Raw genomic sequence first — 451835 nt, forward strand, 5'->3', positions numbered from 1 at the left:
ACGTCGAGGCTCGACCATGTGTTGCCGTCGAAGTTGAGATCGGTCCAGGTGCACCGGCTGAAGCTCGAGTCGCTGAGCCGGGCTGCGTTGAACCGCGAATGGCTGAATGTGCAGTTGACGAACGTGCAGCCGGAAATGGCGATGCCTTCGAAGTCACATGCGCTGAAGGTGCAGTTGGTGAATTGGCACGCAGTCCAGCCTGCTTGCTTGAAGGTGGTGCTCGTGAAGCTGCTCGCGGAGAAGGTACTGGATGCGAACTGCGCAAGGTTCAGGTCGAGGCCTGCGTAGGCAAAGCTGTCGGCTTGGCCGATCAAGCCGGCAGGGGCGCCGCCGGTGCCTTTGCGCCAGAGGTCGTGGTTGAGGATGATTATTTGAGAACTCATTTTTCCGCCCGTTTATTCAGCGAGCTCATCGCTGAAGTTTTCGTTACCGCAAATTTCCTACCAAAATAAATCGCCGGCTCTTCCACTTGCTGCATGAGCTTATTTATGGCTGCCTTGATCCGGATCTGCCGAATGGATTTTTTATCAAGCAAAATCAAGCAGGTGGACACGCGCATATCTCAAAAACTCGAGCCCCATATTGGAATCGAGTCGCTTGAGCAGAAAAAGGTAGAACGGAATAGGCGTCAGGCTCTCGCTATTCTCAGGATTCCATTCGCCCTCCTCACTGCAGCAACAAACGGCGCATCGACTCAAAGCAGCCAAGGTTGGATTTTCTTTTTCAAAGCGATCGGACAAAAACCAGAGTTCACGTCTACTCGACCTCCGCAATTCGTCACCGCTATCTGTGCCAAAACTGGATATTGCCGTCAAAAGATGCTTGGAGATAAAAACCAACTGCATCGATGGAACAGTGCTGTCAAAGTGACGAGCCAAGATGCACTTGCGCAGAAATTCCGCATACATCTTCATCATGCGAGCCGAAGAAACCTGAGCAGCCATTAGCTGATCTTCGATAACGTCGAGTGCTTTCTCTTCATCTTCGCTGTACGGCCCTGGCATTTTTATTTCTCACAAACATCTTATCAATCAAGGACGATTTGACAGAATTAGCAAAACAACAACAAATTCACCGTTCCTGACAGAACTCGGCGCGGCCATCTTCGATTGAAAGTTTCACGCAATGGCTACAGTGCGCCTCAATACGAATGGAGTAAATTTTCTCCAAAAAAATCAATCGAAAGCCCCATTTTTAAAATGCATATGCTCTTGCGCTGCGCTCGAAAATCCCTCTATAAATTTCGGCATTAGATCTTTTTTTGATCTCACCTTGAAATTACCACTTTCAATCGCCCAGTCATAAATAGAAATCCCCACTGGATATTTAGTCAAAACACCAGTCAGCCGATACTTCTCAATCCATTCCAAAGCGTCCTCTTGGATCGCAAAAACCGCAGAAGGGAACTTTGCGTCCAGCCCATTAAAAACCCAAACCTCCTTCATTTCAGCCATCTAGATCCTTTGGAAAATTAACATATCGACGCCGCTGTTGGATTTCATCCTGTCGACAGACGATGTACGCCCTATAGGCCAGGCAGTTTTTCGAAATTTCCTCCAAGCAAAATCTTCTTCATTGCTTCCTCCACGGTTTTCCCTATTCTGCAAAAATAATCGTCGTATCCACCATAAAAGCCACCCCGATCACCGATCAAATAATTCAAATGCCCAGAATACCCTTGGCCAACTGGAATTAATCGCTCCATTGCAAGCCCCTCGTAATCCTCAACCACCCAAGCTCGATCCAAGCGTCGCGTTGCAGCAGAAGGGTCAAAATAACTCTCATCAAAAGCACCTCCGGCATACGCAGGGTGCGCTAATCTTATTTCTCCAAAAGACGCAGAAAAATCCAAGGCCTGCTGGAATACCTTGTAGCCATCCCTCTTCCAATCAGAGGCATACTGATTTGTTCTTGCCTTTCGCATCGAACTCCACCCAGAGCGCTCCAAAATTGAAATCAATTCGCCATTAAATTGATAGCTCATCAACTCACCTCTTGCCCGCCAAGACTTTAAAATTTCCAAAGGTTACAGAACAATTTCTGCAGCACGGCATTGGCGCTCCAGATTTTGTATAAACAGTTGCCACATCGAGATCAACGATCGACGACCCACCTTTTATCGCCTTGTTTGCGGCATCAATTTCCGCGCAGTTATGAGTGTCCCAAGACTCACCCCCAACTTAGCGCTGAATTGGAAGGCTTTGCCCCACTGGTGCCGGTGTATACCTTTCCGGTTCTGCGGTTTACCATCGCGCACGTTGCCGTAGGTAGTTTTCCACCTGCTGCCCTGAGCCTTGCGGCTTCTTGCTTCGCTTTTTCAAGTGCGTCAGGACATCCTTTTGACCGCTGAAGCCCTAACGAATCGACCCACGTACGGGTCGTAGTACCGATACCGGTTGTAATGCAGCCCCGTCTCGTCGTCCCAATACTGCCCCTGGAAGCGGATAGGGTTCCGGAAGCCAGCCCTCCTGCCCGCCTCACTGATCGCCTGCCTCGCCTCCCCCCAAGCCTTGTAGCTCCCGACCAGGCAACAGGCCCCTCGCAATCCGTCAGCTCCTACGGCGTACCCAGGTGATCGCATTGCTAGAAAGAAATCTCTTCCTTGCGGAACGGCGCGGATGTTCGGCTCTGTTCCCCATTCCATAACAGCTACTGCTCAATGTTGTAGTGCCCACCGTGGGCATTAATCACCGCGTTCTTCTATTTCCCCTTTCGTCCGCCTCATTTCAATCTGAATTTCGCAACACGTGCAACATCCTCATCTTCATCATTGGCAAGATTCCCCACCATGACAAGAGGAGTTTTTTTATTTGCCGCAATCTTCCTTCGAACTAACGAGCTAGAATCTTTCGACAGCAACTTGAAAATATCTGATGGCAAATTTCTTTTTTCCGCCAAAATTGATCGCACAATCTCGTCCCCATGAATGGCTAAAACCCATCACCGCGACTGAAATTGTTATATTTTGCGCCACATCAATTTTTCGAGATTGAAAATTCAAAATCAACTCTTCCCACACGCCAAAAGGCGCCTCATCCCGAAGCGATCGGGCAATACCTGATTCGTCCCTCGAATCACACAATGCCATAAACTCACTCACAGAATTGATCATGAATTTCCGTTCTTGCGCTTCAATTATTTTAAATCAATGATCCTGCCCGCATTACCTTTATGTTTCCCCATTCGATCTCCAAATTCATATAAATCATAGACCGCAAATCGATAGGATTACGAATTCCGATATGTGTTTTCATCGAATCCATTGACACAAACTCGCGATCATTAAGCTGATTACCAAGTGGCAATTTGGAGAATTTCCTTATCGGTTCCATGCAATTCTGGATTTCCTGCATAAACATCCAAAACGATACCGTGCTCAAGCTTTTCGGAGACCAATGAAAAATAATCTGGCTCAGCAATTTTTCCTCGCACCAAATTGAGAAGCGGATGTATTTTTTTTGCATCAACCTTAATCGCGGGATACTTTGTATAAGTAAAACCATTTTGAGGCAAAAGGCCAGGAAGAATTAAAAAATACGCCTCATCTTGATTTATCGAGAAATTCAGCAAGTACTCAAACAAACGTTCCCTTCCCTGCACTTCCGAATTATTTTTAGAATTTGCGATGTCGCTTATTTTCTGCAGGAGAATTGAAGATTCAGGAAATTCAATCACACCCAAAGCAAAACTTGGATCGAGAGATAATCTCTCAAAATTCATCCTCTGCATAAGAGCAAATTTTTTCTCCTGAGTTTTTGTCAGATTAAACTCGATCATTTGTGCTCCACTACAGATCCGTTTGCTTGATATTTCCATGCACCATTGGAAAACGTGGATGGCAACCCATTTGAATCGATGGTTTTTGCTTCGGCTGCATGCCAATGAGCACAAGCGTGGTCGCTATCGGGTTCGTGATGTGAGACGACCATTGTTCGCTCTCTGCCGCCTTCACCAGTGGTCTTATACAGATATTGCTCGAATCCCGAAGTTGTCTTGGGTGGAGTGCGTTGAGCAAACGGCATAGAAGACGTTGCTATACCGGCACGACGCATGACCTCTCGACGAGCGTCCTTCGAAGATCTTGTGGCTGTGCATTTCTTAGGCTCAGCCGGCAGCGGAGAAGGTTTAGGAATTCTTTTGCGCGCTAGCCCCACCGAATCCACTTAATCCACTGGTTTCGGCGCGTACTGGCACAAGTTGATTTCGCCGACCAACCCGATAGGATCATCTGAGACAAATCGCCCACTCTGCGGGTCGTAGTACCGATACCGGTTGTAGTGCAGCCCGTCTTTTCATCCAATGCAGATTCAGGCGGCCGAATAAGCCGATCGGATCGCGGGAAATGAAGCGACCACAGCTGGGCCATAAGGTCATCGACCGAGGCCTTCCTGGTTACGCGCCACCAAGAAGAATCCTCTTCTATTTCGAATAATCCAAGCCGTTGGGCCCGATTTCATCAATCAAAACAAAATCTTTTGCATCCACCAAAGATGGAGTTGTTTTTGTTAACGCAAAAAGCATATCTTTCAAATAATTTCGCCTATCTATTACGCGATTAAGAGGAAGATCGTGAGGAATCGCACTCCGCCACAACTGGTCGTCGGAGCAGTTAATCAAAATGAAATTAATTCCATTGATTATGTTTTCTTTTGAAATTGGGCCGAATTTTGAAAAGCTACGCCCCATCTCTTCAAAAAGAATCTTTCTATTGGCATCCAAATTAATATCAAACCCTTCCAACTCCTCATCGCTCTTGCCAAACAAAAAATCATAAACTCCACGCAGATAATTCAAATTCAACGATTTCATAACTGCGGATACGCCGTATATACATCTCCAGAATTATTTCTGCGAACTGTGACGCGCGATGTAGTGATGGGACATCCTCCACCGCTACGATAGCCTTCACCAATAGTTCTTCCCATATCGAATGTGGCACTGTTTTGACCAGAGGCATTCATTGCAGACCGCCCTTTCTGAATAGCATCCAATTGATCGGTATTCCTAATAAATCTTGTTGAATCAGGACCGTGAGTTTGCGGAATTTTGCATGGATTATCGGGAGGCACGCCAGTCATAGCACGCCTTTCCTGCTCCGGCATTGTTGTGTGAGCGCCATGCCGAGAGTAAGCATGCCCTCCCGTTGCAGCATCATTGTCAGCAAGAATTTTCCCCGCTCTGCGATTAGCCCGATTTCCCTGCAATCCTAGTGGATCAATAAATTCCACTGGATTTGGGGCATAAAAAAGTGCGTTCACTCCTCCCTTCAGGCCAATAGGATCCTTTGATATGAACCTTCCCGCAAGAGGGTCGTAGTACCGGTACCGGTTGTAATGCAGCCCCGTCTCGTCATCCCAATACTGCCCCTGGAAGCGGATAGGGTTCCGGAAGCCAGCCCTCCTGCCCGCCTCACTGATCGCCTGCCTCGCCTCCCCCCAAGCCTTGTAGCTCGCCGACCAGGCCACACGCCCCTCGTGATCCGTCAGCTCCTGCGGCGTACCCAGGTGATCGCACTGGTAGAAGGCGATCTCTTCCTTGCCGAACGGCGCGGGTGTCCGGCTCTGCTCCCCATTCCATAGAGGGTCCTGCTCGATGTCGTAGCGTCCGCCGTTGTCCGCGATCAGCGCCTTCACGTCGGTGGTCTCGCTCAATGCAACGGCCTGGGCCTGCCTGATCTGCATCAGGGGCACGAACGAACCGGGTTCGTGGATGTAGTGGACGCTGTCGCCGCGCCACATCTGTTCCTGTCGCGCTTCCGTGCTTTGCGTGCTTTCGAACGCCAGCGTGTCGCCGTCCCAGCCGAACAAGGTGCAGGCATGCCCCGTGCGCTTGGCGATACGGCGGCCCAGCGGGTCGTAGCTGAAGCTCGTGGTCTCGCCGAAGGTTTCGGCGCTGCGCATGCGGTTGTAGCCGTCCCAGGTGAATACCGTCTTTTCACCGTTGCGGCTGCGCTCGACAAGATTGCCGCGCTCGTCCCACTTGTAGTGGGTGCCGGCATAGTCCTTCAGCAGGTTGTCCATGAGCCGGCCGGCCATGCTGCGGCCGTCACCCCCCAGGCGAACGGCAACGCGGTTGGTGATGCGGCCTGCTGCTGCCTGTGCATCGCCTTCCGTGTCTGAAGAAGGGTGGCCGATGTTCCCTGCAGGATCGAATGCGAAGGTCTCGCGCCCCAGGCGGCTGTTGGCTTCGAGCAGGCGTCCCACCGGGTCGTAGCGGTAGCTCAGGTTGCCTCGGCGGCTGTCGCCGATGGCCACCAGTTGTCCCGCCTTGTCGTACGCATAGCTGCGGCGAATGCCGCCGAGGGACTCGATCGCGCCGGGCCGGGTCTGCGAGATCTGCTGTTCGAGCAGGCGGCCGGCCGGGTCGTAGCGCTGCTTTTGCGTCAGGCCGTTGCCCTGTTCGCGCGTGATCTCGCGGTGCAGGTCGTCGCGCTCGAAGCCCAGCACGTCCTGCCCGTCGATGAGTAGTCCGTGCACGTGGCCGGAGCCGTAGGTCAGCCATTGCGTGATGTGTCCGTCGGGGCGGATGGTGGTCACGCGCTGGTTGAGTTCGTCGTAGCCGTGGCGCCAGACCGCCGTGCGTGAGCTCTCCAGGTAGTGCTGGTGTTCGCGCACGAGGTTGCCCGCGCGGTCGTAGAACCATTGAAGCCGGGCGTCGCTGTTGGAGGCCTCGACCAGCCGTCCATTGCCGTCGTAGGCGAAGCGTTCCGCCTCGCCGCCGGCCCGGCGCTCGCCGAGGCGGCCAAGCGCGTCGAACTCGAGCGTGGTGCCCTGGCCCGCTTCGATCACCTCGGCCAGCACGCCGGTGGTCGGCTCGTAGCGGTACTGCGTGGACTTCTTGTCGAAGCCGACTTCTTCGAGCAGCCTGCCCACGGGGTCGTAGCTGAAGTCGTAACGGCTGCCGTTCTCGTTGTGCAGTTCGGTGAGCCGGCCCATCAGGTCCCAGTGGTAGCGCAGCGTATGGCCGGCGGCATCGACGCGCCCCGCGACCAGGCCGGCGCGGGTGTAGCTGTAGCGCGTGCGGCGCCCCAGCGCATCGGTGTGGCACAGCAGGCGGCCTTCGGCGTCGTGCGCGAAATGCTCGCGCGTGTCGTCGGGCAGCACGATTTCTTCGAGCTGGCCGCCCGAGTTCGACACCAACCGCGCTAAGTGCTTGATTTGTATGGGCCAAGACTCTCGGCTGCCACTACAGCAGGCTCAATTGGGTGTCTTGCTGGGGTTTTTTGATCTTCAGTGCGGCCAGCACATCGGTCTGGCGTTGGACGATGGAAGAGACGCCCGCAATGGGCGCGGCATTGTTGATGCTCACACGGTGGCGCTGAATTCGCCGCAAGTCCGCCAGGGCAGCCTCCGGTGACAAATCGCTGCCACTCATCTTCAGGCGCTGGCGCATCACGCGGTACAGGATCAGGGCCAGCATGCAAATGCTCGCATGCGCCTTGATGCGCTCGGGCAGGCGGTGGAACACCGGCGCAATCTCGATCTCCGACTTCAGCACCCGAAATCCCCGTTCGATGTCTGCCAGTGCCTTGTAGCGCTGCACCACCTCTTTGGGTGTCAAGTCCGCCACGTTGGTCACCAGCAGCAGCTTGCCATCCATCGCCTGGGCGCGGGCCAGAGCTGCCTGGTCGATGTCATACGTGAACAGATCGGCATGCAAATCGACCTTGATGATGCGCTTGAGGTGCGCCTCGCTCACCTCATGGAAGAAGCGTGCCGTCACACCCGCATCAGACAGCTTTCTACCCCGGTGTGCCTTGCCTGCATCTTGCGAATCGAGCTTGCCCACCAGCTGGTCGGCGCGCTGGCGCAATTGGTCAATGCGCGCCTGACGACTGGCAGTCTGCTCGGCCGCCTGCTGCGGGTTATGGGCCGCCACCAGACGAAGACCCTGCCATTGCGCCTCATCGATAGTCTCTTCTGTCGTTTCTTGCTCTGATGCGCGGGCTCGGGCTCGGGCGTTGATCGGCTCCAGTATGTCTGCGAACTCGCCATAGCGCCGCCCCGGCACTGCCAGGATGAACTCCAGCGCTTGATCGGTTGATCCGCTGGCCCCACCCGACAAGCGCAACTCGGACAAGGCCTCTATGTTGTCCAGCGAAAGCAGCCCACGGTCAGCCACCACCACCAGGCGGCGGATGTGCGGGTAACGCGCCATCACCTTCTTCAAGGTCGGCTCCAACGTCGGTGCCTCGGCTGTGTTGCCCGCAAACACCTCGTGATAGATAGGCATGCCGTCGGCTGTTTGCACCACGCCGAGCATGAATTGGCGCACCACCATGCCTTCCTTGGACATCCCATAGCGGCGCACGTCACCCTCTTGCTGGCTCAGTCCTTGGGCGCGGATGGTGGTCAGGTCGTAGAACACCACCGACAGATCCTCATCAATCAGCGGGCGCAAAAGGCCCGCCACGCATTCATCCACCGCGTCCTGGTGGTCCATGAGCGCATCCATGCTGCGCAGCAGTTGCTGGTGGGTGAGTGCCTCTGCATCGATACCCGGCATGCTGACGGTTTGCAGCCAGCGCAGCACCCGAGCTTGGAGTCGGGGTCGCACAGCCGGTTAAAGACCATCACCCGCAGGGCATGCTCGATGGGGTTGGTAAAGCGTGCGCGGCGAAAGACAGCAGCCAAGCCATCGAAACCCAACTCGTGCCAGAGTTGATCCAGCGCCCAGACATCGCCCAGGGCCAGTGCGGATTCAAAACGCACCTGGGGAACGGATGTCTCACTCAGTGAGCGACCCTTGGCGCGAAGCAGACCGCCCAGCAGTGAGTCGACTTGTCCATCTGTTTCGTCCACCCGCCCGATGGTGGCCAGCGTGCGCTGGCGGGGTTTGCCGTGTTCGTCTCGGAAGGACTCCACCAACTGGGCGTAGGTGTGGCCGCCTGAGCGGGTGAGCTTGATGAACATAGAAGAAGTGTAGCAAAAAAATACGGGCAATTGCCAACACATCAGCAATAAAACATTGCCACTACATAAAAATCAAAACGCCTCAGCTAAGTGCTTGATTCATATGGCACCGGTCCGCGAAAACATCGGAAAACGGCGGTTTGGTGTCGAACTCGGGTGGCCGGGGTGGTTGCCGTCGCCTTGCGTCGCGGTCTCCACGACGGGGGTGTAGCGGTAGCGGGTGGCATTGCCGGCCGCGTCGACGGCTTTGACGAGGCGCCCGCGGCCATCGTATGCCCACAGGCTGGTCTTGCCGGAGCAGTCGGTGTAGCTGGCGAGCTGGCCGGCTGGCATGTACTCGAGCGTCTTCGAGCCGCCTTTCGCATCGGTGATGCGCACCGGCCGGCCGGCCTCGTCGTAGGCGTAGCCGGTCTTGTGGCCGAGCGGGTCGGTCTCTTCGACCAGATTGCCCTGGGCGTCGTGCTCGCGCTTCCAGACGCCGCCTTCGGCATCGAGGATGCCCGTGACGCGGTGGCGCGCGTCGTACTCGTAGTGGATGCTGCTGCCATCCGCGCGGATGTGCGTCTTCAGGTTGCCCTTGGCGTCGTAGACGTAGTCGTCGGTGGTTCCATCGGTGTGGATGTGGCGCGTGATGTTCTTGGCGTCGTCGCGCAGGAACCATTCCTCGAGCTTGTCCGGATGGATGATCCGGTAGGTGTAGCCCAGCACGTCGTAGTAATACCAGGTCTCGCCGCCGGCGGCGTCCGTCAGGTAGGTGAGGCGGATGTTGCGGTCCCACTCTAGCGTGAGCGCGAAGCTACCGTCGTCGGACCATTCGCGCACGGCCTTGGCGTCGACGCCGGTGCCGTCGTACTGCAGGTTCATGCCGCGGCCAGTGCGGTCGGCGTAGCGGGTCACGAGGTGATGGCTGTAGCTGTACTGCCAGGCGGCGCCGTTCTCGTCCTGCGCGGTGACGAGGTCGCCTTCGCCGTCGTGCGTGTAGGCCGCCAGCTGACGAACCACCTGCCCGCCCTTCAGCTCCCACAGCGACTTGATCAGGCCGGTGCTGGCATCCGGCTGCGTGCCGACGTGGGCGATGACGACCTCGCCCTGCTTGCTGACGATGTCGCTGAGCACCTGCTCGCCGGTCGCGGCAATCACGTGGTCGTAGCGCAGGCCGATGGCGGCGCCGCCCACCGTGTGCTGCGCCACCAGCCGGAAGTGCTGCTTGCCCTGCGACGCGGCCTTGGCGGGCACGGTGTCCACCAGTTCATAGGTCTCGCGCCAGTCGGCAGACTCGCCGGCCGGCACGGGCTTGCCGAAGTCCGCCACCAGCAGGCGTTCGCTCAGGCGCGTGAGCGTCATCTCCTCGATCGGGTCGTGATGGCTCTGGCCCACGGCCAGCAACGGGAAGGCGTGGCCGCGGCCGTCGATACCGTGATAGATCAGGCTCATGCGGCCTTGGCGACGACCCTTGAGGGCCTTGGCAATGTCCACGCGCGTGCTGTACGGCGTGACCCAGCGCGCGCCGAGGCTGCCCTGGTCGAAGGCGCCGAGATTGCTGCGGTAGGTACGCGTCCAGTCGATGGGCAGCGGCGCCGCCAGCGAGAAGTCGGTGTGGCTGAAGCTCTCGCAGCCGGTGGCCAGGCTGATGGCGCCGCCGGCGGCGCCCGTCGCGCAGCTCTTGCAACCCGGATCGCCGCTGGCGGGGGCCTGGGCGGTCGTTGCGCCCTGCTCGCCGCCGGGCTTCTTGTCCTGCACCTTCGCCCCGTTGGTTGCCGAAAGGGTCGCGCCATGCTTTCCCTTTCGCTTGAGCAGCGCATCCTTGAGGATCTTGATCATCCACTTGATGCCGTACTGCAGGCTCTCGTCGCCCAGCCGCATGATCTGCTGGCGCGCCAGGCCCTTGATGTCGGTCAGGCTGGAGACGGCGTCCCGAATCAGCACCTTGGCGCTGTCGGGCAATGCGTAGTGGCTCGCGGTTGCGGCGACGTAGTTGGCGGACTTCTTCGCGGCCTCGGCGGCGGCCGCCATCATGCGGCTCCAGGTGCTCTGGGTATTCGGGTCGTAGGTGTTTTTCTCGGCCACGGCGCCGGTCGTGAACACGGGCTTCTCGCCCAGCGCCACCTGCAGCGCACCAATCAGCGCATCGGCAATGCCATCGACCTTTTCCGCGCACGACTTCAGGAAGCCGTCGAGGTAGCCGAGCGCCTCGTCCACGAACTTGTCGAGCGTGCCGGCGATGGTGTCGTTCAGGTGGGTGATGACCACGGCCATGAACGCCTCGCCGAGGTTGGGCACGACGCTCTTGGCTGATTTGGCGATCTCCTGCTTGAGCAGATGCAGCATCGGCCGCAGGCTCATGCGCGCCGCGCCGGTGGCGGGCGGGAATGGAATGACGCCCAGCAGGTTGATCGCCAGGCTCACCCACTGCAGCACGTCGGAGTAGGCCTTCTTCGTGACCATCTCGACGATGTCCCACACCGCGTCGATGAGCGCCATGATGTTGCCGATGATCGGCAGGCTGCCCGCGAAGGTTGTCAGCACGTTGAGCGTGACGTAGTCGTTGGTGAGCTTGCGCAGCCACCTGTCGATCTTGGCGGCGCCTGCGCCGATGTCTTCCACACCGATGGTGTTGAGCGGCGCCACCGCGACCTGGCGCTCGCGCTCCTTGGCTTGCGCGCCTTGCGCGTCATTGTTCTGTGGGGGCTGGTCAGCCATGCGCGAATCTCTCCCTTGATTTCTTGTGCTTGTCGAGCGGCGCTGGCGGTATCAGCCAGCAAAGCCCGGCGTCTGGCCCGGCAGCAGCGCTGGCAGCCTGGGCACCATGGCGCCCACGGTCTGCGCGGCCATGCCGGTGGCGGTCTGGCCGACCTGCCCGAGCAGCGTCTTGGCACCGCCCTGCTGGATGGCTTGCACGGCGCCGACGGCTTGCTGCGCCGTGCCCGCGGCCTGCCCGACCTGGTTCACGAGGCCGCCTGCCTTGCCCAGCGCACCGCCGGCCTGGCCAAGCAGGCCAAGGCCGCTGCTCGCAGCACCACCCAGGCTGCCGAGCGAGCCGACTGCATCGGCACCAGCGCTCGCGAGCCCCGCCATCGAACCGCCGCCAGGGCCGCCCAGGAAACTGCTCCCGCCGCCCTGCGAGTCAAGCGCCTTGTCGCCCGCCGGCCGCGCGGGCCAACGGTTGGCCTCGCCGAAATAGCTGCCCTTGTCCCACGGGTCGCTCGGGTCGCCGCCGAACGCGACCTTGGCTTGCCCGAGCGGCAGGCCGGACAGCGAGGCAAAGCCGTTGGCATCGAGCTTGCCGGTGTGCGTTGCGCCTTCGGAGTCCACCACGGTGTAGTCGCCCTGCTTCACGCCCTGGCGCTTGGCACCGTCCGCCTTGACGTACTGGTGGTACAGGTCGAGCTGCCCGCGCGGCAGCTGCGGCGGCTGCGGCAATCGCGGTTGCCCGTCGCTCTTCGGACCCACCATCGAATGCGACGACGCATGCGCGCGCCACAAGCCGCCGGTCCCGCTCTCGATACCGCCCGCGTTCCAGCGCGTGTAGCTGCTGCCGCCGTTGATCAGCACTTCTTCCTTGGCGGTGATAGTGATGCGGTTGGCCTCAAGCTTGATGTTCAGCTTGGCCAGAGCGTTGATGCTGTCCTTGAGCGCGGTGATGTCGATGTCGGCGGCAGCCGCCGCCATGCGGATGCCGTTGTTGAACGCGACCATGCGCACCGCGTCCTTGGCGCTCACCAGGAAGCTCTTGCCCGTGGCAAAACTCGCGTGCGCGCCGCTGCTCACGGCCGTGTGCTCCACGCTCACGATGTGGGTGGACGCCTGCGCCGTGCTCTGGATGCCGGCCGGGCTGGCCAGCGTGAGATGCGGCTCCTGGAACTCGGGGAACTCGCCCTGCTCCCTGTTGCCGCCCTGGCCCTTGATGGCGTCGATCTGCTCCTTCAGGCCACGCGCCACGTCGTCCTGGTCGCCGGCCTGGTGCGCATTGGCGTTGCGCGCGGATTCGCCCAGGCTCTCGTGCAGGTCGCGCCCCTGGGTGAGCCGCGCCACGGTCTCACCCATGTCTGTGGTGTGGGCCTGCGCGTTGGCGCGCGCTTCGGTGGTGACGAGCAGGCCCTTGGCCGCGCGCACCGCGCCATGTCCGTCGGTGCGCAGCTCGAAGCCCTGGCCCCGCGCATCCTTGCGCCCCGCGGTGTCTTCGATACGCCCGATGTGCCCCACGCTCAGTTGGCTGGACTGGTGGTCGCTGCGCAGCTGCGCCTGGATCTTGCCCTGCGTGTCGTCCAGCACCAGGTGATTGCCGCGCCCGCCGCCCAGCTCGCGGCTGCGGATGCCTGACAGGTGCTTCTGCCCCGGCAGCTCCCAGGCCGGCATGGTGTCGGCGTTGTGCACGCAGCCCGTGACGATGGGGTAGTCAGGGTCGCCGTTCAGGAAGTCGACGATCACCTCCATGCCGATGCGCGGCACCGAGGTCATGCCGAAGGTGGCACCAGCCCACGCGGTCGACACGCGCACCCAGCAGCTGGAGTTCTCGTTTTCCTTGCCGATGCGGTCCCAGTGGAACTGCACCTTGATGCGCCCGTATTGGTCGGTCCAGATCTGCTCGCCCGCCGGGCCGACCACCATCGCGGTCTGCGGGCCACGCGTGCGCGGCTTGGGCGTGGTGCGCGCGGGGCGCCAGGGGTAGCTGGTGGGTTGCGCATCGAACGCGAAGCGTTGCACCGAACCCTCGGTGCCTTCCGCGCCTTCGCTGGCCTGCAGGTTCTCTTGCAGGTGGTAGCTCACGCTCACCAGCAGGTATTGCCGGTTCTGGTCTGCCTTCGGATGGCCGGTGAGCCGCAACGTGTGGCCGGTGGCCAGCTCGCGCAGGTTGGCGCGGCCGGTCACGCGGTTGCGCTGGCTCAGTTGCTCTTCATTGCGGATGCGCGCGTAGGTCTCGCCGTCGCCGTGCTGCACGAAGCCGCCGGGCCACTCGTAGTTTTCGTAGCTGTCGTGGTCGTGGCCGGGCGGCATCTGCCGCAGGTGCGACAACTCGGCCTTGGGCTTTTCGAAGTCGTAGTCGTCGTTGTAGTGATGGCCGGGGCGCACCTCTTCCGCGATCTCCCAGGCGTAGATGCGCTCGCGCTGGCCCATGCCGGACTTTTCCAGCGGGTGGTAGCGCACTTCTTCACCGCCCGGCAGCGGGCTGTGCGAGCCGGCCATGTCGTCGGCGAACACCAGCACATGCTGCGATTGCTCGTGGCGAAAGTAGTAGTAGATGCCTTCGAGCTCGCACAGCCGGGAGACGAAGTCGAAGTCGCTCTCGTGGTACTGAACGCAATAGTCCCAGCGCCGGTAGTCGGCGCGCGAGAGCTTCTGCTCGACGGGATAGCCGTAGGGGCCCAGCACCTCGGTGAGGATGTCCGGCACGCTCTTCGCCTGGAAGATGCGGAAGTCGCTGCGCAAGGTGGCCAGCCACAGCCAGGGGCGCATGCGCAGCCGGTAGAACGAATGGCGGGCATCTTCCTGCTGCAGACCGAAGCGGGTGGCGATGCCGCCCAGATAGCGCACGCCGCCTTCGGTTTCCACCGACACGGTCGCTGCCTTGCCCAGGAGTGCCTTGGCATCGATGCCGTTGCTGCTTCCCAGCAGGTCGATGTCGAACGCGTAGAGCTGGCTCAACGCCTCGCGGCCCACCAGTTGGTGGAACTGCAACGCATCGCCGGCCGGCGTCTGGATGCTGACGCGGCGGCTCATTGCGACGCCGCACCGTCGTCATAAGCCAAATCGCCTATTGGCAATTGACTTAATAAGAATATTGTTAGCAAATTGAGCATTTGGCTCACCTCCCCTTGCACGTTTTCACCGCAATTTTAAATGTTGATTTATCGTAAGAGGCAATTCGAAAAATCAGCGATTCATGAAGTCAGAACAAAGTTCTCCCTGCAAGGCAATTGAAAGAAGAATGGAATCATTGGATTTCATGAACGTGTCAATTCGGCCGCGCCAATAACAAAAGAGAGGACAACCGGTAAATGGTCACACTGACTGCGATCCTTCAGGGCCAGCCTGAAATCGCACTGTTCCTTGTGCTCGCCATCGGCTACGCGGTCGGTCAGATCCGCTTCGGGCCGATCCAGCTCGGCGGCATCTGCGGCACGCTGATTGCCGCGCTGGTGGTGGGCCAGCTCGGCATCAAGCTGGACGACAGCGTGAAAAACGTGTTTTTCATGCTCTTCATCTTTGCACTCGGCTATGCGGGCGGTCCGCAGTTTTTCGCCAACCTCGACGCCAAAGGATTGCGGCTCGGCCTGCTGTGCCTCGTCGAGGTGGTGGCGGTGCTGGCACTGGTGCTGACGGCCACCCTTTTTCTCTCGCTCGACCAAGGGACGGCCGCGGGGCTGATGGCGGGCGCGGCCACCGAATCGGCGGTGGTGGGCACAGCGACCGACGCGATCTCGAAACTGGCGCTGCCGCTGCCGGACATCCAGCAATTGCAGGCCAACGTGGTCACTGCCTACTCCATCACCTACGTCTTCGGGCTGATTGCGATCGTGGTCGCCACCAGTCAGATTTTTCCGCTGGTGCTGCGCGTCGATCTGCGCGCCGAGGCCGACAAGCTCTGGAAGACGATGGGCGGTGGCGGCGACGATGCCGAGTCGGCCAGCGCCGTGCCCGAAATGGTCGGCCGCGTGTTCCTGGTCACGGTGGGCCGGGGGCGCACCGTCGGCGAGCTGACCCGCATGTTCGGCGGCCACGCCAGCATCGAGCGCGTGATGCGGCGCGGCCAGAGCCTGGCCGTGGAGCCTACGCTGCGGCTGCAGGCCTTCGACCAGGTGCTGGCCATCGGGCGGCGCAGCGTGCTGGTGAACGTGGCCGAGTTGCTGGGCCGCGAGTTCGCCAACACCACGGCATTCGACGCAGTGGTCGAGACCACCGAGGTCGTGGTCAACCGGCGCGAATGGTTCGGGCGCGAGCTGCACGAACTGGGCGCGCCGCTGCCGCGCGGCGTGCAGATCGTCGGCCTGTCGCGCGACGGCAACGCGATGCCGCTGCTGCACGACGTGGAGCTGCAGCGCGGCGACGTGCTCAAGCTCTACGGGCCGGTGCTCGACGTGTCGCGGGCGCTGCCGCTGCTGGGCGACCGCGTGGTGGAGTCGACCCACAGCAACATCAGCTACGCGGCCATGGGCATCCTGCTGGGCGTGTTCATCGGCGGCTTCAGCGTGAAGCTCGGCGGCATTCCTTTCTCGCTCGGCACGGGCGGCGGTGCGCTGCTCACCGGCCTGGCCTTCGGCTGGTACCAGTCGAAGAACCCGCACCGTCTGAGCGTGCCACCCGAAGCGCTCGCGCTCATGAAAGACCTGGGCCTGGCCACCTTCATCGCCTGCGTCGGCCTTGCCTCGGGGCCGCAGGCGCTGGCGCTCATCAAGAAATTCGGCATCGCGCTGCCGCTGGTGGGCGTGGCCATCGCGGTGGTGCCGGCCAGCATCTCGCTGTTCGTCGGCCACCGGCTGCTCAAGCTCGAAGCGCCCGTGCTGCTCGGCGCCATCGCGGGCCAGCAGTGCAGCACGCCCGCGCTCAGCGCGGTGCAGAACGCCGCGGGCAATGCCACGCCGCTGCTGGGCTACACGATCACCTATGCGATCTCGAACGTGGTGCTGCCCCTGATGGGCCCGCTCATCGTGGCCCTTGCGGGGCTGGTGGCGCACGCCGCGAAATGAATCTGAAACGGCTCGGGAAACTGAAAGGACCTTGACCCATGGAATGGCTACATGAACTCTTCAAGAAGTCGCCAGAGATGGCGCTCTTTCTTTCGCTGGCGGTCGGCTACTGGATCGGCAAGATCAAGTTCGGCAAGTTCCAGCTGGGCGGCGTGGCCGGCTCGCTGCTGGTGGCGGTAGTGGTAAGCCAGGTCGGCGTGCAGGTGGACGGCGGCGTGAAGGCGGTGCTGTTCGCGCTCTTCATCTACGCCGTGGGCTTCGAGAGCGGGCCGCAGTTCTTCAGCTCGCTGGGCAGGCAGTCGATCAAGGAGATCATCCTGGCCGCGGTGATGGCGGCCACCGGCCTGGCGACGGTGGTGGTCATGGCCAAGCTGTTCGGGCTCGACAAGGGCCTGGCGGCGGGCGTGGCGGCGGGCGGGCTCACGCAGTCGGCCATCATCGGCACGGCGGGCGACGCCATCGGCAAGCTCGGGCTGGAAGCGGCCGAGACCGCGCGGCTGCAGGGCAACGTGGCCATCGGCTATGCCGTGACCTATGTGTTCGGCTCCTTCGGCGCCATCATCGTGTGCGTCAACATCCTGCCCAAGCTCATGGGCCGCACCATCCGCGACGACGCCATCGCGGCCGAGACCGCCATGCAGGCCGGCGTGAAGGTGCTGGGCCCCGACCAGGAAGAAGCGGCGCCCTCGCTGGTCGGCCGCATCTACGAGCTGACGAGCGACCCGAAGCGGACGGTGGCCGACATCGAGAACGCCAACCCGGCCACCACCATCACCATCGAGCGCGTCAAGCGCGACGGCAAGTTCGTCGAGGTGAGCCCGGAGCTGGTGCTGCGCCAGGGCGACATCGTGCTGGCCGTGGGCCGCCGCGACGCGGTGGTGGCAAACGCGCCGCTGCTGGGCAAGGAGGTGTACGCGGTCGACGGCATGGAGCTCACCATGCAGAAGCGCGAGATCGTGCTGACCAACAAGGAGTTCGAAGGCAAGACCGTCGACGTAATCCGCAAGGCCACCGCCGGCGGCGTGCGCCACGGCATCTTCGTGGTTCAGCTCAGCCGCATGGGCAAGGTGCTGCCCATGAAGCCCGACACCGTGGTGCAGGCCGGCGACCTGGTGTCGATCTTCGGCGCCGAACAGGACGTGAAGCGCGTGGCCGCCATCGTCGGCGACGTGATCGTGCCGAGCGCCAAGACCGACTTCGTCTACCTCGGCGCGGGTCTCGTGGTCGGCCTGCTGGTGGGCCTCTTGAGCGTGAAGATCGGCAACATCCCGCTGACGCTGGGCGCCGGCGGCGGCGCGCTGCTGGCGGGCCTGCTGTTCGGCTGGTATCGCGCGAAGAAGCAGACCTTCGGCGCGCTGCCGCCGAGCGCGGTGCAGCTTCTCAAGGACCTGGGCCTGGCGGGCTTCGTGGTCGTGGTGGGTCTGTCTTCGGGGCTGCAGGCGGTGCAAACCATCAAGCAGCTGGGCCTGACGATCTTCGGCGTGGGCGTGGTCGTGACCATCGTGCCGATGCTGCTGACCATGCTGTTCGGCCGCTACGTGCTGCGCTACGACAACACGGCCGTCTTCGCGGGCGCGCTGAGCGGCTCGCGCAGCGCCAACCCGGCCTTCGGCGAAGTGCTGGACAAGGCGGAGAACTCCATTCCCACGGTGCCCTTCGCCATCACCTATGCGTTGGCCAACGTGTTCCTCACGCTGCTCGGCCCGCTGATCGTCGCGCTCGTCTGAGCGCGGCGGCCACACGCGTCTTCTTGCTTTTTTCACCCCTCATCTCAACCAGGAGCTACATATGGATTTCAGCGACGTAAAGAAACTCGGCGGACTGAGCCCCTTCGAACTCAAGGATGCACTGATCGAGGTGGCCCGCCAGAGCGACCGCCTGATGCTCAATGCCGGCCGCGGCAACCCGAACTTCCTGGCCACCACGCCGCGCCACGGCTTCTTCCAGTTCGGCCTGTTCGCCATGACCGAGAGCGAGCGCTCCTACATCTACATGGAAGGCGTGGGCGGCTTCCCGCAGCGCGAAGGCATCGAGTCGCGCTTCGAGATCTTCGCCAAGGCCCACGCGGGCGAACCGGGCGTGCGCTTCATCGAGGCGGCCGTGTCTTATGTGCGCGACCAGCTCGGCCTGTCGGCCGGCGACTTCATCTACGAGATGTGCGAGGCCATCCTCGGCTGCAACTACCCGGTGCCCGACCGCATGCTGCGCCTGAGCGAGATCATCGTGGGCCAGTACATCCACAAGGAAATGATCGGCACCCACCCCTTCGTGGGCAAGTTCGACATGTATGCGGTGGAAGGCGGCACCGCAGCCATGACTTACCTGTTCAACAGCCTGCGCGAGAACCACCTGCTGCAGCCCGGCGACACCATCGCGCTGGGCATGCCGATCTTCACGCCGTACATCGAGATCCCGCACCTGAACGACTACCAGTTGATCGAGGCGCTGATCGACGCGCCGCCCGAGAACAACTGGCAGTTCACCAAGAAAGAGCTGCAGAAGCTGCTGGACCCGAAGGTCAAGGCCTTCTTCCTGTGCAACCCGAGCAACCCGCCGTCGGTGAAGATCAGCGACGAGGTGCTGGGCTACATCGCCGACATCGTGAAGCAGCGGCCCGACCTCATCATCCTCACGGACGACGTGTACGGCACCTTCGCGGACAACTTCCTGTCGCTGTTCGCGATCTGCCCGCAGAACACCATCCTCGTGTATTCGTTCTCGAAGTACTTCGGCGCCACCGGCTGGCGCATGGGCGTGGTGGCCACGCACGAAGACAACGTGCTCGACCGCAAGATCGCCGCCCTGCCCGAGGCCCGGCGCAAGGAACTCGACGCGCGCTACAGCTCCATCACCACCGAGCCGCGCAAGCTGAAGTTCATCGACCGGCTCGTGGCCGACAGCCGCACCGTGGCGCTGAACCACACCGCCGGCCTCTCGACGCCGGTGCAGGCGCAGATGGTGATGTTCTCCCTGTTCTGCCTGATGGACGAGCCCGAGGCGTACAAGAAGTCGATGAAGCACATCGTCAAGCGCCGCAAGGAGGCGCTGTACCGCGAACTCGGCCTGCCGCTGGAGATCGACCCGAACTCGGTGAGCTACTACCACCTGCTCGACCTGCAGGACATCGCCACGCAGATGCATGGCGAGCGCTTCGGCAAGTGGATCGTGACCAAGCTGCAGCCGAACGAAGCGCTGTTCCGCATCGCCGAGGAAACCAGCATCGTGCTGCTGCCCGGCCGCGGCTTCGGCGGCAAGCATGCGTCGGGGCGCGTGTCGCTGGCCAATCTCAACGAATACGACTACGCGAACATCGGGCGGTCTTTGAGGAAGCTGGCTTCGGAGTATTTCGCGTTGTTCGAGAAAGAGAACGGCAAGTCGGGTGCGGCGGGCAGCAAGAAAAAGAAATAGCAGCCCAAAGCGAGGGCGACGTTTTCTAAAGGATTACCCCACCCTCTTGGCGAACTTACATTTCTAATTTTCCGCTTACGATTTGTAGGCTGACAGCCACTTTTTCGATGGCTGCGGCATCTACAAATAAGAGGGAAATTGGTAATGAAATGGTATTCAATGGCGGCCGGTGCGGCTGTCCTCGTCGGAGGTTTGGCTGGTTGCGGCGGCGGTGGGGGCGGAGGCGGTGGGGGCCTCCCGCTACTGCCAATTGCGGCAACCGCGCTGAGTTTCAGCGTCACGGTGAACGGAAACAGTGCCACCGCCGACAGCAATGGCCAGTATTCGGCAAAGCCTGGCGATACCGTCGCGGTGATTCCGAATACAGGCGCCGACTGGACCAGCAGCTCGGCGCCCTCGGGCTCGATCAGCCTGCGCAACCCGGACATTTCGAGCGGCAAATGGTCGGCTCAACTCGTCAATTCGACCACTGCCGCCGGCGTGCTCACGATCAGCGCCAAGGCGTCGTCCAATGCGGCCCTGACCAAGGATGCGGTCTTCAAAGTCTCGGCAGGTGACGCCCGCAATGGCTCCTACAAAGTGTTTGCGAGCAATGGAACCCGGCAGGCCTTGGCGCTCAATTTCGACACGATGTCGTACGTCATGACGGACGATGCTGGTACCGCCGTCTCGGACTCGTTCAGCTCCGATCCCACCGAGGCAGGCACTTACCTGTTCAAGAGTGCCCGCAACACGGCAAAGGCCATCAACACCCGCTTCCGGATCACCACCGACACCGTCGTTGGCAGTTTCCCGTTTCAGGCCGCCAAAGTACCAGGCACCTATGCGGTCCAACCCTTCGTGGCCTCGCGTGCAATGGTGACGACGCAGTCGGCGCTCGACGGCGCGTACACGCGCATGGGCATCAATCTGCAAGCGGCTACGCGCGACTCGAACATACGCCAGGTGCAGGTTGCCAACGGGGGAACCATGCTTTACCTGTGCGACGAAATAGGCATCACCTCCATCGCGGCTTGCCCTCCCGTGTCGCTGCTGACTTACAACGTCACCGCAGGCGTCGCTCCAGACGCATGGAACATTGTCAATGTGGCAGATCCGCAGGATTCCGGCACCTTCTACATGGCTAGCGTGGCGGGAAAGAACGTCTACCTTGCGGCCGGCACCAACCTCAAGGCTCCGAATGACTCGATATTCCGCATCGGATTGTCCGAGTCGGCAGTATGGCCAGTCAGCAAGGCGAGCGGTGGCGACACCGCCGGCAACTGGGGCACGCTGGACTTCACGGCCACGACCTACACGACATTGCAGGCGCGCAGCGATGCGACGGGTTTTGGCTTCACAGCCAACCTGAGTTCGCCAAGTTCCTCGGTCTTGAACCTGCGCGTCTTCACCAGTCCGAGTTCAGCGAACTACTTTGCTTCACAAGACGGCACGCTGTCGGCAGTGTTGGGAGCACGCGCCGGTCCAGCCGCCGGCTATATCCAGATCGGCCTGATGCGCTGATCTTGCGGCTTGACGGCAAGGTGCAGGTTCGACAAATGCCCGCACCTTGCACACAGCCCGCAAATCACGAGCCGTACTGCGCTGCCCCTGTAGGCATGCGCAGCGCGGCTTTTTTTCTTTGGGTGAAATCGAAGCCGAAGCGCGACGCGAGGAAGCTCAGGATGATTTGCGCGCGGTGAGCCATTGCGAAGATGTAAGCGCTGCAGCCACCACGCGCACCTCGCCGATGTTGCCGAAGAAGCCGTCGCCCCGTTTGAGATTCCAGGAACCGCCGCCCACCACCCACTGCGATGCGGGCGAGAGCGTGGCGAGGCCCTTTGCGTTCGTCACGTTGCGCAGCACCGGCGCGCCCTCCACATACATCGTGGTGTCGTGCGACACGGGGTCGTTGACGATCGCGATGTGAATCCAGCGGTCGGCGATTACCTCGCCCGACCAGTTGGCCTTTGCTTGGGGCCCCGCGGGGCTTGGCACCACTTCCCACTGCACCTCGCGCAGGCTCGAGATGGCAAACAGCATCGGCGGCGCCTCTCCGTCGCCCGCGTAACCAGGCAGATCACCGCTGCGGCCATCGCGCGTCATGATGTTCATCCATTCGTGATTGGCCTTGGTCCAGTTCTTGTCGATCTTGATGAAGGCCTCGACCGTGTAGCCGTTCTCGAGCGTCTGCGCATTGATCGGCGCGTTTGCGTCGGTGAGGAAATAGCTCAGGCGCGGCGTGTTCTTGTTGGTGTTCAGGAAGCGCACGGAGCCCGGTGCGGCCGAGAGGTAGTGGTGGTCATCGCTCCACACGATATCGCCCTCGGCGGCACCCGTTACTGCGCCCTGGTTCAGCTTGTCGCGGTACAACGGATTCTTGCCGGTGACGTCGTCGATCCTGCTTTCCGTCGGTACCGGCTGGTTGACGGTGCCGCCGAAGAAACGCCAGTGCGCCAGCGTGTTCGCCACTTTCGGATAGTCCTCCGGGTTCGCAGCCTTTCGTGGCTCGACCGTTGCCGGTTCCTTGTAGTTGGCAAGAATCATCGCTGTGGCCTTCTCGATCAGCGAGCCGTCAACCGTCGCGCTGCCGGGGCCGAAGCTCTTGTTGAACCCCGCGAAACGCTGCGCGAAATCCATGTCGATTGCGAAGGCTTCGTTGGGCGTCTTGAGCACTGCCTGATCGAAGCTGTTGAGCGTGGCCGCCGGCTTCTGCGGCACCCACGGAGAGAACGACAGCACCTTGATCTTCTTGTTGGTGAGGTCGAACTCGTAAAGGCGCATCAGGCCGTTGCCACCCTGGTAGGCCATCTGGTAGTCGACCACCATTTCCTCGACCTTGCGGCCGAAGTTGTTGATCTTGGTGAGATGCGCGGCGCCGTGATGGTGGCCGTTGAGCGTCATGAAGATCTGGTCGTTGTCGCGGATCAGCTTGTCCCAGAGCATCTTGCCGTAGTCGGTTTCGAGCGGGCTGGTGCCATCGGCCCCGATGTTGAGCAACTGGTGGTTGACCAGGATCACGGGCAGCGTCGGGTTCTTCGCGATCATCTGGCGGGCCCATGCAATGCCCGCGTCGGACACGCGCCACGACAGCGACAGCACCATGAACTTCTGGCCCTGCGCCTCGAACACGTGGTATTCGTGGAAGCCGCTCGGGTCGCGCGCGCCGAAGGTGGCCTGTTTCTTCGCGCGGTCGGGGCCGAAGGTCCGGATGTAAGGTTCGTTGGCGGGCGTGCGGTCGGCATCGGTGCCACCCACGCGGTCGATGCTGTAGTCGATGTCGCTCAGCACGTCGTGGTTGCCGGCCAGCACGCTGTATGGCAGCTTTGCATCTTCGAGGATCTTCATGGCGGCATCGGCCACCACCCACTCGCCTGGCACCCTGACCTGGTCGACCACGTCACCCAGGTGAATGGCGAACGGGATGTTCAGCGCCTTGGCGTTGGCGGCGATCCACTTCGTCTGCGCGGCGAAGGGCGTGCTGCCGAAGCGCTTGCTGAACTGGTCGTTGTCCGCCGTGGCATAGCGAGAGTAGAACTGCGTGTCGGGCATCACGGCCAGCGCGAAGCTCGAGATCTTCGTCTCGGCAGCCGGCGCTGCGGGTGCTGGCGCGGGCGCAGGCGCAGGCGCTGGCGGCGAAGCGGGCATCGGGCCGATGACCAGCGAATCGGTGCCGCCACCGCCGCAAGCCGCGAGCAATGCGCTGCTGCCGCCGACCGTCAGGAGCGAGGCGCCGAGCTTGAGCATCTGGCGGCGCGGCGGGGTGGTGGTGTCGTTGTCGCTCTGCGGAGAAGCGTTCGATTCGGCAGGCGAGAAGATGCGCGGCGTGCGGGCGCCGCGAGAGTCGTCGGAAACGGACATGGTGAACCCGGAGGGAAATTGCGGAGCGCGCAGCGTAAAAATCCGAGGTGACGCGGGCGTGTAGAGCCCATGACACATCGTTACCCGGGCCTCAAGGCCTGCCCGCGCGCTCCAACCGCTCCAGCTTCATCACGCGCCACGCGCACAAGCTGCCGAGTACCGCCAGCGCAGCCGCCGCGGCGAACATCGTGCGATAACCGAAGGCCTGCGCCACCGCGCCGCCGAGCAGCACGCCCAGCACGCCGCCGAAGCCATAGCCGATCACCGTGAACAGCGCCTGCCCCCGCCCGCGCAACTGGCCGGGGAAGCGGCGCGACACCACCGCGATGCAGGTGGTGTGATGCGCGGCAAAGCTCAACGCATGCAGCCACTGCGCCACGATCAGTGCCACGACGAAACCGCCCAGCCCCGCGGTGAGGCCCAGCCGCGCGACGGCGGCGATGCCGCACACCAGCATCCAGCGCGGCATCGGCAGCAGCCCGATCAGCCGGCCCTGCAGAAAGAACCACACGATCTCCGCCACCACCGACAGCGCCCACAGCAGGCCGATGGTGCTCTTGCTGTAGCCGATGGAGTCGAGGTAGAGCGAGAAAAAGGCATACACCGAGAAGTGCGACATCACCTGGAAGAACAGCGCCGCGAAGAACCACCGCACCGCGGGGTTGCGCAGCACCGGCCCGATGGGCGCCTTGACCGCATCATGCGCGGCGGGCGGCTCGCGCAGGTCGGGCAGCTTCATCGTCGCGATCAGCACGATGGCCAGCGTGCCGGCGGCCCATGCGGGAAAGTGCTTCATGCCGAAGCGCTCGAACCATTCGCCCGCAACGAACACGGTGAGCAGGAAGCCCGCCGAACCGCACAGCCGGATGCGCCCGTAGCGCCCCCAATCGCCCGCCACGAGCTGCGCCATCGCGGCCTCGGTGAGCGACATCATCGAACTGGTGTGCGTGAACATCACGAGCAGCACCAGCGCGAGCCACCAGGCGCCACCGTGCCACCACAGGCCGAAGGAGCTGGCCAGCGCCACCGCCGCGCTGAAGCGCAGCAGCTTCACGCGCTGGCCGGTGTGGTCGCTCAGCGCGCCCCAGGCATAGGGCGCGAAGACACGCGTGATCGACTGCACCGAGGCCAGCAGGCTGATGGTGAAGATCGGCAGCCCCAGGTCCTTGAGCCACAGCGGCAGGTAGGGGTTGAAAAAACCGATGTGCGCGAAATAGCTGGCCGACAGACCAGCGAACGCCAGCAGATGGCCGCGCCCGGCGGCCACGGATGCCGGCGCGGACACTAGAGGAAGGACGCCTTGGGCGACGAGGCTTCGGTCTGCTGTTGCTGCTCCACATCGCCGCACTGCGCGCGGTTGCGCAGCACATGCTCCATGACCACCAGCGCCAGCAGCGATTCGGCAATGGGCGTCGCGCGGATGCCCACGCACGGGTCGTGGCGGCCCTTGGTGACGACCTCGACCGGGTTGTTGTGGATGTCGATGGACTGGCGCGGGCTGATGATCGAGCTGGTGGGCTTGATCGCGATGCTCACCTCCAGGTCTTGCCCGGAACTGATGCCGCCCAAAATGCCGCCCGCGTTGTTGCTCAGGAAGCCGGTGGGCGTGATGGAGTCGCCGTGCGTGGTGCCGCGCTGCACGACGCTGTCGAAGCCGGCGCCGATCTCGACCGCCTTCACCGCGTTCAGGCCCATCATGGCGTAGGCAATCTCGGCGTCGAGCTTGTCGTACAGCGGCTCGCCCAGGCCCACGGGCACCTTGGTGGCCGTGACGCGGATGCGCGCGCCGCACGAATCGCCGGCCTTGCGCAGATGGTCCATGTAGTCTTCCAGCGCGCTCACGTCGGCGACGGGGGCGAAGAAAGGGTTGTTGGGCACGTGGTCCCAGCTCTCGAACGGAATGGCGATTTCGCCGATCTGCGTCATGCAGCCGCGAAACACCATGCCGTACTTCTCGGCCAGCCACTTCTTGGCGACCGCGCCGGCTGCCACCGTGGGAGCCGTGAGCCGGGCCGAGGAGCGCCCGCCGCCGCGCGGATCGCGGATGCCGTATTTCTTCCAGTAGGTGAAGTCGGCGTGGCCGGGGCGGAACTGCTGGGCGATCTGCCCATAGTCCTTGCTGCGCTGGTCGGTGTTCTGGATCAGCAGCGCGATGGGCGTGCCGGTGGTCTTGCCCTCGTACACGCCGGAGAGGATCTGCACCGCGTCGGGCTCGTTGCGCTGGGTGACGTGGCGGCTGGTGCCGGGGCGGCGGCGATCCAGGTCGGCCTGGATGTCGGCCTCGCTGAGTTCCATGCCGGGGGGGCAGCCGTCGATGACGCAGCCGATGGCCGGGCCATGCGACTCGCCGAAATTGGTGACCGCGAAGAGTGTTCCGAAGGTGTTGCCGCTCATGGCGAGGATTATCCCTACAAAGCGGCGCCCTCCTCAGTCGGTCGTGTTTTCCATGCGCTTGGTGAGCACGCCCAGTTGCAGCTCGATGGAGAACAGCCGCTCGTTCAGCACCGCCGTCTGGAGCCGGATCGCCTCGATGATGGCTCGGGTCTGCGGGTCCGGGGCGTTGTCGCAGAGTTCGGCCAGGTCGTGCAGCTTCTTGCGCAGTTCATTGCTCATGGAAGGCTCCGGTGATCGATCGCGTCGTGGGAGCCGCCAGTATGGGGTTTCGTCAGCGCTGCGGCAAACTACTTTCGCGCCGAAGTGCCTTCGGACCGAAAGGTCCACATCACCACGTCGTCCTTCTTCAAGACAAGGCGAGTGACTTGCTGCTTTGCATCTTTTTGGGAAGAGCCTGCTCCCGATCTCTCCACGACCATCTGGGCGCCGATTCGGGAGCGGATCGTCACATCCCGGAGGATGCCGACGGAATCCGATGAAGAGGTCGAGCAACGCAAGTCACTCGAGGAGGTCATTGGCAGCGAACGGCACACGTCGGCCTTGACCAACAGGTCTACGTTCTTCATTTCGCCGAAACCGAGTATGCGGATGGTACTTACTGGGATTTCGAAGAAGTTTCCTGTGAGCAGCGTCAACACCAAGAGCATTACCGAAGCCGCAATCGGAGCGAAGAACCACGCCTGTTTGATGGACAAATGGGCCGTCGCGATATTCAGCCCGATCAGCAAGAAAACCCAAACTGAAACCATGGCAAGAATCAGCCACGAAGGATGATCACTGCCAGCGGAAAAACGCAGTGCTATTTGGAGGGCCATGAAGATGCCAATAATCCAGGCAAACGCACTGAAACTGAGCAGGAAGATGCTCTCGAGCCCGGCGCCTCCGTCAACCTTGGCTTCAGCAAGATGAGCTGATTTTTCACGAGCTTTGCTTAGATTGAAAACTCGCCAAAAAACCGCGACTACAGGCACAGTAAAAAATACCGGGATCGCGTAACTGGAAAACCATGCGAATTTCTCCCCGTACATCCAGGCACCAGCGACGACCACAATCGGAAAAATAACGCCCGCCGCAGCAATGGTCGAGAGAGTTCCCTTGTCCGGAGGCAATCCAGACGCATGCAGGGCGTACTGAGTCGCAACGCCTGGCAGCACCGCGATCAACACAAAAGCGGTGATGGTTCCGAGACCAACCAACGCAACTGCAGATAGCAACGCCGTCGAACTGGCCAAGTCCACATCCGGCATGAACCCGATGCGAATGAAAAAGGCCAAGACAAACAACCCGCCAACCGTCAGAACGGCGGTCGCAAAAGTCTTGATCGGATTCGCAAGAATGAAATCTCGAAATGGCTTTTTCTCGGCGGTCATTGGTCAATGGACAGGCAGTTCTTTGCCCGACGATACCTGCTCGAGCGCCCAAATCAGTCAGTCATTTCATTTCGACCACTACCGCGGGCCTTCCATGATTCTCAGGCGGTCAGCAGCACCCAGCTTTCGAGCTTGACCAGCGCACCGCTCCAGCCATGGTGATGCGCGTCGCGCGCGGCCTCGTCGAAAAACTGCTCGTGCAGCAGCACCAGTTCGCAGCCTTCGGCATCGGGTTCGATGCGCAGGGTGACGCGCGACTCGCGCTCCGGCGTGCTGCGCCAGGCCCAGCTGAAGACCAGCTTGCGATTGGGCACCACCTCGAGATAGATGCCGCTCACGTCGTGCGTCTCGCCGTCGCCGGCCTGCATGACCACGCGGAAGCGGCCGCCCACGCGCAGGTCGACCTCGGCGACGGGAACCGCGACGATTTCTTCCGGCCCGAACCAGAGCTTCAGCGCTTGCGGATCGGTCCAGGCGCGCCAGACTTTTTCGGGCGCGACGCGGTAGTGGCGACGGAGGGTGAGCGCGGGGCGCTCTTCGCTGTCTCGGGTGGAAGGTTTAGCCATTCGGTTTCCTCCTGCTGGTAGAGAAAGCGGGCCAAGGCGTCGAGGCGCCCGGTCCAGAATTTCTGATAGCGCGACAACCACACGGCGGCCTCCTGCATGGGCCGGGGCGACAGCTCGCAGCGCACGATGCGGCCCTCTTTCGTGCGCGAGATCAGGCCGGCGTCTTCGAGCACGCGCAGGTGCTTCATGAAGCCGGTGAGCGACATGCCGTGCGGCTCGGCCAGTTCGGTGACGCTGAGGCTGCGCTCGCCCAGGGTTTCGAGCACGGTGCGGCGCGTGGCGTCGGAAAGCGCGGCGAAGACGGCGTCGAGGGTGTCGGAATCCGGATGAGCGGTTGAGTGAACCATGTGGTTGAGTATCTGGAAGGCTCGCGGACGCGTCAACCCCGCGACGCCCGCTCGATCTGCGCATGAATCTCGCGGATCACGGCTTCCTTTTCGCGGTTGTAGATCTCGGGGTTGACCGCATCGATCGCATGCGCGCGGTCCTTGGCTTGCTCGTAGCTTTTTCGCAGGTCCGGACGACGCGCGAGGATCTCCATGAACGCCAGCGAGTCCTTGTGGACCGGATCGCCGCGATGGCAGATGTGGATGTTGACGTTGAACACGCGCCCGTCGTGCCGGACGCTGGCGCAGACATAAGGTTTCTCGTCCCTGTCGACCCACACCGCGCGCCGATGAAACCCGAGTGCTTCGAACGACTGCTGCTCTGCGCGCAGGTCTTCCCTGCTCGTGATGGCCGCGATGTCCACCATCGGTTTGCCCCGCAAGCCGATGATCGCGGTGCTTCCGATGTGGACGAGTTCCACGCCGCTGTGGCGTTGCTCAACATGCCGCTGCACTTGCGCGAACACCTCGGCGTACACGGGGTCGTAGGGCAGGATATTGCGGTGCTCCAGGCCCTCGTCGAATCGGCTGACGTTCATGGTGCCTCCGTGCGGGTCTTGCGTTCCAGGCTGCTGCCGGACAACTTTAGCCGCGAGCAGGCCCCTTGGTGCCTTTGCAGGACACAGGGCGCCGGACGCTATGCTCGTCTTCGACCCACCGACCGGCACCCGACGAAGGAGAACCATCGATGCCCGACCTGCGCCAGCTGTATCCCCCGATCGAACCCTACGAGACCGGCATGCTCGACGTGGGCGACGGCCACCGCATCCGCTACGAGCGGGTGGGCACGCCCGGCGCCAAGCCGGCGTTGTTCCTGCACGGCGGGCCCGGCGGCGGCATCTCGCCCGACCATAGGCGGCTGTTCGATCCGGCGCGCTACGACCTGATGCTGTTCGACCAGCGCGGCTGCGGCCTGTCGGAACCGCACGCGGGCCTGGAGGCCAACACCACCTGGCACCTGGTGGCCGACATCGAGCGCCTGCGCGAACGCGCCGGTGTCGACAGCTGGCTGGTGTTCGGCGGCTCCTGGGGCTCCACGCTCGCCCTCGCCTATGCGCAGAAGCACCCCGAGCGCGTGAGCGAACTGGTGCTGCGCGGCATCTACACCGTGACGCGCGCCGAACTGAACTGGTACTACCAGTTCGGCGTGTCGGAGATGTTCCCCGACAAGTGGGAGAAGTTCCAGGCCCCGATTCCCCAAGCCGAGCGCGGCGACATGATCTCGGCCTACCGTAAGCGGCTGACCGGCGACGACCCGGTGGCACGCCTCGAAGCGGCGCGCGCCTGGAGCGTGTGGGAGGGCGAGACCATCACCCTGCTGCCGAGCACGGCGCTTGCCGAAACGCATGCCGGCGACCATTTCGCGCTGGCCTTCGCGCGGCTGGAAAACCACTACTTCGTGCACGACGCCTGGCTCGAAGAAGGCCAGTTGCTGCGCGATGCACACCGCCTGCACGGCATTCCCGGCGTGATCGTGCACGGCCGCTACGACATGCCCTGCCCCGCCCGCTACGCCTGGGCGCTGCACAAGGCGTGGCCACAGGCCGAGTTCCACCTGATCGAGGGCGCGGGGCATGCCTACTCGGAGCCCGGCATCCTCGATCGGCTGGTGCGCGCGACCGACGGTTTCGCGGGGCGTTGAGCCCGGCTTCGCGGGAACGCTTTATGCGTGCTGCGGCGCAGCACACATCACCCCCGCGAAGGAGCGCCCCATGCTGGACCGTACCGCCACCCAGTTCTCCCACGTCAAGCCCGGTGACACCGAGTTCGTCTCGGGCGGCTTGCGCGACTTCTTCCTCTACCGCGACCTGGGCATCGCCGAAGCCACCAACGGCAAGGTGATCGCGCACCTCGTCAAGGCCAACATGGCACCGGAAACGGGCACCGGCTGGCACCGCCACGAAGCGGACTTCCAGATCGTGATCATGGTCAAGGGCTGGGCCCGATTCATGTACGAGGACAAGGAAACGCTGGTCGAGGCCGGCGACGTGGTGCACCAGCGCCCGGGCATCCGGCACTTCCTGTTCGACTACTCGCCCGACATGGAGTACCTGGAGATCGTCTCGCCGGCGGACTTCAAGAGCATCGACGTCGAGCCGGTCTGCGAGATTCCGCCGCCGACGCCCTGGAAGTAGCAGCCTGCCGACTCAGCGGATGGCGAAGCCCGCCGCCGTGCTGCGCGCGGTGTCGAGGTGCAGCACGCGGCCCTGGTCGTCGAACAACAGCCAGCCGTCGGGCACCGCGCGTGCTTGCACCTGTGCCGCGGCGGGCCAGGAAACCCTGGCGCCGAGGCTGCCGCCGCGCAACTGGTGCAAGAACACGTCGCAGCTCGCATCGAACCGGCGCAGCACCATCCAGTCGCTGTCGATCCACGCCTGCACGCGGCCGGCATCGGTGGTGACGAAACGAAGGCGGCCGGTCATTCCTCCCTGGCCCAGCCAACGCAACTCGAAGCTGCCGTCTTCCTGCGGTTCGCCGCTCAGGCTCAGCGGCGTCAGGTGCGGATGCAGCATTCGCCGCGACATGGCACCCGGCGAGACGGTCAGCGGCTCGCGGTTCAACAGGCGCCGCTGCGGGCACTGGTAGCGCCAGAGGCTCGGCCCATGCATATCGTCGTCGACGATGAACTGCTCCATCTCGCGCGTGGCCGACAGCTCGGTCACCACGCCGGGCAGGTCGTTCACCTGCCAGAGCACGTCGCGCAGCGAGCGGCCCGTGTCGATCACCTGCACGCGCCGGCCGCGCGCCACGGTCCAGCCGATGCCGTCGAACTCGCCGGCGAAGTGGTCGATCTCGCTCAGGCCCAGGTCGCTCACCTGCCGCTGCACCAGGTCGATGCGGCTCACGCGCCACAGGCCGTCGCGCTGCGCGAGCGCCAGCGCGAGTTGACCGCTGTGCGCCACCACCAGGCGGTAGGCCGGCACGGCAAAGCGCGCGAGCACGCGGCCGGTGGCGTCGGTCATGAGCGCGCCGGCCTCGCCGGTGGCGACGAGATAGCGGCCCTCGTCCAGCAGCACGGCGTCGAGCGCCGGGTGGGAACCCGCAGTGGGCGCCTCGACGCTCAGCAGCGCCGGCTGCTTGAGGAGCGGCCTGGCCTCGGTGCCGGGCAGCTCGCCGCCTGGAAGATCGGCCTGCAGCAGGGTGTCCGGATTCAGCCGCATCAGCGACTGCATCGTTTTCTTGTCGAACCGGCCCCGCCCTTGCGACTGATCGGCCAGCAACGCGGGCATGAGCACTGCCACCAGCCCGCGCGAGGCTTCGGTGTGGCCCGTTGCCGCGTTCAATGCGGCGGCCAGCGCCGCGCGTTCGCCGTGCAGTAACGGATCGTCGCGCAGCGACTGCAGCCGCGCCGCGCAGGCCTGCAAGGTGTCGGGCAGCAACAGCGCGCGCTGGACCAGCGCACGGGCGGCCAGTTGTCCACCCGCGGCCTCCGCGGCCAGCAGCCAGTCAGCGGCCTGCTCGCGCAGCGCGGCCACCGGCCACACCGCATCGACGGCCTTGAGCCACTCGCCCTGCTGCGCCAGCGCCTGGCCCCATTCCTCGCGCAGCCGGTTGGCGGCGTCGGGCCAGCGGTCGTGCATCTGCAGCACGGCGCTGGCGAATGCGTTGTCGCGCCGTGCCACCGCCAGCGCGCGGCGCCAGTCGCCGGACAGGCACAGCAGGCGCACGATGACCGCAGGCGGCCAGTCCCAGGCCAGCGCGAGTTCGGCGGCCTGCGCGTGGCGCTGGTGCTTCTCCAGGTAGTCGAGCGCCTCCTGCCGCGCCTGCAGCAGCTCCGCCAGCACGAACACGGCCTCGTCGACGCGGCCTTCGCGGTCGAGCTTTTCGAAGGTCTTGCGATACAGCTGGCGCAGGTGGGCCTCGAACTCATTGCCGAGATTGATGCTGGTCCCTTGCCCCAGCGAACCGCTGAGCGACAGGTCGCTGCGCGGCCCCGGCGTACCGAAGGCCTGCCCGAGCGACTGCATGTCGCCGCCCAGCGGGATCGCATGGCGCAGCGCCTGCTCGAGATTGCCGTCGTCGAACATCTTCAGCATGCGGCTCAGATATGCGGCCTGCTGGCGGCCGAGCAGGCGCGACAGCCGCGAGGTGATCGCCAGGCGTGCCATCCAGTCGCGCCAGCGCGAACGGCCCGGCTGCGCGGTGCCGCGTTGCTTCAACGGTGCCGACGACGGCGCGGCTGGGCGCGGCGGCGGCACGGGCCTGGGCTGGGCGCGGCGCGACGCGCGGCCTACCTCGCGTTCATTCCTGCGCAAGCCCCACCACGCCAGCAGCAGCACGAGTGCGAGCACGATCAGCGAGACCCACGGCGAGGACGCATCGACCTGCGAGCTGGCCACGTGGGTCCTGGCCGGCGCTCCCGACGGCGGAACGGTCGACGAGCCCGACAGTCCGTAGAACAACGCACGCGCCAGGAACAAGGCCGCCGCGATACCAGCCAGCCACGCCACCACGCGCATCGATATGCCCGCTCCGCCACCGCGATGGGTGCTGCCGGAGCTGATGCGCGGCCCGGTATCGATCTGCCCGAGGGCCTTCTCTCGCTGGGCGCGCTCGGTCATGACCTTGAGAAACTCCGCCTGCGCCGCACTGGCAGGCGGCACGGCGTCGCCGAGCACCTCGCGCAGCGTGCGTCCGTCGGTATTGAGCACGACGGGCTCGGGCAGGGTCTCGCGGCAATCGAAGGTGTCGAACAGCATCGGACCGGTCGCCAGCCACAGCGACGGATCGAGCGGCTCGGCCTGCGCGAGCCGCAGCGTCAGCACCTCGCCGCCGTTCACCAGCCAGAGGTCGGCCGGCGGCAGTTCGGCGCGCTCGGCGGGGTCGAGTTCGGCGGAGCAAAGCGCCTGCCCCTCGCGCCGCAACGGCCAGCCGATGGCGTGGTCGCAGTCGAGCGACACTGGCGCCGCGAAGCACAGCAGCTCGCCCTCGGCGAAGCGGAACGCCTGCGCGCCGGCGTGCCAGGCATCGACGATGCGGCAGGCACGCGCAGCCTCGTCGAGCCAGTCCGACGGAAACCAGAGCCCGGCCGCCGGCTGCCGGCCCTTGAGCAGCGGATGGCGCACCTGCGCGGCGGGCATTGCCCTGAACTCAGGCGACGTCAGCATCGCTTTTCGCTCCTTCGCCATGCAGCACCGCGCGCAGCGCCCGCTGGGGCACCGCGTAGACGATGATTTTCTTGTGCACCGTCAGCATGACGGCCAGGCCGGTGCAGAGGCACACGCTGATCCGCTCGATGCGCTCGGGCGCCTTGTAGATGGTTTCGGTGCCGGCCTGCGAATGCAGGTCCAGCCCGTCGAGCGACGGCGACAGGCTTAACAGCGCGTAGCGGTTGTGCGTGCTGTCGTCGATCAGCGCCTCGGCACGCGGAGCGCGCAGCTCGAAGGTCTTCCACTTCTGCGGATACACGCCATGCCGACCGCCAGCGGACGCCGGATCGGGTTGGTGAATGCGCCAGACATCGTGCGGCTCGGTCGCGATGCGCAGCGCCATGCCCCCCACGCCGCTGCGCCACTGCCAGCCGTTGGCAAAGAGCACCCGTGTTTCGGCGACGCGGGCTCCGATCACCTCGATCGACGCCGGGCCGCCTGTTGCACCCAGGCGTCTCAGCACCACCTGGTTGTCGTGGACGGCCGCGTAGACCACGCCCAGCTCGGACCACTGCAGCATGCCGACGACCTTGCTCTCGACCAGCGTCGGCGCGCCGGCCTCGGGGTTCGGCTTGACGCCGGGCGTCATGTTCCAGATCACGAGCTTGCCGTCGCGGTCGATCATGCAGACGCGCTGGTGCTCCCTGTCATGCAGCCACGCGGAAGACAGCCAGACCGCCAGCCCCGGCGGCGCACGGAACTCCTGTGCATCGGGAGCGACGAAGTTGCCGAGCCCGGGCACCTGCCAGAAGTACATCGAGCGTTCGTAGCTCAGCAGCGCACCGATGCGCTTGCCCAGGAGCATGACCGAGAGCGGTACGAACATCTGGCCCCAGTACTGGTACTTGGGCTTGGCGGCCTTGCGCTGTCCGTCGACCGGCACGGCGAACACCAGCAAGCCGGGCTCGTCGAGCAGTTGCACCGCCACGTGCGTGCCGATTGGCGAGATGAGCGGCGGCCGCTGCAGCGAAATCCGCCCGCGGTGGCGTCGGTGCAGGTCGACAGGCGCCCTTTGCGTGAACTCGCCGCGCAGCAGCGGCACACCCGCCTTCGCCGACGGAAGCGGCAGCTGCGCGCGGCGCAGTCCGCCGCGATCGCTCAGCACCACTTCGAGCACGTCGCCAAGCACGGCGCGCTGCAGGCACACGCGATGGCTGGTCCAGCGCACGTTCGCGGGTTGCTCCGCCGGCGCTGCGCCGACGAGCCAGCTCTCGCCCGGCACGTGGTCCAACCCGTCCAGCACCTCGCGCCAGGCGCTCGCGTGCGCGGGGGTGCCGACCTCGAAGTCGCGCGCCCTGAGCAGCGAGCGCAGTTGTTTCGCATCGTCGGCGCCGTCCAGGCCGCCGGGCAACTGCAGCACGCCCCACTGGAACACGCCGCCCATCTGTTGTGCGCGCCGGGCCAGCAGGATCCAGAGCGCGAGTTGCCCGAGCCTTGGCGCACCGAATTGCAGCGGCCCGGCGTCGAAGATCGCGACGATGCTCTTCTGGGCTTCGCGCGCCCGCGGGCGTGGCGCCAGGAACAGATGCTCGCTGGAGGCGGCGCGGCGCAGAAACTCGTCGGGCAGCTCATCAGCCAGCAACCACTCGGTGGCAAGCAGACGCTCGTAGGGGCCGCGGCGGCGCAGATCGTCGAGCCCGTCGGGCTCCGGCACGCCGCCGCGCGTCTGGCCTCTGAAGCGGCCCAGCAGCGGCTGCATGCGCTGTACCAGCGCGCCAAGCTCGGCCGCCATCTCGGGCGTGAACCATGCGAGCCAAGGGCTCCAGGGCCTCAGCGCGTCTGGGAGTTCGGTGCTCGTGCTCATGCGCGCGTGCCGCCCCAGTGCGTGCCGATGCGCGCGAGCAGCGCGGCCGACAGCGGCAGCAGCCGGTCGAGCGGCAGCACGAATGCGGGACGGGGCCAGAGCAGCAAAGGCTGGCGCTTCGGATGCTCGCGCTGCAGCCGCCGCGCGATCAGGTCCAGGGGCAGGTCTGGCTCCTCGACGGTGGGCAACCACAGGCCCGGCGCTTGGCCGGCCGGCCCCGCGTAAGCCACGCCGTCGACCCAAGGCAAGGCGTCGGCGTTGCCGGTCACCACCAGCAGGTCGCGCCCGGCCATGGCGCTGAGCTCGGTTTGCTGCTCCGGCGCGATTTGTTGCAGCCGCGCATGCAATGCGCGCGCCGCCGTGCCCCATGCCACCGCGGCTTGCGCAGGCAAGGGATCGGCGCGCGGGCGCCAGCGCCATTCGAGCGGCGTCACTGCTCCACCGCTCATGCGGGGGCGCCCAGGCGGTCGACGAGTTGGGTGCGCAAGGCGGTCAGGCTCTCGGGCAGCAGCTCGCTGCTGAAGTTGGCGTCGATCTCACGCAGCACGCTTTCGGCTTGAGTGCGAGCCGATGCAGGCTCCGCCGCGAGGCATGCACGCGCGGACTCCGCCAGCCGCACGGCGCGCGACAGCGGCTGCAGCGTGGCCTCTTCCACCGCGCTCAGCAGGTGCGGGTGCGTGGCGTTGGCGAAGACATCGCGCAGCACGTCGCGCGCGCTCTGCTGCGCCTCTTGCGTGGGCAGCACGTAGAGCAAGGGCCAGAGATCGGCCTCGGTGGTCTCGAGCCGGCCCGCCAGCACGGCCGCCGCGGCCAGCAGGCGTTGCGACTTCACGATGCGCCGGTCCGACAGTTGCACGCCTGCCTGGCGAAGCTTGCGGATCGCATTGGCCAGTGCCGGTTGCACGCCGCCAAGGTCGACCTGTCGCAATTGCCGGCACAGCACGTCGAGGTCGGCCAGCGCGCCGCCCGTGGCCACCGGCGCGTGGTCCGACTGCCAACCGCCGCTCAGCATGGCTTCGAGCTGGTGGTCGGGCAAGGGCTCGATGAAGACGTGCAGCAGGAAGCGGTCGCCGAAGGCGGCCAGTCCCTCGTCGTCGGGCAGCGCGTTCGCGGCGCCGACGCACACGCGCAGCGGGCAATGCAGCTGCGTGTGCCCGCGCCGGAAGCGCCGCTCGTTGAGCACGCCCAGCAGCGTGTTGAGGATGGCGGTGGAACCGAGGAATACTTCGTCGAGAAAGGCCACGTCGGCCTCGGGCAGCATGCCGCTGACGTCGGTCTCGACGGTGCCCGCGCGCAGCTTGTTGAGATCAACCGGGCCGAACAGCTCGGACGGCTCGGTGAAGCGGCCCAGCAGATATTCGAAGTAGCGCCCGCCCAGGCTCTGCGCCACGCGCCGCACCACCGCGCTCTTGGCCGTGCCGGGCGGGCCGACCACGAGCAGATGCTCCTGCGCCACGGCCGAAAGCACGATCAACTCCGCCAGTTGCTCGCGGCCGATGAGACCGGTTGTGGCGGCGCGAATCGCCTGGCGCACATGCTCTGCGGAAGTCTGGAGAGAGTTGGAAGTCATCGAGGAAAAAGCGGTCTGCTGAACGTCAACGGGCCCACAGTGTGCCGCAGAGGCGTTACAAAAAGCTGCGGCGCGGCCCGTCCAACGCCTTCGAAGCTGTCTGAGACCTGACCTGTAAGGTAAAGAAATCCCGCTGTATCGCCCGCCAAACACCTGCCCAACAAGTCCTTCAAATAAGATTCATTCGCGGTAAGAATTTCCGTCGGTGGTGCTTTTGTTTGCATCACACAGGCCGGGCCCAGTTGCCCGCGCACCCCCTTCGGAAAGCTCGCAATGACCCGTTTCTCGTCCTCCACGCGCCGCCGCACGCCGGTTGCGCTCGCACTCATCGGCCTCGTCTCCTCGCTGCCCGCCGCGTTCGCGCAGCAGGCCGTGCAACCGGCTGCGCCAAGCAGCACCGCAAGCTCGCCCGCCCCCGGCACTTCCGTGCCGACCACGCTGCGCGAAGTCCAGGTGCAAGGCGCGCAGGACAAGACCGGCTTCGGCGCCAACCCCTCGACGATCAGCCGCCTGCCGGCCGACCTGCGCGACGCGCCGCAGTCCATCACCGTGATCAACCAGGCCGTGATGCAGTCGCAGGCCGCGACCTCGCTGGCCAGCGCGCTGCGCAACGTGCCGGGCCTGACCATCGGCGGCGCCGAAGGCGGGCAGATCGGCACCAACATCAACCTGAACGGTTTCTCGGCCCGCACCGACCTGTACCTGGACGGCGCGCGCGACCGCGCCCAGTACTACCGCGACACCTTCGCCCTCGAGTCGGTCGAGGTGCTCATGGGCCCCTCGTCGATGCTGTTCGGCCGCGGCTCCACCGGCGGCATCATCAACCAGGTGACCAAGAAGCCGTCGCTCACGCCCGCGGGCGAAGTGTCGGTGTCGGCCAGCACCACGGGCCTGGTGCGCTCGACCGTCGACATCAACAAGCCGCTGTCCGACACCTCGGCCTTTCGCATCGCGGCCATGGGCCAGCAAGGCGACGCCAGCACGCGCGAGCAGACCAAGCTGAAGGACTTCGGCCTGGATGCCTCGCTCAAGTTCGGCATCAACACGCCGACGCAGGTCACGCTGTCGGCGCTGGTGCAGCACAACCGCGACCAGCCCGACTACGGCGTGCCGCCGCTGAACGGCCACCCGGCGAAGGTCGATCGCGACCAGGCCTACGGCTTCAGCGACGACCGCACCATCTCCGATATCCAGGCCTTCAGCGCCCTGGTGCAGCACAAGATCACGGCCGACACCTCGATCCGCAACCAGACCCAGTACAACGACGTGACCACCGACGCGCGCGAGACCGCGCCGCAGTCCATCGGCACGCTGTCGTCGAAGAACGTGTTCACGCCCTTCTCGACCGGCACCACGGCCGTGCCGGCAGCTGCGTTCTCGTCGCTGCCGCTGGACACGCTGTGGGTGCGCCAGCAGAGCCATGACCGCACGATCCACGACAAGTCGCTGTTCAACCTGACCGAGCTCAGCACCAAGTTCAACACCGGCTCGGTCAAGCACTCGCTGCTCGTGGGCCTCGAGCTGGGCCACGACACCTACGAGAACCAGGCCTACTACCGCAACGGCACCTGCAACGGCGTGGCGCTGAACCCGGCGGGCGGCACCAGCGGCTATGCCGCCTGCTCGCCGCTGCTTGCGCCCTACCAGGGCAACACGCCGAGCACCGCGCCCAGCCTGCCCGGCAACCTCGCCACCGCCAGCGCCACCACGGTGGCCGGCTACGTGAACGACACGATCGAACTCAGCCCGCAGTGGAAGCTGGTGGCCGGCGTGCGCCAGGACCACTACCGCGCCAGCATCTTCAACAGCATTCCCTCCGCCACCACGCTGGCCTCCGAAAGCCAGACCGTCGACTTCACCAGCGTGCGCGCCGGCGCCATCTGGCAGCCCACGCCAGAGCAGTCGTACTACGTGTCGTACAGCACCTCGTTCAATCCCTCGCTCGAGCAGCTGGTAGCCACCACCGGCGGCACGCAGCCGCTGCCGCCCGAGAAGAACAAGGCCTACGAACTCGGCGGCAAGTGGGACCTGAACGACGGCAATCTCTCACTGACGGCCGCCGCGTTCCAGATCACGCAGACCAACGCCCGCGCGCAGAACAACGACGGCACCTACAGCGCGACCGGCACCATCCGCGTGAACGGCGCACGCGCAGGCATTGCGGGCCGCGTGACCGACAAGCTGCAGCTCTTCGGCGCCTATACGCACCTGGACGCGACCATCGTCGACGGCATCGCCCCCGGCACGCTCGGCAAGATACCCGCCAACACGCCGAAGGACGCGGCCAGCCTGTGGGCCACCTACGCCATCACGCCCGAATGGGAAGTCGGCGGCGGCACCACCTACAGCGCGAAGCGCTACGCCAACAACACCGACCTGGTGGAGGTCGGCGGCTACGTGCGGCTCGATGCGATGGTGGCTTACCATCAGCCCAAGTACGACATCCGGCTGAACCTGTTCAACCTGGCCAACCGCCACTACTACGACGCGCTGATCCCCTCGGACGGCGGCCGCGCGGTGCCGGGCTCGGGCCGGGCCGCCACGCTGACCTTCACCTACCGCCTCTGAGCCCGCAACCGAAGAAAGAAGCTACGCCATGCTGGTCTGCATCCCCGGTGTACTCGACCGCGACGCGCTCGCCGCGGTTCGCGCGCGCCTCGATGCGGCCGGCGACGCCTGGGTCGACGGCCGCGTGACGGCCGGCCACCAGGGCGCGCCGGTCAAGTTCAACCAGCAGATCGACGAAGGCTCGGCGGTGGCGCACGAGTGCCAGTCGATCATCGCCGGCGCGCTCGAGCGGCATCCCACCTTCATCAGCGCGGCGCTGCCGAACCTGCTGTATCCGCCGATGTTCAACCGCTACAGCGAAGGCATGCGCTTCGGCCTGCACGTGGACGGCGGCGTGCGCATCGACCCGCGCACCGGCCGCAAGCTGCGCACCGACCTCTCGGCCACGCTGTTCCTGTCGGATGCCGACAGCTACGACGGCGGCGAGCTGCAGATGGAAGACACCCACGGCATGCAGACCGTGAAGCTCGCGGCCGGCGACATGGTGCTCTACCCCGCCACCAGCCTGCACCAGGTGACGCCCATCACGCGCGGCGTGCGCGTGGCCTGCTTCTTCTGGGTGCAGAGCCTCGTGCGCGACGCGGGCGACCGCGCGCTGCTGTTCGACATGGACAACGCGATACAGCGGCTCAACCAGAGCGGTGCCGACGAATCGGCGCGCCGCACGCTGGTGGGCACGTACCACAACCTGCTGAGGAAGTGGAGCGACACCTAGCCAGCCGCGATAGCCAAGGAGACACGGCCAGATGATGATGAAGAAGAACATGCGCTTCGAACCCTTTGACCGACGCCTCTTCTTCGCTGCGAGCGGCCTCCTCCTGGCGGGCTGCGCCGACCTCGCGCCCCAGCGAAAAGCCGAGCAGGAAGCCGAAGCCCGCGACCAGCTCGGCGCCACCGGCAAGCTGCGCGCCGCCATCAACCTCGGCAACCCGATTCTTGCCAGCCGCCCAGCGGGCGGCGCGCTGTCCGGCGTTTCGGTCGACCTCGCACGCGAGGCCGCGCGCCAACTCGGGCTGCCCGTCGAACTCGTGCCCTTCAACTCCGCCGGCAACGTGGTCGAGGCAGTCAAGACGCGCCAGGTCGACCTGGCCTTCGTGGCCATCGACCCGGTGCGCGCAGCGGACATGGAATACACCGCGCCCTACGTCGTCATCGAGGGCTCCTATCTCGTGCGCAACGACTCCCCGCTGCAGAGCAATGCGCAAGTCGACCGCGCCGGCCAGCGTGTCGTCGTGGGCCGGGGCAGCGCCTACGACCTGTTCCTCACCCGCGAGCTGAAGGCCGCCACGCTGGTGCGCGCGCCGACTTCTCCGGCGGTCACCGACCAGTTCCTCTCGCAGAACCTCGAAGTGGCGGCCGGCGTGAAGCAGCAGCTGGAAGCCGACGCCCGGCGCGTGGGCGGCGTGCGCCTGCTACCGGGAAGGTTCATGGTCATCGAACAGGCCATGGGCGTGCCGAAGGGTCGGCTCGCCGCGCAGGCGTGGCTGAGCAGCTTCATCGAAGAGATGAAGGCCTCGGGCTTCGTGGCGGAGGCCTTGAAGCGGCATGCCATCGAAGGCGCCACGGTGGCGCCGCCCCGCGCCGTCAGCGCCCGATAAAGCGCGGCGCCCGCTTCGCCATGAAGGCGGCCACGCCTTCGCGCGCATCCGCGCTGCCGGCACGCTCGCGCAGCAGTTTGCGCTCCATCGCCAGGTGTTCTTCGAAGGGTCGCCCGGGCGCGCCTGCGCACAGGGCCTTGATGCCGCCGAACGACGCGCTGGCGCCCCGGGCCAGCCGTACGACGAGCGCCTCGCTGGCGGCGGCAAGCTCGGCATCCGCATGCAGCGCATCGACCGCGCCCCACGCGAGGCAACGCTGGCTGTCGATGGCATCGCTCAGCATCAGCAACTGCTGCGCACGCACGGGCCCGACGCGGCGCGCGAGGAAGTAGGAAGCTCCGGCGTCAGGCGACAGCCCGATGGCCGCGTAGCCCGTTCGCAGCTTCATCGATTCGGCCGCCAGCACGAAGTCGCCGCACAAGGCGAGCCCCACGCCCGCACCGCCCGCCGGTCCGTTCACAGCCACCACCAGCGGCGCCGCGTTTGTCGAAAGCCGCAGCAGCGCGGGGTGCAAGGGTTCGAGGATGTCGTCCACCAGCGCGGGCAAGCCTTCGCCCGCCGCCACGAACTCCTCTATGTCGCCACCCGCGCAGAACACGCGTCCTTCGCCGGTCAACAAGATCGCGCGCGGCTTGCGGGCTAGCACTTCGTCGATGGCGTGCACCAGCGCGCGGCTGCTCTTCAGCCCCAGCGCGTTCGCGCGCTCAGGGCGCTTGAGCACGATGCGGCCTATGTCATCCGATATTTCCCAGCCGACGCCTTCTTCCGTGTTCATCTCTGTTGCTCCAGGTTTGGGTTGCTTGTGTTCGGCGTGATCGCGCCCCGAACACAGAAGAATCAGATCCCCGTAAGCCCCCCGGTACACATCAGAGTCTGCCCACTCACATAGTCCGACTCAGGCGCGCAAAGAAGATACACAGCCCCAGCAGCCTCCTCGGGCGTACCACCACGCCCCAGAGGAATCGACTGCTCCATCATCGCCAGCAACCCAGGGTTGATGCCGACCTTGATCTCCCGCCCCTCGATGTTCGCGGTGGTCGCCTCGGAAGTGCTTGCCGTCAACCGCGTCTGGATGAATCCGAAAGCCACGCAATTGACCGTGACGTTCATGCGACCCCACTCCTTGGCCAGCGTCTGCGTCATGCCCACGATGCCCGCCTTGGCCGTCGAATAGTTGGCCTGCCCCGCATTGCCGAACAGTCCCGCCACCGACGAGATGTTCACCACCTTGCGCACCACGCGCCGGCCTGCCTCGGTCTCCGCCTTCGACAGCGCGCGGATCACCGGCTGCGCCGCGCGCAATATGCGAAACGGCGCCGTCAGGTGCACGTCGATCATGGCGTACCACTGCTCGTCGGTCATCTTCTGAACCACGCTGTCCCAGGTGTAGCCGGCGTTGTTCACGACGATGTCCAGCCCCTTGTATTCGTTCACCGCCGTGCCCACGAAACGCTCCGCGAAGTCAGGCGCGGAAACGCTGCCCACGCAGGCCACGGCCTCGCCGCCCGCCGCGCGAATGGCCTCCACCGTTTCCTGGGCCGGCGCCTCGTCGAGGTCGTTGACGACGACGCGCGCGCCTTCCGACGCGAGCTTGAGCGCAATGGCCCTGCCGATGCCTCGGCCCGAACCGGTGATGAGGGCGACCTTGCCGCCGAGCTTGAGTGTCATGTCTCTGTTCCTTCTTGTCTTGAAGTGATGCCGGTCAGCGCAGCGCCACGAGCGCCTCGCCCGCGATGCGTGTCTGGCCGTACTGGTTGGCGCTGAGCACCTCGACGCGCACGCAGCGCTCGCCCTCGTGCTCGAGCTTCTCGACCACGCGTCCGCTGCATCGCACCGCATGCCCCAGGTGCGTGATGCCCTGGAAGCGCACGTCGAAGCGGCGCAGCTGCGACTGCGGCGCCCACTGCGTGACGAGCCGGCCCAGCCAGGCCATGCCCAGCATGCCCTGCGCGAACACGTCGGGCATGCCCGACTTGCGCGCGAAATCGGTGTCGATGTGAATCGGGTTGTGGTCGCCCGAGGCGCCGGCGAACAGCGCGAGCGTGGTGCGGTTCACCGGCGGCAGTTGCAGCGCGGGCAGTTCGTCGCCGATGTTCACGGCGTCGTAGGTCGGTGCGGTCATGGGTGCGGGCTCCTTCAGTGACGGCAGACGATCACCGTGCGCAGCTCTGCCACCAGCTCGTCTCGCTGGTTGGTGGCGCGCGAGGTCTTGATGACGAATTCGAGCGCGCCGTTCTTCTTGTCGTAGATGTCGGTGATGGTGGAGCGCACCGTCACCGTGTCGCCCACGCAGGCCGGCCGGTGGTAGCTGAAGCCCTGCTCGCCGTGCAGCAGCTTCGATAGCGGAATGCCCAGGTCGGCCAGCAACTTGTCGGATGCGCCGGAGTCCAGCTCGGCCGCGAACAAAAAGGTCGGCGGCGCGGGCAGGTCGGGGTAGCCTGCATCGCGCGCGGCACCAGCGTCGGTGTACACGGGGTCTGTCTCGCCGATGGCCTTGGCAAAGAACTGCAGGCGGGTGCGCTCGATGGGCAGCACCGATGCGGGCAGCTCGTGGCCGATCCATTTCTTGTCGATCATCTGCCGGCCTTTCTCAGACGCGTTCGTAGAGCGTCACCACGCAGGCGCCGCCCAGGCCGAGGTTGTGCTGCAGCGCCAGCCGCGCGCCCTCCACCTGCCGCTTGTCGGCCGTGCCGCGCAACTGCTGGACCAGCTCGGTGCATTGCGCCAGCCCCGTGGCGCCCAGCGGGTGCCCCTTCGACAGCAGGCCGCCCGACGGATTGGTCACGACCTTGCCGCCGTAGGTGTTGTCGCCGTCGACCACGAACTTCTCGGCGCCGCCCACGGGGCAAAGGCCCAGCGCCTCGTAGCTGATGAGCTCGTTGTGCGCGAAGCAGTCGTGCAGCTCGACCACGTCCACGTCCTGCGGGCCGACACCGGCCGCGTCGTACACCTTCTGCGCGGCCTCCTGCGCCATGCTGAAGCCGACCACCTCGCGCATGTCGCGGCTCTCGAAGGTGATGGGCCGATCGGTGGTCATGGCCTGCGCCTTGATGCGCACGCTGCGGTCCAGCCCGTGGCGCTCGGCGAAGCGCGGCGAACACACGATGGCCGCCGCGGCGCCGCAGGTGGGCGGGCAGGCCATGAGCCGCGTCATCACGCCGGGCCACATGACGGGCGCGGCCATGACCTCGTCTTCGGTGACCACAGTGCGGAACAGCGCCACCGGGTTGTTCGACGCATGGCGGCTGGCCTTGGCGCGGATCTTCGCGAAGGTCGACATCTGCGTGCCGTACTGCTGCATGTGCGCCAGCCCCGCGCCGCCGAAGTAGCGCAGCGCCAGCGGCACCTGCTCGTTGCCGACCAGTTCGTCGGTGATGTGCTCGAAATGGTCGAAGGGGCTGGGCCGGTCGTTGAACACCGCGCCGAGCGCGCCGGGGCTCATGTGCTCGAAGCCCAGCGCCAGCACGCAGTCGGCGGCGCCGCTGGCCACGGCCTGGCGCGCGAGGAACAGCGCGGTGGAGCCGGTGGAGCAGTTGTTGTTGACGTTGACGACCGGAATGCCGGTCATGCCCACCTCGTACAGCGCGCGCTGGCCGGCGGTGGAATCGCCATAAACGTAGCCGACGTAGGCCTGCTGCACCAGTTCGTAGCCGATGCCGGCGTCCTTCAGCGCGGCATTGGCGGCCTGGGCGGCCATCTGCGGATACGGCAGGTTGGCGCCGGGCTTGGTGAAGGGGATCATGCCGACCCCGACCACATGGACGTCTTGACTCATGAGAGGCTCCTGAAGATTGAATGGAAGAAAAGAAAAAGAGGGCCGCGTCAGGCCACGCCGCGCTGACGGCCCTGCCAGAAGGGTTCGCGCAGCTTGGTCTTGAGCACCTTGCCCGCGCCGGACAGCGGCAGCGCGTCGAGTACGGCCACGCTGCGCGGGCACTTGTAGCTGGCGATCAGGGTCTTGCAGTGCGCGATCAGCTCCTCCGGCCGTATGCCCTGCCCCGGCTTGAGCACCAGCGCCGCGTGCACGGCCTCGCCCCATTCGTCGCTCGGGATGCCGATCACGGCGCAGGCGGCCACCGCCGGGTGCTGGTTGATGGCGTTCTCCACCTCGGCCGAGTACACGTTCTCCCCGCCGCTGATGATCATGTCCTTGAGCCGGTCGACCACGAAGATGTAGCCGTCGTCGTCCATGTAGGCGCCGTCGCCGGTGTGCATCCAGCCGTCGCGCACGGCGGCGGCCGTCTGCTCGGGCTTGTTCCAGTAGCCCTGCATCACGTTGGGGCCGCGCACTGCCACCTCGCCCACGGTGCCGCGCGGCACTTCGGCGCCGTCGGCATCGACGATGCGCACTTCCATGCAGTAGCTCGCACGCCCGGCCGAGCGCAGCTTGCCGCGCTTGCGCCCTTCGGCCGTGTGGTTGGAAGGCGGATTGATGGTGGCAATGGGCGACAGCTCGGTCATGCCGTAGGCCTGCGCGAACTCCACGCCCGGAAAGGCCTCCATCGCGCGATTCAGCACCGCCTCGGAGATCGGCGAGGCGCCGTAGGTGATGCAGCGCAGGCTGCGCAGGTCGCGCGGCTCGCGCATCGAGGGGTGGTCGACCAGCATCTGGATCATGGTGGGCACCAGCAGCGCGTGGGTCACGCGGTCGGCGGCGATGGCGTTGAGCACCGCCTCCGGGCTGAACGAGGGCACGATGACGTGGGTGCTGCCCTGGAACCAGTGCGGCGTGGCCAGCCCCATGTCGGCCAGGTGGAACATCGGCGCGGCATGCAGGTAGGAGGAGTCCGGCGGCGCCAGGCCTTCGCCGAGCGCCGCGAAGCCCGAGCTGCAGATGTTGGTGTGGCTCAGCATCACGCCCTTGGGAAAGCCGGTGGTGCCGCCGGTGTAGAAGATGCCGGCCAGGTCTTCGTCGCGGCGGGCGGTGTCGGGCACGGGCGCCGCGGCGTCTATCAGCGCCTCGTAGCCGTGCATGCCGGCGGGCAGCGCGCCGTCGCCGCAGTAGATCACCTCGCGCAGGCTGGTGGCCTGGCCGCGCATCTGCTCGACCAGCGCGCGGAAGTTCTCGTCGACCAGCAGGATGGTGGAGCCCGAGTCTTCCAGCGAATACAGGATCTCCGCGGCCGACCAGCGGATGTTGCAGGGGTTGAGCACGCCGCCGCCCCAGGGCACGGCCATCTGGTATTCGAGGTAGCGGTCGGAGTTGAGCGCCAGCATGGCCACCCGGTCGCCGGGCTGCATGCCCAGCCGCCGCAGGGCACCCGCGAGGCGGGCCACCCGGTCGGCATAGTCGCGGAAGCTGCGGGTGCGGCCGGCAAAGCGCACGGCCACCTTGTCGGGATGCTGCTGCACGCTGCGGTGCAAAGACTGGGTCAGGTACATGGCGAGTGTCTCCGTCTCTTTCTTGTGTGGCCGCATCGTAGGAAACCGGCCCCGCCCCGGCGATTGCGTTTCGCTTCGATCGCATTGCAGAAAACGTCAATCGACACGGTGGCATGCTTGGGGCCTGATCGCCACGCGCCATGCTGCAACCGCCAGTCACCATTCCGATCGCCTTCGTCCAGGGCATGCTCTCGGGCCTCCTCGCCCGGGGCCAAGCCGCGCCCATCGACGCCCGCGCGGCGCTGGAAGACGCGGGCATCGAGCCGGCGCTGCTGGAGGCGCCGGGCGCGCGCGTCACGGCCGAGCAGTACGTGGCGCTGTTCGCGCTGCTGATGGAGCGGCTCGACGACGAGGCGCTGTGCTTCCTGTCGCGCCGCCTGAAGCGCGGCAGCTTCGCGCTGATGACGCGAGCCACCCTGGGCGCGCCCACCTTCGAAGTGGCGCTGCGCCGCGTGGCCCACACCTTCAGCCTGCTGCAGGACGACCTGACGCTGGTGCTGCTGCAAGACGGGCCGCTGGCCGGCTTCGGGCTGCGGCTGAACGATTCCGCTGCGGTGCAGCAGAACTTCCTGCACGAGCTGATGCTGCGTGTGTACTGGCGGTTGCTCGCCTGGCTGCACGGCGGCCGGCTGGCGGCGCGGCGCTTCGATTTCGGCTTCGAGCTGCCGCCCTATGCGGACGGCTACGCCAAGGTGTTCCCGGGGCCGCTGCAGTTCGGCCAGCCCTGCACGGCCGTGTGGTTCGACGCCGGCGCGCTGCAGACGCCGGTGCATCGCGACGCGCAGGCCATGAACGCATTTCTAGCCGCCGCGCCGGCCAACGTGATCCTGCCCCGGCTGGCGGAGCAGGCGGTGAGCGCGCGCGTGCGCTCGGTGCTGCAGCAGAACCGGCCGGCCTGGGCCGACCTCGCGACGGCCGCGAGCAGCCTGCACATGTCGGTCAGCACGCTGCAGCGGCACCTGGCGACCGAAGGCACGTCGTTCCAGTCGCTGAAAGACCAGCTGCGGCGCGACTTGGCCATCGTGCGGCTCAACACCAGCACCGTGCCGCTCGCGGCGCTGGCGGAAGAGCTGGGCTTCGCGGACAGCGCCGCGTTCCAGCGGGCCTTCAAGGCCTGGACGGGCGGCGCGCCGGGTTCGTACCGGCGGCGCCGCGAAACGGGCTCCGACGAATAGCCCGCTTCGTGGTTCAGCCCCCGGCTGTTACCACTTCACCCGCACGCCCAGCGAGCCGTTGATGCCGCTCTTCACCTTGGCGTCGCCACCCGAAGACCACAGCTTGCCCACTTCGCCATAAAGGCTGGTCGACGGGTTCAGGGCCAGCGTGAAGCCGCCCGCCAGTTCGGTGCTGGTGCCGCCGATGGGCGCCGCGATGTTGGTGGTGGTCGCGCCGTTGACGAAGCGCGCCACGTCCGTGCCGCGCGAGGTCTTGTACACGTTCACGCGACCGTACGGCTGCAGCATGCCCATGCCGGTGTCGATCTCGCCCTTGACCCGCACGCCCGCACGGGCGAGCCAGCCGCTGTCGACCTGGGGCTGGACCACCGCGCCCAGGATGGCCGAGTTGCTCAGGTCCATGTGCTGGTGGATCAGCTGCAGTTGCGGCTCGACGGTCCAGCCGCTGCTGCCGATCGGGAAGGCCTGGCCCACCTCGATCGAGCCCAGCAGGCTGTTGCCCTTGCCGGCCGCGCCGATGCCCATCAGCGGCTCGACCGTGTAGCGATGGCGGCCCGACTGCACCACGGCGTCGGCATAGAAGCCGCTGTCGCTGGTGTAGGTGCCGTACACGCCCACGTACTGGCTGCGCAGGTCGTTGCGGCCGACTGCGAGGTTCTGCACGCCGCTGGCATAGCCGCTGACACGCGCATCGCCGTCGAGCTGGCCGACGTAGATGCCGGCGCGCCAGTTGGGCGTGGCCAGCAGGTCGGTGCCGGCCTGGAAGCCGGTCAGGCGCCCCTTGCTGGTGGGCGAGACGGTGCCGCCCTGCTGGATGTCGATGTCGGTGGACAGCACGCGGGCCCAGGCGCGGCGCTCGGAGCCGGTCGCGCTGGGCGCGGTGCCCTTCACGTCGTCGTCGCCCACGCGCTTGCGCACGTCGCCCAGCATCGCGAGGCTGCCCTGGCGCAGCTGGTTGGGCAGCGCGGCATAGAGCGAGGTTTCCGGGCGGTAGTAGGTCACGCCCTTCTGCGCCGAGCGCAGATACCAGTTCTCGCCCTGGCCGAGCGCGTCGGCGGCATACAGGCGGTACTCGAAGGCGCCGGCATCCACATGGCCGTCCGCGAGCGAGAACGCGTCCTTGGTGGTCTGCGCGGTGGTCTTCGCGCCGTTCTGCGCGGTGATCACCTCGATGCCGTTGCCGTTGGTCAGCGCGCCCAGGCCGCCGATGTTGGTGATCTGCACCGTGGTCTTGCCGCTGGCCGAGGCCGTGGGGCCGTTGAGGATCAGCCGGTCCGAAGGCGGCCCGTTGAAGTAGAGCGTGGTGCCCAGCTTCAGCACGCCGCCGTTGCCCACGTACGCGCCGTTCACCGTCAGCGTGGTGCCCGGCACGCTGCCCACCAGCGACACGGTGCCGCTGTTGGTCAGCGAGGCCACCGTCTGGCTGTAGCCCGCCAGGTCCAGCGTCGCGCCCGCGGCCACGTTATGCGCCGAAGCGGCGCTGAAGGTGTTGGCCGCGCCGGCACGCAGCGTGCCCTGTGCCACGTCGGTCGCGCCGGTGTAGCTGTTGGCGCCCGACAGCGTCAGCGTGCCCGTGCCGATCTTCGTGATGAAGCCCGCGCCGCTGATGGCGCCGCTCAGGCCGGCGTCGAATGCGCCCGTGTCGATGATCGGGTCGCTGTTGCCGGTGAAGCGGATCGCGTTGGCAATGGTCATGCCGGGCGCGATGAAGCCGATCTCGGTGCCGTCGTCCATTGCCAGCTCGCCGGTGCCCAGCGCCTGGGCATTGCCGAGGTTCAGGCGCCCCTTGAGCAGCGCGGTGCCGCCGGTGTAGGTGTTGGCGCCCGACAGCGTGAGCGTGCCCGTGCCTTCCTTCACCAGCGAGCCGCCCACGCCGGAGATCACGCCCGAGATTTCGGTGCTGGTGTTCAGCCCGCCCGTGGTCAGCGTCTTGTTGCCCAGCAGAACGCGGCCGCCGCCTTCGAGCGAGCCGATGGAGGTGCCGGCCGTGGTGAGGCCGCGGATGTTGACCACGGCGCCCGTCTTGTTGACCACCGTGGCCTGCGCGGCCGTGGCCTGGTCGCGGATGTCCAGGGAGCCGGTCGCCTCGTTGACGATGGTCGCGCGGCCGGCCGTGGCGTCGTCCCAGATGTTGGTCGAGCCGCCCGCGGAGTTCACGATGCGTGCATTGCCTGCTGTGGCGTTGCTCCACACAGTGACGCTGCCGCCGCGGTTGTCGAACACGGCATCGCCGGCCGTCGAGTTGCCGGTGAAGGTGACACTGCCGCCCTTGTAGTTCAGGAAGCTCGCGCGCTCGGCCGATGTGTTGTCCTTGAACTCGATCGCGCCGCCGTTGACGCCTGTGCTGGCAGCGGCGGTGGTGAAGCGCAGGTCACCCGCGCCGGCGTTGCCGTTGAAGGCCAGGTAGCCGTTGCCGTTGACGTCCACCGGGCCGGTGCCCAGCGCGCCGCTGACGTTCGCGCTCACGCTGCCGCCGTCGATTTTGGTGCCGCCGGTGTAGGTGTTGGCCGTTGCCAGCGTCAGGTCGCCCATGCCGATCTTGCGCAGGCTGCCCGAGCCACTCATCGTGCCGCCGAAGGTGCCGCCGGTCGACTGGTCGAAGGTGACGTTGGCGTTGTTGACGATGTCGCCCTGCAGGCTGGTGGTGTTGCCCTGCAGCACGCCGGCCGACACGATGGTGCCGCCGGTGTAGTTGTTGGCGCCGGTCAGCACCAGCGTGCCGTAGTCGTCCTTGGTGAGGCCGCCCGCGCCGGTGAGCTGCGAGGCGATGGTCGCCGTCATGGAAGCGCCCGAGCGCGTGCCGTCGCCCACCTTGATCACCGTGTGCGCGTTGCCGAGCGTCAGGGCGTCGCCCTGCACCACATAGCCGTCGGAGTAGAACTGCGCGCCGCCGATGCTGATGTCGCCGCCGCTGTTGTCCACGGTGACGGTGCCGGCGGTGCCGCCGAACATGGCGAACTGGTTGGGCTTCCAGGTGGCGTTGTAGCCGCCTTCGCTGTTGGTCCAGGTGTCGTTGGGGCTGCCGGGGCTGCCGATGCGCCAGGTGCCCGAGCCGCCGCCCACGCTGCCGTTGTTGACCGTGTCGCCGCCGTCCCAGAAGCCGAGCTGCACGCCGGTGCTGTTGATCAGGTTGACCTCCTTGGCCACGCTGGTCTGCACGTACAGGTCGCCGGCCGCGACCGGCGTGCTGCCGATGCTCAGGCCGTTGTCGCTCAGCGAGCCGGTGTACTTGACGAGGCGATAGAGGCCGGGGCCGAAGCTGCCGCCGGCCGTCTCGGTGACGTTCAGCGTGCCGCCGAGCACCAGGTTGCCGTTGACCTGGATCAGGTCGTTGAGCGGGTCTTCGCCGACGGCGCCGAGGTGGTAGTTCAGGAACGATCCGTTGGCCAGATTCAGGTCGCCGGTGGTCAACGTGCCGGGGCTGTTGCCCGGCGCGAGCGAGCCGCCGTCGGCCACGGTGACCGCGCCGCTGATGGTGCCGCCGCCGGCCAGCGTGGCGCCGGAGCCGACCTGCACGCTGCCGGTGCCGGTCGCGCTGCCGCTGGTGTTGTTCACCCGCAGCGTGCCGCCGTTCACCCACGTGTTGCCGGTGTAGGTGTTGGCGCCGGTGATCTCGAGTTCGCCCGCGCCGTTCTTGGTCAGGCTGCCGGCGCCGCTGACGGTGCCCGTGAAGCCCGAGTCGTCGGAGCGATCGAAGACCAGGTTGCCGTTGGCCGTGACCGCGCCCGTGAGCGTGCCGCTCTTGTCGCCATTGCCGACCTGCAGCGTCGCGCCCTTGCCGATGGTGGTGCCGCCTGTGTAGCTGTTGGTGCCGGCCAGGATCAGCGTGCCCGCGCCGCTGTCGGTCAGGCTGCCGGTGCCGTCGATGTCGCCGGCCACGGTGTAGCTGTCGGAGCGGTTGAACACCAGCGCCGCGTTGTTGGTGATGTTGCCGGCAATGCTGCCGGTGGTGCCGCCGTTGCCGACCTGCAGCGTGCCCGCGCTGATGGTGGTGCCGCCGTCGTAGGTGTTGGTGCCGGTGAGCGTGAGCTTGCCGGCGCCCGACTTCGTCAGGCTGCCCGTGCCGGAGATGCCGCCGGCATAGGCGATGTCGTCGGAGCGGTTGAACTGCAGCACGCCGTTGTCGACGATGTTGCCGCTGATGCTGCCCTTGGTGCCGCCGTTGCCGATCTGCAGCGTGCCCGCGCTGATGGTGGTGCCGCCGCCGTAGGTGTTGGTGCCGGTCAGCGTCAGGGTGTCGGTGCCGGTCTTCACCAGCTTGCCCGCGCCCGAGATGACGCCGCCGAACTGGCCGCCTTCCACGGTGGTGGTCTGCGAGTTCTTGGAACCCGTCTGCAGCGCGCCCGCGCCCTGCAGGTTGTGGATGGAGACGTTCAGGTCGTTCAGGTCGAGCGTCGCGCCGCTGTTCACGGTGGTCGAGGCGGCAGTGCCGAAGACCGTGCTGGCCAATGCCGCGTTGCCTGCGCGCAGGGTGCCGCCGGCAACCACCACGGCGGCGGTGCTGTCCACCGTGGCGCTGGTGCCGGTGAGGCTGACCACGCCGGCCTGGGTGCTGCTGCCGAAGGTGGCGGTGGCGTTCGCGCCCAGGCTCAGCGAACCGGCCAGCGTCAGCGTGCGGTTGCCGGCGGCGGCGACGGTGCTGGCCGTGCCGGCCGTGAAGCCCACGGCCTTCGAGAAGGTCATGGTCGAGGTCGCGGCCAGCTTGCCGCCGGCCATCGTCAGGCCGCCGCTTCCGAGCGCGGAGGCGGCCGCGACCTGCAGCGTGCCGCCGCTGACCGTGGTGCCGCCGGAATAGGTGCTGGCGCCCGACAGGGTGAGCGTGCCGCTGCCGCTCTGGGTCACGCTGCCGGTGCCGCCGATGGCGCGCGTGAAGCTGACCGCATCGGAGCGGTTGAACACGAGCGCGGCGTTGTTGGTGATGCTGCTGGTGCTGTCGATGCTGCCGGTGTTGCCGCCGTCGCCCAGTTGCAGCGTGCCGCCGCTGATGGTGGTGCTGCCGGTGTAGCTGTTGGTGCCGGTCAGCACCAGCGTGCCGGCGGTCGTCTTCACGAGCTGGCCCGCGCCGGTGATCGAACCCGAGAAATTGCCGGACTGCAGCGTGGTCGTCTGGGCGCCGTTGCCGGTCCTGGTCCTCAGCGTGCCGGCCCCCTGCAGGTTGGCGACGGTGACGTTGTAGCCGTTCAGGTCGAGCGTGGCGCCGGAGCTCACCGTGGTCGAAGCCACGTTGGAGAAGATCGTGCCCGCGCGGGCTGCGTCCGCCACCTGCAGCGTGCCGCCGGCCACGACGACCGCGGCACTGCTTGTGACGGCGGTGGTGCCGCTGTCCAGGCGGACGGTGCCGTTCTCCGAAGTGCTGCCGAAGACGGCGGTGGCACTGCCGTTCAACGTCAGGGTGCCGCCGATGCCGAAGGTCTTGCCGCTGGCGGCGGCCACCGTGCTGCGCTGGCCTACTGCGAAGGACAGGCTGTTGGCCAGGTTCAGGCTGGACGTGGCGGTGAGCTTGCCGCCTTCGAGCGAGACCGTGCCGGAGCCGAGCGCGCCGGCCGTGCCGATCTGCACCGTGGTGCCGTTCTTGATGCTGGTGCCGCCGGCATAGGTGTTGGTGGCGCCCAGCGCGAGCGTGCCGCCGCCGTCGGCCGTGAGGCTGCCGGTGCCGGAGATGACGCCGTTCATGGCGAGCTGCGCGGGCGTCGTGCCGGTGCCGTCCACGTTGACCGCGAGGTTGCCCGTGGGCTGGAACTTGCCCGTCAGCGTCCACTTGCTGCCGCTGGCGGCATTGATGCTCGAGAAGCCCTGGAAGGTGTCGCTCTCGGTATTCGTGCCTTCCAGGAACAGCTTGTTGCCGGTGCCCTGCGCGACCACGCCGCCGTTGAGCACCGAGCCCGCCCTGAGGGTGAGCGAATTGTTGTTGCCGCCCATCTGGATCGAATTGGCGCGCGTCGTCCCGTCGCCCGAGAGGCCGCCGGAAATGGTGCCGCTGTTGATGATGGTGAGGTTGCTGCCCACGATGCCCGCGCCGCCCTGCGCAGCGGCGCCCAGTTGCGTGCCGCCCAGGGCGCCGCCTTCGCCGTTGCCGCCGGCGCCACCGTAGATCGCCGCTTTGGTGCGCGGGTCGATGCCGACGGCGGCAATGCCCGATCCGCCGTTGCCGCCGGTGATCGAGCCGGCATTGGTGATCGTCACGCCGCCCACGGGCACCACCAGCACGCCCGCGCCGCCACCGCCGCCGGCACCTGCCAGCGACGAGGTCTTCGCAACCGTACCGCCGCCATTGCCGCCGTTGCCGCCGACCAGCACGCCCGAGGCCTTGACCTCGAACGACTGAGTCGCGAGCACGCTGCCGCCGCCCCCTCCGCCGCCGGCGCCGCCCGGACTGGAGAGCTGGGTGGCGCCCTTCTTGTCCACATAGCTGTAGCCACCGGTTCCGCCGTTGCCGCCATTGCCGGCCTTGATGGTCGTGGTGACAGGCGAGGAGCCGGTCCGGGCGGAGCCGCCGCCACCGCCGCCGCTGCCGTCGAGCCTGTCCGGCGAGCTTCCGTACGCCGCCGAGACACCGTTGGACCCATTCGTTCCGAGGTTGCCGCCGACGGCACCGGCGGCGGATTGATCGCCCTGCCCGCCGTTGCCCCCCGCCCCGGTCGTGCTGTCGCCCGCCGTCTGCCCGGTGCCGTATTTGCCGTTGACGAGAAAGCCCCCGCCGCCGCCGTCGCCGCCCGCGAACGACGGCCCGGCCGTCATCAGGAGCGAGGCCGCGCCCACCGCCAGCGCCACCGCCCGGCGGCTCTTCTTGCCTCGGGCATGGGTGTTCTCCGAAACGGCTACCCAGGCGCCGAGCGCCGAGTTCCAGATGCTGCGGTGACTTTTGTTCATTGTTCTAAACCTTTGAAAAGGGTTGCGACTTGCACCAAGAAAGTGCAAATGGTCAGGGAATGTTTATTTTTGTTAACTAACGGTTTCCTGGATATAACCAATATTGGTTATTTGTTAACCTTTCGAGCTTCCGAAGTTTTCGGAAACTTCCGGAAATACAGCACGTCCCGGCGCGACAATCCGGCCCATGGCCACCTCTTCAGACCTCCCTCCCCTCAACCGCCAGTTCGTCGCCCACTTCGGCGAAATGGGCAGCAAGTGGGGCATCAACCGCACCGTCGGGCAGATCTACGCGCTGATCTTTCTGTCCGAGCGCGCGCTCAACGCCGACGAGATCGCCGAACTGCTCGAGTTCTCGCGTTCGAACGTCAGCATGGGTTTGAAGGAACTGCAGGCCTGGCGGCTGGTGCACCTGCGCCACCATGCGGGCGACCGCCGCGAATACTTCGAGGCGCCCGCGGACGTATGGGAAATCTTCCGGGTGCTGGCGGAGGAACGGCGCCGACGCGAGATCGAGCCCACGCTCTCGATGCTGCGCAACGCCCTGCTCGAATCGCCCACGAGCGACGCCGAGCGCCATGCGCAGGAGCGCATGCGCGAGATGCACGACCTGATCGACCGGCTGATGAAGTGGTTCGACGACGTTCAGCGGCTCGCGCCCGAGACCGCCATGAAGCTCATGGGCATGGGCGCGACCGTGACGAAGGTGCTGACGCTCAAGGACCGCATCACGGGCGGCGGCGCGTCGAAAAAGAAAAATCCCGCGCCCGACTGAAACCGCCGGGGTCGCGGGACTTTGAGGGACGGGCGGCTACCACCGCCCCGAGGACTACAGCCGCTCCTGCCCTTCCGACGATTCGGGCGTTTCGAGCTTGGCCTTGCGCACCGCGTCGTCGTCCATGAGTTCGTACCACATCGCGTTGAGTACGGCGAAAGCGGCTGCCAGCGGCAGGCCAAGAATCCAGGCGAAGTACCACATCTTTTTTTCCTCCGTTTTCTTCAGTAGGCGTGTCCGCTCTCTTCGCGGATCGCCTTCTCGTCGACCTTGCCCCACAGCACGTGATAGACCCAGCTGGTGTAGGCCACGATGATGGGAATGAAGAAGGCCGTGACCACCAGCATGATGAACAGCGTGAGGTGGCTCGACGACGAGTCCCACACCGTGAGGCTGGCGCGCGGGTCGATCGACGAAGGCAGGATGAACGGGAACATCGACGCGCCCACGCTCAGGATGATCCCGGCGATGCCGAGCGCCGCCGTCAGCAGCGAGAGCACCGGCCGGCGCAGCGCGAGCCCGAGCAGCGCGCCCAGCGCGCCGACGAAGCCGGCGGCCGGTGCGGCCATCGTCCATGGATGCGCCGCGTAGTTGGCGGTCCATGCGCCCGCGTGCAGCTCGACCGTCTTCAGCATCGGGTTCGAAGGCCCGACCGCGTCGATCACGCTGCTGATGCGATAGCCGCCGATGCTCGTGGCCAGCAGCACGCCGGCCAGCGCATACAGCGCGATGGTGAGCACGGCCGCCACCATGCCGTAGGTGCGCGCACGCTCGGCGACCGGCCCCGCCGTCTTCAGCAGCAGCCACGCCGCGCCGTGCATCACCAGCATGGCCACCGACACCAGCCCGCACAGGATGGCGAACGGATTCAGCAGCCCGAAGAAGCCGCCGTCGTAGAAGATGTGCATGTCGTTGTTGAAGCGGAACGGCACGCCCTGCAGCACGTTGCCCATCGCCACGCCGCAGATCAGCGCGGGCACGAAGCCGCTGAAGAACAGCACCCAGTCCCAGCGCGCGCGCCACTGCGGCGACTCGCGCTTGCTGCGGAACTTGAAGGCCACCGGCCGCAGGATCAGCGCCGTGAGAATCACGAACATCGCAAGGTAGAAGCCCGAGAAAGACACGGCGTACAGCTGAGGCCACGCCGCGAAGACGGCGCCGCCGCCCAGGATCAGCCACACCTGGTTGCCTTCCCACACCGGCCCCACGCTGTTGATGACGACGCGGCGCTCGATGTCGTTGCGCGCGGCAAAGGGCAGCAGCATGCCGCTGCCCAGGTCGAAGCCGTCGGTCACGGCGAAGCCCACCAGCAGCACGCCGATCAGCAGCCACCAGATGAAGCGAAGGGTGTCGTAGTCGAGGAGTGTGTGGAGGATCATGCGGCGCTCCCGGTCCGGGCGATGGTGGCGCCGGCGTGGGCCGGCGGAATGTGCGAGAGCGTGTCGCCCTCGTCGGGCGCGTGCTCGGCTTCAGGCCCCTTGCGGATGGCCTTGAGCATCAGCTTCATCTCGATGATGAGCAGCGTGGTGTAGATGGCGATGAAGCCCGCGATCGTGAGCAGCAGCGTCTTCACGCCGAGGTTCGACACGGCCACCGCGGTCGGCAGCACGCCTTCGATCACCCATGGCTGGCGGCCGAACTCCGCCACCAGCCAGCCCGACTCGATGGCGATCCAGGGCAGCGGAATCGCGAACACCGCGACCTTCAGCAGCCAGCGGTAGCTGTCGAGCTTGCGGCGCGCCGACAACACGAAGAAGGTCGCTGTCAGCACGATCAGCAGCACGCCGATGCCCACCATCACCCGGAACAGCCAGAACAGCGGCGCCACTTGCGGCACCGTGTCCCATGCGGCCTTGGTGATCTGCTCGTCGGTGGCCTGGCGCGGGTCGTCGACATAACGCTTGAGCAGCAGCGCATAGCCCATGTTGATGCCGTTGTCCTCGAAGTCCCCGCGCACGCCCTGCGTCACCTTGCCCGTGCCGCCCGCTTCGCGGATCTTCTGCAGCGCGTCGTAGGCCTTCAGGCCCTCCCGGATGCGGACCTCGGCGCGCTTCACGAGCTCGTCGATGCCGGGCATCACCGTGTCGAGCGAGCGCGTGCCGATCAGTCCCATCACCCCGGGGATGTGGATGGCGTAGTGCGTCTCGCGCGCTTCCTGGTCTGGAAAGCCGATGACGGTGAAGGCCGCGGGTGCGGGTTGTGTCTCCCACATGGCTTCGATGGCGGCGAGCTTCATCTTCTGGTGTTCGCCGGAGAGGTAGCCGCTCTCGTCGCCGAGCACCGCCACCGACAGCGCGGCGGCCAGGCCGAACGAGGCCGCGACGGTCATCGAGCGCTTGGCCAGTTCGAGGTGACGGCCCTTGAGCAGGTACCAGGCCGACACGCCGAGCACGAACACGGCGGCGCACACGTACCCTGCCGACACGGTGTGCACGAACTTGGCCTGCGCCACCGGGTTGGTCAGCACCGCGGCGAAGTCGGTCACTTCCATGCGCATGGTCTGCGGGTTGAAGGCCGCGCCCACCGGGTTCTGCATCCAGCCGTTGGCGATGAGAATCCACAGCGCCGAGAAGTTGGAGCCGATGGCCACGGCCCATGTGGCGATCAGGTGGCCCACCTTCGAGAGCTTGTCCCAGCCGAAGAAGAACAGCCCGACGAAGGTCGCTTCCATGAAGAAGGCCATCAGCCCTTCGATGGCCAGCGGCGCGCCGAAGATATCGCCGACGTAGTGGCTGTAGTAGCTCCAGTTCATGCCGAACTGGAACTCCATCACGATGCCGGTGGCGACGCCCATCGCGAAGTTGATGCCGAACAGCACGCCCCAGAACTTCGTCATGTCGCGCCAGATCACGCGGCCGGTCATCACGTAGACCGTCTCCATGATGGCGATGATGATCGAAAGCCCGAGCGTGAGCGGCACGAACAGGAAGTGGTACAGCGCCGTGACGGCGAACTGCAGGCGCGATAGCGCAACGATGTCGAGATCCATGGGTTTCTTCCTTTGTATTCCCTGTTTTCTGTTTGCTTCTCTCTCGGTCAATCCGGGCGAAGGCTGCGAAGCGCGGCGTCGAAGGCATCGCTGCCGCGGCGCAGGTCGGCAACGATGCGGCCGTGCCGCATGCACACGAGCCGGTCGGCCAGCGCGGCTTCGCGGCGCAGGTGCGTGGCGATGAGCAAGGTGCGCGGGCCGGCGTGTTGCGCGAGGCGCTGCATCACGTCGTGCGCGACGGCGGCATCGAGCGCCTCGGTCGGTTCGTCGAGCAGCCACAGCGGCACGGGGCGCAGCAGCAGTCGCGCCAATGCGAGCCTGCGCGACTGGCCGCCCGAAAGACCGAGGCCGCCTTCGCCGAGGCGGGTGTCGAGGCCGGTGGAGAGCGCGCGCACGTCGGCTTCGAGGCCCGCGGCCTGCAGCACGGACCAGAGGCGCTCGTCGCTTGCGGTCGGGTCGGCCAGGCGGAGGTTGTCGCGCAGGCTGTCCTGGAAGAGCTCGGTGCGCTGGGTCAGCAGGCAAGCCGGTTGGGCGCTCACGGTGCCGGACCGCGGCGTGATTTCGGCGGCGATGGCTGCGAGCAATGTGGACTTGCCCGCGCCGCTCGTGCCGACCAGCGCGACGCGCTCGCCCGCCTGCAGGGTCAGCGACACGTCGCTCAAGACTTCCGCGCGGCTGCCGGGGTGCGTGACGGTGATGTTCTTCAGCTGCAGTGCGAAGGGGGCGTCGTCTTCAGGCTTTGCCGAAGTCGCATCGTCTTCCGCAAGCTCCATGCGCGGCGCAAGACGCCGCACCGCAAGCCAGGTGCGGCCCGCATCGAGCGCGCCGCGGCGCAGTGCAGCGAAAGGCTCAGTAGCGGTGAGCGCCACAAGCAACGCCAGTGCTGCTGCAGGTGCGCCGATCACGCCCTCGCTCACCAGCGCGCCGACGACAAGCAGCACGCCCACGAGAGTCAGCGTGCCGGCGCTGCCATAGGCGAAACCGGAAGCGGCCTCGAGCCGGTTCAACGCGAGATCGGCCTGAGCGAGTTGCGCATCGGCGCGCATCAGCGCCTCGCGCTGTGCATCGATGCGGCCCGCCATCACGAGGTCGGTCTGGCCCGCGACCAAATCGACGGCACGGGCGCGCAAGGCTTCGATGGCGTGCGCGCGCCGAATGGCGGGCCGACGGGCGCGCCGCGCCACCACGATGGCGATGCCCCAGCCGGCGAACACGAGCCACAACGCCAACGCAGCGCCCATCGCCACATGCATGAAGCCGAGCACCATGCCCGCCAGGAGTGCCGCTCCCAGTGCGGCGGCAGCAGGCACAAGCAGGCGCAGGTAGAGCGATTCGAGCGCATCGATGTCGGACGTGAGGCGGAATAGCAGGCGCGCCGGGCGCATCAGCAACGCGCGCGCCGCCTCGGGCCGAGCCCAACCGCGGAAGAGGCGAACGCGCAGCGCCGCGAGCACGCCGAAGGTCGCGTCGTGCGTGACGAGCCGTTCACCGTAGCGCGAAGCCGTGCGGCCCAGCGCCAGCAGGCGAATGCCGGCCGAGGGCATGAACACATCGAAGGTGAAGGCCGTGGCCGCATGCAGGCCGGCCAGCGCGGTCGCGGTGATGAACCAGCCGGAGAGGCCGAGCAGAGCCATGCCCGCGAGCACAGTAAGAGCGGCAAGCAGTCCGCCCAGCAGCAGAGCGCGCGGCTGCTCGACGAAGAAGGGGCGCAGCACGAGCCGCAGTTCGCGCCATTGCGTGGTGTTGGTTCTGCCGGCGTTCATGCGGCCTTCTCCATGGCCTCGGCGCCGAGGCTCACCACGCGGTCCATCCGCGCCGCGAGCACCGGGTCGTGCGTGGCGACGATCAGCGTCTTGCCGCGTGCCAGTTCGACCAGCGCATCGCCCACGCGGGCGGCGGTCTCGGAATCCAGATGCGCGGTCGGCTCGTCGACCAGCAGCAGGTCGGCATGCGGATGCACCGCGATGCGGGCCAGCGCGAGCCGCACCGCCTCGCCGCCGGACAGGCCGCGTCCGCCCTCTCCCAGCGCCGTGCCGGGATGCGCCTGCGCCACGGCGTCGAGCGCGGCGAAGCGCATGGCCTCGGTCACGCGGGGCGTATCGACATCCGTACGGCCCAGCGCCACGTTGGCCTCGACCGATCCGGCGAAGACATGCGGCGCCTGCCCCATCCATGCCATGCGCTGGCGCAGGGAAGCGATCGTGTGGTCGGTAAGCGCGACGCCGCCGATTGCAATCTCGCCGCTCGTTGCCGGTACGAGGCCCGCCAGTAGCGACAGCAATGCCGTCTTGCCCGAGCCGCTGGGGCCGGTCAGTGCGATGTGCTCGCCTGCGGAGACGCGAAGCTCGAGGCCGTCGAAGACCTCTCGCGTTTCGCCGGGCCAGGAGAAATGCAGGCCATGGACGGCGATGGCGGGTGCGGCGACCGCCGAGCCTGCGGCGGCGCGCTTCAGCGATGCGTTCGCGCCGGGCAGCGGCAGTGCATGTCGCTGCAGTCCGTCGAGCGCTTCCAGCGCGGCCTCACCGGCCGCCCGGTCGTGCCATACGGCCGATAGCTCGCGCAGCGGCTCGAAAAAAGCCGGCGCCAGCAGCAGGACGAACAGGCCTTCCCCCAGGCTCAATGGTTGCCCCCATGTGCCGAAGCCGAGCGAGCCCAGCAGGTGGAAGCCGACATACACAGCCACCATCGCCACGCCCAGCGCCGAGAAAAGCTCGAGCACCGCGGAAGAGAGAAACGCGATGCGCAGTACCGCCATCGTTCGCACGCGCAGCGATTGCGCGGCATCGCCGAGCCTGTGCGCCGTGGCGTCCACGGCATCGAGCGCGCGCAGGGTTGCCAGGCCGCGCAGGCGGTCGAGCAGAAAGGCGTTCATGCCGCCCATCTCGACCATCTGCGCCTCGCTGGCTGCCTTGGCGCGCCAGCCGACGATGGCCATGAAGATCGGGATCAGCGGCGCCGCGAACAGCAACACCAGCGCGGCGACCCATGAGAAATACGCGACGGCGCAGAGGATGAAGATCGGCACGACCGTCGCGCGCCAGCGTGCAGGCTGGTAGCGCACGAGGTACGGCACCAGCGCCTCCGCCTGCTCGGCGAGCACGCTGGCCGCCTGGCCTGAAGGCGCGCGACCGCGATCCAGCGGCGATCCGCCGGCCAAGGCCTCGGCCGTCTGTGCGCGCAAAGCGGTGAGCTGTGCCCGCGCGCGGCCGAAAGTGCGGCGTGCGCCCCAGGCCTCGCAGGCGGCACGCAGCAAGCCCAGCAGCAGGGTCGCGCCGGCCGGCAGCCACACCGCCTGAAGGCCCTGCCCCGACGCCAACCCCTGCACCGCCATCGCCAGCAAGGCCGCCTGCGGCAGCCACAGCAACGCGGCGGCGCCTTGCACCACCCCGCCGACGTCCGGCGACGCGAAGGCCTTCAACGGCGATCGGTGGTGCGAGTGCTTGTTCATTCCTTGTTTTCTTGGATTTTCAGTATTTACTGAAATTTCCACAATCATACTGGAGATGAGCGCGACTGACGAGCCCGCAGACTGCACGGTCCGGGGCTCGAACGCAACACGTTCGGGAAGATTCAGCCCGGGCGCCCGCGCGGGGCGCCCCTTGGCTAATGAGAAACGACTATTCCGCTGACCAGCAAGGCAGCAAAAAGCATGAACACGCCGCGCCACGAGGCGGGGCGCGCCTCGACCCAGCGGTACAGCAGCGCTGCCGCCGCGACCGACAGTGCGAAGGTCGCGACCAGTCCGGCCGCATCGAACCACGCGCCGTGCGGCCCGGCGTTCGCCACTGCCGCATTCATGGCGAGCAGCACCGGGAAGTGGATCAGAAAGAGCGAATAAGACATGCGCCCCAGCCGCTGCAGCGGCACGGCCAGCAGCGGCCAGTGCGCCGGCGACAGCCAATGCCGGCGCTGTGCGATCGCGAGCAGCAGCGCCGTCACCAGCGCGGTGGCGATGCGGCTGCGCCAGTCGATGGCGAGCGCGCCCGCCCCCAGCAGCGCCAGCAGCGCGACCGCGCTCTGCCAGGTGCTGAAGCGCGTCGCGCGGCCAATCCAGAACACCAGCATGCCGAGGCCGTAGGTGCCGAAGAAATAGAAAGCCGTGTCGTCCAGCCCCGCGTTGCGGTTGAACAGCACGAGCGACGCCACGGCCAGCCCCAGCACCAGCGCCACCGGCAACCAGCGCGCCGGCAGGCTGGCGGGCGCAGCACCGGTGGAGCGTTGCAGCATCGTCGGCAATCCAACCAGCGCGAGCGCAAGCGCGAACAGCTGGAAGTCGATGGCCACGTACCAGACACCGGTCGACAGCGACTCGTAGCCCAGCAGGTCCTGCAGCAGCAACCCATGCGCGACCAGTTGCCCGAAGGTAGGTGCGGCGGGCACCACTTCTTCATCGAGCCAGGGCCGCACCACCGCGGCGACCAGCACGCACACCGTGAGCGCCGCCAGGTACGGCATCACCAGCCGCCCATAGCGCTGCAGGATGCGCGTGACCGGCCGGTCGACGCGCAGCATGCCGTCGGGCGCAAGGCTCGCCGCCGCCAGGAAGCCGGCGATCACCAGGAACACCTGCACCGCGAGACGTCCCTCGTTGGACAACCACGCGAAGAAATCGGGCGCGAGTGCATACGCGCCGGCCGGCATCGGGCCGTAGCGCGAGAGGTGGTGCCCGACGATCACGGCGCACGCAATGCCCTTTGCCGCGTCGAGCAGCGGCATGCGCCCCACCGATGGCGACAGCGCCCGGTCGACGGGCGCCGCGCCGTTCGCGACGGCGGTCAAAGCGCCAACCGCTGCCTTGCTTCCTGGTACTCGCGCTTGAGCTTTTCGATGAAGGCCGCGGCGCTGGCCACTTCGGTCACGGCGCCGATGCCCTGGCCCGAGCCCCAGATGTCCTTCCAGGCCTTGGCCTTGCTGCCGTCGCCGGAGGCGAAGTTCATGGTCTTCAGGTCGCCTTCGGGCAGGTTGGCCGGGTCCATGCCGGCCTTGACGATGCTCGGCGCGAGGTAGTTGCCGTGCACGCCGGTGAAAAGGTTCGAATAGACGATGTCGTCCGAGTTGCCTTCGACGATGGCCTGCTTGTACTCGTCGCTCGCGCGCGCTTCCTCGGTCGCGATGAAGGCCGTGCCGATGTAGGCGAAGTCGGCGCCCATGGCCTGCGCCGCGAGCACCGCGCCACCGGTGGCGATGGAGCCCGACAGCGCGATCGGGCCGTCGAACCACTGGCGGATTTCCTGCACCAGCGCGAACGGGCTCTTCACGCCCGCGTGGCCGCCGGCACCGGCCGCCACGGCGATGATGCCGTCGGCCCCCTTCTCGATGGCTTTCTGCGCGAACTTGTTGTTGATGATGTCGTGCAGCGTCACGCCGCCGTAGCTGTGCACCGCGTCGTTCACGTCGGTGCGTGCGCCCAGCGAGGTGATGACGATCGGCACCTTGTACTTCACGACCATCTCCATGTCGTGCTCGAGCCGGTCATTGCTCTTGTGCACGATCTGGTTGATAGCGAAGGGCGCGGCCGGCTTGTCCGGGTTGGCCTTGTTGTAGGCAGCCAGCTCTTCGGTGATCTCGATCAGCCACTCTTCCAGCTGCGCCGCGGGGCGCGCGTTGAGTGCGGGCATCGAGCCGACCACGCCCGCCTTGCATTGCGCAATCACGAGCTTGGGGTTGCTGATGATGAACAGCGGCGAGCCGATGATCGGCAGCGGCAGGTTCGCCAGGACGGGGGGCAGCTTGGACATGTCGTCTCCGGAAATGGGTTCGGTTTTATAAGAGAGGAAGGCCGCTGCAGCCCGTCAGATGGGCGACAGCGGCCGCGCGTCAGAACGCGTCGAGCGCGAGTGCCGTGACGCTCTCGGCGCCGTCGACGATGCTGTCGCGAATGCCCGGCACCTTGTTCAGGATGTGCTCCGCATAGAAGCGCGCGGTGGCGACCTTGGCCAGCATGAAGTCGGTGTCGAAGCTGCGCGAGGCGAGGTCCTGCGCAATGATCAGCGAGCGCGCGAGCTGCCAGCCGGCCACCAGATTGCCCGCGAGCATCAGGTAGGGCACGCTGCCGGCGAACACCGCGTTGGGCGATGCCTTGGTCTGCCCGGCCACGAAGTCGACCACGTCGATGAAAGCCAGGCGCGCGGCCGTCAGGCGCTTGAGCACCGCGGCCGCGGCGGGGTTGTCGCTCTTGGCGAGTTCGGCTTCTGTCTTCTCGATCTGCGCGGCAATCGCCTTCGCGGTCTGGCCGCCGTCGCGCGCCGTCTTGCGGCCCACGAGGTCATTGGCCTGGATGGCGGTCGTGCCTTCGTAGATCGTGAGGATCTTGGCGTCGCGGTAGTACTGCGCCGCGCCGGTCTCTTCGATGAAGCCCATGCCGCCATGCACTTGCACGCCGAGCGAGGTCACCTCCAGGCTCATCTCGGTGCTGTAGCCCTTGACCAGCGGCACCATGAATTCGTAGAAGGCCTGGTTCTGTTTGCGCGCGTCGGCGTCGGGGTGGTGATGCGCCGCGTCGTAGGCGGCGGCGGCCACGCTGGCCATCGCGCGGCAGCCTTCGGTGTAGGCGCGCATCGTCATCAGCATGCGCTTGACGTCGGGGTGGTGAATGATCGGCGCGCTGGCGTTGATGGAGCCGTCGACCGGACGGCTCTGCACGCGGTCCTTGGCATAGGCCACGGCGTGCTGGTAGGCGCGCTCGGCAATCGCGATGCCCTGCATGCCGACGGCATAGCGGGCCGAGTTCATCATGATGAACATGTACTCGAGGCCGCGGTTCTCCTGGCCCACGAGATAGCCGACAGCGCCGCCGTGGTCGCCGTACTGCAGCACGGCGGTGGGCGAGGCCTTGATGCCCATCTTGTGCTCGATGCTCACGCAGTGCACGTCGTTGCGCTCGCCCAGCGAGCCGTCCTTGTTCACGAGGAACTTGGGCACCACGAACAGGCTGATGCCCTTCACGCCCTCGGGCGCGCCGGTCACGCGGGCCAGCACGAGATGCACGATGTTCTCGGCCATGTCGTGCTCACCGTAGGTGATGAAGATCTTGGTGCCGAAAACCTTGTAGGTGCCGTCGGGCTGCGGCTCGGCGCGGCTGCGCACCATGGCCAGGTCGCTGCCGGCCTGCGGCTCGGTGAGATTCATGGTGCCGGTCCACTGGCCGCTCACGAGCTTCTCGAGGTACACCGCCTTCAGTTCGTCGGAACCGGCCGTGAGCAGCGCTTCGATGGCGCCGTCGCTCAGCAGCGGGCACAGCGCGAAGCTCATGTTGGCCGAGTTCAGCATCTCGCCGCAGGCCGCGCCGATGGTCTTGGGCAGGCCCTGGCCGCCGAAGTCCGACGGATGCTGCAGGCCCTGCCAGCCGCCGGCCACGTACTGCGCGAAAGCGTCCTTGAAGCCCGGCGTGGTGGTGACGGCGCCGTTCTTGAACGACGAAGGATTGCGGTCGCCCTCGATGTTCAGCGGAGCGATCACGTCCTGGTTGAAACGGGCGCATTCCTCCAGCACGGCCTGCGCGGTTTCGAGACCGGCGTCTTCGAAGCCGGGCAGCTTGGCGATCTCGCCGATGTTGGCCAGGTGCTCGATGTCGAACAGCATGTCCTTGATGGGGGCGGTGTAGCTCATGTCTTGTCTCCAGATACAGCGGATACGAAAAGGGCATCGCGAACGATGCCCTCTGGCTCAGTGCAGCGATGCGATCAGAGCGCCTTCACCAGTTCCGGCACGGCCGTGAACAGGTCGGCCACGAGGCCGTAGTCGGCCACCGAGAAGATCGGCGCCTCTTCGTCCTTGTTGATCGCGACGATGACCTTCGAGTCCTTCATGCCGGCCAAGTGCTGGATGGCGCCGGAGATACCGGCGGCGATGTACAGCTGCGGCGCGACGATCTTGCCCGTCTGGCCCACTTGCCAGTCGTTGGGTGCATAGCCTGCGTCGACGGCTGCACGACTGGCGCCCAGGCCGGCGTTCAGCTTGTCGGCCAGCGGCGTCATCACTTCGGTGAACTTCTCGGCGCTGCCCAGGGCGCGGCCACCCGAGACGATGATCTTGGCGGCGGTCAGCTCGGGGCGGTCGCTCTTGGTGACTTCACGGCTAACGAAGCTCGATTTGCCGCTGTCGGCCACGCCTTCGGCGTTTTCGATGGTTGCGCTGCCACCGGTGGCGGCCGCGGCGTCGAAGCCGGTCGTGCGAACCGTGATCACCTTGGTGGCATCGCTGCTCTGCACGGTGGCAATCGCGTTGCCTGCATAGATCGGGCGCTCGAACGTATCCGGGCTGTCCACCTTGGTGATGTCGCTGATCTGCGCCACGTCCAGCTTGGCGGCCACGCGCGGAGCGACGTTCTTGCCGTTGGCGGTCGAGGGGAACAGGATGTGGCTGTAGTTGCCTGCAATCGCCAGCACTTGGGCTGCGACGTTCTCGGCGAGGTTCTCCGCCAGGCTGGCGCTGTCGGCGGCGATGACCTTGGTCACGCCTGCGATCTGGGCTGCGGCCTTGGCGGCTTCTGCTGCGTTGGCGCCTGCCACCAGCACGTGCACATCACCACCGCAAGCCAGCGCGGCGGTCACGGTGTTCAGGGTTGCCGGCTTGATGCTGGCGTGGTCGTGTTCGGCAATAACAAGTGCGGTCATGTTCAGATCACCTTCGCTTCGTTCTTCAGTTTGTCCACCAGCGTTGCGACATCAGGCACCTTGATGCCGGCACCGCGCTTCGGAGGTTCGGCGACCTTCAGGGTCTTCAGGCGCGGCTTCACGTCCACGCCCAGGTCTTCGGGCTTGAAGGTGTCCAGCTGCTTCTTCTTGGCCTTCATGATGTTGGGCAGCGTCACGTAGCGCGGCTCGTTCAGGCGCAGGTCGGTCGTGATGACGGCCGGCAGGCTCAGCGAGATGGTTTCCAGGCCGCCGTCGACTTCACGCGTCACGGTGGCTTTGTCGCCAGCGACTTCGACCTTGGAGGCGAAGGTGGCTTGCGGCAGGTCGGCCAGCGCGGCCAGCATCTGGCCGGTCTGGTTGGCGTCGTCGTCGATGGCCTGCTTGCCCAGGATGATGAGCGAGGGCTGCTCCTTGTCGACCAGCGCCTTCAGCAGCTTGGCCACGGCCAGCGGCTGCAGTTCTTCGGTGGTCTCCACCAGGATGCCGCGGTCGGCGCCGATGGCCATCGCGGTGCGCAGGGTTTCCTGGCACTTGGCGTCACCGCACGAGACGGCGATCACTTCCGTGACCACGCCCTTTTCCTTCAGGCGCACGGCTTCTTCGACAGCGATCTCGTCGAAGGGGTTCATGCTCATCTTGACGTTGGCAATGTCCACCCCGGTGCCGTCGCTCTTCACGCGCACCTTCACGTTGTAATCGACGACCCGTTTGACAGGCACAAGAACCTTCATTGACTTGACTCCATTGGATTGCAAAAAGGGGGCTTCGAGGGCAACCGGTCATTCTAGGACGCGACCTTTGCCGCCTCTCCATTCTTCTTGTCGGCGCTGTCGGCCAATAAAAAAGAACGATCGTGCTTTTCCTCGATTATAAAACAGCGTCGGGGGCCGAAGCGACTCCCGGCGGTAAAGACTCCACGCGCACGACGCGCTGCGGATAGGGAATATCAATCCCCGCGCCACGCAGGCCGTCGAGGATGGCGATGTTGATGGCCGAGCGCAGGTTGTCCTTGCCCTTGTCGGGGTCGGTCACCCAGAAGTTGAGCGTGAACTCCAGCCCGTCGGGCGCGAAGTTCATCAGGAAGGCCACCGGCGCCGGATCGGTCATCACGCGCGGCTGGGCCTTGGCCGCCTCGCAAAGAATGGACTGCACCTGCGCCACGTCGCTCTCGTAGCCCACCACGATGGTGGTCGTGATGTTGAACTTGCGGTCGGCCAGCGACAGGTTCTCGACCCGGCTGGTGATGAGCGATTCGTTCGGCACGATGGCCTCGCGGCCGTTGCCCGCGCGAATGAGCGTGTAGCGCGTCTTGATGTCGGTGATGCGGCCCTCGAAGGTGTCGACCTTCACGTTGTCGCCGATGCGGATCGAGCGCTCCAGCAGAATCACGAAGCCGCTCACGTAGTTGGACGCCAGCTTCTGCAGGCCGAAGCCCAGCCCCACGCCGAGCGCGCCGCCCAGCACCGACAGCGCCGTCAGGTCCACCCCCACCGCCGACAGCGCGAACAGCAGGCCGATCAGCAGCAGGAAGGCGCGCACCGCGTTCGACGCCACCTTGCGCATCGACAGATCGGTGACGGCCTCGCGCAGGATGCGCTTTTCGACCGTACTCGAGATCCACAGCGCGATCACCATCACGAGGCCCGCCGACAGCACGCCCTGGATGATGGTCTGCAGGCTCACGCGCGTCTTGCCGAAGGCCAGCGTGATGTCGTCGAGTTCCGCCAGCACCGGCGGCAGCAGGCCCACGATCCACAGCACCGCCGCGATCCACGCCAGCCACGAGACGGTGCGCTCCAGCAGCCGCACCAGGTTGGAAGCCGGAAACACCGCACGCAGCACCCGAGCGAACAGCCGAATCACCGCCAGCGACAGGAACATCGACACAGCGATGCGCAGCACCAACACCGTCTGAAAATCGATCACCGCGCGCCGGGCGAGGTCGGTGAGCATCAGCGCGAGCAGCGGGAACAGCACGCCGTCGAAGGTGCGCTCGCCGAACCAGATCGAGTCCTTGGGCTGGTCGCGCCCGAACCATTTGCACACGCCCCAGGCCAGGGCGACGCAGGCCGCCAGCACGGCGAGTTCGATGGCGATGCCGCGTGCCTCGACCTGGCTCAGGCGTTGGGTGAAGTCGTTGAAATTCATCGGTTCAAGAAAGCATGGGCGCCGTTCGCGCCGGCGGCATTACAGGTCGGCCAGCACGCGGATGTGGGCTTCCACACTGCGCGCCAACGCATCGAGGTTGTAGCCGCCTTCAAGCATCGAGACGATCCTGCCCTTGGCATGGCGCCTGGCCACGTCGTGCACGCGCCCGGTGATCCAGGCGAAGTCGTTCTCGTTGAGCCCGAGCTGGCCCAGGTCGTCTTCGCGATGGGCATCGAAGCCCGCGCTGATGAAGACCATCTGGGGCTTGAACTCCTCCAGGCGCGGCATCCATACCGCCTCGATCATCTCGCGCACATCCATGCCCTTGGTGTAGGCCGGGATCGGCATGTTGAGCATGTTCGGCGCCGGATGGTCGGTGCCGCTGTAGGGATAGAACGGGTGCTGGAAGAAGCCGACCATCAGCACGCGCGGGTCGTTCGAGAGGATGTTCTCGGTGCCGTTGCCGTGGTGCACGTCGAAATCGACGATGGCCACGCGCTCGATGCCGTGCACTTCAATGGCGTGCCGCGCGGCAATGGCGATGTTGTTGAAGAAGCAGAAGCCCATCGCCTGCTCCCGGCAGGCATGGTGGCCGGGCGGGCGCACCGAGCAGAAGGCGTTCTCCAGCTCGCCGGCCAGCACCGCGTCGGTCGCGGCAATGGCTGCGCCGGCGGCGCGGCGCGCGGCCAGCAGGGTGAAGCGGGTGAGCACGGTGTCGGGGTCGACCTGCGCATGGTCGGGGCCGCCGGCGGGCTCGTCGGCCACCAGGCGCTGGTGCAGCTCCTCGAGGTGCTCGACGTGCGCGGTGCTGTGGGCCCGGGTGATCTGCTGCAGCGTGGCCAGCGGCACCTCGCGGTGTTCGAGCGCATCGCCCACGCCGGTCAGCAGCAGGCGGTCTTCGATGGCATCCAGGCGGCCGGGACATTCGGGATGCCCGCCGCCCATGTCGTGCTTCCAGAAGTCGCGATGTGTGAAGTAGCCTGTCTTGCCCATGTCTGTCGCGTGTAGACCTCACGCGGCATGGGGCCGCAAGGTCTTACGGTATCGTTTGCATATGGATACAAATATGGACGTTGCTGCAAAGCTAGCCACTTTGTTAAGTCAGCTTAACACGGTGATCGTGGGCAAAGAGGCCCAGGTGCGCGACTGCGTGGCCTGCCTGCTGGCGGGCGGCCACCTGCTGATCGAGGATGTGCCGGGGGTCGGCAAGACCACCCTCGCCCATGCGCTGTCGCACACATTCGGCTTGCAGTTCTCGCGGGTGCAGTTCACCGCCGACCTGATGCCGGGCGACCTGTCGGGCGTGGCCATCTACGACCGGGGGCAGCAGGCCTTCGTGTTCCACCCCGGGCCGATCTTCGCGCAGGTGCTGCTGGCCGACGAAATCAACCGCGCAAGCCCCAAGACCCAGAGCGCGCTGCTCGAGGCGATGGAAGAAAAGCAGGTCACGGTCGAGGGCGAGACCCGCCCGCTGCCCTCTCCCTTCTTCGTGATCGCCACCCAGAACCCGCAGGACCAGCTCGGCACCTTCGCGCTGCCCGAGTCGCAACTCGACCGTTTCCTGATGCGCATCTCGCTCGGTTACCCCGACCGCGCGGCCGAGCGCCAATTGCTCGCGGGCGCCGACCGCCGCGAAATGCTGGCCAGCCTGCCCGCCATGCTGACCGCCGGCGAGCTGACCGCCATCCAGCAGCGCGTGCAGCAGGTGCATGCGTCCGATGCGCTGCTGAACTACGTGCAGGACCTGATCGCCGCCACCCGCTCGGGCCGCTGGTTCCTGCAGGGCCTGTCGCCGCGCGCCGGCATCGCGGTGCTGCGCGCGGCCAAGGCGCAGGCGCTGCTGGCCAACCGCAACTACGTCGCGCCCGACGACGTGCAGGCCGTGCTGCCGCAGACCATTGCCCACCGTCTCACGCCCGTGGGCGACGCGGGCCGGGGCGCGGTCGAGCAGGTGCGCGCCATGATCGCCGCCGTGCCCCTGCCGTGAGCCCCGCGGCCAGCCTGCGCTCCCGCATCGACGGCTGGTTCCTGTCGCGCCGGCCGCCGTCCGACACGCTGGAGCTGACCCAGCGCAACGTCTACATCGTGCCCACGCGGGCCGGCTGGACGCTCGCCGCCACGCTGCTGGTGCTGCTGATTGCCTCCATCAACTACCAGCTCAACCTCGGCTACCTGCTGACCTTCCTGCTGGCAGGCAGCGTGGCCGTGGGCATGCACGTGTGCCACGGCACGCTGCGCGGGCTGTCGATGCACATGGTGCCGCCCGACGCGCATTACGCCGGCGCGGCCGCCGTCTTCAAGGTGGTGCTGCACAACAACCGGCGCAGCGTGCGCTACGGCATCGGCATGGCCGTGCGCGGCAGCGGCCAGTGGGCCTGGTCCGACGTGCCGGCCGAAGGCACCGCCACCGTCGAGATCGCCTTCCAGCCCGAACGGCGCGGCCTGCACCCGGTGCCGCCGCTCACCGCCGAGACCCGCTTTCCGCTCGGCACCTTCCGCGTGTGGACGGTGTGGCGGCCCGCGGCGCGGATGTTGGTCTACCCCACGCCCGAAGCCCACCCGCCGCCGCTGCCGCCGGGCGAACCGCTTTCAGGCCCTGCCGCCGCATCGGCCGCATTGCGCGCCGCGGGTTCCGGCGAATACGACGGCGTGCGCGCCTACCGTCGCGGCGACCCGCTGAAGCTCGTGGTCTGGAAGAAAGCCGCGCGCGCCCAGGCAGCCGGCTCCGAAGACCTGGTGAGCCGCGACACCCAGCAGACCCAGCGCGAGGAACTCTGGCTCGACGCCCAGTCCGCCGGCCTCGCCGACAACGAAGCCCGCATCTCGCGCCTGTGCGCCTGGGTGCTGATGGCCGACCGGCTGGGCGTGGACTACGGCCTGCGCGTGGCCGGCCGGGTGCTGAAGCCCTCGCAGGGCGAGGCGCACCGGCGCGCCTGTCTCGAAGCGCTGGCCCTGTGCTGAACTGAAGGCCCCACCACCATGAACAAGCTCATGACGCGGCTGGCCGCCCTGCCCCGGGATGCCCGGGACACGCTCTTCCTGCTCACCGTGATCGCGCTGATCGTGCTGCCGCAGGTCGAGAACATTCCCTGGTGGTGCACCGCCATCACGGCCATGGTGCTGCTGTGGCGCGGCACGCTCGCGGTGCAGGCGCTTCCGCTGCCGAGCAAGTGGTGGCGCGCGGCATTGCTGGCGCTCACGCTGGCCGCCACCTACGCCACTCACCGCACGCTGCTGGGCCGCGACGCGGGCGTCACGCTCATCGTGATCCTGCTGGCGCTGAAGACGCTGGAGCTGCGCGCCCGGCGCGACGCCTTCGTCATCTTCTTCCTGGGCTTCTTCGCGATGCTCACGAACTTCTTCTATTCGCAGTCGCTGCTCACGGCATTCACGATGCTGCTCGCGCTGCTGGGCCTGCTCACAGCGCTGGTGAACGCGCACATGCCGGTGGGCCGGCCGCCGCTGTGGCAGGCCGCGCGCACCGCCGGCTGGATGGCGCTGGCCGGCGCGCCGATCATGCTCGCGCTGTTCCTGCTGTTCCCGCGCTTCGCGCCGCTGTGGGGCACGCCCAGCGACGCGATGGTGGGGCGCAGCGGCCTGTCGAACGTGATGCGCGTGGGCACCATCGCCGAACTGGCGCTGGACGACAGCATCGCCGCGCGCGTGCGTTTCGAGAGCGGCAAGGCGCCGCCGCAGAACCAGCTTTACTTCCGCGGCCCGGTGCTGGCGCAGTTCGACGGCCGCGAATGGACCTCGCTGCCTTCATGGGCGCGCGGCACGCAGTGGACTTCCAACCTGCGCGTGAGCGGCGAGCCGGTGCGCTACGAGGTCACGCTCGAGCCCAGCAACCGCCCGCTGCTGCTGACGCTCGACGCCGCGCCGCGCGCGCCTGAAGCCCCGGGCTTCGAGGTCACGGGCACGCCCGACCTGCAATGGTTTGCGAACCGTCCGCTCAACGACCTGGTGCGCTACCGCGCGGAGAGCTACACGCAGTTCCACAGCGGCCCGCTCAAGCGCACCGACGGCCAGTTGCAGGCCTATCTGGCACTGCCGCCCGGCACCAACCCGCGCACCGCGCAGCTTGCCGCCGAGATGCGCGCCAACCCCGCGCTGGCCGGCGCCGACACCGCGGCCTTCGTGCAGGCGGCGCTCGCACGGCTGCGCACCGGCGGCTACAGCTACACGCTGGAGCCCGGCGTGTACGGCGACAACACCGCCGACGAGTTCTGGTTCGACCGCAAGCAAGGCTTCTGCGAGCACATCGCCTCGGCCTTCGTGGTGCTGATGCGCAACCTGGGCGTGCCATCGCGCATCGTCACCGGCTACCAGGGCGGCGACCTCAACACGGTCGACAACTACTGGATCATCCGCCAGAGCGATGCGCACGCCTGGGCCGAGGTCTGGCAGGAAGGCACGGGCTGGGTGCGGGTCGACCCCACGGCCTCCGTCGCGCCCGGCCGCATCGGGCAGTTCCAGCGGCTGGTGCAGCAGCCGGGCCTCTTCGCCGGCGCCATCGGCGCGATGAGCCCCACGCTCGCGCAGAACATCCGCGCCGCCTGGGAGGCCGTGAACAACGGCTGGAACCAGTGGGTGCTCAACTACACGCAGAGCCGCCAGCTCAATTTGCTGAAGAACATCGGCTTCGAGGCACCGAGCCTGGAAGACCTGGCCTACGTGCTCCTCTACCTGCTGGTCGGCGCGAGCCTGGCCGGCGCCGCCTGGACGCTGTGGGAGCGCAGCCGCCACGACCCGTGGCTGCGTCTGCTGGGCCAGGCCCGCGCGCGGCTCGCCAAGGCCGGCCTGCAACTGCCCGACACCGCCCCGCCGCGCCAGATGGCACAGGCCGCCGACGAGCGCTTCGGCCCCGCGGCACAGGCCGTGCGCGACTGGCTGCTGAAGCTCGAGGCGCAACGCTACGCACCGGCCACGCCGGACTCTCTTTCCACCCTGCGCGCCGAATTCCGCCGCCTCGCCTGGCCCGCCGCGAACCCGCGCGGCTGAAACCACATGTGTCCCCGAAAGGGGGCCGTGCGGGCGGGCTGCACAATCAACCCATGCGATTCTTCCTCCCCATGCCGTCCCGCGCCGCCGCGGCAGCCGCTCTTCTCGCCGCCTGCTGCGCGTGGTCCACGGTGGCTGTAGCACAGAAGTCCTCCAGCGGCCGTGCCGCCGCGGTCAACCCGGTGCGCGGCAGCACGCCCTACGCCACGCGCGAAGACGCCATGCAGTTCGCCGACGAAGTGGCGGCGCGCCGGGGCCTGGACCGCGAATGGGTGCGCGCCACCATCGGCAGCGCGCGCTTCCTGCCCAACGTGCCGCGACTCATGCTGCCGGGCCCGGTCGGCACGGTGAAAAACTGGCAGACGTACCGCAGCCGCTTCATCGACCCGGTGCGCATCGCGGCTGGCGTGCGCTTCTGGCGCGCCAATGCCGACACGCTGGCGCGCGCCGAGCAGGTGTACGGCGTGCCGCCGGAAATCATCGTCGGCATCATCGGCGTGGAGACCATCTACGGCCGCAACATGGGCAACTTCCGCGTGATCGACGCGCTGGCCACGCTCTCCTTCGATTTCCCGCAGGGCCACCCGCGCGCGGCCGAGCGCGAAGCCTTCTTCCGCGGCGAACTCGAAAGCTTCCTGAGCACCGAAAGCCGCACCGCCGACGATCCGCTCACCCCGCTGGGCAGCTACGCCGGCGCCATGGGCATGCCGCAGTTCATGCCCAGCAGCATCGCCAAGTACGCGGTCGACTTCGACGGCGACGGCCGCATCGACCTGGTCAACAACACGGCCGACGTGATCGGCTCGGTGGCCAACTACTTCAAGGCCTTCGGCTGGCAGCGCGGCATGCCCGCCATCTACCCCGTGCACTTCGAGGAAGCGCGGCTGCAGAAGGCCCTGCTGCTGGCGCCAGACATCCTGCCGACCTTCAGCGCCGACAGCTTCGTGGCCGCCGGCGCGGTGCCCGAGGGCGACGGCATCAACCACAAGGGCCTGCTCGCGCTGGTCGAGCTGCAGAACGGCCTCGACATGCCGCCGACCTACGTGGCCGGCACGCGCAACTTCTACGTGATCACGCGCTACAACTGGAGCAGCTACTACGCCATGTCGGTGCTCGACCTCGGACAAGAGGTCAAGGCCGCGATGGAGCAATGACCGCCATGTCGCCCGAGGCACTGCGCGCAAACTGGAACGCGGCCTGGCGTGCGCTCGACGTCGCGGCGCCCGACGAGGCGCTGTGCGCCGAGCTGCAGCAGCGCTACGGCGAGCCCCAGCGCCACTACCACACGATGCAGCACCTGGGCGAATGCCTCGCGTGGTTCGAGCGCGAAGAGGCGCTGGCCGAGCACCCCGGCGAAGTGGCGCTCGCGCTGTGGTTCCATGACGCGATCTACGACGTGCATGCGCACGACAACGAGGCACGCAGCGCCGACTGGGCACGGCAGGCCTTGCTCGCGGCGGGCGTGAACGCGGAAGCAGCCGAACGCGTCCACGCGCTCGTCATGGCCACGCGCCATGACGCCGTGCCCGAAGGCCGCGACGCCGAACTGCTGATCGACATCGACCTGTCGATCCTCGGCGCCGGGCGCGAGCGCTTCGACGAATACGAGCGCCAGGTGCATGCCGAATACGCCTTCGTGCCCGAAGAGGTTCGGCTGCCGCGCCGGCGCGACATTCTCCAGCGCTTCCTCGACCGCAAGGCCATCTACGCCACGCCGCGCATGCATGCGCAGCTCGAGGCGCAGGCGCGCATCAACCTGCAGCGCTCGATCGCGGGCTGAGCCTCCGCCTCAGGCCGGCACCAGCCGCCACCATTCGGTACGCAGCGGCTCGCCGTCGTGCGCCTCTTCGACGGTGCCGAACAGCAGTCCACCCCGCGCCGCACCCAGCTTCGACAACGCCAGCAAACGCTGCGGATCGCGGCACAGCATGAAGCTCGCATCGCCCTGCCATTCCAGGCACCGCCCCACCTCGGCCAGCATCAGCGCGGGCTGGCTCTGCATGAAGGTGAAGGGCATCGGCAGGCCGGTGTCGAGTTGCGAAAGCCCCGCCTGCGTCGCCTCCCACGCGCCGCGCAGGCTGGCCACGCGCAGCCGGGCATCGGCGGGCAGCGCGGCCTCGCCGGCCGCATCGAGACAGCAGCGCGCGCCGTACATCGCAAGCTCGGTCCACAGGCCGACGCGTCGCGGGCGGCGGTCGATGCGGCGCGCCAGGTCGTCACGCCATTCATCAGGCGGTGGATGCGCGACGAAGTGCGCCGCGGTGCGCCATGCGGTCATGCCGCGCAATCCTTCAGCACCAGCGAGGCATGTCCACCGCCGAAGCCCACTACGTTGAGCAGGATGTGACGCAGCTTCCGCGGCGCCCGCGCGCACAGCGCGATGCCCAGCGATCCGTCGAGCGGATAGTCCGCCACCGGCCATGCACCGCCTTCGATGCAGCCCACCAGCAGCGCCAGTTCCGCCGCGCCCGCGGCACCCAGCGTGTGCCCGATTGCCGACTTGAGCGACACCAGCGGCGGCAGCGGCTCGAACACCTGCTTGAGCGCCTCCACCTCGATCGCGTCGTTGACCGGACTGCCGGCAGCCTGCACCTTGATGAGGTCGATGTCGGCCGGCCGCAGCCCGCTGCGCTCCAGCGCGTCGCGGCACATCGCATGTACAGCGCTGGCTTCGGTGCCCGAGGGGTTGCGACCGTCGACCACGTTGGCGCCGCCCATGACCTGCCAGCGCGCGGCGCGCGATTGCAGCCGCAGCGCCGCCACCGCTTCGCCGAGCACCAGCCCCTTGCGTCCCGCGCCGAACGGCTCCGCACGGTCGGGCGCCAGCAGCTGCATTGCGCCGAAGCCGGCGACGGTGAAGCGGTTGTCCAGTTCGGCGCCGATCACCAGCGCCTCTTGCGCCTCGCCGCCGCGGATCATGTCCGCGGCCGTCAACACCGCGTTGAGCGACGACGTGCAGGCCGTCGAGACCGTGAACACCGGCCCCTGCCAGTCGAGCGCGGCGGCCACGATTTCCGCGAAGTCCTGCAGATCGCCGCCCAGCCGCTCGGATTGCGCCGTGTGCTCCATGAAGCCGATGTCGAGCGACGACGAAGCCACGAACAGCGGCGCGGTGCGCGCGCCCCAGTCGCCGGTCTGCGCGGCCACATTGCGCACGGTGCGGCGCAGGCGATCGGTCCAGTCGCCTTCCGAAGGCGGCAGCGCATGCACGGGCCAGCGCACATCGCCGGCAACCGTCACAGGCACCGGCGGCACGCCGCCGCGCCGCAGGGAGGCGAGCGCGCCGGGCATGTCTTCGCCCAGCGCGCAGGCCAGCCCGGCGCCCGCCAGGAAAACTTCGCTCATGCCTTGCCCGCTTGCGCGAGATGCTCCGCGAGATGGGCGATGGAGGTGAGCGCCCGGCGCGTCTCCTTGCTGTCGGGCATGCGCAGGCCGAAGCGCTGCTGGATCGTCATCGATACCTGCAGCGCATCGAGCGAATCGAGGTCGAGCCGCGCTTCGGGACCGAAGAGCGGCTCGTCGTCGCCAAGGCCGCCAGCAGGCGCGTCTTTCTCGACCGCTTCGAGCACCATGGCCTTGAGGCTGGCGATGAATTCAGGGGTGACGGTGCCAAGGGTGCTCATGGTGCGCGCCTGCGAAACAGAAATACGGCAATGAAGAACATCAGCGCCGCGAACACGACCAGTCGGCCGATCTGCGGCAGGGCGTCGGCCACGCCGCCGCCGCGCAGAAGCACGGTGAGCAGGGCCTCGAGCCCCCAGTTCATCGGCGAGATCTCGACCAGCCGCTGCATGAAGCCCGGCATCACGAACTTGGGCACCATGATGCCGCCGGCCGCGGCCATCAGTACGTTGACCATCGGCCCGATGGTGGCGGCCTGCGCATGGCTGCGCACCAGGCAGGCCAGCGCGAGCGACAGGCTCACCGCCGCCAGGCTCACCGCCGCGAGCGACAGCAGCAGCGCGCCCCAGTGGATGCCCGCGAGCGACAGCGCATCGCCGCCGATCAGCGGCATGAACCAGATGCCGGCCGCGATCATCAGCACCGCCTGCAGCGCGTTCACGCCGAGGTAAGGCAACGCCTTCGACGCCAGCAGCGTGAAGCGCGAGACGCCCAGGCTCTGCAGCCGGCCGAGCGCGCCCGAGCTGCGCTCCTGCACGAACAGGCTCGAGAGCGACGCGACCACGAAGAACATGCCGAACACCAGCCATGCGGGCACGTTCTGCTGCACCGAGGTCGGGCGCGGCCCGGCGGTGGAGAAGCGCTCGGCGCGCACCATCGCCTGGATCGACGCGTCGGGCGCCGGGCCGGCCGTGCCGGGCACCGCCAGCGCGAGCCGCGCCTTGAGTTCGCCCGACGCGCCGACCAGCTCGGCGCGCAGCGCATTGAACAGGTTGGCGTCGATGCCCGGCTCGGTCAGCAGATGGACGCGCGCCTGGGTCGACAGCGCCGCCGACTCCAGCTCTTCCGACAGCCCCTGCTCCATCACGATCACGTACTTGAGCGAGCCGTTGCGAAGCCGCGCCTGCCAGTCGTCGCCCAGCGGCTGCGGCGCGCCATGATTGCGCTGCCAGAGCTGCTTGAGCCACTGGGCTGGCGTGGCGGTGTCGCGCATGTCGATGGCGTAAGTCAGCTCGGCGAGCGGCGGACGATAGATGTCTTTCAGCGTGAGCGACATCAGCACGATGAAGACCATCGGCATCACGAACAGCGCGGCCAGCCCGTGCATGTCGCGCACGAGGGCGAGCAGTTCTTTTCTGATGAGCGCGAGGAGCATGGCTGTGTCGGTCAGTCGCGCAGTGAGCGATGGGTGAGCGCCATGAACAGCTGCTCCAGGTCATGCCGGCCGAACTCGGCATGGCGCACCTCGATGCCCTGCGCTTCCAGCGCGGCCAGCACGGGGCCGGGGCCGATGCCTCTGTCCAGGTGAATGCGCCAGTGCACGCCGCCCTCTTCCACCGTGCCGAAGCGCGAGAGCATGCCGGCTTCGAGCCCATCGGCAGCGAGCGTGAGCAGCATCGCGCTTTTCGAGAGCAGGTCGTCCAGCGCGCCTTCGCGCAGCACATGGCCGCGGTCGAGGATGACGACGCGATCGGCAATCGCCTCGATCTCTTCCATGTAGTGCGATGCGTAGATCACCGCCGCGCCCTGCTGTGCGAGGCTCTTGATGGCATCGAGGATGAAGGCGCGCGACTGCGGATCGACGCCCACGGTGGGCTCGTCGAACAGCATCAGCTCGGGTTCGGGCAGCAAGGCGATGGCGAGGTTCAGGCGCCGCTTGAGGCCACCGGAGAGTCTTTCCGCGCGCACATCCGAAAACTGTTCGAGTTGTGCGAACTGGGTGCAGGCGGCGATGCGCTCTTTCTTCTTCGCGCCCGACAGGCCACCCGCTGCCGCAAAGCATGCGAGGTTCTCGGCCACGGTCAGCATCGGATAGAACGCATGCTCCTGCGGCGCAACGGCAATGCGCGTGGGCGTTCTTGCGCGCACCTGCTGCAGGGGTTGTCCGTCGATACGGATCTCGCCTGACTGCACGGCCAGTGCGCCCGAGAGATGCGAGATCAGCGTGGTCTTGCCTGCGCCGTTCGGGCCCAGCAGACCGAGCACGCAGCCCCGCGGCACAGCCAGCGACACGTCGGCCAGTGCCGGCACTTCGGCATGCGGATAGCGGTAGCCGAGCCGGCGCAGCTCCAGCATCAGGCGACCGCGGCCTTGAGATCGCGGAAGAAGTTTTCTTCCTGCTGCGCCTGCTCACGCAGCTTCACCGCCAGCGCGGCGGGGTCCACGGCCTCGCGCCCCTTCACCATGCGCGCGGCCTTGAGCGCGAAGGCACGCCAACCGTCGCCGATGGCGATCAGCCGCTCCGACATCTGCTGCAACTGCGGCTTGTCGAGCAGGTGCGCGGCCTCTTGCAGGAAGCCCGCGTAGATGAAGCGAAAGCCCGCCCCGCCCGTGCCGATTTCTTCCTGCATGCGCACCACGTGGCCGATGAAGTCGACGCTGCGCGGATCGGTCGGCGACAGGGCCTGCATGCGCTTGGCCAGCGTGCGCATGCCGCGCACGCCGACGATGGGAATGGGAGCAAGCATGTTGCGCACTGTCTTGCGGATGGCCTTGACGACACTGGCCGCGTCGACCGCCTTTCGGTCGATGGCCTGCGGGTAGTACATGAGCCCCTTGGGCGCGAGCACGCCCTTGGCGAATCGTGCGCGGGCCAGGTCGCCGCTGGCGCAACGCACGGGCTCCTCGAACACCGGATCGCTGATCAGGTAGTCGTCGCCGTCCTTGCCGTACACCAGCAGGTTGTGCGCGTTGAAGTGAAAGCGCATGTTCGGCGGGAAGTACGGCAGCCAGTACACCGATGTCTGCAGGCCCACCAGTTGGCCGTCGGCGAGCAAGGCGTCGAGCCGCTGCTGGCCGGCCTCGGGGCTGCGGAAGGTCTCGAAGCGGAAGCGCGCGGCCATCGGCGCCAGCAGGCCCTTGATGATGGCCTTGGGCGGCATGCGGTAAGAAATGAGCGGCAGGCCCGACAGCTTGATGAACGGCAGGTACGCGAACGACAGCGCGGACGACAGGCCGAGCGCCATGCTCTCGCTCATCGGCGCGCCGTGGTGGCGCATCAGGCTGGAGATGACGCCGCTCTCGCAGTGCGCCGCCTGTTGGTGTTGGAATTTCACGGCAGGCCTTGCAGGGTGGAAACGGGCAGCCCCAGCGCTTCGCCGTAGCGTGCGAGCTGTGCCTTGGAAAGCGCGGCGAAATGGCGCGGCTGCAGGTGGCGCCGCACGCGCCATTGCCAGAAGCCGCTGGTCTGCGAGAGCAGCGCCACGTCCATGCGGCGCTCGTACATCCAGTATTCGAGCGGCGAAGCCTGGCCCGCCTTCACGCGTTCCCTTGCGGCCTGCGCCTGCTCCACGAGCACGTCGACGGCATGGCTGGTGACGATTTCTTCCGCCTCCCAGCCGCGCGAGGTGGTGGTGACGACACGGCCCTGCGCGTCGCGCGCGTACATCAGCTTGGAATGGCCGTCGAGGGTCGCATTGCCCTCTTGCGGCACCGCATCGAGATCCATGGCTACACCGCCTCCATGTAGATGAAGCCGCTGGAGAAGCGGCCGCTTTCGGGCACGAACATCAGCAGCTTGTGGCCGCGCTCGATGCGGCCCGAGCGGAACAGCTCGTCGAGCATGATGTAAGGCGACGCCGAACCCGTGTTGCCCTTGCTCGCGAGATTGCTGAACCAGCGCTCGCGCGGAATGTGCAGGCCTAGCGATTCGAGGCACTGGCTCACGGGTTCGACGAAATAGTGCGATGACAGGTGCGGCAGGAACCAGTCGATGTCCGCCGACTTCAGCCCGCGCCGCCCGATGATGTCCGCGAGCGGCTCGCCCAACGTAGCGCGCACGATGTTGTCGTTGAGCAGGCGCACGTCCTGCTTGACCGCGAAGGTCGACTCGCGCTGCCAGTCCTCCGGCGACTTGCGGGCCCAGCCGTCGAGGCCGCCTTCGGCGTTTTTCTCGGCGCCGGCGTACATGCACACCGGCAGTTCGTGCGCGGCCGACGACAGGTCGATCCAGTCGACGCGCAGCGACAGCGGCCCGCGCGGTTCGCGCTCCAGCAGCACCGCGCCGGCGCCGTCGGACAGCATCCAGCGCAGGAAGTCTTTCTCGAAGGCCAGTTCGGGCCGGGCCTCGAGCGCCTCGAGCTTGTGCTCCAGCTCGGCCTCGAAGCGCGAGCCGCGCATCACGGCCGAGGCCAGTTCGGAGCCGGTGGCCACCGCGCGCCGCGCATCGCCCGCGCGCACCGACAGCCACGCATGCTTCAGCGCCGCGGCGCCGGCCAGGCAGATGCCCGCGCAGGCCACCACTTCGAGCCGCGGCCAGCCGAGTTCGCCGTGCACCATCACCGCATGGTTGGGCATGAGCTGGTCGGGCAGCGAAGTGCCGGTGGCCAGGCAATCGACCGGCCCCACGTCGTCGCCCAGCGCGCGGATCGCCGAGGCGGTGAGCTGCGCGTTGGTCATGGCCAGCTCGCCGGTGGCGCGGTCGATGGCGTAGTGGCGCGACTGGATGCCGTTGCTGCGCAGGATGAGCCGCCGCGCCCGCGAAGCCTTGCCGCCGATGCGGCCGAGCACGTCTTCGATGTCTTCGTTGCTGACCGGGGAAAAGGGCAGGAAGGCGGCGGTACGGGTCAGGAAGACATCAGTCGTCATAGAGATGGGAGCGGTCCGTGGCGGAGCCCGACGGGCACTCGAATTGGGCCGTCATTCTAGTCAGCCACCCTCTGAACAAAGGCCGCAGCAGCGCCTGCAGCGTCAGGCTCACGGGCACCACCGAAATGATCAGTACCAGCAGGAAAAGAACGTACAACAGCAGCAGCGGCTTGCGCTGCCATGCGCCGGGCCCGCCGGCGGCCATGATGAGCTTGCCCCACAGGTAGAAACTGCGGGTGCCGGCCTTCTCGCTGATGAGCAGCCGGGCATCGGCGCGCACCGCGCCCAGGCCGGCCAGCAGCGGCCCCGTGCCGCGTTCGAGGCCGGCGTGCAGAGCATCGCGCAGGGCGCGGCCGAAGCGGCCGGTTCCGCCGATCTGTTCGGCGCTCAGGCCCGCGTCGGGCATGCCCCAGAAGCCGCGCTTGCGGCCCCAGATCAGCCAGGCCGGCGTGGTGAAGAAGGTGGCGAGCGTGGGGCCGGGGTCGGTCAGCACCACGTTGTCGATCAGGCGCGCGCCCACGTCGTCCAGCATGCCCTTGAGCTTCTCGTGTGCCAGCAGCCACATGTTGCGGCAGGCGATGACCGTGACCACGGGCTTGCCCTTCAGCAGCCGTGCCGCCACCGGATGCTTGAGGAACGCCGCGACCGGCTGCGACGGCGCCAGGAACCACACCTGGTAAGGCAGCACGATGAGATCGAAGTCTTCATCGCCGCTGAGAGAAAGAGGTGCCAGCGGCTGCGGCTTCATGTGGGCCGACTCCGGGAAGGCGTCGAAGAAGGTCAGGAAGGGCCAGGGAAAGGGAAACGGCCGCAGCGGCCGCAGCACTTCTTCGTGCACCCGGATCGTCGGATCGGCGCGCAGCGGCGCCACGATCTGCTCCGCCACCTGGTCGAGCTGGCCGGACTGCGAGTAGCGAAGAACCAGGACGCGCTTGAGGTCGTTGTTGCGGGGAGCGGCGACGGGGTCGGAGAGGCTGGAAAGGCTGGAGATCACTGGCGGGGGCTTTCGGGGGCCGTCGAATGTACGCGAAGCAAGCGCCAAAAGCATCTGCCATCAGTCATGTCTGCGCCTGCCGATGGTTGGGGTGGCCAGCCCCCGCCGCCGGGCCTCAGCCGTTCCTGCCGGGGTGGGCCTGCAGCCAGAGCGCGACCTGTTCGCGCTGCCGCTCCGTGTAGTGCAGCCCCAGTTTGGACCTGCGCCAGAGCACGTCTTCCGCGCTCACTGCCCACTCGTTGTCCTGCAGGAAGCGCAGTTCGCGCTCGTACAGGCCCGGCGCCACTTCGGCGCCCAGGTCGGAAAAGGACCTGGCGTCGCCCAGCACATCGCGGATGCGGGCGCCGTAGGCCCGCGCGAGCCGCCGCGCGAGCTGGCCGTAGAGCCACGGGTGCTTGGCCTGCACGGCCGACACGAAGCGCTCGAAATCGTCGTCGGGGCGCTTCGCGGCGCCGATCCAGCCCGAGAGGTCGCCGCCCGCGAGGAAGGCGCCGTCGGTCCAGGCCGGGCGCTGCGTGCTCGACTGGCCCAGCATCCTGCCGACCTCGTCGGCCGCGTCCTCGGCCAGCTTGCGGAAGGTGGTGATCTTGCCGCCCCACACCGACAGCAGCGGCGCGGCGGTGGTGTTCGACTCGAGCATGTAGTCGCGCGTGACCGCCGAGGGGTCGCCCGAGGCGTCGTCCAGCAGCGGGCGCACGCCGGAATAGGTCCATACCACGTCGGACGGCAGGATGGGCTTTTCGAAGTAGCGGCTGGCCTGGGTGCAGAGGTAGTCGATCTCTTCCTGCGCGATGCGGGCCGCGCCGGGGTCGTCGCCGGTCAGCTCGATGTCGGTGGTGCCGATCAGCGTGAACTCGTCCTGGTAGGGAATGGCGAAGATGATCCGCTTGTCGGGGTTCTGGAAGATGTAGGCGTGGTCGTGCTCGAACAGGCGCGGCACCACGATGTGGCTGCCCTTGACCAGCCGCAGGCTCTTGGTGGCCAGCGCCTCGCCCTTGGCCGCTTGCGCCACGCCGCGCAGGAACGACTCGGCCCACGGCCCCGCCGCATTCACCACGGCGCGCGCGCGCAGCGTGCGCCGGTTGCCGTCAGCGCCCACCAGGGTGGCGGTCCAGCCGTCGGCGTCGCGCTGGGCGTGCACGCAGCGCGTGCGGGTCAGCACCTCGGCGCCGCGCGAGCGCGCGTCGAGCGCGTTGAGCACCACCAGGCGCGCGTCGTCGACCCAGCCGTCGGAGTAGATGAAGCCGCGCTTGTACTGGCTCTTCAGCGGCTTGCCCGCCGCATGCCGGCGCAGCTCCACGCTGCGCGAGCCGGGCAGCACCTCGCGCCTGGCGAGGTGGTCATACATGAACAGGCCGATGCGGATCATCCAGGCCGGGCGCATCGACGGGTCGTGCGGCATCACGAAACGAAGCGGCCACATGATGTGGGGCGCGCTCTTGAGCAGCACTTCGCGCTCCTGCAGCGCCTTGCGCACCAGCGAGAATTCGTAGTACTCGAGGTAGCGCAGCCCGCCGTGGATCAGCTTGGTCGAGGAAGAAGAGGTGTGCGAAGCAAGATCGTCTTTTTCGCAAAGGACCACGCGCCAGCCGCGCCCGGCCAGATCGCGCGCGATGCCGCAGCCGTTGATGCCGCCGCCGACAATGAGCACGTCGCAATCGGTGGCGGGCGCAGACGGATTCGAGGAAAAATCGCTCACGGCAGATGTATCCGGTAGTTCTTGGCTTGATTCGCTGGCGGCGGCCATTGTATTTTCGAATTCTTTCAACTTCATTCCTTTGAGCGCGATTTTCCTCGAAGTTTCCCTTATGAGAATTCGTTTTCCTTCGTTTTAAATTGACGCGCACTGTAACCTTGCCGCAGTCTTCCTGCCCTTCGCGACGCCCCTGTGAACTCCAATCCCCGACAGATCAATCTCCTGGAAACCGTGCGCACGCGCGGCTCCGTCACCGTCGAAGAACTGGCCGAAATGCTCGGCGTCACGCTGCAGACCGTCCGCCGCGACGTACAGCGGCTGGCCGATGAAGGATTGCTGACTCGCTTTCACGGCGGCGTGCGGGTGCCCAGTTCCACCACCGAGAACATCGGTTACCAGCAGCGTGAAACGCTGCATGCCGAAGGCAAGGCGCGCATCGCCCGCCGCGTGGCGGAGCTGGTACCCAACGACTGCTCGCTGATCCTGAACATCGGCACCACCACCGAGGCCGTGGCCAAGGCGCTGCTGCGCCACACCGGCCTGCGCGTGATCACCAACAACCTGAACGTGGCCACCATCCTGAGCGGCAACAGCTCCTGCGAGGTGATCGTGGCCGGCGGCTCGGTGCGCCCGCGCGACCGCGCCATCGTGGGCGAGGCGACCATCGACTTCATCCGCCAGTTCAAGGTCGACATCGCGCTGATCGGCGTGTCGAGCATCGAAGTCGACGGCTCGCTGCGCGACTTCGACCTGCGCGAGGTAAAGGTGGCGCAGACCATCATTGCCCAGGCGCGCGAGGTGTGGCTGGCGGCCGACGCGAGCAAGTTCAACCGGCCCGCGATGATCCAGCTGGGCACGCTCTCGCAGATCGACCGGCTGTTCACCGACGCCGAGCCGCCGCCGCCCTTCACCGACCTGCTGCTCGCGGCGCAGGTCCGGCTGGAGATCGCGAGCGAGAACTGACCGCAGAAAGAAAACGGAGACGACATGACCACCTACCTGCTGGCCCTGGACCAAGGCACTTCCAGCTCGCGCAGCATCGTGTTCGACCGCGAAGGCCGCATCGTGGCCATCGCGCAGAAGGAACTCACGCAGATCTATCCGCAGCCGGGCTGGGTCGAGCACGACCCGATGGAAATCTGGCGCAGCCAGCTCGCCACCGCGCGCGAGGTGCTCACCAAGGCCGGGCTGCAGGCCAGCGACATCCACGCCATCGGCATCACCAACCAGCGCGAGACCACCGTGCTGTGGAACCGCAAGACCGGCCAGCCGGTGCACAACGCCATCGTCTGGCAGGACCGCCGCGCCGAGCCGCTGTGCGCCCGACTGCGCGAAGAAGGCATGAGCGACACCATCCGCCAGAAGACCGGCCTGGTGATCGACGCGTACTTCTCGGGCACCAAGCTGCGCTGGCTGCTCGACAACGTGCCCGGCGCGCGCGCTCAGGCCGAGTGCGGCGAATTGGCCTTCGGCACGATCGACAGCTGGCTCATCTGGCAGCTCACCGGCGGCAAGACGCATGTGACCGACGTGAGCAACGCCTCGCGCACCATGCTCTTCAACGTGCACGACAACACCTGGGACGCCGAACTGCTGAAGGCGCTGGACATTCCCGCCGCGCTGATGCCGAAAGTGCAGCCCTCGAGCTCGCACTTCGCCGACACCGACACCACGCTGCTGGGCCACACGCTGCCCATCGGCGGCGTGGCCGGCGACCAGCAGAGCGCCCTCTTCGGCCAGGCCTGCTTCGAGGCCGGCATGGCCAAGAACACCTACGGCACCGGCTGCTTCCTGCTGATGCACACGGGCGGCGAGTTCCAGCCCTCGCACAACGGCCTGCTGGTGACCAGCGCAGCGCAGACCGACGCGAAGCCGCAGTACGCTATGGAAGGCAGCGTGTTCGTGGGCGGCGCCGTGGTGCAGTGGCTGCGCGACGGCCTCAAGGCCATCAAGGGCAGCGCCGAAGTGCAGTCGCTGGCCGAGAGCGTGCCCGACGCCGGCGGCGTGATGATGGTGCCGGCCTTCACCGGCCTGGGCGCGCCCTACTGGGACGCAGACGCGCGCGGCACGATCACCGGGCTCACGCGCGGAACCACGGTCGCGCACATCGCGCGCGCCGCGCTGGAAAGCATCGCCTACCAGAGCGCCGCGCTGCTGCAGGCCATGAGCCGCGACGCGGTGGCCGCCGGCGGCAAGCCTGTGGCCGAACTGCGCGTGGACGGGGGCGCCAGCGTGAACGACCTGTTGATGCAGTTCCAGGCCGACCTGCTGGGCATTCCGGTGGTGCGGCCCGAAGTGGTCGAGACCACCGCGCTGGGCGCCGCCTATTTGGCGGGCCTGTCGACCGGCTTCTACAGCGACGCGCGCCAGCTCTCGAAGCTGTGGAAGGTGGAGCGCCGCTTCCTGCCGACCATGGGCCGCGCGCAGGCCGAGGAATCGATGGCGCGCTGGGAACGCGCGGTGCGCCAGGCCACCGCGACCTGAACGGCGCCCCGGTGCCCCGGGGCGCGTCGCCTACCAGCCCCAGGTCAGGCGCTTCTGCACCCAGCCGGTGGTGCCGCCTTCGTGCCGCACCTTGATCCAGTCGCCCCGGCGCTCGATGGTGCGCAGCACGTCGCCGTAGCCGGCCTTCTTCATGACGGGGCTGCGGGTGTTGGGCGCGCGCCGCAGGTTGGCCACCTGCGCCTTCACGACATGGTGCGGCGTCTTGTTGGTCATCGACCGGAACACCCAGGCCTTGTCGCCCTCGAAGTCGCTGACGTGGAGCCAATCGCCCTTCCGGCCGATCACCTTGAACGGATAGCCCCTGCTGACCGTCCAATGCGTCTCGTAACGCGGGCCCGGGCCGGTGCGCATGTTCAGCGTCTTCACGGCCACGCTGACCATCTGCTGCTGCGCGGCAAAAGCGGACGGCAAGGCCACCCAGGAGAGAACGAAAGCGAGCAGGAGGGCGGACCATCGGCTGAATCTGACCATGGGGCAAGGGTTCCTTTTCAATGAAGCGGTTGAAGAATTCGCCAGCGACGCCGGCGAGCCCGTCTGGGCGCCCGACGGCGAATAAGTTCCTTGGGGGATATCCCTGAATGCCCCTTGAATGCACCTCGCGGCCGTCAGGGCACTGAGGGCCGCGGCGCACGCGGCGGAGCAGAATCCGCTCGCCCCATCGACCTGTTCGCGCCGCCCGCGCTGTCCGCTTGACCTCCCTCCCCGCCAACGCATTACCGCCCCGCCACGGCGCATGGCTTGCCTGCGGCGTGGTCGGCGCCACGCTGCTGGCGCTGATCGCGCTGGGTCACGACGGCCGGCGCGTCGCGCAGCTCGCGGTGCTGGCACTGCCGATGGTGCTGTGGCTTGCATGGCCGCTGCGCAGCGCGCGCATGCGGCGGCTGCGCACGGTGCTGGTCTGGCTCTGGGCCATGGGCTTTGCGCTCGACGCCACGGTGCGGGCCTATCTGCTCGACACCTACCAGGCCGCGCCCGACGGCGCGATGGTGCTGGGCGCGGCCGCCAACACCAATGCCCGCGAGAGCACGGAGTACCTGTGGATGCACTGGCGCTCGGCCGCCGTGTGGGGCGCCGTGCTGGTCGCCGCGGGCCTGCTGGTGGGCATGTTCGCGCGGCGCGGCGCGGCGGCCGGGACGGCGGGCCGACCGGCGCGCTGGATCACGGCGCTGCTGGCGCTGGCGCTGCTGGTGTCCTGCGTGGCCTATGCAAGCAAGCCCTGGCGCCGGCTGCACCCCGCGATCTTCTGGACGCAGTGGGTCCAGTCCCTGCGCACGCTGCAAGGCGCCTGGGCCGACCAGCAACAGCAGCGCGACCGCCTGACGGCGCAGGCCAAGGCCATCGCGCCCGTCATCACGCAGGCCGGACCTTCCACTGTGGTGCTGGTCATCACCGACAGCATCAACCGCGACAACATGGGCCTGTACGGCTACGGCCGCCCGACCACACCACGCCTGCAGGCGCACAAGGCGCAGACCGGCGAGCAGATGGCGGTGCTGAAGAACGCATGGTCGGTGGACGCGAGCACCCTGCCCGCGCTGCGCAACATGTTCCGCTTCGGCCTGCCCGACAGCGAGAACCCGCCGCACGTGCTGGCCCTGGCGCGCGCCGCGGGCTACAAGGTCTGGTGGATCAGCAACCACGACGACCTGGCCGTCGAGCAGCAGCATGCGCGCTTCGCCGACGTGGTCGACATGGTGAACCGCACGCCGGGCCGCGCCAGCGCCTCGCTGGACGGCGAAATCCTCGACTGCGTGCAGGAAGCCTTCGCGGACACGAGCACCGACCGCAAGCTGATCGTGGTCCACCTGATGGGCGCGCATCCGCACTACAGCCTGCGCTTTCCCGAGAACGCCAACCCCTTCGACGACGACATCGACGCGGTGGAGAACGGCCTGGTGAAAGACGGCCGCTCGTCCTGGGTGCGGCGCTTTCGCCAGGAGTACGACGCGGCGCTGCTGTATCACGACTTCGTGGTGTCCGAGCTGCTGCAGCAGACGCGCAGCGCGGGCAAGCCGCAGGACTACCGCGCGTGGATGTACCTCTCGGACCACGGGCAGGAGGTGGGCCACGTGAGCGACCGCGCGGGCCACAGCCCCTCGACCGCCTCGGGCTACCGCATTCCAGCCGTGGTGTGGCGCAACCAGCAGCCGCTGCCCGCCACGGAAATGCAGCAGCCCTTTCGCGCGGACTGGACCGGCTGGACTTTGATGGACCTGCTGCACATCCAGTGGAACGGACAGAAGCCCGAGCGCGACGTGCTGGCCGGCGCCTACCGGTGGCAGGCGCCGGAGATTCCGGTGGCGGTGGAATCCTTCGCGCGCTGAACGAGCGCGCGGCCGGGACGGGCCCGGCGGTTGAAGGTCAGTGCGCCGGGACCAGGAAGTCCTGGCTGATGCGCCCGCCCAGTTCGTTCACCCGGTCGAGAAACTGCGTGAGGTAGGCATGCAGCCCGGTCGCGAGGATCTCGTCGACCCGCGCGTATTGCAGGTCGGCCAGCAGCTTGCCGGCGCGGCGCTGGGTTTCAGCGCTCTGTTCGTTCTGCACCTTCGCGAGGTTGTTGACCACCTCGACCAGGCTCGCATGCAGCGAGCGCGGCATGTCGGCGCGAAGAATCAACAGCTCGGCCACGCGCTCGGGCTTGATGACGTCGCGGTACACCTTGCGGTAGACCTCGAAGGCCGAGACGCTGCGAAGAATGGCGCTCCAGTGATAGAAGTCGTACTCCTGATCTTCCTCGGTGGCGGCGCCGAAGAACTCGCTGTTGAGCGCGTGGAACTTCACGTCGACCAGTCGCGCGGTGTTGTCGGCACGCTCGAGGAAAGTACCCAGGCGCGAGAAGTAGAAGGCCTCGTCCTGCAGCATGGTGCCGAGCGTGACGCCGCGCGACAGGTGCGAGCGAAACTTGACCCACTCGAAGAACTGGCCGGGGTCGCGCTCGAAGTCGCCCGAGCGCAGCATGCGGTTCACTTCGAGCCAGGTGGTGTTCTGCGTTTCCCAGGCTTCGGTGGTGAGCGCGCCGCGCACGGCGCGTGCGTTCTCGCGCGCGGCCTTCAGGCAGGAGACGATCGACGAGGCATTGCTCTCGTCCTTGACCATGAACTCCATCACTTCCTTGGGCGCGATCTGGTCGTACTTCTGGTTGTACCAGGGCAGCAGCTCGCTGATGGAGAGCACGCCCTGCCAGCCGTACTTGGCCACTTCGGCGGACTGCGGCAGCAGCGAGGTCTGGTAGTTGACGTCCAGCATGCGCGCCGTGTTCTCGGCGCGCTCGGTGTAGCGGGACATCCAGTAGAGATGGTCGGCGGTACGTGACAGCATCTTCGTCGTGCTCCTACAGCGATTGGCTTTGCGACTGCGCGGGCGCCGCCTTGGGCTTGGGTGCGCGGTCGGCTTCGAGAATCCAGGTGTCCTTGGTGCCGCCGCCCTGCGACGAATTGACCACCAGCGAGCCTTCCTTCAGCGCCACGCGCGTGAGGCCGCCGGGCACCATCTGCACCTCGCTGCCCGAGAGCACGAAGGGCCGCAGGTCGATGTGGCGCGGGGCGATGCCGGCGTCCACGAAGGTGGGCGAGGTCGACAGGCTCAGCGTGGGCTGGGCGATGTAGCCGTCGGGCTTGGCGATCACGGCCTTCTTGAAATCCTCGATCTCGGCCTGCGTGGCGGCCGGGCCGATCAGCATGCCGTAGCCGCCGGCGCCGTGCACTTCCTTGACGACCAGGTCCTTCATGTTGTCGAGCGTGTATTGCAGCTCGTCCTTGTTGCGGCACATGTAGGTGGGCACGTTCTTCAGGATCGGCTTTTCGCCGAGGTAGAACTCCACCATCTTCGGCACGTAGGGGTAGATCGACTTGTCGTCGGCCACGCCGGTGCCCACCGCATTGCAGATGACGACGTTGCCTTCGCGGTAGGCGCGCATCAGGCCCGCGCAGCCCAGCGTGGACGTGGGGCGGAACACCTCGGGGTCGAGGAAGTCGTCGTCTACGCGGCGGTAGATGACGTCCACGCGCTTGGGGCCGCGCGTGGTGCGCATGTAGACGAAGTTGTCCTTGACGAACAGGTCCTGCCCCTCGACCAGCTCCACGCCCATCTGCTGGGCGAGGAAGGCATGCTCGAAGTAGGCGCTGTTGTACATGCCGGGCGTGAGCACCACCACCGTGGGCTCGGCCGTGGCCGGCGGCGCGCTGGCGCGAAGCGTCTCGAGCAGCAGGTCGGGGTAATGCGCGACCGGGGCGATTCGGTTCTGGTTGAACAGCTCCGGGAAGAGCCGCATCATCATCTTGCGGTTTTCCAGCATGTAGCTCACGCCGCTGGGCACGCGCAGGTTGTCTTCGAGCACGTAGTACTCGCCGTTGCCCTGGGCATCCGGGGCGCGGACGATGTCGATGCCCGAGATGTTCGAGTAGACGTTGTGCGGCACGTTGACGCCCATCATCTCGGGGCGGAACTGCGCGTTGTTCAGGATCTGCTCGGCCGGGATGATGCCGGCCTTGATGATTTCCTGGTCGTGGTAGACGTCATGCAGGAAGCGGTTGAGCGCCGTGACGCGCTGCACCAGCCCCTTTTCCATGCTGTCCCACTCGTGGGCGGGGATGATGCGGGGCAGCAGGTCGAACGGGATGAGCCGCTCGGTGCCGGAACCGTCTTCGTCCTTCGCGCCGTAGACGGCAAAGGTGATACCGACCCGGCGGAAAATCATTTCCGCCTCTTCGCGCCGCGAACGCATCACCTCACCGGGTTGCTTCGCGAGCCATTGGTCGTAGCGCTTGTAATGCTGTCGGATCGCAGCCCCCGCATAGGGCAACTGCTCATACATCTCGTCGAATTTGTGCATGGAACGACCAATCTCCTTGAACCATAGCTTAGCAAGTTCGAGGCCAGTAGAACCCCTTATGCGAAGCCCGGAGACGGGTCGAAGTGCTTTTTTTCCTGGCTATTGCACGGTGCTTTCGGCCGGCGGCTTCTGCTTCTTGCGCGGCGAGAGAAATTCCTTGATGCGCTCCGCGCTCTCGTCGCCGTAGAGGCTAGCAACGGAAGACTCGCGCTCGGCGTCGAGCTGCTCGCGCCGGCTGCGGCCCCGCGCCGAATGCACGAGCTGCTTGATGCGCGCCTGCACCTCGAACGGCCCGCGCGACAACTGCTGCGCCCATTCGAGCGCCGTGGCGCAGGCCGTGCCGTGCGGCACCACCTTGTTGACCACGCCCCAGTCGTGCAACCGCTTCGCGCTGCAGGGCGTGCCGTCGAGCAGCATCTCCAGGGCGGCCTGCGACGGCAGGGAACGCACCAGCGAATCGGAGCCGCCGCCGTCTGGCGTGAGGCCGACATTGACGTAAGACATAGCGAACTTGGCGTCTTCCGCCGCCACGATCAGGTCGCAGGCCAGGCAGAGCGAAAAACCTCCCGCCACCGCCGCGCCCTCGACCGCCGCGATCACGGGCTGGGGCGCCTCCTGGATCGCCATGATCCATTCGTGCAGCGCCTCCAGGTGGCCGTGCTGCTCGGCCGCCGGCAGCCTTCGTTGCCGCGCCACCCGCCGCAGGTCGCCGCCGCCGCTGAAGTGCTCGCCCTCCCCGCACAGCACGATGGCGCGCACCGTGCGAAAGCCGGAGGTGGCCCGCAGCGCCTTGGCCGCCGCGCGGTAGACCGAGGGGTCGAGCGCATTGCGCGCGGCCGGGTTGCTGATGGTCAGCACCAGCACCGGACCCTCGCGGTGGGTCTTGAGCCGCGCGCCGGACGTGGACGCCGCGCTCGCGCTGGTGATGGTCGGGACGGCGGTCGTCATGGCGCGGGCCCGAAAAGCCGGCCCCGCCGGAAGCTGCTGCGATCGTGCATGGCATTCCCTTTGCGTTGTTTCAGGACCATACAACGCATCGGAGGCCTGCTGGCGCGACCTCAAAAATGAATACTTTTAGTTTATTTTGACAACTAGTTCACGATTTCGGCGCGCTCAGGCAGGCGATGCCGCCAGTAGCGGGCATGGCGCTCGCGCTCGCAGGCGACCTCGGCAGGCTGCGTGCTGCGCCAGTGGGCGGCGCCGCAGCGGGGGCTGTCGACCAACCGCACACCGTGCGCCGCGTACCGCGCCGACACCTCGGGCGCCGGGTGGCCGAAACGGTTGCGGTAGCCGGCCTGGACCAAGGCGATGCGCGGCTGCACGGCATCGAGGAACGTCTCGCTCGACGAAGTCTTGCTGCCGTGGTGGGGCACCAGCAACACGTCGGCGCGCAGTCGCGGCGTGCGCGCGATCAGCGCCGCCTCCTGCAGGCGCTCGACGTCGCCCGCCAGCAGCGCGGCGGCCCGGCCGTTGCCGATGCGCAGCACGCACGACACGGCATTGGGCTTGGCGGTAAAGGCCGGATAGTCGTCCGCCTCCGGGTGCAGCACTTCGAAGTCCACGCCGTCCCAGTGCCAGCGTTGTCCGGCTTCGCAGCGTTTCGCCGGACGCAAGGCCTGCAGCGCATGCGAGGCCTCGATCGAACTCAGCAATTCCGCTTGCGCCTGCATCGCCAGCACCGCCTGTGCACCGCCCGTATGGTCGGTGTCGCGGTGGCTCAGCACCAGCATGTCGAGGCGCTCTCCGTAGGCACGCAGCAGCGGCACGAGCACGCGATGCCCGGCATCGCTTTCCAGGCTGTAGCGCGGGCCGGTGTCGTACAGCAGGCTGTGCGTGGCGGTGCGAACCAGCACCGCGTTGCCCTGCCCGATGTCGGCGGCCAGCAATTCGAACTCCCCTGTTGCCGGACGCGGCGCCTGCCACAGCAGCACCGGCAGCAGGAACGGCACGCCGACGGCGCGCAACGACCACGGCAGGCGCATCGCGAGCAGAGCACCGCCGCCCACGCCGCAAGCAGCCATCCACCAGGGCGGAGTGGCCATCGACAGCGTGGCAAGCGGCAGACCGGCGCACCACTGCAGCAACACCGAAAGCACATGCACGGCCCAGGCGGCCGCATCCCACAGCGGCGCGAAGGCCACGCCCAACATCGCCAGCGGCGTGACGACCAGCGTGACCCACGGAATCGCGACCGCATTGGCCAGCAGGCCGACCAGCGACACCTGCTGGAACAGCAGCAGGCTCAGCGGCGCAAGCGCCAGCGTGATGACCCACTGCTCGCGAAAGAAGCCCAGCAGGCGCGACGAAGCCCCCGCGCGCGGCTCGCCGGGCACCGACGCATCGGTGGCGAACAGCACGCCCACCGCCACGAAGCTGAGCCAGAAGCCGGCCTGCATCAGCGCCCACGGATCGAGCGCCACAACCACCGCCGCCGTCAGCAGCCACACATGCGGCCACGGCCAGCGCCTGCCGGTGAGCCGCAGCACCGCGACCGTCGCGAGCATCCACACCGTGCGCTGCGAGGGCACGCCCCAGCCGCTGAAGAGCGCATAGAGCCCGGCCAGCAGCACACCGCCGACCAGCGCGGCCTGCTGCGCAGGAAGGCCCAGCATCAGTCGCGGGCTGCGCCGCCACAGCCAGCCCACGACACGCGACGCCAGCCACGCAAACATGGTGACGTGAAGACCCGAGATCGACATCAGGTGCGCCACGCCGGTGGCACGGAACACGTCCCAGCCCGCCCGGTCGATGGCCTGCTGGTCGCCCGTGACCAGCGCCGCGATCACGCCGGCCCGCGCGCGGTCGGGCACGCGCTCGAAGATCGCGTCGCGCACGGCTTCGCGCGCACGCTCGACCGGATGCAGCCAAGTGACGGCGATGCGCTCGGGCACGGCATCCCGCGTGCCGGCGCGCACATAGCCGTTGGCCTGAATGCCCTGCTCCCAGGCCCACAGCTCGCCGTCGAAGCCGAAGGGATTGACGTTGCCGTGCGGCGCCTTCAGGCGCACGGCAAGCCGCCATCGCTCGCCGGCATGCAAGGGGCCGACCGGGTTCGCGGACGCGGCCTTGCCGCCGGAAGATCGGCCCCACAGGCCGGTGTTCTCCGCGTACCAGCCGAGGGCGATTCGGTCGGGAACCGCCAATGGCTCGGCGACGGACGCGTCGGCCCAGCGCGCGGATTCGACATCGAGACGGAACCGTGTTCCAGCCTCGTTGCGCTGCGGCATCTCCGCGACGACACCGGTGACAACGAGGTCGCGCCCCTCGACCGCCGGCGCCAGCGCGCCACCCGCATGGACCACCGCACGCCACCCCGCGAGCCCCGCACCTGCCATGGCTCCGCACAGCAGTGCGAGCGTCATGGCCCACAGGCGCCTGTCGAAGAAAGAAGGCCATCGCCAGAGCCACGCGATGGCCACCAGCAGCAGGGCGGCATAGACCCATGCGGGCCAGAGCGCCGGCTGCTGCAATTGCAGGGCCGCGCCAAGCAGCGATCCGGCCAACGCAACGAAGCCCAGTGAGCCGCCCGCGGCACGGCCCGACGCGCGAAATCGCGTCACGAAAGTACGTCCGAACACATGATGCAAACCCTCCCAAACTCACGCTCAGTGGCGCGTTAATTGCTAAGCATCTCGGCTAGTATGCGTCTCACCAGAGACATCTTTTCGATGCAATCTGCCAGTACTGCACACAAAAACGCATGTCCATTCACGCCGCTCTCCACCACGTCACCCACTACAAGTACGACCGCCTGGTGCAGCTGGGCCCCCAGGTCGTGCGCTTGCGTCCCGCGCCGCATTGCCGCAGCAACGTCATCTCGTATTCGCTGCGGGTCGAGCCCGCCGAGCACTTCGTCAACTGGATGCAGGACCCGTTCGCCAACTACCAGGCGCGGCTGGTGTTCCCCGAGAAGACACGCGAGTTCAAGGTCACGGTCGACCTCGTGGTCGAGATGGCGGTCTACAACCCCTTCGACTTCTTCCTCGAGCCGCAGGCCGAGAACTTCCCCTTCAAGTACACGGCCTCGCAGGCCGAAGAGCTTGCGCCCTACCTCGTGGCCGATCCGGTCACGCCGCTGCTGGAGGCCTACCTGGACAAGGTCGACCGCAAGGAACAGCGCACCATCGACTTCCTGGTCGGCATCAACCAGCAGGTCCAGAAAGACGTCAACTACCTGATCCGCATGGAGCCCGGCGTGCAGACGCCGGAAGAAACGCTGACCAACGGCAGCGGCTCCTGCCGCGACTCGGGCTGGCTGCTGGTTCAGCTGCTGCGCCACTGCGGGCTGGCCGCGCGTTTCGTCTCGGGTTACCTGATCCAGCTCACCCCCGACGTGAAGGCGCTCGACGGCCCGAGCGGCACCACGGTCGACTTCACCGACCTGCACGCCTGGTGCGAGGTGTTCCTGCCGGGCGCGGGCTGGATCGGCCTCGACGCCACTTCGGGCCTCTTGGCCGGCGAAGGCCACATCCCGCTGGCCTGCACGCCCACGCCATCGAGCGCCGCGCCCATCGAGGGCGGCGTGGATGAATCCGAGGTCGAGTTCGGCCATGAGATGAAGGTCACGCGCATCTACGAATCGCCGCGCGTCACCAAGCCCTACACCGAAGAGCAATGGGCCGAGGTGCTGACCCTCGGCGACGCCGTCGATGCGCGCCTGAAGGCCGGCGACGTGCGGCTCACGATGGGCGGCGAGCCGACCTACGTGGCCACCAGCGACCGCGACGCGCCCGAATGGAACACCGACGCCCTCGGCCCCACCAAGCGCGGCTACGCCACCGAACTCGTTCACAAGCTGCGCGCCGAATACGGTAAGGGCGGCTTCCTGCATTTCGGCCAGGGCAAGTGGTATCCGGGCGAGCAACTGCCGCGCTGGGCACTGTCGATCTTCTGGCGCGCCGACGGCCAGACGCTGTGGCACGACCCCGACCTGTTCGCGGACGAACGCTTTCCCACCCACTACACCAGCGAAGACGCGCGCCGCTTCACCACCGTGCTGGCGCACAAGCTGGGCCTGACCGAGCGCTACATCCAGCCCGGCTACGAAGACATCTACTACTACCTCTGGCGCGAACGCCGCCTGCCGGTGAACGTCGACCCTTTCGACTCGAAGCTCGACGACGAACTCGAACGCGTGCGCCTGCGCCGCGTGTTCACGCAGAAGCTCGATGCGGTGATCGGCTACATGCTGCCCATCGAGCCCGGCAATGCGAACGGCGACGCGCCCGCGCTGGCAGGCCCGGCCTGGAAGACCGGCCCCTGGTTCCTGCGCGACGACCGGCTCTACCTGATCCCCGGCGATTCGCCCATGGGCTACCGCCTGCCGCTCGACTCGCAGCCTTGGGCCAGCAAGGGCGACTACCCCTACCTGATCGAGCGCGACCCGACGGCGCCGCGCGGCGCATTGCCCAGCGCGGCCGACTACCGCGCACGCTATGCCGTCTCCGCCCCGGGCAACGGCGGCGCGAACGGCACGGGCGCCAGCCTCGGCGACGTGCCCTATGCCTTCGGCACGCCGCCGGTGGTGCCCGCCTCGCTGCGCATGCAGTCGCCGGGCAGTGCCGGTGAAGGCGATGCGGCAGCCACAGCAGCCGACGGTGCGGCCGACCGGTCCGCCACCCGCCAGCCGTTGCGCGGCGAATCCGCCCACTGGGTCACGCGCACCGCGCTGTGCGTCGAAGTGCGCGACCCGCGCCGCGCCAACGGCCCCGCGGCCGAGAAGAAGGGCAATGCCTCCGGCGTGCTCTATGTCTTCATGCCGCCGCTCGCGCGGCTGGAGGACTACCTCGACCTCGTTGCCGCCGTGGAGGCCACCGCGCGCGACCTGGGCGTGCGCATCGTGATGGAAGGCTATCCGCCGCCGCGCGATCCGCGCCTGAAGATGCTGGCCGTCACGCCCGACCCCGGCGTGATCGAAGTCAACATCCACCCGGCCCACAACTGGAAGGAACTGGTCGCCCACACCGAGTTCCTCTACAACGCCGCATTCGAGACCCGCCTGTCGGCCGAGAAGTTCATGACCGACGGGCGCCACACCGGCACCGGCGGCGGCAACCACTTCGTGATGGGCGGCGCCACGCCCGCCGACAGCCCCTTCCTGCGCCGGCCCGAGCTGCTGGCCAGCCTGCTGCTCTATTGGCACAACCATCCGTCGCTGAGCTACCTTTTCTCGGGCATGTTCATCGGCCCGACCAGCCAGGCGCCGCGCGTGGACGAGGCCCGCAACGACCAGGTCTACGAGCTTGAAATTGCCCTGAAGGAAATCGCGAAGAACCGCGAGATCTACGGCCAGAACATGCCCGCGTGGCTGGTCGATCGCACGCTGCGCAACATCCTGATCGACGTGTCGGGCAACACGCACCGCAGCGAGTTCTGCATCGACAAGCTGTATTCGCCCGACTCCAGCACCGGCCGACTCGGCCTGCTGGAGCTGCGCGCCTTCGAGATGCCGCCGCATGCGCGCATGAGCATCGCGCAGCAGCTGCTCATCCGCGCGCTGGTGGCCCGCTTCTGGGACGAGCCCTACAAGGCGCCCGTCACCCGCTGGGGCACCGAGCTGCACGACCGCTTCCTGCTGCCGACCTTCGTCAAGATGGACTTCGACGACGTCATCAGCGAGATGCGCCAGGCCGGCTTCGCCTTCGATCCCGACTGGTTCGCGCCGCACTTCGAGTTCCGCTTCCCGCTGGTCGGCCAGATGCAGGCCATGGGCGTGGAACTGTCGCTGCGCAACGCGCTGGAGCCCTGGCACGTGATGGGCGAGGAAGGCTCGGCCGGCGGCACAGTGCGCTATGTCGATTCGTCGCTCGAGCGCATCGAAGTGCGCGTGACCGGGCTGAACGAAAGCCGCCATGTCGTCACCGTCAACGGCAAGGTGCTGCCGCTGCAACCCACCGGCGTGACGGGCGAATTCGTGGCCGGCGTGCGCTACAAGGCCTGGAACCCGCCCTCGGCGCTGCACCCCAGCATCAAGGCCCATGCGCCCCTGACCTTCGACCTGGTCGACACCTGGATGAAGCGTTCGCTGGGCGGCTGCCAGTATTTCGTCGCCCACCCGGGCGGGCGCAACTACGACACCTTCCCCGTCAACGCCTACGAGGCCGAGAGCCGCCGCCATTCGCGCTTCACGCGCACCGGCCACACGCCCGGACTCATGCGCACGCCGCCGGCCACCATCGAGCTGCCGGGCAGCCGCGAGTTTCCGTTCACGCTCGACCTGCGGCGCTGAAGGGGACGCCTACCACACTGCCGGAGCGGCCATGCCGTGACGGCGGTGTGACAATCCCCCTCCTGTGGAACCCTTGAACGAATCCCTGTTCGGCGCCCAGGCACTGGAATTTCCAGCGGCCCTGGCGTCGGCGCTCGCCCCGGCCGCCCAACCCGGACACTTCGATGAATTGCGTGGGCAGGCCACGCCGGTCGCGGCCCAGCGCCCGGCGGCGGCAGGCTCGACAGCGCCCGCCACCCCGCAGGCCCCGCTGCTGTACGACGCCACGGCGGAACAGCGGCTCGCGCCTTCGCAATCCCAGTCGCAGTCTCAATCGCAGTCCCCGGCGCCTTCCGGCGAGCAACCGCCGCTCACGCCCGCCTGGCACGACTTCTTCGAGCAGCTCGGCCCGGGCGGCTTCAACGACCTGCCCCGGCGCGCCGTCAGCCTGGAGCGGCAGATCCGCGACAACGGCGTCACCTACAACGTCTACGCCGACGCCAACGGTCCGCAGCGGCCCTGGTCGCTCGACCTGTTCCCGCTGATCGTCTCGCCCGAGAGCTGGAGCCAGATCGAGGCCGGCGTGCTGCAGCGCGTGCGCGTGCTCGACCGGGTGATGGCCGACGTCTACGGCCCGCAGCAGCTGCTGGCCGAAGGGCTCATTCCGCCGGCGCTGGTGCGCGGCCACCCCGGCTACCTGCGCGCCCTGCACGGCGTGAAGCCGCCGGGCGACACCTGGCTGCACATCACCGCCTTCGACCTCGCGCGCGGCCCCGACGGCAACTGGTGGGTGGTGTCGCAGCGCACGCAGGCGCCCTCGGGCCTGGGCTACCTGCTGGAAAACCGCCTGGCCATCACGCGGCAGTTTCCGCAGGCCTTCGAGGCCCTGCAGGTGCAGCGCCTGGCCGCCACCTACAGCGCCATGATGGAAGGCCTGCAGCGCATGTGCCCGGCCGGCGTGCCGCCGCACATCGCGCTGCTCACGCCCGGCCCGTACAACGAAACCTACTTCGAGCACGCCTACCTCGCGCGCTACCTGGGCATCACGCTGGTCGAGGGCAGCGACCTCACCGTGCGCGACCAGCGGCTCTACCTCAAGACGCTGCAGGGCCTGCGCCCGGTGCACGGCCTCATCAAGCGGCTGGACGACCAGTTCCTCGACCCGCTGGAGCTGCGGCCCGACTCCACGCTCGGCGTGCCCGGCCTGCTGCAGGCCATTCGCGCCGGCAACGTGCTCGTGGCCAACATGCCGGGCTCGGCCTTCCTGGAATCGCCGGCGCTGCTCGGCTTCCTGCCGGGGCTGGCGCGCCGCCTGATCGGCGAGAAGCTCAAGCTGCCCGCGCTGCCCACTTGGTGGTGCGGCGAGCGCGCCGCGCTCGAGGCCGTGCTGCCGCAGCTGGGCGACTGCGCCATCAAGCCAACCTACCCCGGCTTCGACGGCCGCGCCAGTTTCGACGCGGTGCTCGGCAGCCAGCTCGGCCGGCGCGAACTCGACGAATGGGCCGGCCGCATCGTGCGCGAGGGCGACGTCCACACCGTGCAGGGCTACCAGCCGTTGTCGCAGATGCCCACCTGGGCCAACGACATGGGCCCGGGCCACATCGCGCCGCGCGCTGTGATGCTGCGCGTGTTCGCGGTGAGCGACGGCGCGCAGTCGTGGCGCGTGCTGCCCGGCGGCCTGGCGCGGCTCGCGGGGCCCGATGCGCAGATCGCCTCCATGCAGCGCGGCGGCAGCAGCGCCGACGTGTGGGTGCAGACCCACGGCGAAGTCGACCGCACCACGCTGCTGCAGCCGCACGCCACGCCGGCCTCGCTGGCGCGGCACCGCGCGCCCGTGACCAGCCGCGCCGCCGAGAACATGTTCTGGCTCGGCCGCTACACCGAGCGCGCCGAGAACGCGGTGCGCATGGCGCGCCTCACGCTCAACCTGCTGGGCGGCGAAGACCAGTCGTCGCGCCCGCTGCTCGAATGGCTGCACCGCGTGGCGCTGCGCAATGCGCTGGTGCCGGCCGAGGTGCCGAGCGCGCCCAAGTCGCGCCGCGTGTTCGAGCGCGCGCTGATTGCCGAGCTGGGCGACGTCGAGCGCGGCGGCAGCGTCGGCTTCAGCCTCAGGTGCATACGGCAGGCCGCGGCCGCGGTGCGCGAGCGGCTGTCGCAGGACAACTGGAACCAGATCGTTCGCGCCGAAACCGACTTCCTGCGCCGCGCCGCCGAGCAGGCGGGCGAAGGCAGCTTCGCCAGCAGCGCCGCGCTGCGCGCGCTCGAATCCGCCAGCACCGCGCTGGCCGCCATGACCGGCGCGCAGACCGACCGCATGACGCGCGACGACGCCTGGCGGCTGCTGTCGATCGGCCGGCACATCGAGCGCCTGGGCTTTTTGGCGAACGCGCTGCAGGCCGGCTTCGAGAACGGCGCGGTGCACGAGGTCAGCGGCTTCGAGGCGATGGTGGCGCTGTTCGACAGCACCATCACCTTCCATGCGCGCTACCAGCAGCGCCGCGACGTCGCCACCATGGTCGACCTGCTGGTGCTCGACGCCGAGAACCCGCGCTCGCTCGCCTGGGTCACGCAGACGCTGCGCGGGCGCATCGCGCGGCTGGCCGGCAGCGCGCCGGGCAAGCTCACGGCCCTGTCTTACGAGCTGCCCGACCCGGCCAGCTGGACGCTCGAACACCTCTGCGCGGCGGGACCGGACGCCAACTATCCAGCGCTGGTCGAGCTGCTCGCCAACTGCGAATCGGCCGCGTATCACGTGTCCGACGCCATCGGCACGCGCTACTTCACGCTCACTTCGGAATCGCTGCGCTCGGTCGGCGCGTGAACTGGCTCTCCCCCATGCTTCGCGCACTTCGTGTCGCTTCGCACTCCCCCTCACCGGGGGCAACGCCTGCGGCCCGGCAAAGCCGGTTCCGCGGCGTTTCCCGATAAATCCAGGAGACATCCATGCTCAGCAACATCATCAACCGCCGCTTCGCACTCACTACCGCCGCGCTGCTCACGGCCCTGGCCATCGCCGGCTGCGGCAAGCAGGAAGCAGCCGCGCCCGCCGCCTCCGCCAGCGCACCGCCTCCGCCGGCCGCCGCGCGCGTGCTCGTGGTCGGCACCGACGCCGCCTACACACCCTTCGAATCGCAGAACGACAAGGGCGACGTGGTGGGCTTCGACATCGACGTGGTGAAGGCGGTCGCGCAGAAGGCCGGGCTCGAGGTCAAGTTCGTCAACACGCCGTGGGAAGGCATCTTCAATTCGCTCGACCAGGGCGACCGCGACCTGCTGGTGTCGGCCATCACCATCACCGACGAGCGCCGCCAAACCATGGACTTCTCGCAGCCGTACTTCGACGCCAAGCAACTGATCGCCGTCAAGAGCGATTCGCCGGTCGCCAAGTTCGAGGACATCAAGAACCTGAAGGTCGGCGTGCAGAACGGCACCACCGGCGACGAAGTCGTGGGCAAGCTGCTGGGCAAGTCGAGCACCGCCATCAAGCGCTTCGAGTCGACCCCGCTCGCACTCAAGGAGCTGGAAGCCGGCGGCGTGCAGGCCGTGGTGGCCGACAACGGCGTGATCGTGCACTACCTCGCGAACAACGCGGCAGGCGGCTTCAAGACGGTGAGCGACGCGAGCTTCCCGGTCGAGAAGTACGGCATTGCCGTGAAGAAGGGCAACGCCGAATTGCTCGCCAAGATCAACCAGGGCCTCGAAGCGATTCGCACCGACGGCACCTACGCCAAGATCTACGCCTCGCACTTCGGCGCCGAGTCGAAGTAAGCGGGCAAGTAGCCAACGAGCCAGGGGCGAACGCCATGCTGCTGCACGTCACCCACGAAACCCGCTACGAATACGCACCGCCGGTAGAGACGGCACAGCACCTGGCCCACCTGAAGCCGCTGGCCACCGACTCGCAGCGCCTGGTGAGCCACAAGCTCTCCATCGACCCGCCGCCCGCGCAGCGCAGCGAGCAGGCCGACCTGTACGGCAACACGCGCGCCTTCTTCGCGCTCGAGGCCACGCACGACAAGCTGGTCGTCACCGCCGAGAGCGTGGTCGAGACCTCGGTGCCCGTGCTGCCGCCGGCCGTGGCGCGCGAGCTTCCGTGGGAGTCGGTGCGCGAGCGCTTCCGCTTCCGCAAGGACGCCACCTTCGACGCCGCCTCGGAGTTCGTCTTTCCGTCGCCCTACGTGCCCCGGCACGACGACTTCACCGCCTACGCGCGCGCCAGTTTCGTACCCGGCCGTCCCGCCTTCGACGTGGCGATGGACCTCACCGAGCGCATGTACGAGGACTTCGCCTACGACGCCGACAGCACAGAGATCAATACGCCCGCCGTGGAAGCCCTCGCGCAGCGCAAGGGCGTGTGCCAGGACTTCGCCCACATCATGATCGCGTGCTTTCGCACCATGGGCCTGCCGGCGCGTTACGTGAGCGGCTACCTGCTCACGCAGCCGCCGCCCGGCCAGCCCCGGCTGGTGGGCGCCGACGCGTCGCACGCCTGGGTGTCGGTGTACCTGCCCGGCGAGGGCAACAGTGCCGGCGGCTGGGCCGACTTCGACCCCACCAACGGCCGCCAGCCCGGCGAGGACTACGTCACGCTGGCCATCGGCCGCGACTACTCCGACGTGTCGCCGATGCGCGGCGTACTCCATGGCGGCGCAAGGCACACGCTGAGGGTCGGCGTGACCGTGCAGCCGGTGGGGGAAGTGCTCGAGGCGGTTCCGCAAACACAGACACAATCGCAATCCCAAGACAAGGAGTCTCCATGAGCGTTTACGACAAACTTTCCAGCCTCGGCATCACCCTGCCCCCGGTCGCCGCCCCCGCCGCCGCCTACGTGCCCTTCGTGCAGACCGGCAACCTCGTGTTCCTCTCGGGCCATATCGCCAAGAAGGACGGCAAGGTATGGGCCGGCCAACTGGGCGCCAACATCGGCACCGAAGAAGGCAAGCAGGCCGCACGCGCCATCGCCATCGACCTGCTGGGCACGCTGCACGCCGCCGTGGGCGACCTGAACAAGGTCAAGCGCATCGTCAAGGTCATGAGCCTCGTGAACTCGGTCGGCACCTTCACCGAACAGCATCTGGTGACCAACGGCGCGAGCGAATTCTTCGCCGAAGTCTTCGGCCCCGAAAAGGGCGCGCATGCCCGCAGCGCCTTCGGCGTGGCGCAGATCCCGATGGGCGCCTGCGTGGAAATCGAGCTGATCGCCGAGATCGGCTGATCACGTTGTTTTAGTCCCGGCCCGGCGCCAGCGCCGGGCCACACCCTATACCCAGAGCCGCCACAGCGGCCAGAAGAGGAGGCTTCGTCATGGGAGTGGCGCAAGCAGGCATCGCATTCCGGCCCGCCCGAAAAATCGGGAACCTGAAGGCCTTCGTGGCTCAGGTCGTGGGCAATCCCGTCGAAGAGATACCGCACCCGGACATCGGCCAGTTCGACATCCGCAATGCGAGCGACATCATGGTCCAGAACTTCGACGGCGCGATCTTCATCTGCAACGGCGCCATCGCGTGGCCGCACCTCGAAGACACGCGCAGCGACGTCGCCGCACTTCATGCGCGCCTTGGTGCACCCGAATCTTTCATGGTGTTCTGCCATTACGCCTCGGGCGGCAGCTTCGGCTATGCCTTCATCGACAACGGCATGCGCACACGTTCCAGACTGCAGACCATGGCGCAGCCGCGGCTGCCCCCGTTGATCGAGTACGGAACGCCAACGGCCATCGAGAGCCGCTGGCTCGACGCACCGTCGTACCTGGAAGACGACGACTGCCCACCCGAGGAACGCCAGCGCATCTTCTATCTCGAGAATCCTCCCGCCGATGTCTCCGAGTACGGGCTGACGCAGCAAATCCTTTTCGAGGCATTGGAACAACGCTTCGGCGTCTGCCCCTGGGCCACGAAAATCGAACCGATCTATCGCTTCTACAAGGTACGCAAAAAGCGTTTCTGGTGGCAGCACCTGTTCGGCAAGCGCAAGCCGTGAGCCCCGAAGCACTGATCGCCGAGGCGATGCGGGACCCGGTCAATGCCGCACTGATGGCGCGCTTGCCGGCACTTGCGCTTCCCCAAGGCTTTCTCACCGCCGGCTGCCTCTTCCAGGCCGCATGGAACCACACGGCCGGCCGGCCGCCGGGCTGGGGCGTGAAGGACTACGACGTCTTCTACTTCGACGACAGCGACCTGTCGTGGGAAGCTGAAGACGCCGTCATCCGCCGCGTGAACGAAGCCGTCGCCGACCTGGGCGCGACCGTCGAGGTCAAGAACCAGGCGCGCGTGCACCTCTGGTACGAGCAGCGCTTCAAGGCGCACTACCCGCGCCTGCGGTCCGCGCGCGACGGCATCGACCGCTACCTCATCGCCTGCACCCGCGTGGGCATCGACCTGGCCGACGGCTCGCTCTACGCGCCTGACGGGCTCGGCGACTTGTCTGCCGGCATCCTGCGAATGAACCCGCTGCTGCCGATGCCGGAAATGTTCGCCGTGAAGGCGCGCGACTACCAGTCGCGCTGGCCCTGGCTTCGCATCGTCACTTGCGCTTCCAGCTCGACACCGTGATGAACACGCCGGTCTCCTTCGCATCGCGCAGCCGCACGGTGTAGCGGCCCGCACCGTCGGTGCCGCTGAACACGACCTCGCGCTCGCTGTCGCCGGCTTCCAGGCTCGCGCCCTTGGCCAGTTCACGATAAGTGGCGAGCAGGTCGTCGAATGCCGCGTAGCTGCGCAGCGTCACTTCGGCATCGGGCCAGCGGGCGCCCTTGAGCCGGGCGTTCTCGCGGTCGGTGTACATGGGCTTGCCGGCCAAGCCCTTGGGTATCACGACCTTGCCGGCACTGGCGGTGCTGTTCACTTCCCCCGTCTGCACCAGCAGCGGCTTCAGCGAGGCCGGAAAGCCTGGCGGCAACTGCGCGTCGCGCCAGCCCGGCGCAGTCGGCTGACCCGCGACGTATTCGACGCTCGCGATCTTCTGCGCGGCCGCGGCTTCCGCCGGATCGTCGCTTTCCGCCATCAGCGCGTGATACGAGGGCAGCGTCCTGGCCCAGGCGATCAGCGGTTCGGCATCCGACGGCTTGGCGTCGGCGGGATGGAAGATCGTCAGCACGGCCTGCGGGTCGGGGTTGCACACCTTGGGCTTGTCGCGCTCGGTGGACGCGCGGCAGTGGCCATTGACCAGCCCCAGCGCCAGCAGGCTCCCGTCGCCGTCGAGCAGCAGCGCCGAGCGTTCCTCGCCGTGGCCTTCGCCGCTCACCGACGCGATCACCGTGCGCCCGTCGGGCCACACGGTGCGCGTGATGTCGAAGCGCGAGCGCATGCCGTCCAGTACCTGCGCGGCGATGAGCGTGTCGCCCTCGGTGTAGCTGCCGCGCGCATAGCCGACCATCGCAATCACGGCGCCGCGGATCTTCGGCTGCTCGCTGAGCTTCAGCCGGGGTGGAGGCAGCTCGGTCGTGACGGGCGCCGCATGCACCGGGGCGATGAGCGTGCAGGCAAGCAGCAGCAACGCCAGGGTGTTCTTCGTTGAATTCAGCACGCTCATTCGGCGATCTCGATTTCGATGTTGGTGATGGCCGGCATGTCGCGCGGCACCTTGGCGTTGACGGAGAAGGCAATGCCCTTGAGGCTGCCGAGCACGTAACCCGAGCGCTCGTCCACTTCCGACTGCATGCCCTCGAGCGGCGGCGACAGCTTCTTGTAGAACGCGAGCACCTGCGCCACGCTGTCGACGGTCTGCAGGCGCAGCACGCGCTTGGCCTTTGCATCGCTCAGGGCGTCCTGCGCGGTGCGGTAGACCACCGCCCTGGGGTAGAGCGGCACGGCGGCCGAAAAGCCCTTCGGTCGCGCGACCGGCAGGGCCTTGGTGTGCGCGGCGTCCATGGTCGTGTATTCGGTCTTCTCGAACTTCTCTTCCTCGCCGGAGTCCAGGTCTTCCTTCGGCACCTTGCCGCTCCATTCGACCAGCGGCTGCGCCTGTGCGCGGTCGATGCCGGGGCGCAGGAAGATCGACAGCACCGCGTGCTGGTCATCGCGGCACCCCTTGGAAGCCGAGTTCACGCCGCATTCGCGGTGCGCCAGCGCGGCAGCCAGCACCTCGCCATTGCGGTCATCCACCAGCACGGCGGAACGCTCGCTGCCGCCGTTCGGCAGGCGGTACGACGACAACACGCGGCGGCCACCCGGCAGCGCCTGCTGCTGACGATGGCGCGGCGATGCCAGTCCGGCGATCAACTGTTCTGCCAGCAGGCCTTCGGGCCAGTAGTAGGAGCCCGATGCCAGCCCCGCGAAAGCCGTGATGGCGCGGTCGAGCGAAGGGGCCTGCGCGGCTTCCGATGCCTTCTCGGTATCGGGTACGAGCACGAGCTGAGGCGTGGATGCGGCGCAGACGGTGGCAGCGGACAGGGTAAGAAAAAAGGAGGAAAGCGCGAGTCGGAATCTGAAAGGCATCAAGGAAAGAAGAAAAGAAGGAGCGTTGCGCTCCGGGCGGGCTGCGTGCAGCCGCGAAGAGAAATGCCTCGACGATTCTAGAAGGCGCGCGAGTGGCCGCACGGTCTTCGGCATACTGCGACCTGGTCCTTCATTCTTCGCCATGAATCGACAAGCCCTGCCCCCGCCCGCACCGGACAGCGCACTGCGCGCCCTCGAAGAAAAACTTGGCGCCGCCCTGCCTCCGGTCCTGCGAAGCCGCTACGCCGCCTCCAACGGCGGCAGCTTCGGCGATCCCCGCAAACGCGATGCCGAGTGGCAGCTGCACCCGGTCTTCGACGCCAGCGACCGCAAGCAGATGAAGCGCACCGCCGAAGACGTTGTGCACTACACAAGGCTCGCACTTCAGAACGAACGCTTTCCACGCGACGGCATCAGCATTGCGCACGACTACTCGATGTACCGGCAGCTCTTCGTGCGCCGCGATCCCGCGAGCGGCACCATCGCCGACGACATCCTGCTGTTCGACGCGCACACCGGCGAATGGTCCGCGCCCTATGCCACCGACCTGCAGGCGGCCATCGACCAGGCCCGCGTGCCGGAGGCCGTGCAGCCCGACCCCGCGCGTGCGCTACCCGTGTTCCGCTACTACGCCGACCCGTTCGAATCGGGCGTGATGCGCACGTCCGGCGAAACCTGCCAATGCTGCGGCCAGGCCACCGGCTACATCTACGGCGGCAGCTTCTACGCCGTGGCCGACGAATCGCATTTCTGCCCGTGGTGCATCGCCGATGGCTCGGCCGCGAAGAAGTTCGACGGCGAATTCAACGACGCCGCCGGCGTGGGCATGGACGAGGTCGATTTGCCCATGCGCATCGTCGAAGAAGTGTCGCAACGCACGCCCAGCTTCTTCACCTGGCAACAGGAACGCTGGTGGGCGCACTGCAACGACGCGGGCCGCTTTCTCGGAGAGATCGAGCACGCCGACCGCGCGCTGCTCGCGTCGCAGCCGGCTGAAGACTTCGTGCGCGAGACCTGCGAAGCGGTGCACCTCGATGCCGGCGAAGGCTGGCAATGGCTGCTCGACACGCCCTCGCGCGATCGCAGCTTCGCGGTGTTCGTCTTCGGCTGCCTGCACTGCGGCAAGGTCGGCGGCTACGTCGACCACAGCTGACGCAGCCTTCAGGGCGCGCTCAACGCCCCCAGCGCAGCACCATCGGATCGAGCCGCCGCGCGGTCTCGATCAGCTCGCGCCGCGTCTGCGGATGCATCGCCGGCCACGGATGGCGCGGCGCTTCGCAATCGATCACGCCGCCCTCCTTCATCAGCGCCTTCGCCGCGAGAAAGCCGGACTGCCGGTTCTCGTGGTTGATGAGCGGCAGCCAGCGCTGGTAGCGCGCGAACGCGCCTTCACGGTCGCCCTTGCGGTGCGCCTCGATGATGGGCCGCAGGCCGTCGGCATAGGCGCCGCCGGTCATGGCGCCGGTCGCGCCCGCATCGAGGTCGGCGAACAGCGTGATGCCCTCCTCGCCGTCCCACGGTCCTTCGATGGCGTCGCCGCCCTGCTCCATCAGCGCGCGCAGCTTGGCCGCGGCACCGGGCGTCTCGATCTTGAAGTAGGCCACCTGTTCGATCTCGCGCGCCATGCGCGCCAGCAGTTCGACCGGCAGCACCGTGCCGCTGGCCGGCGCGTCCTGGATCATGATGGGAATGCCGATGGCATCGGACAGCCGCGCATAGAAGGCCTCGATCTGCGCTGGCGGCACCCGGAAGGTGGCGCCGTGATAAGGCGGCATCACCATGACCATCGCCGCGCCCATGTCCTGCGCGCGCCGGCTGCGCGCCGCGCACACCTCGGTCGAGAAGTGCGTGGTCGTCACGATCACCGGCACGCGCCCCGCGACATGCTCGAGCACGGTGCGCGTGAGCACCTCGCGCTCGTCGTCCGCCAGCAGGAACTGCTCGGAGAAGTTCGCGAGGATGCACAGGCCGTCCACGCCGGAGTCGATCATGAAATCGATGCAGCGCTTCTGGCTCGCGAGGTCGAGCGCGCCCGTCTCGGTGAAGGTGGTGGGCGCCACCGGAAAGATGCCGCGATAGCGTGGCTCGCCGCGTGTGCTGGCCTGCGCCATCAGGGCATCACCTGCCCGCCGTTGACCTCGATGACCTGCCCGGTCACGTAGCTGCTGGCCGCCTCGCTCGCCAGGAACAGGAAGGCGCCGACACATTCATCCGCCGTACCCAGCCGCCCCATCGGAATCGCATTGGCAAAATTCTTCAGCACCTCGGGGCTCGAATGCCCGTCGTGAAAAGGCGTCTCGATCACGCCCGGCGCCACCGCGTTGACGCGGATCTTTTCTTTCACCAGCTCCTTGGCCATGGTGCGCGTGATGGTCGAGACGAAGCCCTTGCAGGCAGCGTAGAGCCCAGCGCCCGGCCCGCCGCCGGTGCGCGCGGCCTGCGTGGTCACGTTGATGATCGCGCCGCCGCCGCTCGCCGCCATCAGCGGAATCACGCGGCGGCTCACCGCCACCACCGAGCGGGCGTTGAGGCGAAACACCGCGTCGATGTAGTCGTCGTCCGCATCCACGATGGGCGAGCGCTTCACGAAGCCGCCCGCGTTGTTGACCAGCACGTCGATGCGCCCGAACTCGGCATGCACCGTCTTCACCATGCGGTCGACGGCGGCGGTGTCGGTCACGTCGGCCTGCACCAGCAGCGCGCGGCCGCCGGCGGCCTCGATGTCGCGCGCCACCGCGCGGGCCTCGTCGGCGCTGCCGCGGTAGTGCACCGCCACCCGCGCGCCGGCCTGCCCCAGCGCGCGCGCCACCGCCGCGCCGATGCCCGTGCTCGCGCCCGTGACCAGTACCGCCTTGTCCTTCAGATCGTTCATGTCGTCGTGTCTCCTTGGGTTGAAAAACGGGCGCACCCGCCACCCGCGTTCACACGGCGGCGGCTGCGATCTCGAGTTGGGTCAGCCGGCGCGCCATGCGGCCGACGAAGTTCTGCGTGACGTGCGGCAGCACCCGCTGCGACGGCACCACGATGCCGACCTGCAGTTGGTCGAGCGCCGGCAGCTCGAAGGGCCGCCAGATCAGGTCGCCGCGCTTCAGGTCTTCGATGAAGGCGATCTTCGAGAAGCACGAGATGCCCTTGCCGGCCATGATCAGCCGCTTGAGCATGGGCGTCGAATTGCAGGTGGCGGCCGGCTCCATGTCGTCCCAGAACGCGGCGAACTCGGGCGACAGCGCGGCGCTGATGACCGGGTGCGAGCTGGAGCGCAGGAACGGATAGCGCGCGCATTCCTTCAGCGACACGCGCGCATGGTTGGCCAGCGGATGGCCGGGCGGCATCACCACGCCGATCGGCAGGTTGGCCAGCGCCACCGCCGCCACGCCGCCGGGCAGCCGGCTCACGAAGGTCATGCCCACGTCGACCTGGCCCGACATCACCATCTGCGCCACGTCCATGGGCTGTACCGCGGTGATGGTGTACGTGACCGCCGGGAACACCTGCAGGAAATCTTCCACCGCCGAGGGCAGCAGGTCTTCGAAGAACGAGTCCATGGCGGCCACCTTCACGTGGCCAGTGCGCTCGCCCTTGAGCGCGTCGAGCTCGGTGCGCATCACCTGGTACTGGTGCAGCGTCTCCTGCGCATGCTTGAGCAGGCGCTCGCCGGCCGCGTTCAGGCGCAGGCCGTTGGGCATGCGGTCGAACAGCTCCACGCCCAGTTCGTCCTCCAGCTTGTGGATCTGCCGGTTGACCGCGCTCGCCGCAACGAAGAGCCGCTCCGAGGCCTTGCGCACCGAGCCGCAGCTCGCCACCTCGATGAAGTATTTGAGAATGCTGGCGTGCATCAGCCGGCCCTCCCGTGCGCGCAGGCGTCATCCGGCCAGCCTCGCGCGCTCCAGGGCGATGCCGGGGTGGTCGCAGGCCACCGGCCCGATGTCGGCCGCCCCGCCGGGCGAACCCAGCCCGCTGACGTTCGCCGCGAAGAAGTCGCGGTTGATGGCCGTGAAATGTGCCATTTCGGGCGGCAGCCGAAGGTCTTCGTAGATGGCCTGCGTGGGGCAGGCGGACACGCAAACGCCGCAGTCGATGCATTCATCCGGGTGAATGTACAGAGTGCGCTCGCCTTCGTAGATGCAATCGACCGGACAGCACTTGACGCAAGCGCCGTCCTTGATGTCGATGCAGGCGCCGGTGATGACGTGGGGCATGGCACGTACCTTCGCTGACGCGGCCGGCCTAGCGGCCCAGCCACTGCGGCTTGCGCTTCTGCTGGAAGGCCAGCACGCCCTCGTCGGCATCCTGCGACTGCAGCGCCGCCACCAGCGCCGGCAGCCGCATGCGGTGCGCCTCGGCCGGCGACAGCGTGCCGGTGCGGCGCACCACCTGCTTGATGGCCTTGAGCGACAGCGGCGCACAGGCCAGCATCTGCTGCACCCAGCGGTTCACGGCCGTGTCGAGCTCGGCGCGCGGCACCACTTCGTTGACCAGGCCCATCTCCAGCGCGCGCTGCGCCTTCACGCGCTGGCCGGTGAGCATCATGCCCATGGCCTGGCGGTAGGGAATCTGGCGCTGCAGCAGCAGCATGCCGCCGTCCAGCGGCAGCCGGCCGACCAATGGCTCGGGCAGGCCGAAGCTGGCCTCCTCGCAGGCCACGACGATGTCGCAGCCCAGCACCATCTCGAAGCCGCCGCCCAGCGCCAGGCCGTTGACGCGCGCGATCACCGGCACGTCGAGCGTCTCGCGCAACGCGATGCCGCCGAAGCCGCCGGGGCGCGCGGCCGCCCAGTACTCCACGCCCTTGAGGTTGGAGGTGTTCTTCAGGTCCGCGCCCGCGCAGAACGAACGCTCGCCCGCGCCGGTCAGCACCACGGCGCGGATGTCGCTGCGCGATTCGATGTCGCTCCAGATGCGCTGCAGCTCGGCCTCGGTCGGCAGGTCGACCGCATTGAGCACCTCGGGCCGGTCGATGGTGACCGTCGCGACATGGTCGATGACTTCGAAGAGCACGCTCATGCGTCGGCCTCCTCGATCAGCGCGCGCGCCTCGGCCAACACTTCCGCCGTGTGTTGCCCGAGCTTGGGCGGCTCGCGGCGCAGGGCGGCCTTGGCGGCCGACATCTGGATGGGGCTGCCGATGAACTTCAGCGCGCGGCCCGAGGGCGTGCCGCCTTCCAGGATCATCCCGTTGTGCAGCGTCTGCGGATCGACCAGCGCCTCGCGCATGTCGCGCACCGGGGCGGACAGCAGGTCTTGCTCTTCCAGCTTTACGAGCCAGTGCTCGCGCGTGTTGCTCGCAAAGCGCTCGTGGAAGATCGCATGCAGCGCGGCCTTGTTGGCGAACTGCGCCTTCAGCGTGGCATAGCGCGCATCGAGCGACAGGTCTTCGAGGCCCAGCGCCGTGCAGATGTCGCGCAGCGGATTGGCCTTGAACGCCCCCACCAGCACCAGCGGCCCGGTCTGCGTATCGAACACGCCCGACAGCGGCATGGCGGCCCAGTTCACTTCGGAGTCTTCCATCATCACCATGGCCGCTTCCTGCATCTGCATGGCCAGCATGGAGTTGTAGAGCGACACCGAGATCTTCTGCCCCTCGCCCGTGCGCTCGCGCTGCAGCAGCGCCAGCAGAATGCCCTGCACCATGTGCATGCCGGCGGTGTAGTCGGCCAGCGCCGTGGGATAAATCGACACCGGCACCGAGGCGTCGGCGCGGCGCGCCATCACGCCGGTGAGCGCCTGCGCGAGCACGTCCTGGCCCCCCTTGTGGGCGTAGGGGCCGGTCTCGCCGAAGCCGGTGCCCACGGCGTAGATGATGCGCGGGTTGAGCCGCTTGCAGTCTTCGTAGCCCAAGCCCAGCCGTTCCATCACCCCGGCGCGGAAGTTGTTGGTGACCACGTCGGCGCCGGCGATCAGCGCCTTCACCAGCTCCATCTGCGCCTCGTCGCGCAGGTCGATTTCCACGCTGCGCTTGTTGCGGTTGAGGCTGCAGAAGATCGGGTTGTCTTCGCCAGCCACCGGCGCGAAGGTCGAGCGGCTCAGGTCGCCCGCGCCCTTGCGCTCGATCTTGATCACGTCGGCGCCGTGGTCGGCCAGCATCTGCGTGCAGACCGGGCCCATCATGACCTGGGTGAAGTCGATCACGCGGATGCCGTCCAGCGGCATTGCATTGGCAGCGGTCGTCATGCGGCCTCCTTCGCGAACGAACGGGCGATGGCGGGCACGTCGGCGTTCGGTCCCTTCTGGTCGCCGGGGTCGGCGCCCTGGGCGCGCAGCGTTTTCTGCAGCTTCGCGATGTCGACCTCGCGCACCGTCACGCCGGCGTTCAGGGCCAGCGCGGCCGCCGTGCCGGTGGCCTCGCCCATCGCCATGCAGGGCGGGATCTCGCGCGAGATCTTCTGCGCGGCCGAAGTGGCCGAGTAGTGGCGACCGGCCACCAGCAGGTTCTCGACACTGCGCGGCAGCAGCGTGCGGTAGGGGTAGTAGTAGTCGCGCCCACGCGCCACGCTGTCCTCGAAGCGGGTGCGCTGGGACACGTCTTCCTTGGTCATCACGTAGGCGCCTTCGAGCAGGCGGGTCTGGCGGATGCCGGTCTGCGGCGCCATGTCGATCAGCGTGCACTTCCCAAAGCCCGGCAGCTTCGCGCGCACGAACTCGATCACCTTGTGGATGGTGGCGCGGCCCTGCACCTCGGCGCGCGTCAGGTCACTCACCTTCAGGCCGTCCAGGCCCGGCATGTGCGGGCAGTTGCACCACACCACGCCCGGCAGCGGCGTCTTGAGCCACCATGCTTCCCACGCGCCGCCGAGCATGTGCTTGATCTCGCGATCCAGCGCCTGCCAGGCCACGGGCTCATCGCGCTCGAAGCGCTCGGCTTCTTCGGTATCAACGCCGCCGAGGCGGAACACCGTGGTCACGATGTAGCTGCCGCTGATGTGCGGCGCACCGGCCGAGGCGGCCACGTCGAGGTCGCCGGTGGTGTCGATCACCACCTTGCCCAGGATGGCTTCGCGCCCGCCCTTGGTCTCGCAGACCACGCCCTTGACCTTGCCGTCTTCCACCAGCGTGCGCGAGAACCACGAATGCAGCCGCAGCTCGATGCCGGCCTGCAGCACCATTTCGAGCGAAGTGCGCTTCCATGCGTCGGGGTCGAAGGCGGCGGCGAAGCAGATGGGATGCGGCTTTTCCTTGCTGTGGAAGTCGTAGGTGCCCCAGCGCTTCCAGCGGCGCACCGATTCGGGCAGCGTGCCCCATTCGTGCTGTCGCGGGTATTCGGCCAGGCCGAGCGCGGACATGCGCTCGATCATCTCCAGGCAGATGCCGCGCACCGAAATTTCCTGCTGGTGGCTGTCCCACATGTCGTCGAGCACCAGCACCATGCCGCCCGAGGCCAGGCCGCCCAGGTGGTTGTAGCGCTCCAGCAGCGTCACGCTCGCGCCGTTGCGCGCGGCGGCCAGCGCCGCAGCCTGCCCGGCGGGGCCGCCGCCGACCACCACCACGTCCGATTCGGCTGCCACGCGAACATCGTGCGCGGGCTCCTGCATCCAGTCGCCAATACGGCTCATAGAACTCTCCTGTTGAAATGTTTGGATGTGTTTGAAATTGCCGGCTGAATCCGTCGTTCAGCCGGTCATTGGGTGTTCTCGGGCTGCCAGCGGATCACCAGCTTCTCCGCCAGCGCGACCAGCAGGAAGAACAGCCCCGAGAGCGTTGCGCTCATCACGATCGCGGCGTAGAGCAGCGGCGAATCGAAGTTGAATGTGGCCTGCAAAATCATTGCGCCGATGCCCACCGTGGCACCGACCCACTCGCCCACCACCGCGCCGATCACGCACATCGACGCCGCGATGCGCAGGGCCGAGAACAGATAGGGCAGCGCGTTCAGCAGACGCAGGCGAAAGAAGATCTCGGTCTTGCTGGCCGACAGCACGCGCATCAGCTCCATCGCCTGCGGGTTGACCGACTCCAGCCCGCGCACCATGTTCACCAGCGTGGGAAAGAAGCACACCAGCGCGGCGATGGTGATCTTCGGCTCCACGCCGTTGCCCATGATGAGCACCAGCACGGGCGCCTTCGCGACCAGCGGCACCGCGTTGAACATCAGCACCACGGGAAAGAAGATGTCCTGCAGCGTCTTGTTGTGCACGAAGATCGTCGCGATGACGATGGCCGCGAGGTTGCCCAGCACGAAGCCGCCGGCTGCCTCGAAGGCCGTGGGCAGCAGGTTGTCGAGCAGCACGTCGCGCTTGGCGTAGAGCGTTTCCAGCACGGCCCACGGCGTGGGCGCGATGAAGGGCTTGACGCCGAACACGACGATCACGGCCCACCACAGCAGGATCAGCCCGACGATGCCCAGCGCGGGCAGGACGCGGCGTCGCCAGATGCGCTTCTGCCGCGCGGCGGCCCAGGCGAGGTATTCGGGATCGGCCGAAGGCGGCGCGCCGATCGCGCCCGGTGCCCCCGGCACGGTGGTATCGATGGAACGGGTATTCATGGCATCGGCCTCAGCAGGTTTCCAGCACGCGCCGCAGATGGCTCGTGAGACGGACGAACTCGGGGGTCTCGCGCACTTCGAGCGTGCGTTCGGCGGGCAGCTCGACCGGCACGATCTCGCGCACGCGACCGGGGTTGGCGGCCAGCATCAGCACGCGCTGGCCGAGGAAGGCCGCCTCGTGGATGCTGTGGGTCACGAAGAGAATCGTCACGCCGGTCTCGCGCCACACGCGCAGGATCTCTTCGTTGAGCCGGTCGCGCGTGATCTCGTCGAGCGCGCCGAAGGGCTCGTCCATCAGCAGGATCTTCGGGTCGCTGGCAAGGGCGCGCGCAATCGACACGCGCTGTCGCTGGCCGCCCGACATCTCGTGCGGAAATGCGTTCAGGCGGTCCTTCAGGCCCACCAGTTCGAGCAGTTCCCGAGGCGAACGGCGGCCCTTGCGGCTCGCGCCGCCGCCCACCTGCAGCGGCAGTTCCACGTTCTGCAGCGCGGTGCGCCAGGGCAGCAGCGCCGCGTCCTGGAACACGAAGCCGATGTCGCGGTTCTTGCGCGCGGCCTGCGGCGTGGACGACAGCACTTCGATGTGGCCGCGGCTGGGCTGCAGCAGGTCGGCCACCACGCGCAGGAAGGTCGACTTGCCGCAGCCCGAGGGGCCCAGCAGCGTGAGGAATTCGCCCTGCGCCACGTCGAGGTCCAGGCTCTTGATGGCGGTGACGTCGCGGCGCTCGGTGAAGAAGCGCACGCCGATGTCGCGGCAGGCAATCGCTGGGGCGGACACGGGTGGTGCGTTGAGAACGGCGGCCATGTCGGGTCAGCCCTTCATGGCGCGCGCGGCGGCGGTGGCCTTGAGCGCGTCGAGCGAGATCACGTCTTCCACCTTAGGCGTGCGCGCCGTGAACTGGCCCAGCTCCGCGTAGGTGTCGATCTGCTCCTGCCACACGGCCGGGTCCATCGCGCCCCAGCCCTGCGTCTGCGCCAGGCCGCCGAAGGCATATTCGAGCATCGCGTCGACCGCCACGCGCTCGTCCTCGCGCTTGAGGTTCGGGTACTCCTTCACCAGCATGTCGACCGCCGCGTCGCGGTTGGCGCGCACATGATGCCAGCCCTTGGCGGTGGCGCGCAGGAAGGCTTCGATCACCTTGGGCTGGGTCTCCAGCGTCTTTGTCGACGCGTAGTAAGGCAGCGCGTAGAGGCGTACGCCCGCATCCCACTGCGTGAGCGAGGCGATGTCCGGGCCCAGCACCTTGATGGCGGTGGTGTTGGTGAGCCAGCCGGTCACCACATCGACCTGACCCGTCAGCAGCGGCGACATGTCGGCGCCGATGGACACCACCTTGACGTCTTTCTCGGCGATCTTGTTCTTGGCCAGCAATGCGCGCAGCAGGATGCCCGCCGTCGAGGGAATGCCCACGCGCTTGCCGACCAGGTCTGCCGGCTTGCGCACCGGGTTCTTGGCGAGCGAAAAGTAGGTGTAGGGATGCTTCTGCGCGCCCACCGCGAAGCACTTGATCGGCAGGCCCTGCGACACCGCCAGCATGATCGACGGGCTCGACGAAACCTGCCCCACTTCGTAGCGGCCCGAGGCGATGATGGCCACGCCGTCGATGTTCGGCCCGCCCGGCTGGATCGCGAAGTCGATGCCTTCCTGCTCGTAGAAGCCCATGCGCTTGGCGACCACTTCGCCGATCTGGTTGCCGCCGACGATCCAGCCCAGCTGCATGTTGATGCGCGCCTTGCCCTGCGCGAAGGCGTCGACCGAAAGCAGCCCACCGGCTGAGAGTCCGCCTGCGATGAGCGACGTCTTGAGGAGGCTGCGGCGACCCGGGTCGCGGAGGTTGGCCATGTCGGATTCCTTTTCTTCGATGCGATGAGGTGAAGTCGTTCGGCTCTTGTGTGCCGCGTTGCGATGCAAACAAAGGCATGTGGAGCGGCGAGGCGAATGCTAGGAGCGGGGTGCGTGCGCACCAAGCACCGTTTTTCGCAACGGGCGAACTAAAAAATAGTTCTCCTCGCGCGCGCCCAGCGACATTGCGGTGCATGCGGCATGAGCGCATGCACCAGCTTCGGGAAAACGATAAGAGCGCGACAGGAGCGACGGACCCGCGCACATTCGATTCACACAGATTGCCAATGCTTTCTGGCGCGCACGGGCACGTGTACTCATTCACGAATCCGCGGCGTATCTCGCTGAGGTCATCGGGGAAACCCTGAGCGCTTCCATACTCCGCCGAAAACCACTGGCCGACTGAAACGGCCGCGATACCAGGGAGGAACCATGTCCATCTTCGATGGCACGTACTGGCGCAATTGCCACGCGTGCGTTCGTGCGTCTTCGGCGGTGCGATGACGCGACGGGTCACCATTCAAACGCCGATGGGAGAGGCGCTGCAGTTCCGCAAGCTGGTCGGGCGCGAAGCATTGAGCCGGCTCTATGCCTTCGACGTCGAACTGCTGAGCAACAGCAATGGCATCGATCCGAAGGCGCTGCTCGGAAGGCCTGCCACGGTGGCAATGCAGACAGAGAGCGGCGGCACGCGCTACCTGAGCGGCATCGCCTCCTTCTTCGGCCTCGGCGAAGAAGACGCCCGCCAGAGCTTCTACCGAATGACGCTGCGCCCATGGCTGTGGCTCGCGACGCTCCGAAGCGACTTCCGCATCTTCCAGAACAAGAGCGTGCCAGACATCCTCACCGAAGTGCTCGGCGGCTACGGCTACGCAATGGAGCAAAGACTGAGCCGCGAGTACCGCGCGTGGGACTACTGCGTCCAGTACCACGAGAGCGATTTCTCATACGTCTCGCGCCTGTGCGAACTGGAAGGCATCGGCTACTACTTCAGGCACGAAGAACACCGCCATGTGCTGGTGTTCGCGGACGACATCGCGGCCTCGCACGAGCCGCTGCCGGGCGGTGGCACGGTGCGCTTCCATCCCTCTGAAACCTCCGGCATGACCAGCGGCAGCCGCGCCAGCCCGGGCGAGCGTATCTACGAATGGAAGAGCGGAGAAGAGATGCGCTCCGGCTTTCACTTCACCGACGACTACGACTTTCTCAAGCCCTCGGCGGACCTCTCCGGCCAGCGGCAAGCACCCGCCGGCCACACGCATGACTACTTCGAGCGCTACGAATGGCCCGGCGGGTACAAGCAGCATGAGGATGGCGAGGTCTACACGCGCATCCGGACCGAAGAGCAACACAGCGAGCGCTGCCTCGCGAGCGGACGCTCCAACAAGCGCGAACTGGCGCCGGGCCACGTCTTCGAACTCGCCAATCACCCGAGGCAAGACCAGAACCGCAAGTACCTTCTGACCAGCGTCGAATACGAGCTGCAGGAAAACATGCAGGCCAGCGAGGGTGCCGGCGAAGGCTCCGTGCAGCGCTTCGCCTTCGAAGCTCAGCCTGCCGATCATGCGTGGCGGCCTCGGCGCGTGACGCTGAAGCCGCGCACGCGCGGCCCGCAAACAGCCATCGTGGTCGGCCCGAAGAACGAAGAGACCTGGACCGACCGGCATGGCCGCGTCAAGGTCGAATTCCACTGGGATCGTCTTGGTGCGCGCAACGAAAACTCCAGCTGCTGGGTGCGTGTGTCCATGGGCTGGGCCGGGGACACCTTCGGCACCGCGGCCCTGCCGCGCGTCGGGCATGAGGTGGTCGTCGACTTTCTGAACGGCGACCCCGACTGCCCCATCATCACCGGCCGCGTGTTCAATGCCGCGAACATGCCGGCGTGGCGACTGCCCGAGCAGGCGAATCTTTCCGGCATGCGCAGCCGAGAGCTGAATGCGAACGACGGCCCGGGCCATGCAGGCGGCTCGCGCGGCAACCACCTGGTGCTGGACGACCACCCCGGAAAGATCCAGGCGCAACTCAAGAGCGATCACCTCTGCAGCAGCCTGAGCCTGGGCCACATCGGTCGTATCGACGGCACGGAAGGCCGCACCGATGATCGAGGCGAAGGCGCCGAGCTGCGTACCGACGGGCATGCTTCGGTGCGCGCGGCCAAGGGCCTGCTGCTCACCACCGAAGCCCGCCCTGGCGCGCAAGCGCATATCACCGACATCGGGGAAACCGTCGCTCGCCTGACGGCAGCGCGCGACCTGCACGAACGCCAGAGCCAGACCGCGCAGGAAGCCATGGCACACGAAGCGGGCGACCAGGATGCGGTCACGGCAGCGCTCAAGGCGCAGAACGACGCCATCAAGGGCGGCGCTGCGGAACACGGCGCGTTCGCGGAACTCGGCGAGCCGCACCTCGTGCTCGCCAGCGCGGCCGGCATCCAGAGCACCGCAGCCGGAGCCACGCACATCGCGAGCATCACGCACAACGCGCTGAGCAGCGGCGGCCACACCAGCATCAGCGCGGGCAGGAGCTTCCTGGTCAGCGTCAGGGACGCCGCGCGCCTGTTCGCCTACAAGGCCATCCGCCTGACCGCCGCCACAGCCGGCATCGACATCGTCGCGCTGCAGAACAGCATCAACCTGCTGGCCAAGCTCGACATCAAGCTGGAAGCCCACAGGATCAGCATCACCGCCAAGGAAGAGATCGTGCTCAACGGCGGCGGCAGCTTCACCAAGTGGAACGCCACCGGCATCGTGCATGGAACCCGAGGCATCTGGCGCGAGCATGCGCGCACCCACAGCTACGCGGGGCCGATGGACATGGCCAAGCTGCTGCGCATGGAAAGCGTGAGCCATGACGACAAGTACAGCGTGCGCTTCGCGCCGCTCGGCAGCGACGCAGTGTTCAAGCACATGGACATGACGGGTCTGCCCTACCGCATCCTCGACGAGCAGCAAGGGACTCGGGCCGAAGGCGTGATTCCTGAAGACGGCCGGCTGCCCAGGATCGAGTTCGACACGCCGGACGAGGCCGTGCTGGTCGTCGGCGAGGAAAGCTGGAACTGGAGCGAGGTTCCGACCGTTCGCACGCGTGAAGACGATGACTCCGATGCGCCGGAAGCCACGGACGGTGACGGCCCGCAAGACGAGCCGGCGGACTCCGAAGACTCGAAGTACGCGCGCCAGGGCGGCAGCGCGGGCGCCGGCCAATTTCTCGCCGAGTCCGCCGTGCAGGCGTACCTGAATGCACTGGCCTGAAGAAGACAAGAAATGACCATGCCCAAGCTGCTGTCCGCCACCTACCATCCCAACATCGAAGTCGCCGAGTTCATCTGCGAGGACGGCCGGCACCTGCTGCGCTCGGGAGGAACGCTGCCGTGGCGCATCAACAACCCAGGCGATCTCACGGCGCGGGTGGTCGACGGTGTACCTGCGCCGAAGAAGGCGAAGGGCTACGTCGGGTTTGCCACGACCAGATCGGGCAGGACCTTCCTGATATTTCCCGACGAGGATGCAGGGCGCGCCGAGCTGAAGGCGAATCTCAAGCGCAAGCATGGCGCACGGACCATCCCGGAAGCCATTCCGCATTACGCGCCCGAGCGCGAGAACGACACCGCGAAATACATCGACGACCTGCTCAGGACGAGCGGCATTCCGGCCAGCAGGAGGATCAGCGACTGCACCGATGCCGAGATCGAACGCATCGTCGACAGCATCTCGACGATCGAGGGGTTTCACGCGCGTGCGGAAACGCGAAAAGAGACCTGGGTGGCGGTGAGCAGGATCAACGCGACGGATGGAAGCCAGCCGGTGCCCGATGCGGAAATCATCCTGCAAAGGGAAGGCGGTGAGGAAAGGCTGAAGTCGGATGCCACCGGGCGGTTTCCTCCGGTGATTCATCCGGCGGACAAATCGACCGTACCCGTCAAGGTGATGAGCCCCAAAACCAAGGAGCCGGTGCAGGTCGGAGCTATCGGCGGCGAGACGGGCAAGGACTTCAACCTGCTGGCGAAATTCAGGAAATGGAAGGGGGTGGCTGGTTCGGAGAAACTCAATAGCGCATCACTGGGAAAGAAAACGTCGAAGAGCTATGTGGTTCAACCCGGTGACAGCCTTGGGAAGATTGCGAAGCTTTACCGAACAAGCATTGCTGCAATCAAGGAAGGCAACGGATTGAGAAGCGACCGGATATATCCGGGCGAAGTGCTATCGATCACCGCACGAGACGAAGAAAGATCCCGTGAGCAAAAGGCATCTCCTCCTCCTGTCAAGCCAACTGCACCAACACCTGTAAGTGCAGGAGCAGCTTCGGCAGCGCCACCGAAGCATTCCTCGACTCTTTCACCTGCTCCGCGTAATACGTCCGGATTGGGATCGTCAGATTCAGAGCGGTCAAAAGAAGGAACAGGAAAAATTCTGGCCTTGATCAACCTGTCCCCCAATCGCGCACCTTGGATGCCTATTGCCATTGCAGAAGCGAAACTGAGACGAGGAGAAGTAGAGCTGAAATTGCAAGAAAAAATCAACTACCACATCGAAGTCAACGACGGACTCAAAGCTCTACACGGCGACAGCAATGCATGGTGCGCTGCATTTGTGAACTGGTGCTTGAAACGAGCAAATTACCCAATTGATAACACAGGCCTTCCGAACCACAAGGTGGCAAAAGCCAGGGCTCACGCATTTTATGAAGTTGACGGGATCAAGGGAAAAGAGGAAAAAACAAATAAAAAAATCAGGAACCCGCTTTTCATAGAACTAGAAAAACCAATATACGGGTGCATCGCCATGGTCACCGCCAAATCTGGTCACGGCCGTCACGTTGGCTTTGTTTACGCCAAAAATGGCAAAAACGGACTAATACTTCTTGGAGGAAACCAGAGCAATCAAATCAATTTCTCATACTTCAATATCATGCCGGTTGCTCCCTTTACAACAAGAAATGAGCTCGGAGAAAAAATAAAAATCAAAGGCAACCCCAATCATCTTAAATACTTCATCCCGACTGCATACCACGAGCAAGCCAAAAAGGATTTCCTCGACCCCGGACTCGAAGAAATAGATGCAGACGAAATAAACAAAGAAATGAAAATCGACGTAGTCAAACCCAAAGCCAAACAAGCGCCCCCGTCACTCACCTAAAAAATGAAATTCACATTTTCAAACTCCCTTCAGAAATTATCATTGAAAATAGGCGCGCCTCTCTTCTTATTTGCACCAATTATTTCACTTGCAGGATACGCCGGCGGCCCTTACGTAGTATGGGTAAATCTTGATCTTTCCTCCGAGAAAGAGGAAATCAATCAAGTCATCGCCAACTTTGCAACCAGCAAATCCATCAATTGCAATGGAGAATGGAAAAGGGGGGATTCCTTGTTGTACATGAAAAAGCGCCCTCCTTTAATTAGCAACTCTCTTATAGAAAAGGTTTTCCTAAAAAAAAGCAACTCTGAGAAAAAACGCTTGAATCTTGCATTAAGAGGCTACAAAGACATCGAGTTTCAGCACTACGAAGGCCTCGACGGAGTCATCGTTTACGCGAACGAAAACGGCGCAAAGAAAATGATGAGCCTGACAACAGGAAAGAAAAAAATCGAATCCGTAACCCTTGCGTCGCATGGAAGGTCGCCTGCAAAAGGAGACATAGAAGAAGCATTTTGTGCCCTCCTTCCGCCCATAACCCGACGCCCATAGAAGTCCTTGCATCTAGCAGATCAATCACTTCGAGCCAGTTGAGCTCTTCTCACGGATCCTGAACATGCGCATGGAAGCGTGATTGTTCTGCAGAGAGAAGGCGAAGAGGAAACGGTCAAGTCCGGCGCCGCAGGGCGATTCCCACCCGTGAATCATCCAGTGGAAAAATGGCCGGGCACGTCAAGGTGGCGGATCCGAAGAGCAAGAAGACCGTGGTGATCGGAGGCATTCAGGGTGATGTCGGGCAAGACTTCAACGTAGAGGCCGAGCCACGGCCAGCAGGTGAACCAATGAGCCGACCAATTACGCTAAGGCGGACGGGAATTTCCCCTCCACCGCCGCCCGTTCCGTCCGGAATCAGACCATCAGATCCGGGGCCAGGGGAGGCTCTGGTGCTGATTGGAGAAGCCAATATATGGCGCCATTGTCATGACTACCCTAAAAACCAGGGTGTAGCCTGCTCGTTATCCTTCAGAAGAGACTGAAAGAAAAAGACCAGCATGAATAACGATATTTCCCGGGGAGGTTGAATGACGTTACTTTTCAAAAGATTGCTTTTTTCTTTTTCTATTGCCTGCCTTTTCTCTGGATTCTCTCTCCACTCATTTGCCGGATACAGAGATGACAGGCTTGTGGTATGGGTCAATTTGAATGAAGGCCAAAACAAGATGCTCATCAATAATTTGATCAGAGAATTTATAGAATCAGGAAGAATCGACAAGGAGTGCGGCGTCAAATGGAGTGATTGGGGATCGATCCTATACATGAAAAAACGTCCCACGGGAATAACCGATGAATTGATCAAAAAGGTGTTTCTCGAGAAAAACAAGGCATCGCTTCAGGATTTGAACAATCTTCTGAAATCCTTCAGAGATCCCGAAAGAGAAATCAAAGAAGGACTGGATGGAATCATCGTGTACTCCGGAAAAAATAGTCCGAAAATGATGAACTTCGTGACTGGCAGGAAAAAGATAAAGACTTTTCATTTGGCATCGAATAAATCATCACCATCCACTCGAGATGTTGAAGACGCGTTTTGCGTGCTCCTGCCGCCAGTAACGCGCGCGCCCTAGGCGCTTCTAGGCGCGCCCTACAGCGATCAGTCGCCCGGACAGGCCTTAAAGTCCGCTGCCCACGCCGCCCCCACATGACCTCACCGCTCCCCTCCCCCACCGACAGCCACCGCATCTTCGAAGTCCAGCTCTCCGTCCTGCTGCGCAGTTTTCCGTTCGCGCTGGCCGGCTCGGTCATCTCTGCCTGCGTGGTGGCCTACGTGATGCAGGCCGTCGTGCCGAAGGCGCAAGTGGTCGCGTGGATCTCGGCCACGCTGGTGGTTGCGGCGTTCCGTTTCGGCGCGATGCTGTACTACGCGCGCACACGCAGCCGCCCTGAGTCGGGCGAGCGATGGCTGCGGCAGATGGTGATCGGCAACATTGCCTCGGGCATCCTGTGGGGGCTGCCGTTTGCCTACTGGACCTTCTTCGTCCCGCTCGAGTACCAGCTCTTCTTCATCGTGGTGCTGTTCGGGCTGGGCACCGGGGCCATCTATTCGAACTACATGGTGCTGTCGGCGGTGTACTCGTTCGTTGTTCCGACTTTCGCGCCGACCTTCATCGCGCTGGCGGTCCAGCCCTCGGCAGTGAACCTTGCGCTGGTGTCCAGCGGGGCGGCTTACCTGGTCGCCACTGTCGCGTTCATCCATCGCATGAACCGCACGCACCTGAACGCGCTGCGGCTGGGCTATGAAAACCTGGCGCTGCTGCAGCAGGTGCGCCTGGAAAAAGAAGCGGCCGAGCGCAGCGATCTGGAGAAGTCGCGCTTTCTTGCGGCGGCCAGCCACGACCTGCGGCAGCCGGTTCATGCGATGAGCCTTTTCCTCGGCCTGCTGGCAAACGAGCGCCTGTCGGAGCATGGCCGCTACCTGCTGGAGAACATCACCAAGGCAAGCGCGGCGATGGGGCATCTGTTCGATGCCTTGCTCAACATCTCGCGGCTGGATGCGGGCGTGATCCATCCGCGCGTCCAGAGTTTTCCGCTCGACCGGCTGCTCGACCAGATCCGCACCGAATACACGCCGCAGGCGCAGCAAAAGGGGCTGGCGCTGAAGGTACGGCGTTGCGCGGCATGCGTCCGATCAGACCCGATGCTGCTGGAGCGCATCCTGCGCAACCTGGTGAGCAACGCCATCGCGCACACGCCGCACGGGCGCGTGCTGATCGGCTGCCGCAAGCGCGGTGACGCGGTGCGCATCGAGGTCTGGGACACGGGCCCGGGCATTCCGAAGCACGAGCACGAGCGCGTCTTCTGGGAATTCCACCAGCTGCGGAACCCGGAACGCGACCGCAGCAAGGGGCTGGGGCTGGGCCTTGCCATCGTGCGCCGCACGGCGGCGCTGCTGGGGCACACGCTGTCGCTGCGCTCGGTCGAAGGCCGCGGCACTGTCTTTCTGCTGAGCGTCGACGCGCAGCAGGCAGCGGCGCCGGAGACCCCGACCGAGGCCAACGCGTTCGCCGCCATGCAGGCCCACGCGCCGGCAATCTCCGCGCCACCCGCGAAGCCGGCCACGAGCCAACTGATCCTGGTGATCGACGACGACGCGCAGAACCGCGAAGGCCTGAAGCTGCTGCTCGAAAGCTGGGGACACCGTGTGATTGCGGCCCCGGGTACGGCCGAACTGGTCGAGCTGACCGCCGACGTGCCCGGCAAGCCCGGCCTGATCGTGAGCGACTACCGCCTGCGCGAGCACGAGACCGGCGTCGAGGCCATCGACCGCCTGCACGAGGAATACAACGACGCCACCATTCCCGCGCTGCTGGTGAGCGGCGACACCGACCCCGCGCGCCTGATCGAGGCGGCCGCGCGCGCCATTCCCATCCTGCACAAGCCCGTGGAAGTGGAAGCGCTGCGCGACTGGGTCGACAAGCTGCTCGCGGCCGGATGACGCGGCTTCCCCGGCCGTGGTCGGGAGGCTACGTCGGGTTGATGCTCTTCTGGGTGACGAAGATCTCGACCAGCAGCAGGCCGTAGGTCGCGATCAGCGCCAGCATCGCGACCACGAACAGCACGGCCACCGGACGGTCGAAAGCCAACTCCAGTTCATTGGCGACGAACAGCGAGCCGATCAGCAGGCAGACGATGACGCCGCACAGCGCGCCGGTGGAAACCGCCGCGTTGATGATCTTGGCCCTGCGGTTGAGCGTCGCGAGTTCGGCGTCGATGTCGGTGCACTTGGCGGGCGTGGCGTCTTCACGCTCGTCGCGGCACTTGTGCATCCGGTCGTTGACCCGCGCGAGCCGGTTCGTCAACACCGTCAGCGTTCCGCCGATGGCGGCCAACATGAACGAAGGTCCCACCGCCAATTGAATGACGTGGGAAGTGTCTGCGTGGATGCTGAGCATGGAATGAGGAAGTTGCGGACGTCGGCCGCAAAGAATAACGCCTTGCGCCGAATGGGCGTGACGAGCGCCGCGCGCCCTATCGCAGGGACGCCCGGGACACCACCCGTCGCCGGCGCGCACCCGGGTTGGCGTAGAGCCAGCGCGCGCGTGGCGCGCGGCTGCGGCGCGTTTCAGTCCCGGGGGCTTCCGCGCTGTCGACCTGCGTCCGGGTCCGCCGCACAGGCAAGGCATGCGGGCGTGCCGGCGCACCGGCCGATGGCTGCTGCGCCGGCGCCTGATGCCGCTCGAAGCGCAGTTCCTTCTGCTTCAGGTAGTGCATGAGCACATGCGAGACCATGTTGAGGCCGAAGGTGCCGAAGGCGGCCGGGAAGATGTAGAGCGCAATCGACAACGCCGAGGAAAACACAAGGTCGTCGGCCAGCGATGGCGTGGCCCGGGCCATGTTGGCCAGCGCGCGCAGCAGGAAGATGTCCACGCCCGCCAGCAGGATCAGCAATGAGCCGAAGGCCAGCACGGTGACCTTCGAGAACTCGCGCCGCACGAAGAGCGTGACGAAGATGGCGGTGGGCAGCACCAGCGAACAAAGCACCAAGGCCCAGAAGCGCATCTCTGTGAATACCGTTGCGTCCGAATGCATGATGACGAATTGAGCCACGGCCGGCCCGGCGCAAGTTGTCTGCCGAGTGAACCCTCGGTAAAGGCGGCCGACAAATAGTGACACCGCGCCGAAGGGCGCGGCGGCCGCCTAGCGCGGCTTGCCCAGCAGGCCCACGCGGCGCGCCGCGATGGTGGCCTGCGTGCGGTTGGACACGTCGAGCGCCGCGAAGATCGCGGAGATATGGGCCTTCACCGTCTTCTCGGAAGTCTCCAGCCGCTGCGCGATCTGCGCGTTGCGCAGGCCCTCGCACAGCAGGTGCAGTACCTCGGTCTGGCGCGCGGTCAGGCGGCTCAGGCCGTCGGTCGGGGTCGACAGCACAGGCAGCGGTGAAACGCCCTGCGGCGACATGTGCACCACGTTCTGCTCGCCGCCCATCACGCGCCGCAGCGCATCCAGCAACTGCCGGCTGTCGGCCGACTTGTGCACGAAGCCCTGCGCCCCGGCTTCCAGCGCGGTTTCGATGTCATGCGGGTCTTCGGAGGCCGACAGCACCAGCACGCGAAGCCCGCCCCTGCGCCGGTGCAACTGCTGCACCAGCGCGGCGCCGCCGAGGTCGGGCAGGTAGTAGTCGGTCATGACGGCATCGAGCACCGGCAAGGTCTGCAATGCCTGCAGCGCTTCGCCACCGGTGCTGGCGGTTTCGATGGTCATCGAGGGCTCCGCCTCTCGCAGTGCGAGGCGCAGGCCCTCGCGGAACATGGCGTGGTCGTCGATCAGCAGAATCGTGGAAGGCATCCGCCGATTCTGGCCGCAACGCAGCCGAGGCTCAGGCCTGCACCCGCTTTCCGGTAAGGGTCGGCATCTCGGTGGCGCTCGAATTGACGTTCACGCTGCGGTCGAAACGCAGGTACGGGCCTGAGAAGCGGCACACCACGGTGTCGCGGAAGGCCGACTCGACGAAGGTCCAGGTCATGACGAAGGTGCGCGCGTCGAGCCACTCGCCGCTGGCCACCACGCGCATCACCTCGGGTTGGTACTCGTGGTGCAGCTTGTTGCCGGTGACGGTGGTGTCGCCCTCCAGCGGCTTGCGCAGGCCGGCCTGCACCTTGTGCGTGCCGCGCTCGTCTTCCATGGTGAAGGTGCAGGCGTCGGCGCTGAAGTCGAGCCGCATCGACTTGATCTTCTCGGCGTTCTCCGCAAAGTCGAAACGCTGGCCCGACACGTTCGCGGCCACTGGCGAGCTGCCGGGCTTCACGGGCGGCAGCAGCCGCAGGCCGCGCGTGCGGGCCTCGAGCGCGGCGCTGTCTTTTCCGTTCGCGGGCATGGGCACGGCCTTGCCGAAAGCGGCCGGGAAGTGCTTGTACAGCAGGCCCGCGTTGAAGCCGGCCTTGGGCGGCAGCGCCGAGTTGAGCGCGAGCACCGCGTTCTGCTCGGGAAACACCACCGAGTACTGGCCGAACAGGCCGTCCGCGTTGTAGGCGCCGTGCGGGCCCAGCCACCACTGGTAGCCGTACTTGTCCTTGGTGTGCGGCGCGTGCACCGCGTCGACCCACTCCTTGGTGAGGATGCGCTTGCCGTTCCACATGCCGTCCTGCGCATGCAGGATGCCGAGCTTGAGCGAGTCGACCGTCTTCCAGCTCAGGCCGTTGGCGCCGGGCGAGATGCCCTCGGGGCCCACGTCCCACTCGTAGCCCGTGATGTCCAGCGGCTCGAAGAAGCGCGGCTTGAGATAGTCGGCGACCGACTGGCCCGTGGTCCGGGTGACGATGGCCGACAGCATGTAGGTGGCTGCGCTGGTGTAGACGAACTTGCTGCCCGGCGTGTAGACCACGGGGACCTTGAAGAACTCGGCGATCCAGCTGGTGCGAATGGGTCGCCACACCGAGCCCGACACCATCGACTCGTGGCCGGTGCGCATGGTGAGCAGGTCGCGCACCGTCATGGCCGCGAGGTTGGGGCTGACCGTGGGTGGCAGGTGCTCGGGGAAGAAGGAGACGACCTTGTCGTCGAGGCCGAACTTGCCGTCGGCAATGGCCATGCCGACCGCGCACACGGTCACGCTCTTGGTCAGCGAGTGCGTCATGTGGCGGCGCTCGGCCTTGTACGGGTCCCACCAGCCTTCGGCCACCACATGGCCGTTGCGCCACAGCATGAAGCCATGCAGCTCGAAGGCGCTGCGCTCGGCCTCGTCGAGGAAGGCCAGGATCGACGCGGACGAAATGCCCTGCGCCTCGGGCCGGCTGCGCGGCAGGCCATCGGCAAAGCGCGGGCTGGCGGCGCCGGCCGCGGCCCAGCCGATGCCCGGAAGGGAAACCATGGCGGTGCCGCCGAGGGACAGGCGCAGCATGCCGCGGCGCGAGAGAGCGGGAAAAGAGGGAGAGGTTTCTTGCATGGCTCTTGGCGTTGTTATGTCGTCGCGCATCGCGCGTGTCGCAGGCGAACTGCTCTTTGGAGTTTCGCGCGGAGAGCTGTCAAACGGCTGTCGGCATCGTGAGAGAAAACCCACTTGCGGCGCGCCTGCCGCACTGAGGGAAAACGCCAAGCCCCGCGCACGAGTTCATTCCTACAGTCGAATCCGTCCGATCGGACGCAGGCGACAAAGAACAAAAGGAAGACGCGCCATGGAATTCGACTACGTGATCGTGGGCGGCGGGTCCGGCGGCGCCACGCTGGCCGCGCGGCTCAGCGAAGACCCCGCCGTGCATGTCTGCCTGGTCGAGGCCGGCGGCGACGGGCGCGGCGTGCTGGTGCGGGCGCCGGCCGGCGCGGCGGCCATGCTGTCGGGCCGGCCACGCATCAACAACTACGCCTACCAGACCGTGCCGCAGCCCGGCCTGAACGGGCGGCGCGGCTACCAGCCGCGCGGGCGCTGCCTCGGCGGCTCGAGCGCCATCAACGCCATGCTCTACGTGCGCGGCCATCCCAGCGACTACGACGACTGGGAGCGCGCCGGCTGCGCAGGCTGGTCTTACGCCGACGTGCTGCCGTGGTTCAAACATGCCGAGGGCAACCAGCGCGGCGAAAGCGCCATGCACGGCGCGCACGGCCCGCTGCAGGTGTCGGACCAGCAGTCGCCGCGCGAGATCAGCGAAGCCTTCGTGCGCGCGGCCATGGAGTGCGGCGTTCCTCGCAACGACGACTTCAACGACGGCGTGCAGGAAGGCGCCGGGCTCTACCAGGTCACGCAGTTCCACGGCGGCGACAGGAACGGCGAGCGCTGCTCTGCCGCCGCGGCCTACCTGCACCCGGTGATGAACAACCGCCCCAACCTCACGGTGCTGACCGGCACGCAGGCGCAGCGGGTGCTGCTCGACGGCCGCCGCGCCACTGGTGTCGAGGTGCGCAGAGGCGGCAACATCGACACCCTGCACGCACGGCGCGAGGTGGTGCTGTGCGGCGGCGCCTTCAATTCACCGCAGCTGCTGATGCTCTCGGGCATCGGCGACCCGGAGGAACTCGGGCGCCACGGCATCGCGGTGCTGCATGCGCTGCCGGGCGTGGGCCGCAACCTGCAGGACCACGTCGACTTCATCCTCTCCTACCGCACCAGCGCCAAGGGCCTGCCCGGCCTGGGACCGGCCGGGCTCTTCAATTTCGTGAAAGCCATTCCGGAGTGGCGCCGCACGGGCAAGGGCCTGATCTCGACACCCTTCGCCGAAGGCGGCGCCTTCATCAAGACGTCGCCCGAACTGCGCCGGCCCGACCTGCAATTGCACTTCGTGATCAGCCTGGTCGACGACCATGCGCGCAAGCTGCACGGCGGCTTCGGCTTCTCGTGCCATGCGTGCGTGCTGCGGCCCAATGGACGCGGCGACGTGCGATTGAACGACGCAGACCCGGCATCGGCGCCGCGCATCGATCCGCGCTTTCTGTCGGATGCGCAGGACGTGGCGTTGCTGCTGCGCGGCGTGAAGAAGATGCGCGAAATACTGCGCGCGCCGGCGCTCGCGCCCTACCGCCACGAAGAGCTCTACACCGCGAACGTGCAGACCGACGAAGAACTGGAGCGGCACATCCGCGCACGCGCAGACACCATCTATCACCCGGTGGGCACCTGCAAGATGGGCACCGACGCCATGGCCGTGGTCGACGCGAAGCTGCGCGTTCACGGCATCGCGAACCTGCGCGTGGTCGATGCCTCGGTGATGCCGACGCTGATCGGCGGCAACACCAATGCGCCGACGATCATGATTGCCGAACGCGCCGCCGACTGGATGCGCGGGCCGATCACCTTCGACCGCGCGGTGCAGGATGCTAGGGAGCCCGCGAAGAGCCCCGCACCACCAGCTCGCCAGGCAGCAGCAGCTGGCGCGGCGCCTCTTCCAGCCCCCGCAGCCGCTCGATCAGACACGTAGCAGCCGTGCGGCCGATGGCGTCCGTGGGCTGGGCCACGGTGCTCAAACCCGGCCCGATGAGCGAAGCCCACTCAGGATCGTCGAAGCCGACGAAGCCCAGGTCGCTGCCGAACTGCCAGCCCAGCCGCGCCATGGCCTGCGCCACGCGCAGCGTGACCACCGCATTGCCCGCGACCACCGCCGCGCGACGGCCGCGCTTGGCACGCTGGCGCAGCGCCTGCAGGGCCTCGTCGAGCGCTTCATGGCCGCCCTCGACGCATTCGAAAATCTCGCCCGCCACGCGCGGCTCGTGCGCGGCCACGCAGGCGCCGAACGCGGCCGTGCGCTCGCGCCGCGAGCTCACGCCCTTCTGCGGCTCGGTGACGTAGAGCAGTTCGCGATAGCCGCCCTCGACCAGGTGGCCGCAGGTGGCCGTCATCGCGGCATGGTTGTCGAGCGAGACGAAGTCGGTGTGCATGCCGGTGTGGCGGCGGTCCACCAGCACGGCGGGCTTGCCGTGCAGCGTGACCGCGTCGACCACGTTGCTGCCGCGCCCCAGCGTGTTGAGGATGAAGCCGTCGACCTGGTAGCCCGCCAGCGCGTCGATGGCCTCGCGCTCGCGTTCGCTCTCGTTGCCGAGGTTGAACAGCATCACCAGGTAGCCGGCGTCCTGGCAGGCTTTTTCGGCGCCGCGCAGCACGGCGACGGAATACGGGTTGGTGATGTCGGCCACGATCAGGCCGATGAGGCGCGAACGGCCATGGCTCAGCGCCTGCGCCATCGGGCTCGGTGAATAGGCCAGCTTGGCGATGGCCACTTCGACGCGCGCGGCGATGTCGGGGCTCAGCAGGCGCTCGCGGTGGTTGAGGAAGCGCGAGACGGTGGCCTTGGAGACGCCGGCGGCTTCGGCAACGTCGGCAATGGTGGCGCGGCCGGTGGGCTTCATGGTCTTGCTCCTTCCCCCTCTGGGGGAAGGTCGGGATGGGGGCAGGCAGAGCGTCCAGTGGATGCGCCGCTTGCCCCCACCCCTGCCCTCCCCCAGCGGGGGAGGGAGAAAAGCCTGGCACCGGTCATGCGCTTGCCGTGTCGTACGGCGCCGTCGGCTTCTCGCCCGCCAGCACCTGCAGCAGATTGGTTGTCGCCAGCTCGGCCATGGCGTGGCGCGTCTCGTGCGTGGCCGAGCCGATGTGCGGCAGCGGCGTCACGCGCGGATGGGTGCGCAGCGGCGAATCGGCCGGCAGCGGCTCCTTGGCGAACACGTCGAGCCCGGCGGCGCGCAGCGTGCCGTGGTCGAGCGCGTTCAGCAGCGCTTCTTCATTCACCGTGGCGCCGCGGCCGCCGTTGATGAAAGCCGCGCCGGGCTTCATGCGCGCGAAGAAGGCGGCGTCGATCATGCCGCGCGTGGCGTCGGTCAGCGGCAGCATCGCGAGCACGATGTCGGCGCGCGCCAGCAGGTCGTCCAGCGGCGTGTGCGCGGCGCGGCCCTGCAACTCGGGTGCCTGCGCCGCCAGGTCGACCGGGCGGCGCGAGTGGTACAGCACCGGCATGCCGAAGCCCAGGGCGGCGCGGCGCGCCACGGCCTGCCCGATGCGGCCGAAGCCGAGGATGCCCAGCGTCTTGCCGTGCACGTCGGTGCCGAAGAGCTCTTCGCCGATGTTCTTGGTCCAGCGGCCTTCGCGCACCAGGTTCGACAACTCGACCACGCGGCGCTGCGTGGCCATGAGAATCGCGAACACCGTGTCGGCCACGGTCTCGGTCAGCACGTCGGGCGTGTGGCACAGCACGATGCCGCGCTTGCGCAGTTCGGCCAGCGGATAGTTGTCGACGCCCACGGACACGCTCGAAATCACCTGCAGCTGCGGCGCCGCGTCGAGCAGCGCGGCATCGACCGGATGGCTGGAGCCGATCAGGCCGTCCGCGGTGCGCAGCGCGGCGGCGAAGGCCTCGGGCTCCTTGCGCGGGTCGGCCACTGTCACATGGTGCGCAGCCTGCAGGCGCGCGAGCTGGTCTTCGGGCAGCGGCCTGAAGACGAGGATGTTCTTCTGCTGCGTCATGGCGTTCAGAGCCCCGCTTCTTCGAGCTGCGCCCGCGTGGGCAGTCCTTCCGTGTCGCCCAGCACCTGCACGGCGCGCGCGCCGATCCAGGCGCCGCGGCGCACGGCGTCGGGCACGCTGCGACCTTCGAGCAGCGCGCTCACCACGCCGGCCGCGAAGCCGTCGCCCGCGCCCACGGTGTCGATCACTTCCTTGACCGGGAAGCCGTCGACATGGCCGGTGCCGGCCACGTCGCTGTCGTAGTAGGCGCCGGCGGCGCCGAGCTTCACCACCACCAGCTTCGCGCCGCGCTCGCGGTAGAAGCGGGCGACGTCCTCGGGCTTGTCGTGGCCGGTGAGCAGCAGGCCTTCCTCGATGCCGGGCAGCACCCAGTCGGCGCGCGAGGCCAGCTCGTTGACCCAGTGGCGCATGGTCTCGGTGGACGACCACAGCGTGGGGCGCAGGTTGGTGTCGAAGGAGATGGTGCGGCCGGCGGCGCGCATCACGTCCATGCTCTTGAGCGCGGCCTGCAGGCTGGTGTCGGAGATGGCGGCGAACACGCCGGTGGCGTGCAGGTGGCGTGCCGAGCGCAGCCAGGCCTCGTCGATGTCGGCCGGGCCCATGTGGCTCGCGGCGGAGCCCTTGCGGTGGTATTCGATCGGCGGGTCGCTGCCGTCGGTGACGCGGCCCTTGAACTGGAAGCCGGTGCGCTGCGTCGCGTCGGTGATCACGTGCGAGCAGTCGATGCCTTCGGCGCGCATCGCGGCCAGCAGCGCGCGGCCCATCGAGTCGGTGCCCAGCCGGCTGGCCCAGCCCACCTTCAGGCCCAGGCGCGACAGGCCGATGGCCACGTTGGTCTCGGCGCCGGCGGTGCGCTTGTGGAACGACTGGGCGTCTTCCAGCGGGCCCGGCCGGTCGGCCACCAGCAGCAGCATGGCCTCGCCGAAAAGGGCGACGTCGAAGGCGGTAGGTTCTGTCATGTCCGTTGTGTCTGTTGTTCTAGGTCTGCGCGCGCGCGGCGCGTATGAAGTCGATCTGCGCGCGGGTGACGGCCAGCAGGTCGTCGCCCACGAGCGGGTATTCGATGGCATGCGGCACGTCGGCGGGCAGCGCGCGCAGCACGGCACGCCACGGCGCGACCGAATCGCCCAGCGGCACCGCCACCCACTTGTGCGGCAGCCGCTGCGCGCCCTTGCAATGCACGTAGCGCACGCGGTGGCCGAGCGCCTGCGCGGCCTGCAGCGGGCATTCGCCGAGCCAGTGCCAGTTGCCCATGTCGAAGGTCATGCCCAGCGAAAGGCCGGCATGGTCTGCCGCCTCGAAGAAGGCCTGCAGCGCGGCCAGCGTGCCGGCGCGCACGGTCTGGTCGTTCTCGATGACGAGTTCGACGCGCGTTTCTGCAAGCTCCACCTTCAGGCCCCACAGCGAGCCGTGCGACGAAGCCTGGAAGTCGCCGATGGACATCTTCAGCCGCTTCGCGCCCACGCGCGTGGCAGCGGCAATGCCGCGCTTGAGCGCGGCGCTGTCGAGCCAGCCGCCCTCGGCCCACAGGCCCTCGGGGCTGGAGTACACCGATGCCAGCCCGTTCAGCGCGGGCAGTTCCGCGTCGGCGTCGCGCAGCATCTCGCCGCGCACTTCCACCGAATCGGCGCCTGCCGCGCGTGCAAGCTGCGAGCACCAGAGCTGGCCGTGCCGGCCCACCTCGGCCGCACCGAAGGACGACAGAGAAATCAGGACCTCGAAGGACATCAGTGGCCTTGGTGCGAACTCAGGATCTGGCCGAGGAACTGGCGCGTGCGCTCGTCCTTCGGGTTGCCGAAGAACTCCTCGGGCGGCGCCTGCTCCACGATCTTGCCTTCGGCCATGAAGATCACGCGGTCGGCCACGCTGCGGGCGAAGCCCATTTCGTGCGTCACGCACAGCATGGTCATGCCGTCTTCGGCCAGGCCGATCATGGTGTCGAGCACTTCCTTGACCATCTCGGGGTCGAGCGCGGAGGTGGGCTCGTCGAACAGCATGATCTTCGGCGTCATGCACAGCGCGCGCGCAATGGCCACGCGCTGCTGCTGGCCGCCGGAGAGCTGACTCGGGTACTTGTTGGCCTGCTCGGGAATGCGCACCCGCGTGAGGTACTTCATGGCAATTTCCTCGGCCTGCGCCTTGGTCATGCCGCGCGAGCGCTTCGGCGCGAGCGTGCAGTTCTCCAGGATGGTGAGATGCGGAAACAGGTTGAACTGCTGGAACACCATGCCCACCTCGGCACGCACCGCGTCGATGTTCTTGCCGCCGGCCGTGAGGTCGATGCCGTCGACCACGATGCGGCCCTTCTGCACCGTCTCGAGCCGGTTGATGCAGCGGATCAGCGTCGACTTGCCCGAGCCCGAGGGCCCGCAGATCACGATGCGCTCGCCCTGGCGCACCGACAGGTCGATGCCGGTCAACACCTGGAATTCACCGTACCACTTGTTGACCGCTTCCATGCGGATGATCGATTCCGTCGTCATGCCAGGATTTCCTTCAGCCTCTTTGTATCGCGGTGATTACTGCATCTTGGGCAGGTCGACCTGCAGCCACTTTTGATACAGCTTGTTCAGCTCGCCGTTGGCAGTGTTCTTCTGCACGAACTCGTTCACCGCCTTGGTCAGCTCTTCCTGGCCGGGGCGCATCGCGATGCCCATCGACTGCTGCACCAGCGTGAACTTGTTTTCGTAGGTGTTGGCGGGCACGCGCTTGGCGATCTGCGCGGCGACGGTCACCGAGCAGCCGATGGCATCGACCTGGCCGGAGATCAGCGCCTGCATGGCCGAAGCGTCGTCGTCGAAGCGGCGGATTTCAGTGCCTTCCGGCGCGGCCTTGGTCACGGCCACGTCTTGCGTGGACGCACGGGCCACGCCCACGCGCAGGCCCTTCAGGTCGGCCGCTGCCTTGATGGGCGTCTTGCTCGCGCCGTACAGCACGATGGTCGCGGCAGCGTAGGGCTGCGAGAACTGCACCTGCTTGGCGCGCTCGGGCGTGATGGCCAGCGAAGCCACCAGCAGGTCGACCTTGTTGGTCAGCAGGAAGGGAATGCGGTTCGGGCCGGTCACCGGCACGATGTTGGCTTTCACGCCCCAGTCCTTGGCCAGCAGCTTGGCCACGTCGGCGTCGTAGCCGTCGGGCTGGTTCTTGGCGTCGGTGGTGCCGTAGGGCGGAAAGTCGACCAGCATGCCGATGGTGATCTCGCCCTTCTTCTTGATGTCGGCCACGCTCTGCGCGCAAGCGAAGGGAGCGAACACGGTCAGGGCGGCGCCGAGCCCCAGGGCTGCGATCGCCGCGCGGCGGGTGGTGGTACGGGTCATGGAATATGTCTCCTGAATAAAGAAAGGAACGACGAGAAAGAAAAAACGAAAAAAGGAAATCAGCGGGCCAGCGCGCGGGCGCGCTTGCGCTCCATGCGCGCGGCCAGCAAAGAGAGCGGCCAGCAGATCACGAAGTAGATGGCAGCCACCACCGAGAACACGATGAGCGGCTGGAAGGTGGCGTTGTTGACGATCTGCCCGGCGCGCGTCACCTCGACGAAGCCGATGATGGCCGCGAGCGAGGTGCCCTTGATGATCTGCACCACGTAGCCCACGGTGGGCGCGAGCGCGATCTTGAAGGCCTGCGGCAGCACCACGTCGCGCATGCGGGAGGTGTACTTGAGGCTCAGCGCCTCGGCCGCTTCCCACTGGCCACGCGGAATGGCCTCGATGCAGCCGCGCCAGATCTCGCCGAGGAAGGCGGCGCTGTTCAGGATGAGTGCCACGCCGGCCGCCACCCACGGGTTGATGTCCAGCCCCAGCACCGGCGCGCCGAAGAACACCAGGAACAGCTGCAGCAGCAGCGGCGTGCCCTGGAAGATCTGGATGAAGGTGGTCGAGATGCCGCGCGCCCACGTCGATTCCGACGTGCGCATCAGCGCGATGGCCAACCCCAGGATCGCGCCGCCCACGAAGGCGATGGCCGACAGCGCGAGCGTCCACTTGGCCGCTTCGAGGATGAAAAGGAATTCGGGAAAACCGAAGGTACGCATGATGTTGTGCTCCGTCCGTCGTCTGGGCTTACCGGCGGTCCGGATAGTTGAGCGTGCGCTTGTAGATCAGCTTGAACATCGCCGAGAAGGCGAGCGCCAGCGCAAGGTAGATGGCGGCAACCACGATGTAGATCTCGAAGCTGCGGAAGGTCTGCGACTGCAGGTTGGCGGCCACCGAGGTCAGGTCGTCGGCCGAGATGACCGACACCACGGCCGAACTCAGCATCAGCAAAATGAACTGGCTGGTGAGCGCCGGGTAGATGGCCTTGAGCGCCGGCTTGATGATCACGAAGCGGAAGATCTCCCAGGGCTTGAGGTTCAGCGCGCGGCCCGCCTCGATCTGGCCCTTGGGAATCGACTCGATGCCCGCGCGGATGATTTCCGTGGCGTAGGCGCCCAGGTTCACCACCATGGCCACCAGCGCGGCCGTCTGCGGCGACCAGCGCAGGCCGATGGCCGGCAGCGCGAAGAAGAAAAAGAACAGCTGCACGAGGAACGGCGTGTTGCGGATCACCTCGATGTAGGCATTGATGATGAAGCGCAGCCAGCCCGGCCCCGAGGTCTTGCCCCAGGCGCAGAAGATGGCGACCACCAGGCCCAGCACCGTGGCGATGAGCGAGAGCTGGATCGTGATCCACGTGCCCTTGAGCAACAGCGGCCAGGCGGCGAAGACGGCGTCGAATTGAAACTGGTAGTTCATGGTGGGGCGAGCGCAAGAAAGGTCGGGATGTGCGCGTACGAGCCTCGAAAGCAATGCTTGCAGCTTATATGAAACCGGTTTCAGAGCAGATTAGGGATTCCCCTAGGTACCCTGCATCAGGGCTCTCAGCGGCGGCTGGCCGCGGCAAGCTCCGCGGCGGACAGAACCACATCGGAACTGCCGCGCAAGCGCTTGACCGCGAGATCGACGAAGGCCCGCACCCGCCGGGGTTGCGAGGCCCGGCTGCCGTAGTAGATGTGGAAGCCGATGTGCGAGCTGATGTGCGGAACCAGCAAGGGCACGAGCCGTCCGGCGCGAATGTGGGCGGCGGCGGAAAAGTTGGCCAGTTGCCCGATGACGCGGCCCGCCAGGACGGCCTGAAGCTCCATTTCCGCATCGTTGGTCGAGAGCGCCGGAGACATCGGGCGCTGCTCCACTTCGTTGTCGACCATGAGGTACCACGGTGAAACGCGCCCCGTGGTCGGATGCCGGTACACGCTGCACTGGTGCGATGCGAGGTCCGCGATCGTGGCCGGCGTTCCGTGCCGGGCCAGGTAGGCCGGCGCGGCGCAGACGATCATCTGCACCGGGAAAAGAGTGCGGCCGATCACGCCCTCGTTCAGCCCGGTGCCGATGCGAAACCCGACGTCGACCCTGTCCTGCACCCAATCGCCCAGCCTGTCGTCCAGCTGGATGTCGGGCTGAATGCCCGGATAGGCCTGGCAGAACTCGTCGAGCACCGGCATCAGCAAGGCAGGAAACCCGGTCTTCGGTCCCACGATGCGCAGCGCTCCCGAGACTTCGTCTCTCGCTTCGCGCACAAGGTCGAGCGCGCGATCCAACGCGGCCAGCGCCGGTTGCGTGTTCTCCAGGAAACGCTGGCCTTCCTCGGTCAATGACAGGCTGCGTGTCGTGCGGTGCAGGAGCCGCACGCCCAGATGCTGTTCCAGCTGCGCAATCGCCTGGCTGGCCGCTTGCGGGGTGACGCTCTGGGCCAGGGCGGCCTGCCTGATGCTGCCGAGTTCGACCGCCTTGGCAAAAGTGGCGACGGCCTTGAAGGTATTGATGGCCATGGCTTCCATGGGTGTGAGAAAGGCCGCCAGTATCAATTTTTTCTTTCAACTGGCGCAAGCCTTGCAGGGCTAGTGCCTTGGCAATGCCGTGCCTAGAGTCAGGGCATGCCACCCCATCCATGCCAGGAGACTCCCCGATGAGGCCACTCGCCCTCGCCGCCTTGACCACGCTGATGATGGCCGACGCCACCGGCGCGGCCGAACCCGAATCGATGGTCTCGCACGCCGCCTCCCGCGCGGTGCAGTCCGCGCCTGCGCAGAACTTCACCGGAAGCGCCAGGGTCGACATGCTGTTCACGCCCGGCGGCCCCGATCGTGCGGCTGGCGGCTCGGTGAGCTTCGCTCCCGGCGCGCGCACGAACTGGCACACCCATCCCCTGGGACAGACGCTCATCGTGACGGCTGGCGTCGGCCGCGTGCAGCGGGCGGGTGGTCCCGTCGAAGAAATCAGGCCCGGAGATGTCGTGCGCATTCCCGCCAACACCCGTCACTGGCACGGCGCTGCGCCCGATTCCGCAATGACCCACATCGCGATCCAGGAGGCGCAGGACGGCAAGACGGTCGATTGGCAGGAAGCCGTCACCGACGAGGCATACGGCGCGCTCCCGGCCGGGCAAGCGGCACGGACCACTCTGCAGACTGCGCAACCGCCTCAACCATCGAGGGCCCAGCGCCTGATGGGCGATGTCGCGCCCAAGCTCGCGCAGCTGACCGATGACGTGCTGTTCGGCGACGTATGGGCGCGGTCGGAGCTGTCGCCGCGGGACCGCAGCCTGGTCACGATCAGCGCCCTCATTGCGCTGAACCGACCGGACCAGCTGCGCTCGCACATGGCGCTTGGCATGCAGAACGGGCTCACGGAGACCGAGATCGTCGAGACGCTGACCCACCTGGCCTTCTACACAGGCTGGCCGAACGCCGTGGCCGCGGTCGGCGTGGCGCGCGAGGTCTTCAAGACGAAGCCCCGCTGACGCGGGCCTTTCCGTCACCCATCGATTCGCAACCCCTTCAGGAGCATCTCCATGAACATCAAGACCCTGGGCCTCACCTGCGTCGCCGGTGCCGTCGGCCTCATTTCCAGCGTGGCCGTGGCCGCCGACTACAAGAAGAACCCTTTCACCCTGGCCTATGACGGCGCCATCACCGAGAACGCCAAAGGCGCGGTGAACATCACGCCAGTCAAATACAAGCTCGACGGACTGGACATCGTCGCCAACGTCTACACGCCGGCCAACTATTCGCCGGCCCGGAAGTACCCCGCCATCGTGGTCGCCCACCCGAACGGCGGAGTGAAGGAGCAGGTCGCCGGGCTGTACGCGCAGCGGCTTGCCGACCAGGGCTATATCGCCATCGCCGCCGACGCGGCATACCAGGGCGGCAGCGGCGGACAGCCGCGCTATGTGGACAAGCCGGCCAATCGCGTGGAAGACATTCACGGCATGGCCGACTTCCTGTCGCAGTACGCCGGCGTCGATGCCGCGCGCATCGGCCTCCTGGGAATATGCGGCGGTGGCGGCTATTCGCTGAAGGCCGCGCAGTCGGACAAGCGTTTCAAGTCCGTCGCCACGCTGAGCATGTTCAATTCGGGCAGGGTCCGCCGCAACGGCTACATGGACTCCCAGCTCGATACCGTTCAGGAACGCCTGCGCCAGGCGTCCGATGCCCGCGCCAGACAAGCAGCTGGCGGCGAAGCGGCTTATGCCAACACCGCAAAGCTCACCGACGAACAGATCGCCAAGCTCCCTTTCGCGCTGTATCGGCAAGGCATGGCGTACTACGGCAAGACGCACTTCCACCCGAACTCCTCGGGCGCCTTCACCACCAGCAGCCTGCTGGACCTGATGAGCTGGGATGCGACCGACAACATCGACCTGATCGACCAGCCGCTCCTGATGATGGCCGGCAGCAACGCGGACTCGCTCTACATGTCGCAGGGAGCCATGGCAAAGGCCACCGGCACGAAGGACAAGGAGCTGTTCCTGATCGACGGCGCGACGCACATCGAAACGTACTGGAAGCCCGAGTACGTGAACCAGGCGGTGGCCAAGCTGAAGGACTTCTTCGGCCGTACGCTCGTCGCCAGCGCGGGTTGAACGTCGGCCAGGCTCAATCGCCGAATGCGATGTCCGAACTGGCCACCGCGCGTATCGGCACGCCGAAGCTGGTGATGTCCGAGAGCGTGGCGTTGTGGTGCGCGCGGATCTGCGCGCCGGTGGCATGCGGCTTGTCGTGCGAGGTGTGCGCATCGGCCGCGAGCACCACCTCGTAGCCCAGCGCGGCGGCGCGGCGCACGGTGGTGTCGACGCAGAACTCCGACGAATAGCCGCACACGACCACGCGCTTCACCGCATGCTCCGACAGCCATGCGTCGAGCGGCGTGCGCAGGAACGAATCGGGCGTGGTCTTGCGCAGCTTGGCGTCGCGCGAGTCGGTGTCCAGCGCGCCGACGAGCTGCCAGCGCTCGGAGTCGAACACCAGGTCGACCGCGTTCTCGTGCTGGATGAACGCCACCGGCACGCCGGCCGCGCGCGCCCTGGCGGTGAGCGCGTTGATGCGCCGCACCACTTCGGCGGCTTCATGGGGACGCGGCGGGTCGTCGCAGAGACCGCGCTGCACATCGATGACGAGGGCGGCTGTTTTCATGCAGCCATCGTAGCGGCAGGCCTCAGCTCCAGGCGCTCACTTCCAGCCGTACTTTCCCGGTGATGCCGGGCGCCGCCGGCGCCGCGCCGAGGCTGGAAAGCGGCACGGTGAAGCGCAGCTTGCCGCTGGCCAGCTGCGTCGGGTTCATCGGCAGCGAGGCCTGCCCCGCCGTGTCGGTCTGCCAGCCGTACTTGACGTTCCAGTTCTGCGCGGGGTCGTCCGCGGCGGGCGGCGCGAGCTCGATCACCAGCGTGTCGCGAAACAGCGAGCTGCCCTCGTAGTGGCCGTCGAGCCAGAACTTGTTGTTGACCTGGTAGTCGGGCACGCGCACGCCCAGGGTCATGGCATAGGCCAGCGTCGGGCGGTCCTGCTTCACGCGGGCCTTGTTGGCCAGGAACACGGTCGACAGGTAGATGGCGCGGCGGTCGGCGGTGGCGGGGTCGGTCAGTTCCTTGTGGGTGCGGCAGGCCGGCGAGTCTTCTTCCGCCACGCGCCGGCTCAGGTACCAGCGCTTGCCGCGCGGCGCGGCCAGCAGCTCGACCTGGTAGAGCGCATCGACGTCGGCGCCAGCGGGCAGGTCGGGCGGCAGGGTCACGCCATCGACGTCGAACCACAAATCGACGCGCACGTCGCCGAACAGGAAGCGCGTGAGGTTCTGGTAGGCCTCCTCGGAGTTGACGATGCCGAAGAAGCCCGAGTGCGAGCGGTAGGCGAAGGCGGTGGCCACCGGCTGCGTGTTGCCGGCATCGTCGAGCGACCAGAGCGATGCGTTCTCGATGCGCACCAGCCCATCGCTGCCGTGGCCCGCGAACATGCGCGACAGGCCCTTGGCGGTCTCGTAGTCGCCGCGGTTGGTGCCGACCATGCAGAAGAAGCGCTCGGCCGGAAAGGCCGAGGCCGGCAGGTAGTCCATGCGGCCGTTGACCGGCGCGGTGGCCATGAAGTCGGACATCTTGTCGCGGTTGAAGGTGTTCATCTCGGCCACCGAGAGCCAGGCCGGCACGTTGATGCCGCCCATGTCGATGCCGTTGTGCGGCGTGGCGTAGGTGAACACCTTGTCGACGCAGGCACGCGCGTCCGCGTCGCCGAGCGCCGGGTTCTGCAGGAAGGCGCGCACCACCAGCCCGCCCATCGAATGCGCGACGAGGTAGCAGCGGAAATCGTCCGTCGAGTAGCCCGGCCCTTCGCGCAGCACCACGAGATCGCGCACGCGCAGGATGAGCTGGCTCAGGCCCTGCGCATAGATCTTGATGTCGCGCGACTGGCCGTCGCCGAGCAGCTCGGAGCCCGCGTCGTAGTAGCGGTAGATGATGAAGGAGGCAGCGGGAATGCCGTCCACGTCGTTGCCGTTTTCATCGGGCGAGGGCTTCCAGTCGGGGTCGAGGATGTCCAGGCCGTTCTGGTAGACGCTCTGGTACTGGAAGTCGGCCAGCAGCCGCACCACCGGCGACTCGAAGACGAACTTCTGCGCCGGCGCTTCCTTCTTGACCGTGGCGCGGTAGACGGTGGAGCCGACGTTGAACCCGCAGAACGGATCGGCGGCGGTGTCGTCGCGCTCGGCCTCGGTCATGGCATAGCCGCGCACGTAGATGATGGGGTAGCGATTGCTGCTCATGAACCTGCCGCCTAGTCTCTGGTCAATGAAGCCTTTCAGTTTGCCGAGGCGTGGCCAGGGGCGCCATATCGCGCATGGCATAGGACTGGGTGCTTTCTGTTAGGGGCACGCTCACGCCGCTGTGGAAGCTGCATTTGTTGGCGCTCCGCGGAACTTCATGCCGCATGGCACGGCTATTTCGCCGGGTTCTTCTCTAGAGTGGATGCCCCTGTCACCCGGCACCCCACCAAGGGGAGAAGAAAGGCGCGACACACCCACCACCCAGATGTTTGAAAGGCTGCTTGCCTCGCGGCAGGTCGTCGGTGCGAAAGCAGCGATGCGGATGCGAGGTATCAAAAGGCGACGGCCGAGGTGCGACTAACACCCCGACCGTCTGACCAAGTTCGTGCACCAACCTTGGAAGGAACCGCACAAAAATGGCTACCAAGACTATAGCCCGGCCAACTACGCCGGTAGCTTCCGAAGACAACGCCCAAGACCCGGCGGATCTTCTCGAAAACACCCTCTCTCAACTCGAAGCACTCCTGTGGCTCTGCCACGGGGAACACATCGACTGGTGCAGTGGTGACGGGCCTCGGCAACTGGACAACGTGTTCTGGCTTGCGGCTGATCTCTCTCGCAAGGCTGGAGAGTTGTTTCAGATGAGTGAGATCGGGCGGCGCGGGGTGCCGGCTGAACCCCAAACCCCACAGCCGCTGTCATCGTGCACAGGGCGCCGGGTGCTCCCCGCAGCGAAATAAAGGAGGAAGCCGCAGGCCGGGGGACATTCGCGGAGGGGAGTACCCGGCGGCCTGTGCACGCGCCCCGAACAAGCGTCCCGAACAGACGCCCCGAACAATCCCCTGCCACCCAAATGTTTCTACGGCTGAAACCATTGAAACCCGCTTAGTGACTAGTCTCGCGCCATCCGACAAACACAATCCAGAAGGCACTCCTATGGCTGACGACTCAGGCTCGCAAGGCTCCTACCTGCCTCAACTGCTGCGCCGAAGCACCGCGCTCGCGGCGGCCGGCTGCGCTTTCGTGGCCGGATGCGGCGCCGCCGGCGGTGGCGAAACACGCTACGACAACTCGCCCCAATTCCGCGACGGCGGCTTCCACAACATGGCCAACCCCGACCTGCCCCAACAGGCCAGCGCATGGCGCATCTGGTCCCGCTTCATCGTCGGCAGCAAAGTCGACAGCGTGCCCGTCGACGCGATTCCGGTGAGAGCACTCGAACGCAGCGCACTCGACGCCCTCGACACCAGCACCAACCACGTCGTGCGCCTCGGCCATTCTTCGCACCTTCTCAAGCTGCGCGGCAAATACTGGCTCATCGACCCCGTGTTCAGCGAACGCGTCTCGCCCGTGCAATGGGCCGGCCCGAAGCGCTTTCACCAGCCGCCGATCACGCTCGAGCAACTGCCGCCCATCGAAGGCGTCATTCTTTCGCACGACCACTACGACCACCTCGACCTCGCGACCATCCAATACCTCTCGAAGGGCGTGCAGCGCTACTTCGTGCCGCTGGGCGTGCGCGCGCGGCTGGTGGTCATGGGCGTGCCCGCCGAGCGCGTGACCGAACTCGACTGGTGGCAGGAAAGCGAACACGACGGCGTGAAGATCACCGCCACGCCCGCGCAGCATTTCTCGGGCCGCACCCTCGGCGACCGCGACCGCACGCTCTGGGCCTCATGGGTGGTGCAAAGCGGCGACCAGCGCATCTTCTACAGCGGCGACTCGGGCTACTTCCCGGGCTTCAAGCAGATCGGCGAGCGCTTCGGCGGCTTCGACATCGCCCTGATGGAAAACGGCGCCTACGACGCCATGTGGCCCGCCGTGCACATGACGCCGGAGCAAAGCGTGCAAGCCTTCGAAGACCTGCGCGGCAAGGTCTTCTTCTCGGTGCACAACAGCACCTTCGACCTGGCCTTCCACACCTGGCACGACCCGCTGGACCGCATCGCCGACCTCACGGCCGCGAAAAAGATCGAGCTGGCGACGCCGGTGATCGGGGAAGTGGTGACGGTGGGGCAGGCTCGGACGAATACGCGGTGGTGGCAAGGGCTGCGGTAGCCGCAGTTCATGATCGGACGCTCATCACAATGGCCTATAGTTGGCGCCGCCATGGCTGCCAACCCGACACGTACACCACCACAGAAAACGCGAGATCGCGACGTGCGTGCGCTGGTACTGAAAACGGTCCTGGCGGACCACGCGAAAGATGCCAACGCGCGCATCGTCGAAGAACTGGGCCTGGAACACGGCTCCTGCCGTGTCGACATTGCCGTGGTCAATGGCTTTCTGCACGGCTTCGAACTGAAGAGCGACGCGGACAACCTTCTCCGGCTGCCGAGGCAGGTCGAGGCCTATTCACGCTCGATGGACAGAGCCACGCTCGTCGTCGGTGAGGAGCATCTGGCGACAGCAGAGGCAATGCTGCCGCTCTGGTGGGGCATCAAGGTTGTCCGCTCAAGCACCCGCGGCAGGCTCAAGCTGGAAACACATCGCCGATTGAGCAACAACCCCGCCCCCTCTCTCTTTCACATGGCGCATCTGATGTGGCGGATCGAGGTGGAAGAAGTGCTGCGCGCCGGTGGCGCCAACTCAAAGGAATTGAGCGTCAACCGCGCCGGCCTCTATCGCCTTTTTGTCGACTCGATGCAACCGAGCGACGTTCGGCGAAGCATCAGGGAAGCGCTGAAGTCCCGTAGAAACTGGCGACATCCCGCACGGCCTTCGTGATGTGGTGATTCGTCGCGACGGACGGCCACGTGGACGCACCGCCTGTGCCCTCTGCACCCGTTGCGCAGTCATGGATGAAAGCGTCGCCCCATGAGTACTGCGGCCCCATGAAGAATGGAGGGACGGCCCCGATGATGTTCTGGCACATCGTCTGGTACTGCGCTCTGCCGTAGCGCTTGACCTGCGCGCCTACGTAGATGATCCATTCGTCATCCACCGTGTACTTGATCTTGGCATTGGGGTCGACCATTCGCGGATCGAGCTCTCCGGTGTTCTGGCTCGAAGTCCCGTAGTCCCCATAGGTGGGCTTTCTCGCCGATCCGGAAAGCGTTTGAAGCAGTTGCTTGTACGCGAGCCATTCATACCGCGGGGCTCTGCCATACGGGCGGAATTGCGCCGCGCCAAGAACCACCGGGAATGTCGTGCCAACGACGCTGAGCGTTCGCCACGGCGCGGCGGACAGCGCCAGCAAGCACGCCGACCACATCGACACCTGCATCGGGATGGACGTGGCGATTGACGATTCGAGATCGATCACCAGATCGATGAATTGCAGCGGAATACCGAGTGCGGCAATCAATGCGCCCAGCGACGGCTCGAGCGTGGGGCCGAAATCATCAGCTTCCAGACGAATACAAATGCCTCTTTGCATCCGGCCAGCAACGGCTGAAACTGCTGCAAAATAAGCCGGATGCCGTTGAAGGCCGATCACCGGTATGGCCGAGCAACCAGCCTGCTCGGTTTGCCAGAAGACATGCTCGATGTGGTGGCGCCCGTCTGAAAGCAGGCTGGCTCCGTCCAGATAGGGACTGTCGACAAAGCACGGGCGCCCGCCCCATTTGGAGAAAAGCTTGTCTCCAAATTTTGCCAAGTGCTCATCAAGTGACCGCATCGGCGCTTCGGTCTCGAAATTCCATCCCTCGGTTGGAATTTCAAGAAGAGGTGTCACCCAATTCTTGACCGACTCACTCAGCCGCATCAACGCTTGGTACTCCCCCATGCGCCATTTAAGAACGGGAACGTAGTGATTGTGATCGAACAATTCTCTCTCCTCTATTCGCCAAAATTAGCGAATTGATCCTAGAGAAGAATTGCTCTTGGAAAAAGAAACGAACTCCCGAGAAATGGAAAAACCCCGCTGTCAGCCAATTAGCTCACACAGAAATGCAGGTGCCATTTCAGGTAGGCAGCGAGCGAACAACCGTTTGCTCAGTCGCCGCGTTCTTTGCGCTCCCGCGCCCTGCGCACCTGCCGGCTCTCGCCGGCCTGCGAAGCGATGCGGTCTTTCTCGCGTTTCTTGGCGGCCCGCTTCTCGCGCATGCGCTTGCCCAGCACATAGCTGCCGAGGCCGGTGACCACGGCGATGAAGATGCCGATGACGCTGACGTCGATGCCGCCCATCACTGCACCCGCACGATGCTCGACGGCTTGAAGCCGAGGTCGGCCGCCTTGCCCTTGCGCGCGCGGCTGCCGCGTGCGTTGTTGAGCGTGCGGATCTCCAGGGTCTCTTCGCGCTCCTTGGCGCCACGGCCAATGCCTTCGATCTTCACGCTGCGCGTGTAGGCGGCGGCACCGGCCAGGGTGTCCTTGGGCTCGAGGTCGATCAGCGTCAAGCCGCGGCCGCCCTTGGGCAGGCTCTTGAGTTCGGTGATGTCGAAGGTCAGGATGCGGCCGCCGGTCGAGGCGCAGGCCACGTGCGTGGCGGCCGGCATCGGCTCTGCGCCGCTCGCGCCGCCGACCAGCGATGGACGGCACAGCTGCTCGCCCTCGCCCACGTCGATGAAGGCCTTGCCGCCGCGCTGGCGCGACATCATGTTCTCGACGGTGGCGATGAAGCCGTAGCCGCCGGTGTTGGCCAAGAGCACGCTGGCGCCCACCGGACCTGCGAAGAAATGGGTGACGTGCGTGCCGGCATCCAGCTCGATGAGCGTGGTGACGGGCTGGCCATCGCCGCGCGCGCCGGGCAGCGACGCCACGGGCACGGTGTAGACGCGCACGCTCTTGTCCTTGGCGCTGCCGAACACGAGCAGCGTGTCGACGCTGCGGCATTCGAAGGCGCCGTACAGCGAGTCGCCGGACTTGAAGCTGTATTCGGGAGCCGAAGCGCCGTTGCCGCCGTTCGCCGCGGCCGCCTTCTCGCTGGCCCAGCCCTTCTGCGCGCGGACCCAGCCCTTCTGCGACACGATGACGGTGACGGGCTCGTCGACCACCTTCACTTCGGCCACGGCGCGCTTCTCGGCCTGAATGAGCGTGCGGCGCGGGTCTTCGAAGGTCTTGGCGTCGGCCTCGATTTCCTTCACCAGCAGCCGGCGCAGCGCGGCGGGGCTGCCGAGGATGTCTTCGAGCTTCTTCTGCTCGTCGCGCAGGCCCGACAGCTCCTGTTCGATCTTGATGGCTTCGAGCCGCGCGAGCTGGCGCAGCCGAATTTCAAGGATGTCTTCAGCCTGGCGATCGCTGAGATTGAAGCGCGCGATGAGCGCAGCCTTCGGATCTTCCGCCGCGCGGATGATCGCGATCACCTCGTCGATGTTCAGCAGCACCAGCTGCCGGCCTTCGAGGATGTGGATGCGGTCCAGCACCTTGTTGAGCCGATGGCGCGAGCGCTTCTCGACGGTGACTTCGCGGAACGCGATCCACTCGTTGAGCATCTGGCGCAGCGACTTCTGCGTGGGCTTGCCGTCGATGCCGACCATCGTGAGGTTGATCGGCGACGAAGTCTCGAGCGAGGTCTGCGCGAGCAGCGTGGTGATGAACTCGTCCTGGCTGATGCGCGAGGTCTTGGGTTCGAACACCAGGCGCACGGCGGCGTCCTTGCTGGACTCGTCGCGCACCACGTCGAGCACCGACAGCATCGCGGCCTTCAGCTGGGTCTGGTCGGCGCTCAGCGCCTTCTTGCCGGCCTTGACCTTGGGGTTGGTGATTTCCTCGATTTCCTCGAGCACCTTCTGCGTGCTGACGCCCGGCGGCAGTTCATTGACCACCAACTGCCACTGGCCGCGCGCCAATTCTTCGATCTTCCAGCGCGCGCGCACCTTGAGCGAGCCGCGGCCGGTGCGGTAGGCATCGGCGATGTCGCTCGCGTTGCTGATGATCTGCGCGCCGCCCGGGTAGTCGGGGCCGGGCACGATGGCGAAGAGTTCTTCTTCGCTGAGCTTGCCGTTCGACTTGATCAGCGCCACGCAGGCATCGGCGATCTCGCGCAGGTTGTGGCTCGGGATTTCGGTGGCCAGGCCGACCGCGATGCCGCTGGCGCCATTGAGCAGCGTGAACGGCAGCCGCGCGGGCAAGAGGCGCGGCTCTTCGGTGCTGCCGTCGTAGTTGGGAATGAAGTCGACCGTGCCTTCGTCGATCTCGTCGAGCAACAGGCTGGTGATGCGCGCCAGGCGTGCCTCGGTGTAGCGCATGGCGGCGGCACCGTCGCCGTCGCGGCTGCCGAAGTTGCCCTGGCCGTCGACCAGCGGATAGCGCTGCGAGAAGTCTTGCGCCATGCGCACCAGCGCGTCGTACGCGGCCTGGTCGCTGTGCGGGTGGAAGCGGCCGAGCACGTCGCCGACCACGCGCGCGCTCTTCACGGGCTTGGCGCCCACGGTGCCGTTGGTGCCGCCAAAGCCCAGGCCCATGCGCGACATCGAATACAGGATGCGGCGCTGCACCGGCTTCTGGCCGTCGGACACATCGGGCAGCGCGCGGCCCTTGACCACGCTGAGCGCGTATTCGAGGTACGCGGTCTGCGCGTAGTCGGCAAGAGTGAGGGTGGTGTCGCCGTCGGTGGGACCCTGGAGATCGAGCGGTGGTTGGGAGTCCATGAAGAAGAGAAAAAGAAAAACGGTTGCGGGCTGCGTGCGTGCTTGCTTGGTTGCTTTGTTGCGCGCTCAGCCCAGTGTGAATGCCTCGTGCACGGCGGACTGCACGGCGCCGCCGAGCACCGCGCCGCCGCCGGCGACGTAGATCCAGTCGCCGATGACGGCGGCGCCCACGGCGTGGCGCGGCGTGGTCATCGGCGCATGGCGTTGCCAGGTGTCGTCCACGGGATCGTAGCTTTCCATCTGGCCGAACACCTTGGCCTGGCGCGGCACGCCGCCCACCAGCACGCCGCCCTCCCCGCCCATGGCGAAGAAACGGCCCCGGTACACCACGAAGCCGTGGCCCGAACGCGCGGTGGGCATCGGCGAGCGTAGCTCCCAGGTGTCGCGCGCGGGCAGGTAGACGTGGTGCAGGTCGGTGTTGTATTCGAAGGTGTTGAAGCGCCCGCCGACCACATGGATGCGGCCGTTATGCGCCACGCAGCCGACGTGGTCGCGCGCGCCGGGCAGCGGCTTGGCAATGGACCAGCGGTCGGCCTTGGGGTCGTAGACCTCGTGCCAGCTCACGCTCGCGCGTTCCGCCGCGGGCTCCGACGCACCGCCGATCAGGTGCAGCGCGCCGTCGAGCATCACGGCCGCGGCGGCGCCGCGCGGACGCGGCAGCGGCGCGATGGCGCTCCAGCGGTTGGCCGCGATGTCGTAGACATAGGCGTTGGTGTCGGAGCGGCGGTTCTGCTCGACGAAGCCGCCGAGCGCATAGACCCGGCCGCCTTCAGCCGTTACCGCCACGTGGTTGGCGCCGCGCGGCAGGGGCGCGCCGTCGAGCCAGCGGTCGGCCTTGGGGTCGTAGATGTGGTGGTAGTCGCGGTTGACCTTGCCTTCGCCATAGCCACCGACCACATGCATGCGGCCCAGCGCGGCGGTGGCCCAGGCCATTTCGCTGCGCGGTATCGGCAGCGCCGCGCGCGGCTCCCAGCGCCCCTGTGGGCCGGCCGGCGCCGGGCTGTCGGTGACGCGCTGCGACTCCTGATCCGGCGTCATGTGGTGCGGCACGCCGCCCTGCAGCCGCGCATAGGGCTCGGTCGACGAAGGCACCACGGGCAGCGTGTCGTGCGTGGCCGCATGCTGCGCGCGCGCCGCGCCGGCCATCGCGCAGGCAACGGTCGCGAGAACGAAGTTTCGGCGGTGCATCGTGGTCTCCCCCATCAGGACAGCGGCGTGCCCGGCGCATCGGCCGCGCCCGTGGGCGTGGCTGGCGGCTCGGGAATGTCGGGCATGGTCGGCATGTTGCGCGGCGCGTCCGACGGCATGTTGCCGCGGTTGATCGCGCCGCCTTGCGGCACGGTCAGCTCCATGCGGATGCGCCCCGGCGTCCTGCCGCCGCGCACGCTGCCCGCACCGCCTGTTGCGACGGAGGGCTTCAGGTACGCATAGAGCTGCAGCACGGTCTGCACGTAGTTCTGCGTTTCCTTGTAGTTCGGGATCTTGTTGCCCGCACGCTGCACCGCGCCCTCGCCCGCGTTGTAGGCGGCGAGGGCCAGCTCGATCTGGCCCGGGAACATGGCGATCAGGTCGCGAAGGTAGCGCGAGCCCGCGGCTATGTTGATGCGCGGGTCGAACAGTTTCTTCTCGATGGTGGTGCGCTTGTCCGCCGACACGCCGTAGCGCTGCGCGGTGGCGGGCATCAGCTGCATCAGGCCCATCGCGCCCTTGGGCGAGACGGCCTGCGCGTCGAAGCCCGACTCGGTGGCGACCAGCGCCTGCAGCAGTTCGTAGTCGATGGCGTGCTTGCTCGACGCATCGCGCAGCGCGGCCTTGGCGGTCTTGTAGCCGGGCGAGGCCTCGAACATGGCCAGCAGGCTTTGCGAGGCGGCCGGCACCTTGCCGTCGATGCCGCGCGCACCGCGCCCGAGCGGGGAAATGCCGTTGGCGGTGTCGAAGCTCTGGCCGCCGCGAAAGAAGATCTGGTAGCGCTCGTCGATTTTTTCGGAGGCGAAGTGCGCGACGCCCTTGCTGTCGATGTAGCCGTAGATGTCGGCCGCGTGCGCGCCCTGCTGCGACAGCACCAGGGCTGCACAAAGCATGAAGGGGCGGAACCAGTATTTCATCGCGATGCGGTCCTGGTCTTTACAGCCGCCAGCCGTAGCGCTTGCGGCGCTCGGCGTGAACAGAAGCGTCGTCGCTCATGCCGCGCGCACGCCCGAAGCCCTTCAGGCCGGCCCAGATCAGCATGCCGCCAGCAAACAGGGCAAAGAGAACGACTGGCAACTGCGCGGGCTGGATGCCGTCGACGAGCATCGACGCGGCAATCAGGAAGGAAATGAACGCGCCCGTCCAGCAGACGAGCCGGCGCATCCAGAACCAACCGGTGGCGACGGCCCGCTCGGCCCGGCTGGGTTTGGCGCTGCGGCTCGCCGCGTCGTCCCACCAGCCCGACCAGAGGAACACGAACACGAAGAACAGGAACATGCCGGCAAAGAACAGGTCCGGCGGCGCGATGGCCGGATGGGCGCGCGCCAGCATGGCAATTGCGCCCACGACGCAAGCCCCTGCCAGCGAACCACAAATGATCTTGTGACTGTCCATGCCCTGTCTTGAGGAATATTCCGGTCGGAATCAGACGTCGATATCGACGTCGTCCGCGCGCAATTCCATGAGTTCGCGCCGCGCGGCCGCCTCGCCCTTGCCCATCAGCTTGGTGATCTCGCCCTGGGTGGACGTGAAATCGAAACGGCCCAATTGGACCTGCATCAGGCGGCGGGTGTCGGGATTGAGCGTGGTTTCCCACAATTGTTCCGCGCTCATTTCTCCCAGGCCCTTGAAGCGGCTGATGCTCCAGGCGCCTTCGCGCACGCCATCTTTACGCAGTTTGTCGAGGGTGGCGGTCAGTTCGCCCTCGTCCAGCGCGTAGACCTTGGAGGCCGGCTTCTTGCCGCGCGCGGGTGCGTCGACCCGGAACAATGGCGGCTTCGCGACATACACGTGGCCGGCTTCGATGAGCTTGGGGAAGTGGCGGAAGAACAGCGTGAGCAGCAGCACCTGGATGTGCGAGCCGTCCACGTCGGCATCGCTCAGGATGCAGATCTTGCCGTAGCGCAGGCCGCTCATGTCGGGCGTGTCGTTGGGGCCGTGGGGGTCGACGCCCACCGCCACCGAGATGTCGTGGATTTCGGTGTTGGCGAAGAGGCGGTCGCGCTCCACTTCCCAGGTGTTGAGCACCTTGCCGCGCAGCGGCAGGATGGCCTGGCTTTCCTTGTCGCGGCCCATCTTGGCGCTGCCGCCGGCGGAGTCGCCCTCGACCAGGAAGACTTCGTTGTGGCTGATGTCCTTGCTCTCGCAGTCGGTCAGCTTGCCGGGCAGCACGGCCACGCCGGAGCCCTTGCGCTTCTCGACCTTCTGGCCGGCGCGCTGGCGGGTCTGCGCGGCCTTGATGGCCAGCTCGGCCAGCTTCTTGCCGTAGTCGACGTGCTGGTTGAGCCACAGCTCCAGCGCGGGGCGCACGAAGCTCGAGACCAGGCGCACCGCGTCGCGCGAATTCAGTCGTTCCTTGATCTGGCCCTGGAACTGCGGGTCGAGCACCTTGGCGCTGAGCACGTACGAAGCGCGCGCGAACACGTCTTCGGGCAGCAGCTTCACGCCCTTGGGCAGCAGCGAATGCAGCTCGATGAAGCCTTTCACCGCGGTGAACAGGCCGTCGCGCAGGCCGCTTTCATGCGTGCCGCCGGCGCTGGTGGGAATCAGGTTGACGTAGCTCTCGCGCACCGGCTGGCCGTCTTCGGTGAAGGCCACGCACCAGTCGGCGCCCTCGCCTTCGGCGAAGTTGTCGGCGTTCTTGTCGGCATGGCCGCCGCCTTCGAAGAGCGGAATGACGGGGTCGCCGTTGAGCGTCTGCATCAGGTAGTCGCTCAGGCCGCCCTTGTAGAGCCACTGCTGGCTTTCCTTGGTCTTTTCGTTGGTGAGCGTGACGCTCACGCCGGGCATCAGCACGGCCTTGCTGCGCAGCAGATGCGTGAGTTCGCCCATGGGCAGCGCGGCGGTCTCGAAGTACTTGGCGTCGGGCCAGGCGCGCACGGTGGTGCCCTGCTTGCGTTCGCCGGCCTCGAGCTTGCGCACTTCGAGTTGCTCGATCACGTCGCCGCCGCTGAAGGCCAGCTTTGCAATCGAACCCTCGCGATGGGTCGACACCTCGAGCCGCTTCGACAGCGCGTTGGTCACCGACACGCCCACGCCGTGCAGGCCGCCCGAGAAGCTGTAGGCGCCGCCCGAGCCCTTGTCGAACTTGCCGCCGGCATGCAGCCGGGTGTAGACCAGCTCGACCACGGGGGCCTTTTCTTCAGGATGCAGGCCGAAGGGAATGCCGCGGCCGTCGTCCTCGATGCTGACCGAGCCGTCGGCATGCAGCGTGACCTTGATCTTCTTGCCGTGGCCCGCGAGCGCCTCGTCGGCGGCGTTGTCGATCACTTCCTGAATGATGTGCAGCGGGTTGTCGGTGCGGGTGTACATGCCCGGGCGCTGCTTGACGGGCTCCAGGCCCTTGAGCACGCGGATGGAGCCTTCCGAGTAGCCGGAAGACGCGGACGAAGAATTGGGGGGAGTCTTGGGGGGAGTCGCCATGGGGGCGGATTGTAGTCAGTGGTCTGGAAATAACTGGATACCCATACAGGAAACGTCCTGCTAGGGCTGGAACATGCGAGCCCCCAGGAAGTCGATGAAGGCCCGCAGCTTGGGCGACGGGCGCCCCGACGGCCACAGCACGCCGACCCCGATGGCGTGGGGGCGCACATGGTCTGCCAGCACGCTGCGCAGTTGCCCGGCGGCCAGCGCGTCGCGCACGCAGAAGTCCGGCAGCAAGGCGATGCCGCGCCCGCGCAGCGCGAAGCACAGGCGGGTTTCCATGTTGTTGCAGATCATGGAGACCGGCGGCTTGGGTTCGGCGCCGTCGGGGCCGGGCACGAGCGGCCAGACCTCCACCTTGCCGGTGGCCGGGTAGCGGTAGTGCAGGCAGGCGTGCGCCGCCAGGTCCGCCGGCACCAGGGGCGTGCCGCAGCGCGCGAGGTAGTCGGGCGAGGCCACGAGCAACTGCGAGAACTGGCCCAGCCGGCGCACCGAGAGCCGCGAATCGGCCAGTTCGCCGGTGCGCAGCACGGCGTCGAAGCCTTCCTCGATGACCTCGACCAGCCGGTCGCTGAAATCGAGGTCGAGCTCCACATCCGGGTAGTCGCGCATGAAGTCGGCCAGGAGCGGCAGCACCAGCGAGCTGACCAGCGGCAGGCTCACGCGCAGCTTGCCGCGCGGCGAGCCGGCCGAATGCGACAGCTCCTGCTCGGCGGCCTCGATCTCGGCCAGCACGCGGCGGCTGCGCGCCAGGAACAGCGCGCCCTCGGCGGTGAGCGTGATGCTGCGGGTGCTGCGGTGGAACAGCCGCACGCCCAGGCGCTCCTCGAGCCGGGCCACGCGCTTGCCGACGGCCGAGGCGGAAACGCCGAGCGCGCGGCCGGCGGTGACGAAGCTGCGGGTTTCGGCGACCTGGATGAAGACGGTGAAGCCGCTGAAGCTGTCCATGAAAAGGCTCCAAAAGACTCGATTACGGACTTTCATGTCCGCATTGAGCGGAACTGTATCCCCCTTTTTCCGCAGTCGGCTTCTTCCTATCGTTGGCCGCATGTCATTCACTCATCCAAATCCCTCTCCTCCCAGGGCCCGGCTTCCGCTGTCCGGCCTGCTCGCGCTGGCGGCCGCCAGCTTCATCACCATCCTCACGGAGGCCATGCCGGCCGGCCTGCTGCCGCAGATCGGCGCGAGCCTGGCCGTCACGCCCGCGCTGGTCGGCCAGCTGGTGACCGTCTACGCGCTCGGCTCGCTGGTGGCGGCCATTCCGCTGGTGGCGTTCACGCGCGGCTGGCGGCGGCGTCCGCTGCTGATGCTGGCCATCGGCGGCTTCGCGATCGTCAACACGGTCACCGCGCTGTCCCACAGCTACCCGCTGACGCTGGCCGCGCGCTTCTTTGCCGGCGTGTTCGCCGGGCTGCTCTGGGCGCTGGTGGCCGGGCATGCCGGCCGCATGGTGCCGCCCTCGATGCAGGGCCGCGCGATCGCGGTGGCCATGCTGGGCGCGCCGCTGGCGCTGTCGCTGGGCATTCCGGCGGGCACGCTGCTGGGCACCGGCGTGGGCTGGCGTCCGGCGTTCCTGGTGATGTCGGCGCTGTCGGTGCTGCTGCTCGGCTGGGTGCGCTGGCAGGTGCCCGACTTCCCGGGCCAGGAGGCCGGCCGCCGCCAGAGCGTGAAGCGGGTGTTCCTGCTGCCGGGCGTGCGGCCGGTGCTGGGGGTGATGCTGGCCTTCGTGCTGGCGCACAACATCCTCTACACGTACATCGCGCCGTTCCTGGCGCACGCCGGGCTGGGCGCGCGGGTCGACCTGGTGCTGCTGGTGTTCGGCACGGCCTCGCTGGCGGGCATCTGGGTCACGGGCGTGCTGATCGACCGCTGGCTGCGCGAGTTGGTGCTGGCGAGCACGGCGGTCTTCGGGCTGACGGCGCTGCTGCTGGGCACCGCAGCGGGCTCCACGGCGGCGGTATACGTGGGCGTGGCGATCTGGGGGCTGGCGTACGGCGGCGCGGGCACGCTGTTCCAGACGGCCTCGGCGCAGGCGGCCGGCGAGTCGGCGGACGTGGCGCAGTCGATGGTGGTCACGGTGTGGAACATCGCCATCGCGGGCGGCGGGCTGCTCGGCGGACTGCTGCTGCAGGGCGGCGGCGCGGGGGCGCTGCCGTGGTCGCTGCTGGTGTTGCTGGTGCCGGCGCTGTGGCTGACCTGGCGGGCGGGCGCGCACGGCTTTCCGGGGTCGCGCGGTGTCGCCGGTGCGACAGCGCGCTGACGCCCGCGGCTTTGATGCTCGGGGCGCATTGAAACGGCGCCGATAAATCATCAATGGCTTTGGCCGTCGGGGCGCCTGCCAAAGCAGCCATGTCGCTACATTCGACGCCATCATGCAAACGCCAGCCCGCACTCTTTCGATCAAGCAAGTCCTCTTCTGCGGGGCGATGATCGTCACGCTCTCCATGGGCATCCGCCACGGCTTCGGCCTCTGGCTGCAGCCCATCACGCAGGCGCAGGACTGGAACCGCCAGACCTTCTCGTTCGCGCTGGCCATCCAGAACCTCTCGTGGGGCATCTTCGGCGTGTTCGCGGGCATGCTGGCCGACCGCTTCGGCGCGTTCCGGGTGCTGATCGGCGGCTCGGTGTTCTATGCGCTGGGGCTGTTCGGCATGGCGCATTCGCCGACGCCGCTGCTGTTCACGCTGAGCGCTGGCGTGCTGATCGGCGCCGCGCAGGCGGGATCGACCTACGCGGTGATCTACGGCGTGATCGGGCGGCAGATTCCGGCCGAGCGGCGCTCCTGGGCCATGGGCGTGGCGGCGGCGGCCGGCTCGTTCGGGCAGTTCCTGATGGCGCCCATCGAGGGCCGGCTGATCGGCCACCTGGGCTGGCAGACGGCGCTGGCCGTGGTGGCGGTGCTGGTGCTGGTCATCATCCCGCTGGCCTTCGGACTGCGCGAGCCGAAGACCGAGGCGCTCGCAGGCCACCGCGACCAGTCGGTGCTGCAGGCCGTGGGCGAAGCCTTTCGCTACCCCAGCTTCGGGCTGCTGATGGCGGGGTATTTCGTCTGCGGCTTCCAGCTGGCGTTCATCGGCATCCACATGCCGACCTACCTGCGCGACAAGAGCCTGCCGGCCGACGTGGCCGGCTATGCGCTGGCGCTGATCGGGCTGTGCAACGTGTTCGGCACCTACACGGTCGGGCTGCTGGGGCAGACGCTGGCCAAGCGCAAGATCCTGGCGGCGATCTATTTCGCGCGGGCGGTGTCGATCGCGCTGTTTCTGCTGGCGCCGATTTCGCCGATGAGCGTGTACGTGTTCTCGGCCGCGATGGGCTTCCTGTGGCTGTCCACCGTGCCGGCGACCAACGCCATCGTGGCGGGCATCTTCGGCGTGGCGCATCTGTCGATGCTCAGCGGCTTCGTGTTCCTGAGCCACCAGGTCGGCTCGTTCCTGGGCGTTTGGCTGGGCGGCTACCTGTACGACACCACGGGCAGCTACGACATCGTCTGGTACATCGCCATCGCGCTGGGCGTGTTCGCGGCACTGATCAACCTGCCGGTGAAGGAAAACGCCATCGCACGGGCGCCCCGGCCCTTGGGCGCGGCAGGCTGATTGCGTATAAAGAACGCCATGACGCCACGAATGCGCCACCACATCGTCCACGCCGGCTGGCTCGCGGCCGCGATGGTGGTGCTGGGCGGCGTGTTCGCGATGTACGTGCATCCGGACTTTCTCGTGACGCTGGTGGACCAGATCTGGTCCTGCTTCTGACTCCCCCTTTCCTCCTCGATCCGCCATGAAAGATGCAGCCACTGCGCACGGCTCGGGCGCGCCTTCCGAATGGATCGTCCGCTGGTCGCACCTGCTCGCACCAGATGCCAGCGTGCTCGACGTGGCCTGCGGGTCGGGGCGGCACATGCGCTGGTTCGCGGGGCGCGGACACACGGTGACGGGTGTCGACCGCTCGCCGGAGGCCGTGGCGGCTGCCAGCGCCTTCGGCCGCGTGGTCGAGGCCGACATCGAATCGGGCCCCTGGCCGTTCGCCGGCCAGGTTTTCGGCGGCGTGGTCGTCACGCACTACCTCTGGCGCCCACGCATGGCCGACATCGTGGCCGCGGTGGCGCCGGGCGGCGTGCTGCTGTACGAGACCTTCGCCTCGGGCAACGAGACCGTAGGCAAGCCCTCGCGGCCCGACTTCCTGCTGCAGCCGGGCGAGCTGCTCGCCGCCTGCGCCGGCCTGCGGGTGGTGGCCTACGAAGACGGTTTCGAGGCCGATCCGGCCCGCTTCGTCCAGCGCATTGCCGCCGTCCGGGAGGCCGGAAACGCCCCGGGCCAGCCGCCCCGCCGCCTCCTTAAGGGAAACTGAGGGGGCCGGGGGGCGTGTTTCCGCGGGCCCCGGAGTAAGTAGAATCGGCGCTTTCGTCCACCGACAAAGAGATTCCCCTTGGAGCAACTGACAGGCAGCATCGTCGCGCTCGTCACGCCGATGCACGACGACGGCAGTGTCGATTACCCCGCCCTGCGGCGGCTCATTGACTGGCACATCGAAGAAGGCACCGACTGCCTCGGCGTGGTCGGGACCACCGGCGAATCGCCGACGGTCGATGTCGAAGAACACTGCGAAATCATCCGCGTCTCGGTCGAACAGGCCAAGGGCCGCGTTCCCGTGATGGCCGGCTGCGGCGCCAACTCCACCAAGGAAGCCATCGAGCTCGCCAAGTTCGCCAAGGGCGTGGGCGCGGACTCCCAGCTCCAGGTCGTGCCGTACTACAACAAGCCCACGCAAGAGGGCCAGTACCAGCACTTCAAAGCCATCGCCGAGGCCGTGGGCGACCTGCCCATCGTGCTCTACAACGTGCCAGGCCGCACCGTCGCCGATATGGCGCACGACACCGTGCTGCGCCTGGCGCAGGTGCCCGGCATCATCGGCATCAAGGAAGCCACCGGCAACATCGAGCGGGCCCAGTGGCTCATCCGCGATGTGCCCAAGAACTTCGCCGTGTATTCCGGCGACGATCCGACCGCCGTTGCGCTCATGCTGTGCGGCGGCCAGGGCAACATCAGCGTCACGGCCAACATCGCGCCGCGCAAGATGCACGAGCTGTGCGTGGCCGCGCTGGCTGGCGACGTCAAGCGTGCCATGCAGATCCAGTTCGAACTGATGCCGCTGCACCGCAACCTGTTCGTCGAGCCCAACCCGATCCCGCTCAAGTGGGCCATGTCCAGGCTCGGCCTGTGCGGTGGCGCGCTGCGGCTGCCGCTCACCGAACTGGGTGAAGCCAGCCGTCCGGCGGTCGAGGGTGCCCTGCGCGCCACCGGCCTGCTCAAGAACTGAGCCCCTCCCCGAAAACCCCTTTCCGACCTGCGATCTGCCTTTTCCCTGGCTGCAACAAGGTTAAGCAACCTTTTGCCCGAACCGTGCTCTGAGATGGCGGGCATAGCGGCCCACAGATAGACCGAACCATTCCAACAAGGAAGACGACGTTGAAGAACCTTTCGCAAATTTCGCGATATGCATTGCTGGCCACCCTGGTTGCCAGCCTCGCCGCCTGCTCCGTCCTCGAGAGCGACAAGATCGACTACAAGAGCGCCGGCAAGGCCCCGACGCTCGAAGTCCCTCCCGACCTCTCCCAACTCTCGCGCGACAACCGCTACGCCATCCCCGGCGGCGCCGTGACCGCCAACGCCTACCAGGCCGGCATTGCCAACGCCCCGGGCGTGCCCACCGCGGTGAGCAACATCGGCGACGTCAAGATGGAGCGCTCGGGCACGCAGCGCTGGATCGTCGTCAACCGCACGCCCGAACAGCTCTGGGAGCCGGTTCGCGACTTCTGGCAGGAAAGCGGCTTCCTGCTGACCACCGACCAGCGCAACCTGGGCATCATGGAAACCGACTGGGCCGAGAACCGCGCCAAGCTGCCGCAGGACATCATCCGCGGCACGCTGGGCAAGCTGGTCGACTCGGTCTACTCGACCGGCGAACTCGACCGCTTCCGCACCCGCCTGGAACGCACGCCCAACGGCACCGAGATCTTCATCAGCCACCGCGGCATGCAGGAGGTCTACAACAACTCCCGCCAGGACCAGACCGTGTGGCAGCCCCGCCCGAGCGATCCTGAACTCGAGACCGAATTCCTGCGCCGCCTGATGGTCAAGCTCGGCGTGTCGCAAGAGCAGTCGAAGATCCTGGCCGCCACCACGGCACCGGCACGCACCGCCACCATCGCCAAGGTCGGCAACCAGCCGGCCGTGCAGATCAGCGAAGGCTTCGACCGCGCATGGCGCCGCGTCGGCCTGGCGCTCGACCGCACCGGCTTCACCGTGGAAGACCGCGACCGCAGCGCCGGCCTGTACTTCGTGCGCTACGTGCCGCCGAACCCCGACAAGAAGGAACCCGGCTTCTTCGGCAAGCTGTTCAGCGGCTCGAGCAAGACCGAGGCACCTCTGAAGTTCCGCATCTCGGTCAAGAGCCAGGGCGAGAGCAGCACGGTCGTGGTGCTGAACGAAGCAGGCGCGCCCGAAACGTCGGCCAACGCCGACCGCATCGTCAAGGTCATCGCCGACGACCTGAAGTAACCCGCATGCTCCGCTTCCGAAGTCTCGGCAGCGGCAGCACGGGCAACGCCGCGCTGGTCGAAGCGACCAGCGGCGGCCGCACCTCCCGCATGTTGGTCGACTGCGGCTTCGGCCTCAAGCAGCTCGACCTGCGGCTGGCCCGCGCAGGCCTTGCCGCCAGCGACATCCATGCGGTCTTCGTCACGCACGAGCACGGAGATCACATCGGCTGCGCCCATTCCCTCTCGCGACGCAACCGCATTCCCGTGTGGATGAGCGAAGGCACGTGGCTCGCCACCGGTGGGCGCGATTTCGAGGGCCTGCTGAACATCGCGCGCGACGACGCCGAGTTCGCGGTCGGCGACATCGGCGTGCAGCCCTTCACCGTTCCGCACGATGCGCGCGAGCCGCTGCAATTGCGTTGCACCGACGGCAATCGCACGCTCGGCGTGCTGACAGATCTAGGCCACGCCACGGCGCATGTGCTCTCGCGGCTGAGCGGCGTGCACGCGCTGCTGCTGGAGTTCAACCACGACAGCGACCTGCTGGCCGGCTCGGCCTATCCGGCCTTTCTCAAGCACCGTGTCGGCGGCAACTACGGACACCTGTCGAACACCGCCGCCGCGGACATCGCGCGCGCTGTGCTGCACGGCGGCCTGCGCCATGTGGTTGCGGCACACCTGAGCGAACAGAACAACCGGCCCGAGATCGTGCGCCGTCTGATGGCCGAAGCGCTCGGCGGCGATGAAGCCGAGATGCTCACCGCCAGCGCTGCCGAGGGCTCGCCCTGGCTCGACGTGTGAGACCCGGCGCGGCCTTCCTCACTCTCTCCTAATTCTCCTAATGAAAAACCGCCGTGAGGCGGTTTTTTCATGGCGATGGCAGCGGCCTTGCTTACTGCTGCTTCGGTGCGTCGCTGTTGTTCTTCTTCGCAGCCTTGGTGGCTGCGTCGGTCGATGACGAGTCTGCGGGAGCCGGCGTCATTGCCGATGACGAGCTGCTCGCATCGGGCGTGGCAGGGGCAGGAGTCGCGGGAGTCGCGTCGGAAGACGGTGCGGGCGCAGGAGCGGGCGCGGGTTCGGTCACGGGCGCAGGAGGCGGCGTCACGACTGCCGGCGCTGCATCCTCCTTCTTTCCGCAGGCGACGAGCGCGGCAGCGGCGATGAGCGAGGCAATCAGGACGGACGATGACTTCTTCATGGAATCTCCTTTGGCAATGAAGGTCTGGAACGAAAAAATTCTAGACCTGCATACCCTCACGAATATGTCTCGCGGCCGCATTCGCGGCATTGGCTTACAAGCCCAATGTCGATGCGGGAAACGCGGGCCGCGCGATGCGCCAGCATTCGTCGATGGACTCGCGCAGCGCGCGGCGCGCACGTGCGTCGGTGCCGCTCACGCCGCGGCTGCGCTCGGGGTCGATGCGATGCACGAACCATGTGGGCGTCCAGATGGCGCTGGGCACCTCGGAGCCCGCGGCCTTGCCGGTCGCTCGGCATTCGATGATGTGATCCCACATGCGGCGCCACGGCACGAAGCGCGCGTGGCCGCGTTCGAGAATGTCGAAGCGCTGCGCGAGCATCACGAAGCGGCGTCCGCTGCCTGACCATGCCTGCAACGCCTCGATGCTCGCGCGTTCGCCGAGCGGCCAGTCGGCAAAGTCGGGGTCGCTGAAGACGATCTCTTTCCAGCCCTCGCGCGCAGCGGCGGCCAGTGCCGTGCGCAGGATCGCATCGAAGGCCTCGCGGCCATCGAAGCGCCCTTCGCTCAGCGCTTGCGCGGCGTCGTCGTTCATTGGGCGTGCAGCCAGCCTGCCTCGCACCACTCGCCGAGCAGCGAGAGCGCTCCTTCGCTGGCACGGCCCAGTTCGCGCGGGCCGAGCGCGCGCTGGTCGGCCAGGCGGCGCATGAGCGTGGCGTCGGCCCCGCCTGCGCGGAAACTCTCGCCGTTGATGTAGATGTGCCGCGTGTCGTAGAGCATGCGCGTGCGGCGGTCGAGCGCCACGCGCTGCATGGCGTCGGGCATCTCGCCGCCTTCGTCGAACCACACGTTGGCCTTGGGCTCGGTGAGCGACTCGCCGAGCGCGCGGTCGACGGCGTCCGCATCGCGCAGCGCGGCTTCCACGGCCTTTCGCGCGAAGCCCTGCAGCGCTGCGGGCATCTGCGCGGGCGCATCGACGGCAGGTTGCGTCGGGTCGCGGTAGCGCGCCAGCTCGGCGGGGCCGGCGTCTTCAAGGTCTTCCGAGTAGGCCTGCGCCATGCGCGCGAGCAGGTCGGCGCCCAGCTCGCCCAATGCGGACGAACGCAGGCCGATCGAGCAGGTCATGCAGTCGTCGCCCACGGCCACGCCGTCGTGGGCATAGCGCGGCGGCAGATACAGCATGTCGCCGGGCTCGAGCACGAAGGTCTGCTCGGGTTCGAAGTTCTCCAGTATCTTGAGCGGCACGCCGGGCTGCAGCCGCAGGTCGCTCTGCTTGCCGATGGACCAACGGCGCCGGCCCTGTGCCTGCAGCAGGAACACGTCGTAGCTGTCGAAATGCGCGCCCACGCCGCCGGTGTCGCTCGCGTAGCTGATCATCAGGTCGTCGAGCCGGGCATCGGGCAGAAAACGAAACTGCCGCAACAGTTCGTGCACGCCCTCGTGGTGCAGGTCGACGCCCTGCACCAGCAGCGTCCATGCCGGCTGCTTGAGCGGCGGCAGGGCACGGCGCGGCAGCGGGCCGTGCTTGAGCGACCAGCCGGCCTTGCCATGCCGGATCAGGCGGGACTCGACTTCTTCCTGTTCGGCCAGCGCGAACAACGCATTGCGCTCGATCGGTGGCACCATGGCGGGAATGGCCTGGCGAACCAGCAAAGGCTTTTTCTGCCAGTACCGCCGCATGAACTGCGCGGCGCTCAGGCCGCCGAGCAACGGCAGCGGTTGATTAATCTCCATGGGAGAATTCTGCAATGGAAATCTCTGAACAATGCGTGGTCGGCTTGACCTGGACGATGAAAGACACGCTCGGCGACGTGCTGGACGTGCTCGACGAGCCGGTGGAATTCATGGTGGGCGGCGACGATCTCTTCGAGGTGATCGAAGCGGCCCTGCAAGGCCATGAGCCCGGCGCCCGGGTGCAGTTGCAGATCGAACCCGAACAGGGCTTCGGCGACTTCAACGACCAGCTGCTCTTCCTGGAGCCCCGCTCGCTGTTCCCCGAAGGCACGGAAGAAGGCATGACCTTCGACGGCTCGGCGCTTCCCAAGGGCGTGAACGGCGACATCCCGAAGGACACGATCTACACGGTGGCCGAGATTTATCCCGACCATCTGGTGCTTGACGGCAACCATCCGCTGGCCGGCATCGCCATACGGCTCGACATCACGGTGCGCTCGGTGCGCGAGGCAACGGAAGAAGAAGTCGGCCGCGGCACCGCGGGCACTGGCTTCTTCAAGGTCGCGCCGATGGCGCCGGGCAACGAAACGCTGCACTGAAGGCCGCAGGCACCACCCATGAAAAAGCCGGGCATTGCCCGGCTTTTTTCATGCCCCGATGGGTCGGGGGAAGTGGTTACATGCGCGAGATCTGGCCGTTGTCGATGCGCACGCGGTCGCCGATGCGCAGATCGCCGGGGCTCTGCACGTCGAACGCCCGGTAGGCGCCGCGATCGGTCTGCACCGACACGCGATAGGTCTCGTAGGCACGGGGACCGTTCTGCTGGGCCTCGATGCTGTTGCCCAGCAGGGCGCCGCCCACGATGCCGAGTGCGGTGGCGGCGGCGCGGCCATTGCCGCGTCCGAACTGGTTGCCCACCACGCCGCCGATGACGCCGCCGGCTACAGCACCGCCGCCGGTGGTGCCGGTGCCAGCCGTTTCGCTGCGCAGCACCTCGATGTTGGCCACATGGCCGTATTCGACGTAGGACGCTTCACGGTACTGAATGGCCTGCGGAGGCGCCTGGTACGGATAGCGCGAGGTCTGGTAAACCGGCGCCGGGGCCACGCATGCCGTGAGCGTGGCCAGTGCCAGCACGGAAGCGGTGACGGAAACAAAGCGCGTTGAGATCTTCATGTTGGAGGCTCCTCGGAATGAAACGGCATGTGGATGATGAATCCGCATACCCTGCGTGTGCCTGACTAACGCCGCAGCATTCGCCGCGATGACGCAATTCACACACTGAAACCTTCGAGACCTTCCAGCCCGCGCGGTTCCGTTCTTTACCGCTCGGAAACTCAGGCGATCTTCAGGATTCGCTCAATGTTTGCCGGTAGAGCCGTAGCCGCCCTCGCCGCGTTGCGTGGGTGCAAATTCTGTGACCACCCGAAACTGCGCCTGCACCACGGGCACGATCACCAGTTGCGCGAGACGCTCCATCGGGTTCAGCACGAAGGGCGTGTCGCTGCGGTTCCAGGCGCTGATCTTGAGCTCGCCCTGGTAGTCGCTGTCGATCAGGCCGACGAGGTTGCCCAGCACGATGCCGTGCTTGTGGCCCAGGCCCGAGCGCGGAAGGATCAGCGCCGCATAGGCCGGGTCGGCCAAGTGGATCGCGATGCCGGTGCCCACCAGCTGCCAGCCGTTGGGCTCCAGCGTGATGGGGGCATCGAGGCACGCCCGCAGGTCGAGGCCGGCGCTGCCGGGAGTGGCATACGCGGGCAATTGATCCACCATGCGCGGATCGAGGATACGGACGTCGACTTTCACTTTTAATTGCTGCCTTGCTTCTGTTGCTGTTCTCTTTGCTTGCGGTTCGCCTCTTCCAGCAGCAGCTGCCACTTGGCGACACCGGGGGTGAACTTCACGCCCTTCAATTTCTTGCCGAACCACAGGGCCAAGCCCAGCAGGAGCACGAGCACGCCAAAAGGCACGCCCGACGCCCACAGGACGAGGAACACCAGCGCGCCGACAGCGCCCATCACCTTGAGCACCTTGGGGTCGAACGCTCCGGGCTGGGCCTTGGGCACTTCACCGTTGGGGAGTGGCTGCTGTTGCTGTTGTTGCTGCCGCTGCATGGCCGCCGTGACAGGGCCCTGCTGGCCGGGCGGTTGCGTCATGCCGACATCGAGCCCCGGCTCGCCTTCCTTCGCCGCGCGCCTGGGCAGCGCGGCCTGCGCCGACAGCCGCTCGACATAGCGTGCGAAGTCACCGTTGGGCGGCGTGTTCCATTGGGGATTCAGGTTCATCAGACCCTCCAGTCGGTAAGTCGTGCGGCGATCTCTGTTATCAGCTCGCGGGCCAGCGTGAGCTTGGGCGCGCGCGGCAGTTCGCGCACGCCGTCGGCATCGACCAGCAGCAGCGCGTTGTCGTCCTGCCCGAAGGTCAGCGGGCCGATGTTCCCGACCAGGAGCGGAATGCCCTTGCGCTCGCGCTTGGCCTTGGCGTGCGCGGCGAGGTTTTCGCTCTCGGCCGCGAAGCCCACGCAGAAGAGCTTCTTCGACTGGGCGCGCTCGCTGCGCGCGACGGTCAGCAGGATGTCGGCGTTCTCGACGAACTCCAGCACCGGGGTCTTGCCGCTGCCGTCCTTCTTGATCTTCTGGTCGCTCTGCGTGGCCGGGCGCCAATCGGCCACCGCAGCCGTTGCTACGAAAATGCTAGCAAACTCCGCCGCGCGGGTGGTGGCTTCGAGCATGTCCTGAGCCGACAGCACGTCGACGCGCGTCACGCCGCGCGGCGTGGGCAGATGCACCGGGCCGGCCACCAGCGTGACCTCGGCGCCCGCCTCGCGGGCCGCGCGGGCAATGGCAAAGCCCATCTTGCCGGACGAATGGTTGGTGATGCCGCGGATCGGGTCGAGCGACTCGAAGGTCGGCCCCGCCGTGACCAGCACCTTCTGCCCCGCCAGCAGCTTGGGGCTGAAGAAGGCCGTGATGTCCTCCAGCAGTTGCGCCGGTTCGAGCATGCGCCCGTCGCCGGTTTCGCCGCAGGCCTGCCAGCCGTTGCCCACGCCCAGCACCGTGGCGCCGTCGGCGGCCACCTGCATCAGGTTGCGCTGCGTGGCCGGGTGGCCCCACATCTCGCGGTTCATGGCCGGCGCGATCAGCAGCGGAATGCGGTCCATGGGGCGGGCCAGGCACATCAGGCTCAGCAGGTCGTCGGAGCGGCCCTGCACGAGACGCGCGATGAAGTCGGCACTGCAGGGTGCCAGCACGATCGCATCGGCCTCGCGGCTCAGGTTGATGTGCGGCATGTTGTTGGGCTCGCGGGTGTCCCACTGCGAGGTGTAGACGGTGCGCCCCGAGAGCGCCTGCATGGTCACCGGCGTGATGAACTGCTCGGCCGCCTCGGTCATGACGACCTGGACGGTGGCGCCCGCCTTGACGAACAGCCGGCACAGCTCGGCCGACTTGTAGCAGGCGATGCCGCCCGTGAGACCGAGGACGATGTGTTTGCCGGCGAGATCTTGCATGGGCCGTATTGTTGCTCACATGCCATCGAACGAATGGCAACAAGCCCTTGGCCCGAAGTGTCGCGAAGGGCACACCTATAATCGCAATTTCCCACTGCCCGGATTCACAGCGTCCGGAACTGGCATGACCAAATTTGTCTTCGTCACCGGTGGTGTCGTATCTTCCCTTGGCAAGGGAATCGCCTCCGCCTCGCTCGCCGCGATCCTCGAATCGCGCGGCCTCCAAGTCACCCTCATCAAGCTCGATCCGTACATCAATGTCGACCCCGGCACGATGTCGCCCTTCCAGCATGGTGAAGTGTTCGTCACCGACGACGGCGCCGAGACCGACCTGGACCTCGGCCACTACGAGCGCTTCATCAACACGCGGATGCGCAAGGCCAACAACTTCACGACCGGCCAGATCTACAAGACCGTGCTCGAGAAGGAACGCCGCGGCGACTACCTCGGCAAGACGGTGCAGGTGATCCCGCACATCACCAACGAGATCCAGGAATACATCAAGCGCGGCGCCGGCATCGGCACGGCCCACGAGGTGGACGTGGCCATCGTCGAGATCGGCGGCACCGTGGGCGACATCGAATCGCTGCCCTTCCTGGAGGCCGTGCGCCAGATGAGCCTGCGCATGGGCCCCAACAACTCGGCCTTCGTGCACCTGAGCTACGTGCCCTGGATCGCCGCCGCCGGCGAGCTCAAGACCAAGCCCACGCAGCACACCGCGCAGAAGCTGCGCGAAATCGGCATTCAGGCCGACGCCCTGCTGTGCCGCGCCGACCGCCCGATCCCCGACGACGAGCGCGCCAAGATCTCGCTGTTCTCCAACGTGCCCGAATGGGGCGTGATCTCCATGTGGGACGTGGACACCATCTACAAGGTGCCCCGCATGCTGCACGAGCAGGGCCTGGACGGCCTGATCTGCGACAAGCTGCGCATCAACACCCCGCCCGCCAAGCTGCAGCGCTGGGACGACCTGGTCTACGAAGTCGAGCATCCGCAAAAGGAAGTGTCGATCGCCATGGTCGGCAAGTACGTGGACCTGTCGGACAGCTACAAGTCGCTGAACGAAGCCCTGCGCCACGCCGGCATGAAGAACCATGCGCGCGTGAAGATCGACTACATCGACTCCGAGACCATCAACGCGCAGGACGTGTCCCGCCTGGCCAAGTACGACGCCATCCTGGTGCCCGGCGGCTTCGGCCAGCGCGGCGTGGAAGGCAAGATCTCGGCCGCGCGCTTCGCCCGCGAAGGCAAGGTGCCCTACCTCGGCATCTGCCTGGGCATGCAGGTGGCCACCATCGAATACGCCCGCCACGTGGCAGGCCTCAAGAACGCCAACAGCACCGAGTTCGACCCCGAGACGCCCACCCCCGTGATCGCGCTGATCACCGAGTGGAAGGACGCCGACGGCACCGTGAAGACGCGCGACGAGAAGTCCGACCTCGGCGGCACCATGCGCCTGGGCGCGCAGAGCTCCGACGTCTCGCCCGGTACGCTGGCCCACAGCATCTACGGCGACGTGGTCACCGAGCGCCACCGCCACCGCTACGAAGCCAACGTCAACTACCTCGACGAACTGCGCAAGGCCGGCCTCGTGATCTCGGCGCTCACGCAGCGCGAGCACCTGACCGAAATCGTCGAGCTGCCGCAGGACGTGCACCCGTGGTTCATGGGCGTGCAGTTCCACCCCGAGTTCAAGTCGACCCCGTGGGGCGGCCATCCGCTGTTCAACGCCTTCATCAAGGCGGCGCTCGAGCACAAGGACAAGGGCGCCGGCAGCACCAACAAGGCACTGAAGGCCGTCGCATGAGCAGCGGATACGTCATCGCACACGTCGAGGTGACCAACCCGACGCAGTACGAGGAATACAAGAAGTGGTCGAGCGCCGCCATGCAGGCGCACGGCGCCGAGGTGTGCGTGCGCGGCGGCCAGGTCCAGCCGCTGGAGGGCGACTGGAAGCCCACGCGCATCGTCATCCTCAAGTTCGCCAGCTTCGAGAAGGCCAAGGCCTTCTACGAAACGCCCGAATACCTCAAGGCCCGCGAAGCGCGCGCCGGTGCCGCGATCATGAACATGATCGCCGTCGAAGGCCTCTGAGCCCCCTGCCCCATTTATTCATCCGCCAAAGAGAACCGAAAGAGAAAGACAAAAGATGAGTGCAATCGTTGACATCGTCGGCCGCGAAATTCTCGACAGCCGAGGCAACCCCACCGTCGAATGCGACGTGCTGCTGGAGTCGGGCACCATGGGCCGTGCGGCCGTGCCCTCGGGCGCGTCGACCGGTTCGCGCGAAGCCATCGAGCTGCGCGACGGCGACAAGAGCCGCTACCTGGGCAAGGGCGTGCTCAAGGCCGTGGAGAACATCAACACCGAGATCTCGGAAGCCGTGCTCGGCCTCGACGCCAGCGAACAGGCCTTCCTCGATCGCACGATGATCGACCTGGACGGCACCGACAACAAGGCCCGCCTGGGCGCCAACGCCACCCTCGCCGTCTCGATGGCCGTGGCCCGCGCCGCGGCCGAGGAGTCGGGCCTGCCGCTGTACCGCTACTTCGGCGGCATGGGCGGCATGCAGTTGCCGGTGCCGATGATGAACGTCATCAACGGCGGCGCGCACGCCAACAACAGCCTCGACCTGCAGGAGTTCATGATCATCCCCGTGGGCGCCAAGAGCTTCCGCGAGGCCGTGCGCTACGGCGCCGAAGTGTTCCATGCGCTGAAGAAGATCCTGGGCGACCGCGGCATCAGCACGGCGGTCGGCGACGAAGGCGGCTTCGCTCCCAGCGTCGAGAGCCACGAAGCGGCCATCCAGCTCATCCTGGAAGCCATCGACAAGGCCGGCTACACGGCCGGCGAGCAGATCGCCCTGGGCCTGGACTGCGCCGCCAGCGAGTTCTACAAGGACGGCAAGTACGTGCTGTCGGGCGAGAACCTCTCGCTCACCTCCGAGAGCTGGACCGACATGCTCGCGACCTGGGTCGACAAGTACCCGATCATCAGCATCGAAGACGGCATGCACGAAGGCGACTGGGACGGCTGGAAGCACCTGACCGAACGCCTGGGCAAGCGCGTGCAGCTGGTAGGCGACGACCTGTTCGTCACCAACACCAAGATCCTGCAAGAGGGCATCGAGAAGGGCATCGCCAACTCGATCCTGATCAAGATCAACCAGATCGGCACGCTGACCGAGACCTTCGCCGCCATCGAGATGGCCAAGCGCGCGGGCTACACGGCAGTCATCTCGCACCGCTCGGGCGAAACCGAAGACAGCACCATCGCCGACATCGCGGTGGGCACCAATGCCGGCCAGATCAAGACCGGCTCGCTGTCGCGCTCGGACCGCATCGCCAAGTACAACCAGCTGCTGCGCATCGAAGAAGACCTCGGCGACATCGCCGTGTACCCGGGCCGCGGCGCGTTCTACAACCTGAAGTAACGCACCGGACGCCCCGCGCATGCGCGCCCGCTTCGTTCCACCGATCATCCTGCTGCTTCTGCTGGGCGTCCTGCAGTGGCAGCTGTGGAACGGGCGCGGCAGCGTGCGCGACGTGGCGCAGCTGCGGACCAAGCTGGCCGACCAGAAGGAAGCCAACGCCAAGGCCGCGCTGAACAACGAGCGCCTGACCTCGGAGGTCAACGACCTCAAGGACGGCCTCGAAATGGTCGAGGAACGCGCGCGGGCGGAACTCGGCATGGTCAAGCCGAACGAAGTGTTCGTACAAATCGCGCACTAGGATGACCCCCAGTCTTCGCGCACTTCGTGTCGCTTCGCCAACCCCCTTCCAGGGGGCGGCACCGGCGGCCCGGCAAAGCCGGTTCCGCGGTGTCCCACGAACAGACCGCGTCGGTGCCCGCTGGGGGCGAATCTGATTCTTGAGCTTCTCTCGGCCCCTGCTTTCTTGCTCTGGGGCTCACCCGTCAGTTGGCTCGAACTCGTCGCAGCCGTGCTGGCGCTTGCCATGGTCGGCTGCAACATGCGCGAGATTCACTGGGGATGGCCGCTGGCCATCGTCAGTTCGCTGCTCTACATGGCGGTCTTCGCGAAGGCGCGCATCTACGGCGACGCCTCGCTCCAGGTCTTCTTCGCTTTCGTCGCCCTGTGGGGCTGGACCCAGTGGCTGCGCGGCCACCGGGCCGACGGTAGCGCCCTGCATGTCAGCCGGCTTTCGCCGCGCGGCATTGCACTCACGCTGGCGGCCTGCGCATTGGCCTGGCCGGCCATCGCCCTCTTCCTGCGCCGCTTCACCGACACCGACGTGCCCTGGTGGGACGGCTTCGCCACGGGGCTGAGTCTGGTCGGGCAATTTCTGCTCGGCCGCAAGTTCATCGAGAACTGGCTGATCTGGCTGGCGGTGAATGTGGTCAGCGTGGGCCTGTTCATCCACAAGGGCCTGTGGCTCACGGTCGGGCTGTATGCGGTGTTCGCCGCGCTCAGCGTGGCCGGCTACCTGGCATGGCGGCAACGCCTGCCGCAGGCGGCACGCGCATGACGCCCACACTGCCGACCGGCTGCGTCATTGCGCTGCTGGGCGCCGAAAGCACCGGCAAGACCGAGCTGGCGCGCGCCATCGCGCAGCGCCTGCAGGACCGCGGCACGCCGGTGACGCTCGTGGGCGAATACCTGCGCGAATGGTGCGAGCGCGAAGGCCGCACGCCGCGCCCCGCCGAGCAGCAGGCCATCGCCGACGAGCAGACCCGCCGCATCGGCGTCGCCGCCGCGTCGGGCGTGGTGGTGGCCGACACCACCGCGCTCATGACGGCGGTCTACAGCGAGCAGCTTTTCGCAGACACCTCGCTCTACGAAGGCGCCCTGGCCGCGCAGCGGCGCTATGCGATCACGCTGCTCACGGCGCTCGACCTGCCCTGGGTGGCCGACGAGATGCGCGACGGCCCGCATGCGCAGCAGCCGACCGACGCGCTGGTGCGCGCCGCGCTCGTCGGCGCGAAGCTCTCGTTCGCCGTGGTGCATGGCAGCGGCGGCGAACGGCTCGCCAATGCCTGGAACGCGATCAACTCGATCGCCGGCAGCGAAGGCCGCACCCGTGCGCGTGGCCGTCTCGAAGCGAAGCCCGCCTCGTGGTCATGGCCTTGCGAGAAATGCTCCGACCCGGAATGCGAACATAAGCTCTTCAGCGACCTGATTTCGCGCCGCGAGTAAGCCGGCGGCGCGCACATCCCCTTCACCGGAGACCCGATGCCCCTTTCGACAGCCGCGCGCCTCGCCAATCCCGCAGTCATCTCTACCCTTACCGCCCTGCTGCTGACCGCCGGCCACGCCGCCGCGGCACCCGTCGCGGCCACCGTGGAAAACGGCACCACGACCACCGCCTGCGCCGAGGAAGACAACGTCTCCCTCACCCTGCGCGGCGACGGCATCCGCCACATGCGCATCGAGGCGCTGCAGCCCGACTACCTCGACAAGATCGGCAACGACGTGACCGCGCCCGACTTCTCGGGCTGCAACTTCGACGGCGGCGCCCACCCCACCGACCCCGCGCACCGTTTCAAGAAACGCACCGTGGTGCTGCTCGACAACGCCGAATGGCGCATCGTCGGCATGACGCTGCCGAGCTTCTGGCGTCCGCAGAGCGTGCCGGTGAGCGTGGGCAAGCGCAAGGACAAGGGCTTCCATCTGCTGCAGGTGTTCAAGAAAGAGAACGGCAAGGCGCTCGAGGCCATCGTGCTCTATCCGTCGGACGGCTACTGGCGGCTCAAGCCGCTGCCGGACCCGCGCTTCGGCGACGGCGTGTATGGCTCGTCCTTCCTGCTCGGGCCCGTCGAGGCGGCCGCGCGGCCGGTGGTGAGCATCGCGTCGATCCACGTCGATCCGAAACCGCTGGCGATCCGCGTGCGCTTCGCGAATGGCGGCAGCGCGGTGGCGCGCGTCGACGAAATCAGCCGCGCGCGCACCGCGCTCGACGTCACGCTGTCGAAGCCGACCGTGAATGCGCAGCCCTTCGCGGTGCTGCGATCGATGTACGTGACGCCGGACAACGCCGACGTGAGCGAGGTGCGTTGGCAGGCTTCGCCGCAGGCCGCGCAGCAGGTGCTGCCGCTGCCCGAAGTGAAGAGCCTGCAGGCCACCCAGGTGCGCTTCGGCCGCAGCCTGCCGTCCAAGCACAACACGAGCGCGCCGGACATCTCGTTCGGCGGCTTCGAGGACTGAGCCTCGGGCGCGTCGCTATTCGATGCCCAGGTCGGCGATGAAGCGCTCGCGCCGCTCGAGCGCCTTCAGCGCCTTCTTGCCCAGGTCGGTCGCGACCAGGTTCAGCAGGCCTTCGCAGAAGATGACGTAGGCGCCCATCGAATTGCTGAAGAAGGCGCTGCCGTGGGGCACGAAGAAGGAATGCTTCGCGAAGGCCGCGAGCGGTGACGCGCGGTGGTCGGTGATGGCGACGACGACCATGCCGGCCTTGGCCGCGGCGGCCGCCGTTTCGGCGATGCTGCGCGTGTAGGGCTCCACGCTCGTCACGACCACCAGGTCGCCGGGCTGCAACTGGGCCAGGCCTTCGGCCACGCCCAGCCCATGCGGATCGAGCAAGGCCACGTCGCCGCGCACCATGGCCAGCCCATAGGCCAGGAAGCTCGCCAGCGCGCTGAACTGCCGCAGGCCGTGCACGCGAACCCGCGGTGCCGTGGCCAGCAGCCGGGCCGCCTGCTGCAGTTCGTCGGCCGAGAGCTGCGCGAGGAAGCCTTCGGTGTTGGCGATCGAGTCCTTGGCGATCTGCACCATGGTGTCGATCTCGGGGCGCTGCCCGGTGCCGTCCTGCGGAGTGCTGCGCTCCGAAGCATGCGCGACCAGCCGGCCGGCCTGCTCGCTGTAGAAATGACGGTGCCGCGAAGCCAGTCCGTCGCGGAACACCGTCTGGAACTCGACGAAGCCGGCATAGCCGAGGCGGGTCGCCAGGCGGGTCAGCGTCGACGCATTGACACCCAGCGACTCGGCCAGCTCGGTGATGGTGCGCACCGCGACCTCTTCGGGCCGCTCGACCAGGCGCGCCAGCACGCTGTGCGCCTTGCTGCCCATCGAGATCAGCGCATCGCCCCGCCCCAGGCGCATCGTGAGCGCCCGCAGCGCCTCGACGGTGCGAGGCGGCGAAGCACCGTCGGCCTCGATCTCAGGCGGGTTGGGCACGCTGGTTTGGTTCGATGCTTGCATGGCCGTCGATCATATGGAATCGCGGCGGCTGCAAGGGGTGCTCGTACACCTGCCATTCGACGCGCGCGGGGCCGATGCGGATGTCCGCGGTGGCCATCGTGTTCTCGCCGTCGCTGTCGGCCGGGTCGGCGCGCAGGATGGGGAACGACGCGTCGCCGCTGTCGGCCAGCAGATGCAGCGGATCGTCGCCCACGGCGAGCAGCGCATCGCCGCGTTGCTGCCGATGCCGCGATGAACCGGTGACGATCTGCGGCAGATCGCCCAGCGCCGGATGCAGCGCGTGGTTGGCATGCAGCCGCCGTCCCGCGATCTCGACGACCGAAAGGGCCTCGGAGCTGAACTCCACGCCGAGCAACTCGGGCGACGCCCGGTGCGCCACGGTGAGATGGAAGCCGCCCGCACGCTCGCCGGATGCCAGCAGTTCGCGCACCTCCTGCAGGCTGCCCGCCTCCAGCAGCGCACGCGTGAGAACCATCCGCGGAACGCCGGGCCGCACGTTCAGGCATCGCAGGTTGTTCACCGTCATGGCAAGGCCGCGCTCGGTCACCGCGAAGGTATGGCCCGGCAGCGATCCCGGATAGACGAAGGAAGCGAAAGACGCACCGCCCTCCACCGCGCACGCCGCGATCGCGCACCGCCCGGCGAAGGCCGGGTCGCCGTCTTCGTTGTGGGTGATGCGGCGCTGCACGCCCGCCTGCTGCACCGTGGTGCACCCGTCCGGCGCCATGGCCCACAGGTCGCCGCGGCAGTTCCACAGGAACACGTCTTCGAACGGCAGTTCCAGTCCGGCCGCAAGGCCCTGCAACTCGCTCCAGATGCGCGGAAAGCGCGCGCGCACCAGCGCGGCCATGGCCTCGGCGGCCGGCGTGCCGCGATGGCGCATCACCGTCGCCCAGGCTGGCGAAGTGCGCGCGTAGTCCTGCATGGCGGCGGCGCCGAAGCGGCCGAGCGCCTGTCCCGTCTCGAAGGGCGATCCCTTGGCCTCGAGGTAATTCAATGTCGGCATGTCACTCCACGTGCTGAAGAAAATCGCGCAGGCGCTGGTTCGGCGGGTTGTCCAGCAACTCCGCCGGCGGCCCGTCGACCGTGATGTGGCCGTGCTCCATGAAGATCAGCCGCGTGCCGACCTTGCGGGCGAACTGCATCTCGTGCGTCACGACGACCATCGTCATGCCCTCCTCCGCCAGCGACTGCATGACGCGCAGCACCTCCTGGCGAAGTTCGGGGTCGAGCGCGGAGGTCGGCTCGTCGAACAGCATCAGCTTGGGCTTGACGGCCAGCGCGCGGGCGATGGCGACACGCTGCTGCTGTCCGCCGGAGAGTTCGCTCGGGTGATGGTGCATGCGCCCGGCAAGGCCCACCTTGGCGAGCAGTTCGGTCGCCTGTGCCTGCGCCTGCGACCTGGAGGCGCCGCGCACCTGCCGCGGCCCGAAGGCGACGTTCTCCAGCGCCGTCATCTGCGGAAACAGGTTGAACTGCTGGAACACCATGCCCGCTTCCTGGCGGATCTCGCGCACCACGGCGTTGCCGCCGCGCACGCTCAGGCCGCCCACAAGCAGGTCGCCGCCGTCGATCTGCTCGAGCGCGTTGATGCAGCGCAGGAGCGTCGACTTGCCCGAGCCCGAGGGACCGATCAGCACGACGACCTCGCCATGGCGGATCTGCAGGTTCACTCGGTCGAGCACCGTGTTGGCGCCGAAGCGCTTTTCCACATTCTTGAATTCGACGATGTTCACAGGATGCGCATCCTTTTCTCGACGGTTCTCAGGGCCAGCGTCAGCACGCCGATCAGCATGAGATAGATCACCGCGACCGCGGTCCATATCTCGATGGCCCTGAAGTTGGCCGCCATGATTTCCTGCCCCTGGCGGGTGAGCTCGCCGACACCGATGACGATGAAGAGCGAGGTGTCCTTCAGGCTCACGATGAATTGATTGCCCAGCGCCGGCGTCATGCGCCGGAACGCGACCGGCCCGACGACGAAGGCCAGCACGCGCCAGCGCGGCAGGCCCATCGCCAGCCCCGCCTCGCTCAGCCCCTTCGGCACCGAAAGAAAGGCGCCGCGGACGATTTCCGCGATGTAGGCGCCCGAGTTGATGACGATGGAGGCGATGGCCGCCGTCATCGGGTCCACGCGCACGCCCAGCAGGCCGGGCAATGCGAAGTAGATGAACATGACCTGCACCACGATGGGCGTGCCGCGCACGAGCCCCACGTAGGCGAAGCCCAGGCCGCCGACGAGGCGGTTGCCATAGGCGCGCATCAGGCCGAACAGCACGCCGAGCAGCGTGCCGCCCAGCAGCCCCGCCACGGTGATGAGCACCGTGAGGCGGGCGCCCTTCGCCAATGCCGGCAACGCGCCGGCGATCACTGACCAGTCGAAATCCATGAATGGCTCCGCGATGGTCCGCTCAGGGCTTCGGCGGCTCGGTCTTGAACCACTTGCGGTAGATGGCGGCGTAGCGGCCGTCGGCCTTGATCTTCGCCAGCGCGCCGTTCACCTGCACCACCAGGGGGCTGCCCTTGGGGAAGCCGATGCCGTACTGCTGCGCCATCATCTGCGGGCCGACTGCCCGGGCCTTGCCCGCCCCGGCGGTCGCGATGTAGTAGAGGACGTTGGGCGTGTCGTGCATGGCGGCATCGACGCGGCCGGTCATCAGTTCGAGATAGGCGTTGTCGATGTTCGGGAACTGGCGCAGCTCGGTGCCCGCGAAGTTGGCCTTGGCGTAGTCGGCGGCGGAGGTGCCCGTCTTGATGGCCAGCGTCTTGCCCTTCAAATCCGCCACGCCGGCGATCTTGCTGGCCGTGGGCACCATGAGGATGAATCCGCTGTCGTAATAGCCGTCGGAGAAGTCGATGACCTTCTTGCGCTCTTCCTTGATGGTGATGCCGGCCAGCGCCACGTCGACGTTCTTCGTCTGCAGCGCGGGCAGGATGCCGTTGAAGTCCATCGGCTGCAGCTTGTAGTCGAGCTTGAGCTCCTTGGCGACTGCGTCCCACAGGTCGATGTCGAAGCCCACGTACTTGTCGCCTTCCTTGAATTCGAAGGGAACGAAAGCGGTGTCGACAGCGACGAGCAGGGGGCCGGCCGCCGTGGCGGGGGCGATGGCCGAGGTGGCGACAGCCGCGGCCGCGAGCAGTCGGAGAACGAGTTTCTTCATGACAATCCTTCCGGAGTAAGAGCTCACCGAATTGGTGCAATTGAATTTGCAGAAAAACAAATTCCGCAAATCCATTTGCATAATGTGTGCCATGTCATGCCGCGGGGCAAGCTCGGGTTTGCCCAGGGGGTGCCCTGCCGCGATGGCGAGGGCAAGAAAAACGGGGGGAAGGGAGAAGGCGGCCGCACTGGTCGGTGCGGCGAAGCGAGGGAGGCGAGCGACGGCTCGCCGCGTGCCTACTGGACTACCGGCGTGCCGGGAATCTGGTCCGTCGGCGGCCTGAAGATCTGCGCGGTGTCGACCGCGTCGAAGCGGTACTGCTTGCCGCAGAAGTCGCAGCCCACCTCGATGTCGCCGCGCTCGGCAAGGATGCTCTCGGCCTCTTCCACGCCCAGCCCGCGAATCATCTGCGCCACGCGTTCGCGCCCGCAGGTGCAGGCGAAGTGCGGGCCCAGCAGGCCGGCCTGGGGCTCGAAGCGCAGCAGCTTTTCTTCCCAGAACAGGCGGCGAAGGATGGTCTCGATGTCGAGCGTGAGCAGCTCGTCGCGCGTCAGGCTCGACGCGAGGATCGAGATGCGGTTGTAGTCCTCGTTGCGGCCGATCTGGTCTTCGTTGGCCTGGTCGTGGTCCTTGCTGGAGGTGCCCTCGAGGTTGCCCTCGCCCTTCACGGGCAGGCGCTGGATCAGCAGGCCCGCGGCCACCTTGTCGTCGGCCGCGAGCACCAGGGTGGTGTCGAGCTGCTCGCTCTGCAGCATGTAGTGCTGCAGCACGTCGCTGAGCTTGCCGAGCTTCTCGCCGTTGTCGTCGAACAACGGCACCACGCCCTGGTAGGGCGTCGTGCCCGGCAGCTTGTCCTTGGGGTCGAGCGTGATGGCGCAGCGGCCCTTGTTGTTCACGTTGACCATGTCGGGCAGCCGCGCGTCGGCCGGCAGCTCGCCAATCACCTTGGCGGTGGCGCGCAGGCTCAGGTCGGGCTTCGCCTCGGCCACGGCCACCTTGACCGGGCCGTCGCCGAATATCTGCAGGATCAACGCGCCGTTGAACTTGATGTTGGCCTGCATCAGCGTGGCCGCCGCCGTCATTTCGCCGAGCAGTTCGGCCACGGGCGGCGGGTAGGCGCCGGTGGCGGTATTGGAGGCGCGCCGCGCAAGGATCTCCTGCCACGCATCTGTCAGGCGCACGATCATGCCGCGCACCGGCAGGCCATCGAACAGGAATTTGTGCAGCTCGCTCAAAACGTTTTCTTTCTCTGTGTGCCTGCGACCGAACCGGTCAGGCGATCTTCTTGAGGCCCTTCGCGAAGCGATGGGCGTTTTCCACATAGTGCTCGGCGCTCTGGCGCAGCCGGGCGGCGGCCGCGTCGTCGAGCGTGCGCACCACCTTGGCCGGCGAGCCGATGATGAGCGAGTTGTCGGGAAACTCCTTGCCCTCGGTCACGACGCTGCCGGCGCCAACGATCGAATTGCGGCCGATCTTCGCGTTATTCAAGACCACGGCCTGGATGCCGATCAGCGAGTTGTCGCCGATGGTGCAGCCGTGCAGCATCACCTGGTGGCCCACGGTGACGTTGTCGCCGATGGTCAGCGGGCAGCCGATGTCGGCATGCAGCACCGACAGGTCCTGGACGTTGCTGTTGCGTCCGATGGTCAGCGTTTCGGTGTCGCCGCGCAGCACGGCGCCGAACCATACGCTCGCGTTGTCGGCCAGCTTGACGTTGCCCATGACCTGCGCGCTGTCGGCCACCCATGTGCCTTCGCCGAGGGTCGGTGCAATGCCGTCCAATTCATAAATCGCCATCGTGGTTGTCTCCGGGGGCAAAACTAGAATTGTAGGGATGCACCCCCGATTGAGCGCGCTGGCCGCGCTTCGCCTGACCGATCCCGAACAGAAGGTGGCTGCAACGCGCGCCATCTCTTTGCACGGCGCTACCGATTCCATAGCAACCGACCCGATCCGCACGCCCGGCGACGACACCGGCGTGCCCGGCCGCCCCGACAGGCCCGTGCGCGTGGCCGCCACCGCCGTGCAAAAGCGTTCGCCGTTCACGCCCGAGGGCCGGGCCGCGCTGATTCATTCGATCTGCCACATCGAGTTCAATGCCATCAATCTCGCGCTCGACGCCGTGTGGCGCTACGACGGCATGCCCGAGGCCTACTACCGCGACTGGCTGCGCGTGGCCGACGAAGAAGCGCTGCACTTCACGCTGCTGCACACGCACCTGCAAGGCATGGGATACCGCTACGGCGACTTCCCCGGCCATGACGGCCTCTGGAACATGTGCGAGAAGACCAAGGACGACGTGCTCGGCCGCATGGCACTGGTGCCGCGCACGCTGGAGGCGCGCGGGCTCGACGCCACGCCGCTGATCCAGGCCAAGCTCAAGCGCGTGAACACGCCCGATGCGCTGGGCGCGGTCGAAATCCTGGACATCATCCTGCGCGACGAGGTGGGCCACGTGGCCATCGGCAACCACTGGTACCGCTGGCTGTGCGAGCGCGCCGGCATCGACCCCGAAGCCACCTACCCGGCACTGGTCGCGCGCTACGACGCGCCGCGCCACAAGCCGCCCTTCAATCTCGAGGCGCGCAGCCGGGCCGGCTTCAGCCCCGAAGAACTGCGCGCGCTGACCGACTCCCGCCCCGAATGACCCGACTGATTTCCGACCAGACCTGGTCACGCCCCGACCTCCTGGCCTGCCTGCAGGAGCGCAGGGATTCCGAGCCGCTGCATTTCGAGCGCTGCGATTTCGACGGAGCCGACCTGTCGCGGCTCGACCTGCGCAGCGTGCAGTTCACGCTCTGCAACTTCGCCGAGGCCTCGTTCGACCGCGCCCTGCTCTCCGACACCCGCTGGGCCGGATGCCGTGCGCGCCAGGCCGACTTTGGCCTGGCCGACCTGACGAACGCACGCTTCCAGGACTGCGACCTCAACAACACCCAGTGGGCGCGCGCCAAGATGGCGTCGGCCTTCTTCAGCGGCGTGAAGCTCACCGGCGCGCACTTCGGCGAAGTGTCGGCGCTGGGCATCGGTTTCAAGGATTCGCTGCTGGTCGACGCGCACCTGCGCGGCATGTCGTTCCGCAAGCAGACGCTGGAGCAACTCGACTTTTCCGAAGCCGATCTTTCGGGCTGCGATTTCCGCGAAGCGGTGTTCGAAGGCGGCAGCCTGCGCAACGCGCACCTGAAGCTCGCGCGCTTCGAAGGCGCGGACCTGCGCGAGGTCGATCTCGGCGGACTGCGGCTCGCGAACGCGGCGCAGTTCAAGGGCGCCACCATCTCGCACCGGCAGGCCGCCTCGCTGGTCGAGGAACTGGGCCTGCGGGTGGTTTGAAACCCCGACTCAGGCCGCCGCGGGCCTGGCGTGCACCACCAGCTTCGGCGTGAAGTGCTGGAGCACCTCGCCGCGCTGATTGAGCGTCTGGCAGCGCATCGTGACCATCGCGCGGCCGGGCTTGGAGCGCGAGGGCACGATGTCGATCACCTCGCCCACCACGTGCAGCACGTCGCCGGGCCGCGTGGGCTGGGGCCACTGCAGCTCGCCGCCCGAGCCGATGATGCCGTCGGCCAGCGGAATGCCGCTTTCGACCAGCAGCTTCATGGTGAGCGCCGCCGTGTGCCAGCCGCTCGCGGCCAGTCCGCCGAAGAAGGTCTTCTTCGCGGCCTCTTCGTCGGTGTGAAATGGCTGCGGGTCGAACTGCCGCGCGAAGGCCTGGATCTGCGCCACGTCCAGCGCATGCTCGCTGCTTCGGAAGCGGTCGCCGACGGACAGGTCTTCGAGGTACAGCTTGGGCCTGGCGCCGGCTTCAGGGGTTGCCGTCATCGGATCTCCTTGGAATTCTTGCCCGCATTCTCGGGCGTTCAGACGCGCTCGAGGATGGTCGCGATGCCCTGCCCGCCGCCGATGCATTGCGTGGCCAGCGCATAGCGCCCCTTCTCACGCGCCAGCAGCGACGCGGCCTTGCCGGTGATGCGCGCGCCGGTCGCGCCCAGCGGATGGCCGATGGCAAGGCCGCCGCCGTCGAGGTTGATCTTCGCCGGGTCCAGGCCCAGGTCGCGGATGCAGGCCAGCGCCTGCGAGGAGAAGGCTTCGTTGATCTCGATCACGTCAAGGTCGGCCACGCTCAGGCCGGCGCGCGCCAGCGCCTTGCGGGTCGCGGGGATCGGGCCGATGCCCATGATGGCCGGGTCGACGCCCACGGTCGCGAACGAGCGGATGCGCGCCAGCGCCTGCAGGCCGTGCTGCGCGGCAAACGCATCGCTGGTGACGAGCACCACGGCCGCGCCGTCGGTCAGCGGCGACGAGGTGCCGGCGGTCACCACGCCGTCGGGGCGGAACGCAGGCTTGAGATTCGCCAGCGCCTCGGCGGAGGTGCTCGGGCGGATGCAGCCATCGGCGTCGACGATGTCGCCCGAGGCGAGCCGCACCGGCACGATCTCGCCGGCCAGCCGGCCTTCGGCACGCGCGGCGGCCGCCTTGCGGTGCGATTCCACGGCAAAGGCTTCCTGGTCGGCGCGGCTCACGTTCCAGCGTCGAGCCACGTTCTCGGCCGTCTCGCCCATCGAGATGTAGGCGTCGGTGTTGGCCAGCAGCTCGGGGCTGGGCGAGAAGTTGAAGCCGCCCTGCGGCACCGCTGTCATCGATTCGACGCCCACGCACAGGAAAGCGTCGCCCATGCCCGCCTCGATCTGCGCGGCGGCAATGTGCACCGCCTGCATCGACGAGCCGCAGAAGCGGTTCACCGTCATGCCGCCCACCTCGTGCGGCAGGCCGGCCAGCAGCCCGACGATGCGCGCGAGATTGTTGCCCTGCGAGGCCTCGGGGTAGGCACAGCCCAGGATGATGTCTTCGAGCAGCGCGGGATCGAGGTCGGTGCGCTGCAGCAGGCCCTTCACCACGCCGGCAGTCAGCGTGTCGGGGCGCACGTCGGCCAGTGCGCCTTTCTTCGCGAAGTGGAAGGGAGAACGGGCATAGGCGGAAATTACTGCTTTCATGAGTGGCTCCAGCAAATACCTACCATCCAATCGGTAGGCTACGAGGTCAAAAAAATAGACACGCCAAGGCGTGCCTGCGTCAGGCCAGGCGGTCAGCCGGGCAATGAACTCCTGAGTTGCGCGATGGCTTCGTCGAACTCGTCCACGCGCCCGGTCATGCGCGCCGACAGCAGCGCGCCCTGGCAGGCCGAGAACACATAGGCGGCCAGCGAAGCGACCGACGCCCCCTTCTTGCGCGCCGGCATCAGCGCGCCCAGCACGCCCGTGAGCCACGTCACCTGGGTGCTGCGCAGTTCGCGCACCGCCTCGCGCAGTTCGTCGTTGATGACGTCCCAGCCCGGCGCCAGCGCACCCGCCGGGCAAATGCCGGAGCCGGCTTTCAGCGTGTTGCGGTACATGCGGAAATACGATTCGAGCGCGTCTTTCGGCTCGCGCTCGCGGGCGGCGTCCCAGTCCTTGAAGCTCTGGGTCGCGGCGCGAATCACCGCGATGCCCAATGCTTCCTTGCTCGGAAAGTGGTGATAGAGGCTGGCCTTGCGCACGCCGACCGCGTCCGCCACGTCCTGGAAGCTGAAGCCCAGGTAGGAGCGGGTTTCGATGAAGCCGCGCGCCACCGCGAGGATCTGCTCGCGGGTGCTGCCGGTGGCGAGGGCGGAGGCGGCTGCTGTGGCGCTGGTCATCTACCTACTATAAGGTAGGGAAAATCGAACCACAAGCGCTGGTGTCTTCCAGGCGTCAGGCGGTTCCGGGAAGGCTCAGTCGGCCTTGATGTTCGCCGCCTTGACGATGCGCCCGTTGCTCTCGAACTCGCTGGCGATTTCCTTCGCGAAGGCTGCCGAGGTGCCGCCGGTCGGCACGTTGTCGGTGGCCGTGAGCTTGGCGCGCAGCTCGGGGCTGGCCAGCGCCTTGTTGATCTCGGCGTTGTACCGTGCGACCAGCGCAGCCGGCGTGGCGGCCGGCGCGAACACGCCGAAGAGCGAGTTGATGTTGGCCGCCTTGTAGCCCAGCTCGCCCAGCGTGGGCACCTGCGGCAGGCTGTCGAGCCGGGCCGGCGCACCCACCGCCAGCGGACGCAGCTTGCCCGACTGGATGTGCGACGACAGGGTCGGGCTCGCGTTGGTCGACAGCACCTCGAACTGTCCGCCGATCGCGTCATTGAGCTGCTGGCCGCCGCCCTTGTACGGCACGTGCGTGATGTCCACGCCCGCCGCCGCATGCAGCTGCTCCAGCACGATGTGGCCCAGCGACGCCGGGCCGGAAGTGGCCCAGCGCACCGCGCCCGGATGCGCCTTGGCATCGTCGATCAGCGCCTTGAAGTCCTTGGCCTTGCTCGCCGGCGTGGCGATCAGCAGCACCGGCGAATACATCACGCTGGCCACGGGCGCCACGTCCTTCAGCGGATCGAAGGGCAGCTTGCCCAGGTGCGGGCTCAGCACCAGCGGGCTGATGGCCGAGAAGCCCAGCGTCGCGCCGTCGGGCGCGGCCTTGGCCACCGCGTCCATGCCGATGGCGCCGCTCGCGCCGGCCCGGTTGTCCACGATCACCGTGATGCCCATCTGCGCCGCGAGGCGGTCGCCCAGCGCCCGCGCGACCACGTCGCTGACGCCGCCCGCCGGATAGGCGACGATGAGCCGCACGGTCTTGGGCACGGCCTGCGCGTAGGCGCCGGAAGCGGCGCAGAGCGCGGCGGCGGCGAGGAGTCGGGTCGCCGTGCGGCGCGATGGCTTCGAGGAAGCGAGGAAATTCATGGTGTCTGTGGATCGGGTCGTCTGCGTGATTGCGTCAGTCCAGCTGCAGCTTGCGCTCCTTGATCAGCCTGGACCACTTCTCATTGTCCGCCTTCACGAAGGCCGCGAACTCGACCGGGCCGAGCGAATGCACCTCGGCGCCCGCCGCGGCGAACTTGGCCTTGATGTCCGGTTGCGCCAGCGCCCGGGCCAGCTCGCCCGACAGCCGGTCGACCACGTCCTTGGGCATGTTCGCTGGCCCCACCAGACCCTGGAAGCCGACCGACTCCATGCCCGCCAGCCCCAGCTCCTTCACCGTCGGCACGTCGGGCAACTGCGGGTCGCGCGCCGGGCCGGTCACGGCCAGCGCCTTGAGCTTGCCGCCCTTGACCTGCGGCAGCAGCACGCTGCCCGCGTCGATGAGGATCTGCGTCTGCCCGCCGATCAGGTCCTGCACCGCCGGCGCGCTGCCCTTGTACGGCACGTGCGTCATGTCGAGCCCCGTCACCTGGTTCATCAGCTCGCCGTTCAGGTGCGTCGAGGTGCCGTTGCCGCCCGAGGCAAAGTTGACCTTGCCCGGCTGCCCCTTGGCCCACGAGACGAACTCCTTGAGGTTCTTCGCCGGATGGTCGGGCCGGGTCACCGCGATATAGCTGCCCTGGCTGATCTGCCCGATGTAGGTGAACTGCCTGATCGGGTCATACGGCGGCTTGCTCTGCAGATAGGGCGCGATGGCGAACGGCCCGGTGTTGGCCAGCAGCAGCGTGTAGCCGTCGGCAGGCTGGCGCGTGAGTTCGGTGGCCGCGATCATGCCGCTCGCGCCGGGCTTGTAGTCGACCACCAGCTGCTGCTTGAGCGCCTCCTGCAGCGGCACCTGCACCGTGCGTGCGGCAAAGTCGATGCCGCCGCCGGGCGGGTAGCCGACGATCAGGCGAATGGGTTTGGCCGTCGGAAAGCCCTGCGCGAATGCGGCGGTGCCAACGGCCAGCAGCGCGGCCGCGACCAGGGTGGTCGTCGTCTTCTTCATGGATCTCGTCTCCTCGTTTTTCTGGAAAAAACCGCGCGCCCTCAGCCGCGCGGGTGGTGCTTCGCGTGAAGCTGCTTCAGGCGCTCGCGCGCCACGTGCGTGTAGATGGTGGTGGTGGAGATGTCCGCATGCCCCAGCAGCAACTGCACCGCGCGCAGATCGACCCCGTGGTTCAGCAGGTGCGTGGCGAAGGCATGGCGCAGCGTGTGCGGCGACAGCGGCACGTGGATGCCCGCCGCGGTCGCGTGCTTCTTCACGATGATCCAGAACATCACGCGTGTCATGCCCGCGCCGCGCGCGGTCACGAACAGGTCGGGCGTCTGCTGGCCGTCAAGAATCGCGGGGCGCGATTCCTCCAGGTAGCGCTCGATCCAGCGCCGCGCCTCGCCGCCGAAGGGCACCAGCCGCTCCTTGCTGCCCTTGCCCAGCACGCGCAGCACGCCGTCGTTCAGGCTCATGTCGATGGCCTTGAGCGCCACCAGCTCGCTCACGCGCAGGCCGCTCGCGTACATCAGTTCCAGCATCGCGCGGTCGCGCAGGCCCAGCGGCGATTCGACATCGGGCGCGGCCAGCAGGTCGTCCACCTGCTTCTCCGACAGCGTCTTGATGGCGCGCGGCATCTGGCGCGCGGGCATGAGCCGGATGCTCGGGTCGGCCGCGATGCGCCGCTCGCGCAGCGCCCAGCGGTAGTAGCGCTTGAACACCGTGAGCCGGCGGTTGGCCGACGTCGCCTTGCCCCTGTTGCTGAGCCGCGCGCCCATGTAGGCCTGCAGGTCGGTCTCTTTCGCGGTGCCGAGCGTGGCGCCGCCGCTGTGCTCGCCCAGCCACTGGGCGAACAGCGCGAGATCGCGGCGGTAGGCGGCCAGCGTGTTCTTCGACAACCCGTCCTCGAGCCAGAGGGCGTCGATGAAGTCGTCGATGTCGGGTGTGGGTGCGGCGGCGGCCTCGGTCATGCGATGCAAGATAGCAAAAAAGAAAAAGCCGCCCGGGGCGCGGGCGGCTTTCGTCGAAAGAAAGAAAACCCGGCTCAGTCGAGCTTGAGGTTCTGCTTCTTCACCACTTCCTTGTAGACCTCGTACTCGGCCTTGATCTGCGCGGCGAACTGCTCGGGTGTGTTGGCCACGATCAGCGAGCCCGTGTCCTCGATGCGCTTGCGCACCGCCGGCTCTTCCACCGACTTCTTCACGCCGGCGCTGATCTTCTCGACCACTTCCTTCGGCAGGCCCTTGGGGCCGAGGATGCCGTAATAGGCCATGCGGTTCACCGGCTCCAGGCCCACTTCCTTGAAGGTCGGCACGTTGGGCAGCGCGGCCAGGCGCTGGGGCGCCGACACCACGATCGGGATCAGCCGACCGCTGGTGATGAAGGGCATGGCCGAGGGAATGTTGTCGAACATGATCGGCACCTGGCCGGCCACCACGTCGTTCAGCGCCGGGCCCGCGCCGCGGTACGGGATGTGCGTGACGAAGGTGTTGGTCAGGCTCTTGTACAGCTCCATCAGCAGGTGGCCGATGCCGCCCGTGCCCGACGAGGCGTACGAATACTTGCCCGGGTTCTTCTTCAGCTCGGCCACGAACTCGGCGTAGTTCTTGGCCGGGAAGCTCGGGTTCACCGCGATGATGTTCGGCGTGGCCGCGATGTTGATGATCGGCGTGAAGTCGTTGATCGGGTCGTACGGCGTCTTCGGGTTGATGGCCGGGTTGGCCGCCGTGCTCGACACCGTGGCGATGCCGAGCTTGTAGCCGTCGGGCGTGGCGCGAGCCGTTTCGGCCGCGCCCACGATGCCGCCGCCACCCGCACGGTTGACCACCACCACCGGCTGGCCCAGCACCTTGCCCAGCGGGTCGGAGATCACGCGCGCCACGATGTCGGTCGTGCCGCCCGGTGCGAAGGGCACGCTCAGCTCGACGGGCTTGCTGGGGTATCCCTGCGCAAAGCTCGGGCCCGCTACCGCGACCAGCGCGGCGGCGCCCACCAGAGCGCTCCATTGACGACGTTGCATCGAAAACTCCTTGACTTGACTTTGATGTCGAAAAAACGAAAGCCCGGATGCTAGCGGCTCACGGGCCGCATCCGTGCTGTGGATTACCCATGGTCCGTCCGGTTTATCCTCGACGCGGTGAACTATGCGCAGCTGCTCTTCCCCGACTTTTCCCTCATCGCCATCGGCTGGCTCCTGTGCCGCTACACCGCCCTCGACCGCCGCGTGTGGGACCAGGTCGAGAGCCTGGTTTACTACTTTCTTTTTCCAGTGCTGCTGTTCCACTCGATCGTGCGCAGCCCGCTGGACTTCGGTGCCACGTCGAACCTGCTGATCGCGGGCCTGTGCATCGGCGCGGTCGGCATCGCGCTGGCCTACGCCCTGCCCTTCGTGCCCGGCATCGGCTCGCACATCGACCGCCGCGACCACGCGGCCAGCGCCCAGGTCGCGTTCCGCTTCAACTCCTTCATCTGCCTCGCATTGGCCGAGCGGCTCGCGGGCTCCGAAGGCCTGCTGCTCATTGCCGTGCTGATCGGCGTGTGCGTGCCGATCTTCAACATCGCGGCCGTGTGGCCGATGACGCGGCATGCGCAGACCGGCTTCGTGCAGCAACTGGTGCGCAACCCGCTGATCGTCGCGACGGTGGCCGGGCTGCTGGCCAATGTGCTGGGACTCACCGTGCCGAACTGGGCCACGCCGACGCTCACGCGCATCGGCGCCGCATCGCTTGCGCTGGGCCTGCTGGCCGCGGGCGCGGGCATGAAGTTCTCCACGCTGGGCACCGGCAAGATGCTGGCGGTGTCGATACTGGCCATACGGCACTTGATCCTGCCGCTGGTCGCCTGGGGCCTCGCGCTGGCGTTGCGGCTCGATGCGATGCAGGCTTCGGTGCTGATGGCTTTTTCTGCCGTGCCCACCGCGTCCAGCGCGTATGTGCTGGCTGCGCGGATGGGCTACAACGGACCTTATGTGGCGGGGCTGGTGACGCTGTCGACCTTGCTCGGGGTGCTGAGCCTGCCGTTCGCGCTTGCGCTGCCGCGATAGCGTCCCTTCGAGGTCAGGCGTTGGGACGCCAGTTGCCGTGAAAGCCGAACGGCACGCGGTGCGGCAGCCGCGCGACGGCGACAGGCGCGGCGCCCAGATCGCAGGCATCGAGCACAAGCAGGTCGCTGCGTTTCTCGCGCTCGCGCCAGGCCACGGCCAGCAGCCAGCCGTCGCCTTCGGCGGCATCCGCCGAGCGCGGCACGAACACCGGTTCCGACATCACGTCGCCGGCCGGCAGCGTGTGGATGCTGCGCTCGCCCGTGTCGAAGTCGAAGCGCGCCAGACTGTCGAACAGAACGCTTTCGGCATCGCCGCGTGCGCGTGCCGTCGCGTGGCATGTGTAGAAGCCATACCTGTTGCGGCGGCCCGCATGGCGCTCGTCGATGCGCGGGAACTCGGCCACGAGGTCGTCGAGATACTCGCGCCGGAACCCGGTGCCCGGGCTGGCCAGATCGAAAGTCCACCGGCACAGGCGCGCCGCCATCGCATGCGGGTCGCCCGGCCGGCCCTCCGAATCGGGCAGGCCCGGCGCGGTGTCCGACTGCATCACGAAGGCGACGATGGAGTCGCCGTCGTCCCAGGCGTTCATGACGTGGAACACATGGCAGGCGTCGGCCTCGAACCAGCGCATCGAGCCGGCGTCGGCGCCCCGGCGCATCACGCCGACATGCGTGCGCTTGTCCGCGTCCCATGCGAGCAGCGGCTTGCCGCGCATCGCGCGCTCGACGCTGGTCGTGAGCGGCATGACGGGGAAAAGCACGTGCCCGCGCGTCACCATGAAGTCGTGCGCCATGCTGGCGTAAGGCGCGGTGAACGACTGGAGCTCAGTGATTTCGCACGCGCTGTCCATCACGCCGTAGAGCATGCCGGGCGTGCCCGGGCCTTCGGGCGAATAGGCGAAGAAGTGCAGCTCGCCGGTTTCGGGGTCGATCTTGGGGTGCGCGGTGCAGCGTGCCGTCAGGCGCTCGCCGAAGCTCTGGTGCCCCTTCGAGGCCAGCGTGAGCGCATCCAGCTCGAAGGGCTGGTGCGACTCCTCGAGCGCGAACAGCCGGCCGCCGTGCCACAGCATGCTGGTGTTGGCCGTGCCGCTGTTTCGGCCCAGGGCGGCGGGGTCGCTGGTCGCGGGGTTGCCGAAAGATCCGAACAGCGCACGCCCGGCCTCGTTCTCGAGCTGCCACTTCGGCGTGCGGGCCCAACGGTTGCTGTACGAGACCTTGCCGCCATCGACATGGAACGCATGCACCATGCCGTCGCCGGAAAACCAGTGGTAGTTGTCGTCGCGCGGCGCGTACTGCGGGCTCGGGCCGACGCGGTAGAGCGTGCCCGACAGTTCGGGCGGGATCGCGCCGACGACGTCGAGCGCCGCGATGTCGTGCTCCTGCGTCAGCGCCGCGTAGTTGCCGCTGAAGAAATAGGCGTTGCCGGCCTGCGTTGCTGCGGCCGATGTTGTTGTCGTTGCTGCGGTCACTGTGTCCTTGGGGTCGTTCGTTCAATGGGAAAGGGGTGTGGCGAGCTGCGCGATGGCGCGCTCGACATAGGCCGCGAGCGGCGCGTCGATGCCCGAGCCGGTGCGCAATGCGGGGTCGGTGCTGAACGCGTGTTGCAGCTTCGACTGCAGCGCGGCGTCGCCGCCGGCCTTCGCGAGCGACAGCGCCCGCCAGCGCGTCGCCAAAGCGCGCATCGCCGGCGCTTCGGGCGCGGCGCGCTGCAGCATCTGCTCGCGCACTTCGGCGATGAGCGGGGGCCATGCGTCGGTCTGCTCGACGTAATGCCTTGCGAGCAACGCCATCTCTTCTGCGCTGCAATAAGGCGCGTAGAGCTGCAGCCGCGCCCAGGCCATCGCATGCGAGATGAACTTCATGCCCGCCCGGTCGACGCCGGTCAGTGAATGCAACGCCGGCTCGTTCCAGTGCATGGTGTAGAGCTTGATGAGCAGGGCTTCGTCGCCGCCGGCCTCTTCGAGCAGCAGTTCGATCCAGCGCCGCGCCAGGATTTGCGCCTCGGTGCTTTCAGGCGACGCGCCGGAAGCGACCAGTGCGTGGAGGGTGGACGTCAGCGCCGCCCGCTCGGGCGCGACCGCTTCGGCCAACCCGTCGCGCCCGGCATTGAGCCTGCCGAGTTCGTCGTCGCTGAAATACTTGCCGCCCGCGACCATGCTTTCGAGCGCCACGAGCCAGTCGTCGATGGCGGGTTCCTGGCTGGCCTGCAGTTGCCCCTGCAAGGCCAGCAAGTGCGAGCGCAGCGCCGAGGCTCGTGCGATCTCGCGCTCGAGCTGCGACACCTGTTGCGCAACGATTTCCGACAGCCCGCCGCTCGCGTTGTCGCCCAGCAGTCCATGGACTTCCGCCAGCGACAGATCGAGCCGCCGCAGCGCCTGGATGCGGTAGAGCCGCGCGACGTCCTTGCGGTCGTAGAGGCGGTAGCCGCCGCTCGATCTTTCGGACGGCACCAGCAGGCCGATATCGTCATAGTGACGCAGTGCGCGCACGGTCAGCCCGGTGCGCCGGGCGAGTTCGCCGATCTTCAGAAACATGCCTTCCCTCTCCAAGTTGAAGGCATCGTAGACCGTGCCGCAACGAGAGGGTCAAGCGCAAATTCGAAGAAAAACGGGGTGCCTTTTCACACCCCTCGCGGCGTCAGGAACGCTGCAATATCGCCGGCACGGCCGACGCCAGCATCGCCACGCCCGAAGCGGTCAGCAGGCTCAGCACCAGCTTGCGGAACGCCGCCTCGCTGATGCCCACATAGAGCCGAGCCCCCAGCAACACCGGCACCGCGACGGCCAGCGCCACCACCCCCAGCAGTGGAACGGTGGAGCGCTCGATGCTGCCGCTCGCCAGGTGGATGGCGAACGCCACCGCCAGCATCGACAGGTTGAAGTTCTGGATCACCGCGCGTTGCGTGTCGCGCTGGAATCCGCGTAAGGTGCACCAGAGCGTGGGAATGGTCCCCGAGAAGCCGCCGATGCCGGCCATCACGCCACCGATGGTGCCGGCCACCCCGTCGGCCACGCGCCCTCCGAACGACACCTTCGGCAGGTGCTGCGACATCAGCATGGCCGGGCACCACAGCACCAGCAGCACGCCCAGGCAGAGCTTGAAGACGACAAGATCGAGATGAGGCAGCAGCCAGACGCCGAACGGCACCCCGACCAGCCCGCCGATCACGAAGGGCCAGAGCACGCGCTTGTCGAAGGCGCGGCGCACCGTGAGCGCCGCGATCACCTGCCCGGTGAGGGCGCCAAACAGCGCAAGCAGCGCGGCCAGCTGCGGCTCCAGGGTCCAGGCCCACACCGACATGGCCACCAGGCCGAACGCAAAGCCGGACAGGCCCTGCACGAAACCCGCCAGCACTGCGCCGGCGATCACTGACACATACAAGGCTTGCATGCGGCCGATGATATCGGCCGTCGTTCAAGCAGGCAGGGGCTCAGGCGGAAGCCGGCACCAGCGCCGTGCGGCGCACCCGGCGCACGTTGAACGCGCTGGCAATCAGCACGCCCTGCACCAGCGCCAGCCCGACGATGACGCTCGTGTACTGCCCATGGTCCATCAGCCGGCCGAACACCAGCGGCGCCACGGCCTGCCCGATGTCCAGGCCCGCGTACACCACACCGTAGACGCGGCCGGTGGCGTTGGGCGGGGTCGACTTCTTCACCAGCAAATCGCGCGAGGGACCGGCTACGCCGGAGACGAAACCCATCATGCCGAACAGCACCGGCACCACGATCGGCGGGAAGCTCGCGAAGGCCAGCACCAGCGCCAGCGCCGCGGCCACGCCGAAGCCCGCGCCCACGATGCGCTCGCAGCGCGACGGGTCCGAAGCCAGGAAGCCGCCCACCACCATGCCGGCCGCGCTGGCCACCATGTAGACCGTGAGGCACACCGCCACCAGCGCCACCGGCACCGCGTGCAGATGGCCCGCGGCCACCGGCGCGAAGGTCTGCACCACGCTGATCACGGCGGCATAGAAGAAGAAGAAACCGAAGCACATCCACACCGCGGGAATGCGCAGGAAGTCGAACTCGCCGCCGGCGGGCGCGGATTCGCCCTGCCCGGTGGCCTTGTGCACCGCCGCCGCGTCGAGCGACAGCACGCTGCGGTAGACCCACAGCACCAGCAGCACCACGATGGCCACGGCGCCAGCCGACGCCAGCGCCACGCGCCACGAATACGCCATGGCGATCGGCACCACGAAGGCCGGGGCCAGCGCCCAGCCCAGGCTGCCGGTGATGCCGTGCACGCTGTAGGCATGGCCCAGCCGCGTGGGCGCGACCTTGCGGTTGAACAGCGTGTAGTCGACCGGGTGGAACACGCCGTTGCCGATGCCGCCGATCACCGCGCACACCAGCAGCATCCAGTAGCTCTGCGCCGTCGCATAGCCGAAGGCCGCGAGCCCCAGTCCGCCCAGCCCGACGAACAGCACCGGGCGCGGGCCCAGCTTGTCGACGATGAAGCCCGAGGCCGCCTGCACGATGCACGAGACCACGAAGAACACCGTGAGCACCGCGCCCAGCTCGACGTAGCTCACGTTGAACGCGTCCTTCAGCCAGGGGAACAGCGGCGCCAGGATGAGCTGGCTGAAATGGCTGACCGCATGGGCCAGGCCGACCAGCCCGATCAGCTTGGCGTCGGTGCGCAAGGTGGTGGCGGGTGGAACGGCGGCGGAAGATGAAGAGGACATGGATTGCTACAAAAAACCGGGGCGGGCTCCGATCCTATGCGGCGGGGACGCGGCAGAATGGCGATACAGCGACAACATTTGTCGAAACCATGCCAAGCGCCGCCTCCCCCGCTGCCTCTTCTTCTTTCGCGACTGCTCCCGCCACAGCGCCGGCCAACAGCGTCGGTCCGCTCACGCCGCACCTCTACGCCCCCGACGCGGTGCGACCGCTGCGCGCCAAGGAACATTTCCTGAGCGCCGACACGCTGGTCGAGCTGCACGAGCATCCGTGGCCGCAGCTCACCTTCTCCACGCGCGGCGTGATCCGCCTGAGCACGCAGGACGGCAGCTACATCGTGCCGCCCTCGCGCGCGCTCTGGGTGCCGGCCAACATGCCGCACAGCATCACGCTGATCGAGGACGCGGAGCTGCGCACCGTGTACCTGCATGCCTGGATCGCTCCCACCTGGGAAAAGTGCGAAGTGCTGGAGATCAGCCCGCTGCTGCGCGCGCTGATGCTCGCGCTCGACACCACGCCCGACGGCCTGCCGCCGGCCGATCCGCACGCGCCGCAGCGCGAACGCATGATCGCGCCGCTGCTGGTCGACGAGGTCGAGCGTGCCACCCAGATCCGCATCGACGTGCCGCTGCCCGCGGACAAGCGCCTGCGCCAGCTCTGCGAGGTGCTGCTGCGCAACCCGGCCGACCGCGCCACGCTGGCCGAGCGCGCCGCCACCATCGGCGCCAGCGAGCGCACGGTGGCGCGCCTGTTCCGCGACCAGCTCGGCATGAGCTGGCAGCAATGGCGCCAGCAGGCCGTGATGGCCCATGCCCTGCCGCTGCTGGCGCGCGGCATGGCCGTGAGCCAAGTGGCGGCCGCCAGCGGCTATGCCACCGACAGCGCGTTCTGCGCCATGTTCAAGGCGGCGACCGGCCGCTCGCCGACCTCGTTCCAGCACCGCAAGCGCGCCGCGGCCACCTGAGCCGGCGGGGCATCGCGGGGCGGGTCACCCCGCTCTGGCAAGATCGGCGACCGACACCATGCACTCACCGATCCCCCTGCAGCTGGCGCCCGAAACCCGGACGCCGACCTGGACCGCCGACATCTGGCTGCGCGTGCGTCGCCATTTCCTGCTGAAGGCGGTCGGCACCACGGCCTTCACCTGGCTGTTCTTCATCGGCTACTTCCACCTGCTTCGCAACCCGTCGTTCCCGGTCACGGTGATGCCGCTGACGCCGCTGGACCACCTCATTCCATTCCAGCCCTATGCGCTGGGCGCCTACCTGTCGCTGTGGTTCTATGTCGGCATCGCGCCGGGGCTGCAGCTCACCTTCCGCGAGCTGGTGGTGTACGGGCTGTGGATCGGCGGGCTGTGCATCACAGGGCTGGGGCTCTTCTACTTCTGGCCGACGCAGATTCCGCCGCTGTCCATCGACGTGACCGGCTTCCCCGGGTTTGCGATGCTCCAGGGCGTGGACGCCGCGGGCAACGCCTGCCCTTCGATGCACGTGGCGGTGGCCATCTTCACCGCCATTCGCATCGAGCATGTGTTGCGCGAAACCCGCACACCGGCCCTGTGGCGCCTGCTGAACTGGGCCTGGTTCGCGGCCATTGCCTATTCGACGCTGGCCGTCAAGCAGCACGTGGTGCTCGACGTGGCGGCGGGCGCCCTGCTGGGCGTGGCGTTCGCCCTGCCTTCGCTGTACTGGCGGCCGGGGAAGCGTTTCCGAGGGGATTCCCCTCACGTGGGAGCGGATATCATTGGTCATCACTGACCACAACAGCCCGAATTGAGGAAGGGATCGATCCAATGGCATGCCCTCCACGGGTGGCAATCGATCAGCGGCAGCACATGACGACAGGCATCGCACGATGAGTTCGCTGAAGGAATTGCAGGACCTGATCCACGAGAAGTACGGCATCGAACCGTCGAAGCTCGACCCCCACGCCTCGATGCGGGAAACCGGCGGACTCGATTCGCTGGCGCTCGCCGAATTCCTGTTCGCCATCGAAGACCACTTCGGCATCACCATGCCCGACGAGGACGCGAACATCGACACCCTGGCCGACCTCGCGGTGCTGGTCGACAAGGTCCGGGCAGCGAAGGCAGCGTGAACCACGAGGTCGCCGTCACAGGTCTGGGCGTCGTGGCGCCGCACGGCGACTCGCCGGGCGCGCTGTTCGAGGCCCTGCTGCAGGGCCGCTCGGCCATCCAGCCCGTCTTTCCCGAACTGCCCAAGCCGGCCGCCGCGGCCACCGTTGCCTTCGACGAGACGCGCTGGTTCACCAAGCTGCAGCTCGCGGGCGTCGACCGCGTGAGCCAGCTGGCCGTGGCCGCCGCCGACCTAGCCATGCGCGACGCGGGCTTGGCCGCGGGCGATGCCGACCCCGAACGCATCGGCGTCTTCGCGGGTTGCGGCATGGGCGGCGCGGCGGCGCTCGAAGCTGCCTACCGCGGCAACGGCCGCGTGTCGCCGCTCACCATTCCGGCCTTCATGCCCAATGCGCCGGCCGCCCACGTGGCCATGCGCCAGGGGGTGCAGGGCCCGGTGCTCACCTACTCGGTCGCCTGCGCTTCGTCGGCTGCCGCCATTGCCGAGGCGGCCAAGGCGGTGCAGCGCGGCGAGGTCGACATCGCCATTGCCGGCGGCAGCGAAGCGCTGATCGTGCCGGGCGTGGTGCTGGCCTGGCAGGCGATGCAGACGCTGGCCACCTTCCAGCCCGGCGAAGCGGCCGGCGCGGTGCGACCTTTCGCCACCGACCGCAGCGGCTTCGTGCTGGGCGAAGGCGCGGCCTTTTTGATTCTCGAATCCGCCGAGCGCGCCCGCGCCCGGGGTGCCCGCAGCTACGCCACGCTGGCCGGCTGGGGCCTGAGCAGCGACGCCACCCACCTCACCAAGCCCGACGCTCCCGGTCAGGCCCGCGCGCTGCGCGCCGCGCTGCGGCAGGCCGGCCTGCAGCCGCGCGACGTGGGCTATTGCAATGCCCACGGCACGGCCACGCGCATCGGCGACGTGGTCGAGCGCAACGCACTGGCCGACGTGTGGGGCGGCGACCTCGACACCCTGCGCGTGAGTTCGACCAAGGCGCTGCACGGCCACATGCTGGGCGCGGCGGGCGCGCTCGAAGCGCTCATTACAGTGCTGGCATTGCACGAGCGGCAGTTGCCACCCAATGCGAACTGCGCGGAAATCGACCCGGCCTGCAGCCTGAACCTGGTGCAGCCGGAGGACACGGCGGCACCCTCGCTCGAGGCGGCCGTCAGCAATTCCTTCGCCTTCGGCGGCACCAATTCCGTGCTGCTGTTCCGCCGAGCCTAGGCCGCGGCCGCAAGAAGCCATTCGACGAAGGCGCCGACCAGCGCGTCGTCGGTACGGCTGGGCGCCACGAACACGCTGTAGCCCCGGCTCGACGGCACCCGCTCCGGGCAGGCCAGCACCAGTTCGCCCGAGCGCAGTTCGCGCTCGATGAAGTACTCCGGCACCAGCCCCACGCCCAGGTCGGCGCGCACCGCCGCGACCAGCGACGAGAACAGGTCGAAACGGTGCCCCGCCACCAGGTTTTCGGGCGCACGCGCATTCGCCGCATGCCCGAACCATTCTTCCCAGGCCCCCATGCGGGTGCGCAGGTGCAGCAGCGGCGCGGCGCGGAAATCGCCGCGCGCCATCGCCGCCCGGCCTTTCGCCTTTGGCGAGCACACCACCACGCACGGCTCGCCCATGAGCGGCAGCGCGTTGGCGCCTGGCCACACCGCGTCGTCGTACTGCACGCCGACGTCGAAGGGCAGGTCCTCCATGTAGAGATGCGTCGGAAACACCTGAAGGTGCAGGCTGCAGCCCGGATGCTGCGCGATGAACTCGGGCAGCCGCGGCGTGAGCCAGCCTTCGGCCAGCACCGGCACCGCGCCCACCAGCAGGCGCAGGCCGTCGGTGCGCTGCGCCATCGCCTCCAACGTGTGGTTCTGCAGCCGCAGCAGGTCGCCGGAAATCTGGCCGTGGTAGCGCCGCCCCGGCTCGGTCAGTTCGGTGCCGCGCGCGGTGCGCTGCACCAGCCGCACGCCGATCTGCGACTCCAGCAGCCGCAGCTGCTGGCTCACCGCGCTGTGGGTGAGGCACAGCTCCTCGGCGGCCTTGCCCACGCCGTGATGGCGGGCCACCGCATCGAAGATCAGCAGCGCGCGGGTGCTGGGAATGTGGCGGCGCATGGGGCTTTCGTTAGAAAAACTGACAACGTGGAAGATTAAACCAGAGCACGCGCCTAGCACAGCCGCAAGAATCGCTGACGACGCCGCGTCGGCGGCGCCGCTTCTTCCATCGGTTTTTCTTTCAAGGACAGTCCCGCACCATGCCTCGCCCTGTGTCTCTTCGCCTCGCCCCGCTCGTCCTCGCCCTGGCGTCCGCCGCCGCCGGCCTCGCGCATGCCCAGACCGGCTCGGTCGCGGCCACGCCCGCGCAGGTACGGCCCGAAGTCGACAAGGCCTACACGCAGCTGATGGCGTCGCCGCAGATCCAGAAGCTGCTCGACGCGGTGAAGGCCGACCATGCGCGCTCGGTGGAAGACCTGAAGATGCTCACCGAGATCGAAGCGCCTCCGTTCAAGGAGCAGAAGCGCGCCGAGGCTTTCCTCGCGCGCATGAAGGCAGTCGGCCTCACGGACGCGAAGATCGACGCCGAAGGCAACGTGGTCGGCCTGCGCAAGGGCACGGGCAACGGGCCGAAGCTGCTGATCTCGGCCCACCTCGACACCGTGTTCCCCGCCGGCACCGACGTGAAGGTGAAGGAGCGCGACGGCAAGCTCTACGCCCCCGGCATCTCCGACGACACGCGCGGCTTGTCGGTACTGCTGTCGTGGCTCAAGGTGCTGAACGACAACAAGATCCAGACCGTGGGCGACCTGCTCATCGTGGGCAACGTCGGCGAGGAAGAGCTGGGCAACCTGCGCGGCATGAAAGCCATCTTCCGAGACAACCTCGACATCGACGGCATGGTCGGCCTCGAGCCCGCGCCCGAGGGCACGGTGCTGATGCTCGGCACCGGCAGCCACCGCTACGAAGTGACCTTCAAGGGCCCGGGCGGCCACAGCTTCGGCGCGTTCGGGCAGGTGCCCAGCGCCATCCACGGCATGGGCCGCGCCATCGCCAAGATCGCCGACATCCGCACGCCGAGCTTCCCGAAGACGACGTTCACCGTGGGCACGGTGGGCGGCGGTACTTCGGTCAACACCATCGCGCCCGACGCGCGCATGGCGGTCGACATCCGCTCCGACGAAATGGCGCCGCTGCTGGAGACCGAGAAGAAGATCCTCACGGCCATCGACGAGGCCGTGGTCGAGGAGAACAAGCGCTGGAACGTGAACACGCTGAGCGTGAGCACCAAGCTCATCGGCGACCGCCCGGGCGGCCGCACGCAGTCGGACACGGTGATCGTCGAGGCGGCCACGCGCTCGAACGCGGCCTTCGGCCACAAGACGCTGCTGACCGGCGCGAGCACCGACGCGAACGTGCCGATGTCGCTGGGCATCCCGGCCATCATCATCGGCGGCGGCGGCAAGACGGGCGGCTTCCACGCGCTTTCCGAGTGGATCGACGTGACCGACGGCTGGAAGGGCGCGCAGAACTCGCTGGTGACGGTGCTGGGGCTGGTCGGCGTGCAGGGCACGAGCACCCCGCTGCTCGAAAAGCGCCCGCCCCGCGCGAAGTAAAACGGGCGCGTGCCAGGGGCCTCGCCCCTGGGAGTCTCCGGTATGCTGATGGCCGCTTTCCATCACGCTTACCGACAGGAGGACACCATGCACGCCCGTTCCACCCTCATCGCCCTGGCACTGCTCGCGGCAGGAGCCTCGGCGCAAGCCAACAACCTGCTCGACCAGTTGAAGGAAAAGGCCGGCGAGGCCGCCAGCGCCAACACGCAAGGCGGCACCGGCGGGTCGGCACTCGGCGACCTGGGCAGCAACCTGGGCTTCAAGATGCCCGCCATCGGCTCCAGCACCATCGGCAACGCGGCCGGGGTGCTGCAGTACTGCGTCAAGAACAACTACCTGGGCGGCGACGCGGCTTCGGTGAAAGACAAGCTGCTCGCCAAGATCACCGGCCAGAAGCCCCAGGAGACCGGCTTCGCCAACGGCGCGAAGGGCCTGCTCAAGGGCGGCGACGGCCAGACGCTGAACTTCAAGGTGCTGTCGTCCAAGCTCAAGACCAAGGCCTGCGACTACGTCTTGAAGAACGCGACTTCGCTGATCTAGGCGCGCCCCCATGCTTCACGCAGCAGCGTAAGCTTCTCCGCGCCCGCGCGGCATCCAGCTCCGTCGCGGGCGTCATCCGTCATTCATGAATCCGGCCACCACTTCCCCCTCCCTGCGCCAGCGCCTTTCGCGCTGGGTTCCCTGCCTTGCCTGGCCCCGTCCCTCCGCCGCGCTGCTGCGCAACGAGGCGATGGCCGGCATCACCGTCGCGCTGATGGTCATCCCGCAAGGCGTGGCGTATGCCGCGCTGGCCGGCATGCCGCTGGTGACGGGCGTGTACGCGGCGCTGTTCCCGGCGCTGATCGCGGTGATGTTCAGTTCGTCCCAGCGGCTGTCGGTCGGGCCCACGGCGCTCACCAGTTTGCTGGTGGGTGCCTCGCTCGCACCGCTGGCGGTGGCGGGCAGCGCCGAGTGGGTAGCGATGGCGGTGTGGCTCACGCTGATGTCGGGCACGATCCAGATCGTGCTGGGCGCGGGGCGCTTCGGCTGGCTGCTGCGGCTGGTCAATTCGCCGGTGCTGATCGGCTTCACGCAGGGCGCGGCGGTGCTGATCGCCATCTCGCAGCTGCCGGCGCTGCTGGGCTTCACCGGCCGCACCATTCCGCAGGTGCTGCACGGCGGCCCGCTGCCCGACCTGGTGGCCATCGCCTTCGGGCTCGGCAGCATCGCGGTGCTGTGGCTGGGCAAGCGCATGCTGCCGCGCTTTCCGACCACGATGGCGCTGGTGGCCGGCGCGGCCGCCATCAGCTGGGCGATCGACTACGCGCTGCGCGGCGGCGCGGTGGTCGGCAGCCTGCCTTCGGGCCTGCCCTCTTTCTACTGGCCCGGCCTGCTGCCGATGAGCACGCTCGGCGCGCTGGTGCTGCCGGCGCTGATGATCACGCTGGTGAGCTTTCTGGAAACCGCATCGAGCGCCAAGGTCGACAACGCGCGCGCCGGCACGCTCTGGAACGAAAACCAGGATCTGATCGGCCAGGGCCTGGCCAAGCTGGCTTCGGGCTTCTCGGGCGCGTTCCCGACCAGCTCGTCGTTCTCGCGCTCGGCCATCACGCTCTATGCGGGCGCGCAGACCGGCTGGGCCACGCTGTTCAGCGTCGTGGTGGTGGCGGGCGCGCTGCTGTGGCTGATGCCGCTGCTGTACCACGTGCCGCAGGCGGTGCTGGCGGCGGTGGTGGTCACGGCCATCCTGGGGCTGGTGAAGCCGGCGAGCTTCACCGCGCTGTGGCGCATCTCGCGCATCGAGGCGGGCATTGCCTTCGGCACCTTCGTGCTGACCATCGCGACCGCGCCCAGCATCTACTGGGGCGTGCTCGGCGGGCTGCTGGCGGCCCTGGCGCACTACATGTACCGGCATCTGCATCCGCGCATCATCGAAGTGGGCCTGCACCCCGACGGCAGCCTGCGCGACCGCAACCTCTGGAAGCTGCCGCCGTTGGCGCCCCAGCTCTATGCGCTGCGCATGGATGCCGAGCTCGACTTCGCCTCGGCCTCCACGCTCGAGCGCGCGCTCACCGTGGCGCTGGCCGAACGGCCCGGGCTCACCGACGTGTGCCTGTTCGCGCAGCCGATCAACCGCATCGACATCACCGGCGCCGAAGTCTTCGGCTCGATCCGCCGGATGATGGAAGCCAAGGGCATCCGCCTGCACCTGAGCGGGATGAAGCTGCCGGCGATGCAGGTGCTGGAAAGCGCCGGCTTGCTCGCACCCGGGCCGATGCTGTTCAGCTACCGCACCGACGGCGAGGCGCTCGCGGCGCTGATGCCGCGCGTGGACGTGCCGGTGACTTCAGCCGAGACCGAGTCCGCCGCCTGAAACATCCCTCCCCGATGAAAACCACCATCGAAGAACTGGTCGCGTTCCGCACGGTGGTGGACACGGGCTCGATCACCGCCGCGTCGGAGCAGCTCGCGCAAACGGTCTCCGGCATCAGCCGCGCATTGAGCCGGCTCGAGCAGAAGCTCGACACCACGCTGCTTCGCCGCACCACGCGGCGGCTGGAACTCACCGAGGAAGGGGCGGCCTTCCTGCAGCGCACCCGCGCCATCCTCGATGCGATCGACGAAGCCGAAGAGCAGATGGCCGCGCGCCGCCAGCAGCCGGCCGGGCGCCTGCGCGTGAACGCGGCCTCGCCATTCATGCTGCATGCCGTCGTGCCGCTGGTGCCGGAGTTCCGAAGGCTCTATCCGCAGATCAGCCTGGAGCTGGACACCGACGACCTGCCCATCGACCTGCTGGAGCGCCGCACCGACATCGCGATACGCATCGGGCCGCTGCGCGACTCCACGCTGCATGCGCGCCCGCTGGGCACGCACCGGCTGCGCGTGCTCGCGAGCCCGGCGTATCTCGAAGCCAACGGCAAGCCGCGCAAAGTGGATGAGCTGGCCGGCCACGCGCTGCTCGGTTTCACCCAACCGGAGTCGCTCAACCGCTGGCCGCTGCGCGGTCCGCACGGCGACGAATGGACCATCGCGCCCACGGTGATGGCATCGAGCGGCGAAACTTTGCGCCAACTGGCGCTGGCCGGCGTGGGCATCGTCTGCCTGTCGGACTTCATGACGGGCGCCGACCGGGCCAGCGGCGCGCTGGTGCAGGTGCTGGCCAAGGACACGGTGGACGTACGCCAGCCGGTGAACGCGGTGTACTACCGCAACACGCAGCTGTCGGCGCGCATCACCTCGTTCCTCGATTTCCTGTCGCAGCGCATGGCCTGAGGGCCCGCGTCACTGCGGCTGCCTGGGCACGAAAGGATCGACCGTCGCCGAGGCGATCTCGTAGCCGCTCACGCCCATGTCGGCCGATGCATAGCGCGCCGCCTTCAGCGTGCCGCTGACGTATACCGTGTCCATCGCATGCAGGCCCTTCACTGGGCCGGGCGCGATCACGTGCACGATCTGGTTGGCGGGCGGTGGTGGCGTGTGGATGCAGGCGCCGAAGTAAGGCACCAGCAGGAATTCGCGAATGCCCTCCTGCCCCGCCTCCAGCGGCACGACGAAGCCCGCGAGCTTGGCCGCCTTGCCGTCGAGTTCGACGTTGACCGGTGCGTTGTCCCACACGGCGCGCATCTCGTCGAGCATCTGGATGGCCTGGGGGTCGTTGTCGCGCAGCGACTCGAGGCTGATGTTGCGGTAGCGCCTGGTCGGGTCCCAGCTCTTGGGGATCAGTTCTTCCCACTTGAGTTCGGGGGCGGCCGCGCTGCTGGCAACCTGTTCCGATGCCGCATCCGGCGCACAGCCACCCAGCAGCACGGCGAGCGGTGTCAGCAGAAGCGCCGACAACAGGACGCGTGCGATATGGCTTCTCATTCCTTCGATTGTGCGGCGACGATGTTGCAGACACATTGAACGGGCGCTTTGCCCCTCACCCCGTCTCGGCGTCCACGAAGACGCCGGCGCGCTCAGTCCCGCACCGGTCCGCGCAGATTCTTGATCTGCGAACGCTGGCTCTTGCCTTCGAGCCGCCGCTGCTTCGAGCCGTAGGTCGGCTTGGTGGCACGCCGCACGCGCGGGGGCGCGGCCACGCTGTCGATCACCGTCTGCAGGCGCGCGAAGGCGTCGGCGCGATTCATTTCCTGCGTGCGGTGCTGCTGTGCCTTGAGCACCAGCACGCCTTCCTGCGTGATGCGGCTGTCGCGCAGCGCGAGCAGCCGCTCCTTCACGTCGGCCGGCAGCGAACTCGCGGGGATGTCGTAGCGCAGATGTACCGCGCTCGAGACCTTGTTGACGTTCTGCCCGCCCGCGCCCTGCGCCCGGATGGCGCTGATCTCGACCTCGTCGGGGTCGATCAGGACGGGCGGACGCAGCATGCCGCTCAGACCCGTTCGAAGACGGCGGCAATGCCCTGCCCACCGCCGATGCACATCGTGACCAGCGCATAGCGCCCGCCGATGCGGTGCAGTTCGGCGATCGCCTTCGTCGTGATGATCGCGCCGGTCGCGCCCACCGGATGGCCCAGCGAAATGCCCGAGCCGTTCGGGTTCACCTTGGCGGGGTCGAAGCCCAGTTCCTTGATGACCGCGCAGGCCTGCGCCGCGAAGGCTTCGTTCGATTCGATCACGTCGAAATCGCTCACCTTCAGGCCGGTGCGTTCCAGCACCTTGCGCGTGGCCGGCACCGGGCCGATGCCCATGTACGCGGGCTCGACGCCTGCATGCGCATAGCCCACGAGGCGCGCGAGCGGCTTCAGGCCGCGTGCCTTGACGCTCTCTCCGGCAGCGAGCACCACGGCGGCGGCACCGTCGTTGATGCCCGATGCATTGCCGGCGGTGACGAGGCCGTCCTTCTTGAACGCGGGCTTCATCTTCGAGAGCGTCTCGACCGTGGTGTCGGCGCGCACATGCTCGTCGGTGTCGAAGAGCACGACGCCCTTGCGCGTCTTCACTTCGACCGGAACGATCTGCTCCTTGAAGCGGCCCGCAGCAATGGCGGCCGCCGCGCGCTGCTGGCTGCTCACCGCCAGCTCGTCCATCTGATCGCGCGTGATGCCATAGCGCGCGGCCACGTTTTCTGCCGTGATGCCCATGTGGATCTTCTCCCACGGGTCGTGGAGGATGCCGAGCATGTAGTCGACCAGCACCGAATCGCCCATGCGCGCGCCGTAGCGTGCCGACGTGTCGAAGTAAGGGCCCCGGCTCATCGATTCCGAGCCGCCGCCGATGGCGATGTCGCAGTCGCCCAGCGCAATGGCCTGCGCAGCCGACACGATGGCCTGCAGGCCGGAGCCGCAGAGCCGGTTCACGTTGAAGGCCGGCGTCTCGATGGGGCAGCCCGCGTCGATGGCGGCCACGCGGCTCAGGTAGGCGTCCTTCACGTCGGTGGGAATCACGTTGCCCATGACCACATGGCCGATGGCATTGGCCGTGACGCCGCTGCGCTCGATGGCGGCCTTGACGGCGGTGGTGGCCAGTTGGGTGTTGGGCACGTCCTTCAGCGAGCCGCCGAAGGTGCCGATGGCGGTGCGGGCGGTACCGACCACGAAGATGTCGCGCGAAGTCATTGAATGTCTCTCCTGGATGAAAGCAAAAAGCCGCGGCTGGCGAGCCGCGGCTCCAGGAGGACGATTCTGACGGCGAACGGCGCGACCGGCTGTCGCGCCCGAAATACCTGCGGCGTTCAGCCGCGCGGGGAAACAGATTTCGGCGACACGTCGGTCACGTCGCTGGCACTGCCGCGGATGCGCACGGGACGCTCCACCGATTCGCCACGTGCCCGGGCGTTGGCCACGTCGGCGGCGGTCGGCTCAGCCGGTTGTGCCGCATTGCGAAATCGATCGAAGCCCGAGCGGGGGTTGAAGCGCATGACCCATGGGGTCACAGGCTTGCCCGTGAGTCGCCCCCAGGCGTAGCGCACACCCCACACCGCCGCCAGCAACATGACCGCGACGGCCAGGCTGGCCGCGAAAACCAGCCCCAGGAGCAGAAGAATGACGCGAAAAATGAAGTTCATCATCCGACTTTAGGCCGAGGCAGCCGCGGTTGGTTCCCCGGCCTTGGTGAACGAGAACTGGCCGGGCGTCTGGATCGGGTCGGTCGTGACCTCGATCGTGTCCTTCGGCCCGAAGCTTCCGTCCAGCAGCAGCTTCGACAGCGGGTTCTCGATGCGCTGCTGAATCGCGCGCTTGAGCGGACGCGCACCGAACACCGGGTCGAAGCCGACCTTGGCGATCTCTGCCAGCGCAGCCGGCGAAACCTCCAGCCCCAGGTCCATCTTCGCGAGACGCGCCTGCAGCACCTTGAGCTGGATCGCGGCGATCGACTCGATGTTCTTAGCGTCGAGCGCATGGAACACCACGGTCTCGTCGATGCGGTTCAGGAACTCGGGGCGGAAGTAGTTCTTCAGCTCGTCCCACACCGCTTCCTTGATCTCCTCGGAAGGCTTGCCCACCATGGCCTGGATGATGGGCGAGCCGATGTTGCTCGTCATCACGATCACGGTGTTCTTGAAGTCCACGGTGCGGCCCTGGCCGTCGGTCAGACGTCCATCGTCCAGCACCTGCAGCAGCACGTTGAACACGTCGGGGTGGGCCTTCTCGACCTCGTCGAGCAGCACCACGCTGTAGGGCTTGCGGCGCACGGCTTCCGTGAGGTAGCCGCCCTCCTCGTAGCCCACGTAGCCCGGCGGCGCGCCGATCAGGCGGGCGACCGAATGCTTCTCCATGAACTCGCTCATGTCGATGCGGATCAGGTGGTCTTCGCTGTCGAACAGGAAGCCAGCGAGCGCCTTGCACAGCTCGGTCTTGCCCACGCCCGTGGGGCCGAGGAACAGGAACGAGCCAGTGGGACGGTTCGGATCGGAAAGCCCCGAGCGCGAGCGGCGGATCGCGTTGGCGACCGCACCGATGGCCTCGTCCTGGCCGACCACGCGCTCGTGCAGCTTGTCTTCCATCACGAGCAGCTTGTCGCGCTCGCCCTGCATCAGCTTGGCGACCGGAATGCCGGTGGCGCGCGCCACGACCTCGGCGATTTCTTCGGAGCCGACCTGCGTGCGCAGCAGCGTGGGCGCGCTGGACTTGCCCTTGCTCGCCTCGCTGGCCTCGGCTTCCTTCAGGCGCTTTTCGAGCGCCGGCAGTTGGCCGTATTGCAGCTCGGCGACCTTGTTGAAGTCGCCCTTGCGCTTCCATTCCTCGATCTGGAACTTGATCTTGTCGACGTCTTCGCGCACCTGAGCGCTGCCCTGGGCCTGCGCTTTTTCCGCCTGCCAGATTTCGTCGTAGTCGGCGATTTCCTTTTGCAGCTTGACGATCTCGTCCTCGATCAGGCCGAGGCGCTTCTGCGAGGCTTCGTCCTTTTCGCGGCGCACGGCTTCGCGCTCGATCTGCAGCTGGATGAGGCGGCGGTCGAGGCGGTCCATGACCTCGGGCTTGGAGTCCATCTCGATCTTGATCTTGGCCGCGGCCTCGTCGATCAGGTCGATGGCCTTGTCGGGCAGGAAGCGATCGGTGATGTAGCGGTCACTCAGCTCGGCCGCGGCCACGATGGCCGGGTCGGTGATCTGCACGCCGTGGTGCACTTCGTACTTCTCCTGCAGCCCGCGCAGGATGGCGATGGTGGCCTCCACGCTGGGCTCGCCCACGATGATCTTCTGGAAGCGGCGCTCCAGCGCGGCATCCTTCTCGATGTACTTGCGGTATTCGTCGAGCGTGGTGGCGCCCACGCAATGCAGTTCGCCGCGCGCGAGCGCCGGCTTGAGCATGTTGCCCGCGTCCATGGCGCCTTCGGCCTTGCCGGCGCCGACCATGGTGTGAAGCTCGTCGATGAAGACGATGGTCTGGCCTTCGTCCTTCGCGAGTTCGTTGAGCACGGTCTTCAGGCGCTCTTCGAATTCACCGCGGAACTTGGCACCGGCCAGCAGCGCGGCCATGTCGAGCGACAGCACGCGCTTGCCCTTGAGCGAATCGGGCACTTCTCCCGCGACGATGCGCTGCGCTAGGCCTTCCACGATAGCGGTCTTGCCCACGCCGGGTTCGCCGATGAGCACGGGGTTGTTCTTGGTGCGGCGTTGCAGCACCTGGATGGCGCGGCGGATTTCCTCGTCGCGGCCGATGACCGGGTCGAGCTTGCCCAGGCGGGCGCGCTCGGTCAGGTCCATGCAGTATTTCTTGAGGGCTTCGCGCTGGCCTTCGGCGTCGGCGCTGTTCACGCCCTGCCCGCCGCGCACGGCGTCGATGGCGGCTTCGAGCGACTTGCGGCTCAGGCCGTTCTCCTTGGCGGTCTTGCCGATGTCGGCCTTGCTGTCGGCCAGGGCCAGCAGGAAGAGTTCGCCGGCAATGAACTGGTCATTGCGCTTGATGGCTTCCTTCTCGGTGGCCTGCAGCAGCTTGCCGAGCTCGGGGCCGACCTGCACGATGTCGTGGCCCTGCACCTGCGGAAGTTTCTTGATGGCGGCTTCGGCCGCCTGCGTCAGGCCGGGCACGTTGACGCCGGCACGCTCCAGCAGGGCGCGGGGACCGTCGTCCTGCCGCAGCATCGCGGCCAGCAAGTGAGCCGGCTCGATGTAGGCGTTGTCGTTGCCCAGTGCGAGCGACTGTGCGTCGCCCAGTGCTTCCTGAAATTTGGTGGTGAGTTTGTCTTGTCGCATGGCTTGATTCCTGCATTCAAAATAGGGCCGTTCGCCGTCCCTTCAAGTGCAAAGACGCTCGAGGGGGTTTTTCTGTTTCTTTCCACTCTTGCTGTTTTTGGAGTCCATCATGTCCTTTTCAAGGCGCAATGTCGTGTCGCGCGGTGCGCAATTGCTGCTGGCGCTGGGTCTTTCGGCTGCCGTCCTGGCACCCGCGCAAGCCCAGAGCGGCACGCCCATCCGCCTGCTGGTCGGCTTCCCCGCCGGTGCCGGCACCGACGCCATTGCACGCACGCTGGGCGAGAAACTCAAGGACGTGCTGGGCGTGCCCGTGGTGGTCGAAAACCGCGCCGGCGCGGGCGGCCAGATCGCCGCGACGGTGCTGAAGTCTTCCCCTGCCGACGGCCACACGCTGCTGCTGTCGCATGACCACACCATATCGATCCTGCCGCAGGTCGTGAAGAACCCCGGCTTCAACCCGGCCACCGACTTCGTGCCCGTGGCCGGCTTCGCGACCTTCGCCAACGTGCTGGCGGTGTCGGGCGGCACGCCGGCCAAGACCATGGACGAGTACGTCAAATGGGTACGCACCCAGAAGGGCGGCAAGGAGACCATCGGCATTCCCGCGCCGGCCTCCATTCCCGAGTTCCTGGTGAAGATGATCTCGGACAAGTACAAGATCGACGTGCAGCCCGCGCCCTACCGCGGCAGCGCCCCCATGACGGCCGACATGCTGGGCAACCAGATCACCGCGGGCATCGCCTCGGTGCCGGACTTCATCGAGAACCACAAGGCCGGCAAGGTGCGCATCGTGGCCTCCATCGGCGCCAAGCGCCAGGCCGTGATCCCCAACGTGCCCACGTTCACCGAACTGGGCTTCGCGAACCTGGACGACCTGCCCTACTACGGCATCTTCGCGCCGGTGGGCACGCCCCAGCCGATCATCGACAAGTACGGCGACGCGCTGCAGAAGGTGCTGGCCATGCCCGACGTGAAGCAGAAGCTCACGACGATGGGCCTGACGGTTGGTTACGAGCCGCAGGGCCAGTTCGCGGGCCGCGTGCGCACCTACACGCAGACCTGGGAAAAGATCATCCAGTCCAGCGGCTTCAAGCCTCTTTAAGCATTCGGGGCGCTGATGCCCCAGCGCGCCAGGGCCGCGTCGTCGGCCACGCGCGCATCGACCCAGCGGGCGCCTTCGGGCGTCTGCTCTTTCTTCCAGAACGGCGCCTGGGTCTTGAGGTAGTCCATCAGGAACTCGCAGGCCTCGAAGCTCTGGCCGCGGTGGGCCGACACCACCGCCACCATCATGATCTGGTCCAGCGGCTGCAGCGGCCCGACGCGATGGATCACGCGCGCACCCAGGATGTCGAAGCGCCTGTGCGCCTCGTCGATCATGGCCTCGATGGCCTTCTCGGTCATGCCGGGGTAGTGCTCCAGCTCCATCGACGAGACGCTGCTGCCGTCATTGCGATCGCGCACCGTGCCCACGAAGCTGCACACCGCGCCCACGCGTTTGTCGCCGTCGCGCAACGCGGCAACCTCCCGCGAGAGGTCGAAATCGTTCGTCTGGATCGAAACACGGGCAACGCTCATGTCCGAATTGTGGCATCGCGATAGACTGTGCCGATGCCCCGCCTTGCCACGCCCACGCTCTTCCCGGTGCCTTCGCACCCCGAAGCCAGCCGTGCGCGCCAGGGCGGCAGCAACAAAGCAAAAAAACCAAAGCTCGTCTGACCGGAGCCGAGGTTCCGTCGTCGGATGAGCGACGGAACCTGCCAAGGCTTTGGCCCCTCCTGGGTTGCGCGCGCATCGGACGATGGTTCTTTCCATCGGTCGATTCCTGAAAGGAAGCCCGCGTGCCTCAACAACAGAACCCCACTACCCACACCGACTTTTCCGGTCTCTGGGTGGCCCTTGTCACCCCTTTCCGCGACGGCGCGGTGGACCACTCGGCCCTTGCCGCGCTGGTCCGAAGGCTCGCCAGTGACGGCGTGACGGGCTTCGTGCCCTGTGGCTCCACCGGCGAAGCCGCCGCGCTCGACGAGGCCGAACAACTGGCCGTGCTCGACACCGTGCTGGAAGCCGCGGGCGGCCTGCCGGTCGTGATGGGCGTTTCCGGCTACCACCTGGGCAAGGCCACGGCCTGGGCCCGCAAGCTCTCCGAGCGCCCGCTGGCGGGCCTGCTGGTATCGGCGCCGCACTACGTGCGCCCCTCGCAAGCCGGCCTGCTCGAATGGTTCCGTGCCATCGCCGACGCCAGCTCGGTGCCCGTGCTGGTCTACGACATTCCCTACCGCACCGGCGTCACCATCGCCCGCGACACGCTGCTGGCGCTGGCAGCGCACCCGCGCATCCGCGGCATCAAGGACTGCGGCGGCGACATGGCCAAGACGCGCGCCGTGATCGCCGACGGCCGCCTGCAGGTACTGACGGGTGAAGACCACCAGATCTTCGCCACCATGGCCGAAGGCGGCGTGGGCGCCATCGCGGCCAGCGGCAACGTGCAGACACGACGCTTCGTCCGCTTGGTGCGGCTGATGGCGGAAAACCGCCTGGCCGAGGCACGCGCCGAATGGCAGGCGCTGCAGCCGCTGGTGGAAATGCTCTTTGCCGAGCCGAACCCCGGCCCGGTGAAGGCCCTGCTCGCGCACGCGGGCGAAATGCAGAACGAATTGCGCTCGCCGATGACGCGCGCGTCGGACAGCCTGCGCGAGCGCCTCGTGGCGCTCGACGCCTCGCTCAGCCGCCCGTGACCGGCGGAAAGAAAGCGACCTCGCAGCTTTCGCGAAGGGCTGCGGCTTCGTCGCTCATCGTCTGATCGAGCGCCATGCGCACCGCCTTGCCCCGAGCGAGCGCGGTGGCGTAGGCACCGCCCCTTGCAATGAGTTCGTCGCGCAGGGCCGCGAGGGTTTCGGCCTGCGTATCGACGGCTTCGCCGCTGCTGGAAAGCGCCTCGCGCACCGAAGCGAAATACCGGACCTGGACCTTCATGACCGCGTTCAGCCCAGCAGCGAAGCGAAGGGAATGAAGTCGACGATGTCGCCCGACTTGATCGTCTGCCCCGCCGGGTTGTCGACCACGCCGTCGCCCCAGACCATCGAGGTGAGCACGCCCGAGCTCTGGTTGCCGAACAGCTCGAGTCCGCCCGCCGCGTTGCGCCGCGCGCGCAGGAACTCGCGGCGCTTGTCGGCGCGCGGCCAGTCGAAATCGGCGCGCATCTTCACCGGCTCCGGTGCGACACGCGTAGCGCCCTGCAAAGTCAGCAGGAAAGGCCGCACCAGCATCAGGAAGGTGAGGAAGCTCGACACCGGGTTGCCCGGCAGCCCCGTCACGTGGCAGGCGCCCTGCCCGTTGCCGCGCGCGATGGAGCCGTAGGCGAAGGGCTTGCCGGGCTTCATCGACAGCGACCACAACTGCAGCTCGCCCAGCGACTGCAGGGCAGCGCGGATGTGGTCTTCCTCGCCGACGGACACGCCGCCGGTCGTGATGATCAGGTCGCTGGTTTCGGCCGCATCGCGCAGCGCCGCGATGGTGGCTTCGCGGTTGTCGGGCACGATGCCCAGATCGTTCACCTCGCAGCCCAGGCGATGCAGCAACGCACGCATGAAGAAGCGGTTGGAGTTGTAGATGGCGCCGGGCTTCATCGCATCGGGCGCGACCTCGCCGGGCATCACCAGCTCGTCGCCGGTGGAGAGCATGGCCACGCGCGGCCTGCGCGCAACCTGCAGCTTGTGAAACCCGATGCTGGCCGCAAGGCCCAGCGCGGCAGGCGTCAGGCGCTCGCCCTTCTTGAGCACGACGTCGCCGGAGGCCACGTCTTCGCCCGCGCGGCGAATCCACTGGCCGGCGGCCGGCACGATGGCGATGCGCACCGAACCCAGGCCGCCCTCCTGCGGCGTGGCCGTCGTATCCTCCTGCATCACGACCGCGTCGGCGCCTTCAGGGATCTGCGCGCCGGTGAAGATACGCGCCGCCGTGCCCGCCGCTAGCGGCGTGCCGACGGTACCAGCGGGAATGCGCTGCGCCACCTTCAGCTCCGCGCCCGGCGCGGCGCAGTCGGCCACGCGCACGGCGTAGCCATCCATCGCGCTGTTGTCGCGCGGCGGCACCGTGAGGCCGGAGACGAGGTCCTGCGCCAGCACGCGGCCGTCGGCGTCGAAGGTGCCGACGCTTTCGTTCGGCAGTGCCGTGGGCTGTGCCTTTGCGAGCAGGACGGCGATCGCCTCGTCCAGCGGCATCAGCGGCGGACGCGACGAAGAGGCGGAGAAAGGAACGGGTGAATCAGCCATGGTGTTCGGGGTTGTATTCGAAGCGGTCGCCGCTGTCGATCAACCACTTCGCAATGGCCTCGGCGTCGTTGAGGTCGAACAGCGGGCGCCCGGTGGGCGACGGCAGGCTGCCGGGCGCATCGGTGGCGACGGCGGTGACGAAGGGGTCGTCGGTGTAGAGCACCGGGCGCGCCGGCTCGCCCTCTTCGGGCTGGCGCCAGATCTCGATCTTGAGCACGTCGCTGTGCCGGAAGCCCTCGACCAGCACCCAGTCGGCCGCCGGATGCACCTCGGCCAGCAGCTGGTGCACGCTGAGTTCCACAGGCACCTCGAATTCGCGCATCACCGCCAGCCGCTGGTCGGACGCCACCACCACCTCGAAGGCGCCGGCCTCGCGGTGGCGATACGTGTCCTTGCCGGGATGGTCGATGTCGAACTTGTGGTGCGCGTGCTTGACCACCGACACGCGCTGCCCGTGCCGCTTGAGCGCCGGAATGAGGCGCTCCAGCAGCGTGGTCTTGCCCGCGCCCGAATAGCCGGCAAAGCCGACGACCTTCATGCGCGGGCCCGGCCTTGCTGGTCAGTCACAGTTCTGCGCGATGTAGGCCTTGACGGCTTCCGCATCGGCCGGCAGCTTGACGACGCGCTTGGGCAGCGCCTCGATGCCTTCGAACTTCTTCGGACGCGCGGGCTCTTCGCCCAGCGCCTCGACCAGCGTTTCAGCGAACTTGATGGGCAACGCGGTTTCGAGCACCACCATCGGCACGCCCGGCGCGAGGTGTTCGCGCGCGGCCTTCAGGCCGTCGGCGGTGTGCGGGTCGACCAGCGTGGCAAAGCGCTTGTCGGTGTCGCGGATGACGGCCAGGCGGTCGGCGTGCGTGCTGCGGCTGCTCTTGAAGCCGAAGCGTTCCGCGGCCTGTTTGAACACCGGGTCGCCGCTCAGGTCGAAGCTGCCCTGCAGGCCCAGGTCTTCCACGAACAGCTTGCGCAGCTTGGCTGCATCGCGGCCCACCAGGTCGAACACGAAGCGCTCGAAGTTGCTGGCCTTGCTGATGTCCATCGACGGACTGGAGGTTTCATGCGTGTCGGCGGCGCCGCGCACGCGGTACACGCCGGTGCGGAAGAACTCGTCGAGCACGTCGTTCTCGTTGGTGGCGACCACCAGCGTCTGGATCGGCAGGCCCATCATGCGCGCCACGTGGCCCGCGCAGACGTTGCCGAAGTTGCCCGAAGGCACGGTGAAGCTCACCGGCTTGTCGTTGCTCGCCGTGGCCTGGAAGTAGCCTGCGAAGTAGTAGACGACCTGCGCCAGCAGGCGCGCCCAGTTGATCGAGTTGACCGTGCCGATGCGGTACTTGCGCTTGAAGCCCAGGTCGTTAGACACCGCCTTGACGATGTCCTGGCAGTCGTCGAACACGCCGGTGATGGCGATGTTGTGGATGTTCTCGTCCTGCAGGCTGAACATCTGCGCCTGCTGGAACGGGCTCATGCGGCCGTCCGGCGAGGTCATGAAGACGCGCACGCCCTTCTTGCCGCGCATGGCGTACTCGGCCGCGCTGCCGGTGTCGCCGCTGGTGGCGCCCAGGATGTTGAGTTCCGCGCCGCGGCGGCCCAGTTCGTACTCGAACAGGTTGCCCAGCAGCTGCATCGCCATGTCCTTGAAGGCCAGTGTGGGGCCGTTCGACAGGGCTTCGAGGTACACGCCGTCCTCGAGCTCGCGCAGCGGCACGATCTCGTCGGAGCCGAACACTTCGGCGGTGTAGGTCTTCGCGCAGAGAGCCTTGAGGTCGGCCGCCGGAATGTCGTCGATGTAGAGCGACAGGATCTCGAAGGCCAGCTCGGCATACGGCAGGTCGCGCCATTTGGCGAGCGTGGCGGTGTCGACCTTGGGGTACTGCTCGGGCAGGTAGAGGCCGCCATCGGGCGCCAGGCCTTCGAGGAGGATGTCGCAAAAGCGCTTGCGGTCGGGGTGGCCGCGGGTGCTCAGGTAGTTCACTTTGGATGCTCGGTTGTTTGGCGTTGGCGAACCGTCGCTCAGGACAGCTCTTCCTTGCGGATGCGCACGATGGGTTGCAGCACGGTCGGCAGCGCCTGCAGCTCGGCCAGCACGTCGTTGACGGTGCCTTCGCGGGCGTCGTGCGTGAGGATGATCAGGTCGGTCTGGGTGGAGCCCTCGCCGCCCACTTCGTCGGCTTCGCGCTGCAGCACGGCGTCGATGCTGATGCCGGCGGTGGCGAGCAGGCCCGTCACCTTGGCGAGCACGCCGGCCTGGTCGGCCACGCGCAGGCGCAGGTAGTAGCTGGTGACGACCTCGGTCATCGGCAGCACCTTCAGGTCGCTCATGGCGTCGGGGTGGAAGGCCAGGTGCGGCACGCGGTGCGCCGCATCCGCCGTGTGCAGGCGCGTGATGTCGACCAGGTCGGCGATCACCGCGCTGGCCGTGGGTTCGCTGCCCGCGCCCTTGCCGTAGTACAGCGTGGTGCCGACGGCGTCGCCGTGCACGACCACCGCGTTCATCGCGCCCTCGACGTTGGCCAGCAGGCGCTTGGACGGCACCAGCGACGGATGCACGCGCAACTCGATGCCCTTGGCGGTGCGCTTGGTCACGCCCAGCAGCTTGATGCGGTAGCCGAGCTGTTCGGCGTACTTGATGTCTTGCGCGGCGAGCTTGGTGATGCCCTCGATGTGGGCCTTGTCGAACTGCACCGGAATGCCGAAGGCGATCGCGCTCATCAGCGTGACCTTGTGGCCGGCATCGACGCCTTCGATGTCGAAGGTCGGGTCGGCTTCGGCGTAGCCCAGGCGCTGCGCTTCCTTGAGCACGGTCGCGAAGTCCAGACCCTTGTCGCGCATCTCGGACAGGATGAAGTTGGTGGTGCCGTTGATGATGCCGGCCAGCCACTGGATGCTGTTGGCCGTGAGGCCTTCGCGCAACGCCTTGATGATCGGAATGCCGCCGGCCACCGCGGCCTCGAAGGCCACCATCACGCCCTTGGCGTGCGCCGCCGCGAAGATCTCGGTGCCGTGCACCGCCAGCAGCGCCTTGTTGGCCGTGACCACGTGCTTGCCGGCCGCGATGGCTTCGAGCACCAGTTGCTTGGCGATGCCGTAGCCGCCGATCAGCTCGATGACGATGTCGATGTCGGGGTTGGCGATGACTTCGCGCGCATCGCTGACCACCTTGACGCCTTCGCCGGCCACTTCGCGGGCACGGGCGGTGTCCAGGTCGGCCACCATGGTGATCTCGATGCCGCGGCCGGCGCGGCGCTTGATTTCTTCCTGGTTGCGCTGGAGCACCTTGAAGGTGCCGCTGCCGACCGTGCCTGCGCCAAGCAGGCCTACTTGGATGGATTTCATTGGGAGAGTCGCGTTCATGGCGTTCATGGTTTGGATGGGGTGGCGGTCGGCCCGGTCACGACGACGCGGCTGACGTAGCGGGGCAAGGTCCAGGCGCCGCCTGCGAAGCCACGGCACATGCCGTCGCCCGTCGCGCCGGTGCGCACGAAGTCCTTGCCGTTGAAATTCCAGGTTTCGGCCGACCAGCAGTCGCCGATGCCGCGCCCCTTCATGGCAGAGGTGACGCTGGCGTCCTTCTCGTCGAACTCGCCGCTGGCCTCGAGGGACACGGGCGCATAGGGCGGCTTGTCGTTGGCGAGCCAGAGCAGCGTGGTGTAGTTGTACGCCCCGACGCCGCAGCCCAGGGCCAGCAACACCTTGCGGTCGTTCAGTCGGTGGACTTCCATCGACTTGGCGTTGACCTGGTCCTGGTTGTTGCACTGCTCGCGCGCATCCTTCAGGTCGAGCGAGGGGAAGATGCGCGCGGCCAGCGCGTCGTCGCCGGCACGCGCCTTCGGCGGCCTGGGCACGTCGACGACGGGCATGGGCACCGGCGGCAACACGGAGGACTCGGGCTTGGTGCCCTTGCGCACCAGCGCGCCCGGCGTGCCGACGCGGCCCTGCGCTTCGTCCATCTTCAGCAGCACGGCGTTGAGGCCGGAAAGCGAAAGAACCCACTTCTTGCCGCCGCCCGCCGTGACCTGGGCTTCGTCGCCCTTGAGAAGTTCGGGCAGGACGGCGCGGACCTGGCTGTCGTCGAAGCTGGCGGTTCCCGCTTCGAGGCCGGAGACCGTGGCCTTGCCGACCTTGAAGCGCAGCGTGCCCTTGACGCCGTCGGTGTCGCCGATCTGCAGCTGCACGTCGATCGGCGTACCGGGGCCGGCCTTGCGGGTGACGAGCATAGACACCGGCTCGCTGCCGCCGCTGTCCGCTTGGTAGCCGGCGGCGCGGCAGGTCAGCGTGTTGTCGCAGGCCAGTTCCCAGTCGTTGTGCGAGAACGCGACCGGCTCCTTGCCGGCGGCGCCAACGGACAGCGCGACCAGGGACGACAGCGCCACGGCGACACGGGCGAGGTTCATGAGCCCGTCTTGCGGCGCAGGCGGTACTGCTCCAGGAACTTGGCGATGCGGTTGATGGCTTCGCGCAGGTCGTCCTCGTGGGGCAGGAACACGATGCGAAAATGGTCGGGCGTGGCCCAGTTGAAGCCGGTGCCCTGCACCAGCATCACGCGGGTTTCCTTCAGCAGCTCGAGGAAGAACTGGCGGTCGTCCTCGATCGGATAGACCTCCGGGTCGAGCTTGGGGAACATGTAGAGCGCGGCGCTCGGCTTGACGCAGCTCACGCCGGGAATGGCGGTGATCAGCTCGTAGGCCAGGTCGCGCTGGCGGCGCAGGCGTCCGCCCTCGCACACGAGGTCGTTGATGCTCTGGTAGCCGCCCAGCGCCGTCTGGATGGCCCACTGGCCCGGCACGTTGGCGCACAGGCGCATGTTCGAGAGCATGTTCAGGCCCTCGATGTAGTCCTGCGCGGCGCGCTTGTTGCCCGACACCGCGAGCCAGCCGGCACGGTAGCCGCACGAACGGTAGCTCTTGGAGAGCGAATTGAAGGTCAGCGTGAGCACGTCGGTCGACAGGCTCGCGATGGCCGTGTGCTTGACGCCGTCGTAGAGCACCTTGTCGTAGACCTCATCGGCGAAGATCACGAGGCTGTGCTCGCGCGCAATGGCCACGATGCTCTTGAGCAGGTCGTCGGAATACAGCGCGCCGGTCGGGTTGTTCGGGTTGATGACCACGATGCCCTTGGTGCGCGGCGTGATCTTGGCGCGGATGTCGTCCAGGTTGGGCATCCAGCCGTTGGCCTCGTCGCACAGGTAGTGCACCGGGGTGCCGCCGGACAGGCTCGTGGAGGCGGTCCACAGCGGGTAGTCGGGGGCCGGCAGCAGCAGCTCGTCGCCGTCGTTGAGCAGCGCGTTCGTGGACATGGCGATCAGTTCGCTGGCGCCGTTGCCGAGGTAGATGTCGTCGAGCGTGACGCCCACCACGCCCTGCTTCTGCGTCTCGTGCATCACGGCCTTGCGCGCGGCGAAGACACCCTTGCTGTCCGAATAGCCCGCCGAGGTCGGCAGGTTGCGGATCATGTCCTGCTGGATTTCCTCGGGTGCGTCGAAGCCGAACACGGCCAGGTTGCCGATGTTGAGCTTGATGATCTTCTGGCCGTCCTCTTCCATCTGCTTGGCGGCGTCCATGATGGGGCCGCGGATGTCATAGAGAACGTTGGCCAGCTTGGCCGATTTCTTGAGCTGCTTCAAAGGGCCCTCCCGGGCGCGGATTAACGGGTTGAGACGGGTTTGTTACTCGGAGATACAGGCCGGCGAGGCTCCTGCAAGGCTCGCGAGGCTCGTTCGGGGGTTCGTTGGAGAAAGCCCTTGCAAGCCCTCTGGCACCAGGGAAAACCTATAATTTGACCACAGTTCCCAGTGTCCAGATGAAGCTCCAGCCCGACAAATCAGACGCCCAATCACTCACCGCGCACGGCCCCGGCTGGGTTGCAATCAACAACGAAAAAGTCGAAGGCAGCGTGGTCGTCGGCTCGCGCGGCGAGCGCTTCGAATGGAACTGCGCCAGCTTCGACCAGCTCGGTCCCGAGCATTTCGCGCAGCTGGCCTCGCTGGGCGCGGAATTGATCATTTTCGGCAGCGGAAACCGCATCCGCTTTCCCCAGCCCGCCTGGCTGAAGCCCCTCATGTCGCAGCGCACCGGCGTCGAGACCATGGACACCGCGGCAGCCTGCCGGACCTACAACATCCTGGCCGGAGAAGGCCGGCATGTGATTGCCGCCCTGCTCGTGGAGAGCCCGGCGGGTGGCTGATACAGGTGTTTTCGGGGTAAAATACTAGGTTGCGAACAGGCCAGCTACCCCAAAGTTAGCAACGACCAATCCTCCATTCATCGAGCAAGCCCGAAAACGGCTGAGAGGGCTCGAGGAATGGAATCTAACGGAGAAAACAAGTTTCATGGCGATCGTTGTCAACAAACCCATTCCTGAATTCGACGCCAACGCCACGGGCGGCCTCAAGGTCTCGAATACCTCGCATCTCGGCCACGTGCTGGTCATGTATTTTTACCCGAAAGATAACACTCCGGGTTGCACAACCGAAGCCATGCAGTTTCGCGACCGCTACAAAGACTTCGAAAAAGCCGGCGCCACGGTCTTCGGCGTGTCCCGCGACAACATGAAGTCGCATGACGAATTCAAGGCCAAGCTCGAACTCCCCTTCGAACTCATCGCCGACACCGAAGAAAAAATGTGCCACATGTTCGGCGTGGTCAAGAACAAGATCATGTACGGCAAGAAGGTCAAGGGCATCGAGCGCAGCACCTTCCTGATCGGCGCCGACGGCATCCTGAAGGCCGAATGGCGCGGGCTCAAGGTTCCGGGGCACGTCGACGACGTGCTCAAGGCGGTCAAGGCGCTCAAGAAGGCGGCCTGATCACCGCAAGCGCGGGAGGCGCGCTTTCGCGGCGTTGCGTGGGAAATGCCCAACGCAGCACGCAAAAGAGCCCCCGGCGCGTCATTTGCGGTGTGCATAATGGCCTCATGCCGTTGAGCTCCACGACCGCATCCCCCGAACAAAGCCGCCTTGGTCTTCAGGCGGCTTTTTCGTTTTCTGGTTCCCACTTCCTGCGAGCGATCTGACACATGCCATTGCCTCCCGCCCCAACGAAACGCGCTGCATTGCTTTCGCCGGACGCACTCGACGCGCCCGCCCGGTCCTCGCACAGGGGCTCGCGCCGCGCAACCGAACAGCGCGCCGATGAAGCGCCCGCGCGCACGCCGCAACCGCTGGAACTGTTCGACAGCATCGGCACAGAAGGCGCCGGCGGCGCACCCGCCACCACACGCCCGACGCGTCGTACCAAGGCGAAGGCCGTGCCCGCGGCCACCCCGGTGACCGCACCAGCACCCGTGAGCGCGCCCCAGCCGCAAGCCCTGATTCAGGTCGAAACGAAAGCCCCTGTCGCTCTGGCAGCGGCGCCCGTCGCCCCCGCGCCTCAGGCTCCGGCCCGCCCCAAGCGCAGCAAGTCCACCGGCCCCGCCAAGCTGTTCGTGCTCGACACCAACGTGTTGCTGCACGACCCGATGTGCCTGTTCCGCTTCGAGGAACACGACATCTTCCTGCCGATGATCGTGCTGGAAGAGCTCGACGGCCACAAGAAAGGCACCACCGAAGTCGCCCGCAACGGCCGCCAGACAAGCCGCACGCTCGACGCGCTGGCCGCCGCACAAGACGCCGACATCGACAAGGGCCTGAAGCTCGACACCACCGGCCATCGCGAAGCCGGCGGCCGGCTGTTCTTCCAGACCGCTCCGCTCGACTACTCGCTGCCGGTCAGCCTGCCCCAGGGCAAGGCGGACAACCAGATCCTGGGCGTGGTGCAGGCGCTGCGCGACGAGTACGCCACCGACAAACCCGGCAAGCCGAAGCAGGAAGTGGTGCTGGTGTCGAAGGACATCAACATGCGCGTCAAGGCACGCGCGCTGGGCCTGGCCGCCGAGGATTACCAGAACGACAAGACGCTGGACGACGGCGACCTGCTGTACGCCGGCTCGCTCGCCCTGCCGCCCGACTTCTGGACCCGCCAGAGCAAGACGGTGGAAAGCTGGCAGAGCGGCAGCAACACCTTCTACCGGATCAGCGGTCCGCTGGTGCCCAACCTGTACATCAACCAGTTCGTCTTCTTCGAAGCGCCTGGCGAGCCGAGCATGTACGCGCGCGTCACCGAAATCCGCGACAAGACCGCGGTGCTCAAGACGCTCAAGGACTACAGCTCCGGCAAGAACGCCGTGTGGGGCGTGAACACCCGCAACCGCGAGCAGAACTTCGCGATGAACCTGCTGATGGACCCGGAGATCGACTTCGTCACGCTGACCGGCACCGCCGGCACCGGCAAGACCCTGATGGCGCTGGCCTCCGGCCTCACGCAGGTGCTCGACGACCGCCGCTACACCGAGATCATCATGACCCGCGCCACCGTGAGCGTGGGCGAGGACATCGGCTTCCTGCCCGGCACCGAAGAAGAAAAGATGGGCCCCTGGATGGGCGCGCTCGACGACAACCTCGAGTTCCTCGCCAAGGGCGACGGCGGCGGCGCCGGCGAGTGGGGCCGCGCGGCCACCAACGAGCTGATCCGCAGCCGCATCAAGGTCAAGAGCATGAACTTCATGCGCGGACGTACCTTCCTGAACAAGTACGTGATCATCGACGAGGCGCAGAACCTCACGCCCAAGCAGATGAAGACGCTGATCACGCGTGCCGGCCCCGGCACCAAGATCATCTGCATGGGCAACCTCGCGCAGATCGACACGCCGTACCTCACGGAAGGCTCTTCTGGACTGACCTTCGCGGTCGACAAGTTCAAGGGCTGGCCGCACGGCGGGCACATCACGCTGGCGCGCGGCGAGCGCTCGCGGCTGGCCGATTTCGCCAGCGACGTGCTCTAAGCCTTCGCAGCAGCGTCCCGTACCGGGCCCGCGCATGCTCTTGCGAGCATCGCGGGCTTTTTTTCGCCTTGCCGACAGCCTACTGACAAGACGCTGTCAGTAGCCCGCCAGCACCATCAGGGCTCCTTCCCAACACACGAAAGAGAGCCCTCCAAATGCAAAACGCCATCAGCTGGTTCGAGATCCCGGTCGCCGACCTGGACCGCGCCCAAGCCTTCTACGAAACCGTGCTGGGCCGCAAGCTGCGCCGCGAGAACTTCGGCAACGACACGCTGGCAGTTTTCCCCCACGACAAGCCCGCCACGGGCGGCGCCCTGCAGGCCGGCGCGAGCGGCGCCGCGCGCGCCGGCACGGGTGTTCGCATCTATCTCGACTGCTCGCCCGGCATCGACGCCGTGCTGGCACGCGTCGAAGCGGCCGGCGGACAGATCGTCGGACCCAAGTCCGCGCTGCCGCCGGGCATGGGCTTCATCGCCTACCTGCGCGACACCGAAGGCAACGAAATCGGCTTGCACGCGCTGGACTGAACCGCCATGACGCAGCGAAACTGGATCGCCGTGGCCAGCGCCGAGCATGCCCGGCGCGGTCGCGACCACCAGCCCCTGGGTTTCATGCAGGTGGGGCACGGCAAGCACGCGCCGCTCAAGCGGCTCTCGCCCGGGGACCGCGTGGCCTACTATTCGCCGGCCACGGTGTTCGGCGGCACCGACAGGCTGCAGAGCTTCGTCTCGATCGGCATCGTGCAGTCCGGCGAGCCCTACGAGTTCGACATGGGCAACGGCTTCGTGCCGTGGCGCCGAGACGTGGCTTACGCGGCCTCGCACGAGGCCCCCATCGCACCGCTGATCGAACGCCTCGCCTTCATCGAGAACCCCAAGCAATGGGGCTACAAGTTCCGCTTCGGCATGTTCGACGTCAGCGACGCCGACATGCAGCTGATCGCCAAAGCCATGAAGGCCGAGTCGAAGACACTATTGTTTTGAGGAGAAGAAATACATGGAACCCATCCGCCAGCACGTCGACGCCTTCCGCGTCTCGGGCCTCACCGTCCGCACCACCAATCGCGAAGAGAGCGACCCAGCCACCGCTCGCCTCGGCGCGCTGTGGGGGCGCTTCTTCGGTGAGGAGACCTACGCGTCGACACCCAATCGCACGGCCGACACGCGCATCTTCGGCGTCTACTCGGCCTACGAATCGGATGCCAACGGCGCCTTCGATGTGACGGCGGGCGTTGTCGTCACGGATGGGGAAGGCAGCATTCCCATCGAGGCCGGCAACTATCTGGTCTTCAACGGCCAGGGTGAGATGCCGCAGATGGTGATCTCCACCTGGCAGCGCATCTGGCAATATTTCGAGGCGCACCCGAACGTCGCGCGCAGCTACCGCAGCGACTTCGAGGCCTATGAAGGACCGGACAAGGTAGCGATCCACATCGGAGTTGCATGAGCCTGAAAAAGAGCTGGCGCGAGAGACTGGCCAGCTACCCTCACCTGCCGAACGTGAAGGAGATTCCCGCCGCCATGCGCCCCCGGCGCGGCGAAGGGACCATCGCCACGCCATCGCCGCAGGAAGTCGAAGCCGCGATGCGCGGCGTGCCCGAAGGCCGCCTCGCAACCGTCATGGGCATCGGCGAGGACATTGCGGCGCGTCATCACGCCACCATCGGCTGCACCGTGACCACGGCGATCTTCGCGCACATGGTCGCGCACGCGACCGAAGAAGCGCCGCCTACGCATCCAGTGGAGCGCACGCCCTGGTGGCGCACGCTCAAGATCGGCGGCGAACTCAATCCGAAGTACCCCGGCGGCATCGAGGCGCAGATGTCGAAGCTCGAGGCCGAGGGCCACACGGTCGTGCAGCGCGGCAAGCGCTACTTCGTCGAAGGCTTCGCGAAGAAGCTCACCGGAACACGCTGATGCGCCGCGCCGACCGCCTCTTCCAGATCGTGCAGCTCATTCGCGGGCGGCGCCTGACCACGGCCGCGTTCCTGGCGCAGCGCCTGGAGGTGTCGGAACGCACCGTGTACCGCGACGTGGCCGACCTGCAGCACCAGGGCGTGCCCATCGAGGGCGAAGCCGGCATGGGCTACCGACTGGGCGCGGGCTTCGAGCTGCCGCCGCTGATGTTCACGCAGGACGAGGCCTCGGCGCTGGTGGCCGCGGCGCGGCTGGCGCAGAGCTGGGTCGATCCGGCGCTGGCGCGCGACATCGAGACCGGCCTCGGCAAGATCCTGTCGGTGCTGCCCCCTGCGGCGAGGGTGTCCGCGGAGGCGCTGGCGCTCTATGCCCCAGCGCTGGGCCTGGAGCCCGCCCTGCGCGCGCGGCTGCAGACGCTGCGAGAAGCCGTGCAGTCGCACAACAAGCTGCGGCTGGCCTACCGCGACGTGTCGGGCGACGCCAGCGAGCGCACGGTGCGGCCGCTGGGCTGCTTCTACTGGGGCAAGGTCTGGACGCTGTCGGCATGGTGCGAGCTTCGCAACGATTTCCGCGGCTTCCGGCTGGACCGCATGGAGGCCATCGAGCTGCTGTCCGATCGATTTCGCGACGAGTCCGGCAAGACGCTGGCCGACATGCTGCGGGCCTTGAATGTCGAGAAGGTGCAGGGGCAGATCCTGCCGATCAAGTAGGCAGGCCCGCTCCGCTCAGTACTGCTCGTTGTGGCTGTAGCTTGCGAGATTCTCGAACTTGGTGATCGGCTTCAGGAAGGCCAGCTTGACGGTGCCCGTGGGACCGTTCCGGTGCTTGCTGATGATCACCTCGGCAACGCCCGGCTCCTTGCTGTTCTTGTCGTAGTAGTCGTCGCGGTAGATGAACATGATGATGTCCGCGTCCTGCTCGATGGCGCCGGATTCGCGCAAGTCGCTCATCATGGGGCGCTTGTCGGTGCGGCTTTCCACGCCGCGGCTGAGCTGCGACAGCGCGATCACCGGGCACTTGAGTTCCTTGGCCAGCATCTTCAGGCCCCGCGAGATTTCGCCCACGGCCGTGGCACGGTTCTCGTCGCCTGAACTGCTGGTCGACATCAGCTGCAGGTAGTCGACCACGATCAGGCCGAGGCGCCCGTACTGGCGTGCCAGCCGGCGTGCATTCGCACGCAGTTCGCTGGTCGAGAGGCCCGGCGTTTCATCGATGTGCAGCGACACGGTACGCAGCTTCTCGATGGCCTCGGTCAGGCGCGGCCACTCCTCGTCGCTGAGCTTGCCGGTGCGCAGGTGGCCTTGGTCGATGCGGCCGATCGAGCCCACGATACGCACCGCCAGCTGCGAGGCGCCCATTTCCATCGAGAACACCGCGACCGGCAGTCCCTCTTCGAGCGCGACGTGCTCGGCGATGTTGATCGCGAGCGAGGTCTTCCCCATCGACGGACGCGCGGCCAGCACGATCATGTCGCCGGGCTGCAGGCCCGAGGTCATCTTGTCGAAGTCGTGAAAGCCGGTGCGGATACCCGTGATGTCGTTCGGGTTCTCGGCCATCTCGGTCACGCGGTCGAGCAGTTCGACCACCAGGGCGTCCATGCTCTGGAAGCCCTGCTTCATCCGCGTGCCTTCTTCGCCGATGTTGAAGATCTTCTGCTCGGCTTCGTCCAGGATCTTGTCGACCTGCTTGCCCTGGGGATTGAAGGCCTGCGTCGCGATCTCGTCGGCCGCGGACACCAGCTTTCGCAGGATCGAGCGCTCGCGCACGATCTCGGCATAGCGCCGGATGTTGCTGGCGCTGGGCACGTACTGCGCGAGCGAGTTCAGGTAGACCAGCCCGCCGATCTCGTCGGCCTTGCCGAGGTTCTGCAGCTGCTCGTAGACCGTGATCACGTCAGCCGGCTTGCTGGCATTGATCAGCCCGCCGATGGCGGCGTAGATCAGCTTGTGTTCGTGCCGGTAGAAGTCGCCGTCGACCAGCAGGTCGCCCATGCGGTCCCAGGCCCCGTTGTCGAGCAGCAGACCGCCGAGCACGCTCGATTCGGCCTCGATGGAATGAGGCGGAATGCGCAGTTGGGCGATCTGGCGGTCGGCCGACGGGTCATTGTCGGCATAGGAGAAAACGGCGGACATGGACTTCCCTTGCAACCCTGCATGCTAAGCCGCGCACGCCGATGCGTGTGTGGACAAGGTTGTGAATAAACGGTGATCTTCCGGTGCAGCGCACTGGACAACCCGCGCGCGGAAAAAGAAAAGCCGCCCGAAGGCGGCTTCTGCTGCAGCGCACAAGGCGCTGTGAGCGATCAGGCGGTTTCGCCGTAGACCGTCACGGTGATGTCGACCACCACGTCGGTGTGCAGGGCAACGCTCACGGTGCTGTCGCCGACGACCTTGATCGGGCCGTTGGGCAGGCGAACCTGCGACTTGACAACCTTGTAGCCTTGCTTGCCCAGCTCTTCGGCGATGTCGCCGTTGGTGACCGAGCCGAACAGACGGCCGTCGACGCCAGCCTTTTGCGTCAGCTTGATGGTCGTGCCACCGAGCTTTTCGCCTTGAGCTTGCGATTCGGCCAGCTTGGCGGCCGCAGCCTTTTCGAGTTCGGCGCGCTTGGCTTCGAATTCGGCCTTGTTGGCGGCGGTGGCGCGGCGGGCCAGGCCCGTCGGGATCAGGAAGTTGCGAGCGTAGCCGTCCTTGACCTTGACGATATCGCCCAGGGCACCGACGTTGACAACCTTGTCCAGAAGAATGATTTGCATGGTCAGGGCTCCTTAGACGCGGTGCTGGTCGCTGTACGGCACCATGGCCAGGAAGCGTGCGCGCTTGATGGCGGTGTTCAGCTGGCGTTGGTAGATCGCGCGCGTGCCGGTCAGGCGGGCGGGGATGATCTTGCCGTTTTCGCTGATGAAGTCACGCAGCGTGTCGATGTCCTTGTAGTCGATTTCTTCGACGCCAGCGACGGTGAAGCGGCAGAAACGCTTGCGCTTGAACAGCAGCGACTGAGTGTTGCGCTTCGGGCGCTTGTCTTTGTTGAATTTCTTGAACGTGGCCATTTGAGGACCTCTTTTCGAAAATTAATCTTGCTGAAAATCCTGGATATGCAGGACCGGATGCTTGCCGTTGCCCGGTGTCGCGAGAAAGCCCTGAAAACGCCAGAGACTTCCCATCGACTGCTTTGCGAGCCGTTCGGCGATTGCGCCGAAGGCCACGGCCTTGAGGGCCGTTCTGACCTGCCGGGGCTTACCTTCTTCCTGGAGCGTCGACTCGTGTTCGAGCTTCAGGTCGATGGCGGGCAAGCCGGCCGGCGTGAATCGCAAGGCTCCGAGTTCGGCAACGGCGGCGGTCAGCAGAAGCTGGTTGACCCCGGTTGCCGCAGCGGCAGCAGTCACACCATCAGTTGTTGTTGGCGGCGTATTCGGCCTGCTGGGCCTTGCGAGCCTCTTCGCGCTCGACCGTCTTCATCATCGACGAAGGACCGGTGTCGGCCTTCTTCTTCTGAACGGTCAGGTGGCGCAGCACGGCGTCGTTGAACTTGAACGCGTGTTCGAGTTCGCCCATCACGGCTTGTTCGGCTTCAATGTTGACGCACAGGTAGTGGGCCTTGTTGAGCTTGTTGATCTGATAAGCCAGCTGACGGCGGCCCCAGTCTTCAACGCGGTGGATCTTGCCGCCGCCGGCCGTGATCAGGCCCTTGTAGCGCTCCAGCATGGCCGGAACTTGTTCGCTCTGATCCGGGTGGATCAGCAAAATGATTTCGTAGTGACGCATGGCACTCCTTGTGGATTCTTCCGAAGAAGAGGAAAAGCCACCTGCAGCGTCTGGCGCAGTGTGGCAAGGCAAAGCCGGCGATTATAGCCCTGTATTCCGCACTCCGGCAAGGAGGTTCAGTCGTCGAGGGCCTTGTCCAGGGCGGCGGCCTTCTCCGGACCGACCGCTGCGCGGATCTTCGGCGCCAGCGCCGCCAGGTCGTCATAGCTGGTCGTGCCCTCGACCTGGAGGTTGAGCCGAAAGCCCATCAGCCCCAGGCTGCCGGTGAGCTGGGTGGCGATGGGATAGGCGTCCTTGTAGCGCTGCTGCTTGCTGCGGCCGGAGCCTCCGGCGGCCGGCTTGGGCTCCTCAACTGCGGGCGCGCCCGCGGCAACCGGCTCCACAGCCTTGCCACCGACAGGCGCCAGCACGCCGAGCGAGATCATCTGGTCGATGTCTTCCCGCGCAATGCCCATGCCCGCGGCAAGCACATCGTCGACCGAGCGCTTGCCGTCGAACAGGATGAACGCCGAGCGCTGGCGCGGCGACAGCGGGACCGAGCGGTCTTTAAGGGCTTGGTGGCCCGCTTCGGTCTTGAGAAGAATCATGGTGGTCCCCGTTCCGGGATTCGCCCGTGAGTTCTCTCAAGTCTGGCATCAATTACGCAATTTGTTGCAGAAACGCGCCTGCGGCGCGGGAATCCCCCATGGGGGATTTCCGCAATCCGCCGGGCTTCAGCGCTTGGCGAGCTGCTGCCAGGTGTCGATCACGCTGTCGGGGTTCAGCGAGATCGACTCGATGCCCTGCTCCGCCAGCCACAGCGCGAAGTCCGGGTGGTCGCTGGGGCCCTGGCCGCAAATGCCGACGTACTTGCCCTGCGACTTGCAGGCCTTGATGGCGCGGCTCAGCATGGCCTTGACGGCCGGGTCGCGCTCGTCGAAGTCGGCAGCCAGCAGCTCGAGACCCGAATCGCGGTCCAGGCCCAGCGTGAGCTGGGTCAGGTCGTTCGAACCGATCGAGAAGCCGTCGAAGAACTGCAGGAACTCGTCGGCCAGGATGGCGTTGCTCGGCACTTCGCACATCATGATCAGCTTGAGCTCGTTCTCGCCGCGCTTGAGGCCATGTTCGCCGAGCAGGCCGGTCACGCGCTCTGCCTGGCCCAGCGTGCGCACGAAAGGCACCATGATCTGCACGTTCGTCAGGCCCATGTCGTTGCGCACGCGCTTGAGCGCCTCGCATTCCATGGCGAAGGCTTCGCCGAAATCGGCGCTCAGGTAGCGCGCGGCGCCGCGGAAGCCCAGCATCGGGTTCTCTTCTTCCGGCTCGTAGCGGCTGCCGCCGATGAGCTTGCGGTACTCGTTCGACTTGAAGTCGGACAGGCGCACGATGACAGGCTTGGGCCAGAACGCGGCGGCGATGGTCGCGATGCCCTCGGCCACCTTGTCCACGTAGAACGCGCGCGGCGAGGCGTGGCCGCGAGCAACCGACTCGACGGCCTTCTTCAGGTCGTTGTCGACGTTCGGGTAGTCGAGGATCGCCTTCGGGTGCACGCCGATGTTGTTGTTGATGATGAACTCGAGGCGGGCCAGGCCCACGCCGTGGTTCGGCAGCTGAGCGAAGTCGAAGGCGAGCTGCGGGTTGCCCACGTTCATCATGACCTTGAGGTCGATCTCGGGCATCACGCCGCGCTGCACCTCGGTCACTTCGGTCTCGAGCAGGCCGTCGTAGATGAAGCCGGTGTCGCCTTCGGCGCAGCTCACGGTGACCAGCGTGCCGTCCTTCAGCAGGTCGGTGGCGTCACCGCAGCCGACCACGGCCGGAATGCCGAGTTCACGCGCGATGATGGCCGCATGGCAGGTCCGCCCGCCGCGGTTGGTGACGATGGCGGCGGCACGCTTCATGACCGGCTCCCAGTTGGGATCGGTCATGTCGGTGACGAGCACGTCGCCGGCCTGCACCTTGTCCATTTCGCTGATGCTGTGCACCAGACGCACGGGGCCGGTGCCGATCTTCTGGCCGATGGCACGGCCTTCGGCCAGCACCGCGCCCTTGCCCAGCAGCTTGTAGCGCTGCTCGGCCTTGCCCTGCTGCTGGCTCTTCACCGTCTCGGGACGTGCCTGCAGGATGTAAAGGTGGCCGTCGGTGCCGTCCTTGCCCCACTCGATGTCCATCGGGCGGCCATAGTGCTCCTCGATGACCAGCGCGTACTTGGCCAGTTGCTCGACATCGGCATCGCTCAGCGAGTAGCGGTTGCGGTGCTCGGCCTTGACGTCGGTGGTCTTGACGAGCTTGCCGCTCGCCTTTTTCTCTTCGGGCGTCGCGAACTCCATCTGGATCAGCTTGGAACCGAGGTTGCGGCGGATCACGGCCTTCTTGCCGGCCCTCAGGGTCGGCTTGTGCACGTAGAACTCGTCGGGGTTGACGGCGCCCTGCACCACCGTCTCGCCCAGGCCGTAGCTGGAGGTAATGAAGACCACGTCCTCGAAGCCCGATTCGGTGTCGATGGTGAACATGACGCCGGCGGCGCCGAGGTCGGAGCGCACCATGCGCTGCACGCCGGCCGACAGCGCGACCACGTCGTGCTCGAAGCCCTTGTGAACGCGGTAGCTGATGGCGCGGTCGTTGTAGAGGGAGGCGAACACCTCCTTCATCTTGTGCAGCACGTCCTCGATGCCGACCACGTTCAGGAAAGTCTCTTGCTGGCCGGCGAACGATGCGTCGGGCAGGTCTTCGGCGGTGGCCGAGGAACGCACGGCGAACGAGGCCGCCGGGTTGCCGGCGCTCAGCGCGGCGAAGGCTTCGCCGATGGCTTTTTGCAGGTCGGCCGGGAAAGGCTGGGCCTCGACCATGGCGCGAATCTCGGCGCCGGCGGCGGCCAGGGCGCGCACGTCTTCGGTGTCCAGCGCGGCCAGGCGCTTGCTGATCTTGTCGGCCAGGCCGTCGTGGGCCAGGAACTGGCGGAATGCGTGCGCCGTGGTCGCGAAACCGGTCGGCACACGCACGCCTTGCGGCAGCTGCGAGATCATTTCGCCGAGGCTGGCGTTCTTGCCGCCAACCGCCTCGACGTCGGTCATTCTCAGATTTTCAAACGGTACGACCAGGGCGGTCGCGTCGAAAAGTGCAGACATGGGGAAGCTCCAGAAGTTGAAACCGGTGCTGCATGCAGACGGCGCGGCACGATCGTTGTCGTTGCTTTGGGTGCGGGCGCGGTGTGCATGGAAAGAATTGGGGGTGGGAAGCGGATTCCCGATAATGGCCCGGATTGTAGGCGTGGCGAGGTTGCCCGCGCCGCAGGACAAGGCCGCATGACCACGCATTCACGCACAGTTTTCTTCATTTCCGACGGCACCGGCATCACCGCCGAGACCTTCGGCAACGCCGTCCTGGCCCAGTTCGAGATGAAACCGCGCCACGTCCGGCTGCCTTTCACCGACACGGTCGACAAGGCCCACCAGGCGGTGCGGCAGATCAACCACACCGCCGAACTCGAGGGCGTGCGCCCCATCGTCTTCACGACGCTGGCCAACATGGACGTGCTGGAAGTCATCGAAACCGGCTGCAAGGGCATGCTGCTGGACATGTTCGGCACCTTCGTGCGGCCGCTGGAAATCGAGCTGGGCGTGAAGTCCAACCACCGCATCGGCCGCTTCAGCGACGTCAGCAAGAGCAAGGAATACAACGACCGCATCGCCGCGATCGACTTCAGCCTGCAGCACGACGACGGCCAGAGCAACCGCGACCTCGAGGGCGCAGACGTGATCCTGGTGGGCGTGAGCCGCAGCGGCAAGACGCCGACTTCGCTCTACCTGGCGATGCAGCACGGCCTGAAGGCGGCCAACTACCCGCTGATTCCGGAAGATTTCGACCGCCGCCAGCTGCCGCCGGCCCTGACGCCGCACCGCAAGAAGATCTTCGGCCTGACCATCCAGCCCGACCGTCTCAGCGAAATCCGCAACGAGCGCCGGCCGAATTCGCGCTACGCCAGCATCGAGAACTGCCGCCACGAAGTGAGCGAGGCCGAGGCGATGATGCGGCGCGCCGGCATCCGCTGGCTGTCGACCACCACCAAGTCGATCGAGGAAATCGCGACGACGATCCTCCAGGAGCTGCGGCCCGAGCGGCTGACGTACTGAATCCGCTATCTTTTGGATAGCAGAAAGCGCCCGGCGCCCGGGCGTTTCTTCAGCCGAACAGGTACTGGACCGTGCCGTCGGCGCTCGTCACCGGCTGGCAGGGCGTGCCCCACACCGCCTCGATCAGCGCCGGCTCCAGCACCTCGGCCGTGGCGCCCTGCAGCAGCCCGCCTGAAGCGCCGCCCAGCACCACTACCTCGTCGGCATAGCGGCGGGCAAGGTTCAGGTCGTGCAGCACGGCCACCACGCCCACGCCCCGCCCGGCCCAGGCGCGCAGCAGGCGCATGGCCGAATGCTGGTGCGCCAGGTCGAGCGCCGCGGTGGGCTCGTCGAGCAGCAGCCAGCGGCTTGCACCGTCGGGCCGCGGGTGCCACAGCTGGGCGAGCGCCCGCGCCATATGGGCCCGGGCTTTTTCGCCGCCCGACAGCGTGTTGAGAATGCGCGGCGCCAGCGCCAACACGTCGGTGAGCGCCATCGCCTCGGCAATGATCGCGTCCTCGTCGTGCCCCGGCGCGCGGCGGTGCGGATAGCGCCCCAGCGCGACGATTTCCTGCGCCGTGAAGTCGAAGGCCACCGCGCTTTCCTGCGGCATCAGTGCCCGGCGCAAGGCCAGCGCCGGCATGCCGTGGGCGTCGAGCGGCCGGCCGTCGAGCATGACCCGGCCCTGCGTCGGCACGCGCTGCCCGGCCAGCACCGAGAGCAAGGTCGATTTGCCCGCGCCGTTCGGGCCGAGGATGGCCGTCACCCGCCCCGGCGCCAGCGTGACCGAGGCGTTGGCCAGCAGCGTCTTCGTACCGATGCGGACTTCGACGTCCTGGCAGCTCAGCGGCATCGGATCCCGTTCCGCGCCGCTCATATGCGCCCCTTGAAGTGCCGCAGCATCCACAGGAACATCGGCACGCCGATGAACGCGGTGAGCACGCCCAGCGGCAGTTCCGCAGGCGCCATCACCGTGCGAGCCACAGTATCGGCGGCCAGCACCAGCGCGGCGCCCAGCAGCGCGGACGCGGGCAGCACCACGCGGTGGTCGGGCCCCGCCACCATCCGCACCCAGTGCGGCGCGATCAGCCCGATGAAGCCGATGATCCCGGTCGTCGCCGTGACCGCCCCCACGGCAACGGCCGTGACCACGATGGCGCGCCGCTTGGTGCGCTCCACGTCCACGCCCAGCAGCGCCGCCTGCGCCTCGCCCAGCGCGATGGCGTTCAGCGGCGCGGCCAGCGACCGCGCCGCCACGCAGGCCAGCGCCACGGCGGCGGCCACCAGCAGCACCGCGCTCCAGCGCGCGCCACCCAGGCTGCCGAGCAGCCAGAACTGCAGGCTGCGCAGCTGCTCGTCGGTCGCCATCACGCTCAGGAAGCCGAGCCCCGCGCCGGCCAGTGCATTGACCGCGATGCCCGCGAGCAGCATCAGCGCCATGCGCGTGCCGCCCTCGCTGCGCGACAGGCCGTAGATCAGCAGAGTCACCGACAGCCCGCCGCCGAAGGCCATGAGCACCAGCGTCCAGCTGCCGAGCGTGCGCGGCAGCACCGGCCAGAACCAGGCGCCCAGCACGATCGTGACGCCCGCCGCCAGCGCGGCGCCGCTGCTGATGCCCACCAGCCCCGGGTCGGCCAGCGGATTGCGGAAAAGCCCCTGCATCAGCGTGCCCGCCATGCCGAGCCCGGCACCGGCGGCCACGCCGAGCACGAGACGCGGCAAGCGGATGTTGAGGAACACCAGGTGCTCGGGCGACTTGTCGGCGCCCTGCCCCAGCGTCATCAGCACGTTCCAGAGTTGGGAAAGGCTGATGGCATACGCGCCCGACACCGCGCCCGCCACGAAGGCGGCGACGAGCAACAGCGCGCTGCCGCCCAGCACGGCCCGGGCCGAGAAGCGCTGCGTCATGCCACGGAGGCCAGGAATTTCTCGTGCAATTCAGCGACGGCCGCCGGCGTGCGCGGGCCGAAGCCCAGCAGCAGCAAGGCGTCCTGCATGATCAGGCTGCGCTTCTTGAAGGCCGGCGTGAGCGCGAGTTCGGGGCGCTGCCAGAACTTGTCGACGCCGCCGTGGGCCTCGATGCTCTGGGTGCTGGTGAGGATGATGTCGGGCGCGGCGCTGGCCATGGCTTCGGCCGTCATCGGCCGATAGCCGGAGAAACCGCCGAGCGCGTTGACACCGCCCGCGTAGCCGATCATCGAATGCGCGGCGGTCTTCTCGCCCGAGACCTGCGGGCTGGCACTGTGCGACAGCACGAACAGCACGCGCGGCTTGCGCCCCTTGGCGCCGGCAACGCGCTGCTGCACCTGGCTCCACTCGGCGTCGAGCTTCGCCTGCAGTTCGCGCGCCTGCGCTTCGCGCGCGGCGGCGCGGCCCACGGCCTGCACCTTGCGCTGCACTTCGCCCCAGCTGTGGTCGGCTTCGATGATCTCCACCTTGACGCCGGCGCTGCGGATCTGGTCGAGCACCACCGTCGGGCCCGATTCGTTGGTGGCGATGATCGCGTCGGGCTTCAGCGAGAGCAGCCCTTCCGCCGACAGCTGGCGCATGTAGCCGACCTTGGGCGTGGCTTGCGCGGCGGCCGGGTAGAGGCTGGTGGTGTCGGTGCCGACAAGCTGCGCCTCGGCGCCCAGCAGGTAGACCACCTCGGTGATCGCTCCGCTGACGGTCACGAGCCTGGGCAGCTTGGCCGCGCCCTGTGCGAACGCCGGCAGCGCGGCGGCGCCGAGGGCCGTGGCCGAGAGCAGGCGCAGTACGTCGCGGCGCTGCGGAAAGCGGGCGTTCATGTGCTGGAACCCGGTCATGGCTGCTGGGCGGCAGGTTGCAGGCGCGGCAGTTCGCTCACGATGCGGCGCCACTCTTCGCGCTCCGGCACGCCGGGCTTGCGCGCGCCGAAGAACATCGCCATCAGTTCGCCACTGCCATCAAAGGCTTCGACGGAAGTCACGATGCCGTCGCTGGTCGGCTTCTCGACGATCCAGACGCTGGCGATGCGGTCTTCACGCAGATGCAGGTTGAAGCCGGGATCGAGCACGTTGAGCCAGCGGATGGGCGGTGCGTTTTCGTCGGCGCCGCGCATTTCGAGCGGCTCGATGCGCACCACCGGCCCGGAGTGGATCTGGATGCAGCCCGGGCTGCCGACGAACACCATGATGGGCGTGCCGTCGAACGAGGCTTCCTGCAGCAGCTCGCGCACCGCGCTCGGTTCGGCGCGTTGCGTGAACTCGCCTTCGGTCAGGCGAAAGCTCTGCTGGCGCTCGACCTTGAACTTGTTCAGCAGGCCGAAGAACTCGTGCGTGTCCTGCATTGCACGCCACGCGTCAGACAGGCCGCCGACGTCGATGGCGCTGTCTTCGAGCGGCGCGGCCTTGGCCTCGGCGGGCACGAAGGCCACCGGCTCGTCTGGCGCGGTGAAGCTGGCGACCACGGACTGGAAAGCATCGCGGTCGGTCGCATCGCGCGCGAAGATCTTGTGCACGGCCACGCCCTGCGCATCGAAGAACTGCAGGCTCAGCGAAGGCGGCACGCCCGCATTGGCGGCCGCCTCGCTCACCGCGAAGCCCGCGTGCCAACGACTGAAGAAAAGCCGCAGGTCGATGGCCTCGCCCAGCGCGAGCCCCATCGCCTCGCTGCCAGAGACTTTCTCGTAGACACCGGTCTTCTCGTGCACCGTGGTCTCGTTGCGCGTGAGCGCGAGCACGGGACCGCACAGCTCCAGGGCCTGCAGCAGTTCGACCCAAGGGCCGCGCAGGCGCGTGGCGCTCAAGGCCTTGTCGTGCGCGCCCGTGTGGGCGGCCACGGCCGCGCCCTCGGGCAGGCCCATGGCCGCGGCGGCGTCCTTGTGGCGCATGCCCTTGGCGCGCAGGCTGGCGAAACGTTCTCGGATGTCTTGTGCGTTCATCGGGTTTTCCTGTTGTCGAAAGGCTGATGCGGTGTGCTCAGAAGTCCGCCACGAGCGACACGTTGAAGCTGCGGCCGGGCTGGGTGTAGGCGTCGCGGATGGTCGAGGTGGAGGTCAGGCCGCGCACGTCGCTCCACATCCAGTAGCGCTTGTTCGTGAGGTTCGTGACCGACGCGTTCAGGCGCAGGTCCTTGCGGATGCGCCACTGCGCGCTCACGTCGAAGGTGGTGGCCGCCGGCGTCTGGAACTGGGTGCCGGTCGTGACCTCGGTGGGGTCGATGTCGGACCACTTCTTGCGCGAATGATTCACCGCGTCGAGGCGCACCATCCACACCGGCGCCTGGTACTTGATGCCGATGGCGGCCTTGCTCGGGTCGATGGAATTCAGCGGCCGGTTGTTGGTGCGGTCGCGGCCACGGGTCTGGCCGTAGGCGAAGGGCACGGAGAAGCCGTTGCCGTTGTCGGTGAAGTCGAGCTCGCCCTTGATCTCGAAACCGCTGATGCGCGCGCGGCCGATGTTCACCGACTGGAAGGTCGCCGGGTTGGTACGCGAGCCGAACACGCCGCCGACCTGGCGGTCGTTCTCGATCAGGTCCTTGTAGTCGCCGGTGAACGCGGCCACGTCATAGCTCAGCACGCCGGTGCGCCCGCGCATGCCGAGTTCGATGTTCTGGCTCTTCTCGGGCTTGAGATTCGGGTTGGGAATCGTCTTGTAGCCGGAGATCACGTTCTCGAAGAAGTTGTTGACCTGGAAGGCGTTGGGCGCCTTGAAGCCCGAGGCGTAGTTGCCGTAGATGCTCCACTGCGGCGTGGCGCGGAACAGCACACCCAGCTTGGGCGACACGGCCGAGCCCGACAGCGACACGGCCTGCGCACCGAAGCCGGCCTGCTTCGCGTCGAGCGAGAAGCGGTCGAAGCGGATGCCGGGCGTGATGCTCCAGCGGTCGTGGATGAACTCGTCCTGCACGTAGAACGCGGACGAGGTCTCGCGCGTGTCGGGGAAGCGCTTGAGCGGATAGGTCTCGCCGGCCGGCGGCACCAGGCCGGTCTGCAGGTTCTCGACGTTGGTGCGGGTGTAGTCGAAGCCGTAGGTGATCTTCTGCGCCCAGTCCCCCATGCGCACCGTCTTGTCGGCCTGCAGGCCGAACTGCCAGGTGGCCTCGTCGTAGGTGACGTCGCGCGTGCGGTCGGCGGCCGTGTAGCGGTCTTCATAGATGAACTCGCGCGACTTCGCCTTCTGGTAGCTCACCACCGCGAGCAGGCTGTCGGCCACGGCGGAATCGATGCGCAGGCGGCCGTCGTAGGTGAAGCGGTCGCGCTGCAGGTCGCTCTTGGCGTTCAGGCCGATGACCGATGTCGAGGCGTATGGCGGCTTCGAGAGGCCCGAGAGCAGGTCGTAGCGGCTGGTCTTGTCGATGTGCTCGAAGGTGAAGCCGTGGCGCTGGTCGGCGTTGGGCGTGAGGATGACCTTGGCCAACAGGGCCTTGTTCCGGTCGCGCTGCGGATTGGGCGTGGTGCGGTCGGCATTGGCGGCGTTGTTGGTGCCCATGTTTTCCAGCGCGCTGGCACGGCCCATGTTGGCCGAGATGAGCCACTGCATGGTGTCGTTGGCCTTGCCCGCCAGCGTGACGCCGCCATGCGTGCCGTTGTCGTCGCCGCTGTAGCCGATGTTGGCGCTGCCGCCGAAGGTCTTGCCGTCGCGCAGGTAGGACGACGGGTCGCGCGTGATGAAGTTCACCAGGCCCGCAAGGCCGTCGGAACCGTACAGCGCGGAGGCCGGGCCCTTGATGATCTCGATGCGCTCGACCAGGCTGATGTCGAAGTAGTCGCGGCCGAAGGCGTTGGCGCTGAAGACGTAGCTGCGCGGTGTGCGGATGCCGTCGGTCAGCAGCAGCACCCGGTTGCCGTCGAGGCCCCGGATGTTGAAGCCGGCGTTGCCGTCGCGGCCGGTGTTGCCCTGCGCCAGGCCGAAGCGCGCGGGCGCCCGCTTGACCGACACGTTGGGCAGGTCGCGCACCGCGTCGCGGATGTCGGTGATCTGCTTGGACTCGATGTCGTCGCGGCTGATGACCTCGGTGCTGACAGGCAGGTCGTCACGCGACTGCTCGGAGCGCGAGCCGCTCACCACCACTTCGTTGAGCGCCGCCACGCGCTGGGCCCACGAAGGCGCGGCAAGGCCGAGGCCCGAGGCGATCAGGCAGGGCAGGAGAGCGAGGCGATGGGAACGGCGGAGGTTGGTTTTTGCGGCCACGAAAAAGGTCCAGAAACAGTTGAAAAACTGCTTGCTGGACCTCGGGACGCAGGCAACCCTGCACGGACGATCTGGCTGGCAATGAGGGGCCCCAGCGCTGTAGGACCCAAGCCCGTTATTTTATGAGAATAATTCTCAACTAAACAACCAAATGCTTACTTATGCTGGGGCCGAAGTGCGGATCAGGTGGTCAAAAGCACCCAGCGCCGCCTTCGCGCCGTCGCCCGCCGCGATGATGATCTGCTTGAACGGCACCGTGGTGGCGTCGCCTGCCGCGAACACGCCGGGCACCGACGTCTGGCCGCGTGCGTCGACAATGATTTCTCCGTGCTTCGACAGCTCGACCGTGCCCTTGAGCCAGTCGGTGTTGGGCACGAGGCCGATCTGGATGAACACGCCTTCGAGCTCCACCGTCTTCAGTTCGCCCGTCGCGCGGTCCTTGAAGACCAAGCCGTTGACCTTCTGGTCGCCGGTGATCTCGGTGGTCTGCGCATTGGTGAAGATGTCGACGTTCTTCAGGCTCTTGAGCTTGCGCTGCAGCACGGCGTCGGCGCGCAGTTGCGTGTCGAACTCGATCAGCGTGACATGGCCCACGATGCCGGCCAGGTCGATGGCCGCCTCGACGCCCGAGTTGCCGCCGCCGATCACCGCGACGCGCTTGCCCTTGAACAGCGGGCCGTCGCAGTGCGGGCAGTAGGCCACGCCCTTGTTCTTGAACTCGTGCTCGCCGGGCACGTTGATGTTGCGCCAGCGAGCGCCAGTCGAAATGATCACCGTCTTACTCTTGAGCGAGGCGCCGCTTTCGAGCTGCACTTCGATCAGGTCCTGGCCCGGCACCAGCGCCTTGGCGCGCTGCAGGTTCATGATGTCGACGTCGTAGTCGCGCACATGCTCTTCTAGGGCGTGGGCGAACTTCGGCCCTTCGGTTTCCTTGATCGAGATGAAGTTCTCGATGCCCATGGTGTCGAGCACCTGGCCGCCGAAGCGCTCCGAGGCCACGCCGGTGCGGATGCCCTTGCGCGCGGCGTACACGGCTGCCGCGGCGCCAGCGGGGCCGCCGCCGACGATCAGCACGTCGAATGCATCCTTGCCGGCGATCTTCTTGGCTTCGCGCTCGACGCCGCTGTTGTCGATCTTGGCGAGGATTTCTTCCAGGCTCATGCGGCCCTGGCCGAATTCGGTGCCGTTCAGGAACACGGTCGGCACGGCCATGATCTGGCGTTCCTTGACTTCGTCCTGGAAGGTGCCGCCTTCGATCATGGTGGCGCGGATGCGCGGGTTCTGCACCGCCATCAGGTTCAGCGCCTGGACCACGTCGGGGCAGTTGTGGCAGGTGAGCGAGACGTAGATTTCGAACTCGAAATCGCCGTCGAGCGCCTTGATCTGGTCGAGCACGGCCTGCTCGACCTTCGGGGGATAGCCGCCGATCTGCAGCAGCGCGAGGATCAGCGACGTGAATTCATGGCCCATGGGCAGGCCGGCAAAGCGCGGGCCGTGGTTTTCGCTCGGGCGATTGACCGAGAACGAGGGCTTGCGATGGTTGTCGTCGCGGCTTTCGGTCAGCTTGACCAGCGGGGACGATTCGGCCACGTCCTTCAGCAGCGACAACACTTCGCCCGAGGCCTTGCTGTCGTCGAGCGAGGCGACGATCTCGATCGGCTGCGTGGCGCGTTCGAGGTAACTCTTCAATTGGGCTTTGGTGTTTGCGTCGAGCATGAGGGACTCTCTTTCGATAACTGGAAACTATCAACTGGGGACAAAAAAGCCCGGGGCCTCGTGAGCGCCCGGGCTTTCGCGCGGGGCGCTTAGATCTTGCCGACGAGGTCGAACGACGGGGCGATCGTCTTGTCGCCTTCATTCCACTTGGCCGGGCAGACTTCGTTCGGGTGCGCGGCGGTGTAGACGGCTGCCTTCAGCTTGCGCAGGGTTTCCTTGACGTCGCGGGCGATTTCGTTGGAGTGCACTTCGGCGGTCTTGATGATGCCTTCGGGGTTGATCACGAAGGTGCCGCGCAGAGCCAGGCCTTCTTCGGGGATGTGCACGCCGAAAGCGTTGGTCAGCGTGTGGGTCGGGTCGCCCACCAGCGGGAACTTGGCCTTGCCGACGGCCGGCGAGGTGTCGTGCCAGACCTTGTGCGAGAAGTGCGTGTCGGTGGTCACGATGTAGACCTCGGCACCCAGCTTCTGGAATTCGGGGTAGTTGTCGGCCGCGTCTTCGACTTCGGTCGGGCAGTTGAAGGTGAATGCCGCGGGCATGAAGATCAGCACGGACCATTTGCCCTTCAGCGTCTCGTCGGACACATCGATGAACTTGCCGTTGAGGTAGGCCTGGGTCTTGAAGGGCTGGACTTGAGTGTTGATCAGGGACATGGTGATTCCTTGGATGCTACGGGTGGACAAAAATAAGTGCGAGCCATGAGTATAACTACCAATTCAACTCATTTAATAGTCAACATCTATTAAAAGTATTGGAGCTTGCTATGTTCCCGATGGCCCGCGACACACCTCTGACACGATTCAATACGAACGTGTATCACGATCAAACGCATGCAGACCGGCGCAGCATGGGATTGCTTGCAAGTGCATGTTCACCACTCTGACAATCACCGCTTTCAGAACAAGGAAAAAACCATGAAGGGCGACCCCAAGGTCATCGAACATCTGCAGGCGCAGCTCAAGAACGAGCTGACCGCGATCAACCAGTACTTCCTGCACTACCGCATGCTCAAGCACTGGGGTCTGGACAAGCTGGCGAAGAAGGAATACGAGGAATCGATCGGCGAAATGAAGCACGCCGACAAGCTGATGGACCGCATCTTCATGCTCGACGGCCTGCCGAACCTGCAGGACCTGGGCAAGCTGAACATCGGCGAAGACGTGCCCGAGCTGCTGCGTTGCGACCTCGGCGCCGAGACCGGCGCTCAAGCCACCATCAAGGACGGCATCGCGCATTGCGAATCCGTGCGCGACTATGTCTCGCGCGATCTGCTGCAAGAGATCCTGGACGACACCGAAGAGCACATCGACTTCCTCGAGACGCAGATCGACTTGATCGACCGCGTCGGCCTGCAGAACTACCTGCAGTCGCAGATGGGCGAACTCGAATAAGCAAAGCCTTTACGCTTTCCAGCCAACGGGACCTCGGTCCCGTTTTTTATTGCTTTACGTAACTTAACCACCCTCAATTAGCAGTCATTCTCATCTGCGCAGATAGAATCCGCGCCTTCGATGACTGCCGCCCACGCTGACAACCGACGCCGCGCCTATTGGCTCAAGACCCTGCATGAATGGCACTGGGTCAGCTCGGCGATCTGCCTGATCGGCATGATCCTTTTCAGCATCACAGGCTTCACGCTGAACCATGCCGGCCAGATCGAGGCCAAGCCGGCCGTCACCAAGCGCAGCGGCACAGTTGACGAAGCCTTGCGCGCGCAGCTCGAAAAGCAACTGCCCGCCGCCAAGGCCGAGAAGGGCAAGGCCCCCCTGCCCGCCGAACTGCAAGCCTGGGTCCAGCAGCACTGGGACATCGCCACAGCCGGCCGCGACGCCGAGTGGTCGGACGACGAAATCTATCTTTCGCTCCCCCGCCCTGGCGGCGACGCCTGGCTGCGCCTGAGCCTGACCGACGGCGAGATCGAATACGAGCGCACCGACCGCGGCTGGCTCTCCTACTTCAACGACCTCCACAAGGGCCGCAACACCGGCGCTGCGTGGAGCTGGTTCATCGACATCTTCGCGGGCGCCGCGCTGGTCTTCTCGATCACCGGCCTGTTCATTCTCAAGATGCACGCCGGCAACCGCCCGTTCACCTGGCCCATGGTCGGCATGGGGCTGGTGGTGCCGGTGCTGCTCGCGCTGCTGTTCATTCACTGATCCATTCATCGTTTCCAGAAAAAGAGGTTTCCGTGCACGTTCGCTACTCACTCGCGCCGCTTGCCATGTCGGCACTGTTCGCGGCCCCGGCCTTCGCCGCGGGGCTGGCGGTCAATATCGAGATTCCGCGGCTGAACGTCTCCGAGTACCACCGCCCCTACGTGGCGACCTGGATCGAGCGCGCCGACAACACCGTGGCCGGCACGCTGGCCGTCTGGTACGACGTGCGCACCAAGACGAACAACCCCGAGGGCGAAGGCACGAAATGGCTGAAGGACCTGCGCCAGTGGTGGCGCCGCGGTGGCCGTGAACTCGCAGTGCCGGTCGACGGCGTGACGGGCGCAACCAAGCCCGCCGGCAAGCACCAGCTGAGCTTCACCGAAGGCACCGCACAGATGCCGAAGCTCGCCCCCGGCGCCTACAAGCTGGTGGTGGAAGCCGCACGCGAAGTGGGCGGCCGCGAGGTCGTGAGCATTCCGTTCCAGTGGCCGCCGACCGCCGCCGCGCTGCCGACCGTTTCCGGCAAGGAAGAGCTCGGCGAGATCAAGCTCGAACTCAAGCCCTGACCAAGCCGCCCGACCGCCCTTCACCGCCAGCCCGTCACTTCCAGGATCCAACAACATGACCCATCTCAACCTGCGCGCCGCCGGCCTCGCCATCGCCCTCACCGCCATCGCTTCGCTGGCCCAGGCGCACAACGCCTGGCTGCTGCCCTCGTCCACCGTGTTCTCCAAGGCGGACACCGTTTCGGTCGACGCCGCCGTGTCGAACGACCTGTTCGTCGCCAACCACGCGCCGCTGCGCCTGGACGGCCTGCAGATCACCGCGCCCGACGGCAGCACCGTCAAGCCCGAGGCCGAAGCCAAGCTCAAGCTGCGCAACGTATTCGATGTGAACGTGGCGCAGACCGGCACTTACCGCATCGCGGTGATCAACGCCGGCGCGTTCGCAAGCTGGAAAGACAAGGCCACGGGCCAGACCAAGCGCGCACGCGGCACGGCCGAGAGCATCGCCAAGGAAGTGCCCGCCGATGCGACGGACGTGACCATCACGCAGTCGTCCGGCCGCATCGAGACCTTCGTGACCGTCGGCAAGCCCTCGGCGCTCAAGCCGGTCGGCCAGGGTCTGGAACTGATCGCCGCGGGCAGCCCGACCGATCTGGCCAAGGGCGAGAAAGCCACGTTCACGCTCAACCTGGACGGCCAGCCCGCGAAGGGCCTCGAAGTGACGGTGACGGCAGGCAACACGCAATACCGCGACAAGCTCGAGGAACTCAAGCTGAAGACCGACGACAAGGGCCAGTTCAGCGTGACCTGGCCGGCCGCCGGCATGTACTGGCTCGACGCCAGCACCAAGGACAGCAAGACCACGGTGCCGCAAGCCAAGGAGCGCCGCCTGAGCTACGCGGCCACCCTCGAAGTGATGCCCTGACGCGGCAAGCGACCTTGGGCCTTTCGTTCAGCACCTGGCGCGCCGGTGGCTACGCCAACGCGGCCGTCCCTCGCCCCGCCGATCCCGCCAGCCTTCAGCAGTTGGCCGGCCAGACGATGGGCACCACCTGGTCGCTGCGTTTCGACAACCCTCGGATGCTGCCGCTGACGCTGGTGCGCGAGGCTGTCGAGGGGGCGCTGGGTACGGTGGTCGCGCAGATGAGCCATTGGGAGCAGGACTCGGACATCAGCCGGATCAACAGCGCCCCCGCCGGGTCGCGCCATGTGCTGCCGAAAGAATTCGGCGAGGTGATGCGCTGCGCCGCGTCATGGGCAGCCGCCAGTGGCGGTGCGATCGATCCGACGGTGGGCTCTCTGGTCGCTTGCTGGGGCTTCGGCCCCGAGGCCAATGAAGCCGGCTTGCCTGCGGCTCAGGCGCTCGCCGAAGCCCGTTCGCAGGTCGGCTGGCATCGGCTGGCTTTCGATGCGGCCGATGTTTCGCTGACGCAGCCAGGCAGTGTTGCGCTCGATCTTTCCGGCATCGCCAAGGGCTTCGCGGTCGACCATGGTACGGAGACGCTGCAGGCGCTGGGGCTGGCCGACTTCCTGTTCGAAATCGGCGGTGAGCTGCGGGGCGTCGGACGGCGTCCGGGCGGACAGCCGTGGCAGGTGCAGGTCGACAGCGGCCTGGCCGCCGCGCAACGCATCGCGCTGGCGGACATGGCCGTCGCGACCTCCGGCGACCGCTGGCACCAACGGGCGCATGAAGGCAAGCGCTGGTCGCACACCATCGACCCGCGCACCGGCGAGCCCGTCGCCCATGCGTTGGCGAGCGTGACCGTGGTGCACCCGCGATGCATGCAAGCCGACGCGCTGGCCACCGTGCTGACGGTGCTGGGCCCCGACGAGGGCCAGGATTTTGCCGAACGGCACGGTGTCGCTGCGTTGTTCGTGAGTCATGGCGATCCGTCACCTGCCGTGCGAGCCACGAGCAACTGGCCTGCGCAAGTCCGGGCATGAACGAGGCCGCATGGCGCGCGCTTGGCGCGAGCTCTTCCGTGATCGCCTATGGCGCACTCTGCACTGCCATCTATGTGCGTGAGCGCCGAAGAAAGGCTGCTGCAGTGCGCGCCGCGGCCGCGCTGTCGGCCGACAGCCACGACGAACCACCTACGCTCGTTGTGTTCGCCAGCCAGACAGGCCAGGCGGAGGCCATCGCCTGGCAGACGGCAAAGCAGTTGCGAGCCGCCGGCACGCCCGTGCGGGTTATGGAATTGAACGCGCTTGATGCCGCGACCCTCGGCACCGCGGGTCGCGCTCTCTTCATCGCGAGCACCTACGGCGAAGGCGATGCGCCCGATGGCGCCAGCGTCTTCTGCGAGCAGGTGATGGGTTCGCCGCCAGCGCTGGGCTCGCTACGGTACGCGGTGCTCGCGCTGGGCGACCGGCAGTACGCCAACTTCTGCGGCTTCGGCCGCGCGCTCGACGAGTGGCTGCATGCGGCAGGCGCCGCGCGCGAGTTCGAACGCATCGAGGTCGACAACAGCGATCCCGGCGCCTTGGCCGAATGGCAGGCCCGATGGGGCTCTTCGGACGCCGTAGCAACCGCCGAAGAGCCGGATAACGCATTCGCGCAGTGGCGGCTGGCCAGCCGGGAGCTGCTCAACCCCGGCAGCGCCGGTGCCCCGGTCTTTCACCTGGGGTTTGTGCCCCAGGCGGGGCCAATGCCGCATTGGAGCTCCGGCGATCTGGCCCAGGTCGCCATCGCGAGCGATCCCACGCATCCGCGTGACTACTCGATTTCGTCGCTGCATTCCGACGGCGAGCTGCAACTGCTGGTGCGCCAGGAGCAGCACCCGGACGGCACGTTGGGCGCCGCGTCGGGCCTGCTGACCTCGACCCTCACGGTCGGCGACACCGTGGCGATGCGCCTGCGGCCGCACCGGGGTTTTCGTCTTGACGGAAACGAAGCCCGACCGCTGATCCTGATCGGAAACGGCACGGGCTTGGCCGGACTGCGCGCCCACCTGCGCGCACGGGCGGCCGCCGGTCGGCACGACAACTGGCTGATATTTGGCGAGCGCCAGCAAGCCCACGACTTTCTCTGCCGACAGGAAATCGAAGCCTGGCAGGCCCAGGGCATGCTGCGGCGGCTCGATATGGTGTTCTCGCGCGACCAGCCTGAGCGCTTTTACGTGCAGCATCGGCTGCTGCAATCGGCCGATACCTTGCTCCAATGGCTGCGGGACGGCGCGGCGATCTATGTCTGCGGCAGCCTGAAGGGCATGGCTTCGGGGGTGGACGCCGCCTTGCGCCAGATTGCCGGCGAGGATCTGGTGCGCGAACTGTCGGCCAGCGGGCGCTATCGCCGCGACGTCTATTGAAAACCGGCCATCGGTCGAGGCGGTGCGACACTTGAAACCCGGCCCATGTCGGGGCTTTTCTGACTGCGGAATTCTTTACAAATGATGCTGCATGTGCCCGGGGTGCTGAGCCCCGATCAGGTTCGCCAGATGCGTACCGCGCTCGACGCCGCGGCCTGGACCGATGGCCGCGAGACCGTCGGCGACCAAGGCGCCCAGGTCAAGCACAACCGGCAGTTGCCGGAGCAGTCGCCTGTCGGCCGCGAACTCGGCAGGACGGTGCTGGCGGCGTTGGCCCGGAATCCTCTCTTCTTCTCTGCCGCGCTGCCGCTTCGCTTCGTGCCGCCGCTTTTCAACCGCTACGAAGGCGGCGAAAACTACGGGGTTCATGTCGACGGCGCCGTCAGGGCCGTACCGGGCAGCGGAGAGCAGTTGCGGACGGACCTGTCCTGCACGCTTTTTCTCTGCGAACCGGAAGACTACGAAGGCGGCGAGCTGGAGGTGATCGACACCTACGGCTCGCACGAGGTGAAGCTGCCGGCCGGGGATCTCATTCTTTACCCAGCCAGCAGCCTGCACCGGGTCCACCCGGTGACCCGGGGCGCGCGCGTGTGCTCGTTCTTCTGGCTGCAGAGCATGGTCCGGAGCGACCAGCAGCGCGGCATGCTTTTCGAGCTCGACCAGAGCATCCAGAAGCTGCGCGCTCGCCTGGGCGAATGCGAGGAAACGGTGTCGCTGACAGGCCACTATCACAATCTGCTGCGGCTCTGGTCGGACATCTGACTCATGCTCGCAGAGGCTGCATGAATCGGTAACACCATAGTTATTGCAAATGCGATGAATTCTTATTTATAATCAGCCACATCCAACAGCCAGCCAACTGCCGCTTTCACCGCCATGATCGTTTGCGTCTGCCGCCGAGTCTCCGACCGCGAAATCGCACGTCACGTGCGTGCCGGCATGACTTTCGACGAAGTCCAGTTCGAACTCGGCGTGGCCACCCAGTGTGGCCAGTGTGAAGGTTGTGCGCGCGATATCGTCGCGCAGTGCAGCGCTTCGCATCCGGTCGCCGCCTTGAATTGCGAGCCGGGTCCGAGAGCGATCCAGCTTGCCAACTCCATCAAGGAAAGCAAGGCATGGAACTCGTCTCGGCACTCGGCGGCAGCCTGATCCTGGTCGCAGGTTCGGTCTGGTGGATTTTCCGAAAGTAACGCCGGTAGCGTCTTCGTAGCGGTTTTGCTGCAATCGTGGCACCTTTCCAGGTGTCCGTATTCGAATGGTTGATCGTGTCTGACCGCTTTGCCCCTCCCCCCTCCGTCCTCGGCCTCTCGCGCAATGTCGTCATTGCCGGAAGCGTCATCGTTTTTCATGCGGCCGCGCTCTGGGCACTGCAAAGCGGACTGCTCCGGCGCGCCGCGGAAGTGGTGATTCCGGTCGAGATCCTGAGCCAATTCGTCGAACCGCCGAAGCCGAAGGTCGATCCCCCGCCTCCGCCCCCACCGCCGCCTCAACCTAAGGTGACGAAGGCTCCGCCCCCGCCGCGGCCCCAGGCCATTCGCGAGCCGAAGCCCACGCCGGCGCCCCAGGCACCCGTTGGCGTCACGGAGCCGCCGCCGCCGGCCGCTCCCCCGGCACCGCCCGCTCCGCCGGCGCCACCCGCACCGCCGCCGGCTCCGCCAGCACCTCCCGCGGTGCAGCTGCCCTCGAGCAACGCCGACTACCTGCAGAATCCCAAGGCGACCTACCCGGCCATGAGCAAGCGGCTCGGCGAGCAGGGCAAGGTCATCGTGCGGGTGCTCGTCGGCGTGGACGGGCTGCCCAAGAGCGCCGAAGTCAAGAAATCCAGCGGCTTCGATCGCCTCGACGAAGCCGCCGTGGAATACATCCTGAAATGCCGGTTCGTGCCCGGCAAGGTCAATGGGGTGGTGCAGGCCATGTCCTATGACGCCCCCGTCAACTACGTTCTGAACTAATTTTTCTCTGGAGCAACTTCGTATGGATTCCCAATTTGGCTTGATGAACGTCTGGAACCAAGGCGACTTCGTCACCAAGGCCGTGGCTGTGCTGCTGATCGGCATGTCGCTCGCGTCGTGGATCGTGATCATCGTCAAGGCACTCGACGTCATCCGCTACAAGCGCCTGGCCAAGCATTCGCAAGACTTCTGGCACAGCGAAGATTTCGCGACCGCCCTGAACAAGCTTGGCAAGGACGACAGCAACCCCTTCCGCGCGCTGGCCCTCGAAGGCCGCGAAGCCGCGGCGCACCACCGCAACACCAAGGCCCATCTGCATGACGCGCTGGACGTGAGCGACTGGATCACGCGCGCCCTGCGCAACGGCATCGACGCGTTCACCGCACGCCTGCAGACCGGCTTGGCCATCCTGGCGTCGGTCGGCTCGACCGCTCCCTTCATCGGCCTGTTCGGCACGGTCTGGGGCATCTACCACGCACTGATGAGCATCGGCTCGGCCGGCCAGGCGACCATCGACAAGGTGGCCGGCCCCATCGGTGAAGCACTGATCATGACGGCGCTGGGCCTGGCCGTGGCCATTCCCGCGGTGCTCGGCTACAACGCACTGGTGCGCGGCAACAAGTTCGTGCTGACCAAGCTGAATGCTTTCGCGCACGACCTGCACGCCTACTTCGTGACCGGCGCCCGCGTTCAGAGCGGTAGCGAAGCCATCGTGGTTCCGCTCAAGAAGGGCTGAGCATCATGGCTTTCGGAACCCAAGACGAACCCGACGAGGTGATGAACGAGATCAACATGACGCCGCTGGTCGACGTCATGCTGGTGCTCCTGATCATCTTCATCATCACCGTGCCGGTGATGAAACACGCGGTCAACATCGACCTGCCGCGCGCCACGAGCGAGCCGGAGCAGCCCAAGCCGCAGAACATCCTGTTCAGCGTCACGGCCGATGGCGAGTACTACTGGAACGAGCAGAAGATCGCCGACAGCGAACTCCCCGGCCGCCTGGCCGCCGAAGCCGCCAAGGAACCGCAGCCCGAGCTGCACATCCGCGGCGACAAGGCCGTGCGCTACGAGCGCGTGGCCAAGGCCATGTCCGAGGCTCGTGAAGCCGGCGTGCGCAAGATCGGCTTCATCACGGAACCCGATACGAAGTGACCTGAATCGCGATCGAAAAAAAGTTGATCGCCGCGATTGACTTTTTATTGCGAATCATTATCATTTAGTCATCGCTTCGATAAGGGAACTCCAGATGCCAGCCACCCCCAACGCTTTTTCTGTTCTGAACCATCCTTCGCTTGATCAATCGGGTGGCGGCCATGTGTCGATCCAGGCATCGCGTCCGGTCCCGATGGTTGAAAGCACGGAGCTTCTGAAAGGAAGCAAGACCGTGGGCATCATGCACAACGGCTCCCTCTATCGGCTTCAAGCCACCAAACTCGGCAAGCTGATCCTGACCAAATAGGTCGTCAGCCCGCCCCTCGCGCAAGTTTCATCGTGGGGCGACTCAAGGAGATTCATCTCCGAAGGGTCGTTTTTTGCTAGCCAACGGTTCGCCGACTAGCCAAGCTTTTTTTCACGCTGAGGCCTCCAAAAGAAAACGCCGACCTCGAAGTCGGCGTTTTGCTTTGTGCGATCTTGAAAAGAATCAGAGGCCGAGTGCGGCAATGCCAGCCTTGGCGATCTGCGCGTCTTCATTCGACTTCACGCCGCTCACTCCGACCGCGCCGATCACGTGGCCGTCCTTCACGATCGGCACGCCACCTTCGAGCAGGCCCTGCACTTCCGGCGCCGTCAGGAACGCGGTACGGCCACCGTTGATGATGTCTTCGTAGACCTTGCTTTCGCGGCGGCCCATGGCGGCCGTGTGGGCCTTGGCAGGGGCGATGTGCGAAGACAGCGCGGCGGCGCCGTCCAGGCGTTGCAGCCAAAGCAGGTTGCCGGCATCGTCCGAAATGGCGATGGTAACGGCCCAGTTGTTCTTGAGGGCCTCGGCTTCTGCCGCCGCGGCGATGGTCTTGACGTCGGCGAGTTCGAGGAATGACTTGGTCTTCATGGTTTGGCTCAGGTTGCGTAAAAACCCCACAGCATAACGGCCACGCCACCAGCAATGCTTTCGGGCCGGTGCCAAGCTAGGGAACATCCTGCATACGGTCTTTCCTGCATACGGTCTTTATCGAAACCTGCTCTTGCAGCCCCCTAGAATGCGCCCCAACTGCGTCTTAGCAGCAACCACAGGAGCTCCGGCCATGAACGACCGCGTTACCACCCTAGACACCTCCACAGGCTACGGCCAGCCGCTGGCCCAGGCAGAACGCCAGCGCGTGCTGCGCAACACCTACTGGCTGCTGGCGCTGAGCCTGCTGCCCACCGTGCTCGGCGCGTGGGTCGGCGTCAGCACCGGCATCACCCGTTCGCTCACGGGCGGCCTCGGCCTCATCGTGTTCCTCGGCGGCGCGTTCGGCTTCATGTTCGCCATCGAGAAGACCAAGAACTCCGCCGCCGGCGTGCCGGTGCTGCTGGGCTTCACCTTCTTCATGGGCCTGATGCTGTCGCGCCTGATCGCCATGGTGCTTGGCTTCAAGAACGGCTCCGAACTCATCATGACGGCCTTCGGCGGCACCGCCGGCGTGTTCTTCGTCATGGCCTCGCTGGCCACGATCATCAAGCGCGACCTGTCGGGCATGGGCAAGTTCCTGTTCGTCGGCGCGATGGTGCTGATGTTCGGCGCCATCATCAACGTGTTCGTGGGCTCGAGCACGGGCATGCTGGTGATCTCGGTGGCCGCCATCGGAATCTTCTCTGCCTACATGCTCTATGACCTGAAGCAGATCATGGACGGCGGCGAAACCAACTACATCACCGCCACCCTCGCCCTCTACCTGGACCTGTTCAACGTGTTCCAGAGCCTGCTGGCCCTGCTGGGCATCTTCGGCGGCGAACGCGACTGACCGTGTCCGGCCCCGAGGGGCCACGCACAAGAACTAAGGGCCCCGCGAGGGGCCCTTTTTCATTCCAGCTCGAACACCGCAATCGACTCGACGTGCGCAGTGTGCGGGAACATGTTGACCACCCCCGCAAAGGTGCAGCGGTAGCCCGCCTGATGCACCAGCAGCCCGGCATCGCGCGCCAGCGTCGACGGATTGCAGCTCACGTACACGATGCGTTTCGGCGGCGTCCAGCCATCGGTGCACAGTTCGGGCTGCTGATGCAGGTCGGCCATGGCCTTCGCAAGCGCGAACGCGCCTTCGCGCGGCGGGTCGACCAGCCATTTGTCCGCGCTGCCGTCCTCCACCAGCATGGCCGGCGTCATCTCGAACAGGTTGCGCGCGACAAACTTCGCAGGCGACAACTCGCGGCGCGCGGAGGTCGCGGGCTGGTTCGTCCCGTAGTTGGCCGTGGCGCGTGCCACCAGCGTGTCGCTGCCCTCGATGCCCAGCACCTCGCGCGCCTGGCTCGCCAGCGGCAGCGTGAAGTTGCCGAGGCCGCAGAACCAGTCGATCACGCGCTCATCGGGCTGCACGTCGAGCAGGCGCAACGCCTTGCCCACGAGCGCGCGGTTGATGTGCGGATTGACCTGCGTGAAGTCGGTCGGCTTGAAGGGCATCGTGACGCCGAATTCCGGCAGCCGGTAGGACAACGGCGAGCCGCCTTCTTCGAGCAGCTTGACCGTGTCAGGCCCCTTGGCCTGCAGCCACCATTGCACGCCCTCGTTTTCCGCCGCAAAGGCCTTCAGGCGGTCGATGTCGGCGCGCGACAGCGGCTCCAGGTGCCGCAGCACCAGTGCGATCGTGCCGAGCTTCGTGGAGTCCGGTGCATCGCCGCAAGCCAGTTCGATCTGAGGGCAGGTGTCGCGCGCGTCCAGCGAGCCGATCAGCGCGCGCAGCGGCATCAGCATTTCGCTGACCTGCTTCGGCAGCACCGGGCACACCTGCATGTCGGCCAGGTAGCGGCTCTTGCGCTCGTGAAAGCCGATCAGCACCGTGCCCTTCTTGACCACGTGCCGCACCGACAGCCGCGCGCGATAGCGGTAGTGCCACGCCGGGCCTTCGAGCGGCCGCAGCAGGTTCTCGGGCTTGACCTTGCCGAGGTGCCACAGGTTGTCTTCCAGCGCACGCTGCTTCACGGCCACCTGGGCCGCCGCGTCCAGGTGCTGCATCTTGCAGCCACCGCAGGCACCCGTGTGCAGGCCGAAATGCGGGCAGCCCGGGCGCACGCGCTGTGATGATTCGCGGCGAATGGCCGTGACCGTGCCCTGCTCCCAGTTGTTCTTCCGGCGGTGGACGTTGAACTGCACTTCCTCGAAAGGCAATGCGCCCTCGATGAACACGACCATGCCGTCAGCCTTGTGCGATACGCCCTGTGCGTCGAGGTCGAGGGACTCGACCTGCAGCCATTCTTCGCCGGGATTCGTGGGGACTTTCTTTTCTTCGATGGATTCCGTCATCCCCCGATTGTCTCAGCGCGGCCGAGTCAACCTGAAAGCACCTAGAACAGCGCGTCCCTCCCGACGCCGGAACGCGCCAGCTGACGCCGCATCTTGGCCAGCGCTTCGTTCTGGATCTGCCTGACCCGCTCCCGCGTGAGACCGAGCCGGACGCTCAGCACCTCGAGGGTTTCGGGTTCGCGGTCGTGCAGCCCGTAGCGGCCTTCAAGCACCTCGCGCTCGCGTGCGTCGAGCGCATGCACCCACTGGTCGAGCAGGCGTTCCACCTCGTGCGCGTGCGTGGCGCCGCTGGGGCTGCTTTGCTCGTCATCGGAGGCCACGGTGTCTGCCAGCGTGAAGCCGTCGTCGCCGCGCGCATCGCCCGCATCGAGCGAGCGCGGCGCCTCGGCCAATGCCAGCAGATCGGCCACCGCCTGAACGTCACGCCCCAGCAACGCAGCAATGTCCTCCACGCGCACGCCGTCGGGCCGGTGGGCAAGGAATTCGGCATCGCCTTCGAGCGTGCGCCGGGCACGCAGCACTTGCTGAAGCTCCCGCACCACATGCACCGGCAGACGAATCGCCCGCGCCTGTGTCATGACCGCGCGCTCGACCGACTGGCGGATCCACCAGGTCGCGTAGGTCGAGAAGCGAAAGCCGCGCTCGGGTTCGAACTTGGTGATGGCATGCATCAGCCCCAGGTTGCCCTCTTCGATCAGGTCGGACATCGGCACGCCGCGCCCAAGGTAGCCCTTGGCGATGCTCACGACGAGCCGCAGGTTGTGCTCGATCATCGACTGCCTTGCGGCAAAGTCGCCAGCCCGCGCGGCGCATGCGGCCTGGTATTCCTCTGCGGGGGTGAAAAGCTCCGTGCGCCGCACCTGGCGCAGGTAGATGGTGAGGGCATCGGCGCCCTCCCCGCCGATCAACTCGGCCATCGCGCCATTGGGCAGCGCGGCGTTCGCAGCAAGAGCGTCTGCCGCGGCTTCTAGCGAAGGAAAGTTTTGTTCGGGGTTCTCGTCGGCATCGCCCGAAGAAGGCGGAAGCACGCTGCCCTTGCCCACCGACCCGCGCACGGTCGGCGTGCGGCGGGGGCGGGAGGCAGCCATGGCATCACCGGCTGGGCAGGTAGCGCGAGGGATCGACGGGCTTGCCCTGGCGGCGGATCTCGAAGTGCAGCTTGACGCGATCGGCATCGCTGCTGCCCATTTCGGCGATCTTCTGGCCCTTCTGAACCGACTGGTCTTCCTTCACGAGCAGCGTCTGGTTGTGCGCATACGCGGTCAGGTAGGTGTTGTTGTGCTTCAGGATGATCAGGTTGCCGTAGCCGCGCAGGCCGGCACCGGCATAGACCACACGGCCGTCGGCCGCGGCCAGCACTGGATCGCCCGCCTTGCCGCTGATGTCGTAGCCCTTATTCTTGGCTTCGTCGAAACCGGCGATCAGCGAACCGCTCGCGGGCCAGATCCAGCCGAGGTCTTCGTCACCCGATGCGCCGCTGCCAGGGCTCGCCGGAGATGCGGTGACAGGAGCCGGCGGCTTGGTGGCTCCGGTCGATGGCGTTACCGGTGCGATGACGGGAGGCGGTGTCACCGGCTTCGTGACCGCGCCTTCGGAACCGCTCGAAGGCGGAGGCGCAACAGCGACGGAAGTACCCGAACCGGTCGGGGGAATTACCCGGAGCACCTGGCCGACTTCGATCAGGTCGGGGTTGTCGATGTTGTTCCAGCGGACGATGTCCTGCCAGCGCTGTCCTGTCTCGATGCCGATGCGGCGGATGGTGTCGCCCGGACGAACCGCGTAGTAGCCGGGCTTGCCGTAGTTTTCAATGCCGGCGAGCGGCTTGCCGTTGGCATCGGTGGTGATGGGTGGGCCGCCAGGAACCGTGCTGGGGGCCGGGGCGCGCGTCATGGTGCCGCGATCTTCAACCGGCGCGGGCCCGCGCGGCGTGGAACAGCCCGCGATCACGAGCACAAAAGCCAACGTGATGCCAGCGAACCAACTCCGATTGCCAATACCCTGCATTTGTTATTCCTTCAAGCAATCCCCGATTTTAGGGGGACAAAGTGGACCGCCTCAAGAATGAGCCGCTCCAACCCCCGCGGGGTCTTGTCAATGACGACAAGTGCTTGACCGCCGCTCGCGGAATGGGTTGGCGCCACGATGCGCCCCCCCACCGCGAGCTGCGTGATCCAGGCTTCGGGCACCGCCTCGCCGCCTGCCGCTGCAATGATGCCTGCGTAAGGCGCGCCCTTGGCATAGCCGATCATTCCGTCGCCCAGCATCAGGTGCACGGTGGCCAGCCGGAAGTGCCGCAGATTGGCGCGCGCGCGCTCATGCAGCCCGCGCAGGCGCTCGATGCTGTAGACCTCGGTGACCACATGATTCAGCACCGCGGCCTGATAACCGCAGCCGGTGCCGATCTCCAGCACGCGTCCCAGCTTGTCTTGCGGCTTGCCGACCAGCGCCGGCGCACCGAGCAGCAGTTCGATCATGCGAGCCACCACGCTGGGCTTGGAAATGGTCTGACCCAATCCGATCGGCAGGCTCGTGTCTTCGTAGGCCTGGTTGACCAGCGCGCTGTCGACGAAGCGGTGCCGGTCCACGGCGCCCATCGCGCGCAGCACGCGCGGGTCGGAAATGCCCTGCGCCGCGAGCTTTTGCACCATGCGCGCGCGCACGGCGTCCGAAGCCATCGAGGGCGTGGACGACACCAAGGGCTTGACCGGCGCGGCGGGAATGCGCCCGCGCGTGGCGGCCGAAGCGGTGGGTGTCAGTCGAACGGGAAAACTGGGCCGCTGCGTCGCCATGTCAGTTGCCGAGACGGGCCACCGTCTCGCGCCATTGGCCGAGGTTGGCGTGGTCCGTCAGGTCGATCTGTAATGGCGTCAGGGCAATGTGGCCTGCCGCGGTGGCGTGGAAGTCGGTGCCCTCGCCACTGTCCTTGGCACCACCAGCACCGGCGATCCAGTACATGGTTTCACCGCGCGGACTGTCTTGCGTGATCACTTTTTCAGCCGCATGGCGACGGCCGAGGCGACAGACCTTGACCGGCTTGAGCTGGTCGAACGGCAGGTTCGGCACGTTGACGTTGAGCAGGAAAGGCGCGCCGCCGAGCATGCGCTCGCGCTCGATCTGCTGCACCAGCCGGCGCGCCACCTGGCCGGCCGCATCCACATGCGCCCAGCCCTTTTCGATCTGCGAGAAAGCAATGGCCGGGATGCCGAAGAGATAGGCCTCCATTGCCGCGCCGACCGTCCCTGAATAGATGGTGTCGTCGCCCATGTTGGCGCCGTTGTTGATGCCGGACACCACCAGGTCCGGCCGGTAGTCGAGCAGGCCCTTGAGCGCGATGTGCACGCAATCGGCAGGCGTGCCGGTCACGTAGCGAAAGCCGTTGTGCGCCTCGCGCACGTAGAGCGGTGCGGCCAGCGTGAGCGCGTTCGACTTGGCGCTGTTGTTGTGTTCGGGGGCCACCACCTCGACGTCGGCGATGTCCTTCAGCGCGTCGTGCAAAGCGACGATGCCCGGCGCCTGAAAGCCATCGTCGTTGGAAATTAGTATCTTCATGGTGTCCTGGATGCGCCAGATTGTAGGCGTCGGGTGCGTCGCAGCAGGGACAAGCCCGCCCTGCCGCGCCCCCTATCATCGCCCGCATTCATTGCCCCCACCCGACTCACACGAAGGAGACCCGAGCATGCACGCATGGCTTTGCGAAAACCCCACCGGCGTCGATGCGCTGACCTGGAAGGAACTGCCGACACCGACCCCGGGCCCCGGCCAGGTGCTGATCGAGATCAAGGCGGCCAGCCTGAATTTCCCCGATCTGCTGATCGTGCAGAACAAATACCAGATGAAGCCGCCCCTGCCCTTCGTGCCGGGCTCCGAATATGCGGGCGTCGTGCAGGCGATCGGCGAAGGCGTCACGCACCTCAAGGTCGGCCAGAACGTGGCCTGCCTGTCGGGCACCGGCGGTTTCGGCACCCATACGCTGGCTCCCGCCGCGCTGTGCATGCCGCTGCCCGAAGGCTTCGGCCATGTCGACGCGGCCGCTTTCATCATGATCTATGCCACCTCGTGGCATGCACTGATGGATCGCGCCCAACTCAAGGCTGGCGAAACCGTGCTCGTGCTCGGCGCCGCCGGCGGCGTGGGCACCGCGGCCATCCAGATCGCCAAGGCCGCGGGCGCCAAGGTCATTGCAGCTGCATCGACCGACGAGAAATGTGAACTCTGCCGCTCCATTGGTGCCGACGCGACGATCAACTACACCACGCACGCGCTGCCCAACGGTTTTCGCGATGCCATCAAGGCCGCGACCGACGGCAAAGGCCCGGATGTCATTTACGACCCTGTCGGCGGTGATTTCGCGGAGCCGGCGTTTCGCTCGATCGGATGGCGCGGCCGCTATTTGGTGGTGGGTTTTGCATCCGGCCCCATTCCATCGCTGCCATTGAATCTGACGCTGTTGAAAGGCGCATCGTTGGTCGGCGTGTTCTGGGGCGATTTCGCCAAGCGCGAACCCAAGGCCAATGCGCAGATGATGGCCGAATTGGCACAGTGGTACGGACAGGGAAAGATCAAGCCGGTGATCGACAGCACGATGCCGATGGCGGAATTGAAGGCCGCCTACGCCCACATGGGCTCGCGCGGCGTCAAAGGAAAACTCGTGATGGTGAACTGAACGCCCTGCGTTTCAACACCCAATAAAAAAGCCCGCAGATGCGGGCTTTTTTATTGGGCAGTTGCCTGCCACCGAATGCGCAGGCACTTACTTGATCTCGTAATCGGAAAGCGACTTGCCAGCAGCCAATGCTTCCGTCACCCAACGCGGCTTGCGGCCACGACCACCGGACCAGGTTTCACCCGTCGGGCCGCGGTATTTGGCGGCAGCCTTGGCCGGAGCGGCACTGGCGCTGCGCTTCGCAGTCGCGGCGCGGCCGGTCAGTTTCAGGTCAGAAGCCGTCAACCCATATTCGGCGATCTTCTTGCGCAACTCTTCGATCACGCCCGCGCGTTCCTGGTTACGCAGGTCTTCGGCCTGCTTGCGCAATTGCGCAATCTGCTCGTCGTGCTTCTTGATCTGGGAATTGATATCTGCGAGGGTCGAAGCCATTGTTGGACTCCTGAAATTGAAAACGAGCGGATTTTAATTCAATTTACATTTGTCACGCACGCGTCTCTTGAGCAAAAAACCGGCCGTTCATTGCTTTAATGCAACAACTCGCAACGTAAAGCTGCACCACCCCGGGACGGGATATGCGAATCAGAAGAGGGAAAAGGGAGTTGGCTGCCGCCTGAAACGGAGCCGGAAATGACAACGCCGGAACAAGTCCGGCGGTGTAATCCTTTGATTGCTATTGAGCAATAGCGCAAAGGAGATATTTTTGGGGTGGCTGATGGGACTCGAACCCACGACGACCAGAATCACAATCTGGGACTCTACCAGCTGAGCTACAGCCACCGCAGAGCCTCAGATTGTAGCGTTAAAAATCGTCGTTTTGACAGTTGGGACCAACTCGAATGCGAGAAAGTCGCTTTCGGACATCTCAACCTGCAGCCAACGGCCCCACGGAAGGGATGCCTTCCTCGATCTTGATGGTGCCGTCGGGCCTTTCGCAGGTGCCGATCAACAGGCCGCTGGCGATGGCGTGCGCGCGCAAGGCCTCGAACACCTCCTCCCGGCCGGGCGTGTCGGAAAACTCCGGCACCTGGCTCAACGCGAACACCTGGAATGCATAGCGGTGCTTCCCGTGCCCCGGCGGCGGATCGGGCGGCAGCCACATCGCCTGCAATGCCGAATTGCGCCCGACATGCAGGCCGACACCGCCGCCGTCCTGCCTCGGTATCGCATCTTCCGCAAGTGAGCCGCTTTCCGGTGGCAGACCCACGACGATGGCATGCACCAGCGGGTTGGGCGTTGGCGAGTCGGCATCCTCCACGATCAGCAACAAGGCCGCTGCGCCCGACGGCAGATTCGTCCATTGCAAGGGCGGCGACAAGCCTTCCCCATCCGCGGTGTAGCGCGCCGGTATCGGCGCGTGATCAGCGAAGGCAATGCTCGTCACCGCTATGGAGGCCATGCCCTCCCGCATTCCGAGCGCATTGAAGACGATGTTGTCCAGCCCCGCGCGAACACCCTGCAGCGCGTGGCCGATGACATCAGGCAATTTTTCCAGCATGAAACGGGTATACCGCCGCGCGGCATAGCCCGCTGTAGGACGCCATGCGCCCTCGGTGTCACGGCGATCCATATGGCTCCGCTATCATGAAGCGAGCCGCGCAGCCGGCCTGACTTTCGCCACTTCCACTTCACCGCCAAAGGAATTTTTTCATGAGCATCGTCTGGACTATTCTGATCGGGTTCGTCGTGGGTCTGGTGGCACGCGCCGTCAAGCCGGGGGACGATTCCGCGGGCTTCATCGTCACCACGATCATCGGCATTGCCGGCTCCCTGATCGCAACCTACATCGGCCAATCGATGGGCTGGTACATCGCCGGCCAAGGCGCAGGCTTCATCGCTTCCGTGCTGGGCGCGATCGTGCTGCTGATCCTTTACGGCCTGATCAAGCGCAAGAGCTGATGCCGCCGCGGGCGCCCCGCAAACCACGCGCAAAGCACCACGTCTATGTGGTCGAACTCGACGACCGCGTCTGGAACAACGCCCGCTTCCGTCGCGCCAACCCTGATTACCAACTCGGCAAGCCCTTCGTCTACGTCGGCATGACGGGGCTGGACCCCGACATCCGCTTCGACAAGCACAAGGCCGGCATCCAGGCCAACAGCTTCGTCCAGGAGTTCGGCCTGCGCCTGCTGCCCGCGCTCTACGAGCGCTACAACCCGATGCCCTACGAAGACGCGCGCTCGATGGAAGTCGAGCTAGGCATCATGCTGCGCAAGGCCGGCTACGGCGTGTGGCAGGCCTGAGCCAACGAGTGCCCCAGGCACTCAGGCGTAGGTCACCCAGTCTTCATATGCCGGACCGTCCAGGTGCGGCAGCGTGTTGTAGGTCACGAGCATGTGCCGCTTCGGCGTGAACGCGAATTCCGTGACCGAGGTATTGCGGATGCGCAGGTTCAGCTCGATGGTCGTTTCGGCGCTCGTGCCGAGCACGTGACCGACGGCGGTGCTGATCGGGCCGCCGCTCGACACCACCAACACCTTCGCGCCGTGATGCTTGTCGCGCACATGATCGAGCGCCGTCGTCACGCCCGCCAGAAAGTCGACATAGCTCGGCATGCCGACAGGCTTGGTCTTCTCCTGCATCCACGCGCCCAATCCTTCGCGCAACAGGCGGAAGTGATGGCGGTACATCTCGGGGGAATCGGGTTTCTCCAGCTTGCCTTCGTGGATGGCGGCGATGACGGCCTCGCTGTCGTACTCGTTGAGCCCGGGCCACGGCAGCACGTCGTCGCGCGAAAGCCCCAGGCCCTTGGCGATGCCTTCCCAGGTCTGGCGATGGCGCTTCAGCGTGCCGGTGATCACCGCATCGAAGCTCATGCCGCGCTCGCGCCAGTATTCGCCGAGCCGAACGGACTGCCGGTGTCCGAGTTCGCTCAGGTTGTCATAGTCGGCGGCGCCGAAACTGGCTTGCCCGTGACGCACAAGATAGAGGGTTCCCATGTGCGGGATTCTGGCAAGAAGCCCGGTCGCCGCTTGTCCCTCGTGCGACCAAAACGAAAAAGCCCGAGCCATCGGCTCGGGCTGTACTTTGCGAAGGCTCTTGCGGGTCAGCGACCGGCAGCGGCTGCGCCAGGCAGTGGGTCCGCCGGCTTCGGCACCAGGATCTGCGCCTTGTAGCGGTCCTTCAGCATGTTGTAGTAGGCCGCGTCTTCAGCGGCAGCCACCGATTGGCCGACCTGCGTCTGCTCCTGCTTCGCGAGTTCGGCCGGCGGCGGCGTGCGCGGAACCACCTTGGTCACGCGAACCACCGCATAGCCTTGCGCGCCCAGATCCACGCCCACCAGCGTCGGCAGCTTGGCGGCGTCGGCACGCAGTGCGGCGTCGATCACCGGCAGCGGCTGCGAAGCCGCATCGCGGCGCGACACGGTCATGGGCGCGCCGAAGGTCGCGCCATCGGCCTTGGTCGTCCATGCGGCGAGCTTGGCTTCACCCTCGGTCTTGGCCAGCACCGCGGCGCGCTCATTGATGAGCTGCGCGCGGATCTTGTCCTTGACCTCGGCCAGCGGCACCGGATGCGCCGGCGCATACGTCGTCACGCGGCCCGACGCGAGCTGGTTCGCACCGACCTCGATCGCCTCGGTGTTCTGCTTGCGCTGGAGCGAATCCGGGGCAAACAGCGCATTCAGGAAGTTGCGGCTGGCCAGCGGGCCGGTAGCGCCCGGCACAGGCGTGCGCGCCACGTTGTTGGCCGTCTGGATCGTGAGCTTCAGCTTGTCGGCGGCGGGCTTCAGGCTGTCGGGCGTCTGGTACACCGCGTCGGTGAAGGCCTCGGCAGCCTTGGCGAATTCCTGCGTGGCCTGCTGCGAACGCACGTCGCTTTCGATGGTCGCGCGCACCTGTTCGAACGGCGGCACCACGGCCGGCTTGATGTCGGTCAGGTGAATGATGTGATAGCCGAACTCGGTTTCGATCACATTGCTGATCTCGCCCTTCTTGAGCGCGAACATCGCATCTTCGAACGGCTTGACCATCGCGCCTCGGGTGACGAAGTCGAGGTCGCCGCCCTTCTCCGCCGAGCCCGGGTCCTGCGAATTCTTGCGCGCCACGTCGGCGAACGTGTTCGGTGCCTTCTTGACTTCAGCCAGCAGCGCTTCTGCCTTGGCCTTGGCTTTTTCGCGATCGGCGGCGGGCATGCTCGACGGCGCGGTGATCAGGATGTGGCTCGCACGGCGCTCTTCCTTCGTACCGAAGCGCGCGGCGTTTTCCTTGTAGTAGGTCTTGAGGTCGTCCTCGTTCACGCTGATGTTCTTCTTGGCGGCGTCGAGGTCGAGCACGAGGTACTCGATGTTGGCTTGCTCGGGCGCCTGGAACTGCGATGCGTGGTCCTTGTAGTAGGCCTCGATGTCGGCGTCGCTCACCGTCACCTTCGATGCGAAGGTCTCGGGGTTGAAGCGAGCCACCTGGATCTCGCGGCTGTCGTAGAAGGCGTTGATCGTGGTGGCGGCCAGCGCCGGCGACGTGAAGGCCGTGCCCGAAATGCCCAGCATCACCTGCTGCGTTGCCATGTCCGCGCGCACCGAGGCTTCGTATTGCTCGGGGGTGCGGCCGGTCACGCGCTGGAAGGTCTCGCGGTCGAACTTGCCGTCGGGCGTGCGGAACGAAGCCAGGCCGGGGTCTTGCGCGAAGATGCGCGAGAGGCGGTCTTCCGACACCGTCATGTTGGCCTTGGCAGCCGCAGCGGCCAGCACGCGGTCGCGCACCATACGCTCCAGCGTGGCATAGCGCAACGCGTCGGACTCGAGCAGCGTCGGGTCGACGTTGGGCGACTGCTGGCGAATGCGGTCCGTCTCGACACGGTGCTGCTGATCCCACTCGGGACGCGTGATGTCGTGTCCTTCGATGCGCGCAACCTTCTCGTCCCCGCCGAACCCCTGATACCGTTCGACCCCGAAGAACACGAACGAGGGAATGATCAGCAAGAACAAGAAAATCATCACGATCTTGGTGTGCTTGCGGAAGGCTTCAAACATGCTTGAACACTCTTTTTCGACGGCTGTCGGACGGCAATAAAAAAGGCGAACTTGCGGTTCGCCTTTGCATCGGGTGGGTGGTGGGTGCTGAGGGGCTCGAACCCCCGACCTACGCCTTGTAAGGGCGCCGCTCTACCAACTGAGCTAAGCACCCCACCGGAATTTATTCTCCGAGTCTAACGCCTTAGTTCAGCGCGTCTTTCAGCGCCTTGCCTGGACGGAACTTCGGAATCTTGGCGGCCTTGATTTTAATCGCGTCGCCGGTGCGGGGATTTCTGCCCGTGCGGGCAGCCCGCTTGCCTACTGCGAAAGTGCCGAAACCGACGAGCGAAACGGAGCCGCCCTTCTTGAGCGTGGTACGAATGGCGCCGATCGTGGATTCGAGCGCACGGGTCGCTGCGGCTTTGGAGATGTCGGCGTTCTTTGCGATGTGCTCAATCAGTTCGGTCTTGTTCACAAGGGCCCCTTGTAGAAAAAAAGTTGGTCGGCTTTCGTCAGCTGCGACCTGGCCGCGGTGTGTGCGACTCAAGAACCTGGCAGGCCTGACGCCTCGGCAGCGCACTGCCAGCGAGGATTACAACCACTGGTCTGCAGGGTGTCAATAAGACACGGCGCCTTGCCGATCAGCGGAGCGCGCGATTTTAGGGGCCTTTCGTGAACTCCTTTTCCACAGCGGCTCAAAGCGCCGCGGCGATGGCTTTGCCGAGGTCCGAGGTGCTCGCCTTCCCACCGATATCGGGGGTGCGCGGCGCTCCGCTTTGGGGCGCGAGCACCTTCTCGATGGTCGACAGGATCGCGTCGTGCGCCTGCTTGTGGCCGAGGAACTCCAGCATCATCGCGCCGCACCAGATCTGCCCGATGGGGTTGGCGATGCCCTTGCCGGCGATGTCCGGCGCCGAGCCATGCACCGGCTCGAACAGCGACGGCGTGGTGCGCTCTGGGTTGAGGTTGGCGCTGGGCGCGATGCCGATGGTGCCGGTGCAGGCCGGACCCAGGTCGGACAGGATGTCGCCGAACAGGTTGCTCGCCACCACCACGTCGAAGAAGTCGGGTCGCTGCACGAAGTGCGCGGTGAGGATGTCGATGTGGAACTTGTCGAGCGTGATGCCCGGGTAGCTCTTGCCCATCTCGGCCACGCGCTCGTCCCAGTAGGGCATGGTGATCGAGATGCCGTTCGACTTGGTGGCGCTGGTCAGGTGCTTCTTGGGCCGCGACTGCGCGAGCTCGAAGGCGAACTTCAGCACCCGGTCGACGCCCACGCGCGACATCACGGTTTCCTGCACCACGATCTCGCGCGGCGTGCCCTGGTACATGCGCCCGCCGATGCTCGAGTACTCGCCTTCGGTGTTCTCGCGCACGATGTACATGTCGATCTCGCCGGGCTCGCGCGGCGTGCCGTCGCGCCGCACCACGGGCGCGATGATGCCGGGCATCAGGCGCGCCGGGCGCAGGTTGATGTACTGGTCGAACTCGCGGCGGAACATCAGCAGCGAGCCCCACAGCGACACGTGGTCCGGGATCTTCTCGGGCCAGCCGACCGCGCCGAAGAAGATGGCGTCATGTCCGCCGATCTGGTCCTTCCAGTTGTCGGGCAGCATCTGGCCGTGCTTCTCGTAGTAGTCCCAGCTCGAGAAGTCGAAGTGGTCGAACTTCAGGTCGATGCCGAACCTGGTCGCGGCCGCCTCGAGCACGCGCAGCCCCTCGGGCATGGTCTCCTTGCCGATGCCGTCGCCGGCGATGACTGCGATTCTCTGGGTGCTCATGATGTGGCTCCTGCTTGTTGGGGAAGGGAAAAGAATTCGAGCGCCTCGGCCAGCAATGCGTCGGGCGCCTCTTCGGGAACATAGTGGCCGCAAGGCAGGGCATGGCCCGACACCTCGGCCGCGCGCTCGCGCCACAGCGCCAGCACGTCGAAGGCCTTGCCGACCGCGCCGTGCTCGCCCCACAGCACGCGCAGCGGTTGCCCGAGGCGCAGCCCGCCCGCGATGTCCGCGCGGTCGTGGACCAGGTCGATGGTGGCGGAGGCGCGGTAGTCCTCGCAGATGGATTCGGCCGTGCCCGCGATGCCGGCGCAGCGCTCGTACTCGGCCAGCACCTCGGGCGCGAACGGCGCCAGCCCCGCGTGCCGCCCGCCCATCACGCTGCGCACGTAACGCACCGGGTCGGAGGCGATCAGCGCCTCGGGCAGCGGCGGCGGCTGGATCAGGAAGAACCAGTGCCAGTACGCCTTGGCGAAAGCCTCTGAGGTCTGTTCGTACATGGCGAGCGTGGGCGCGATGTCGAGCAACAGCATGCGCTCGACCGCCGCCGGATGGTCCGCCGCGAGCCGGTGCGCCACGCGCGCGCCGCGGTCGTGCGCCAGCACGCCGAAGCGCTCGAAGCCGTGGTGCCGCATGGCGGCGAGCGCGTCGAGCGCCATCTCGCGCTTGCTGTAGACATGGTGCTCGGCGTCGGCGGCCGGCCGGCCCGAATCGCCGTAGCCGCGCAGGTCCACGGCGACCACGGTGAAGCGCTCGGCCAGCGCCGGCGCCACGCGGTGCCAGATCGCATGCGTCTGTGGATGACCGTGCAGCAGCAGCAAGGGCGCGCCCTGCCCGCCGATGCGGCCATGGATGCGAACGCCATCGCGCACGAGGTCGAAAGTGGGAAAGGAGAGGAACGGGTTCGTCACGTCGGCGATTGTGCGTTGCGCCCTCGCCGCCATCAAGCAACAATCGACCAATTCATACTTTCCAATCTGGCATGAATTCCCCCTTGATGGACCGCGGCGACCTGGCACTGGTGCTGGCCATTCGCGACCAGGGCAGCCTGGCGGGCGCCGCCGATTCGCTCGATGTCGTGCCCTCCGTCATCACCAAGCGCCTCGGCGCGCTCGAGACGCGGCTGGGCCAGCGCCTGTTCGACCGCACCACGCGGCGGCTCAGCGTCACGGCCGAGGGCGAGGCCGTCTGCCTGCATGCGAAGACGCTGCTCGAAGGCTTTGCCGCGCTCGAAAGCGAGCTGGGCGAGCGCCAGAACGAACTGGTCGGCACGATCCGCCTCGCCGCCACCTTCGGTTTCGGGCGGCGCTGGCTTGGGCCCGCGCTGGCCACTTTCCAGACCCGCCATCCGGCGCTGCAGATCGAGTTGCTGCTGACCGAGCAGTTGCCCGAACTGAGCGCCGAAGGCTATGACGGCGCCATCTGGCTCTGGGCCGTGCAGCAGCCGCGCGCGGCCGACTGGGTCACGCGGCGCATCGCGCGCAACCAGCGCGTGCTGGCGGCGTCGCCAGACTACCTGGCACGACGCGGCGTGCCGGCCACGGCCGAGGCACTGGCGTCGCACGACTGCCTGGTCGCGCGTGAGAACGGCGAGGTCAACCAACGACAGTTCACGCTGTGGAGCCTTCGCCATGCGCGCGACGGCAGCACGGCGCGCGTGCGGGTGCAGGGCCGGCTGGCCAGCAACTCGGGCGAGATGGTGCGCGACTGGTGCCTGGCCGGGCACGGCGTGATGCTGCGCAGCCTGTGGGACATCGCACCGCAGCTCGCCAGCGGCGAACTGGTGCGCGTGCTGCCGCAGTACGCGATGGCGGACGCCGATATCCACTGGGTCGCCCCGTGGCGGCCGAAGACGCCGCGCCGTGTTCGGCTGCTGGTCGACCATCTCGCGGAGCAGTTCCGTTCGGAGCCCTGGAAGCCGGGCAAGGCCGGCGCGCGCTGAATATATATAAGAGGGCTGGCCGGCTCAGCGCTCGCCGCGCACCACCAGGCTCACGCCGACGGCGGTGAGGGCAATGCCCAGCACCGTCACCAGCGTGATCGGCTCGCTGAACAGCAGCCAGGCCATTACCGCCGTGCAGGGCGGCACCAGGTACAGGAGGCTGGTGACGGCGGTGGCCGTGCCACGCTGTATCAACATATAGAGCAGCGAGCTGCCACCCAGCGACAGCGCCAGCACCGACCAGGCCATCGCGCCGCCCGACTGCAGGTTCCACTCGATGTGCTGCGGCTCCAGCGCCGCGAATGGCAGCGTGACGAGCAGCGCCGCCGCCATCTGCACCGCGCTCGCGCTGCGCACGTCGCAGGGCGCGACGAAGCGCTTCTGGTAAAGCGTGCCCGCGGTAATCGAAAGCAGCGCCATCAGCGCCAGCCCCATCGTCAGCGCGCTCACCTCTGCGCCCTGCCCGAGCTTGCGCGATACCACCAGCACCAGCCCCGCGAAACCCAGCGCGAGCCCGCCCCACTGCCGTTTGGAAATGCGCCCGCCGTTGAACGACAGCCAGACGGCCGTGAGCACCGGCTGGATGCCGACCAGCAGCGCCACCAGCCCGGCGCCCATGCCTTCATGCACCGCCGCCCACACGCCGCCGAGGTAACCGGCCTGCATCAGGACGCCGGTGACGGCAAGATGGCCCCATTGGGCGCGCTGCTTCGGCCACGCGACCCGCGCCAGCGCGACCCACGCGCCGAAGCACACGAGAGACAGCGCATAGCGCACAGCCAGGAATTTGAGGGGTGGCGCATACGGCATGCCGTAGCGCGCGACGATGAAGCCCGTGCTCCAGATCAGCACGAAGACCCCGGGCATCGCCCGCAGCCAGCCCGCGTTGCGGGCCGGGGCTGCCGAGGTCATTTGGTACGCGCCCGGATTTCGGGAATGGCCTTCTGCAGGTAGTACACCATCGACCAGATGGTGAGCACGGCCGAGATCCAGATCAGCCATTGCCCCCAGAGCCCGGTGTCGATCACCTTGAAGAGGCGTCCGTCATACAGCAGGAACGGAATGGCGATCATCTGCACCGTGGTTTTGACCTTGCCGATCATGTGCACCGCCACGCTCTTGCTGGCGCCGATCTGCGCCATCCATTCACGCAGCGCCGAGATCGCGATCTCGCGGCCGATGATGATCAGGGCCACGAACACGTCGGCGCGCTGCAGATGTACCAGCACCAGCAGCGACGCGCAGACCAGGAACTTGTCGGCCACCGGATCGAGGAACGCGCCGAAGGCCGAGGTCTGGTTGAGTTTGCGGGCCAGGAAGCCGTCGAGCCAGTCGGTGGCGGCGAAGACGATGAACATGACCGTGGCGATCAGGTTGCGCATCGGCTCGGCCATCGGCAGGTAGAACACGCCGACGATCAAAGGGATCGCGACGATGCGCGTCCAGGTCATGATGGTCGGTAAGGTCCAGAACATCGCTTGATTGTGTCATGGCGGCGTTACCCCTCGACCGGCATCCGGTTGAGGGCAGTTGCCTCAGTGCAGCGCCTTGTAGATCTCTTCCGCCAGGTCGGAGGCGATGCCCTCCACCGAGGCAATGTCTTCCACGCTCGCCGCGGCCACGCCGCGGATGCCGCCGAAGCGCTGCAGCAGCCGCGCCCGCCGCTTCGGCCCGATGCCCGGAATATCTTCGAGCTGGCTGCCGCCCACGCGCACCTTGGCGCGCTTGGCGCGCATGCCGGTGATGGCGAAGCGGTGCGCCTCGTCGCGGATCTGGGCGACCAGCATCAGCGCGGCCGAGTCCTTGCCCAGGTAGACCTTCTCGCGGCCGTCGGCGAACACCAGTTCCTCGAGCCCGACCTTGCGACCCTCGCCCTTCTCGACGCCGACGATCAACGACAGCGGCAGGCCCAGTTCGCCGAACACCTCGCGCGCCATCGACACCTGGCCCTTGCCGCCGTCGACCAGCACCAGGTCGGGCATGCGCGCGGTGCGGGGCTTCGGGGGTGCGTCGGCGCTCTCGCTCTCGGCGTCGCCGGGGGGCAGCGCGTCGGTCTCGGCGGCCATCGCCTCGGCCAGCTTGCCGTAGCGGCGGTGCAGCACCTGGCGCATGGCCGCATAGTCGTCGCCGGGCGTGATGCCCTCGATGTTGTAGCGGCGGTACTCCTTGTTCTGCATGGCGTGGTGTTCGAACACCACGCACGAAGCCTGCGTGGCCTCGCCCGCGGTGTGCGAGATGTCGAAGCATTCGACCCGGAAGGTGTCGAGGTCGTCCGAGGCCAGCTCGAGCGCGTCGGTCAGCGCGCGGGTGCGCGCCTGCTGCGAGCCCTCTTCGGCCAGCAGCCGGGCCAGCTGCAGGCCGGCATTGGTCTCGGCCATCTCGAGCCAGTGCCGGCGTTGCTCGCGCGGCTGGAACACGGCCGTCACGCGCGAGCCCGCCTGCTGCGAGATCGCCTCGATCAGCTCGCGGCTCACCTGCTGGCTCAGCACCAGCGTGGCCGGCACCGGCACGTCGATGTAGTGCTGGGCGATGAAGGCCTCGAGCACCTGCACCTCGATCGGGTCGGCCGCGGCGGGACCGGCATCGTCGCCCTCGTCGCCGTCCAGCTCGCCGTGATGGATCTGCACCGCGTCTTCCACGTGCACGGGAAAGTAGGGCCGGTCGCCCAGGTGGCGGCCGCCGCGCACCATGGCCAGGTTCACGCAGGCCTTGCCGCCCTGCACCTTCACGGCCAGGATGTCCACGTCCTTGTCTGAGGCGATCTCGATCGACTGCTGGTGCAGCACGCGCGAGATGGCCGACATCTGGTTGCGCAGCTCGGCCGCCTGCTCGAACTCGAGCTTCTCGGCGTGCGTCATCATGCGCTGCTCCAGCTTCGAGAGCACGAGTTGGGTGTCGCCCATCAGGAAGGCCTCGGCGCTGGCGACGTCCTGCGCATAGGCGTCGGGCGCGATGTGGCCGACGCACGGCCCGCTGCACCGCTTGATCTGGTAGAGCAGGCAGGGCCGCGTGCGGTTGGCGTACACCGTGTCTTCGCAGGTGCGCAGGCGGAACACCTTCTGCAGCAACTGGATCGACTCCTTCACCGCCCATGCGCTGGGGTACGGCCCGAAATAGCGGTGTTTCTTGTCGACCGCGCCGCGGTAGTAGGCCAGCCGCGGAAACTGGTGCGACGCGATCTTCAGATAGGGGTAGCTCTTGTCGTCGCGAAACAGGATGTTGTAGCGCGGCTTGAGCGTCTTGATCAGGTTGTTCTCGAGCAGCAGCGCCTCGGCCTCGGAGCGCACCACGGTGGTCTCCATGCGCACGATCTTCGAGATCATGTGACCGATGCGGGTGCCGCCGTGATTCTTCTGGAAGTAGTTGGCGACCCGCTTCCTGAGATTGCGCGCCTTGCCCACGTACAGCACTGCGCCCGCGGCGTCGAAATAGCGATAGACACCGGGCAGCTGCGGCAGGGCCGCGACTTCGCTGAGCAATTGATCGGAATGCACGTCTGACATGGCGGCTATTGTGGCGTGCGGCGCACAGCCCGGCCGAGCGCCCATCGCAAACCCGGCGGGGCCGGAAAAGGAACAAGGGCACACTCGCGACCTATGCAATCGAGGCAATGGGACATCTTCTGCAAGGTCATCGACAACCACGGCGACCTCGGCGTCTGCTGGCGGCTGGCCTGCCAACTGGCCGTGCGCGGCGAAGGCGTGCGGCTGTGGATCGACGACGCGGCCGCGCTGGGCTGGATGGCGCCGTCGGGGCACGATGGCGTTCAGGTGATCGACTGGCTCGACGATGCAGCGCTGCAGGCCGCCGTGGCACAGCCCGCGCCCAACGTGCTGGTCGAGGCCTTCGGCTGCGAGCCGGCACCGGAGCTGATCGCGCGTTTTGCCGAAACGCCGGGCAAGCCCTGGATCAACCTCGAATACCTGTCGGCCGAGCCGTATGTGGAACGGCTGCACGGGCTGCCCTCGCCGGTGTTCCGGGGCCCCGGCGCAGGGTTGACCAAGCGCTTTTTCTATCCAGGCTTCACGCCCGCGACCGGCGGCCTGCTTCGAGAAGCCGACCTCGCGGCGCGGCAGGCCGGCTTCGACCGCGCCCGGTGGCTTTCCGAACGGCAGATTCCATGGAGTGCCGACGAGCGCCTGGTTTCTCTGTTCTGCTACGAGCCCCCGGCGCTGGCCGCGCTTCTGGCTCGGTTGGCGCAAGGCCCCGAGCCAACGCGGCTGCTGGTCACGGCCGGCCGCGCCGCGCAGGCGGTCAAGGCACTGCTCGGCACGGAAGAAGCGCGCGGCGCGCTATCAATTTCATACCTGCCCTACCTGACGCAGCCGGATTTCGACCACCTGCTCTGGGCCTGCGACCTGAACTTCGTGCGCGGCGAAGATTCGCTGGTGCGCGCGCTCTGGGCCGGCGCGCCGCTGGTCTGGCAGATCTACCCGCAGGACGACGATGCGCATCACGTCAAGCTCGGCGCCTGGCTGGACTGGCTCGGCGCCCCGCCCTCGCTGCGGCTTTTTCACCACGCCTGGAACGGCTTCGGCGACGGCCCCCTGCCGCCGCTGGAAATGCAGGGCCCGTGGCGCGAAACCGCCCGCGGCGCCCGTGAGCGGCTGCTCGCGCAGGACGATCTGGTCACGCAACTGCAGGAAATGATCGCCCAAAAAAGCTAAAATAGTGGGCTTTGCGGATTTCGGCCCGGATTCCTTCGGTCCGAAATGCTCTCCGCTAAACCTGCCGCGGGACATGTACCGCGGGGCCAGCAACACCGGCACATACCGCCGATGGCCCCGTGCACCGAGCGGCCAACATCCAGAGACCCTGTTATGAAAATCGCTCAAGAAATCCGCGCCGGCAACGTCATCATGCACGGCAAGGACCCGATGGTCGTCCTCAAGACCGAATACAGCCGCGGCGGCCGCAACTCCGCCACCGTGCGCATGAAGATGAAGAGCCTGATCGCCAACTTCAACACCGAAGTGGTCTTCAAGGCCGACGACAAGATCGACCAGATCGTGCTGGACAAGAAGGAGTGCACCTACTCCTACTTCGCCGACCCGATGTACGTCTGCATGGACGCCGACTACAACCAGTACGAAGTCGAAGCCGAGAACATGGGCGACGCCCTGAACTACCTCGAAGACGGCATGGCCGTCGAAGTGGTGTTCTACGACGGCAAGGCCATCTCGGTCGAACTGCCGACCAGCGTCGAGCGCGAAATCACCTGGACCGAACCCGCCGTCAAGGGCGACACCTCGGGCAAGGTGCTCAAGCCCGCCAAGATCGCCACCGGCTTCGAAGTGCCCGTGCCGCTGTTCGTCTCGCAAGGCGACAAGATCGAAATCGACACGCGCACCGGCGAATACCGCAAGCGCGTCTGAGCCTCTCCGGCAAATTGACCACCACCCTCGAAAAAGGCTCCGCAAGGAGCCTTTTTCGTTTCCGGGCACACTGGTTGCAACGCTGCACAATCACCCAGGTCCCTTTGTCCTGTTTCTTCATGAACAACACGCACGATCTTCACGACAAACGCCTGGCCGACGCCTGGGCCACGCTCCAGTCCCACGCCGACCAGGGCCTCCCGCTCGATCCCGATCCCTCGCGCATCGCCTTCGCCGACCCCGAATTCCTGCTGCGCCGCGAAACCCGCGGCATCCGCATGCAGCTCGAGCTGATGAAGCCCGACGTCGAGCAGCGCGCCCATGGCATCGAGAACACCGTGGTGGTGTTCGGCAGCGCACGTTTCCGCAGCGAGGAAGACGCCGCCGCCATGATCGCCCAGGCCGATGCATCCGGCGATGCGGCGGCCTCCGAACGCTGGCGCCGGCTCGCGCGCAACTCGCACTACTACGAGAAGGCGCGCGCCTTCGGCAAGCTGGTCGCGCAGTACAGCAACGACAAGGAGCCGCAGGACAAGCTGTTCGTCTGCACCGGCGGCGGCCCCGGCATCATGCAGGCGGCCAACCGCGGCGCGCATGAAGGCGGCGGCATCTCGGTCGGCCTGGCCATCGCGCTGCCGATGGAAGAGGAAGCCAACCCGTACGTCACGCCGGCGCTGAGCTTCAAGTTCCACTACTTCGCGATCCGCAAGATGCATTTCATGATGCGTGCGAAGGCGCTGGTGGCGTTCCCGGGCGGCTTCGGCACGCTCGACGAACTGTTCGAGGTGATCACGCTGGTGCAGACCAAGAAGTCGAAGCCGGTGCCGATCGTGCTGTTCGGCTCGGACTACTGGAAGCGGCTGATCGACTTCGACTTTCTCGTCGACGAAGGCGTCATTTCGCCGGGCGACGTGAAGCTCTTCGAATACGTCGACGCGCCCGACGACGCGTGGAACGCGATCAAGCGCTTCTACAAGCTCTGAGCTGAATCAGGCGGCGCTATCGTCCTCGAACGGGCGCAGCGCCCGCTCGAAGAAGTCGACGAGCGCCCGCGCGCGGCGCTTGCGGTCGGCCTCGCCGGTCTGGCCCATGGCCACCGCATCGTCGGCCACGCCGTGCAGCGCGTTGAACAGAATCACGGCCGTCATGGTCGCGTCGGCCACCGCCCACACCTTGGCGTCGGCACCCCGCCTCAGCAAGGCGACCAGTTGCGTGATGACGGCGTTGTCGTTGCGCATGCGCCGGTCTTCGGGCCGGTACTCGTGGAAAACGACGTCGTGCAGCGCGACGTTGTCCAGGTAGGTCTGCAGCCCCGTCTCGGTCCAGGCCTTGAGGCGGGCGCGGTGGTTGTCGGGGCGGTGCCGGTCGACGGCCTCCTGCAGCCGCGCGCAGAAGTTGTCGACGAAGCGCTGCTGCAGCGCGCCGAGCAGCGCCTCCTTCGACGGAAAGTACAGATAGAAGGTGCCTTTGGCCACCTGCGCGCCGGCCGCGACGTCGTCGATGCTGGTGGCGGCGATGCCTTTCTCGATGAAAAGCCGCTCGGCGGCGTCCATCAGCGCGGGAGCGCGGGTCTCGGGTGCCTTGGTGCGGCGGCGCGGCGCGGCCTCGCCCTCCGGCGATGCAGGAGAAGGAGATGCCGGGATGGCGGCCGTGCCGCTCTTCGCCATCGACCGCCTCAGGGAACCACGGCCGCCGCCGAGCGGATGGCCGCGCGCACAGCCGCCAGGTCGAACGGCAGGCCGCGCGGCGCCATCACGCGTTCCGACAGCCACGCCAGCGCATCGTCGGTATCCGCAAAGGTGCTGGCGGGCACGCCGAAGAGTTTCTCTACATTCATCTTGCGGATTTTCTCGTACTGGTCGGCGGGCACCACGCTCGCCATGCCCATCATATGGCGGCGGATGTCGCCGCCGCGCTCCTGCAGCCATTGCTTGGCGCTCTGTGCGCTGCCCTCCGGATGCACCAGCGCATCGGCATCGGCGAACACGCGCAGCGACGCGAAGGGCTGGCCGCGGTCGAGCCAGCCGTTCCAGTCTTGCGTGAAGGCCTGCATGCTCTCGAGCGTCTGCAGCCCCGAGGAGACGCTGATGACGAGGGGCCATTGACTGAGTTCGTGACGAATCATGGAAAGCTCCTTGAAAAAAACCGAATGAAGGCGCGCGCTGACGCGCACCGGCACGTATGCGGCGGGCATGGAAGGGCGAAGCCTCAGGCGCGGGCGGCGACAGCGGCTGCGCGCGGCCTCACGCTCAGCAACAGCCCCGCGGCCAGCAGGCCGGCCACTCCGGCGCAGGCCATGGCCGCATGGAAGCCGCCGGCGAGCGCGGTGGCCAGCAGTTCGTGGGCGATGCCCGCGTCGAGCGAAGACAGCGCGTGCAGGTCATGCCGGCTCACGGCGTCGACGGCCGCCTGCCGCGCACCCGAGAGCCCCGCGTGTTCGAGCGAATCGGCCAGCAGCGAGGTGGCACGCGTGCTCATCAGCGTGCCGAGCAGTGCGATGCCGATCAGCATGCCCGCTTGGCGCAGCGCGTTCATCGTGGCCGAGGCCATGCCCGAACGCTGCGCCGGCACCGACGCCATGACGGCAGTGCTGGTGGCCGGCACCGCCAGCCCGGCGCCCGCGCCGAGGAACAGGAACAGCAAGGCCATCGGCGCATAGGGCGTGTCCGCCGAGAACAGCGTCAGCAGCAGCATCGAGCCGCCGATCAGCGTATAGCCGGCGACCATCAGCGTGTGCACGTCGAAGCGCCTGGCCAACCGGCCGAACTGCGAGGCCACGACGCCCGTTGCCACGAACTGCGGCACCAGCCGCCAGCCGGTGTCGCTGGGCGACCAGCCCTGCACCTGCTGAAGGAACAGCGAGAAGAAAAACAGGCTCGCGTACGACGAGAAACCGAGCACGAACGACGCGAAGTTGGTCACCGAAAAGCGCGCATCGCGAAACAACCCGAGCGGCAACAGCGGCCGCGCCACGCGCGCCTCCACCACCAGGAACAGCACGAGCCCGACAGCGGCCGCGACCAGCGCGGAAGCCGCCTGCACCGAGCCCCAGCCGTGCTCGCCCGCCACGATCAGCCCATAGGTCAGCGCGCCCAGCCACAGCACGCTAAGCACCTGCCCCACCGGGTCGAGCGCCGCGTGCTCAGGGTGCGCGGTCTCGCGGATGCCCCAGAGCCCCAGCCCGACGGTCAGCACGCCGATCGGCAGGTTGATGAGAAAGATGCTCTGCCAGCCCGCGTGATCCACCAGCAGCCCGCCGAGCATCGGCCCGAGGATCAGCGACAGCGCCGTGAACGACGACCAGCCGCCAATCACTCGCGCCCGGCTGGCCGGCTCGGGGAAGGCATGCGCCAGCAGCGACAGCGCGCCCGGAATCAGCAGCGCACCGGCCACGCCCTGCACCGCCCGCCCCGCCAGCAGCGTCGGCAGGTTGCCGGCCAGGGCGCACATCGCCGAGCCGAGGGTGAACACGATCACGCCGGCCAGCCAGGCGCGCTTGCGGCCGTAGCTGTCGCCGAGCGGGCCGGCCGACAGCATGAAGGCGGAAAGGCACAGCGCGTAGATGTCGATCACCCACTGCAAGCCGGCCAGGTCGGTGGAAAGCGCGCGCTGCAACGTGGGCAGCGCGACGTTGACGATGCTCACGTCGAGTGTGGCGATGAAGCTGCCGAGGTACACGGCAGCGACGAGCGCAAGACGGCGGCGCGGATCGGCCGCCGCCGGAATATGGGAGTCCATGGACGCCTTCAAGGTCGTTGAAGAAGGCGCCAATACTGACTTCAAGTCAGTTAACTGTCAATCAAATGAGAATTTATCGCATTTAAAGCACGGATTTCCCGCCCGACTCGTGTCAGACCTTCAAGCCCCATGTAGCACGCGCCCCCAGCGCCAGCACCCCGCCGACCACCCAGAACACGCCCGCGATGCCGATCAGCGCGCCGAGCGAGCCGAACAGCATCGGCATCGCCACGCTCGACGCATTGATGGTCATGAGGCGCAGCCCCAGCGCCTCGCCGTGCCGCGTGTGCGGTGTGATCTGGTGCAGCATGCTCATCACCATCGGCTGCACGGCGCCCAGCGCGAAGCCCAGGATCACCGAACACACGCCCATGGCCCAGGCCGCCTCGAGCAGCGGATACACCGCGAACACCAGCGCCGTGACGATGGTGGAACTCAGGATCACGCTGCGCTCCGAGGCACGCGATGCGATCACCGGCAGCACCACGCGAATGACGGCCGCCGCCACCGCGAAGGCGCCCAGGATCGAGCCGATCACCGAAGCGCTGATGCCCCTGTCGTGCCCCAGCACCGGCAGCACGAAGGCGTGCACGTCCCAGCTCGACGACTGCAGCCAGTTCACGAAAAGCAGGCGCCGGAACATCGGCTCGCGCAGCAGGTCCCAGGCGCGCGTGGGCGTGGCACCCGCCAGCGGCGGCGCAAGCGGCGGCTCGTCCGCGCCGCGCGCGAGCAGCCAGCACACGAGCGGCAGCGCCGCCATCACCGCGAAGCAGACGCGGAAAGCCAGCATGTCCGCCGGCGCGCGACCCGCGTGGTCGATCAGCATGCCGGCCAGGAAAGGCCCGACGAAGTTGGCCGCGGCCGGTGCGATGGCGAGCCAGCTGAAGACGCGCTTGAGCTGTGTCGGGTCGTGCGCGGACCGGCCCACGTGCCGCTGCAATGCGATGACGGTCGCGCCCGTGGCGCCGCCGGTCAGCAAGGCCGACAGGCACATCACCGGGAACACCGGAAACACCACCACCAGCCCCGCGCCGACCACCGCCGCGATCACCGACAGCCACAGCGGCCGCTTGAAGCCATGCCGATCGGCAAAGCGCCCCGCCGGCAACGCCAGGAACACCTGGGTCAGCGCGAACAGCGAGATCAGCACGCCGACTGCCGCGGCGCTGTAGCCCTGCTGCAGCGCCAGCAGCGGTGTGGCCAGACGCATGCCGGCCATGGTGGCATGCAGGCAGACCTGGGCGCCGATGACGCGCAGAAGCTCGGAGCCTTTCACGGGGTGTCGTCGCCCTCGCTGTCGGCTGTCGGCGGAAGCAGCGCCTGCGATTGCGCCTCGGGCAGCGCCTCGACCTTGCGCAATGCCAGGCGCATCTGCTTGGCGCGCGTGTCGGCCTTGTCGAGCGTGTCGGACGCCTTGGCCACCTGCTCCTTGATGCGCCCGACCCAGTCGCCGTAGCGCTCGAATTCGGTCTTGACCGCGCCCAACACCTTCCACACCTCGGAGGCCTGCTGCTCCAGCGCGAGCGTGCGAAAGCCCATGTGCAGGCTGTTGAGCATGGCCAGCAAGGTGGTCGGACCGGCCAGCGTCACGCGGTGCTGGCGCTGGATGGCGTCCATCAGGCCGGGGCGACGCAGAACCTCGGCGTAGAGGCTTTCGACCGGCAGGAAGAGGATGGCGAAATCGGTGGTGTGCGGCGCCGCGAGGTAGTTGTCGGCAATCGACTTGGCCTCGGTGCGAATGCGCGCCTCCAGCGCCTTGGCGGCCAGTTCCGCGCCGGCCGCATCGGCGCGCTCGTGCGCATCGATCAGGCGCTCGTAGTCGTCACGCGGGAACTTGGCGTCGATCGGCAGCCACACCGGCGCGCCCTCTTCTCCGCGCCCCGGAAAGCGGATGGCGAAGTCGACGCGCTGGCCGCTGCGCGGCTTGGTCTCGATCTGCTTGGCGTACTGGTCCGGCGTGAGCACCTGCTCGAGCAAGGCTTCGAGCTGCACCTCGCCGAACACGCCGCGCGTCTTCACGTTGGTCAGCACGCGCTGCAGGCTGCCGACGCCGACGGCCAGCGTCTGCATTTCGCCGAGCCCCTTGTGCACCTGCTCGAGCCGGTCGGCCACCTGCTTGAAGCTTTCGCCCAGGCGGGTTTCGAGCGTGCTCTGCAGCTTCTCGTCGACGGTCTTGCGCATCTCGTCGAGCTTGGCGGCATTGGTCTGCTGCAGCTGCACGAGCTGGGATTCCATGGTCGCGCGCACCTCCGACAGGCGCCGTGCATTCGATTCGCTCAGGCCCTGCAGCTGCGTGCTGAGCGTGTCGGCCAACGTCTTCTGCAGCGACGCGAGCTGCAGGGAAAAGGCATCGAGCTGCGCGTTCTGCGTGCGCGTGGCCTCGGCGCCCTGCTGCACCAGCGAGCGCTGGAAGGTGGCGAAGGCCTGCGTGGTTTCCTGCCGCGCGCCGCGGGAGCTGTCGGCGATTTCTCGGCGTAGTTCGCGCTCGGTGCGTTCGTTGGCCGAGCCGATGGTGGCAAGCGCCCGCATCAGTTCGCTGTTGTCGGCCGGTGGCTGCCGGCGGGCCAGCAGCCAGATCACCAGCACGAGCTGGATGACCGCGAGTACGGCCAGTCCAATCAGAATAAGGGCAGTGTCCAAGGTCGGGTTGTCGCCTCTTGCTTCTTACTTCGAGGCAGCGGGAACGGGCGTCACCGGCGTCAGCGGTCCCTTGCCGCCGAAGTAGGCGATGAGGTTGTCGGCCGCCAGGTCGGCCATCGCGCGGCGCGTGGGCACGGTGGCGCTGGCGATATGCGGCGTGAGCACCACGTTCGGCACGGTCAGCAGGTCGGGGTGGACCTTGGGCTCGCCCTCGAACACGTCGAGGCCGGCGGCGGCGATGCGCTTCTCGCGCAGCGCCACGGCCAGCGCCGCGTCGTCGACGATGCCGCCGCGCGCGATGTTGACGAGCGTTGCCGTGGGCTTCATCAGTGCGATCTCGGCCGCGCCGATGGTGTGGTGCGAAGCGGCCGAATAAGGCACCACCAGCACCACATGGTCGGCCGTCTTGAGCAGCTCTTCCTTGCCCACGTAGCTGGCCTTGCATTCGGCTTCGAGCGAGGCGTCGAGCTTCGAGCGGTTGTGATAGATCACCTTCATGCCGAAGCCGTGCGCGCCGCGCTTGGCAATGCCCTGCCCGATGCGGCCCATGCCAATGATGCCGAGCGTGGAGCCATGGATGTCGGAGCCCGCGAACATGTCGAAGCTCCACTTCTGCCACTTGCCCGCGCGCAGGAAGTGTTCGCTTTCGGTGATGCGGCGCGCCGTGGCCATGAGCAGCGCGAAGCCGAAGTCGGCCGTGGTCTCGGTCAGCACGTCGGGCGCGTTGGTGCCGAGCACGCCGTGCGCGGCCATCGCGTCGACGTCGAAGTTGTTGTAGCCCACCGCCATGTTGGCGCAGATCTTCAGGTCGGGGCAGGCGTCGAGCACGGCGGCGTCGATGCGCTCGCTGCCGGTGGTGAAGGCGCCCGCTTTGCCCTGCAGCTTCGCGATGAGCTGATCCTTGCTCCAGCTTTCGTCGGACTGGTTCGACTCGACCTCGAAATGCTGCGACAGGCGCTCGATGGTCTCGGGAAAGATCGCGCGCGCGACCAGGATCTTGGGCTTGCTCATGATGTTGTCTCTTGTCGAAGGGGGGAAGATCAGCGGAAGAAGATGAAGGTGCAAATGACGAACAGCGGCACCAGGATGGTCACCGACCACGCCATGTAGCCGAAGAAGCTCGGCATGCGCACGCCGCGGCTCTCGGCGATGGCCTTGACCATGAGGTTGGGCGCGTTGCCGATGTAGGTGTTGGCGCCCATGAACACGGCCCCCGCCGAGATGGCGGCCAGCGTGCTGGCGTAGGTGGTCATCAGCGCGGCCGGGTCGCCGCCCGCAGTGTTGAAGAACACCAGGTAGGTCGGCGCGTTGTCGAGGAACGAGCTCAGCACGCCGGTGGCCCAGAAATACATCGCCGGATCGGGCTGTCCGTCGGCGCGCGTCACGGCCGAGACGATGGCGCCGAACGGCCCCTGCGTGCCGGCCTTGAGCATGGCGATCACCGGGATGATGGTCAGGAAGATGCCCGCGAACAGCTTGGCCACTTCGGCCATCGGGCCCCATTCGAACTGGTTGTCGGCATGCACCTTGGGTGCCGTGAGCCTGTAAGAGACCACAGCGATCAGCAGCAGCCCCGCGTCGCGCAGCAGGCCCGGCAGGCCGACCTCGGTGCCGAACACGTCGAACACCACGGGCGACTTCCAGAAGCCGCTCATCAGCACCAGCGCGACGATGCCGCCCAGCAGCCAGAAGTTGGAGGCGCCGTCGAAGCCGATGCCCGGCGTGTCGGGCGTCGGGTCGACCGGCAGCACGCCTTCCTTGCGGTAGTAATGGCGGTCGATCAGGTAGAACAGCGCCAGCAGAACGCCCAGGATGAAGATCGTTTCGGGCAGGATGTTCTGCACGGTCCAGAAAAAGCCGACACCTTTCAGGAAGCCGAGGAACAGCGGCGGATCGCCCAGCGGCGTGAGCGAGCCACCTGCGTTCGACACGATGAAGATGAAGAACACGATCACATGCACTCTGTGCGCGCGGTTGTCGTTGGCGCGAATCAGCGGCCGTATCAGCAGCATCGACGCGCCCGTGGTGCCCATGAAGCTCGCAAGCACCGCGCCGATGGCGAGGATCGCCGTGTTCAGGCCAGGCGCCCCGCGCAGGTTGCCGCGAATGTGAATGCCGCCCGCCACGGTGAACAGCGCCGTGAGCAGGATGATGAAGGGGATGTACTCGGCCACCAGCGCATGCACCAGTTGCTCGCCGGCCAGCGCCGCGCCGTAGGTGGCGGCGAAGGGCAGCAGGAAGGCCAGCGCCCAGGCTGCCGAGATCTTGCCGTAGTGGTGGTGCCAGAACGCCGGCGCGAGCAGCGGGAACAACGCGATCGACAGCAGGATGCCCGCGAAGGGCACGCCCCACAGCGGCGACAGTTTTCCGCCGTCGAAGTCGGCGGCCGTGGCCAGGGCGGGAAGCAGGAGCAGCAATACCGCGGCTGCAGTCAGTCGGATCGTTTTTTGCATGGGGCCGTACCGTACCAGACCGTGCGGTGCGCAGCGCGGGTACAGCCGTCAGACGGGGGGTTGTTCGATCTCGAAGACCTGCCGCAGGTAGGCCAGGTATTTCTCGTCCTCGCACATGTTCTTGGACGGCGTGTCCGACAGCTTGGCCACCGGCTGATCGTTGCAGTGGATCATCTTGATGACGATCTGCAACGGCTCGTAGCCCAGGTCGTTGGTGAGGTTGGTGCCGATGCCGAAGGCAAGCTGGCAGCGGCCGCGGAACTGCTGGTAGAGCTCGATGGTGCGCGGCACCGTCAGGCCGTCGCTGAAGATCAGCGTCTTGGTGCGCGGGTCGACCCGGTTGGCGACGTAGTGCGCCAGCATGCGCTCGCCCCACTGGAACGGGTCGCCGCTGTCATGGCGGGCCCCATCGAAGAGCTTGCAGAAGTACAGGTCGAAGTCGCGCAGGAAGGCGCTCATGCCGTACACGTCGGACAGCGCGATGCCCAGGTCGCCGCGGTACTCGCGCGCCCAGCTCTCGAAGCCGAAGATCTGGCTGTCGCGCAGGCGCGGGCCGAGCGCCTGGCAGGCCTGCAGGTATTCGTGCGCCATGGTGCCCAGCGGAATCAGGCCGAGCTTCATGGCGTACAGCACGTTGCTGGTGCCCGCCAGCTGCGGCAGCCGCACGCCCGTGGGCGGCTGCACCGCCGGCGGGGTGACGGCGCCCAGCCGCGCGGTCAGCGTGCGCAGCACCTCTTCATGCCAGTCCTTGGAGAAGCGGCGGCGCGTGCCGTAGTCGGCGATCTTGAGGTCGCTCAGGCCCTCGTCCTGCAGCTGCGAGACCTTGGTCTCTAGCCGGCGCCGGCCCTCTTCGAAATCGGGCTTCTTCTGGGTGTTGCGGAAGTAGACCTCGTTGACGATGGCCAGCACCGGGATCTCGAACAGGATGGTGTGCAGCCACGGCCCCTTGATGCGGATCTCGAGTTCGCCCGAGGGCTGGGGAATGATGTTGATGTACTTCTCGTTGAGCCTGAACAGCCCGAGAAAGTCGACGAAGTCGCTCTTGATGAAGCGCATGGAGCGCAGGTAGGCGAGCTCGGCGTCGCGGAACTGCAGCGAACACAGGCTGCGCACCTCGTCACGGATCTGGCCCGCGAACTGGGCCAGGTTGACGCCGGGGTTGCGGCACTTGAAGCGGTACTCGACCCGGGCCCCGGGGAAGTGGTGCAGCACGACCTGCATCATCGTGAACTTGTAGAGGTCGGTGTCGAGCAGGCTGTGAATGATCATGGTGCTGTACGCGATGCTGTGCGGATGCGGTGTCTCAAACTTTCGGCGTCCGTTCGATTATCACGGGGCGCGTCGGCCTCTGCCTACGAGGCCCGAACAGCACGTCCTACCGATGGGGTGAATCCACCCGGCGACATTGTTTTCACGGCGGCAAGAACAGCCCGCCGAATCAACAGCTCAAAGGAGATTCGCATGAACAAGGACACCATCGAAGGCAACTGGAAACAGCTCAAGGGCAAGGTCAAGGAGCAATGGGGAAAGTTGACCGACGACGACTTCGACGTCATTGCGGGCAAGCGCGACCAGTTGCTCGGTCGCATCCAGGAACGCCACGGCATCAGCCGCGATGAAGCCGAAAAGCAGGTCAAGGACTGGGAAGTGCGCGATGGCCGCACGCCCGACGCCCTGTGGTTCGAGCGCTACTGAGCCGCCCACCTCCTTCAACCCATTTCAACAACTCCCTCAAGGAAAATTCCAATGAAAAAACACCTCCTCATGCTCGCTCTCGCGTCCACCTGCTTCGTCGCCACGCAAGCCAGCGCGATGACCAAGGACGAATACAAGGTCGCCAAGGAAAAGATCGAGGCCGACTACAAGGTCGCCAAGGCCCAGTGCGACACGATGAAGGACAACGCCAAGGACGTCTGCCAGAAGGACGCCAAGGGCAAGGAAAACGTGGCCAAGGCCGAGCTGGAACAGCAATACCAGCCGAGCGACAGCCACGCCCGCAAGGTGGCTGAAGAAAAGGTGAAGGCCACCTACGACGTCGCCAAGGAAAAGTGCGACGACCAGAAGGGTGACGCCAAGACCGCCTGCGTGAACCAGGCCAAGGCCGACGAAGCCCAGGGCAAGGCCGACATCAAGGCCATGAAGAAGACCATGTAAGGCTTAAGGCCCTACAAGAAAGAACGGCGCCCTCGGGCGCCGTTTTTCGTTGGGCAGCGGTCTTCGCTCAGGCCTTGAGGGAATCGACCACTCGCTGCAGCGCCTCGGGCAGCGGCACCGGGCGCTGGGTGGCACGGTCGACGTAGACGTGGATGAAATGGCCCTGCGCCGCAGCACTGTCCGAGCCCTCGGCGAACAGCGCGATCTCGTAGCGCACGCTGGAGCGGCCAGCCTGCGCGACGCGGATGCCCGCCTCCACCGTCTGCGGGAAAGCGATGGGCGCGAAGTAGTTGCACTGGGTCTCGACCACGAAGCCGATGGTCTGGCCGTCGTGGATGTCGAGCGCGCCGCGCTCGATGAGCAGTGCGTTCACCGCCGTGTCGAACCAGCTGTAGTAGACGACGTTATTGACGTGACCGTACATGTCGTTGTCGGCCCAGCGCGTAGGGATGCTGCGAAAAGCGCGATAGCCGTTGCGCGCGTGCGGAGTGGGTTTGGTGGTGGCGCTCATCGCGCGGCATTTTGCCAGCGGCGCCAGTATTCGAGCGCCACCTTGAAGGTGCCGACCTGCACCTGCACCGTCTCGGCGATGTCGCTGGCGTAGCCGCCGGCCATCGCGAACGCCATCGGCAGGCGGCGCTGCCAGGCCCAGTCGAACACCCGCCGGTCTCGCGCCTCCAGCCCGTCGAAGCTGAGCTTGAGGCGCCCGAGGCGGTCGCGCTCGAAGGGGTCGGCGCCGGCGAGGTAGATCACGAGGGCGGGAGCGAAGCGCCGGTCGAGTTCTTCAAGCGCATGCTCCAGCGCGGCGAGATAGTCGGCGTCGCCGCAGCCATCGGGCAACTCGACGTCGAGGTCGCTCGCCTCCTTGCGGAAGGGAAAGTTCTTCTGGCCATGCAGCGACAGCGTGAACACGCTCGGGTCGTCCTGGAAGATGCTCGCGGTGCCGTTGCCCTGGTGCACGTCGAGATCGATCACGGCCACCGGCAGCCGCCTCCCGTCGCGGGCGTGTTCCGCCTGCATGAGCCGGGCCGCCACGGCAGCGTCGTTGAAGACGCAGAAGCCGCTGCCCTTGCCGGCGTAGGCGTGGTGCGTGCCACCCGCCATGTTGGCCGACACGCCCTCCGCAAAGGCCACGCGGCAGGCGGCGATGGTGGCCCCGGCGGATCGGCGCGAGCGCTCGACCATCGCCTCGCTCCAGGGAAAGCCGATCTCGCGCATCGCCTGTGGGCTGACGCTGCCTTCGCTGACGGCGGCGATCCATTCGGGCGTGTGGGCGAGCGCCAGCTCGTCGTCGCCGGCACGCGGGGCCACGTCCATCCGCACGGCCGGAAGCTGCTCCAGCAGGCGGTCGCGCAGCATCGCGTAGCGCGACATGGGAAAGCGATGGCCCTCGGGCAGGGGCAGGACGAACTGGCCGGAATAGAAGGCGCGCATGGCCGCATTCTGGAGCGGCAGGCCGAATTTAGAAGACGGGTTCTAAATTGCTGCAGGGCAGCAAAAACCCCTTGCCCGCAAAAATCAGCTGCCTATACTTGAGGCCATGCTGCACCGCAACATAGACGGCGAGACAGCGCAACGTGAATCGACCACTCAATCATCCCTTCTGGAGATCTCAAATGGCCCTGACCGCTGACCAAATCCTCGCCGCCCAAAAAGCCAACCTCGAAACCCTGTTCGGCCTGACCACCAAGGCTTTCGAAGGCGTCGAAAAGCTGGTCGAACTGAACGTGACCGCTTCCAAGGCTGCCCTGGCCGAAGCCCAGAGCACCGCCCAAGCGGCCCTCAGCGTGAAGGACGCGCAAGAACTGCTGACGCTGCAAGCCAGCCTGTTCCAGCCCCTGGCCGAAAAGACCGCCGCCTACAGCCGTCACCTGTATGACATCGCCCAAGGCACCGGCGCTGAATTCGGCAAGGCTTTCGAAGCCAAGGCCACCGAAGCCCAGCAAGCCTTCGTCGGCCTCGTCGACAGCGCTTCCAAGAATGCCCCGGCCGGTTCGGAAACCGCCGTCGCCGTTCTGAAGAGCGCCGTGGCCGCCGCCAACAACGCTTTCGAATCGGTCCAGAAGGCCGTCAAGCAAGCGTCGGACGTCGCCGAAGCCAACTTCAACGCCGTGTCGACCCAAGCCGTCGCCGCCGCCAAGACCGCGACCGCTTCGCGCAAGCGCTAAGCCGTCGACCACCACCAGTTGTCTCCTTGGGTCCTCACGGATCCAATTCAGGGCCTCATCTTCGGATGAGGCCTTTTTTTGGCCCGGCGGGCGTCTTCGATAATGAAAGGCTCATCCCAGGAGACTTTTTATGCAGATCGACGGCAAGGTTTTTATCGTGACCGGTGGCGCTTCGGGCCTCGGCGAGGGCACGGCGCGCATGCTGGCCGCCAACGGCGGCAAGGTGGTCATCGCCGACATGCAGGCTGACAAGGGCGAAGCCGTTGCCAAGGAAATCGGCGGCGTGTTCGTCAAGTGCGACGTGAGCCAGGAAGCCGACGGCCAGGCCGTGGTGGCCGCCGCGCTCAAGCTCGGCAAGCTGGTCGGGCTGGTCAACTGCGCCGGCATCGCGCCGGCCGAGAAGACCGTGGGCAAGAACGGCCCGCACGCGCTGGCCGTGTTCAGCAAGACCGTCACGGTCAACCTGATCGGCAGCTTCAACATGATCCGCCTGGCGGCCGACGCCATGGGCAAGAACGAGCCCGAAGCCACCGGCGAGCGCGGCGTGCTGATTTCCACCGCCTCCGTCGCGGCCTACGACGGCCAGATCGGCCAGGCCGCTTACAGCGCCTCCAAGGGCGGCGTGGTCGGCATGACGCTGCCGATCGCCCGCGACCTGGCACGCAGCGGCATCCGCAACATGACCATCGCCCCCGGCATCTTCGGCACGCCCATGCTCTTCGGCATGCCCCAGGAAGTGCAGGACGCGCTGGCCGCCAGCGTGCCCTTCCCCTCCCGCCTGGGCACGCCCGAGGACTACGCCAAGCTGGCCAAGCACATCATCGAGAACGACATGCTCAACGGCGAGGTGATTCGTCTGGACGGAGCGATTCGATTGGCTCCCCGCTGACGGCGGGCTCCGGCGGCCTCAGGCTGCCGGTACGGTCCAGGCGCTCGTACTGCGCGATCACCTGTGCCCCCAGCAGCACCAGCGTGGCGGCAATTTCAAGGCTCAGCAGCACCACGATCGCCGTGGTGAGCGAGCCGTAGACCACGTTCACCTGCGACAGCGTGGAGAAATACCAGATCAGCACGCGCCGCGTGGCCTCCCACAGCAGCGCGGCGGTCACGCCGCCCAGCAACGCGTGCCGCAGCGACATGCGCCCGGCCGGCATCACGAGGTAGAGCGAGGTCAGCATGAAGATCTCGCCACCCAGCCCCAGCAGGTACAGCAGCAACCCCGAAATGCCCGACAGCGACCAGCTGCGCCCCAGCAGGTCGACGCTTTCCTGCCCCACCAGTTGCAGCGCGCCCGACACCAGCGTGACCAGCAGCAGCCCCACGCACAGGCACAGGATGTAGATGTACGGCATGGCCACCGACACCAGGAAATGGCGCTTGTGGTCGGCCTTGCGATGGTGGAAGAACACCGCCATCGCGCTTTCGAGCACGCTGAAGGCCAGCGAGCTGAAGAAGATCATCGTCACCAGCAAAACCGGCCCGAGAACGTCGCGATGATCCAGGAAGCCCGACAGCTCGGCCACGATGGCCTTCGACTGCCCCGGCAGCAGCCATTCGAGATACCGCCCGATGGTGCGCAGCAGCTCGGCCTGCTCGATGACGTGCGACAGCGCGATCACGCTCACAATCAGCAGCGGCACGATGGACAGCAGCGCGTAGTACGCCACCGCGCCCGCGAGCAGCAGGCCCTGGTTGGCGCGGAATTCCTTCAGCGCCTGCCATACGAATCGAAGGGGGTGGCGCAGCAGCGGCGCGGCGTGTTGCAAGGGGTTGGACGTCGTCATGCGTGGCTTCCGGTCGCGGCCAGTATGCCGTCCGGCCGCCGGCGTTCGGCGGCTTGCGTATGATTTGCCGCTCTTCGCCTACATGACCATCCCCGCTTCATTCATCCAGGAACTCATCGCGCGCGCCGATGTGGTCGAGATCGTCGGCCGCTACGTCCCGCTCAAGAAGGCAGGCGCCAATTTCATGGGCCTGTGTCCGTTCCACGGCGAGAAATCGCCCTCCTTCTCCGTCAGCCCGACGAAGCAGTTCTATCACTGCTTCGGCTGCGGGGTGCATGGCAACGCCATCGGCTTCCTGATGGAGCATGCTGGCATGGGCTTCGTCGAGGCGGTGCATGACCTGGCCGACCAGTACGGCCTGCAGGTGCCCGAAGACGACGCCTCCCCCGCCGAACGCGCCCGCGCTGCCAGCCAGCGCCAGAAGCAGGCCACGCTGACCGACGTGCTCGAAAAAGCCGGCGACGCCTACCGCAAGCACCTGCGCCAGGCGCCCGGTGCCATCGAATACCTGAAGGGCCGGGGCGTGTCGGGCGAAGTGGCCAAGCAGTTCGGCATCGGCTATGCGCCGGCCGGCTGGCGCGCGCTGGCCAGCGTGTTCCCCGACTACGACGACCCGCTGCTCACCGAGAGCGGGCTGGTGATCGTCAACAACGAGGAAGGCAAGCTCAGCGACGAGGAAGCCAAGCGCTACGACCGCTTCCGCGACCGCGTGATGTTCCCGATCCGCAACGTGAAGGGCGAATGCATCGGCTTCGGCGGACGGGTGCTCGGCGACGAAAAGCCCAAGTACCTGAACTCGCCCGAGACGCCCGTGTTCAGCAAGGGCCGCGAGCTCTACGGCCTGTACGAAGCCCGCGCCGCCTTTCGCGACCGGGGCTATGCGCTCGTCACCGAGGGCTACATGGACGTGGTGGCGCTGGCCCAGCTCGGCTTTCCGAACGCGGTGGCCACACTGGGCACGGCCTGCACCAGCGAGCATGTCCAAAAGCTCTTTCGCTTCACCGAATCGGTGGTGTTCAGCTTCGACGGCGACGCCGCCGGCCGACGCGCGGCGCGAAAGGCGCTCGACGGCGCGCTGCCCTACGCCACCGACGTGCGCAGCATCAAGTTTCTGTTCCTGCCGGCCGAGCACGACCCTGACAGCTTCATCCGCGAGCACGGCGCCGAGGCCTTCGCCCGCTTCGTGACCGAGGCCACGCCACTGTCGCGCTTCATGCTCGAGGCGGCACGCGAAGGCTGCGACCTGACCACCGCCGAAGGCCGCGCCCACATGACCAGCAACGTGCGCCCGCTCTGGAGCGCCATGCCCGACGGCGCGCTCAAGCGGCAGCTGTTGAGCGAGATCGCCACGCTGGTGCAACTCGACGCACCGGCGCTCTCGGAGCTGTGGGCCTCCACGCCCGGCCCTCGCAAGGCGGGCGGCGGCGCCTTGGCCGCGCAGCGCCACAACGAACCGCCCATGTACACCGGCGGCGACGGGGACGACTACTACCCCGACATGCCCCCGCCGCAGGACTACGAGCCGCCTCGCTATGAAAGCGATAGCAAGCCCAAATTCCAGCCGCAGCGCAAGTTCACCAAGGGCAAGCGCTGGGGCGGCAAGTTCGAGGAGCCCATCGAGCCGCTGCGCGGCCGCGGCGCACCGCCCAGCCGGCCCGACGTGGCGGTGCGGCTGCTGCTGTCGAACATGGCGCAGTGGGAGGCGCTTTCACACGAGCTGCACTTGATGCTCTGCGAGCTGCCCGGCTCGCACGGCGCCCTCTTCACCTGGCTCGACAGCCAGTTGCACGAGCACGGCGTCCAGCCCTGGGCGGCGCTGCGCGAAGGCCTGCGCGGGCTCGACTTCGAGCCGCTGGCCGAGCGGCTCATGGCGGTCTCCGAAGGCGGCCCGGTGCCCGAAGGCGAAGAAGAGCAGCATCTGGCCGACGCCGCCAAGGAGCTGACCAGCGTGCTCGACTTCATGCTCGACGACCGCTTGAAGGCCCAGCAGAGCGAGGCCATCGCGGCCGTAGGTAAAGACCCTAAGGCCCTGGAACGCTACAAGGCGCTGGAGGCGCGGCGCCTCGAATTACGCAATCGCCTGCGCCCGGCGGATGCCGAAGGTGCTTGAAATTTGCGCAACGCGCTATAATGTAGGGCTTTGCAACTGGCGAAATTAGGCAAGAGCGACAGCAGCACCTCCGGGCCGACCCCTAGCGCAACGCACTCCAACGGTAAATTCCGGCGGAAAGGGTCAATAACCGCAAGGACTGCACACCAAATGTTCGCCCGACATCTTGCCTGCTGAGGAATCACTTCCTCTTTCCCAATTGTTTTTGTCCGTGCCTGTGCACGGGCATGGTGGCGCTGTCCGCGTGACGGCGCGCCTGTGATTCCGCTTGTCTTTTCTTGCCGTAACGAGGTCGTATGCCCAGTTCAAAGAAGCCTGCTCCTTCACTTGCCAAAAGCGTCGCCACCAAGCCCGCAGCAGAAAAACCGTTGAAAGCCGGCCAGTCGCCGGCAACTAAGACGGGTGCCGCCGCATCCAAATCGGCAGCCGCAACGAAAGTGAAAACCGTGCCCACGAAATCGACCTCTCTCGACGATCCCAAAAAAGCCGCAGCCCCCGCCGCCAAGAAAGTCGGGCGCCCGCCCAAGGCCGCCGGCGCCGCCACCACCGGCGCCAAGCGCGGCCGCAAGCCCAAGGCTGACAAGGACGCGCCCGAGAGCGACATCGACCTGTCGGACATCGAGGACGACCTGGCCGGCGACGAACCCGCGGCAACCACGACCACCGAAGAGAAGGTCAAACCGCTGCGCATGAAGATCAGCAAGGCGAAGGAACGCGCCTTGATGAAGGAGTTCGGCCTCGACGAGACCGTGCTCTCCGAAGAAGACCTGGCCAAGCGCCGCTCGCGCCTGAAGACCCTGATCACGCTGGGCAAGACCCGCGGCTACCTCACGCACGGCGAAATCTCCGACCACTTGCCCGACAAGCTGGTCGACGCCGAGACCATGGAAGTCGTGGTCACCATGCTCAACGACATGGGCGTGGCGGTGTACGAGCAGACGCCCGACGCCGAAACCCTGCTGCTGAACAACACCGCGCCCACCGCCACCACGGTGGAAGAAGCCGAGGAAGAAGCCGAAGCGGCCCTGTCCACGGTGGACAGCGAATTCGGCCGCACCACCGACCCCGTGCGCATGTACATGCGCGAAATGGGCACGGTCGAGCTGCTGACCCGCGAAGGCGAAATCGAAATCGCCAAGCGCATCGAAGGCGGCCTGATGGCCATGATGGAAGCCATCTCGGCCTCCCCCGCCACCATCGCTGCGATCCTCGAGATGGCCGCCACCATCCGCGAAGGCAAGGTCGTCATCTCGACCATCGTCGACGGCTTCTCGAACCCCAACGAGGCCGACGACTACGTGGCCGAGGAAGACTTCGACGAATTCGACGAAGAAGACGACGACGACGGCAAGGGCGGCTCCAAGGCCCTGACCAAGAAGCTCGAAGAACTCAAGCGCGACGCGCTCGAGCGCTTCGACCGCATCGCCAGCCTGTTCGAGAAGGTCCACAAGATCTACGACAAGGAAGGCTACGGCACGCCGGCGTACGTCAAGGCGCAGGAGGCCATGTCGGAAGAGCTGATGACCATCCGCTTCACCGCCAAGACCATCGAGAAGCTGTGCGACCTGGTGCGCACGCAGGTCGACGACGTGCGCAAGAAGGAGCGCGAACTGCGCCGCATCATCGTGGACAAGTGCGGCTTCCCGCAGGAAGAGTTCATCCGCGACTTCAGCGGTTTCGACAAAAACGGCAACGTCGTCGCGTCCAACCTGCTGAACCTGAAGTGGGTCGAGAAGCAGGCCGCCGCCGGCAAGCCCTGGAGCGCCGTGCTCGCCCGCAACATTCCGCCGGTGCAGGAACTGCAGCAGCGCCTGACCGACATCCAGTCGCGCGTGGTGGTGCCGCTCACGCAGCTCAAGGACATCAACAAGCGCATGAACGAAGGCGAATCGTCTTCGCGCGACGCCAAGAAGGAAATGATCGAGGCCAACCTGCGCCTCGTGATCTCCATCGCCAAGAAGTACACCAACCGCGGCCTGCAGTTCCTGGACCTGATCCAGGAAGGCAACATCGGCCTGATGAAGGCGGTCGACAAGTTCGAATACCGTCGCGGCTACAAATTCTCGACCTACGCGACGTGGTGGATCCGCCAGGCCATCACCCGCTCGATCGCCGACCAGGCGCGCACCATCCGCATCCCGGTGCACATGATCGAGACGATCAACAAGATGAACCGCATTTCGCGCCAGCATTTGCAGGAGTTCGGCTTCGAGCCCGACGCCGGCATCCTGGCCGCGAAGATGGAGATTCCCGAAGACAAGATCCGCAAGATCATGAAGATCGCGAAGGAGCCGATCTCGATGGAAACCCCCATCGGCGACGACGACGATTCGCACCTGGGCGACTTCATCGAGGACAGCAGCAACACGGCACCCATCGAGGCCGCCATGCAGGCCGGCCTGCGCGACGTGGTCAAGGACATCCTCGACAGCCTCACGCCGCGCGAAGCCAAGGTGCTGCGCATGCGCTTCGGCATCGAGATGTCGACCGACCACACGCTGGAAGAAGTCGGCAAGCAGTTCGACGTGACCCGCGAGCGCATCCGCCAGATCGAAGCCAAGGCGCTGCGCAAGCTGAAGCACCCGAGCCGTTCGGACAAGCTGCGCAGCTTCATCGACACCCTGTAATCCGGGTTCGCTGAAGCCAAAGCGCCCGCCCTGCCCCTTACCCGGGCGGCGGGCGTTCTCTTTTTCACAGTCCACGCACAACAAGTACAACGGAGCTGCCTTCCCATGAATCCCGACGCAGACAAACTCTGGCAGGCGCCGCGCTGGGCGCTTGCCGTGCTGCTCGCCGTGCTGGGCATGCTCGGTCCCTTCTCGATCGACACCTACATCCCCGCGTTCTCCGGCATCGCGCAGTCGATCGGCGCCACGCCGGCCGAGATGCAGCAGACGCTCTCTGCCTACCTGTTCGGCTTCGCGTTCATGAACCTGTTCCACGGCGCGCTGTCGGACAGCTTCGGGCGCCGCCCCGTGGTGCTGTGGGGGCTGGCGGTGTTCACGCTGGCCTCGCTGGGCTGCGCGCTGTCGCAGAACATCACGCAGCTGGTGCTGTTCCGCGGGCTGCAGGGCCTGTCGACCGGCGCGGGCATCGTGGTGTCGCGCGCGGTGATCCGCGACATGTTCCCGCCCGCCGAGGCGCAGCGGGTCATGAGCCAGGTCACGATCTACTTCGGCGTGGCGCCGGCCATCGCGCCCATCGTGGGCGGCTTCCTGTTCGTGCACGCCGGCTGGCATGCGGTGTTCTGGTTCCTTGTGGCGGTGGGCGTGGTGCTGTTCACCGCCAACTACAAGCTGCTGCCCGAGACGCTGCACAAGGACCATCGCCAGCCCTTCCAGGTGCGCCACCTGATGCGCGGCTACTGGGACCTGTGCTCCGACCCGCGCTTCCTGCTGCTGGCCTTTGCCAGCGGCGTGCCCTTCAACGGCATGTTCCTCTACGTGCTGGCCGCGCCCGCCTTCCTGGGCGACCACCTGGCGCTGCAGCCGCAGCAGTTCTTCTGGTTCTTCCTGCTGACCATCGGCGGCATCATGCTCGGCGCGCGCGCCAGCGGACGCATGGCCGGCAAGGTCGCGCCCAAGCGGCAGATCCGCGACGGCTTTCTCATCATGCTGATCACCTCGGTGGTCAACGTGGTGGCCAACACCTTCTTCCAGGCGCACGTGGCGTGGGCGCTGTGGCCGCTGGCGGTGTTCGCCTTCGGCTGGGCGCTGATGGTGCCGGTGGTCACGCTGCTGGTGCTCGACCTTCATCCGGAGCGCCGCGGCATGGCCTCGTCGCTGCAGGCCGTGATCGGCTCCACCGCCAACGGCATCGTGGCCGGCGCGGTGGCGCCGCTGGTGATGCATTCCACGCTCGCACTGGCGCTGACCTCCATGGCCATGCTCGCCATCGGCCTCGTCGCCTGGGTGTGGCTGCACGGCCGCTGGCCGGAGATCGGGCGCATGGTCGCCCACGAAGGCTGACCAGGCAGAGCGCGCTCCGATGCGGTTCGACGCCCTGCTGACCCACGCGCGCGCCTGGCTGCCGGCGCGCACCACCGTCGATGCGCGCGAGCGCCTGCGCGCCGTCTGCGGTGCCGGCCTCGGCCTGCTGGTCGCGGCGCTGCTGTCGCACTGGCTCGCGACGCCGCTGCATGCGAGCGTGTGGCTGATCGCGCCGCTGGGCGCCAGCGCGGTGCTGGTGTTCGCCGTGCCCGCGAGCCCGCTGGCACAGCCCTGGTCGGTGATCGGCGGCAACACGCTGTCGGCGGTGGTGGGCATCGCCTGCGCCAACTGGATTCCCGAGCCGACCATCGCGGCCGCCGTCGCGGTGGCCCTGGCCATCGCACTGATGTTCAGCGCGCGCTGCCTGCACCCGCCGGGCGGCGCCGCGGCGCTGCTCGCGGTGCTGACGCACACCACGCATTTCTCTTCCGCGCTGTTCCCTTTCTTCACCAACTCGCTGCTGCTGGTGCTGGCCGGCGTGCTCTACAACACGCTCACCGGGCGGCGCTATCCGCATGTGCAGGTCGCGCGCCCGCCGGCGGCCGATGCGCGCTTCAGCCAGGCCGACATCGACGCCGTGCTGGCCCGCTACAACCAGGTGCTGGACATCAGCCGCGACGACCTCGAGTCGCTGATTCAGCAGACAGAGCTGGAGTCGTACAAGCGCCGGCTGGGCACGCTGCATTGCGCCGACATCATGTCGCGCGAGCCCATCTCGGTGGAGTTCGGCACGCCGCTGCAGGAAGCCTGGGCGCTGATGCACGAGCGCCGCATCAAGGCCCTGCCCATCACGGACCGCACGCGCCGGGTGGTCGGCATCGTCACGCAGGCCGACTTCTTCCGCCAGCTCGACCTGCAGCACCACGAAGGCATTGCGGGCAAGCTGCGCGACCTGATCCGCGCCACGCGCACCGTCATGTCGAACAAGCCCGAGGTGGTCGGCCAGATCATGACGCGCCAGGTGCGCGTGGCCAGCGCCGACCGGCCGGTGGTCGACCTGGTGCCGCTGTTTTCCGAGGGCGGGCATCACCACATTCCGATCATCGATGGCGAGAAGCGCCTGGCGGGGATGATCACGCAGTCGGATTTCGTGCGGGCGCTGTATCGCGCCGTCGGGCCGGCGTAAGCCCTGATGCATTTCTCCCTCCCCTCCCGGGGGAGGGTCGGGGTGGGGGCAAGCGGCGCTCATTGCGGGCGCTCTGCCTGCCCCCATCCCAGCCTTCCCCCGGAAGGGGAAGGAGCAAATCCTTCACTCCAGGACGACGTTCGCCTTCTTCACCAGCGCCGCATAGCGCGCGGCCTCGCTGCGGAAATACGCCGCGGCCTGTTCGGGCGTCGTGGGCTTGATGACGTTGCCCTGCTTGTCCATCGCCTCTTTCACCTCGGCGCTGGTGAAGGCCGCGGCCACCGCGTCGTGCACGCGCTGCACTTCGGCGGCCTGCATCTTCGCCGGCCCGATCACCGCGAACCAGCCTTCGACCGCGTAGTTGGGCAGGCCCTGCTCCGCGATGGTCGGAATGTCCGGCGCGGCCGGCGAGCGGGTCGCGCCGCACAGGCCGATGGCGCGCAGCGCGCCGCTCTTGATGTGCTGCTGCACCGCCGGCAGCGCAATGACGCCCATCTCGACCTGGCCGCCGATCATGTCGGTCATCATCGGCCCGGTGCCCTTGTACGGAATATGCCGCGCCTTCACGCCGGCCTCGTCCATGAACATCTCGTCGGCCAGGTGCAGGATGGTGCCGTTGCCCGAAGACGCGTAGTTGTAGCCGCCCGGCTTGGCGCGCAGCAGCGCGATCAGCTCCTGCACGTTCTTCGCGGGCAGCTTGGGGTTGGCCACCAGCACCAGCGGCGTGGCGCCCACCACGCTGATCGGCGTGATGTCGTTGAGCGCGTCGAAGGGCATCTTCTTGAACACCGCCGGGTTGATGACGTGGTTGTTCGACACCATGCCCAGCGTGAGCCCGTCGGGCGCGGCCTTGACGATGGCCGCCGCGCCGGTGATGCCGCCGGCGCCCGGCAGGTTCTCGATCACCACCGGCTGCCCGAAGGCCTTGCCGAGCGCCGGCGCCGCCGCGCGCACGATGGTGTCGACGCCCGAGCCCGCGCTGATCGGCAGGATGAAGCGGATCGGCTTGTCCGAGCCCTGCGCGAACGCCGGGCACGCGGCCACCGCAGCGGCGCAGGCGCCCAGGCCCAGCAGCGCGCGTCGATTCATCAGGGGAAATGTTTTGTCGGTCATGGCTTTGCTTGTCTCTCTTTATGGTTTTGGAAATTCGCGCCGGCGCCTGGCTCAGGCCACCGCCGAGCCGGCAAGCAGGGCATCGACCTGCTCGCTCGCGTAGCCCAGTTCGGCCAGCAGTTCGCGGGTGTGCTCGCCCAGCGTCGGCGGGTTCATGCGCACGCCCAGGCGCTCGCCGCCCAGCGTGATCGGGAACAGCGTGGTCTGCGCCGTTTCCCCGGCGCGTTCGCCGTCGGGCAGGCGGATGTCCGCGAGGCCGCCGGTGGCCTTGAGGTGCGGGTCGGCGTACAGGTCTTCGGGCCGGGTGATCGGCGCGAAAGGCAGGCCGTTGGCCTCGAAGATGGCCGAAAGCTCCTGCGCCGAACGCCCGGCCAGCCGCTCGCGCAGGTCGGCCAGCAGAGTGGGCCGCGCGCGCACGCGCTGGTTGTTGGTCTGCAAGGCGGCGTCGGACTTCAGGTCGTCGAAGCCCAGCGCGTCGCAAAAAGTCTTCCACTGCGCGTCGCTCACCGCGGCCAGGAAGATCTGCTCGCCGTCTTTTACGGTGAACACGTCGTACAGCGCCCAGGCCGAAATGCGGTCCGGCATCGGCGCCGCCGCCTCGCCGGTGATGGCGTACTGCATCATGTGCTGGCCGACCAGGAACACGTTGTTCTCGAACAGCGCGGACTGCACCTCCTGCCCCTTGCCGGTCTCGGCGCGCTGCATCAGCGCGGCGATGGCGCCGATGGCGCCGAACATGCCGCCCATGATGTCGTTCACGCTGGTGCCCGCGCGCAGCGGATCGCCGGGGCGGCCCGTCATGTAGGCCAGCCCGCCCATCATCTGCACCACCTCGTCGAGCGCGGTGCGGTGCTCGTAGGGGCCGGGCAGGAAGCCCGTGTGGTTCACGTACACCAGGCGCGGGTTGAGCTTGCCGAGCGCGGCATAGCCCAGGCCGTACTTGTCCATGGTGCCGGGCTTGAAGTTCTGCGCCACCACGTCGGCCGTGGCGCACAAGCGCAGCGCGGCCTCCAGCCCCTGGGGGTTGCGCAGGTCGAGCGCGATGCTTTTCTTGTTGCGGTTGAACATGGGAAAGAAGCCCGCGCCCGCGCCCAGCAGGTGCCGCGTGCGGTCGCCTTCGATGGGCTCGACCTTGATGACTTCCGCGCCCAGGTCCGCGAGCACCATGCCGCAGGTCGGCCCCATGACCATGTGGGTGAACTCGACCACGCGGATGCCGGCGAGCGGCAGGCGCTTGTTTTCGCCAGCGCTACTCATGCCGCGACTCCCTCGGCCGCCGCGAAGGTCTTGGGAAAGCCGGCGCGCCACACCGTGCCCTGCAGCGTCTCGCCCTCGAGCCAGCCCGCCACGCGGCGGCGCAGGTCGAGCAGCTTCGGCAGGTCGACGCCGGTCTCGACGCCCATGCTCTGGAGCATGAACACCAGGTCTTCCGTGTCGACGTTGCCGCTGGCACCCGGCGCATGCGGGCAGCCGCCGATGCCGGCCAGGCAGGCGTCGAAACGCGTGATGCCTACTTCCAGCGCGGCATACGCATTCGCGAGCCCCATGCCGCGCGTGTCGTGGAAATGGCCGCACCACAGCCGGTCGCCCGCGATGCGCAGCGCGCGCTCGAACAGGCTGCGCACCATCGCCGGATCGGCATAGCCGACGGTGTCGGCCAGGCTCACGCGGTCGGCGCCGGCGTCGAGCAGCGCCTGCATCAGCCGCAGCACCTCGTCGGGATCGACATGGCCCTGCAGCGTGCAGCCGAAGGCCGTGCCCACGCCGCCGTCGATCAGCGTCTTCGAGCCCGCCGCGTCGCGCGCCGCGCGGATGCGGCCGACTTCAGCGACCACTTCGTCCGGCGTCTTGCGCAGGTTGGCGAGGCTGTGCGCATGGCTGGCCGACAGCGGCACGATCATCAGGTCGGCCTCGCCCGCGATGGCGCGTTCGGCGCCCTTGAGGTTGGGCACCAGCACCGAGGCGAACATCCCCGGCAGCGTCTTCGCATAGGCCAGCAGTTCGGCGGTGTCGGCCAGTTGCGGCAGCAGGTGCGCGGGCACGAACGAACCGACCTCGATCTCGCGCTGGCCGGCCGCGTGCGCGTCGCGGATCCATTCGAGCTTGCGTTCTGTGGACAGCACGCGGGCGATGCTCTGCAGGCCGTCGCGCAGGCCCACTTCGCGGACGACCGCGCGTGGCGGCAGGAAGGCGTGAATCAAGACTTTGTCTCCGTCGTGAGGGGTACGGTGCGGATGTTAGAAGTTCCGATTCGATCCAGAAGGTATATTTTGGAAGCCATCTGATTCCAAAACGGAACACCATGAGAGACCTTGACCTGACCACCCTCCGCCTCTTCGTCTCCGTCTGCGAAACGCACAGCATCGCGCGCGCCGGCGAGCAGGCCAGCATCGTCGGCTCGGCCATCAGCAAGCGGCTGGCGCAACTCGAAGAGGCGGTGGGCACGCCGCTGCTCTTGCGCAAGCGGCGCGGGGTGGTGCCGACGCCGGCCGGCGAAACCCTGCTGGAGCACGCCCGCGCGATGCTCGGCAGCGTGCACCGCATCGAGCGCGACATGGCTGCCTATGCCGGCGGCGCGCGCGGGCACGTGCGCATCCTGGCCTCGGCCTCGGTCATGGCCGAATCGCTGGCCGAGGACGTGGCCGGCTTCCTGCAGAACCCGGCGCACCGCAATATCCGCGTCGACATGGAAGAGCGCGTGAGCCCGGAGATCGTGCGCGGCATCCGCGAAGGCAGCGCCTCCATCGGCCTGTGCTGGGACGCGGCCGACCTCGAGGGCCTGCAGCGGCGCAGCTATCGCGCCGACCACCTGGCCATCGTGGCCCACCCTTCGCACCCCGTGGCGCAGCACGAACACGTGCGCTTCGAGCAGGTGCTCGACCATGAATTCGTCGGCATGCCCGCGCTCAGCGCGGTGCAGCTGATGCTGGCGCGCGAGGCGGCGGTGGCGGGCAAGCCGCTGGTGCACCGGGTGCTGGTGTCGAACTTCGACGCCGCGCTGCGCGTGGTGCGGGCCGGGCTGGCGATCAGCGTGGTCCCGGCGGAAGTGGCACGGCCCTTCACCGACGCCTACGGCCTGCGGCTGATGCCGCTGACCGATGCCTGGGCGCGGCGGCGGTTCGCGATCTGCTTCAGGGACGAAGCCGCGCTTTCGCCCTCGGCGCAACTGCTGGTGGCGCATCTGCAGCGCTGCGCCACCGACTGACCCGGGTGCCAGTCCAGCGATTCGACCGGAATCGGAAACGATTCATTGCGATCCGTCGGGTTTTTGTTTCGGTTCACGCAACCTAACATTCGTGGCATCAGCGCTGTCACACCCTTCACCGCACGCAGAAAGAAAGATCGCACCATGTTCCGCAGAGCCCTCATCTCTTCCGCCGTCCTTGCCGCCACGCTGGGCCTCGCGCCGCTGGCCGCCACGGCAGCGCAGCCGCTCAAGCTCGAGGTCTACAACCCCGGCGCGAAGTCGATGTTCCCCGTCTCGTCCGAAATCGTCACCGGCCAGACCGACGCCGTGCTGATCGACGCGCAGTTCCAGCGCAACGACGCCGAGGCGCTGGTGCAAAAGATCAAGGCCACGGGCAAGAAGCTCACCACGGTCTACATCAGCCACAGCGACCCCGACTACTACTTCGGCCTCGACGTGATCCAGGCCGCCTTCCCCGACGCGAAGATCGTCGCCACGCCGCAGACGGTGGCCGCCATCCAGGCCTCGAAGGACGGCAAGCTCGCGCACTGGGGCCCGATCCTCAAGGACAACGCGCCCAAGGCGCTGGTGGTGCCCGAGGCGCTGGCCGGCGACAGCCTCACGCTGGAAGGCCGCAAGATCCAGGTCGTCGGCCTCGACGGTCCCACGCCGGAACGCAGCTTCGCCTGGATTCCCTCGCTGAAGGCGGTGGTCGGCGGCATTCCCGTCTCGGCCAACATCCATGTGTGGGTGGCCGACACGCAGACGCCCGAGTCGCGCCGCGACTGGCTCAAGACGCTGGACCGCATCCAGGCCCTGCACCCCAGGACCGTGGTGCCCGGCCACTACCTGCCGAACGCAAACGGCTCCGCGCCGTACACCGTCGCCTCGGTGAAGTTCACGCGCGGCTACCTCGAGGCCTTCGAGACCGAAGCCGCCAAGGCCAAGGACTCGGCCGCGCTCATCGCCGCGATGAAGAAGCGCTACCCCAAACTGGAAGACGCCTCGTCGCTGGAACTCGGCGCCAAGGTCATCAAGGGAGAAATGAAATGGCCGCAATGAGCGCAGCAACCGGCACCGCCACCACCCTGCACTACATCTTCGATCCGCTGTGCGGCTGGTGCTATGCCGCGGCGCCGCTGGTCGACGCCGCGCGCGAAGTGCCGGGCCTGAAGGTCGAATTCCACGGCGGCGGCATGATGACCGGCGCCAACCGCCGCCCGATCACGCCGCAGTGGCGCGACTACGTGATGCCGCACGACCACCGCATCGCCGAGATGACGGGCCAGCCCTTCGGCCAGGACTACTTCGAGGGCCTGCTGCGCGACACCGGCGCGGTGATGGACTCGGAACCGCCGACCACCGCCGTGCTGGCCGCCGAATCGCTGCGCGCGGGCGGCGGGCTGGACATGGCCCATCGCCTGCAGCAGGCGCATTACGTGGAAGGCAGGCGCATCGCCGATGTGGACGTGCTGAAGGCCGTGGCGGCGGACCTCGGCTTCGACGCCGATGCCTTCGCGGCGGCGTTCGCGCGCCTCTCGGGCGCACCGACCGCGCAGCACATAGCGGAGAGCCGCCAATTCCTGCAGCGCGCGGGCGGCCAGGGCTTTCCGACCTTCGTGCTGGCGCAACCCGACGGCCGCGCGGGCCGCATCGACATCGGCCCCTGGCTCGGCCGTGCGGAAGACTGGAAGGCGCAACTCGCCGCGCTGGTCGCGGCCTCTCAGCCCGCCCCGACCGACGCAGGCGCCGTGCCGCCGGTATGCGGCCCCGACGGCTGCGCGATCTGAAGAAGCTTCAGCGCGCGACGCCCAGCAGCCGGTCGAGCACCTGCGGCTGGGCGCGCAACGCCGCCGCCGAGTCGGTGTGCACGATGGTGCCGTGGTCGAGCACCACCGCCTCGTCGGAAATCGCGAGGATCGCCTGCGGATGCTGCTCCACGATGATCGCGGCCAGCCCCTCGTCCTGCGTGATGCGGCGGATGGCGCGCAGCAGCTCTTCCACGATGATGGGCGCGAGCCCCTCGAGCGGCTCGTCGAGCAGCAGCAATTTGGGGTTGAGCACCAGCGCGCGGCCCACGGCCAGCATCTGCTGCTCGCCGCCCGACAGCTGCGTGCCCAGGTTGGTCTTGCGTTCCGCCAGGCGCGGGAACATCTCGTAGACCCGCTGCGAATTCCACTTGCCGGGCCGCTCCACGGCCGTGAGGTTCTCGTGCACCGTGAGCGACTTGAAGATGTTGCGCTCCTGCGGCACCCAGCCGATGCCGGCCGCCGCGCGCTGGTGCGGCGCCAGCTTGTGCAGCGCCTGCCCGCCCAGCGCGATGCTGCCGCCGTGCTGGCGCGTCGCGCCCGCGAGCGTGTTGATCAGCGTGGTCTTGCCGGTGCCGTTGCGGCCCAGCAGCGCCAGCGTCTGGCCCTCGCCGAGCGTGAAGGCCACGTCGTGCAGCACCACGGCCTCGCCGTAGCCGGCGCTCAGGTTTTCTATTCGCAGCAGCTCAGACATGGGCGGCCTCTCCGTGGCCCAGATAGACCTCTTTCACCTTGGGATCGTTGGCGATGGTTTCGGGGTCGCCCTCGGTCAGCAGCGTGCCGTTGACCAGCACGGTCATGCGGTCTGCAAAGCTGAACACCAGGTCCATGTCGTGTTCGATCAGCAGCACCGACACGTCGGCCGGCAGCGCGGCCACGGTCTGCAGCAGCTCTTCGCGCTCGCCGGCGGGCACGCCCGCCACCGGCTCGTCGAGCAGCAGCACGCGCGGCTCGCAGGCCAGGGCGATCGCGATTTCCAGCAGCCTGCGCTTGCCGTAGGCCAGGTGCTTGACCTGCTGGCGGGCCACGTCGCTCAGGTGGAACTGCTCGAGCAGTTGCGCCGCGCGCTCGGTGATCGCCTTGCTGGCGCCGAGCGGGCGCCACCACTGCGCGCCCGCGCCCTGGTGCTGCGACACCACCAGCGCCAGCGTCTCCAGCGGCGTCATCGAGTCGAACAGCTGATTGATCTGGAAGGTGCGCACCAGGCCGCGCGCCACGCGCTTGTGCGGCGCGAGCTTCGTGATGTCTTCGCCCAGCAGCGTGATGCGGCCTTCGGTCGGCGTGAGCACGCCCGTCAGCTGGTTGATGAGCGTGGTCTTGCCCGCGCCGTTGGGGCCGATCAGCGCATGGCGGGCGCCGCGCTTGAGCTCCATCGTCACGTTGTTGGTGGCGGTGATGCCGCCGAAGCGCATCACCAGGCCGTGGGTGGAAAGCACGGTGTCGCTCATGCCGCACCGCCCTTCTTCTTGCCGGCGCCGAACCATGTCCACGGCTTGAGCAGGCGGTCGCGCCCCACCAGCACCAGCAGCACCAGGATCAGGCCGATCCAGAACATCCAGTACTGCGGCGTCACGGCCGACAGCCAGGTCTGCAGCAACTTGAAGACGATGGCACCGGCAACGCCGCCGTAGAGCCAGCCCACGCCGCCGATGACCAGCATCAGCAGCACGTCGGCCGAGCGGTCGAAGGCCAGCACGTCGAGCGAGGCGAAGCCGGTGGTCTGCGCCAGCAGCGCGCCCGCCGCGCCGGCAACGCCGGCCGCGATGGTGTAGACCGTGACGAGGCGCGGCACCACCGGGATGCCGATGGCCATCGCGCGCAGCCGGTTGTCGCGGATCGCCTTCAGCGTGGCGCCGAACGGCGAATGCACCAGCCGGCGCATCAGCAGGAACAGCACCAGCATCACTGCCAGCGAATACCAGGCGGCCGTGCGGCCGTACAGGTCGAAGTCGAACATGCCGAGCACCGGGCCCATCACCACGCCCTGCAGGCCGTCGGCGCCGCCGGTCAGCCAGTCGAGCTTGTTGGCGAGTTCGAGCAGCAGCAGCGCCGTGCCCAGGGTGACCATCAGCCGCGTGAGGTCGCTGCCGCGCAGGATGGTCACGCTGGCCACCAGACCCAGCAGCGCCGACAGCACGACGGCGACCGCCAGACCCACGGTCGGGTCGGGCATCACCAGCTTGGCGAACAGCGCCGCCGCATACGCGCCGAAGCCGAAGAAGGCCGCATGGCCCAGCGACACGATGCCGGTGTAGCCCAGGATCAGGTCGAGCGACATCGCGAACAGCGCGACGATGGCGATCTCGTTGACCAGCAGCGAGTGCGAAGGCATCACGAGCGGCAGCGCGAAAGCCGCGGCCCAGACGACGAACTCGAGCGGATGCCAGCGCGCCTTGCGCAGGAGGGCCGACTGGAAATCGGCCGCGGAAGAAGGAGCGCTCATTCAGCGGCCTCCCTTGCGGGTGAACAGGCCCTGGGGCCGCCACATCAGGATCAGGATCATCAGCAGGTAGACGGTGAACGCGCCCATCTTCGGAATGAAGTACTTGCCCGCCACGTCGGCGATGCCGAGCAGCAGCGCGGCCGCCAGCGGCCCGGTGATCGACGAGGTGCCGCCGACCGAGACCACGATCAGGAAATAGATCATGTACTTGAGCGGGAAGGTCGGGTCGAGCCCGAGGATCTCCGCGCCCAGCGCGCCGCCCAGCCCCGCGAGACCGGAGCCCACGGCAAAGGTCAGCAGGAACACGATGTTCACGTTGATGCCCAGGCCCGCTGCCACGCGCGGGTCGTCGACCGCCGCGCGCAGGCGGCTGCCGAAGCGGGTCTTCGAGAGAATGAGCTGCAGCACCACCGTCAGCACCGCGCACACGCCGATGATGAACAGGCGGTAGTGCCCCATGCCCAGCATGAATGCGCCGTCGCCGATCTCGGTGCGCCCGCGCAGCCATTCGGGCAACTGCACGTTCTGCTGCGACGAGCCCACGAAGTAGTCGATGGCGGCCACCGCCATGAAGGCCAGGCCGATGGAAAAGAGCACCTGGTCCAGGTGCGGCTTGCCGTACATCGGCCGGTAGAGCGTGCGCTCCAGCAAGGCCCCGGCCAGTGCGACGACGATGAACGCCAGCGGCAGGCAGGCCAGGAACGGCAAGCCCAGCTTCTGCATGGCGAACACCGTGAGATACCCGCCGGCCATGGCGAAAGCGCCGTGCGCGAGGTTGATGAAGTTCATCAGCCCGAGCGTCACGGCCAGGCCCACGGCCAGCACGAAGAGCAGCATGCCGTAGGCGATGCCGTCGAAAAGAATGGTCAACATGTCAGCTACTCAAACACTGGCCGCGCCTCGCGGTCTCTTCGGGAAACACCGAGGAACCGGCTTCGCCGGGCCTCAGGTGTTGCCCCCGGTAGGGGGAAGGCGAAGCGACACGAAGTGCGCGCAGCCTGGGGGCGAGCTCTTTTTATTTTGCCTTGCCCGGATCCTTGACGCTCTTGATGACGTCGAACTCGACGTTGTAGAGTTGGCCGTCCTTCTTCTCGACCTTGCGCAGGTACACGTCCTGCACGATGTCGCGCGTCTGCGCGTCGATCAGCACCTGGCCGCGCGGGCTCTCGAAGACCTGGCCCTTCATGGCCGCCAGCAGCGCTTCGCCGCCGCCCTGGCCCTTGGTGGTCTTGAGCGCTTCGTAGATCACGCGCATGCCGTCATAGCCGCCCACGGCCATGAAGTTGGGGCGCATCTTCGGGTTGGCCTTCTCGAAGGCCTCGACGAACTTCTTGTTCATTGCCGACGGGTGCGCGGCCGAGTAGTGGTGCGAGGTGACCACGCCCAGCGCGCCGTCGCCCATGTCGTTGAGTTGATCGTCGTCCGTCACGTCGCCGGTGGCGATCATCTTGATGCCGGCCTTGTCCATGCCGCGCTCCAGGAACTGCTTCATGACGGCCGCGCCCGCGCCCGAGGGCACGAAGACGAACAGCGCGTCGGGCTTGGCGTCGCGCACCTTCTGCAGGAACGGGGCGAAGTCGGGGTTGCGCAGCGGCACGCGCAGCTTCTCGATCACCTTGCCGCCGTTGAGGACGAAGCGCTCGCTGAAGAACTTCTCTGCGTCGTTGCCGGGGCCGTAGTCGGCCACCAGCGTGACGACCGTCTTCACGCCGTTCTTGGGCGCCCAGTCGCCCATGGCCACCGACACCTGCGGCAGCGTGAAGCTCGAACGGATGATGTAGGGCGATGCCTCGGTGATGCTCGACGTGGCGGCGGCCATCACGACTTCGGGCGTCTTCGACTGGGTGGCGATGGGCGCCACCGCGAGTGCCAGGGGCGTCAGGCCGAAGCCGGCCAGCACGTTGACCTTGTCGTTCACCACCAGTTCCTGCGCCAGGCGCTTGGTGACGTCGGGCAGGCCGGTGTCGTCCTTGACGATCAGCTCGACCTTCTTGCCGGCCACGGTGTCGCCGTTCTGGGCCATGTACAGGCGGGCGGCGGCTTCGATCTGGCGGCCGGTGGAGGCCGACTGGCCCGTCATCGGCAGGATCAGGCCGATCTTGAACTTGTTGTCCTGGGCACTGGCCAGCGACATTGAAAGCGCGAGCGCCGACAGGGCTGCGGTCTGGATGAGATGGCGTCTTTGCATGTTTTTTCCTTCAGGGACGGAACTCGAAACCGGGGCTATTTTCAACACTTTGCAACAAACGGCGGAGCAGGCAATCACCTACCCCGCCCCGTTCGCGTGCCTTTGTTGCGCGATCAACAAATGAACTGCGCGATCATCGCGCAAGGCGGCCGTCGTCTCGGACGATTCAGCTGTCGGCGCGATAGGCGGAGTCGAGCGTGAGCGTACCCACCGCGCGTGACACGCAGGCGCAGATGCGCGTGGCCGCTGCTTTTTCGTGCTCGCTGAGGAACACGTCGCGGTGGTCGACCTCGCCGTCGACGGCAATCACGTCCATGGCGCACAGGCCGCACTCGCCGCGCTTGCAGTCCCACAGCGTCTGCACGCCGGCGGCGTCCAGCGCCTCCAGCAGCGTGCAGTCGGCAGGCACCGTGATGGCGAGGTCGTGGCGCGGAATGCGCACCTGGAACGCCTGCGTGGCCAGCCGGCCGCTGCTGCCGAAGGTCTCGAAGCGCAGGTCCTCGATGGGACGGCCCGCCGCATGCCAGGCGCGCTTGAGCGCCTCGAGCATCGGCACCGGGCCGCAGGTGTAGAGCTGCCCGCCGGGCGGCAGCGCGGCGATGGCGGCGGCGAAGTCGATGGGCGCCGAGCCTTCATGCGCCTCCACGTGCTCGCCCAGCGCTTCGCGCAGATGCGCGAGGTAGCCGAATTCGTCGGCATTGCGCGCGCCGTAGAGCATCTTCACCGGCACGCTGGCGCGCCTGGCGTGCTCGCCCAGCCGCTGCGCCATCAGCACCAGCGGCGTGATGCCGGTGCCGCCCGCCACCAGCAGGTAGCCGGGCGCGGACATGTCGAGCGCAAAGTGGTTTTGCGGCGCGCTGACCTGCAGCCGGTCGCCCTCGACCAGCCGCCACATCGCGAGCGATCCGCCACGGCCGTCGTCCAGCCGCTTGACGGCGATGCGCCAGCAGCGGCCGTCGCCCTCGCCGACCAGCGAGTAGGAGCGGGTCTGCAGCTTGCCCTGCGCCGTCATCACCTGCACCTGCAGATGGGCGCCGGGTTCATAGGCGCCGGCGAAGCCGTCGTCGGGGCGCAGTTCGAACTCGCGCACGGTGGGCGTCACGTCGCGCAGCGCGACGACCTGCGCCTGCATCCATTGAAGATCGCTTTTCATCGGGGAACAACACCAACAGGAAAGAAGGGGAAGGAAAGGAATCAGCCGCGCCGGCGAATGAGCTGCACGCCCGGCAGCGGACGCTGCTCGGCGGTTGGCGTGCCGTGCAGCGCCTCGCGCAGGTTGCGACGCGCGATGCGGCTGTGCTCACGCATCAGCGCCTCGGCGCGCGAGCCTTCGCCGGACTCGATGGCGTCGAGCACCTGGACGTGCTGGTCCTGCGCGATCACCAGCATGTCGCGCGCGGCGGGCGAATTGGCCTGCACGATGACGAAGCCCGAGGGCGACGCGAACGGCAGGTTGACCACCCGCTCCAGCTGCTGCGCAATGACCGGGCTGCCCGCCATTTCGCACAGCAGCGCATGGAAGCGCTCGTTGTGCGTCACGTAGCGCGAGAAGGCGGCGTCGTCCAGCGCCGGCTCGCGCAGCAGTTCGTCGATGCGCTGCAGGCAGGCGCGCGCTTCGCGCAGCACCACGGGCGCCGCGCCGCGCTCGGCCGCGAGCCGGGCCACCAGGCCTTCGAGCGTGCCGCGCAGCTCGATGGCGTCGGCCACGTCGCGCTCGGAAAAAGTGCGCACCGCATAGCCGCCGTTGGGCAGCGCTTCGAGCAGGCCCTCCTGCTCGAGCCGCATCAGCGCCGTGCGCACCGGCGTGCGCGACACGCCGAGCTGCTCGGAGATGGCCACTTCGGCAATGCGCGCGCCGCCGGGCAGATCGCCCGCCAGGATCATCTCGCGCAGCCGCAACTGCGCCTTCACGGCCTGCGAGCTGCCGCTGTCGGCTGGCTGTTGTTCCGCGGCGGAAGAAACCACGGCGGCCCTCATGCGGCCTGCTTCTCGCCCGGCTGCTCGGCGGGACGGATCGAGATGGCCGCGCGCGCGGGCTTTTCCTTCTCGATCATGCGGTCGATGAGCTTGCGCGCCCACATCGAACCGGCGTCGATGTTGAGGTTGTAGAACTTGTGGTCGGGGTGCTCGTCCATGGCTTTCTGCTGCGCCTCGAGCACCAGCTCGTCTTCGCGGAAGATGCCCGAGACGCCCTCGCGCAGCTCGTGCGTGAGGCGCTGCTCGCCCAGGCAGTAGTTGCGCGAGAAGGCCCAGAAGTACAGGCAGGTCTTGTCGGTCTCGGGCGTGATGGTGTTGAGCACGTAGCCGTTGACGCCCTTGCTGCGGTCGCCGGGGTTGCCGTTCTTCGGCACCGCGCCGCTGCCGGCCTCGGCCACGCCGACGTCGATGTTCACCGTGCACGGGCCCTCGAAACGGATGATCTGCCAGCGGTCGACCTTGCCCGTGTAGCCGCGCGCATGGCGGATCTGGCCGCCCCAGAAGGGCGGCGGGTCGATGCTCTCCATCCAGCGCGTGACGGTGGCCGAGCGGTCGCCGTGCGTGGCGACGAAAGGCGCCTCGGCCACCTCGCGGTTGCCGATGGACGAGCCGTGCACGAAGGTCTCGTGCGTCAGGTCCATGAGGTTGTCGACCACCAGGCGGTAGTCGCAATTGACGCGGATCATCTTGCCGTCGCCGGCCCAGGCCGGGTCGTCGTTCCAGTGCATGTCGGGCACCAGCGCCGGGTCGGCCTTGGCCGGGTCGCCGGGCCAGATCCAGACGAAGCGGTGCTTCTCGACCACCGGAAAGCTGCGCACGCAGGCCGACGGGTTGAGCGTTTCCTGGCTCGGCATGTGGGTGCAGCGGCCCTGGCTGTTGTAGACGAGGCCGTGGTAGCCGCACACCAGTTCGTCGCCTTCGAGGCGGCCCAGCGACAGCGGCATCAGGCGGTGCCAGCAGGCGTCTTCGAGCACGGCCACCTGGCCGTCGGTGCGACGGTACAGCACCACTTTCTGGTTGCAGATGGTGCGCGGCAGCAGCGCATGACGCACTTCGACGTCGTAGGCGGCGGCATACCAAGCGTTGAGTGGAAAGGCGGTCGTGGGCGTTTTCATGAATACTCAATGTATACAGAAACACGGAAATTTCCAGCAATTTTGGGCATTTATAGGGAAAACACCGAGATATCTGTATACAGCAATCGGCATTTCGATAGCGATACGATGTCCGGCCAGTTCCCCTCATCACGACGGAGTCATCCATGTCACAGCACGCCGCCCTGCCCGCCCGCTTCGACCACGTGGGCAGTTTCCTGCGCCCCAAATACCTGCTCGAAGCGCGCGAGCAGAAGGCCAAGGGCGAGATCACGCCCGAACAGCTTCGCCTGGTCGAAGACAAGGCCATCGCCGAGATCGTCAAGTTCCAGGAAGACATCGGCCTGAAGAGCATCACCGACGGCGAATTCCGCCGCACCTATTTCCACATCGACTTCCTCGACCAGCTCGGTGGCGTGAAGACCGACATCCCGGTCACCATCCGCAAGCCCGACGGCACCGAGGAACTCGCGCCGCCCGCGATGCGCGTGATCGACAAGGTCCGCCACGTCAAGGACATCCAGCTTGCCGACTTCCAGTACCTCAGGAGCCAGGTGTCGGCGGGCAACACGCCCAAGGTGACGATCCCTTCGCCCACCATGCTGCACTTCCGCGGCGGCCGCGCCGGCATCAGCAAGGACGCCTACCCCGAGCTCGACCCGGCGTTCTACGACGACGTGGCCAAGGCCTATGGCGACGAACTGCGCTCGCTGGCCGCCGCCGGCTGCACCTACGTGCAGATGGACGACACCAACCTCGCCTACCTGTGCGACGAGCACATGCGCGAAGCCGCCCGCAAGCGCGGCGACGACCCGAACGAGCTGCCGCACCGCTACGCCGCCTTCATCAACAAGGTGGTCGCGCAGAAGCCGCCGGGCATGCTGCTGGCCATGCACCTGTGCCGCGGCAACTTCAAGAGCACGCACGCCGCCGCCGGCAACTACGAGCCCGTGGCCGAGGCGCTGCTCAAGGAGATGGACCTGGACGCCTACTTCATGGAGTACGACGACGCGCGCTCGGGCGACTTCAAGCCGCTGCGCTACCTGCCCAAGGGCAAGACGGTGGTGCTCGGCCTGGTGACCACCAAGTTCGGCGAGATGGAAGACAAGGACGAACTCAAGCGCCGCATCGAGGACGCCGCCAAGTACGCCTCGCTCGACCAGCTCGCGCTGTCGCCGCAGTGCGGCTTCTCCAGCACCGTGCACGGCAACAACATCGCGGTGGAAGCGCAGCGCAACAAGCTGCGCCTGGTGATCGAGACCGCGCAGGAAGTCTGGGGCTCGACCTGACGCACCGTTTCTGTTGAAGTCGGGGGCCATGACGACTCACATCTACTCCGGCCCCCTCAGCATGTTCGGCGCCAAGGTCGAGATCGCGGCGCGCGAAAAAGGCATCGCCTTCGAACTGGTCATGGTGCCGTTCATCGAAGGCGACGCCTACGAGCCCAAGCACCCCGAGGTGCTGCGCGTGAACCCGGTCAAGCAGCAGGTGCCGGTGCTGGTCGACGACATCGACGGCGGGGTCTCGCTCTTCGACTCGACCCAGATCTTCGAGTACCTCGAAGACCGCTACCCGGCTCCCGCGCTGTGGCCCGAAGGCATTGCCGACCGGGCCCGCGCGCGGCAGCTGGAGCAGAAGTCCGACGAGGTCTTCTTCCCCAACGTCATCAAACTCTTCGGCCTGCAGGATGCGATGCAGAGCGCGCCCGCCGTCGCGGCCTGCGCCGCATGCGCGCGCTACTACGACGAGATGGAAGGCCTGCTGGCCACGCGCGAATACCTCGCGGGGCCCTACGGCTTCGCCGACATCGCCTTCTACATGGCCTGCGTGTTCGCCGACCGCAAGGGCGCGGGCATGAGCGCCGCCACGCCGCGCCTGCTGGCATGGCGCACCCGCGTGGGCGAGCGGCCCGCGGTGCGCGCGGTGGTCGACCCGATGATGCAGTTCCTCGCCTCGCAAGGGCGCGGCGTACCGGCCTTCCTGCAACGCTGATTCCGCGCTGACGCATCATTGCGCCATGCCGCACAACACCCGCTTCGACTGGCTGCCCTCTCCTTCGCAGCATTTTCTCGTCGTGACGTTCGCGCTGCTGGTCTATGTGCTGACCACGCGCGCGCGCCGCGAGCAGCGCGCCCCCACCACGGCCATCGCCTGGGTCATGGGGCTGGTGCTGATGCCCTATTTCATCCTGCCGATGTACCTGCTGTTCGGCCAGCGCAAGCTGCGCCCGGCGGGCTCGCCCCGGCCGCCGCGCTCGGTGCCGCCGGGCCACTGGGCCGCCGACCTGATCGAGAGCTTCGGCCTGGCGCCGCCGGGCCGCTCGGCCATTCGCATGCATGCCGACGGCGAGGCCGCGCGCGAAGCGCTCTGGCAGGTGATCGACGGCGCGCAGGAGCGCATCGACGTGTGCACCTTCATCATCGGCGACGACGCGCTCGGCCACGCCGTGATCGAGCGGCTGGCCAGGCGCGCGCGCGACGGCGTCAAGGTGCGCGTGCTGCTCGACGGCTTCGGCGCGCTGTCGCTGCCGCGCCATCACTTCGACCGGCTGCGCGCGGCGGGCGGCGAGGTGGCGGTGTTCCGCCCCTTCTTCAGCCTGCGCCGCATCGGCCCGCGCAACCTGCGCAACCACCGCAAGTTCACCATCGCGGACGACGGCTGGCTCTGGTCGGGCGGGCGCAACCTCGCGGGCGAGTACTTCACCGGCAACGAAAAGCACCCCGAGGCCTGGCGCGACCTGTCCTTCGACCTGCGCGGCAGCGTGGCCGCGGCGGCGGCGCGCCAGTTCGACCACGACTGGAGTTCGGTGCGCCCGCGCAAGGCCCGCGCGATCACCGCCGACGACGTGCCCGAAGGCCCCGGCACCGCCATGGCCCAGTTCCTGCCGAGCGGCCCCGACCAGACCGAGGACACCGCGCATGCCCTGCTGATCGACGCCTGCTTCCGCGCCGAGCACCGCGTGCTGGCGATCACGCCCTACTTCGTGCCCGGTGACGGCCTGCGCGACGCGCTGCGTCTGGCCGCGCGGCGCGGCGTGCAGGTGACCATCGCGATGCCCGCGCAGTCGAACCACCGGCTGGCCGACTTCGTGCGCGCCCGCGCCATGCGCGACCTGGCCCGCGCGGGCGTGAGCTTTCGCATGCTGCCCTTCATGGCGCACGCCAAGGCGGTGGTGGTCGACGACGAACTGGCGATGTGCGGCTCCATCAACCTCGACCTGCGCAGCCTGCTGCTGAACCACGAGGCGGCGGTGGTGTTCTACGGCGCCGAAGAAATCGAATGGCTGGCCGAATGGATCGAGACCACCGCCTCGGCCGGCGAGCCCTACCGCGCGCGCAGGCCCGGGCTGATGCGCGACGTGGCCGAAGGGCTGCTGCTCACGGTAGCCTTTCAGCTGTAATCTTGGGTGCATAAATGCAACAAAATTGCAACAATCAGAACGTGAGCACTAAAATACCCACCGGTTTCGGTAGTTGACAGGCTTGCCTGGCCCCTGATTTCCCAGTCATCGGTCGGTCTCGAACGGATTCCCGCAACCCTCCGCCTTGCGGAGAAGCCCGCCCGGGACGCCGCCGCACGGCGACCCGAAGCGCCGTCCGTTCGAGTTCCGTGCCCCGGCCACCCGGGGAAATCCGATGCGAGCCTTCTTCTCGCCGCGCGCATTTGCGAATCTCGCGAAACTGGTTCTTTCGCTGCCAGTTCTCATCGCGCTTTTCGGAATGACGCCTGCTTTGGCCGCCATGGACGAAGTCGGCCGCGCCGCCCCCAGCACCCATCGCCTGAAGTTCTTCGTCGACCCCGAGCTGGCCGCCGACATCGGCGCCGCCGAGGCAGGGCGTCGGCTCGCCCAGTACGTGGCCGACGTCAACACCGTCTTCACCCGCGAGACGGTGCGCAGCTTCGTCTTCGACCCCGCCACCGACCTGCAGCTGGTGGCGCCCACGGCCGCGCCTGCGTGCAGCTACAACGGCCTCGTGAACGGCGAGGTGGTGGTCTGCGTCACCAAGTCGACCCGCGGCTACAGCCACGGCGGCCTGTCGACCAGCTGGACCTTTCCGCAGAAGGGCGTGACCTGGAACCTCAACTGGATCGCCATCCACGACCCGCTGCGCCTGTCGCGCGCCATCACGCCCGCGGCGCCTGAATCCACAGAGAAGGACTACCTCGGCCGCCAGCTCAAGACCCTGCTGCACGAGCTGGAGCATGTGTTCGGCGCCGGCGCGGGCGAGTACTACAACGGCATCGCCGTGGCCGACACCACCGGCATCGCGCCCATCACCGACCTCGCGCTGTCGAACGACACCGACCGCTACTGGTGGACCCGCCAGAGCTGGCGGCTCGACCCGCTGCTGGGCACCGTCTTCGAGCAGCGCCGCGACCCCGCCGCCAACCGCGTCGCGACGCTGGACATGATCCGCTTCACCGCCGGCACCAAGGCCAACATCGACACCGACTGGACCGACTGGCCCAAGCTCGGCAGTTCGAAGTTCATGGCCGCCACCACCGCCACCCAGGTGCGCGTGACCGACCGCGACAGCGGCGCGGCGCTGCCGGGCGCGCAGGTCACGGTGTGGCGCAACCCCGGCGGCCAGAAGCCGCTGGTGCTGCTGGTGACGGGCGTGGCCGATGCGTCGGGCCGCTTCCAGTTCGATTGGGAATGCGGCTTCAGCTGCTTCGCGGTCGGCAAGTCGACGCTGCTGGTCAAGGCCAATGCGCCGGGCCGCGCGCCGGGCGCGAGCTGGTTTACCATCTTCGACGCCTTCGAGCAGAAAGCGGTGCAGGGCCAGCCGATGTTCACCATCGACCTGGCGCTGGGCAACGCGGACACCACGCCGCCGACCGTCTCGGTGTCGGCGCCGGCCACCGCCACGGTGGGCCAGCCCACCACCATCGCGCCGGCTGTGGTCGACAACGTGGGCGTCTTCGGCGTGAAGGTGCTGGGCCGCGACAGCATTCCGATCTGCACCTTCACCGCCCCGCCCTACACCTGCATCTGGACACCGACGAGCCCCGGCGTGCAGACGATCCGCGTGGTCGGCGTGGACGCGGCGGGCAACTCGGCGAGCGCGTCGGCCAACGTGATCGTGAATCCGCCGGAAGGCAGCACGCCGCCCGCGGTGGCCATGTCGGTGCCGCCCACCGCCTCGGCGAAGGCGCCGGTGCCGCTGGCGGCCAACGCGTCGAGCAACGTGGCCGAAGTGCGCTTCGTGGTGGACGGCAAGACCGTGTGCAGGCTGCAGGCCGCGCCCTACGCCTGCAGCTGGATGCCGCCCGCGGCCGGCTACGCGAACATCGAGGCCCGCGCCACCGACGCCTGGGGCAACGTCGCCAGCGTGTCGGCGCTCACGCGCGTGACGCCTTAGCCTTTTTGGCCTTGGGCGCCAGCGCCTCCGGAATCGGCGTGTTGGTGAAGCTCACGTTGCCCAGCCCGGTGCCGATGGTCAGCACGCCCCAGTGCTTCACGTCGCGCATGAAGGGCAGCTCGCTCAGGCCCTGCACCACCGCGTCGTTGTGCATCAGCACCAGCATCGGGTCGGCGCCCAGCGTCAGCATGCGGCGCCATACCGCCGTCGGCAGGTGGAAGGCATGGCTTTCCCAGTCGCCCGGCAGATTCTGCGCGCCGCGCGCGATGGAGCCGTCGGGACGGATCAGCCCCGGACAGCCGATGCCCACGAAGGGCGCGAGCCGGATCTTCTTGCGCTCGCTGTAGCGCACCATGTCCATCAGCATGTCCGCGATGTGCTCGACCATGTTGCTGCGGTTGGGGCCTTCGTCGGCATGGCGCCATTTCTCGCGCCGCACCACCTCCGCGCGGGAGAAGTCGTGCGCCTTGCGGTAGCGCGTCTTCACGATGCCGCAGCGCACGTTGGTGCCGCCGATGTCGACCGCGAGGATCGCGTCGTACTTGCGCAGCAGCGCGGGCGGCGTGAGGTGCACCCAGCCGATCAGGCCGCCGTCGTCCACGTTGTGCGAGAGCCGCCCCATCTGCACGTGCAGGCCCAGCTCTTCCAGGATGGCGGCCGTCTGCAACACCGCGCGCTCGCCGACGTCGCTCTCGGGAAAGCCGCCGCCGATCACGATGCGCTCGACCTTCTGCCACGAGGGCTGGCGCAGGAAGCGCTGGATCACCGACGCCAGTTCTTCGGTGAACTCCTCGATCACGCCGTGCATCACGTCGCCGGCCTCGGAGGCCTTCTTCGCGCTCAGCACGCGGTCGAGTGTCTTCTTGCTCAGGTCGCGCGAGTGAAGCTCGCCGAGCGGGTCCTTGCCGTTCTTGCGGCGGCGCTTGCGCCAGCGCTCGAGCAGTTCCCTGAAAGCCGTCTGGCTCGCCTGGTCGCCGACGAAGCCGTCCTTGTCGCGCAACTGGAGGCTGTAGCCCTCGACATGCACGCCGGGGAGTTCGCGCAGGCCGTGCACGTCGGTGGCGGGCAATGGGTCGGGGTGGGGAGTGTCGGGCTTCGGGGGTTTGGACTTCATGGCATCGATGGTGCGCGCGCGGCGCCCCACGGCCCATCGGTTGCGCGCACGACGGCGTGTAGGAGATTGGCGGGTACGCCAGGCCGGGCGATGTCTATAAACTGGCCGCGATGCATCTGCCCCGTTGCCTCCACCGCCTTGCCCTGCTGCTCACGCTCGCCTGGCTGGCCATGGCGCCCGCCGCGCATGCCGCGGACGACACGCTGCGCGTGGGCTCCAAGCGCTTCACCGAGTCGTACATCCTGGCCGAGCTGCTGGCGCAGACCGCCGCGCCGCACACCGCGTCGCCGCCCGTCGTGCGGCAGGGCCTGGGCAACACGGCCATCGTGTACGAGGCGCTGCGCTCGGGCGCGATCGACCTGTATGCCGAATACACCGGCACCATCGCGCAGGAAATCCTCAAGGGCTCGCCGGCGGAGTCGCGCGAGGCCATGAACGCCGCGCTCGCACCCATGGGCCTGGGCGTGGCGATTCCGCTGGGCTTCAACGACGGCTATGCGCTCGCGGTGCGCGCGGCCGATGCCGACCGGCTGGGCCTGCGCACGCTGAGCGACCTGGCGAAGCACCCTGAACTCAAGCTCGGCCTGTCCAACGAGTTCATCGGCCGCGCCGACGGCTGGAAAGGGCTGGCCGAGCGCTACGGCTTCAAGCAGACACCCACGGGCCTGGACCACGGGCTGGCCTACGACGCCATAGCGGCAAAGCAGATCGACGCGATAGACATCTACACCACCGACGCAAAGATCGACCACCTGGGCCTGCGCGTGCTGGAGGACGACAGGAAGTACTTTCCGCGCTATGACGCGGTGGTGCTCTACAAGCTCGACCTGCCCCAGCGGCTGCCCGAAGCATGGGCCGCGCTGAAGACGCTGGAAGGCAAGGTCGACGAGCACGCGATGATCGCGATGAACGCCCGCGCCGAACTGCAGAGCGTGCCCTTCGATGCGATTGCGCGCGACTTCCTCGCGGGCGCCGGGAAGGAAGCGAAGGAAGCGCGGCGCGGCTTCACGGCCAAGCTGTTCGGCCCCGACTTGTGGAAGCTCGCGCGGCAGCATCTGTTTCTGGTGGCGCTGTCGGTGGGCATCGCGATACTCATCGGCGTGCCGATCGCGATCCTGGTGTTTCCGCATGTGCGGCTGCGCGCGGTGGTGCTTGGTTTTGCGAGCCTGCTGCAGACCGTACCGTCGCTGGCGTTGCTGGCGGTGCTGATCTCGATGCTCGGCGCCATCGGCGCCCTGCCCGCGCTGATTGCGCTCACGCTGTATTCGCTGTTGCCGATCATGCGCAACACGGTGACGGGGCTGGCCGAGGTACCCAATGGTCTGCGGCTTGCGGGCACTGCTCTGGGCATGACGCCGCCGCAGAGTCTGCGGCTGGTGTTGCTGCCGCTGGCATTGCCCACGCTGCTCGCGGGCGTGCGCACCGCCACCGCGATCGCGATCGGCACGGCCACCATTGCGGCCTTCATTGGCGCCGGCGGATTCGGCGAGCGCATCGTGACGGGGTTGGCGCTCAATGACCGAGAGCTGCTTCTGGCGGGTGCGTTGCCGGCTGCGGCGTTGGCGCTGGTCAGTGAAGGGGTGTTCGAGCTGATCGAGTTTCTGATGCGACGTGGTCGAAGGGTGTCTTTGGACTAGGCATTGTTGGTTGCGTTGTTCGGGGTGCGATCATGCCGACGAGGTGCCCGTCGCTCTTTTAGGAGTGACTGGGTGAGCGACATCGTCAAGAGCTTTGGACGAAGAGATGACCAGCGACACGACACAGATTCGCGTGATACAGCACGACGACAACGACGCGTTCGAGCCAACGCTCGACCCGGCTTTCGTCTTGCTCGGCATGGTCAACGAGTACTCGGGCCGTCAGGCCATCGAAGGTGGCGACATCGTCGAACGCTTCTACGCAGACGAACGACCCGTCGCCAAACTCTTCGCGAACTACCTGCTCCAGTACGCCACAAGGCTCGGCATCGAATCGCCCGGGATATCGACGAGCCACGCCGAGACCGGCCATTCGTCCGTCGAGTCGAGGCGAATGAACGATCAGCTCAACGCCCTTTACCGATTCGAATATCCGGACGACAGGGCCGCCACGATGCCCGATGGGCAACGGCTTCGCTTTGCGCACGTGTCACTCGGCATCGACGCCTTCCCGCAGAAGCGTTCGATGCTCTACGAGCCTGAAGCGATGAACGCGCGTTTTTCTTACCTGCATGGCGTTCTCCTGCGATACGGCCGTGACGATGGCGTGATCCGCATTGCCAATGCCAGCGAGAAGGTGACGTTGGTGCAGCAGGTGCTTGCAGACCTCGACGTTCACTGGATATCGCACCGCTATTCCGTGGGCGGCGCACCCTGCTGCAACGAGGTGTCGTTCGGGCCGCGTCCGCGCCTCGTCGGCTTTCTCGACCGAGCGCGAGCGGAGCGCGCCGAGGCGTTCGCGGCGGCTGTCAGGCATGGGACGTTGGGCGAGTCGTAGGCAGCCTGCGACGACGTGCGCCGGGGCCGTCTCGTCCCCGGGGTTCCAGTGCGCACTCACACGTTTCGGTGAGTGACTCCTCGTCGCGAGGAGACTACGCTTACATAAATTCACATCCTGTTGCGCCTGTTCTCCGGCGCGCCCCATCCCATGTTCAAGCTCTTCATGCCCCGCGCCGCTGGCGCGTTTTTTTCGTCTGGGCGTTCAAGACGCATGGGCTTGAGCCTCGCGGCCGCTGTGACGCTGACGCTCCTGGCTTGTGAGGGTGGGAGTGGCGGCGGTGGTGCCATGCCTTTCGCGCCGGCCTCTGGCAACGCAAGTGCGCCCTCCGAAAGTGCGCCCTCCGAGCCGCCTCCGGGCGACACGCCGACCTACAAGGTCACGGGTTCGCTCTCGGGTCTGGCCACGGGGGAGTCGGTCACCCTGCTGGCCAATGGCCAGCCGGTGGTGATGTCGCAGAACGGGACATTCCAGGTCGCATCCGGTCTGGCCGCCGGCGCAACCTATGCGGTGACGGTCGGCACCCGGCCCCGGACTCAGGCCTGTGTCGTGACAGATGGGACTGGCGTCATTGGCGCCAGCAATGTGAGCAACGTGAGCGTGGCCTGTGCCATCAGGCCGCAATTCGCCTATGTGGCGAATAAAAGTGACAACAACATCTCGGCCTACCGCATCGACGTCGCCACCGGCGCGCTCACCGCCATTCCGGGCAGCCCGTTCGCCACAGGGACCTCTCCCGCCTCCGTCGCGGTCAACGCAGCAGGCACCTTCGCCTATGTGGCGAACTGGCACAGCAGCTCCGTCTCGGGCTACCGCATCGATGCGGACACCGGCGCGCTCACCGCCATCCCGGGCAGCCCGTTCGCCGCGGGAATCGCTCCCTACTCCGTCACGGTCAATCCAGCAGGCACCTTCGCCTATGTGGTGCACCGAAACGGCCTCATCTCGGCCTACCGCATCGACGCCACCACCGGCGCGCTCACCGCTGTCACGGGCAGCCCTTTCGCCACGGGAGCCGTTCCCGTCTCCGTCACGGTCAACCCCGCAGGCACCTTCGCCTACGTGGCGAACTCTGGCAGCAACAACGTCTCGGCCTACCGCATCGATGCCGCCACCGGCGCTCTCACCGCCATCACGGGCAGCCCGTTCCTGGCGGGAAACCAGCCCCATTCCATCACGGTCAACCCCGCAGGCACCTTCGCTTATGTGGCGAACTGGTCTAACGCCATCTCGGTCTACCGCATCGATGCCGACACCGGCGCGCTCACCGCCATCGCGGACAGCCCGTTCTTCACGATAGGCCTCCCCAATTCCATCGCAGTCAACCCCGCAGGCACATTCGCATACTTGGCAAACCAGTTCGGCTACATCTTGGCCTACCGCATCGATGCCGCCACCGGCGCGCTCGCCGCCATCACGGGTAGCCCGCTCTTGGCAGGAAACCAGCCCAATGCCATCACGGTCAATCCCACAGGCAACTTCGCCTATGCGACGGACCAAGCCGACAACACCGTCCTGGCCTACCGCATCGATGCCGCAACCGGCGCGCTCACCCCCCTAACGGGTAGCCCGTTCTCGACGGGACGAGAACCCCTCTCGATCACGGTGGCTCAGCCTTGACTCGCGAGGGCGTGAGCGTCTCAGCCGTTGCGCGCCGCGCCTTCTCATTCGACTGGAACAACTCTCCGGCCTTGCGCGCGAGGTCGGTTGCAAGCCAAAGCAGGTTGTCCAATTGCTTCGGCCCGTCGCCTCTGCACCAGTCGATGTTTTCCCCGTGGCACACCCACAGCAGGGCTTCGAGTTGAGTGAGGATGTTTTCGAGAAGATCCGCCGGGTCCTGGGCTTGGGGGTGGTCTTCGGAAGCTACCGGCGTGCGCCGCCGGGCTATAGTCTTGCCAGCCATTTTTGTGCGGTCCTTTCTGGGGTGTTGCACGAACTTGGTCAGACGGTCGGGGTGTTAGTCGCACCTCGGCCGTCGCCTTTTGATACCTCGCATTTGCATCGCTACTTTCGCACCGACAACCTGCCGCGAGGCAAGCAGCCTTCAAACATCTACGTGGTGGGTGTTGCGCCTTCCGTGTCCCCTTGTTGGGGTATCGAGTGACAGGGGCAATCACTTTAAGGAAGAGCGCTGCGCAATGGCGGTTTCGTGCAACACGAAGTCCCGACGAGCGCCAACAAATACAGCTTCCGCCCTGCGGCGCGCACACCACAGCAACGTGCCCACGTGCGCAGGGCGTCGGGTGCTTCCCGCAGCGAAATAAAGGGGGAGCCCGAAGGGCGGAGGACATTCGCGGAGGGAAGTACCCGGCGTCCTGTGCACGCGCCCCGAACACGACAGAAACGAAAAAGCCCCCAACAGGGGGCTTCCAAAACCAGGCGAGAAATCAGGCCAGGGTATAGGCCGTCTTCACCGTAGTGAAGAACTCCTGCGCATAACGCCCCTGCTCGCGCGGACCGTAGCTCGACCCCTTGCGGCCACCGAAGGGCACGTGATAGTCCACGCCCGCCGTCGGCAGGTTGACCATCACCATGCCCGCCTGGCTGTGGCGCTTGAAATGCGTGGCGTACTTCAGCGACGTGGTGGCGATGCCGGCGGACAGGCCGAACTCGGTGTCGTTGGCCGTGGCCAATGCTTCCTCGTAATTCTTCACGCGGATCACGCTCGCCACCGGCCCGAAGATCTCTTCCTTGTTGATGCGCATCGAGGCGGCCGATTCACTGAAGAGCGCCGGCGACATGTAGTAGCCGTCGGTCTCCAGCTTCAGCAACTCGCCGCCGGCCGCCAGCGTGGCGCCCTCGCCCTTGCCGATGGCCACGTATTCCATGTCCTGGTCGAGCTGCGACTTCGACGAGACCGGCCCCACGTCGGTGCCCTGCGCGAGCGCGTCGCCCACCTTGATCTTCGCCATGCGTTCCTTCATGGCTGCGATGAACTTCGGATAGATGCCTTCGGTGACGATGAGCCGGCTCGACGCCGTGCAGCGCTGGCCGGTCGAGTAGAAGGCGCTCTGCACGCTCAGCTCCACGGCCTGCGCGAGGTCGGCGTCGTCGAGGACCACCTGCGGGTTCTTGCCGCCCATTTCGAGCTGCACCTTCTTGTGGTTGGTGACGCACTGGATCGCGATGTTGCGGCCCACCCCCACCGAGCCGGTGAAGCTGATCGCATGGATGCCCGGGTGGTTGACCAGCGCATTGCCGATCACGCTGCCGCGGCCCATCACCAGGTTGAACACGCCCGCCGGAATGCCCGAGCGGCTGATGATCTCGCTCAGCGCCCAGGCACTGCCCGGCACCAGGTCGGCGGGCTTGAGCACCACGCAGTTGCCGAAGGCCAGCGCAGGCGCGATCTTCCAGGCCGGAATGGCAATGGGGAAGTTCCACGGCGTGATGAGGCCGACCACGCCCACCGGCTCGCGCGTGATTTCCACGCCGATGTTGGGCCGCACCGAAGGCAGCACCTCGCCCGACAGGCGCAGGCATTCACCCGCGAAGAACTTGAAGATCTGGCCCGCGCGCGTGGCCTCGCCGATGCCTTCGGCCTTGGTCTTGCCTTCTTCGCGTGCGAGCAGCGTGCCCAGCTCTTCCTTGCGCGCGAGGATCTCGTTGCCGATCTTGTCGAGGGCGTCGGAGCGGGCCTGGATGCTGCCCGTGGCCCACGCCGGAAAGGCTGCCGTGGCCGCCGCGACAGCGGCGTCGACATGGGCGGCGTCGCCCTGCGTGTACTGGCCGAGCACGTCGGACAGGTTGCTCGGGTTGACGTTGGGGCTGTAGCTCGCGCCGGCACGCCATTCGCCGGCGATGAGGTTGTCGAAGTTCTGCATTGCGTCGTTTCCTTCAGCGGACCATGCAGGGCCGCTTGTTGTCGAAAGTCCAGTTGGGAATCAGATATTGCATCGCCTGCGCGTCGTTGCGCGCGCCAAGGCCGTGCTTCAGGTACAGCTGGTGCGCCTTCTCGACCTCGTCCATTTCGAGCTCCACGCCCAGGCCGCCGCGCGTCGGCACCTTCACGAAGCCGCCTTCGATCTGCAGCGGCGCCTTGGTCAGGCGCTGGCCGTCCTGCCAGATCCAGTGCGTGTCGATGGCCGTCACCTTGCCCGGCGCGGCGGCGGCCACGTGGGTGAACATCGCGAGCGACACGTCGAAGTGGTTGTTCGAATGCGAGCCCCAGGTCAGGCCCCAGGCCTGGCACAACTGCGCCACGCGCACCGAGCCCTGCATGGTCCAGAAGTGCGGGTCGGCCAGCGGAATATCGACCGACTGAAGCGAGAGGCTGTGCACCATCTCGCGCCAGTCGGTGGCCACCATGTTGGTGGCGGTGGGCAGGCCGGTGGCGCGGCGGAACTCGGCCATCACCTCGCGGCCGGAGAACACGCCCTCGGCGCCGCACGGGTCTTCGGCATAGGCCATCACGCCGTGCAGGTCGCGGCACAGGCGAATCGCGTCCTGCAGCAGCCAGCCGCCGTTCGGGTCGAGCGTGACGCGCGCTTTCGGAAAGCGCTCGTGCAGCGCGCGGATGGCCTCGACTTCTTCCTCGCCGCGCAGCACGCCGCCCTTGAGCTTGAAGTCTGTGAAGCCGTAGCGCGCATGCGTGGCCTCGGCCAGGCGCACGATGGCCTCGGGCGTCATGGCCTCCTCGTGGCGCAGGCGGAACCAGTCGTTGTCGGCGTTGGGGTCGCTCTCGTACGGCAGGTCGGTCTTGTTGCGGTCGCCCACGTAGAAGAGGTAGCCGAGCATCTGTACCGCGTCGCGCTGCTGGCCTTCGCCGAGCAGTGCCGCCACGGGCACTTCGAGGAACTGGCCGAGCAGGTCGAGCAGCGCGGCCTCCACCGCCGTCACCGCGTGGATGGTCACGCGCAGGTCGAAGGTCTGCAGGCCACGGCCGCCGCTGTCGCGTCCGGCGAAGGCACTGCGCAGGCTGTTGAGCACCGCGTTGTGATTGCCGATGCGCTGGCCGACGATGAGGCCGCGCGCGTCTTCCAGCGTCTGGCGGATCTTCTCGCCGCCGGGCACTTCGCCCACGCCGGTGCGCCCGGCGCTGTCGGTCAGGATCAGCAGGTTGCGCGTGAAGAACGGGCCATGCGCGCCGCTGAGGTTCATCAGCATGCTGTCGTGGCCCGCGACGGGCACCACGCGCATGCCGGTGACGACGGGGGCGCCCGGCACGGCTTTGGAAACGGGTTCGGGACTAGTCATCTTCAGTCTGCAGTGATGTGTCGGGTGTCGATGAGCGTCTTCCAACGCGTCCATTCGCGCAACTGGAAGGCTGTGAAATCTTCAGGCGTGCTGGCGACGATTTCAAGGCCCTGGTCGAGCATCCGCTTCTTGGTCTCGGGGTCTTGCATCGCGGCAATCACGGCATCGCTCAACTTCTTCTTGGTGGTGGGCGGCAGGCCCCTCGGCGCGGCCATGCCTTGCCACGAATAGACCTCCGCGCCCTTCACGCCGGCCTCGGCCAGCGTGGGCACGTCGGGCAGCACGGGCGAGCGCTTGTCGCCGGTGACCGCGATGGCGCGCAGCTTTCCGGCGCGGATGTGCGGCAGCACCGCATTCACGTTCTGGAACGAGAAGTCGACCTGGTTGCCCAGCAGGTCGTTCACGGCCGGGGCGCCGCCCTTGTAGGGCACATGCACGCCTTCGGTCTTGGTCTGCTGCCAGAAGAGTTCGGCCGACAGATGATCGGACGAGCCGTTGCCCGAGCTTGCGAACGAGACCTTGCCCGGCGTCTTGCGCAGCAGGGTCAGCACATCGGCCACGGTGTGCTCGGGCCGCGCGACGTTGGCGACGAGCACGTTGGGCGCCTGCACCGGCACGCTGATGTAGTCGAAGTCCTTGGTCGCGTCGTAGGGCACGCCCTTCTGCAGATGCGGCGTGACGACGAAGGCGCCCAGCGAGGACACGAGCAGCGTGTAGCCATCGGGCGCCGCGCGCTTGACGAAGCCGGTGCCGATGGTGCCCGTGGCGCCGGGGCGGTTGTCGACCACGAAGCTGCCGCCGAGCTTTGTCTGCAGCTGCAGCGCGATGGCGCGCGCGACCATGTCGGTGGAGCCGCCGGCCGGGAACGGCACGATGACGGTCACGGGCTTCTGCTGCGGCCATGCGTCGGCTTGCGCCGAGGCATGCAGGGGCAGCAGCGCCGTGGCGGCGAGCGCGACGCCGGCCGCAAGAAGCCCTCTTCTTTTCATCCGGATATTCGGCATGTTGTCTCCGTCGTTTTTCTTGTTGTTCCGGGCAGGCCTTACTGCGGGCCGAGCGCGTCGATCAACGCCTTGAGCTGTTCCATCTCGGCGGGCTTCAGGTCGGTGAGCGGGGCGCGCACCGGGCCTGCGCCGTGGCCGACGATCTTTGCGCCGGCCTTCACGATGCTCACGGCATAGCCGGGCACGCGGTTGCGCAGCTCCAAGTAGGGCATGAAAAAGTTCTTCAGCAGGCGGTGCTGCGTCGGCAGGTCGTCGTTGGCGACCGCGTGATAGAAGTCCATCGCCGTCTTCGGGATGAAGTTGAAGACGGCCGACGAATACACCGGCGTGCCCATGGCCTTGTAGGCCGCGGCATAGACCTCCGCCGTGGGCAGGCCGCCCAGGTAGGCGAAGCGGTCGCCCATCTTCTGGTAGATCGCGACCATCGCCTCGATGTCGCCCACGCCGTCCTTGAAGCCGACGAGGTTGGGGTTGCGCTCGGCCAGGCCGGCCAGCGTGTCGGGCTTGAGGCGGCTGGTGGCGCGGTTGTAGACGATCACGCCGAACTTCACGCTCTTGCACACGGCTTCGACGTGCGCGGCCAGGCCTTCCTGGCCGGCTTCGGTGAGGTAGTGCGGCAGCAGCAGGATGCCGTGCGCGCCGGCCTTCTCCGCCGCTTGCGCGCACTGGATGGCGAAGCGCGTCGGGCCGCCGGCGCCGGCAATGATCGGCACCACGCCGCGGCAGGTGTCGACGGCCGTCTGGATGATGCCGGGGTACTCGTCGCCGGTCAGCGAGAAGAACTCGCCCGTGCCGCCGGCAGCGAACAGCGCGCTGGCGCCGTAGGGTGCGAGCCATTCGAGGCGCTCGACATAGCCCTTCTTGTTGAAGTCGCCGTTGCTGTCGAAGTCGGTCAGCGGGAACGAGAGCAGGCCGGAGCCCATGATGGTCTTGAGTTCTTGGGGGTTCATGGGGAAGAGTCCAGTGAAGATTGAGAAAGAAAAAAGAGGAATGGCGGCCGGTCAGTCGAGCTTGACGTTGGCCTCTTGAATGACACGGGCCCAGCGCGCGCGCTCCTTGGCGAAGAACTGGTCCTGCTCGGGCGCGGTCATGGTCACGACCTCGGCGCCCTGCCCCGCGAGGCGGGCCCGGATGTCGGGGGTGCGGATGATGCGGGTCAGCTCGCGGTTGAGCCGCGCGATCACCGTGTCGGGCGTTCCGCGTGCCGCGACCACGCCCTGCCAGGTGCCTGACTCGTAGCCGGGCACGCCCTGCTCGGCGATGGTCTGCACATTGCCGATCAGCGGCATGCGCGTGGCCTTGGACACGGCAATCAGCTTGAGCTTGCCGGCCTGCACCTGCGGGTAGGTGGCGAGCATGCCGTTCATGAGCACCTGCGTCTGGCCCGAGACCGTATCGAGCACGGCCTGCACACCGCCCTTGTAGGGCACGTATTCCCATTTGGCGCCGACCTTGCGCTGCAACTCGATGCCCGCGAGATGCGCGGTGCTGCCACTGGCCGTGACGGCAAAGTTGAGATCGCTCTTCTTCGACAGCTCGACGAGTTCCTTGAGCGTGCCAGCCTGCACCGAGGGGTGCACCACCAGCAGGTGCGGCGAGTAGGCCAGCATGGCCACGCTGCGCAGGTCTTTCGAGGGATCGAACGGCAGCTTGGGGTACAGCGACGGGCTGATGGCCAGCGCGCCGAGATCGCACAGCATGACGGTGTAGCCGTCGGCCGGAGCCTTGGCCAGCAGGTCGGCGCCGAGGTTGCCGTTGGCGCCGGCGCGGTTGTCGATGATCACCGACTGGCCCAGCGCCTCCGACAAAGGCTGGCTGATGGACCGCGCGATGATGTCGGACGATCCGCCCGGCGGGTACGGAACGATGAGCCTGATCGGCTTGGACGGCCAGTTGCCGCCGCTGCCGGCACTGCCCTGTGCGAATGCGCGCACGGGCAAGGTCGCGGCCAGCGTCGTGGCCAGTGCGGCACCGAGTGCGCCGCGTCGGTTGATGGTCATGCTGTCTCCTGTTGTTCGATCTGCCTCGTGGCTTCGCCCGGCTCCCCGAGCAAGAGATCAGTCATCGTACAACTAGAGAAACGAGTTGTCCAGCTTGCCGGACAAGAAAAATCAGCTCGAAGAGGCGTTGTCGGACGAAGCAGCACCAGCCGAAGCACCCGCGCCCGCAGCCGCTTCGGCCTTCGCCTTTTGCTGCGCGGCCTCTTGCGCCATGCGCAGCCGCTCACGACTGTTGGTCAGGTGGATGCGCATGGCGGCGCGGGCCGATTCGGGGTCGCGGCGCGCGATGGCGGCGTAGATTTCTTCGTGCTCGCGGTTCACGCGGCTCAGGTACGGCGCACCGCCGCCCTCGTGGGTGCGGATGGCGCTGATGCGCGTGCGCGGAATGATCGTGGTGCCCAGGTGCCGCATGATGTCGGCGAAGTACGGGTTGCCGGTCGACTGCGCGATCTGCAGGTGAAAGCGGAAGTCGGGCGCCACCGTGTCCCCTGCCACCGCCACGTTGTGCTCGAAGTCGTCGAGCGCCTGGCGCATGGCGACCAGCTGCTCGTCGGTACGCCGGCTGGCGGCGAGGCCGGCCGATTCGGTCTCCAGGCTGATGCGCAGCTCGAGCACCGCAAGCACGTCGACCGATGCGGCAATCTCGCCGGGATCGAGGCGGAACACGCCGCCCGGCCGCGGCTGCAGCACGAAGGTGCCCACGCCGTGCAGTGTCTCGACCAGCCCGCCGGCCTGCAGCTTCGACAGCGCCTCGCGCACCACCGTGCGGCTCACGCCGTAGGCCTGCATGATGGCCGACTCGGTCGGCAGCTTGTCGCCGGGCCGCAGCGACTGGTTGCGGATTTTCTCGCCCAGGTCTTCCACCAGCCCGTGCGCGAGGCCGCGCGCGCGCTGGCGCGGACGCCCCACGAACGCCGCGCCCGCGGGCGACGCGGCAGGCGCCGTTTCTCCAGGCGCTTCTGATATCGAGGGATTACCCGCAGTCGACTGAACCATGGTCACGATGATAATCCCCAAACTAGTTGTACGACAACAGATAACTTATCACTCGAGTCTCCTTGGAAGCCGCGCTGGGCACCCTCGCACGGCACTCACATGAAGTATTCCCTCGACTTTGCTCCGTTGGCATCGTACTGGCCCGTTTTCATCAACGGCGCCTGGCTGACCCTCAAGATGACCGCGCTGGCCGTGGTCATCGGCGTGGCCGTCGGCACGCTGGTCGCGTTTGCCAAGCGCAGCAAGATCCGGCTGCTTTCGCGCGCCTGCACCATCTACATCGAGATCGTGCGCAACACGCCGTTCCTGGTGCAGATCTTCCTGCTGTACTTCGGCCTGGCCAGCTTCGGCGTGCGCATGCCGACCTTCGCGGCCGCCGTATTGGCGATGGTCATCAACATCGCGGCCTACGCCGCGGAGATCATCCGCGCCGGCCTGGAGTCGGTGCCGCGCGGGCAGATCGAGGCGGCCGAATGCCTGGGGCTTTCCAAGTGGCGCATCGGCTGGCACGTGATGCTGCAGCCGTCGATCGAGAAGGTCTACCCCGCCCTCACCAGCCAGTTCCTGCTGATGATGCAGGCCTCGGCCATGGCCTCGCAGATCTCGGCCGAGGAGCTCACCGCCATCGCCAACACGGTGCAGTCGGACACCTTCCGATCGCTGGAAACGTACATCGTGGTCGCGGCGCTGTACCTGGTGCTGTCGCTCTTCATCAAGCTCGTGACCTGGGCGCTGGGCGAGTACCTGTTCCGCCGCCGCCGCGTGGTGCGCCGCGCCGCAGCGCAGGCCGGCAAGATGCAACCCGCCGCCGCAACGGCCGCGGTAGCGGTGCACGGAGGCGCCGCATGAGCCTCGGCCACTTCACCTTCACGCACCTGATGTATCTGGTGCAGGCCATCGGCTGGACGCTGGTGCTCTCGGCCATCGCCTTCGTGCTCGGAGCCGTCGGCGGCTTCGGCCTGATGCTCGCGCGCATTTCGCCGCGGCCGTGGCTGCGCTGGTTCGCGGTGGTCTACATCGAATGCATCCAGGGCATTCCGCTGCTGATCCTGCTGTTCATCGTGTACTTCGGCCTGTCGGTGTACGGGCTCTCGCTGCCCTCGCTGGTGGCGGCCGGGCTCGCGATGATGATCTACGTGAGCGCCTACCTGGGCGACATCTGGCGCGGCTGCATCGAGGCCATGCCCAAGCCGCAGTGGGAGGCCTCCGAATGCCTGGCCCTCTCGCGCTGGCAGACGCTTCGCCTCGTGATCATTCCGCAGGCGGTGCGCCTGTCGCTGCCGCCCACGGTCGGCTTCCTGGTGCAGATCATCAAGATGACCTCGCTGGCCTCGGTGATCGGCTTCGTCGAGCTCACGCGGGCCGGCCAGATCATCAACAACACCATCTTCCAGCCCTTCCTGGTTTTCTTCCTGGTCGGCGCCTTCTATTTCGCCCTGTGCTATCCGCTGTCGCGCTGGAGCGAAGCGATGGAGAAGAAGCTCAATGTCGCCAATCGTTAAGCTGGACCACGTCTATAAAAGCTTCGGGGCCAACCAGGTCCTGAAGGGCGTGTCTTTCGAAGTCGCCAAGGGCGAGATGATCGCGATCATCGGCGCCAGCGGCTCGGGCAAGAGCACGGCGCTGCGCTGCATCGACCGGCTCGAAGTGATCGACAAGGGCACCATCGAAGTCTGCGGCATCCGCGTCGACAGCCCCAGTGTCGACCTCAAGCAGCTGCGGCTCGAAGTGGGCATCGTGTTCCAGAGCTACAACCTGTTCCCCCACCTCACGGTGCAGGAGAACATCATGCTGGCGCTGCGCCACGTCAAGAAGCAGTCGCGCGGCGAAGCGCACGACGTTGCCCTGCGCGTGCTCGACCAGGTGGGCCTGAAGGAAAAGGCCGGCGCCTACCCCGAACAGCTCTCCGGCGGCCAGCAGCAGCGCGTGGCCATCGCGCGTTCGCTCGCGATGTCGCCCAAGGTGATGCTGTTCGACGAGGTCACCTCCGCGCTCGACCCCCAGCTCACCGGCGAAGTGCTGCGCGTGATGGAAGACCTCGCGGCCGGCGGCATGACCATGCTGCTCGTCACGCACGAGATGGCCTTCGCCAAGCGCGTGGCCGACCGGATCATCTACATGCACCAGGGCACCGTCTGGGAGACCGGCCCCGGCGAAATGCTCGACGCGCCCAAGACGCAGGAGTTGCGCGCCTTCCTGAACAACGGGCTGTAAGCAGGCGGCCCGGGTCACTTCATTTACTCCCATACCAAACCATCCAGGAGACCTTCATGAAACTCGGCACCACCTTCACCCGCACATGCGTCGCGCTGGCCCTCGTGGCCGGCGTCGCGCAGGCCGCCATGGCCGACCAGCTCGACGACATCAAGAAGGCCGGCAAGGTGCGCGTGGCCATCGCCATGGGCACGCCGCTCTTCAGCTTTGCCGACGCCAACCTGCAGCCCACCGGCTCCGACGTGGACACCGCCACCGCGCTCGCAAAGGACCTGGGCGTGAAGCTGGAGATCGTGTCGATCACCAACGCAGCGCGCGTGCCCACGCTGCAGGCGCAGCGCGCCGACCTCGTGATCGCCGACCTGTCGATCACGCCCGAGCGCGAGAAGGTCGTCGATTTCTCCGTGCCCTACGCCGTCATCAGCATCATCGTGGGCGGCCCCAAGAGCATCAAGGTCACCGACTACGCCGACCTGAACGGCAAGCGCATCGGCCTGACGCGCGCCACCGTGAACGACACGCTCACCACGCAGCAGGCCAAGGGCGCGGAGATCGTGCGCTACGAAGACGACGCCACGCTCATCACCTCGATGGTCACCGGCCAGATCGACCTGTTCTCCAGCACGCCGTCGAACCTGAGCGAGATGGTCAAGCAGGCGCCGGCCAAGAACCTGGAGCTGAAGTTCGCGCAGAAGGACTTCGACCTGGGCATCGCGCTGAACAAGGAACAGCCCAAGCTCAAGGAATGGGTCAACAACTGGGTCGTGACCAACCAGAAGAACGGCAAGCTCAACGCCATCTACAAGAAGTACCACGGCCGCGACCTGCCCGAGCGCATCACGAAACTCTGAACGGACGAGCAACGATGGAAGCGTCGAACAAGAAACTCAACCGCCTGCTGCTGACCGGCGCCGCCGGCGGCCTGGGCAAGGTGCTGCGCGAGCGGCTCAAGCCGTATGCGAAGGTGCTGCGCCTGTCGGACATCGCGTCGCTGGCCCCGGCCGCCGACGCGAGCGAGGAAGTGGTGCCCTGCGACCTGTCGGACAAGGCCGCGGTGCACGCGCTGCTGGAAGGCTGCGACGCCATCGTCCACCTGGGCGGCGTGTCGGTCGAGCGGCCGTTCGAGGAGATCCTCGAGGCCAACATCAAGGGCATCTTCAACGTGTACGAAGCCGCGCGCCGCCACGGCGTGAAGCGCGTGGTGTTCGCCAGCTCGAACCACGTGATCGGCTTCTACAAGCAGAGCGAGCACATCGACGCGCACGCAGCGCGCCGGCCCGACGGCTACTACGGCCTGTCGAAGTCCTTCGGCGAGGACATGGCGCAGTTCTACTTCGACCGCTGGGGCATCGAGACGGTGAGCATCCGCATCGGCTCGTCGTTCCCCGAGCCGCTCAATCGCCGCATGATGAGCACCTGGCTCAGCTACCGCGACCTGACGACGCTGATCGAGAAGTCGCTGTTCACGCCCGATGTGAAGCACACGATCGTCTACGGCATGTCGAACAACCGCGACGTGTGGTGGGACAACAGCGCCGCCGCGCATCTGGGCTTCGTGCCGCAGGACAGCTCCGAAGTGTTCCGCGACAAGGTCGAGCAACAGCCGCCCGTGGCCCCCACCGACCCGAACGCCATCTACCAGGGCGGCGCGTTCACCGCACAAGGCCCGTTCGGCGATGAGCGCTGAACTCGTTCTCGACGCGCGCAACGGCACCGGCGAAAGCCCGGTGTGGCATGCGGGCGAGCAGGCGCTCTACTGGGTCGACATTCCGGCGCGCACGCTCAACCGCTGGCACGCAGGCGAAGGCCATGCGAAGTGGACGGCCGACGAAATGATCGCCTGCATCGCGCCGCGTGCCGATGCGCCGGGCGAATGGATCGCCGGCATGGAAAGCGGCCTCTTCTCGCTGAAGCCGCAGGCCGATGGCACGCTCGCTGCCACGTCCCTGGCACCCGTCGAACACGCGGCCCCGGCCATGCGCTTCAACGACGGCCGCTGCGATCGGCAAGGCCGCTTCTGGGCCGGCACCATGCTGCTGGACATGGCGGCAGGCGCGCGCGTCGGCCAGCTCTACAGCTATGGCAAGGGCGACAGCAAGGCGAGCCAGCGCCTCGACGACTTCATCGTGCCCAACGGCCTGGCCTTCAGCCCCGACGGCCGCACGATGTATCTCTCGGACTCGCACCCCACGGTGCAGGCCGTCTGGGCCTTCGACTACGACACGGCAACCGGCACACCCGCCAACCGCCGCCTCTTCATCGACATGAAGCCCCTGCCCGGCCGCCCCGACGGCGCGGCCATGGACACCGACGGCTGCTACTGGATCTGCGGCAACGACGCCGGCCTGGTGCACCGCTTCACGCCCGACGGCCGGCTCGACCGCTCGCTCGAAGTGCCGGTGAAGAAGCCCGCGATGTGCGCCTTCGGCGGCGCCGGGCTCGACACCCTCTTCGTCACCTCCATCCGACCCGGCGGCATCGACCTGTCGGACCAACCACTGGCCGGCGGCGTGTTCGCGCTGCGGCCCAGCGCACAGGGCATCGCGGAGCCCGCTTTCGGCATCTGACCCAGTCATCGACCCATCCGCTGCGTTTTCTTTTCATCCACCGAGGAGCATCAAAAATGAAATCACTACAAATGAAGAAGCTGTCGGGCCTGATCGCGATCGGCCTGATCGCCCTCACGGCAAGCAACGTCACCACGGCACGGACCTTCCGTTCCGCCGAGGTGCACGCCAAGGACTTCCCCACCAACCAGGCGGTGAAGTTCATGGGCGACGAGCTGTCGAAGGCCACGGGTGGCAAGGACAACATCAAGATCTTCGCGGACAGCTCGCTGGGCTCCGAGAAAGACACGGTCGAGCAGGTCAAGATCGGCGCGCTGGACATGGTGCGCGTGAGCAGCGCGTCCTTCCACGGCATCGTGCCGGAGTCGGTCATCCCGTCGCTGCCCTTCCTGTTCCGCGACATCGAGCACTTCCGCAAGGCCATGTACGGCCCGACCGGCGACAAGGTGCTGGCAGCCTTCGAGAAGGCCGGCTTCATCGGCCTGTGCATGTATGAAAGCGGCGCCCGCTCGGTGTATGCCAAGAAGCCGATCAAGTCGGTGGCCGACATGAAGGGCCTGAAGATCCGCGTGCAGCCCTCCGACCTGATGGTGAGCCTGGTGAGCGCCGCCGGCGCCTCGCCCACGCCGATGCCCATCGCCGAGGTCTACACGGGCCTGAAGACCGGCCTGGTGGATGCCGCCGAGAACAACTATCCCTCGTACGAGGAAGCCAAGCACTTCGAGGCCGCGCCGGTCTACTCCGAGACCATGCACGTCATGACGCCGGAAGTGCTGGTGTTCTCCAAGAAGATCTGGGACACCCTCACCAAGGAAGAACAGGCCGCGATCCGCAAGGCCGCGAAAGACTCCGTGCCCTACTACGTGAAGCTGTGGGAGCCGCGCGAGAAGGACGCCAAGGCGGCCGTCATCAAGGGCGGCGCCAAGATCGTCGCGGCCTCCGAGATCGACCGCAAGGGCTTCGTCGATGTCGAGAAGCCGGTGTGGGACAAGTTCGCGACCACGCCGGAGCAGAAGGCGCTGGTGCAGGAAATCGTCAACACCAAATGAGGCCCACCGTCTTGCTCCCTCCCCTTCCGGGGGAGGGCTGGGGTGGGGGCACGACGGCCTCGACCGCTGAATGGCGCTCGTTGGGCGCGGCCTCCATCCCAGCCTTCCCCCAGAGGGGGAAGGAGCAAGACAGGAAATCCCTATGCACTTGTTGACCCACTTGAACGCGCGGCTCTCACGCTGGGCGATGTACATCGCCTGCGTGTGCCTCGTCGGCCTGCTGGCGGTGGTCGTCTACGGCGTGGTGCTGCGCTATGTCTTCAATGACGCCCCGCCGTATGTCGAGCAGGTCGCGCTGTTGCTGGTGATCTCGGTCGCCATGTTCGGTGCTTCCGCGGGCGTGCGGGACGCCGGCCACATCGGCCTCGATTCGCTGGTGAAGGCGCTGCCACCCAAGGCGCAGTTCTGGTGCAAGGCGCTCACCTACGTGCTGACCATCGGCTTCGCCATCGCGCTGTTCGCGGGCGGGGCCGAGATGGCCGTGTCCACGCGCGAATCGACGATTCCCACGCTGGGCCTCTCGGAAGCCGTGCGCTACGTGCCGATTCTCTTTGCCGGGGTGCTGATCACCCTCTTTTCCATCGAGCACCTGGCTGCTCAGTTCACCGGCCAGAAGGTCGTTCCATCATGGCATTGACAGTGCTGTCGCTGAGCTTCGTGCTCTTCCTGCTGCTCGGCATGCCGGTGGCCTTTGCCATCGGGCTGAGCTGCCTGGCCACCTTCGCCTACGAAGGCCTGCCGTTCGAGACCGCCATCCAGATGATGGTCTCGGGCATGAACGTGTTCTCGTTCCTCGCCATTCCGTTCTTCATCTTCTCGGGCGAGCTGATGCTGCACGGCGGCATCGCCGACAAGATCGTCGCCTTCGCGCGCAGCCTGGTGGGCCACTGGAAGGGTGGCCTGGGGCTGGCCAACGTGGTGGCGTCGACGCTGTTCGGCGGCGTCTCCGGTTCGCCGGTGGCCGACACCTCGGCCATGGGCGGCGTGATGATCCCGATCATGAAGCGCGAGGGCTACAGCGCGGCTTACGCGGTGAACGTGACGACGCACGCCTCGCTCTCGGGCGCGCTGATGCCGACCTCGCACAACATGATCATCTACGCCTTCGCCGCGCAGGCGGCCGTGGGCACGATCGACGGGCACATCATCAAGGGCGTGTCCATCGGCGACCTGATGTTCGCGGGGCTGATCCCGGTGTTCTGGATCATGGTGTGCATGCTGGTGGCCGCCTACTGGCAGGCCGCCAAGCACGGCTACCCCAAGCGCACCGACGGCAGCACCATGCTCGAGCGCTTCCCCGGCTGGGGCATGGTGGGCAAGACCTTCCTGGCGGCCATTCCGGGGCTGATGGTGATCGTGATCATCCTGGTGTGCGTGATGCAGGGCGTGGCCACGGCCACCGAGGCGGCGGCCATCGCGGTGACGTATTCACTGCTGCTCACCGTGGTGGCCTACCGCACCATGACGCGCGAGAAGCTCTTCAAGTCGCTGGCCAAGGCCTCGAAGACCACGGGCGTGATCCTGCTGCTGATCGGCGTGTCGAACATGCTGCGCTACCAGATGGCCTACCTGGAGATTCCGGACGCCATCGAGACGGTGCTGCTGGCCGCCACCACCAGCCCCTGGCTGATGCTGCTGTACATCAACATCATCCAGATCTTCCTGGGCATCTTCCTGGACATGGCGGCGCACATCCTGATCACCACGCCGCTGTTCCTGCCGCTGGCCATCCAGATGGGCGTGGGTCCGGTGCAGTTCGGCATGATGCTGCTGCTGAACTGCGCGCTGGGCCTGGTGCATCCGCCGGTGGGCACGGTGCAGTTCATCGGCTGCGCCATAGGCAAGATATCCATCGGGGAAGCGACGAAAACCGCCTGGCCCTACTATCTGGCGATCTTCATCGCCATCACCCTGGTGACCTACGTGCCGGCCTTCTCCACTTGGCTGCCCACGATGCTGACCGGCCACAAGGTGCTGTAAGCAACAAAGGCCCTCACGATGAGCAATGCCGCAGCCGGAGCCTCGCCGCTCTACATCCGCATCCACGCCAACGACAACGTGGCCATCGTCGCGAACGACGGCGGCCTGAAGGCCGGCACCGAGTTCGCCGACGGCCTCCGGCTGGTGGACAACGTGCCGCAGGGCCACAAGGTGGCGCTGTCGGACCTGGCCGAGGGCGCGGCCATCGTGCGCTACAACGTGGTGATCGGTTATGCGCAGAAGGCGCTGCCGCGCGGCAGCTGGGTGCACGAGCGGGTCATGCGCATGCCCGTCGCGCCCGAACTCGACGGCCTGCCCATCGCGACCGTCAAGGCCCCTGCCCTGCCGCCGCTGGAGGGCTACACCTTCGAGGGCTACCGCAACGCCGACGGCTCGGTGGGTTCGCGCAACATCCTCGCCATTACCGAGACGGTGCAGTGCGTGGCCGGCGTGATCGACTTTGCCGTGCAGCGCATCAAGGCCGAGCTGCTGCCCAGGTACCCGAACGTCGACGACGTGGTGGCACTCGCGCACGGCTATGGCTGCGGCGTGGCCATCGACGCGCCCGACGCCATCGTGCCGATCCGCACGCTGCGCAACATCAGCCTGAACCCGAACTTCGGCGGCGAAGTGATGGTGGTGAGCCTGGGCTGCGAGAAGCTGCAGCCCGAGCGCCTGCTGCCGCCGGGCAGCATCCCCATCGCCGACAAGCGCGGCGAGGCCGAGGGCGACGCCGAACTCGACGTGGTCTGCCTGCAGGACGACGCGCACGTCGGCTTCATGTCGATGATCGATTCGGTGATGCGGCAGGCCGAGCAGCACCTCGTGCGCCTGAACGCCCGCAAGCGCGAAACCGTGCCCGCCAGCGAACTGGTGGTGGGCGTGCAGTGCGGCGGCAGCGATGCCTTCTCGGGTGTCACCGCCAACCCTGCCGTGGGCTTTTGCACCGACCTGCTGGTGCGCGCGGGCGCGACGGTGATGTTCTCTGAAGTGACCGAGGTGCGCGACGGCATCGACCAGCTCACCTCGCGCGCGTCCTCGCCCGAAGTGGCCGAGGCCATGATCCGCGAGATGGCCTGGTACGACGCCTATCTGCAGAAGGGCCGCGTCGACCGCAGCGCCAACACCACGCCGGGCAACAAGAAAGGCGGCCTGTCGAACATCGTCGAGAAGGCGATGGGCTCCATCGTGAAGTCGGGCTCGGCGCCGATCACCGGCGTGCTGGCACCGGGCGAGAAGGTCGCGCAGAAGGGCCTGATCTACGCGGCCACGCCGGCCAGCGACTTCATCTGCGGCACGCTGCAGCTGGCGGCCGGCATCAACCTGCATGTGTTCACCACCGGCCGCGGCACGCCTTACGGGCTGGCCGAGGTGCCGGTGATCAAGGTCGCCACGCGCAGCGATCTCGCGCGCCGCTGGCACGACCTGATGGACGTGAACGCGGGCCGCATCGCCGACGGCGAAGCCAGCATCGAGGACGTAGGCTGGGAGCTGTTCCGCCTGATGCTCGACGTGGCCAGCGGCCGCAAGAAGACCTGGGCCGAGCACTGGAAGCTGCACAACGCGCTGGTGCTGTTCAACCCGGCCCCTGTCACCTGAACAACCCATACGGAGCACAGACATGGAAGACCTCAAGGACAAGACCGCGCTCGTCACCGGCGCCAGCACGGGCATCGGCGCCGCGGTGGCCGTCGCGTTCGCGGCGCGCGGCATGCGCGTGGCGGTGCACTACAACAGCTCGGCCGCCGAGGCGCATCAGGTGGTCGAGACCATCCGCGCGGCCGGCGGCGCGGCGGTGGCCGTCAAGGCCGACGTGCGCGACACCGGCGCGATCCGCGACTGCGTGAAGCAGACGGTGGCCGAGTTCGGCCGCATCGACGTGCTGGTGAACAACGCGGGCAGTCTGGTCAAGCGCGTGCCCATCGCCGAGTTCGACGACGCGCTGTTCGACGAGGTGATGCACATCAACGCGCGCTCGGTGCTCGCCTTCTGCCGCGAGGTGGTGCCGCTGATGCGCACGCAGGGCGGCGGCAACATCATCAACGTGACCTCGGTCGCGGCGCGCACCGGCGGCGGGCCGGCCGCGTACCTGTACGCGGGCTCGAAGGGCTTCGTGAGCACGGCCACGCACGGCCTGGCAAAGGAGCTGGTGGGCGACCGCATCCGCGTGAATGCGGTGGCGCCGGGCGTCATTCAAACGCCCTTTCAAGACCGCTTCTCGACGCCCGCGATGCTCGAGAACTTCCGCGCCGGCATTCCCATGGGCCGCCTCGGCGAGCCCGAGGAATGCGTCGGCGCCTTTCTGTATCTGGCCTCCGAACAGCTCTCGGGCTATGTCACGGGGCAGGTGATCGAAGTGAACGGGGGGCAGTACATGCCCTGACCGCGAACGTTTTCTCAGCAACCACAAGACCCATAACGGAGACAAGACAGATGACGACGAAATTCCTGCGCAAGCTCGCGGCCCTCTCGGGCGCGGTCGGCCTCGCATTCGGCCTGGCGGCGCCCGCCGCGCAAGCGGCCGGCAACGACTACCCCAACCACACGGTCGAGCTGATCGTGCCCTACCAGCCCGGCGGCGGCACCGACGCGCTGGCCCGCGCCTTCGCCGACGCGAGCCGCAAGCACATGTCGGAAAGCATCGTGATCGTGAACCGGCCCGGCGCGGGCGGCGCCATCGGCTGGAACGAGGTGATCCATTCGCGGCCCGACGGCTACAAGCTGGCGGTGCTCACGGTCGAGCTGCTGACGCTGCCGCACCTGGGCCTGGCCAAGTTCAACTACGACGACTTCCAGCCGATCGCACAGCTCAACGCCGACCCGGCGGCCGTCACGGTGAAGGCCGACTCGCCCTACAACACCATCGAAGAGTTCCTGGCCGCGGCCAAGAAGAAGCCGGGCGAAATGGGCGTGGGCAACTCGGGTACCGGCTCGATCTGGCACCTGGCCGCCTCGGCGCTGGAAGACAAGACTGGCGCCAAGTTCAACCACATCCCGTTCCAGGGCGCGGGCCCGGCGGTGCTGGCGCTGCTCGGCGGCCACGTCGACGCGGTGGCCGTGAGCCCGGCCGAGGTGTCGACCTACGTGCAGGCCGGCAAGCTCAAGATGCTGATGGTGATGGCCGACAAGCGCCTGGCCGCCTTCGACAAGGTGCCGACCGCCAAGGAACGCGGCATCGACATTTCCATCGGCACCTGGCGCGGCCTCGGCGCGCCGAAGAACACGCCGCCCGAAGTGATGGCCAAGCTGCGCGACATCGCCGCCAAGACCGCGAAGGAACCGCTGCTGCGCGAGGTGATGGACAAGCAGAACCTGGGCTACGTCTACACCGACGGCGCCGCCTTCAAGGAAACGCTGGCCAAGGACAACGCCTACTTCAAGGCGCTGATCACCAAGCTGGACATCAAGCCCTGAGCGCGCACGGCAAGGAGACACCCTCATGCACCGCCGCACACTCATTCGCACCGCGCTCGCCTCTTCGCTGGCCGCGGGCCTGCCGGCCTTCGCGCAGAGCAGCAACAACTGGCCGACGGGCAAGGCCATCACCTACCTCGTGCCCTTCCCCGCGGGCGGCACGACCGACGTGCTGGGCCGGCTGATCGCACAGAAGCTCGGCCCGGTGCTGGGCACGAGCGTGATCATCGACAACAAGGGCGGCGCCGGCGGCAGCGTGGGCTCGGAGGTCGGCGCGCGCGCCGCGCCCGATGGCTTCACGCTGGTGGGCGGCACCATCAGCTCGCATGCCATCAACGTGAGCCTGTATCCCAAGATCGGCTACGACCCGATCAAGTCCTTCGCGCCGGTGACGCTGATCGGCACCAATCCGGTGGTGCTGGTGGTGAGCCAGAACAGCCCGTACAAGACGCTGAAGGACATCCTCGATGCGAGCAAGGCCAAGTCGGGCGGGCTGTCGTCGGCCTCGGCGGGCACGGGCACGTCGCAGCACCTGGCGCTGGAACTGCTGGCCTACAAGTCGGGCGTGAAGTTCACGCACATTCCGTACAAGGGCAGCGGCCCGGCGATCCAGGACGCGATCGGCGGACAGGTCGACATGATGTTCGACACCACGGTGGTGGCCGGTCCGCACATCCAGAGCGGCAAGCTGCGCGCCATTGCGGTGACGTCGGCCAAGCGGCTGGCCTCGCTGCCCGACGTGCCGACCATCGCCGAATCGGGCCTGCCGGGCCTGAAGGACTTCGAAGTGGTGTCGTGGCAGGCGATCTTCGTGCCGGCCGGCACGCCGGCGCCGGTGATCGACCGGCTGCACACCGAAATCCGCAAGATCCTGGCGACGCCCGAGATGCAGGACAAGCTCAAGGGCTTCGGCATGGAGCCGACCGACATGACGACGACGCAGATCGCGGCCTTCCAGAAGGCCGAGGTCGAAAAGTGGGCGCAGGTGATCAAGGCCGCGGGCATCAAGGCCGACTAGCACCCCGGCCGAACCGAGGGAAGCTTCCTACGCCCCGCGTGGGAAGCCCTTTATAGAATGCCCCTCCAATTCGCATTCCAGGCCCCCACCACGTGTCCGACCGCTCCGCCGTACTGCCCCAATACCTGTTCCCCAAGCAGGCCCTGACCAATTTCGCCGGCTGGGTCGCGGGCAAGGAGCGGGGGGCGGTCACGACGTGGATCATCCGGCGCTTCGTGGCCAAGTACAGCGTCAACATGGGCGAGGCGCTCGAGTCGGACATCACTTACTACAAGAGCTTCAACCAGTTCTTCACGCGCGAACTCAAGCCCGGCGTGCGCCCGCTCGCGCAGGCCGACCTGATCTGCCCGGTGGACGGCGCGATCAGCCAGTTCGGCCCGATCCGGGGCGACCAGATCTTCCAGGCCAAGGGCCATGACTACACGACCACCGCGCTGGTCGGCGGCGACGCCACGCTGGCCGCCAAGTTCGCGCACGGCAGCTTCGCCACGCTCTACCTGAGCCCGAAGGACTACCACCGCATCCACATGCCCTGCGACGGGCGGCTTGTGCGCATGATCCACGTGCCGGGCGACCTGTTCTCGGTGAACCCGACCACGGCGCGCGGCGTGCCCGGCCTCTTCGCGCGCAACGAGCGCGTGGTGTGCGTGTTCGAGTCGGCGCGCGGGCCTTTCGTGCTGGTGCTGGTGGGCGCCACCATCGTCGGCAGCATGGCCACGGTGTGGCACGGGGTGGTCAATCCGCCGCGCGTGGGCGAACTGCGCGAGTGGAGCTACAACGACCAGCAGATCGACATCCGCAAGGGCGACGAGATGGGCCGTTTCTTGCTCGGCTCGACGGTCGTCATGCTGTTCCCGGCGCCTGCGTTGGCGTTCAACCCGGACTGGTCGCCAGGGCGCGCGATCCGGCTGGGTGAAGCCATGGCCAACTATTCCAATTTGTGAGGCTTTGTCTCACAACCCGCATGCCGCATGCCTGCATAGCTATAAAACTAGTAGCATCACGATCCTTTGCGCTATAGTCGTCCGCCAACGAGACGGTTCATAACCACACACAAAAGAACGCGCGCCCTCGCCCCTGCCCACAGGTCGGCGGCCCGCCCAGCTTCGAGGAGATGATGTCGATGAGTACCAAGGAAAACGCAGCCGTCAGCCAGCTGCTCGCCCTGCTCGAAGCCCGCTATGCACTGCGCGTGCTCTGGGCGCTGCGCGACGGTCATGCCCAAACCTTCAGGCTGCTGCAGGACAGCGTGGGCGGCATCACTCCCAACACGCTCAACACCCGCATCAAGGAACTGCGCGAGGCCGGCATCGTCGGCCACGGCAGCGACGGCTACAGCCTCACGCTCAGCGGCCAGGACCTGCTCAAGCGGCTGTCCGACCTGCAGGCCTTTGCCGGCAAGTGGCAGCTGGGGCAGATCAAGAAGGCGGCGGCGCCGGTTGCCCCGGCCGCCTCGGCACCTGCACCGACACCCGCTACTGGCGCCCCAGTGCCCGCAGCGCAGACCCCGGCCGCGGCGCCCGTTCCCACACCCGCGCGGCCCGACGACGACACCAGCCACGGCTGACAGACGACAGGCCGGGGGCATCCGGCCTCGGTAAACTCCGCGCCTTCGATTCATTCTTCTCACATCGACGCAAGGAGCGTTTCCCATGCCAACCACCCCCTCCGGCCTGCAATACGAAGACACCGAAGTCGGCACCGGCGCCGAAGCCAAGGCAGGCCAGCACGTGCACGTGCACTACACCGGCTGGCTCTACAACGACGGCACGCAGGGCGCCAAGTTCGACTCGAGCCGCGACCGCAACGACCCGTTCGCGTTCTCGCTGGGCGCAGGCCAGGTCATCAAGGGCTGGGACGAAGGCGTGGCCGGCATGAAGATCGGCGGCAAGCGCACGCTGATCATCCCCGCATCGCTGGGCTATGGCGCCCGCGGCGCCGGCGGCGTGATCCCCCCGAACGCCACGCTCAAGTTCGACGTCGAGCTGCTGGACGCCCACTGAGCGTCGGCGCCGACGGCCCCAAGGCCCGTTTTCGGGCCTTTTTCATGCCCGCAAGGCGCTTTTTGCCTCATTTTTTCGCTTGAAATGCCTTTGCCCAGCCCCAAGTGGCTGGCTATCGTTTGTTTTCCGGCTCACGCCGGTTCTTTGAAAAATGTCTGACCCGCAACAATCCGCACAGAATTCTCAAATGCTGCAAGGCGAGCCAAGCCCCGAAGAACTGGAGGCCGCGCAAGCCGCCAACGAAGCCGACGCCCTCGCCGCACTGGCACAGGCCCAAGGCGAACTGGCTGCCCTGCAGACCAAGAACACCGAACTGGCCGACCAGTACCTGCGCGCCCAGGCCGATGTGCAGAACGCCCGCCGCCGCGCCGACGAAGAGATCACCAAGGCCCGCAAGTTCGCTGTCGAAGCCTTTGCCGAGAGCCTGCTGCCGGTGACCGACAGCCTCGAAGCCGGCCTGGCCATCAAGGACGCGACCCCCGAGCAGATTCGCGAAGGCGCCGAAGCCACGCTGCGCCAGCTCAAGAGCGCGCTCGAACGCAACAAGGTGATCGAAGTGGCTCCCGCCCCCGGCGCCAAGTTCGACCCGCACCAGCACCAGGCCATCTCGGTGGTGCCCGCCGACCAGGAGCCGAACACCGTGGTGAGCGTGCTGCAAAAGGGCTACACCATCAACGAGCGCGTGCTGCGCCCGGCGCTGGTCACGGTCAGCGCGCCGAAGTAAGCCGCCAGCGGCATCCATCGGCACACAAGATTCCCACAGGAAATCCACGCTTCATACCTTGAATCGCGACGGGTTATCCACAAGTTCATAACAACATATTTTTCAGGCTTTCAGGAGTAAAGAACATGGCAAAGATCATCGGCATCGACCTCGGCACCACCAACTCGTGCGTGTCGATCATGGAAGGCAACACCACGCGTGTGATCGAGAACTCGGAAGGTGCGCGCACCACGCCGTCGATCGTCGCGTACCAGGAAGACGGTGAAGTGCTCGTCGGTGCCTCGGCCAAGCGCCAGGCCGTCACGAACCCCAAGAACACGCTGTACGCGATCAAGCGCCTGATCGGCCGCAAGTTCGAGGAAAAGGAAGTCCAGAAGGACATCGACCTGATGCCCTACACCATTGCCAAGGCCGACAACGGCGACGCATGGGTGGAAGTGCGCGGCAAGAAGATGGCCCCGCAACAGGTCAGCGCCGACATCCTGCGCAAGATGAAGAAGACCGCCGAAGACTACCTCGGCGAAACCGTGACCGAAGCCGTGATCACGGTGCCGGCCTACTTCAACGACGCCCAGCGCCAGGCCACCAAGGACGCCGGCCGCATCGCGGGCCTGGACGTCAAGCGCATCATCAACGAACCCACCGCTGCTGCGCTGGCCTTCGGCCTGGACAAGCAGGACAAGGCCGACCGCAAGATCGCCGTGTATGACCTGGGTGGCGGTACCTTCGACGTGTCGATCATCGAGATCGCCGACGTGGACGGCGAAAAGCAGTTCGAAGTGCTGTCGACCAACGGCGACACCTTCCTGGGCGGCGAAGACTTCGACCAGCGCATCATCGACTACATCATTGCCGAGTTCAAGAAGGACCAGGGCGTCGACCTGAGCAAGGACGTGCTCGCGCTGCAGCGCCTGAAGGAAGCCGCTGAAAAGGCAAAGATCGAGCTGTCGAACAGCGCGCAGACCGACATCAACCTGCCCTACATCACGGCCGACGCATCGGGTCCGAAGCACCTGAACATCAAGCTCACCCGCGCCAAGCTCGAGAGCCTGGTCGACGAGCTGGTCGAGCGCACCATCGCGCCCTGCCGCCTGGCCATCAAGGACGCCGGCATCAGCGTGTCGGACATCAACGACGTGATCCTGGTCGGCGGCATGACCCGCATGCCCAAGGTGCAGGAAAAGGTGAAGGCCTTCTTCGGCAAGGAACCGCGCAAGGACGTGAACCCCGACGAAGCCGTGGCTGTCGGCGCCGCCATCCAGGGCCAGGTGCTCTCGGGCGACCGCAAGGACGTGCTGCTGCTCGACGTGACCCCGCTGTCGCTGGGCATCGAGACCATGGGCGGCGTGATGACCAAGATGATCACGAAGAACACCACGATCCCGACGAAGTTCGCGCAGACCTTCTCGACCGCCGAAGACAACCAGCCGGCCGTGACGATCAAGGTGTTCCAGGGTGAGCGCGACATCGCCTCGGGCAACAAGGCGCTGGGCGAGTTCAACCTCGAAGGCATTCCGCCGGCAGCGCGCGGCACGCCGCAGATCGAAGTGAGCTTCGACATCGACGCCAACGGCATCCTGCACGTCGGCGCGAAGGACAAGGGCACCGGCAAGGAAAACAAGATCACCATCAAGGCGAACTCCGGCCTCTCCGAGGACGAGATCCAGAAGATGGTGAAGGACGCCGAGCTCAACGCCGACGAAGACAAGAAGAAGCTCGAGATCGTGCAGGCCCGCAACCAGGGCGAAGCCATGGTTCACAGCGTGAAGAAGTCGCTGGGCGAACATGGTGCAAGCCTGGAAGCCGCCGAGAAGGATGCGATCGAAACCGCGATCAAGAACCTGGAAGAAGCCCTCAAGGGTGAAGACAAGGCCGCGATCGAGGAAAAGACCAACACGCTGATGACCGCGAGCCAGAAGCTCGGCGAGAAGATGTATGCCGAATCGCAGGCCGCGGCCGGCGCCTCGGCCGCTTCGGGTCCGGCGGGCGCGGAAGCCAGTGCGCACGCACAGGCCGACGACAACGTGGTCGACGCCGAAGTCAAGGAAGTCAAGAAGGGCTGATCTTCAGACCCTTGGGCAAGGCTGGAACACCTGCAGAGGTGCTCCAGCCTTTCTCGCTTCAAGTTACCCGAGTTCCCGCTGCTTCCCTGATCTGTTGATCGACCTGCCATGGCCACCAAACGCGACTACTACGAAACCCTCGGCGTCCCCAAGAACGCGAGCGAGGAAGAAATCAAGAAGGCTTATCGCAAGCTCGCGATGAAGCACCACCCCGACCGCAACCACGGCGACACCGCGAAGGACGCCGAGGCCAAGTTCAAGGAGGTGAAGGAAGCCTACGAAATGCTGTCCGACGGACAGAAGCGCGCGGCCTACGACCAGTACGGCCATGCCGGCGTCGACCCCAACATGCGCGGCGGCCCGGGCGCGGAAGGCTTCGGCGGTTTCGCGGAAGCCTTCGGCGACATCTTCGGCGACGTGTTCGGCGGTGGCGGCCGCGGCCGCACCAGCAGCGGACGCCAGGTGTTCCGCGGCAGCGACCTCAGCTATGCGATGGAGATCACGCTCGAGGAAGCCGCGGAAGGCAAGACGACCGAAATCCGCATCCCGACCTGGGACGAGTGCGACACCTGCCACGGTTCCGGCGCGAAGCCCGGCACCAAGCCCATCACCTGCACGACCTGCCACGGCGCGGGCGCGGTGCAGATGCGCCAGGGCTTCTTCAGCGTGCAGCAGACCTGCCCCACCTGCCACGGCAGCGGCAAGATCATTCCCGAGCCCTGCACCGCGTGCCACGGCCAGGGCAAGATCAAGCGCAACAAGACGCTCGAAGTGAAGATCCGCGCGGGCATCGACGACGGCCAGCGCATGCGCGTCACCGGCAGCGGCGAACCGGGCGTCAACGGCGGCCCGCCGGGTGACCTTTACATCGAGATCCGGCTCAAGAAGCACGACATCTTCGAGCGCGACGGCGACAACCTGCACTGCGTGGTGCCCGTGAGCATGACCACGGCGGCGCTGGGCGGCGAGATCAACGTGCCCACGCTCAAGGGCGCGGCGGCCATCGACATTCCCGAAGGCACGCAGAGCGGCAAGCAGTTCCGCCTGCGCGGCAAGGGCATCAAGGGCGTGAACTCGAGCTACCCCGGCGACCTGTACTGCCACGTGCGCGTCGAGACGCCGGTGAAGCTCACCGAGTTCCAGCGCAAGCTGCTGAAGGACCTCGACGACTCGCTCAAGAAGGGCGGCGAAAAGCACAGCCCGACCGACAAGGGCTGGTTCGACAAGGCGAAGGAATTCTTCAGCTGAGCGCACCAACGGTGTGCAGACCTGGTCCGCCGTGCAACGCGGCGGACTACTTCTTTAGGTGAAGGCTTCGCCTTCAGCATGGACTGGCTCGTGACCGCCCTGGCCACGGCAGTCATCGCATTGGTGCATAGAGGCGACCAGGCCCCCTGATCAGCACCAGAGCAGTGCCCATCGCACCGCTTCGGACCGCGCCGACCTCCGTCCGCGCTTCTTTCCCACGTTCATATGCGCTGGCCACTCATCGAGAAGTGGCGCGGGGATTGCTTTTATATTTTTTTTTTGATGTGCAATAAACCAAACGACAGGCCACGCGTTATTGAAGGGAGACGCCCGTTTTATTGAGCCCCGAGGCTCAATAGGCGATGCTTTCCCCGAAAAAACACGGCATAGCCGATGGCCATTCGGCATAGGCTTTTCACCCGGAGAGAATTGCAAAAGCGAGCCTTTGAATTTAACTGAAAATTGAATACTAGTTCCGTTTTTTCCAAGGAACTTTACTCGGCGATGGGGTTCTGAATTAATAAATGATTTGCCGGGTTCAATCTTTGCTTTATGCTGATTGTTAGCAGATTGTTGTAAGGGAGTTTTCCGCGGCATGCAGCCAAGGGCAGGCACACCTTCAAATGTTGCGCAAAGCCTTTGTTGCACGCCATCGGGCCTAAAGCCCACTGACTCTTGATGGAGGCGTGACCATGGATGTGATCAGCAACTTTGCCGCCCGCTACGAGCGCACCCGCGAGGAAGTCATCTCGCTGCAGGACTACCTGGACATCTGCAAGCGCGATCCCACCGCGTATGCCACCGCCTCCGAGCGAATGCTCAAGGCCATCGGCGAGCCGGAGTTGGTCGACACGCGCAACGACCCCCGTCTTTCGCGCATCTTCGCCAACAAGGTCATCAAGATCTACCCGGCGTTCAAGGAGTTCTACGGCATGGAAGACGCCATAGAACAGGTGGTGTCCTATTTCCGCCACGCCGCGCAGGGACTGGAAGAAAAGAAGCAAATCCTTTACCTGCTGGGGCCCGTGGGCGGTGGCAAGAGTTCCATCGCGGAGCGCCTGAAGCAGCTCATGGAGCACGTGCCCTTCTATGCGATCCAGGGCTCGCCGGTCAACGAATCCCCGCTCGGCCTCTTCGATACGCTCGAAGACGGCGAGATCCTTGAAAAGGAATACGGTATCCCGCGCCGTTACCTGAACCGAATTCTCTCGCCCTGGGCCGTCAAGCGGCTCGAGGAGTACGGCGGCGACATCCGCCAGTTCAAGGTCGTCAAGCGCTACCCGTCGGTGCTGCGGCAGATCGCCGTCGCCAAGACCGAGCCCGGCGACGAGAACAACCAGGACATCTCCTCGCTGGTCGGCAAGGTCGACATCCGCAAGCTCGAGACCTACGCCCAGGACGACCCGGACGCCTACGCCTACTCCGGCGGCCTGTGCCTGGCCAACCAGGGGCTGCTGGAGTTCGTGGAAATGTTCAAGGCGCCCATCAAGGTGCTGCATCCGCTGCTCACCGCCACGCAGGAAAGCAACTTCAAGGGCACCGAAGGCTTCGGCGCGATTCCCTTCGACGGCATCGTGCTCGCGCACAGCAACGAGAGCGAGTGGAAGGCGTTCCGCAACAACAAGAACAACGAGGCTTTCCTCGACCGGATCTACATCGTCAAGGTGCCCTACTGCCTGCGTGCCTCGGAAGAAATCAAGATCTACGAGAAGCTGGTGCGCAACTCGTCGCTCGCCAAGGCCCCCTGCGCCCCGGGAACGCTGCGCATGATGGCCCAGCTCTCGGTGCTCACGCGCCTGAAGGAGCCCGAGAACTCCAGCACCTTCAGCAAGATGCAGGTGTACGACGGCGAGAACCTCAAGGACACCGACCCCAAGGCCAAGTCGATCCAGGAGTACCGCGACTACGCGGGCGTCGACGAAGGCATGAGCGGCGTCTCCACGCGCTTCGCCTTCAAGATCATCTCGAAGGTCTTCAACTTCGACAGCTCCGAGGTGGCCGCGAACCCGGTGCACCTGATGTACGTGCTCGAACAGCAGATCGAGCGCGAGCAGTTCGCGCCCGAGGTCGAGCAGAAGTACATCAGCTACATCAAGGAGCTACTGGCGCCGCGCTACGCCGAGTTCATCGGCAAGGAAATCCAGACCGCCTACCTCGAGAGCTACAGCGAGTACGGCCAGAACATCTTCGACCGCTACGTGACCTACGCCGACTACTGGATCCAGGACCAGGAGTTCCGCGACGTCGACACCGGCGAAGTCTTCGACCGCGCTTCGCTCAACGCCGAACTCGAGAAGATCGAGCGGCCGGCCGGCATCGGCAACCCGAAGGACTTCCGCAACGAGATCGTCAACTTCGTGCTGCGCGCGCGGGCCGGCAACGCGGGGCGCAACCCTGCGTGGACCAGCTACGAGAAGCTGCGCGCGGTGATCGAGAAGAAGATGTTCTCCAACACCGAAGAACTGCTTCCGGTGATCAGTTTCAACACCAAGAGCAGCGCCGACGAGCAGAAGAAGCACGAGGACTTCGTGACGCGCATGGTCGAGAAGGGCTACACCGCCAAGCAGGTGCGTCTGCTCTGCGAGTGGTATCTGCGGGTGCGCAAGAGCTCTTGATATGGCACACCCCCAGGCTTCGCGCACTTCGTGTCGCTTCGCCAACCCCCTTGCAGGGGGCAACGCCAGCGGCCCGGCAAAGCCGGTTCCACGGCGTTTCACGAAGGAACGCGTGATCCGTCATTAAGGGAGCAGACATCGTGGCCATCCTGCAGCAGATCATCGACCGCCGGCTATCGGGCAAGAACAAGTCCATTGGCAACCGAGAGCGCTTCCTCAGGCGCTACAAGGGGCAGATCCAGGAAGCGGTGAGGCGCGCCGTCAGCGGCCGCAACATCCGCGAACTGGAGCAAGGCGAAGACGTGACCCTGCCGCGCCACGATGTGTCCGAGCCCGTGTTCGGGCACGCGCGCGGCGGCGACCGCGAGTACGTGCACCCAGGCAACCAGGAGTACCTGAAGGGCGACCGCATCAAGCGCCCCGAAGGCGGGGGCGGCGGCGGTTCCGGCAGCGGGGAAGCCAGCGACAGCGGCGAGGGCGAGGACGACTTCGTCTTCCGCCTCACGCGCGAAGAATTCATGCGCGTCTTCTTCGACGACCTGGCGCTGCCGCACCTCATTCGCACGCAGATCGCCGACGTGCCCGAATGGAAGAGCCACCGCGCCGGCTTCACCAGCGACGGCTCGCCCAACAACCTGCACGTGGTGCGCTCGATGCGCGGTGCCCTCGCCCGCCGCATCGCGCTGGGCGGCGAGCCGCGCAAGGAGCTCAAGCGCCTGGAAGCGCACCTCGAGCAGCTCAAGCAGCATCCGCAAGCCGCGCAGGCCCTCATACAGAACGAGATCCGCGAGACCGAGGAGCGCATAGAAGAACTGCGCCGCACCATGCGGCACGTGCCCTACATCGACCCGATCGACCTGCGCTACCGCAACCGCGTGAAGACGCCCGTGCCCAGCGCCAAGGCGGTGATGTTCTGCCTGATGGACGTGTCGGGCTCGATGGACGAGGCGCGCAAGGACATGGCCAAGCGCTTCTTCATGCTGCTGTACATGTTCCTCACGCGGCACTACGAGAAGATCGACCTCGTGTTCCTGCGCCACCACACGCAGGCGCAGGAAGTGACCGAGGAAGAGTTCTTCCACGCCACCGAGACCGGCGGCACCGTGGTGTCGAGCGCGCTGGTGCTCATGGACGAGATCATCAAGGCGCGCTACCCCAGCGGCGAGTGGAACGTGTACGGCGCGCAGGCCAGCGACGGCGACAACTGGCACCAGGACAGCGGCCGCTGCCGCGAGCTGCTGGTCGACAACATCCTTCCCGTGGTGCGCTACTACGCCTACGTGCAGGTGGCCGAGACCGAGCAGAACCTGTGGCAGGAGTACCAGCAGCTCGAAGGCGTGCAGCCCAACTTCGCGATGCGCAAGGTGTCCGACGCGCAGGACATCTATCCGGTTTTCCGCGACCTGTTCAAGAAGGAAGGGGTGACATCATGATCACCGACCGTGTTCTCGAACGCCTGCCCAGCCCCTCCGACTGGACCTTCGAACTCATCGAGACCTACCACGCCGAGATCGCCAAGACCGCCAAGGGCTACGGCCTCGATGTGTATCCGAACCAGCTCGAGGTCATCACGGCCGAGCAGATGATGGACGCCTACGCCAGCGTGGGCATGCCCATGATCTACCGCCACTGGTCGTACGGCAAACAGTTCATCTCGACCGAGAAGAACTACAAGCGCGGCCACATGGGCCTCGCCTACGAGATCGTCATCAACTCCGATCCGTGCATTGCCTACCTGATGGAAGAGAACACCATGGCCATGCAGGCCCTGGTCATCGCGCATGCGGCCTACGGCCACAACAGCTTCTTCAAGGGCAACTACCTGTTCCGCATGTGGACGGATGCCTCGTCCATCATCGACTACCTGGTCTACGCACGGCACTACATCGCCGAATGCGAGGAGCGCCACGGCCTCGATGCGGTCGAGCAACTGCTCGACTCATGCCATGCGCTGATGAACTACGGCGTCGACCGCTACCGCCGCCCGCAGAAGCGCTCGCTGGCGCAAGAAAGCGCGCAGCGCACCGAGCGCGAGCGCCACATGCAGCAGCAGGTGAACGACCTCTGGCGCACCCTGCCGCGCAAGAGCGAGCAGGCGGCCGAGGCCGATTCGTCGAAGCGCTTCCCCTCGGAGCCGCAGGAGAACCTGCTCTACTTCATCGAGAAGAACGCCGCCCTGCTCGAGCCGTGGCAACGCGAAGTGGTGCGCATCGTGCGCAAGATCGCGCAGTACTTCTACCCGCAGCGCCAGACCCAGGTCATGAACGAAGGCTGGGCTACCTTCTGGCACTACACGCTGCTCAACACCATGTACGACCGCGGGCAGCTGGCCGACGGCTTCATGATGGAATGGCTCAGCTCGCACACCGGCGTGATCTACCAGCCGCCGGTGGGGCACCGTGCCTACAGCGGCATCAACCCGTATGCGCTCGGCTTCAAGATGATGACCGACCTGCGCCGCGTGTGCGAGAAGCCTACCGACGAAGACCGCCGCTGGTTCCCCGACTTCGTGGGCACCGACTGGGTCAAGACGCTCGACTACGCCATGCGCAACTTCAAGGACGAGAGCTTCATCGGCCAGTTCCTGAGCCCGAAGACGATGCGCGACTTCCGCCTGTTCTCGATCCGCGATTTCCAGAGCGAAGCCGAGCTGGAGGTGTCCGCCATCCACGACGACAGCGGCTACCACGCGCTGCGCGAATCGCTGTCACGGCAGTACGACATCGGCAGCCGCGAGCCCGACATCCAGGTCTGGAACGTGGCCACGCGCGGCGACCGCTCTCTGACCCTGCGCCACACCCAGCGCAACCACCTGCCGCTGCACGACGGCGCCGAAGAGGTGCTCAAGCACGTCGCGCGGCTCTGGGGTTTCGACGTTCATCTGGAAAGCATCGACAACCAGGGCCGCGTGAGCCGCAGCTGGAAGGCTACGGCGCCCAAGCAGCAGTATTAGTCAGGGAACCAGCGCCGCGATGGCGAGCGTGTAGCCCTTCACGCCCAGCCCCACGATGATTCCCTTCGCCGCCGGCGAAATGTACGAGTGGTGGCGGAACTGCTCGCGCGCGTGCACGTTCGAGATGTGCAGCTCGATCAGCGGCACGCTCGCACCCTTGATCGCGTCGTGCAGGGCGATCGAGGTGTGCGTGTAGGCGCCGGGGTTCATCACCACGCCCAGCATGTTGCCCGCAGCCACTTCGCGGCCGGCTTCCTGGATCCAGTCGATCAGCACGCCTTCATGGTTCGACTGGCGGCATTCGATCTCGACGCCGTGCTTCGCGCCCGTTTCCTTGCACAGCCGCTCCACGTCGGCCAGCGTGTCGCGTCCGTACTGTTCGGGCTCGCGCGTGCCGAGCAGGTTGAGATTGGGGCCGTTGAGGACAAGGATTTTCTTCATGATGGCTGTATGAATGAGGGTCGGTCTGGCAGGCGCCGATTATGGTCTCGCGCCCGCCCTGCGGCGCCGCGCCGCCGATGACCCGACGTAGTAGTTGTAAGAGTCGATGTCGACCACGCAGCGCGCCATCAGGTCGACGAAGGCCCGCAGCTTCTGCCCCATGTAGCGCTGGCGCTGGTAGGCGCAGTAGATGCGGCGCGGCTCGGGCTGCCACTGCGGCAGCACCGGCGCGAGCACGCCCTGCTCCACCTCCGGCCGCACGAAGAAAGCTGGCAGCAGCGCGATGCCAAGGCCGTCGATGCAAAAGGTCTTCATGACCCAGTGGTCGTTGGTCTCGGAGGCGGGCTCCGGCTCGAAGGCAAAACTCTGCGCGCCCGACACCAGCAGCACCTGCGAGCGCCCCGAAGGCTCCTTCATCACGATGGACTGGTGCGCCGCCAGCTCCGCCGGCGAAGACGGGGTGCCGTGCCGCGCCAGGTACTGCGGGCTCGCAAAGAGCCCGTAGTTCAGCCGGCCGAGCAGCTTGGCCACGAGGTTCGGCGCGTCGGGCGGCTCGGAGCACACATAGCAGTCGACGTCGCCGATCCGCGGCGCGTGGAAGCCGTTGGCCACATCGAGCTGGCAGCGCACCTCGGGGTGCGACTCCAGGAACAGCTTGACCACATGGCAGACGAAGGAAGTGCTGAACTGCGTATCCGACAGCAGCGAGAGGCGGCCCGACACGCCCGTGGTCAGCTCGTGGATCTCGGTGCTGGCTGCCTCCAGCCGGCCCGTGACTTCGTCGAGCAGCCCCTCGCCGCGCAGCAGGAAGGCGCGCCCCGCCTCGGTGAGCGCGATGCGGCGCGGGCTGCGCAGCAGCAGTTGCGCGCCCAGCAGCTCTTCCAGCCGCGTGAGCTGCCGGCTCAGCGTGGCCTTGGACGTGCCCGAAAGGCTTTCGGCCTTGGTCAGGCTGCCGCTCCTGGCGACCAGCACGAAGGCCTCGACCAGGGCAAGGTCGATCCGGCTCATGCGGCCCGGCGTTGCAGGAATGAAAAGCAGCGTCTCTTCATGTGACTTTCATCGGTGCGTGGGAAGCGGTACGGTATCACCGGCGCAAGCCTTGTTGCACCTTCCCCACGATCCATGAACACACAGAACTCCGCCGCCTGGCACCCCGTCGCGCGCTCGGCCGACCTGCGCCCGGGCGACAACATCGTCGCCGGCTTCGCCGAAGGCCAGGAACTCGCGCTCTGGCGAGCCGCCGACGGCACCGCCCAAGCCTGGGAAAACCGCTGCCCGCACCGCAGCGTGCGCTTCACGCTGGGGCAGGTGGTCGACAACCATCTGGCCTGCGCGTATCACGGCTGGCAGTACGAAGCCGGCAGCGGCCAGTGCACCCGCATTCCCGCGCACCCGGCCATGCCGGCACCGCGCAACGTGTGCGCCAGGACCTTCGCCGCGGCGGAGGCGGCAGGGATGCTGTGGGTCCATTTGTCGCCACAAGCGCCCGCCGCGCCGCCGGCACTGGCCGATGCCGTGCCCGCCGGCTGGCACTTCTGCCGCACGCTGACCGTGAACGCGCCCGCCGACGCGGTGAGAGAAGCATTGGCGCAACGCGGCCTGGTCGCCGGCACGGCTTCGGGCGCCTGGCGTGGCCGGCTCGGCGAGGCGGCTGTCGCCGCGCTCGTCCTCGACGCCCAGCCCCGGCTCGCCTTCATCCACCTCTGGACGGACGCGCCCCAGGGCTCCGCCGCCATGCAGGCCCTGCACACCGCCGCGCGCAACCTGCGCGGCGACATCGAAGCCCTCGGCTGAAAGACACCATGCCCTTCGTCTCCGACGACCCCAACATGCTCGACGACTGGCTCGTCATCGGCCCCGCCGCGCCCGCGCCGCGCACCACCCGCCTGCTCGGCGAAACCGTGCAACTGTGGATCGACCCGGAAGGCACGCCCCAGTGCCGCCTCGCCGACCGGCCGCTGACCGTGCAGTCGCGCTACGGCTATCTCTGGGCCTGCCCCAGCGGCAACCCGGCGCGCCCGCTGTTCGACTTTCCCGAATACAGCGAGCCCGGCCGCCGCACCATCGACTGCGGCGGCATCGGCGTGGCGGTGTCTGGCCTGCGCGTGATCGAGAACTTCCTGGACATGGCGCACTTTCCCTTCGTGCATGCCGACTATCTCGGCAAGGTGCCGCACACCGAGGTGGCGCAATACCAAGTGCAGGTCGAACCCGCCACCGGCGAGATCTGGGCGACCGACTGCCGCTTCTGGCAGCCGCGGGCCTCGGCCGCGCACGATTCGTCGGGCAGCGAGGTGCTCTACAAGTACCGCGTGATGCAGCCCTTCTCGGCCATGCTCTACAAGTCGAGCTTCCGCGCGGGCGAACTCGACGCCATCGGCCTCTTCCTGCAGCCCGTCGACGACGAGCACGTCATCGCCCACACCATGCTCGCCTGCTTCGACGACGACTCCACCGACGCAGAACTCATTGCCTTCCAGCACACCATCTTCGGGCAGGACAAGCCCATCCTGGAGAACCATGCCTTCAAGCGCATGCCGCTCGAAGGCCGCGCCGAAACGCCGACGCGCGGCGACACGTCCTCCGTCACCTACCGGCGCTGGCTGCGCGAGCGCGGCATGCGCTTCGGCGTGAGGGCGGCGGCATGACGGTGAAGCTGTACGACTACCCGCTGTCGGGCAACTGCTTCAAGGTGCGGCAGATGCTGGCGTGGCTCGGCGTCGAATACCAGACTGTGCCGGTCGATTTCTTTCCCGGCCGCGAACACAAGTCGGCCGCGTTCCTGGCCCACGTGAACCCGCTCGGCCAGTTGCCGGTGCTCGACGACGACGGCTTCGTGCTGCGCGACGCGCAGGCCATCCTGGTCTACCTCGCGAGCCGCTACGACCCGCATGGCCGCTGGTATCCGCAAGACCCGAAGTTGCGCGGCCAGATCGCGATGTGGCTCGCGACCGCCGACGAGATCACCCGAACCGCGTCGGCCGCGCGGCTGCACGACGCCCTCGGCTACCACCACCTGGACATCGAGGCCTGCCGCGACGGCGCGCGTGCCGTGTTCCGCGTGCTCGACGACCACCTCGCCGAGCAGGCCGGCGCCGGCCTGCGCTGGCTCGCGTCGGCGCCCGAGCCGACCATTGCCGACATCGCCTGCTTTCCCTATGTGGCGCTGGCGGGCGAAGGCGGCGTTTCGCTCGACGAATTTCCCGCACTGCGAAACTGGGTCTGGAATGTCCGGCACGTGCACGGGTTCATCGGCATGTCGGGTATCTTCCCCGCTGGCCCCGCCTGAGTATCCTCACACCTTTCGCCTTCTGAAGAACCGAACACCATGAAAACCAAAGCCGCCGTCGCGTGGAAATCCGGAGCGCCGCTCACCATCGAAACCGTGGACCTCGACGGTCCCCGTTTCGGCGAAGTGCTGGTCGAGATCAAGGCCACCGGCATCTGCCACACCGACTACTACACGCTCTCGGGCGCGGACCCCGAAGGCATCTTCCCCGCCATCCTGGGCCATGAAGGCGCGGGCATCGTGGTCGATGTCGGCCCCGGCGTCACCACGCTCAAGAAGGGCGACCACGTCATTCCGCTGTACACGCCCGAATGCCGCCAGTGCAAGTTCTGCCTGAGCCGCAAGACCAACCTGTGCCAGCTCATCCGCGGCACGCAGGGCAAGGGCCAGATGCCCGACGGCACCAGCCGCTTCAGCCTGGACGGCAAGCCCATCGCCCACTACATGGGCACCAGCACCTTCAGCAACTACACGGTCGCTCCTGAAATCTCGCTGGCCAAGATCCGCGAGGACGCGCCTTTCGACAAGGTCTGCTACATCGGCTGCGGCGTGACCACCGGCATCGGCGCGGTGATCTTCACGGCCAAGGTGGAAGCCGGCGCCAACGTGGTGGTGTTCGGCCTGGGCGGCATCGGCCTGAACGTGATCCAGGGCGCGAAGATGGTGGGCGCCGACAAGATCATCGGCGTCGACCTGAATCCCGAGCGCGAGGCCATGGCCCGCAAGTTCGGCATGACGCACTTCATCAACCCCAAGGACACCGAGAACGTGGTCGATGCCATCGTGCAGCTGACCGACGGCGGCGCCGACTACAGCTTCGAGTGCATCGGCAACACCAAGGTGATGCGCCAGGCGCTGGAGTGCACGCACAAGGGCTGGGGCCGCAGCATCATCATCGGCGTGGCCGAAGCCGGCGCGGAAATCAGCACGCGGCCGTTCCAGCTGGTCACCGGCCGCAAGTGGGAAGGCTCGGCCTTCGGCGGCGCGCGCGGCCGCACCGACGTGCCGAAGATCGTGGACTGGTACATGGAAGGCAAGATCGACATCGACAGCCTGATCACGCACACCATGCCGCTGGAAGACATCAACAAGGGCTTCGACCTGATGAAGCGCGGCGAATCCATTCGCGGCGTGGTCCTCTACTAAAAAACCAGGAAGGCACCGGCCATGAACCGCATGGAGCCCTTGCGCAAGATCGCGGCCGGTGTCCTCGAAGTCGCGTACTTCGAGACCGGCCCCGCCGACGGCCCGCCGGTGCTGCTGATGCACGGATTTCCGTACGACATCCACACCTATGCGGAAGTCGCGCCCATGCTGGCCGATCAGGGCTGCCGCGTGATCGTGCCGTACCTGCGCGGCTACGGCGCCACGCGCTTCCTGAGCGACGCCACGCCGCGTTCTGGCGAGCAGGCCGCGCTCGGCGCCGACCTCCTCGCGCTGCTCGATGCGCTGAAGATCGAACGCGCGGTGCTGGCCGGCTACGACTGGGGCGGCCGCGCCGCCTGCGTGGTCGCGGCACTGTGGCCGGAGCGCGTGGCGGGGCTGGTGTCCTTCAACAGCTACAACATCCAGAACATCGCGAAGGCGATGGAGCCCGACACGCCGGCCAACGAGCACAGCCTCTGGTATCAGTACTACTTTCACAGCGAGCGCGGCCGCGCGGGCCTCGAGAAAGACCGCAAGGCTTTCACGAAGCTGCTGTGGAAGCTGTGGTCGCCCACCTGGCAATTCGACGATGCGACCTTCGAGCGCAGCGCCGCCGCTTTCGACCACCCCGACTTCGTGGACGTGGTGATCCAGTCGTACCGCCACCGCTTCGGCCTGGTGCCTGGCGATCCGGCCTACGCCGACATCGAGCGCCGCCTGGCGGCCCAGCCCACCATCACCGTGCCGACCATCACCTTCGACGGCATCGACGACGGCGTGCGTCCACCCGCGCAGGCGTCGGCCCATGCGCACCGCTTCGGCGGCCAGCGCTCGCACCGTCTCGTGCCCGGCGTGGGCCACAACATGCCGCAGGAAGCGCCGCGCACATTCGCCGACGCCGTGCTCGAGCTGGCCCCCGCGCTGCGCAAGAACCCGACATGACAGACAACACACCCAAGACCCTTTCCGAGCATCACGCCTTCGGCGGCGTGCAGAGCTTCCATGAGCACCGCTCGCATGAAATCGGCCTGCCGATGCGCTTCTCGGTCTACCTGCCGCCGCAGGCCGCGAACGGCCCCGTGCCCGCCCTGCTCTACCTCGCGGGCCTGACCTGCAACGAAGAGACCTTCGCGGTGAAAGCCGGCGCGCAGCGCATGGCCGCGAGCCTGGGGCTGGCGCTGATCGCGCCCGACACCAGCCCGCGCGGCGCCGAGGTCGAGACCCTTCCGGGCGCCAAGGACAACTGGGACTTCGGCATCGGCGCGGGCTTCTACCTCGACGCGCTCGCCGAGCCCTGGGCCGCGCACTGGCGCATGGAAAGCTGGATCGTGCACGAGCTGCTGCCGCTGGTGGCCAAGCACTTCGCCGTCGACGACCACCGCATCGGCATCTTCGGCCATTCGATGGGCGGGCACGGCGCGCTCACGCTGGCGCTGCGGCATCCGGGGCGCTTCAAGTCGCTCTCGGCCTTTGCGCCGATCTGCGCGCCCACGCAGTGCCCGTGGGGCGAGAAGGCCTTCGCCGGCTATCTGGGGGCGCCCGGCGACGACCGCGCCCAGTGGCTGGCGCACGACGCCAGCGCGCTCATGAAGTCGCAGGTGGCCGCGCCCTATCCGCAGGGCATCCTGATCGACCAGGGCCTGAGCGACAAATTCCTCGCGGAGCAACTGCACCCCGAGGTGTTCGAGGCCGCCTGCTTCGCCGCCGGCCAGCCGCTCGTTCTGCGTCGCCACGCGGGCTACGACCACGGCTACTACTTCATCCAGAGCTTCATGGCCGACCACATCGCGCACCACGCGCAAAGCCTGCACGCCTGAGCCGCGCCCAGGTCGACCGCGGCGGGCTCGCGCCGTATCATGAGCCGCATGTCCGCCGCCCAAATTCCCGCCTTCCAACTGCGGTCGCGCGAAGGCTCCGCCGAAGAGAACATGGTGCTGGCCGGCATCTGGCGCCGGGCCTGGACCGCGGCCAACCGCGGCGCCGCCGTCATCGAACCCATCGCCCATTGGCTGCACCGCGTGCACACGGAGTTCGGCCCGCCCGCCGACGTGGTGCTGGCGGAACGCGAAGGCCAGGTGCTGGCGTTCATGGTGCTGCTGGAGCGGCGCGAATACGTGGCCCAGCTCTTCGTCGAACCGCACCTGCGCAGCCAGGGCCTGGGCAAGGCACTGCTCGACGAGGCCTGCGTGCGCATTCCCACCGGCTGGCGGCTGCACGTGGCAATGACCAACACTTCGGCGCAGCGCTTCTACGAGCGCTACGGCCTGGAGCGCGGCACGGTCGACCGCCACCCGAGCAGCGGCCGCGAACGCATCGCCTACCATTGGTCGCCCTCTCGCCCGCCGTGGCGCGTGGGCTGATTCAGCCCTTCTTCCCGCATCCCATGCGCATCGACCACATCGCACTCTGGACCACCGATCTCGAACGCTGCAAGCGCTTCTATGTCGACTACTTCGGCGCCACCGCCGGCGCGGGGTACGTCAACCCGGCCAAGGGCTTCGCCTCGTGCTTCCTGAGCCTGGGCCACGGCGCGCGTATCGAGGCCATGACCACCAGCACCCTTTCCCCGGTGACCGCCGAGGCCGGCGCGCAGCGCATGGGCTGGACGCACCTGGCCATCAGCGTGGGCTCCGACGCGGCTGTCGATGCGCTCACCCAGCGGCTGAAGGCCGACGGCTATCCGCTGCTCGACGGCCCGCGCCGCACCGGCGACGGCTACTACGAGAGCGTGGTGCTGGACCCGGACGGCAACCGCATCGAGATCACCGCATGAGCGAGTTCGTCGACAGCCTGCACGAGGTGTTCGAGCGGCTTGGGCGCATTCGCACGCGCCGCATGTTCGGCGGCCACGGCATCTGGCACGAGGACCGCATGATCGCGCTCGTGGCCAACGACACGCTCTACCTCAAGGCCGACGCCGAGAGCGCGCCCTACTTCGACGCACTGGACCTTCCGCCCTTCACCTACGAGCGCCAGGGCCAGTCGATGCCGATGTCTTACCGGCTGGCCCCTGCCGACCTGTTCGAGGACCGGCACGAGGCAGCCCTCTGGGGCCGCCGCGCCTACGAAGCCGCGTTGCGCTCGGGCCAGCCGTCCAAGCCGAAGAAACCGCCCGCAAAGAAAATCGCAGCAAAGAAAGCCGCAGTGAAGAAAAAGACAACGAAAGCAGCCTCCCGGTGAGCGAACAGCAAAGACCGGCGCTCCCGCCCCTGCCCGAGCGCGAACAGATCGCGCTGCTCGAACCCTTCGAAGGCCTCGGCCTGAAAGAGATCGTGGTCGTCGCCACGCTGCAGGACGCCGAGCATGCCGCCGCCGCGCTGCTGGCCGCCGGCATTGCCGGCTTCGACACCGAATCGAAACCCACCTTCGCGAAGAACGAAGTGTCGGGCGGCCCGCACGTGGTGCAGTTCTCCACCCGCGACACGGCCTGGCTGTTCCAGCTGCACCGCACCGACTGCAACTCGGTGGTGGCCGCGCTCATCGCCTCGACCGAACTGCGCAAGGTCGGCTTCGGGCTTTCGGGCGACCTCACGCTGATACGCAACCGGCTGGGCATCGAGCCGAAGGCGGTGTTCGACATCGACAACGAATTCCGCAAGCGCGGCTACCGCAAGTCGGTCGGCGTGAAGGCGGCGGTGGCGCTGGTGTTCAACCGCCGCTTCATCAAGTCGCGCAAGGCGACCACCTCGAACTGGGCCAACAGGCAGCTCACCGAAGCGCAGATCCGCTACGCCGCGAACGACGCCTATGCGTCGATCCGCGTGTACGACGCACTCTTCGACGGCAGCTGACCCTGGGCGCTCAGTCGCGCCCCGCCTCGATGATGGCCTGCGCCAGCCGCGCGGGATTCGAGAAGAACATCTCGTGGCTGCCGGGGCACTCCACCAGCCTGAACAGCCCCAGCCGCTCCGACAGGCGCGGGTGCCACGGCAGGCCGTGCGGCATCGCCGTGTCCTGCAGGCAGTTGACGTACGACTTGCCCAGCGCCAGCGCCGCCAGCGGCTGCTTCAGCCGGATCTTGTCGGTGAAGGTGCGGTACGGATGCGGGTTGAGCTTGGCGTAGGCGGAGGTGGCCGTCGCGAAGTCGGCGTCGTTGATGAAGGCTTCGCGCCAGATCTCGAACGGCAGGGTCACTGCATTGCCGTTGGCCTCGGCGACGGCATCGAACAGCGTCACGTAGTGCGGCGGCACCATGTCGTTGAGCGACTCGCCGTCCAGCGGCACGAAGGCATTGATGTAGACCAGCCGCTTCAGGCGCGGCGCGATGCGGTCCGCCACGCCCGAGATCACCATCCCGCCGTAGCTGTGGCCCACCAGCCGCACCTGTGTGAGGTTCTTTTCCTCGATGTAGCGCACGGCAGATTCGATGGCGTCTTCCAGGCCGATCCTGCTGCGGTCGTCGCCGGGGTTGTTGCCCGCCAGCGTGGGGCAATGCACGGTGTGGCCGGCCGCGCGCAGGCCGTCGGCCACGGCTTCGATCTCGGCGCCGGTGTGCCATGCGCCGTGGACCAGGACATAGGTATCTGACATGGATGTCTCTTTCGTTGTTGCGACGGATGAGGACTTTAGGAACAGCGGCCGGCTTTGAATAGCCCATTCGTGCCAGCCGGCTGGCCGATTCGTGCCAGCGGCCTCGGCGATTGCATCCATTCAATATTTCAACGATACTTGAAATATGGAAGAAAACGACGTTGTCCGCTCCTTGGCCGCCCTGGCACAGCCCGTTCGCCTGCGCGTTTTCCGCGCGCTGGTGGTCGCGGGCCCCGCCGGCCTGACGCCCGGCGCACTGGCCGAATCGCTCGAAGTGTCAGGCACCGGCCTGTCGTTCCACCTCAAGGAACTGATGCATTCAGGGCTGGTGTCGCAGGAACGGCAGGGGCGCAACCTCGTCTACCGCGCCGCCTTCGAGCAGATGAACGCCCTGCTCGGCTACCTGACCGAGAACTGCTGCCAGGGCGAGCCCTGCGCCGCCGACGCGGCTTCGTCGGCATGCGGCTGCTGAGGCCGCGATGCCAATCGCGGTCCTGATCTTCGTCGTCACGCTGGTGCTGGTCATCTGGCAGCCGCGCGGCCTTGGCATCGGCTGGAGCGCATCGCTGGGCGCGGCGGTTGCGCTGCTGCTCGGCGTGGTCCAGCCGGCGGATATTCCGGTGGTCTGGGGCATCGTGTGGAACGCGACCGCCACCTTCGTCGCCGTGATCGTCATCAGCCTGCTGCTCGACGAAGCGGGCTTCTTCGAATGGGCCGCGCTGCACGTGGCGCGCTGGGGCGGCGGGCGCGGCAGGCGGCTGTTCGCGCTGGTCGTGCTGCTGGGCGCGGCGGTGTCGGCGCTGTTCGCCAACGACGGCGCGGCACTGATCCTCACCCCCATCGTGATGGCGATGCTGGCGGCCCTGGGCTTCACGCCCGCGGCCACGCTGGCCTTCGTCATGGCGGCGGGCTTCATCGCCGACACCGCGAGCCTGCCGCTGATCGTGTCCAACCTGGTGAACATCGTCTCGGCCGATTTCTTCAGGATCGGCTTCGGCGCGTACGCCTCGGTCATGGTGCCGGTGAACATCGCTGCGGTGCTCGCGAGCCTCGCGGTGCTGATGCTGTATTTCCGCCGCGGCATTCCGGCGCGCTACGACGCGGCCCGGCTCAAGGCACCGGCGGATGCGATCCGCGACCCGGCCACCTTCCGCGCCGGCTGGGTGGTGCTGGCGCTGCTGCTGCTCGGCTTCTTCGGACTCGAGCCGCTGGGCGTGCCGGTCAGCGCGGTGGCCGCCTTCGGCGCCGTGGTGCTGCTGGCGGTGGCGGGGCGCGGCCCGGTGATCGGCATCCGCGGCGTGCTGCGCGGCGCGCCCTGGCAGATCGTGGTCTTCTCGCTCGGCATGTACCTCGTGGTCTACGGGCTGCGCAACGCCGGGCTCACCGGGCAACTGGCCGCGCTGCTCGACGTGTTCGCGCAAGGCGGCATCTGGGGCGCGGCAATGGGCACGGGCTTTCTCGCGGCGGTGCTGTCGTCGGTCATGAACAACATGCCCACGGTGCTGGTCGGGGCGCTTTCCATCGACGCCTCGGCCGCTAGCGGCGCGGTGAAGGAAGCGATGGTCTACGCCAACGTGATCGGCTGCGACCTCGGCCCGAAGATCACGCCGATCGGCAGCCTCGCCACGCTGCTCTGGCTGCACGTGCTCGCGAAGAAGGGCACCGTGATCGGCTGGGGCGGCTATTTCCGGGTCGGCATCGTGCTGACCCTGCCGGTGCTGTTCGTCACCCTGGCGGCACTGGCGTTTCGACTGAGCATTCCACTGCCATGAACAACGACATCACGATCTATCACAACCCCGCCTGCGGCACGTCGCGCAACGTGCTCGGGCTGATCCGCAACACCGGCGACGAGCCCGTCGTCATCGAGTACCTGAAGAACCCGCCCGACCGCGACACGCTGCGGCGTCTCGTTGCACAGATGGGCATGCCGGTGCGCGACCTGCTGCGCCGCAAGGGCACGCCCTACGACGACCTGGGCCTGGACGATCCGAAGTGGAGCGACGAACAGCTGATCGACTTCATGCTGGCGAACCCGATCCTCATCAACCGGCCGGTGGTGGTGACGCCGCTGGGCACACGCCTTTGCCGGCCTTCGGAAGCGGTGCTCGACATCCTGCCGCGCCCGCAGCAAGGCGCGTTTTCCAAGGAGGATGGCGAGCCCGTCATCGATGCGAAAGGCCAGCGTGTCGCACGCCCCTGACCTTCCCAACCTCGACCCGGAGGCCTTCCGCCTGCCCGGCCTGCACTCGCTGTTGCCCGCGCAGCGCGCCACGCATGCGCCGCGCATCCTGCTGCTCTACGGCTCGCTGCGTGAACGGTCCTACAGCCGGCTGCTGACCGAGGAAGCCGCGCGCCTGCTGCGGGCCATGGGCGCCGAGCCCCGCATCTACGACCCGCACGGCCTGCCGCCGCCCGACGGCGCGCCCGAAGACCACCCCAAGGTCAGCGAACTGCGCGGCCTCGCGCAATGGGCCGAAGGCATGGTGTGGACCTCGCCCGAACGGCATGGCGCCATGACCGGCGTCATGAAATCGCAGATCGACTGGATCCCGCTGTCCACCGGCTCGGTGCGCCCCACGCAGGGCAAGACGCTGGCGGTGATGGAGGTGTCGGGCGGCTCGCAGTCGTTCAACGCGGTGAACCAGCTGCGCGTGCTCGGCCGCTGGATGCGCATGCTCACGATCCCCAACCAGTCTTCGGTGGCCAAGGCCTTCATGGAGTTCGACGAGGCGGGCCGCATGAAGCCGTCGCCGTACTACGAGCGCGTGGTCGACGTGATGGAGGAGCTGGTCAAGTTCACGCTGCTCACGCGCGACTGCGCCGGCTACCTGGTCGACCGCTACAGCGAGCGACGCGAAAGCGCGGAGGCCCTTTCAAAGCGAGTGAACCTGCGCGCCATCTGAGCGCGCGGGCGGTTGCCGGCTCAGCGCCGGCGCCGCAGTTCCCCCGGCGTGGCGCCCAGGTGCGCACGGCACTGGCGCACGAAGTGCGAGGCATCCGTCAGCCCCACCCGAAAGCCGATTTCCGCGATGCCCAGCCGGTCGAAGCGCGCATCGCCCAGCATGCGCCGCGCCACCGCCATCCGGAAGCCCGCGAGCGCGCTGGCGAAGGTGGTCGCACCCTCGCCGCCGCTTGCGCCGCCGGCCAGGCAGCGGTGCAGGCTGCGCTCCGAAATGCCCAGCCCGCGCGCCACGCTCGCGGCCGTGAGCCCGGGCTCGGCATGCCGCTCGCGCGTGGCGTCGAGCACGCGGCGGCGCAGTGCCGCGCGGCTGGTGCCGGGCTCGCTCGCCAGGCCCTGCCCGGTCGCCAGCGCCAGCAGGCCGCCGAGTTGGTCGCTCAACAAACCGGCGGACAGCGGCGGCTGAACCGCGACTTCCGGTGACAGCTGCCGCAGGAAGCCGCACAGCACGCCGCCCCAGCCGGACTGGCCGTCGATGCGCCGCGCCACCTGGTCGCCGGCATCGGGAATCCACTGCTCGACCCAGGCGGTCGGCAGCTCGAGAGAAAGGGTGTCGGCCGATTGCAGCAGATGAAATTCATAGCGCCGCCGCGAATCGACCAGCACCGCGTCGCCGGGCAGCAGCCGCGCCGAGCGCCCGTCCTGCACCGCCACCCAGGCAGAGTCGGTCTTGCACAGCAGGTAGAAGTAGTTGTGGCGGCTCTGGGCGATGGCGCGGCGGGTGCGAAAGACATCCTGCGCGCTGCCGCGCACCCGGTTCACGACGATGGGCCCGAGCGGCGCCGACTCCAGCGTGGCGCCGAAGCGCCCGGCCTCGGGGCTGGTCACGTCCATCTCGAGGAAGCCCTCGCACACAGCGCCCACCCAGTAGTCCAGCCGCTGGGCGGGCGGCACGGCGTCGGTCGACCAGCGGTGAATGGCAGTGCTCATGCGCGCCAACATACCCAAGCCGCGCCCGCTTGCCAAGCGGGTATAGACCGCCTCCGACGGCGGCCCTTTCCCGACCCCGGCAAAATGGTTCTCGAACCAAACCCGTGCGCCGAGCGTTCCACGCCCGCACATGAATGAAAGAAGGGCCATGAGCAACCCAAGCGATTTCGGATTGATCGGCCTGGCCGTGATGGGCCAGAACCTCGTGCTGAACGTGGAAAGCCGCGGCTTCCAGGTCAGCGTGTACAACCGCACCGAGGCCACCACCGAGGCCTTCATCGCCGCCAACCCCGGCAAGAAACTGGTCGGCGCCAAGACGCTCGAGGAATTCGTGCAGAGCCTGGCCAAACCCCGCAAGATCCAGATCATGGTCAAGGCCGGCGCGCCGGTCGACCAGGTGATCGAGCAGCTCATTCCGCTGCTGGACAAGGACGACATCGTCATCGACGGCGGCAACAGCCTCTACACCGACACCGAACGCCGCGACGCCTACCTGAGCAGCAAAGGCCTGCGCTTCATCGGCGCCGGCGTGTCGGGCGGCGAGGAAGGCGCGCGCAAGGGCCCGTCGATCATGCCGGGCGGCCCGCTTTCCACCTGGGAAGTGATGAAGCCGATCTTCGAGAGCATCGCGGCCAAGGTGGACGGCGATCCCTGCGTCATTCACATCGGCCCCGGCGGCGCGGGCCACTACGTGAAGATGGTGCACAACGGCATCGAGTACGGCGACATGCAGCTCATCTGCGAGGCCTACAGCCTGTTCAAGGCGGCCGGCTTCACCACCGACGAGATGGCCGCCATCTTCAACGAATGGAACGACGGCGAGCTGCAGAGCTACCTGATCCAGATCACCGCCAAGGCGCTCGAGCAGAAGGACCCGGAAACCGGCAAGCCGATCGTCGACGTGATCCTCGACAAGGCCGGCCAGAAGGGCACGGGCCAGTGGACGCTGATCAACGCGGCCGAGAACGCGGTGGTCATCAGCACCATCAACGCGGCCGTCGAGGCGCGCGTGCTGTCGTCGCAGAAGAAGGCGCGCGTGGCGGCCAGCAAGCTGCTGCAGGGGCCGAAGATCGAGCTGTCGCTCGAGAAGAAGGCGCTGGTGGCCAAGGTGCACGACGCGCTGTATGCGTCGAAGGTCATCAGCTACACCCAGGGCTTCGACCTCATCAAGACGATGGGCGACAAGAAGGACTGGAAGCTCGACCTGGGCGGCATCGCATCGATCTGGCGCGGCGGCTGCATCATCCGCGCGCGCTTCCTGAATCGCATCACCGACGCCTTCCGCACCGACCCGGCGCTGGGCAACCTGATGCTCGACCCGTTCTTCAAGGACCTGCTCAACCGCACCCAGCAAAGCTGGCGCGAAGTGGTGGCGCTGGCGGTGAGCAACGGCATTCCGGTGCCGGCCTTCAGCGCGTCGCTGGCCTACTACGACAGCTATCGCACCGAGCGACTGCCGGCCAACCTGCTGCAGGCGCAGCGCGACTTCTTCGGCGCCCACACCTATGAGCGCACCGACAAGCCCGAAGGCCAGTTCTTCCACACCGACTGGCCCGAAGTGATCGGCTGAACGCGCGCCACTTCGCGCGCCATTTGCCGCGGCGGAGTCGCTTCACGGCGACTTCACCCGGACTTCATGGGACGCCCCATGGACCTGCCAGAATCAAAGCCGTGCTGCCGTGAGCAGCGCTGCTTTCATGCCGGGAGGGACTCATGGACCGAAGAAGAAAATGGTTTGCAGCGGGCGCGGCGGCGATCGTGCTGCTGGCTGCTGGCGTGGTCGTCGTCAAGATGCGGCGGCCGCATTTCGACGGCGACATCAACGCCCTGGGCGTCGACCTTTCCAGGCCTTTCGCCTACGTCTCCACTCCCGCGCTCTCGCGCCTGCCGCGCGACATCGTGCAGGCGCCGGTGGTGCGCGACGTTCTCACCGAAGACTTCGCCTTCTACTACGAAGACCAGGAAGACCGGCTGAGCCTGCGCGGCGCGATCAAGCGCATTGCGTACGAGCGCGAGACCACCTGGACCGACCAGCTCCTGGCCACCGCCCTCGACGAACCCGCCGAAATGGCCTGGTGGCCCGATGCCAAGGGCGCGCCGCGCTACTGGGCCGTGACCATGACGCGCGGCGCGGTCGCCACCGCGCTGCAGGGCTTGGCGAGCATCGCCGCCAAAGACTCGCAACTGAGCATCCTCGGCACGCTGCGCGTCAACGGCGGCGACGTCAATGCCTATGCGCTGGTGCTGTCGCCGCGCCGCACGCTGGTGCTGCTGTCGCAGGGCAACCGCGTCGTGGTGCTGAGTGATCCTGGCCTGCTGTTCAACGGCGAGGGCCAGGCCAGCGCGCCGGCTCAGGAGGTGGTCGAGGGCCTGCTGTCGGGTGATGCCCGCGCGCAGTCGGCCTGGCGCCGCGGCTTCGGCCTGGCAGAGCAGGACGGTGCCGGCAACTCTTCGATCGTTGCCGATGCGCGGCTGCTGTCCTTCGGCTACCAGCACTTCTTTCCGGGCGTGCAGGCCGTGCGCTTCGACGTGGCGCAGAACGGCGCCACGCTGCGCACCGCCGTGCGTGTGAAAGCCGCCGGCACCCTGCCCGCCGCACCGGGCGACCGCGAACTGTGGTCCGCGTTGCCGGCCAACCCGGCGGCCTGCACGATGCTGCCGGTCGAATGGACGCAGATGGAGCAGCTGATGGCGGACGCCCCGCCGTCGCCATCGGCCGCCGACAGCGACAAGGCAGCCGCGCCGCCTGACGCCGCCGCGCTGAAGGCCCTGGTCGCGCAGTTCGAAGGCCCCGCCGCCGTCTGCTGGTATGCCCGCTCGCAATTGCACACGCCGCTCTTCGTCGCGCAGATGAAGGCCGGTGCCGACCCCAAGACCGACGAGGCCCTTGCCAGCCTCGCGCGCTGGGTGATCTCCAGCAATGCCGCCGACACCGACGATTCCGCGGCGAAGCCCGGCGTCGGCAAGTGGCAAAGCCAGGTGAAGGCGCCGTGGGGTCCGTATGCCGACGGCGACGCCAAGGCCTACAAGCCAACCCTTGCACGCCAAGGCCGCTGGATCGCCTTCTCGCCCGACGACAAGCTGGTGGACTTGGCGCTGAACACGCAGGCCAGGCGATACCCCGGCGTGGCCGACACGCTGCCCCCGGCGGGCGGCACGACGCTGGTGGTCGGCGCACCCGCGCAGATTGCCGACCTGCTGCAGCGCGAAGCCATGGCCGTGCTGCCCGCCGAGCAGGAAATCCTGCGCCAGGCTGCGCGCCAGCACCTGGTGCCGCGCCTCGATGCGCTGCGCAAGCTGCCGCCGGCGCGGGCCGTGACGCAAGGCGCGGGCGACGGCAACGGCTGGGTGCCCGTCGAGTGGCAGGCAATGTCGGCGTCGCCTGCGTCGTCAACGCAGCAACCCAAGTGAACCCCGCCTCCATCACGGCCGGCATCAGCCGCCGGACGGCGCTCGGCCGCGGCGCGGCGCTTGCCGCCGCCTGCGCCATGCCCGCGCTGCCGGCCATCGCGGCAGCCGCCACCGAGACGCCGACACTCGACCGCGAACAGTCCTCGCGCCTGCGCGACTGGATGACCCTGCTGATCCACGAGCAGATCGAGCGCGGCCCCACGCCGCGCTGGACCCACCGCGACTGCGCGGGGCTGGTGCGCTTCTCGGTGGCCGAGTCGCTGCGCGAGCACGACGTGGCCTGGCGCCGCGCCAATGGCCTGCTCGCGCGCCGCCTGCCGCCCGACATCGACCCCGCCGCTGCGGCCCCGCTGCGCAACACCTGGCGGCGCGTCGACGGCACGCGCGACGCCTATGTCGGCGCGCTCGAGCTGGTGCAGGAAAACACGCGCTTCGTCTCGCGCCAGCTGCAGCAGGCCTTGCTCGGCGACATGCTGTTCTACGACCAGGGCGACGAGCAGCACCTGATGGTGTGGATGGGCAACTACATCGCCTATCACACCGGCCGCGTGCTGCCGGGCGACAACGGCTTGCGCGCCGTGCGCGCCACACAACTGCTCGGCTGGAGCGACACGCGCTGGCGCCCCGCCGACGACAACCCCAATTTCGCCGGTGTGTACCGGCTGGCTTTTCTCGCACGATGACCATGCACACACCACTCCAGTCCCTGTGGCGGCGTCTTTTTCCGCTGGCGCTCGCGGTTGCCACCGCATGCGCGTCGATGCAGCCGCCTGCGGCGCTTGCGGCGCCCGAGCCGCAACCCCAGCCGCTCGAGAACAGCCGCACGCCCTACACCGGCGAGCCCTTCTTCCTGCTTTCCGACGCCACCTTCGCCAGCGACCAGACCGCCCTGGTGCGACTCGAAGTGAACCAGCCCTCGGCGCTGGAGCAGGTGGGCGGCGTCGATGTGCTGGTCTACCGCATTCCCGACGCCCTGCCCTTCCTGCAGAAACAGAAGAACCTGCACCGCGTGCAGGTGGGCGCGCGCGCCGCCGACGAGGGCCTGGCCAACACGCTGACCCACCTGTGGGACAGCTGGGTGGTCAAGTCGCGCCTGGCTTGGCAGCAGATGTTCTCGTCCAGCGCGCGCCGCGCCGTCACGCAGCAGGCGCCCGAGCTCAAGACGCCGGCCAAGCTCACGCAGCCCTCGGTCTTCGAGGAGCCCCGGCAGTTCCGTCCGATCCCCGGCCTGCCGGTGGTGGAGCGCTTTCGCTATCCGGTGCACAAGGCCAAGGCCATCGGCCTGCCCAAGGGCGTGAAGCTCGAAGGCTCCAGCAGCGAGTTCATCAATGCCTCCGAGGGCAACGTGTTCGTGCCGGTGGGCAAGCGCGCGCCCGGTCTCTATCTGGTGGAAGCCATCAGCGGCCAGTTCCGCGCGACCACGCTGCTGTTCGTGTCGGACACCGTGGCCATCACCAAGGTCTCTGGCGACCAGATGCTGGTGTGGGCGGCGCAGCGCGCGGCGGGCGCGCCGGTGCCCGGCACCAAGGTGGTGTGGACCGACGGCGTCGGCGTGCTCAAGAGCGGCGAGGCCGACGGCCAGGGCCTGGTGAAGCTGGACCGCAAGTCGCCCGAGCAGACCTACGTGTTCGGCCAGGACCCCGCGGGCGGCGTCTTCATTTCCGAAAATTTCTACTACGACAGCGAGATCTACAACGCCAAGGTCTACACCGTGACCGACCGCCCGCTGTACCGCCCGGGCGACTGGGTGAACGTGAAGGTGAGCGGGCGCGAGTTCCGCAGCGCGCGCGAGTCCGTGGCGCTGAAAGACGCCGACCTGGCGCTCGCGGTGCTCGACCCGGCCGGCCAGCTGGTGCATGCGCAGAAACTGGCCTTCTCCGGCGCCAAGGGTGCTGACGCGCGCTTTCCCCTGCCCGACAACGCCGTGGCCGGCGGCTACGAACTGCGCCTGGCCATGGGCGGCGACACCTACACCGCGGCCTTCCGCGTGGCCGACTACCAGAAGCCTCACTTCGACATCGTGCTGCTGCCCGAGAAAACCGACTTCAAGACCGGCGAGCCGGTCGGCGGCAAGCTGCAGCTGAACTACCCCGACGGCAAGCCGGTGACGCATGCGCGCGTCAGCCTCACGGCGCGCTCGCAGAAGCTCGCCATGGTGAACGGCGAACTCGACTACGCCGGCCAGTTTCCGGTCAAGCTGCAGCAGGCCGAGCTGGAGACCGACGGCGACGGCATCGCGAAGTTCTCGCTGCCCGCCGCCACCGAGCCCAGCCGCTACCTGCTGACCGCCTTGGCCACCGATGGCGCGGCCTACCGCGTGCGCACCTCCCGCGAAATCCTGGTGGAGCGCGGCGCGGCTTCGTTCCGCCTCGCGGCCGACCGGCAGTTCTCGCAGCCGGGCCAGGCCGTGGCTTTCAAGTTCGCGGCCAGCCAGCGCGCCGGTACCACGACGGCGGCAACGGCGCCCGACACGCCCGCCGCACAGGCGCGCCCCGCCACATGGCAATGGGTTCGGCTGGAAGACCGCTCCAAACAATCCGGCGCCATGCCTTCGGGCGACACGCTCTCGATCAACTTTCCGCAGCCCGGCAGCTACACCGTCTCCCTGCTGGACGACAAGGGCCGCATCGTCGGCGGGGCCAGCCATTGGGTCAGCGGCGACGGCGTGAAGGCACCGGCCGGCAGCGTCGGCATGGTGCTCGACCGCGCGAGCTACCGCGCCGGCGACACGGCGCAGGTGCTGGTGAGCTTTCCGGAGCCGGTGGACAACGCCCTGCTCACGCTGGAGCGCGACCGCGTCGAAGCCACCGCGCTGATGGGCCGGGGCGCCGACTGGATCAAGAGCGAGCGCGTGGCGCCCACGCAGTGGAAGTTCACGCTGCCCGTGCGCGACGTCATGAGCCCCAACATGACGCTGTCGGTGGCCTACGTGAAGAACGGCGACTACGTCTTCCAGAACCAGGGGATCATGGTCGAGCAGGAGCGCATCGTGCTGGCCTTCACGCCCGACAAGGCGGTGTACGAACCCGGCGACACGGTCACCATCGACGTCAGCGCCACGCTGGCCGGCAAGCCGGTGGCCACCGACCTCGCGGTCGGCGTGGTCGACGAAATGATCTACGTGCTGCAGCCCGAGATCGCCCCGGCCATCAGCGACTTCTTCTACCACCCGCGCCGCAACAACGTGCGCACCAGCGCGAGCCTGTCCTTCATCGGCTACGACCTCGCCACCAGCAAGCTGGGCACGCTGCCCGGCGCGCGCCAGGTGAATGACCGCGCGGTGAAGGTGCTGGAGCGGCCGCGCCGCGACAACATCGACACCGCCGCCTGGGAGCCGCGCCTGGCGACCGACGCCTCCGGCCACACCCGCTTCAGCTTCACCATGCCCGATTCGCTCACGCGCTGGCGCATCACCGGCCGCGCCATGAACGCGGCCGGCGCTGTGGGCCAGCAGGTGAGCTGGGTGCGCTCCGACAAGGCCTTCTACGCCAAGTGGACCAGCCCCGACTGGCAGCGCCAGGGCGACAAGGCACAGGCCTCGCTCGCCCTCTTCAACCAGACCGGGCGCGAAGCCAAGGTCGAGTGGACCGCCAGCGGCGCGGGCGTGGAGCGCAAGGACACGGTCACCGTGCGCCCGGGCGTGAACTTCATCGCGCTGCCAATCGCCGCCGGCGAGGCCGACAAGTCCGGCGCGGTCAGCGTCACGCTGCGCCAGGACGCCCGCGTGGTCGACAAGCTCGACGTGCCGGTGCGCCGCGTCCCGGTGGCCTGGCGCGCGCCGCGCGGCAAGTCGATCGACCTGGCCTCGGGCAGCGCGGCGCTGGCCCTGCCGGCCGATGCATCGCGCGTGCGCGTTTCGCTGGCGCAGGACGCCGCGGCCGGCGCCTTCAGCCAGCAACTGGATGCGCTGATCGCCAACCCCTACGGCGGCGTCGAGCAGACCGCCAGCCGCATGCTGCCGCTGTCGATCGCGCTGCAGTCGCTTTCGCCCGCGCAGCAGGCGCTGGCACCGGCGCTGACGCAGCGCCTGGCCACCGCGCGGCTGTCGCTGGCGCAGATGGCCGGCCCGCAGGCGCAGTTCGGCTGGTGGGGACGCATCATGCCGGCCGATGCCTTCCTCACCACCTATGCCTACTACGCCGACTGGCGCGCCACCCAGGCGCTGCGCGTGACGCTGCCGGCCTCCAACTGGCAGCGCCTGCTCGACGTCTACGCCAAGGACGGCCAGAAGCTGCCAGCGCTGCAACGTGCGCTGGCGCTCTCCTGGATGCAGGAGATGGGCCTGCCCGTGGGCTCGATGGCCGGCGGCCTGGCGGACCAGCTGGCCGCGCAGCCGGCCGGCGACGCGCAGCGCGCGCAACGCCGAGGCAGCCTCGTCATGGTGGACAGCGCCGTGCCCGACACCCGCGACATGGCGCTGGTGCTGGCGGTGCAGACCGCCGGTCCGGCGGTTGCCAGCGCCAAAGCCCGCGCCGCCGCCGACGAAGCCGCCGCGCGACTGGCCGGCGTCGACACGCCGCTGGTGCAGGCGCTGCTGATGGCCACGCAACGCGCCGGCGCCGACAAGGCGGCCGCCGTGCTTGCCGAAGTGCGCGCCGATGCGCCTTCCATCGACCGCGCGCAGACGCTGCTGTGGCTGCAGCGCGCCATGGGCGGCGGCAAGCTCGCGGCCAGCGACGACGTGCCCACCCTGGCCGCGCCCTGGGTCCGCGCCACCGATGGCGGCGGCACCAGTTGGCGCCTGCCGTCGGGCACCGCCGTGCCCTCGACGCTCGAGCTGCCTGCCGGACAGAAGGCGGCCTGGGCCTTCGTGAGCTACGAGAGCAGCGAAACGCAGGCACCCGCCCTCGATGCCAAGGTCGAACGCACGCTGTGGCGCGTGGTCACCGAACCGCGTCCCGCGCCGCAAGCACCGGCCGCACCCGCGCCGGGCCAGCCCGCCGCGGCGCCGAGCGCGTCCGTCTCCACGGTCGACGACGGCCGCATCACGGTGAAACTCGAAGCCGTGAAGCCCGGCACGCCGCTGGACACCAATGCGCTCTACCTCGACCAGCTCACGGTGACGGCACCGAAGGCCATGCGCTGGAGCCTCGTCGAAGCCGCGCTGCCGCCGGGCGCGGCCGTGGAAGAAAGCACCTGGGGCATCGACATGGCCGACAGCGCCGGCAAGCTGCAGCCGATGGAGCGCGCGCAGAGCCAGGGCACCGCGCAGGGCTACGCCGTGCCGGTGGACTCTCTGGTGGCCGGCACGCCGCTGACCGTGCGCCATCTGGTTCGCTTCTCGCAGCGCGGCACCTTCAAGCTGCCGCCCGCACGGCTGTTCCGCATGTACGAGCCCGAGGCCAAGGCCTTCGAGGACGGCGGCCGCTGGGCCAGCGTCGAGGTGCGCTGACATCATGAAAGCCGAAGCGGCCCGGGTGCTTGCGCGACTGAAGGCGTTCGGCGCCGGCGCGTTCGCGTGCGCGGCCGCGCTGGCGCTGCCGGCTTTCCCGTCATCGGCGGCTTCGCCTGCGACGGCGTCGCCGCGCCTGGCCTGGCTCACCGACGAAGGCATGGTCGCGGTCGAACGCACGCCGCGCGGCACCGCGCCCCTGCCGCAAGAGGGCGACGCGCTGCAGACGCCGCTGGGCAGCGTATGGAAGCTCTTCGTCTACAGCTACCTGAGCGTCAACGCCACGCAGGAGCCCGTCTACCGCTGCGCCAGCATGCAGCGCCGCACCGACGACGAATACTGCTGCGACCCGGGCGGCAGCATCGGGCGTGAACAGGCGCTGGCCCAGTCCTGCGGACCCTATTTCGACCCGTCGCGCGTCGGCGTCAACGCCGCCGACTGGACCCGCTTCTGGCGCGACAGCGACGCCCCCGCCTGGCTGCGGCGCCTGGACGCCATGAAGCCCGAGACGCGCGTGCCCGTGTCCGAGCTGCTGTCCGCGCTGCGCCAGATTCCCGCTCCCGCCCGCACCGCCGCGCGCCAGGCCCTGCAGCCCGTCACGGTGCGCGACGACGAGGTGCTTGCCGCCCTGGGTGGCGGCCCGCGCTTCAAGACCTGGTCATGGCGGGAAGGTACGCAACCGGTGGGCGGCGCCGCCGGCTGGCTGGCAGACGGCACGCCGTTCTGGTTCGGCGACACCGGCACCAGTCGCAGCGCGCTGCGCGCCCAGGCGAAATGGATGGCCGGGCAATGGGCCGCGCACGGCCTGGCGTCGCCGGCGCCGGATGCGGCGGCGCTCGGCGCGCAGCCCTGCATCGCCGTCGATTTCTTCCAGCGCTATCCCATCGCCACCGTGCAGCGCGCGCTGCCGGGCAACACCGCCGCCGCGCCGGCCGGCCCGTTGCGCGGGCGCTACCGCATCGCCTTCCAGAACGGCTCGCAGTTGGTGATGGAAGGCGTGCCCGCCCAGGTGCTGCGCTACGGCTCGGACGGCCCGCGCATCGCCGCGCGCCTGCCGCTGGAGGACTACGTGGCGCGCGTGGTCGACCGCGAAGGCGACGCGCGCGAAACCGAAGCCGCCCGCGCGCTCGCGGTGGCGGCGCGCAGCTACGTGCTGCAGAACGCGAGCGAAATCGAAGGCTGCCGCCAGATTGCCGACGACAGCCGCACGCAGCGCGTCGGCCCCAATCCGCCGACCGCAGCGGCGCGCGCCGCTGCGGCCTTCACCGAAGGCCTGGTGATCGACGGCCAGGCCGTCAACTACCACAGCGACCGGGCCTCGCCCGGCGTCATGTCGTGGCAAGGCGCGGTCGCCGCAAGCCGCGAGGGCCAGCCCTTCGGCGCCATCCTGCGCACCGCGTACCCGCGCGGCACGCTGGCACCGTTCCGGGCAGAAGCCGACTGCACGCCCCTGCCCGAAGCCCAGCGGTGGCTGGCCGACCGCCAGCGGCGCTGGCGCCAGGTGCTGCGCGCCCAGGCGGGCTTCCAGCCGGTCGACGACACGCTGCGCGTGTGCCTGCTCGCCATGGGCGTTCCGCATTCCGATCAACGCCGCCTGGTGATCCGGGTGCGCGAGTGGCACAGCCGCGAGGGCCGCGTGACGCTCATCCACGAATACCTGCACCTGGCGTTTCGCGACCATCCCCACGGGCAGGACGAAATCTTCATCGAACGGCTTGCGCAGCAACTGGCAGACTCATGAAAACATCTTCACTGGCGCGTCGCGCCGCCTCCGCCGCATTTACCGCTCTCGGCCTTATCTCGGCGCTCGCCGGCCTCTCGGCGCAGGCCCAGACCGTGCTCGACACGCCGCGCGGCGGCTGGCGCAACGCGCCCGCACAGCAGCAGGACTTCGTGCAGGAAGTGCACTACCCGGCCAGCAGCGTCAACGCCAACGGCCGCTCCGAGGCTTCGTTGATCCGCGGCCGCATCGCCGCCGCGCCCAAGACGAACGACCCGAAGGGCACGGCCCCGCGCACGCCCGCGCGCCTCATCGTGGACGGCATCGCCATTCCGCTGCTGACCGACGAGAAGGGCAACTTCGCGCGGCCCTGGTCCTTCGGCTCCGGCAGCCACGGCGTGGAAGTGCGCTCGCCCAACGGCGAAGTCGCGCGCTCGCAGTTCTACGAGACGCAGGCCAACCGCGTGCCGGTCAAGCTGCGCGTCGTGCTGAGCTGGGACAGCGACAACACCGACCTCGACCTGCACGTGGTGTCGCCCGACGGCCAGCATGTGTTCTACGGCGCGCGCGTGGCGCCCAACGGCGGCTCGCTGGACGTGGACGTGACCACCGGCTTCGGCCCCGAGATCTTCGCCACGCCCAGCCCGGTGCAGGGCGCATATCACGTGTTCGTGAACTACTTCGGCGCCGGCGAGCAGCGCGACGCGGTGATCACCGCGCAGGTGACCATCCTGCAGGACGAAGGCACGCCCAAGGAGAAGCAGCAGGTCTTCCGGGTGCCGATGCGCAAGCCGGGCGAACTGACGCTGGTGCATTCGTTCCTGGTGCCCTGAGGCGCGCCCAAGAGACAGGGGATCTCTCGTTGACCTGGCACCGGGCGCGTGGCAAAACCTGCCCATGGCAACGCAGGCGCCCCACGGCTACCCCGGCCACCTGGCCGAAGACTGGCAGCTCGCCGACGGCACGCCGGTGCGCATCCGCCCGATCCGCGCCGAAGACCTCGCCATGCATTCGGCCTTCGTGGCGGGCCTGTCGAACGAAACCGGCTACCGCCGCCTGCTGTCGCCGCGCAAGCCCCAGCCGGACGAGCTCTGGCGCATGACCCACATCGACTACGACCGCGAGCTGGCGCTCATCGCGACCACGGTGATCGAAGGCGCCGAGCAGCAGATGGGCGTGGTTCGCTATGTGCGCGGCGACACGCCCGGGACGGCGCAGGTCGCCGAATTCGCCGTGGTGATCGCCGACGCCTGGCAGCACCGCGGCGTGGCCCACAAGCTCATGCGCAAGCTGATCGAGGCCGCCGCCGGGGCCGGCGTGAGGCAGCTTTCGGACATCACGCTCTACGACAACACCGGCATGCTGGCGCTGGCGCGCAAGCTGGGCTTCAGACTGCAGCGCGATGCGGCCAACCCGAACGTCACGCGCCTGCGGCTGGCGCTCCCGACGCCGGCAACGTAGCCATTTGGTAAAGCGCGACAGCCGGCTCGAGCGGGCCAGCAAACTTAAATCTACTTCCTTATGATGCGAAACCTTTTTCCGTCGGAAGCAGAGAGCCCCCTCCATGGTCCAGCTTGCGTTGCGTCGTCCGTACACCTTCATCGTCATGGCGATGCTGATCGTGCTGGCCACGCCTTTTGTCCTGGCGCGCATGGCCACCGACATCTTCCCGGAAATCAACATTCCGGTCGTGAGCGTCATCTGGAACTACACCGGCCTGCCGGCGCAGGAAATGGGGCAGCGCATCTCGGGCCAGGTGGAGCGCGGGCTGACCACCACGGTGAGCGACATCGAGCACATCGAGTCGCAGTCGCTGGCGGGCGTGTCGATCATCAAGGTGTTCTTCCAGCCCACGGCCAACATCGAAATGGCCATCTCGCAGGTGGTGGCCTCCATGCAGGCGCAGGTGCGGCAGCTGCCGCCGGGCATCACGCCGCCGCTGGTCATCAAGTATTCGGCTTCCAGCGTGCCGGTGATCCAGCTGGCGCTTTCCAGCCCCACGCGCTCTGAAAACTCTCTCTTCGACGCCACCGTCAACCAGTTGCGCCCGCAGCTCATCACGGTGCCGGGCGCGGCCATTCCGTTTCCGTACGGCGGCAAGAACCGGCTGATCTCGGTCGACCTCGACACCCAGGCGCTGCAGGCGCGCGGCCTGTCGCCGGCCGACGTGGTGAACGCGGTGAACACGCAGAACCTGATCCTGCCCTCGGGCACGGCCAAGTTCGGCGCCACCGAATACAACGTGAAGATGAATGGCTCGCCCGACGCCATCGCGGGCCTGAACGACCTGCCGATCCGCACGGTGAACGGCGCCACCACCTATCTGCGCGACGTGGCCTATGTGCGCGACGGCTTCTCGCCGCAGACCAACGTGGTGCGCCAGGACGGCGTGCGCGGCGTGCTGCTGTCGGTGCTCAAGAACGGCGGCGCCTCCACGCTGGACATCGTCTCGAACATCCGCGCCATGCTGCCCATCGCCGCCCAGACGATGCCGGAAGACATCAAGATCACGCCGCTGTTCGACCAGTCGGTGTTCGTGAAGGCGGCCGTGAAGGGCGTGGTGTTTGAAGCCATCCTGGCGGCCGCGCTCACGGCCGCGATGGTGCTGCTGTTCCTGGGCAACTGGCGCAGCACGCTGATCATCGGGCTGACGATTCCGCTGTCCATCCTGGCGTCCATCCTGGTGCTGTATTCGCTGGGCGAAACGCTCAACCTCATGACGCTGGGCGGGCTGGCGCTCTCGGTGGGCATTCTGGTGGACCAGGCGATCGTGACCATCGAGAACATCGAGCGGCACCTGCACATGGGCACGCCGCTGAAGGATGCCATCGAGGTCGGCGCGGGCGAGATCGGCTCGGCCGCCTTCGTTTCCACGCTGTGCATCTGCATCGTGTTCGTCCCGATGTTCTTTCTCTCGGGCGTGGCGCGCTTCCTGTTCGTACCGCTGGCCGAGGCCGTGGTGTTCGCCATGATCGCGTCCTACCTGCTGTCGCGCACGCTGGTGCCGACGCTGGTGATGCTGCTGATGGGCGGCTCGCACGGCCCGCAGCAGCAACAGCCCGCGGAAGGCACCAGGCAGAGCGCGCTGCAGCGCCTGTACCGCGCCTTCGACCGCCGCTTCGAGCGCGTGCGCCGCGCCTACACGCTGGTGCTGTCGGCAGTGCTCTCCAGGCGGGCGGGCTTCATCGGCCTGTTCCTGGGCTTCTGCCTGCTGTCGTGCCTGCTTTATCCGGTGCTGGGCCGCGACTTCTTCCCCACGGTGGATGCCGGCCAGATCCGCCTGCACCTGCGCGCCCCCACCGGCACCCGCATCGAGGAAACCGCGCGCCTGACCGACCAGGTGGAAGCCGCCATCCGCGAGCTGGTGCCGCCCGACCAGCTCGAGACCATCCTGGACAACCTGGGCGTGCCCAACAGCGGCATCAACCTGTCGTACAGCAACGCCGGCACCATCGGCACCTTCGACGGCGAGCTGCTGCTGTCGCTGAAAGAGGGCCACAAGCCGACCGAGCAGCATGTGTCGCTCCTGCGCGCGGAGCTGCCCAAGCGCTTTCCGGGCATCGAGTTCTTCTTCCAGCCGGCGGACATCGTCACGCAGATCCTGAACTTCGGCCTGCCGGCGGCCATCGACGTGCAGTTCAGCGGCAACGACATGGCCGGCAACGCCGCGCGCGCGGCCGAACTCACCAAGGCGATCCGGCAGATTCCAGGCGCGGTCGACGCGCACGTGCACCAGCGCCTGGACGGCCCCGCGCTGAGCCTGCAGATGGACCGCACACGGCTGCAGCAGTACGGCCTCACGGCCTCCAACGTGGGGCAGAACGTGCTCATCGCGCTGTCGGGCAGCTCGCAGACGGCGCCCGCCTTCTGGCTGAATCCGGCCAACGGCGTGGTCTACAGCATCGCGGTGCAGACGCCGCAATACACGGTCGATTCGCTCGATTCGCTGCTCAACATTCCGGTGGGCGCCAGCGGGGGCCAGGGCGGCACCGGCGCGCAGCAGCTGCTGGGCAACCTGGTGAGCACCCAGGCCGACCGGCAGCCGGCCGTGATGTCGCGCTACAACATCGCGCCGGTGATCGACGTCTACGTGAGCGTGCAGGGCACCGACCTGGCCAGCGTGGCCTCGAAGGTGCAGAAGCTGGTCGACGAGATGCGGCCCAAGCTCTCGCGCGGCAGCCGGGTGGACATCCGCGGGCAGGTGCAGACCATGCAGTCGTCGTTCATCGGCCTGGGCGTGGGGCTGGCGATGGCCATCGTGCTGGTGTACCTGCTGATCGTGGTCACCTTCCAGTCGTGGCTGGACGCGGCCATCATCATCACCGCCCTGCCGGCCGCGCTGGCGGGCATCGCGTGGATGCTCTTCATCACCGGCACCACGCTGAGCGTGCCCGCGCTCACGGGCGCGATCATGACCATGGGCGTGGCCACGGCCAATTCCATTCTGCTGGTGTCGTTCGCGCGCGAGCGGCTGCAGGCGGGCATTCCGCCGCTGTCGGCCGCGCTGGAAGCCGGCGCCACCCGCATCCGCCCGGTGCTGATGACCGCGCTGGCGATGATCATCGGCATGATCCCGATGGCGCTGGGCCTGGGCGAAGGCGCCGAGCAGAACGCGCCGCTGGGCCGCGCCGTCATCGGCGGGCTGGTCTTTGCCACGGTGTCGACATTGTTTTTCGTACCCGCCGTGTTCGCGGGGGTGCACAGTCGGCTTGCCCGCCGCCGGGCGGCGCGCGAAGCCTCCCAGCAGCATCAACCGCCAGAGGGCGCAACGCCCCAGGAGAATTGATTTCATGACGGAGCAACGCCATTCGGCACTGGCCATCCACCCCATCGCCGTGGAAGAAGGCGACGGCGAGTTGCTGCGCCGCCGGCAGATCGTGCGGCGCACGCGCTGGCTGGTGCTGATCGTTCTCGTGCTGCTGGGGCTGGGCGCGGCGCGCACGGTGTTCGTGCGCATCGCCAACGCCCGCGCGCTCGAGGCGGGCACGACGGAGCGCGCGAAGCAGTACGTGCAGACCGCCCTGCCCCGCACGCCCACCGCCGGCCAGACGCTGTCGCTGCCGGGCACGCTGCAGGGCTTCGTGCAGTCGCCCATTTCGGCGCGCGCCAGCGGCTACCTCAAGCGCTGGACCAAGGACATCGGCAGCCGCGTCGAAAAGGGCGAACTGCTCGCCGAGATCGAGACGCCCGAGATCGACCAGCAGCTGTCGCAGGCCGTGGCCGCGCGTGCGCAGGCGGCCTCCGGCCTGGAGCTGGCACGCAGCACCGCCGACCGCTGGGAAGCGCTGCGCAAGAAGGACGTGGTCTCGCAGCAGGAGCTGGACGAACGCCGCAGCGCGGTGGCGCAAGCCACCTCCAACGTGGCGGCGGCCGACGCCAACGTGCAGCGGCTGAAACAGACCGAAGGCTTCAAGCGCGTGGTGGCGCCGTTCGCGGGCGTGATCACGCGGCGCAACGTCGACGTGGGCGACCTGATCGACGCGGGCAGCGGCGGCGGCGCCGGGCGCGCGTTGTTCCTGCTGGCGCAGACCGATCCGCTGCGCGTGTACATCAACGTGCCGCAGGCCTACGCCCAGCTCGTGAAGGCGGGGCAACCGGTAGTGGTGACCCAGGCCGAGCTGCGTGGCCAGACCTTCAAGGGCCAGGTGGCACGCACCGCCGGCTCCATCGACACGACCACGCGGATGATGCAGGTCGAGGTGTCGCTGCCCAACAGCGACGGCGCGCTGCTGCCGGGTGCCTATGTGCAGGTGTCGCTGCCGCTGGCCGCCAGCCGCACGCTGTCGGTGCCGTCGAACGCGCTGCTGTTCCGCGCCGAGGGCACGCGGATTGCCGTGGTCGACCCGCAGGGCCGCGTCAACCTGCGCGCGGTGACGCTGGGCCGCAACTACGGCGAGAACGTCGAAGTGATCGACGGCCTCGAGCACACCGACCGCATGGTGCTGAACCCGTCCGATTCGCTGGCCGAAGGCGACGTGGTGGCAGTGGCGCCCGAGACGCCGCCCGCCAAGGCCCCCACGCCGAAGGCCCCGGCGTGACGCCGCCGCGCCTGGCCGCTCCGCTCGCCCTGCTGGCCGCCATGCTGGTGGCGGGCTGCGCGGTCGGCCCCGACTACAAGACGCCGGACACGCCCCTGCCCGTCAGCTGGAAGCTCGAGGAGCCCTGGCGCGTGAGCGCACCCAACGACGCCGCCGACAAGGGCCCCTGGTGGCGCCGCTTCGGCGACCCGCAGCTCGACGCGCTGCAGCAGCAGGCGCTTGCCGGCAGCCCCACGCTGGCCATCGCCAATGCGCGGCTGGCGCAGGCGCGCGCCACGCTCGCGGCCAACGCGGCCGGCCAGTATCCGCAGGTCGGCCTCGGCACCCGCGCCTCGCGCCTGCGGATTTCGGCCAACCGCCCGCTCACCAACTACGCGACGCCCAATTCGACGACGGTGCAGAACGACTTCGCGCTGTCGCTCAACGCAAGCTACGAAGTCGACCTGGCCGGCCGCGTGCAGCGCACGGTCGAAGGCGCCAAGGCCTCGGCCGAACAATCGGCCGCCGACCTGCAGAACACCCGGCTGCTGCTGAGCGCCGACGTGGCCAGCAGCTACTTCAACCTGCGCTCCACCGACATCGAGCTCGACGTGGTCACGCGCTCCATCGCCCTGCAGCGCCGCGCGCTCGAACTGGTGACGGCGCGCCACGACCTGGGCGCCGTGTCGGGCCTCGACGTGGCGCAGCAGCAGTCGCTGCTCGAGACCACGCTGACGCAGGTCGACGTGCTGAGGAAGCAGCGCTCGCAGTACGAGCACGCGCTGGCCACGCTCACCGGCACGCCCGCGCCCAGCTTCTCGCTGCCGGTGGACCTGCGCGAGATCAGGCCGCCGGCCGTGCCGCTGGGCGTGCCCTCCGAGATACTGCAGCGCCGCCCCGACGTGGCCTCGGCCGAACGCGCGATGGCCGCCGCCAATGCGCAGATCGGCGTCGCCACCGCGGCCTTCTACCCGAGCATCTTCATCTCGCCCACCGTGGGCGTGGACAGCCGCACGATCGAGACGCTGTTCAACGGCCCGAGCCTGCTGTGGTCGGTGGGCGTGTCGGCCACGCAGGTGTTGTTCGACGGTGGGCGCATCCGCGCCAACGTCGACTTCGCGAAGGCCGGCTACGACGTCACCGTCGGCAACTACCGCCGCACCGTGCTGACCGCGATGCAGGAGGTGGAAGACGGCATCACCGGCCTTTCCGCGCTAGACAGCGCGACGGCGCAGGCACAGGCCGCCGTGACCGCCGCGCGCCGCGTGCTCGACATGGCCACCAGCCGCTACGAGGGCGGTGCGTCGACCTACCTGGACGTGATCACCGCGCAGCAGTCGCTGCTGACGGTGGAGCGCCAGGCCGCGCAACTGCGTGGGCAGCGGCTGCTGACGGCGGTGTTCCTGGTGAAGGCGCTGGGTGGGGATTGGTGCGGCGATGATGCCGCGGGCGGAGCAGGCTGCCCCACCGCGGCTGCGCGGCAAGTCGTCGGCACGCGCTGATGACGTCCGTCCCGCGGAGCGTCTACTCGGAGGCTGCAGCCACCACCGTCGGATCGCGCTGCGGCCCGGCTACGACGCCCTCGTCGTGCAGCCGCCCGATGGCCGCGCCGCTCAGGCCCAGCACCTCATGCAGCACCTCGTCGGTATGGGTGCCGAGCAGCGCGGCCGGCGACGTGGCTTCGCGTTCCATGCCCGGTGCACGCACCGCCGCGCCCGCCGCCAGGTGAGCGCCGATGCCAGGAGTGTCGATGCGCTCGAACACCGGATTGGCCAGGCTCGCGCGCGCGTCACCCGCCAACGCCTCCCCCACGGTGCTGTAGCGGCCCCAACAGACCTTGTACTGCTCCAGCGCCACCTGTGCCTCTTGCTGCGTGCGAGCAGAGAACCACGGCTCGACCAGCGCCGCAATGGCATCGCGCGCCTCGAAGCGCTGCGCCTCGTCGGCAAAGTCGAGGTCCAGCCGTTGCTGCAGCGCGCCGATGGGTTCCGCGATGCCGCAGCACGCCACCAGCGCCTTCCATTGGCCGGCGGAGATCGCCGCCACCATGAGACGGCCACCGTCGGCAGTTCCGAAGTCGCGCCCGAAGGCGCCGTAGAGATGGTTGCCGATGGAGGGGCGCTCCTGTCCCAGCAGTTCGGCTTCGGCCAGCACGCCCAGGTGCGACAGCATGCCGAAGGCCATGTCCGACAATGCCAGCTTGAGTTCCGCGCCCTGCCCGCCGCGGCGCCGATGATCGACCGCGGCAAGGATCGCAAGGGCCGCCTGGTACGCACACGCGATGTCCCAGGCGGGCAGCACATGATTGACTGGCTGCGCGCGCGAGCCGCCGCCCGTGACGGCCGGATAGCCGGTGGCGCAGTTCACGGTGTAGTCGACCGCCGTGCTGCCGTCGCCGTTGCCCTGGATGGTGCAGCTGATCAGGTCTTCGCGCCGCGCGGCCAGCACCTCGTGGGCCAGCCACGGCGTGCCGATGTTGGTGAGCAGCACGCCGGCATCCGGCCCCGGCGCGGTGGTCAGCGCCTGTATCAGCTCACGGCCTTCGGGGCGGCGCAGGTCGACAGCCACCGAGCGCTTGCCCTTGTTGAGCCCGGTCCAGTAGAGACTGCGGCCGTGGCCTTGCGGGTGCGGCATGCGGGGCATGCGCGCGTAATCGATACCGCCGCCGATCATATCGATACGGATCACATCGGCGCCGAACTGCGCGAGCGTCAGGCCCGCCAGCGGCGCCGCGATGAAGGCCGAACTTTCGATGACCCGAAGCCGGCCGAGAAAGGGATAGGTCATGCGCGCGGCTCCGGCTCAGGCACGCTCGAACACCGCGGCCAGGCCCTGGCCGCCGCCGATGCACATGGTCTCCAGGCCATAGCGCGCGCCGCGCCGTTGCATCTCGTGCAGCAGCGAGGTCATGATGCGCACGCCGGTCGCGCCCACCGGATGACCGAGCGAAATGCCCGAGCCGTTGACGTTGAAGCGCTCCGGGTCGTTCCAGTCCCAGCCCTTTGCGCAGGCCAGTGCCTGGCAGGCGAAGGCCTCGTTCAGCTCGACCAGGCCCATGTCGTCGAAACCCAGGCCGTTGCGGCCGAACAGCTTCTTCACGGCGGGCACCGGCCCGATGCCCATGTGCGAAGGCTCGCAGCCCGCGGCGGCCCAGCTGTGCAGGTAGCCGATCGGCGTGAGCCCGAGTTCTTCGAGCCGGTCCTCGGCCACGATCAGGCAGGCGGCGGCGGCGTCGTTCTGCTGGCAGGCGTTGCCGGCGGTGACGATGCCGTCCTCGACCAGCGGCTTGAGCCCGGCCAGTTGCTCCAGCGTCAGGTCGGCGCGGATGCCCTCGTCGCGATCGATCACCAGCGCCTCGCCCTTGCGCTGCGGCACGCTCACGGGCACCACCTCTTCGGCGAACTTCCCCGAGGCCCAGGCCGCCGCCGCGCGCCGATGGCTGCGCAGCGCAAAGGCATCGGCCTCCTCGCGCGTGATGGCGTAGTCGCGCGCCAGGTTCTCGGCGGTCTCGATCATTCCGGAGATGCGGCCGAAGCGCGACTCGGGCTGCGAGCGTTCGCGCCCGCGTTCGAGCCGGTCGTGGAACTTGACCGTGCCCGCGCGCTTGCCCCAGCGCATGTCGGTGGTGTAGTACTCGACGTTGCTCATGCTCTCGACGCCGCCAGCCATCACCACGTCGGCGGCGCCGGTCTGCACCATCATCGCGGCGGTGGCGATGGCCTGCAGGCCGCTGCCGCAGCGGCGGTCGAGCTGCATGCCGGCCACCTCGACGGGAAAGCCCGCCTGCAGCGCCACCCAGCGGCCGGTGCAGGGCACCTCGCCGTTGGCATAGGAATGGGCGAAGACCACGTCTTCGATGCGTGCGGGGTCGAGCCCGGTGCGGGCGATCACGGCGCGCGCGACGGTGGCGCCGAGTTCTTCCACGGGCACACCGCGCAGTGAACCGCCGAAGGCGCCGATGGGGGTGCGGAGGGGGGAGACGATGGCAGCGCGTTTCATGGTGTCAATCTTTCTCGGGATGCAATGCGTTGGGAAAATCCGGCGTCTCCCCGGCGAGGAAGGCACGCACGCCTTCCCGCGATTCGGCCGAGGTGAAGACACGTTCGGACAGCGGCAGCGCGGCGGCAATCGCGGCATCCCGCGGCATGTCGAAGCTGAAGCCGATGGCCTGCTTGCACAGCGCCAGTGCAAGCGGCGGCCGGCGGGCGAGCGTGGCGGCGAGCGCTAGCGCGGCCTCGAGCGCCGCGCCCTGCGGCACCACGCGATTGACGAGGCCCCAGGCCAGCGCCGTGGCGGCATCGATGGGCTCGCCAAGGAGCATCATTTCCCTGGCCCGACCCTGGCCCACTCGGCGCGTGACGCGCACCGGCCCGCCGCTACCGGGAAAAACGCCCAGCTTGATCTCGGGCAGCGCGAAGCGGGCGCTCTCGTCGCTCACGATGAGGTCGCAGCACACCGCGATCTCCAGCCCGCCGCCGAAGGCAAGGCCATTGACGGCCGCCACCGTGGGCTTGGGAAAGTCGTCGAACCGGGCGAACACCGCATGCTGCAACGCGAGCTTTTCCGGACCGATGCGCCCGGGTTGCATCAGCGGCTGGAACTCGGCAATGTCCGACCCGGCGCAGAAGGCGCGCGTGCCGGCACCGACCACGACCACGGCGCGCACGTCCGCGTCGCGCGCCAGCGCGTCGAGAGCACCGCCCAGTGCTTCGGTGAGGCCGCGGAACACGACGTTGAGCGGCGGGTTGTCCAGCGTGAGGACGGCAACGCCGCCCTGCGTGCGGCAGCGCACCGGCCCGGCGCCGATCTCAACCATAGCGCCCACCCGTCACGTGCAGCACCTCGCCGGTGATGAAACTGGCGCGCTCCGAGGCAAGAAAAGCCACCGCGTCCGCGATGTCGGCGGGCTTGCCCACGCGCTTGATCGGCTGCATGGCCACCGCGCGCTCCTTGATGGTTTCGTAGGTGGCCAGCGCCTGCACCATCTCGGTTTCCATGAAGCCCGGCGCCACGCAATTCACCGTGATGCCGTAGCGCCCTTCCTCGATGGCCAGCGCCTTGGCCATGCCGATCAGGCCGGCTTTCGCGGCCGAATAGTTGGCCTGCGTCGGATTGCCGAAATGCGCGCGCGAGCTGATGTTGATGACGCGGCCCCAGCCCTGCTCAATGAAGCGCGGCATGACGGCCTTGCTGGCGAGGAATGCGCCCTTGAGCATCACCTCCATCACCAGGTCCCAGTCGTCCTCGCTCATCTTCACCAGGTAGCGGTCGCGCGGGAAGCCGGCGTTGTTGACCAGGATATGCACGCCGCCGAAGTGCGCAACGGCCTCGTCCACCAGCCGCTGCACCTCGGCGCCCTTGGTGATGTCGGCGACGATGCAATGCGCCTGAAGCCCGTCGTCGCGCAGCGAGGCGGCGGTGGCTTCGGCCTGCTCGCGCAGGATGTCGGTAACGACGACCTTCGCGCCCTCCTCGGCCAAGCGGCGCGCGGTGGCGGCGCCCAGGCCCCGTGCCGAGCCGGTGACGATGGCGACTTTGTCCTTGATCTGCAGGTCCATGCTGCTTCTTTCCTTCGATGCTTGTGGGTGTTTGGTTCAGGCCAGGTCCACGCGGCCAGCGTTCAGCACCAGGGTGCCGCGCTCCAGCGCCGTGGTGCGCAGCGACACCACCGAGCCGTCGCGCCAGAGTTCGGTGCGCAGCGTCTCGCCCGGCAGCACCGGTGCGGTGAAGCGCACACGCATGCCGCGCACGCCCGAGGCGTCGTAGTCCAGCAGCGTGGCGAGCACCGCGTGCAGCGCGACGCCCATCGTGGCAAGGCCGTGCAGGATCGGCCTTGAAAAGCCGGCTGCGCGCGCCACGCCGGGGTCGGCATGCAGCGGGTTGAAGTCGCCGCTCAGGCGGTAGAGCAGCGCGGCCTGAGGCAGCGTCGGCAAATCGCAGACGGCATCGGGCGCGCGCGCGGGCATCGCGTGCGGCTGGGCCAACGGCGCGCCGTGCGCCGCGCCAAAGCCGCCGTCGGCGCGCAGCATGCTGGTCTGGGTGACGCAGGCCAGCAGCTCGCCGCTGGTCGCATCCGTGACGCGGCGCTCCTGCAGCATCAGCGCGCCCTTGCCGGCGCCCTTGTCGTGCAGAGCGACGACGCGGTTCGCACCGATCACACGGCCTTCGGCCGGCAGCGGACGCTGCAACACGAAGGCCTGCTCGGCATGCACGAGCTGACGCCAGTCGATGCCGGTGTCGGGCTGGTCGGCCCAGAAACCGCCGTAGCCGAGCACATTGACCAACGTGGGCAGCGCCTGCAACCCGCCTTCGGCACGCTCGTAGACATAGCGCAGTTGCCCGGCATCGAGCGGATCGGCGCCCAGGCCGACGCCGAGCGCATAGAGCTGCGTGTCGCGCGTGCCATAGGTGTGCTCGACCGGCGCGAATTCCCGCGCGAGCAGGCGCTGAACATCGATAGCCATGCGACGCCCTGTCAGCCCTGCGCCGAGTCGGGCACGGGCGCAAGCACGACCACGGCGTCGGCGGCGAAGGCGCCCTGCCCTTGCGGCAAGGCCAGCACGGGATTCAGGTCGATGGACTGCAGGCGCGGGCCGCACTGGTGCGCGAACACCGAAAGACGCGAGAGCATCGCGGCCAGCGCCTTCACGTCCGCCACCGGCTTGCCGCGCGCGCCCAGCAGCAGCGGCGCGCCCTGAATGCCGCGAATCATCTGTTCGGCCACGTCCTCGCCGAAGGGGCAGCGGCGCAGCACCACGTCTTTCATCACCTCGACGAAGATGCCGCCAAGGCCGAACATGGCCACCGGGCCGAACACCGGGTCGCGCTGGATGCCCAGGATGCATTCGACACCGCCGCTCAACTGCTTCGCAACCAGCACGCCTTCGATACGCGCATCGGGCGCGGCCAGGGCGGCGCGTTCCATCAGCATGGCAAAGCCCTCCCGCACGGCGCCTGCGTTCGCAACGTTCAGCAGCACGCCGCCGATCTCCGACTTGTGCACGATGTCGGGCGACAGGATCTTCAGTACGACCGGAAAGCCGAGCGCCTCGGCCGCGGCCACTGCGTCCCGTGCGTTCGCGCAGGCCCGCTCCGGCGCCACGGCAATGCCGGCTTCGGCCAGCACGCGCTTGGCCTCGGCTTCGCTGGGGTTGGCAGCCGGCAAGGCCACCGCCGGCACCCGAGGGGGCTCCTGCGCGGGCTGGCGCGCGAAGGCCCGGCCGAAACGGCCCATGGCCTCGATGGCGACCACGGCGCGCGCCGGGTCCTCGAACACGGTGAAGCCGTCGGCCTCGTATTGCTGCACCCGCTCCCTGGACGCCAGGATCGAGAGCACGAAAAGCCGGTCGGGGTGCTTGTCGCGCACGGCCTTGAGTTGCGCGCGCAGGCCGTCGGCGATGGACTCGGCACCCACCGTGTAGGTGAAGAAACCCAGCACCGACCGGTATCCGCCCTCGGCCACCACCGCCTCGGCAAAGCGCCCGGCAATGCTCAGGTCGTTCATGAACTGCGCGGTGCAGTCGACCGGGTTGCGCGGCGCGGCGAAGGGGATCAGCGCCTTCAGGTGCTGCTGCGCGGCAGCGGGCATCTCGGGCATCGGCAAGCCCGCAAGCTCGGCTGCGTCGGACACGATCACGCCCGCGCCGCCGCTCACGGTGATCACACCCAGCGAGTTGTCGGCCGGGTAGATGCGGCGCGTGGCCAGGCGAGCCACGTCGAGCATGTGCTCGGTGGAGCGCGCCCGCACCACGCCGAACTCGGCCAGCACGGCATCGGTCACAGCGTCGTTGCCCGCGATGGACGCGGTGTGCGACTGCGCCGCGGCGCTGCCCACGGCGCTGGTTCCGACCTTCATCATCACCACCGGCTTGCGGGCCCGCCGCGCCGCCTCGAGCGCATCCAGCAAACGCGCGCCGTCGCGAATGCCTTCCGAGTACACCGCGATCACGTCGGTGTCGCCGTCGTCCACGAAGGCCCGCACGAGATCGCCCAGGCTGATGTCGCATTCGTTGCCGCTCATGACGCAGGACGACACGCCGATGCCGAACTCCCGCGCAATGCCCAGGATGTGGCTGCCGTAGGCGCCCGACTGGCTGGCGATGCCCACGCGCCCCGGCTTCGGAAAACCCATTTCGACGACCGAGGTGAAGCTGCCGTAGAAGCCGATGCGCGGGTTGAGCACGCCCAGCGAATTGGGGCCGAGCAGCCGCACGCCGTGGGCACGCGCCGCCTCCACCATGCGCTGCTGCAGCCGCTCGCCGTCTTCGCCCATCTCGGCGAAGCCGGCCGAGAACACGATGGCTGCGGACGTGCCGCGCGCGCCCAGGTCGGCGACCACCTGCGGCGCGAGGTGGGCGGCCACGGCCACGATGGCCACGTCGGGCGTCTCGGGCAGTGCGGCCACGCTCGCGAAGGCAGGCAGGCCCTGAATCTGCGCGCGGTTCGGGTTCACCGGCATCAGCCGGCCCGAGAAGCCCTGCGAGCGCATGTAGGCGATGGGCCGCCCCCCGATGCGCAGCGCATCGTCGGAGGCGCCGATCACGGCCACGGAGCGCGGGTTCAGCAGGCGATCGAGCGTGTGGTTGGCGAGCATGTTCGGGAAAGCTCCGGGCATCGTGTCGGCTGTGCTCATTCGACCTTGGCGCCCGAGGTCTTGACCACCTTCGACCACCGCTCGATATCGGCCGCGATGAGCTTGCCGAACTGCTCTGGCGTGTTGCCCGCGGGTTCGTAGCCCTGCGCGGCCAGGCGCTCCTTGAAGTCGGCGCTGTCGAGCTCGTGGCGGATCTCGGTGTTAAGTTTGGCGATCACGTCCTTCGGCGTGCCGGCTGGTGCCATCAGGCCGTTCCACACGGTCACTTCGAAGCCCGGCAAGCCGGCCTCGGCCACCGTAGGCACATCCGGCAAGGCCGGCGAGCGCTTCGCGCCGGTCTGCGCGATCGCCTTGAGCTTGCCGCCCTTCACCTGGGACATGGCCGAATACATCATGTCCATCACAACCTGCGAATTGCCGGCGATCACGTCCATCATGGCCGGCGCGCTGCCGTTGAACGGGATGTGCGTCATCTTGATGCCGGCCTGCGAGTCGAAGTACTCGGTCGCAAGATGGGTCGAGGAGCCGTTGCCGGCCGACGTGAAGTTCAGCTCCCCAGGCTTGGCCTTGGCGCGCGCGATCAGGTCTTTCACGCTGTTGATGCCGAGGGCGGGATTCACCATCAGCAGCGCCGGGCCGCTGGTGAGTTCGGTGATGGGTACCAGGTCGGTGCGGATGTCGTAGCGCAGGTTCTTGTAGAGCGATGGGTGGATGGTGTGCCCCATGGTCACGAGGATCAGCGTGTAGCCGTCGGCCGGCGAGCGGGCCACCAGCTCGGCGCCCAGGTTGCCCGAGGCGCCGGGCTTGTTCTCGACGATGAAGGGCTGGCCCATGCGCTCGCCCAGGCGCTGCGCAAGCAGGCGCGCCACGCTGTCGTTGGTGCCGCCCGGCGGGTAGGGCACGACGATCTTGACGGACTTGTTGGGGTACGAGCCCTGCGCCATCACGGCGGGAGAAATGCCGGCGAGGGCCAGCCAGGCGATGCAGCAGCCCACGGCGGCGCGGCGTGTGGTGGTTTTCATTTGTCTTGTCTCCTGATGGCCGGTGTGCCGCTGACCACTCAGCGCCACCGTGATGGAGCCCGAATCGTAGGGACCACGCTATATTCAATCCAATACTTTTGGTGGACTCTCCTATATACGAGGTGTATGGATGGATCTGAGACAACTGCGCCAATTCCTGGCACTCGCGGAAACCGGCAGCTTCAGCGTTGCGGCCGAGCGGCTGCATATGGCGCAGCCGCCGCTGTCGGTGGCCATCCGCAAGCTGGAAGAAGAACTGGGCACGATGCTCTTCGTGCGCAGCTCGCGCGGCGTGCGGCTCACGGCCGCGGGCGATGCTGCCCTGAAGGCGGCACGCGAATGCCTGGACGCTGCCACGCACATCAAGGCCGCGGTGCAACTCGCGGTAGCAGGCGAGTCCGGCAAGCTGGCCATCGGGTTCAGCGGTTCGGTCACGCTGCGCCTGCTGCCGCGGCTGGTGCAGGCGTTCAGGCTGCGCCATCCCGCGGTTCACCTCGACCTGAAGGAAGGCACGAACCTGGAGCTGCTTTCGCGCGTGGAGGCGGGCACGCTCGACCTGGGCTTCGTGCGCTTTCCCACCAACCGGCCACCCGAGCTGCGCTTCCAGATGGTCGAGGAAGACCGCTTCTGCCTGGCGCTGCCGCGCGGCCATGCGCTCGCGCGCAAGCCGGCCGTGGCGCTGGCGGCGCTGGAGGGGCAACCCTTCATCGGCTACGCCCCCTCGCCCGTCGGCGGGCTTCACGCGGCGGTCAGCCTGGTGTTCCAGCGTGCGGGCGTGGCCCCGCGCATCACGCAGGAGGCCATCCAGGTGCAGACGGCGCTGGGCCTGGTCGCAAGCGGCCTGGGCATGGCACTGGTACCGGCAGCCAACACGCCCTATCAACGATCCCTGGGAGCGGTGTTCAGGCCGATCCTCGACCTGCCGGAAGACGCGCGCATCGGTATTGCGCTGGCCTACCGGGCCAACACGGAGAACCCGGCGCTGAAGCGCTTTCTGGAAATCACCATCGAAAAAACCGAGGGCGTGGCAGCGCCGGTGGACGACGCTAGAACAGGCTCCCTTGCCCCACCACGCCGGGCGGCCGGAAAGAAGTGATGTCCAGCGGAATCCGCTCGCGATTGAAGCCCAGGCGGTTCGTTGCCTTCTGAAAGCGCTGGTGGACCAGGTCGGCCCACAGGCCGCTGCCCTTCATGCGCGTGGCGAAGTCGGCGTCGTAGTCCTTGCCGCCGCGCATCTCGTGGATGCGCGCCATGATGCGGTCGGCGCGCTGCGGGTAGTGCAGCGCCAGCCATTCCTTGAAGAGCGGCGCCACCTCCCACGGCAGCCTCACCACCGTGTAGAAGGCGCTGCGCGCGCCGGCCTCCCAGGCGGCTTCGAGCACCTGTTCCATGTCTTCGGTGACGAAGGGAATCTGCGGCGCCACGCTCACGCCCACCGGCACGCCCGCCTCGGTCAGCGTGCGGATGGTGCGCAGCCGCCGGTGGGGCGCCGCGGCGCGCGGCTCCAGCTTGCGGGCCAGTTCCCCGTCGAGCGTGGTCACGGTGATGTACACGGCCACGAGGCGATCGGCCGCCATGGGCGCGATCAAATCCAGGTCGCGCTCGATGGCACTCGACTTGGTGACCAGCGCGAAGGGATGCCGCGTTTCGCGCAGCAGCTCGATCACCGAGCGCGTGATGCGCAGTTCGCGTTCGATGGGCTGGTAGCAGTCGGTGGCGGTGCCGATGGCGATGTAGCTCGGCTTGTAGCTCCTGCGGCCAAGCTCGGTGCGCAGCACCTCCACGAGATTGCGCTTGGCGATGAGCTTGGTCTCGAAATCGAGGCCGGGCGAGAGATTGAGGTAGCTGTGCGTGGGCCGCGCGAAGCAGTAGATGCAGCCGTGCTCGCAACCTCGGTAAGGGTTGAGTGAGCGGTCGAAGTAGATGTCGGGCGACTCGTTCTCGTTGAGCGCCGATTTCACGTCCTCGAAGCGCACCTCGGTGGCGATGGGCTGCAGCTCTTCGGCCTCGGCCACGCCTTCTTCGAGCGTGCCCCAGCCATCGTCGAAGGCGTTGCGCTCGTCCTTGGAGAAACGGTGCGCGAGCTGCGTGGCCGCGCCTCGGCCCTTGATGGCGTGAATGGGGATGCGGGCTGCTGGCATGGCGAATCCTCGGCTGCGGTTTACTGTGTATTTGTACAGTATTTCACTGTTTCTTCACGTCCGCCTGCTTTTTACATTTCTCTCTTGACAGAAATTTCGCAAATCCTAAACTCTGCGCCATGGAACTCACAGACATTCAACGCAAGTTCGTCCTGCACTGGGGCGAAATGGGGTCCATGTGGGGCGTCAACCGCACCGTTTCGCAGATCCACGCGCTGCTCTTCGCCCACGGCAAGCCGATGCATGCCGAGGAGCTGTCCGAAACGCTGGGCGTCGCGCGCTCCAATGTCAGCAACAGCCTGAAGGAGCTGCAGGCCTGGAACCTCGTGCGCATCACCCACACGCTGGGCGACCGGCGCGACTACTTCGAGACCAGCGTCGACGTGTGGGAGCTGTTCCGCACCGTGGTGCGCGAACGCAAGGAACGCGAGTTCGACCCGACCATCCGCGTGCTGCGCGAACTGGTCTCGAGCCCCGACTTCCAGAAGGAGCCGCCCGATGCGCAGGACCGCATCCGCTCCACCATGGACCTCATGAGCAAGCTGGCCACCTGGGCCGACGAGATGCTGCGGCTGTCGCCCGGCACGCTCGACAAGGTGCTGACGCTGGGCGCCAGCGTGCAGAAGTTCGTGCGCGGCGACAAGAGCGGCAAGGACGACGATCCCGACGCCCACCATGCCAGCCTGCCGATGATCTGAGCCGTCTCTTTTTTTGCCCTTTCATTTCTGTTTTGACAGAAATATCGAGAACCAAGGATGCCATGAGCCACGCCGCCCTTCCCGTCTATCCGCTGACCCTGTACTTCGACGCCAGCTGCGCGATCTGCTCGGCCGAGATGGGCAACCTGGGCGCGCGCGACACGGCCGGCAAGCTGCGCTTCGTCGACTGCTCGCCGGCCTCTTTCAGCGGCGGGCCGGCGCCGCGCGATGCACTGATGGCCGCGATCCACGCGGTCGATGCAACGGGCCAAGTGCTGGTCGGCGTGCCGGCCATCCGCGCGAGCCGCGCTGCAGTGGGCCTGCCCAGCGGCGAGGGCCTGCTCGACCTGCCGCTGATCGCGCCGATGGCCGACCGCGCCTACGCCCTGCTGGCGCGCAACCGCTACCGCATTCCGCGCTGGCTGGCGACACGGCTGGCCGGGCGCATCGCGGCTTCCTGCAACGACGGCAACTGCCGCCTCTGAAGAAAACCGACGCACAACCAAGCGAGGGAACTGCCATGCCTACCGTTTTCCAGCCCGACTTCCGCCTGCCGCTCGAAGCACCCGCCCAGGCATCGGCCGGCCATGCCGGCGCGCCCATCACCCCCGAGGACACCCAGGTCTACTTCACCGAAGTCGCGCTCGACTACAGCGCCTGGAGCCCCAGCTACAACATGCACTTCGGCTTCTGGCGCGCGGGCCTGAACCCACTGCGGCGCGAGGGCATGCTGGTGGAAATGAACCGCGTGATCGGCCGCGCGCTGCGGCTCGACGATGCGGAGCCCGGCGGCGCGCCGCGCCGCTGCGTGATCGACATGGGCTGCGGCGCAGGCGCCACCGCGCGCACGCTGGTGGGCGACGACCCGTCGCTCTACGCCGTCACCGTCACCAACGTGGCCGTGCAGAACCGCATCGCCGCCAGGCTCGACGCCGCGGCCGGCGTGGCCGACCGCATGGCCCACATCGAGGCCGACTACACCCGCACCGGCCTGCCGGCCGCGCAGGCCGACGGCGCCTGGGCCGTGGAAAGCGCCTGCTACGCCGAGGGCACCGCCAAGGCCGACTTCATCCGCGAAGCCGCGCGCCTGCTCAAGCCCGGCGCGCGGCTGGCGGTGGTCGACGGCTTCCTGCTGCGCCGCCAGCCCGGCCGGGCGGCCGGCTGGCTGCACCGCCTGTGGGCCGACAGCTGGGCCGTGCCCACGCTGGCGGTGCGCGAAGACTTCATCGCCGCCCTGCGCGACAACGGCTTCGAGGACATCGAGTGCAAGTCGCTGCGCTGGCGCGTCGCGCCCAGCGCGCTGCACATCCCGGTGCTGGCCACGCGCTTCACCCTGGCCGAGCTCTGGAAGGCGCGCGGCAAGCTCAGCCCGTGGCGGCGCAAGCACATCGTGGCCAGCTATTGCGCGCTGGCGCTGGGCATGTTCTGGCGCGACTTCGACTACTGCATGGTCACGGCCAGGCGCAGCGCCAGCTGAACGGACCCGACGAGAAACAACGAACAGGCAGAAAGCTCCGCATGCAAGACGACAACAACGAAAGCAGGCTCGCCGAACTCGCGCCGAACCAGCCCCCCGGCGAGCTGCCGCCCCAGTCCCGCGGCGGCATGCCCTTCGCATGGTTCTGGCCGATGCTGGCGGGCGCGGCCATCGCGCTGGTGCTGCGCATCGTCTTCAGCGGCGGCCCGGGGCAGCGCTTCTCGCCGATGCTCGCCTCCTTCGTCTACTTCGTGCCCGCGCTGTGCGGCGCGGTCACGGTGTACATGGCCGAGCGCATCGAGCGCCGCAGCTGGGGTTACTACCTCTGGGCGCCGTGGGTGGCGACGGCGCTGTTCGTCGGCGGCACGCTGGCGGTGTTCATCGAGGGGCTGATCTGCGCCATCGTCATCGTGCCGCTGTTCGCGGTGATGGGCAGCGTCGGCGGGCTGGCAATGGGCATCGTGTGCCGCATCACCAACTGGCCGAAGCAGGCCGTCTACAGCTTCGCGATGCTGCCGCTGGTGTTCGGCGCCATCGAGCCGCAGTTGCCCAACCCCGACCGTTTTTCCAGCACCTCGCGCACGCTCTTCATCGCGGCGCCGGCCGATCGCGTGTGGCACGAGCTGAACGCCGCGCGCGACATCCGCCCCGCCGAAGTCGGCAATGCCTGGGCCTACCGCATCGGCGTGCCGATGCCGGTGTCGGGCGTGACGGTCGACACGCCCGAAGGCCGCGTGCGCCAGGTGCAGTGGCAGAAGAACGTGCACTTTGAAGAGGTCATCACCGAATGGGAGCCCGACCGCCTGCTGAAGTGGCGCTTTCGCTTCTCGGCCGACTCCTTCCCGGCAGGGGCGCTCGACGACCACGTGATGATCGGCGGCCAGTACTTCGACCTGCGCGACGCCACCTACACGCTGACGCCGCGCGACGGCGGCACCGAGCTGCGCGTGGCAGTGTCGTGGCGCATGAGCACCAGCTTCAACTGGTATGCGGACCGCGTCATGCACCTGTTGCTGGCCGACGCATCCGAGAACATCCTGCGCTTCTACAAGGCACGCGCCGAAGCCACGGCCAGCGCGGCGGCCGCCGGATGACGGCGATGCCGACCACCACGCCGGTCTTCCGGCAGGCGCTCGGCCCCGCGTGGGAGCGGCTGGGCGAGGTCATCCGCCGCCACTACGCGATGGCGCCGTTCTCCGACGACCACGTGTGCGTGCGCGGCACCATGAGCGAGGTCTGGCACGCGCCCTGGGCCGCGCTGCTGATGCCTTTCGGCCGGCTGTTCGGCGCGCTCGTGCCGCACCAGGGCAAGGACGTGCCGATCGAAGTGCACTACCGATGCCGCCCCGACAACGCCACGCTCTACTGGAACCGCGTCTTCAGTTTCCCCGGCAGGCCGCCCTTTCATTTCCGCTCGCACATGGAACACGACGCGCGCCGGGGCAGCGAGGTGATCGAGTACGTGCGCTTCGGCATCGGCATGCGACTGGCGGTGAGCGCGGAAGACGGCGCGCTCGTGTTCCGCGACCGGGGCTACGTCTGGCGCGTGGCCGGGCTGCGCATTCCGCTGCCGCTGGGGCTCCTGCTGGGCACCGCCTACGTCGAGGAACGCCCCGACCCGCGGGATGCCGACCACTTCACCATGAAGATGCTGCTGCGCCACCGCTGGTTCGGCGACGTGTTCCGCTACAGCGGGCGCTTTCACCTGGAACCGCGCTTGGGTCCACAATGAACGCACCATGCCACGCCGCCCCGAAAACCTCTACGCCCAGTACCACGCCCACCTCTATTTCGGACCCGACACGCTCGCGCAGGCCCGCGCCCTCAGCGAGCGCGCGGGCCACGAGCTGATGGTGGTGGTCGGCCGGGTGCACGAGCGGCTGGTGGGGCCGCATCCGCATTGGAGCTGCCAGCTCGCCTTCGACGCCGCCGAATTCGACCAGGTCATCGCCTGGCTCGAGGCCAACCGCAACGGGCTCGACGTGTTCGTGCACGGCGTGACCGGCGACGACCTTGCCGACCACACGGCGCACGCGATGTGGCTGGGCGAGGAAAGCGCGCTCGACCTGCGGATGTTCCGGCGCTAGCTAGAACTCCGCGTCCAGCTCGTCGATCTCTTCCGGCTCCTGCTTCGCGGCGGCCACCCATTCCTTCATGGCCGGCAGCTCCATCACCCGCTTGCAATAGGCCGCGCACACGCTGTCCAGCGCCACGTCGTAGCTCAGGAAGCGCGTGACCACCGGCGCGTACATCGCGTCGGCCATGCCCGGCTGCTTGCCGAACAGGAAGGGCCCGCCATAGGCCTTCAGGCATTCGCGCCAGATGGCGACGATGCGGTCGATGTCGGCCTGCGCGCGCGACCACACCTTGAAGTTCTTGAAATGGGCCTTGATGTTCATCGGCAGCGCGCCGCGCATCGACGAGAAGCCCGAATGCATCTCGCCGCAGATGGCCCTGCAATGGGCACGGACGGCGATGTCGTCGGGCAGCAGGCCGGCCTTGGGCTTGATCTCGTTGAGGTATTCGCCGATGGCCAGCGTGTCCCACACCTTCACGCCGCCGTGCTGCAGCGAGGGCACCAGCATGGACGAAGACAGCAGCAGCATCTCGGCCTTCATGGCCGGGTCGTCGGGCGGAATGATCTTCTCGCTGAAGTCCAGCCCGGCCAGCCGACACATCAGCCAGCCGCGCAGCGCCCACGCGCCGTAGTTCTTGCTGCTGATGGTGAGAACGGGTTTGGCCATCTTGAAGCTCCTTGGGCGTTGCCGCATTGCGTGCAAGCGCCATGCCATCCGGCTGGCCCGCAACTTGCCTGCGCCAGGGCCATGCTGTACCGGGCCTACCAGAACCAAGCCGACCTGCTCTCCCCGGCACGGCTCGCGGCGCAGTACCTGGGCCAGGCCCTGTGGAAGGAAGGCACCGAACGCACCATGCTGAGGCGCATGGCCGCGCAGTTCGAGGTGTTCTCGCGCATGCGGCTCACGCACACGCGGCCGCCCTACGGCATTGCCAGCGTGCCGGTCGACGGCGCCGACGTGGCCGTGCACGAGGAAAAGACCCTGGTCTCGCCGTTCGGCACCCTGCTGCATTTCAGGAAGGACACCAAGGCGGTGCATCCGCCCGTGCTGCTGGTCGCACCACTGTCGGGCCATTTCGCGACGTTGCTGCGCGAAACCGCGCGCACGCTGCTGCGCGACCACGACGTGTACCTGACCGACTGGCACAACGCGCGCGACGTGCCGCTCTGGGAAGGCGCCTTCGGCCTGGACGACTACACGCTGCAACTCATGCGCTTCCTGGAGGCCGTGGGCCCGGGCGTGCACATGGTGGCCGTGTGCCAGCCCTGCGTGGCCGCGCTGGCCGCCACCGCGCTGATGGCCGAGGACGACAACCCCGCCACGCCGCGCAGCCTCACGCTGATGGCCGGCCCGGTCGATTGCCGCATCAATCCGACCGCGGTGAACAAGCTCGCGACCGACCGACCGATCGACTGGTTCCGGCGCAACCTCATCAGCCATGTGCCGTGGCCGCACGCGGGCGCCATGCGGCGCGTGTACCCGGGCTTCCTGCAGCTGTCGGCCTTCATGAGCATGAACCCCGAGCGCCACAAGAAGCAGTTCCAGGACATGTACACCCACCTGGTCGAAGGCGACATCGACAAGGCTCGCACCATCGGCACCTTCTACGACGAGTACCTGGCGGTGAACGACCTGCCGGCCGAGTTCTACCTGGAGACGGTGGAGCGCGTGTTCCAGACCTACGACCTGCCGCGCGGCAAGCTCACCGTGGGCGAGCGCACCGTGAACCCCGCCGCCATTCGCCGCACCGCGCTGCTGACGGTGGAAGGCGAGCGCGACGACATCTGCGCCGTGGGCCAGACGGTGGCGGCGCAAGACCTCTGCACCGGCATCCGCCCCTACCTCAAGGCGCACCACCTGCAGGCCGGCGTGGGCCACTACGGCGTGTTCAGCGGCAGCAAGTGGAATGCGCAGATCTACCCGCGCGTGCGCGAAACCATCCACGCGGCTGCCGAACTGAACGGCTGAAGGGCGGAAGGGCATCCAGCCAATCTGGCAAAGGCCGTGAGGCCATTGTTTGCCCTTGCACGCCGGGCTTCCTACACTCGGGCCCCATGCAACGCCAGGCTTTCATCCGCAGCACGCCGCGCGCAGTCTCCACTGCGTGCACGGCTGCAGGGTCGCACCCGACCCTCGCAGATCTCTGAGCCCGGCGGTCAGCCTCCCCCCCTCTTCAGCACCTTTCATCGACCGCCGGGCCCAAGCCCTGCGCGGTAGCGCGCCCGCACGGGCACGCCGCGCCTTCCCCAGCTGATTCCTTCGCTCGCCGCCAGCCGCTTCGCCGTGGCCGGCGGCCGGCTTTGTCATGCGGAAAGAACACTGACGATGAACATCCAATCGATCCTGGCGGTGACGGACCTCTCGGCGCACGGCCTGCGCACTGTGGTGCGTGCAGCCAACATCGCGGCGGCGCACGGCGCGCTGCTGAAGATCATGTACGCGCCGGCCGCCTTCGCCGGCCCGGCGGATGCCGATGCGGCCAGCAGCCTCGGCGCCGTGTGCCTGGAAGTGGCCGAGCGCTTCGGCATCCTCGTCAAGAAGATCGACGACACGCGCGGGCAGCTCGAAGGCGCCGCGCAGGAGGCGCGGTGGTGCGACCTCGTGGTGATCGGCGACGAGCCCGACCGTTCGGTCGCCGCCTTCTTCCACGGCCAGCCGGCCGAACGGCTGCTGCGGGCGGCGCAGCGGCCGGTGCTGGTGGCGCGGCTCGATGCGCGAAGCGGCGGCTACGGGCGCATCCTCGTGGCCGTCGATCTCATGGAGGAATCGCGCCCCCTGGTCGACCTGGCCTGCGCCTTCGACGGCCAGGCCGACATCGAGCTGTTCCACGCCTTCACGGCCATGCACGAAGGCAAACTGCGCTATGCGGACGTGTCTTCGCACGTGATCGACGCCTACCGCCACGCCTGCGCGCGCCATGCGCGCGAACGCATGCTGTGGCTGTCCGATGCGTCGAGCGCGCGCCGCAACCGCGTGGTGTCGTCGATCGGTCGCGGCGACCCGGCGCGGCAGGCGGCCGTGCAGCAGCAGTACACGAAGGCCGACCTGCTGGTGGTCGGCAAGCGCAGGCGCTCGGCGCTGATGGACTTTCTTTTCGGCAGCGTGGCGCTGCGCGTGCTGCGCTGGTCCACGGGCGACGTGCTGGTGGTGCCGCACGCCGCGCTTGCCGGCTGGCAGGCGCAGCGCACCGCGGCGCTGGCGCAACGGGGCGCGGCATGACGCCCGCGCTGACGCTTCTTCCCATGTTGCCGGTCTGGCGCTTCTTCAGGCCGGCAGAACTTCGCATCGACGTCGATCCGCGCAAGGCCAAGCCCACGGACACGCTCGTGCCTGTGCACGAACGCATGCGCGCGATGGGCGAGCGCCTGCGCGACATGCCGCAGCTCGCGCTCGACGACCCCGGCCTGCGCGCGCGCTTTCGCGAGGCGGACGGCGAGCTGTACGTCTACATCGAGGACACGCGCCGCAACAGCCTCGTCGGCTACACCGTGTTCAACCGGCTGATAGAACTGAATCGCCGGGCGGAGCGCCACATTCGCGCGCCGCATTCGCAGTACGACCCGGCCTACCAGCGGCGCGGGCTGGCGTCGGCGGTCTACCGCTGGGCGCTGGGCCGGGGCATCTGCCTCATGAGCGGCGCGCGGCAGTCGCCGGGCGCGCATGCGCTCTGGCAGAGCCTGTCGCGCCACTACGAAACAGGCTTTGCCGACCTGCGCGGCAAGCAGCTGAGCTACCTCGGCCGCGAGGTCGAAGCCTCCACGTTCGCCGAACTGCACACGCGCATGTTCCTGCTCGGCGAAGGCTGGACGCTGGAACGCTTCCGGCGCGAGACGCAAATGGCCTGAAGCCTGACGCGCATTCAGCGCCGCGCCCGCTGCGCCTTGCTCACGCGCCGCACCGTCGCCTCGCCGGCCTGCGGAAGCCTGTCGCGCAGGAACGCGATCAGCTCCTGCGCCACCACGTTGCGCATCGGCCCCGGCAGGTAGGCCAGCACCACGCGGCGCTCGACGCGCGGCTTCAACAGCGGCACCACGGCCAGTTCGGGGTCGCGCAGCGAAGAGGTGTACAGGCGCGGCATCAGCCCCAGCGCCTGCCCGCTGCGCACCAGCGCATAGAGCGTTTCCGAGTAGCTCACGCGGTAGGGCTCCGCGCCTTGCGCGAACTGTGCGCGCGCCGGGTTGCCCAGGGCGGGCATGCTGCCGCTTTCGAACAGCACCAGCCGCTCCTTGCCGATGGCCTCCCAATTGGCGTCGCCGGCGGCCGCCAGCGCATGGTCGCGCCGCACCACCAGCACCAGCGGGTCGCGGAACAGGTCGATGCAGGTCAGCCCGCCCGGCGGCTCGGTGATGGCCGCCACCGCCATGTCGAGTTGCCCGCTGCGCAGCTCGGCCAGCAAGGTGTTCGATGGCGCGTCGCGCCAGGCCAGCTCCACCTCGCGCTCCCCGCTTTGCAGGAACTCGCTGGCGGCTGCCGCCACGCGCGCGCTGGCCGAAGGGATGACGCCCACGCGCACGAAGGCCCGGCCGCGCTGCACCGTGCTCTCGATGTCGCGCAGCGCCACTTCGAAGGTGTTGACCAGGAAATCGGTGCGCGCCAGCACCTCGGCGCCCACGGGCGTGAGCTCCAGCCGGTGGGTGGAGCGGGTCAGCAGCTCGGCGCCCAGCAGCTTCTCCATCTGCTTGATGGCGTTGCTCAGGGCCGGCTGCGTGATGGAAAGCCGCCTGGCAGCCCGGCCGAACTGGCCTTCTTCCACCAGCACCGAGAAGAACTGCAGCTGGCGCAGCGTGAGCGCGCGCAGGGGCAAGGCGGCCATGGGAGCGTCCCCGTTATTGATTCAGTGAATCAAATTATAGAAATTCAAAATTTTCCTTATGAGGAGGCAATTACTAGACTGGTCAGCATGACCAGCCCCACCCCTGCCCCCTTCACGCTGGAATCGATGCTGCGGGCCATTCCCAAGGCCGAGCTGCACTGCCACCTGTTCGGCACCGTGCGCCACGAAACCTTCAAGCAGCTCAACCTGCGCGCCGGCGCGCCGCTGGCGGCCGACGAGATCGAGGGCTTCTACACGCGCGGCGAAAAGCCGGTCGGCGTGCTGCGCGTGCTGCGCGCGCTCGACGCCCAGCTGGTGCGCGGCGCCGGCGACCTCTACCAGCTCACGCTCGAATACCTGCAGGACGCGGCCTCGCACAACGTGCGCTATGCGGAGTTCTTCTGGAACCCCACCGGCACGGTGCATGAATCGGGCATTGCCTACCCGCTGGCGCAATCGGCCATCGTGCGCGCCATTCACGATGCGCAGCAGGAGTTCGGCATCACCGGCCGGCTGATCGCCGCCATCGACCGCGAAGCCAGCCCGCGGGCGGCCGTGGAGATGGTGGAGTGGGTCAAGGCGCACCGCTGCGACGAGGTGATCGGCATCGGCATCGACTACCGCGAGAACGACCGCCCGCCCGAGCTGTTCACCCAGGCCTACGCCGACGCCAGGAAGGCCGGCCTGAAGACCACCGCGCACGCCGGCGAGTTCGGCATGCCCTGGACCAACGTGCGCACCGCGCTCGACGTGCTGCAGGTCGACCGCATCGACCACGGCTACACGGTGGTCGACCAGCCCGACTACGCGCGCGAATGCGCCGAGCGCGGCGTGATCTTCACGGTAGTGCCGACCAACTCCTACTACCTGCGCACGCTGCCGCCCGAGCGCTGGGCGCTGGACCATCCGATCCGCAAGATGCCCGGCCTGGGCCTGCGCATCCACCCCAACACCGACGACCCGACGCTGCACAAGGTCACGCCCACGCAGGCCTGGCTGATGATGGTGCGCGACTTCGGCTTCGGCCTGGACGACCTGCGCGGCTTCATGCACAACGGCCTGGACGGTGCATGGATCGACGACACCCAGCGCCGCGAATGGCGCACCCAGTGGAGCGATGCCTTCGACACGCTGCGCGCCCGCCTGGCCGACGAGCCCGCCCCCTCACAAGATCACCAAGGATGACCCCCGCCATGAACACGCCCCGCCGCCTGCTCCTTGCCGCCACGCTCTGCGCGGCGCTTCCCACCATGGCCTTCGCGCAGGCCTGGCCTACGGCCAAGCCCATCACGCTGATCGTTCCCTACACCGCCGGCGGCAGCGTGGACGTGAACGCGCGGCTGGTGGCCCAGCGCCTGGGCGAGCGGCTCAAACAGTCGGTGGTCATCGAGAACCTGAGCGGCGCGGGCGGTGCCATCGGCGTGGCCAAGGCCGTGAACGCCACGCCCGACGGCTACACGCTGGTGGTGGGGCCCGACAGCGCCATCGCCATCGGCAAGCTGGTCAATCCGTCGGCATTCCGCTTCGATCCGCTGAAAGACCTGGCGCCGGTCGGCCTGCTCAACACCGCGCCGATGGTGCTGGTGGCGCGGCCCGGCCTCGAAGCGCAGACTTTTTCCGACTTCGTGAAGCTCGCCAAGGCCAAGCCCGGCAAGTACAACTACGCCACGTCCGGCGTGGGCACCGTGCTGCAACTGGCGATGGAGCTGCTGAAGGAACGCAGCGGCATCTTCGTCACCCACGTGCCCTACCGCGGCGGCGCGCAGATCGCCACCGACGTGATCGGCGACCAGGTCGACCTGGCCATGCTGGTGAGCACCAGCGCCATTCCTCACGTGAACGGCAAGCGCCTGAAGGCCCTCGGCATCACCAGCAGCAAACGACTGGCCTCGCTGCCCAACGTGCCGACCTTCGACGAAATGCCCGGCCTCAAGGGCTTCGACATGGTGAGCTGGACCGGCATCTTCGCGCCCGCAAAAACACCGCCGGCGGTGGTCACGCAGATCAACCAGGAACTCAACGCGGTGCTTCAGGAAGAAGGCGTGCGCAGCAAGCTCATGGAGCAAGGCGCCCTGCCGGGCAGCGGCACGCCCGAGTCGTTCGGCAAGTTCGTGCAGGCCGAGTACGCGCGCAACCAGAAGATCGTGCAGACCGCCAACATCAAGGAGTGAGCGCATGACGACGCCGATGAAGCCTTCGCTGTCCCGTCGGGCCCTGCTGGGCGCATCGGTTGCCGGCCTTGCCGGCGCGGCCTTCGCGCAGAGCCCGAACCCCGCCGCGCTCGCGCAGGCGATGGCCGGCACGCCCGCCACGCAGTTGCCGCCCGTGAGCGGCAAGCGGCAGGTGATCATCGACACCGACCCCGGGCAGGACGATGCCGTCGCGCTGCTGATGGCCATGGCCGCCACCGACCGGCTCGACATCAAGGCACTGACGGTGAGCGTGGGCAACCTGCCGCTCTCCGTGACTTCGAAGAACGCGCGCATCGTGCGCGACTGGGCCAACCGGCCCGAGATTCCGATCTATGCCGGCTACCCGCGCCCGCTGGTGCGCGAGCCCATCTTCGCCGACGACGTGCACGGCAAGAGCGGCATGGAAGGCCCCGTGCTGCACGAGCCGCGCGGCGCGCTGATGCCCACGCACGCGGTGCAGTACCTGATCGACACCCTGCGCGCCGCGCCGCCCAAGAGCGTCACGCTGGTCGGCCTGGCGCCGCTCACCAACTTCGCGGCAGCGCTGAACGCGGCGCCCGACATCAAGCCGGCCATTGCAGAGATCGCGGTCATGGACGGCTCATGGGGCGTGGGCGGCAACATCACGCCGGCCGCCACCTTCAACATCTACGCCGACCCCGAGGCCGCGTCCATCGTGTTCCGCAGCGGCGTGCCGGTCACGGCCCTGTCGCACGACGCGGCCCGGCGCGTGCTGGTGACGCCCGAGCGCATCGCGCCCTTTCGCGCCATGGGCAACAACGCCGGCAAGGTGGTGGCGGACATCTTCGACTCGATGATGGCTTACGGCCTGCGCCGGCGCGGCGTGGCGGTGGGGCCGGTGTACGACCCCTGCGTGATCGGCTACCTGCTGCAGCCCGAGCTGTTCAAGGGCGCCAAGGTGAGCGTGGACGTGGAAACGAAGGGGGAGTTCACGACCGGCGCGACGGTGGTCGATTTTCGCGGCTACAACCGCCGCACCCCCAATGCGCTGTGGATCAGCGAGGCCGATGCCGAGGGGTTCCACGCGCTGCTGCGCGCGGAGATCGCGCGGCTGCCCTGAAGCGGGGCCGCCGCGCGGGGCCGGCGGCGGTCAGCCGGTCTTTTCGTCTTCCGCCGGCCAGTCGCGGATGTAGGCCTTGAGCATCTTGTTCTCGAAGTTCTGGCTGTCCACCACGGCCTTGGCCACGTCGTAGAAGCTGATCACGCCCATCAGCATGCGCTTGTCCATGACGGGCATGTAGCGCGCGTGGCGCTCCAGCATGATGCGGCGGATTTCGTCGAGGTCGGTTTCCAGGGTGCAGGTGACGGGGGCGTCGTCCATGGCCTTGCGGACCAGCGTGGTGCCGACCTGGCCGCCGTTGTTGACGATGGCGACGATCACTTCCCGGAAGGTGAGCATGCCGACCAGGTCGCCGTGCTCCATGACCACCAGCGAACCGATGTCCTTTTCCGCCATGGTGTTGGCGGCGTGTGCCAGCGGATCGTCTGGCGTGATGGTGAAGAGCGTGTTGCCCTTGACGCGAAGGATGTCGCTGACTTTCATCGTGTGCTCCTCTCGGGACTCAATCTCGGCTATCTCTGGTGTGTATCTGGGCGGGCGTGCCGTTTTTGAATATAGCCCACAATCGACGCCGACCTGAGCGCCCATGTCGCGGACGCATGAATTGCAGAAGTAACGGGGCATTGCCAGGAGACGACGCTCAGACACAGAAAGGCCCTCATGCCCGGTTATTCCGACCCCGGTTTCGACACCCTCGCGCTGCACGCCGGCGCCTCGCCCGACCCCGCCACCGGCGCGCGGGCGGTGCCGATCCACCTCACCACTTCCTTCGTCTTCGAGTCGAGCGACCACGCGGCCGCCCTCTTCAACCTGGAGCGCGCCGGCCACGTCTATTCGCGCATCAGCAACCCGACCAACGCGGTGCTGGAGCAGCGCGTGTCGGCGCTAGAAGGCGGCATCGGCGCCATCGCCACCGCCAGCGGGCAGGCGGCGCTGCACCTGTCGGTGGCCACGCTGATGGGCGCGGGCTCGCACATCGTTGCCAGCACGGCGCTGTACGGCGGTTCGCAGAACCTGCTGCACTACACGATGCGCCGTTTCGGCATCGAGACCACCTTCGTCAAGCCCGGCGACCTGGACGGCTGGCGCAACGCGGTGCGGCCCGAGACCAAGCTCTTCTTCGGCGAGACCGTGGGCAACCCCGGGCTCGACGTGCTCGACATTCCGGCGGTGAGCGACATCGCGCACGCGGCCGGCGTGCCGCTGCTGGTCGACTCCACGCTCACCTCGCCTTACCTCATCAAGCCCTTCGATTGGGGCGCCGACCTGGTCTACCACTCGGCCACCAAGTTCCTGTCGGGCCACGGCACCGTGATCGGCGGCGTGGTGGTCGACGGCGGCAGCTTCGACTGGGAGAAGTCGGGCAAGTTCGCCGAGCTGACGCAGGCCTACGACGGCTTCCACAACATGGTGTTCAGCGAGGAAAGCACCGTGGGCGCCTTCCTGCTGCGCGCCCGCCGCGAAGGCCTGCGCGACTTCGGCGCCTCGATGAGCCCGCACACGGCTTGGCTCATCCTGCAGGGCATCGAGACGCTGCCGCTGCGCATGGAGCGCCACATCGACAACACGCAGAAGGTGGTCGAATTCCTCGCTTCGCACCCGTTCGTGTCGCGCGTGGGACACCCGCTGATCGAATCGCACCCGAGCCACGCGCTCGCGCAGAAGCTGCTGCGCCACGGCGCGCGCGGCGCCGGCGCGGTGTTCAGCTTCGACATCAAGGGCAGCCGCGCGCAGGGCAAGGCCTTCATCGAGGCGCTCAAGCTGTTCAGCCACCTGGCCAACGTGGGCGACTGCCGCAGCCTGGTGATCCACCCCGCAAGCACCACCCACTTCCGCATGACCGACGAGGCGCTGGCCGGCGCGGGCATTTCGCAAGGCACGATCCGCCTGTCGATCGGGCTGGAAGACGCGGCCGACCTCATCGACGATCTGAAGCGCGCGCTGAAGGCGGCGGAAAAAGCCTGACCGCGCCGATGGAGCCGACACCGTTCTTCGAATGGCTGAAGGGCCCGGACGCGCTCGGCGTCGCGCCGCATTTCTTCGCCGCGCGCCCCGACGGCACGCGCGACCGCGAGACCTACGGCGGCTACGGCGACGCGCCGCCGATCGCCCGCGAGCATTTCTGGGCCGCGCCGCGGCGCATCGAGATGTCGCAGGGCTGGGGCCATCCGCCGCGATTTCCCGACCTGGCCGACTGGTCGGGCGACGGCTCGCCGCACGCGAGATGCCTGCTCGTGAGCCACAGGCTGCACGCGCTGCTGACGCAGTTCAGGCTGCCGGCCCACCGCGCATACGAAGTGCAAGCCCGCTTTCCCGCGCATCACCACGCGCGCTTCGGCGACCAGCGCGCCACGTACCGGCTGATGCACTGGCTCGGCGACGGGCAGTGGCTCGACAGCCTCGATCTGGCGCGCACCGCGCTGCGCATCACCGTGCGGCTGCAGAAAGACAGGCCGCGCTACCACCGCGTCTTCGCGGCAGGCAGCTTCGAGACGGCGGCGCAGGTTGCGCAGGCCGCGGCCGAATTCGAGCAAGAGCTGCCCCGCACGCCCGGCTACGTCGCGCCGGGGCGTGCGCTCGAACATGCGGCCCATGTCATGGCCGAGGCGTTCCAGCCCGCTGGAATGTCCCGCCACGGACGGGCTGTGCTCGACATGGCATCGGCCCATTGGCCCGTTCGCCTCCAGCCGCTCGACCTGCTCTGGCTGCCCGATGAAAGCGCCCCGCTGGTCAGCGACGACCTGCGACAGGCGCTGGCGAGCGGCGGCTTCACCGGCATGCGTTTCGGCAAGGAATGGCGCACGGCCTTCGTCCAGCCCGTCGAGATGAACGCCCCGGCGTTCCGTGCGGAGCGCTCCGCGCTGCTGTCGCGAGTCGCAGCCTCGCAGGATGCAGACCCCAGCGAGCGATCGGTACGGGTCTTCGCCACGCTCCAGGCGCGGCAGCAGGCGCTGGCCCGGCAGCCGATCGGCGTCACGCAACTGGTGCTGCCCGCGGCTTATGCCGAGCTGTTGCGCACCGGCCTGCCGTTGTACGCGGAGCCCGGCGACGGCGACGAAGACGGCGACGAAGACGACAGCGACCTCGACTCGCAAGACCCCCACCAGTGGCACTGGTTTGCGCGCGAGCACTTGCGCATGCTGGACGACATCGGCGATGACGGCGACTGGGTGGCCAGCCACCCGGAAGCCGCGCGTGCGCTGCTCGTTGCGCAGGACGATGGCGGCGACTACCTCGGCTTCCTGCTGCGAGACGGCTCGGACCTCGAGCTCGACGGCACGCTGATGCATTTCAGGCACGAGACCGGCGAGATCCTGCCGAGCGCGGTCCGCGACTGGGCGCAGCCCTCGCAGCAGGCTCAGGCCGCGTCGGCGCGCTGACCCGCCACATCCCCGAACACAAGACAAACAAGACCCAAGAAAGAGACGCCATGAGCATCCTTCAAGTCAACGGCCACAGCACCTACTGCTACACCGGCGGCAAGCCCCTCGACCCGGCCAAACCCACGGCCGTGTTCATCCACGGCGTGCTCAACGACCACAGCGTGTGGATCCTGCAGACCCGCTGGTTCGCCAACCACGGCTGGAACGTGCTGGCGGTCGACCTGCCCGGCCATTGCAAGAGCGAAGGCCCGCCGCCCGCGAGCGTGGAAGAAGCGGCGCGCTTCGTGGTTTCGCTGCTCGACGCGGCCGGCGTGCGCAAGGCCGCGCTGGTCGGCCACAGCTTCGGCTCGCTGATCGCGCTGGAGACGGCGGCGCTCGCGCCGGAGCGCGTCTCGCACCTCGCGATGGTGGGCACCGCCTACCCGATGACGGTGTCTCCCGCGCTGCTCGACGGCGCGCTCAACGACCCGCAGCGCGCCATCTCGATGGTCAACACCTTCTCGCATGCGCTGCTGGCGCCGCCGCCCTCCGCGCTCGGGCCGGGCACCTGGCTCTACGGCAGTTCGCGCGCGCTGATGCGCCGCGTGCTCGCGAGCAACCGCGACGCCAACGTGTTCCACATCGGCTTCAAGGCCTGCAACGACTACGCCAACGGCGAGGCGGCCATGGAAAAGGTGCAGTGCCCGGTGCTGTTCCTGCTGGGCGACGCCGACCAGATGACACCGCCACGCGCCACCAGGGCGCTGGTGGGCAAGGCCCGCGACGGCAAGGTGGCGACGGTGCATGCCGGCCATGCCCTGATGAGCGAAGCGCCGGACGACGTGCTGTTCGCGCTGCGCGACTTCCTGAACGCCGCGCCTGCCGCCTGAAGCCGCCGCGCGGGCGGCTCAGTCCAGCGAGATCCCCGCGCGGTCGGCCTGCACGCGGTAGCGCGAGATCTCGCTTTCCGCTTCCTTGCGGAAGGCCTCGGGGCCGACCGCGACGGGGTCCATGCCCTGCGCGCGCAGGCTCGTCTGCAGCGTCGTGTCGTCCATGGCCTGCGTGACCGCCCGGGAGAGCGCATCGAGCACCGGCGCCGGTGTGCGCGCCGGGGCCGCCAGGCCGAACCAGGCTTCGAACGTGGCTTCGGGCAAGCCCTGCTCCGCCAGCGTGCGCACCCCGGGCAGCGCGCCTGAACGCCCTGCGCCGAACACGGCGAGCGCACGCAGCCGGCCGTCGTTCACGAGCGGCGCCAGCGCGCCGGCCACCTCGATGCCCAGGTCGACTTCGCCGGCGCTCATGGCCACGGCAAGCTGGCCGGTGTTGCGATAGGGCACGGCCTGCAGCCGGATGCCGGCGGCAGCCGCGAACATCTCGCCGGCCAGGTGCGGGCCCGACCCCGGGCCGAAGGTGCCGTAACGGATGCGTCCCGGGTTGGCCTTGGCGGCCGCGATCAGCTCGGGCAGCGAATGCCAGGGCGTGTTCTTGCCCGCGACCAGCACCAGCGAACTGCGCGCGACGATGGCGATCGGCGCGAGGTCGCGCGTCGGGTCGTAAGGCAGCTTCTTGCGCAGCGCCGGGTTGATGCTGAAGCTGGTCGAGCCCGACAGCAGCAGCGTGTGGCCGTCGGGCACCGACCGCACGACGTATTCCGTGCCGATGACGGTGGCCGCACCGGGCCTGTTGTCGATGAAGACCGGCTGGCCCAGATGCTCGGACAGCGGCCGCGCGAAGGCACGGGCCACGATGTCGCTGCCGCCACCGGCGGTGAACGGCACCACCACGCGGATGGGTCTTTGCGGCCAATCGGCTTTGGGGAGCTTCGGGGCCGTTTGCGCATGAGCGCCGGGCGCCACGGCCAGGCACATGAGCGCGACTTGCCCCCACCGCCGAAGAACGTGCAGGGCGCGAAGAAAGAAGCCGGGAATGCGGGACGAAATCTGAGTCATGGGAGCTGCATCGAAGCAGGCAAGCGGCCTGGCTCGATGCGATGCCGGGCCATGCCGGCAACGAACAATTTCCAGTTTGCCCCACGTAACCCATCCGCGCAGCCCGTGGAGCCGACTTCGCGCCTCTGTCCTACTCGGCTGTAATCCCCGCGCGATGCGCCAGCGCGCGGTAGCGCGAAATCTCGCCCTCCATCTGCGTGCGGAAGGCGGCCGCGCCGATGGCCACCGGCTCCATGCCCTGCGCGCGCAGTTGCGCCTGCAGCGGCGCGTTGGCCATGGTGGCCGTGACCGCGCGGGCCAGCTTGTCGACCACCGGCGCCGGGGTGCGCGCGGGTGCCGCGAAGCCGTACCAGGCGTCGAAGGTCGCGTCGGGCAGGCCCTGCTCGGCGAGCGTGCGCACCTCGGGCAGCATGCTGGAACGCGCGGCGCCCACGATGCCCAGCGCGCGCAGCTTGCCCGCGCGCACATGCGGCGCCACGGCGGCCACGGTGTCGATGCCCACCTCGATCTCGCCGCCGATCACCGCCATCGAACTCTGGCTGCTGCCCTTGTATGGAATATCTTGCAGCTGGATGCCGGCCGCCAGCGCGAACAACTCGCCCGCCAGGTGCGGGCCCGAACCCGAGCCGAATGTGGCGTAGCGGATGCTCCTGGGCCTGGCCTTGGCCGCAGCGACCAGTTCCGGTACCGAGTGCCACGGCGTGCCCTTGCCCACCACCAGCACCAGCGGCGTGCGCGCCACGATGGCGATGGGCGCCAGGTCACGCACCGGGTCGTACGGCAGCTTCGCGCGCAGCGCCGGGTTCACGCTGTAGCTGGTCGAGCCCGAGAGCAGCAGCGTGTAGCCGTCGGGCGCGGCCTTGGCGACCGCGTCGGTGCCGATGACGGTGGCGGCGCCGGGCCGGTTGTCGACCACGATGGGTTGCCCGAGCCGCTCCGACAGGGTCTGCCCCATCGCGCGCGCCACCAGGTCGGTGCCGCCGCCCGGCGGGAAGGGCACGACGAGCTTGATGGGGCGGTCGGGCCAGGCGTCCTGGGCGAAGACGCGCGCATGAACGCCGAGCACGGCGGAGGCGGAGAGCAGCAGGCCGAAGCGGCGGCGGGAGATGGCGAGGTCCATGGTGCGTGTCAGGAAGGTGAGGAAGAAACAGATGGCGAAAGCCGCCCGGCGGCCCAGGGCGCGAGCCCCGGCTCGCCCAGGTCCCAGTAGAGGCCGGCCATGATCCGCAGGCCTTCACGGGCCAGCGGCGCGAGCAGATGCTCGTTGGGCGCGTGCTGCGCGCAGGCGGGGTACGAATGCGGCACCCACAGCGTCGGCAAGCCCAGCAGATCGGCGAACACGTCGTTGGGCAGCGAACCCGCGAGGTTCGGCAACAGGTCCAGGCGATGCCCGCTGCTGCGCTCGATGGACTGCCGCGCCCAGCCGACCCACGGGTTCTCCACGTCGAGCCGCGTGGCCGCGCCGGTCAGCGTGACAGCTACTTCCACCTGCTCGAAGCCGTGCGCATCGAGGTGCGCGCGCACGATCCGCTGCAGGTCTTGCCAGGGCGTGCCGACCACGAAGCGCAGCTGGCAATGCGCCACGGCCTCCGAGGGGATCGCGTTGACCGGCCGCGCGGCCGAGCCGGCGCCGAGCGCCAGCACCTCGATGGTGTTCCAGGCCACCAGCCGCTCGGCCGGGCTCAGGCCGGGCTCGCCCCAGCCTTCGTCGACGGCGGGATCGTCCGCACCGCCGCCGATGGCGATGCTGGCCAGCGCGTCGCGCACGGCCTGCGTGACCGGCGGCGGGCGCAGGGCCTCCACCAGGATGCGGCCGCGCGCATCCACCAGCGAGGCCACCGCATGGCTGATCACCGTGCCCGGGTTGATGAGCACGCCGCCCCAGTTGCCCGAGTGATAGCCGCGCGGCCGGGCGCGCAGCCGCAGGCTGAAGTTGACGGCGCCGCGCGAACCCAGGAACAGCGTGGGCCGCCCGGCGTTCACGCGCGGGCCGTCGCTGGCAATGAAGAGGTCGGCGCGCAGCTTGTCGCGCTCCTGCGCGCACACCGCGTGCAGGCCTGGCGAAGCGGCCTCCTCGCCCATCTCGACCAGCCAGGTCATGTTGTAGCCCAGGCGCCCGCCGCGCGCCTCGAGCGCTGCGGTGAGGCCGCCCAGGTTGATGCTGTGCTGGCCCTTGTTGTCGGCCGTGCCGCGCCCGTACCAGCGCTCGCCGCGCACGGTGAGCGCCCAGGGCGCGAGACCCTCTTCCCATTGCGCGTCCTGCCCGCTGACCACGTCGCCATGGCCGTAGGTCATCACCGTGGGCAGGGACGGGGCCTCGATGCGGCGCGCGATGAGGAAAGGGCCGCCGCCCGGCACCGGGTTGGCGACCACCTCGCAGGCGAAGCCGAGCGCCGCGAGCGGCGGAATCATCTCTTCGCGCAGGTAGGCCTCCAGCGCGGGCGTGGCGGCGCCGGTGTCGCTTTCGGTGCGGAAGGCGACACGGCGCTGGAGGTCGGCGAAGAAGCCTCCGCCGTCGAAATAGGCCGAGGCAGCGGCCAGGCTGTCGGTGCGTTGCATGAAGGGCGTCCTTGTCTTTGCGTGGGATGGAGCAAGTACAAGGCCTGCGGGCCGATGCTTCCAGCATCGTTTTGGCAAGCTACCATTGCCTTCAAGGCAACACTTCTCCGGCCACATGTCTCTTCCGCTTCTCAGCATCCCGATGCGGCACTTCCTCGAAGTGGCTCGCAGCGGCTCGGTCAACCAGGCGGCGGCGCGGCTCTATGTCGCGTCTTCGGCGGTGAGCCGGCAGATCGCCAAGCTCGAAGACAGCCTGGGCACGCCGCTGTTCGAGCGGCATGCGCGCGGCATGGCGCTCACGGCGGCAGGCGAGCGGCTGGCCGCGCACCTGCGCAATGCGCAGCTCGACATCGAACAGGTGGTCGAGCAGGTGCGCGACCTCGGCGGCCAGAGCGCGCGGCGCATCCGCATGGCGTGCACCGAAGGCTTCGCGGGCCACTTCATGCCGCTGGTGATGCGCAGCTTCGAGCAGGCGCACCCTGGCTGCCAGCTCGAACTGCACGTGGGCTCGCCCGACGGCGTGAGCGCGCTGCTGGCGCGTGGCGAGACAGACATCGCGCTCAAGTACGTGGTGGCGCCGGAGCCCGGCCTGGCAATAGCGCACGCCGCCACCGCGCCGGTGTACGCGGTGCTGCGGCCCGACCATCCCCTGGCACGCCAGCGCGTGGTGTCGGTGGCCGACGCGGTGCGCTACCCGCTGGCGGTGGGCGACAAGGGCGTCACCGCGCGCCAGTTGTTCGACCAGGCCTGCAGCCTGCAGGGGCTGCGCTATCACGCGATCTTCGTGAGCAATTTCTCGTCGGTGCTGCTGCCGCTGCTGCGCACGCCCGACGTGATGCTGTCGGGCCACCTCACGGTGATGCACCTGATCGACGCCGGCACGGTGGTGGCGCGGCCGTTCGCGGAAGCGCCGCTGCAGCAGCGGCAACTGCAGGTGCTGGCGCTCGAAGGCCGCACGCTGCCGCCGCTGGCGCAGGAGTTCGTGAAGCACCTGGTGGGCGCGATCGCCAGCGCGGGCCGGCGCAAGCTGGGCCGGGCGCGCGCGGGTGCGGCCGGCCCCGCCTGAGAAGGCTCAGCCCAGCGCGTTGATGTCGGCCGGATCGAGCACCGTCTTGGGCGCGCCGTTGCGCGCCACGGCCAGCATCGCTCGGCCGACCTTCTCGGTGGTGGTGACGCGATTCGGCCAGAGCCGGTAGGCCAGCCCGAGCAAGGGGCCGAGCACGCGGATCGCGGCGTCGTAGAGCGGCGTCTTCGAGCGCACGCCGTGCATCGGCTGGATCATGCCCGGACGGAACATGTAGGCCGCCTTGAACGGCAGGCGCAGCAAGGCGTTTTCGGTCGCGCCCTTCACGCGGGCCCACATGCTGCTGCCGCGCTCGCTGCTGTCGGTGCCGGCGCCGGTCACGTAGGTGAAGGTCATGCCGGGGTTGAGCCTGGCCAGCACGGTGGCGGCGGCCAGCGTCAGGTCGTAGGTGATGCGCTTGTACTCCGGCTCCTTCATGCCGACCGAGGACACGCCCAGGCAGAAGAAGCAGGCGTCGAAGCCCTGCAGCTGCGGCTCGATGGCGCCGTAGTCGTACATGTCCTTGTGGACCAGGTCGCGCAGCTTGGGGTGCTGCTGCCCGGTGGCGTTGCGGCCTACGGCCACCACGCTCTCGACATCGGGCGCGAGCAGGCACTCGCGCAGCACGCCCTGCCCCACCATGCCGGTGGCGCCGAAGATCAGGATTTTCATGGGAGGAGTTCCGGTCAGACCGTGAAGACGGCGGGCTTCTTGTTCAGCACCGCGAGCAGCAGATCGACGTCCAGGCTCGAGGGCTTGGGCGGCTGCAGCGCCGAAAGCATGCGCGAGAGCGTTTCGGCGTGCGGCAGCAGCGGACCCAGGAAGCGGGTGCCGTCGGTGCCGGCCACCAGCAGGGTCGGGAAGGTCTCGACGTCGAAGGCATCGGCGATGTCGGCGTGGTCCTCGATGTCGACCCAGGCGAAGCGGAACTGCGGATGCGCGCGCGCCACCTGCTCGAGCAGCGGCCGGTAGTCGCGGCAGGTGCCGCACCATTCGGCGCACAGGCACACGACCCACGGCGCATCGCTGGCGGGCTCGGCGGATTCTGGGGTGCTTGGAAGGGCGCTCAAGGCTGATGCGTCAAAGGTGTGATCGGAAGACCGGATGGTGCGGTCGCAAGGTCGTGGCTATTATGGACAAAGCCCTCCGCCAACGGGTTCCGGGGGCACAGGAGACTCGCACGATGAACACCACGACTGCCACGGGATCTGCCGTCGATCCGCGCCAATTCAAGAGCTTCGCGCAGTTCTATCCCTTCTACCTGACCGAGCACGCCAACCGCACCTGCCGCCGGCTGCACTTCGCGGGCTCGACGATCTCGCTGCTGTGCCTGGTGATGCTGGTGGTCACGCTCAACCCGCTGTGGCTTCTGGCCGGGCTGGTGGCGGGCTACGGCTTCGCATGGGTCGGGCACTTCGGCTTCGAGAAGAACAAGCCGGCCTCGTTCAAGCGGCCGCTCTATTCCTTCATGGGCGACTGGGCCATGTACCGCGACATCTGGCTGGGCCGCGTGAAGATCTAGCTCTAGATCAAGAGCACGTCGCCCAGCCTCAGGGAGCGCAGCGGCCCCTTCTGCCAGAGGTCTTCGAGCGGCTCGGCCCGCGGCATCAGCAGCTCCTTCAGCAGCGGCTCGATGGGCGTCGAGGGGTCGGCAAGGAGCACGTAGCGCGGGTCTTCGTTGGCGGGCTCTTCCGCCAGCGGCGCGATCCAGTCGAGCGCCACCAGCGTCTCGAGCACCGGCGCGAGCTGCAGCGAATCGACCCGCATGCGCGCCACCAGTTCGGCCGCGCCCATGCCCTTGGCCGGCGTGGCGCGCGCGCGGGCCAGGTGCTGCAGCGATTCCATCGCCAGTTGCAGCGGCCAGCCGGCGGTGCCGCCGCGCCGCGCCACCCCCGTCAGCAGGCTCGGCAGGTAGGCCGCGATGACCGCGCCCAGCAGCACGATCACCCAGGCCACGTAGATCCACACCAGCAGGATCGGGAAGGTGGCGAAGGCGCCGTACAGCACCGAATAGGTCGGCACCAGGCTCAGGTAATAGGCCAGCACGCGCTTGGCGATCTCGATGGCCGCCGCCACGAAGATGCCGCCGGCCCAGGCATGCGCCCAGCGCACGTTGGTGTTGGGCACGTAGTGGTAGAGCGAGGCCATGCCGGCCGCGAGCAGCATGAATTCGAGGCTGTCGAAGGCCAGCTTGACCATGGTGCCGCCCACCACGTCGCGCGAGGCCGAGAACACATAGGAGGTGGTCGACAGGCTCACCGCCAGGATCAGCGGCCCCAGCGTGATGGTCGCCCAGTAGATCAGCACCCGCTGCGCGAACGGGCGCGGCGAGCGCACGCGCCAGATGTTGTTGAGCGTCTTGTCGATGGTGAGGATCAGCGCGATGGCGGTGATCAGCAGCACGATCAGGCCCGCGATGCCCAGCCCGCTGGCCTTGCTCGCGAACTGGTTCAGGTAGCCGAGCACCTGGCGCGCGATGTTGTCGGGAATCAGGCTCTCGATCAGCCAGCGCTGCAGCCGGCCCTGCATCTTGGCGAACATCGGGAACACGGTGAACAGCGCCAGCGCCACCGTGAAGAAGGGAACCATCGCGATGGTGGTGGTGAAGGTCAGGCTGCTGGCCGTGAGGCCGAGCTTGTCTTCGCGGAAACGCTCGCCCAGTACCGCGGCGGTGTTGCGCCACGGAAAACGCGAAAGATCCCTCCAAAGCTGCCGTCGATTCATGGCGGCTATCATAGGAGTTGAACTCTCCCCCAGTCTCCGCGCACTTCGTGTCGCTGCGCCAACCCCCTCGCCGGGGGCGATACCAGCGGCCCGGCAAAGCCGGTTCCGCGGTATCCCGCCCATGAATGCCAACCCGCCGCCGCTCCCGCCCTCCTCCGTTCGCGCGACCCGCTGGGCGGCCGTGGGCAGCCTCGTCGGCCTCATCGTGCTGGGCCTGGCCTGGGAGCTGTGGCTGGCGCCGCTGCGCCCGGGCGGCTCGCTGCTGGCGCTGAAGGTGCTGCCGCTGGTCATTCCGCTGGCGGGGCTGTGGAAGAACCGCATGTACACCTACCGCTGGGTCAGCCTGATGATCTGGCTTTATTTCACCGAGGGCGTGGTGCGCGCATGGAGTGACACCAACGGCGTGGGCCAGGTGCTCGCGCTGGTCGAGGTGCTGCTGTGCCTCGTGCTCTTCGCGGCCTGCGCCTGGCATGTGCGGCTGCGGCTGCGCCACGCCAAGTCCCTCGACGCCACGGCTCGCCCACTGGAGGCTTCCACCCAATGACTTCTTCTTCCGACCTGATCGACCAATTGCGCGCCATCGTCGGCGCCCCGCATGTACTGACCGAAGGCGACCTCACCGCCTACGAACAAGACTGGCGCAAGCGCGCACGCGGCAAGTCGCTGGCCGTGGTGCGCCCGGCCAACACACAGCAGGTGGCTGATGTGGTCAAGGCCTGCGCCGCTGCCGGCGCGGCCATCGTGCCCCAGGGCGGCAACACTGGCCTGGCGGTCGGCTCCATCCCCGACGACAGCGGCACCCAGGTGGTGCTGAGCCTGCAGCGCCTGAACGCCGTGCGCACCATCGACGCCGCCAACCTCACCATGACCGTGGAGGCCGGCTGCATCCTTCAAACGCTGCAGGAAACGGCCGAGAAGGCCGGCTTCCTGTTCCCCCTGAGCCTGGCCGCCGAAGGCAGCTGCACCATCGGCGGCAACCTGGCGACCAATGCCGGCGGCACCCAGGTGGTTCGCTACGGCAACACGCGCGAGCTGTGCCTGGGCCTGGAAGTGGTCACGCCCCAGGGCGAGATCTGGGAAGGCACCAGCGGCCTGCGCAAGGACAACACCGGCTACGACCTGCGCGACCTGTTCGTCGGCAGCGAAGGCACGCTGGGCATCATCACCGCCGCGACCATGAAGCTGTACCCGCTGCCGGCCGCGCAACTGACAGCCTGGGCGGCGGTTCCATCGCTGGACCATGCGGTCACCCTGCTGGGCCTGGCGCACAAGCACCTGGGCGCGGGCCTGACCGGCTTCGAGGTGATGGGCAAGTTCGCCCTCAGCCTGGTCGACAAGCACATGCCGCAGCTGCGCGTGCCCTTCATCCATGACGAGGCGGTGCCTTACTGCGTGCTGCTGGAGAACTCCGACAACGAATCCGAGGACCACGCCCGCGCACGCTTCGAGGCCCTGCTGGAAACCGCCTTCGAAGACGGCTGCGTCACCGACGCGGTGGTGGCCGAGAACCTCACGCAGGCGCACCAGCTGTGGCACATCCGCGAGAGCATTCCGCTGGCGCAGGCCGAGGAAGGCCTGAACATCAAGCACGACATCTCGATTCCGGTGTCGCGCATCCCGGCGTTCGTGGAAGAGACCGATGCGCTGCTCAAGCGCGAGATCGCCGGCGTGCGCCTCGTGAACTTCGGCCACCTGGGCGACGGCAACCTGCACTACAACGTGCAGGCGCCGGAGAACATCGACACCAAGGCGTTCCTGAAGAACGAGGAAGAGCGCATCAACACGCTGGTGTACGACGCTGTGGAGAAGTTCGGCGGCTCCTTCTCGGCCGAGCACGGCGTGGGCTCACTGAAGGTCGACAAGCTGGAGAAGCACAAGTCGCCCGTGGCGCTGGAGATGATGCGGGCGATCAAGCGCGGGCTCGATCCGAAGAACACGCTCAACCCCGGGCGCGTGATCCGGGTCTAGCCGGGAAAATCCTCGCCGCGCAGTTCGATGGGCTGTCCGTGCGGCGTGCGCTCCGCCGCGTGATCCCACGCATGGCGGTAGCGCGCAAGTTCGTCGCCGGAGCTGGCGCCCTTGTGCGCGACCAGATGCTCCAGCGCGGCGAGCCAGTGGCGGTAGTAGGTTTCGCCGGTGTCCGGGTCGCCCGCGGCCTGCGCGGCGGAAATCTGCGCGGCCAATTCCTCGGCCCACTCGGGCCAGGTGAACAGGCCGCGTTCATGCAGCGCCAGGGTCATTGCGAAGGCCTGCGCCTCCCAGGGCGCACCGAACACCGGCCCGTCGGCGTCGCGAGGCATGCCCGGGGCCAGCGGCATGTTGCCGCCCTTCATTCGACCGCCTCCAGGTAGCTTTCCCACGCATCGACGGACACCGAGAGGTTCTGGCGCGGCGCCTCGTCGCCCCACAGTTCTGCTTCGTCGAAGGCCACGGTGTACAGCCACTGCGGCTGCTCGCCCAGGCCCTGCGCGTTGGCGTCGGCGAAGACGTGCGCGCCATGCAGATGCGCGATCACGCCCTGCTTGCCCTGCACGTAGCCGGGCAGCCGCGTGTGATGGTCGACCTTGCCCAGCCGCATGCGCACCGGCTGGCCGATTGCAAAGCGCGCCGGGCCCGTCGCGGGGCGTTCGGTCGCCGAGCCCCTGGCCAGAACGGCCGGCACGTTCGCCGCCTGCAGCACGCGGGCGACAGGTACGGCCGCATGGTGCATCTCGCCCGTCGTGATCTCGTCCGGAAAGATCTGCCCGCGCTGCAGCATCAGCTGTTCGAGCGCGGCGAGCCAGATCTGGTAGTAGCTCAGGTCGCGGTAGTCGGGCAAGGTCTCGCGCACGGCGCGGCTCGCGTCGATGTTCCACGAACCCGTGGCGCCCATGGCCAGCGTGAGCGCCAGCACGCGCGGCTCCCATGCCGCGTGGAACAGCTCGCCTTCGGGCTCGGGCGTCACCGGGCCGAAGCCGGGCAGCCCACCCAGGTCGGCCCTGGTGACGTAGCTCATGCGGCACGCTCCTCTCCGGCAGGCGGCCCGGCCAGCCGCGTACCGATCATCGAATCGCGCGAGACCAGCGCGGCCAGTTCGTCCTCGCTCAGCCCATCGGTGCCCGGCGGTCGCTGCGGGATCACGAGGTAGCGCACCTCGGCGGTCGAGTCCCAGACGCGGATGCGCGTGCTGTCGGGCAGCGTCACGCCGAAGTCGGCGAGCACGCCGCGCGGGTCCTTGACGACCCGCGATCGATACGGCGCGCTCTTGTACCAGGTGGGCGGCAGGCCCAGCACCGGCCACGGATAGCAGCTGCACAGCGTGCAGACCACCATGTGATGCAGTTCGCCGGTGTTCTCGACCGCGACCATGTGCTCGCCCTGCCGGCCCGTGTAGCCGAGCGAAGCGATGGCCGCCGTGGCGTCGGCCAGCAGCCATTCGCGAAAGGCCGGATCGACCCAGGCCCGCGCCACCACGCGCGCGCCGTTGCGGGGGCCGATGCGGGTCTGGTAGGTGTCGATCAGCGCATCGAGCGCGGCGGGGTCGATGTAGCCCTTGTGCGCCAGTACGCTTTCGAGCGCCCGGACCCGCAGGTCCATCTCGCCGAGTTCGCTGTGTTCGTGGGAGTGGTCATGACCGGTCATCGGCCTATGCTAGCGCCGCCCCGTAAAATTCCCAACATGACCTCGCCCATCCGCCCAGTCCGCTCCCAGTACGAAGATTTCATGCGCCACGTCGACACCCATGGCGTGTTCAAGAGCGACCGCACGGGCACCGGCACCAAGAGCGTGTTCGGCCACCAGATGCGCTTCGACCTGAACGAAGGCTTTCCGCTGGTCACCACGAAGAAGGTGCACCTGAAGTCCATCATCCAGGAACTGCTGTGGTTCCTGACCGGTTCGAGCAACAACAACTGGCTCAAGGAACGCGGCGTGACCATCTGGGACGAATGGGCGCGCGAAGACGGCGACCTGGGCCCGGTGTACGGCGTGCAATGGCGCAGCTGGCCCACGCCCGACGGCGGCCACATCGACCAGATCGCCGACGTCATCAAGACGCTGAAGAGCAACCCCGATTCGCGCCGCATCATCGTGAGCGCATGGAACGTGGCCGAGCTGTCGAAGATGGCGCTCATGCCCTGCCACGCGTTCTTCCAGTTCTACGTGGCGCCGCCGCAGGCCGAAGGCGAGCGCGGCAAGCTGAGCTGCCAGCTCTACCAGCGCAGCGCCGACATCTTCCTGGGCGTGCCCTTCAACATCGCGAGCTACGCGCTGCTCACGCACATGGTGGCGCAGCAGTGCGACCTCGACGTGGGCGACTTCATCTGGACCGGCGGCGACTGCCACATCTACAGCAACCACGCCGAACAAGTGGCGCTGCAACTGAGCCGCGCACCCTACCCCTACCCGACGCTGCACATCAAGCGCAAGCCCGATTCCATCTTCGACTACCAGTACGAAGACTTCGAGGTGCTCGACTACCAGCACCACGCGGCCATCAAGGCACCGGTGGCGGTGTGAAGGGCATGAGCAAGCCGCGCATCAACCTCATCTTCGCGCGCGCCGCCAACGGCGTGATCGGCGCGAACAACACGATCCCCTGGCACCTGCCCGAGGACATGGCGCATTTCAAGCAGCAGACCTCCGGCGCGCCGGTGATCATGGGCCGCAAGACCTGGGACTCGCTGCCGCCGCGCTTTCGTCCGCTGCCGGGCCGGCAGAACATCGTGGTGACGCGGCAGGCCGACTGGCGCGCCGAAGGCGCCCTGCACGCAGGCAGCCTCCACGATGCGTTCGCGCTCTGCGAGGCGTCTTCGCCCGCCGAGGTGTGGGTCATCGGCGGCGCGCAGATCTACGCCGAGGCCGAGCCGCTCGCGCAGCGCGCGGTCGTCACCGAGCTTGCGCGCGACTACGAAGGCGACGCCCACGCGCCCGTGCTCGATGCGGCCGCGTGGCGCGAAACGCAGCGCGAATCGCATGTCTCCGCCAAGGAAGGCATCGCCTTCGACTTCGTCACCTACGAACGCGCCGCCACCAGCCAGACATGAGCGACGGCGCCCCGCAACCGACGACAGCCGCGCCGGGCTTGCGGCGCCGGTCGTTGGTGGCAGGGGCAGTGCTTGTCGCCGGCCTCGCGCCGCTTCGGGCCCTGAGCGCCGCCGAGCCGCTGGAGCCCGACGAGGAAGCGCTCTTCATGAACGGCACGGCGCGCCCCACCGCCGATGGCCGGCTCGAGGTCGACATCCACGCCTGGATCTTCGAGCGCGAGCACCGCTGGGGCCTGGACACGGCGCTCGCCCGCTACCTCGGCCTGAGCCTGCGAAAGCTCTCCCCGGCGGCAAGGCTGCGCTTCAGGCAACGCACCGCGCTGTTCCATGCGGAGTCGGAAGAAGACAAGGTCATCGACGTCGTCTTCGATGGCAGCCCCGCGCGCATCACCATGCCGGCCTCGGGCAAGGACGGGCGCAGCAACCTGCGCATCGTGATCGACGCGCCGCGCGATGCGCGCGAGTGGGTGCGGTTCCACGGCGTGACCGGACCTGGCGAACTGCTGCACCGCTTCAGGGGCGAGGCGCTGGTGGTGCCGGCCGAAGGCGTGTCGGTCATCTCGGACATCGACGACACCATCAAGCGCACGCAGGTGCGCGACCGGCGCGAGATGCTGCTGAACACCTTCGCGCGCCGCTTCGAGGCCGCGCCGCGCATGGCGGCCTGGTACCGCGCGCTGGCGGAGAAGCCCGACACGCGCTTTCACTACCTCTCGGCAAGCCCCATACAGCTTTACCCGGCGCTTTCCGATTTCATTCGCAGCGCCGGCTTTCCCGCCGGCAGCATGCACCTGCGCGAGAGCACGACGTGGCGCACGCTGGTTCCCGACGACGAGGATTCGCGCGCGCACAAGCTCGGCACCATCGAGCGGCTGCTGGCCGAGTTTCCGCAGCGCCGCTTCGTGCTGATCGGCGACTCGGGCGAGGCCGATCCGGAAATCTACGCACAGGTTTTTCGCGCGCATCCTGCGCGCATCGACAGCATGGTGATCCGCGATGTGACCGGCGAAGGCCGCACCAGCGAACGCTACCGCGCGATCTTCGACGGCATCGATCCGATGCGCTGGCACCTCGTGATGCCCGACACCACGGCATGGCCCGCCCAGGCGCTGAATTGAGCAGTCACAGGCCGGAAACAAACTGGCACCTTCGTCGAGCACAACGCACCAAAGGAACACTTCGGTACACGCGATGAAAGGCATGCGCGGCGCAGGGTTTAGACAACGCTAATTGTTTGTGCGCACAATGTGCCGTCAACGCCCTCAACCCAAAGGAGACGGCTCATGTCCATGGAATTTCTTCGGGTCCTTGCCGAGCAGAAATTGCCATACGTCCTTCACGCGCCCGCGGACATCGACAGGTTGCGCGTGCTGCGTGCGGCCGAACTGGTAACTGCCTTCATCCCCCCGTCGGACCGCGCGCCCGATGCGCGCGCCATCCGTCAGCTGGCCCAGGTCGAATCGATCACCGCCAAGGGCAAGCTGGCACTCAACAAAGCCACCTCGGCATTCATCGAGCTCTGAGCAGCAGGCGCTCCAGCGTCTTGCCGATGGCCTGCGGCTTGTCGGCCCCTTCCCCGAGTTCGCAACTTTGCGCCTGCACGCGCTCCGGCCCGCGCGGACCGGGCATGTAGAACAGGCGCTCGCAGTCGCAGCGCAGCCGGCCCTTCAACGCCTTGGTGCGGGTGTCGCGCACTTCGGCCACCCAGCACGAATCGGCGCAGCCGCAGGAGCGGTACTCGAGCACTTCGCCGCGCGTGCGCCAGGGCAGCTCGTAGCTGCCCGTGCCCCCGGCGGCATGAACGCCCGAGGCGAACGCCGCCCCGAGCAAGGCACAAACAGGCAGCAGGATCCGGCGCATGGCCGAAAGCGTAGCGTCAGACCACGCCCTGCGCCAGCATCGCGTCGGCCACGCGCACGAAGCCGGCGATGTTCGCGCCGTCGACGTAGCTCACGCCACCGTCCTTGCGCGCGCCGTAGTGCAGGCACGACTCGTGGATGCCCTGCATGATCTGCAGCAGGCGGGCGTCGACCTCGTCGCGCGTCCATGAAAGGCGCGCGGCGTTCTGGCTCATCTCCAGGCCCGATGTCGCCACGCCGCCCGCGTTGCTCGCCTTGCCCGGCGCATACAGCACGCCGTGGCCTTCGAACACCTTCACCGCGTCCATGGTCGAGGGCATGTTGGCGCCTTCGGCCACGCAGACCACGCCGTTCTTCACGAGCATGCGCGCGTCTTCCTCGTTGAGTTCATTCTGCGTGGCGCTGGGCAGCGCCACGTCGACCGGCACGTGCCACGGCGTGGCGCCGGCCACGAAGCGCGCGCCGGTGCGCTCGGCGTAGTCGCTGACGCGGCCGTAGAGATGGTTCTTGACGTCCATCAGCACCGCGAGCTTCTCGGTCGTGAAGCCGTCTTCGTCGACCACCGTACCGCTCGAATCCGACACCGTCACCACCTTGGCGCCCAGCGCCATCGCCTTTTCGATGGTGTACTGCGCGACGTTGCCCGCGCCCGAGACGCTCACGCGCATGCCCTCGAAGCCGCGGCCCTTGCGCTTGAGCATTTCCTGCGCGAAGTAGACGTTGCCGTAGCCGGTGGCCTCGGGGCGGATCAGCGAGCCGCCGAAGCTCAGGCCCTTGCCGGTGAAGACGCAGTCGGCGCGGTTGGTCAGTTTCTTGACCATGCCGGCCATGAAGCCCACCTCGCGCCCGCCCACGCCCACGTCGCCCGCCGGCACGTCGGTGTCGGAGCCGATGTGGCGGAACAGCTCGCTCACGAAGGCCTGGCAGAAGCGCATCACCTCGCCCTGGCTCTTGCCCTTGGGGTCGAAGTCGGCGCCGCCCTTGCCGCCGCCCATGGGCAGCGTGGTCAGCGCGTTCTTGAAGGTCTGTTCGAAGGCCAGGAACTTGAGGATCGACAGGTTGACCGACGGATGGAAGCGCAGGCCGCCCTTGTACGGCCCGATGGCCAGGCTGTGCTGGATGCGAAAGCCGCGGTTGACCTGCACCTCGCCGTGGTCGTCGACCCAGGACACGCGGAACATCACCACGCGCTCGGGTTCGACCAGCCGCTCCAGCAGGCTGTGGCCGGTGTATTTCGGGTGCTGCTCGATGTAGGGCCAAAGGCTTTCCATGACCTCGGTCACGGCTTGCAGGTACTCGGGCTGTCCGGGGTTGCGTTGTGCGACATGTGCCAGGAAACCCCCGACGGATGCGTGCTTCATTCCAGTCCTTCTTGTTTCAAATTGGTGCATAACCTTATGCGAATCTTGCATTTTGCCCGATTCATGAACCAATTCGAGGCTCAAAACCCCTTTCAGGTGCAGACCAAATGGCTACCCGGCCAATTGATGCCCCAAAAGCGGTCGTTCGCCGGCTTCGCGCCATTTCGCCCCGCGCCGCCTCCCCGCGCGCGATAGCGCCGCATTCACTTTCTTGTCATTGGACTTTGGTCCGATGCGCCGCACGCCTCATCGACCTAGCATTTGGTCACTTATTTGTGTGACAAAGCTCTCATATATGTAACTTTTCCTGCAGTACATCCTTGTTTTTATTGAGCTTTGTCTCTCGAAAAAGGGGTCCCTCCCCAATTCTGGGGATTGTTAGTAAATATCTCGATTTGTATCTTCCGTGCGTCTTTGATGCATGCCGGGACGGCAACGGCAACGGACAGCGCGCCGCCGAAACCGGCGAAGAGCGCCGAAAACTTCAACGTGTGTTCCTGTCAATTCAACCTTTTCTGAGAGCGAAAAATGTCGAATAGCTTGCAAAAATGGGTCGGCCGCAATCGTCCGCCGCGCGTCCAGATCACCTATGACGTCGAGATCGGCGACGCCGTCGAGAAGAAAGAGCTGCCGCTGGTCGTGGGCCTGCTGGCCGACCTGTCGGGCCAGCCCGTGCAGCCCCTGCCGAAGCTCAAGGAGCGCCGCTTCGTCGAGATCGACCGCGACAACTTCGACGAAGTGCTCGGCAACATCTCGCCCCGCCTCGACCTGTCGGTGTCCGACACCCTCAAGGGCGACGGCAACCTGAAGATCGAACTGAACTTCAAGGAGTTCGGCGACTTCCACCCCGAAGCCATCGTGAGCCAGGTGCCCCGCCTGGCCAAGCTGCTCGAAGCCCGCCAGCAACTGCGCGACCTGCTCGCCAAGCTCGACGGCAACGACGAACTCGACGACCTGCTCGAGAACGTGGTGAAGAACAGCGAAGACCTCAAGGCCGTCCAGAGCCAGGCCAAGGCCGAAGCCGGCACCGCCGCGCCCGCCGCCGCCCCCCAGGCCGCCGCCGAAACCCAGACGTCCACCGAAGCCGAAGCTCCGGCTGCGTGATCAACCACGCCGGCGGCCGCCCCGCGGGCGCGAACCGGCAATTCTTGAATGGTGATAGAGATGGCCAACAAATCCAAAGCCGCCGAAGCCGGCAGCGCAGCGACCACCGTCACGACCAGTGACATGAGCCTGCTCGACAAGATCGTCTACGAAGGCAAGATGACGACCGAGCCTTCGCAGGGCGCCTACGCGAAGAAGCTGATCGGTCAGCTCGCCTCGCAGATCCTCGACGAAGGCATGAAGACCAGCCCCGACAAGGGCGTGGTCACGCTGATCAACGAGCGCGTCGCCGAGATCGACCGCCTGCTGACCGACCAGCTCAACGCGATCCTGCACGCCCCCGAGTTCCAGGCCCTCGAAGGCTCCTGGCGCGGCCTGCACGACATGGTGTTCGGCACCGAGACCGGCAGCAACCTCAAGCTGCGCCTGCTGAACGTGAGCAAGAAGGACCTGCTCAAGGACCTGGAGACCGCCGTCGACCACGACACCAGCGTGCTCTTCAAGAAGATCTACGAAGAGGAATACGGCACCTACGGCGGCCACCCCTACTCGCTCCTGATCGGCGACTACTACTTCAGCCGCCATCCGCAGGACATCGCCCTGCTGGAACGCGTCTCGCGCGTGGCCGCCGCCGCGCACGCGCCCTTCATCGCCGCCGCCGCCCCCGCGCTGTTCGACTTCAAGTCGTTCACCGAACTGGGCATTCCGCGCGACCTCTCCAAGACCTTCGAGAGCGCCGAGCTCGCCTCGTGGCGCAGCTTCCGCGAATCGGAAGATTCGCGCTACGTGTCGCTGGTGCTGCCCAGCTACGCCGCCCGCCTGCCCTACGGCGCCAAGACCATCCCCGTCGAGAACTTCAACTACGAAGAAGACGTGGACGGCTCCGACCACGGCAAGTACCTGTGGGCCAACGCGGCCTACCAGCTCGGCCTGCGCATCACGCAGGCACACTCGATGTACGGCTGGACCACGGCCATCCGCGGCGTCGAAGGCGGCGGCAAGGTCGACGGCATGGTGGCCCACGCCTACAAGACGGACGAAGGCGACATCGCCCTGAAGCCGCCGACGGAAGTGACCATCACCGACCGCCGCGAAAAGGAACTGAGCGACCTGGGCTTCATCGCCATCGTCAATTCCAAGGGTTCGAACACCGCGGCCTTCTTCGGCGGCCAGACCGTGAACAAGCCCAAGGTGTACGACAAGGACGCGGCCAACGCCAACGCGGCCGTCTCGGCCCGCCTGCCCTACATCCTGGCGGCCTCGCGTTTCGCGCACTACCTGAAGGTGATCGTGCGCGACAAGATCGGCAGCTTCCAGACGCAGGCCGACATGCAGAAGCACCTGAACAACTGGGTGGCCAACTACGTGCTGGTGAGCCCCTCGGCGCCGCAGGCCATGAAGGCCAAGTACCCGCTGAGCCAGGCCCGCGTGGACGTGACCGAAGTGCCGGGCAAGCCGGGCTCGTACCGCGCCATCGCCTTCCTGAAGCCGCACTTCCAGCTCGAGGAACTCTCGGCCTCCATCCGCCTGGTGGCCGACCTGCCGGCCGCGGCCGCCTGATACCCCCGACATCCACGTCTACACACAGACAGACTGAAAGAACTTTCACATGCCTATCTACCTCAAGATGCCCGGTGTGACCGGCCAGACCCAGATCGAGGGCCACAAGGACGAAATGGAAGTCCAGAGCTTCCAGTTCGGCGCCGGCCTCGCCGTGACCTCGGGCACCTCCAACCAGGAGCGCACCGCGGGCAAGCCCAGCTTCTCCGAGATCACGGTGACCCGCACCACCGACTCGGCCACGCCCCAGCTGATGCAGAAGCTGGCCGGCGGCGAAGTGTTCGCGGGCGACACCATCATCACCTTCCCGCGCGAAGACAAGAGCGGCCTGCTGCCCCTGATGGTCGTGACCCTGACCGACGTGATCCTCAGCGGCTTCTCGGTGTCCAGCGGCGGCGACCTGCCCCAGGAAAGCATCTCGCTGAACTACGCGGCCATCAAGGTCGAATACACCAAGCAGAAGGAAGAAGGCGGCCAGGAAGGCGTCGCACCGTTCGGCTGGGATCTGTCGAAGAACACCGCGGTCGCGTGAGGGCCCGACGCTGACGTCCGGCGCCCACCGTGTCCGAACTTGTCAAAGGGGGCGTCGCGCCCCTGTTCGACCGGCTGGCGTCGGCGCTGTCCGAGCACGCCCATGGGGTGCATCTCGAGACGATGGAGTCCGTGCAGGACTCCATCGGCCGCGAGCTGCGCCAGCTTTTCAACACCCGTTCGCCGCTGTCGATGGCCGACTACGCGCAAGGCAGCGGCACGGTGCTGGAGTACGGCATTCCCGATTTCTCCGCGCTCAGCGCGCAGAACACCACCGACCTGCAACAGCTTGCCGCAGTGCTGCGCCAGGCTGTGCAGCGCTATGAGCCGCGCCTGTCGGAAGTGAGCGTGCAGGTCAGCGCCACGCCCAACCGGCATGAAGTCGCGCGGGTGCGCATCGGTGCGCAGGCGCGGGCCGGGCTCGCGCTGCGCCGCGTCGACTTCGAGATGCTGCTCGGCACGCCGGACAGCCTGATGAAAGTCGCCTGACGTGTCCGACATCCAGCACAGCGACCTGCTGCAGTACTACAAGCGCGAACTGTCCTACCTGCGAGGACAGGGGGCGGACTTCGCCCAGCGCTACCCCAAGGTCGCCTCCCGGCTCTCGCTGCACGGCGGCGAATCGCTGGACCCGCATACCGAGCGGCTGATCGAATCGGTCGCCTTTCTTTCGGCGCGCGTGCACCGAGACCTCGACCAGGAATTTCCCGACGTCGCCTACGCGCTGCTCGACAACCTCTGCCCGTCGCTGGTGCAGCCGCTGCCCTCGATGTCGGTGGCGCAGTTCACGCTCGACCCGACGCAGGGCAAGGTCACGGCCGGCTTTCGCGTGCCGCGCCACACCATGCTGAATGCGCGCACCGCGCATCCGCATTCCGCGCCGGGCCAGGCCCCGCAGTCGCGCGAATGCCGCTTCCGCACCGCCTGGGACACCGTGCTGTGGCCGCTGCGCGTCTCGCATGCCGCCATCGACACCGACGCCGTACTGCGGCTCACGCTCGAGTGCGACGCCGGCACCGACTTCGCCGAGCTCGAGATCGACAACCTGCGCATTCACCTGCAGGGCGACTGGATGCTCACCATGCCGCTGTACGACGCGCTGGTGGCGGGCGTGAAGTCGGTCGGCGTCATGCCCGAAGGCGGCGCGCTGCAGATGCTGCCGCCCGACGCATGGCGCGAGGTCGGCTTCGCCGAAGGCGAAGAGGTGCTGCCGCAGCCCGCCAACGCACAGCCCGCCTACGGCCTGCTGCAGGAGTACTTCGCGTTTCCGCGCAAGTTCCATTTCTTCGACCTGCATCACCTGCGCGCGCGCCTGGGCCGCGGGCAGCGCTGCGACCTGGTGTTCCAGCTCGACCGGCCCACGCGCGCGCTGCGGCACCTGGACGCCGAGAACTTCCAGCTCGGCTGCACGCCCATCGTCAACCTGTTCCCGCGCGTGAGCGAGCCGCTGGTGATGGACCAGCGCCACTACGAATACATGCTGGTGCCCGACCGCCAGCGCGACGCGACCACCGAAGTGCATTCCATCGTCTCGGTGATCGCCTCCGACCCGGACGCCGACAAGCCGGTGAACGTGCCGGGCTTCGCCGCGCTCGGCCATGTGGACGGCGCCCAGGGCGCGCAGGGTTCGCAGGGCGCCGTGTTCTGGGCCGCCCGGCGCGAGCCCTGCCTGCGCCAGAACATTCCGGGCACCGACGTCTTCCTGTCTTTCGTCGACCAGGGCAAGACGCACAGCCGGCCCGCGCAACCTGTGGTGTATGCGCACCTGCTGTGCACCAACCGCCGGCTGGCCGAGCAAGTGCCCGTGGGCGCGCGGCTGGTGGCCGAAGGCCCGTCGCAGCCCACCAGCGTGCGCTGCCTTTACGAGCCCACCGCACAGCGCGACCCGCCGCTGGGCAGCGAGACGCTGTGGCGGCTGGTGTCGCTGCTCACGCTCAACCACCAGTCGCTGGTGGACGGCTCCACCGGCCGCGAGCAGCTGCGCGAGATGCTGCTGCTGTTCGCCTCCGACAGCCGGCGCGACCACGCGCAGATCCGCGGCATCGCCGGGCTCTCGGCGCGCGGCGTCACCGCCCACGTGGGCACCGAGGCCTGGCGCGGCTACTGCCGCGGCACGCAGGTCACGCTCGAATTCGAGGACGACGCCTTCGTCGGCGGCTCCCCTCTCATGATGTCGGCCGTGCTCGCGCGGTTCTTCGCCATGTACACCTCGGTGAACTCCTTCGTGCGCCTGGTGGTGCGCGACGGCGACGAAGTGCGCAAGCAATGGGCGCCGATGACGGGCCGGCAGGTCGTGCTGTGATCGAAGAACTCAGCGCCCGCCCGCAGGACTTCAACCTGTTCCAGGCCATCAGCCTGCTCGAGCGCGCCGCGCCCGACGCGGTGCCCGTGGGGCGCTCGCAAGGCCCGCGCGAACGCGAGGCCGTGCGGCTGCACGCCTTCGTCTCGCTGGCCTTCGAGGCCAGCGACGTGCGCGAGGTCGACACCGACGCCCCCACCGGCGAGCCCTTCTCGCTCACCACGCCCGCGCTCTCGCTGGGCGGCAGCGGCGGCCCGCTGCCGATGCCCGTCACCGAGATGCTGCTGGAGCGCCGGCAGCGGCGCGACCACGCGACGGCCGACTTCCTCGACATCTTCAACCACCGCTTCCTGGCCTTCCTGTACCGCAGCCGCCGCAAGCACCATGTGGCGCTCAACCCGCACTCGCCTTCCAGCTCGACCCTGGCGTCCACGCTGGATGCCGCCAGCGCGCTGGGCCTGCGCTCCGGCGTGCGCGCGCCCGACGGCTCTGCCCTGTGGCTGCGCCATGCGGGCCTGCTGGGCGGTGCGCCGCGCGGCATGACCGCCCTGCTGGCGCTGCTGCGCGACCGTCTCGGCGTGCAGGTGCAGGGCACGCAGTTCCGCGGCCGCTGGCTCGCGCTGGAGCCCGATGCCTCGGCGCGGCTGGACATGCGCACGCCGCTGGGCGGCGGCGCCGTGCTCGGCAAGCGCGTGTGGGACCAGGGCGCCGGCATCCGCCTCACGTTCAGCGACCTGAGCCAGCAGCGCCTGCGCGACCTGCTGCCCCGGGGCGCCGACCATGCGCTCGCCAAATGGCTGGTGCGCCGCTTCATTCCGCAGGACCTGAAGGTCGAGATGGAACTGCAACTGGCGCCCGCCGAACGGCGCAGCAGCCTGCTCGGCGCCGCGAACCCGATGCGCCTGGGCTGGACCTCGTGGGTCGCCGGCCCTTCTTTCCGGGGCACGCTGCCCCCCGTTCAACACACCCTGACCAGCGACGCCGGCGATGCCGGCGGCGCGCCCGGCGCCTGAGCCGCACATTCTTATGGACATCGACATCCGCACCCTGCTCGGCCGGCTCAACCCGGAATGCAAGCGCGCCATGGAACAGGCCGCCGAGCTGTGCGTGCAGCAGACGCACTACAACGTCGACCTCGAACACCTGCTGCTGAAGCTGGTGGACAACGACGCGCCCGACCTGCGGCTGGTGTTCGGCCGCTTCAGTATCCGGCCCGACACCGTGCAGTCGCAGCTGCAGAAGTCGCTGGACACCTTCAAGCGCGGCAACGGCCGCACGCCCAGCCTGGCGCCCGACTTCGCGCCGCTGTTCCAGGAAGCCTGGCTCATGAGCTCGATGCTGCTGGGCCAGCAGCACATCCGCTCCGGCACGCTGATGCTGGCGCTGCTGGACGTGGACCGCCTGCGCGGCCGGCTGGTCGACGCCGCGCCCGCGCTGCTGCAGATTCCGCGCGGCACGCTGCGCGACGAACTCGCGGGCCTGCTGCAGTCCTCGCCCGAGGACGCCGCCGCCTCGGCGCTGGCCGCCGCGCCTGTGGCTCCGGCGCCGGCCGCCAGCCAGCACAACCCGCCGAACACGCCGTCGCTGCCGGACGCCGGCGCACCGCCGCTGCAGATGCCCACCGCGCGCCGCGGCAGCTCGGCCACGCCTTCGCTCGACCAGTACACGGTCGACATGACGCAGCTCGCGCGCGACGGCGCGATCGACCCGATCCGCGGCCGCGACGGCGAGATCCGCCAGATCATCGACGTGCTGCTGCGTCGCCGCCAGAACAACCCCATCCTCACCGGCGAGGCCGGCGTCGGCAAGACGGCGGTGGTCGAAGGCTTCGCGCAGCGCGTGGTGCAGGGCGACGTGCCGCCCGCGCTGCGCCAGGTGTCGGTGCGCTCGCTCGACCTGGCGCTGCTGCAGGCCGGTGCCGGCGTGAAGGGCGAGTTCGAGAACCGGCTCAAGTCGGTCATCGCCGAGGTCAAGGCCTCGCCCACGCCGGTGATTCTTTTCATCGACGAGGCGCACCAGCTCATCGGCGCGGGCGGCGCCGAGGGCCAGGGCGACGCGGCCAACCTGCTCAAGCCGGCGCTGGCGCGCGGCGAACTGCGCACCATCGCCGCCACCACCTGGGCCGAATACAAGAAGTACGTGGAGCGCGACCCCGCGCTGGCGCGGCGCTTCCAGGTGGTGAAGGTCGAGGAGCCGAGCGAGGAAGTCGCCATCGACATGCTGCGCGGCATGGTCGAGACGCTGGAAAAGCACCACGGCGTGGAGATCATCGACGACGCGGTGCGCGAGGCCGTCAAGCTCTCGCACCGCTACATCACCGGCCGCCAGCTGCCCGACAAGGCCATCAGCGTGCTCGACACCGCCTGCGCGCGCGTGGCCATCGGGCAGAACGGGCTGCCGGCCGAGCTGGAATCGGCCGCGCGCGACATTGCCACAGGCGAAAGCGAACTGCGCGTGCTGCGCCATGAAGCAGCCACCGGCGGCGAGCACCAGGACGCCATCGCCACGCTCACCGCGAAGCTCGATGCGCTGCGCCAGAAGCACAAGCGCCTGTCGGACAAGCTCGACGAGGAGAAGCACGCGGTGATGGAGATCGTCGCGCTGCGCCGCAAGATCGCCGACAGCCTGCGCGACGACGCGCCGCCGCCCGACGAGGAGAACGACCCCGCGCTGCTCACCGCCGCGCTGCGCCGCCTCGAAAAAGGCCTGGAGGCGCTGCAGAGCGACGAGCCCATGGTGCCCGTGTGCGTCGACGGCGTGATGGTGGCCGAAGTCATCTCCGGCTGGACCGGCATCCCGGTCGGCAAGATGATGACCGACGAGCTGCACACGGTGCTCAACCTGAAGGAGAAGCTGGCCGAGCGCGTGGTCGGCCAGGACGACGCGCTGGACGCCATCGCGCGGCGCGTGCGCACCTTCCGCGCCGACCTCGACGACCCCGGCAAGCCGGTGGGCGTGTTCATGCTGGTGGGCCCCAGCGGCGTGGGCAAGACCGAGACCGCCTTCGCGCTGGCCGACCTGCTGTACGGAGGCGAGCGCAACGTCATCACCGTGAACATGTCGGAGTTCCAGGAGGCGCACACCGTCTCCAGCCTCAAGGGCGCGCCGCCCGGCTACGTGGGCTACGGGCGCGGCGGCGTGCTGACCGAGGCGGTGCGCCGCCGGCCCTACAGCGTGGTGCTGCTCGACGAGATGGAGAAGGCCCACCCCGACGTGCTGGAGCTGTTTTTCCAGGTGTTCGACAAGGGCACCATGGAAGACGGCGAAGGCGTGCAGATCGACTTCAAGAACACGCTGATCCTGCTGACCTCCAATGCGGCGCAGGACGTGATCACGCAGGCTTCGCAGGGCGGCCGCAGACCCGACCCCGAGGAGCTGGTGGAGCGCCTGCGCCCCGAGCTGCTCAAGCAGTTCAGCCCGGCTTTCCTCGGCCGGCTGGCGCTGGTGCCCTACCACCACCTGGGCGACGAGCAGATCCGCTCGATCGTGAATCTCAAGCTCGGCAAACTGGCGCGGCGCTTCGCGCTGAACCACCACGCCATCTTCACCTGGGACGAGCAGGTGGAAGACGCCATCACCGCCCGCTGCACCGAGGTGGACAGCGGCGCGCGCAACATCGACCACATCCTGGCCCACGCGGTGCTGCCCGAGCTCTCGCGCCAGGTGCTGGAGCGCATCTCGATGGCCGCCGCGTTCACCGAGGTGCACATGGGCATGGACGGCGGCGGCGCCTTCGCCTTCCGCTTCGAACCGGCAACGCTGAGCTGACGAACATGCGTGAAGGCTTCCTCCAGCACAACGCCTTCCTGACGGTGCAGACCGCGCTGGGTCCGGAAGACCTGCTGCTCGACACCTTCCAGGCAACCGAAGGGCTGTCGCGGCTGTTCGCCTGCTCGCTGACCATGCGCTCGCCCCTGGACACGATCAAGGGCGCCGACCTGATCGGCACCTCGGCCACCGTCACGCTGCAGCGGCCCGAGAAGAATGCGCGCCTGTTCAACGGGATCGTCTCGCGCTTCACCTACCTGGGCAGCAACCAGGACTTCGCGACCTACACGCTCGAGCTGGTGCCACGCATGTGGCTGCTCACGCTGGGCCGCGACCGGGTGATCTACCAGAACTTGAGCACGCCCGATATCGTGCAGAAGGTGCTCGGTGACTTCGCGGTGGATTGCCGCACGGCGCTGGAAGGCACCTATGCCCCGCGCGAGTACTGCGTGCGCTATGACGAGACGGCCTTCGACTTCGTCTCGCGCCTGATGGAAGAGGAAGGCATCTTCTATTTCTTCACCTTCACCGCCGACTCGCACACGCTGGTGCTGGCGGACAGCAAGTCGGCCTACGAGAGTTGCCCGAACGCGCAAGAGCTCCTCGTGCGCAGCGGCGAGGGAGGGGTTGGGCACACGCATTCGGTCACCCGCTTCGAGTCGGACGCCAGGCTGGTGACCAAGGACCACGAGGTGGACGACTACGACTTCCTCACGCCCGATACCAGCCTGCTCGCAAAGAACTCGGCCAAGGCCGGACGCGGCAGCGACTATGAATTTCCCTCGCGCGTCGCCGCATCGGCCGCCAGCGCGCGGGCGCGCATCCGCCAGGAAGAGCACCAGGTCGGCAGCCAGTCGGGACGCGGCGACAGCCATTGCCACTACCTGACGCCGGGCACCACCTTCAAGCTGAAAGAGCACCCACGCGCCGACTTGAACGACGAGTACGTGGTGCACAGCGTGCATCACCACGCCGAAAACGAGAACTACAGCAACAGCTTCGAGACCCTGCCGCTGAACACGCCCTTCCGCCCGCCGCGCCTGACACCGCGCCCTGTGGTGGCCGGCAGCCACACGGCGCGGGTGGTGGGGCCTTCCGGGCACGAGGTCTGGACCGACCAGCACGGTCGCATCAAGGTGCAGTTCCCGTGGGACCGCCTGGGCAAGAAAGACGACAAGAGCTCGTGCTGGATGCGCGTCTCGCAGATATGGGCCGGCGAGGGCTGGGGTGCGCTCTTCCTGCCGCGCATCGGGCAGGAAGTGGTCGTGAGCTATGTCGACGGCGACCCCGACCGGCCGCTGGTGTCGGGCAGCGTCTACAACGGCACGCACGTCACGCCGGTCGAGCTGCCGAGCGCTTCGTCGCAAAGCACGATCCGCTCGCGCTCGCTGCCGGGCGGCTCCGCGGGCAACGAGTTGCGCTTCGAGGACAAGAAAGACGCCGAAGAGCTCTACATGCATGCGCAGAAGGACATGCGCACCGAGATCGAGAACGACCTGACCACCAAGGTGATCGCCGGCAACGAGCTGCACACGGTCACCAAGGGCAATCGCACCGTCAAGGTCGACACGGGCAACGAGACCCACTCGGTCAAGGGCACGCGCGCGCTGGAAGTCACGGGCAACGAGACGCACGACAACAAGGCCAACTTCACGCAGACGGTCAGCGGCAACTACGAGCTCAAGGTTACGGGCAACCTGGTGATCGACGTGACGGGCACGCTGCTCATCAAGTCGGCCCAGACGCTGGACCTGAAGGCCGGCACCGACCTTGGCGCCAACGCCGGCATCAACTTCAAGGCCGAGGCCGGCGTGGCCCTGTCAGCCAAGGGCGGCGCCTCGCTGACGAACGAAGCGCCGTCGATCAGCAGCAAGGCTTCGGCCATGAACGCCGTCGAAGGCGGCGGCATGGTCACGCTCAAGGGCGGGCTGGTGAAGATCAATTGAAGAACGCCATGGCTCTTCCTTCTGCTTCATCCCTTGCAACGGCACCCGATGCCGTGGTGCGCGAGGCCCTGGACGGCGCCGGCCGCACGGTGGTGCGTGCTTCCTTCCTGGGCGACGTGCCGCACGGACCGATGCAGGTGTTCTCGGCCCCCGGCAAGCCCGCGATGGACGCGGCCTACCAGGCCGGCCTGCCGCACGGCACCATGCGCCTGTTCGACGAGCGCGGCCAGCTGCTGCAGGAAACCCAGCGCGTGGGCGGCGTGGCCGACGGCACGACACGCGGCTACTACCCCAGCGGCAAGCTGATGCAGACGCAGCAGCACGTGCGCGGCGCGCTGCACGGCGAGGCCGTGTCCTATGCGGAGTCGGGCGACGCCACGGCGCGGCTGCGCTACGTGGCCGGCCGGCTCGACGGCGAGGCAAGCTACTTCCACGAAGGCCGCATGATCCGGCGCGAGAACTACCGCGCCGGCGTGCTCGACGGCGAAGTGCTCGACTACCTGCCGGGCGGCGGCGTGGCGCAGTCGTCCACCTACGTGGCCAACGTGCTGCACGGCCCGCTGCGGCGCTTCTGGCCCAACGGCCAGCTGATGGAAGAAATCTCATACCGCCAGGGCAAGCCCTGGGGCAACCCGCGCCGCTTCGACGACGCGGGGCGCGAGATCGTGGCCACCGCCGCGCCACCGGGCTTCATGAAGAGCCTGGAAAAACTCGTGAGGGGGAGCTGAGCCATGGGAATGCACGTCTGCATGGGAGCCACGCTGCAGTGCAGCTTCGGCGCCGCGCCCTCGAGCCTTTCGGTGCTGCCCGTGGCCGGTGTGGTCACGAGCAACGTGCCGGGGGCCACCATCATGGACAACAAGCCCTTCGTCAACATCCTGCCCTTCGGCACCTGCAACAGCATGTCGAACCCGATGGTGGCGGCCGCCACCGCCGCCGCGCTCGGCGCCTTCACGCCGATGCCCTGCATTCCGGTAACCGCCGCGCCCTGGGCGCCGGGCTCGCCCACGGTGCTGCTGGGCAACATGCCCGCCCTGCAGGACAGCTCCAAGCTCGCCTGCAACTGGGGCGGCGTGATCCAGGTCGTCGTGCCGGGGCAGTTCACTTCCATGGTTCCCTGAACCGGTCACCGCCCACCTCCGCCCCACCCCATGTCGCAATACGTTTTCACGATGAGCTCACGCATGGTCGCCATCACGGCGGTCTGCCTGGTGCTGCTGTGCGTTCTCCTGTTCCTGATGGGCATCGAGATCGGCAAGCTGATGGCGCCCACGCCCGCTCCCGCCGCTGCCGCCGTCGTGGCGCCCGCGCCGCAACCTTCTTCTTCGCCTTCGCCCGCGCCGGCTCCCGCCGCCCCCACCCAATGACCAAAGTGATTCCAAGCATGTCGAACAACACACGACACCTCACGGGCATGCACATCGCGCTTCGGCGCCTTGCCCTTCCCGCCTTGCTGGCGTTTGCCGGCCTCTGCGCAAGCAGCGGCGCCGGCGCCGCGGGCGAACGCCCGGTGGCGCAGGGCGTGCTCACCGCGCCCGCCGCGCCGGCACCGGTGGTGACGCTCGCGGCTCCCGCGGCCGCGTCGCCCGCGACACTGGCGGCCGCAACCGACGCGCCGCCACCCGCGCCCCCGGCACCGGTGCTCACCAACGGCCTCGTGCGCGTGCCCGACGGCCGGCTGCTGGCACCCGACATCGCGCGCATCGTGATGCGCGGCGAGCTGGTGGTGGCCATGCTCAAGGTCGACACGCCGCCGTTCTTCTTCTTCGATGACAGCGGCCAGTGGACCGGGCTCGAAGTGGGCCTGGCGCAGTCGCTGGCCAAGGAACTGGGCGTCAAGCTGCGCTTCAACCGCGACGCCAGCACCTTCAACGCGGTGGTCGACCTGCTGGCCAGCGGCCAGGCCGACCTGGCCATCAGCAAGCTGTCGCGCACGCTGGCGCGCACGCAGACCATCGCCTTCAGCGACGCGTACCTCACGCTGAACCACTCGCTCATCCTGAACCGCGTGAAGTTCGCGCAGATCTCGCACGGGCGGCCGCTGCCGGAGGTCATCCGCAACTTCAACGGCAGCATCGGCGTGATCGCCAAGTCGTCCTTCGCGGACTACGCGCGCACCAACTTCCCGCACGCCAAGATTCAGGAATTCGCGACCTGGAACGAGGTGCTGGCGGCCCTGCACAAGGGCGAGATCGTGAGCGCGTACCGCGACGAGTTCGAGGTCAAGCGCGTGCTCAAGGCCGACCCCACCGTGTCGCTGGTGCTGCGCACCGTGACGCTGAAGGACCTGGAAGACACCCTGGGCATCGGCGTGGCCGTGACCGACCCCACGCTGCTGGCCTACGTCAACCAGTTCCTCGCCCAGCGCACCGAAAAGCTGGACATCCAGAAAGTCCTGCAGGCGCTCGACCGCTGAGCCGCAACGGACGCACACCCATCATGAATTCCTCCAAGTTCTACGCCTTCGTCCTCAACCCCTGGGTCGTGATCATCAGCCTGGGCGCCGGCGTCGCCTTCGGCATGCTCGCGCCCGCGCTCGCAACCACGCTGGGCTTCGTGGGCGACATCTACGTCGACCTGCTGAAGATGATCACGCTGCCCTTCATGGTCTCGGCCGTGATCTTCAGCCTGCAGCGGCTGTTCCGCGACGGCGGCACCGCCAGCCTGCTGGGCCGCGTGGCGCTGGTGTTCCTCGCGTTCTCGGCCTTCGTGGCGATTGCCGGCGCGGCCACGCTGCTGATTCTTCGCCCCGGCGAGAACCTGCCCAGCACCACCATGCAGACCTTCGGCCAGATCGTGGGCGGCGACCTGAGCGCCAGCGACACGGCCATGAACCTGCGCGGCGTGGACGAAGTGAAGAAGACCGCCAGCTTCGCCGACATGCTGGTGAGCCTGGTGCCGGCCAACATCTTCTCGGCGCTGGCCAACGGCGACACGCTCAAGACGCTGGTGTTCGCGCTGCTGTTCGGCCTGGCGGTGGGGCATGTGCCCACGCGCATTTCCGACGGCCTGACGCAGGCGCTGGAGACGGTCTATCACGCCTGCCAGACGCTGATGCGCTGGCTGAGCTTTCCGCTGCCGGTGGTGCTGTTCTGCATGAGCGCGGCGCAATTGGGCAAGACGGGCATAGAGCCGTTGAGGGCGATGGGCGCCTTCGTGGTGGCCTTCCTGGTGGTGTCGGTGCTGCTGCTGGCGGTGGCGGCGGTGATCATCTGGAAGCGCTCCAACGGCACGCTGGGGCAGACGCTCAACGCGCTGCGCGGCCCCTTCGCGCTGGCGCTGGCCACGCGCAGCAGCGCCACCTGCATGCCGATCATGATCGAGAGCCTGGTCACGCGGCTGGGCTTCGCGCGCTCGCGGGTGGAGCTGCTGGTGCCGCTCACGGTCTCGCTGCTGCGCATCGGGCCGGTCGTGTATTACGTGTGCGCCACGCTCTTCATTGCGCAGATCTACGGGCGCTCGCTGTCGCCGGTGGAGATCGGCATCGTGCTCACCTCGTCGGTGCTCGCGGGCTTCGCATCGGCTGGCATGACGGGGCTGGTGACGGTGTCGCTCATCGGCATGACCTGCACCTACCTGGGCCTGCCCTTCGAGGCGGCGTTCATCCTGTTCCTGGCGGTGGACCCGGTTTGCGACATGCTGCGCACGCTGGTGCTGGTCATCGGCAACACCGCGGCCGTCGCGGTGGTGTGCCCGCGGCCCTTGAAGATCTAGGGAGCACGGCCTCATGTCACGCATCGGCGTTCTCGGCGGCATGGGTCCATCGGCCACGGTGGACTTCATGGAAAAGATCATCCAGCTCACGCCCGCCACGCGCGACCAGGAGCACCTGCCGGTGATCGTGGCCAACCTGCCGCACGTGCCCGACCGCTCCAGCGCCATCCTGGGCACGGGGCCCGACCCGCTGGCCGCGCTGCTCGCGGGCATCGACGTGCTCAACAGCATCGGTGTGGGCGTGGTGGCGATTCCCTGCAACTCGTCGCACCACTGGTATGCGCAGATGGTGGCGCACAGCCGGGCGCCGGTGATCCACATCGCGCAGTCCTGCGTGGCCGCCGTCGCCACGGCGCCGGACGGCCGGGCGGCGCGGGTAGCGGTGCTCGCCACGCGCGGCGCGCTGGCCTCGGGCTTCTACCAGGAGGCGCTGCGCGAGCGCGGCATCGACTTCCTGGTGCCCGATGCCTCTACCGGGCAGGACCATGTGGACGCCTGCATCCGCGCCGTGAAGGCCGGCGACGTGCAGGCCGGCGCGGCCGCCTTCGAGCTTGCGCTCGAAGCACTGGCCGCCACCGGCGCCACCGCCGTGATCATGGGCTGCACCGAACTGCCGATTGCAGCGCATGCCGCGCACGCCGCCGAGCACAGCGCCCTCACGCTGATCGACAGTTCGCTGGAGCTGGCCCGCGCCACGGTCGCCTTCGCGCTCGACAAGGGATGGAACAAGCCGACATGGGTTTCCTGACGCGCATGTCCCACAGCCTGCTCGCCCTGCTGCTGTGCATGGCGGCAGGCGGCGTCGCGGGCATCTATGCGCCCGCGGTGGGCGACGTGGCCTACACGGCGGCGCAGGTGTACCTGTCGATCGTGAGCATGGCGGCCATTCCGCTGCTGGTGGTGGCCACCTTCTTCGGCCTGCGCCAGACCATGGGCCTGCCCTTTCCGGCGCGGCGCATCGCGATGATCGCGGGCCTGGCGCTGCTGCTGGTGGCCAGCTGCGCGGCCACCGGCCTCGCGCTGGGCTGGGTGAACTCGCCGGGCGCGCATCTCGACGCCGACCTGCGCGAGCACCTGGGCGAACTGGTGCAGAAGGCCGGCGACGGCGGCGACATGGAGATGCGGCTGTACGACAACGGCGTGCAGGCCACGCCGGTCGAGCGCCCGCGCGCCACGCTGCTGCCCGACAACTTCTTCCGCGCGCTGGTGGAGGGCCGCTCGCTGGGCATCCTGTCGTGCGCGCTGCTGTTCGGCCTGGCCTTCGCGGCGCTGGCGCGCACGCAGCACAACGCGCTCAACCACATGTTCGAGGGCATCTACCGCACGCTCGAACTCATCATCGCGCGCGCCAACATCCTGCTGCCGGTAGTGGCCTTCGGCATGTCGGCGCATGTGTTCTCCGAGACCGACGCGGTGACGATCCGCGCGATGCTCGGCTTTTTGCTGCACTTCGTGGTGCTGGTGGCGCTGCTGGGCATGGCCGCCATCGCGGTGATCCACCGGCGCGGCAACCAGCCGCTCGTCGAAGTGCTGCAGCACCTGAAGACGCCAATGCTGGTGAGCCTGGTGTCGTCGAGCACCACCGCCAGCATTCCGCACACCATCGAGGCGATGAGCGCGCGCCTGGGCTTCAGCCGCGGCATCGTGGAGCTGGTGGTTCCCACCGCCTCTGTGTTCCTGCGCGCGGGCTCGGCGCTCTACTACGTGCTGCTCGCGCTGTTCGTGGCCAACCTGTACGACCGCACGCTGAGCGCGGCCGACATCGGAATGATCGGCACCGGCGCCACGGTGGCCGCCTTTGCTTCGGCCGGCAACAACAGCCTGACCAACGTGGGCTACGCGGGCATCGTGCTGTCGCTGCTGCAGTTGCCCATCGAGGCGGCGCTCGCGCTCTTCCTGGCCATCGACCTGATCTGCGAAGGCCCGCGCAACCTGCTCACGCTGCTGGCGAGCTGTGCGCTGATCGCCATCGTCTCGGCCGGCCTGCCCTCTGAGCGTGTGACCGCGCCCGCGGCCGACACGGCGCCCGTGCAGCCGCTGCGCTTCGTGCTCACGCGCGGCAACGTCTACCTGCTGGCCGGCTGCAGCGTGCTGGCCTCCCTGCTGATCCTGCTGATGGGCATTGCCGTGGGTGCACGGCAGGCCGTCCAGCCCTCCGCCGCGTACGCGACTTCGGCCGCGGCGAACCCTGGAATCTCGCGATGAACCGGACCTCGACTTTCTTCAGATGGATCGCCGCCGCGCTGCTCGTGGCACAGCTGGCCGCATGCGGCAGCCTCTTTCCCAAGGGCACGCGCGTGGACTGGAGCGAGCTCACGCTGTCGGCCGCGCCCAACGCCAACCAGAACAGCCCGGTGGCGGTCGACGTGGTGATGGTGCTGGACGAAGCCATGCTCGCCCGCGTCACCGAACTCACCGCCGCCAAGTGGTTCGGCGCGCGCGCCGACCTGCAGAAGACCTTCCCGCAGAGCCTGTCGTACCTCTCCTGGGAGCTGGTGCCGGGCCAGACGATCCGCGTGCCCTCCAGCGCCATCGGCTCGCCGCGCGTGGCGGCCGTGCTCGTCTTCGCGAACTACACCACACCCGGCGCCAACCGCGTGCGGGTGGAAGACCTCAAGGGCGCCGTCGTCGCCCGCTTCGACATTCAAAGCTTCGACGTGTCGACCACGCGTTGAACAACCCGGACCTTTCAACAGTGAACACAGTCCCCATCACCGACCGCGTCGAGTGGCATGAAGGCATGCTGCTGTCGCCGCAGCACTTCCAGCAGTTCTCGGCGCGCATGGATTCCCTCGTGGCCTGGCAGACGCTGGCCGCCGCACCCTTCAGCTGGGGCGTGCGCCGCCTGGTGTTCGACCACGGCCTGCTGCCCACCGGCATGCTGCGCGTGCTGGCGCTCGAAGCCATCCTGCCGGACGGCACCGCCGTGCAGTATTCGGCCGCCGAGGCCGCGCACGGCACGCTGGAGCTGTCGCTGGCGCCGCATGCCGATCAGTTGGCCAACGAGCCGCTCGACATCTACCTCACGCTGCCGGTCACCGGCCCCGCGCGGCATCGCGCCGCGACCGTGCGCTTTCGCTCGGTGGCCGGCGCGCCGGTGGAAGACGCGGTGTCCGACGCCGAGCCCGCGAACATCCCGCGCATGCTGCCGCGCCTGGCGCTCAGCGCGGGCGCCGTGCCGCCCGGCACGCATGTGCATCTGCGCCTGGGCCAGGTGTTCAAGGACAACGAGGTGGTCAAGCTCGGCGACGCGCAGCCGCCGCTGCTGGAAGTGGCGCGCGACAACCCGCTGTGGACGGCCGCGGCCGCCCTGCTGGGCCAGTTGCGCGGCAAGGCCGCCTTCGTGGCCAAGCAGACGGCCGTGCCCTCTTCTCGCGTGGACGACCGGCTGGCGCACCTGGAGCTGAAGGACCGGCTGCGCAGCCTGCTGTCGGGCCTGCCGCATGCCGAGGCCGTGCTGCGCACGCCGCACCTGCATCCGCTGCCGATGTACTGGTCGCTGTGCGCGCTGCTGGCCTCGCTGAGCCTGCTGCGGCCGGGCGGCCTGCCGCCGGTGCCGATGGACTACGACCATGCGAACCCGTCGCTCGTATTCCAGCCGCTGCTGCTGGCGCTGCGCGACGCGGTGTCCGAAGTGAGCCAGGAGTACCGCGAGCACAAGTTCGAGTTCCGCCAGGGCGCCTTCGAGACCACGCTGCAGCCGCAATGGCTGGCCGGCAAACGCATCGTGGTCGGCCTGCGGGGCCAGTCGGACAAGGACATCCAGGCCTGGATGAAGAGCGCCATCGTGGGCTCGCAGTCGGCCTACCGCTCGCTGCGCGAAGACCGCTGGCCGGGCGCGCAGCGCAACCCCATCGACTCGGCCGACGAGCTCGGCCTGCGCCCCGGTTCGGGCTACCTGCTCTACGAGATCCAGACCAGCGCCAAGCTGACCGTGCCCGGCGAGCTGCTGGTGATTGCCAACGAAGGCTCCACCGCGCTGCCTCCGCAGGAAATCGTGCTGTTCATCAAGGACTGACCCCCATGGCACGCACCCTCCCCGACCTTGCGGTCGACGACCACATCACCAAGCAGTTCCGCGCCTTCTACGACGAGATCGTGAAGGCCCGCGACCGCACCGCCGAATCGCGCGAGACCGACCCCGACCTGGTGGCGCAGGCGCTGGCCCGCCACCTGGAAAACCTGCTGGAGCTGCAGTCGCTCGAATCGCGCCGCGACAGCACCCGCTTCGAACTCGAGAACGTGGCCGACGCGCGCTACCTGAAGGCCGCGCTGGCCGACGAGATCCTGCTGCAAACGCCGTGGGTCGGGCGCGAGCGCTGGACCGCGCACCTGCTGGAGACTTCGCTCTTTCGCACCAACATCGCGGGCGACCTGGTGTTCAACCGCATCGAGGAGCTGCTGTCGGGCCGCGAGCCCTCCAAGCGCGACATTGCGCGGCTGTATCTCTTTGCGCTGGCGCTGGGCTTCCAGGGCAAGTACCGCGGCAACGGCGACACGGCCCGCCTGCTCGGCTACCGCGAGGAGCTGTTCCAGTTCGTCTACCAGCGTCCGGCCGACTTCTCGGGCCGCGACCGCGTGGTGTCGGAGCGGGCCTATGCCAGCACGCTCTCGCACATCGCGCCGCGCAAGCTGCCCACGCTGAGCCGCTGGACGGTGCTGTTCCTGCTGAGCGCCGCCACGCTGCTGGCGGTGTCGGAACTGCTGTGGCTGTGGCAATCGTGGCCGGTGCGGCAGGTGCTGCAGCCGGGCGCGGTCGATGCGTCGGGGGCCTGGCAGCGATGAACGACATGCGCCCATCAACGAGCTCAACGAGCTCAACGAGCCCCAGGAGGTCGTCGCCATGCTGACGGACCAGCTCTTTCTCATTTCCATCGCGGTGCTGACGCTGGTGGTGCTGCTCGTGCTCGGCATGGTGCTGTACTTTGCCGCCCGTCGCTCGCATGCCAAGCCGTCGAGCGACCCGAAGGTCGCGCGCATCCGCTTCGATTCGCTGCGCAGTTCGTTCCGCCAGGCGGTGGAGCTGATCGAAGGCAACATCGCCTCGCGCGCCGACCGCTACGGCATTCCGTGGATCATGCTGCTCAACGAGGGCGACGACCACCGCCAGCTGCCCATCGAGCAGTCGGGCGTGGCCAGCGCGCTGAGCACCGAGTCGGCATCGGCCGCGGCCACGCAGGGCATCTCGTGGCACTTCTTCGACCGCGGCGTGGTCATCGACATCCAGGGCGCCTACCTCGGCTCGCCGGACGACGACGACGCTTCCGAGAAGCCCTGGGACGAGTTCCTGGGCATGTGCCGGGCCTACCGGCCGCAGCGGCCGTTCGATTCGGTGGTCATCACCATTCCGGCGGCGCTGCTGCTGGACGAAAGCACCGACGGCCGGCTCGAACTCTCCAAGCGCGCCAAGCTCGCGCACCGCCGCCTGTGGCTCGCGCAGAACCGCTTCGCCATGCGCTTCGCGGTGTACGTGCTGATCACCGGCGCCGAGCAGCTCGAAGGCTTCAGCGCCTTCGCGCGCGCGCTGCCCGAGCCGCTGCGCGCGAGCATGCTGGGCTGGTCTTCGCCTTACGACCTGTCGACCACCTACCAGCCGGGCTGGGTCGACGAAGCCGTGGGCACGGTGGTGCGTTCGGTGTCCGACGTGTCGGCCGAACTCTTCGCCACCGACACCTCGCCGCAGGGTGCCGGCCCGCAGCTGCTGCTGCCTTCGCGCATCGAGGCGCTGCGCGGCCAGCTGCAGCTGTATGTCGACGAGCTGATGCGCCCGAGCGCGTATCACGAGCCCTTCTTCTTCCGCGGCATCTACCTGACCGGCGACGCCGGCGAATCGGCGCAGGCCGTGGCCGCCATCGACGCCGAGCACGACGCCTACGGGCGGAAAGACCTCGAGCCCATCGGCGGCGACCTGATCGCGCAGCTGATGCGCCAGCCGGCGTTCCTGCGCGACCTGTTCGAGAAGAAGATCTTTCTCGAATACGGCCTCACCCGGCCGTCGCGCACCCAGACCCTGGCGCGCCCGGTGCTGCACCGCGCGCTGCGCTGGACGGCGGTGATCTTCCTGGGCGGCTGGGGCATCGGCCTGGTGGTGGCCACCTGGCAGCTGCACCGGCACAACAGCACGCTGGTGTCGGCGCTCTCGCAGCTGCAGCACGACGCGCAGTACCGCATGCGCGCGCAGCAGCGCGGCGAGGCCATACCCACCGCTTGGTACCGCAACAAGGCGCTGTCGCTGCTGGCCATGAACGAGCGGCTGCGCACCGACGGCACCTACTCGTTCTTCATGCCGGGCTCGTGGCGGCCCTTCGACGACCTGAACGAGCGCGTGATCGAGCGCATCGAGCGCGAGTTCGGCGACATCGCCGTGAGCACGCTGCGGCGCGAGCTGATGGCCCGCGTGAGCCAGTTGAGCGGCGTGGAGCAGGACGAGGCGACCGGCGAATTCATCGTCGGCGCCAGCTGCGGCCTGCCGCCGAGCTTCAGGACCATCGGCGACGCGCCGCGCAAGAACGGCCTGCTGGTCGAGGACCAGCCCGAGTTCGGCGCGCTGCAGCGCTACCTGGGTTCGGCCGAGCAGCTCGACGCCGCGCTGCAGGCGGTGGAACGCCTGCGCCAGCCTTCCACCGGCAATGCCGAAGACCTGCGCGTGGCGGTGCGCTACGCGCTGGGCGCCGAGCTGCCCGCCGACCTGAGCCGCAACCTGCGCTACTTCCGCCAGGCCGCCGAAGGCAACGCGCTGGCGATTCCGCTGGTGCCGGTGCAGGCCGCGCTGCGCTGCGCGCTCGACAAGGGCACGGCGCAGCTCGACGCGCGGCTGTTCGTGAACAACGAACTGCTGGTGTCGGAGCAGACGCTGGCGCGGCTGATGCCCTCGCTGGCCGGCAACGGCACCTTCGCGCGCACCACGGCCAGCTACCGCGAAGTGATCGGCGCCATCAAGGACCAGGAAGACCTGGTGGCTTCGGGCAAGGGCGGCTGGATGCGCCAGCCGGTGCTGGTCCTGGGCGCGTCTTATGACCGCACCATCGCGCGCATCGAACAGAACCGGCTGCTGGGGCAGGAGTCGGCCGACGCGGTGCGCGGCCGCGCGCAGGACGCCTTCCAGAAATTCCGCGCCGAGTTCAACCTGCGCTTCGGCGGCGCGCAGCCCGGCCTGGTGTGGCAGGACAAGGACGGCCGCTTCATGCTGGCGCCCGAACGCATCGCGCTGCGCGACGCGCTCACCGCGCTGCTGGCGCAGCCCTTCATGGCCGCCGCGCGCGACCGCGAGCTGCCGGGCGCCGGCCTGCGCGGTGCCTCCGCCTGGGACCTGCCGCGCCTCGACCAGGCGCTGGCGGTGGGCGACATCCGCAAGCGCTACATGAGCGAGGGCATGACGGCCTTCCCGCCGACAGTGCGCCCGGCCGTGGAAAGCGCGCTGAACGCCCACTTCGCGCAGCTGGTGATCGACCAGGTGGCCGAGGCCGCCACGGGTGGCGGCGACGGCATGCGGCCCACCTCGACCGCGCTGATGGCCACGGACACGCAGGCTGTCGCCTACGAGGCCTCGCGCCAGCGGCTCGCCAAGATCCAGGCGCTGCTGTACGAGCTGGGGGCCGGTGCGCGCGCCGAAGACCTGCGCGCGCTGGTGTCGCGCGATGCGCTGCAGCGCCTGGAGGCCGTGGACGAGGCCTTCAACCAGTCGGAGCTGTACGCCATGCGCGGACGCGACTTCCAGGGCTGGCGCGGCGAGCGCGGGCCGATGCTGGTGGCCTTCGGCGTGTCGGACACAGGTTCGCTCGCGGCCTACCTGGGCCAGCAGTTCAACCGCACCGAGACGCTGGGCAAGCTGGCCGACGGCTACATCGCCGCGCTCGACGGCGCGGGCGCGGGCTCGGTGCTCGCGCAGCGCTGGCAGGCCATCAACCGCGACCTGGAGCGCTACCGGCTGAAGAACCCGAACAGCAGCCTGCTGCTGCTCGAACAGTTCCTGGGCACCACGGGCGCCGAGATCGACCGCGAGACCTGCGCCGCCAAGCTGGCCGGCAAGGCGCCGGCGGCGCGCCTCGGCGACTACTTCGCCGACCGCCACCAGCAGATCTACAGCGCCCTGCTCGCGCGCTGCTACGAACTGCAATACGGCGACCAGCAGGAGCTGTGGACGCAGTTCTCCACGCGCTTCAACCGCTCGCTGGCGGGACGCCATCCGTTCGGCGCGGCCACCACCGCGCGCGCTTTCGACCTGGCCGACCCGGCGGACGTGAACGACCTGTCTCGCGCCTTCGATCCGCTGGCGCGCGCGCTGAAGGAAAGCCGCACCGACGGCGCCGTACGCACCGCGGCCATGCCGGGCGCGGCCGCGCGCCGCTTCGCCGACCAGTTCGGCCGTACGCGCGATTTCCTGCAGCCGCTCTTTCCCACCGACGACGGCGGCGCGCCGGGCTACGACCTGAGCGTGGACTTCCGGGTCAACACCATGGCCGAGATCGAGGGCAACAAGATCATCGACTGGTCCTTCGAGGTCGGCGACCAGGTGCTCAAGCAGCGCGACGCGCCGCGCACGCTGCGCTGGGAATACGGCATGCCGGTGGCGCTGGTGCTGCGCATCGCGAAGGACTCGCCCGTCGTCGCGCGCGCCGACCCGCAGCAGCCCGCGTTGCTGACCGACGGCCAGAGCGTGAGCTTCCGTTTTGCCGACCCGTGGGCACTCCTCACGCTGGCGCAGCGCCAGCGCGAAGGCGATTCGCTGCAGCGCCCGGACGGCCGCTCGCAACTGCTGAAGTTCGAGTTCCCGCTGGTCGCCCAGTCGGCCGGCGACACCGCCCAGACGCCGGCCGGCGGACGCGCGCGCGTGTTCCTGCGCGTCGCGGCCAGCCCCGCCGGCAAGAAGAACGCCCTGATATGGCCCGCCGCCTTCCCGGCGCGCGCGCCCGAATGGAACACGCCCTGATGGCCGCCCTGCTCTCCTCCCTGAACACCGAAGCCGCGCTGGACGGCTTCGCGCCCGACCTCGCGGCCTTTCTCGCGCCGCTGGACACGGACACCGCCGAAGGCCCCGCCGGGCCGTCGCTGCGCTACGACCCGGTGTACGGCCGCATCCGCGAGGCCCGCACCGAGGAAGACGCCAGCCTGCCCATGGGCGAGTGGACCCGCCCGCTCAAGAAGGCCGACTGGCGCGCCGCCGAGATGCTGTGCACCGAGCTGCTGCAGCGGCGCAGCAAGGACCTGCAGGTGGCCGCATGGCTCACCGAGGCATGGCTGCACCGGCACGGCATCGACGGGCTGATCGCCGGAGCCCGGCTGCTCGAAGGGCTGGTGCGGGAGTTCTGGGAAGGCGTGCATCCGCGCATCGGGGACGACGGCGATGCCGACATGCGGGCTGCGGCGTTCGTGTGGGCGAACGACACGCTGGCGCATGTGTTGCTGATGCGCGTGCCGCTGCTCGCGTGGCCCGATTTTTCTCCGCCCTTCATCAACCTGAGCGACTGGCAGCGTGCGCTGACCACCGAGTTCGGCGCCGGCGCGGGCACTGCCAAGGCGAAGGCGAAAGACGCCGTCGAAGAGCCGAGCGCGCAGACGGTGTCGCGCCAGGACATCCTCGATCACGCCGCGCGCGACCTGCACGCGATAGCCGCGCTCGACGACCGGGTGGCGCTGGCGGCCGAGGCCTGGCGCGACCTCACGGCGCTGCTCGACGAACGCATGGGCATCGATGCACCCAGCCTGTCGAAGGTGGCCGAGATGCTGGCGCGCATGCGGCAGGCGCTGCGCAGCCTGCTGCAGGAGCGCGATCCACGCGACCAGCCCAAGCCCGTGGCCATGACGCCATCGCCCGCCTACGTATTGGAAGACGACATGAGCGAAACACCTCTGACCATCTCGCCCCCTCACATCGCCGTTGTCTCCGCGCCGCTGCAGCAAGCTGCCGCCAACGGGCGCATCGGCAGCCGCGCGGAGGCCTACCAGCTGCTGGAACTGGCGGCCGAATACCTGCTGCGCGAGGAGCCGCACAGCCCCACGCCCTACCTCGTGAACCGCGCCGTGGCCTGGGGGCGCATGCCGCTGCCGCAGCTGATGCAGGAAGTGCTGCGTGAAGACGGCGACCTGAATCGGTTCTTTTCGATCATTGGCGTGAGGCTGGACGCCTGAAGAGACGGGTTCGGCTTTGTTCTTCTGAAACGGGGAGTGCCGGCCAGCGCCCTCATCCACACGAAAGGTACCGTATGCCATTCAACAACGTACACGTCGCAGAGGTATTGGTCCAGGGCGCCTACATGAGCGGGGACCGCAACTCCATTGCCACGGCTCTCAGACTGAAGCCGAAACTGGGCGTGCTGGTCATCTACTGCCCCACGTTGAGTACCCAGGGCCTGGAACTCGAGAATTTCTACAAATCCATCGTGGGCGCCGACCGAGCGAAATCGCTCGAAATTACCGACCCGTCGGATATTCGCCCTGGCGCCGACGAAGAACTCATGAAGAGCGTGTACCGGCTGGTGAGCAGCAGAGATCCCGCGAATATTCCCGACGACGTGAGGACGATGATTCCGACGCCGATTCGCGTATGCTCCGCGACCTTCGGCACGGGCGTTATCGCAAAAGCCTTCGCAAGCAACAAGAGAAAGACACAAAGCGACACGCGAGCTCTCTGGCGGCTGAGCCGCGTCCCGAAAAAGGTTGGCACGGGATTTGTCGACAAGCGTCCGGTCGTCCGCAGTTTCCTGACCGAACGCGGCTTTCTGCCCAAACGCGCCTACGTCTTTCTCTTCGCGAAGGAGGGGCCTCGAAATGCCGAAAAGGCACATCACTTCACATCAATCCTGACGTGGAGGATGCTCCACGAGGAAATCGGGCGCACGTCCTCTGTCATTCCCGTGGCCGCGGGCGACAACATCGGACTGCGCACATTACCTACCCTGGCGGAGTTCTGGAAAGACGCCGACTGGACCGAACTGTGGACCGACGTGAAGATCGATCCGCGCTCCGCTCAACTGGGCTTGTGGTGTTTGTTGGCTGAGGAATACACCGGTGTATCGATCATCGGAATGCGTAGCGGGATGATCGAAGTCCCCGCGCTGCTGGGTATCCGCACGCTATATCTCGAGGAAAAATTCAACCAACAGGCAGAGCGCATGGCCAAATGGATCGGCAAGGTGCCTGGGTTCCAGCGCCAAGTCATCGAGAAACCAGCAGGCATCAAGCAGCAGCTCTACTGGCGCGACGAGAGCCTGAAGCGCTACCAACCCAAGCCCGTTTCCAGGCACGCCGCTATCAATAGCCGCCATCTGACCGATATGAAGATGGGCTTCAGTTTGCAGTCATTGAGAGGGATTGCCCCTCCAATAGCCCTGACACCCATGCCCGTCCTGCGAGAGCCGCTGCTAAAGCCCACAGAAGAGCCCCAGGCGCCCCTACCTACCTTTATGGCGAACCAAGATTTGCCTGCCCCCATCGATGCCGCAAACCTGAGGCTCGCAAAGACCGAGTTCGACAAGATCGTGCTTTGGGCCAAAGGTACTCCCACACCCCGGGGTGCGACCAAGAACGTGGCGCATGGATCGGTCACCAGGGTGCTCGAGATCCCGGAAGACGACGAGGAAGTGGACGAACTTGAGGCGATACCGCCATCCGACAATCTGTGACCGTCGTGAGCGACGAGGCCCCTCGCCCTCGCCGCAAGAATGAGGCAAGTACGCGGCTGCCGCCCCCTTGCTAACATCCCCGCGGGCACGGGGCCCACGCCCCCGCGCGAATCACCAGATCTGGTGATTCCCGAATCGCGCCGTCCCGGCAGACTCGCCCGACACAAGTGCCGCGCGAACGCGGCAAGGAAGCAAATGACCATGGAATCAGGCGGCCCGGCGCGCGCTTTGCAACTGGGCCCCGAGGAGGGGCGCGACTCCGTGCTGCCGGCCCCCGTGCTGGTGGTGGAGGACGACGCGCTGATGCAGCGCCGCATCTTCGGCGTGCTCGCTGCGCTGGGCTATCGCGAAGACGCGCTGGTCTTCGCGCAGTCGATCGCGCAGGCGCGGGAGCGCATGGCGGCCCAGCCGCACGCGCTGGCGCTGGTGGACATCGGCCTGCCGGACGGCAGCGGGGTCTCGCTGATCGAGCAGCTGCGGGCGGACGACCCGGGCATACCGATCCTCGTCATCTCGGCCTGGAGCACGGAAGACGTCATCCTGACCGCGCTGCGCAGCGGCGCGACCGGCTATGTGCTGAAGGAGCGCGACGACCTCGAGCTGTCTCTGTCGGTGCGCAGCATATTGCGCGGCGGCGCGCCGATCGACCCGTTCATCGCGCGGCGCATCCTGGAGCTGGCGCATTCGACGCCGACCACGCTGCCCGAGGCGAATGCTTCGCCGCCCGCCGAGGAAGCCCAGCCCGAACGCAGCAGCGTGGACATCAGCCCGCGCGAGCATGAGATCCTGCAGCTGGTCGCGCAGGGCCTGACCAATCGCGAGATCGCGGAGCAACTCTTCCTGTCCCGGCACACCGTTGAATGTCACATCAAGCACGTCTACCAGAAGCTCGCCGTCTCGACTCGCACCCGGGCGGTCTTCGAGGCGCGCTCGCGTGGCTTGTTGCCCTGATCCTGCTGCTGGCGGGAAGCGGCGCCGCGTGGGGCCAGAGCTGCGCGCCGCGGGTCGATTCGGTGTCGGCATTGCGCACCGCGGCCGGCATCCAGAGCCCGGCGGCGCTGCCTGAAACCGGCTGGGAGCCGGTCAGCCTGCCGCACCACTGGGAACGCGAGTGGCCTGAGTTCGAAGGCACCGTTTGGTATCGCATCGACTGGACGCGGACCTGCGCGGAAGACTCCGATAACGCCTCCGGAGCAGCCCCGCTGGCCGTGGCGCTGGACTACATCAACATGGCCGGCGCGGTCTTCGCCAACCAGACGCTGCTGTGGCGCGACCCGAGCCTGGTGGAGCCGCTGAGCCGCGGCTGGAACACGCCGCGCCTGCTGGTGCTGCCCGACGCGGCGCTGCGGCCGGGGCGCAATGCGCTGTTCATCCAGGTGGTGGGCGCCAGCCGCTACGACTCCGGGCTGGGCAACACGCTGGTCGCGGACATCGATACGGCAACCACGCACCAGCAGCGCCAGAATTTCTTCTTTCGCACGCTGTCGATCGTCAACCTGGTCATCTCGGCCACGCTGGGCGTGTTCTTCCTGGCGGTGTGGCTGGTGCGCCGGAAAGACGCCGCCTACGGCTGGTACGCGCTGACCTCCGCCACCTGGGTGCTGTTCTTCAGCAACACCGTGGTGACCACGCCCTGGCCCTTCGGCACGACGGAGGGCTGGTCGCGCTTCGTCACGGTTGCCATGACCCTGTTCTGCAGCGCGCTGTACATGTTCTTGTGGTCTTTCGGCGGGCAGCGGTTTCCCCGGCTTGCACGCGTGCTGTGGGCCGGCTGCGGCCTGGTCGCGCTGCTGTTCCTGCTGATGCCGCGCGGCTGGTATTCGACCGCGACCATGGCCGTTTTCATCGGCTATGTGCTGCTCTTCATCTCGGCCTGTCTGCAGTTCATCGTGCGGGCGGTGTTTCGCACGCGGGAGACCGAGCATCTGTTGCTGGCGGTATGCCTGGTGGGCTTCCTGATCGCCGCGATTCACGATACCTTGGGGCTGCTCGGACTGGCGAGCAACACCTCCGTCCTCACGCCGGTCACCGCGCCGCTGATCACGATCGGCATGGCGCTGATCCTGGCGAGCCGGTTCGCGCGCAGCGTGCAGCAGGCGGAGTCGTTCAACGCGGTGCTGGAAGGCCAGATCCGCATCGCCCGCGACGACCTCGCGCGCACCCTGACGCGCGAGCACCGTCTGGAGCTCGACAACGTGCGCCTGAGCGAGCGCCTGCAGCTCGCGCACGACCTGCACGACGGCCTGGGCAGCTCGCTGGTGCGCTCGATCGCGCTGGTGGAGCAGTCGGGCAGCGCCATCGGCTCGCGGCAGTACCTGTCGATGTTCAAGTCGCTGCGCGACGACCTGCGCCAGGTGATCGACACCAGCAGCAGCGCGTCGGCCACGGTGGCCGATACGCCGCTGCTGTGGCTGGCGCCGATCCGCTACCGCTTCGGCCAGCTGTTCGACGAGCTGGAGATCGAGAACGAATGGCGCATTCCTCCGGCATGGGCGTCGCCGCCGTCCACCAAGCAACTGCTCGGGCTGACGCGCATTCTTGAAGAAGCGCTGACCAACGTGATCAAGCACAGCCGCGCGACCCGGCTGCGCGTGTCGCTGTCGACGCAGGCCGGTGGCGAGACCCGGCTTTCGGTGGAGGACAACGGCTTGGGCTTCGACGCGGCGATGGTCTCGGAGTCGATGTTGGGCATCGGCCTGCGCAGCATGCAGGCCCGCGCCAGCCGCATCGGCGGAGAGCTGCGCATCTCTTCCTCGCGCGAGGGCAGTTGCATCGAAGCGCGCATCGGCGGCGGGAGCGCGGCGCCGGCGGTTTGAAGGGCCGGGCGCGGCGGCCCATTTTTCTACCAGATCGCTGCCGATCATCGGGGCTTCCAATTTCCGGCCCCACCATGTCACAGCCTCCCAAAGCCACCTACTTCGACGACCTGCATGCCCCGCAGGTGTTCGCGGACGAAGTCTCGGGCTACTGGGTCAACGCGGGCTGCGTCCACATCACCCTGGAT

General features: G+C 67.2%; 422 protein-coding genes, 2 tRNA genes and 4 pseudogenes (2 of these 428 only partly in view). 206 read left to right on the forward strand and 222 right to left on the reverse strand.

Going from position 1 to position 451835, the window contains the following annotated elements; translation table 11 throughout:
* The 13 genes and pseudogenes from L3V85_RS22940 to L3V85_RS23000 all read right to left on the reverse strand — a co-directional run.
* Positions 1-383 carry the 5' portion of a pentapeptide repeat-containing protein gene (locus L3V85_RS22940; RefSeq protein ID WP_237675001.1) on the reverse strand. It extends 115 nt beyond the left edge of the window, so only the first 383 of its 498 coding nucleotides appear in the window; it begins with the start codon at positions 381-383; the stop codon falls past the left edge of the window.
* A 144-nt stretch (positions 384-527) separates the two neighbouring features.
* A complete protein-coding gene (locus tag L3V85_RS22945) occupies positions 528-1004 on the reverse strand; it encodes a hypothetical protein (RefSeq protein ID WP_237675002.1) in 477 nt (158 codons plus the stop codon).
* Between the two features lie 171 nt (positions 1005-1175).
* Positions 1176-1454: a DUF7710 domain-containing protein gene (locus L3V85_RS22950; protein ID WP_237675003.1), complete on the reverse strand. Its 279-nt coding sequence runs from the start codon at positions 1452-1454 to the stop codon at positions 1176-1178.
* A gap of 71 nt (positions 1455-1525) precedes the next feature.
* A complete protein-coding gene (locus L3V85_RS22955; RefSeq protein ID WP_237675004.1) occupies positions 1526-1984 on the reverse strand; it encodes an SUKH-3 domain-containing protein in 459 nt (152 codons plus the stop codon).
* 372 nt (positions 1985-2356) lie between these two features.
* Positions 2357-2580: pseudogene (locus L3V85_RS22960) on the reverse strand (RHS repeat-associated core domain-containing protein); the annotation flags it as partial.
* Positions 2581-2839: 259 nt separating this feature from the next.
* Entirely contained in the window at positions 2840-3112 is a 273-nt protein-coding gene (locus L3V85_RS22965; RefSeq protein ID WP_237675005.1) for a hypothetical protein, read from the reverse strand.
* A gap of 179 nt (positions 3113-3291) precedes the next feature.
* Positions 3292-3777, reverse strand: a complete 486-nt coding sequence (locus L3V85_RS22970) for a hypothetical protein (protein WP_237675006.1) — start codon at positions 3775-3777, stop codon at positions 3292-3294.
* A gap of 392 nt (positions 3778-4169) precedes the next feature.
* A pseudogene (locus L3V85_RS22975) lies at positions 4170-4286 on the reverse strand (RHS repeat-associated core domain-containing protein); the annotation flags it as partial.
* Between the two features lie 133 nt (positions 4287-4419).
* Entirely contained in the window at positions 4420-4809 is a 390-nt protein-coding gene (locus L3V85_RS22980; protein WP_237675007.1) for a hypothetical protein, read from the reverse strand.
* Positions 4806-7136, reverse strand: a complete 2331-nt coding sequence (locus L3V85_RS22985) for an RHS repeat-associated core domain-containing protein (protein WP_237680632.1) — start codon at positions 7134-7136, stop codon at positions 4806-4808. The genes L3V85_RS22980 and L3V85_RS22985 overlap by 4 nt, the downstream gene beginning before the upstream one ends.
* 49 nt (positions 7137-7185) lie before the next feature.
* Positions 7186-8912 (reverse strand): annotated as a pseudogene (locus tag L3V85_RS22990) (IS1634 family transposase).
* 99 nt (positions 8913-9011) lie between these two features.
* Positions 9012-11612: a DUF6531 domain-containing protein gene (locus L3V85_RS22995; protein WP_237675008.1), complete on the reverse strand. Its 2601-nt coding sequence runs from the start codon at positions 11610-11612 to the stop codon at positions 9012-9014.
* A gap of 51 nt (positions 11613-11663) precedes the next feature.
* Positions 11664-14630, reverse strand: coding sequence for a type VI secretion system Vgr family protein (locus L3V85_RS23000; protein ID WP_237675009.1), 2967 nt, complete (start codon positions 14628-14630; stop codon positions 11664-11666).
* 278 nt (positions 14631-14908) lie between these two features.
* On the opposite strand from L3V85_RS23000, the gene aspT (L3V85_RS23005) reads away from it, so the two are divergent.
* From aspT (L3V85_RS23005) to L3V85_RS23020, 4 genes are all read left to right on the forward strand, one after another.
* A complete protein-coding gene (gene aspT, locus L3V85_RS23005) occupies positions 14909-16597 on the forward strand; it encodes an aspartate-alanine antiporter (RefSeq protein ID WP_237675010.1) in 1689 nt (562 codons plus the stop codon).
* A gap of 38 nt (positions 16598-16635) precedes the next feature.
* Positions 16636-18324 carry an aspartate-alanine antiporter gene (gene aspT / locus L3V85_RS23010; protein ID WP_237675011.1) on the forward strand — a complete coding sequence of 563 codons (1689 nt, stop codon included), beginning with the start codon at positions 16636-16638 and terminating at the stop codon, positions 18322-18324.
* Between the two features lie 61 nt (positions 18325-18385).
* The gene (locus L3V85_RS23015) at positions 18386-20005 is read left to right on the forward strand and encodes a bifunctional aspartate transaminase/aspartate 4-decarboxylase (protein WP_237675012.1); all 1620 of its coding nucleotides are present in this window, start codon (positions 18386-18388) and stop codon (positions 20003-20005) included.
* A gap of 144 nt (positions 20006-20149) precedes the next feature.
* A complete protein-coding gene (locus tag L3V85_RS23020; RefSeq protein WP_237675013.1) occupies positions 20150-21508 on the forward strand; it encodes a hypothetical protein in 1359 nt (452 codons plus the stop codon).
* 156 nt (positions 21509-21664) lie between these two features.
* Here L3V85_RS23020 and L3V85_RS23025 read toward each other — a convergent pair whose 3' ends face one another.
* From L3V85_RS23025 to L3V85_RS23060, 8 genes are all read right to left on the reverse strand, one after another.
* Positions 21665-23845: a LamG-like jellyroll fold domain-containing protein gene (locus tag L3V85_RS23025; protein ID WP_237675014.1), complete on the reverse strand. Its 2181-nt coding sequence runs from the start codon at positions 23843-23845 to the stop codon at positions 21665-21667.
* Between the two features lie 91 nt (positions 23846-23936).
* Complete coding sequence (locus L3V85_RS23030; protein ID WP_237675015.1) at positions 23937-25130, reverse strand: MFS transporter; 1194 nt, start codon at positions 25128-25130, stop codon at positions 23937-23939.
* Positions 25130-26239 (reverse strand): chorismate synthase, encoded by a 1110-nt coding sequence (aroC, locus tag L3V85_RS23035; protein ID WP_237675016.1) that lies wholly within the window; start codon positions 26237-26239, stop codon positions 25130-25132. Before aroC ends, L3V85_RS23030 begins: the two co-directional genes overlap by 1 nt.
* Positions 26240-26272: 33 nt before the next feature.
* Positions 26273-26458, reverse strand: coding sequence for a hypothetical protein (locus L3V85_RS23040; RefSeq protein ID WP_237675017.1), 186 nt, complete (start codon positions 26456-26458; stop codon positions 26273-26275).
* A 68-nt stretch (positions 26459-26526) separates the two neighbouring features.
* The gene (locus L3V85_RS23045; protein ID WP_237675018.1) at positions 26527-27609 is read right to left on the reverse strand and encodes a hypothetical protein; all 1083 of its coding nucleotides are present in this window, start codon (positions 27607-27609) and stop codon (positions 26527-26529) included.
* A gap of 101 nt (positions 27610-27710) precedes the next feature.
* Complete coding sequence (locus tag L3V85_RS23050) at positions 27711-28175, reverse strand: SRPBCC family protein (protein WP_237675019.1); 465 nt, start codon at positions 28173-28175, stop codon at positions 27711-27713.
* A complete protein-coding gene (locus L3V85_RS23055; protein ID WP_237675020.1) occupies positions 28061-28522 on the reverse strand; it encodes an ArsR/SmtB family transcription factor in 462 nt (153 codons plus the stop codon). The genes L3V85_RS23050 and L3V85_RS23055 overlap by 115 nt, the downstream gene beginning before the upstream one ends.
* Before the next feature lie 32 nt (positions 28523-28554).
* Positions 28555-29100, reverse strand: coding sequence for a GrpB family protein (locus L3V85_RS23060; protein WP_237675021.1), 546 nt, complete (start codon positions 29098-29100; stop codon positions 28555-28557).
* Between the two features lie 149 nt (positions 29101-29249).
* Between L3V85_RS23060 and pip the strand changes: the two genes are divergently transcribed.
* Both pip and L3V85_RS23070 read left to right on the forward strand, forming a co-directional pair.
* Entirely contained in the window at positions 29250-30203 is a 954-nt protein-coding gene (gene pip, locus L3V85_RS23065) for a prolyl aminopeptidase (protein WP_237675022.1), read from the forward strand.
* Positions 30204-30273: 70 nt separating this feature from the next.
* Positions 30274-30696, forward strand: a complete 423-nt coding sequence (locus L3V85_RS23070) for a cupin domain-containing protein (protein ID WP_081267020.1) — start codon at positions 30274-30276, stop codon at positions 30694-30696.
* A 12-nt stretch (positions 30697-30708) separates the two neighbouring features.
* Here the strand turns inward: L3V85_RS23070 and L3V85_RS23075 are convergent, their stop codons facing one another.
* Genes L3V85_RS23075 through L3V85_RS23090 form a run of 4 tightly spaced genes read right to left on the reverse strand, consistent with a single transcriptional unit; the run spans position 30709 to position 37085 of the window.
* Positions 30709-33669 (reverse strand): bpX6 domain-containing protein, encoded by a 2961-nt coding sequence (locus L3V85_RS23075; protein ID WP_237675023.1) that lies wholly within the window; start codon positions 33667-33669, stop codon positions 30709-30711.
* Positions 33653-35515 carry a hypothetical protein gene (locus tag L3V85_RS23080; protein ID WP_237675024.1) on the reverse strand — a complete coding sequence of 621 codons (1863 nt, stop codon included), beginning with the start codon at positions 35513-35515 and terminating at the stop codon, positions 33653-33655. Before L3V85_RS23080 ends, L3V85_RS23075 begins: the two co-directional genes overlap by 17 nt.
* The gene (locus L3V85_RS23085; RefSeq protein ID WP_237675025.1) at positions 35512-35964 is read right to left on the reverse strand and encodes a hypothetical protein; all 453 of its coding nucleotides are present in this window, start codon (positions 35962-35964) and stop codon (positions 35512-35514) included. The genes L3V85_RS23080 and L3V85_RS23085 overlap by 4 nt, the downstream gene beginning before the upstream one ends.
* Positions 35961-37085, reverse strand: a complete 1125-nt coding sequence (locus tag L3V85_RS23090; RefSeq protein ID WP_237675026.1) for an AAA family ATPase — start codon at positions 37083-37085, stop codon at positions 35961-35963. Before L3V85_RS23090 ends, L3V85_RS23085 begins: the two co-directional genes overlap by 4 nt.
* Before the next feature lie 273 nt (positions 37086-37358).
* On the opposite strand from L3V85_RS23090, the gene L3V85_RS23095 reads away from it, so the two are divergent.
* From L3V85_RS23095 to L3V85_RS23105, 3 genes are read left to right on the forward strand one after another with little or no spacing between them, the layout of a single operon-like run.
* Entirely contained in the window at positions 37359-39653 is a 2295-nt protein-coding gene (locus L3V85_RS23095; RefSeq protein WP_237675027.1) for a TonB-dependent receptor, read from the forward strand.
* A gap of 28 nt (positions 39654-39681) precedes the next feature.
* Positions 39682-40368 carry a Fe2+-dependent dioxygenase gene (locus L3V85_RS23100; protein WP_237675028.1) on the forward strand — a complete coding sequence of 229 codons (687 nt, stop codon included), beginning with the start codon at positions 39682-39684 and terminating at the stop codon, positions 40366-40368.
* Between the two features lie 37 nt (positions 40369-40405).
* The gene (locus tag L3V85_RS23105; protein WP_414080240.1) at positions 40406-41251 is read left to right on the forward strand and encodes an ABC transporter substrate-binding protein; all 846 of its coding nucleotides are present in this window, start codon (positions 40406-40408) and stop codon (positions 41249-41251) included.
* Here the strand turns inward: L3V85_RS23105 and L3V85_RS23110 are convergent.
* The 6 genes from L3V85_RS23110 to L3V85_RS23135 all read right to left on the reverse strand — a co-directional run bounded on the left by L3V85_RS23110 (position 41238) and on the right by L3V85_RS23135 (position 46633).
* Complete coding sequence (locus L3V85_RS23110; RefSeq protein ID WP_237675030.1) at positions 41238-42026, reverse strand: enoyl-CoA hydratase/isomerase family protein; 789 nt, start codon at positions 42024-42026, stop codon at positions 41238-41240. The genes L3V85_RS23105 and L3V85_RS23110 overlap by 14 nt on opposite strands.
* A 62-nt stretch (positions 42027-42088) precedes the next feature.
* Positions 42089-42919 (reverse strand): SDR family NAD(P)-dependent oxidoreductase, encoded by an 831-nt coding sequence (locus L3V85_RS23115; protein ID WP_237675031.1) that lies wholly within the window; start codon positions 42917-42919, stop codon positions 42089-42091.
* 34 nt (positions 42920-42953) lie between these two features.
* Positions 42954-43373 (reverse strand): MaoC family dehydratase, encoded by a 420-nt coding sequence (locus tag L3V85_RS23120; protein ID WP_237675032.1) that lies wholly within the window; start codon positions 43371-43373, stop codon positions 42954-42956.
* A 14-nt stretch (positions 43374-43387) separates the two neighbouring features.
* Complete coding sequence (locus L3V85_RS23125; protein WP_237675033.1) at positions 43388-43828, reverse strand: MaoC family dehydratase N-terminal domain-containing protein; 441 nt, start codon at positions 43826-43828, stop codon at positions 43388-43390.
* A 13-nt stretch (positions 43829-43841) separates the two neighbouring features.
* Entirely contained in the window at positions 43842-45026 is a 1185-nt protein-coding gene (locus tag L3V85_RS23130) for a lipid-transfer protein (protein ID WP_237675034.1), read from the reverse strand.
* Between the two features lie 47 nt (positions 45027-45073).
* A complete protein-coding gene (locus tag L3V85_RS23135; protein WP_237675035.1) occupies positions 45074-46633 on the reverse strand; it encodes a long-chain-fatty-acid--CoA ligase in 1560 nt (519 codons plus the stop codon).
* 140 nt (positions 46634-46773) lie between these two features.
* Between L3V85_RS23135 and L3V85_RS23140 the strand changes: the two genes are divergently transcribed.
* Positions 46774-47808: an AraC family transcriptional regulator gene (locus tag L3V85_RS23140; protein WP_237675036.1), complete on the forward strand. Its 1035-nt coding sequence runs from the start codon at positions 46774-46776 to the stop codon at positions 47806-47808.
* 27 nt (positions 47809-47835) lie between these two features.
* Here L3V85_RS23140 and L3V85_RS23145 read toward each other — a convergent pair whose 3' ends face one another.
* The gene (locus L3V85_RS23145) at positions 47836-54678 is read right to left on the reverse strand and encodes an autotransporter-associated beta strand repeat-containing protein (RefSeq protein WP_237675037.1); all 6843 of its coding nucleotides are present in this window, start codon (positions 54676-54678) and stop codon (positions 47836-47838) included.
* A 187-nt stretch (positions 54679-54865) separates the two neighbouring features.
* Between L3V85_RS23145 and L3V85_RS23150 the strand changes: the two genes are divergently transcribed.
* Positions 54866-55453, forward strand: a complete 588-nt coding sequence (locus tag L3V85_RS23150; protein ID WP_237675038.1) for a GbsR/MarR family transcriptional regulator — start codon at positions 54866-54868, stop codon at positions 55451-55453.
* A 54-nt stretch (positions 55454-55507) separates the two neighbouring features.
* On the opposite strand, the gene cydX is transcribed toward L3V85_RS23150, so the two are convergent.
* From cydX to L3V85_RS23210, 12 genes are all read right to left on the reverse strand, one after another.
* Entirely contained in the window at positions 55508-55657 is a 150-nt protein-coding gene (cydX, locus tag L3V85_RS23155) for a cytochrome bd-I oxidase subunit CydX (protein WP_237675039.1), read from the reverse strand.
* 20 nt (positions 55658-55677) lie between these two features.
* Positions 55678-56832 (reverse strand): cytochrome d ubiquinol oxidase subunit II, encoded by a 1155-nt coding sequence (gene cydB, locus L3V85_RS23160; RefSeq protein ID WP_237675040.1) that lies wholly within the window; start codon positions 56830-56832, stop codon positions 55678-55680.
* Positions 56829-58442: a cytochrome ubiquinol oxidase subunit I gene (locus tag L3V85_RS23165; protein ID WP_237675041.1), complete on the reverse strand. Its 1614-nt coding sequence runs from the start codon at positions 58440-58442 to the stop codon at positions 56829-56831. Before L3V85_RS23165 ends, cydB begins: the two co-directional genes overlap by 4 nt.
* Positions 58443-58489: 47 nt before the next feature.
* Positions 58490-60205 (reverse strand): thiol reductant ABC exporter subunit CydC, encoded by a 1716-nt coding sequence (gene cydC, locus L3V85_RS23170; RefSeq protein WP_237675042.1) that lies wholly within the window; start codon positions 60203-60205, stop codon positions 58490-58492.
* A complete protein-coding gene (cydD, locus tag L3V85_RS23175) occupies positions 60202-61890 on the reverse strand; it encodes a thiol reductant ABC exporter subunit CydD (protein ID WP_237675043.1) in 1689 nt (562 codons plus the stop codon). The genes cydC and cydD overlap by 4 nt, the downstream gene beginning before the upstream one ends.
* 155 nt (positions 61891-62045) lie before the next feature.
* Positions 62046-63158, reverse strand: a complete 1113-nt coding sequence (locus L3V85_RS23180; RefSeq protein WP_237680633.1) for an acyltransferase family protein — start codon at positions 63156-63158, stop codon at positions 62046-62048.
* Positions 63159-63217: 59 nt separating this feature from the next.
* Complete coding sequence (locus tag L3V85_RS23185; protein ID WP_237675044.1) at positions 63218-64180, reverse strand: NAD(P)H-dependent flavin oxidoreductase; 963 nt, start codon at positions 64178-64180, stop codon at positions 63218-63220.
* A 79-nt stretch (positions 64181-64259) separates the two neighbouring features.
* Positions 64260-66050, reverse strand: a complete 1791-nt coding sequence (locus L3V85_RS23190) for an acyl-CoA dehydrogenase (RefSeq protein ID WP_237675045.1) — start codon at positions 66048-66050, stop codon at positions 64260-64262.
* 74 nt (positions 66051-66124) lie between these two features.
* Positions 66125-67057: an electron transfer flavoprotein subunit alpha/FixB family protein gene (locus L3V85_RS23195; RefSeq protein ID WP_237675046.1), complete on the reverse strand. Its 933-nt coding sequence runs from the start codon at positions 67055-67057 to the stop codon at positions 66125-66127.
* Between the two features lie 2 nt (positions 67058-67059).
* Positions 67060-67809 (reverse strand): electron transfer flavoprotein subunit beta/FixA family protein, encoded by a 750-nt coding sequence (locus tag L3V85_RS23200; protein WP_237675047.1) that lies wholly within the window; start codon positions 67807-67809, stop codon positions 67060-67062.
* A gap of 136 nt (positions 67810-67945) precedes the next feature.
* Entirely contained in the window at positions 67946-69226 is a 1281-nt protein-coding gene (locus L3V85_RS23205; protein WP_237675048.1) for a mechanosensitive ion channel family protein, read from the reverse strand.
* 39 nt (positions 69227-69265) lie between these two features.
* Positions 69266-70219 carry a histone deacetylase family protein gene (locus L3V85_RS23210; protein WP_237675049.1) on the reverse strand — a complete coding sequence of 318 codons (954 nt, stop codon included), beginning with the start codon at positions 70217-70219 and terminating at the stop codon, positions 69266-69268.
* Positions 70220-70292: 73 nt separating this feature from the next.
* On the opposite strand from L3V85_RS23210, the gene L3V85_RS23215 reads away from it, so the two are divergent.
* The 5 genes from L3V85_RS23215 to L3V85_RS23235 are packed head-to-tail and all read left to right on the forward strand — an operon-like array spanning position 70293 to position 76007.
* On the forward strand, positions 70293-71213 hold the full coding sequence (locus L3V85_RS23215) for an AAA family ATPase (RefSeq protein WP_237675050.1): 921 nt from the start codon (positions 70293-70295) through the stop codon (positions 71211-71213).
* Entirely contained in the window at positions 71210-72187 is a 978-nt protein-coding gene (locus tag L3V85_RS23220) for a DUF58 domain-containing protein (protein ID WP_237675051.1), read from the forward strand. Before L3V85_RS23215 ends, L3V85_RS23220 begins: the two co-directional genes overlap by 4 nt.
* An 18-nt stretch (positions 72188-72205) precedes the next feature.
* A complete protein-coding gene (locus tag L3V85_RS23225) occupies positions 72206-74227 on the forward strand; it encodes a transglutaminaseTgpA domain-containing protein (RefSeq protein ID WP_237675052.1) in 2022 nt (673 codons plus the stop codon).
* Between the two features lie 53 nt (positions 74228-74280).
* Entirely contained in the window at positions 74281-75381 is a 1101-nt protein-coding gene (mltB, locus tag L3V85_RS23230; RefSeq protein WP_237675053.1) for a lytic murein transglycosylase B, read from the forward strand.
* A gap of 5 nt (positions 75382-75386) precedes the next feature.
* A complete protein-coding gene (locus tag L3V85_RS23235) occupies positions 75387-76007 on the forward strand; it encodes an HD domain-containing protein (protein WP_237675054.1) in 621 nt (206 codons plus the stop codon).
* A 9-nt stretch (positions 76008-76016) separates the two neighbouring features.
* Here L3V85_RS23235 and L3V85_RS23240 read toward each other — a convergent pair whose 3' ends face one another.
* The 10 genes from L3V85_RS23240 to glpD form a co-directional block, all read right to left on the reverse strand.
* Positions 76017-76505: a hypothetical protein gene (locus L3V85_RS23240; protein WP_237675055.1), complete on the reverse strand. Its 489-nt coding sequence runs from the start codon at positions 76503-76505 to the stop codon at positions 76017-76019.
* On the reverse strand, positions 76502-77572 hold the full coding sequence (locus L3V85_RS23245; protein ID WP_237675056.1) for a beta-ketoacyl synthase N-terminal-like domain-containing protein: 1071 nt from the start codon (positions 77570-77572) through the stop codon (positions 76502-76504). Before L3V85_RS23245 ends, L3V85_RS23240 begins: the two co-directional genes overlap by 4 nt.
* Positions 77569-77850 carry an acyl carrier protein gene (locus L3V85_RS23250; protein ID WP_237675057.1) on the reverse strand — a complete coding sequence of 94 codons (282 nt, stop codon included), beginning with the start codon at positions 77848-77850 and terminating at the stop codon, positions 77569-77571. Before L3V85_RS23250 ends, L3V85_RS23245 begins: the two co-directional genes overlap by 4 nt.
* On the reverse strand, positions 77847-79004 hold the full coding sequence (locus L3V85_RS23255; protein ID WP_237675058.1) for an ABC transporter permease: 1158 nt from the start codon (positions 79002-79004) through the stop codon (positions 77847-77849). Before L3V85_RS23255 ends, L3V85_RS23250 begins: the two co-directional genes overlap by 4 nt.
* Positions 79005-79015: 11 nt before the next feature.
* Positions 79016-79924, reverse strand: a complete 909-nt coding sequence (locus tag L3V85_RS23260) for an ABC transporter ATP-binding protein (protein WP_237675059.1) — start codon at positions 79922-79924, stop codon at positions 79016-79018.
* Positions 79924-80904: a BtrH N-terminal domain-containing protein gene (locus L3V85_RS23265; protein ID WP_237675060.1), complete on the reverse strand. Its 981-nt coding sequence runs from the start codon at positions 80902-80904 to the stop codon at positions 79924-79926. Before L3V85_RS23265 ends, L3V85_RS23260 begins: the two co-directional genes overlap by 1 nt.
* Positions 80901-81296 carry a hypothetical protein gene (locus tag L3V85_RS23270; protein ID WP_237675061.1) on the reverse strand — a complete coding sequence of 132 codons (396 nt, stop codon included), beginning with the start codon at positions 81294-81296 and terminating at the stop codon, positions 80901-80903. Before L3V85_RS23270 ends, L3V85_RS23265 begins: the two co-directional genes overlap by 4 nt.
* Positions 81297-81298: 2 nt before the next feature.
* A complete protein-coding gene (locus L3V85_RS23275; RefSeq protein ID WP_237675062.1) occupies positions 81299-82435 on the reverse strand; it encodes a beta-ketoacyl-ACP synthase III in 1137 nt (378 codons plus the stop codon).
* Complete coding sequence (locus L3V85_RS23280; RefSeq protein WP_237675063.1) at positions 82425-83429, reverse strand: dialkylrecorsinol condensing enzyme; 1005 nt, start codon at positions 83427-83429, stop codon at positions 82425-82427. Before L3V85_RS23280 ends, L3V85_RS23275 begins: the two co-directional genes overlap by 11 nt.
* Positions 83430-83544: 115 nt before the next feature.
* Positions 83545-85197 carry a glycerol-3-phosphate dehydrogenase gene (gene glpD, locus L3V85_RS23285; protein ID WP_237675064.1) on the reverse strand — a complete coding sequence of 551 codons (1653 nt, stop codon included), beginning with the start codon at positions 85195-85197 and terminating at the stop codon, positions 83545-83547.
* Positions 85198-85317: 120 nt separating this feature from the next.
* On the opposite strand from glpD, the gene L3V85_RS23290 reads away from it, so the two are divergent.
* Both L3V85_RS23290 and glpK read left to right on the forward strand, forming a co-directional pair.
* Complete coding sequence (locus L3V85_RS23290; protein ID WP_237675065.1) at positions 85318-86088, forward strand: DeoR/GlpR family DNA-binding transcription regulator; 771 nt, start codon at positions 85318-85320, stop codon at positions 86086-86088.
* A 24-nt stretch (positions 86089-86112) separates the two neighbouring features.
* Entirely contained in the window at positions 86113-87609 is a 1497-nt protein-coding gene (glpK, locus tag L3V85_RS23295; RefSeq protein ID WP_237675066.1) for a glycerol kinase GlpK, read from the forward strand.
* 30 nt (positions 87610-87639) lie between these two features.
* Here glpK and L3V85_RS23300 read toward each other — a convergent pair whose 3' ends face one another.
* A complete protein-coding gene (locus tag L3V85_RS23300) occupies positions 87640-88101 on the reverse strand; it encodes an SH3 domain-containing protein (protein ID WP_237675067.1) in 462 nt (153 codons plus the stop codon).
* Positions 88102-88319: 218 nt separating this feature from the next.
* On the opposite strand from L3V85_RS23300, the gene L3V85_RS23305 reads away from it, so the two are divergent.
* Positions 88320-89954, forward strand: a complete 1635-nt coding sequence (locus L3V85_RS23305; protein WP_237675068.1) for a sulfatase-like hydrolase/transferase — start codon at positions 88320-88322, stop codon at positions 89952-89954.
* 37 nt (positions 89955-89991) lie between these two features.
* Here L3V85_RS23305 and L3V85_RS23310 read toward each other — a convergent pair whose 3' ends face one another.
* The 4 genes from L3V85_RS23310 to L3V85_RS23325 form a co-directional block, all read right to left on the reverse strand.
* Positions 89992-90948, reverse strand: coding sequence for an alpha-E domain-containing protein (locus L3V85_RS23310; RefSeq protein WP_108139233.1), 957 nt, complete (start codon positions 90946-90948; stop codon positions 89992-89994).
* Positions 90949-90961: 13 nt separating this feature from the next.
* Positions 90962-92461, reverse strand: coding sequence for a circularly permuted type 2 ATP-grasp protein (locus L3V85_RS23315; protein ID WP_237675069.1), 1500 nt, complete (start codon positions 92459-92461; stop codon positions 90962-90964).
* A gap of 99 nt (positions 92462-92560) precedes the next feature.
* On the reverse strand, positions 92561-93409 hold the full coding sequence (locus tag L3V85_RS23320) for an oxepin-CoA hydrolase, alternative type (protein WP_237675070.1): 849 nt from the start codon (positions 93407-93409) through the stop codon (positions 92561-92563).
* A gap of 143 nt (positions 93410-93552) precedes the next feature.
* Positions 93553-96021, reverse strand: coding sequence for a DNA internalization-related competence protein ComEC/Rec2 (locus tag L3V85_RS23325; protein ID WP_237675071.1), 2469 nt, complete (start codon positions 96019-96021; stop codon positions 93553-93555).
* Between the two features lie 140 nt (positions 96022-96161).
* Between L3V85_RS23325 and L3V85_RS23330 the strand changes: the two genes are divergently transcribed.
* The 7 genes from L3V85_RS23330 to L3V85_RS23360 all read left to right on the forward strand — a co-directional run bounded on the left by L3V85_RS23330 (position 96162) and on the right by L3V85_RS23360 (position 106219).
* Positions 96162-99689, forward strand: coding sequence for a DUF2126 domain-containing protein (locus L3V85_RS23330; RefSeq protein ID WP_237675072.1), 3528 nt, complete (start codon positions 96162-96164; stop codon positions 99687-99689).
* Positions 99690-99753: 64 nt separating this feature from the next.
* Positions 99754-102489 (forward strand): circularly permuted type 2 ATP-grasp protein, encoded by a 2736-nt coding sequence (locus tag L3V85_RS23335; RefSeq protein ID WP_237675073.1) that lies wholly within the window; start codon positions 99754-99756, stop codon positions 102487-102489.
* 122 nt (positions 102490-102611) lie between these two features.
* Complete coding sequence (locus L3V85_RS23340) at positions 102612-103436, forward strand: basic amino acid ABC transporter substrate-binding protein (protein WP_237675074.1); 825 nt, start codon at positions 102612-102614, stop codon at positions 103434-103436.
* Positions 103437-103471: 35 nt separating this feature from the next.
* Positions 103472-104428, forward strand: a complete 957-nt coding sequence (locus L3V85_RS23345) for a transglutaminase family protein (RefSeq protein WP_237675075.1) — start codon at positions 103472-103474, stop codon at positions 104426-104428.
* The gene (locus tag L3V85_RS23350) at positions 104425-104883 is read left to right on the forward strand and encodes a RidA family protein (RefSeq protein WP_237675076.1); all 459 of its coding nucleotides are present in this window, start codon (positions 104425-104427) and stop codon (positions 104881-104883) included. The genes L3V85_RS23345 and L3V85_RS23350 overlap by 4 nt, the downstream gene beginning before the upstream one ends.
* Before the next feature lie 89 nt (positions 104884-104972).
* Positions 104973-105647, forward strand: a complete 675-nt coding sequence (locus tag L3V85_RS23355) for a hypothetical protein (protein ID WP_237675077.1) — start codon at positions 104973-104975, stop codon at positions 105645-105647.
* A complete protein-coding gene (locus tag L3V85_RS23360; protein WP_237675078.1) occupies positions 105644-106219 on the forward strand; it encodes a nucleotidyltransferase family protein in 576 nt (191 codons plus the stop codon). The genes L3V85_RS23355 and L3V85_RS23360 overlap by 4 nt, the downstream gene beginning before the upstream one ends.
* Here the strand turns inward: L3V85_RS23360 and L3V85_RS23365 are convergent.
* Both L3V85_RS23365 and L3V85_RS23370 read right to left on the reverse strand, forming a co-directional pair.
* The gene (locus L3V85_RS23365) at positions 106191-107198 is read right to left on the reverse strand and encodes a hypothetical protein (RefSeq protein WP_237675079.1); all 1008 of its coding nucleotides are present in this window, start codon (positions 107196-107198) and stop codon (positions 106191-106193) included. The genes L3V85_RS23360 and L3V85_RS23365 overlap by 29 nt on opposite strands.
* Positions 107195-108016 (reverse strand): hypothetical protein, encoded by an 822-nt coding sequence (locus tag L3V85_RS23370; protein WP_237675080.1) that lies wholly within the window; start codon positions 108014-108016, stop codon positions 107195-107197. The genes L3V85_RS23365 and L3V85_RS23370 overlap by 4 nt, the downstream gene beginning before the upstream one ends.
* 229 nt (positions 108017-108245) lie before the next feature.
* On the opposite strand from L3V85_RS23370, the gene L3V85_RS23375 reads away from it, so the two are divergent.
* Entirely contained in the window at positions 108246-109256 is a 1011-nt protein-coding gene (locus tag L3V85_RS23375) for a CbrC family protein (RefSeq protein WP_237675081.1), read from the forward strand.
* A gap of 19 nt (positions 109257-109275) precedes the next feature.
* Here L3V85_RS23375 and L3V85_RS23380 read toward each other — a convergent pair whose 3' ends face one another.
* The 10 genes from L3V85_RS23380 to L3V85_RS23430 all read right to left on the reverse strand — a co-directional run bounded on the left by L3V85_RS23380 (position 109276) and on the right by L3V85_RS23430 (position 118424).
* The gene (locus tag L3V85_RS23380; RefSeq protein ID WP_237675082.1) at positions 109276-110214 is read right to left on the reverse strand and encodes a dihydrodipicolinate synthase family protein; all 939 of its coding nucleotides are present in this window, start codon (positions 110212-110214) and stop codon (positions 109276-109278) included.
* Complete coding sequence (locus L3V85_RS23385) at positions 110214-110975, reverse strand: SDR family NAD(P)-dependent oxidoreductase (RefSeq protein ID WP_237675083.1); 762 nt, start codon at positions 110973-110975, stop codon at positions 110214-110216. The genes L3V85_RS23380 and L3V85_RS23385 overlap by 1 nt, the downstream gene beginning before the upstream one ends.
* 49 nt (positions 110976-111024) lie before the next feature.
* The gene (locus tag L3V85_RS23390) at positions 111025-111939 is read right to left on the reverse strand and encodes a LysR family transcriptional regulator (protein ID WP_198087999.1); all 915 of its coding nucleotides are present in this window, start codon (positions 111937-111939) and stop codon (positions 111025-111027) included.
* A gap of 27 nt (positions 111940-111966) precedes the next feature.
* Positions 111967-112302 (reverse strand): ferredoxin, encoded by a 336-nt coding sequence (gene fdxA / locus L3V85_RS23395; RefSeq protein WP_237675084.1) that lies wholly within the window; start codon positions 112300-112302, stop codon positions 111967-111969.
* Positions 112303-112330: 28 nt separating this feature from the next.
* Entirely contained in the window at positions 112331-113107 is a 777-nt protein-coding gene (locus L3V85_RS23400; protein WP_237675085.1) for an enoyl-CoA hydratase-related protein, read from the reverse strand.
* Complete coding sequence (locus L3V85_RS23405) at positions 113104-114273, reverse strand: CaiB/BaiF CoA transferase family protein (protein ID WP_237675086.1); 1170 nt, start codon at positions 114271-114273, stop codon at positions 113104-113106. The genes L3V85_RS23400 and L3V85_RS23405 overlap by 4 nt, the downstream gene beginning before the upstream one ends.
* Entirely contained in the window at positions 114270-115652 is a 1383-nt protein-coding gene (locus L3V85_RS23410; RefSeq protein WP_295176400.1) for an FAD-dependent oxidoreductase, read from the reverse strand. Before L3V85_RS23410 ends, L3V85_RS23405 begins: the two co-directional genes overlap by 4 nt.
* 65 nt (positions 115653-115717) lie before the next feature.
* Entirely contained in the window at positions 115718-116581 is an 864-nt protein-coding gene (locus L3V85_RS23420; RefSeq protein WP_237675087.1) for an ABC transporter permease, read from the reverse strand.
* A gap of 10 nt (positions 116582-116591) precedes the next feature.
* Positions 116592-117386 (reverse strand): ABC transporter ATP-binding protein, encoded by a 795-nt coding sequence (locus L3V85_RS23425; protein ID WP_237675088.1) that lies wholly within the window; start codon positions 117384-117386, stop codon positions 116592-116594.
* Positions 117387-117392: 6 nt separating this feature from the next.
* Complete coding sequence (locus tag L3V85_RS23430) at positions 117393-118424, reverse strand: ABC transporter substrate-binding protein (protein WP_237675089.1); 1032 nt, start codon at positions 118422-118424, stop codon at positions 117393-117395.
* A gap of 500 nt (positions 118425-118924) precedes the next feature.
* On the opposite strand from L3V85_RS23430, the gene L3V85_RS23435 reads away from it, so the two are divergent.
* From L3V85_RS23435 to L3V85_RS23455, 5 genes are all read left to right on the forward strand, one after another.
* Positions 118925-121675 carry a type VI secretion system Vgr family protein gene (locus L3V85_RS23435; protein WP_237675090.1) on the forward strand — a complete coding sequence of 917 codons (2751 nt, stop codon included), beginning with the start codon at positions 118925-118927 and terminating at the stop codon, positions 121673-121675.
* Positions 121676-121687: 12 nt separating this feature from the next.
* Entirely contained in the window at positions 121688-123559 is a 1872-nt protein-coding gene (locus L3V85_RS23440; protein WP_237675091.1) for a LysM peptidoglycan-binding domain-containing protein, read from the forward strand.
* A 3-nt stretch (positions 123560-123562) separates the two neighbouring features.
* Positions 123563-124111 (forward strand): hypothetical protein, encoded by a 549-nt coding sequence (locus tag L3V85_RS23445; protein ID WP_237675092.1) that lies wholly within the window; start codon positions 123563-123565, stop codon positions 124109-124111.
* Positions 124112-124641: 530 nt separating this feature from the next.
* The gene (locus L3V85_RS23450) at positions 124642-125184 is read left to right on the forward strand and encodes a hypothetical protein (RefSeq protein WP_237675093.1); all 543 of its coding nucleotides are present in this window, start codon (positions 124642-124644) and stop codon (positions 125182-125184) included.
* Between the two features lie 74 nt (positions 125185-125258).
* Positions 125259-127052 carry an ATP-binding response regulator gene (locus L3V85_RS23455; RefSeq protein ID WP_237675094.1) on the forward strand — a complete coding sequence of 598 codons (1794 nt, stop codon included), beginning with the start codon at positions 125259-125261 and terminating at the stop codon, positions 127050-127052.
* A gap of 28 nt (positions 127053-127080) precedes the next feature.
* Here the strand turns inward: L3V85_RS23455 and L3V85_RS23460 are convergent, their stop codons facing one another.
* The 4 genes from L3V85_RS23460 to L3V85_RS23475 form a co-directional block, all read right to left on the reverse strand.
* Positions 127081-127509 (reverse strand): DUF2721 domain-containing protein, encoded by a 429-nt coding sequence (locus L3V85_RS23460; protein ID WP_237675095.1) that lies wholly within the window; start codon positions 127507-127509, stop codon positions 127081-127083.
* A 76-nt stretch (positions 127510-127585) separates the two neighbouring features.
* Complete coding sequence (locus L3V85_RS23465; RefSeq protein WP_237675096.1) at positions 127586-128146, reverse strand: hypothetical protein; 561 nt, start codon at positions 128144-128146, stop codon at positions 127586-127588.
* A 108-nt stretch (positions 128147-128254) separates the two neighbouring features.
* Positions 128255-128902, reverse strand: coding sequence for a response regulator transcription factor (locus tag L3V85_RS23470; protein WP_237675097.1), 648 nt, complete (start codon positions 128900-128902; stop codon positions 128255-128257).
* 31 nt (positions 128903-128933) lie between these two features.
* Positions 128934-130499, reverse strand: a complete 1566-nt coding sequence (locus tag L3V85_RS23475) for a serine hydrolase domain-containing protein (protein ID WP_237675098.1) — start codon at positions 130497-130499, stop codon at positions 128934-128936.
* A 229-nt stretch (positions 130500-130728) separates the two neighbouring features.
* On the opposite strand from L3V85_RS23475, the gene L3V85_RS23480 reads away from it, so the two are divergent.
* Complete coding sequence (locus tag L3V85_RS23480) at positions 130729-132462, forward strand: GMC family oxidoreductase (RefSeq protein WP_237675099.1); 1734 nt, start codon at positions 130729-130731, stop codon at positions 132460-132462.
* On the opposite strand, the gene L3V85_RS23485 is transcribed toward L3V85_RS23480, so the two are convergent.
* The 9 genes from L3V85_RS23485 to L3V85_RS23525 all read right to left on the reverse strand — a co-directional run bounded on the left by L3V85_RS23485 (position 132362) and on the right by L3V85_RS23525 (position 140298).
* Positions 132362-133387 carry a LacI family DNA-binding transcriptional regulator gene (locus tag L3V85_RS23485; protein ID WP_237675100.1) on the reverse strand — a complete coding sequence of 342 codons (1026 nt, stop codon included), beginning with the start codon at positions 133385-133387 and terminating at the stop codon, positions 132362-132364. The two genes, L3V85_RS23480 and L3V85_RS23485, sit on opposite strands and share 101 nt — an antisense overlap.
* Positions 133388-133511: 124 nt before the next feature.
* Positions 133512-134495, reverse strand: a complete 984-nt coding sequence (locus L3V85_RS23490; RefSeq protein WP_237675101.1) for a 2-hydroxyacid dehydrogenase — start codon at positions 134493-134495, stop codon at positions 133512-133514.
* Positions 134496-134500: 5 nt separating this feature from the next.
* Positions 134501-135454 carry a sugar kinase gene (locus tag L3V85_RS23495; RefSeq protein ID WP_237675102.1) on the reverse strand — a complete coding sequence of 318 codons (954 nt, stop codon included), beginning with the start codon at positions 135452-135454 and terminating at the stop codon, positions 134501-134503.
* 19 nt (positions 135455-135473) lie between these two features.
* Positions 135474-136223 (reverse strand): sugar phosphate isomerase/epimerase family protein, encoded by a 750-nt coding sequence (locus tag L3V85_RS23500; protein ID WP_237675103.1) that lies wholly within the window; start codon positions 136221-136223, stop codon positions 135474-135476.
* Positions 136223-136978, reverse strand: coding sequence for an amino acid ABC transporter ATP-binding protein (locus L3V85_RS23505; RefSeq protein ID WP_272934023.1), 756 nt, complete (start codon positions 136976-136978; stop codon positions 136223-136225). Before L3V85_RS23505 ends, L3V85_RS23500 begins: the two co-directional genes overlap by 1 nt.
* A gap of 36 nt (positions 136979-137014) precedes the next feature.
* Positions 137015-137812 (reverse strand): transporter substrate-binding domain-containing protein, encoded by a 798-nt coding sequence (locus L3V85_RS23510; RefSeq protein ID WP_237675104.1) that lies wholly within the window; start codon positions 137810-137812, stop codon positions 137015-137017.
* 59 nt (positions 137813-137871) lie between these two features.
* On the reverse strand, positions 137872-138525 hold the full coding sequence (locus L3V85_RS23515) for an amino acid ABC transporter permease (protein WP_237675105.1): 654 nt from the start codon (positions 138523-138525) through the stop codon (positions 137872-137874).
* Positions 138526-138553: 28 nt separating this feature from the next.
* Entirely contained in the window at positions 138554-139225 is a 672-nt protein-coding gene (locus tag L3V85_RS23520) for an amino acid ABC transporter permease (RefSeq protein WP_237675106.1), read from the reverse strand.
* A 125-nt stretch (positions 139226-139350) separates the two neighbouring features.
* Entirely contained in the window at positions 139351-140298 is a 948-nt protein-coding gene (locus L3V85_RS23525; RefSeq protein WP_237680635.1) for a LysR family transcriptional regulator, read from the reverse strand.
* Positions 140299-140435: 137 nt separating this feature from the next.
* Here L3V85_RS23525 and L3V85_RS23530 point away from each other — a divergent pair, with 137 nt between their 5' ends.
* Positions 140436-141269, forward strand: a complete 834-nt coding sequence (locus L3V85_RS23530; RefSeq protein WP_237675107.1) for a (R)-mandelonitrile lyase — start codon at positions 140436-140438, stop codon at positions 141267-141269.
* 51 nt (positions 141270-141320) lie between these two features.
* A complete protein-coding gene (locus L3V85_RS23535; RefSeq protein ID WP_237675108.1) occupies positions 141321-142391 on the forward strand; it encodes an alpha/beta hydrolase in 1071 nt (356 codons plus the stop codon).
* Positions 142392-142404: 13 nt separating this feature from the next.
* Here the strand turns inward: L3V85_RS23535 and L3V85_RS23540 are convergent, their stop codons facing one another.
* Positions 142405-142941: a cysteine hydrolase family protein gene (locus L3V85_RS23540; protein WP_237675109.1), complete on the reverse strand. Its 537-nt coding sequence runs from the start codon at positions 142939-142941 to the stop codon at positions 142405-142407.
* A gap of 22 nt (positions 142942-142963) precedes the next feature.
* A complete protein-coding gene (locus L3V85_RS23545) occupies positions 142964-144556 on the reverse strand; it encodes an esterase/lipase family protein (protein WP_237675110.1) in 1593 nt (530 codons plus the stop codon).
* Between the two features lie 936 nt (positions 144557-145492).
* Between L3V85_RS23545 and L3V85_RS23550 the strand changes: the two genes are divergently transcribed.
* Both L3V85_RS23550 and L3V85_RS23555 read left to right on the forward strand, forming a co-directional pair.
* Entirely contained in the window at positions 145493-146614 is a 1122-nt protein-coding gene (locus L3V85_RS23550) for an MBL fold metallo-hydrolase (RefSeq protein WP_237675111.1), read from the forward strand.
* A gap of 51 nt (positions 146615-146665) precedes the next feature.
* Positions 146666-147283 carry a sce7726 family protein gene (locus L3V85_RS23555; protein ID WP_237675112.1) on the forward strand — a complete coding sequence of 206 codons (618 nt, stop codon included), beginning with the start codon at positions 146666-146668 and terminating at the stop codon, positions 147281-147283.
* Here the strand turns inward: L3V85_RS23555 and L3V85_RS23560 are convergent.
* From L3V85_RS23560 to L3V85_RS23595, 8 genes are all read right to left on the reverse strand, one after another.
* A complete protein-coding gene (locus L3V85_RS23560) occupies positions 147228-148325 on the reverse strand; it encodes a beta family protein (RefSeq protein WP_237675113.1) in 1098 nt (365 codons plus the stop codon). The two genes, L3V85_RS23555 and L3V85_RS23560, sit on opposite strands and share 56 nt — an antisense overlap.
* A gap of 167 nt (positions 148326-148492) precedes the next feature.
* Positions 148493-148684: a hypothetical protein gene (locus tag L3V85_RS23565; protein ID WP_237675114.1), complete on the reverse strand. Its 192-nt coding sequence runs from the start codon at positions 148682-148684 to the stop codon at positions 148493-148495.
* Positions 148684-151089, reverse strand: a complete 2406-nt coding sequence (gene parC / locus L3V85_RS23570; protein ID WP_237675115.1) for a DNA topoisomerase IV subunit A — start codon at positions 151087-151089, stop codon at positions 148684-148686. Before parC ends, L3V85_RS23565 begins: the two co-directional genes overlap by 1 nt.
* Positions 151090-151155: 66 nt before the next feature.
* The gene (locus L3V85_RS23575; protein WP_237675116.1) at positions 151156-152277 is read right to left on the reverse strand and encodes a Kelch repeat-containing protein; all 1122 of its coding nucleotides are present in this window, start codon (positions 152275-152277) and stop codon (positions 151156-151158) included.
* A gap of 14 nt (positions 152278-152291) precedes the next feature.
* Positions 152292-153194 (reverse strand): lytic transglycosylase domain-containing protein, encoded by a 903-nt coding sequence (locus L3V85_RS23580; RefSeq protein WP_237675117.1) that lies wholly within the window; start codon positions 153192-153194, stop codon positions 152292-152294.
* A 19-nt stretch (positions 153195-153213) separates the two neighbouring features.
* Positions 153214-153609 (reverse strand): hypothetical protein, encoded by a 396-nt coding sequence (locus L3V85_RS23585; RefSeq protein ID WP_237675118.1) that lies wholly within the window; start codon positions 153607-153609, stop codon positions 153214-153216.
* 93 nt (positions 153610-153702) lie between these two features.
* On the reverse strand, positions 153703-155700 hold the full coding sequence (locus L3V85_RS23590) for a DNA topoisomerase IV subunit B (RefSeq protein WP_237675119.1): 1998 nt from the start codon (positions 155698-155700) through the stop codon (positions 153703-153705).
* Between the two features lie 60 nt (positions 155701-155760).
* The gene (locus L3V85_RS23595) at positions 155761-156648 is read right to left on the reverse strand and encodes a LysR family transcriptional regulator (protein ID WP_237675120.1); all 888 of its coding nucleotides are present in this window, start codon (positions 156646-156648) and stop codon (positions 155761-155763) included.
* A 100-nt stretch (positions 156649-156748) separates the two neighbouring features.
* Between L3V85_RS23595 and L3V85_RS23600 the strand changes: the two genes are divergently transcribed.
* From L3V85_RS23600 to L3V85_RS23630, 7 genes are all read left to right on the forward strand, one after another.
* The gene (locus tag L3V85_RS23600; RefSeq protein WP_237675121.1) at positions 156749-157960 is read left to right on the forward strand and encodes an MFS transporter; all 1212 of its coding nucleotides are present in this window, start codon (positions 156749-156751) and stop codon (positions 157958-157960) included.
* A 112-nt stretch (positions 157961-158072) separates the two neighbouring features.
* Positions 158073-159296, forward strand: a complete 1224-nt coding sequence (locus tag L3V85_RS23605; RefSeq protein ID WP_237675122.1) for an MFS transporter — start codon at positions 158073-158075, stop codon at positions 159294-159296.
* 18 nt (positions 159297-159314) lie between these two features.
* Entirely contained in the window at positions 159315-159455 is a 141-nt protein-coding gene (locus L3V85_RS23610; RefSeq protein ID WP_237675123.1) for a hypothetical protein, read from the forward strand.
* Between the two features lie 25 nt (positions 159456-159480).
* Positions 159481-160050, forward strand: coding sequence for a class I SAM-dependent methyltransferase (locus tag L3V85_RS23615; protein ID WP_237675124.1), 570 nt, complete (start codon positions 159481-159483; stop codon positions 160048-160050).
* Between the two features lie 78 nt (positions 160051-160128).
* Positions 160129-161019, forward strand: coding sequence for a 4-hydroxy-tetrahydrodipicolinate synthase (gene dapA / locus L3V85_RS23620; RefSeq protein ID WP_272934029.1), 891 nt, complete (start codon positions 160129-160131; stop codon positions 161017-161019).
* A gap of 149 nt (positions 161020-161168) precedes the next feature.
* Positions 161169-162260, forward strand: coding sequence for an outer membrane protein assembly factor BamC (bamC, locus tag L3V85_RS23625; RefSeq protein WP_237675125.1), 1092 nt, complete (start codon positions 161169-161171; stop codon positions 162258-162260).
* A gap of 5 nt (positions 162261-162265) precedes the next feature.
* A complete protein-coding gene (locus tag L3V85_RS23630; protein WP_237675126.1) occupies positions 162266-163042 on the forward strand; it encodes an MBL fold metallo-hydrolase in 777 nt (258 codons plus the stop codon).
* Positions 163043-163133: 91 nt separating this feature from the next.
* On the opposite strand, the gene L3V85_RS23635 is transcribed toward L3V85_RS23630, so the two are convergent.
* The 3 genes from L3V85_RS23635 to L3V85_RS23645 form a co-directional block, all read right to left on the reverse strand.
* Positions 163134-163439 carry a hypothetical protein gene (locus L3V85_RS23635; protein ID WP_237675127.1) on the reverse strand — a complete coding sequence of 102 codons (306 nt, stop codon included), beginning with the start codon at positions 163437-163439 and terminating at the stop codon, positions 163134-163136.
* A gap of 94 nt (positions 163440-163533) precedes the next feature.
* A complete protein-coding gene (locus L3V85_RS23640; RefSeq protein WP_237675128.1) occupies positions 163534-164034 on the reverse strand; it encodes a hypothetical protein in 501 nt (166 codons plus the stop codon).
* Positions 164031-165173 carry a JmjC domain-containing protein gene (locus L3V85_RS23645; RefSeq protein ID WP_237675129.1) on the reverse strand — a complete coding sequence of 381 codons (1143 nt, stop codon included), beginning with the start codon at positions 165171-165173 and terminating at the stop codon, positions 164031-164033. Before L3V85_RS23645 ends, L3V85_RS23640 begins: the two co-directional genes overlap by 4 nt.
* 14 nt (positions 165174-165187) lie before the next feature.
* On the opposite strand from L3V85_RS23645, the gene L3V85_RS23650 reads away from it, so the two are divergent.
* Positions 165188-165712 carry an FKBP-type peptidyl-prolyl cis-trans isomerase gene (locus L3V85_RS23650; RefSeq protein ID WP_237675130.1) on the forward strand — a complete coding sequence of 175 codons (525 nt, stop codon included), beginning with the start codon at positions 165188-165190 and terminating at the stop codon, positions 165710-165712.
* Between the two features lie 76 nt (positions 165713-165788).
* On the opposite strand, the gene L3V85_RS23655 is transcribed toward L3V85_RS23650, so the two are convergent.
* The 4 genes from L3V85_RS23655 to coaBC form a co-directional block, all read right to left on the reverse strand.
* Positions 165789-166289 (reverse strand): glycine zipper 2TM domain-containing protein, encoded by a 501-nt coding sequence (locus L3V85_RS23655; RefSeq protein WP_237675131.1) that lies wholly within the window; start codon positions 166287-166289, stop codon positions 165789-165791.
* 183 nt (positions 166290-166472) lie between these two features.
* Complete coding sequence (gene dut, locus L3V85_RS23660; protein ID WP_019655978.1) at positions 166473-166919, reverse strand: dUTP diphosphatase; 447 nt, start codon at positions 166917-166919, stop codon at positions 166473-166475.
* A 2-nt stretch (positions 166920-166921) separates the two neighbouring features.
* Positions 166922-167398 (reverse strand): hypothetical protein, encoded by a 477-nt coding sequence (locus tag L3V85_RS23665; RefSeq protein WP_237675132.1) that lies wholly within the window; start codon positions 167396-167398, stop codon positions 166922-166924.
* Positions 167398-168621, reverse strand: a complete 1224-nt coding sequence (coaBC, locus tag L3V85_RS23670) for a bifunctional phosphopantothenoylcysteine decarboxylase/phosphopantothenate--cysteine ligase CoaBC (RefSeq protein WP_237675133.1) — start codon at positions 168619-168621, stop codon at positions 167398-167400. The genes L3V85_RS23665 and coaBC overlap by 1 nt, the downstream gene beginning before the upstream one ends.
* A gap of 124 nt (positions 168622-168745) precedes the next feature.
* On the opposite strand from coaBC, the gene L3V85_RS23675 reads away from it, so the two are divergent.
* From L3V85_RS23675 to L3V85_RS23705, 7 genes are all read left to right on the forward strand, one after another.
* Complete coding sequence (locus L3V85_RS23675; protein ID WP_237675134.1) at positions 168746-170428, forward strand: CTP synthase; 1683 nt, start codon at positions 168746-168748, stop codon at positions 170426-170428.
* The gene (locus tag L3V85_RS23680) at positions 170425-170715 is read left to right on the forward strand and encodes a DUF1330 domain-containing protein (RefSeq protein WP_237675135.1); all 291 of its coding nucleotides are present in this window, start codon (positions 170425-170427) and stop codon (positions 170713-170715) included. The genes L3V85_RS23675 and L3V85_RS23680 overlap by 4 nt, the downstream gene beginning before the upstream one ends.
* A gap of 55 nt (positions 170716-170770) precedes the next feature.
* Positions 170771-172054, forward strand: coding sequence for a phosphopyruvate hydratase (gene eno / locus L3V85_RS23685; protein WP_237675136.1), 1284 nt, complete (start codon positions 170771-170773; stop codon positions 172052-172054).
* 19 nt (positions 172055-172073) lie between these two features.
* Positions 172074-172352 (forward strand): cell division protein FtsB, encoded by a 279-nt coding sequence (gene ftsB, locus L3V85_RS23690; RefSeq protein WP_237675137.1) that lies wholly within the window; start codon positions 172074-172076, stop codon positions 172350-172352.
* Positions 172353-172487: 135 nt separating this feature from the next.
* Entirely contained in the window at positions 172488-173108 is a 621-nt protein-coding gene (gene pnuC, locus L3V85_RS23695) for a nicotinamide riboside transporter PnuC (RefSeq protein WP_237680637.1), read from the forward strand.
* A complete protein-coding gene (locus L3V85_RS23700) occupies positions 173105-173776 on the forward strand; it encodes an AAA family ATPase (protein ID WP_237675138.1) in 672 nt (223 codons plus the stop codon). Before pnuC ends, L3V85_RS23700 begins: the two co-directional genes overlap by 4 nt.
* 36 nt (positions 173777-173812) lie before the next feature.
* Complete coding sequence (locus tag L3V85_RS23705; protein ID WP_237675139.1) at positions 173813-174784, forward strand: hypothetical protein; 972 nt, start codon at positions 173813-173815, stop codon at positions 174782-174784.
* A 15-nt stretch (positions 174785-174799) separates the two neighbouring features.
* Here the strand turns inward: L3V85_RS23705 and L3V85_RS23710 are convergent, their stop codons facing one another.
* The 7 genes from L3V85_RS23710 to L3V85_RS23740 all read right to left on the reverse strand — a co-directional run bounded on the left by L3V85_RS23710 (position 174800) and on the right by L3V85_RS23740 (position 180735).
* Positions 174800-175777 (reverse strand): MurR/RpiR family transcriptional regulator, encoded by a 978-nt coding sequence (locus L3V85_RS23710; protein WP_237675140.1) that lies wholly within the window; start codon positions 175775-175777, stop codon positions 174800-174802.
* Positions 175737-176783 carry a C45 family autoproteolytic acyltransferase/hydolase gene (locus L3V85_RS23715; protein ID WP_237675141.1) on the reverse strand — a complete coding sequence of 349 codons (1047 nt, stop codon included), beginning with the start codon at positions 176781-176783 and terminating at the stop codon, positions 175737-175739. The genes L3V85_RS23710 and L3V85_RS23715 overlap by 41 nt, the downstream gene beginning before the upstream one ends.
* 1 nt (position 176784) lies before the next feature.
* Entirely contained in the window at positions 176785-177513 is a 729-nt protein-coding gene (gene glnQ, locus L3V85_RS23720; protein ID WP_237675142.1) for a glutamine ABC transporter ATP-binding protein GlnQ, read from the reverse strand.
* A complete protein-coding gene (glnP, locus tag L3V85_RS23725) occupies positions 177510-178166 on the reverse strand; it encodes a glutamine ABC transporter permease GlnP (protein WP_237675143.1) in 657 nt (218 codons plus the stop codon). The genes glnQ and glnP overlap by 4 nt, the downstream gene beginning before the upstream one ends.
* A gap of 22 nt (positions 178167-178188) precedes the next feature.
* Positions 178189-178938, reverse strand: a complete 750-nt coding sequence (gene glnH, locus L3V85_RS23730) for a glutamine ABC transporter substrate-binding protein GlnH (protein ID WP_237675144.1) — start codon at positions 178936-178938, stop codon at positions 178189-178191.
* A gap of 236 nt (positions 178939-179174) precedes the next feature.
* Entirely contained in the window at positions 179175-180173 is a 999-nt protein-coding gene (locus L3V85_RS23735; protein ID WP_237675145.1) for an Hsp33 family molecular chaperone HslO, read from the reverse strand.
* A gap of 37 nt (positions 180174-180210) precedes the next feature.
* Positions 180211-180735 (reverse strand): gamma carbonic anhydrase family protein, encoded by a 525-nt coding sequence (locus L3V85_RS23740; RefSeq protein ID WP_237675146.1) that lies wholly within the window; start codon positions 180733-180735, stop codon positions 180211-180213.
* A 37-nt stretch (positions 180736-180772) separates the two neighbouring features.
* Here L3V85_RS23740 and L3V85_RS23745 point away from each other — a divergent pair, with 37 nt between their 5' ends.
* On the forward strand, positions 180773-181585 hold the full coding sequence (locus tag L3V85_RS23745; RefSeq protein WP_237675147.1) for a ferritin-like domain-containing protein: 813 nt from the start codon (positions 180773-180775) through the stop codon (positions 181583-181585).
* Positions 181582-182268: a pentapeptide repeat-containing protein gene (locus L3V85_RS23750; RefSeq protein ID WP_237675148.1), complete on the forward strand. Its 687-nt coding sequence runs from the start codon at positions 181582-181584 to the stop codon at positions 182266-182268. The genes L3V85_RS23745 and L3V85_RS23750 overlap by 4 nt, the downstream gene beginning before the upstream one ends.
* A 9-nt stretch (positions 182269-182277) precedes the next feature.
* Here L3V85_RS23750 and L3V85_RS23755 read toward each other — a convergent pair whose 3' ends face one another.
* From L3V85_RS23755 to L3V85_RS23785, 7 genes are all read right to left on the reverse strand, one after another.
* On the reverse strand, positions 182278-182757 hold the full coding sequence (locus L3V85_RS23755; RefSeq protein ID WP_237675149.1) for a MaoC family dehydratase: 480 nt from the start codon (positions 182755-182757) through the stop codon (positions 182278-182280).
* A gap of 38 nt (positions 182758-182795) precedes the next feature.
* On the reverse strand, positions 182796-183929 hold the full coding sequence (locus tag L3V85_RS23760) for a thiolase family protein (protein WP_237675150.1): 1134 nt from the start codon (positions 183927-183929) through the stop codon (positions 182796-182798).
* 92 nt (positions 183930-184021) lie between these two features.
* Positions 184022-184609 (reverse strand): TetR/AcrR family transcriptional regulator, encoded by a 588-nt coding sequence (locus L3V85_RS23765; RefSeq protein WP_237675151.1) that lies wholly within the window; start codon positions 184607-184609, stop codon positions 184022-184024.
* A 75-nt stretch (positions 184610-184684) separates the two neighbouring features.
* Positions 184685-185677, reverse strand: a complete 993-nt coding sequence (locus tag L3V85_RS23770) for a Bug family tripartite tricarboxylate transporter substrate binding protein (RefSeq protein WP_237675152.1) — start codon at positions 185675-185677, stop codon at positions 184685-184687.
* 34 nt (positions 185678-185711) lie between these two features.
* Positions 185712-186683 (reverse strand): Bug family tripartite tricarboxylate transporter substrate binding protein, encoded by a 972-nt coding sequence (locus tag L3V85_RS23775; RefSeq protein ID WP_237675153.1) that lies wholly within the window; start codon positions 186681-186683, stop codon positions 185712-185714.
* Between the two features lie 41 nt (positions 186684-186724).
* The gene (gene xerD / locus L3V85_RS23780) at positions 186725-187636 is read right to left on the reverse strand and encodes a site-specific tyrosine recombinase XerD (RefSeq protein WP_237675154.1); all 912 of its coding nucleotides are present in this window, start codon (positions 187634-187636) and stop codon (positions 186725-186727) included.
* A gap of 74 nt (positions 187637-187710) precedes the next feature.
* The gene (locus L3V85_RS23785; protein ID WP_237675155.1) at positions 187711-188685 is read right to left on the reverse strand and encodes a tripartite tricarboxylate transporter substrate binding protein BugE; all 975 of its coding nucleotides are present in this window, start codon (positions 188683-188685) and stop codon (positions 187711-187713) included.
* A 117-nt stretch (positions 188686-188802) separates the two neighbouring features.
* Between L3V85_RS23785 and L3V85_RS23790 the strand changes: the two genes are divergently transcribed.
* Entirely contained in the window at positions 188803-189708 is a 906-nt protein-coding gene (locus L3V85_RS23790; protein WP_237675156.1) for an AEC family transporter, read from the forward strand.
* A gap of 13 nt (positions 189709-189721) precedes the next feature.
* On the opposite strand, the gene L3V85_RS23795 is transcribed toward L3V85_RS23790, so the two are convergent.
* From L3V85_RS23795 to L3V85_RS23810, 4 genes are all read right to left on the reverse strand, one after another.
* A complete protein-coding gene (locus L3V85_RS23795; RefSeq protein ID WP_237675157.1) occupies positions 189722-191176 on the reverse strand; it encodes a carotenoid oxygenase family protein in 1455 nt (484 codons plus the stop codon).
* A gap of 21 nt (positions 191177-191197) precedes the next feature.
* Positions 191198-192241, reverse strand: coding sequence for a MerR family transcriptional regulator (locus L3V85_RS23800; protein WP_237675158.1), 1044 nt, complete (start codon positions 192239-192241; stop codon positions 191198-191200).
* Positions 192242-192344: 103 nt separating this feature from the next.
* The gene (locus L3V85_RS23805) at positions 192345-193097 is read right to left on the reverse strand and encodes a sulfite exporter TauE/SafE family protein (protein WP_237675159.1); all 753 of its coding nucleotides are present in this window, start codon (positions 193095-193097) and stop codon (positions 192345-192347) included.
* A gap of 40 nt (positions 193098-193137) precedes the next feature.
* A complete protein-coding gene (locus L3V85_RS23810; protein WP_237675160.1) occupies positions 193138-194391 on the reverse strand; it encodes an MFS transporter in 1254 nt (417 codons plus the stop codon).
* Positions 194392-194480: 89 nt separating this feature from the next.
* Here L3V85_RS23810 and L3V85_RS23815 point away from each other — a divergent pair, with 89 nt between their 5' ends.
* From L3V85_RS23815 to L3V85_RS23830, 4 genes are all read left to right on the forward strand, one after another.
* Positions 194481-195353: an AraC family transcriptional regulator gene (locus L3V85_RS23815; RefSeq protein ID WP_237675161.1), complete on the forward strand. Its 873-nt coding sequence runs from the start codon at positions 194481-194483 to the stop codon at positions 195351-195353.
* Between the two features lie 58 nt (positions 195354-195411).
* Positions 195412-196146 (forward strand): phosphatase PAP2 family protein, encoded by a 735-nt coding sequence (locus L3V85_RS23820; RefSeq protein ID WP_237675162.1) that lies wholly within the window; start codon positions 195412-195414, stop codon positions 196144-196146.
* 97 nt (positions 196147-196243) lie between these two features.
* Entirely contained in the window at positions 196244-196486 is a 243-nt protein-coding gene (locus L3V85_RS23825; protein WP_198085867.1) for an acyl carrier protein, read from the forward strand.
* Entirely contained in the window at positions 196483-197691 is a 1209-nt protein-coding gene (locus tag L3V85_RS23830; RefSeq protein WP_237675163.1) for a beta-ketoacyl-[acyl-carrier-protein] synthase family protein, read from the forward strand. Before L3V85_RS23825 ends, L3V85_RS23830 begins: the two co-directional genes overlap by 4 nt.
* On the opposite strand, the gene L3V85_RS23835 is transcribed toward L3V85_RS23830, so the two are convergent.
* Positions 197688-198575, reverse strand: a complete 888-nt coding sequence (locus L3V85_RS23835) for a LysR substrate-binding domain-containing protein (RefSeq protein ID WP_237675164.1) — start codon at positions 198573-198575, stop codon at positions 197688-197690. The genes L3V85_RS23830 and L3V85_RS23835 overlap by 4 nt on opposite strands.
* A gap of 140 nt (positions 198576-198715) precedes the next feature.
* On the opposite strand from L3V85_RS23835, the gene L3V85_RS23840 reads away from it, so the two are divergent.
* From L3V85_RS23840 to L3V85_RS23855, 4 genes are all read left to right on the forward strand, one after another.
* On the forward strand, positions 198716-200071 hold the full coding sequence (locus tag L3V85_RS23840; protein WP_237675165.1) for a M20/M25/M40 family metallo-hydrolase: 1356 nt from the start codon (positions 198716-198718) through the stop codon (positions 200069-200071).
* A gap of 87 nt (positions 200072-200158) precedes the next feature.
* The gene (locus L3V85_RS23845) at positions 200159-200611 is read left to right on the forward strand and encodes a DUF2501 domain-containing protein (RefSeq protein WP_237675166.1); all 453 of its coding nucleotides are present in this window, start codon (positions 200159-200161) and stop codon (positions 200609-200611) included.
* 85 nt (positions 200612-200696) lie between these two features.
* Complete coding sequence (locus L3V85_RS23850) at positions 200697-202424, forward strand: SulP family inorganic anion transporter (RefSeq protein ID WP_237675167.1); 1728 nt, start codon at positions 200697-200699, stop codon at positions 202422-202424.
* 14 nt (positions 202425-202438) lie between these two features.
* Positions 202439-203323: a LysR substrate-binding domain-containing protein gene (locus L3V85_RS23855; protein ID WP_237675168.1), complete on the forward strand. Its 885-nt coding sequence runs from the start codon at positions 202439-202441 to the stop codon at positions 203321-203323.
* A 9-nt stretch (positions 203324-203332) separates the two neighbouring features.
* Here L3V85_RS23855 and L3V85_RS23860 read toward each other — a convergent pair whose 3' ends face one another.
* From L3V85_RS23860 to clpB, 5 genes are all read right to left on the reverse strand, one after another.
* Positions 203333-203914, reverse strand: a complete 582-nt coding sequence (locus L3V85_RS23860) for a DUF3299 domain-containing protein (protein WP_237675169.1) — start codon at positions 203912-203914, stop codon at positions 203333-203335.
* Positions 203915-204006: 92 nt separating this feature from the next.
* On the reverse strand, positions 204007-204414 hold the full coding sequence (arfB, locus tag L3V85_RS23865; RefSeq protein WP_237675170.1) for an alternative ribosome rescue aminoacyl-tRNA hydrolase ArfB: 408 nt from the start codon (positions 204412-204414) through the stop codon (positions 204007-204009).
* Between the two features lie 5 nt (positions 204415-204419).
* On the reverse strand, positions 204420-205604 hold the full coding sequence (locus L3V85_RS23870) for an acetyl-CoA C-acyltransferase family protein (protein ID WP_237675171.1): 1185 nt from the start codon (positions 205602-205604) through the stop codon (positions 204420-204422).
* 116 nt (positions 205605-205720) lie between these two features.
* Positions 205721-206053 carry a hypothetical protein gene (locus L3V85_RS23875; RefSeq protein ID WP_237675172.1) on the reverse strand — a complete coding sequence of 111 codons (333 nt, stop codon included), beginning with the start codon at positions 206051-206053 and terminating at the stop codon, positions 205721-205723.
* A gap of 9 nt (positions 206054-206062) precedes the next feature.
* A complete protein-coding gene (gene clpB / locus L3V85_RS23880) occupies positions 206063-208684 on the reverse strand; it encodes an ATP-dependent chaperone ClpB (protein WP_237675173.1) in 2622 nt (873 codons plus the stop codon).
* 109 nt (positions 208685-208793) lie between these two features.
* Between clpB and L3V85_RS23885 the strand changes: the two genes are divergently transcribed.
* The gene (locus L3V85_RS23885; RefSeq protein ID WP_237675174.1) at positions 208794-209786 is read left to right on the forward strand and encodes a Bug family tripartite tricarboxylate transporter substrate binding protein; all 993 of its coding nucleotides are present in this window, start codon (positions 208794-208796) and stop codon (positions 209784-209786) included.
* On the opposite strand, the gene L3V85_RS23890 is transcribed toward L3V85_RS23885, so the two are convergent.
* Complete coding sequence (locus L3V85_RS23890; protein ID WP_237675175.1) at positions 209783-210259, reverse strand: molybdenum cofactor biosynthesis protein MoaE; 477 nt, start codon at positions 210257-210259, stop codon at positions 209783-209785. The two genes, L3V85_RS23885 and L3V85_RS23890, sit on opposite strands and share 4 nt — an antisense overlap.
* Before the next feature lie 263 nt (positions 210260-210522).
* Here L3V85_RS23890 and dapA (L3V85_RS23895) point away from each other — a divergent pair, with 263 nt between their 5' ends.
* Positions 210523-211419: a 4-hydroxy-tetrahydrodipicolinate synthase gene (dapA, locus tag L3V85_RS23895; protein ID WP_237675176.1), complete on the forward strand. Its 897-nt coding sequence runs from the start codon at positions 210523-210525 to the stop codon at positions 211417-211419.
* Here dapA (L3V85_RS23895) and moaD read toward each other — a convergent pair.
* Genes moaD through L3V85_RS23930 form a run of 7 tightly spaced genes read right to left on the reverse strand, consistent with a single transcriptional unit; the run spans position 211406 to position 218578 of the window.
* Positions 211406-211657, reverse strand: a complete 252-nt coding sequence (gene moaD, locus L3V85_RS23900) for a molybdopterin converting factor subunit 1 (protein WP_237675177.1) — start codon at positions 211655-211657, stop codon at positions 211406-211408. The two genes, dapA (L3V85_RS23895) and moaD, sit on opposite strands and share 14 nt — an antisense overlap.
* Before the next feature lie 8 nt (positions 211658-211665).
* Positions 211666-212955, reverse strand: coding sequence for a gephyrin-like molybdotransferase Glp (glp, locus tag L3V85_RS23905; RefSeq protein WP_237675178.1), 1290 nt, complete (start codon positions 212953-212955; stop codon positions 211666-211668).
* Positions 212948-213493: a molybdopterin-guanine dinucleotide biosynthesis protein B gene (gene mobB, locus L3V85_RS23910; RefSeq protein WP_237675179.1), complete on the reverse strand. Its 546-nt coding sequence runs from the start codon at positions 213491-213493 to the stop codon at positions 212948-212950. The genes glp and mobB overlap by 8 nt, the downstream gene beginning before the upstream one ends.
* Before the next feature lie 21 nt (positions 213494-213514).
* Positions 213515-214930 carry a threonine synthase gene (gene thrC, locus L3V85_RS23915; RefSeq protein ID WP_237675180.1) on the reverse strand — a complete coding sequence of 472 codons (1416 nt, stop codon included), beginning with the start codon at positions 214928-214930 and terminating at the stop codon, positions 213515-213517.
* 38 nt (positions 214931-214968) lie between these two features.
* The gene (locus L3V85_RS23920) at positions 214969-216291 is read right to left on the reverse strand and encodes a homoserine dehydrogenase (RefSeq protein WP_237675181.1); all 1323 of its coding nucleotides are present in this window, start codon (positions 216289-216291) and stop codon (positions 214969-214971) included.
* 23 nt (positions 216292-216314) lie between these two features.
* The gene (locus tag L3V85_RS23925) at positions 216315-217349 is read right to left on the reverse strand and encodes a DUF1176 domain-containing protein (RefSeq protein ID WP_237675182.1); all 1035 of its coding nucleotides are present in this window, start codon (positions 217347-217349) and stop codon (positions 216315-216317) included.
* On the reverse strand, positions 217346-218578 hold the full coding sequence (locus L3V85_RS23930) for a pyridoxal phosphate-dependent aminotransferase (RefSeq protein WP_237675183.1): 1233 nt from the start codon (positions 218576-218578) through the stop codon (positions 217346-217348). Before L3V85_RS23930 ends, L3V85_RS23925 begins: the two co-directional genes overlap by 4 nt.
* Positions 218579-218754: 176 nt before the next feature.
* Between L3V85_RS23930 and L3V85_RS23935 the strand changes: the two genes are divergently transcribed.
* From L3V85_RS23935 to L3V85_RS23970, 8 genes are all read left to right on the forward strand, one after another.
* Complete coding sequence (locus L3V85_RS23935; RefSeq protein WP_237675184.1) at positions 218755-219138, forward strand: Mth938-like domain-containing protein; 384 nt, start codon at positions 218755-218757, stop codon at positions 219136-219138.
* A 145-nt stretch (positions 219139-219283) separates the two neighbouring features.
* Positions 219284-219760 (forward strand): peroxiredoxin, encoded by a 477-nt coding sequence (locus tag L3V85_RS23940; RefSeq protein ID WP_007830801.1) that lies wholly within the window; start codon positions 219284-219286, stop codon positions 219758-219760.
* Between the two features lie 209 nt (positions 219761-219969).
* Positions 219970-221772: a PhoH family protein gene (locus tag L3V85_RS23945; RefSeq protein ID WP_237675185.1), complete on the forward strand. Its 1803-nt coding sequence runs from the start codon at positions 219970-219972 to the stop codon at positions 221770-221772.
* Between the two features lie 155 nt (positions 221773-221927).
* Positions 221928-222299, forward strand: a complete 372-nt coding sequence (locus L3V85_RS23950; RefSeq protein ID WP_237675186.1) for a VOC family protein — start codon at positions 221928-221930, stop codon at positions 222297-222299.
* A gap of 6 nt (positions 222300-222305) precedes the next feature.
* Complete coding sequence (locus tag L3V85_RS23955) at positions 222306-222755, forward strand: EVE domain-containing protein (RefSeq protein ID WP_237675187.1); 450 nt, start codon at positions 222306-222308, stop codon at positions 222753-222755.
* A gap of 13 nt (positions 222756-222768) precedes the next feature.
* Complete coding sequence (locus L3V85_RS23960) at positions 222769-223218, forward strand: GyrI-like domain-containing protein (RefSeq protein WP_237675188.1); 450 nt, start codon at positions 222769-222771, stop codon at positions 223216-223218.
* Positions 223215-223688, forward strand: a complete 474-nt coding sequence (locus tag L3V85_RS23965) for an MGMT family protein (RefSeq protein ID WP_237675189.1) — start codon at positions 223215-223217, stop codon at positions 223686-223688. Before L3V85_RS23960 ends, L3V85_RS23965 begins: the two co-directional genes overlap by 4 nt.
* Positions 223688-224398 (forward strand): helix-turn-helix transcriptional regulator, encoded by a 711-nt coding sequence (locus L3V85_RS23970; RefSeq protein ID WP_237675190.1) that lies wholly within the window; start codon positions 223688-223690, stop codon positions 224396-224398. The genes L3V85_RS23965 and L3V85_RS23970 overlap by 1 nt, the downstream gene beginning before the upstream one ends.
* Before the next feature lie 15 nt (positions 224399-224413).
* On the opposite strand, the gene dnaB is transcribed toward L3V85_RS23970, so the two are convergent.
* From dnaB to ppsA, 7 genes are all read right to left on the reverse strand, one after another.
* Positions 224414-225820 carry a replicative DNA helicase gene (dnaB, locus tag L3V85_RS23975; RefSeq protein WP_237675191.1) on the reverse strand — a complete coding sequence of 469 codons (1407 nt, stop codon included), beginning with the start codon at positions 225818-225820 and terminating at the stop codon, positions 224414-224416.
* 170 nt (positions 225821-225990) lie between these two features.
* Positions 225991-226443, reverse strand: a complete 453-nt coding sequence (rplI, locus tag L3V85_RS23980; protein WP_081270469.1) for a 50S ribosomal protein L9 — start codon at positions 226441-226443, stop codon at positions 225991-225993.
* A gap of 12 nt (positions 226444-226455) precedes the next feature.
* On the reverse strand, positions 226456-226737 hold the full coding sequence (rpsR, locus tag L3V85_RS23985) for a 30S ribosomal protein S18 (protein WP_007830781.1): 282 nt from the start codon (positions 226735-226737) through the stop codon (positions 226456-226458).
* A gap of 21 nt (positions 226738-226758) precedes the next feature.
* Positions 226759-227073 carry a primosomal replication protein N gene (gene priB, locus L3V85_RS23990; protein WP_237675192.1) on the reverse strand — a complete coding sequence of 105 codons (315 nt, stop codon included), beginning with the start codon at positions 227071-227073 and terminating at the stop codon, positions 226759-226761.
* A gap of 4 nt (positions 227074-227077) precedes the next feature.
* Complete coding sequence (rpsF, locus tag L3V85_RS23995; protein ID WP_093125029.1) at positions 227078-227452, reverse strand: 30S ribosomal protein S6; 375 nt, start codon at positions 227450-227452, stop codon at positions 227078-227080.
* A gap of 116 nt (positions 227453-227568) precedes the next feature.
* Positions 227569-228039: a hypothetical protein gene (locus L3V85_RS24000; RefSeq protein ID WP_237675193.1), complete on the reverse strand. Its 471-nt coding sequence runs from the start codon at positions 228037-228039 to the stop codon at positions 227569-227571.
* 126 nt (positions 228040-228165) lie between these two features.
* Positions 228166-230559 (reverse strand): phosphoenolpyruvate synthase, encoded by a 2394-nt coding sequence (ppsA, locus tag L3V85_RS24005; protein ID WP_237675194.1) that lies wholly within the window; start codon positions 230557-230559, stop codon positions 228166-228168.
* A 177-nt stretch (positions 230560-230736) separates the two neighbouring features.
* On the opposite strand from ppsA, the gene ppsR reads away from it, so the two are divergent.
* Positions 230737-231564, forward strand: coding sequence for a posphoenolpyruvate synthetase regulatory kinase/phosphorylase PpsR (gene ppsR / locus L3V85_RS24010; protein ID WP_237675195.1), 828 nt, complete (start codon positions 230737-230739; stop codon positions 231562-231564).
* Positions 231565-231613: 49 nt separating this feature from the next.
* On the opposite strand, the gene L3V85_RS24015 is transcribed toward ppsR, so the two are convergent.
* The 7 genes from L3V85_RS24015 to ahpC form a co-directional block, all read right to left on the reverse strand.
* Positions 231614-232396 (reverse strand): heme ABC transporter ATP-binding protein, encoded by a 783-nt coding sequence (locus tag L3V85_RS24015; protein ID WP_237675196.1) that lies wholly within the window; start codon positions 232394-232396, stop codon positions 231614-231616.
* Positions 232397-232416: 20 nt separating this feature from the next.
* Positions 232417-233451, reverse strand: a complete 1035-nt coding sequence (locus L3V85_RS24020; protein WP_237675197.1) for a FecCD family ABC transporter permease — start codon at positions 233449-233451, stop codon at positions 232417-232419.
* Positions 233448-234347, reverse strand: a complete 900-nt coding sequence (locus L3V85_RS24025; protein ID WP_237675198.1) for a heme/hemin ABC transporter substrate-binding protein — start codon at positions 234345-234347, stop codon at positions 233448-233450. Before L3V85_RS24025 ends, L3V85_RS24020 begins: the two co-directional genes overlap by 4 nt.
* Positions 234344-235444: a hemin-degrading factor gene (locus L3V85_RS24030; protein ID WP_237675199.1), complete on the reverse strand. Its 1101-nt coding sequence runs from the start codon at positions 235442-235444 to the stop codon at positions 234344-234346. The genes L3V85_RS24025 and L3V85_RS24030 overlap by 4 nt, the downstream gene beginning before the upstream one ends.
* A gap of 37 nt (positions 235445-235481) precedes the next feature.
* Positions 235482-237695 (reverse strand): TonB-dependent hemoglobin/transferrin/lactoferrin family receptor, encoded by a 2214-nt coding sequence (locus tag L3V85_RS24035; protein ID WP_237675200.1) that lies wholly within the window; start codon positions 237693-237695, stop codon positions 235482-235484.
* A gap of 159 nt (positions 237696-237854) precedes the next feature.
* On the reverse strand, positions 237855-239411 hold the full coding sequence (gene ahpF / locus L3V85_RS24040) for an alkyl hydroperoxide reductase subunit F (RefSeq protein WP_237675201.1): 1557 nt from the start codon (positions 239409-239411) through the stop codon (positions 237855-237857).
* A gap of 89 nt (positions 239412-239500) precedes the next feature.
* Positions 239501-240064, reverse strand: a complete 564-nt coding sequence (gene ahpC, locus L3V85_RS24045; RefSeq protein WP_007830764.1) for an alkyl hydroperoxide reductase subunit C — start codon at positions 240062-240064, stop codon at positions 239501-239503.
* A 261-nt stretch (positions 240065-240325) separates the two neighbouring features.
* On the opposite strand from ahpC, the gene bfr reads away from it, so the two are divergent.
* The 12 genes from bfr to hemP all read left to right on the forward strand — a co-directional run bounded on the left by bfr (position 240326) and on the right by hemP (position 248795).
* On the forward strand, positions 240326-240802 hold the full coding sequence (gene bfr / locus L3V85_RS24050; RefSeq protein ID WP_056583098.1) for a bacterioferritin: 477 nt from the start codon (positions 240326-240328) through the stop codon (positions 240800-240802).
* Positions 240803-240922: 120 nt separating this feature from the next.
* Positions 240923-241567, forward strand: a complete 645-nt coding sequence (locus tag L3V85_RS24055; protein WP_237675202.1) for a PepSY-associated TM helix domain-containing protein — start codon at positions 240923-240925, stop codon at positions 241565-241567.
* Between the two features lie 32 nt (positions 241568-241599).
* Complete coding sequence (locus L3V85_RS24060) at positions 241600-242133, forward strand: DUF2271 domain-containing protein (RefSeq protein ID WP_237675203.1); 534 nt, start codon at positions 241600-241602, stop codon at positions 242131-242133.
* Between the two features lie 55 nt (positions 242134-242188).
* Positions 242189-242998 (forward strand): DUF4198 domain-containing protein, encoded by an 810-nt coding sequence (locus L3V85_RS24065; RefSeq protein ID WP_237675204.1) that lies wholly within the window; start codon positions 242189-242191, stop codon positions 242996-242998.
* 14 nt (positions 242999-243012) lie between these two features.
* Positions 243013-244017 carry an FAD:protein FMN transferase gene (locus L3V85_RS24070; RefSeq protein WP_237675205.1) on the forward strand — a complete coding sequence of 335 codons (1005 nt, stop codon included), beginning with the start codon at positions 243013-243015 and terminating at the stop codon, positions 244015-244017.
* Entirely contained in the window at positions 244014-245381 is a 1368-nt protein-coding gene (locus L3V85_RS24075) for a sulfite reductase subunit alpha (RefSeq protein ID WP_237675206.1), read from the forward strand. The genes L3V85_RS24070 and L3V85_RS24075 overlap by 4 nt, the downstream gene beginning before the upstream one ends.
* Before the next feature lie 81 nt (positions 245382-245462).
* On the forward strand, positions 245463-246143 hold the full coding sequence (locus tag L3V85_RS24080) for a Fe2+-dependent dioxygenase (RefSeq protein ID WP_237675207.1): 681 nt from the start codon (positions 245463-245465) through the stop codon (positions 246141-246143).
* 114 nt (positions 246144-246257) lie between these two features.
* The gene (locus L3V85_RS24085; protein WP_081270483.1) at positions 246258-246530 is read left to right on the forward strand and encodes a (2Fe-2S)-binding protein; all 273 of its coding nucleotides are present in this window, start codon (positions 246258-246260) and stop codon (positions 246528-246530) included.
* Between the two features lie 113 nt (positions 246531-246643).
* On the forward strand, positions 246644-247333 hold the full coding sequence (locus tag L3V85_RS24090) for an energy transducer TonB (protein WP_414080242.1): 690 nt from the start codon (positions 246644-246646) through the stop codon (positions 247331-247333).
* A gap of 22 nt (positions 247334-247355) precedes the next feature.
* Complete coding sequence (locus L3V85_RS24095) at positions 247356-248069, forward strand: MotA/TolQ/ExbB proton channel family protein (protein ID WP_237675209.1); 714 nt, start codon at positions 247356-247358, stop codon at positions 248067-248069.
* Between the two features lie 5 nt (positions 248070-248074).
* Positions 248075-248488: an ExbD/TolR family protein gene (locus L3V85_RS24100; protein WP_237675210.1), complete on the forward strand. Its 414-nt coding sequence runs from the start codon at positions 248075-248077 to the stop codon at positions 248486-248488.
* Between the two features lie 94 nt (positions 248489-248582).
* Positions 248583-248795, forward strand: a complete 213-nt coding sequence (gene hemP, locus L3V85_RS24105) for a hemin uptake protein HemP (RefSeq protein WP_237675211.1) — start codon at positions 248583-248585, stop codon at positions 248793-248795.
* Positions 248796-248978: 183 nt separating this feature from the next.
* On the opposite strand, the gene L3V85_RS24110 is transcribed toward hemP, so the two are convergent.
* Positions 248979-249386 (reverse strand): GlcG/HbpS family heme-binding protein, encoded by a 408-nt coding sequence (locus tag L3V85_RS24110; RefSeq protein ID WP_081268676.1) that lies wholly within the window; start codon positions 249384-249386, stop codon positions 248979-248981.
* A 193-nt stretch (positions 249387-249579) separates the two neighbouring features.
* Here L3V85_RS24110 and L3V85_RS24115 point away from each other — a divergent pair, with 193 nt between their 5' ends.
* Positions 249580-250281, forward strand: coding sequence for a Bax inhibitor-1/YccA family protein (locus L3V85_RS24115; RefSeq protein WP_237675212.1), 702 nt, complete (start codon positions 249580-249582; stop codon positions 250279-250281).
* A 59-nt stretch (positions 250282-250340) separates the two neighbouring features.
* Here the strand turns inward: L3V85_RS24115 and rlmD are convergent, their stop codons facing one another.
* From rlmD to surE, 5 genes are read right to left on the reverse strand one after another with little or no spacing between them, the layout of a single operon-like run.
* Positions 250341-251777 carry a 23S rRNA (uracil(1939)-C(5))-methyltransferase RlmD gene (gene rlmD / locus L3V85_RS24120; RefSeq protein ID WP_237675213.1) on the reverse strand — a complete coding sequence of 479 codons (1437 nt, stop codon included), beginning with the start codon at positions 251775-251777 and terminating at the stop codon, positions 250341-250343.
* A gap of 41 nt (positions 251778-251818) precedes the next feature.
* Positions 251819-252865 carry a sigma-70 family RNA polymerase sigma factor gene (locus tag L3V85_RS24125; RefSeq protein WP_237675214.1) on the reverse strand — a complete coding sequence of 349 codons (1047 nt, stop codon included), beginning with the start codon at positions 252863-252865 and terminating at the stop codon, positions 251819-251821.
* 4 nt (positions 252866-252869) lie between these two features.
* Entirely contained in the window at positions 252870-253781 is a 912-nt protein-coding gene (locus L3V85_RS24130) for a peptidoglycan DD-metalloendopeptidase family protein (RefSeq protein ID WP_237675215.1), read from the reverse strand.
* 11 nt (positions 253782-253792) lie between these two features.
* Positions 253793-254566 (reverse strand): protein-L-isoaspartate(D-aspartate) O-methyltransferase, encoded by a 774-nt coding sequence (locus L3V85_RS24135; protein WP_237675216.1) that lies wholly within the window; start codon positions 254564-254566, stop codon positions 253793-253795.
* Between the two features lies 1 nt (position 254567).
* On the reverse strand, positions 254568-255326 hold the full coding sequence (surE, locus tag L3V85_RS24140) for a 5'/3'-nucleotidase SurE (protein WP_106933873.1): 759 nt from the start codon (positions 255324-255326) through the stop codon (positions 254568-254570).
* 127 nt (positions 255327-255453) lie between these two features.
* On the opposite strand from surE, the gene L3V85_RS24145 reads away from it, so the two are divergent.
* The gene (locus L3V85_RS24145) at positions 255454-256440 is read left to right on the forward strand and encodes an NADPH:quinone oxidoreductase family protein (RefSeq protein ID WP_237680638.1); all 987 of its coding nucleotides are present in this window, start codon (positions 255454-255456) and stop codon (positions 256438-256440) included.
* 87 nt (positions 256441-256527) lie between these two features.
* Here the strand turns inward: L3V85_RS24145 and L3V85_RS24150 are convergent, their stop codons facing one another.
* From L3V85_RS24150 to L3V85_RS24160, 3 genes are all read right to left on the reverse strand, one after another.
* Complete coding sequence (locus tag L3V85_RS24150) at positions 256528-256872, reverse strand: H-NS family nucleoid-associated regulatory protein (RefSeq protein WP_237675217.1); 345 nt, start codon at positions 256870-256872, stop codon at positions 256528-256530.
* 272 nt (positions 256873-257144) lie between these two features.
* A tRNA-His gene (locus L3V85_RS24155) sits at positions 257145-257220 on the reverse strand.
* 85 nt (positions 257221-257305) lie between these two features.
* On the reverse strand, positions 257306-258010 hold the full coding sequence (locus L3V85_RS24160) for a YbhB/YbcL family Raf kinase inhibitor-like protein (protein ID WP_237675218.1): 705 nt from the start codon (positions 258008-258010) through the stop codon (positions 257306-257308).
* A gap of 80 nt (positions 258011-258090) precedes the next feature.
* Here L3V85_RS24160 and L3V85_RS24165 point away from each other — a divergent pair, with 80 nt between their 5' ends.
* Positions 258091-258339, forward strand: coding sequence for a GlsB/YeaQ/YmgE family stress response membrane protein (locus tag L3V85_RS24165; protein ID WP_237675219.1), 249 nt, complete (start codon positions 258091-258093; stop codon positions 258337-258339).
* Positions 258339-258683 carry a hypothetical protein gene (locus L3V85_RS24170; RefSeq protein ID WP_237675220.1) on the forward strand — a complete coding sequence of 115 codons (345 nt, stop codon included), beginning with the start codon at positions 258339-258341 and terminating at the stop codon, positions 258681-258683. Before L3V85_RS24165 ends, L3V85_RS24170 begins: the two co-directional genes overlap by 1 nt.
* Positions 258684-258704: 21 nt before the next feature.
* On the opposite strand, the gene L3V85_RS24175 is transcribed toward L3V85_RS24170, so the two are convergent.
* The 6 genes from L3V85_RS24175 to L3V85_RS24200 all read right to left on the reverse strand — a co-directional run bounded on the left by L3V85_RS24175 (position 258705) and on the right by L3V85_RS24200 (position 264113).
* On the reverse strand, positions 258705-259379 hold the full coding sequence (locus L3V85_RS24175; RefSeq protein WP_237675221.1) for a histidine phosphatase family protein: 675 nt from the start codon (positions 259377-259379) through the stop codon (positions 258705-258707).
* A gap of 107 nt (positions 259380-259486) precedes the next feature.
* The gene (locus L3V85_RS24180) at positions 259487-261409 is read right to left on the reverse strand and encodes a SurA N-terminal domain-containing protein (RefSeq protein WP_237675222.1); all 1923 of its coding nucleotides are present in this window, start codon (positions 261407-261409) and stop codon (positions 259487-259489) included.
* 78 nt (positions 261410-261487) lie between these two features.
* Positions 261488-261563 (reverse strand) — tRNA-Val (locus tag L3V85_RS24185).
* A gap of 30 nt (positions 261564-261593) precedes the next feature.
* A complete protein-coding gene (locus L3V85_RS24190) occupies positions 261594-261866 on the reverse strand; it encodes an HU family DNA-binding protein (RefSeq protein ID WP_007830705.1) in 273 nt (90 codons plus the stop codon).
* A 220-nt stretch (positions 261867-262086) separates the two neighbouring features.
* Positions 262087-263172: a tartrate dehydrogenase gene (locus tag L3V85_RS24195; protein WP_272934078.1), complete on the reverse strand. Its 1086-nt coding sequence runs from the start codon at positions 263170-263172 to the stop codon at positions 262087-262089.
* Positions 263169-264113, reverse strand: coding sequence for an alpha/beta fold hydrolase (locus L3V85_RS24200; protein ID WP_237675223.1), 945 nt, complete (start codon positions 264111-264113; stop codon positions 263169-263171). Before L3V85_RS24200 ends, L3V85_RS24195 begins: the two co-directional genes overlap by 4 nt.
* A gap of 38 nt (positions 264114-264151) precedes the next feature.
* Here L3V85_RS24200 and L3V85_RS24205 point away from each other — a divergent pair, with 38 nt between their 5' ends.
* Positions 264152-265111, forward strand: coding sequence for a LysR substrate-binding domain-containing protein (locus L3V85_RS24205; protein ID WP_237675224.1), 960 nt, complete (start codon positions 264152-264154; stop codon positions 265109-265111).
* A 24-nt stretch (positions 265112-265135) separates the two neighbouring features.
* Here L3V85_RS24205 and L3V85_RS24210 read toward each other — a convergent pair whose 3' ends face one another.
* The 3 genes from L3V85_RS24210 to uvrC are packed head-to-tail and all read right to left on the reverse strand — an operon-like array spanning position 265136 to position 268614.
* The gene (locus tag L3V85_RS24210) at positions 265136-266023 is read right to left on the reverse strand and encodes a DMT family transporter (RefSeq protein WP_237675225.1); all 888 of its coding nucleotides are present in this window, start codon (positions 266021-266023) and stop codon (positions 265136-265138) included.
* Positions 266020-266586, reverse strand: coding sequence for a CDP-diacylglycerol--glycerol-3-phosphate 3-phosphatidyltransferase (gene pgsA, locus L3V85_RS24215; RefSeq protein WP_081268659.1), 567 nt, complete (start codon positions 266584-266586; stop codon positions 266020-266022). Before pgsA ends, L3V85_RS24210 begins: the two co-directional genes overlap by 4 nt.
* 60 nt (positions 266587-266646) lie before the next feature.
* Positions 266647-268614 carry an excinuclease ABC subunit UvrC gene (uvrC, locus tag L3V85_RS24220; RefSeq protein WP_237675226.1) on the reverse strand — a complete coding sequence of 656 codons (1968 nt, stop codon included), beginning with the start codon at positions 268612-268614 and terminating at the stop codon, positions 266647-266649.
* A 93-nt stretch (positions 268615-268707) separates the two neighbouring features.
* Between uvrC and earP the strand changes: the two genes are divergently transcribed.
* The 3 genes from earP to L3V85_RS24235 all read left to right on the forward strand — a co-directional run bounded on the left by earP (position 268708) and on the right by L3V85_RS24235 (position 271469).
* Positions 268708-269778 carry an elongation factor P maturation arginine rhamnosyltransferase EarP gene (gene earP / locus L3V85_RS24225; RefSeq protein ID WP_237675227.1) on the forward strand — a complete coding sequence of 357 codons (1071 nt, stop codon included), beginning with the start codon at positions 268708-268710 and terminating at the stop codon, positions 269776-269778.
* Positions 269779-269931: 153 nt separating this feature from the next.
* A complete protein-coding gene (efp, locus tag L3V85_RS24230) occupies positions 269932-270486 on the forward strand; it encodes an elongation factor P (RefSeq protein WP_093236965.1) in 555 nt (184 codons plus the stop codon).
* 119 nt (positions 270487-270605) lie between these two features.
* On the forward strand, positions 270606-271469 hold the full coding sequence (locus L3V85_RS24235; RefSeq protein ID WP_237675228.1) for a TIGR00730 family Rossman fold protein: 864 nt from the start codon (positions 270606-270608) through the stop codon (positions 271467-271469).
* Between the two features lie 6 nt (positions 271470-271475).
* On the opposite strand, the gene L3V85_RS24240 is transcribed toward L3V85_RS24235, so the two are convergent.
* The 8 genes from L3V85_RS24240 to pncB all read right to left on the reverse strand — a co-directional run bounded on the left by L3V85_RS24240 (position 271476) and on the right by pncB (position 280586).
* Positions 271476-272153, reverse strand: a complete 678-nt coding sequence (locus L3V85_RS24240) for a TetR/AcrR family transcriptional regulator (RefSeq protein ID WP_237675229.1) — start codon at positions 272151-272153, stop codon at positions 271476-271478.
* A gap of 8 nt (positions 272154-272161) precedes the next feature.
* On the reverse strand, positions 272162-272611 hold the full coding sequence (locus L3V85_RS24245) for a hypothetical protein (protein ID WP_237675230.1): 450 nt from the start codon (positions 272609-272611) through the stop codon (positions 272162-272164).
* 83 nt (positions 272612-272694) lie between these two features.
* Entirely contained in the window at positions 272695-274224 is a 1530-nt protein-coding gene (locus tag L3V85_RS24250) for an MFS transporter (protein ID WP_237675231.1), read from the reverse strand.
* 112 nt (positions 274225-274336) lie between these two features.
* Positions 274337-275500 (reverse strand): MFS transporter, encoded by a 1164-nt coding sequence (locus L3V85_RS24255; protein ID WP_237675232.1) that lies wholly within the window; start codon positions 275498-275500, stop codon positions 274337-274339.
* The gene (locus tag L3V85_RS24260; protein ID WP_237675233.1) at positions 275497-276864 is read right to left on the reverse strand and encodes a DNA recombination protein RmuC; all 1368 of its coding nucleotides are present in this window, start codon (positions 276862-276864) and stop codon (positions 275497-275499) included. Before L3V85_RS24260 ends, L3V85_RS24255 begins: the two co-directional genes overlap by 4 nt.
* A 24-nt stretch (positions 276865-276888) precedes the next feature.
* Positions 276889-277875, reverse strand: coding sequence for a 2-hydroxyacid dehydrogenase (locus L3V85_RS24265; protein WP_237675234.1), 987 nt, complete (start codon positions 277873-277875; stop codon positions 276889-276891).
* 29 nt (positions 277876-277904) lie between these two features.
* Positions 277905-279317 carry a sodium:proton antiporter gene (locus L3V85_RS24270; RefSeq protein WP_237675235.1) on the reverse strand — a complete coding sequence of 471 codons (1413 nt, stop codon included), beginning with the start codon at positions 279315-279317 and terminating at the stop codon, positions 277905-277907.
* A 48-nt stretch (positions 279318-279365) separates the two neighbouring features.
* The gene (gene pncB / locus L3V85_RS24275; protein WP_237675236.1) at positions 279366-280586 is read right to left on the reverse strand and encodes a nicotinate phosphoribosyltransferase; all 1221 of its coding nucleotides are present in this window, start codon (positions 280584-280586) and stop codon (positions 279366-279368) included.
* Positions 280587-280778: 192 nt separating this feature from the next.
* On the opposite strand from pncB, the gene L3V85_RS24280 reads away from it, so the two are divergent.
* A complete protein-coding gene (locus L3V85_RS24280; protein ID WP_237675237.1) occupies positions 280779-281012 on the forward strand; it encodes a CsbD family protein in 234 nt (77 codons plus the stop codon).
* Between the two features lie 51 nt (positions 281013-281063).
* A complete protein-coding gene (locus L3V85_RS24285) occupies positions 281064-281471 on the forward strand; it encodes a hypothetical protein (protein WP_237675238.1) in 408 nt (135 codons plus the stop codon).
* A gap of 67 nt (positions 281472-281538) precedes the next feature.
* Here the strand turns inward: L3V85_RS24285 and L3V85_RS24290 are convergent, their stop codons facing one another.
* Together L3V85_RS24290 and L3V85_RS24295 are read right to left on the reverse strand one after the other, a co-directional pair.
* Entirely contained in the window at positions 281539-281982 is a 444-nt protein-coding gene (locus L3V85_RS24290) for an acyl-CoA thioesterase (RefSeq protein WP_237675239.1), read from the reverse strand.
* On the reverse strand, positions 281979-282905 hold the full coding sequence (locus L3V85_RS24295) for a histone deacetylase family protein (RefSeq protein ID WP_237675240.1): 927 nt from the start codon (positions 282903-282905) through the stop codon (positions 281979-281981). Before L3V85_RS24295 ends, L3V85_RS24290 begins: the two co-directional genes overlap by 4 nt.
* A 182-nt stretch (positions 282906-283087) precedes the next feature.
* Here L3V85_RS24295 and L3V85_RS24300 point away from each other — a divergent pair, with 182 nt between their 5' ends.
* Complete coding sequence (locus L3V85_RS24300; RefSeq protein ID WP_198088673.1) at positions 283088-283639, forward strand: phasin family protein; 552 nt, start codon at positions 283088-283090, stop codon at positions 283637-283639.
* Between the two features lie 130 nt (positions 283640-283769).
* On the forward strand, positions 283770-284528 hold the full coding sequence (locus L3V85_RS24305; RefSeq protein WP_237675241.1) for a 3-hydroxyacyl-CoA dehydrogenase: 759 nt from the start codon (positions 283770-283772) through the stop codon (positions 284526-284528).
* Here the strand turns inward: L3V85_RS24305 and L3V85_RS24310 are convergent.
* Complete coding sequence (locus tag L3V85_RS24310) at positions 284476-285423, reverse strand: YihY/virulence factor BrkB family protein (protein WP_237675242.1); 948 nt, start codon at positions 285421-285423, stop codon at positions 284476-284478. The genes L3V85_RS24305 and L3V85_RS24310 overlap by 53 nt on opposite strands.
* A gap of 82 nt (positions 285424-285505) precedes the next feature.
* On the opposite strand from L3V85_RS24310, the gene dnaG reads away from it, so the two are divergent.
* Positions 285506-287533, forward strand: a complete 2028-nt coding sequence (dnaG, locus tag L3V85_RS24315) for a DNA primase (protein WP_237675243.1) — start codon at positions 285506-285508, stop codon at positions 287531-287533.
* Between the two features lie 181 nt (positions 287534-287714).
* Here dnaG and L3V85_RS24320 read toward each other — a convergent pair whose 3' ends face one another.
* A complete protein-coding gene (locus L3V85_RS24320) occupies positions 287715-287987 on the reverse strand; it encodes a hypothetical protein (RefSeq protein WP_237675244.1) in 273 nt (90 codons plus the stop codon).
* Here L3V85_RS24320 and rpoD point away from each other — a divergent pair.
* From rpoD to L3V85_RS24335, 3 genes are all read left to right on the forward strand, one after another.
* A complete protein-coding gene (rpoD, locus tag L3V85_RS24325) occupies positions 287980-290160 on the forward strand; it encodes an RNA polymerase sigma factor RpoD (RefSeq protein ID WP_237675245.1) in 2181 nt (726 codons plus the stop codon). The genes L3V85_RS24320 and rpoD overlap by 8 nt on opposite strands.
* Positions 290161-290265: 105 nt before the next feature.
* On the forward strand, positions 290266-291501 hold the full coding sequence (locus L3V85_RS24330) for a multidrug effflux MFS transporter (RefSeq protein ID WP_237675246.1): 1236 nt from the start codon (positions 290266-290268) through the stop codon (positions 291499-291501).
* 19 nt (positions 291502-291520) lie between these two features.
* Complete coding sequence (locus tag L3V85_RS24335) at positions 291521-292648, forward strand: HPP family protein (RefSeq protein WP_237675247.1); 1128 nt, start codon at positions 291521-291523, stop codon at positions 292646-292648.
* Between the two features lie 123 nt (positions 292649-292771).
* Here the strand turns inward: L3V85_RS24335 and L3V85_RS24340 are convergent, their stop codons facing one another.
* Genes L3V85_RS24340 through L3V85_RS24350 form a run of 3 tightly spaced genes read right to left on the reverse strand, consistent with a single transcriptional unit; the run spans position 292772 to position 295962 of the window.
* Positions 292772-293761: a tripartite tricarboxylate transporter substrate binding protein gene (locus tag L3V85_RS24340; protein WP_414080153.1), complete on the reverse strand. Its 990-nt coding sequence runs from the start codon at positions 293759-293761 to the stop codon at positions 292772-292774.
* 51 nt (positions 293762-293812) lie between these two features.
* Positions 293813-295018: a CaiB/BaiF CoA transferase family protein gene (locus L3V85_RS24345; RefSeq protein ID WP_237675248.1), complete on the reverse strand. Its 1206-nt coding sequence runs from the start codon at positions 295016-295018 to the stop codon at positions 293813-293815.
* Entirely contained in the window at positions 295015-295962 is a 948-nt protein-coding gene (locus tag L3V85_RS24350; protein WP_237675249.1) for a hydroxymethylglutaryl-CoA lyase, read from the reverse strand. Before L3V85_RS24350 ends, L3V85_RS24345 begins: the two co-directional genes overlap by 4 nt.
* Before the next feature lie 101 nt (positions 295963-296063).
* On the opposite strand from L3V85_RS24350, the gene L3V85_RS24355 reads away from it, so the two are divergent.
* The 3 genes and pseudogenes from L3V85_RS24355 to L3V85_RS24365 all read left to right on the forward strand — a co-directional run bounded on the left by L3V85_RS24355 (position 296064) and on the right by L3V85_RS24365 (position 298738).
* Positions 296064-296966 (forward strand): LysR family transcriptional regulator, encoded by a 903-nt coding sequence (locus tag L3V85_RS24355; RefSeq protein WP_237675250.1) that lies wholly within the window; start codon positions 296064-296066, stop codon positions 296964-296966.
* A gap of 144 nt (positions 296967-297110) precedes the next feature.
* Positions 297111-298004, forward strand: a pseudogene (locus L3V85_RS24360) (MBL fold metallo-hydrolase); the annotation flags it as partial.
* Complete coding sequence (locus L3V85_RS24365; RefSeq protein WP_237675252.1) at positions 297998-298738, forward strand: DsbA family protein; 741 nt, start codon at positions 297998-298000, stop codon at positions 298736-298738. The pseudogene L3V85_RS24360 and the gene L3V85_RS24365, both read left to right, overlap by 7 nt.
* A gap of 7 nt (positions 298739-298745) precedes the next feature.
* Here L3V85_RS24365 and L3V85_RS24370 read toward each other — a convergent pair whose 3' ends face one another.
* The 8 genes from L3V85_RS24370 to L3V85_RS24405 all read right to left on the reverse strand — a co-directional run bounded on the left by L3V85_RS24370 (position 298746) and on the right by L3V85_RS24405 (position 306479).
* Complete coding sequence (locus L3V85_RS24370; protein WP_237675253.1) at positions 298746-299450, reverse strand: ABC transporter ATP-binding protein; 705 nt, start codon at positions 299448-299450, stop codon at positions 298746-298748.
* On the reverse strand, positions 299443-300204 hold the full coding sequence (locus L3V85_RS24375; RefSeq protein WP_237675254.1) for an ABC transporter ATP-binding protein: 762 nt from the start codon (positions 300202-300204) through the stop codon (positions 299443-299445). Before L3V85_RS24375 ends, L3V85_RS24370 begins: the two co-directional genes overlap by 8 nt.
* Positions 300201-301199: a branched-chain amino acid ABC transporter permease gene (locus L3V85_RS24380; protein ID WP_237675255.1), complete on the reverse strand. Its 999-nt coding sequence runs from the start codon at positions 301197-301199 to the stop codon at positions 300201-300203. The genes L3V85_RS24375 and L3V85_RS24380 overlap by 4 nt, the downstream gene beginning before the upstream one ends.
* On the reverse strand, positions 301200-302072 hold the full coding sequence (locus L3V85_RS24385) for a branched-chain amino acid ABC transporter permease (protein ID WP_237675256.1): 873 nt from the start codon (positions 302070-302072) through the stop codon (positions 301200-301202).
* A 142-nt stretch (positions 302073-302214) separates the two neighbouring features.
* A complete protein-coding gene (locus tag L3V85_RS24390) occupies positions 302215-303387 on the reverse strand; it encodes an ABC transporter substrate-binding protein (protein ID WP_237675257.1) in 1173 nt (390 codons plus the stop codon).
* 166 nt (positions 303388-303553) lie between these two features.
* On the reverse strand, positions 303554-304540 hold the full coding sequence (locus L3V85_RS24395; RefSeq protein WP_237675258.1) for a PDR/VanB family oxidoreductase: 987 nt from the start codon (positions 304538-304540) through the stop codon (positions 303554-303556).
* Positions 304541-304581: 41 nt separating this feature from the next.
* The gene (locus L3V85_RS24400) at positions 304582-305364 is read right to left on the reverse strand and encodes a GntR family transcriptional regulator (RefSeq protein WP_237675259.1); all 783 of its coding nucleotides are present in this window, start codon (positions 305362-305364) and stop codon (positions 304582-304584) included.
* Positions 305361-306479, reverse strand: coding sequence for an aromatic ring-hydroxylating dioxygenase subunit alpha (locus L3V85_RS24405; RefSeq protein WP_237675260.1), 1119 nt, complete (start codon positions 306477-306479; stop codon positions 305361-305363). Before L3V85_RS24405 ends, L3V85_RS24400 begins: the two co-directional genes overlap by 4 nt.
* A gap of 146 nt (positions 306480-306625) precedes the next feature.
* On the opposite strand from L3V85_RS24405, the gene L3V85_RS24410 reads away from it, so the two are divergent.
* The 4 genes from L3V85_RS24410 (at position 306626) to L3V85_RS24425 (ending at position 311821) form a co-directional block, all read left to right on the forward strand.
* Positions 306626-307747, forward strand: a complete 1122-nt coding sequence (locus L3V85_RS24410) for a 5-methyltetrahydropteroyltriglutamate--homocysteine S-methyltransferase (RefSeq protein WP_237675261.1) — start codon at positions 306626-306628, stop codon at positions 307745-307747.
* Positions 307748-307775: 28 nt separating this feature from the next.
* Entirely contained in the window at positions 307776-308450 is a 675-nt protein-coding gene (locus tag L3V85_RS24415; protein ID WP_237675262.1) for a glutathione S-transferase family protein, read from the forward strand.
* A 25-nt stretch (positions 308451-308475) separates the two neighbouring features.
* On the forward strand, positions 308476-309858 hold the full coding sequence (locus L3V85_RS24420) for a phospholipase D-like domain-containing protein (RefSeq protein ID WP_237675263.1): 1383 nt from the start codon (positions 308476-308478) through the stop codon (positions 309856-309858).
* A gap of 340 nt (positions 309859-310198) precedes the next feature.
* A complete protein-coding gene (locus tag L3V85_RS24425; RefSeq protein WP_237675264.1) occupies positions 310199-311821 on the forward strand; it encodes an Ig-like domain-containing protein in 1623 nt (540 codons plus the stop codon).
* Here L3V85_RS24425 and L3V85_RS24430 read toward each other — a convergent pair.
* Positions 311802-312935, reverse strand: a complete 1134-nt coding sequence (locus L3V85_RS24430) for an ROK family protein (protein WP_237675265.1) — start codon at positions 312933-312935, stop codon at positions 311802-311804. The genes L3V85_RS24425 and L3V85_RS24430 overlap by 20 nt on opposite strands.
* 110 nt (positions 312936-313045) lie before the next feature.
* Between L3V85_RS24430 and L3V85_RS24435 the strand changes: the two genes are divergently transcribed.
* From L3V85_RS24435 to L3V85_RS24445, 3 genes are all read left to right on the forward strand, one after another.
* Positions 313046-314572: a glycine betaine ABC transporter substrate-binding protein gene (locus tag L3V85_RS24435; RefSeq protein ID WP_237675266.1), complete on the forward strand. Its 1527-nt coding sequence runs from the start codon at positions 313046-313048 to the stop codon at positions 314570-314572.
* A gap of 106 nt (positions 314573-314678) precedes the next feature.
* Positions 314679-315410 (forward strand): hypothetical protein, encoded by a 732-nt coding sequence (locus tag L3V85_RS24440; protein ID WP_237675267.1) that lies wholly within the window; start codon positions 314679-314681, stop codon positions 315408-315410.
* A gap of 150 nt (positions 315411-315560) precedes the next feature.
* Positions 315561-317030, forward strand: a complete 1470-nt coding sequence (locus L3V85_RS24445; RefSeq protein WP_237675268.1) for a lactonase family protein — start codon at positions 315561-315563, stop codon at positions 317028-317030.
* Here L3V85_RS24445 and L3V85_RS24450 read toward each other — a convergent pair.
* The 7 genes from L3V85_RS24450 to L3V85_RS24480 form a co-directional block, all read right to left on the reverse strand.
* Positions 317011-317313, reverse strand: coding sequence for a hypothetical protein (locus L3V85_RS24450; RefSeq protein ID WP_237675269.1), 303 nt, complete (start codon positions 317311-317313; stop codon positions 317011-317013). The two genes, L3V85_RS24445 and L3V85_RS24450, sit on opposite strands and share 20 nt — an antisense overlap.
* A 484-nt stretch (positions 317314-317797) precedes the next feature.
* Positions 317798-319234: an aldehyde dehydrogenase family protein gene (locus L3V85_RS24455; protein ID WP_237675270.1), complete on the reverse strand. Its 1437-nt coding sequence runs from the start codon at positions 319232-319234 to the stop codon at positions 317798-317800.
* Positions 319235-319247: 13 nt separating this feature from the next.
* Positions 319248-320606, reverse strand: a complete 1359-nt coding sequence (gene gudD, locus L3V85_RS24460; protein ID WP_237675271.1) for a glucarate dehydratase — start codon at positions 320604-320606, stop codon at positions 319248-319250.
* Positions 320607-320608: 2 nt separating this feature from the next.
* Positions 320609-321610 (reverse strand): Bug family tripartite tricarboxylate transporter substrate binding protein, encoded by a 1002-nt coding sequence (locus L3V85_RS24465; RefSeq protein WP_237675272.1) that lies wholly within the window; start codon positions 321608-321610, stop codon positions 320609-320611.
* Positions 321611-321648: 38 nt separating this feature from the next.
* Positions 321649-322560, reverse strand: coding sequence for a 5-dehydro-4-deoxyglucarate dehydratase (gene kdgD, locus L3V85_RS24470; protein WP_237675273.1), 912 nt, complete (start codon positions 322558-322560; stop codon positions 321649-321651).
* A 51-nt stretch (positions 322561-322611) separates the two neighbouring features.
* Complete coding sequence (locus L3V85_RS24475; protein ID WP_237675274.1) at positions 322612-323610, reverse strand: Bug family tripartite tricarboxylate transporter substrate binding protein; 999 nt, start codon at positions 323608-323610, stop codon at positions 322612-322614.
* Positions 323611-323721: 111 nt separating this feature from the next.
* Positions 323722-324606: a FadR/GntR family transcriptional regulator gene (locus tag L3V85_RS24480; protein WP_237675275.1), complete on the reverse strand. Its 885-nt coding sequence runs from the start codon at positions 324604-324606 to the stop codon at positions 323722-323724.
* 99 nt (positions 324607-324705) lie between these two features.
* Here L3V85_RS24480 and L3V85_RS24485 point away from each other — a divergent pair, with 99 nt between their 5' ends.
* The 22 genes from L3V85_RS24485 to L3V85_RS24590 all read left to right on the forward strand — a co-directional run bounded on the left by L3V85_RS24485 (position 324706) and on the right by L3V85_RS24590 (position 348454).
* Complete coding sequence (locus L3V85_RS24485) at positions 324706-325455, forward strand: amino acid ABC transporter permease (protein WP_237675276.1); 750 nt, start codon at positions 324706-324708, stop codon at positions 325453-325455.
* On the forward strand, positions 325452-326108 hold the full coding sequence (locus L3V85_RS24490; protein ID WP_237675277.1) for an amino acid ABC transporter permease: 657 nt from the start codon (positions 325452-325454) through the stop codon (positions 326106-326108). Before L3V85_RS24485 ends, L3V85_RS24490 begins: the two co-directional genes overlap by 4 nt.
* Entirely contained in the window at positions 326092-326820 is a 729-nt protein-coding gene (locus tag L3V85_RS24495; protein ID WP_237675278.1) for an amino acid ABC transporter ATP-binding protein, read from the forward strand. Before L3V85_RS24490 ends, L3V85_RS24495 begins: the two co-directional genes overlap by 17 nt.
* Positions 326821-326876: 56 nt before the next feature.
* A complete protein-coding gene (locus L3V85_RS24500; RefSeq protein WP_237675279.1) occupies positions 326877-327671 on the forward strand; it encodes a transporter substrate-binding domain-containing protein in 795 nt (264 codons plus the stop codon).
* Positions 327672-327685: 14 nt separating this feature from the next.
* Positions 327686-328507 carry an NAD-dependent epimerase/dehydratase family protein gene (locus L3V85_RS24505; protein ID WP_237675280.1) on the forward strand — a complete coding sequence of 274 codons (822 nt, stop codon included), beginning with the start codon at positions 327686-327688 and terminating at the stop codon, positions 328505-328507.
* Complete coding sequence (locus L3V85_RS24510) at positions 328497-329387, forward strand: SMP-30/gluconolactonase/LRE family protein (RefSeq protein ID WP_237675281.1); 891 nt, start codon at positions 328497-328499, stop codon at positions 329385-329387. Before L3V85_RS24505 ends, L3V85_RS24510 begins: the two co-directional genes overlap by 11 nt.
* A gap of 56 nt (positions 329388-329443) precedes the next feature.
* Entirely contained in the window at positions 329444-330436 is a 993-nt protein-coding gene (locus tag L3V85_RS24515) for a TRAP transporter substrate-binding protein (RefSeq protein WP_237675282.1), read from the forward strand.
* Between the two features lie 142 nt (positions 330437-330578).
* Positions 330579-331073: a TRAP transporter small permease gene (locus L3V85_RS24520; protein WP_237675283.1), complete on the forward strand. Its 495-nt coding sequence runs from the start codon at positions 330579-330581 to the stop codon at positions 331071-331073.
* Positions 331064-332416: a TRAP transporter large permease gene (locus L3V85_RS24525; protein WP_237675284.1), complete on the forward strand. Its 1353-nt coding sequence runs from the start codon at positions 331064-331066 to the stop codon at positions 332414-332416. The genes L3V85_RS24520 and L3V85_RS24525 overlap by 10 nt, the downstream gene beginning before the upstream one ends.
* A gap of 18 nt (positions 332417-332434) precedes the next feature.
* On the forward strand, positions 332435-334015 hold the full coding sequence (gene garD, locus L3V85_RS24530; protein ID WP_237675285.1) for a galactarate dehydratase: 1581 nt from the start codon (positions 332435-332437) through the stop codon (positions 334013-334015).
* Positions 334016-334037: 22 nt separating this feature from the next.
* Positions 334038-334799, forward strand: a complete 762-nt coding sequence (locus L3V85_RS24535; RefSeq protein WP_237675286.1) for an SDR family NAD(P)-dependent oxidoreductase — start codon at positions 334038-334040, stop codon at positions 334797-334799.
* Positions 334800-334849: 50 nt separating this feature from the next.
* A complete protein-coding gene (locus tag L3V85_RS24540; RefSeq protein WP_237675287.1) occupies positions 334850-335830 on the forward strand; it encodes a tripartite tricarboxylate transporter substrate binding protein in 981 nt (326 codons plus the stop codon).
* Positions 335831-335855: 25 nt separating this feature from the next.
* The gene (locus L3V85_RS24545; protein ID WP_237675288.1) at positions 335856-336848 is read left to right on the forward strand and encodes a Bug family tripartite tricarboxylate transporter substrate binding protein; all 993 of its coding nucleotides are present in this window, start codon (positions 335856-335858) and stop codon (positions 336846-336848) included.
* A 92-nt stretch (positions 336849-336940) separates the two neighbouring features.
* Positions 336941-337792 (forward strand): archaetidylserine decarboxylase, encoded by an 852-nt coding sequence (gene asd, locus L3V85_RS24550; protein ID WP_237675289.1) that lies wholly within the window; start codon positions 336941-336943, stop codon positions 337790-337792.
* A gap of 179 nt (positions 337793-337971) precedes the next feature.
* Positions 337972-338415 (forward strand): winged helix-turn-helix transcriptional regulator, encoded by a 444-nt coding sequence (locus L3V85_RS24555; RefSeq protein ID WP_237675290.1) that lies wholly within the window; start codon positions 337972-337974, stop codon positions 338413-338415.
* 85 nt (positions 338416-338500) lie between these two features.
* Complete coding sequence (locus L3V85_RS24560) at positions 338501-338851, forward strand: FKBP-type peptidyl-prolyl cis-trans isomerase (RefSeq protein WP_056590059.1); 351 nt, start codon at positions 338501-338503, stop codon at positions 338849-338851.
* Between the two features lie 151 nt (positions 338852-339002).
* Positions 339003-339575: a nucleotide exchange factor GrpE gene (gene grpE, locus L3V85_RS24565; RefSeq protein WP_272934086.1), complete on the forward strand. Its 573-nt coding sequence runs from the start codon at positions 339003-339005 to the stop codon at positions 339573-339575.
* A 125-nt stretch (positions 339576-339700) separates the two neighbouring features.
* Positions 339701-341638, forward strand: a complete 1938-nt coding sequence (gene dnaK / locus L3V85_RS24570) for a molecular chaperone DnaK (protein WP_237675292.1) — start codon at positions 339701-339703, stop codon at positions 341636-341638.
* Between the two features lie 108 nt (positions 341639-341746).
* Positions 341747-342886 carry a molecular chaperone DnaJ gene (gene dnaJ / locus L3V85_RS24575; RefSeq protein WP_237675293.1) on the forward strand — a complete coding sequence of 380 codons (1140 nt, stop codon included), beginning with the start codon at positions 341747-341749 and terminating at the stop codon, positions 342884-342886.
* A gap of 692 nt (positions 342887-343578) precedes the next feature.
* Complete coding sequence (locus L3V85_RS24580; RefSeq protein WP_237675294.1) at positions 343579-345501, forward strand: PrkA family serine protein kinase; 1923 nt, start codon at positions 343579-343581, stop codon at positions 345499-345501.
* Positions 345502-345641: 140 nt separating this feature from the next.
* Positions 345642-346934, forward strand: coding sequence for a YeaH/YhbH family protein (locus L3V85_RS24585; protein ID WP_237675295.1), 1293 nt, complete (start codon positions 345642-345644; stop codon positions 346932-346934).
* Positions 346931-348454, forward strand: coding sequence for a SpoVR family protein (locus L3V85_RS24590; protein ID WP_237675296.1), 1524 nt, complete (start codon positions 346931-346933; stop codon positions 348452-348454). The genes L3V85_RS24585 and L3V85_RS24590 overlap by 4 nt, the downstream gene beginning before the upstream one ends.
* Here the strand turns inward: L3V85_RS24590 and aroQ are convergent, their stop codons facing one another.
* Together aroQ and L3V85_RS24600 are read right to left on the reverse strand one after the other, a co-directional pair.
* On the reverse strand, positions 348455-348895 hold the full coding sequence (gene aroQ / locus L3V85_RS24595) for a type II 3-dehydroquinate dehydratase (protein ID WP_081268598.1): 441 nt from the start codon (positions 348893-348895) through the stop codon (positions 348455-348457).
* A 39-nt stretch (positions 348896-348934) separates the two neighbouring features.
* Positions 348935-349903 (reverse strand): LysR family transcriptional regulator, encoded by a 969-nt coding sequence (locus L3V85_RS24600; RefSeq protein WP_237675297.1) that lies wholly within the window; start codon positions 349901-349903, stop codon positions 348935-348937.
* A gap of 114 nt (positions 349904-350017) precedes the next feature.
* Here L3V85_RS24600 and L3V85_RS24605 point away from each other — a divergent pair, with 114 nt between their 5' ends.
* Genes L3V85_RS24605 through L3V85_RS24650 form a run of 10 tightly spaced genes read left to right on the forward strand, consistent with a single transcriptional unit; the run spans position 350018 to position 357121 of the window.
* Positions 350018-350689 (forward strand): Rieske 2Fe-2S domain-containing protein, encoded by a 672-nt coding sequence (locus L3V85_RS24605; RefSeq protein ID WP_237675298.1) that lies wholly within the window; start codon positions 350018-350020, stop codon positions 350687-350689.
* Positions 350690-350697: 8 nt separating this feature from the next.
* Positions 350698-351543: an aromatic ring-hydroxylating oxygenase subunit alpha gene (locus L3V85_RS24610; RefSeq protein WP_237675299.1), complete on the forward strand. Its 846-nt coding sequence runs from the start codon at positions 350698-350700 to the stop codon at positions 351541-351543.
* On the forward strand, positions 351540-352184 hold the full coding sequence (locus L3V85_RS24615; RefSeq protein WP_237675300.1) for a glutathione S-transferase family protein: 645 nt from the start codon (positions 351540-351542) through the stop codon (positions 352182-352184). The genes L3V85_RS24610 and L3V85_RS24615 overlap by 4 nt, the downstream gene beginning before the upstream one ends.
* Positions 352185-352223: 39 nt before the next feature.
* A complete protein-coding gene (locus L3V85_RS24620) occupies positions 352224-353330 on the forward strand; it encodes an S-(hydroxymethyl)glutathione dehydrogenase/class III alcohol dehydrogenase (RefSeq protein ID WP_198085695.1) in 1107 nt (368 codons plus the stop codon).
* Positions 353331-353351: 21 nt separating this feature from the next.
* Positions 353352-354272: an alpha/beta fold hydrolase gene (locus tag L3V85_RS24625; protein WP_237675301.1), complete on the forward strand. Its 921-nt coding sequence runs from the start codon at positions 353352-353354 to the stop codon at positions 354270-354272.
* Positions 354269-355147 carry an S-formylglutathione hydrolase gene (fghA, locus tag L3V85_RS24630; RefSeq protein WP_237675302.1) on the forward strand — a complete coding sequence of 293 codons (879 nt, stop codon included), beginning with the start codon at positions 354269-354271 and terminating at the stop codon, positions 355145-355147. Before L3V85_RS24625 ends, fghA begins: the two co-directional genes overlap by 4 nt.
* 48 nt (positions 355148-355195) lie before the next feature.
* A complete protein-coding gene (locus L3V85_RS24635; protein WP_237675303.1) occupies positions 355196-355690 on the forward strand; it encodes a GNAT family N-acetyltransferase in 495 nt (164 codons plus the stop codon).
* A gap of 23 nt (positions 355691-355713) precedes the next feature.
* On the forward strand, positions 355714-356103 hold the full coding sequence (locus tag L3V85_RS24640; protein ID WP_237675304.1) for a VOC family protein: 390 nt from the start codon (positions 355714-355716) through the stop codon (positions 356101-356103).
* Complete coding sequence (locus L3V85_RS24645; RefSeq protein WP_237675305.1) at positions 356100-356510, forward strand: TfoX/Sxy family protein; 411 nt, start codon at positions 356100-356102, stop codon at positions 356508-356510. The genes L3V85_RS24640 and L3V85_RS24645 overlap by 4 nt, the downstream gene beginning before the upstream one ends.
* Positions 356507-357121, forward strand: a complete 615-nt coding sequence (locus tag L3V85_RS24650) for a 3'-5' exonuclease (RefSeq protein WP_237675306.1) — start codon at positions 356507-356509, stop codon at positions 357119-357121. The genes L3V85_RS24645 and L3V85_RS24650 overlap by 4 nt, the downstream gene beginning before the upstream one ends.
* A 10-nt stretch (positions 357122-357131) precedes the next feature.
* On the opposite strand, the gene L3V85_RS24655 is transcribed toward L3V85_RS24650, so the two are convergent.
* Positions 357132-357860 carry an alpha/beta fold hydrolase gene (locus L3V85_RS24655; protein WP_237675307.1) on the reverse strand — a complete coding sequence of 243 codons (729 nt, stop codon included), beginning with the start codon at positions 357858-357860 and terminating at the stop codon, positions 357132-357134.
* Positions 357861-358005: 145 nt separating this feature from the next.
* Between L3V85_RS24655 and L3V85_RS24660 the strand changes: the two genes are divergently transcribed.
* The 4 genes from L3V85_RS24660 to arsH are packed head-to-tail and all read left to right on the forward strand — an operon-like array spanning position 358006 to position 360766.
* A complete protein-coding gene (locus tag L3V85_RS24660; RefSeq protein ID WP_237675308.1) occupies positions 358006-358332 on the forward strand; it encodes an ArsR/SmtB family transcription factor in 327 nt (108 codons plus the stop codon).
* 7 nt (positions 358333-358339) lie between these two features.
* Positions 358340-359632, forward strand: coding sequence for an arsenic transporter (locus tag L3V85_RS24665; protein ID WP_237675309.1), 1293 nt, complete (start codon positions 358340-358342; stop codon positions 359630-359632).
* The gene (arsC, locus tag L3V85_RS24670; protein ID WP_237675310.1) at positions 359629-360063 is read left to right on the forward strand and encodes an arsenate reductase (glutaredoxin); all 435 of its coding nucleotides are present in this window, start codon (positions 359629-359631) and stop codon (positions 360061-360063) included. Before L3V85_RS24665 ends, arsC begins: the two co-directional genes overlap by 4 nt.
* Complete coding sequence (gene arsH, locus L3V85_RS24675) at positions 360032-360766, forward strand: arsenical resistance protein ArsH (RefSeq protein WP_237675311.1); 735 nt, start codon at positions 360032-360034, stop codon at positions 360764-360766. The genes arsC and arsH overlap by 32 nt, the downstream gene beginning before the upstream one ends.
* Before the next feature lie 20 nt (positions 360767-360786).
* On the opposite strand, the gene L3V85_RS24680 is transcribed toward arsH, so the two are convergent.
* Positions 360787-361752, reverse strand: a complete 966-nt coding sequence (locus L3V85_RS24680) for a helix-turn-helix domain-containing protein (RefSeq protein ID WP_237675312.1) — start codon at positions 361750-361752, stop codon at positions 360787-360789.
* A 148-nt stretch (positions 361753-361900) separates the two neighbouring features.
* Here L3V85_RS24680 and gnd point away from each other — a divergent pair, with 148 nt between their 5' ends.
* The 10 genes from gnd to L3V85_RS24730 all read left to right on the forward strand — a co-directional run bounded on the left by gnd (position 361901) and on the right by L3V85_RS24730 (position 379794).
* Positions 361901-363322, forward strand: coding sequence for a decarboxylating NADP(+)-dependent phosphogluconate dehydrogenase (gnd, locus tag L3V85_RS24685; protein ID WP_237675313.1), 1422 nt, complete (start codon positions 361901-361903; stop codon positions 363320-363322).
* 143 nt (positions 363323-363465) lie between these two features.
* Entirely contained in the window at positions 363466-365163 is a 1698-nt protein-coding gene (locus L3V85_RS24690) for a DUF2138 family protein (RefSeq protein ID WP_237675314.1), read from the forward strand.
* A 77-nt stretch (positions 365164-365240) separates the two neighbouring features.
* Positions 365241-365846, forward strand: a complete 606-nt coding sequence (locus L3V85_RS24695; RefSeq protein ID WP_414080243.1) for a DUF1175 family protein — start codon at positions 365241-365243, stop codon at positions 365844-365846.
* Between the two features lie 2 nt (positions 365847-365848).
* On the forward strand, positions 365849-370555 hold the full coding sequence (locus tag L3V85_RS24700; RefSeq protein ID WP_237675316.1) for an MG2 domain-containing protein: 4707 nt from the start codon (positions 365849-365851) through the stop codon (positions 370553-370555).
* Between the two features lie 4 nt (positions 370556-370559).
* Positions 370560-372296 (forward strand): DUF2300 domain-containing protein, encoded by a 1737-nt coding sequence (locus L3V85_RS24705; RefSeq protein ID WP_237675317.1) that lies wholly within the window; start codon positions 370560-370562, stop codon positions 372294-372296.
* A complete protein-coding gene (locus L3V85_RS24710; RefSeq protein WP_237675318.1) occupies positions 372293-373108 on the forward strand; it encodes a YfaP family protein in 816 nt (271 codons plus the stop codon). The genes L3V85_RS24705 and L3V85_RS24710 overlap by 4 nt, the downstream gene beginning before the upstream one ends.
* 64 nt (positions 373109-373172) lie before the next feature.
* The gene (locus L3V85_RS24715) at positions 373173-373736 is read left to right on the forward strand and encodes a GNAT family N-acetyltransferase (RefSeq protein WP_237675319.1); all 564 of its coding nucleotides are present in this window, start codon (positions 373173-373175) and stop codon (positions 373734-373736) included.
* 103 nt (positions 373737-373839) lie between these two features.
* On the forward strand, positions 373840-377061 hold the full coding sequence (locus L3V85_RS24720; RefSeq protein WP_237675320.1) for an efflux RND transporter permease subunit: 3222 nt from the start codon (positions 373840-373842) through the stop codon (positions 377059-377061).
* 4 nt (positions 377062-377065) lie between these two features.
* Positions 377066-378313 (forward strand): efflux RND transporter periplasmic adaptor subunit, encoded by a 1248-nt coding sequence (locus tag L3V85_RS24725; protein WP_237675321.1) that lies wholly within the window; start codon positions 377066-377068, stop codon positions 378311-378313.
* Between the two features lie 41 nt (positions 378314-378354).
* Entirely contained in the window at positions 378355-379794 is a 1440-nt protein-coding gene (locus L3V85_RS24730) for an efflux transporter outer membrane subunit (protein ID WP_237680641.1), read from the forward strand.
* 22 nt (positions 379795-379816) lie between these two features.
* Here the strand turns inward: L3V85_RS24730 and L3V85_RS24735 are convergent, their stop codons facing one another.
* From L3V85_RS24735 to L3V85_RS24765, 7 genes are read right to left on the reverse strand one after another with little or no spacing between them, the layout of a single operon-like run.
* Positions 379817-381079, reverse strand: a complete 1263-nt coding sequence (locus L3V85_RS24735) for a CoA transferase (protein WP_237675322.1) — start codon at positions 381077-381079, stop codon at positions 379817-379819.
* A 15-nt stretch (positions 381080-381094) separates the two neighbouring features.
* Positions 381095-382291 carry an acetyl-CoA C-acetyltransferase gene (locus L3V85_RS24740; protein WP_237675323.1) on the reverse strand — a complete coding sequence of 399 codons (1197 nt, stop codon included), beginning with the start codon at positions 382289-382291 and terminating at the stop codon, positions 381095-381097.
* Positions 382292-382295: 4 nt separating this feature from the next.
* Positions 382296-383108: an enoyl-CoA hydratase/isomerase family protein gene (locus tag L3V85_RS24745; RefSeq protein WP_237675324.1), complete on the reverse strand. Its 813-nt coding sequence runs from the start codon at positions 383106-383108 to the stop codon at positions 382296-382298.
* Positions 383101-383850 (reverse strand): SDR family NAD(P)-dependent oxidoreductase, encoded by a 750-nt coding sequence (locus L3V85_RS24750; protein WP_237675325.1) that lies wholly within the window; start codon positions 383848-383850, stop codon positions 383101-383103. Before L3V85_RS24750 ends, L3V85_RS24745 begins: the two co-directional genes overlap by 8 nt.
* A gap of 36 nt (positions 383851-383886) precedes the next feature.
* Positions 383887-384756 (reverse strand): MaoC/PaaZ C-terminal domain-containing protein, encoded by an 870-nt coding sequence (locus L3V85_RS24755; RefSeq protein ID WP_237675326.1) that lies wholly within the window; start codon positions 384754-384756, stop codon positions 383887-383889.
* A gap of 11 nt (positions 384757-384767) precedes the next feature.
* On the reverse strand, positions 384768-386906 hold the full coding sequence (locus L3V85_RS24760) for an acetate--CoA ligase family protein (protein ID WP_237675327.1): 2139 nt from the start codon (positions 386904-386906) through the stop codon (positions 384768-384770).
* Positions 386907-386920: 14 nt separating this feature from the next.
* The gene (locus tag L3V85_RS24765; protein WP_237675328.1) at positions 386921-387907 is read right to left on the reverse strand and encodes a tripartite tricarboxylate transporter substrate binding protein; all 987 of its coding nucleotides are present in this window, start codon (positions 387905-387907) and stop codon (positions 386921-386923) included.
* Positions 387908-388037: 130 nt separating this feature from the next.
* On the opposite strand from L3V85_RS24765, the gene L3V85_RS24770 reads away from it, so the two are divergent.
* Positions 388038-389003 (forward strand): LysR family transcriptional regulator, encoded by a 966-nt coding sequence (locus L3V85_RS24770; protein ID WP_237675329.1) that lies wholly within the window; start codon positions 388038-388040, stop codon positions 389001-389003.
* On the opposite strand, the gene L3V85_RS24775 is transcribed toward L3V85_RS24770, so the two are convergent.
* Positions 388954-390048 (reverse strand): PA0069 family radical SAM protein, encoded by a 1095-nt coding sequence (locus L3V85_RS24775; protein WP_237675330.1) that lies wholly within the window; start codon positions 390046-390048, stop codon positions 388954-388956. The genes L3V85_RS24770 and L3V85_RS24775 overlap by 50 nt on opposite strands.
* A 119-nt stretch (positions 390049-390167) precedes the next feature.
* Here L3V85_RS24775 and L3V85_RS24780 point away from each other — a divergent pair, with 119 nt between their 5' ends.
* The 6 genes from L3V85_RS24780 (at position 390168) to L3V85_RS24805 (ending at position 394310) form a co-directional block, all read left to right on the forward strand.
* Positions 390168-390746 carry a GbsR/MarR family transcriptional regulator gene (locus L3V85_RS24780; RefSeq protein ID WP_237675331.1) on the forward strand — a complete coding sequence of 193 codons (579 nt, stop codon included), beginning with the start codon at positions 390168-390170 and terminating at the stop codon, positions 390744-390746.
* A gap of 62 nt (positions 390747-390808) precedes the next feature.
* Positions 390809-391231 carry a thiol-disulfide oxidoreductase DCC family protein gene (locus tag L3V85_RS24785; RefSeq protein WP_237675332.1) on the forward strand — a complete coding sequence of 141 codons (423 nt, stop codon included), beginning with the start codon at positions 390809-390811 and terminating at the stop codon, positions 391229-391231.
* 35 nt (positions 391232-391266) lie between these two features.
* Positions 391267-392223, forward strand: coding sequence for an SAM-dependent methyltransferase (locus L3V85_RS24790; RefSeq protein WP_237675333.1), 957 nt, complete (start codon positions 391267-391269; stop codon positions 392221-392223).
* 41 nt (positions 392224-392264) lie between these two features.
* The gene (locus L3V85_RS24795) at positions 392265-393317 is read left to right on the forward strand and encodes an SRPBCC domain-containing protein (RefSeq protein WP_237675334.1); all 1053 of its coding nucleotides are present in this window, start codon (positions 392265-392267) and stop codon (positions 393315-393317) included.
* 5 nt (positions 393318-393322) lie between these two features.
* A complete protein-coding gene (locus tag L3V85_RS24800; protein WP_237675335.1) occupies positions 393323-393955 on the forward strand; it encodes a DUF4166 domain-containing protein in 633 nt (210 codons plus the stop codon).
* 7 nt (positions 393956-393962) lie between these two features.
* Positions 393963-394310 (forward strand): DOPA 4,5-dioxygenase family protein, encoded by a 348-nt coding sequence (locus L3V85_RS24805; protein ID WP_237675336.1) that lies wholly within the window; start codon positions 393963-393965, stop codon positions 394308-394310.
* Here L3V85_RS24805 and L3V85_RS24810 read toward each other — a convergent pair whose 3' ends face one another.
* Complete coding sequence (locus L3V85_RS24810; protein ID WP_237675337.1) at positions 394311-394967, reverse strand: glutathione S-transferase; 657 nt, start codon at positions 394965-394967, stop codon at positions 394311-394313.
* Positions 394968-395048: 81 nt separating this feature from the next.
* Here L3V85_RS24810 and L3V85_RS24815 point away from each other — a divergent pair, with 81 nt between their 5' ends.
* The 3 genes from L3V85_RS24815 to L3V85_RS24825 all read left to right on the forward strand — a co-directional run bounded on the left by L3V85_RS24815 (position 395049) and on the right by L3V85_RS24825 (position 398146).
* Positions 395049-396269 carry a polyhydroxyalkanoate depolymerase gene (locus L3V85_RS24815; protein ID WP_237675338.1) on the forward strand — a complete coding sequence of 407 codons (1221 nt, stop codon included), beginning with the start codon at positions 395049-395051 and terminating at the stop codon, positions 396267-396269.
* Between the two features lie 357 nt (positions 396270-396626).
* The gene (locus L3V85_RS24820; RefSeq protein ID WP_237675339.1) at positions 396627-397520 is read left to right on the forward strand and encodes a universal stress protein; all 894 of its coding nucleotides are present in this window, start codon (positions 396627-396629) and stop codon (positions 397518-397520) included.
* A complete protein-coding gene (locus tag L3V85_RS24825) occupies positions 397517-398146 on the forward strand; it encodes an N-acetyltransferase (RefSeq protein WP_237675340.1) in 630 nt (209 codons plus the stop codon). The genes L3V85_RS24820 and L3V85_RS24825 overlap by 4 nt, the downstream gene beginning before the upstream one ends.
* Positions 398147-398160: 14 nt before the next feature.
* Here the strand turns inward: L3V85_RS24825 and L3V85_RS24830 are convergent, their stop codons facing one another.
* Complete coding sequence (locus L3V85_RS24830; RefSeq protein WP_237675341.1) at positions 398161-399114, reverse strand: LysR family transcriptional regulator; 954 nt, start codon at positions 399112-399114, stop codon at positions 398161-398163.
* Between the two features lie 87 nt (positions 399115-399201).
* Here L3V85_RS24830 and L3V85_RS24835 point away from each other — a divergent pair, with 87 nt between their 5' ends.
* The 3 genes from L3V85_RS24835 to L3V85_RS24845 are packed head-to-tail and all read left to right on the forward strand — an operon-like array spanning position 399202 to position 402387.
* Positions 399202-400299, forward strand: a complete 1098-nt coding sequence (locus L3V85_RS24835) for an adenosine deaminase family protein (RefSeq protein WP_237675342.1) — start codon at positions 399202-399204, stop codon at positions 400297-400299.
* A gap of 8 nt (positions 400300-400307) precedes the next feature.
* Positions 400308-401285: a Bug family tripartite tricarboxylate transporter substrate binding protein gene (locus L3V85_RS24840; protein ID WP_237675343.1), complete on the forward strand. Its 978-nt coding sequence runs from the start codon at positions 400308-400310 to the stop codon at positions 401283-401285.
* Positions 401286-401289: 4 nt separating this feature from the next.
* Positions 401290-402387: a nucleoside hydrolase gene (locus tag L3V85_RS24845; RefSeq protein WP_237675344.1), complete on the forward strand. Its 1098-nt coding sequence runs from the start codon at positions 401290-401292 to the stop codon at positions 402385-402387.
* 30 nt (positions 402388-402417) lie between these two features.
* Here the strand turns inward: L3V85_RS24845 and L3V85_RS24850 are convergent, their stop codons facing one another.
* The gene (locus tag L3V85_RS24850) at positions 402418-402870 is read right to left on the reverse strand and encodes a CBS domain-containing protein (RefSeq protein WP_237675345.1); all 453 of its coding nucleotides are present in this window, start codon (positions 402868-402870) and stop codon (positions 402418-402420) included.
* A gap of 177 nt (positions 402871-403047) precedes the next feature.
* Here L3V85_RS24850 and L3V85_RS24855 point away from each other — a divergent pair, with 177 nt between their 5' ends.
* From L3V85_RS24855 to L3V85_RS24865, 3 genes are read left to right on the forward strand one after another with little or no spacing between them, the layout of a single operon-like run.
* Positions 403048-404352: an O-acetylhomoserine aminocarboxypropyltransferase gene (locus L3V85_RS24855; RefSeq protein WP_237675346.1), complete on the forward strand. Its 1305-nt coding sequence runs from the start codon at positions 403048-403050 to the stop codon at positions 404350-404352.
* 8 nt (positions 404353-404360) lie between these two features.
* Positions 404361-405767, forward strand: coding sequence for a hypothetical protein (locus tag L3V85_RS24860; RefSeq protein ID WP_237675347.1), 1407 nt, complete (start codon positions 404361-404363; stop codon positions 405765-405767).
* Positions 405768-405817: 50 nt separating this feature from the next.
* Positions 405818-406639 (forward strand): alpha/beta fold hydrolase, encoded by an 822-nt coding sequence (locus tag L3V85_RS24865; RefSeq protein WP_237675348.1) that lies wholly within the window; start codon positions 405818-405820, stop codon positions 406637-406639.
* A gap of 18 nt (positions 406640-406657) precedes the next feature.
* Here L3V85_RS24865 and L3V85_RS24870 read toward each other — a convergent pair whose 3' ends face one another.
* From L3V85_RS24870 to L3V85_RS24880, 3 genes are all read right to left on the reverse strand, one after another.
* On the reverse strand, positions 406658-407698 hold the full coding sequence (locus tag L3V85_RS24870; RefSeq protein WP_237675349.1) for a Bug family tripartite tricarboxylate transporter substrate binding protein: 1041 nt from the start codon (positions 407696-407698) through the stop codon (positions 406658-406660).
* A gap of 130 nt (positions 407699-407828) precedes the next feature.
* Positions 407829-408818, reverse strand: a complete 990-nt coding sequence (locus tag L3V85_RS24875) for a Bug family tripartite tricarboxylate transporter substrate binding protein (protein WP_237675350.1) — start codon at positions 408816-408818, stop codon at positions 407829-407831.
* Positions 408819-408826: 8 nt separating this feature from the next.
* Complete coding sequence (locus tag L3V85_RS24880) at positions 408827-410257, reverse strand: M20 family metallopeptidase (RefSeq protein WP_237675351.1); 1431 nt, start codon at positions 410255-410257, stop codon at positions 408827-408829.
* Between the two features lie 115 nt (positions 410258-410372).
* Between L3V85_RS24880 and L3V85_RS24885 the strand changes: the two genes are divergently transcribed.
* Positions 410373-411323 carry a LysR family transcriptional regulator gene (locus tag L3V85_RS24885; protein ID WP_237675352.1) on the forward strand — a complete coding sequence of 317 codons (951 nt, stop codon included), beginning with the start codon at positions 410373-410375 and terminating at the stop codon, positions 411321-411323.
* A 6-nt stretch (positions 411324-411329) separates the two neighbouring features.
* Here the strand turns inward: L3V85_RS24885 and L3V85_RS24890 are convergent, their stop codons facing one another.
* Positions 411330-411992 (reverse strand): NmrA family NAD(P)-binding protein, encoded by a 663-nt coding sequence (locus L3V85_RS24890; protein ID WP_237675353.1) that lies wholly within the window; start codon positions 411990-411992, stop codon positions 411330-411332.
* A gap of 14 nt (positions 411993-412006) precedes the next feature.
* Complete coding sequence (locus L3V85_RS24895; protein ID WP_237675354.1) at positions 412007-412390, reverse strand: thioredoxin family protein; 384 nt, start codon at positions 412388-412390, stop codon at positions 412007-412009.
* Between the two features lie 113 nt (positions 412391-412503).
* Between L3V85_RS24895 and L3V85_RS24900 the strand changes: the two genes are divergently transcribed.
* Positions 412504-412842, forward strand: a complete 339-nt coding sequence (locus L3V85_RS24900) for an Mpo1-like protein (RefSeq protein WP_237675355.1) — start codon at positions 412504-412506, stop codon at positions 412840-412842.
* Positions 412843-412844: 2 nt separating this feature from the next.
* Here L3V85_RS24900 and L3V85_RS24905 read toward each other — a convergent pair whose 3' ends face one another.
* Positions 412845-414056 (reverse strand): YihY family inner membrane protein, encoded by a 1212-nt coding sequence (locus L3V85_RS24905; protein ID WP_237675356.1) that lies wholly within the window; start codon positions 414054-414056, stop codon positions 412845-412847.
* A 109-nt stretch (positions 414057-414165) separates the two neighbouring features.
* Here L3V85_RS24905 and L3V85_RS24910 point away from each other — a divergent pair, with 109 nt between their 5' ends.
* Both L3V85_RS24910 and L3V85_RS24915 read left to right on the forward strand, forming a co-directional pair.
* Positions 414166-414588 (forward strand): DUF2069 domain-containing protein, encoded by a 423-nt coding sequence (locus L3V85_RS24910; RefSeq protein WP_237675357.1) that lies wholly within the window; start codon positions 414166-414168, stop codon positions 414586-414588.
* A complete protein-coding gene (locus L3V85_RS24915) occupies positions 414585-416012 on the forward strand; it encodes an FAD-binding oxidoreductase (RefSeq protein WP_237675358.1) in 1428 nt (475 codons plus the stop codon). Before L3V85_RS24910 ends, L3V85_RS24915 begins: the two co-directional genes overlap by 4 nt.
* Here L3V85_RS24915 and L3V85_RS24920 read toward each other — a convergent pair.
* From L3V85_RS24920 to nthA, 3 genes are read right to left on the reverse strand one after another with little or no spacing between them, the layout of a single operon-like run.
* Positions 416009-416377, reverse strand: coding sequence for a nitrile hydratase accessory protein (locus L3V85_RS24920; RefSeq protein ID WP_237675359.1), 369 nt, complete (start codon positions 416375-416377; stop codon positions 416009-416011). The two genes, L3V85_RS24915 and L3V85_RS24920, sit on opposite strands and share 4 nt — an antisense overlap.
* On the reverse strand, positions 416374-417039 hold the full coding sequence (gene nthB / locus L3V85_RS24925; RefSeq protein ID WP_237675360.1) for a nitrile hydratase subunit beta: 666 nt from the start codon (positions 417037-417039) through the stop codon (positions 416374-416376). Before nthB ends, L3V85_RS24920 begins: the two co-directional genes overlap by 4 nt.
* Positions 417036-417665: a nitrile hydratase subunit alpha gene (nthA, locus tag L3V85_RS24930; protein ID WP_237675361.1), complete on the reverse strand. Its 630-nt coding sequence runs from the start codon at positions 417663-417665 to the stop codon at positions 417036-417038. Before nthA ends, nthB begins: the two co-directional genes overlap by 4 nt.
* A 36-nt stretch (positions 417666-417701) precedes the next feature.
* Between nthA and L3V85_RS24935 the strand changes: the two genes are divergently transcribed.
* The 4 genes from L3V85_RS24935 to L3V85_RS24950 all read left to right on the forward strand — a co-directional run bounded on the left by L3V85_RS24935 (position 417702) and on the right by L3V85_RS24950 (position 420591).
* Entirely contained in the window at positions 417702-418541 is an 840-nt protein-coding gene (locus L3V85_RS24935) for a thymidylate synthase (protein WP_237675362.1), read from the forward strand.
* A 5-nt stretch (positions 418542-418546) separates the two neighbouring features.
* The gene (locus tag L3V85_RS24940) at positions 418547-419068 is read left to right on the forward strand and encodes a dihydrofolate reductase (protein ID WP_237675363.1); all 522 of its coding nucleotides are present in this window, start codon (positions 418547-418549) and stop codon (positions 419066-419068) included.
* Entirely contained in the window at positions 419065-420186 is a 1122-nt protein-coding gene (locus L3V85_RS24945; RefSeq protein ID WP_237675364.1) for a phosphatidate phosphatase App1 family protein, read from the forward strand. Before L3V85_RS24940 ends, L3V85_RS24945 begins: the two co-directional genes overlap by 4 nt.
* Before the next feature lie 165 nt (positions 420187-420351).
* Complete coding sequence (locus L3V85_RS24950) at positions 420352-420591, forward strand: hypothetical protein (RefSeq protein WP_237675365.1); 240 nt, start codon at positions 420352-420354, stop codon at positions 420589-420591.
* Here L3V85_RS24950 and L3V85_RS24955 read toward each other — a convergent pair.
* Positions 420578-420928 carry a hypothetical protein gene (locus L3V85_RS24955; protein ID WP_237675366.1) on the reverse strand — a complete coding sequence of 117 codons (351 nt, stop codon included), beginning with the start codon at positions 420926-420928 and terminating at the stop codon, positions 420578-420580. The two genes, L3V85_RS24950 and L3V85_RS24955, sit on opposite strands and share 14 nt — an antisense overlap.
* 16 nt (positions 420929-420944) lie before the next feature.
* Positions 420945-422288, reverse strand: a complete 1344-nt coding sequence (gene gdhA / locus L3V85_RS24960) for an NADP-specific glutamate dehydrogenase (protein WP_237675367.1) — start codon at positions 422286-422288, stop codon at positions 420945-420947.
* A gap of 528 nt (positions 422289-422816) precedes the next feature.
* Between gdhA and tssB the strand changes: the two genes are divergently transcribed.
* The 24 genes from tssB to L3V85_RS25080 form a co-directional block, all read left to right on the forward strand.
* Positions 422817-423392: a type VI secretion system contractile sheath small subunit gene (gene tssB / locus L3V85_RS24965; protein WP_237675368.1), complete on the forward strand. Its 576-nt coding sequence runs from the start codon at positions 422817-422819 to the stop codon at positions 423390-423392.
* A gap of 60 nt (positions 423393-423452) precedes the next feature.
* On the forward strand, positions 423453-424952 hold the full coding sequence (tssC, locus tag L3V85_RS24970; protein ID WP_237675369.1) for a type VI secretion system contractile sheath large subunit: 1500 nt from the start codon (positions 423453-423455) through the stop codon (positions 424950-424952).
* A 49-nt stretch (positions 424953-425001) separates the two neighbouring features.
* A complete protein-coding gene (locus L3V85_RS24975; RefSeq protein WP_081270798.1) occupies positions 425002-425484 on the forward strand; it encodes an Hcp family type VI secretion system effector in 483 nt (160 codons plus the stop codon).
* A gap of 29 nt (positions 425485-425513) precedes the next feature.
* Positions 425514-425972, forward strand: a complete 459-nt coding sequence (gene tssE, locus L3V85_RS24980) for a type VI secretion system baseplate subunit TssE (protein WP_237675370.1) — start codon at positions 425514-425516, stop codon at positions 425970-425972.
* Between the two features lie 10 nt (positions 425973-425982).
* Complete coding sequence (gene tssF, locus L3V85_RS24985) at positions 425983-427785, forward strand: type VI secretion system baseplate subunit TssF (RefSeq protein WP_237680642.1); 1803 nt, start codon at positions 425983-425985, stop codon at positions 427783-427785.
* Entirely contained in the window at positions 427749-428795 is a 1047-nt protein-coding gene (gene tssG, locus L3V85_RS24990; RefSeq protein ID WP_237675371.1) for a type VI secretion system baseplate subunit TssG, read from the forward strand. Before tssF ends, tssG begins: the two co-directional genes overlap by 37 nt.
* Positions 428796-428808: 13 nt before the next feature.
* Entirely contained in the window at positions 428809-431550 is a 2742-nt protein-coding gene (tssH, locus tag L3V85_RS24995; RefSeq protein WP_237675372.1) for a type VI secretion system ATPase TssH, read from the forward strand.
* A 5-nt stretch (positions 431551-431555) separates the two neighbouring features.
* Entirely contained in the window at positions 431556-433496 is a 1941-nt protein-coding gene (locus L3V85_RS25000; protein ID WP_237675373.1) for a type VI secretion system Vgr family protein, read from the forward strand.
* Between the two features lie 8 nt (positions 433497-433504).
* Positions 433505-434224, forward strand: a complete 720-nt coding sequence (locus tag L3V85_RS25005; protein WP_237675374.1) for a toxin-antitoxin system YwqK family antitoxin — start codon at positions 433505-433507, stop codon at positions 434222-434224.
* A gap of 3 nt (positions 434225-434227) precedes the next feature.
* On the forward strand, positions 434228-434617 hold the full coding sequence (locus tag L3V85_RS25010; protein ID WP_237675375.1) for a DUF4280 domain-containing protein: 390 nt from the start codon (positions 434228-434230) through the stop codon (positions 434615-434617).
* Between the two features lie 30 nt (positions 434618-434647).
* Complete coding sequence (locus tag L3V85_RS25015) at positions 434648-434863, forward strand: hypothetical protein (RefSeq protein WP_237675376.1); 216 nt, start codon at positions 434648-434650, stop codon at positions 434861-434863.
* Between the two features lie 17 nt (positions 434864-434880).
* Positions 434881-435912, forward strand: coding sequence for an ABC transporter substrate-binding protein (locus tag L3V85_RS25020; protein ID WP_237675377.1), 1032 nt, complete (start codon positions 434881-434883; stop codon positions 435910-435912).
* A gap of 23 nt (positions 435913-435935) precedes the next feature.
* Positions 435936-437210, forward strand: coding sequence for a dicarboxylate/amino acid:cation symporter (locus tag L3V85_RS25025; protein WP_237675378.1), 1275 nt, complete (start codon positions 435936-435938; stop codon positions 437208-437210).
* A 13-nt stretch (positions 437211-437223) separates the two neighbouring features.
* On the forward strand, positions 437224-437958 hold the full coding sequence (locus L3V85_RS25030; protein WP_237675379.1) for an aspartate/glutamate racemase family protein: 735 nt from the start codon (positions 437224-437226) through the stop codon (positions 437956-437958).
* Complete coding sequence (locus L3V85_RS25035) at positions 437931-439415, forward strand: dicarboxylate/amino acid:cation symporter (RefSeq protein ID WP_237675380.1); 1485 nt, start codon at positions 437931-437933, stop codon at positions 439413-439415. The genes L3V85_RS25030 and L3V85_RS25035 overlap by 28 nt, the downstream gene beginning before the upstream one ends.
* Positions 439412-439885, forward strand: a complete 474-nt coding sequence (locus L3V85_RS25040) for a hypothetical protein (RefSeq protein ID WP_237675381.1) — start codon at positions 439412-439414, stop codon at positions 439883-439885. Before L3V85_RS25035 ends, L3V85_RS25040 begins: the two co-directional genes overlap by 4 nt.
* Positions 439886-439905: 20 nt before the next feature.
* Entirely contained in the window at positions 439906-441228 is a 1323-nt protein-coding gene (gene tssK / locus L3V85_RS25045; RefSeq protein ID WP_272934102.1) for a type VI secretion system baseplate subunit TssK, read from the forward strand.
* A 5-nt stretch (positions 441229-441233) separates the two neighbouring features.
* Positions 441234-441995, forward strand: coding sequence for a DotU family type IV/VI secretion system protein (locus L3V85_RS25050; protein WP_237675382.1), 762 nt, complete (start codon positions 441234-441236; stop codon positions 441993-441995).
* A gap of 58 nt (positions 441996-442053) precedes the next feature.
* Positions 442054-446139: a type VI secretion system protein gene (locus L3V85_RS25055; protein WP_237675383.1), complete on the forward strand. Its 4086-nt coding sequence runs from the start codon at positions 442054-442056 to the stop codon at positions 446137-446139.
* Entirely contained in the window at positions 446139-447338 is a 1200-nt protein-coding gene (tssA, locus tag L3V85_RS25060; RefSeq protein ID WP_237675384.1) for a type VI secretion system protein TssA, read from the forward strand. Before L3V85_RS25055 ends, tssA begins: the two co-directional genes overlap by 1 nt.
* A gap of 74 nt (positions 447339-447412) precedes the next feature.
* Complete coding sequence (locus L3V85_RS25065) at positions 447413-448831, forward strand: hypothetical protein (RefSeq protein WP_237675385.1); 1419 nt, start codon at positions 447413-447415, stop codon at positions 448829-448831.
* A 201-nt stretch (positions 448832-449032) separates the two neighbouring features.
* Complete coding sequence (locus L3V85_RS25070; RefSeq protein WP_272934814.1) at positions 449033-449782, forward strand: response regulator transcription factor; 750 nt, start codon at positions 449033-449035, stop codon at positions 449780-449782.
* Positions 449692-451647 (forward strand): sensor histidine kinase, encoded by a 1956-nt coding sequence (locus L3V85_RS25075; RefSeq protein ID WP_237675386.1) that lies wholly within the window; start codon positions 449692-449694, stop codon positions 451645-451647. The genes L3V85_RS25070 and L3V85_RS25075 overlap by 91 nt, the downstream gene beginning before the upstream one ends.
* A gap of 74 nt (positions 451648-451721) precedes the next feature.
* Positions 451722-451835: the beginning of a hypothetical protein gene (locus L3V85_RS25080; RefSeq protein WP_237675387.1), read on the forward strand. Its footprint extends 159 nt past the window's final position; only the first 114 of its 273 coding nucleotides appear in the window; it begins with the start codon at positions 451722-451724; its stop codon lies beyond the right edge, outside the window.

The organism is Variovorax paradoxus (assembly GCF_022009635.1).
GTDB lineage: Bacteria > Pseudomonadota > Gammaproteobacteria > Burkholderiales > Burkholderiaceae_C > Variovorax.

Bases quoted from the DNA above. Each gene is read 5' to 3' on its own strand.
- L3V85_RS23215 (WP_237675050.1), top strand. From the start codon at position 70,293: ATGGACGTTGCTGCAAAGCTAGCCACTTTGTTAAGTCAGCTTAACACG.
- L3V85_RS23680 (WP_237675135.1), top strand. From the start codon at position 170,425: ATGAGCAGCGGATACGTCATCGCACACGTCGAGGTGACCAACCCGACG.
- L3V85_RS23340 (WP_237675074.1), top strand. From the start codon at position 102,612: ATGCTCAGCAACATCATCAACCGCCGCTTCGCACTCACTACCGCCGCG.
- L3V85_RS25015 (WP_237675376.1), top strand. From the start codon at position 434,648: ATGTCGCAATACGTTTTCACGATGAGCTCACGCATGGTCGCCATCACG.
- L3V85_RS24305 (WP_237675241.1), top strand. From the start codon at position 283,770: ATGCAGATCGACGGCAAGGTTTTTATCGTGACCGGTGGCGCTTCGGGC.
- ppsR (WP_237675195.1), top strand. From the start codon at position 230,737: ATGACCACGCATTCACGCACAGTTTTCTTCATTTCCGACGGCACCGGC.
- dnaJ (WP_237675293.1), top strand. From the start codon at position 341,747: ATGGCCACCAAACGCGACTACTACGAAACCCTCGGCGTCCCCAAGAAC.
- L3V85_RS23060 (WP_237675021.1), bottom strand. From the start codon at position 29,100: ATGAACGTCAGCCGATTCGACGAGGGCCTGGAGCACCGCAATATCCTG.
- L3V85_RS24200 (WP_237675223.1), bottom strand. From the start codon at position 264,113: ATGGCGGCGAGGGCGCAACGCACAATCGCCGACGTGACGAACCCGTTC.
- L3V85_RS24615 (WP_237675300.1), top strand. From the start codon at position 351,540: ATGACGGTGAAGCTGTACGACTACCCGCTGTCGGGCAACTGCTTCAAG.
- ftsB (WP_237675137.1), top strand. From the start codon at position 172,074: ATGCGCGCCCGCTTCGTTCCACCGATCATCCTGCTGCTTCTGCTGGGC.
- L3V85_RS24915 (WP_237675358.1), top strand. From the start codon at position 414,585: ATGACTTCTTCTTCCGACCTGATCGACCAATTGCGCGCCATCGTCGGC.
- L3V85_RS25030 (WP_237675379.1), top strand. From the start codon at position 437,224: ATGTCACGCATCGGCGTTCTCGGCGGCATGGGTCCATCGGCCACGGTG.
- cydD (WP_237675043.1), bottom strand. From the start codon at position 61,890: ATGAACAAGCACTCGCACCACCGATCGCCGTTGAAGGCCTTCGCGTCG.
- L3V85_RS24580 (WP_237675294.1), top strand. From the start codon at position 343,579: ATGGATGTGATCAGCAACTTTGCCGCCCGCTACGAGCGCACCCGCGAG.
- L3V85_RS24815 (WP_237675338.1), top strand. From the start codon at position 395,049: ATGCTGTACCGGGCCTACCAGAACCAAGCCGACCTGCTCTCCCCGGCA.
- L3V85_RS24370 (WP_237675253.1), bottom strand. From the start codon at position 299,450: ATGTCTGAGCTGCTGCGAATAGAAAACCTGAGCGCCGGCTACGGCGAG.
- L3V85_RS23600 (WP_237675121.1), top strand. From the start codon at position 156,749: ATGTCATTCACTCATCCAAATCCCTCTCCTCCCAGGGCCCGGCTTCCG.
- L3V85_RS23955 (WP_237675187.1), top strand. From the start codon at position 222,306: ATGACGCAGCGAAACTGGATCGCCGTGGCCAGCGCCGAGCATGCCCGG.
- L3V85_RS24345 (WP_237675248.1), bottom strand. From the start codon at position 295,018: ATGAGTAGCGCTGGCGAAAACAAGCGCCTGCCGCTCGCCGGCATCCGC.
- L3V85_RS24900 (WP_237675355.1), top strand. From the start codon at position 412,504: ATGAACACCACGACTGCCACGGGATCTGCCGTCGATCCGCGCCAATTC.
- L3V85_RS24445 (WP_237675268.1), top strand. From the start codon at position 315,561: ATGTTCAAGCTCTTCATGCCCCGCGCCGCTGGCGCGTTTTTTTCGTCT.
- L3V85_RS24635 (WP_237675303.1), top strand. From the start codon at position 355,196: ATGTCCGCCGCCCAAATTCCCGCCTTCCAACTGCGGTCGCGCGAAGGC.
- L3V85_RS23355 (WP_237675077.1), top strand. From the start codon at position 104,973: ATGGGAGTGGCGCAAGCAGGCATCGCATTCCGGCCCGCCCGAAAAATC.
- bfr (WP_056583098.1), top strand. From the start codon at position 240,326: ATGAAGGGCGACCCCAAGGTCATCGAACATCTGCAGGCGCAGCTCAAG.
- L3V85_RS24625 (WP_237675301.1), top strand. From the start codon at position 353,352: ATGAACCGCATGGAGCCCTTGCGCAAGATCGCGGCCGGTGTCCTCGAA.
- L3V85_RS25075 (WP_237675386.1), top strand. From the start codon at position 449,692: ATGTCACATCAAGCACGTCTACCAGAAGCTCGCCGTCTCGACTCGCAC.
- L3V85_RS23235 (WP_237675054.1), top strand. From the start codon at position 75,387: ATGTCGCCCGAGGCACTGCGCGCAAACTGGAACGCGGCCTGGCGTGCG.
- L3V85_RS24430 (WP_237675265.1), bottom strand. From the start codon at position 312,935: ATGAAGTCCAAACCCCCGAAGCCCGACACTCCCCACCCCGACCCATTG.
- rpsF (WP_093125029.1), bottom strand. From the start codon at position 227,452: ATGCGTCACTACGAAATCATTTTGCTGATCCACCCGGATCAGAGCGAA.
- L3V85_RS24180 (WP_237675222.1), bottom strand. From the start codon at position 261,409: ATGTTTGAAGCCTTCCGCAAGCACACCAAGATCGTGATGATTTTCTTG.
- L3V85_RS23225 (WP_237675052.1), top strand. From the start codon at position 72,206: ATGAACAAGCTCATGACGCGGCTGGCCGCCCTGCCCCGGGATGCCCGG.
- L3V85_RS23050 (WP_237675019.1), bottom strand. From the start codon at position 28,175: ATGGCTAAACCTTCCACCCGAGACAGCGAAGAGCGCCCCGCGCTCACC.
- L3V85_RS24620 (WP_198085695.1), top strand. From the start codon at position 352,224: ATGAAAACCAAAGCCGCCGTCGCGTGGAAATCCGGAGCGCCGCTCACC.
- L3V85_RS24390 (WP_237675257.1), bottom strand. From the start codon at position 303,387: ATGCAAAGACGCCATCTCATCCAGACCGCAGCCCTGTCGGCGCTCGCG.
- L3V85_RS23025 (WP_237675014.1), bottom strand. From the start codon at position 23,845: ATGTCCGTTTCCGACGACTCTCGCGGCGCCCGCACGCCGCGCATCTTC.
- L3V85_RS23450 (WP_237675093.1), top strand. From the start codon at position 124,642: ATGACGTTACTTTTCAAAAGATTGCTTTTTTCTTTTTCTATTGCCTGC.
- aroQ (WP_081268598.1), bottom strand. From the start codon at position 348,895: ATGAAGAAAATCCTTGTCCTCAACGGCCCCAATCTCAACCTGCTCGGC.
- coaBC (WP_237675133.1), bottom strand. From the start codon at position 168,621: ATGCAAGATCTCGCCGGCAAACACATCGTCCTCGGTCTCACGGGCGGC.
- L3V85_RS24440 (WP_237675267.1), top strand. From the start codon at position 314,679: ATGACCAGCGACACGACACAGATTCGCGTGATACAGCACGACGACAAC.
- L3V85_RS24395 (WP_237675258.1), bottom strand. From the start codon at position 304,540: ATGAAAAGCGATCTTCAATGGATGCAGGCGCAGGTCGTCGCGCTGCGC.
- L3V85_RS23705 (WP_237675139.1), top strand. From the start codon at position 173,813: ATGCCCCTTTCGACAGCCGCGCGCCTCGCCAATCCCGCAGTCATCTCT.
- L3V85_RS24330 (WP_237675246.1), top strand. From the start codon at position 290,266: ATGAATCCCGACGCAGACAAACTCTGGCAGGCGCCGCGCTGGGCGCTT.
- L3V85_RS24290 (WP_237675239.1), bottom strand. From the start codon at position 281,982: ATGAGCGCCACCACCAAACCCACTCCGCACGCGCGCAACGGCTATCGC.
- L3V85_RS22995 (WP_237675008.1), bottom strand. From the start codon at position 11,612: ATGGCTGACCAGCCCCCACAGAACAATGACGCGCAAGGCGCGCAAGCC.
- L3V85_RS23200 (WP_237675047.1), bottom strand. From the start codon at position 67,809: ATGAAGGTTCTTGTGCCTGTCAAACGGGTCGTCGATTACAACGTGAAG.
- L3V85_RS25020 (WP_237675377.1), top strand. From the start codon at position 434,881: ATGTCGAACAACACACGACACCTCACGGGCATGCACATCGCGCTTCGG.
- ahpC (WP_007830764.1), bottom strand. From the start codon at position 240,064: ATGTCCCTGATCAACACTCAAGTCCAGCCCTTCAAGACCCAGGCCTAC.
- L3V85_RS23595 (WP_237675120.1), bottom strand. From the start codon at position 156,648: ATGGACAGCTTCAGCGGCTTCACCGTCTTCATCCAGGTCGCCGAAACC.
- L3V85_RS23470 (WP_237675097.1), bottom strand. From the start codon at position 128,902: ATGCCTTCCACGATTCTGCTGATCGACGACCACGCCATGTTCCGCGAG.
- L3V85_RS24725 (WP_237675321.1), top strand. From the start codon at position 377,066: ATGACGGAGCAACGCCATTCGGCACTGGCCATCCACCCCATCGCCGTG.
- arsC (WP_237675310.1), top strand. From the start codon at position 359,629: ATGAACAACGACATCACGATCTATCACAACCCCGCCTGCGGCACGTCG.
- L3V85_RS24700 (WP_237675316.1), top strand. From the start codon at position 365,849: ATGCACACACCACTCCAGTCCCTGTGGCGGCGTCTTTTTCCGCTGGCG.
- L3V85_RS23460 (WP_237675095.1), bottom strand. From the start codon at position 127,509: ATGCTCAGCATCCACGCAGACACTTCCCACGTCATTCAATTGGCGGTG.
- L3V85_RS23875 (WP_237675172.1), bottom strand. From the start codon at position 206,053: ATGAACTTCATTTTTCGCGTCATTCTTCTGCTCCTGGGGCTGGTTTTC.
- L3V85_RS23145 (WP_237675037.1), bottom strand. From the start codon at position 54,678: ATGAACAAAAGTCACCGCAGCATCTGGAACTCGGCGCTCGGCGCCTGG.
- L3V85_RS24015 (WP_237675196.1), bottom strand. From the start codon at position 232,396: ATGCCGCTGAGCTGCCAGGACGTCGAAGTCCGCATCGGTACGAAGACG.
- L3V85_RS24000 (WP_237675193.1), bottom strand. From the start codon at position 228,039: ATGATTCTTCTCAAGACCGAAGCGGGCCACCAAGCCCTTAAAGACCGC.
- arsH (WP_237675311.1), top strand. From the start codon at position 360,032: ATGCGAAAGGCCAGCGTGTCGCACGCCCCTGACCTTCCCAACCTCGAC.
- L3V85_RS23115 (WP_237675031.1), bottom strand. From the start codon at position 42,919: ATGACACTCAAGCTCGGCGGCAAGGTCGCCCTCATCACCGGTTCGGGC.
- L3V85_RS24555 (WP_237675290.1), top strand. From the start codon at position 337,972: ATGAGTACCAAGGAAAACGCAGCCGTCAGCCAGCTGCTCGCCCTGCTC.
- L3V85_RS24080 (WP_237675207.1), top strand. From the start codon at position 245,463: ATGATGCTGCATGTGCCCGGGGTGCTGAGCCCCGATCAGGTTCGCCAG.
- L3V85_RS24750 (WP_237675325.1), bottom strand. From the start codon at position 383,850: ATGGACCTGCAGATCAAGGACAAAGTCGCCATCGTCACCGGCTCGGCA.
- L3V85_RS24950 (WP_237675365.1), top strand. From the start codon at position 420,352: ATGTCCATGGAATTTCTTCGGGTCCTTGCCGAGCAGAAATTGCCATAC.
- L3V85_RS24910 (WP_237675357.1), top strand. From the start codon at position 414,166: ATGAATGCCAACCCGCCGCCGCTCCCGCCCTCCTCCGTTCGCGCGACC.
- L3V85_RS23805 (WP_237675159.1), bottom strand. From the start codon at position 193,097: ATGCAAGCCTTGTATGTGTCAGTGATCGCCGGCGCAGTGCTGGCGGGT.
- L3V85_RS24710 (WP_237675318.1), top strand. From the start codon at position 372,293: ATGAAAACATCTTCACTGGCGCGTCGCGCCGCCTCCGCCGCATTTACC.
- L3V85_RS23085 (WP_237675025.1), bottom strand. From the start codon at position 35,964: ATGAGCGGTGGAGCAGTGACGCCGCTCGAATGGCGCTGGCGCCCGCGC.
- L3V85_RS23390 (WP_198087999.1), bottom strand. From the start codon at position 111,939: ATGCACGCCAGCATTCTCAAATACTTCATCGAGGTGGCGAGCTGCGGC.
- L3V85_RS23845 (WP_237675166.1), top strand. From the start codon at position 200,159: ATGCACGCCCGTTCCACCCTCATCGCCCTGGCACTGCTCGCGGCAGGA.
- clpB (WP_237675173.1), bottom strand. From the start codon at position 208,684: ATGCGACAAGACAAACTCACCACCAAATTTCAGGAAGCACTGGGCGAC.
- parC (WP_237675115.1), bottom strand. From the start codon at position 151,089: ATGGACTCCCAACCACCGCTCGATCTCCAGGGTCCCACCGACGGCGAC.
- L3V85_RS23810 (WP_237675160.1), bottom strand. From the start codon at position 194,391: ATGTCCTCTTCATCTTCCGCCGCCGTTCCACCCGCCACCACCTTGCGC.
- L3V85_RS24450 (WP_237675269.1), bottom strand. From the start codon at position 317,313: ATGGCTGGCAAGACTATAGCCCGGCGGCGCACGCCGGTAGCTTCCGAA.
- L3V85_RS24755 (WP_237675326.1), bottom strand. From the start codon at position 384,756: ATGGCTATCGATGTTCAGCGCCTGCTCGCGCGGGAATTCGCGCCGGTC.
- kdgD (WP_237675273.1), bottom strand. From the start codon at position 322,560: ATGAACCCCCAAGAACTCAAGACCATCATGGGCTCCGGCCTGCTCTCG.
- L3V85_RS24795 (WP_237675334.1), top strand. From the start codon at position 392,265: ATGCAAGACGACAACAACGAAAGCAGGCTCGCCGAACTCGCGCCGAAC.
- cydC (WP_237675042.1), bottom strand. From the start codon at position 60,205: ATGAACGCCGGCAGAACCAACACCACGCAATGGCGCGAACTGCGGCTC.
- L3V85_RS24860 (WP_237675347.1), top strand. From the start codon at position 404,361: ATGGAGCCGACACCGTTCTTCGAATGGCTGAAGGGCCCGGACGCGCTC.
- L3V85_RS24840 (WP_237675343.1), top strand. From the start codon at position 400,308: ATGAACACGCCCCGCCGCCTGCTCCTTGCCGCCACGCTCTGCGCGGCG.
- ahpF (WP_237675201.1), bottom strand. From the start codon at position 239,411: ATGCTCGACGCAAACACCAAAGCCCAATTGAAGAGTTACCTCGAACGC.
- L3V85_RS24695 (WP_414080243.1), top strand. From the start codon at position 365,241: ATGCCCGCGCTGCCGGCCATCGCGGCAGCCGCCACCGAGACGCCGACA.
- rlmD (WP_237675213.1), bottom strand. From the start codon at position 251,777: ATGACGGAATCCATCGAAGAAAAGAAAGTCCCCACGAATCCCGGCGAA.
- L3V85_RS23490 (WP_237675101.1), bottom strand. From the start codon at position 134,495: ATGACGCAGCAGAAGAACATCCTCGTCTTCAGGCCGCTGCCCGAAGAC.
- L3V85_RS24660 (WP_237675308.1), top strand. From the start codon at position 358,006: ATGGAAGAAAACGACGTTGTCCGCTCCTTGGCCGCCCTGGCACAGCCC.
- dnaB (WP_237675191.1), bottom strand. From the start codon at position 225,820: ATGTCCGCCGTTTTCTCCTATGCCGACAATGACCCGTCGGCCGACCGC.
- L3V85_RS23505 (WP_272934023.1), bottom strand. From the start codon at position 136,978: ATGACGACGGAATCGATCATCCGCATGGAAGCGGTCAACAAGTGGTAC.
- L3V85_RS24810 (WP_237675337.1), bottom strand. From the start codon at position 394,967: ATGGCCAAACCCGTTCTCACCATCAGCAGCAAGAACTACGGCGCGTGG.
- L3V85_RS24825 (WP_237675340.1), top strand. From the start codon at position 397,517: ATGACGCCCGCGCTGACGCTTCTTCCCATGTTGCCGGTCTGGCGCTTC.
- L3V85_RS23150 (WP_237675038.1), top strand. From the start codon at position 54,866: ATGGCCACCTCTTCAGACCTCCCTCCCCTCAACCGCCAGTTCGTCGCC.
- L3V85_RS24845 (WP_237675344.1), top strand. From the start codon at position 401,290: ATGACGACGCCGATGAAGCCTTCGCTGTCCCGTCGGGCCCTGCTGGGC.
- L3V85_RS24025 (WP_237675198.1), bottom strand. From the start codon at position 234,347: ATGACCGGGTTCCAGCACATGAACGCCCGCTTTCCGCAGCGCCGCGAC.
- L3V85_RS23860 (WP_237675169.1), bottom strand. From the start codon at position 203,914: ATGAGAAGCCATATCGCACGCGTCCTGTTGTCGGCGCTTCTGCTGACA.
- L3V85_RS23510 (WP_237675104.1), bottom strand. From the start codon at position 137,812: ATGACCCGTACCACCACCCGCCGCGCGGCGATCGCAGCCCTGGGGCTC.
- L3V85_RS23870 (WP_237675171.1), bottom strand. From the start codon at position 205,604: ATGACTTCGCGCGACATCTTCGTGGTCGGTACCGCCCGCACCGCCATC.
- L3V85_RS24485 (WP_237675276.1), top strand. From the start codon at position 324,706: ATGAAGTATTCCCTCGACTTTGCTCCGTTGGCATCGTACTGGCCCGTT.
- pgsA (WP_081268659.1), bottom strand. From the start codon at position 266,586: ATGTTCTGGACCTTACCGACCATCATGACCTGGACGCGCATCGTCGCG.
- L3V85_RS23525 (WP_237680635.1), bottom strand. From the start codon at position 140,298: ATGGCCATCAATACCTTCAAGGCCGTCGCCACTTTTGCCAAGGCGGTC.
- L3V85_RS24705 (WP_237675317.1), top strand. From the start codon at position 370,560: ATGAAAGCCGAAGCGGCCCGGGTGCTTGCGCGACTGAAGGCGTTCGGC.
- L3V85_RS25040 (WP_237675381.1), top strand. From the start codon at position 439,412: ATGAACCGGACCTCGACTTTCTTCAGATGGATCGCCGCCGCGCTGCTC.
- L3V85_RS24610 (WP_237675299.1), top strand. From the start codon at position 350,698: ATGCCCTTCGTCTCCGACGACCCCAACATGCTCGACGACTGGCTCGTC.
- L3V85_RS23380 (WP_237675082.1), bottom strand. From the start codon at position 110,214: ATGGCGCAGGCCAGCACACGCGGCGAGCCACGCTATCGCGGCATCTTT.
- L3V85_RS23365 (WP_237675079.1), bottom strand. From the start codon at position 107,198: ATGAGCGTGCTGAATTCAACGAAGAACACCCTGGCGTTGCTGCTGCTT.
- L3V85_RS23105 (WP_414080240.1), top strand. From the start codon at position 40,406: ATGAAGAAGAACATGCGCTTCGAACCCTTTGACCGACGCCTCTTCTTC.
- L3V85_RS24805 (WP_237675336.1), top strand. From the start codon at position 393,963: ATGCCACGCCGCCCCGAAAACCTCTACGCCCAGTACCACGCCCACCTC.
- glnP (WP_237675143.1), bottom strand. From the start codon at position 178,166: ATGGATTTCGACTGGTCAGTGATCGCCGGCGCGTTGCCGGCATTGGCG.
- L3V85_RS24885 (WP_237675352.1), top strand. From the start codon at position 410,373: ATGTCTCTTCCGCTTCTCAGCATCCCGATGCGGCACTTCCTCGAAGTG.
- L3V85_RS23135 (WP_237675035.1), bottom strand. From the start codon at position 46,633: ATGTACCTGACCCAGTCTTTGCACCGCAGCGTGCAGCAGCATCCCGAC.
- L3V85_RS23655 (WP_237675131.1), bottom strand. From the start codon at position 166,289: ATGAAGATCTCAACGCGCTTTGTTTCCGTCACCGCTTCCGTGCTGGCA.
- L3V85_RS23585 (WP_237675118.1), bottom strand. From the start codon at position 153,609: ATGCTGGCGCGCGCCCATCCGGCCATCGCGCCGCCGGACCTGTTCTTT.
- L3V85_RS23455 (WP_237675094.1), top strand. From the start codon at position 125,259: ATGACCTCACCGCTCCCCTCCCCCACCGACAGCCACCGCATCTTCGAA.
- L3V85_RS23715 (WP_237675141.1), bottom strand. From the start codon at position 176,783: ATGCCGACATTGAATTACCTCGAGGCCAAGGGATCGCCCTTCGAGACG.
- L3V85_RS24385 (WP_237675256.1), bottom strand. From the start codon at position 302,072: ATGTTGACCATTCTTTTCGACGGCATCGCCTACGGCATGCTGCTCTTC.
- L3V85_RS23240 (WP_237675055.1), bottom strand. From the start codon at position 76,505: ATGACCGCATGGCGCACCGCGGCGCACTTCGTCGCGCATCCACCGCCT.
- L3V85_RS24505 (WP_237675280.1), top strand. From the start codon at position 327,686: ATGGAAGCGTCGAACAAGAAACTCAACCGCCTGCTGCTGACCGGCGCC.
- L3V85_RS23500 (WP_237675103.1), bottom strand. From the start codon at position 136,223: ATGTCCTTCGAGGTCCTGATTTCTCTGTCGTCCTTCGGTGCGGCCGAG.
- L3V85_RS23610 (WP_237675123.1), top strand. From the start codon at position 159,315: ATGACGCCACGAATGCGCCACCACATCGTCCACGCCGGCTGGCTCGCG.
- L3V85_RS24115 (WP_237675212.1), top strand. From the start codon at position 249,580: ATGAACGACCGCGTTACCACCCTAGACACCTCCACAGGCTACGGCCAG.
- L3V85_RS24065 (WP_237675204.1), top strand. From the start codon at position 242,189: ATGACCCATCTCAACCTGCGCGCCGCCGGCCTCGCCATCGCCCTCACC.
- L3V85_RS23575 (WP_237675116.1), bottom strand. From the start codon at position 152,277: ATGCACCGCCGAAACTTCGTTCTCGCGACCGTTGCCTGCGCGATGGCC.
- L3V85_RS24740 (WP_237675323.1), bottom strand. From the start codon at position 382,291: ATGAAACGCGCTGCCATCGTCTCCCCCCTCCGCACCCCCATCGGCGCC.
- L3V85_RS23095 (WP_237675027.1), top strand. From the start codon at position 37,359: ATGACCCGTTTCTCGTCCTCCACGCGCCGCCGCACGCCGGTTGCGCTC.
- ppsA (WP_237675194.1), bottom strand. From the start codon at position 230,559: ATGTCTGCACTTTTCGACGCGACCGCCCTGGTCGTACCGTTTGAAAAT.
- L3V85_RS22950 (WP_237675003.1), bottom strand. From the start codon at position 1,454: ATGGCTGAAATGAAGGAGGTTTGGGTTTTTAATGGGCTGGACGCAAAG.
- L3V85_RS24435 (WP_237675266.1), top strand. From the start codon at position 313,046: ATGCATCTGCCCCGTTGCCTCCACCGCCTTGCCCTGCTGCTCACGCTC.
- eno (WP_237675136.1), top strand. From the start codon at position 170,771: ATGAGTGCAATCGTTGACATCGTCGGCCGCGAAATTCTCGACAGCCGA.
- L3V85_RS23710 (WP_237675140.1), bottom strand. From the start codon at position 175,777: ATGCAAGCATCGAACCAAACCAGCGTGCCCAACCCGCCTGAGATCGAG.
- tssH (WP_237675372.1), top strand. From the start codon at position 428,809: ATGGACATCGACATCCGCACCCTGCTCGGCCGGCTCAACCCGGAATGC.
- L3V85_RS23960 (WP_237675188.1), top strand. From the start codon at position 222,769: ATGGAACCCATCCGCCAGCACGTCGACGCCTTCCGCGTCTCGGGCCTC.
- L3V85_RS23110 (WP_237675030.1), bottom strand. From the start codon at position 42,026: ATGAACACGGAAGAAGGCGTCGGCTGGGAAATATCGGATGACATAGGC.
- L3V85_RS22945 (WP_237675002.1), bottom strand. From the start codon at position 1,004: ATGCCAGGGCCGTACAGCGAAGATGAAGAGAAAGCACTCGACGTTATC.
- L3V85_RS23755 (WP_237675149.1), bottom strand. From the start codon at position 182,757: ATGACGGCAACCCCTGAAGCCGGCGCCAGGCCCAAGCTGTACCTCGAA.
- L3V85_RS23785 (WP_237675155.1), bottom strand. From the start codon at position 188,685: ATGCAACGTCGTCAATGGAGCGCTCTGGTGGGCGCCGCCGCGCTGGTC.
- L3V85_RS23275 (WP_237675062.1), bottom strand. From the start codon at position 82,435: ATGACGACTGATGTCTTCCTGACCCGTACCGCCGCCTTCCTGCCCTTT.
- L3V85_RS23825 (WP_198085867.1), top strand. From the start codon at position 196,244: ATGAGTTCGCTGAAGGAATTGCAGGACCTGATCCACGAGAAGTACGGC.
- L3V85_RS23545 (WP_237675110.1), bottom strand. From the start codon at position 144,556: ATGAGCAGCAATCGCTACCCCATCATCTACGTGCGCGGCTATGCCATG.
- L3V85_RS25010 (WP_237675375.1), top strand. From the start codon at position 434,228: ATGGGAATGCACGTCTGCATGGGAGCCACGCTGCAGTGCAGCTTCGGC.
- L3V85_RS24940 (WP_237675363.1), top strand. From the start codon at position 418,547: ATGAGCAAGCCGCGCATCAACCTCATCTTCGCGCGCGCCGCCAACGGC.
- L3V85_RS24030 (WP_237675199.1), bottom strand. From the start codon at position 235,444: ATGAACGCACAAGACATCCGAGAACGTTTCGCCAGCCTGCGCGCCAAG.
- L3V85_RS24300 (WP_198088673.1), top strand. From the start codon at position 283,088: ATGGCCCTGACCGCTGACCAAATCCTCGCCGCCCAAAAAGCCAACCTC.
- L3V85_RS23185 (WP_237675044.1), bottom strand. From the start codon at position 64,180: ATGTCCAAGCTGCCCCCCGTCCTGGCGAACCTGCCGCTGCCGATCATC.
- L3V85_RS24515 (WP_237675282.1), top strand. From the start codon at position 329,444: ATGAAATCACTACAAATGAAGAAGCTGTCGGGCCTGATCGCGATCGGC.
- L3V85_RS23440 (WP_237675091.1), top strand. From the start codon at position 121,688: ATGACCATGCCCAAGCTGCTGTCCGCCACCTACCATCCCAACATCGAA.
- L3V85_RS23070 (WP_081267020.1), top strand. From the start codon at position 30,274: ATGCTGGACCGTACCGCCACCCAGTTCTCCCACGTCAAGCCCGGTGAC.
- L3V85_RS24535 (WP_237675286.1), top strand. From the start codon at position 334,038: ATGGAAGACCTCAAGGACAAGACCGCGCTCGTCACCGGCGCCAGCACG.
- L3V85_RS24975 (WP_081270798.1), top strand. From the start codon at position 425,002: ATGCCTATCTACCTCAAGATGCCCGGTGTGACCGGCCAGACCCAGATC.
- gnd (WP_237675313.1), top strand. From the start codon at position 361,901: ATGAGCAACCCAAGCGATTTCGGATTGATCGGCCTGGCCGTGATGGGC.
- L3V85_RS24835 (WP_237675342.1), top strand. From the start codon at position 399,202: ATGACCAGCCCCACCCCTGCCCCCTTCACGCTGGAATCGATGCTGCGG.
- L3V85_RS23385 (WP_237675083.1), bottom strand. From the start codon at position 110,975: ATGAACGATCTGAAGGACAAGGCGGTACTGGTCACGGGCGCGAGCACG.
- L3V85_RS23820 (WP_237675162.1), top strand. From the start codon at position 195,412: ATGCACTCACCGATCCCCCTGCAGCTGGCGCCCGAAACCCGGACGCCG.
- L3V85_RS23375 (WP_237675081.1), top strand. From the start codon at position 108,246: ATGAATCGACAAGCCCTGCCCCCGCCCGCACCGGACAGCGCACTGCGC.
- L3V85_RS24165 (WP_237675219.1), top strand. From the start codon at position 258,091: ATGAGCATCGTCTGGACTATTCTGATCGGGTTCGTCGTGGGTCTGGTG.
- L3V85_RS24735 (WP_237675322.1), bottom strand. From the start codon at position 381,079: ATGACCTATCCCTTTCTCGGCCGGCTTCGGGTCATCGAAAGTTCGGCC.
- L3V85_RS24285 (WP_237675238.1), top strand. From the start codon at position 281,064: ATGAAAAAACACCTCCTCATGCTCGCTCTCGCGTCCACCTGCTTCGTC.
- L3V85_RS23205 (WP_237675048.1), bottom strand. From the start codon at position 69,226: ATGAATTTCAACGACTTCACCCAACGCCTGAGCCAGGTCGAGGCACGC.
- efp (WP_093236965.1), top strand. From the start codon at position 269,932: ATGAAAATCGCTCAAGAAATCCGCGCCGGCAACGTCATCATGCACGGC.
- garD (WP_237675285.1), top strand. From the start codon at position 332,435: ATGAGCAATGCCGCAGCCGGAGCCTCGCCGCTCTACATCCGCATCCAC.
- L3V85_RS23515 (WP_237675105.1), bottom strand. From the start codon at position 138,525: ATGCGTACCTTCGGTTTTCCCGAATTCCTTTTCATCCTCGAAGCGGCC.
- L3V85_RS23645 (WP_237675129.1), bottom strand. From the start codon at position 165,173: ATGGAGATTAATCAACCGCTGCCGTTGCTCGGCGGCCTGAGCGCCGCG.
- L3V85_RS24240 (WP_237675229.1), bottom strand. From the start codon at position 272,153: ATGGCGAAGAGCGGCACGGCCGCCATCCCGGCATCTCCTTCTCCTGCA.
- L3V85_RS24365 (WP_237675252.1), top strand. From the start codon at position 297,998: ATGGCCGCAATGAGCGCAGCAACCGGCACCGCCACCACCCTGCACTAC.
- L3V85_RS23520 (WP_237675106.1), bottom strand. From the start codon at position 139,225: ATGAACTACCAGTTTCAATTCGACGCCGTCTTCGCCGCCTGGCCGCTG.
- L3V85_RS23640 (WP_237675128.1), bottom strand. From the start codon at position 164,034: ATGAACGACGACGCCGCGCAAGCGCTGAGCGAAGGGCGCTTCGATGGC.
- L3V85_RS23700 (WP_237675138.1), top strand. From the start codon at position 173,105: ATGACGCCCACACTGCCGACCGGCTGCGTCATTGCGCTGCTGGGCGCC.
- L3V85_RS22965 (WP_237675005.1), bottom strand. From the start codon at position 3,112: ATGATCAATTCTGTGAGTGAGTTTATGGCATTGTGTGATTCGAGGGAC.
- L3V85_RS24500 (WP_237675279.1), top strand. From the start codon at position 326,877: ATGAAACTCGGCACCACCTTCACCCGCACATGCGTCGCGCTGGCCCTC.
- L3V85_RS23020 (WP_237675013.1), top strand. From the start codon at position 20,150: ATGAAATGGTATTCAATGGCGGCCGGTGCGGCTGTCCTCGTCGGAGGT.
- L3V85_RS23485 (WP_237675100.1), bottom strand. From the start codon at position 133,387: ATGAAGCCCACCGGCCGCGCCACCATTGCCGACGTTGCCGAAGCCGCC.
- L3V85_RS23855 (WP_237675168.1), top strand. From the start codon at position 202,439: ATGAAAACCACCATCGAAGAACTGGTCGCGTTCCGCACGGTGGTGGAC.
- L3V85_RS24055 (WP_237675202.1), top strand. From the start codon at position 240,923: ATGACTGCCGCCCACGCTGACAACCGACGCCGCGCCTATTGGCTCAAG.
- rpsR (WP_007830781.1), bottom strand. From the start codon at position 226,737: ATGGCCACGTTCAAGAAATTCAACAAAGACAAGCGCCCGAAGCGCAAC.
- aspT (WP_237675010.1), top strand. From the start codon at position 14,909: ATGGTCACACTGACTGCGATCCTTCAGGGCCAGCCTGAAATCGCACTG.
- L3V85_RS24790 (WP_237675333.1), top strand. From the start codon at position 391,267: ATGCCTACCGTTTTCCAGCCCGACTTCCGCCTGCCGCTCGAAGCACCC.
- L3V85_RS24095 (WP_237675209.1), top strand. From the start codon at position 247,356: ATGGATTCCCAATTTGGCTTGATGAACGTCTGGAACCAAGGCGACTTC.
- L3V85_RS24730 (WP_237680641.1), top strand. From the start codon at position 378,355: ATGCTGGTGGCGGGCTGCGCGGTCGGCCCCGACTACAAGACGCCGGAC.
- L3V85_RS24655 (WP_237675307.1), bottom strand. From the start codon at position 357,860: ATGTCAGATACCTATGTCCTGGTCCACGGCGCATGGCACACCGGCGCC.
- L3V85_RS24520 (WP_237675283.1), top strand. From the start codon at position 330,579: ATGCACTTGTTGACCCACTTGAACGCGCGGCTCTCACGCTGGGCGATG.
- L3V85_RS24865 (WP_237675348.1), top strand. From the start codon at position 405,818: ATGAGCATCCTTCAAGTCAACGGCCACAGCACCTACTGCTACACCGGC.
- L3V85_RS24870 (WP_237675349.1), bottom strand. From the start codon at position 407,698: ATGACTCAGATTTCGTCCCGCATTCCCGGCTTCTTTCTTCGCGCCCTG.
- L3V85_RS24875 (WP_237675350.1), bottom strand. From the start codon at position 408,818: ATGGACCTCGCCATCTCCCGCCGCCGCTTCGGCCTGCTGCTCTCCGCC.
- L3V85_RS23245 (WP_237675056.1), bottom strand. From the start codon at position 77,572: ATGAGCGAAGTTTTCCTGGCGGGCGCCGGGCTGGCCTGCGCGCTGGGC.
- L3V85_RS23100 (WP_237675028.1), top strand. From the start codon at position 39,682: ATGCTGGTCTGCATCCCCGGTGTACTCGACCGCGACGCGCTCGCCGCG.
- L3V85_RS24270 (WP_237675235.1), bottom strand. From the start codon at position 279,317: ATGCAAAAAACGATCCGACTGACTGCAGCCGCGGTATTGCTGCTCCTG.
- L3V85_RS23320 (WP_237675070.1), bottom strand. From the start codon at position 93,409: ATGACGACCGCCGTCCCGACCATCACCAGCGCGAGCGCGGCGTCCACG.
- L3V85_RS23330 (WP_237675072.1), top strand. From the start codon at position 96,162: ATGTCCATTCACGCCGCTCTCCACCACGTCACCCACTACAAGTACGAC.
- tssC (WP_237675369.1), top strand. From the start codon at position 423,453: ATGGCCAACAAATCCAAAGCCGCCGAAGCCGGCAGCGCAGCGACCACC.
- uvrC (WP_237675226.1), bottom strand. From the start codon at position 268,614: ATGTCAGACGTGCATTCCGATCAATTGCTCAGCGAAGTCGCGGCCCTG.
- aspT (WP_237675011.1), top strand. From the start codon at position 16,636: ATGGAATGGCTACATGAACTCTTCAAGAAGTCGCCAGAGATGGCGCTC.
- L3V85_RS24110 (WP_081268676.1), bottom strand. From the start codon at position 249,386: ATGAAGACCAAGTCATTCCTCGAACTCGCCGACGTCAAGACCATCGCC.
- L3V85_RS24780 (WP_237675331.1), top strand. From the start codon at position 390,168: ATGGAACTCACAGACATTCAACGCAAGTTCGTCCTGCACTGGGGCGAA.
- L3V85_RS23015 (WP_237675012.1), top strand. From the start codon at position 18,386: ATGGATTTCAGCGACGTAAAGAAACTCGGCGGACTGAGCCCCTTCGAA.
- L3V85_RS23565 (WP_237675114.1), bottom strand. From the start codon at position 148,684: ATGGGCGGCATCGACGTCAGCGTCATCGGCATCTTCATCGCCGTGGTC.
- L3V85_RS24130 (WP_237675215.1), bottom strand. From the start codon at position 253,781: ATGCAGGGTATTGGCAATCGGAGTTGGTTCGCTGGCATCACGTTGGCT.
- L3V85_RS24920 (WP_237675359.1), bottom strand. From the start codon at position 416,377: ATGAAGGGCGGCAACATGCCGCTGGCCCCGGGCATGCCTCGCGACGCC.
- L3V85_RS23495 (WP_237675102.1), bottom strand. From the start codon at position 135,454: ATGACAGAACCTACCGCCTTCGACGTCGCCCTTTTCGGCGAGGCCATG.
- L3V85_RS24170 (WP_237675220.1), top strand. From the start codon at position 258,339: ATGCCGCCGCGGGCGCCCCGCAAACCACGCGCAAAGCACCACGTCTAT.
- dnaG (WP_237675243.1), top strand. From the start codon at position 285,506: ATGACCATCCCCGCTTCATTCATCCAGGAACTCATCGCGCGCGCCGAT.
- L3V85_RS23040 (WP_237675017.1), bottom strand. From the start codon at position 26,458: ATGAGCAATGAACTGCGCAAGAAGCTGCACGACCTGGCCGAACTCTGC.
- L3V85_RS24850 (WP_237675345.1), bottom strand. From the start codon at position 402,870: ATGAAAGTCAGCGACATCCTTCGCGTCAAGGGCAACACGCTCTTCACC.
- L3V85_RS23890 (WP_237675175.1), bottom strand. From the start codon at position 210,259: ATGAGCGTTGCCCGTGTTTCGATCCAGACGAACGATTTCGACCTCTCG.
- L3V85_RS23840 (WP_237675165.1), top strand. From the start codon at position 198,716: ATGCCTCGCCCTGTGTCTCTTCGCCTCGCCCCGCTCGTCCTCGCCCTG.
- glnH (WP_237675144.1), bottom strand. From the start codon at position 178,938: ATGAAGAAACTCGTTCTCCGACTGCTCGCGGCCGCGGCTGTCGCCACC.
- L3V85_RS23835 (WP_237675164.1), bottom strand. From the start codon at position 198,575: ATGCGCCGCCACATTCCCAGCACCCGCGCGCTGCTGATCTTCGATGCG.
- L3V85_RS23075 (WP_237675023.1), bottom strand. From the start codon at position 33,669: ATGCTGACGTCGCCTGAGTTCAGGGCAATGCCCGCCGCGCAGGTGCGC.
- L3V85_RS23815 (WP_237675161.1), top strand. From the start codon at position 194,481: ATGCCAAGCGCCGCCTCCCCCGCTGCCTCTTCTTCTTTCGCGACTGCT.
- L3V85_RS23000 (WP_237675009.1), bottom strand. From the start codon at position 14,630: ATGAGCCGCCGCGTCAGCATCCAGACGCCGGCCGGCGATGCGTTGCAG.
- L3V85_RS24150 (WP_237675217.1), bottom strand. From the start codon at position 256,872: ATGGCTTCGACCCTCGCAGATATCAATTCCCAGATCAAGAAGCACGAC.
- L3V85_RS24720 (WP_237675320.1), top strand. From the start codon at position 373,840: ATGGTCCAGCTTGCGTTGCGTCGTCCGTACACCTTCATCGTCATGGCG.
- L3V85_RS24175 (WP_237675221.1), bottom strand. From the start codon at position 259,379: ATGGGAACCCTCTATCTTGTGCGTCACGGGCAAGCCAGTTTCGGCGCC.
- L3V85_RS23410 (WP_295176400.1), bottom strand. From the start codon at position 115,652: ATGAGCCGTATTGGCGACTGGATGCAGGAGCCCGCGCACGATGTTCGC.
- L3V85_RS24905 (WP_237675356.1), bottom strand. From the start codon at position 414,056: ATGATAGCCGCCATGAATCGACGGCAGCTTTGGAGGGATCTTTCGCGT.
- L3V85_RS24495 (WP_237675278.1), top strand. From the start codon at position 326,092: ATGTCGCCAATCGTTAAGCTGGACCACGTCTATAAAAGCTTCGGGGCC.
- L3V85_RS23445 (WP_237675092.1), top strand. From the start codon at position 123,563: ATGAAATTCACATTTTCAAACTCCCTTCAGAAATTATCATTGAAAATA.
- L3V85_RS24880 (WP_237675351.1), bottom strand. From the start codon at position 410,257: ATGCAACGCACCGACAGCCTGGCCGCTGCCTCGGCCTATTTCGACGGC.
- L3V85_RS25035 (WP_237675380.1), top strand. From the start codon at position 437,931: ATGGAACAAGCCGACATGGGTTTCCTGACGCGCATGTCCCACAGCCTG.
- L3V85_RS23970 (WP_237675190.1), top strand. From the start codon at position 223,688: ATGCGCCGCGCCGACCGCCTCTTCCAGATCGTGCAGCTCATTCGCGGG.
- L3V85_RS24510 (WP_237675281.1), top strand. From the start codon at position 328,497: ATGAGCGCTGAACTCGTTCTCGACGCGCGCAACGGCACCGGCGAAAGC.
- L3V85_RS23090 (WP_237675026.1), bottom strand. From the start codon at position 37,085: ATGACTTCCAACTCTCTCCAGACTTCCGCAGAGCATGTGCGCCAGGCG.
- L3V85_RS23310 (WP_108139233.1), bottom strand. From the start codon at position 90,948: ATGCTGTCACGTACCGCCGACCATCTCTACTGGATGTCCCGCTACACC.
- moaD (WP_237675177.1), bottom strand. From the start codon at position 211,657: ATGAAGGTCCAGGTCCGGTATTTCGCTTCGGTGCGCGAGGCGCTTTCC.
- L3V85_RS24085 (WP_081270483.1), top strand. From the start codon at position 246,258: ATGATCGTTTGCGTCTGCCGCCGAGTCTCCGACCGCGAAATCGCACGT.
- L3V85_RS23675 (WP_237675134.1), top strand. From the start codon at position 168,746: ATGACCAAATTTGTCTTCGTCACCGGTGGTGTCGTATCTTCCCTTGGC.
- L3V85_RS23125 (WP_237675033.1), bottom strand. From the start codon at position 43,828: ATGATCGACAAGAAATGGATCGGCCACGAGCTGCCCGCATCGGTGCTG.
- L3V85_RS23190 (WP_237675045.1), bottom strand. From the start codon at position 66,050: ATGAGCTACACCGCCCCCATCAAGGACATGCTGTTCGACATCGAGCAC.
- L3V85_RS23045 (WP_237675018.1), bottom strand. From the start codon at position 27,609: ATGACCGCCGAGAAAAAGCCATTTCGAGATTTCATTCTTGCGAATCCG.
- cydB (WP_237675040.1), bottom strand. From the start codon at position 56,832: ATGATCCTCCACACACTCCTCGACTACGACACCCTTCGCTTCATCTGG.
- L3V85_RS23940 (WP_007830801.1), top strand. From the start codon at position 219,284: ATGGCGATCGTTGTCAACAAACCCATTCCTGAATTCGACGCCAACGCC.
- L3V85_RS23750 (WP_237675148.1), top strand. From the start codon at position 181,582: ATGACCCGACTGATTTCCGACCAGACCTGGTCACGCCCCGACCTCCTG.
- L3V85_RS23080 (WP_237675024.1), bottom strand. From the start codon at position 35,515: ATGAGCACGAGCACCGAACTCCCAGACGCGCTGAGGCCCTGGAGCCCT.
- L3V85_RS24400 (WP_237675259.1), bottom strand. From the start codon at position 305,364: ATGAGGGCCGCCGTGGTTTCTTCCGCCGCGGAACAACAGCCAGCCGAC.
- L3V85_RS23255 (WP_237675058.1), bottom strand. From the start codon at position 79,004: ATGCTCCTCGCGCTCATCAGAAAAGAACTGCTCGCCCTCGTGCGCGAC.
- L3V85_RS24465 (WP_237675272.1), bottom strand. From the start codon at position 321,610: ATGCCGAATATCCGGATGAAAAGAAGAGGGCTTCTTGCGGCCGGCGTC.
- L3V85_RS24100 (WP_237675210.1), top strand. From the start codon at position 248,075: ATGGCTTTCGGAACCCAAGACGAACCCGACGAGGTGATGAACGAGATC.
- L3V85_RS24135 (WP_237675216.1), bottom strand. From the start codon at position 254,566: ATGGCGACGCAGCGGCCCAGTTTTCCCGTTCGACTGACACCCACCGCT.
- L3V85_RS23195 (WP_237675046.1), bottom strand. From the start codon at position 67,057: ATGACCGCACTTGTTATTGCCGAACACGACCACGCCAGCATCAAGCCG.
- L3V85_RS23180 (WP_237680633.1), bottom strand. From the start codon at position 63,158: ATGCCGCTGCTCGACGCGGCAAAGGGCATTGCGTGCGCCGTGATCGTC.
- mltB (WP_237675053.1), top strand. From the start codon at position 74,281: ATGCGATTCTTCCTCCCCATGCCGTCCCGCGCCGCCGCGGCAGCCGCT.
- L3V85_RS24525 (WP_237675284.1), top strand. From the start codon at position 331,064: ATGGCATTGACAGTGCTGTCGCTGAGCTTCGTGCTCTTCCTGCTGCTC.
- L3V85_RS24410 (WP_237675261.1), top strand. From the start codon at position 306,626: ATGTCACAGCACGCCGCCCTGCCCGCCCGCTTCGACCACGTGGGCAGT.
- L3V85_RS24715 (WP_237675319.1), top strand. From the start codon at position 373,173: ATGGCAACGCAGGCGCCCCACGGCTACCCCGGCCACCTGGCCGAAGAC.
- L3V85_RS23800 (WP_237675158.1), bottom strand. From the start codon at position 192,241: ATGTTTCTGAAGATCGGCGAACTCGCCCGGCGCACCGGGCTGACCGTG.
- L3V85_RS24955 (WP_237675366.1), bottom strand. From the start codon at position 420,928: ATGCGCCGGATCCTGCTGCCTGTTTGTGCCTTGCTCGGGGCGGCGTTC.
- L3V85_RS24335 (WP_237675247.1), top strand. From the start codon at position 291,521: ATGCGGTTCGACGCCCTGCTGACCCACGCGCGCGCCTGGCTGCCGGCG.
- L3V85_RS24680 (WP_237675312.1), bottom strand. From the start codon at position 361,752: ATGAGCACTGCCATTCACCGCTGGTCGACCGACGCCGTGCCGCCCGCC.
- aroC (WP_237675016.1), bottom strand. From the start codon at position 26,239: ATGAGCGGCAACACCTTCGGAACACTCTTCGCGGTCACCAATTTCGGC.
- L3V85_RS24075 (WP_237675206.1), top strand. From the start codon at position 244,014: ATGAACGAGGCCGCATGGCGCGCGCTTGGCGCGAGCTCTTCCGTGATC.
- L3V85_RS23635 (WP_237675127.1), bottom strand. From the start codon at position 163,439: ATGAAGAAGTCATCGTCCGTCCTGATTGCCTCGCTCATCGCCGCTGCC.
- L3V85_RS23550 (WP_237675111.1), top strand. From the start codon at position 145,493: ATGGCTGACGACTCAGGCTCGCAAGGCTCCTACCTGCCTCAACTGCTG.
- L3V85_RS25025 (WP_237675378.1), top strand. From the start codon at position 435,936: ATGAATTCCTCCAAGTTCTACGCCTTCGTCCTCAACCCCTGGGTCGTG.
- L3V85_RS23270 (WP_237675061.1), bottom strand. From the start codon at position 81,296: ATGGATCTCGATGCGGTGCCGCAAGAGGGCAATGCGACCCTCGACGGC.
- L3V85_RS23345 (WP_237675075.1), top strand. From the start codon at position 103,472: ATGCTGCTGCACGTCACCCACGAAACCCGCTACGAATACGCACCGCCG.
- L3V85_RS24425 (WP_237675264.1), top strand. From the start codon at position 310,199: ATGGACGAAGTCGGCCGCGCCGCCCCCAGCACCCATCGCCTGAAGTTC.
- L3V85_RS23315 (WP_237675069.1), bottom strand. From the start codon at position 92,461: ATGCACAAATTCGACGAGATGTATGAGCAGTTGCCCTATGCGGGGGCT.
- tssA (WP_237675384.1), top strand. From the start codon at position 446,139: ATGGCCGCCCTGCTCTCCTCCCTGAACACCGAAGCCGCGCTGGACGGC.
- rplI (WP_081270469.1), bottom strand. From the start codon at position 226,443: ATGCAAATCATTCTTCTGGACAAGGTTGTCAACGTCGGTGCCCTGGGC.
- L3V85_RS24690 (WP_237675314.1), top strand. From the start codon at position 363,466: ATGGACCGAAGAAGAAAATGGTTTGCAGCGGGCGCGGCGGCGATCGTG.
- L3V85_RS24800 (WP_237675335.1), top strand. From the start codon at position 393,323: ATGCCGACCACCACGCCGGTCTTCCGGCAGGCGCTCGGCCCCGCGTGG.
- cydX (WP_237675039.1), bottom strand. From the start codon at position 55,657: ATGTGGTACTTCGCCTGGATTCTTGGCCTGCCGCTGGCAGCCGCTTTC.
- L3V85_RS24235 (WP_237675228.1), top strand. From the start codon at position 270,606: ATGAACAACACGCACGATCTTCACGACAAACGCCTGGCCGACGCCTGG.
- L3V85_RS23260 (WP_237675059.1), bottom strand. From the start codon at position 79,924: ATGCTGGAGCTGCGCCGGCTCGGCTACCGCTATCCGCATGCCGAAGTG.
- L3V85_RS23425 (WP_237675088.1), bottom strand. From the start codon at position 117,386: ATGGCCGCCGTTCTCAACGCACCACCCGTGTCCGCCCCAGCGATTGCC.
- L3V85_RS24645 (WP_237675305.1), top strand. From the start codon at position 356,100: ATGAGCGAGTTCGTCGACAGCCTGCACGAGGTGTTCGAGCGGCTTGGG.
- L3V85_RS24250 (WP_237675231.1), bottom strand. From the start codon at position 274,224: ATGGACTCCCATATTCCGGCGGCGGCCGATCCGCGCCGCCGTCTTGCG.
- L3V85_RS23770 (WP_237675152.1), bottom strand. From the start codon at position 185,677: ATGAATTTCCTCGCTTCCTCGAAGCCATCGCGCCGCACGGCGACCCGA.
- L3V85_RS25070 (WP_272934814.1), top strand. From the start codon at position 449,033: ATGGAATCAGGCGGCCCGGCGCGCGCTTTGCAACTGGGCCCCGAGGAG.
- L3V85_RS24765 (WP_237675328.1), bottom strand. From the start codon at position 387,907: ATGAAAACCACCACACGCCGCGCCGCCGTGGGCTGCTGCATCGCCTGG.
- L3V85_RS24785 (WP_237675332.1), top strand. From the start codon at position 390,809: ATGAGCCACGCCGCCCTTCCCGTCTATCCGCTGACCCTGTACTTCGAC.
- L3V85_RS23055 (WP_237675020.1), bottom strand. From the start codon at position 28,522: ATGGTTCACTCAACCGCTCATCCGGATTCCGACACCCTCGACGCCGTC.
- L3V85_RS24205 (WP_237675224.1), top strand. From the start codon at position 264,152: ATGAATTCCCCCTTGATGGACCGCGGCGACCTGGCACTGGTGCTGGCC.
- xerD (WP_237675154.1), bottom strand. From the start codon at position 187,636: ATGACCGAGGCCGCCGCCGCACCCACACCCGACATCGACGACTTCATC.
- L3V85_RS23760 (WP_237675150.1), bottom strand. From the start codon at position 183,929: ATGAAAGCAGTAATTTCCGCCTATGCCCGTTCTCCCTTCCACTTCGCG.
- glpK (WP_237675066.1), top strand. From the start codon at position 86,113: ATGACCACCTACCTGCTGGCCCTGGACCAAGGCACTTCCAGCTCGCGC.
- L3V85_RS23615 (WP_237675124.1), top strand. From the start codon at position 159,481: ATGAAAGATGCAGCCACTGCGCACGGCTCGGGCGCGCCTTCCGAATGG.
- gdhA (WP_237675367.1), bottom strand. From the start codon at position 422,288: ATGAAGCACGCATCCGTCGGGGGTTTCCTGGCACATGTCGCACAACGC.
- L3V85_RS23120 (WP_237675032.1), bottom strand. From the start codon at position 43,373: ATGACCGCACCGACCTACGACGCCGTGAACATCGGCGACGAACTGCCC.
- L3V85_RS23605 (WP_237675122.1), top strand. From the start codon at position 158,073: ATGCAAACGCCAGCCCGCACTCTTTCGATCAAGCAAGTCCTCTTCTGC.
- L3V85_RS23405 (WP_237675086.1), bottom strand. From the start codon at position 114,273: ATGACGACCGCTGCCAATGCAATGCCGCTGGACGGCATCCGCGTGATC.
- pip (WP_237675022.1), top strand. From the start codon at position 29,250: ATGCCCGACCTGCGCCAGCTGTATCCCCCGATCGAACCCTACGAGACC.
- L3V85_RS24590 (WP_237675296.1), top strand. From the start codon at position 346,931: ATGATCACCGACCGTGTTCTCGAACGCCTGCCCAGCCCCTCCGACTGG.
- L3V85_RS23400 (WP_237675085.1), bottom strand. From the start codon at position 113,107: ATGAGCGTGCTCTTCGAAGTCATCGACCATGTCGCGACGGTCACCATC.
- surE (WP_106933873.1), bottom strand. From the start codon at position 255,326: ATGAAGATACTAATTTCCAACGACGATGGCTTTCAGGCGCCGGGCATC.
- L3V85_RS23465 (WP_237675096.1), bottom strand. From the start codon at position 128,146: ATGCATTCGGACGCAACGGTATTCACAGAGATGCGCTTCTGGGCCTTG.
- L3V85_RS23745 (WP_237675147.1), top strand. From the start codon at position 180,773: ATGCACCCCCGATTGAGCGCGCTGGCCGCGCTTCGCCTGACCGATCCC.
- L3V85_RS24935 (WP_237675362.1), top strand. From the start codon at position 417,702: ATGACCTCGCCCATCCGCCCAGTCCGCTCCCAGTACGAAGATTTCATG.
- L3V85_RS24475 (WP_237675274.1), bottom strand. From the start codon at position 323,610: ATGACCATCAACCGACGCGGCGCACTCGGTGCCGCACTGGCCACGACG.
- L3V85_RS24375 (WP_237675254.1), bottom strand. From the start codon at position 300,204: ATGAGCGACACCGTGCTTTCCACCCACGGCCTGGTGATGCGCTTCGGC.
- glp (WP_237675178.1), bottom strand. From the start codon at position 212,955: ATGGCTGATTCACCCGTTCCTTTCTCCGCCTCTTCGTCGCGTCCGCCG.
- nthB (WP_237675360.1), bottom strand. From the start codon at position 417,039: ATGAGCTACGTCACCAGGGCCGACCTGGGTGGGCTGCCCGGCTTCGGC.
- L3V85_RS24605 (WP_237675298.1), top strand. From the start codon at position 350,018: ATGAACACACAGAACTCCGCCGCCTGGCACCCCGTCGCGCGCTCGGCC.
- L3V85_RS24775 (WP_237675330.1), bottom strand. From the start codon at position 390,048: ATGCCAGCAGCCCGCATCCCCATTCACGCCATCAAGGGCCGAGGCGCG.
- L3V85_RS23555 (WP_237675112.1), top strand. From the start codon at position 146,666: ATGGCTGCCAACCCGACACGTACACCACCACAGAAAACGCGAGATCGC.
- L3V85_RS24640 (WP_237675304.1), top strand. From the start codon at position 355,714: ATGCGCATCGACCACATCGCACTCTGGACCACCGATCTCGAACGCTGC.
- tssG (WP_237675371.1), top strand. From the start codon at position 427,749: ATGGGCGCCGATGACGGGCCGGCAGGTCGTGCTGTGATCGAAGAACTC.
- pncB (WP_237675236.1), bottom strand. From the start codon at position 280,586: ATGATCATTCACAGCCTGCTCGACACCGACCTCTACAAGTTCACGATG.
- L3V85_RS24405 (WP_237675260.1), bottom strand. From the start codon at position 306,479: ATGAAAACGCCCACGACCGCCTTTCCACTCAACGCTTGGTATGCCGCC.
- L3V85_RS24195 (WP_272934078.1), bottom strand. From the start codon at position 263,172: ATGAGCACCCAGAGAATCGCAGTCATCGCCGGCGACGGCATCGGCAAG.
- mobB (WP_237675179.1), bottom strand. From the start codon at position 213,493: ATGAAGGTCGTCGGCTTTGCCGGCTATTCGGGCGCGGGCAAGACCACG.
- L3V85_RS23950 (WP_237675186.1), top strand. From the start codon at position 221,928: ATGCAAAACGCCATCAGCTGGTTCGAGATCCCGGTCGCCGACCTGGAC.
- L3V85_RS24855 (WP_237675346.1), top strand. From the start codon at position 403,048: ATGCCCGGTTATTCCGACCCCGGTTTCGACACCCTCGCGCTGCACGCC.
- L3V85_RS24480 (WP_237675275.1), bottom strand. From the start codon at position 324,606: ATGGTTCAGTCGACTGCGGGTAATCCCTCGATATCAGAAGCGCCTGGA.
- L3V85_RS23530 (WP_237675107.1), top strand. From the start codon at position 140,436: ATGAGGCCACTCGCCCTCGCCGCCTTGACCACGCTGATGATGGCCGAC.
- L3V85_RS23435 (WP_237675090.1), top strand. From the start codon at position 118,925: ATGACGCGACGGGTCACCATTCAAACGCCGATGGGAGAGGCGCTGCAG.
- L3V85_RS24310 (WP_237675242.1), bottom strand. From the start codon at position 285,423: ATGACGACGTCCAACCCCTTGCAACACGCCGCGCCGCTGCTGCGCCAC.
- L3V85_RS23650 (WP_237675130.1), top strand. From the start codon at position 165,188: ATGGAAATCTCTGAACAATGCGTGGTCGGCTTGACCTGGACGATGAAA.
- L3V85_RS24295 (WP_237675240.1), bottom strand. From the start codon at position 282,905: ATGCGCGCCTTCTATTCCGGCCAGTTCGTCCTGCCCCTGCCCGAGGGC.
- L3V85_RS24945 (WP_237675364.1), top strand. From the start codon at position 419,065: ATGAGCGACGGCGCCCCGCAACCGACGACAGCCGCGCCGGGCTTGCGG.
- L3V85_RS24665 (WP_237675309.1), top strand. From the start codon at position 358,340: ATGCCAATCGCGGTCCTGATCTTCGTCGTCACGCTGGTGCTGGTCATC.
- L3V85_RS23965 (WP_237675189.1), top strand. From the start codon at position 223,215: ATGAGCCTGAAAAAGAGCTGGCGCGAGAGACTGGCCAGCTACCCTCAC.
- L3V85_RS24490 (WP_237675277.1), top strand. From the start codon at position 325,452: ATGAGCCTCGGCCACTTCACCTTCACGCACCTGATGTATCTGGTGCAG.
- L3V85_RS22955 (WP_237675004.1), bottom strand. From the start codon at position 1,984: ATGAGCTATCAATTTAATGGCGAATTGATTTCAATTTTGGAGCGCTCT.
- L3V85_RS24355 (WP_237675250.1), top strand. From the start codon at position 296,064: ATGAGAGACCTTGACCTGACCACCCTCCGCCTCTTCGTCTCCGTCTGC.
- L3V85_RS24760 (WP_237675327.1), bottom strand. From the start codon at position 386,906: ATGCCCGGAGCTTTCCCGAACATGCTCGCCAACCACACGCTCGATCGC.
- L3V85_RS24820 (WP_237675339.1), top strand. From the start codon at position 396,627: ATGAACATCCAATCGATCCTGGCGGTGACGGACCTCTCGGCGCACGGC.
- L3V85_RS25065 (WP_237675385.1), top strand. From the start codon at position 447,413: ATGCCATTCAACAACGTACACGTCGCAGAGGTATTGGTCCAGGGCGCC.
- L3V85_RS24020 (WP_237675197.1), bottom strand. From the start codon at position 233,451: ATGACGCAGCGCTTCTCGGCCCGGGCCGTGCTGGGCGGCAGCGCGCTG.
- L3V85_RS23850 (WP_237675167.1), top strand. From the start codon at position 200,697: ATGAATCCGGCCACCACTTCCCCCTCCCTGCGCCAGCGCCTTTCGCGC.
- L3V85_RS24160 (WP_237675218.1), bottom strand. From the start codon at position 258,010: ATGGATCGCCGTGACACCGAGGGCGCATGGCGTCCTACAGCGGGCTAT.
- L3V85_RS24210 (WP_237675225.1), bottom strand. From the start codon at position 266,023: ATGACCTCGGCAGCCCCGGCCCGCAACGCGGGCTGGCTGCGGGCGATG.
- L3V85_RS23945 (WP_237675185.1), top strand. From the start codon at position 219,970: ATGCCATTGCCTCCCGCCCCAACGAAACGCGCTGCATTGCTTTCGCCG.
- L3V85_RS23580 (WP_237675117.1), bottom strand. From the start codon at position 153,194: ATGAAATACTGGTTCCGCCCCTTCATGCTTTGTGCAGCCCTGGTGCTG.
- L3V85_RS23765 (WP_237675151.1), bottom strand. From the start codon at position 184,609: ATGACCAGCGCCACAGCAGCCGCCTCCGCCCTCGCCACCGGCAGCACC.
- nthA (WP_237675361.1), bottom strand. From the start codon at position 417,665: ATGACCGGTCATGACCACTCCCACGAACACAGCGAACTCGGCGAGATG.
- L3V85_RS23210 (WP_237675049.1), bottom strand. From the start codon at position 70,219: ATGGGCAAGACAGGCTACTTCACACATCGCGACTTCTGGAAGCACGAC.
- L3V85_RS24145 (WP_237680638.1), top strand. From the start codon at position 255,454: ATGCACGCATGGCTTTGCGAAAACCCCACCGGCGTCGATGCGCTGACC.
- L3V85_RS23920 (WP_237675181.1), bottom strand. From the start codon at position 216,291: ATGAAATCCATCCAAGTAGGCCTGCTTGGCGCAGGCACGGTCGGCAGC.
- L3V85_RS23140 (WP_237675036.1), top strand. From the start codon at position 46,774: ATGCTGCAACCGCCAGTCACCATTCCGATCGCCTTCGTCCAGGGCATG.
- tssB (WP_237675368.1), top strand. From the start codon at position 422,817: ATGTCGAATAGCTTGCAAAAATGGGTCGGCCGCAATCGTCCGCCGCGC.
- L3V85_RS23740 (WP_237675146.1), bottom strand. From the start codon at position 180,735: ATGGCGATTTATGAATTGGACGGCATTGCACCGACCCTCGGCGAAGGC.
- L3V85_RS24890 (WP_237675353.1), bottom strand. From the start codon at position 411,992: ATGAAAATCCTGATCTTCGGCGCCACCGGCATGGTGGGGCAGGGCGTG.
- arfB (WP_237675170.1), bottom strand. From the start codon at position 204,414: ATGCTGCGTCCGCCCGTCCTGATCGACCCCGACGAGGTCGAGATCAGC.
- L3V85_RS24770 (WP_237675329.1), top strand. From the start codon at position 388,038: ATGGATCTGAGACAACTGCGCCAATTCCTGGCACTCGCGGAAACCGGC.
- L3V85_RS24540 (WP_237675287.1), top strand. From the start codon at position 334,850: ATGACGACGAAATTCCTGCGCAAGCTCGCGGCCCTCTCGGGCGCGGTC.
- L3V85_RS25050 (WP_237675382.1), top strand. From the start codon at position 441,234: ATGGCACGCACCCTCCCCGACCTTGCGGTCGACGACCACATCACCAAG.
- L3V85_RS24745 (WP_237675324.1), bottom strand. From the start codon at position 383,108: ATGGTTGAGATCGGCGCCGGGCCGGTGCGCTGCCGCACGCAGGGCGGC.
- L3V85_RS24600 (WP_237675297.1), bottom strand. From the start codon at position 349,903: ATGAGCCGGATCGACCTTGCCCTGGTCGAGGCCTTCGTGCTGGTCGCC.
- L3V85_RS24280 (WP_237675237.1), top strand. From the start codon at position 280,779: ATGAACAAGGACACCATCGAAGGCAACTGGAAACAGCTCAAGGGCAAG.
- L3V85_RS23935 (WP_237675184.1), top strand. From the start codon at position 218,755: ATGAAGCTCCAGCCCGACAAATCAGACGCCCAATCACTCACCGCGCAC.
- L3V85_RS23630 (WP_237675126.1), top strand. From the start codon at position 162,266: ATGCTCCGCTTCCGAAGTCTCGGCAGCGGCAGCACGGGCAACGCCGCG.
- L3V85_RS23885 (WP_237675174.1), top strand. From the start codon at position 208,794: ATGTCCTTTTCAAGGCGCAATGTCGTGTCGCGCGGTGCGCAATTGCTG.
- gudD (WP_237675271.1), bottom strand. From the start codon at position 320,606: ATGACTAGTCCCGAACCCGTTTCCAAAGCCGTGCCGGGCGCCCCCGTC.
- L3V85_RS23300 (WP_237675067.1), bottom strand. From the start codon at position 88,101: ATGGTCAGATTCAGCCGATGGTCCGCCCTCCTGCTCGCTTTCGTTCTC.
- L3V85_RS23535 (WP_237675108.1), top strand. From the start codon at position 141,321: ATGAACATCAAGACCCTGGGCCTCACCTGCGTCGCCGGTGCCGTCGGC.
- L3V85_RS24380 (WP_237675255.1), bottom strand. From the start codon at position 301,199: ATGAGCGCTCCTTCTTCCGCGGCCGATTTCCAGTCGGCCCTCCTGCGC.
- L3V85_RS25055 (WP_237675383.1), top strand. From the start codon at position 442,054: ATGCTGACGGACCAGCTCTTTCTCATTTCCATCGCGGTGCTGACGCTG.
- fdxA (WP_237675084.1), bottom strand. From the start codon at position 112,302: ATGCCCCACGTCATCACCGGCGCCTGCATCGACATCAAGGACGGCGCT.
- L3V85_RS23430 (WP_237675089.1), bottom strand. From the start codon at position 118,424: ATGGCCAACCTCCGCGACCCGGGTCGCCGCAGCCTCCTCAAGACGTCG.
- L3V85_RS24455 (WP_237675270.1), bottom strand. From the start codon at position 319,234: ATGCAGAACTTCGACAACCTCATCGCCGGCGAATGGCGTGCCGGCGCG.
- L3V85_RS23480 (WP_237675099.1), top strand. From the start codon at position 130,729: ATGGAATTCGACTACGTGATCGTGGGCGGCGGGTCCGGCGGCGCCACG.
- grpE (WP_272934086.1), top strand. From the start codon at position 339,003: ATGTCTGACCCGCAACAATCCGCACAGAATTCTCAAATGCTGCAAGGC.
- L3V85_RS23665 (WP_237675132.1), bottom strand. From the start codon at position 167,398: ATGAACCTGAATCCCCAATGGAACACGCCGCCCAACGGTGACTTCGCA.
- L3V85_RS23350 (WP_237675076.1), top strand. From the start codon at position 104,425: ATGAGCGTTTACGACAAACTTTCCAGCCTCGGCATCACCCTGCCCCCG.
- L3V85_RS25000 (WP_237675373.1), top strand. From the start codon at position 431,556: ATGCGTGAAGGCTTCCTCCAGCACAACGCCTTCCTGACGGTGCAGACC.
- L3V85_RS24125 (WP_237675214.1), bottom strand. From the start codon at position 252,865: ATGGCTGCCTCCCGCCCCCGCCGCACGCCGACCGTGCGCGGGTCGGTG.
- L3V85_RS24560 (WP_056590059.1), top strand. From the start codon at position 338,501: ATGCCAACCACCCCCTCCGGCCTGCAATACGAAGACACCGAAGTCGGC.
- L3V85_RS24340 (WP_414080153.1), bottom strand. From the start codon at position 293,761: ATGACCGACAAAACATTTCCCCTGATGAATCGACGCGCGCTGCTGGGC.
- L3V85_RS24415 (WP_237675262.1), top strand. From the start codon at position 307,776: ATGACGACTCACATCTACTCCGGCCCCCTCAGCATGTTCGGCGCCAAG.
- hemP (WP_237675211.1), top strand. From the start codon at position 248,583: ATGCCAGCCACCCCCAACGCTTTTTCTGTTCTGAACCATCCTTCGCTT.
- L3V85_RS23540 (WP_237675109.1), bottom strand. From the start codon at position 142,941: ATGAAAACAGCCGCCCTCGTCATCGATGTGCAGCGCGGTCTCTGCGAC.
- earP (WP_237675227.1), top strand. From the start codon at position 268,708: ATGCAATCGAGGCAATGGGACATCTTCTGCAAGGTCATCGACAACCAC.
- L3V85_RS24830 (WP_237675341.1), bottom strand. From the start codon at position 399,114: ATGGCCGCCTTGCCCCTGCGCGCGCTCACGCTGCGCCAGCTGCAGTTC.
- fghA (WP_237675302.1), top strand. From the start codon at position 354,269: ATGACAGACAACACACCCAAGACCCTTTCCGAGCATCACGCCTTCGGC.
- L3V85_RS24420 (WP_237675263.1), top strand. From the start codon at position 308,476: ATGCCGCACAACACCCGCTTCGACTGGCTGCCCTCTCCTTCGCAGCAT.
- L3V85_RS24545 (WP_237675288.1), top strand. From the start codon at position 335,856: ATGCACCGCCGCACACTCATTCGCACCGCGCTCGCCTCTTCGCTGGCC.
- L3V85_RS23775 (WP_237675153.1), bottom strand. From the start codon at position 186,683: ATGAAGAAGACGACGACCACCCTGGTCGCGGCCGCGCTGCTGGCCGTT.
- L3V85_RS22970 (WP_237675006.1), bottom strand. From the start codon at position 3,777: ATGATCGAGTTTAATCTGACAAAAACTCAGGAGAAAAAATTTGCTCTT.
- L3V85_RS22980 (WP_237675007.1), bottom strand. From the start codon at position 4,809: ATGAAATCGTTGAATTTGAATTATCTGCGTGGAGTTTATGATTTTTTG.
- L3V85_RS23925 (WP_237675182.1), bottom strand. From the start codon at position 217,349: ATGAACCTCGCCCGTGTCGCCGTGGCGCTGTCGTCCCTGGTCGCGCTG.
- L3V85_RS23420 (WP_237675087.1), bottom strand. From the start codon at position 116,581: ATGAATACCCGTTCCATCGATACCACCGTGCCGGGGGCACCGGGCGCG.
- L3V85_RS24265 (WP_237675234.1), bottom strand. From the start codon at position 277,875: ATGAGCAAGCCCAAGATCCTGGTCGCGCGCGCGATCTTTCCCGAGACC.
- L3V85_RS25005 (WP_237675374.1), top strand. From the start codon at position 433,505: ATGGCTCTTCCTTCTGCTTCATCCCTTGCAACGGCACCCGATGCCGTG.
- L3V85_RS23130 (WP_237675034.1), bottom strand. From the start codon at position 45,026: ATGAGTCAAGACGTCCATGTGGTCGGGGTCGGCATGATCCCCTTCACC.
- L3V85_RS23475 (WP_237675098.1), bottom strand. From the start codon at position 130,499: ATGCAAGAAACCTCTCCCTCTTTTCCCGCTCTCTCGCGCCGCGGCATG.
- L3V85_RS23590 (WP_237675119.1), bottom strand. From the start codon at position 155,700: ATGGCGACTCCCCCCAAGACTCCCCCCAATTCTTCGTCCGCGTCTTCC.
- dnaK (WP_237675292.1), top strand. From the start codon at position 339,701: ATGGCAAAGATCATCGGCATCGACCTCGGCACCACCAACTCGTGCGTG.
- L3V85_RS23165 (WP_237675041.1), bottom strand. From the start codon at position 58,442: ATGGATCTCGACATCGTTGCGCTATCGCGCCTGCAGTTCGCCGTCACG.
- L3V85_RS23250 (WP_237675057.1), bottom strand. From the start codon at position 77,850: ATGAGCACCCTTGGCACCGTCACCCCTGAATTCATCGCCAGCCTCAAG.
- L3V85_RS24245 (WP_237675230.1), bottom strand. From the start codon at position 272,611: ATGATTCGTCACGAACTCAGTCAATGGCCCCTCGTCATCAGCGTCTCC.